The organism is Prosthecobacter algae (assembly GCF_039542385.1).
GTDB lineage: Bacteria > Verrucomicrobiota > Verrucomicrobiia > Verrucomicrobiales > Verrucomicrobiaceae > Prosthecobacter > Prosthecobacter algae.
This window is the reverse complement of the sequence record NZ_BAABIA010000003.1, coordinates 167,611-628,983: the sequence shown is the minus strand read 5'-3', so window position 1 is coordinate 628,983 and position 461,373 is coordinate 167,611. Positions and strand designations below refer to the sequence as shown.

The following is a 461,373-nucleotide window of genomic DNA, read 5'->3' as shown; positions in this document are numbered from 1 at the left end:
CCTGCAAATGACGGGCCTGACCGACGGTGAGCTGGATGGCATCCGGTGCTGCATCGACGAGGGTCTTGATGACCACGCGCATGTCTTCGATGCCCTGGAGGAACCCTGGCTGATTAAAGAAACCATGGTCCACGGCCACATCGAAGCAGCGAGCAGACTTGGCATTGAAGAGACGATTGAGACGGTATTGTTTCATGGAAGAAGATGTCGTTCAGCGATTATTTGATCCCCATCAAGTGCTTCATGATGTACAATTCTAACGCCTCGTAGTCGCGGGCATCGCGGTACTGCTGGACCAGGTTGTTGTCCACGGTGCGGACTTTTTCCAGAACGTGGAGGAAGAGCTCGCGACTGTTGCTCAGATGAGCGGTTACGGGGCAGCCGCGCTGGGTGCGCATGGCCTTGATGTCCAGGCCGATGAATTCGCCACGCTGGCCGTAGCCGGCTTCTTCGAGGACGCGCACTTGGTTGAAGGCGACGCGCAGGTTGGCCCCACCGAAGTTTTTGTCCTGGTCGTATTTCAGGCCGTTCTGGTCATTGAGATGCACGCTGCCCAGCTTGTCATGGGCGAGGGCAAAGGCCATTTCATCGCTCGGGTCGAGGCCGGCGAGGAGGGCGTGGGCACTCTCGATGAGGCCCTTCACACGCTTGTGATCACTGGAGGCGAAGGACAAGGCGATGGCATGACCGATGGTGGGCACGTAAGCTTGGTCGGTCGGCTCATTGGGCTTGGGCTCGATCCAGATTTCGATCTCCTTGTCGTAGTCCAGCATGGCGTTCACCGTTTCCAAGATACGCTGGTAGGCGAGGCGTGCATCCTTGGCTTCGCGGATGTAGGTGCCTTCGCGGGAGAGCCAGAGGACAATGGCTTTGCAATCCAGGGCGCGGGCGATATCGATGCACTTTTTGGTGCGATCCCAGGCATAGGCGCGGTCGGCGGCGCTGTTGGAGGTGTAGGCACCGTCGGTGGTCTGCTCGGCAAACCACAGACGCGGGGCGACGAACTCAGGCGTGAGGCCCTGGTTGGCCAGCATGGTCTTCACCTCAGTGGCTTTTTCGGTGAGCTGACTTGGTGTGAAGCCATCCATGCCGGGGACGACATCGTCATCATGGAACTGCACGCCTTCAAAACCCAGCGGGCGGTAAAGCGCATACTTTTCCTCATGGGGGAAAACGGGGCGGACTTCGGTGCCGAAGGGGTCTGCGCCTTCACTGATGTTCCAGGGGCCAAAGGAAAAACGGTAGTCGGTTGGGGTGCTCATGCGACGCCCTTTTTAGCGGTGTTGCGGGCAGCCTTCTACGTGTGCTGTCTCGAAAAGTGGCACTATCATCTCATTCGGCTTTCAAAATGAAGTAAAAAGGTGCTATGAAAGTGGTCATGCAGGTGGAGCGCGAGCAAATCCAGATTCCCAGCGGGCACTCCTTCCGGGTGCTGCGCTGGTCGCGCTCGCTGAAAGAGGTTGAATGTGTGCTGGGGCCGGATCTGGCGGAGCGAGTGACGGGGGAGGGGACGCACTGGCACTTTCACGTGGAGATGGAGCTGACGCTTTTCACTTCGGGCGAAGGGACGCGGTTTGTGGGGGATCACATCGGTTCCTTTGCGCCGGGAGATCTGGTGCTGTTGGGCGAGCGGCTACCGCACTACTGGCACACACGGCAGGCCTCCAGCGGCATCTCCGTGCAGTGGTACTTTCCGTTAGGCCATGCCTTCTGGTCTTTCCCGGAGACTGCGGCGTTGGCCGAGCTGTTCCGGCGTTCCGGGCATGGTTTGCATCTACAGGGAGAGACGGCGGCGGAGGTCTCGGGCTGGCTGCAGGAGATGACGAGGGCCGATGGTCTTCAGCAACTGGCGCTGCTGCTGCGCATCCTTTCGCGCATCCAGCAGGCGATGGCGGCAGAGCATTGTCCACTTTCGGGACGCTCCTTTGCGCTGGCGGCGGAGTCACACTACCAGCAGGCCATTGCCAAAGCGGTACGGCATTTGGTGGCGCATTTTCGTGAGGAAGTGCGGCTGGAGGACGTGCTGAAACTCACGCACCTGAGTCGCCCCACCTTTGCTCGGCAATTCAAGAAACATTCCGGGCGCACGATGAGCGAGTTCCTCAATCACCTAAGGATCCAAGCTGCCTGCCGCGAGCTGGTGGAAAGCGACCGCACTGTGCTTGAGATCGCCTTGCGCTGTGGGTTTACCCAGGTGTCGTTTTTTAATCGACTGTTCCGGCGGGTGATGAAATGCAGCCCGACAGGGTATCGGGCTGTGAGGAAGGGGTGATGAAATGTTTGGACGAGGTTGTCGGAGAACGTGTATCCATCGCTTTCGATTAAACCGCTCAATGGCGATATAATCACCTCCGTCACAACGGACCCGCACAACGTGATAGCGATACCGGCCCCCCGCTTGTAGAAGGAGACTCAATCTTCGTAGTGGTAGCGTGCCTGGGCGACTTGAATGGTCTTACCTTCGATTCTGTAAACCAGGCGATGCTCATCGGTGATCCTCCGTGACCAAAATCCACTGAGGGCGTGTTTGAGGGGTTCGGGTTTGCCGATGCCCTCATGGGGGCTTCGTGAAATGTCCTTGAGCAGCTCATTGATCTTCTTGGAGATCTTTTTATCGAATTGCTGCCAGTAGGTGTAGTCCTCCCAGGCACGGGACGAAAACTGGATATTCATGCCGTCAGTTCTGCCAGCGACTTGGTGATGCCTTGATTCCTTTTGAGCTCGTCGAGGGACTCCAATAGTCTGCGTGCATTGGCAGGAGCACGGAGGAGATAGGCGGTTTCCTGGAGAGATTCATAGTCCTCCAAAGACATCATTACGACTGCTTGATCGCGGTTACGGGTGATGATCACAGGATCATGGTCCAGACAGACGCTGTCCATGGTGTGAGCGAGGTTTTCGCGGGCAGCGGTGTATGTTATTGCCTTCATATGGACAGGATGCTGCACAGGTGTAGAGATGTCAAATCATACCCACTTCAATGACTGCACGCCAGCGTGGGGAAGCTCTGATTCACCGCAGGTAGGTGGAGTGACTCAGGTGACAAACAATGATGCTGGATGGGATTGGAGACTCAGGCTTTCTTTGCCTGATTGCCTCTTTGCTCCACTGCGGTAAAAACAAAGCATCCTCCTGTCAGATATCGTTAAACTGGTTGCAATCGCCATGTTGCAAGTGCCTTCGAGACACTTGCAAGCAGGCTTGTTTGCCGCCAAGAAGAGGGGTGCTGACTGACTACCACAACCATACGCCCCTCTGTCATCATGCGGAGGGTGATCCTATCGAATACGCCCGTCATGCGGAGAGCATCGGGCTGGCGGAGATCGGTATTTCCGACCATAACCCGACGCAGGGGCATCTGGATGACTGGCGCATGAGTCTGGGCGACCTGCCTCGTTACCTAGATATGGTGGAAGAGGCCCGTCAGGGAGTGACCATCCCGGTGCGCCTGAGTCTGGAGTGCGACTACCTGGAAGGCCGTGAGGCCTGGACGGATGAAACGGCGGCGCTGGCCCCGTGGGATTACCTCATCGGCAGCGTCCATTATATTCAGGATGACTTGGCTGTGGATGACCCCAAGTACATGAACCATTTCAAAACGCCGTCTGAGATCGAGATGATGTGGCGGCAGTATTGGCGGCTGTATGAGAAAATGGTGCGCACGAAGCAGTATGACTTTCATGCCCACCCGGATCTGGCGAAGCGTTTTGGCGCGCTGCCGACGGGCGATCTGCGGCCTTACTATGAGCCTGTGATCCAAGCCCTGGCCGATACGGGCGGTGTGATGGAAGTGAGCACGGCGAGCCTGCGCAAAGGACTGAGTGAATTTTATCCCTCCCGGACAATGCTAGAGATGGCCTTTAGCGCGGGCGTGCCCATCGTCATCAATTCCGATGCGCACAAGCCTACGGATGTGGGGGCGGATTTTGCTCGCGCACTCGCTTTTGTGCGTAGCGTCGGCTACCGCGAAACCGTAAGATTTCATAACCGTCAGCGGACAATCGTTCCTCTGCCGGAGACCTGGCCCCTATGATCTGGAAAGCCCGCCAACATGTCATCGAGTTTCCCCGTCGCCCGCTGGTGATGGGCATCGTCAACATCAATGACGACTCCTTTTGTGGTGACGGCACGCTGGATCCTGAAAAGGCCCTGGCCCAGGCTAAAATGATGCTGCGCGATGGCGCGGACATCATTGACATCGGGGCGGAAAGCGCGCGGACGAATCGCGGCCCCATCAGTGTGGAAGAGGAGATCGCCCGCACCTTGCCCTTCGTGACTGCGTGGCCGGATCTGATCGCCCAATTTGACGGGCCACCGCATGACAGCGCGCAGCTTTGGCCGCCTCTGCTGTCCATCAATACCTGGCGCTCTGCTGTCATTGAGGCCGTGCTGCCGCAGGGTGGCGACCTCATCAATGACATCAGCGCCCTGCCGGATGGAACCCATGCGCGCCTGTGTGCGGAGCATGGGGCCAGCCTGCTAATCATGCACAGCATCGGCCAGCCGAAGGTGCCACACACCCATGTGGGCTATGCCAATATCCTGGAGACGATGGCGCAGTTCTTTGATGAAAAACTGGCTCTGGCCGAAGTGGCGGGCCTGTCTCCCGAGCACATCATTCTAGACCCCGGCATTGATTTCGCCAAGCAGCGTGAGGATAACCTGACGCTGTACCGCCATGCGAATCAGTTGCAGCGCTGGGGCCGCCCGGTGCTGCTGCCAGTCTCGAGGAAGACCGTGATCGGCCAAGTGCTGGATTTGCCCAATGCGGTGGACCGCGATGCCGGTACCGTGGCCTGCATCGCCGCCGGGATGCGTCAGGGCAGTCAGATTTTCCGCGTTCACAACGTCAAGGCCGCTGCGCAGGCCGTGAAGGTGCTGTGGGGGCTGCGGTAAGTGATGAGTAGAATGGCCACTCGTTGAGATCTGGCTGGCCCAGGTTTTCCTGCTCATAAAGCCCTTTGTCCTGACTGAAAGCGATGGATTCCAGCTCAGCTCGGACATCTTCTAACCAAGGATTTTCAAGGAGCCCTGGCAATATTTTACGATCATACTCGGTCAACGCAATGGCTGTCTTTCCACGCCGATGCTGCATGAGGAATGGTTGAATGCTGCGTCCTGTCTGTTCGCGCAGTTTAGCCAGGATGAGGAACCCCGCAGGATCTGTGTCACCAAAGTGATAAACGGGAAGATCTGGTGGCAGCAATTCAAGCAAGCGGAGGACGGCACTGTTGGGGAAACTGCAGCCAATGAGCAAGGTGCCGCCCGCTTTGTTTTTTAAAGCCAGTTGGGGAAGCGTCGTCTTTTTGTTTTCCACCAAGAGAATTTGAGCGGCTGGGGTGGAGATGTGTATGGCTTGTTCTATATCGGGCGTGAGAGACAGGCTGACCACTCCTTTCATGGCATGGATGATGTCCTTCTCGTCAAAGGAATGCAGAGTGATTTGCCCTGCGACATCCGCTTTAGGCTCGGTCAATTGAATGCCGCATGATTCTAAAGTGACAAGTCTGCCAAACAAAGAGTTGAGACAAGATTCTAGGTTTGCTTTCCGTGGCTCTAATCCTTTGCTTCCTCCTTCAAGTCCCAGCGCAATACTCGCGGTGCGAACGGGTGTATTCTCTGCCCAGGCAACCGATGTGAATCGAAAAGTCAGGTCCAGCAGATCTCGCATTTTTTCGGGCGCTTTCCACATGAGGGGTGGAATATTGAGGCCTTGCTCGAACGTTTTATAGATTCGACCACACCATTGCTGCCAGAGTTCAGGGAAGCGAGGATGAAGCTTTGCCTCAAATTCTTTGACGGCGAGGAGTGATTGCGCATGGCGATCACTGGCTGGTCGGTGGCCAAAAGTTTCTTGAAGCCAAGGTTCAGCCTCAATTGGAATTTGCACTCTCAGGATCAAATACTCACGGAATTTGTGAGGTATGCTTTTGAGGCGATCTTGCTGGTCAAGTCGCTCCAAATCACGCTCCGCCGCACGCTGATCTTCGACCCTCTTGAGGCCCGCATCTTCTAGAAGTTCTGGCCAGGGAGTGGAGAACGGGTTCTTGGCTGGAGCCAGCCTGTCCCCCCGCGTGGCACGCCATTTCTCGAAAAGAGTCTGGAGCCAGGCGGGTGGCATGGTGAGTAATATAAAGAAAGATTACCCCGCCAGCGCCTGCAGCAGTTTGTCTTTGTTCCACGGCACCACCCAGTTTTCGATGTGGATATCGCGGCCCTGGCCGTCGCGTTTGCGGTCCACGCGGCACTCGATGACGGTGTCGGCGTGGTCGATCATGGTGCCGAGGCGGTCCATGGGGAAGGCGAGGAGGAGCTGGAGGCCGAAGTTGCTGGCGAGGGCCAGGCAGTCATCAATACGATCACCGCTGAGCTTGGAGAAGGCTTCATCCATAACCACCAAACCGAGGTTCCGTCGGCTGTCCTTGCGGCCCAGGTCATAGACGCGGTGGAAGGCGGCGAGCATGGAGACAAAGAACGGGGCCTGGTTTTCCCCGCCGCTCATTTTGCGAGCGTTGTTCTGGAGGGAAATGGCGGCCTCTTCGCTATGACCGCTGGGGATCATGAGCATGTCGTAACGATGATAAAAGCGGTAGTCCAGCAGGCGCTGCGCTTTGGCATCATCAGGGTTATCAATCGCGGCCATGAGCTCTTCTTTAGCCTTGGTGATTTCTTCCTGCTTCGAGGAGGCAAACAGTTCGTCAGAGGGGTTGAAGCCTTCGAGACCGTTCTCGATGATATTCCACATGGCGGACTGGGCGCGGTCGCGGATCTGGGAGATGCGGTAACGATAGCGGCCGATGTCTTGATCGAGGATCTTGCTCAGTTCCTTGATGGTTCGTGTGGCTTCATCAATCTTCTCTCGCAGCACATCCAGCACCTGGCTCTGCAGGCGCTCTTCCCACTCGCGGCGGCGCTCTTCGGCGATCTGGCGGTAGTGGCTGAGCTGATGCGATTCGAGATCGTTGCAGCGGGCATCGTAGCGGGCGTTGTCCTCCTCTTCGGCATCGAAGTCATGCCGGTATTCAGGGTGCGCCTCCGCCAGTTTACGGCGTTCATCATTGCGGTCACGGCGGGTGCGCTCGGCACGGTCGTGGGCGTATTGACGGCCATACTCGGACTGGTCTTTGCGCTTTTGCCAGGTGCCTCCGGCTTCCAGGGCCGCCTTCATCGCTGCCGCGATTTCATCTTGGGCCAGGCCGCGAGGCAGGCTGTTCAGACTCTCGTGCAGAGACAGGGTGGCGCTTTGGAATTCTTCCCGGCATAGGTCCAGTTGCTCCAGCATCTGCCGTTCATTCACGACGAAAGCGGTGACGGAGGTGCTGAGGCTGCCGATGCGCTGCTCCAGCCCGCGCAGGCGCATTTCCAGTTCATCCATTTCCTGGAGCTGGCGATCTTGTTCGGGTGTGGCCAGGAGTTGGATGGTTTCTTCCAATTGGCGTTCGTTGGCCTCCAGGCCAGGCAGCTGAGAGAGCTCGATGGCGGAGGCTTTCGGGGAGTCTTCGCCCAGGCGGTATTCCTGGCCGCGCTTCAGCCAGCTACGCACAGCATGCACCTCGCGGCGGAATTCGTTCATGAAGCCACGCACGCGTTCCAGACCTTCCTCACGCTCCTTGCGCATGCGGCGCAGGCCTTCCTCGCCCAGGGTCAGCTCCTTCTCCGCACTCAGGTGGCGGCGCACCCCGGGTTGTTTCAGCAAGCCTTCTTGCGTGATGGCGTGCTCATGCATCTTCAGCTTGGTGGAGCTGTTGACGGCGATGATTTGGCCTAACAAATGATTGATGAGGAGGCGGGCCGTGGGGTGCTTGGTCTCCAGCATTTCGGCCAGAGAGCCCTTTTCAGCTTTCGGTTTCAGCTCGCGCAGCTCTTCCGCATTGGCCAGCAGCTCGGTGCCACTGTTCTTCTGGAATTGTTCCCACGCTGCGAGGTAGCAGTCATCTTCCACCAGCACGGTCTGGCGGTGGGCACCCAGCACGGACTCTAAAAGCGGCCACCAGGCTTCAAACTCAGGCTTCACCTCCACCACGCGGGCAAAGAGTTCCGCCTTGTTACCACGGGCACGCAGACCATCCAGAAGTGGGGTGGCCTGAGTGCGACCTTCGCTAAGGCTCACGAGCTGGCGTTGCAGTTCATCCTCGGCTTTTTCCAGCTCCTCCACTTCTTCCAGTTTCGGGCGCAGCCAGTCTTCACCTAGACGGCTGATGCGGTCATACTCACGGGCCAGCCCTGGCAGGGCCTCCAGGCCGACATGGGCTTCCTCATTGCGGAGCTGGGGCAGCAGCTCCGCACGCTCCAGCTTGGCATTCAAACCGACACGCAGGCCGTGGCGCAGCCATTCATCCCAATGCAGCGCGCGCTCATTCAGCATCTCATGCGCAGTGCGTGAGGCGTGGCGCAGGCGCTCGATGCGGGGCATCAGGTCGGCCCGTTGACGGCGCAGGTCGTTGAGCTTGCGCAGGCTGTCATCGCGTCCGGCGACGAGCTTCACTTCATCATAACGAGCCTTGGCTTCGTCGCGCTCTTTGACGGCTGCCACCATGCTGGTTTTGTCCTCGGCATGGCGCTCGCGCAGCAGGCGCAGGTCACTATCGGCCCGATGGAATTTTTCTTCCGATTCGGCATGGTCCAGGGCAGCACGAAGGTGGCCAAAGAGGGCTTCTTCACGCCGGGCTTCGCTGAAGCTGAGGTGGTGCGTGCGGATGCGCTGGAGAAAGCCGAGCTGGTCCCCCAGGGTGTCCACACGGCGCTCTGCCTCACGCAGGGCATCCAGGCTGCGGCGTACTTCCTTCACCTCAGGCAGACCGGGTTCCAGGATGTTTTCGCGGATGAAACTTTCGAAGTTTTCCACTGGCTGGAAAGCGATGGCTCCCGGCAGGGTTTTGTTCATCTGGGTGCGATCAAAGAACAGGTGCTCACGGGCACCCATCTCGTCCAAATACGTATCCAGACGGCCAAAGTGTTCGCCCTGAAGGTCACGCTTCACACGCACGCGGAATTCATCCTCAGCCAGCATTTCCTGGCGGTCAGGTTTCGTGATGTCCGGCTCGCGAATCACATCCGCCCAATGCAAGCGCCCTGGAGTGTAAAACCAGACGTAACGGGCATCCGAAGTGGGGCCTTCATACTCCACCCGCACGCCCCAGGTTTCGCGGCGGGGCTCGGTGCTGCCTTCTTCCAGGGGCCACTCAAATTCCAGGGCCGCGATGGTCACCCCACTGGGGCGCAGGTAGCGCGGCTGGCCATCTTTGGTCTTGGTATTCGTATCGCACAGGCAGTAGCCGCGCAGATCACGATCCCGTCCCGTGGGGCGTTTGCCATCGCCCGTGGCCGCGCGGTTGAATCGGGTGCCTTTGCTGCCTAACAAAACGAATTGTACCAAGTCCAGCAGAGCAGACTTGCCCGTGCCGTTTTCACCACAGAGCAGGGCGAGGCCGTTGACATCAATGATGCGGCGAAAGCCATACCAGTTGATGGCGATGATGCGGCTGAGAGTGATGCGCTGAGGGCGATCCATGAGGGAGAGATTCGGGGGAAATTAAGGCTGAGGGGACTCTTCGAGCACGATGGCCGCAGCGGCCTGCTCGGGCTCGTATAGCTTGGCGCGTTCCAGCCAGGCTTCGATGCTGTCAAAGGGGATGCTGCGAGACAGGCTGGGCAGCACTTCGATCATGGCCTCACCGGGCCGGGTGCTATCCTCCGCCCGCTGAAAGCGGATGAGCTTTTTGCGGCGAAGTCGGGACAGCAGCTCCTCCAGCGCGGTGATGCCTGGGGGCTCGATGTGCTCAAAGAACACCCGCCATTTCACCCACAGGTCATTCGCGCTGATGATGACGGTTTCGCTGGCCTGCTCACTGCGGGATTCATCGTAGATGCGCCACAGGGCCAGGACCAGGAGGGTTTCATCCTTCGTGAAGGTGGCTAGGAGCTGGCACTCCTCAGGCACCGGGCGGGCCTGGATGAGCGGTGGCTCATGGTCAATGATCAGCTCCAGACCCAGCGGGGAAAGGTAGTCACGGATATGGTCTGGATACTGATCCCTAACCAAAAGGTAGGAATCGCGGCCGCTGCCTTCATCCCCCAGGATGACGCCGTAGCGCAGGAGGTCTGCGAGGACATCGCGGATGGGGGAGCGGTCGCGTTCAGGCACGTCGGCCCAGAAAGATGGCCAGGGGAGGGAACTCATGTGGGGCGGGCAAAGGCAAAACGTTCGACGCGCCAGCCAGCCTGGGCGTCACGAGGGATGTTTTCAGGTTCGAGGCTGTGATCGCGGCTGCTGCTGACGATGTGCCAGCGCTGCTCTTCCCCACTGGTGGCATCCATGCCGTGGTTGTAGGCCGCAGCGGCCATGAGGTCCAGCAGCTCATCCGGTGTCTCCAGGGTAAAGCCGTCCGTGGCGATGCCGGGGCCGTGCTGCCGGATCATGCGGGCGACCAGTCGCGCAGCGCGGTGAGGGGTGAGGGCAAATTTTTGCCGCTGGCGCAGGCGCTCCAGGTCAGCGGCCTCATCCTCAGCGGACAAGGTCTGGCCAAGCTCCAGTGCCACGGGCGAGCGGGACCGACGTGGACGGGCCAGCGAAGCGATACCGTAAAAGAAATCCACCTCGGGAGTGGCCAGGGCAAAGTCCGGCTCGATTCGCAGGTCGTTGAACTTGGCACCGCGATGGGCGGTATTGATCGCCTCGCAGTAGCGTTTGATCATGTCCGGGCGGCGACCGCGAAGCTCCGACTGGTAACGGTACCGCTGCACGGAAAGTCGATTGAAAGAGGCCACGCGGGCATCGATCGCCTCCGCCCGCAGGCGCAGGCCGGCGAGTTGGCGCTCCAGCCGCTGGATTTGGATGTTGGCCAGTTCCCAGGCTTCGTTTGGCTCCAGATTGCGGTATTCAGCGATGCCATCCGCCAGGTGTTGGATCACGAGGGGATCATCCGCCGCATCACGCACGCGGCTGCGGGCCCGTTGCAGGCGTGGCAGCAGGCCACCACCGCGCAAGACATCGTAACAGACCATGTGCTGGCCTTCATGAAAGTCGTGGTAAAACAGGCGCAGCGTCTCCGCGCCAGACTCCGTTTCCCGCTGCCGCCGCTCAAAGCTGTGCACCAGCTTTTCCACCCCGTGGAGCTGGAGGATGGCGCTTTCCATGCGCTGGAGGAGATCGTGGATCGTGCCGCGCATTTCCATGGCGGGGACGATGTAGGGATTCAGCACATCCCGCTGCTCTAGGGAGGTGCAGACGCCGCGCAGGGTATCGGCAAAGCTCTTCAGCTCTGCCACCTCATTTTCGGCGAGGTCGCGCAGGGTGCGCATCAGCGGGCGTAGGGAAGGGGAGATGACCACCCAGCGCTCATGGAGGCTGACGGCTTGCTCCTCGATCCAGCGCACTTGCAGCAGTTGATTGTACAGCTTGCCTGCCCGCGCGCGGATGTCTTGGAGACCCCCGCCTTCGTCTTCTTGGAGGGCCACCTGTGGGTTCTGGGAAAGCACCTCACGCAGGATGGCTAGGGCATCCGTTTGTGGTAGGCGGCCCGCTTCACCAGCCTCCTGAATCAGGCGATCCGCCCCGTCCACATACACCGGGGCCGAGGGGCGCACCAGCGGACGAAAGAAGTCCGCTGAAACACTGGCAAACAGGCGCTGGCTGAGTTGGTCGGCTGGCATGGGCTGCCCACCCTGACAGGACAAACCGGGACTGCAACTTTTGAGCGAGGCCACCTGTTCTTTTCCTCGCGCAGCCTTGATTTTACGCGGATCTGGCGTGCACGGCCCGTCTGTGAGACCTGGCAGATTTTTTCCCTGGGGCGAGGGTGGGATTGACAATCCATGCTCCGGCAGGTTTGGATGCACCCGCATGGATTCCAAAGGGCTTTTTCTGATCTTCAGCAGTGTGTCTGCAGAATTATTGATGGCCTTGTTCATGCACCTTTCTCTGCGTCGTTGGCGGAAGAGTCAGGGCGCGCACTGGACGGAGCGGGCGCGCTTGCTCTGGCAGGCACGGCGGGCTCAGTTTGGCGTGACCCTGGGGATCATGTTCACGATAGGGGCGGTCTGGGCGTTTAAGTTTCCAGAGGATGACGGGCGCTGGTGGCTGCTCCTCCCGGTGATAGGCCTGGTCCTGGGTGGGTACCCGGCAGCGCGCGAGATCGAGCCGCGATACACTTTCCGCGTTTGGCTCGTCCACACCGTCTGGACGCTCATCGTGCAGTTTGGTCTGGTGGGTATCTTTCTCGGGCTCATGTTCACCATGCCGAAGGTGCTAACGTGGCAAGACTGGGTGCGGGCAGTTTTGGGCATTGCTGCCATGGCCTTCATTGTTTCTGCCTTGTGGATGCCGGTGATGGCGCGGCTATGTCGATGCAAGCATCCAGAGGAAGCGCGGTTGGATCGGATCACCGAGGAAGCTACCGCCATCTCTGTCGTCAAGCCGCGCCATACCTGGCTTTCCGTCAGTCCCGTGGCCAATGCCGGAGCACTCGTTTACATCCAGGGCCTCGTGGTCACCACGCGCCTGATGGAGGTGCTGGACGATGACGAGGTGCGCGCCGTCATCCTGCATGAAATGGCGCATTTGCGTGAGCGGCTGATTGTGCAGGTGGCGCGACTAGCGGGAATGCTGTGCTGGACGATCCTGATTTTCTTCCATCCCGTTCATCATCATTTCGGTTCGCGCGGCCTGCTGGTTCTGTTTGGGGCCATGTATGGCTTGCAGCGCCTGTTCACCTGGTTTTCTCGTCGTCTGGAAAGGGTGGCCGATGAGGCGGCCATGCAGGGCGCGGCGGATTCTGCGATCTATGCTCATGCTTTGGAAAAGCTGTATCAAGTCAATCAAATGCCTGCGGTGATGCGTGGGCGGCAGCTCCATCCGCATCTGTATGACCGCATGCTCCAGGCCGGGGTCACGCCGGACTACCCGCGCCCCTTGCCGCCTGGGCTTATGGCTTGGCCGGGCTGGGTAGCTCTGCTGCTGCCGCTGGTACTGGGGGCGGGTTTTTACATCTACGCGCTGGGGCAGTGAGGACGACTTTTCCCTGGTACTTCCACGCTTAGGCATGGATGATCCCGCCTGAGCGGGTGGGCACGGCAAGAGACTCTCTCGCCGGGGCGTTTCTGCGCGTTACACTTTGTTAGAATCCCCCCTTCAACCACCCATGAAGACGCCTTTCCTTACCTTTGCCAGCTTGTCCCTTCTTGCGCTGGCCGTCCAGGCTGCCCCGCCGAAGAAAGAGGAGGGCATTGATCCCAACAAACCGGTCTCGTTTTACAAACACATCCGCCCCATCCTCCAGGCAAACTGCACGGGCTGCCACCAGCCAGCGAAGGCCAAGGGCGACTACGTGATGACCGACTTTGCCAAACTGCTGGCAGGTGGAGAAGAGGGCAACGCCATCGTCCCCGGCAAGCCAGAGGAATCGAACCTCCTCAAGGTCTCCACCCCCAATGCCGAAGGCAAGGTGGAGATGCCACCCAAGGGCGATCCCCTGCATGAAACCCAGGTCGCTCTCATCAAGCGCTGGGTCAGCGAGGGGGCCAAAGATGATACCCCAGCTTCCGCCATGGCGCACTATGACATGGAGCACCCGCCCGTGTATGTCACCGCCCCAGCCGTGACCTCCATGGAGTATTCGCCCGATGGCACCCTGCTCGCAGTGGCCGGTTACCACGAAGTGCTCATTCATAAGGCCGATGGCAGTGGCATTGTTACACGTTTGGTTGGGCTGGCGGAGCGCATTCAAAAGCTGGCCTGGTCGCCCGATGGCAGCAAGATCCTCGTTACTGGCGGTAGCCCAGCGCGCGAAGGGGAGATCCAGGTCTGGGATGTGGCGAAGAAGAAGCTGGAGCTGTCCAAGTCACTGACTTTCGACACTCTTTACGGCGCCAGTTGGTCGCCCGATGGCAAGTTCATCGCCGTCGGTTGTGCGGACAATGGCTTGCGCGCTTTTGAAGCAACCACAGGTAAAGAAACCCTCTTCATGGGTGGCCATAGTGACTGGGTGCTGGACACCGTGTGGAGCACGGATGGCAAGTTCATCGCCTCCTGCGGCCGTGACATGAGTGTGAAACTTACGGAGGTGGAAACGCAGCGTTTTGTGGACAACATCACCTCCATCACACCGGGCGCTCTCAAAGGCGGTGTGCAGGCCCTGGTGCGCCATCCTTTGCGCAATGAAATCCTCATCGGCGGCACCGATGGCATGCCGGCCATCTACCGCATGGAGCGCATCACCAAACGAGTCATCGGGGACAATGCCAACCTCATCCGCAAGTTTCCCCTCATGCAGGGCCGCATCTTCGGGGTGGACTTCGCGCCCGATGGCAAACGCATCGCCGCAGGGGCCTCGCATGAAGGCACCGGCCAGGTGAATATCTACGCCTCCGACTACGACAGCACCATGCCGGACGAGGTGAAGACCATCGTCGAAACCCGCAGCGGCGCTGGCAAGGCCCTGGAGGACTGGATCGTCAAAGACGTGAAGCTCATCGCCAGTGTGCCCATGCCCACCGGTGGCATCTTTACCGTCAGCTTCAGTCCCGATGGTCAAACCGTGGCGGCCGCCGGGCAGGATGGTCGCATCCGGCTCATCGAATCCGCCACGGGTAAGATCGCCAAGGAGTTTGTGAGCGTGCCATTGGTCGAGAACAAAGCCCTCGCGGCCAGTGAAGTCATTGCCGATGACAGCGTGCGTGCGACGGCGGTAAAGGATGACAAAGTGGAGACTCTGGTTCCCGGTCTTACCGTCGCCTCCATCGAGGTGCAGCCCACCACCATCAGCCTCAGCAAGCCCATGGAGTATGCCCAGCTTTTGGTCACGGCGACTCTGAGCAACGGCACGAAGGCCGATGTCACCCGCATGGCCAAATTGACCTTCCAAGGTGGCGAGGCAGCCAGCATCAATGAGCACGGTCTGCTGCGCCCTGGCAGCGATGGCAAAGGCGAAGTGAAGGTCGCCTTCATGGGCAAAAGTGCCACCGTGCCCGTGACGGTGACAGGCATGAATCTAGCGCTGAAACCGGACTACGTGCGCGATGTGATGCCCATCACCTCCAAGCTCGGTTGCAACATGGGCACCTGCCATGGGGCCAAGGATGGCAAGGCAGGCTTTAAGCTCAGCCTGCGCGGTTATGACCCCATTTATGACGTGCTCGCTTTTACCGATGAACTCGCCAGCCGTCGTGCCAATGTGGCTTCTCCAGATCATTCGCTGATGCTGCTGAAGGCCAGCGGTTCCGTCCCCCATGAAGGCGGGCAGTTGACCGTCCCGGGTGAACTTTATTATGAAACGCTGAAGGCCTGGATCAGCCAGGGAGCCAAGCTCGACCTTAAGACCCCACGGGTAACGAGCATCGAAGTGTTCCCCAAGAATCCCGTGCTGGAGCGCATCGGCAGCCGCCAGCAGATCCGCGTCATCGCCCGTTATGCCGATGGTTATGTCAAAGATGTCACCGCCGAAGCCTTTGTGGACAGCGGCAACATGGAAGTACTGGAAGCGGATAAAACCGGCCTCGTGACCAGCCTGCGCCGTGGGGAGGCCGCCATCCTCGCACGCTTTGAAGGGGCCTATGCCGCCACCACCGTCACCGTCATGGGAGATCGCACCGGCTTCGCCTGGAAGGAGCCTGAGAAGTGGACCAAGATTGATGAACTCGTGACCCGCAAGTGGGAGCGCATGAAGATCGAACCCAGCGGACTGTGCAGCGATGAAGACTTCCTACGCCGCATTCACATTGACCTCACCGGCCTGCCTCCAAAGGTGGAAGAAGTGCGCGCCTTTGTAGCAGATGCACGGGACAGCCGGACGAAGCGCAATGAGGTCATTGATAAGCTCATCGGCAATCCAGACTTTGTGGATCATTGGTCGAACAAATGGGCGGACATGCTGCAGGTGAACAGCAAATTTCTCGGCAACGAAGGCGTCAAGATTTTGCGAGATTGGATCAAGCAACAGGTCGCGGATAACACGCCATATGACCGCATGGCCTATCGCATCATCACGGCCACGGGTTCTACCAAGGACAATCCCGCTGCTGCTTATTACAAGACCGTTCGCACCCCGGAAGAACTGGTGGAAAACACCACGCACCTTTTCCTGGCCACTCGATTCAATTGCAACAAGTGCCACGACCATCCTTTTGAAAAATGGACCTGGGACCAATACTACCAGACCGCCGCTTTCTTTGCCCAAGTGGACATGAAGACCGATCCCGCAAGCGCTGGCAAGACCATCGGTGGTACCGCCGTGGAAGGAGCCAAACCTCTGTATGAAATCGTCGGTGACAAAACCATGGGCGAGATGAATCACCTGCGCACCAATGCCCCCGTCGCTCCTCAGGTGCCCTTTGACATGGAGTTGGTTAGCAAGACCGCCACCAGCCGCCGCGAGCAGTTTGCCACCTGGATGACTAGCCCGGAAAACGACTACTTCGCCATGAGTTACACCAATCGCATTTGGGGTTACCTCACCGGCACTGGAGTCATCGAGCCCCTGGACGACATCCGTGCAGGCAACCCGCCGAGCAATCCTGAGCTGCTCCAATATCTGACGAATGAGTTTGTGCAGAGCGGGTTCAATGTGCGTCACCTGATGAAGATCATCACCCAGAGCCGCACCTATCAACTTAGCCTCTCCACCAACAAATGGAACGAGGATGACAAGGTGAACTACAGCCATGCTAAAGCCCGCCGCCTGCCTGCCGAGGTGCTGTTTGACTCTGTCTTTGCGGTGACTGGCTCCATGCCCAACATCCCTGGCGTGCCCAAAGGCACACGGGCGGCTCAGCTCATTGACGGTCAAACGCAGTTGCCAGATGGCTTCCTAACCAACTTTGGTAAACCTGCGCGTGAGAGCGTGTGCGAGTGCGAGCGCAGCAACGAGGTGAATCTCGGCCCTGTCATGGCCCTGATGTCCGGCCCAACGGTGGGTGATGCGATCAGTGATCCGAACAACGCCATCGCCAAGCTCACGAATGAAGTGAAGGACGACGCCAAGCTGGTGGAAGAAATCTTCCTGCGCATTCTCAATCGCAAACCGACAGGTAAGGAGATCAATGCAGCCCTGGCCAGCATGGCGGGCATGGATGTGGAGCATAAACAACTCGCTGCTGAATGGCAGGCGAAAGAGGCGGAACAAAAGCCAGTGATCGCCAAGGCAGAAGCCGAGCGCCTGGCTCTGATTGCCGCGGCTAAGAAGGAACTGGAAGACTACCAGGTGAAGATGGCCCCTGAGGTGAAGAGGAAACAAGAGACCCGCCTCGCTGCGATCAAGAAAGCCGAAGAGGCTGTAAAGAAAGCGGCCGAGACCGCCCCGATGCTGCAGCCGCGCTGGGAGCAGTATGCCGACCTCACGACGGAATGGGTGCCGCTGGAACTCACTGTCATGCGTGCCGCAGGCGTGGAGAAACTGGAGGTCCAGCCCGATGGCTCCGTCTTCGCCACCGCCTTTCCAGAAAGTCGTTTAGCCGCGGGTAACTACCAACTCAGTGGCAAGACCCCGCTGGAAAACGTCACGGCCATCAAGCTGGAAATGCTGCCGGATGACCGCCTCCCTAACAATGGACCTGGCACCGCCCCAGATGGTAACTTTGTGCTCAGCGAATTTAATGTCAGTGCCACTGCATTGAGCCCCGCTGGCGGCCAGCGTGTGAAGGGCGGTGTGCCGCAGGAACTGCGCAATCCGAAAGCGGATTTTGAACAGGCGAACTTCGCGGTTACGGAAGCTCTGAAAAAGGGCAATCGGGACCGGGGCTGGGCCGTGTCTCCTGAAGGTGGTTTCCGCCATGAGGCGACCTTTGAGTTTGCCAAACCTGTGGCCTTCAAAGGCGGTTCGCAGTTCATCATCCAGATGAGCCAGCCCTTCCAAAATGGTCGCTACAATCTGGGGCGCTTCCGCCTGTGGGTGACCTCCAGCCCCGTGGTCCGTTTCGGCGTGGCGAAGGCGGTGGCCGATGCCATCAAAACGTCTGCGGCTAAACGCACCGCCGAGCAGAAGGCTGCGCTGGTGACTCACTTCCTCGATCAAGCGCGTGACTATCAAACCACGAAAAAAACCCTGGCCGCCGCCAAGAAGCCATTGCCAGTGGATGCTCAACTGGTTGCCCTGGAGGCCAAATACCAGAGCAGCCAGAGCCCCATCACGCTGGATCCTAAACTGGTGCAGCTCCGCCGTGATGCGGATCTCAGCTCCAAACAACTCGGCAACAAACGACTCACGGCCGCGCAGGACTTGGCCTGGGCGCTCATCAATTCACCGGCGTTTCTCTTCAACCACTGAGGCTACTTTGGGTTTTCCGCCGCGTTGCCTCAAACGTGGCGGAAACCTTGGTCCTCGGGCAAGCAGTACGACGATGGACCGGCTCGTTGTGAAACCGTTGAGGCAGTGTCTTCCTGGGGCTCGTCAGTCTCAGCCACCGTGATGGCGGACAGATCAGCGGTTGGTCACTGCCGGCGCAGTGAGTTTCCTGCGCTGAGCTTCCAGTTCGCGTCTTCTCGCGGCCAGGACGGCAATCTCTCGATCCAGTTTCTTTGCACGATCTCTCAGGCGGTGTTTGTGGGCCGCACTGCCAGGTTTCAGGTAAGAGTCAATGCCGATGAAAGGGGCGTTTTTGGCTTGTTCTAGCTTGCTAATCCGAGTGCTCAGGACCTGGAGATGCTGGCTGTAAAGTTTCACCTTCTCATTGTGCGACAAGGTGGGTTCGCCACTCGAAGGTTCCATGGAAATGTTGCTGTATTGAAAAGCGCCTTTGGGCGTCTCCCCATTGGAATTTTCAGGATCCAACGCTCCCGCAGCCAGTTCGGACTCGGGTTCGATGAGATCCAATCTGAAATAGTCTTTCAGGTGATCCGGCAGTTCCTGCGCGGGTATTTTCAAGATGCCACTGGGAGTGAGCACTGAAAGGGTAGTGTCATCAAAGTTCAAGATCTTGGCACTGCGGAGAACAGTACCATCGGGCAGTTCCAGGAATTCGAGGGTGGTGCCACGGGCAGAATTGCGGCGGGCCTCCACGATGTGCTGGTAGGTCTTCTTTTGGCTGTCGATTTCCTGCTCCAGTTCCTGCATCACAGTGGCCGCTTCGATGTAGGCCTGGTTGGTGTCGTAAATGCTCCGCTGAATATCGTAGTGTCGTTTCAGCAGTGAGAGATGTTGGTCACGGTCAGCCAGGGCATTTTTGGCGAGGGTAAGCTGTCGTCTGGCGCTTTCCATGGCCAGGGACGCCTCCGCCTGCTTATCTTGCAGGTAGAGGCCAAAGGAACCCAACACCACAGCCAGGCAAAAAATAACGGCGAGAATGCTGCTCATAATCAGGGCTGTGGCTGGAGGCTGTGTTGGCGTGAAGATTCTTCGCGCAGGATGTTCAAGTAAGCGCTGCGGCCCGCCATTTTGACCTTGGTTTCCACCAAGGCGGTCTCTACCTTTTGCAGGTAGGCGTTGAGCGTGTCGTAATAAGGATCGACACCGCCTGTGATTTTGGTGCCTTGATGAAGCTGGCTCTGGTAGTAGGCGATGTGCTGATCATAGATGGGGATCTGCTTTTCCACCTCCAGCCGCTCTTGGATCAGAACTTGAGTCTGGCCCTGCGTTTTGCTGATCTCAAAGCAGCCTGTGAGGAAGGGGGTGATGACCAGAAGCAGAAAGCCTTGCCAGGGGTAGTTAGAGGATGTTGGGGAGATCTTTTGCATACCGGGGGGGATTGCGGGCGATGGTGAAAAGCAGTCTGGGCCTTTGTTTAGCGGTAATGGAAACTCTTGCGCAAATTTTCAGGAAGCTCAGAAGGCTGTATTTTTTGGACCCCGCTGGGCAGGCTGACGGAGAGGCCGGATTCTTCCACCTTGATGATTTTCACTTGAGCAAGTTTTCTGCCATCGGTGAGAGTCAGTTCTGGGATCACCTTGCCTGCAAAGGCCTGACGGGCCCGGCTGACGATGTCGGATTTCTCCTTGGCTAGCTTGCTCAGGGTTTCTTTGAGGCTACTTTCTTTCTCCACGATGGCGTTCACTTCTGTCCGCTTGGCCTGCACTTTTTTCTGAAGGTCCAGCATCCGTGAATAGGCCTGCACCTCGGCCTGGCGGGTGGCCACGGTCTGTTCATAGATCGGCAGATTTTGGGTCATTTCAGCGATCTGTATCTTGGCCTGGGTATTCTGGTGATAAACATACCAGCCACCGCCGGCAGCGGCGAAGATGAGCAGGGCGAGAAAGTTTTTCATGGAAAGAGGATGGCTGAAAGGGCTGGCAAAATATCGGCAAGTCCCGTTTACTGGCTGCTGCGCAAGCTTTCGAGTTCCTGCTGCTGGGCTTTCAATGCGGCATCAGTCGCCTCATAATTTTTGATCACCTTAAGGAGTTCCTGCTCCTGAAGAGACAGTTCTTTGGCGAGTTTTTCCGCCTGCTGGTTTGCCGCCGCCGTGGAGGCAAGTCCTGGAGGCACCACCTGCCTGAGGGTCTGGATCTGTTGGTCCAGTTCGTTGTTCTGGCTTGTCAGGCTGGATATTTTGGCCTGAATCTCATTTCTCTCGGCTTGCGTTTGGGTGAACTGGAGGTCCTTGCAGCCGACCAGAATCGGGCACGCACACACACCAAGGATGCGTATAAAATGAAGGGCAACTTTCATGGCAGGTGTCTCAGGATTCTCAGGAATTTCTGAAAGGCTATCAGGAAGCTTAGGGTATGTCAATGAGCGAGACCTCTATGGTAGACCTCGGGTGGGCATACGTGTGCCAGGATTGTTTCCCTCCCCTTTCCGCAGGGCTTGCAATCCGCAGTATCGGCCCGTAAGTCCTCCCCTCGCGTTCCTCCCTGGCGTTTGTCCCCGACCTGTTTTCCCATGCCCGACTGGCTCTCCGTTATCTTGCTTGGCATCATCGAAGGTGTCACCGAGTTCCTACCCATCTCCTCTACGGGGCACCTCTTGATACCCCAGACCCTCGGTTGGTTACCCGCGAAGAGTGACCTCTTTAACGTGGTCATCCAGAGCGGTGCCGTGTTGGCTGTACTGGCCGTTTTCACCCAGCGGGTGAAGCAGTTGGCCTTCAGTCTCGGCAGCCCAGAGACGCGTGACTACTTGGCCAAGTTAGCCGCCGCCTTCCTCCTCACCGCTGCTGGTGGACTGATCATCAAAAAGCTGGACGTGGAGCTGCCGGAAACCGTGCCCCCCGTGGCCTGGGCCACCCTCATTGGTGGCATCATCATCCTGTGGCTGGAGCGCGTGTATCGGGGCAAAGCGGGCACCACGGAGATCACCTGGGTCGTCGTCGCCGCCGTGGCCGCCGCGCAGCTCCTCGCCGCTGTTTTTCCCGGCACTTCCCGCTCCGGTGCCAGCATCATGATGGCCATGGCCTTCGGCATCGCCCGGCCTGCTGCCACGGAGTTCTCCTTCCTGCTCGGCATTCCCACCCTCATGGCTGCGGGCGGGCTGAAAATCTTTTCCGAGATCAAAGATCACGGCGTGGGTGGCGAAGACTGGTCCATGGTGGCCCTAGGCACCCTCGTCAGTGCCCTGTCCGCCTTTGTCGTGGTGAAGTGGCTCATCCGTTTTGTCCAGAGCCACACCTTCAATAGCTTTGCCATCTACCGCATCGTCCTCGGTGCGGGATTGCTGATTTACGCGGCCACACTCAACCACTGAACCGCCCCCCTGAATGGTTGACTTTGCCAAAGGCTACTTTCGCCGCTCCATCTTCAAGACCTACCGCTTCTTCAAGCATCCCCGGAAGCTGAAGACCAGCCCCATCATGCGCTGGTTTGCCCGTCACTTTCTGGACAAGCGCGTGTGGAAGCCCACCCAGCACACCTTTGCCGGCGGCATGGCCGTGGGCCTCTTTGTCACCGTGCAGTTGCTGCCCATTCAGATGCCCACCGCAGCCATTCTCGCGGCCATCTTCCGGGTGAATATCCCCATCGCCATCGCCCTCTGCTGGCTCAGCAATCCTGCCACCCTGGCCCCCATCGGCCTGTTGGAAAACTGGATGGGCACCTGGATCATGCACAAGTTTGGCGATCCCACCGCTGCCGCCGCCGCCATCGTGGAAGAGCATGAGACGCTGGCTCGCGGCATCCAGTTTGCCAAGGCCATGTTCTTGGGGGGCGTCTTCCTGGGCGGTGCACTGGCACCCGTGGGTTACATCCTCTCTTACTTCATCTGGGGTGCGATTGATCAGTGGAACAAATTTCGCAAGCAGCCCGATCTGCCGCTGGAAAAAGGCCCGGAGATCTGAAGTCGCGGCAGCCTGCTCTTGCACAGCCCCGCACTCCGCGTCATCATCTCTCCATGCCTCGCAGCCGTCGTGTCCACTTTGACTGCCTCACCGCCATGCGCGCTCTGGGGGAGCCCACACGCTTCGCTTTGGTGCGCTCTTTGTTAGGCGGCCCCCGCTGCGTGAATGACCTGTGCGAGGAACTTTCCGCCACGCCCTACAATGCCTCCAAGCACCTCCGCGTGCTGCGCGAGGCCGGATTGATCGAAGTGGAAAAGCACAGCCAGCAGCGCGTCTATTCCCTGGCCGAGGCCTTCCGCGCCCGCATGAAACCCGGCACCCAGACGCTGGATCTCGGCTGCTGCCAGTTTCATCTGGACCAGTTTGAAGAAGCCTAAGCGCCGTCGCGTTCTCGGCAAAGGTCCCATTGGCAGCCCCGGTGCCCGCTCGTCATGAGGAGACTTTTTTGAAAGAAGCAGAAGCCGTTGCGGGTTTTATTTGCCACTTCGTGCAAGTAAAATGATCACCCCCCCGGTTTTCTTCCCTGTTCTCTTTGGCACCCCCCTGCGGTGACACTTGCGCACCTGCGTCCCTTGCTTCAAAAGAGCCCATGCCCACCAAAGCACGTTACATTATGATCGGCGGTTTCCTCGGAGCCGGAAAGACCACCACGGTGGGTCGCCTGGCGCGCCACCTCACGGACCAGGGGCTGCGCGTGGGCCTCATCACCAATGATCAAGCCGGCGGGCTGGTGGATACCAAACTCCTGCGCGGCCAAGGCTACGCCACCGAGGAGATCGCTGGGGGCTGCTTCTGCTGCCGATTTAACACGCTGGTGGACGCGGCTAACAAATTATCTGACCAATCCAAGCCCGATGTTTTCATCGCTGAGCCCGTGGGCAGTTGCACGGATCTCGTCGCCACCGTCACCTATCCCCTCCGCCGCATGTACGGGAATGCCTTCACCATCGCCCCCCTCAGTGTCCTGGTGGACCCCGTGCGGGCGCGCCGCGTCTTCGGCTTGGATGCAGGCGGCACCTTCTCCAGCAAGGTGGCGTACATTTTTAAAAAGCAGCTCGAAGAGGCCGATATCATCGTCATCAGCAAGAGCGACCTCATCGGCGAAACCGAGCGTGAGGAACTGCGCGCCGTGCTGGAGCGGGAGTTCCCCCTGGCTCGCATCGTCACCGCCTCACCCCGTGAAGAAACCGGGCTGGCAGATCTCTTTGCCCAGCTCATGACCGACGAGCAAGCGCGTCGAAATCCCATGGCTGTGGACTACGAAGTCTATGCCGATGGCGAAGCTCTGCTGGGCTGGCTGAATGCCACCGTCACCCTGAAAGCCACGGAGGAATTCGAGGCCAATGACTTCCTCCGCGCCCTCGCCACGGACGTGCAGCAGCGCCTGCAAAAAGACGGCACTGAGATCGCTCATTTCAAAATGACCTACAGCCCCGATGACGGCATCGCAGGGGAACTCGCCTCCATCAATCTGGTGCGCAGCGACTACATCCCCGAGCTCGGCATGGAACTGGATGAACCCAGCGAAGGCGGCCAACTCATCGTCAACCTCCGCGCCGAGGCAGACCCCGCCACCCTCATGCACGCCGTGCAAGCCGGCCTCACCGCCACCACCGCCCAGTTCGCCACCCTCACCGCCAAGCTCGACCACGAAGAACACTTCCGCCCCGGCAAACCCACCCCCACTCACCGGGACGGCCACGAATAGGCGCGGGTCAGGGGAAGTAGGCTTTCGCCCCTCCGAGGCGCTTCTTGGGTGTGGGCGTTTTGGCGGCGGCGTCCGCCATGGAGCGCACGCATCTTGCGTGCTGAGTTTCGCGTCTCGCGGAACTCCGTTCTTGAGCCGTCGCACGGCCTTTGCAGCGCTGTGCAAGGGGCCCGTCGTATCTTGCGCCCGCAGTTGGGCTTAGAGGGTCGCGGTTCGGACTCCGTGTATTGTAGTCCCGGCTTCAGCCGGTCTGGGAAAAGGGGGGACGGCGGCGGTAAGGTCTCCGTGGGCGCTGGGAAGGTTAGGCGAAAAGGATATTCGCGCTCCGTCTGCGGGCCTGCGGTGTCGGAGGAGGTGAGGGGCGGACGTCTAGGACCAAGCACGCTTCTCGCGCCCCTCCAGGGCGCGCTGACTTTGACGCGCTTTTGGTTATTCGACATCCGGGGGTTCTCGGTGCTGCGCACTTTCACCCCCGGCTACCGGCTTTCGCCCCTCCGGGGCGACGGGGAAGGAGGGGAAGGAGGGGAAGTAGGGGAAGGAGGGGAAGGTAGGGCGCATTGTCCCAATGCGCAGCGGGGTGGAAGCCAGGGGGCGGACGGAGATGGCTGGGTGTTGAGTGAACAAAGGGCGAAAAGACATCCTCCCTCGCCCCAGGAACTGGGGTTGCGAAGCCGCGCAGCGAAAGGGCCAGGGGTGAGGGGCGGTCGAGAGCTCTTAAACATCAAGTTCAGAAGCGTCGATCCAGGGTGAAGAGCACCCTTTTCCGAACGGACCCACCCCGCACGACACCTACCCCCACCGGCGAACTGATACCTTGCTGGAAATCTGGGGTAGAGAATAGTAACGCATGAAAGCCGCCCTGCTCCTTTGTCTCGCCATCGCCTCGTCTGCGTGGGGGCAGGGGACCACGCTGTATTCCATCGGCACGCCCACGGATGAGGAGCAGCTTTATCTGGAGATGATCAATCGCGGCCGGGCCAATCCCACGGCGGAGGGCCTGCGCCTGGCCACCACCACGGATGCGGCCGTGCGTGCTGCGCTCATAGGTTTTGAGGTGGATGTCCCGCTCATGCAGCAGGAATTTGCCGTCCTGCCCGTGCGCCCACCTTTGGCCATGAATGCCAAGCTCACCCAGATGGCGCGTGGGCACACGCAGGACATGCTGGACAATGCCTTTCAGGGCCACTTCAGCAGCAATGGAGACGACCTGGGAGATCGGGTGACCCTGGTGGGTTACCCCTTCACCTCGCTGGGGGAAAATGTGTTCTCCTTTTCGCAATCAGTCTTCCATGGCCACGCAGGTTTCCAGGTGGACTGGGGAGACGATGGCGATACCGATGGCATGCAGGACCCACGCGGCCACCGCGACAGCATCCATGGCGACTTCCGCGAAGTGGGGGTGGGCGTGCTGAGAGGAACGAAGAAAAATACCACCACTCAGCAGACGGTGGGCCCGCAGCTCGTCACGCAAAATTTCGGCAGTCAAATCAACAGCCTCGCCTACGTCACGGGCGTGGCCTTTTATGACCTGAATGGCAATGACTTCTATGATCTGGGCGAAGGCATCGGTGGCCTAACCGTGAATGTGACAGGCTCCAGTTTCCATGCCATCACCGCAGACTCGGGTGGCTACGCCGTCCCTGTGCCCACGGCGAATGCCAACCGCACCGTCACCTTTTCCGGCCTCGGGGCCAATGCCACGGCGCAGACAAACCTCGTCGGCGGCGCCAATGTGAAGGTGGACTTCAAGCCCGCCCTTGTCTCGCCGCTCCCCACGGGGTCGGTCACGCCGCTGGTGGGCACAGCGGCAGGTTACACCTTCCCCGCTGTCACCGGGGCCACCGCGTATCAGTGGGAGGCCCTCGCTGCCCAGTCCGCCACGAATGATGGCGCGGAGACTTTGACCCGTGTCACCCAGACCACCAGTGGCACCTACAGTCCGCGCTCCACCACCGTGAAGCACGCGGGCACGGCTGCCTATCGCCTCACTCATCCCGAAACGGCCTACACAGCGGAGCGTCTCACTTATCCAGAGACCTTTCTGGTGCAAGCTGGCGGCCAGATGACCTTCCGCAGCCGCCTCCGCTTCGCCACGGAAAACCAGGTGGCCAAAGTACAGGTCACCACCGATGGCGGCATCAACTGGGTGGATGTTTACTCCCAACCTGGGGCCACCCCCAGCGGCCAGAGCAGCGTCCCCGGGGAGGCTGCTTTCCAGCTTCGCACCGTTTCCCTTGCCGCTTTTGTGGGAAAGCACATTCAGCTCCGCTTCAACTATGAGGTGCTGGGCGGAGATTTTTTCCCCGGCACGGATGCCGCCCTCGGCTGGTATGTGGATGAGGTGGCCTTCAGCCAAGTGCTGGATGCCTCCAGTGGCGTGGTGACGGCGGTCACTCCAGGGCAGACAGGCTTTCAGTTCACCCCACCCGCGACGGGGCGTTATTTACTTGCGGTTAGGCCGCTCATCTCCGGTCGCCCATGGCCCTTCAGTCCTCCGCTGGAGGTGAATGCGCAGCTCCCTCCCGTGGACATCACTCTCCTGCTGCCTTCTCAGCCTGCCTTCGTTCCCGGTGCGGCCAGCCTGACTTTCCAAACCGCGGGCGTCGGGACCAGTGCCGTGCAGACCCTGGTGATCCAAAACTCCGGCACGGGAGATCTCACCAGTCTGGCGTTGGAAGTCACCGGCACGCACGCGGAGGATTTCACCGTCGGCAGTCTCGCTAGCACCACCCTCGCCGCAGGCGCAGAGATGCAGGTGCCTCTCACCTTTGCTCCCCAGGCCACGGGCGCACGCACCGCCACGCTGCGGGTCCTCAGCAATGACCCAGATGAAAGCCCCTTCCTCATCAGCCTCAGTGGCCAAGGTTCCAATGCCTTGAGCATCACCGTTCCACCCCGCAGCCAGGTGGTGAAGGCAGGCACCACCACGACCCTCAGCGTCACCGCAGGGCCAGACGTGCAGAGTTATCTCTGGCGGAAAAACAACAGCCCCTTGCCGGGTGCCGCCGGGTCCAGCCTCATCTTCGCCACCACCCAGTTGACCGATGCTGGCACCTACTCCGTGCGTGTCACCGGTGGGCAGCCCGTCACCTCGCAGGATAGCCTTCCGGCCCATCTCGCCGTGGTGGAAGACATCGAAAAAACCTTGGCCCTTCAGGAAGCAAAAGCCGTCACTCTCACCGCCAAGGCCACTGGGCCTAACATTCAGTACGAATGGAAAAAAGTCGGCGGCCCCACCTTGGAGGAGGGCCCCAACGTCATCGGCAAGCTCACCAAAACCTTGACCCTCAAAGGCCTCGTCACCGCCCAGAGCGGCACCTACGTGTGCGAGGTGAAAACCGGCGACAGCACCGCCACGGCGGGGGCCACCACCCACCTGCGCATTTACCACGATGTCCCCATCGTCGCCCCGGTGCAAAATCTGGATGTCGGCATCGTCGGTGGATCTTTCTACCATCTCATTCGCACCAGTGATTTGGTGCAAAAGACCCCCATCTCCTACGCCGCGAAAAATTTGCCCCCGGGCCTGAAGGTCAATGCCAAGACGGGCGAAATCACCGGCATTCCCACCAAGCCCGGCACCTATGAAGAAGTCCTCCTCATCGCCAGCAATGCCGTCGGCCCAGGACAAAGCCGCCAAACCATCGTCATCGAGCCCTACCCCACCGGGCTCGCGGGGGCCTACGTCGGTTTGGCCGAGCGTCATGCTGTGATCAATCAAAGGTTAGGCCATCGGCTAGACCTCACCATCACCAGCCTTGGCCAGTTCAGCGGCAGCCTCACTCAGGGCAGCCTGAAGATGCCCTTCAAAGGCGCGCTGGATCTCGTCTCTGGCGCTGCCGCTCTGCCGTCCGGCCAGGTGCAGATCCAGCCCCCCGGCAAGCCCCTGCCGCCTCTCCTCACGCTGACGTTTGAGGTGGACTTTGCGAATCACCGCCTCACCCAGGCCAGCGTGGCCGCCTCAGGCCAGCAGGTGCCCCTCACCGCCTGGCATCAGAAATGGAATGCCAAAGGCCCTGCCGCCTCCGCCTTCCAGGGCCTGCATACCTTTGGCCTGCGCCTGGCAGATGACAGTGGTCTAACGAATGATGCGGACGTGCCGCAGGGCTGGGGTTACGGCTCCTTGACCCCCTTGACAGATGGCAAGCTCATCGCCGCAGGTCGCACGGCAGATGGTGAAAAATTCACCTGCGCTTCCGTGTTGGGACCCCTCGGTGAGGTGTTGATTTATCAGGCCCTCTACACCACTCCCGTGAAAGGCAGTTTGTTAGGCCTGCTGACACTGAACCCTGAGATCCTCAATAACCCAGACGACAATACCGTCACCGGCGCCCTCACCTGGACACGTCCGGCCAGCACACTCGCCTCCGCCCGCCTCTACAAGACTGGCTTTGGCCTCCCTGGCACTCCCGTGGTAGATCCCGTGCCACTGCAGGCTGTGGGTGCCCGGCATGTCCCGCCTGTGGGGCCCACCGACGTGATCTTAAACCTCCAGGCCGGTGTGCAAAATGGCCGTGTGGAATTCGACTTTGCCGATATCGAAACCACCTCAGACCAGCCAGACCAGGTCCTGAACATCGCCCTGAAAAGCAAGATCACCTCCTTTGCTCCTGCCAGCAATCCCGCCGCCACACGCCTTTCCGCCGTCGTCACCTCAGGTCTGCTCAGTGGCAGCTTCACCCTCACGGATGCGCCCAGCGCCGGGGCGAAGGAAATCAAACGCACCGTCACCCTCCAGGGCCTGCTCATCCGGGATGGCGTGAATTATCGCGGTGTCGGCTACTTCCTCCTGCCAGCCCTGCCCAGTCCCGGTGGCCCAGCGGCCACGCCCATTCTTTCCGGCAGCCTGTTGCTGCGGCCTCAGTGAGGGCGTGACGCATCTGGTGCTTGCACAGGTGGCCTCCCTTCGTCAGGATGCGCCATTAAATGGCCGTCCTCCTGCGACATGCCCGTCTCCTTTACCTGCTCGCCCTGTTTCAATTGCTGGGCGGGCCTTTGGTGTTGGGCGGCTTGATGATGGTCACCCGCCTCATGGCAGACCGGGAGATGACACTCGCCCAGAGTGTCACTCACACGCTGGAAAATCTGGACGGCGCCGCCACCCTTGGGGCAGGGGAGTGGACTTGGTCGGCAGATGAAGGCCTGCTGCCTCCGGCCAAACCTCAGGGACCTGCGCCTGCCAAACTGAAAGACAGCAAGAGCAAACTCTGGGCGCTGAATGACTTTGCACAGCCGGGCTGGCAGCGCCCCGCACCGCTGATGCTCCCCACCGGGCCCGGGCATGATCCTGTGCCTCATCGCCGTGCCCAGGCACCGCCGCTGCCGCCTCCACGGAGTTGCTAAATTTTCGAGCGTGACCCTGCCTTTGCTGCATGGCCCGCCTCGTCATACCCACGGCCTGTCTCCCAGGTCTCTCTCAGCTCCTGCACCGGTATTCCACCGCTCTGCGCACTCTTTTTCGTTCTCCCTTCATGTCTCTCTCCCATCCCCTTTCAAAGGCCCTGCTGGCCCTCGTCTTCGTCAGCACCGCCACTGCTCAAGAAGCAGCCCCTCCCCAAGATTCCCAGACCCTTCCCGAAGTCGTCGTGGAAGGAAAAGCCAGCAACCTCCTCGGCACCACCGATGGTGCTTCCAAAGGCCGCGCCACTCAGGAGGACTTCATGTCCCGCCCCCTCATGCGTCGCGGTGAAATCCTCGAGACCATCCCCGGCGTCATCATCACCCAGCACGCAGGCGGGGGAAAGGCGAACCAATACTTCCTACGCGGCTTCAACCTGGATCACGGCACGGACTTTTCCATCAGCCTGGATGGCATGCCCCTCAACATGCGCACCCATGCCCACGGTCAAGGCTACACGGATTTAAACCCCGTCATCCCCGAGCTGGTGCAGGCCATTGACTACGCCAAGGGCACCTACACCGCTGCCGATGGCGACCTCTCCACCGCAGGCAGTGCCAATTTTCTCCTCTGGGACACCATGCCGGAAAACATCCTGCGCGTGGAGTTCGGCGAGTACAATTACTACCGCGCCCTCATCGCCGGTACCCTCCCCATCGCTGCCGCAGAGCAGCAGGGCATGCAGCAAGGCCTAACCTATGGTTTGGAATACAATTACTACGATGGACCCTGGCAGCAGGCCGAGGAGTTCAATCGCTGGAACGGCCTCCTGCGCTACTTCGCCGGGGATGAGGACAATAAGTTTTCCATCACCTTCATGGGCTATCGCGGGAGCTGGGTCAGCACGGATCAGATTCCCCGCCGCGCGGTCACCAATGGCACGTTGGATCGCTTCTCCACGCTGGACCCCAGCGCCGGTGGCGACAGCGAGCGTTACAGCCTGAACATGGCCTATGAGCACCGCGATGACGACGTCGTCACCCGCGCGAACATCTACGGCATCTACTACTCGCTCGGCCTTTTTTCCAATTTCACCTACTTCACCCAGGGGCCTCAGGGCGACCAGTTTGAGCAGTCTGAAAAACGCTGGGTCTTCGGCGGCCAAGTCTCCCGCACCTGGGAAGACCGCGACCTCTTCGGCATCAAGTCGGATCTCACCCTCGGCTTCCAGACCCGGCATGACCTCATCAACGGCATCGGCCTTTACCAGACCACCAACCGCAAACGCTACGCCACCACCCGCCAGGACGACATTTGGGAAGGCAGCGCCGGGCTCTATGGTGAAATGGTGAACCGCTGGACTCCCTGGTTCCGCACCGTCCTGGGCCTGCGCGGGGACCTGTATTACTTCGACTCTCTCGAGAGCACCGTGAATGGCGAAGACGCCGAGTGGGCAGGCATCATCAGCCCCAAGTTCAGCGCCATCTTCGGCCCCTGGCATGAGACGGAGCTCTACCTCAACTTCGGCACCGGCTTCCACAGCAACGATGCCCGTGGCGTCACCGCCCGCTCCCTGCAGGCAGATCCCCTCGTCCGCACCATGGGCGGAGAGATCGGCCTGCGCACTCAGGCCATCCCAGAGCTCACCACCACCCTCGCCCTCTTCTGGCTGCAGAGTGACAGCGAACTCATCTACGTGGGCGATGCCGGCACGAATGAACCCGGTCCCGGTTCCGAACGTTACGGGGTGGAGCTTGCCACCTACTGGCGGCCTAACCAATGGTTCAGCGCCGATGCCGAGGTGGCCATGACCTACGCCCGCCTCAAGGACAGTGGCAATGCCGACCGCATCCCCAACAGCGTGCCCGTCATGTTCAGCGGTGGATTTAACGTGGGTGCCCAGGGCAATGCGGATGGCTGGTTCACCGGCCTGCGCGTGCGCGCTTTCACTGGTCGTCCACTGGAGGAAACCGGCCAGATCGAAGGTCGCGAAAGCTTCATGGTGAATGCGACCGTGGGCTACCGCCGCAAAAACTGGGAAGCTGCCGTGGATTGCCTGAACATCCTCAATCGTGCCGATAACGACATCGAGTACGCTTACGAGAGCCAGCTCCAAAACGAAGCCGCTCCCGTGAACGACGTCCACTTTCACCCCGTGGAGCCTCGCATGTTCCGCTTCCGTGTGACCTATCGGTTTTAAAGTCGGGGCTGGGCTGAGGTCAGGGCATTGATCCCTCTTCAGATCGCCAATCCCAAAAAAAGAAAAGGCACCCATGGAGAAAATCCATGGGTGCCTTTGTCTTGAAGTGAAGGGCTTACGCCGACATCACCGGATTCATCTCGCGGGCAAACTGGTCGGGCGAAGGAGCGTTCTTGATCGCCTTGGCCATCGACTTGCTCAGTCCATCCAGGGAGTAAGGTTTCAGCATGATGTCCACAGGGGGATTGCGGCCCTCGCCCAGGATCACGAATTCATCGGGGTCAATCACAAAGCCGCTGCACACCACCACAGGCACATCATGGCCAGCGGCGCGCAGTTGCTTGAAGGTGTCGCGCCCGCTCAGCTTCGGCATGTAGATGTCCAGCAGCATCACGTCCACGCGTTCGCCGCTGCGGAAGAGGATGTCCAGGGCCTGCTGGCCATCGCTGGCCTCCAGCACGCGATAGCCCAGGAAGGTCAGCATGTTTACGGCAATGGAGCGCACAGGAGCTTCATCATCCACCACCAGAATGTTTCCGCGCAGCCCAGCGGGTGTGCTGGCGACCTGGGGCTCAAAGGCGGGTTCTTCCTCCACATTTTCGGGGTCTGTCGTGCGGGGCAGGAAGATGCGAAATTCGGTGCCCTGGCCTTCGATGCTGTCAAATTCGATCCAGCCACCATGCTCGCGCACAATGTCCTGCGCCATGCTCAGTCCCAGGCCGGTGCCCTTGCCGTTGGTCTTGGTGGTGAAGAAGGGCTCAAAAACGCGACCACGGGCATCTTCAGGGATGCCATGGCCGTTGTCGCGCACGACAATCATGGCGAATTCGGCGGGTGGTTGGTCGCCGGCCGGATTGCGATGGGTGACGTTTTCGATGCCGATTTCGATGATGCCTTTGTCTTCTGGCAGGGCATCACGTGCATTGAGGCAGAGATTGAGGATGACCTGCTCCAGTTGAGTGGCGTCCGAGATGACGAAGGAGGCATCCAGTCCTGCCCGCACCCGGATGTCCACGCGAGGGTCCACGCTGTGTTTCAAAAGCGTCTGCACTTCCGCCAGCAGCTTTTTCACGTTGGTGACCTTGCGCAGGCTCTGCCCGGCACTGCGGCGTGAGTAGCCCAGCAGGCTTTTGACGAGGTCCGCCGCGCGCTGGGTAGCTTGGTTGGCGCATTGCAGTTTTTCGCGTACTTCGCTTTGGTTGGAGGCGGGCTGCAGTTCGGCCAGTGTCAGGTTGCCGCGGATGGCGGTGAGCATGTTGTTAAAGTCATGGGCGATGCCGCCGGCGAGCTGCCCCAGCGTGCCGAGTTTTTGCGATTCCCGAAGCTGCCGTTGCAGGCCGCGCATCTGGCTGCAATCGCGGACCATCCACAGTCGGCCGATCACCTCGCCGGTGTCTGTTTTCATGGGGGCGGTGCGCACGCTGTAGTTGCGGCCGTCTTTGCCCGCGAGGTCCGCTTCCACCTGGTCCTGGAAATTCGGATCTTGGAGGCTCTGCCCCAGCCACAGGCTCATTTTTTCAGCGTCTGCAAAACGGCCGGACATGGCCTGCAAAAGGGTCTTCACATCGCGGCCACCCAGTTCTTCCAGCGGCTTGCCGAGGAATTCATCCAGCTTGTTGTTGGAGGCAATGATGGAGCCCTGGGAATCCACAACGGCCACGCCTTCATCGCTGGCGGCAAAGATGCCTTGCAGGGCGGTAAAGGCTTCCCTCAGCAGGCGCTCGGCATTCATCAGCCGCTGCGCCGTCTGGCAGGCGTGGGTTTCCGCTGCGTTTAGGGACTGGCGATGCTTGGCAAACAGCATGTTGATGTCGCAGCGCAGCTTCCAAAAATCAGCCGGCAGCCATTGGGCGATCTCTTTCGTCGGCGGCACCCCGCGCAGCACCGAAGACGTGGCATTCATCACCGAGGCCAGCGGTTTGAGCACCCACCCACTCAGGAGATAGGCGGCCAGCAGCACTCCGCCGCCGAGCAGCACCCCTTCCATGCCGAAAAACCATTCCAGGGAATGACCCATGAGGCGTGCGGCCCCTATCGCGGGTAAAAAGCCGAACAGCACGAGCGGGAGTAGAAATCGGATTCGGAGGGAGTTCATGTGAGGGATGCGGAGAGAATCTGCGGAGGCTGGGACAGGAAAGTTTCCGCGCAGAAGTCTGGCAGCGGGGCGGTGAGGCGGAAAAATTCGTGGCTGCTCAGCCGGTTGACCGTCTGTTGCAGAGCTTGGTCGAGCGTGGCCTGGACTGCTTGCTCCACACGGGCAGACAGATGAGCGTCCAGCCAATTTTGGACGAGAAGTTCGATCCCGCTAGCCGAGATGTCTTCTGGAACGGCGGACTTTGGCCCCTGGGACGATTCAAGCCCGTCCAGCCTGTCTTTGAGAGTGCTGACGCCCATGGCGGCACCAAACAAGTCGTGCCGCATCTGCTCCAGTTCTGTTTCCAGCTCGACCCGCAGTTGGGCAAGGTCCCGGCTTTGCAGGCTTTGCACCGCATTAAAATGATGGGTCGCAGGGACCGCCACCTGAGGAGATTCCACGGGTGGAGAGACAGGCACCGGAGTTTGGGTGGCCAAGGCGAGGCTGGCGGCAATGGCCGAGCCTGGGGCCATGCAACTGGCCAACCGACGCGAGGGCGGAGCCAGTGGACCACTGGCGCTTTGCTGCACAGCCAGGGCTGCGAGTCCCCCCTGGCAGACCTCTGGGGGCGATGAATCGGAAAGGGAATCTGCAGGCTCATCCATGATCCAGGACTGCCGCTCATCGTCTTTGGCCTGGAAGTCGTCTCCCGCCTCCATCACCACCTCAGAGCGGGAAGCTCTGGGGCGGCGTGATGCAAAAAGGGAGAAGGGGAAAGTCATATGGAATTTGTAACTGTTATGTAAATTTATATAAATTTCCATAAATATTCCAACGAAAAGTAAACTTTTTTTGAATATCCGCTATCCCAAGGGGAGCCGCATCCTGCACGAATGACCGGGAAACCATGCTAAAAACGTGCAAAAAGCCGTTTTTTAAAAAGGTGGTATTACCGTCAGGGCGGCGGCCAAAGTTCGCCATGTCTTGACGCCCCGCCAATCCGCCTTACCAAGGAAGCACACGTTTATCTTTCGGCAGCCCCGTTCAGTCCCCGCCCATCCCCATGTCCACTCCTGCCCACAATTACACTGAAGACAGCATCAAGTCGCTCGACTGGCGTGAGCACATCCGCCTGCGGCCTGGCATGTACATTGGGAAGTTGGGCGATGGTTCCCAGCCCGAGGACGGCATCTACGTGCTGCTCAAAGAGGTGATCGACAACTGCATCGATGAGCACGTCATGGGTTACGGCAAACTCATTGAGGTGGAAATCACTGAAGATCACCAAGTCACCATTCGTGACTACGGCCGCGGCATCCCCCTGGGCAAGCTCATGGAGTGCTGCGCCCAGATCAATACCGGGGCCAAGTACGATAGCGAAGTTTTCAAGCGCTCCGTGGGGCTCAACGGCGTGGGGATCAAGGCGGTCAACGCCCTGAGCACCCAGTTTAAAATCCAGGCCTTCCGCGCCGGCCAGACCCGCGCTATGGAGTTCAGCCAGGGCATCGTCCGCAAGGACATGAAGACGCCCCAGGCGACGGAAGAGGCCGATGGCACCCGCATTTCCTTCCGGCCAGATACGGAGAACTTCACCGCGCATGTTCATTTCAAGCTGGACTACGTCCGCGAGATGCTGCGCTTTTACTCCTGGCTGAATCCTGGGCTGACGCTGAAGCTCAATGGCGAAAGCTTCAAGTCCAAGGAAGGCCTGCGCGACCTCATCGCTGCCAAACTGACCGAGGAGCCGCAGTATCCCGTCATCCACCTGGATGGTACGGATGTGGAGGTGGCCTTCACCCATGGCACGGGTTACGGCGAGGAGTTCTACACCTTCGTCAACGGCCAGCACACCACGCAGGGCGGCACCCACATGGCCGCCTTCCGTGAAGCCATTGTCCAGGAATGCCGCGAATTTTATAAGAAGCAGTTCGAGCCTGGAGACGTCCGCACCGGCATCATCGCGGCTGTTTCCGTGAAGGTGCAGGAGCCCATCTTCGAAAGCCAGACGAAGACCAAGCTGGGATCCACCCACATGGAGCCCAATGGCCGCAACCTGCGCAGCCATATCATCAATACGGTGGTCAAGGAACTGGACAACTTCCTGCACAAGAAGCCTGACATCGCCAAGGCCCTGCAGGAAAAAATCCTTTCCAATGAAAAGGAGCGCAAGGAGATCTCCGGCATCCAGAAAGCCGCCCGTGAGTCTGCCCGCAAGGCCAAGGTGCATAACAAAAAGCTGCGCGACTGCCGCATCCATTTTGACACCAAGGACAAGCAGCGCGAGGAAAGCACCCTGTTCATTACCGAGGGTGACAGCGCCTCCGGCTCCATCACCAAAAGCCGCGACGTGAATACCCAGGGCGTCTTCTCCCTGCGAGGGAAGCCGCTGAACTGCTTTGGCCTCAGCCGCAAGATCGTCTATGAGAACGAGGAGTTCTACCTCCTGGCGAATGCCCTCCAGATTGATGAAAACATCGAGGACCTTCGCTATAACAAAATCATCCTTGCCACCGATGCGGATGTGGACGGCATGCACATCCGCCTGCTGATGATCACCTTCTTCCTTCAGTTCTTCCCCGACATCGTCCGGGCCGGCCACCTCTTCATTCTCCAGACCCCGCTCTTCCGCGTGCGCAACAAGAAGGACACCTTTTACTGTTACAGCGATGCGGAGCGCCAGCGCGCCATTCACAAGTGCGGCAAGAATGCCGAGATCACCCGATTCAAAGGCTTGGGCGAAATCTCCCCGGATGAGTTCAAGCACTTCATCGGGCCCAAGATCCGCCTGGAACCCGTGATGATGCCCGAGCACAAAAGCATCAAGGAACTCCTCACCTTCTACATGGGGAAAAACACCCCCGACCGCCAGCTTTACATCGTGGACAACTTGCGTGTGGAGAAGGAGCTGGACTTCAATGGTGAAGACGGTGCCCTGCCTGCGGCGGCGTAGGTTCCGCCTCCTGTTCCCAGCGCGGGGGGCTTATCCCCGCGTTTACTTTTTTGCAGCCATTCCTACGGCGGCAGCCTGTAACTGCCGCCACGGGACACCGCGCAGGACATCCAAAGGCTGAGAGCTGGCATCGCGCATTCTTTTGCGAGGGCTTGACCTGTGGCCGCGTTTTCCTCAGGCTCATTCAGATCCTTATGAACCGCGCCTCCCTTTCCTTTCTCTTTGCCGCCCTTACCACCACCGCCATCGCAGGGGACAACTACCTCGTTTATTTCGGCTGCTACACGAATGCAAAGTCCGGCAGCAAAGGCATCTACGTTTCCAAATTCAACAGTGGCACCGGGGAGATCAGCGATCCGAAGCTGGCGGTGGAAACTGGCAGCCCGAGCTTCCTCGCCATTCACCCCAGCAAAAAGTACCTCTATGCCGTGGGGGAGATGCCCACTGCCGATAAAAAAGCCGGAGGCGTCAGCTCTTTCAGCATCGCTTTGCCGGAAGGCCAATTGACCCCGATCAACCAGGTGTCCTCTGTGGGTGCCGGGCCCTGCCACGTCTCCCTGGATCGCACGGGCAAGATGGCCATGATCGCCAACTATGGCGGCGGCAGCGTGGCCAGTTATGCCCTCGGGCTGGACGGTTCCCTGGGGGAGGCCGCCACCTTTGTACAGCATGAGGGCGGCAGCGTGAATGCCAAACGCCAGGCTGGTCCCCACGGCCACAGCATCAATCCCAGCCCGGACAACCGTTTTGCCCTGGCCTGTGATCTGGGGCTGGATAAGGTGCTGATCTATAAAATCGACCCCGCCACAGGCAAGATGACTGCCCATGGTCATGGCACCGTGCCTCCAGGCAGTGGCCCCCGTCACCTCGCCTTTCACCCGAACGGGAAGTACGTCTTTGTGAACAACGAGATGCTCATGTCGGTGACCTCCTTTGCCTACGATGCTGAGAAAGGCGCGCTGAGCGAGATCGCCACCGTTTCCACCCTTCCGGAGGCAGATCGGGGCAAAGAAGGCTTCAGCACGGCGGAGACCGTCGTGCACCCCAACGGGAAAGTCGTGTATGTTTCTAACCGCACCCATGACACCATCGCCGTCTTCACCTGCGATCCTGAAACGGGCAAACTCACCCTCATCCAAAATGCCTCGGCTGAGGGGCAGATCCCTCGCAACTTCAACCTCGATCCCGCCGGCAAGTGGATGATCGTCGCACACCAGAACAGCAACACGGCAGCTCTTTTCAAGGTGGATGCTGAGACGGGCAAGCTGGCCTTCACGGGCAAAAAAGTGAATGTCGGCGGCTCCGTTTGCGTTCGATTCCTCGCTCTGGATTAATGTTGTATGAGTGGTGCCTTCCTTTCCTCTGACAATCGGCCCGATGCCCGGGAGCGTGAACGCGAGAAAAACCTCGCCGAGTATCATGCGCAGGTGGCGCAGACGAGCTATCGCTGGGCCACGGCGGTGATGGTGGCCGGCATGGTCGTCATCGCCATGCCCCGGCTCGGGCTGGCTGCGTGGAACTGGTACATCGTGGGGGGCGTGGCCCTGGTGGTGACCGCGCTGGCCATCCGGATGATGATCCATGGGCGGGTGGGCAACGGCCTGGCATCCCTCGTCTGTGCCTTCGTTATTCTCCCCGGCTGGGTTTACATGGCGGCAGATGTCGTGACCGCCGGGCATGAGTTTTATGAGATCGTGGTCAAGCAGTGGAAAGACAAGTTGGGCTGAAAAGGACAGAAAGCAGCAGACTCCGCCGCTCTCAGCGACTTGATCTTGACGCCTTCCGCCTCCATGGCACGTAAGACACGTTCCATGAAGATCATTCGCCACACCGACCCTACCTGGCAGGAAACCGCTGCCGCCCTGAATCGCCGTGCTGAGGCCAGCGATGCTGTGCAGGAGGTCGTTTCCGGCGTGATCAAGCAGGTGCGCACCGCTGGTGACGCCGCCCTGATCGAGCTCACCCAAAAGTTTGACGGTGCCACGCTGACGCCTGAAACGCTGGCCATTTCCCAGGATGAACTGGCCGGTGCCTGGAATACAGCAAGCCCAGATTTACAGCAGGCGCTCATCGCCTCCCACCGGAACGTGTTCTCGTTTGCCCAGAAAAGCCTGCGCCAGGACTGGTCCGGCACCAATGAGCAAGGGGCTCAGGTCGGGGAGGTGTATCACCCCTTTGAGCGTGTGGGCTGCTACGTCCCCGGTGGCTCGGCTCCCCTGGTTTCCACCGCCATCATGACCGTCACCCTAGCATCTGCGGCAGGGGTGCCAGAGATCGTTGTTTGCACCCCTTGTGGCAAGGACGGCACGGTGAATCCGGGCCTGCTGGCTGCTCTGAAACTGGCCGGTGCCACGGAGGTTTATAAAATTGGCGGGGCTCAAGCCATCGCCGCCATGGCCTACGGCACGGAAACCATCCGCCCGGTGGCAAAGATCTTCGGCCCTGGCAACAGCTTTGTGGTCGAGGCCAAGCGCCAGGCCTTCGGCGTCGTGTCCATTGACCTCCTGCCTGGGCCTAGCGAAGTCCTCATCCTGGCGGACAAGTCCGGAAATCCCGCCTTCATCGCTGCTGACATCCTGGCCCAGGCCGAGCACGGCAAGGACAGCCAAGCCGGTTTCATCACCGACGATGCCGCCCTTTTGGATGCTGTGGTGGCTGAAGTGGACCGCCAGTGCGCGACGCTCAGCCGTCAGGCGCAATTGACCCCCGTTTTGGAAAAAGGCGTGTTCCTCCTGCTGGCACCTTCTCTGGAGGAAGGTGCCCGTCTGGTGAATGCCTATGCGCCCGAGCACTTGACTCTCATCACCGAACGGGAAGGGGACATCCTGCCCCTCATCCGCACCGCCGGGGCCATCTTCCTGGGCAATGATTCCCCCGTGGCCGTGGGTGATTTCCTCGCCGGTCCCAGCCACACGCTGCCCACCGGTGGCGCGGGCAAATCTTTCCCCGGTCTCACCGTGGACATGTTCCAGCGCCGCACCAGCATCATCCGTCTGGACAAAGCCAGCGTCACCGCCTCCGTGCCCATCGTCCGCGCCTTCGCCGCTGTCGAAGGCCTGGACGCCCACGGCGAATCCGTCGCCATCCGCGCTCGCTAAGTTCCCTGCAAGGTTGGGGTGTAGCCGCCTGCGCCAGCAGGTGGTGGTTGGAGTAGCTGCCTGCGCCAGCAGGTGGTGGTTGGAGTAGCTGCCTGCGCCAGCAGGTGGGGTCTGGAGTAGCCGCCTGCGCCAGCAGGTGAGGTTTGGAGTAGCTGCCTGCACCAGCAGGTGGGGTTTGGAGTAGCTGCCTGCGCCAGCAGGTGGGGTTTGTGAGTAGTTGCCTGCACCAGCAGGTGGCCAGAATGCGTGCGGCCTTGCCCTCACCAGCCACCTCACTCACGCTTCCGGCCTAACCACAAGGTGGGCACCAGCACCGCCAGCAACAACACCCCCGACAGCGCGCTTGCCAGCGGCAGGTTGCGATCACTGAAGGCGCGCTGTTCGATCTTGTTGCCGATCATCTCATCGCCCGTGCCGCCCACGTATTTGGGAATCACATACTGCCCCAGGGAACAGACAAACACGATGACAATGGCCGAGATCAACCCCTGCCGGACGCCTGGCAAAAACACCTTCCGAAACGCCTGCCATGTGGAGGCCCCCAGGTCCCGCGCCGCATCCACCAGTGTGAAGTCAAATTTCTCCGCCGCTGCATACAGGGGCAAGATGGCAAAGGGCAGTTGGGTATAGACCATCACCAGCAGCACCGCCCCGGCATTGTTGAGTAAAAGCGTGTCCTCCGTGGCCAGGTGCAGCCACACCAGCGCCTGCTTGATGATCCCTTCCGGATGCAGCAGCGAGCGCCACGCAAAGATGCGGATGATGAAGTTTGTCAGAAAAGGCACGATGATCAGCAGCAGCACGATCTGCCGCCAAAAAGCCCCCATGCGCGCCAGCGCCCAGCTTACGGGAAGTGCCAGGGCTAGGCAGCACGCCGTCGTCGCCACACTCATCCAGAGTGTCTTCCATACCACAGGTAGATACTGACTGTCCGCCAGAGACTTCACCGTCTCCAGGGACCACGCATCGCCCACACCACCTCGCAGATCACTGGCCCGAAATGCCAGCCCCAAGATCAGCACACAGGGCAAAGCAAAGAACACCAGCAGCCAGCCCAAAGAGGGCAGGGTGAGCAGGAGTTCGCGGCGGGATTTCATGGGTAAAGACAGTTTTTCGGCGGGATCTTTCCTCAATCCACCACTCGAGCGGCCTCAGGTTCAAAGTGCAGCCACGCTTCCGTATCCGCCGCTAACATAGTCTTCCCAGTGGGCTGCTGGATATGCAGCGCGTGTGGGCCGCAGCGCACCTGAGCCTTTGCATGAGGGCCGAAGTAGGTGACGGCTTCAATCCGGGTGGAGAAGAGGTTTTCGCCAGCGGCTAGGGTGGGCCTTTCCAGGCTGAGGTGCAGCCGCTCGGGCCGCACCATGACGCGCACGGTTTGCCCAACCAAAAGTGTGGAGTGACCCGTCACGATGAGGCTGCCCAGTCCCGCCACCGTCACGCGCAGTCTTCCATGGGAAAGTGGCTCTTCCACACGACCTTCGAGGAAATTGGCATCGCCAATGAACCCGGCCACAAAGCTGGTGGCGGGGGCCTCATACAGGCCTCGTGGGCTGTCCACCTGCGAGACCTTGCCTGCCTCCATCACCGCGATCCGGTGGCTCAGGCTCAGGGCCTCCCCCTGGTCATGCGTCACGTAGATGAAGGTGGTGCCCACCTGGGCATGGATGGCCTGCAGCTCCGCCAGCATGTGCTGCCGCAGTTTCAGATCCAGCGCCGCCAGGGGCTCATCCAGCAGCAGGAGTTTGGGTTCATTCACCAGCGCCCGGGCGATGGCCACGCGCTGGCGTTGCCCGCCACTGAGCTGGGCGGGTTTTTTCTTCGCATGATCACCTAGCTGGATCATCGCCAGCATCCGCTCCACGGCGGCGGTGATTTCTGCCTTGGGCCGTCCTGCGATCCGCAGCCCGAAGGCGATGTTTTCCCACACGCTCAGGTGCGGGAAGAGCGCGTAGTTTTGAAACACCGTGTTTACGGGCCTCCGCTCCGGTGGCAGATCCGTGATGTCCTGGCCATTTAGGATCAGCCGTCCCGCGTCCGGTTTCTCAAACCCGGCCAGCATCTTCAGCAGCGTGGTTTTGCCACAGCCGCTGGGCCCTAGGAGAGAAAAGATCTCCCCTTGGCGGATCTGCAAAGTCACCCCATCCACTGCCCGCAGCGGGCCGAAGTGCCTGGAGACTTTTTCGATGGAGAGAAAATCGTTCACAGAATGGCTGGCAGTTGGTGTCTAAGGATTGCAGTAGTTGGCACTGGCTTTAAAGAAACCATCGTCAACGACGGCAAACAACTGCCAACCATCGCAAACTTTTTCATGAGCGAAGATCTCTTCCAAGCCCCCGCCGAAGCCTCCGGCACCGTCGTGGATGCGCAGCCAGATGCCCCCCTGGCCTCGCGCATGAGGCCGCGCGTGCTGGCGGAGTACACCGGGCAGGGCCACATCCTGGGCGAGGGCAAGCTGCTGCGCCGCGCCGTGCAGGCAGACCGTTTTTCCTCCATCATCCTCTACGGCCCGCCAGGTGTGGGCAAGACCACCCTGGCCCACATCATCAGCCAGGAAACCAAGGCCCGTTTCGTCACCCTTAGCGGCGTGGAAAGCAGCGTGGCCGACATCCGCAAAGAAGCCGATGCCGCGCTGAAGCTGAAGAAGCTCACCGGCCAGGGCACCGTGCTGTTTGTGGATGAGATCCACCGCTTTAACAAAGCTCAGCAGGACGTCCTCCTCCCGCATCTGGAGCGCGGCACGCTGCGCTTCATCGGCGCTACCACGCACAATCCCTTCTTCTACGTCAACAGCCCCCTCGTCAGTCGTTCCCAGGTCTTCACCTTGGAGCCCCTGGGTATCGAAGACCTCCAGATTCTCATGCAGCGCGCCCTGACCGATGAGGAGCGCGGCCTGGGCAAATGGAACGCCACCCTCACGCCCGAGGCCAGCCTGCACCTGGCCACCGTGGCCGATGGCGATGCCCGCAAATGCCTCAATGCTCTGGAGCTGGCCGTCCTCTCCTCCACGCCCGATGCCGAGGGCCGCGTCACCATTGACCTCCAGGCGGCGGAGGAATCCGTGCAGCAAAAAACCGTGGTCTATGATGGCGATGGCGACGCGCATTACGACACCGCCAGCGCCTTCATCAAGTCCATGCGCGCGTCCGATCCCGATGCCGCCATCTACTGGCTGGCCAAAATGATCTACGCTGGGGAAGACATCCGTTTCCTGGCCCGCCGCATCGTCATCGCCGCCAGTGAAGACGTGGGCATGGCGGATAGCAATGCCCTGCGCGTGGCCGTGGCCGCCCAGCAGGCTGTGGAGGTCATCGGCATGCCCGAGGCACGCATCATCCTCGGCCACGCCGTCATCTACATCGCCACCGCTCCGAAGAGCAACCGCGCCTACATGGCCATCAACGCCGCGCTCGAAGATGTCAAAAACGGCCGCACCCTCCCTGTGCCCAAACACCTGCGCGATGCCCACTACAAAGGCGCTAAACAGTTCGGCCACGGCGAAGGTTACCTCTACCCCCACGACTTCGAAGGCGGCTTCGTCCCCCAGCGCTGCCTGGAGGGCGGCAAACAATACTACGACCCCACCACCAACGGCCTCGAAGGCCGCATCAAAGAACGCCTGGATCACTACCGGCAGCAGTGGGAAAAGCAGGCTGGGGAGTCTGGCGAGACTAACCAAAAGTAGGGTGGCTATCAGACGGATTTGAGGCAAAGTGCCGCATCCCCAAGAAATGGTATTTCTCGCCGTTGTGCTGTGTGCACCAAGAACTCAATCTCAAAACCCCCCATGAATATCCTGAAAATGCCGATCAAGGTCTTCGCTCTGATGGTGACCGTATTCGCTTGCCTGGCGATCCCTCAAGAGTCTCATGGCCAGCTATTCGCAAAATGGAAAGCCCGTAAAGAAGCCTCTGCGGGGGAAGCTGCCGCCCGCAAGGACATCGCCCAGGGGATCGTCCGATATGAAATCGGCGGCATACCTTCGCCGACGGATGCCGAACTCAGCCGTGTGGCGAAAGAGAGGTATCAGATCACCGTCGCCTTTTCAGGCTGCATGATTGGCCCTCGGGTGGACTTTGACCGCGCCTATCGTCAGACGGTCATTGATCATCTCAAAGCCAAACACGGCTTTGATCCCGTGATGAAGATCGAAAGCGAACTGCGTGCAAAGAGGAAGTAACTGGCTTCGGGGCATCGAGTCTCCTTCAAAGGTCTAACCAAGTGATGCGGGCACTCCTGCCTGCAATTCTTCGTGGGCGTCGAACTGCGCACGAGGCCTTGATTGCAGGCAGGAGTGCCCGCATCACTTGAGAAATTCCCTATACCCCAATCCCCAGCGCCACGACGGTGCCTTGCAGCACGGCGGCGATGCGGACGGAGTCATGGATGGCGGCTTCGGAGACCTGATGCTGGGTCAGCGTGGCCTCGTGTGCCTGGATGCACATGCCGCAGCCGGCGAGGGCGGCGCAGGCCATGGACATGAGCTCGAAGGTGGCTTTGTCCGTCTTCGGCTGGCCCATCCGGAGCATGCGCAGGCGGGCGGGCAGGGTGGCGTAGCTTTCTTTTTCCACCAGGTGGCGGAACCGGTAGTACACCGTGTTCATGCCCATGATGGAGGCGGAGGCTTTGGCATCATCCACAAAGTCCTCGTTGAGGCCCGCAGCGAGGGCATCGGCCAAGACGGCTTCGCGCAGTTCGGCGTTGTTGATGAAGTAGGCGGAGGCCAGGGCAATGCCCCAGACCTGATCCGAGGTGAGGTTTTCGGGCCGGAGGACGGCCTGAAGGTTCAGCCGCAGATCCTTGGCGGCATCGGGCATTTTGTCGCGAAGAGCGTCAATTTGGGACATGGGAAAAAGGAAGAAAGGCGGGGCCGGATGCACCAGCCCCGCGAGGAGGTTTTTGAGCTAACAAAAAGGGTGAAATTAGACCGTCAGAGTCTTTTCACCCTTCTTCCAGTTGCAGGGGCAGAGCTCGTCGGACTGCACGGCATCCAGCACGCGCAGGGCTTCTTCCACGCTGCGGCCCACGGAGAGATTGTTCACGTTCACCCACTGGATGACGCCGTTCGGGTCCACCAGGAAGCTGGCGCGCAGGCACACGTGCTCCACGGGATCCAGGATGCCCAGGTCACCAGCCAGCTTCTGCGCGGCGATGAGGGGATACTTCAGCGCGGCCAGATCTTCACGGGACTGCTTCCAGGCCAGATGGGAAAATTCATTGTCCGTGGAGCCACCGATGAGCTGGGTATCGCGATCCGCGAAATCCCGCACGCGCTTGCCAAATTCCACCAACTCCGTGGGGCACACGAAGGTGAAATCCTTCGGGTAGAACAGGAAGAACTTCCACTTGCCGGGGTAGGACTGGTTGGTGATTTCGATGATGTCGTCGTTGGTGACGCCATTGCAGGCCTTGGAACGGAATTCTGGGAACGGATGACCGATGGTAAGCATGGGGAGTTTGGGTATCTGGATGGGGGGGGAGGAATGGCGGATCCCTGGGCAGATGCAGCCTCGGGAGAGGCTTGGCGATCTGCGGCCCAGGGGGTAGCCAAGCTTTTCCCTAGCTGCTTTCTAGCCAACTTCAATTTGTTTGATCCAGCGCCCGCCGTGGCTTTCTGCATCAATGAAACGGCGGGGCGAGGATCTCTCAGCTATTGGATATCTGACAATTTTGGGCTACAAAAATCTGGCCTACGTTCGCAGATCCGCGACAGGACTTGAGGCAGATTGGGATTGTCGCGCAGGAGATAACTCAAAGCCTGGCAGTAGCCGCCTTTCACCATGTCCAAGACGATCGTGGACGTGAGTTTCGTGGGCAGGCCTCGTGCGACATATTTTTTTAACATCGGCAGCTCGTTGTCTTTCAGAAAGTAGGAAAGGAACGTGCGATGGTATCCGCCTTGGGCATGGCCTTTGAAAAACCAGGGAACTTCCCAAAAGTTCACCAAAGGAATCAGGGGGCCTAGGGCCTGGGTCACCCAATCGAGATCCGCCTGGGAATAATACATCCGAGAAGGTTCCGCCCGAAGGCGCTTGGCTGTCTCGTCCATCCCTCCGTCAAAACGGGCTCCCAGCTCCAAAAGCCGATCCACCAGTTCCCAATGATTGCGATAAATGGCATGGATCAAGGGATTGTTTTTCCCTTCGCATTCCAGCCCCTGTGGATTAGCCCCATATTCCAGGAGTAAATCAACGAGGGCCATCGGGGCATCCCCGTCCGTCTGGTTCATCCCATCCAGAGAAAAAGACAGCAAACTGAACCAATCATTGAAGCTTCTCTCCAGATTCCAGCAGGGAAGATCTGGACTGGCACCAAGATCAAGAAGGATCCTGGCGGCCTCGGGCTTTTGGCAGCGCACCGCAGCCTCTAGCAGGACATCGAGGACTCGGGTGCTGAGGCTGGATAGCTGCTGGGCGAAATGGTTTTGATTAGAATTCTCCGGGTTTCGGCACACATGGCCGTCGGGATCAAAATTGCGATGGACCAGCACCGCTTTGACGACGTCAAGGCAGTTTGAGCGGATCGCGTTGGCCCCGATTTCTGCCGTGCACTCGGCATCCAAGGATGCTGCCGCGAGTTTCTGGAGGATGTCTCCAGAAATGACAGCATTTATATCAGGCGAGTTCGAAGAAGAACTCAGGTTATAAGAAAACCCGGCGAGATAACGTGCGCGGGCTTTGGGTGATAGGTCTGTCCAGACCCGCGTAGGCAAAGTGCGCATCTGCATCCAGCCTACTCTCCAGGCATGTGTTTCCAACAGAGGCGTGATTTGGGACAGCTCATCCTTGCCAATCCCTCCTACCGAGCTCTCCAGTTGCAAGAGCGATTCCGGCAGCCCCTCTCGGTCAAACATTCCGTGATAGCGCAACGCAAAGCCATAATGCATAGAGTCCACCATTCTTTCGGGACGCTGGCTTTTGTATCTGGCAAAAATTTCGAGGATCTCTGCAATGTCATGTGATGCTTCTGAATAGTTCATGTTTTTAAAACGCCAATAAGTCTCACATGAATGTCTCTAAGGCAGGTGCATTCCTAAGATTTTCGGTGAATGCTTGAGGGTTCATTTGTGAAAAGCCGGGAAAGCGGCGGAATCCCCTGATGGTCTCGGCACCTCCGCCATTGACCCGCCCGGTTTCCTCGCCAAAACCAATGGGGAACCAAACCGTCCTCAGACCTTGCAAGCCAACTCCTCCTCCGCGCCGCGCACTGAACGCGCAGTTTTCCGCACGATCTCTGTTCGTGACCTCTCTGCTGACCAGCTTCTCGACCTGTCGAAGAAGATGAAGCTCTCCCTCTCCAAGGTGGACATGCAGGCCGTGCAGCAGATCTTCAATGACGAAGGTCGCGACCCCACCGACGTGGAGCTGGAAGTCATCGCCCAGACGTGGTCGGAGCACTGCAAGCACCGCATCTTCAACGCCAAAATCGCCCACACCCTGAACGGTCAGGACGAAGTGGTGGATAGCCTTTTCAAGACCTACATCCGCAACGTCACGGAGAAGATCATGGCGGATAAGCCTGACTTCGTGCTCAGCGCCTTTGTGGATAACGCGGGTTTTGTGAAGCTGGACGACAACCAGGCCGTGTGTCTGAAGGTGGAAACGCACAACCACCCAAGCGCCATCGAACCCTACGCCGGTGCCAATACGGGCCTGGGCGGGGTGATCCGCGACATCCTGGGTGCAGGCAAGGGCTCCAAGCCCGTGGCCTCGATTGACGTATTTTGCTTTGGCCCACCAGACACCAAACAGGAAGACCTGAAGGCCAAGGACGTCATCCACCCCCTGGGCGTGATGCGGGGCGTGGTGCGCGGCGTGCGTGATTACGGCAACCGCATGGGCATCCCGACGGTCAATGGTGCCATCCAATTTGACGACACCTTCATTTACAATCCCCTCGTGTTCTGCGGCACCGCTGGGGTGATCCCGATCAAGGACATCGCCAAGGAAGTGAAGCCAGGCCACCTGCTCATCGCAGCTGGCGGACGCACGGGTAAGGACGGCCTCAAAGGCGCGACCTTCTCCTCGGCCGAGCTGACCACGGATTCCCATGAGGAAGACCAGACAGCGGTGCAGATCGGCAACCCGATCGAAGAAAAGAAGGTGGCGGACTTTGTCCTCGCAGCCCGTGAGGCCGGCCTCATCGAGTTCGTGACCGACTGCGGCGCAGGTGGTTTCTCCAGCGCGGCTGGCGAGATGCTCAGCGAAGTGGGCGGGGAAGTGTGGCTGGAAAATTGCCCCCTGAAGGAGCCCGGCCTGGAAAGCTGGCAGGTCTTCATTTCAGAGTCTCAAGAGCGCATGGTGCTGGCTGTGGAAGAGCACAACCTGCCCGCCCTCCAGAAGATCGCCGATACCTGGCAGACCGAGATTTTTGTCCTCGCCAAGGCCGATGGCCTGAAGCGCCTGAAGGTGTGGCACCACGGCCAGTCCGTGTGCGACCTGCCGGTGGATAAGCTGCACGGGGCCCCACGCCGTGAGATGAAAGCTCAGTGGCGCCAGCCTGCCTCCCTGCCGCCGAAGGTGGCCGTTCGTCCAGAATCCTGGACCCAGGTGCTGAAGACCGTGCTGGGTGATTTCTCCATTGTCTCCCGCGAGCCCATCATCCGCGAGTATGACCATGAAGTGCAGGGCAATACCGTCCTGAAACCGCTGGCCGGTGCCAGTGGCGATGCCCCCCAGGATGGCTCCGTCATCAAGGTGGATGGCAGCAACCAGCTCGTCGCCCTTTCCTGCGCCTTGCTTCCTGAATGGGGCAAGACCGACCCTCACGCCATGGGCCGTGCATGTGTGGACGAGTGCGTCCGCCAGCTCGTCGCCATGGGAGCGAATCCTGAGCGCATCGCCATTCTGGATAACTTCTGCATGGGCAACCCGGACAACGAAAAAGAGCTGGGTGCCCTCATCGAGTGTACTAAAGGCATGGCGGAATCTGCCCTGGCCTACGGCGCGCCTTTCGTCTCTGGTAAGGACAGCTTCTACAATTACTTCATCACCGATGAAGGTCCGGTCTCCATCCCCGTCACCTTGCTGGTGAGCGGCTTCGGTGTCGTGGAAGATGCCTCCCACGTCATCGGTTCCTCCCTGCGCCGTGTGGGTAGCAAGCTAGCCATCTTGGGCAAAACCACCCCCGGTCTGCGCGGCAGCGTCTTCGCCAAATACACCCAGGGTGCTGGCCTCAACGGAGCCCCGACCTGGAGCGAAACCGAGACCTGGGCCAACTACGGCAAGTATCACGAACTGGTGAAAAAAGGTGCCATCCTGGCCACCCACGATCTCTCCGAAGGCGGCCTCGCCGTCGCCCTGGCCGAGTTCGCTTTCAGCGGCAAAGGCGGTGTGAAAATCGAGCTGGAAAACTTCCCCGCCACGAAGGACTGCACCACCGCCGAGATCCTCTTTGGCGAAACTCCCGGCCGCTTCCTCATCGAAGTCGCCCCGGAGCACGTCGAAGCCGTCCGCGCAGCGGGTGCCGTCTTCATTGGTGAAAGCACCGGCGAACGCTGGCTGCACGTCACCAACCGTGGCACCACCCTCATCGACGCCGCCATCGCCGACCTCAAGCCCATCTGGCAGAACGGTCTCGTGCAGTATTATTGATCCTTGTTTGACCTGAAGATTTGCCTTCCATGCCCCACGCCCTTCTCATCAAATTCCCCGGCACCAACTGCGACCTGGAAACTTCCCGCGCGCTGGAAGCCGCAGGTTTCACCGCTGAAGTCCTGCCCGTCGCCCACCTGGAGCCTACCTCGCTGGACCGCGCCAAGCTGATCGTGTTTTCCGGTGGCTTCAGCTATGGCGATTACGTCATGAGCGGCCGCATCGCCCAGCTCATCACCAAGCACAAGCTGGGTGAGCGCCTGAAGCAGTTCGTGGCCGATGGCGGTTACGTGCTCGGCATCTGCAACGGTTTCCAGATCCTCACGCAGCTCGATCTCCTCCCGCGCGGCAGCCTCATTCATAACAACACCGGTCGTTTCATCTGCCGCTGGACCCCGCTGAAGAAAAACGGCAATACCAGCCCCTTCCTCAAGGCCCTGCCAGACAATTTTGAACTGCCCGTCGCTCACGCCGAGGGCCGCTTCGTCGGTGAATCCGGCGATGCCGAAAAATACATCAAGGACGGCCACGCCGCCCTGCTCTACGGCAAGGACATCAACGGCTCCAGCGCCCAGATCGCCGGTCTCCAGGATGATACCGGTCGCGTCTTCGGCCTCATGCCGCACCCCGAGCGCTTCATCGCCAAAAACACCCACTACGATCCCGATTGGAATGGGGCCGAGCAAGGCTGGGGTTATTACCTCTTCAAAGGTGTGGCTGAAGCGATTGCGGCCTAACAAACCACTTCTCAAACACCCCAGTTGCCTCGCATCTGGGGTGTTTGGTTTTAGGGCCGGGAGCAAGAATTGGGGAGAAGTTGGTTGGCAAATTTTTTTTACCTGATCCAACCCGCCACATTTCGGGAATCAATTTCTTGATTCGCTAGGTGAATCCGTCATGAGGCCAGAAGAGCTTCCCGCAGCCGCGAGATGGAATCTTGAGTGGCCACTGGCGGAAACAGCTTTTCAACAAAGTGCTTCCACCGAGGATGCATTTGATCATAAGTCGTGCGTTGCCAGAGGAACCCGTGACGGCCTTCTTTTAGATCGAGATCGAGTTTGGCTTCATGCGTCATCAATTGATCGGCGAGTTCATTGAGATGGGCGCGCGGTGCATCGCGCCTGAAGCCGATGAGAAGTTGAGCCAGGAGATAAAAAAGACTCTCTTCTGAACGCCATAATTCGAGCGAAAGTTTTTGGTACATTTCCACCAGCACGGGGAGGAGGAGATCTTCCAAACGATCATCTTCGAGTGCGTCGATGTCTTCGATGAGATTGATCGCGTAGTAGTTGCAGGCCAGGAGCCAACCACTTTCGTTAGGCCCCAAAATGATCGCTAAGCCAACGGCATTGGTGAAGATCCGAAAGCGACGAAATCGGAGTGCTTCTTGAGTCTGGAATTCTTTTTCCGGATGACTGTATTGAGTCAGATTGATGGTTTCTGAGATATCAAAATCAAAATCGAGGGGAATGACCCGTGATGTTAAAATGGACTCAAAGGTGCGGACATACTCAGGGTAGCCGGGGTCATGGGGGCAAAACTTTACCACATCTTCAACCGTCACTTGATCTGCCGCAGCTTCGAAAAATTTAAGGACCGCAGGTGTCATGAAAGTTGTGTCGCTAAGGCTCCTTGAGAGGTGGGAAGTGAATGCGTTTCGGCAAATGCATTCAAGGCTCAAAAATCACCGCCGGAGCGCCGAACTCCTGGGGCCAGTCCACGTAAGGCACATCCGTGGCACCGATGATGTAGCGGACGGTTTTCCATTGGCCGTTCCGCTTTTGCAGAAGGGCAAAGATGCCGCCATCGAAGGCTCCTTCGCGGATGGCTTCGGCGTGGATGGTTCCTCGGTAGTCCATCTCGCTGCCATCCGGCTTCAGGGGCACGCCCGCTAGAAAGGCCCAGTCGCCCTGAAGTTTCAGACGGCTGATTTTGAAGATGACTTCCTTTTTCAACTCCGCCTTCACCGGGATACGCAGCGCATCCACGATGGCTTTGCGTTCAGGACTCCCTAGCTGCGGCGTGAAAGTTTCCCCACCAAAGACGGGAGCCAGAGCCACAAGCAGCAGTAAAAAGAGGCGTGGGAGGGAGGCATTCATGAGAAGAAGGCACAATGACGGATTGGCTCGCTGGGAATCAAGCCCTAACCGGGGTTTTGACGGCGGGCCGACTCTGGTGGCGGTGGTTTCCTCTCACCCCGCACTTGCATCCCGGCCTTCCCGAGGCACTCTCAGACTTTCCGGTGGCTGAGCGCGCCGGGTTTTCTCCCATGTCCAAGCACACTTACAAACAGGCCGGCGTTGATATCCATGAAGCAGCATCCTTTGTGGATGACATCGGCGCGCTGGTGAAGGCCACCCAAAAGAAGCGCAAGCTGGCCAATGCTTTCGGTCTCTTTGCCGCAGGGTATGACCTCAGCAAGTACAAGGAGCCGATGATCTTCACCGGCTGCGATGGCGTGGGAACGAAGCTTGAGCTGCTGCTGAAATACGACCTGCTGGAAAACGCCGGTAAGGACCTGGTGGCGATGAATGTGAACGACGTGCTCACCTGCGGCGCGGATCCGATCATGTTCCTCGACTACGTGGGCGTGAACCAGATCAAGAAAAAGCAGCTCGCGCGCATCATCGCCGGGATGTCTGAATACCTCGTCTCCTGCAATTGCATCCTGGCTGGTGGAGAAACCGCCGAAATGCCCGGTGCTGTGCTCGAAGGCATGGTGGAGCTGTCCGGCTTTGCCATTGGGGCTGCGGAGAAGAAGGACGTGCTGAATCCTGCCGAGATTAAAGAGGGCGATGTCCTCATCGGCTGGCCGAGCGCGGGCTTCCACGCCAATGGTTTCAGCCTCGTGCGCCGCATCCTGGAAAAGGAAAGCATCAAGCTGAGCAAGAAGGACGCCGCGCAACTGCTGACTCCTACGCTTTTGTATCATGAGCAGTGCTGGGGCCTGAAAAAGGCCAAGGTGAAACCTGCCGCCATGGCGCACATCACTGGCGGTGGTCTGGTGGAAAACCTGGGCCGTATCTTCACCAAGCGCGGTCTTGGCTGCCACCTGAAGGTGCCTTTCTGGCAAAATGACGTGGTGCAGAAGGTGCTGCGCCATGCGGACCCAGCGGATTGCTGGGACACCTTCAACATGGGCATCGGCTGGGTGGCCATCGTGGACGCCAAGCAGGCGAAAAAAGCCCTCAAAGTGGGCACGGGTGCTGTGGTCCTGGGTGAAATGGACAAAAGCGGGGACGTGACCTGCGAACTGGTGAAATAAGCCGGTTTTTCCAATCTCTTTGAAATGCCGTCCCTGTTTTGGGGGCGGCATTTTGCTTTTTGAGGAGTGATGAAGGGCGGTCGAGGCGGTTTTTGAATAAAATTGCCAGAAAATAGCTAATGAAGCAGTGGGTGGCGCGTTTTTGGGGCAGAGACTCGTCTCCACTCTCCATCACCACCTATGAAAGCCACCAAATCCATGCTCGCCGGTCTCCTGATCGCCGGTCTCGGGGGCATTTCCGCTCAAGCAGCGGAAACCCGCACCTGGACCGACGTTGAAGGCCGCCAGGTCTCAGCCGCCTTTGTGAAACTCGAGGGCGATCTCATCGTCCTGGAAACCGAAGAAAAGCTCCAGCACCGCTTCCCGCTCACTCGTCTGTCGGCGGAAGATCAGGCCATCGCCAAGGCTGCCCAGGCCGCCCTGCCGCCCGAAGCCCCGCAGATGATGGCCAATGCCACCGTGGCCCAGGCCTCGGCCAAGATTGACCAATTGGTAGCTGCTGGCCTGATGAAGGCCAACCCGGCCCGCCAGACCGCTGGCAAGCCGCCGATCACGAATTTCAACCCGATGGCGAATGACGAGCAGTTCGTCCGCCGCGTGTATCTGGACATCGCCGGCCGTATCCCGAACTACGAGGAGGCCAGCGCCTTCATCAAGGACGGGAGCCCACAGAAGCGCTCGAACCTGATCAACATGCTGCTGGAGTCCGATGGCTACAAGGCACACATGTTCAACTACTTTGCCGAGATGCTGCGCATCAAGGACAACTTCGAGCAGGACAACGTCCGCGGCACCCCCTACATCAACTGGTTCAAGGACCAGATCGCCAAAAACGAGAAGTGGGACAAGGTCGTCTATCAGATGGTGACCGCCACTGGCAAAATGTGGGACAAAAAAGAAGACGGCACCTACAACGGCGCAGCGGGCTACCTCCTCCGCGATGCTGGTATGCCGCTGGACAACCTGGCCAACACCCTGACGGTGTTTCTGGGTACGGACGTGGCCTGCGCCCAGTGCCATGACCACCCCTTCGCCGACTGGACGCAGAAGCAGTTCTATGAAATGGCCTCCTTCTTCGGGGCCACCACCACCCGTCTGAACGCCAAGGACCTCAACGGCACCAATCCTCGCGATCGCCTGATGGCCGACATTGAGCCGATGATCGAGAAGTCCGGCCAGGACATCCGCCGCCTGCGCAACGGCATCCAGAACTACATCAGTGCCAACCAGTCCGCGATCAAAGACCGCGACATGAACGGCATGAAGCTGCCGCATGACTACCAGTACAAAGACGGCAAGCCTGGCGACCCAGTGGCACCGAAGTTCGTGACTTGGTCCCCCCAGGACAAGAACAACCCTGCCTACAAGCAGAAGAAGAACGATGAGGAAAAGCTGCGCACTTCCTTTGCCAACTGGATGACGCATCCTGAGAATCCCCGCTTTGCCATGACCATCGCCAACCGCATGTGGAAGCGTGCCTTTGGTTCCGGCGTGAATGAGCCCGTCACCAACATTGATGACATCGAGCAGGCCTCGAACCCAGAACTGCTGAAGCATCTGGCCCAGGAAATGAAGCGTGTGCAGTTCGACCTCAAGGAGTTCATGCGCATCGTTTACAACACCCGCGCTTACCAGTCGGAAGCCACCACTGAAAACATTGCTCTCGGTGAAGTTTATTACTTCCAGGGGCCGATGCTGCGCCGCATGACGGCTGAACAGGCCTGGGACTCCTACATGACCCTGGTGCTGGGCCAGCCCGATGCCTACAAGGCTCCTCTCCAGGACCTGTATGCCCGCTCGATCGACCTGGATCTCACCAAGGTGGATGCTAAGACCGTGCTGATCAAATACGACGCCTTCCGCCGCATGCAGGAGAAGGAAAACGCCCTCATGGGTGGCGGCTTGGATATGGCTGGCGAGGGTAGCATGATGATGGAAGGCGGCTCCAAGAGCGCCGCTGCTGAGAAGACGACCGCCACCGATGGCCCCGGCAAGATCCTGGCCTATGAAGGCATGCGCCTGATGCGCTCCTCTGAGATCCAGCAGCCTGCTCCTGGTGGCCACTTCCTGATCGACTTCGGCCAGTCTCCCCGCAACATCATCGATGGCAGCTCTCGCATCGGCAACGTGCCGCAGGTGCTGATGATGATGAACGGCAAGGCGCAGAAGATGCTCACCAGCAGTGATTCCCTGGTGCTGCGCACGATGAACAAAGTGACCGGCCCTTCGGAGAAAGTGGAGCGCATGTTCATGACCATCATGAACCGCCGACCAACGCTGCAGGAAAAGGAAATCGCCAAACGCGCGCTGAGCGCCAGCGGTGAAGACGGCTATGGCAACATGATCTGGGCGCTGATCAACACGCGTGAATTCATGTTCATCCAGTAATCACGAAATCCTTGAACGATAACCGACGAAACGATTTGAATATGAAAACCGAATTACTCCGCCTCAACGACCACAGCCGCCGCCAGTTCATGATGAACACGGCGAAAACCGCCCTCGGCGTCAGCCTCCTCCCCGGCATCGCCTCCAAGATGGCGGCTGCGGAAGGTGCCTCCGTCTCCGGCCCAGGCACCCCTGGGTTTGGCAAGGCGAAGCACGTCATCTTCCTTTGGATGAATGGTGGCATGACCCACCTGGACACCTTCGATCCGAAGACTGGCGCCACCAAAGGCCCGGGCGAGCAGATCAAGGCCAAGGCCGAAGGCATCGACTACCTGGGCAGCTACCTGCCAAAGCTGGCCGAAAACGCCAACAAGCTGTCCATCATCCGCTCCATGTCCTCTAAGACAGGTGTGCATGAGTCCGGCACCTACATCATGAAGACCGGCTATGAGCCGCGCACCACCATCGTGCATCCTTGCATGGGCGTGTGGGGCACTCACTTCCTGGGCAAGATCAAGGACAAGACCCTGCCAGACAGCGTCATCGTGAACAGCGGCAGTGCCTATCCTGGCGCAGGCTTCTTCCCACCCGCCATGTCTCCGATCCCGATTTCCAATCCGGAAACCGGCCTTCAGAACATCAAGCCGACCACGGAAAATGATTCCCTGTTTGGCAAGCGCATCAGCCTCATGAACGAGTTTGACACTTCTTTCCGCAAGAAGTTCCAGACAGAAGATGTGAAGGCCTACACCGAGTTCTATGACGAGACGCTGAAGCTGATGAAGAGCGAAGACCTCAAGGCCTTCGACCTGACGCTGGAATCCGCTGAAACTCGCGAGAAGTACGGCAAAACCAGCTTTGGCCAGGGCTGCCTTCTGGCACGCCGCCTGGTGGAAAGCGGTGTCCGCTTCGTCGAAGTGCAGATGGGTGGCTGGGATATGCACAACACCATTGATAACGGCATGACCAGCAATGGTGCCACGCTGGACAATGGCTTTGCCGCCCTGCTTCAGGACCTGGAGGCCAAGGGCCTGCTCGAGTCCACCCTCGTGGTGCTCGGTTCCGAATTCGGCCGCACGCCTGACATCAATGAAAACGACGGTCGCGACCACTATCCTCTCGCTTACTCCACGGTCTTTGCCGGTGGTGGTGCGAAGCGTGGTTTCGCCTATGGCGCGACCGACAAGGAAGGCCGCCGCCCTGCCGACAAGCAGACCAGCCCTCAGGATTTCCTGGCCACCATCGGTCACGCGATGGGCCTGCCTGTGGACGAAGTCGTCATGTCGCCTTCGAACCGTCCGTTCACCGTCGGTGACAAGGGCGTGCCTGTGGTGGATATCTTCGCTTAATCGGCGCGGTTTCCTGACAGTCTGACCATGATCCCGGCACCCGGCCTTTTTGGCCGGGTGCCTTTTTGTTGGGTGGGAGCGAAACGGAAGGTCTTTAAAGTAGCCCGCACAGTCCCTGTGCGGATAGTTTTTCGGCTCGCAGTCGCAGAGCGTCTTGGAGTGCGGTGGCAGAGAGGCAAGGGGCAAGCCCTTGACCTAGGCGACACCGCTTTCGCCGGAGCCAGAGGGGGCGATGAGTGAATAATCCTTTTGTTAGGCCGCTGGCCGCGCTCGCGATGTGCGAGGCAGGGGGATGGGCGGGTCTCGAGGTAAATGAACGTGAAGGCACGTGAAGGCACGTGAAGGTGAGCGACGCGGCTCCCTCTGCGCTCGGAATGGGAGGGTGAGACCTGCCTTTGGCCTCCGCACGAAAGCGGTGTCGACGAAGCCTGTTGGCACGGGCTTCTCTGCCACCGCACTCCGGGACGCTCTGCGAATTGCAGCCCTATGAGGCAAGGGGCAAGCCCTTGACCTCGGCGACACCGCTTTCGCCGGAGCCAGAGGGGGCGATGAGTGAATAATCCTTTTGTTAGGCCGCTGGCCGCGCTCGCGATGTGCGAGGCAGGGGGATGGGCGGGTCTCGAGGTAAATGAACGTGAAGGCACGTGAATGAACGTGAATGAACGTGAATGAACGTGAATGAACGTGAATGAACGTGAATGAACGTGAATGAACGTGAAGGTGCGCGACGCGGCTTCCTCTGCGCTCGGACTGGGAGGGTGAGGTCTGCCTTTGGCCTCCGCACGAGAGCGGTGTCGACGAAGCCTGTTGGCACGGGCTTCTCTGCCACCGCACTCCGGGACGCTTCGCGAATTCGTGGGGTTGTATCCTTGTGCCCCTCCGATGCAATGAGCGAGTCTGAGATCAGGAGTGCCCATGCCTGGGAGCTAAAAAGCGCGATCCGTCCGACGGATATGGCCCCCCCGAGAGGCTCAATCGCCTCAGTTGGCTGGCGGGGCCACGCGGACGCGGGCAAAGCGGCGTTGGTGGGCCTCGATGCCGGGGTTGATGCGCACTTTCACCTGCTCGGTCATGCCATCGCCGGTGGTGGTGGTGGAAAGGATGTCCACCGGGGTTTCCACGGGTTGCCAGTCGCTCATGCTGGTGCTGGTTTCGACGGTGTAAACGATGGCGGAGGGGTTCGAAATGAGGCGGCGGTAGGTCAGCACGAGGTGCATTTTTCCTGTGCCCGGATGTTTTTCCAAGGAGACGGTGGGCATGCCTTGGCCGGAGGGGTCGCCGGTGGTGTGGAAGGCGTATTCCAGCAGGGCGGTGATGCCGTTGCCATCGTCATCGGCATCGGGCTGGGTGAGGCGCGTGATGCTCCAGGTGACGTTGCGGACGTTGGGCGGCTGGGCGTTGTCTGTGGCGCTCACGGAGAAGGTGTTGAGTCCTTCTTCGAGGGGCAGGCTGGGGCCGAACCAGGAGGCTAGGGCATCGTCGGAGGTGGCGGGTGTGCCGTTGATGGTGATGCTTTGGATACCGCTGGTGGCATCCGCACCCAGACCGGTGGGCGTGGTGGTGGCGTGGCTGGTGATGCCGCCACTGCCGGGGGTGAAGGTGAGGGTGGGCGGCGTGGCATCCTGGGTGGAAGTCTGCGCGGGCGACCATCGGCCCAGCGCCCCGGCATTGCGGGCGCGGCCCCGGAAGTAGTAGAGCTTGCCGTCTTTGAGCTGGCTGAAAAGGTGCTGGGGGGTGGCGAGGTAACCGCTGGAGGCGGCATCGCTGAAGTTGGGCAGGGTGGCTCGCTGGAATTCGTACTCGTAGCCGCTGGCCAGGGGCAGGCCGGTGATGACATTGGTGCTGCCACCGGTGAAGGGCGGCTCGGCTTCGAGGGTGAAGTCATCCACCACCACGACGTTGAAGGGGGCGGAATCTCCGAGGATGCCGGCATTGTCCGGGTCTGTGGCGCGCAGTTGCACCCCCTGGCCGGTGGCCTGGAGGGTCACCTGGCCGCTCCAGACGGCGTGTGCAAAGGCACCGCTGGTCTCCGGGGTCATGGGCACGGCGACATCGGTCCGGCGCAGGCGCAGGTTGGGGATGCCATTGTAGGCGAGGGCGCTGGGGTTGCTGCCCTCCCAGGTGAGGGGATCGCCATGGGTGCTGTCCGTGCGGAAGGCGAGGGTGCGGTAGTCACCGATGATGGTGGTGCGGGTGGCCCCGGCGGTGCTGAAGTCGCTGTTGTTAAAGCTGATGTCTACCATCAGGTTTTGGCTGCCATCGTAATCAAACGGGGTCTGAAAGGTGAACCAGGTCCAGCCAGAGGTGGGGAGGGCCTGCGCCGCCGAATAAACTGTGGTCCAGCCCTCAGTTTCCCAGGTGAGGCCGCCGCTGAGGTAATCGGTCTTGGCGGTGTGGCGCAGCCGGATAGTGAACTGGGTGAGCGGTTGGCCGGGTGGGGTGTGGACATCCAGCGCGAGGGCGGTGAGGCGTCCCGCGGGCCCAGCCTCCGCCGGGGTGAAGATGCTCTGGCTGCGGGCATCGTGGTAATTGCTGGCGAGGGGAAAGCTCCAGGGATAGCTGCCGGTGCCGGTGACTTTTTCTGGCTGGACGATGCGGGCACTGAAGCTGGCGCGTTTGTCATAGCGGTCCAGTTGCAGGTCATATTGATCCACCGCTGTCAGGCGCACGGGGACGGGCACGCCCTGGGCCACGGCGGCGGGCAGGGGGTCCCAGCGGAAGTGGTGCAGGGCACCGACCTCCGGGGTGGTAAAGGCCCACACCGGGCCCTGGCGGGTGGCGCTGCCCTTGCGGGAAACGATGCGCCAGCGGTAGGTGGTGGCCGCCTGGAGGCCGGGCAGGGGAAGCTGCCAGGAAGGCGTGGGGGTGCTGCCTAACGAATCGTTTGGCAAGGGATCTGTGCCAAAAAAGATCTCGTAGCTTTCAGGTGTCGCACCGCTGTGGGGATCATACTGCCAGGTCAGTCCGGTATTGGGCGGGGTGGGGTTTTGGCCGTTTGCTGGGGTGGGCTGGGTGGGCAGGGCGGGGACTTCATCATCCGCCACGATCATGCTTTTCATCCCGGAGGTGAAGCCTGTGCTGCTGGCAGTGACCCCCACGGACTGGTCGCCATCGGCCTCTGCATCATCTTGGAGGCGCAGGGTGAAATTGGCGGCCGAATTGCCTGCCAGGATGGTGACGGTGGCGGGCACGCTCAGCTCCGAAACATCGCTGCTGCTGAGGTTGACGGTGAGCGGGGCGGCCAGGATGCCGGAGACGCTGACGCTGCCTGCGGCGGAAAGGACGCCTGCGCTTTCCAATCGCTGGTTAGGCAGCGTCACGGAAAGGTTGGTGGACTCGTTGTCAGTGATGTTCAGGCTTTTTTGGGCGGGAGTCCACTGGGTGACGGAGGCGGTGACCGTCACGGGTTGGGTGCCGTCAATGACGTTGTCATCAGGCAGGGTGAGCGGGAAGCTGACGGACTCCTGGCCCGGGGAGACGGTGACGGTGGCCGGGACTTGCAGCTCCGTGGTGTCGCTGGATTGGAGATTCACCTGGAGGCTGGCCCCGGCGGGGATGCTGAGGGTGAGGCTGGCCTGGCCGGTCACGAGGCCGCTGCCTTCCTGGAGGCTGGCGGGCAGGCTGAGGGAGAGCGTTACTTGCTCATCATCATGCACCACTAGGGTGGCCGTGCTGGCGGGGTAGCCGGTGGCCGTAGCCGTGAGGGTGACGGGCTGGCTGCCATCGGCCAGGGCATCCTGAATTGCGGCCACGTCAAAGGTCGCCTCTTCAGTGCCGGCAAGGATGGTGATGGTGGCGGGGTGGCTTACTTCCTGACCGGGTCGGCTGGAGTCGAGGGTGACGAGGAGATCCACCGGCGGCGCGGGGGAGACCGTCACGCGGGCCAGCCCGGCGGTGCCGCCTTCCTTGAGGGTGGCAGGCAGGGTGAGGTGGAGCTGCTGCTTGGGCGTGCCGATGATCTGGATGTCATCCAAGTTCCAGCCGGAGAAGGGGAAGCTGTCCGACCGAGCCACCTCATGGCCCCAGCGCACATAGACGGTGGCCTGGCCATCGGCGTAGTAGGAGATGTCGTGTTCGATGGGAGTCCAGGTGGAGGTTTGGGCGGTGGTGACGCCGTTGTTCCAAAGGGTCTGCCAAGTGCTGCCATCGGTGGAGATTTGAAGGGTGGCATAGACCCAGGACTGGTAGTCGGAATTCAGCCAGCGCTGGAAATGCAGGCGGGTGTTGCGGTACTCGGAAAGGTCAAAGGGACCGGCGGTGAGGTACTGGGCCGGGGCCTGCTGGATGGAGTAGTCGCCGCCGAGATTGATGCCGAAGACCTGATTGCCTGTGGCCCCTTTGCGGGGGTCCGGCTGGCCATAGGAATCGCCGCCCCGGCCCTGCGGCACCCCGTAGGCCCACTCGCCCGTGCGGGCCCAGCCGGGGTCGGTATCGAGGTTGTGATCGTAAACCGGGAACGAATTCACCTGCACGGCCAGGGGGCGGGTGACACTGCGGGTGGTGCCTGGATTGACCACGGTGAGGGTGCCCACGTGGGTGCCTGCGGGCAGCTCATTGGCCAGGGCATTGAGGGTGGCGGTGAGCGTCATGGTTTCCCCAGCGGTCAGGGTGCCGCTGGCGGGGGTGAGGGTGACCCAGGGCTGGCTGGCGGAGGCCGTCCAGGTGGCCGTCTGCTGGGTCTCGTTGGAGACGGTGTAAACTTTGCTGGAAGGGGTGTAGGGACCATTGAGCGCGCCGGAGGCGATGAGGCCGCTGCCGGGGGTGAGCAGTACATCCTGTGTGCCCAGGAGGGCCTTGTGCAGATTCAGCCGCCCGCCCGTGCTGGTCTTGCCTTCCAGGGCGGGGATTTCATCCACAGATTTCAGTACGATGTTGCGGATGTTTTGAGAGGTAAGCCCTGGCCGCAGGGACTTTAGCAAGGCGCAGGCCCCGGCCACATGCGGGCAGGCCATGGAGGTGCCGCTCATGGTGGCATAGCCGCCGTTCAGATGCGTGCTGTAAACTTCGGTGCCTGGGGCGCTGAGATCGGTGGAGGTAGGCCCGTAGTTGGAAAGATCCGAAAGGGTGTCCAGCCGGGTGGTGTTGACCACTGAGATAATATTGGGGCTGTCGTAGGAGGCGGGATAGGCGGGGAAGTAATCCGTGTTGTTGGAGTCGTTGCCTGCTGCTGCCACAAACAAGATGTCGGCGGCGGCGGCCTCGTCGATGGCCTCCTTCAGGATGGCCGAGTATTCGCCGCCACTCCAGGAGTTGGAGGTCAGTGTCACGCCGAGGCCGGTGGCGTAAAATACAGCCTCTTCACCGTCGGAGGAGGTGCCGCTGCCTCCAGCATCCAGGATCTTTAGCGCGATGAGGGAGACATCCCAGCACACGCCGGTGACGCCGATGCCGTTGTTGCCTACGGCACCGATGGTGCCAGCGCAGTGCGTGCCGTGGCCGTGGTCATCCTGGGGCAGGGCGTCGTTGTTCACAAAGTCCCAGCCGCGCACGTCATCGATGTAGCCATTGCCATCGTCATCCAGGCCGTTGACGGTTTCGTCTGGGTTGATCCAGAGGTTGGCCTGCAGGTCGGGATGGGCGGTGGTGAGGCTGGCATCGATGCCGGTATCAATCACGGCCACCTTCACCGCATCGCTGCCGGTGGTGATCTGCCAGGCTTCGGGCGCATCGATGTCCGCATCCGCCAGCCCGCTGGCCTGGCCTGTATTGTCCAGGCCCCAGAGATTGGTGAAGCCGGGGTCGTTCGGCAGCACGTTGGCATTCACGATGAAGTCCGGCTCGGCATAACGGATGAGCGGCTTCATCTCGGAAATCTCGGCGACCATGCGCGGCACGGTATCCAGATCCGGCTTGGGGAAAGCGACCAGCCAGGTGCCGGAGGCGGGCATCTTGCGGCGCAGGGTGGCCCCTTCTTTTTTCAGCGCCTCCAGCAGGGCGGCCTCGCTCATTTTCTTGTCGGCAGGTTTGACCATCACATGGTCACCCACCATGGCCACCTGACGGATGAGGCGGTCCCCAGCCGGGCCGCGCACCAGTTCATCTTCCACGCGGATGATGGGATACTTGAAGGAGGGATCGCGCAGGAGCCGCACGCGCTTCACCTGCTGGCTGCCCTGCACCTGCTGCACGGTTTCCTTTTCCGCGATGATTTCCCGGCCTGCATAGCGGTCCGTTTTAGTGCCGGGTTGGGTCGGTTTCTCCCGGACCTGCGTTGCCTGCATGGCGGGCAGGCCAGGGGGGAGGGGGGCGGGAGCGCTGGCGACCCCGAGGGAATCTGGCGGGGCGGTTTCTCCCGGCAGAGAAACGGGGCTTTGCATCATCTGCCACACACTGATGCTCAATAGCACCAGGACAGCCGCCGCCAGGAGGCGCTGGGTGGAAGATCTCATGCAGGTCGGGGGAGGGTAAGACAAAAAGCAGGGCTGCCGGACAGACCTGCGTATTTAACAGGCTAACCTAGAGACGGCTGCCCTGTAAAGGCTGGATGTGGCGGGGTGAATTTTCCGAATTCAAAGGAAAGCCAGCAGGCCGATCAGACTGGCGGCGATCCAGTCCCGCGCGCCCAGGCGATCTGCATCCCCGGTGAAGCGCAACAGCTTGAAGACGGCTCCGGTGGGGCAGCCATATTTGCAATACGCCAGGGGGGTGAAGAGGGACGCGGCCAGCCCGGCCAGAGCGATGGCGATGCTGGCCCACCCGGCCACGCGGAAAAGGTAGGCATCGAAGGGCTCCAGCGCATTCAGGTCCACCGCCCAGCCAGCCACCACGCTGATGAGGACAAAGGCGAGGAGGAGGAAGGGCAGCAGGGAGAGCGCGCGGTCCAGCCGGGCGGGCACGCGCCACTGCCAGCGCAGCCTGCGGGCCAGAAGCTGCTGCAGCGCGCCATGCGGGCAGATGTGGTGGCAGTAGAGCTGCTTGCTGGTGATCACAGGCCCCAGCAGGGCTACCGCCGCCAGCAGCAGCAGGCCGGGGGCGCTGCGCCAGGGAGTGCCATGGGCGGCCCAGCCGGTGAGCAGGCCCTGGGACAGCAGCTCCCCGGCGATGAAGCCGCCATACAGCACCAGCAGCACGTGGTGGCTGTGCCGGGCCCAGGCCCGCCCGCGCAGGCGGGTGAAAGCCATGACCAGGGCGGAGACGATGACGGCCACGTGCCCCCAGTCCTGCCAGCGCCACTGGATCTGCCGCAGCCACCCGGCGGGGCGTTGCTCCAGCAGATGGCGGGCGCGTACTTTCAGGCCCTCGGCCATGGACCAGCTCGTTTCCGTGGCCCCAGACACGCCCTCCACCTTCGCTTTTTCGAAATCCATTTCCGCCAGGGCCTCCAGCGGGCGGTCATTGAAGAGGTTGAGGAAGTAACTGTCCCCCGTCACATAGGCCACGTAGCGTTTCGTGTCGTAGCTGCGGCGCAGGGCGATCTTTTTCAAAACCAGGCCGTCCGGGTCCAGCAGCAGCAGCGTGTCCGTCGGGCCCTTGTAGCCGATCACCGTATCCGTCACCGGAGAGGTGCGCACGGCGAGGGCGATCTTCTTTTGCTCCTTGTTGAGGACCTCATGGCCACCGGGGTAGCCTGGGGCGGGGCGCAGGGCGGTGGCCTCAGGCAACAAGGTCTGCACCTCGGCCAGAGTGATCTCGTCTGGGAAGCGCAGGGAGGTGCCCGCAGACTGCCCCAGCTTGGCCATCACACCCTGGGCGATGGCGGCGCTCGTCAGCGTGGCCCCGGTAACGGTGTGCAGGGGCTGCTTGGCAGCCTCGCCCGGCTTCAGTTTTTTGAACTGGTTGAAGAACTTCCGGTCCGCCACCACCTCGGCCAAGTGGTCGGAGGTGTCGTGGCTTTTCAGCACGCGCAGGCCGATGAGCACCCGCTGCGAGTCAAAGGCGAGCAGGGTGGTGGTGGGGCCGGAGTAGCCGATGAGGCGGTCGGATTCCGGCGCGGTGGTGGTGACATGGCCCAGCAGCTTTTGCTCCGCATCCAAAACGGGCCGCCAGCCACTGCCGGGCTGGGCCTCGCCAAGGCTGGTGGCTTGGGGGAAGAAGTCCCGCAGGCGTTCGGGTTGCAGGGCGGCCACGGTTTCCTCCAGCGCCCGTTGCTGGGCGTTCTCCCGCAGCAGCAGGACCACTGCCACCAGCAGCGCCAACCGCCAGAGGCGGATGAGGTGGGGGCGAAAGCGGTGGAAGAGCATGGCCGATAAATTGCGATGGATGCCCGTGCCCCGCAATCCCAGTGTTGTCGTGCTTTTTGCCACGTTTTAGAGATGATTCAGGATGCTATCGAATATTTTCCTTAAGTCCGTTGAGCTATGAGATACTTGGAGTAAAAAAAAGTGTAAAACTCCTTTATCGAATTAACCCTTTTGACTCTTATGCGCGCCTGGAAGTTACTTTTTGCACGGATGTCTTCCCTGCTGTGTTGGGGGGTCTTTTGTCACGGGATTCTCTTGGCCCAGGTCGAATCCGATGCCCTCGGGGATCTCGACAAAGATGGGGTGTTCACCGCCCATGATCTGGCCCGTTTGGTGGGCCACACCGCAGGCACGTCTTTGCTGGCTGAAACGCTGCTGCCTTTTGCCGATCTCAGCCAGGACGGCGTGATCAATGACGCGGACCATGCCGAGCTGGTGAAGCTGATCCTGGAGACCTCCTCTCCCCAGGCCCTGCCCCTGGCGCATGTGCGGTCGGCCTCCCCCCACAGCGGTGCAGGAGGCGTGGCGGTGACCCGTGAAACGATCCTGAATTTCTCCATGCCCCTGGCGCTCAATGCGGTGCTGGATACGAACCAATTTTATGCCGAGTTTGGCGGGCGCAAGATCTTGGCGCGGGTGGAGATTTCCTCGGACAAAAAGAAGGCCACGCTGTTTTACCAGGAGCCGCTGCCCTCGAATGCGCGCATCCATGTCACCTTTGCCCCCACCGGCCTGAATGACCTCGTGGGCCGCCCGGTGGATCCCGATGGCGATGGCACGGCCGGTGGCAGCTACACCACGTCGTTTGATACGCTGAGCATCACCGCGCTGGCAGGCACCGCCATCACGGGCCGTGTGCTGGCCAGTGAACTGGGCGAAGGTGGCGCCGATGTGCCGTTGCAGGGCGTGACGGTGACGGTGGATGGCGCGGAGGAAACCCTGCGCGCGACGACGGATGTGAATGGCCACTTCACGCTGACACCGTGCCCCGCAGGCAGCTTTTTTGTGCATGTGGATGGCCGCACTGCCCTGGTGAGCAATTACCCCAATGGCGACTACTACCCCAATGTGGGCAAACGCTGGGACGCCATCGCTGGCCGTACGGACAACCTTTCCGGCAACAGCGACGACACGGCCCGTGGCACCATCTACCTGCCGAAGATCATCGCAGGCAGCCTCAGTGCGGTGAGTCAAATGCAGGACACGCCGATTGATTTCCCCGCCAGTGTGCTGGCGGAGTATCCGGAACTGGAGGGGACGGAACTCCTCGTCCCTGCGAACTCTTTGTTTGCCGATGACGGCACCCGTGGCGGTCAGGTGGGGCTGGCCCCGGTGGACCCCAATCGCCTGCCCAGCCCACTGCCCCCAGGGCTGGAACTGCCGATGGTCATCACCATCCAGACCGATGGCGCGAGCAACTTTGACACACCCGTGCCAGTGTGTTTCCCGAATTTGCCCGATCCTGTGACGGGGCAAAAGCTGCCGCCGGGGGCGAAGTCGGCGCTGTTTTCCTTCAACCATGACACGGGCGAGTGGGAAGTGGTGGGGCCGATGACAGTGACCGAGGATGGCAACTTTGTGAAGACCGATGCCGGTGTGGGCGTGCGCCAGCCCGGCTGGCATGGCACGAACCCCAGCGCCGGCGGCGGCGGCCCAGGCGATCCGGGTTCACCTCCGGGACAGCCAAACGGGCCCTCCATCGGCAGTCCGGGTGCGCCGGGACTTCCTCCCTGCGGCCCAGGTTTCAAGGACCCGCAGGATCTCCAAGAAGTGCAGGAAATGATCGCTGCGAATGCCACCAACGCAGGCATGGGCATCGGTGGTCGCCTCATCAAGATGCTGGGCGACATCCCACGGGGTGTGAAGGAGCTTTTCAAATTTGGCAAAGGGGCCCGCAAGGAGTTCCAGGAGATGGACAAGATGGTGGCCGATGCCCATGCCTACCGGCTTTATCTGGAGGCCCTGCGCGACTTTTATGTGGAGTATGCGGATGGCATTGGCCCAGGCCGCCCGCAGCCGCCTTGTGCGCCTTCCGTCCAGTCAGCCAAGGGCAAACGCAGCCTAGGGGCCTCTGTCATGGCGGGTTCTGGCAATGCCCAGGTGGACAGTCTGGTGATGAGTTACGAGGCCCTGGCCGCCTCCATGCTGGCGCATTACCAGATCGAGCAGCAGATCCAAGATATCTATGCCGGCAAGCCTGAGGGCTACACACCGACGGTGCAGGAGCAGGCCGTCATCACGGCGGCGAAGGCCCAGCTCAACACCCATCTCGGCGGTCTCAGCGCGCATGAATTTTATGAGCCGCAGTGGGCGCAGCTTCGCCAGAAACTGGCCACCGTGACCACCACCGGCCTCTTCCCGATTCGTCAGCCCGAGAGCGCCTTTTTTGTCCTGGTGCGTGAGGACAATGGCCAGGTCTTGCAGCGTGGCCGGACCTCCAGCTCTGGTGCTCTGCCGAACCTCATCCTCACGCCGGAGACGGATTTTGTGGTGCGCTTTTTCTACCCCTCCACCCTGGCCGTGGCGGAGACTTCCTTCACCAGTGGCCCTACCGGCAGCCAGTCCACGCTACTTTTCCCCGGCATCTCCGCCGCCAATGGGGCGACGGTGGACCTGGATGGGGATGGCCTTTCCAATCTGGCCGAGTCCGTCATCGGCACGAATCCCACTCAGGCCGATACGGACAACGACGGCATCCCCGATGGCACGGAAATCCGCCAGGGCAGCGATCCCGCCAGCGGTCTGGCCGCCAGCACGGGCATCCTGGCCAGCGTGCCCACCTCCGGCCCAGCGGTGGATGTGGCCTCCAGCAACAACCTGGTCGTTACCGCCAATGGTGCGGCGGGTGTCAGCATCTTCAATGTGGCCACCGGGCTGAACCCCACGCGGGTGGCGGATCTGGACACGCCGGGCGAGGCGGCTTCCGTGGCCATCTCTGGAACCACCGCCGTGGTGGCCGATGGGCTGACGGGCCTGGTGCTGGTGGATCTTTCCGTCCTCAACAACGTCCGCATCGCCGCGCAGGTGAATGTGGGCGGCGGGGTGCATGGCGCGAGGGTGGTGACTGTCAGCGGCCCCACGGCCTACGTCGCGATGAGCAATGGCACTGTGGTCGCGGTGGACCTCGTCAGCCGCACGGTGCTGGAGCGCATCTCCCTGCCCGTGAATAGCCTTATCTATGATCTGGCCGTGTGGCGGGAGCATCTCTATGTTTTGCAGCAGGGCCGGGTGACGTGCATCAGTCTGGCGGACTTGGGCGTGGGGGCCGTGGTGCCGCTGTTGGACCAGACCATCACTGGCTGGCGGCCTAGGTTGTTTGCAGGGGAAGGCACGCTGTATGCCGTGCACGGCCGGGGCTTTCATCTGTTGGACACCGCCGCCAGCGAGAGCAATCCGCCCGTCCTGCAAAACTTCCTCACCAGCCAAGTCGCTTGGAAGCAACTCGTCAGCAACGGCTCCGGGCTGGCCCTCGTCGCCGTGGGGCCCAATTCGCCACTGTCGGACCCGCATGATGTGGATGCCTACCAGCTCGGCAATGACGGTCGCCAGCCGGTTTTCAATACCACTTTTCTGACACCGGGGGTGGCTACCGCGCTCTCCATCTTCAATGGCATCGCTTATGTGGCGGATGCGGCCAGCGGCCTGCAAGTGATGGCTTACCAGGCCTTTGATACCCAGGGCCAAGCCCCGACGGTCGCCCTCAGTTCTAATTTCACCCTGAACCAAGCCGATGGCACGGGCGTGGCAGAGTCTGGCAAGCTGATGCGCCTTTCCGCCGGAGTGACGGATGATGTGCAGGTGCGCAATGTGGAATTCTACGTGGATGGCGCCTTGGTCTCGGTGGATGGGAACTACCCCTTTGAGCATCGCTTCCTCACCCCGAAGGCCACGGCCCTGCGCACCCAGTTCAAAGTGCGTGCTCGGGCGACGGACACGGGTGGCAATGCCACGCTGACCCGCGAATTTACCGTGACCCTGGTGCCGGATACCACACCGCCTGTGGTGACGCGTGTGGGCCCTTCTGGCCTAACCGGAAAGGTGACCAGCGCGCTGGCCTTCATGAGCGAGGCCCTGGATTCCGCCACCGTGAATGACACGACCTTTGTGGTCACCGAGGCCGGTCCAGACGATATCTTCGGCACCGGTGACGATGTGCCGGTGACGGCCTCCGCTGTGACCTTCCGCCCAGAGATCCAGGCGGCCTCCTTCACCGTCACGGGCGAACTGCCGCCGGGTGTTTACCAGGCGGTGCTGACGACGGGCGTGAAGGACCTTTCCAACAATGCGCTGGCGGCAGACCGCACCTGGCAATTCAGCGTGGAGGGCGACCCCGTGTTCTGGACGGGCGGCAGCAGCGGCAACTGGAACAATGCAGCCAACTGGAACACCGGTGCGATCCCTGGGCCTAACGATCTGGTGGTCATCAACGGACCGCCGGAGCTGGAGGTAAATCTGGGCGGCTCCTATGTGCAGGCCCGCGCCATCACCACCCAGGGCGGCGCACGCCTGGTCGTGGCGGAGAACTCCGCCGTAGCCCTCGCCGGGGTGACTTTGGGCAGTGACCTTTTCGTGGGAGAACTCAGCAATGTCACCGTCATCGGCGGTCTGCGGCTGGAAAATGCGAACCTGGTTTTCCAAGATCAGAACGGAGCAAATACTCGTTACCTCACCTGCTATGGCAGTGCCACGGCGGTAGCAGGAAACGGAGAAATTGTGTTTGGCACAGGCGGCCAGATTTATGCCGATATTCAGGGCATTCTGGAGGCAGGTATCACCGTCCGGACGCGGGGTGATGCCTTTATCGCGACTCAAAGCTTCCTGAACTCCGTGGTGAACCAGGGCACCCTCATGACGGATGCCCCCGGTGCCCACCTGCGTATCAGCAACCTCAACAACCAGGGCAGCATTTCTACGGCGCTCGGCCGCATCAGCTTGGTCCATACCTGGGTGAATAACGGGACTCTGCAAGTCAGCGCCGCCGGTCGTCTGGATTTCGGCGAGGGCGGTTACGCCTTTCCCCTCAGCGCCATCGGCACGCTGAACCGGACCGGGGGCCGTGTCGTCATCTCAGGCTATATGGATCTGGAAAATGGCACGTTGGCGCTCAATACCACGACGGGGAACTGGGAGCTTTTGGATGGCGAGATTCAAAACGGGAATCTCACCACGGCGGACGGGGCGGCTCTGGTCGTCGGCGGCACCTTCAACTCCCGGCTGCGCAGTGTGGACATCCAGGGACTGGTGACGGTGCCGTCCGGCGTGCGGCTGACGCTGACGGATGACTGGGCCAATCACGGCACCATCAATGGGACGAACGGAACGGTTCTTCTCGAAGGCGAATTCAAGCTCAACGAGATCGGCAACTACACGGGCACGGGCAATTCAGTGGAGATCACAGGCATCTTGGACAACGTCGGCCAAACTCTAATGCTGGATGCCCTGCCGAACTTCGTCCGCATCGGCACCTCAGGCACCATCAAGGGGGGCATCCTTTCCGGCTCCGCCCCCATCAATGTGCCTGCCAATTCGGATTGGCGGCTGGATGGGGTGACGTTGAATCAGGATCTGCTTCTTGGCTCCAGCGTGGTCTTTTACATCGTGCATGGGCTGGTGCTGAACAATGCCGACATCATCGCTGGCAGCGTGGGGCCTGGAGGCCACTTTAACTCGCCATTTTTATACTTCTACGGCACGCAGTCGGTCTCTGGAAATGGGGCGTTGCAGTTTGATGGCGGCGATGGTTTCCGTGGGCTGGAACTCAGCACGAACGATGGCTCCCTGTCCGGGGCTGTGGACCCAGGGGTGCTGACGTTCGAGCCTGGCATCAGCTTCCACTTCGGCCACTACGCGGGCCTTCGGGCCTATGGCCAGACGGCGCATCTCATCATCAAAGGCAGCATCAACGCGAACGTGCCGATCCCACCTGAGGTCAATTACGCCACCGCCGTTTACATGACCGGACGCTTCACCAATGAGGGTACGATCACAGCGACGGCAGGGAATCTTCACTTTGAGGGCTACACCGACCAGCCCTGGACCAACCTGGGTACCCTCAATCTTTCTGGCACGGGCAAGCTGACGATGGCCGGGGATTTCACCCTGGCCCAGCTCGGCACGCTGAATCGCACGGGCGGCACGGTGAACATCGCGGGCACGCTGGACAACACCGGAAAAACGCTGGCGCTGAATGCAGCCACCGGGTCCTGGAACATCCTCTCCGCCGGCAAGATCCTGGGGGGCACGGTGACCACGGCGGATGGTTCCCTGCTGACGGTGGCCCAAAATGCGGTGGCCACCCTGGAGTCGGTGAACCTCCAGGGTACCGTGCAGGTGACGGAGGGCCAGTTGAACCTCAATGGGGACTGGGTGAACAACGGCACCATCAATGCCACCGACAGCCGACTCGACTTCGGCGGCGAGTTCCGTCTCAGCGAGCTCGGCGTGATCAACCGCACGGGTGGTACACGTGCCATCACAGGCATCCTGGACAATACGGGCTTCACCTTTGTGCCGGATACTCCGGGGGCACCCTGGATCTTCCAGGGTGGCACGCTGAAAGGCGGCAGTCTGGCCAGCGCCGGGCCTCTGCTGACATCGAACAACTTCAACTGGACTCTCGATGGCGTCACCCTGGCCACGAACATCAACCAGCAAAGTGGCTTCCTGAAGGTGACGAACGGCCTATCCATGGGCAGCCACACGCTGACGCTGAACTCCAGCACGGTGTATTTTAATGGCACTCAGACGATCGCCGGAACAGGGGCGCGCATCATCCTGGCCGGGTCCATCTTCTCGGGCTCCTCGCTCAATGCCTACCCGGCAGATGTGTTCAATCCGGCACCGTCCACACTCACCTTCGGTGCAGGGCTCACCGTGGTGAGCCAGACCAACAGTTACTTGTATGGCTACTCGCCGCAGCAGGCCATCCTGAACCTCGGCACCATCCGTGCGGAGGTGGCCGACACCACCCTTTATATCAGCGGCACCTTTACCAATCAGGGCCAGCTTCAACAGGTCAACGGTGGCCAGATCGTGATTCAACCCTGATCCCTTTTTGTCGTCATGAAATCTGTCTTATTGTTTCTCGGCGTCATCGCCTCGTCTTTTGTGGGGCTTCAGGCCGCCACCTCAGTCGGCATCCTGGAGCCGGAACCTGCCGGGGCCAAAAATAGCCGCGTGCCCATCGCCCTCACCTCCACACTGCCAGATAGCGTGGTGGCCCTTCAGGCCGATGTGCAGTTCAATGCTGCCCTCTACACCGTCAGCGATGCCGAGGCAGTGCTACAGCCTGCGGGCGTGAAGGTGGAATCGGCTGAGATCTCGCCGGGTCGCATGCGGGTGGTGGTGTATCACCGCAACAGCCAGGGACTGGGCGGCAACGTGCTCTTTGCCGTGCCGCTGACGGCGAAGAATGGCGTGGTCTCCAATGATCCCATCCTGCTTACCGATCTCATCGTCGCGGGCCAGGGTGGCAATGCAGTGACGGCAGGCATCCAGCCGCGTGTGCGGCTCACCGGCCTGCGCGATGGGCAGAAGGTAAATGGCCGTCTGGGCATTGAGCTGACTTCCACCGCCAGTGCCACCGATGGCGGAATCAATTCCGTGGAATATTACGTGGGCGGCGTGCTGCTGGGGGAAGGGGAGGGGCCTAACTTCAAGTTCTTCTGGGAGCCCGAAACCTCTGGCCCCTATGAGATCCGTGCCGTGGCCTATGATGAAAACGGTCTGCAATCCTCCACCCGCACCATCCCCATCATCGTCACCCACGTGGGCACCTATGACGGCCCCGTTTTGGGCACCTACGCGGGCCTGGTGCGTGCGCCTGCGTTCAACTTCGATCAAGAAGGCTACGTCAGCATGACCTCAACGGTGAAGGGGGCCTTCACCCTGAAGCTGCTCATGGGGGGCAAGACCCTTTCCAGCAAGGGGCAGTTTGATGGCGCTGGCAATGCCACTGTTTCCATCGTGCGGGGCAAAGGCATCACGCCGCTCACCGTCGTGCTGGCCCATTCCAGCGATGCGCAGGTGGATCAAATCCATGGCCGTGTGGCCGATGGTTCCTTCGTGAACAATGCCTTTACCGGAAACACCTTCGAGTCGGAGTTTGTGGCGGATCGCCTCGTCTGGAATGCCAAGACCCTGCCTGCCATCCAGCGCGGCAGTTACATCGTCCTGCTGCCTGCCTCGGAAGATGCGCAGGTCCAGGGCGCCCCGCGTGGTACCGGCTTTGCCACCGCCACCGTCGCCCCCGCAGGCACGGTGAGCTCCACACTGAACTTGGCCGATGGCACCAAGATCACCGCCTCCAGCATCGTCTCCAAGGACGGCAGTTGGCCGCTCTATGCCTCCCTTTACAAGGCCAAGGGCGTCATCCTGGGTGAGATGACCTTTGATCCCATCGCTAACGTCAGTGATGTAGACGGTCAGCTCACGTGGCTGCGCCCGGCGGATGCGAAGGCGCTGCAATTCAAGCCCGGCTTTGAGACGACGGTGGATGCCGTGGGCGGTCTGTTTGTGAAACCGGTGGCCAATCAGCGGCTCATCCCGCTGGCAAACCTGGGGAGCAATGCCTCGCTGTTTTTCAGCGAAGGGGGTCTTCTCAGCCCGGTGGAAAACCGCGCCACCATCCTGGCCAGCAACAAGGCCCTGGTGCCCCTGCAAGATGCGCTGCGGCCCACCGTGCTGCCCGTGGCGACGACGGGCCTGTTGTCCGGGGCCTTCTTCCATCCGGATACTCAAAAGAGTGTCAAATATCAGGGGGCTGTGTTGCAAAAGCAGCAGCTCTTCGGCGGCTATTTCCTGGCGGGCACGCATGGTGGGGATGTCTCCTTGGCCGCCAACGAAATGCTTTCTAACACCGTCTCCGGCCCCATCGGCACCGCGCCCCTTCCGGTGGTGAAAATCGTCTCGCCGAAAGCCAATGCGACCCTCGCCAGCGTGACGGGGGAAAGCGTGACCATCAGCGGCACGGCGGCGGACAAGCAAGGCATCGCCAGCGTGACCTACCAAGTTTTGCATGACGGTGTTCTCTCCGCCCCGGCCATCGCCACGGGCACCACCGCCTGGAGCTTCCCTGTCCCCGTGCCCAATGGCGAAGGCGGCCTCTACATCGTGCATGTGAAGGCCACCGACACCGTGGGCCATGAGAGCGAGGTGGTGACCGCGCAGTTCTGGACTCCGCTGAAAACCGCCCTGGCCGTGACCGTTAGCGGACCCGGCACCGTGACGAAAGGCTTTGAAGGCAGCACGGAGCGCGATGTGGGCAAGCTGGTCACCCTGAGTGCCAAGCCGAATGCGAAGAAGCGCTTCCTGGGCTGGAGCGGTAGCGTCACTTCTTCCTCGCTGAGCATCACCGTCCTGATGAAAGAAGGCACCACCTTGCAGGCGAACTTTGGAGACTGATGTGATGAAGCGCTTTTTGTTAGCCATCTTCCTCTGTGTGTCCTCCGTACACGCTTCGGAGATCATCCAGGATTGGAACTATGTCTTCCTCCAGGCCGTGAGGAAGGAGACGCCGCCGCCATGTCTGGTCTCACGCAATCTGCCCATCTTCCACCTCGCCATCCACCGTGCGGTGCAGGGCGCGATCAAGGCCGGGATGGATGAGGCCATGCAGTGCCAGGCCGCGCACCATGCGGCCCGGGCGGTCTTCCTGCGCTTCTTCCCCTCCCAGGAAAAAATGGCGCAGCAGGTGGAGGCGAAAAAACCTGAAGGGGACATTTCTGATGCTTGCCGCAGCCTCGTGGCCGAGGCCGTCCAGCGCACTTTCAAGGAGCGTGAAAACGATGGCAGCGCGACCACCGTTCATTATGTGCCGAGCGACAAACCCGGCCAGTGGCGGCGCACCCCACCCAATTTTCGTCCGCCCGAGTTCCCGCATTGGGGCAAGGTAAAGCCCTTCATGGTGGGCGATGTCGCGGAGTTCCGTGCGGCTGCTCCCCCGGCCCTGGACAGCGCCGCCTACGCCGAAGAGGTGAACCTTCTCAAAGAGCTGGGCGGCAAGGTGAGCACCAAACGCACGGCGGAACAGACCCTCATCGCCAAGTTCTGGGCCGACTTCAGCTACACCAGTTCCCCACCCGGTCACTGGAATGAAATCGCCCGCGAAGTGTCGTTGACCCAAAAGCTAAACGTGGCGGAAACCGCGCGCATCTTTGCCACGCTGAATCTAGCCCTGGCCGATACCTGCATCACCATCTGGGACACGAAATACCACTACAACTTCTGGCGTCCGGTCACCGCCATCCGCCGAGCGGATGAGGACGGCAACGAGGCCACCGTGGCCGATCAAAGTTGGGAGCCGCTGCTGCGCACACCACCGCATCCGGAATACGTTAGTGGCCACTCCGGCATCAGCGGTGCCGCCGCCACCATCCTGGAGCATTTCTTTGGCCGCGAGAACATCAGCTTTGAAGCCTCGAGCGATGACGTGAAGGACACCCGCCGTCGCTTCACCTCCTTCCAGGCCTGTGCGGAGGAAATCGCCCAGAGCCGCATCTACGGCGGCATCCATTACCCCGCCGCTGGTCGTGAAGGATTGAAGATGGGCCGCAGCATCGCCGAAAAGGTGCTGAAGACCTTCAATGAATAAAGCCGCCGAAAGTGGCCCGATAAGAAGCCACCTTTTTGCCGTAGAGTTGGTTATGTTTCTGACTTGATCCGTCGCCGCAGGGGCCCTTTGTCACCCTGGGCGATGGTTCGGTGCTGTGTGTGGATGCGCAGCATGCGAACGTCAGAACTTGCTGATCTGATCCGCCGTGAGCCCCAGGGTGGCCTCGGAGGCGAGGTAGGCCTGGTTTCGGGGGCGGGGTTTGTTGCAAAACACGCTGCCTGGGATGCCGTTGCCGCCGTTGTGAGGTCGGTTGAATCCACCTCCACTTCCGCTGCTTCGCGGGGCGGTGAGGCGTTCCCAGACGAGGCTCTGCCAGCCGTTGGCGATGGCGCAGGGGATGGCCTCCAGGGCGGTGGCGAGGCCGTGGCGGGCGCATTCGGCCAGGGTGTTGCGGGCGGCGAGGGCGGTCCACTGCTTCTGCGGATTCAGCCGTGCCAGGGCGGCGCGGTGGCAGCACCAGTCGGCCCAGAGGGTGCGGAATTCGGCGGTGTCCAGCGCCGCTGGCAGGGGTACTTCCTGGGCTAGGCGGAGGTTGTTTTCGGTTTCCTGGCGCCTTGCCGCCTGGGGGCGGCTCGTACGTGCGGGAGGAGGCACGGGTGTGAGGGCGGGTGTGGAGGATGGGGGAACGGGGGAAGGAGGAGAGGGAGGGAGAGAGGGGCAGGATGGCGCAGATTCCGGAAGTGTTTCAGGCGTTTCATTCCGCTGGGCAGTGTTGGATGATGTTTTACACTGTTCAGCAGCGCGGCTTTCCACAGCAGGTTCGGCCTGGGAAAGCAGGCGCTTGTTTTCGCGGTGCCTGCGCACACGATCGGTGGAGGTGGGGCGTGCGGCGAGGGGGCGGACGGAGAAGGCTCCCCTCCTGGAAACGCGGACTTCGCACCCATACTCGCAGGCCACCTGGGCGGCGACCTTCAGGAGGGCCGCAGGATCCAGATCAAAGGTCGTCATGGGAGAAACTAAGGGGTGCCTTTCCCGCGCGCAAGGGCGGACCGGGGGTGAAAGGCCTAAGTGCCAAAAAAAGTTTGGCCAACAATGCCCCAAAGTGGGAAATGATGTTTGGCGATGCAAACGTTTCGGGCGTTTCACGCGTTTCATCAGGCGATGAAGGCCAAGGGGCGAATGAGGCAGGGCAGGGGGCTTTTGCCAAACGAACCGGCTGGGGAGAAGGGTTACGCGGAGATGGGCTGGTCCGCCCGGATGCGGGTGGCGTGCAGGCCGGAGATGACGAAGGCGGCGGCGCAGAAGTAGAGGGCCTCGTGCCAGTCGCGGTTGGCATCCAGGTGCTTATTGATCAGGGCGATGAAGACCGGGGAGAGCGCCGCACCGATGTTGCCCCACATGTTGGCCCAGCCAAAGACCGGGGCCGTGTAGCGCCCGCCGAGGTCCTGCATCGTGGCCCAGACGGCGGGCAGCCCGGCATCGGTGAAAAAGGCGACCAGCCCCAGGGCCGGGACGAGCAGCCAGGGATTGGTGGTCTGGATGGCCAGGACAAACATGATGGCGGCCAGGAAACGGGTGCCTGCCAGGGGCAGGAGGCGGCCTCGCTTCAGCCCCAGCCGCCGCACGCAGGCATCCGCAAAGACACCGCCAAAGATCATGCCGCCCAGGCCGATGATGAGGGAGACAGTGGAGAGATTGCCACTGGCGGCATCGCTGAGTTTCAGCGTCTCCTTCAGGTAGCGGGGCATCCAGGTGGCCAGGAAGGCCCAGCCCACATTCGTCCAGAACTGCATGCCGCACATGAACCACAGGTTGCGGCTGCGCAGCATAGCGTGCCAAGGGAAGCGATAGGTCTGCGCGGCCCCGGCATCCACGGGGCGGCCCTCGGCCAGCAGGGCGCGTTCGGCCTCATTGCAGTGCGGGTGCTGCTCCGGGCTTTCGCGGTAGATGCGCCAGAAAGCCCAGGCAAAGAGCAGTCCGGCAGCCCCGTAGAGCCAGCCCGCCCAGCGCCAGTTCCCCAGCGCGGCGATGACCACCACGGTCAGGGCCGGGGCGGCGGCCCCCCCCAGGCGGCCCCCCAGGGAGACAATGCTGCTGGCCACGCCTCGGTTCCCCCACGCGGCCCATTTGCGCAGCAGGCTGCTGCTGGCCGGGTAGGCCCCCGCCTCCGCCAGGCCACAGCCCATGCGGGTGAACAGCAGGGACCACAGCCCCGTGGCAAAGCCGGTGAGGGCGGTGAAGGCGGACCACAGGACGATGAAGACCGTCATCAACGGGCGGATGCCAAAGCGGTCGCTCAGCCACCCAGCGGGCACCTGGCCCAGGGCGTAGGCCCAAAAAAAGGCGCTCAGCACCCAGGAAAGCTGCTCATCCGTCAGGGCAAATTCGGAGCGAAAAGTCGTCGTCTTGACGATTTCCGACATGCACATGCGGTCCAGATACATCAGGAACGCCGCCAGCGTGGTGACAGCGAGGATGGAGTGCCTGACCTTGGTGGGTGCTTCTGCCATCTATCCTTTACGGGCAAGGGCCGTGCCGCATTGCAAGGGACTATGCTGCCGAAAGTGCCCGCTTCTGGTATGCGAGTCTCTTTGGGTCGTAGCTGCCCGCGCCAGCGGGTGGTCTGAGGCGAGGGCTCTCACGCTATCGACACCCCCAAAACCCCACGTCCTGGCGGACGCGGCTACAATGTAGCTGCCCGCGCCAGCGGGTGGTCTGGGCGAGGGGGCTCACGCTTTCGAGACTCCCCAAACCCCACGTCCTGGCGGACGCGGCTACTGTAGCTGCCCGCGCCAGCGGGTGGTCTGGGGCGAGGGTTCACCCGCTATCGACACCCCCAAACCCCACGTCCTGGCGGACTCAGCTACTGTAGCTGCCCGCGCCAGCGGGTGGTCTGGTGCGAAGGCTCTCACGCTTTCGATGCTCCCTGGTCGCCCCCGGTTTCCTGCGAGAGATGCACCTGCCACTTGCGACGGTGGCAAAGCCGCCTACTCTGCGCGCCCCTATGGCCCAGCAGTTCAAGATTCTCATCGCCGGTAACAACGACCCCATTTCGAGCAAAGGCATCGATCTCCTCAAAGCGGAGCCGTCCTTTTCCGTCGAGGTGAACATGGACCTGAAGGCGGAAGACGCCATGGTGGAAGCCTCCCGCGATGCCCACGCGATCATCGTCCGCAGCGGTGCCAAAGTGACCGCCAAGGTGCTGGATGCCGCCCCCCTCCTGAAGGTGGTCGGTCGCGCCGGGGTGGGTGTGGATAACATCGACGTCCCCGTCGCCAGCAAGCGCGGCGTGGTGGTGATGAACACCCCAGGCGGCAACACCATTTCCACAGCCGAGCAGGCCTTCACCCTCATGATGGCCCTTTCCCGCAAGACGCCCCAGGCGCACGCGACCATCGTCAGCGGCAAGTGGGACCGCAAGAGCTTCCAGGGCACTGAAGTCTATGGCAAGACGCTCGTCGTCCTCGGCATGGGCCGCATCGGCGCAGAATTCGCCAAACGCGCCAAGGCCTTTGGCATGCGCGTGGTGGCCTATGACCCTTACCTTTCCAAAAACCGCGCCGAAAGCCTGGGCGTGGAGCTGTGTGAAGACCTGGATGCCGCCATCGTGCAGGCAGACTACATCACCATGCACATGCCGCTGACGCCGGAGACGAAGCACATGATCAATGCGAAGCGCCTGGCCTCGCTGAAGAAAAGCTGCCGCATCATCAACTGCGCCCGTGGCGGCCTGATCGACGACGCCGCGCTGGCTGCCGCCCTCACGGATGGCACCATCTCCGGAGCTGCGCTGGACGTCTTTGAGGTGGAGCCACCGCCTGCTGACTACCCGCTGCTGAAGGCCCCGAACACCGTCTTCACCCCCCACCTCGGTGCCTCCACCGAAGAGGCCCAGGAAAACGTCGGCATCGAGATCGCCGAAGTCATCAAGGCGCACCTGCTGCAGGGCACCGTCGTGAATGCCGTGAACATGCCCAACGTGGACCCGAAGACCCTGGCCGACCTGGGGCCGTTCCTGAAGTTTGGCGAGCTCCTCGGCCGCCTGCTTTCCCAATTCGCTCCTGCTCGCTCGAACGTCGTCAGCATCAGCTACAGCGGCAAAGTGGGGACCGGAGACACCACCCTCATTTCCCGTTCTGTGCTGAAAGGCTTCCTGGAGCGCGCCGTCGGTGCTGAGCAGGTGAACTACATCAACGCCAATGGCGTGGCGGAAGGCCTGGGCCTACGCACCACCGAAAGCCGCGTGCCGGATGCCAGCGAATTCACCGACCTCATCGAAGTCCAGGCCAGCAATGGCACGGAGACCGCCAGCATTGCTGGTACTTTCTTCGCCGGGGAGCCTCGCATCGTGAAGGTCAATGGCCGCCACATCGAAACCCGTCCGGAAGGCACCCTGCTGCTCATCGAAAACCAGGACCGCCCTGGCATGATCGCCGCCTACTCCACCATCCTGGGCAAGCACAAGATCAACATCGCCGACATGTCCCTGAGCCGGAACAAGGAAGGCGGCACCGCGCTGACCCTCCTGACCCTGGACTCTACCCCGAGCCAGACCGTCATCAGCGAGCTGGAGTCCATCGAAGGCATCAGCCGCGTGCATTGCGTGGTGGTCTGATCGACCGATTGATTCCCCATCAAGGCCGACGAGCAATCGTCGGCCTTTTTTATTGTTGGTTAGACCGCCTATCTTCCGAGGGACTAAGGCAGCCCGGTGATGGTAGCAGGGGGTGTCCGTTCGGCCTTCCAGGCGGCGTATTTGCGGCGCCACTCTTCCAGTTGCTGCGCATCGGCGAGGGGGGAGGCCGCCTTGGCGGCACGTTCCCAGAACTTGATGAAGCTGCCAAAGATGAGCTCCTCCTTTTCTCGGGCACGGCCTACGGTGGGTGCGTTGAACCAGTCGGCAGCGGCGGTTTGATACTCCTTCAGGGCTTCCTTGAATTCGCTGCGGGAGGTCAGCAGATCGCCCAGGCGGCGGTGCAATTCCAGCACACGCCAGCGCTCTGCGTGGGTGCGGTTGACGGCGGCGATGCCATCGCGCACGGCCTGTTCAGATTCGGCGTAGCGTTCACTCATGCGCAGGGTTTCGCTGAGGGTGATCCAGGCATCGGCCAGCAGGGACTCATGTCCGGCGGCCTGGGCGAGGGCCAGGGCGCGGCGGGCGGCGGCTTCGCCCCCAGGGCAACCGGGGCATTTGCAGGCTAAGGTGGCGTGGCTGATGAGGGCGTGGATGAGCTGGGGATGGGAGCTGCCCTGCGTCCTTTCCACAATGGCGACGCGCTCTGCCGAGGCGGCCAGAGCCTCGTCGTAGTGCTCCCGCAGACGACTGGTGGTGGCCAGGGCGTGCAGGGTGTTGGTGCGCTGGCTGGCGTGTGCCTCGTCCTCCGGCAGCAGGGCCAGGGCGCGGTGCAGGACGGTGGCGGCCTCTTCATCCTTGTTCGCGGCCCTGAGGATGTCTGCATATTCTTGCAGCCAGGTGGCGACTTGGGCCGGTTTGTTTGGGTTCTGCTGCTGGAGGGCCAGGGTCATGGCCTTCAGGGCTTGCTCATGCCGCCCCAGGCGGGAAAGGGCACGGGCCAGCTCCTTGCGGGCGTAATTGGCCATCCAGCGGTGGGCGGGTTCCGGGTGGGTCTGGTAGCCCTGCATGGCCTGCTCCAGAAAGACCACGGCGGCGGCATTTTGATTGCTGGAAATGCTGCGCCAACCCAGGGTGTAGAGGGCATCCAGCGTGGTTTTGGCCTGGGGGCCGTCGGTTTCTTTCAGAAGTTCCCAATGGCGGCGATACCAGGGCAGGGCACGGGCGGGCTCTTGCAGGGTGGTGTAGAGTTCGGCGAGCTGCTTGGCCAGCGGGGCGGCGGTCTTCGGCAAAGTGGCAAACCGGGGCATCCCAGCGGCCACCTCATCGGCCAGATTGCGCAGGATCTGGGTGTTCATGCCCGCCTCCACATGCTTGCGAGCACCGCCCAGCAGATCGCTGAGCTGGCTGCTCACTTGCTGGGCCAGGTGGGCTTCGTTCATGGCGCTGGCCTTTTGGCGGGCAGCCTCCTGGCGTTGCATTTCGGCCAGGTCCAGCGCCCACCAGGTGGTGGCCACCCCGGCGCTGAGGGCGCCGAAAACGGCGGCGGTGCTGAGGGCGGCGTGACGGTGGCGGACGATCCATTTTTTCACCCGGTAGGTGGTGCTGGGTGGCCCGGCCAGCACGGGCTCCTGCCGGAGGTGGCGCTGCAATTCCTCGGCCAGGGCGATGGCGGTGGGGTAGCGCTGCTCGCGGTCCTTTTGCAGGGCGCGAAGGAGGATCCAGTCCAACTCACCACACAGTTCGCGGGCCAGCCTCTGCGCTTGGGGGGCCCGGTGCAGGAGGCGGCGACTGGGCAGCTCGGTCTCCGTGTGGCGCACGCGCTGCAGGAGGTCCGAAAGGGAGGTGTGCTTTTCTTCGCCCTCCGTCACCGGGGTGCTGCCGGTGAGGAGCTCATACAGCAGCACGCCCAGGGCATACACATCGCTGCGGGTATCCACATCCTGCCCGGTCAGCCCGGCCTGTTCTGGGCTCATGTAGCGCGGGGTGCCCAGCACCATGCCGCGCACAGTGACATCCGGCCCAGCATCCAGATCCCCGGCCAGGGCCTTGGCGATGCCAAAATCGATGACCTTCACCACCGGTTTGCCGTTCACCTCGGTCACCATGACATTGGAGGGTTTCAGGTCGCGGTGGAGGATGCCTTTGTGATGCGCGTGCTGCACGGCCAGGCAGGCTTGCAAAAAGATCTCCACCCGCCCTTTCACGGGGATCTGGTGCTCGGCACACCATTGGGTGATGGGCTGCCCGGAGACGATCTCCATGACAAAGTAGGGGCGTCCATCGGCCAGCTCGCCCGCGTCAAAAATCGCGGCGATGTTTGGGTGCTCCAGCCGCGCCAGCACCTGGCACTCGCGGTTGAATCGCGTCACCACCGGCCCGGTGACCAGCCCTGCGCCGATGATTTTCACCGCCACCTCCCGCTGCACAGGCTGCGTCTGCTCCGCCCGCCAGACATGGCCGGTGCCGCCTACGCCGAGGATGGACTTCAGCACGTAACGCCCGCCGATGACCATTCCGGGCGCATCCTGCGGCAGCAGGTCGGCCTCCTCATCCACACCCAGCGCCACATCAAAGTAGCCGGCGGAAGGCTGGAGTCTGGGGTTCTGGGGACGCGGGTCAGACATGGGGTAAAGATGCGCGGATGAAGGACCTCATCTTGCAAAGGCCCCTGCTTTCGCTCCAATCATAAACGCAGACCGCCGCCCTATGAACGTTTTTTTCACCTGCCTGGCCCGTCTGGCCGCTGTCGGCTGCCTCCTGCTGGCCGGGTGTGGGGGGAGGCCGCCGACCCAGCTCCACGGGGCCACCATGGGCAGCACCTGGAGCCTACAGATCGCCGATCCCATCCCCGAGGCCCGTGCCCAGGAGATCGCCGTCCTCATCCGCCAGGAGCTTCAGCGGCTGGAAAACGAACTCTCCCACTGGCAGCCGGATTCAGACCTCAGCCGCTGGAACCAAAATCCCGGCACCGACTGGCAAGCGGTGCCCGCCTCCCTGGCGGAGACGGTGGCCCTGGCCCGGCGCATCTCCCTGGAAACCGACGGGGCGCTGGATGTCACCGTGGCCCCGCTGGTGGCCCTGTGGGGCTTCACTCGTCACACGCCCCTGGCCGCCCTGCCCACCGAGGCCGAAATCCGCGAGGCCCTGAGCCACACCGGCTGGGACAAGCTTGAGGTGCAGACGCAGCCGCCGCAGCTCAAAAAGCACCAGCCGCAGGTGCAGGTGAATGTCGCCGCTGTGACCGAGGGGTATGCGATGGACCGCCTACGCACCTTGCTCCAAGGCCGGGGGCTGGAAAACTTCCTCCTCGAAGTCGGCGGCGAGGTTTTGGCCCAGGGGCATGCACCCGATGGGCAGCCCTGGCGGGTGGGTGTGCAGGCCCCTGATGGCGAAAGGGGCGAAAGCCTGGAAACCCTGCCGCTGAAGGACACCTGCATCGCCACCAGTGGCAGCTACCGGCACCGGTTTGAAAGGGATGGGCGCAGCTACAGCCACCTCCTGGATCCCCGCACCGGGCAGCCCATCGCGCACCGGCTGGTCTCCGTCTCTGTCATCCATCCCAGTTGCTCCCTGGCGGATGGTTATGCCACGGCCCTCATGGTCCTGGGCCCGGAAAGGGGCCGCGCCGTGGCGCAAAGGCTGGGCCTGCGAGTGATCTGGCTGGAGGAGCCGTAAAAGGAAATCCGTCTTCGCGTTCGCCAGGGACGGTGCTAGGCGTATGCTCTACCTCCATGCCATTGATTGACTCTCTCGAATCCCGTTTCGGCCGCTTCGCCATCCCGGGCATCATCCAGGCCATCGCCATCCTGCAGCTCGTTTCGCTGGTGATTTCCATGTTCCTGTCCAAGGAGGCCCTGCTGCCCTATGTGGAAATGCTGAGTCTGCGGCCGGAACTCGTGCTGGAAGGCCAGGTATGGCGCCTGTTCACCTACGCCTTCATTCCCAGTCGCGAGCCCCTCTTTGCCCTCATCGGTGCCCTGTTCATGATGTGGGTGGGCCGTGGCCTCGACGAGGCCTGGGGGGCCTTCCGGGTGAATCTGTACGTCATCGGCGGCATGGTGTCCCTCTCCCTCGGGGCGATGATTTTCCCCTACGAGGCAGGCTCCATCTGGCTCTACTTCGCCGCCCTCTTTGCCTTTGCCTCCATCTACCCGAATGAGGAGATCCTGTTGTTTTTTGTCATCCCGGTGAAAATCAAGTGGGTGGCCCTCTTTGCCGCCGCCTCTCTGCTGCTCTCGGCCATCGGCGCTCCGGGGCTGTTCATCCCCATCTTCTTTGCCCTGCTGAACTACGCCATCGCCTTTGGCCCCAGCTTCATCCGGGGCCGCTTCCATTCGGCCAAGGTGGCCAGCCGCCGCGCCCAGTTTGAGCAGGCCGCTACCTCCGGCGCCGCCTTTTTCCACCAGTGCAAGGTCTGCGGCAAGACCGAGGTGGACGATCCCACCCTGAACTTCCGCGTGAACGATGCCGGCGACGAAATTTGCTCGTCATGCCGAAAGTTAGGCTGACCCCAAGGCCGCTCTTGCCAATCCGGTAGCCAGGTGGCACCTTACCCGCCCACCATGCGCTGTCCTAAATGTGGTAGCTCCCAAGACAAGGTCATTGACTCACGCGAGGCACGCGAGGGCCATTCCATCCGCCGTCGGCGTGAGTGCATGAAGTGCAATTACCGCTTCACCACCTACGAGATCGTGGAGCGCGAGGAACTGCGCGTGGTGAAACGCAACGGCGCACGCCAGAGCTTCGACCGCGAAAAGCTGATGTCCGGCCTGCGCAAAGCCTGCGAAAAACGCCCCGTGAAGATGGAGCAGCTCGAGCAATTGGTGGACGACATCGCCAATGAGCTGGAAGAGGAAGGCTACCGCGAGATCCCTTCCACCGTCATCGGGGCCAAGGTCATGCGCCGCCTGGAGGCCATCGACCACGTGGCCTATGTCCGTTACGCCTCCGTTTACCGCCAGTTCGAGGACGTGGGCGAGTTTATCGACGAGATCAAATCCCTGGGCACCCGGCGCGTGCGCGATACCACCCAGGAAGAGCTTTTCCACTGACCGGCCCGGGCCTCCGCGCCCGCTCTGCCAGCAGCTTTGGCCCTCCTTTTTCCCATGTCTGAAAAAACCATCTTCCAAAAGATTGTGGATCGCGAGATCCCTGCGCCGCTGGTCTATGAGGACGACCTCGTCGCCGCCTTCAACGACATCGCCCCGCAGGCCCCCATCCACATCCTCATCGTGCCGAAAAAGCTCATTCCCCGCGTGGGCGAGGCCACGGCCGAAGATCAGGCCACCCTGGGCGCGCTGCTGCTGGCCGCCGGGAAAATCGCCGACAAACTCGGCATCAAGGACCGCAGCCAGGGCTTCCGCCTGGTGATCAATCATGGCCAGGATGCTGGTGAAACGGTGCCCCACCTCCATGTTCACCTGCTGGCCGGTCGCGACCTCGCCTGGCCTCCCGGCTGAAGATTCCCGCGAAAAACTTTTTCCGTAGGCGCAACTTTCGCCCCGGAGCGATGTTTTAGCCGACGTCAACTTTATGGAACCGCTCACCCCCAACGACCCACTGTGGAAAGTGCTTGGCCAGGCCAAGCCGGTCGAGCCGCGTCCCAATTTCACGCAAAACGTCGTCCGTCTCGCCCGCCAGACCCCGCAGGAGCGTGGCTGGTTGGCCGGGCTGAAAGCTTGGTGGCAGGAGCAGGGCAGCGCCCGCGCAGGCCTCACCTGGGCTGCCGCCGCCGCCGTGGTGCTCGCCACCGCCAGCCTTTTCCATCAGCCTGCGGATACCGCGCCTCAGATGGCCCAGGCCCCTGCGACGGTCACCGAAGCTGCCGCTGCGGAAACCGACTTCCCCTTGGTCCCTGAATTCGAAACCGAGTGGAAAAACCTCGAGCAGGTTGGCGATCTCCTCGCTGTCCACGACACCTCGCTGCTCACCGATTCCGAGATCAATCTCCTGCTCTACTGAGCCGCCTCAGAAGCGCAGGCTGGAGGTATTGTTCGGAGAAGCATCGTTGGTTAGACTCAGGCCTTCTCCCCACACTGTCGCCGGGGTATTAAGCGTCCTGGATCACCACGTTCTTCGGTTTCAGCAGACGGTACAACAACAGGCTGGTGGCGATGATGGCCAGGGCGATGATGGGCGCGGTGCGTCCGCCCCCACCGCCCGTGGTGAAGGCCGATTGCAGCCGCACAAAGATGAGGGCCGCGCAGACGAAGGCCCCAAGGGCTGGGATGAAGATGGGGATCTCAAAGCCGCCCTTCTCCTCGCCGGGGCGCAGTTTCAGCACCACCAGAGAGATGTTCACCACCGTGAAAACCGTCAACAGTAGCAGAACGGTGGCTTCGGCGAGCTGCTTCACTCCCCCGCTGAGAATGAGCGCACTGACGATGAAGAACAGCACCGCAATCGCCACATGAGGGGAGCGGCGCACGGGGTGCACGCGGGAAAGCAGCGCGGGCAGCAGGCCCTGCTTGCTCATGCCATACAGCAGGCGCGAGCCCATGATGTAATTCAGCAGGGCCGTATTGCCGATGGCGAAGATGGTGATGGCCACATACACGCCGTCAATGCCATGAAACCACGGAGCCGCGCGGTGGGCCACCTCCATCAGCGGCGTATTGCTGGCCGCCAGTTCTCGCCAAGGCACCACCGAGACCGCCGTGATGGCCACGGCCATGTAGATCAGCGTCGCCAGGATCATCGCCCCCACGAGGCCGAAGGGCACATTGCGGCGCGGGTTTTTCACCTCCTCGCTGACGTTGAGAATGTCCTCAAACCCGATGAACGAATAAAAGGTGAGCACGGCCCCCTGCATGACCAGCGCCAGCGTGATGCCTGAGCCGGACCCACCTGCGGCCACGGTGTCATTCGCCGTTTCAAAGTAGTCCACCCCACCCCAGTAGCGGGCCCCGACAGCAATGATGAAGATCAACCCGGAAGCCTCCACCACGGTGCAGACGATGTTGGCCCACATGCTCTCCCGCAGGCCGCGATAAATGATGCAGCCGATGAGAAAGACCAGGGCGATGGCCACGAGTTTGATCGGCAGTTCCATGTTCAGCGCCTTGGCCAGATTTTCCGCGATGGCCTGGGAGCCTGTGGCCATGCTGGTGAGGCCGCTCATCATCACGGCGATGCCGACCACGTAGCTGAGCCACGGTTTGCGCAGCGAGCGCTGGGTCACATACGCCGCCCCGCCCGCCCGCGCATAGCGGCTGCCCACGCAGGCATAAGAAAGGCCGGTGAGCAGGGCGGCCAGCATGGCCATCAAAAACGCCAGCCACACCGCATTGCCCAGCGTCTCCGCCGCGCGACCGATCAGGGCATAGATGCCCGCACCGAGCATGGAGCCGAGGCCGTAAAAGAGAATCTGCCAGCCGCCGATGGTCTGTTTCAGCTCGGTGTGGTGCGATGAATCGGGGGTCTCTTCTGCCATACCCACCTGGGTAGCGGATTCCGGCCCAAGGGGGAAGGGGAAAAGCAGGCCCGGCGGCCAGTCGGCGGCGTCATTCAGCAAAAAGACCCCTTCAGCACACAAAAAGGATGAGGGGTGACGTTAAGCCCCTGGAAACCTGCCCTCTCATGGAAGCCGCCACCACCGCCTGGAAACACTGCTTCGACCAAGTCGCGCCGAAGCTGCTGCTCTACGCTGTCCAGCTCTGCCCTTCCCGGGCCGATGCGGAGGACGTGGTGCAGATGGCCTTTGTGCGCTGGTGGCGCCGGTTTCCGGAGGGTGATGCCGAGCACATCCCCCTGCTGTATGCCGCCGTGCGCACCATCGCCCTGGATCAGCGCCGCAGCGACACCCGCCGGGCGAAGCGCGAGTCCGCCTCCGAGGTGGCCCTGCCCATGGGCGATGCGCCCGTCTTTGACACCAGCCCGGAACAGCGCGAGACCGCCGCCATCGTCCAGGAGGCCCTGCAAACCCTGCCTGAAGACCAGCGCGAAGTCGTCTCCCTGAAGCTCTGGGGCGGCCTCACCTTTGCCGAGATCGCCCAGACCACAGGGGAATCCATCAACACCGTCTCCGGCCGCTACCGCTATGCCCTCCAGGCCCTGCAAAAACGCCTGGCCCCCCGGCGAGAAGAGCTGGTGATCCAGCCCGCCGCTCCTCAAATCTCCAATGTCTTCCCCTTTAACCCCACCCAGGAGGCCCTGACATGAACGAACATGACCTAGAATCCCTGCTCTCCGGCCTGCAGCCGCGCGGCCCCTCCGCCGCACTCACCCGCCAGGTGGAGCATGAACTGGAACTCGACCACCAATGGATGCACACGCCCCCGAAAACCCGGCGGCAGACGTGGTTTACCCCCGTCCTGTGGTCCTCGCTCGGCGCGGCCGCCGCCGTGCTGGTGATGAGCAGCCTGCCCGGTACCGGGGCCTCGCCCGCCCAGCCTTCTTACGCCGTCGTTTCATCCCCCACGGTGATGCCCGTGAGCACCATCCGCGAAGTCGTGGGCGCTGAAAATGAGGGCATCCAATACAACGCCGATTCCCTCCTGCCGGAGCAGCACGTGAAGCTCGTCTCCCTAGAGCGCCATGCCTGGATTGACCCCCGCGACGGCGCCCACATCACCGTGGAAAGGCCGCGCGAAGACAGCGTGGTGCTGCCCGTCTCCTTTCAATAATTCCCAAAAACTCAAAACCCACCCCCACCATGAAACCTACCTACGCCGCCCTCACCGCCATGGCCGGACTGCTGGCCCTGCTGAATGCGCCGCTGCATGCCCAGGCCCCGTCCTCCCCAGCACCGCCACCTGCGCCGGAATCCGCCCCTCCAGCCCCGAAAGCACCCGAGGAGGCTCCGCCCTCCCGCCGCCCCTCCCCGCCTGAGCCAGGACGCGGGCGGGGTGCCCCCATGGCGGAGGAGAAGCCCACCCCCTTCATCGGCGTTCTGACCGGCAATGTGCCGCGCGAGCTGCGCTCCCACTTCGGCCTGGCGGAGGGCTTCGGCCTACTCGTCGAAGAAGTGATGCCTGAAACCCCGGCCAAAACTGCAGGCCTGAAGGTGGATGACATCCTCATCCGCTTTGAGGATCAAAAGCTCGTCAACATGGAGCAATTACAGACCCTCGTGCGCAGCAAAAAGAAGGGCGATGCCGTGCCCCTCACTGTCATCTCCGGCGGTGTGGAAAAACAGGTCACCGTCACTGTGGACGAGCGCCTGATGCCCACCCGCCGCGATGAACCCCGGCGTGGAGACGGATTCTTCCCCTCCTTCGGCGGCAGCTTCTTTGGCGGCGAACGTGGCAGCCCGGAAATGATGAGCGAAATGCGCGAGTCCATGGAGCGTTACCAGAACCAGATGCGCGAATACCAGGAGCGCATGCGGGAATGGAGCCATGAAGGCGGCCAGGGAAATCGCCCTCAGCCACCGGCCTGGAACGGCCCCGGCCGCCGGGATTCGGATCGCCGCGATGGCGGCAACTCCTCACGGGATGGCGAACGCGGGACCCGTGGCCGCAGCGATGGCGACCGCCACACGGAGGTGCATGAACGCCGCGAAACCGCCAATGTGACCCGCAGCGATGACAGCGGCATCTACAGCCTGCGCCGCGACCGAGACCGCACCGTCTTCACCGCCAAGCCGAAGGACGGGCAGGAGCAGAGCTGGACCATCAGCAATGCGGAAGAGCGCCGCAGCATCCCGGAACCCCTCCAGGAAAAACTGCGTCTTCTGGAAGAAATCCAGGGCAACGATAAAGGTCCGGACGGCCCACGCGGCCCCGATTCCCGCAGCAGCACACCGCGCCCCGGAGGCGATGGACCTCGCCCCGACGGAGATATCTGAGCCCTTCAAATAAGCAAGGTCACTACTTTTGCATGGAGCCTAGACCACGGTCCCGGCTCCATGTGAATTTCTGTGCAAGACTGTTTGCTCCAATCAGCCCTTTGATGCGTAACTCTCACGCATCTCAAGCTGCCCTATGGATTCCTCAAGCCAGTCACATTGCTCCTTTCCCCTGCCGGACACCATGCCGGTCATGGTGCTGGGGGACTGTTACCTCTTCCCTGGCTGCCTCCTGCCGCTCTTTATTTTTGAGGAGAGATACCGCCTCATGTTGGCCCACGCGCTGAAGACAGATCGCATGTTTTGCATCGGCACCCGGGTGAAAAATGACAGCGGTGGTTACGATCTCCTGCCCGTCAGCACCGCCGGACTCATCCGTGCCTGCAAGAAGCAGGAGGACGGCACTTCCCATGTCATGCTCCAGGGGGTGCGCCGCATCCAGCTCAATAGTTGGCAGCAGGAAAAGCCCTTTGTCATTGCCAATGTCCAGCCTCTGGAAACCATCATCGAGACAGAATCCGCTTATATCAACGAGCTAAAGGATCGCTCCCTGGATCTCCTCCCCGATGCTGCCTCCTGCGCTGGCGACTCCATGCGCAACCTGCGCGCCGCCTTGCATAAAATCGAGTGCCCGGAACTCGTCTGCGACATCCTCTCCTACCACTTCGTCCGCCGCAGCACCACCCAGCGCAGCCTGCTGATGGAGCCCTGCCTGGAAAAACGCTACGACATCCTGCTCTCCGAGCTGGAGCGTGTGCAGGAAGATGCCTGAGCGGAAAGTATGCTGACATGGCGGCCAAGAAGTAGCCCGCACAGTCCCTGTGCGGAGAGCAGCCTCGAAGCCCAGCCAAGATTCCCTTTTTCAAGCACCCAAGATCGGGCAAGGCGGCATCCTCGACTTCACGGGTTCGATCATCTTCCCGCTATCGGCATTGATACCGCTGAGATGGATGACCCTGGTAGCCCGCACAGTCCCTGTGCGGAGAGCAACCTCGAAGCCCAGCCAAGATTCCCTTTTCCAAGCACCCAAGATCGGGCAAGGCTGCATCATCGCCTTCACGGGTTCGATCATCTTCCCGCTATCGGCATTGCTTTCCGCACAGGGGACTGTGCGGGCTACTTTGAGAGGGAAGACACTGAAGGGCTTTGGGGCCATATCATGCCTGAGCCAGATAGTTTGGCCAAGCTCGCGAGCTGACAAATGATACCGACCTGACGAGGTAAGAGGTCGAGTTCGACAGGCAAAAATCACCTCGATTCTTCACTCCAGCCCTTTCGCTTCGCATCTCAGAGAGAAAAGGGGAGACGTCTTTTGGTTTTCAATACAGCAGACCAACCGACGGTCCCTCTCCCTCAGGGAGAGGCTAGGTGAGGGGCGGGTGGTAGCGATTCCACCAAATTAAACTTCAGGTTGGAATGACACTTGCCCTCCAAGTCCATCCGGCCCGCGTTTCAGTAGCCATCGCTCGCTCGTTCGGGCTCAGGCGCGTCCTGTTACCGGCGTGCGGCGGCCATCATCACGGAAGAAGGATTCCATGCGTTGGCGCAAGTCGGCATAGAAGGTCGCGGCCATCTCTTCCAGCATCTCGGCCTTGCCTGCCACACCACCGGTGGCCATGCGTTCGCGCTCCAGGCGCACCTTTTCCTGAAACGCCTGCTCCAGGTCCATGAGGTGCTCCAGGAAAGCCTTCGCGGCCCGGCTACGGTCCACCCCTTCAATAAGAGCACGTTCCAGCGGGCGGTTTTGGGTGATGTGCAAAAACGGGCTCTCCACCAGTTGTTTCATGTAGCGGTCAAAGCTCTTCAGGAAGGCCATGCGCTCGCGGTCATACTTCACCTCGTCGCAGTCCACCAGAGAGTCATAAGGCCCTGCCTTGGAGAAAAACTTCACCACCAGGGGAATCGTGTCCACCAGCATGAACAGCGCGGAAAGGACCATGTAAGCGATGAAGGCAAAGCGCCCGCCTTCGGCCCCGTTTTCAAACAGGTTATGCAGCGCCAGCGTCTGCGTCAGGATGTCGCGACGCGGCTCGGCACGAATGCCGGCAATGCGGGCCTCCTCATCCTTGGCCAATTGGGCGATCTCCAGATGCAGGGCATTGAGCTGGCCTAACAAAGTATCAATCTGCGCCTTCAGCGTCTCGCGTATGGAGTTCTGCTGGCCCACAAAGGCATCCGCCTGCTGCTGCTGCACCTGCTGGCGCAGGCCGGCAATGCGGTTCTCCTCGGCCTTCAGCTTCGCGGCCTCTTCAGTCGCCTTGGCATCCAGCGCCGCATTCACGCCGTCTTCCGCCGCCTTGATCTCCGCCACCAGGGCCACGCGGTTTTTCGTCAGCGTGTCCAGCAGGCCGCTCAGTCGCGCGGACTCCGCCCGCCGCCAGGTGAGCTGGTCTTCCTGGATGCTCTTGGCGCGCGGTCCCAGGCCCACGATGCCGCTGCGCTGGCCATTGACCTCACGCTCGAAATCCGTCTGCCACTGGTTCAGCTCGGCGGCGATCTTTTGGTAGTCCGTGCTCAGCTTGGCCATCTCTGTGTCCAGAGCTTCCAGGCGCAGTTTGCCGGGGGCCACAGCCTCGGCGATTTTGGCATCACGTTCGGCCTTGGCCTTCTTCTCGTCGTCCGTCAGCGGCTTCTCCACTGGCTTGCCATTTTCATCGAGAAAGGCTGCCGTGAAGCTCGCATTCCAGGCCTCGCGCTGTTTGACGATCTGTTCTTCCAGCGGCTTCACACGTGCCTCGACGAGCGCCTTCTGATCGGCGGCCTGCTTGCGTGCCGCCTCGATCTCCTGCTGCCGTTCCTTTTCCACCACGGAGGTAATGGTGTCCCGAAAGAGCAGAAGCGTCAGTGGATGCGAAATGGTGATGCCCATGAGCGCCGCCACCACGATGCGCAGGCTGAACTGAGCCAGCTTGCGGAAGATGTTCTGATACGCGCGATAGGTGGCCAGCAGGGCGCGGTCAACCGTCAGGATGATGAACGCCCAGACCAGCGACACCGCCACGATGACGAACCAATTGTTTGTCAACGTGGACAGCGCATAGGCGCAGGCGATGGTGGCAAAGGTGCATGGCACCAGCACCGTGGCCCCAAATGCCACATACTTTCGTCGCTCCCAGGCCGGGCAGGTATCGAGGTGGTCGGAGGAGGCTCCAGAGAGCCAGAAGAAGACACGTTCCAGACGGTCAAGAAAAGACATGGGAAAAGGGGCGGTTGCCCAGACGAGAAAGTGCGGGCAAACCACCCGAAGTCAAATGCAGCTACAAGGCAGCCCAAAGCCCCCGTAGCCGCGTCCGCCAGGACGTGGGGTTTTGGAGTGTCGAAAGCGTGAGAATCCTCGCCCCAGACCACCCGCTGGCGCGGGCAGCTACGATGTAGCCGCGTCCGCAAGGACGTGGGGTTTGGGGGCGTCGATAGCGTGAGAACCCTCGCCCAGACCACCCGCTGGCGCGGGCAGCTACAATGTAGCCGCGTCCGCCAGGACGTGGGGTTTGGGGGTGTCGATAGCGGGAGAATCCTCGCCCAGACCACCCGCTGGCGCGGGCAGCTACAGTAGCTGCGTCCGCCAGGACGTGGGGGTTTGGGAATGTCGAAAGCGTGAAAGCCCTCGCCCAAACCACCCGCTGGCGCGGGCAGCTACGCGGTCGCTTTTTCCTCCGGCATCACGGTGACGATGTGGGCCTGGGTGCGGCCAAAGTAGGTCTTGGCCACGCGGCGGATGTCCTTGTCCGTGAGGGCAGCCACGCGGTCCGGCAACTGGCGGAAATGCTCGTAGCCCAGGCCGTTCAGCTCGCTCCAGCCATAGGCATCGGCCAGGCTGGCATTGCCTTGCTGGGCGCGCAGCCAGCCGGATCTCCAGGTCGTTTTGGAACGCTGGATTTCTTCCTGGGTCAGTCCGTTCTTGGTCAGATCGGCGATCTGCACCAGGATTTCCTGCTGGGCCAGCGCCGCTTTTTCCGGGCTGGTGCCCACATAGAAATAGAAGGCCCCTGCTCCTAGGGCGGAGAAGTGCTGGGCACCCACGTAGTAGGCCAGGCCCAATTCTTCGCGGATGCGGTTGAAAAGGCGGCTGCCCATATCGCTGCAGGCTTCGTCAATGAGTGACAGCGCCAGGCTGTCGGCATGGTGCAGACCCACGGTGCGGAAGCCGATGACGATGATCGCCTGCTCCTTGTCCATGCGCAGTTCATGCTGGCCGGGTTTGACCTTGGTCTCCGTGCTGTGCTCGCTTCGCGCCTCGTAATGGCGACTGCCTTTTTTCAGCTTGCCCAGTGTTTTCTCCACCAGCTTGCGCACGTCTGCCGCCTTCACATCGCCCTGGATGGAAACGACGCCATTGCCGCCGGTGAGGGAGCGGGAAAGCATGTCGCGGCAGGTCTCCACCGTCAGCGCCTTCACCGATTCTTCCGTCCCCAAGGCTGTGCGGGCAAAGGGGGTGCCGGCAAAGATCTCTTTGCGTGCATGGCGCATGGCCACCGTCAGCGGATCTTCCTTCTCTTCCTGGATGGAGGCGATCTGGCGCTTCTGCACTTCCTTGAGCTGGGCGGCGGGCAGGGTGGCGTTTTGGAGGAGATCCGCGATCAGGTTCAGGCCGCAGGCCTCATCCCCGCGCATGACATCCGCGCCGATGAGGTAGCGGTGGGCATCCGCTGTGCATTGCAGGGAGCCACCCAGATTTTCCAGTTCGGCGGCGATCTCAGCCACTTTCCGGGTCTTGGTTCCCTTCAGCAAAAGGGCGGCGGAAACTTGGGTCGCCCCGCCATTGGCGGCAGTCTCCGCTGGTACACCTGCGAGGAAGCTGGTGCGGATCGAGACGAGCGGCAGGCGCGGATTTTCCCCCACCAGCAGCGTCAGCCCATTGGGCAGCACGAAGCGCTGCAGGCCGCCTTTTTCAGAAGCCTGGCTGCTGCTGCTGGAAACAGCCTCCACATCCGGACCCACGATGGCCACGCTGGAAGAAACCGCCGTCAGGTATTGCCGGGCGATGTCGCGCACGGCAGCGGGGGTGAGGGCACGGATGCTGGCCAGGTAATGCTGCGCCTGGTCCAGGCTGCCTGTGGCCAGCCAACTGCCGGCGAGCGAGGCCGCCTGCCCCTTGGTGCTGGCCAACGTGCGCACTTGTCCGCCGATGGTCGCGCGGACGGCCTTGGCCAGTTCCGCTGCCGAAGGGCCCTTGGCTTGGAAGGTGGCGATGACTTCCAGCATGGCCTTCTGGCAGGCGTCGGCATCCTTGGGATCGCACTCAGCCTCGACATTGAACAGCCCGCACTCTTGGGCACCCCAGGCCCCGGCCCAGATCCAGTGGGCCACGCTGCGTTTCTCACGCAGTTCCTGGTAAAGGCGCGAGCTACGGCCAGAGCCGAGCAGAAAAGCCAGCACATCCAGCGCGGCCTTGTCCGGGTGGCTTTCGCCCGGGATCTGCCAGCCCAGGGCCACGCGAGTGAGCTCGGTGTCAAAGTTCTTCCGCCCTTCGCGGCGGCCACGTTGCGGGGCCTCCTGCGGCAGCAGTACGGGCTCATACGGGCGGCGTGCCCAGTCGCCTAACAAACGTTGCACAGCGGCAAAGGTCTCCTCAGCATTCACCGCGCCCGCGATGACGACGAAACAATTGTTAGGCACGTAATGACGGCTGACGAAGCCCGCCACATCGTCCCGGCTGACTTGGTCAAACACCGCGCGGTGGCCGATGATGGGGTGCTTCAGCGGATGCTGGCGGAAGGCCGTGCTCTGCACCAGGTGCTGCACCACGGAGCCCGCATCGTCATTGTCCATGGCCATCTCGCGGCGGATCACGTCCTGCTCCTTTTCCAGTTCGCCCGCATCGATCTTCGAATGGCGCACCATGTCCGCCAGGATTTCCAGGTAACCTTCCGTGTGCTCCGCCAGGCCATCGATCCAGTACACCGTGCGGTTGAAGGTGGTGTAGGCATTCACATAGCCGCCCAGTTCCTGGATGCCCTGAGAGATCTGGGAGGCGCTTCTTTTCCAGGTGCCTTTAAAGAGCATGTGCTCCACACAGTGGGCCAGGCCGGCACCCGTCCACTTTTCCTCATGCAGGCTGCCTGCCTTGACCCAGATCTGCACGCTGACCAGCGGGTGGTCGTGGTCTTCCCGCACGATCACGTCCAACCCGTTGTCCAGCGTCCGCACTTCGGCATTCAGGGCAGGGACGGTCAGCGCGGCTCCTCCACGGGCGGCCGGGGCAGGGGATTTGCGGACTGGGGCGGAGCGGGAACGGCGGGTAGGCATGGGTGGAAAGAGGCCATAGTGGCGCGGGCGGCCCCGCTGGCAAGGCGGCTTGTCAAAAGTGACTCTGGGGGGGAGCGGGCGTGTCCCCTGCGACCAGCTTTTTAGACCGCTGGTTCAACGAAAGGCTGGCAAGACCGTTCTCATCCTGATTCGCGATTTGAATCCTGAATTGCACTTTCAGCGGCAAACCGACCCATCTCTGCCGCCGCTACCACCCACCATGTCCCACCACCTAGCCACCATTCGCTGGACCCGCAGCGGTCCGGATTTTCTTGAGCGATGCTATTCGCGCGAACACATCTGGGCCTTCGATGGCGGTGCCGTCGTCCCGGCCTCCCCATCTCCCTGCCTTGTGCCCGCCCCCTGGTCCAATGCGGCCAGCGTGGATCCAGAGGAGGCCTTCGTCGCCTCCGTCTCCAGTTGTCACATGCTGTGGTTCCTGCATGCTGCGGTGGATGCCGGCTTCATCGCCGACAGTTATGAGGACGAGGCAGCGGGGGTGATGACCAAAAATGATGCTGGTATCCCCTGGGTCAGCCGCATCACCATTCGGCCTCGGGTGACCTGGAGCGGCGAAGTGCTGCCCACCCCTGCCCAGGTCCAGCACCTGCATCATGAGGCTCACCGCCGCTGCTTTATCGCCGCCTCCATCCGCAGCGAAGTCATCATTGAACCGCATCCCGTTTCATAACCTGGAAGATTTGCCCCCGGTATTTTCGTGGAAAAAGAATCTCTGGATCCTCTTTTTGTGAGAAGTGGATCTGAAAATAAAGGATTGATCAATCAGTCTTTTGCCCGCTTCGAGGCGTAAGCGAGGCATCTACTGGGCAGGGGTAAAGAATAGCCCAAAAAACAGCAATGAGATTCCTTTGTAGCTGGAGGTCGGCCAATTTGGAGGAATTCGCAGGATATGAAAAAATTGTGCTTGGAGACTGACATGACTTTGTGATTACATAGTCAATAATCTAAAAATCGGTGATTATCCTGCCCCCAACCTCCTTCTGCAGGTCTTCTTCACGCGTCATGCGTGTTGGAAATGCTGTTTATGGGGCCGAATCAAGTCTCGTTTGCCTGATTCAAGGTGCTGGATTTCAACGAATTACGAATTTTAAGCAAAGTTGTAACGAGTTTGACGGCTCGCACCTGTCTAACTTGGTTAGCAACTGAACTCTTTACCCGCCACTCATATGAAAAAATCCCATCCGCAGCTCAATGTGTCTGAGCAGATGATGCACACTCTGCGCCATCGGCTGCGCGTGCCAGTGACGGTATTGATGATTGCTTCCAATCTGGCCTTTTCGCTGCAGAGCAATGGCGAGGTTTTGGTGAAGACCAACAGTGGCTCCAACACCTATCTTTCACCGACCATCGTTCTCCCGGGTGCCCATTATGCGGACAATGCCGAGCCTACGGCTTCGGACATCCTGCTGTTTAAGAACGACATCACAGCGGCCTCCACCTTCCGTATTTCCAACGTCGCCAACAGCACCCTGGCCGTGCAAGGGCTGCGGGTGTGGAATCCCGGCGGCATCATCACCCTGCAAAACAACGCCAGCCAGAGTCAGACCCTGCGTATCGGTTCGGCAGGGATTGACCTATCCCGTGCCACTCAAAACCTGGTGATCAACAACAACACTGGCGGTACCATGACGCTGGCGCTCGACAATGCCGGTGCAGCCACCTGGAGCGTGGCCCAGGGCCGCACCCTGCAGGTCGTATCCAACATCACGGGCACGGGCACCGGCCTGACCATCAATCCTGGCATCAACGGCCTCGGCGGCACCGTCAACCTTGGCGGGGCCAATACCTTTACCGGAGCCACCACCGTCAACAACTCGGCACTGATCCTGGACTACACCTCGACCGCCAATCGCATTGACAGCGGCAGCAGCCTCAACCTCAACCGTGGCACGGTGACCGTCCAGGGTGGGTCCACTTTCACCCAGGTGGTCAATGGCCTCAATCTCGGCTCTGGCCTCAATCAGGTCCTGCGCGGTGGCACCACCGCCAGCATCAGTGTCGGTGCCATCAACCGGCCGAACCAAAACGCCCTCCTCAATGTCAACTCCGCTGGCTTTTTCACCACCTCCCAGGCCAATGTGAACGGCATGCTGGGTGGCTGGGCCGTGTTCAATAACGCTGACTGGCTCGTCGGAAACACGGGTACACCCGCCGCTGCTTTGACGGCTTACACGGATCGCACAGGGGCCTGGACGGTGCCAGCCGCCACCAACAACGTGCGTGTCACAGGCGCGGTCACAGGAACCGTGGCTGCAGGCACCATCAATTCCCTGAAATTGAGTGCTGGGTCAACTTTCACTTTTGCCCAGGCCACAGGTGCCACCCTGAACATCGCTTCTGGAGGACTCCTGAAAACGGACAATTTTGCGACCACCATCTCGGGTGGCAACCTGACCGCCGGTGGCACCGCGAATAGCATCGCTGACAGCCTCTACATCTGGCAGACCCAGAACGTACTCACCATCACCTCCAACATCGTGAACAACGGTACGGATGTGGTCAATGTCGTGAAGGCTGGTGCCTCCGAACTGGTGCTCAACGGCACTTCTTCCACCTATACAGGCACGACGACGGTGGCCAACGGACGCCTGACCATCGGCAATACCGGTGCCATCAACAAAGCGGGCAACATTGAAATCTACGGCAACTCTGGCGCAGACAACACGGGCAGCCTTCGCTGGAACACTACCACCACCGACACCATCACCGGCAACATCACGGGTGCTGCGGGCACGGACACCAACCGTCATACCTTGCAGAAGCAGAACACCGGGGTTTTGATCCTCAATCCCACGGGCGCCAACACCTATTTTGGCAGCACCTTGATTGATGCTGGCGTCCTTCGTGCTGGCAAGGCCAATGCCTTTTCCGCCAATTCACGCTTTCAGTTTGCCAACGTGTCCGGGGCCACTTTGGACCTCGCGGGCTTTAACAACACCATCCGCGGCCTGGCTGGCGGCGGGACCACAGGCGGCAACGTCACCCTGGGTGCTGGCACCCTGACCCTCCAAAACCTGGAAAACGATCTTCTCAGCTACTCAGGCATCATCTCAGGCACGGGCGGCCTGATCAAGGAAGGTGCTGGCACCCAGACCTTCACGGCCAACCAAACTTTCACCGGTCCCCTCAGCGTCAATGAAGGCGTTTTGATCACCTCCGCACTTGCCACCACCAACGTGACAGTCAATGCAGGCGGCACCTTGCAGGCGGGCAACCTCACTTCCGCCACCTCCCTGAATATCAATGGCAACGGCCTCCTGCAGATGAAGGCCGGTGGCAACCTCGCTGCCTCCCCTACCGTTTCCCTGAATGGTGATGGCTCCACCCTTCAGTTGGCGGCCGGTGTCACCCAGAGTTTTGGCACCCTCACCAGCGCCGCAGGCAGCCGCATCCTCATCGGTGCTGGCACTTCGGATTCCAATCTGACCTTCGCCGACGATGTCGTTGGCACCACCAATGTCATCCGTGGCGTCATCGCCATGAGCGGCACTGCGGGCGCTGGTAAAGGCAACATCATCAAAACAGGCCGCACCAATTGGGAACTGGCTGGCGGCAACGCTTACAATGGCTCCACCACCGTCAATGGCGGTACCCTTAGCATCTCACCCTCTGCCCTGGTTGAAGTCCTGCCAGATCTCACCGCCCTCACCCTGGCCAATGCCGCTGGCGTCGGTCTGGATCTCAATGGCAAATCGGAAACGATCGGTTCCCTCAGCGGTGGCGGTGCATCCGGTGGCAATGTCAGCCTGGACGCAGGCAGGCTCACGGTGGGTGGCAACGGTGCCACCACGACCTACGCGGGGATCATTTCCGGCTCCGGCAGCCTGGTCAAAGCTGGCAACGGCATCATGACCCTCAGCGGTGCCAACACCTTCACAGGCGGTCTTGAAATCCAGCGCGGTACCCTCGTTCTCGCCCGCGCAGGTGGCAATACTCTCGCCAACAATGTGCCGGTGACTGTGAATGGCATGAATGCCCGCCTGGAAGTCAATACTTCCCAGATCATGGGTGCGCTCAATGCAGGCCCCGGCACCACCGTTAGCATCGCTTCGGGTGCCACTCTCACCACGACGCAGACGGCTACCGGCAGCGTCGTCCATTCTGGGACTTTGGATGCGGAAACCCGTGTCATCGAACTCACCAACATCAATGCAGCGGCCAATCTCCGCCCTGGCATGTCTGTCACTATTCCCGGCCTTACGGGCGTTTACATCACCCAGGTGCTCGCGGGCAATCAGATCCTGGTGAACAAAACGATTGGCGGAGATTTTACGAATATCCCTCTCACCTTCGGCACCGTCGGGGAAATGTCTGGCACACTTGAGGGCGAGGGCAACTGGACCAAAACAGGTGCAGGTCGTACCGTCCTTTCAGGTAACAACACCCTCAGTGGCACCATGACCATCGCCGAAGGTTCCCTCCAGGTTGGCGGCGTCACTTCCGGCGGCCGCAACTGGACCCAGAACATCATTGATGACGAGGCTTCCTTGGTCTTCAGCGACACCCTCTCCACCACTCTCGACTTCACCAACAACGTGGCTTCGGCCCTGCTTTTCGAGCGTATCGGCTCCATCGGTGGCGGTGTCAGCAACCTGAACACCGATTTGCCTCACTCGACGATCAACCTTTCGGGTGAAACCACTCACATGCTCCTGGCCGTGGGTGGAAACGATGCCACCACCACCTACAAAGGCAGCATTTTGGGCGGTGCGACTTCTGTGTTTGTCAAAGAGGGCAACGGCACCCTCACTTGGCAAAGTGATCGCCCAGGGGTCATGCAAGGCACTGTGAGAGTGGAGTCGGGCGGCTTGTCCGTCACGGGGGCTCAAGGACTGAACTCCGGTACCCGTCTCGCCATCAGCAATAAGCCGGGTGCTTATCTGGAACTTGCGACCGATATTTCCCAATCGGTCGTCTCCCTCGTCGGCGGTGGCCGTGGTGCGGTCACTACTTATGCCAACGGCGTCTTGGGCGCTCTCGGTGGTGCCTACCTCAGCGGCACCGACGGTGAAGTCCGCTTGGTGGATCTCGTAACCAGTGATTCCAACCTTCCCACTCTCACGCTGAGCAGCACGGCTGTAAATACCGTCCTCCGTTACGGTGGTGCCATCAAGGGAGATGGGAACATTACCAAAGAAGGCCCCAACATCATCGAACTGCTGGGCGACAACACCTACACGGGCTCTACCAACATCGTGGCTGCCTCCGGTAACAATACCAACAGCGTCATGCGCCTGGGGGCTTATGGCACCAGCTCCGGCGTTGGCATCCTGGCCTCCAGCGGCTTCGGCAGCCTGCCTGAGACCACTCGGCTTCGGCTGACTGCTGGCAACGACGGCACCGCCCGCAACGTGGCCTTTGACCTCAATGGAGCCAGCCAGACCGTTTCTTCTCTTTCTTCAGCCTTTGAAGTGGGTTCCCGCACCGTGTTCCTCCGTGGTGGCAGCCTAACGCTCAACGCCTTCGGCACAGACATCTCCAGCACCTTCAACGGTACCTTCGATGGCCCCGGCGAAGTCAATGTCCTCTCTACCCTTGACCCAGTGGGCGAAACGGATGGGTGGAGACTCACCGGTGACAGCAACCTCACCCAAACGGGTTCCTTCAATGTCCTGGGTGGCAAAGTCACTCTGGATCGGGCCGCTGGCACCCTGGGCGACGCCGTCAATGTCAAAGTCAACAACACCGGTGTCCTGGTGGCTCAGGAGTCGGATGTCATCGGCTCCCTTTCTGGCAATGGCAACGTGACCATCAACCTCGATCGCACCCTCACCATCAGTGCCGCTCCCGCAGGTGGCGTGGCCAGCAATCCCTGGACGGGTAACATCACGGGATTCGGCGGCCTCACACTGGCTACCGGCGGCAGCATCCGGCTCACCACCGCCCAAAGCTATCTGGGCAACACGACTCTCAATACCGGGTCCTCTTTGTACCTGGATTATGGCAGCACAGCGCCCCAAATCATCGCAGGCCCGCTCGTCCTCAATGGCGGTAACATCTACCTCAGCGGGTCTGCCGGGCAGACCATCGCCAACACCAGCATCCGCACCGGTGTGACGACCATCTCCACGCAGATCGGCACTGGCCCCAATGCCATGCTGCAGCTCAACAATATCACCCGCGATACAACCACACTTCCTAGTGGGATCAATCCAGGATCCGGCGGTGGGGTTCTTCAGATCCGCGGTGCCTCTGTCTCCACCTCGGCTGCAAACGTCAACGGCATCTTGGGCGGTTACGCCACCTACCATGCTGTGGATGGCGACGGTAATCCGGTCGTTTCCTGGGCCAAATCCAATGGGGCGGGCGTCGCCGTCAACGGCTTTACCGCCTTCACCACCGACCTTGAACAGGCCTCGAACAACAATTTGGACATCGTTGGCTCTGGCGACCTGTTCCTTCCTGGAAATGCGGGCTCCATCCGCTTCAACAATCCAACGGCGGTGAATCTCCTTCTTGAAAACTCCACCCGCATTCAGTCGGGCGGTCTGCTGGTGACTCCGAACGTGGGTTCCAACAATCTCCGCATCAGCAGCTTTGAAGAAGGCTTCTCCATTACCGGCGGCGATTCTGGCAACCAGGTGCGGCGTGAATTGATCGTTCATCAGCACAATACCCGCGGCACCCTCACCATTGATGTGCCCATCGTGGACAATGGCCAGGCAACCCGCCTCACCAAGGTCGGTCAGGGCAAGCTGATTCTCACCAAGCTCAACGGCTACAATGGCCAGACCAGCATCCTCGGAGGTGTTCTTGAACTCGGCGACTCTCCTCCTGGCCCCTCCCAGAGCAGAGGCAGCCTGGGCAACCCTAGCGGCAGCTTCGCCATCCAAAACTTCGGTTACCTTTCATTCAACCGGGGTGGGGCAAACGATATTTATGAAGTCAACAATGACATCATCGGTTCGGGCGTCATCCGCAAGTTGAACGTTGGTTCCGTGACTCTGCGTGGTTCCAATAGCAGCTACACCGGGCCCACTCAGGTGCTTGCTGGCAGGCTCTCTGTCGGCACCGATCGCGGTCTCGGCTCCACGGCCGGTCTCACCAGTGTGGCAGCCGCAGGCATTCTCGAACTGCGCGGCGTCAATTCCCTCGAAAGCGTGGTTCTCAATGGTGGCACCCTGGCTGCCGCAGTGGGGGCTTCCACACTCTCCGGCCCGCTTACCGTGACCACCAGCAGCACTCTGGAGGCCCCGAGCACGGGGGTGGACCTCATCCTGGCTGGACCTGTGACCACTTATCCAAATGCGACGATCACCACGGCTGGCAACGGACTCAGCGGGGGGAGAATCATCCTGACCAATCCCAACAACCAGATTGGCGATATCACTCTCGGCAGCCGCACCTCCCTGCAAATTGGCAACAACACGAATGGCTCTGTGGGTCGCGGTGTCATCACGACCGGAAACAACACCTCGGTCATTACCAACACCAGCAATGCCCAGCTCGTCCTAGGGGCCAAAATTACCGGCTCCGGTAATTACATCCAGGCGCGCAACACCATCGTGATGACGAGGGACAATGACTACACCGGCACCACCACCATCGGTGGCCAAGGGGCCGTGGGCATTCAAAACCTCTTTGCCACCCTGCGGGTGGGTGCCGATACCTACACAGGCTCCATCGGCACAGGGGACGTCACCATTCAGGCTGGCAACGGTGGTGAAAGCTGGCTGCGCTACCAATTGCTCAAGAGCGTCACCCTGGCCAACAACATCACCCTCAATCCTTATTTGGAAGGGACCTCTTTGCGGAATGCGGGCCTGAACCGTTTCAGCCTGGGTTCCTTGCAGCTCACCGGGACGATTACCGCCGGCCAGCACGGCATTGCGGATCAGCGCTCAGTCCTCCAGACCGAAGGCGGCGGCAAGCTGGTGCTCAGCGGCTTAATCCAGAACGGTGAAAACAACAGCATCAACATCAACAACAATGGCAACATGGTGTTCGCCAACCTGAATGAAGAGCTCAACCAGGAACTCTGGGGAGCCCTCGGCGGTGGTGGTGTTTATACCTTCCGCAGCGCTGGCAGCATCACTCTGAAGGGCATCAACACCTTCAATAGCAGCAACTACATCAAGAAGGGCACGCTGATCGTGGACAACAGTGCCAGTCAGGGTCTCAACGACGACAACGACTTCTACCTGAGCCGGAGCGCTCAGATCCACTTCAACTATGATGAAACCACCGGTCTCATCTCCACCATGCGCGGATCTCTCATCCGTCTGAATAATGGTGCCACCCTCACGCTTGATGATGCGGTGACAGTGGGCAATTTTGGTGACATCACGGGTGAGGGGACTCTGAACATCAGCGCCAATGGCGGCACCGCCTGGGTGGGACTCTTCGGCACCAACGACCTCAATACCCCTGCCAATATCGGCAGCACCAACCAGGTCACGACCGTCCGTGTCAACAGCCTGCCGATGACCGGCATGGTGAGTTCCCTGGGCACCAACTACAACATCAACCTCGGCGTTCTCAACGGCACGGGTGATACTCGTCTTGAATACATGGGCCTGGGTGAAACCACGGACCGTGGCATCAACCTCACCGGCGGTGCAGGCACCGTGCGCATCGCCGGCAGCGGCAAAAGCGCCCTCATCCTGGATGGCCCCATCACCATTACCAACCCAGGAAACAAGACCTTGATCCTGCATGGCCAGACGATTGGCAACACCGTCAATGGCCAGATTGATGAGGCAGGCAGCGTGCTGTCACTCGTCATTAACCCGGCTGTTTTCTTGGGCTCAGGCACTGGGAACAACGATATGTATGGCCTCGGCCGCTGGATCCTGACCAATGGCACGAACAACTTCAGTGGCAATGTCACCGTGGACTTGGGTGTGCTGGAACTGGCTGGCAACTTAGGCAACGGCACTGGCACCAGCAGTGTGTTCGGCGACCTGACCGCCACTCGCGAGATCTCGCTCGGCACGGGGAATTTTGACGGTCGTAAATTCGATGTGTTCAGCGGCGGTGATAACCTGGGTGCCGCCTCGGGCCTTGGCTCTACGGGTACCATCGTCTTTAACGACCCTAATGCAGGCACGGCCACCTTTAGCAGCCTGATCACCTTTATCCAGCCTTACAACAGCACCAACAACCCGGGCAACGGCGAGTTGGTCAACAATGGCAACAAGGTCCTCGTCTTTAATGGCACTTTTAAAGCCGGTAATGATGGCGGCCGTAACTGGATTCTGGATGGCACCAACACCGGGGCCAACACCATCAACGGGGTCATTTCTGACACTCTCAGCACAGGCAATTCGGTAGGCATTCTCAAGGAAGGCCCTGGAACCTGGAGACTGACAGGTGCCAACACCTACGAAGGCACCACCACGGTGGCCCGTGGCACGCTCGAAATCAACGGTGGTCTCGCCATCTTCGACAACGGCCTCATCAACCTTTCCAACGCTGGGTCTGACAACTCCTCTGTCGGTGGCTCCACCCTGCGAGTGTATCAGTCGGAAACCATCGGTTCCCTCCAGGGCACCATCGGTACCACGGTGGACATCGCCAGCGGCCAGGCGCTCACCCTTCGTGCGGCCTCCAACACTTTCAACGGGATCGTCACGGGTGGCGGCGGCATCGTCCGCACCAACAATGACACCAATGCGCGTGACATGACCTTCACCAACCGGAACACCTACACGGGGCCGACCCGGGTGATGACGAACACCACCAACCCGGTCATCAACCGCATCAACGTTTTGCATCTGGCCAACGGTGGCCAGGCTAGCGGCATTGGCGCTTCCTCGAATGAGGCTTCGAATCTGATCCTGGATTCCGGCACGGGCGGCGGCGGCTTGCGCTGGCTGGGCGTCAGAGATTTGGACGGAACCACCGATCGCCTCTTCACGTTGGGCGCAGGGGCAGGCGCGGGCGGCATCTGGGCAGACGGACAGGTGTTTGGCGACTTTGCACCTGCGATGAACTTTACCAACACGGGGGCCATCGCCTTCCTCACCTCCAATACCAACCAGACATTGACTCTGCGCGGTGGTACCGTTTCTGAAAACACCTTTGCCCCGCTGATTTCCAACAATGGAACAGGCATCACCTCCCTGACCAAGGCGGATGGCGGCATGTGGGTTCTGAACAACGCCAATACTTACTCTGGTACCACCACCATCAGCGGCGGTACCCTGGCCATTTCCAATGCAGGCGCTCTTGGCACCGGTGCCATTTCCCTGGCTGGCGGCGCGGGCACAGGTCTCCAGCTTCGTGGCGGGTTGACGATGAATCAGACCCTGACCAATACCGTCAGTGACGGCACTTTGGTCGCATCCACCGGAGCCAATACCTGGGCCGGCGGCCTGGTCTTTGGCGGCTCCAATGCCAACTTCCGTCTGGGCGTCGATGAAGGTGCCTCCCTGAACATCACGGGCATCATCAGCGGCAGCGTCGGCACTTCCCGCCTCATCAAGTTTGACCGCGGCACCCTCACCCTCAGCGGCAGCAACACCTTCACCGGCATCACCAACGTGGCTGGTGGGAGCATCGTTTTGAACTATGACACCACCGCTGGTGGCACCAATACCAGCAAGCTGGCCGATGGTGCCGCTCTGGAACTGGGCTTCTCTGGCGCAGGTGCAGGCATCACCACGGGTCTTGGGGCTGACAACGACGTCGGCGGCCAGACTTACCAGCCTGCGTTTGCAGGCGGCACCGTGGTCCTTTCTGGCGGCAGCCACACGGAAATCGTCTCCGCGACCACCCTGAACAACGGGGCCAACCGAGTCATCCGCAATGGCGGCTCCTCGGTGCTGCAGATGGGCACGATCACCCGTGCTGTTGCTAACGGCGTCAATGAATATGGCACCATTGACTTCAGCGCGGCTGGCATCGCCACCACCAATACGGTCAATACCTCGGGCGGCATCCTGGCCAATACTGGCACCAACACCGCCAGCGGGGCCTATGCCACCATTGACCGCACCAACTGGGCTGTCTCGGCCGCTTCGGGGACAAACATCGCCATCAATGCGCTCAGCACCTACACCGCGAATTCCTTTGCGGCGAATGCCAATACCGACATCACCTCCGCTTCGGTGAATGCAGCGGCCAATGCGGTAACGCACACCGTGCGTTTCAATACCAACAACGGCGGCGTCACCACCCTGAACTTGGCGGGCATCCTCTCCCTCGAAACAGGCGGTATCTTGGTGACCAAAAACGTCACGGATGACATCGTCATCGCTGGCTCTGCTGGCACCCTACGCCGTTCGGCCAATACGGGGAACCTGGACACCATCATTCATCACCATGGTTCTGGCTCGCTGAGCATCAATGCTATCATCGCGAACAATACCAATGCCCAGGCCCTGACCAAAACCGGTGCAGGACTCCTGGTGCTGAATGCGGCCAATACTTACACGGGCCGACTGAACATCCAGGAAGGCGTGGTCCAGATTGGTGACGGCACCGCTGCCACCAGTGCCGCACGTCTGGGGAACGGAAGCAACCCCATCAGCATGGCCGACGGCACCACCCTGCGCCTGAACGTGGCCAACTCCAGTCTTGAGTTTGCTGCGGGTGCTCTCAATGGCGGTGGCCTCCTGCATCTGGCAGCTACCAACCAGTCCATCTTCACCCTGTCGGGAGACAGTGGCAACTGGGTGGGCGACATCCTGGTCCAGGGCGGTACCCTCCGCATCCGTGGCAACAACAACGCCCTCGGCAGCATCCGTGGTATCACCACCATTGAGGCAGGCGGTCGTCTGGACATCAATGGTTCCGGGCAGAACTTCGCAGACCGCATTGTTCTGAAGCAGGGTGCTCTTTTCACCGTCACCAACAACGGTGCCACCAATTCCAATGCCACCATCTCTGGGGTGATGACGCTGCAAAACACCACGACAGCGGGTGTGAACTTCAATGTGGGCACCACTCAGGCACTGACTATCAGCGCGCCTATCCGCACGACCAATGGCTTCACCAAGTCTGGCAACGGCATCCTGACTCTCAGCGCCAACCAGATGGTCGGATTCCTGGATGGGGCCGCCGCCGGTTCCACCACGCCGAATTCCAACCCACTTTTGATGGGTCAGATCATCGTCGCTGCGGGTGAGCTCCGCGTCGGCAACGCCCGCGCTTTGGGAGCCACAGGGCTGGGCAATGAAACCATCGTCCAGTCCGGTGCCACCATTGACCTTCGCGGCAACTCTCTCAATTACGCGGATGATCCTACCACCTCTCGCGAAGTCATCCGCGTCAGTGGTTCTGGCGTCAACAACGTGGGTGCCCTGAAAAATACCAGTGGCCTCGGGGTCGTCTCCAGCGTGGTTTTCGAGGGCAACACCACCTTGAGCGGTGGCGGTTTTGTCAACAGTTCCAGGCTCGTCGTGGCTCCGTTCGACATCAATCCCAATGTCGGCTCCAACCTGCCAGGTAACCTCACCCGGGTGGAAGCCGTGATCGAAGGCAACAATGCCAACCTGACCATCGTCGGCAGCTCCACTGCCAACGATGCCAACGGTGTCGGTGTCACCTTCCGCGATCCTAAATTCAACAGCCCGCTGAGCTCCATCGACATCCGTGAGAGCACCTTCCGCATCGAGGAAGAGGCAGGCTCCGATGCCACCTTCAATGGCCTTACCAACGCCAACATCACCAATGGCATCACCATTGGTTATGGCGGCGCCACTCTGGCCGACCATACCAACTCCACCCTCGGAGTCGGCCCAAACATCGGCGCACGTCTGAACTTTTATCGTAGCTGGAACACCAGCCACAGCGTCAACATCACCATGGACGGCGTGCGCGCTAAATCCAACCAGGGTGTAAACTACATTGACGTGGGCAACGATGCCACCATCCCGAACCCCCGCACCTACCTCACCGGCCAGATCAATCTCCTCGGCGATGCGGACCGCAACGTGTTCCACATTGATGGCAGCGCCATTCAGCAGACGCTGGGAGAGCAGGGCAACCTCACCGGCACCATCCAGTCCAAGCTGGTGGTCAATGGCCAGATCGTTGGCTCCGGCGGCTTCACCAAAACCGGGGCACGTGAACTGCGCCTCACGGGCAACAACACCTTCACCGGCAGTGTCAATGTCCTGCGTTTCATCACAGCGGCTGTGGCCTGGCAGGACAATCTGACCAACATCAACGGGGTGGACTACCAGACCCTGGGGGATGCTGAAGCCTGGGCTGAGTGGGGTGTCACGCTCTCCGGTTCCAATGGCCGTCTTTCCGGCACGAACAGCATCAACCTTCAGCGTCGTGGTCTGATCACGCTCGACAACACCAACCGCCTGGATGCCAGCAGCGGCGCAGGTGTGGTGGGCGGCAACAACAATGACCGCATCAATGACGCCGCCAGCATCAACTTCGATCATGGCTGGCTGAAGATCATCGGTGGTACCACCAACAATAGTGAGTCCCTGGCCACGACGGGCGGCGCACGCATCAATGTCAACTCGGGCACCAACATCCTCGACATCATGCCCACGGATGGTGCCAATACGGCCATCTCGCTGACCATTGGCGAAATCAGCCGCAGTGCCGGTTCCGTTCTTCAGTTCAACAACCTTGATTCCACCTCGAAGTTCGGCACCACCAGCACTCCTGAAAGCGTCCGCATCACGTTGAATAACATTGGCGGCCTCACCCAGGTGGGCAACGGTGTCGGCACCACGGACAAGAGTGTCATCATCGGCCTGCTGGGCGGCATCATGCCGCATGAATACCTCAGCGACATCCGTCTCCTGAGCTTCAACAACGGCGGTGCTTCGGATTACCTCAACCAGGGCCGCAACCAGCAGTTCATCACCGCATCCCACTTCATGACCTATGACGCGGCCACGAAAATTCTGCGTCCGCTCGATGACTCCGAATACTACGTGCCTGCCAATGGGCTGATTGACAATGTCGCAGGCGGTGCTGCTGGCAAAAACGTCAACCTTTCCGATGCGTTCACCATCGTGCGTGACAACACGGCCATCAATGCCCTGCGTTTCGGTGCCCTGGCTGATAACAATGGCGATGGAGCCACCGCCCCCATCAACGACCGCACCACCCTCACCAGCTACGTGGATGGCAACCCCATCCAGATGTATGTGGATGGCACGCTGACCATCAATTCTGGCATGATCAGCAGCGCTTCCTTCACCACAGGAAACAGCAGCAACCTGGCGACCATTATCGCCGGTGGCACGCTGAATTTTGGCAATCGTGAAGCGATCATCAACAACCAGAACGCCATGATCCGCACCTCGGACGGTATCGTGGCCACGGCCAACTTCGAAATCCGCTCCACCATCGCGGGCACAGGCGGTCTCCTGAAGACGGGCATCGCCCAGGTCGTGCTGGATGGCAGCAATACTTACTCAGGTGTCACCACCATCAACAACGGCACCCTCTTCCTCCGCAGTGGCCGTCAGGGCCTCGGCGCAGGTGGCGCGGGGAACGGTGTGGTCATCGAAGGAAACGGCTCCCTGAACACGGGCGGCGGTCTCCAGGTGGGCACCCCCACAGCTTATGAGAACATCCTGGTCAAGGCTCTTCAGGCCAACCAGTACGTCATGCGTGTCGATAACGACCTGACCAACTGGTACACTAATCTGGTCATTGATAACGTGGACGCCGCAGGCCAGGTCCTCTTCGCCCCGCTGGTGCGCACCGACGGCTCGGCCACCGCCATCATCAATGGCAACATCTATGGTGGCTCCACCGCTGTCACCAGTGACGTCTCCGCGATTGACCCCCGTCTTGTCCAGTTTGAGATGGGCGGCAGCAACACCATGATCTTCCGTGGCCAGTTTGGTGACCGTGGAGATGTCAATGGCAATGCGGTGCCTATCGCCGACCGCATTTCCACCCTGCCGACCGTGGCGGGCGTGCGCACCAATGAAAACGAAGTGCTTCGCGTGCAACTCGCCGGGACGACGGAAGGGAATTTCGTCTATGATAAGCAGTACAACGCCGCTGGTCGTCTGACGGTGATCCAGGGCAACATGATCGTGAATTACGATCCGAACGATCCGGCCCGCGACGGCAGTGGTTTCTGGACAGACACCGCCATCTCCAAGATCCCGAATGCGGACTCCACCACCACTTCCTTTGCGACCAACGGCAGCACCAGCCAGCAGGGCTTTATTCTGGGCAACGCCAACAATTCTCAGAGCTCCCTCTTGATGACCAAGCCAGGCCAGATTTTCAACATGGCCTCCTGGAGCACGGCGGGTTCAGGGATCAAATGGATCGGTGGCACAAACGAGTCGGGTGAGGTTCGTTTCGGCAGTTCCACCGCCACTGGCACCCTCTCCATTGGCGGCACGGCTGTGCGCCTCTATGCCAATGCAGGTGGCACGGTGGTCTTTGACCAACGTCTGATAAACAACCCTGGAACCTTCCCAGACAACCTAGGCTTCATGAAAGTGGGCCGTGGCACCGTCATTCTGCAGAGTTCCACCAATGCAACGGCCTCGGATGCCAGCTTTGAAATCGCCGGTGGCAGGCTGGTGCTGGATCACAGCGGTCAGAACGTCGCCCGAGTGGGTGCAGATAACGCACGCTTCAGCGGCGGTGTTGTGCATGCCCTGGCGAATCTGGCGGCCAACAGCACCGTCAATTATGCCGTCACCAGCAATACCAACCGCGTGCTTCAGCTTCGCGCAGGCACCACGGAACTTATTGCCGAAGGCCGCAGCACCCGCAGCATGACGGTGAACGTGGGTAACGCGAATGCGAACAACAACCGCTCCAACCTCACCCGCGACATAGGTTCGACTGTGAACTTTGTGGAGGCCATCACTGGCAATGGCAACGGCATCATTTCCCTGAATTTCAACAACTTCACGAATGCCGCCGTCAAGAACCGCATTATCTCCTGGGCCACCTACGGCAACACGGCCCGCGAGGCCCTCGACTTCGCCATGGCCGATGCTGGTGCCTCCAACCGTGTCAAGGCCATCAGCCGCGTGGCTGGGGAGTATCTGAATGACGTCAGCGCCTGGAATACAGGCATGGATGTTTCTGAAAACGGCGGTGTCGGCTTCTATGGCAGCCTCACGGGTAGCAAGATCCTCAACACGGTCCGTTTTGATACGATGGCAGACAGCCTCGTCACTATCGGCAGTGGGCAGACCCTGACGCTCTCGGGCGACGGCGTAGCCGGCGGCATCCTCGTTAGCAGCAACACCGGAGCTGCGAACAAGACCATCAATGGCGGCTCCATCGCCGCCTTCAGCACCAGCTACACGGGCGGCACCACGGTGAACAGCAACGTCATCACCAACGTTTCCTCCACAGCAAACCTGGTGGTGGGCATGCCTGTCACAGGCAATGGGATTCCTGCTGGAGCCTTCATCACCGCCATCAATGGCAACTCAATCACGATCTCCGCCAATGCCACCGTGACGAGCGCCTCCGTGCCCATCGTCACCAGCACGCCTGAAATCATCGTTCATCAGTATGGCAAAGGCACGCTGACCATCGGCTCCACCATCACGGGCAACAGCAGCCTGACGGTCGCGGGTCCAGCCACCACTTCTCCAGATCAGTTCGGCACCACCGGAGTTGTAAAGCTCACGGGCAACAACACCTACACGGGCAAGACCTTCGTAACCGGTGCGGTGCTGGAAATTTCCGATACCCTCGCCCTCGGTCAAAATCCGACCAACTTTGCCAACAGCCAGCTCACCCTGAATGGCGGCACCCTCCGCTGGACGGGTGGCACGGGCAGCCTCGACAACCGTGGCGTCGCCCTTCATGGCGGCGGTGGAGTCATTGATGTGGTCAATTCCACGGGCAATCTCGTCATCGGCAATGCCCTGAACAGCGCCCAATCCTCTCTGGTTTCCCAAGAAATCTTCCGGGGCGATCTTATCAAAATGGGCGCTGGCTCCCTCACCCTGCTGGGCAACAACAGCAACTTCCAGGGGCTGATGGATGTGCGCCAGGGCAGCCTGATCCTGATGTCTGACGCAGGCAACAACAACGCTGGCACCACCTCCGTGCTGGGCTCCAACCGTTCCTGGGCCGATGGCACCATCCTTCGTTCGGGCACCAACATCCAGCTCTTCCTGGGCAATGGCAACAACGGTGGCGACTGGACGATGGACGAGTTCTTCACCTTTGAAGGCGGAAACACTTTCACCTACGGCGGCCTCATCGACATCAATGGCATTTTTGCAAATACCCTCAATGGCCAGCAGTTCAATCTCGGCAACCGCCGTCCGCTGAACCTCAACGGCATCCTTGATATCAAGGGCACTACCACCTTCGATGTCGTCCCCAATGCCGTCCTGCGTCTGAACAACGGCGCTGGCTACCTCACGGGCTCGGGCGACATTGTCAAAGACGGCCAGGGCCGCATGGAGTTCCGCGCCAACGTTCCTGATTGGACGGGCAACCTGGTGATCAAACAGGGCCTCGTTTACGCCGCCAACCAGGCCGACGTGCTTGGCTCCGGTTACGCTTCCGGCAAGACCATCACCCTCGGCAGTGACGACCGCCAGGGCACTGCCGAACTCCTCATCCTCAGCCCGGACACAAACAACCAGGGCTTTGAGTTCGATATCAACCACGACATCAACGTGGTTTACAACCCAGCGCAGACCAAACGCCTCGGCATTGATGGCATCGCCAATGGAAACAAGGTCAGCTACAACGGTGACATCACCCTCAATGACAGCCTCATCCTGCTGATCCGCGATACCAACGTCGCCGTCGGCGGTGAGCAGTCCTACGTGAACTTCAATGGCAGCTTCCGCGATGGCACCACCACCAGCGGTAATCTTGTGGTGCAGACGGATGATGCTGACGGCACCCTCAACAACAACAATCCGCCTCCTAATGGTCGCAGCGTCGGTTACGTCGTGCTCAATGGCGACAACAGCGAATGGACGGGCGATATCACTATCGGCACCAATCAGGTTTACAATCATGACACCACGGCTGTCCTCCGCCTGGGCAACGCGAAGGCTCTGACAGCGGCCAATGACGTGACGATGAATTTCAACTCCATCCTCCAGGCGGGTGGGCAGAATGTCACCATCGGCAGCCTCACCACCCAGGGGGGCAACGGGGCCTTCTATGGCGAAGCAGGCACGATTTCCTCCACGAACGTCGGCAGCTCCGAAATCATCGAAAACGCCGCCTCCACGGCCGCCACGCTGACCATCGCCCAGTCCACCCCGGTCACCTATGAGGCTTCTTGGGATGCTTTCTTCCGCGATGGCACGCTCAACAGCCAGTTCTTTGCCCCAGGTGCAAACACAGAGCAGAAGAGCGCCTCACTCAGCCTGACTAAGGCTGGCAACGGCTGGGCTACGCTGACTCTGGACAATGACTACTCCGGTGCCACGGAAGTTCTGGGCGGCATTCTCCAGGTTGGCCGCAATGGCATCGGTGATACGGGTGTCAGCCCAAATGGAACCAACACTCTGCTGAAGACCACCGTGATGAGTGGTGCCACCATCGCAGGCACAGGCATCGTTCAGGGCGGGCTTACCCTGAACTCGGGTGCCACCCTCAGCCCAGGTGACAATGGCGGCAAGGCCATCGGCACCCTCTCCGTCAGCGGCAATGCTATCTTCAGCGGTGGGTCCAATACGCTGCTCCAGTTGCGCAATGCCTCCTACAACAATCCGAACGCCCTCACGGTCTCGGATGACAATTATGGCTTCTGGAAGAACACTGTCACCAGCGACGAATTCTCCTCGGCCTTGGATAACCTCGTTACCACTTCCCAGCATGACATGCTGGTGGCCACCGGCCAAATCAACTGGGGTGCGGGCTCGACCATCACACTTCAGAATGATGGTTACACCCCGAAGGCAGGGGACATCTTCCGCCTGATCAAAGGCGCCAGCTACGCTGGAATTATCAATGTCGGTTCAGAAACCCGCAAAGGTGGGGAAACCGGCGCAGATCTCGCGGGTCTGGATCTCATCCTGTTCGCTCTTGGCGGCAACTTGCTCTGGGATGTCAGCCTCTTTAATGAGCATGGCATCTTGATGGTGGTGGAAGCCGATGTGGACATCCAGTCAATCAACCGCCCAGTGTTTGTGGAAGAACCCACATCCAATCACAACCAGGCCAACAAACTGGCTCCAGGCACTTCGGTGACCTTGTCGGGCAAGGCGGATTCCGATGGTGACCCAGCAAAGCTGAAATATCAGTGGAACCGCAACGGGGCAGCCGTCGAAGGAGCCACCTCACGGATCTACACCTTCTCAGCAAGCTTCAGCACGCAAGGTGTTTACACGCTGACGGCGGCCAACGAAGGCGGTTCCATTACGGCGGTCACAAGCATCAATGTCCTGGTGGAGTCTCTCCCTGACATTAGAAACATCGCAGCCGTGAATCCTGTCGCTCCTGGTGGCAGTCGCTCATTCACGGTCAGTGTGGATGGTGAAGCCATCAAACCCGATGGTTCGGCGGGTTTCCTTTACCAGTGGTACAAAGATGATGTCGCCATCGAAGGCGCCACCAACGTGAATCTGATTCTGTCAAACATCACCGAGGCGGATGAAGGCTTCTACTACATCGTGGTGACCAACATCGCGGGTAGTGACACCAGCAACGAAGTCTTCGTGGATGTCGTGGATCCAGTCACCAACGTGATCGCCACCGTCAATCCGACCGACACCTACACAGGCCAGACCATCACCTTCAGCTCCAGCTTCGAAGGCGAAGGCAGCATCAGCTACCAGTGGAGAAGGAACAACACGCCGATCACGGGGGCCACGGCTGCCACCTATACCCTGCCGAATGTCCAGGCGATCTCTGCGGGCGACTACTCCGTTGTCGTCACCTCCCGGGTGGATAACTCGGTGGCCAGCACTGCGACCAGCAACACCATCAGCCTGAATCTCAAGAACCCTCTGCCACAGATCAACAGCCTGCCTCTGTCCCAGACCGTTCTGGCGGGTCAGCCGATCGATCTGAAAGTCACGGCTCAGGGACTTCCGATGCTGCGCTACACCTGGAGGCGTAACAACGTTGTGGTGGCCAGCGCCACCACCGCGAGTGTGCTGATCTCCCCGCTGGATACCAACACCACCGTGGCCCAGGGCGGCACCTACATCGTCGAAGTGGCGAACACCGCCGGCAAAGTCAGCAACACTGCCACCCCAGCCGAGGTGGTCGTGGTGGACAGCAGCACGCTTGACCTCCCCGTGGCCGTCGGAGCCGCCGCTACCTTCACCGCCCGCGTGGGTGCAGGACCCAAGACCCCGCTCACCTACAAGTGGATGCGCTTTGCCACCCGCCCAGTCGTCATCGGCCCAGGTCCTGATGAAATGGAAGGCACTGAGGACGATGAAATGGGCACCGAGGAATACGAAGTGCCGATTGATGCCTCCCGCGTTACCGGCATCACCAGCCGCATCATGAAGATCACCAAAACCTCCCTCGACGGCGTGACCGGTGATGACAATGGCATCTACCGCTGTGAGATCAAAGGCCCGGTGGGAGATCCAGTGATCGGCAGCGGTTATGACCTCCGAGTCTTCAATGCCGCTCCTCAGTTCACCGATGCATTCACCTTCCCAGATGGTCTCATCGGCCGTGATTACCTCTTCACTGTGCCCTTCAATACCGCAGACCGCGCCAGGTCTCCGGACAAGATCACCGCTGCCGGCCTGCCTCCTGGCCTGAAGATCGATCCGATCTCCGGCAGGATCACCGGCAAGCCTACCGCCACCAAGGTGGGTGGCTACAAGGTGACGATCACGCTGGCCAACAAGTTTGGCAAGGTGACCTCCGCCCCAGGCACGCTCATCGTCAATGACCTGACCCAGACCATCCCTGGAGCCTGGGTGGGCATTGTGGACCGCAACCCAGATCTCGGTGGCAACCTAGGCGGTCGTGTGGACCTCACCGTCACCACGAAGTCCACCTTCACTGGCAAGCTGATCCTGGGAGCCACCACCTACAGCTTTGCTGGCCCTCTGAATGTGAATGGCACGGCTCCTACCGGCACCGTCTTCATCAAGCGCACGGGCAATCCGCTGCCTGATCCGCTTCGTCTGGACTTTGAGCTGGATCCCGGCAACAACACCATCACCTCCGGCACCATTACCGACGGCTACACCACGGTGAACTTTGATGGCTGGCGCCAGTCCTTCAGCAAGACGGTTACAGCCTCCACATATACGGGGTATTACACCATGGCGGTGGGTCTCAGCGATGACAGCCCGTTGATCGTGAATGGTGGCACGCCGAATGTGCCCCAGGGTGCAGGTTACGCGGCCTTCACCGTCGCGTTGGATGGCAAGCTGAGCATGGCCGGCAAGCTGGCGGATGGCGAAACCTTCACCAATGCTACCTTCGTGGGGCCGAATGGTGAACTCGCCGTCTTCCAATACCTCTACAGGGCTGTGAAGCCCGGCGGTTCCATTCTGGGTCAGTTCGAAATCGATGACAAACAAGATGTCGACTCGCTGAACTCGAACAACACCGTGTCAGGCTCCGCCACTTGGGTGCGCCCGGCTGGTAAGCTGACCGACCGCACCTTCCGCGCAGGCTTCGGCATCGTGGGTGCGCCGATCAGCACCCCGGTGGTCGTTGTGGCCAGCGGCGGTCGCTACAATGCACCTGTGGGAACCTTGGTCTTGGACATCCCAGAGCCTCTGGTCCCTGAGTACAATACCACGGTGGACTTCTTCAATGGGGGGGACCTGGGCTTCGCTTACAATGCTTCCGAAACGGATCTTGTGTCCATGGACCCAGACCGGGACTTTGCCCTCATCAAGGGCAGCAAGTTCACCATCTTTAAGGGAGATGTGGCTGACAATGACACCAAAACGGCCGTCAGTGCCGTGGCGAAGACGGGCCTGGTCTCTGGTTCCTTCACCACACGCGACTTCAATCCGCGCTTCCCGATGAAGCCTGATTTTGTGGTTCGTTCAGTGAAGTTCCAGGGCATCATCATCCGCGAAGAAGGCCAGTTGATCGGCGTGGGGTATTTCCTCCTGCCACAGCTTCCAAACGCGGCTGCCGGCACCACGGACAAGACCTCGCCGATTTTCTCCGGCCGGTTCATCCTGGAAGAACTGCGTTAAACTAGAACCTTTTGGGAAAGGCCGTCTGTGAAAGCAGACGGCCTTTTTCATGTCGTTTTCCCCGCATTCGTGCGAGGGTAAGAGGGAACTCCCTAGTTGACCGACGTGACCTCATTTCGGGTTGCGGGCCCCTATTTTCCTTGAGCGTGAGGCGGTGCAGGCAACCCACGCTTGCACCGGGCATCATTCTTGCTCCCTTCGAGACTGCTAAACCACAAACACACTCCTAAATGCCCGTCGCCACCCCTGCCCAATACCGTGCCATGCTCGATGCCGCCCAGAAAGGCGGTTACGCCTACCCGGCCATCAATGTCACCTCCCTGCCCACCATCAACGGTGCGCTGAAGGCCTTTGCCGAATCGAAGTCGGACGGCATTATCCAGGTTTCCACCGGCGGCGGTGAGTTTGCCTCCGGCACTGCCGTGAAAGACATGGCCCTGGGTGCCATCGTGCTGGCGGAAGCCGTGCACATCCTGGCTGAGAAATACGATGTCCTCATCGCTCTCCATACCGACCATTGCCATCCGAAGAACGTCGAGAAGTTCCTGAAGCCCCTTTTGGCTGCCACCAAGGCCCGTCGCGATGCAGGCAAAGGCAACCTCTTCAACAGCCACATGTTCGATGGTTCCGAGCTGCCCCTCGAAGAGAACATGCGCATCTCCAAGGAGCTGCTGCAGCAGTGTGCAGAGCTGGACATCATCCTCGAGATCGAAGCCGGTGTGGTCGGTGGTGAGGAAGACGGCCATGACACCTCGGGTGTGGCCAATGACAAGCTCTACACCACCCCCGAAGACATGCTGACCGTCTATGAGACGCTCAATGGCGTGGGGCGTTTCATGTTCGCCGCCACCTTTGGCAACGTCCATGGCGCTTACAAGCCAGGTGCCGTGAAGCTGAAGCCGACCATCCTCAAGGATGGCCAGGCCGCCGTCATCGGCAAGTATGGTGAGAAGGCAGAGATGGACCTCGTGTTCCACGGCGGCAGCGGCACCCCGCTGGAAGAGATCCGCGAAACTCTCGGTTACGGCGTCATCAAGATGAACATTGATACGGACACCCAGTATGCCTTCACCCGCCCCATCGTAGGCCACATCATGAAGAACTATGATGGCGTGCTGAAGATCGACGGCGAAGTGGGCGACAAAAAAGCCTACGACCCACGCGGTTACCTCAAGAAGGGCGAACAGGGCCTCTGCGAACGCATGAAGGAAGCCTGCGACGACCTCCTGAGCACGGGTAACACCATCTTCGGCAAGGTTTAAACCTTCCTGAATTGCTCAAAAGCCGGGTGGAGATCTCTCCACCCGGCTTTTTTTGCTATTGGGTCTGGCGGAGGAGCGCTCACTCCTCCTGCTGGTGCTCAGCCAGATCAATGGCTCGCCATCAGGTCCTCGATTTCGTCGGCCTCGATGGGGATGCTGGCCATGAGGTCGGTGTTGCGGTCGCTGCCGATGAGGAGGTTGTTTTCCAGGCGGATGCCCAGGCCCTCTTCGCGGATGTAGATGCCGGGCTCCACAGTGAAGACCATGCCCGCCTGGATGGGTTTCCAGGTTTGGCCCACATCGTGCACATCAATGCCCAGATGATGGCTGGTGCCGTGGGGGAAGTACTTCTTGTAGAGAGGCCGGTCGGGATCCTGCTTCTCCACATCGTCCCGATCCAGCAGCCCCAGGCCGATGAGCTCGGAGGTCATCACCTTGCCCACTTCCTCCTGGAATTCACGGATGAGCACCCCGGGGCGGAGCATCTGCGAAGCCTCCCGAAACACCTTCAGCACCGCCGCATACACCTGGCACTGACGCGCGGTAAAACGACCATTCACCGGGATGGTGCGGGTGAGGTCGGCATTGTAGTTCGCATAGTTGGCAGCTACATCCAGCAGCAGCATCTCCCCGTCCTTGCACTGGCAGTGATTGGTGATGTAGTGCAGCACGCAGGCATTGGCCCCGCTGGCGATGATGGGCGTGTAGGCAAAACCACGGGCGCGCTGGCGGATGAACTCGTGAGAAAGCTCCGCCTCGATTTCAAACTCATGCACGCCCGGTTTAACAAACTTTAACAAACGGTGAAAGCCCGCCTCCGTGATACGGATGGCCTCCTGCAGCGCCTCGATTTCTGCCGCCTGCTTCACGCTGCGAAGGTCGTGCATCAGTGGCGCCAACCGTCGGTAATCATGGAGCGGGTATTCACGCAGGCAGCGATGGGTAAAGCGTGTCTCCCGCGTCTCCGTCGGGATGGTGGCACGCGGATGCTCGTTCGAGTTCAGATACACCTGCTGTGCCTGGCACATGACTTGGCGGAAGGGTGTTTCAAACTCGTGAAGCCAATGCACCCGGGCAATGCCGGAGCGGCTGGTGGCAGCCTCCTTGGTCAGCTTCTCACCTTCCCAGAGGGCGATGTGTTCATTGGTCTCCCTAACAAAAAGCATCTCGCGCATTTTCTCATCAGGTGCATCCGGGAATAGCACCAGGATGCTCTCCTCCTGGTCAATGCCGCTGAGGTAGTAGAGATCGCTGTTTTGGACAAAGCCCAGAGTGCCGTCGGCATTGGTGGGCAGCACATCGTTCGAGTGCAGGATCACCACGGAGCCTGGGGGCAATTGTTTGTAAAGACGCTGGCGATTGCTGACAAAGAGGTCGGCGGGAAGAGGTGTGTAGCGCATGAATTTCGGAGATATTCTGGCACGTCATGACCGCTGCGCCAAGCAAACTAGCCAGATCTCAACGAGACAGGAAGTGGTGTGGAGGGTGTCTTTCTTAAGCCAGCAGGCCGTGCAGGATCTCGCCATGCACATCCGTGAGTCGAAAGTCGCGCCCCTGGAACTTGAAGGTCAGCTTCTCATGGTCCAGCCCTAGCAAGTGTAGTAGGGTGGCATGGATGTCATGCACGTGGGCCTTCTGCTCCACGCCATCAAAGCCGAGTTCATCCGTCTTGCCGTAGGTCTGCCCCGGTTTGATGCCGCCGCCGGCGAACCACATGGTGAAGGCATCAATGTGATGATTCCGTCCCGTTTTATCGCGGTTTTCTCCCATGGGGGTGCGGCCAAATTCACCCCCCCAGACCACTAGGGTTTCCTCCAGCATGCCGCGAGATTTGAGGTCATGGATCAGCGCAGCGCAGCCCTGATCCACCTGGTGCACCACCTTTGGGAAGTCATCTTCCAGCGTCTCGCCCTTGCCGCCATGGCTATCCCAGTTCGTGTGGTAAAGCTGCACAAAGCGAACGCCGCGCTCCACCAGGCGACGGGCTAACAAACAGTTGCGTGCGAAAGACGGCTGCGAGGGGTCCACTCCGTAGAGATCCAGCGTGGCCTTGGATTCACCCTGGATGTCGATCAGCTCCGGAGCGCTGGATTGCATGCGATAGGCCATTTCATAGGCATTGATGCGAGTCTGGATCTCGTCGTCACCCGTGGCCACCAGCCGTTTCATGTTCATGTCCCGCACGGCATCGATGACGCGGCGCTGGCTGCGCGCGTCCACACTTGCAGGGGTGGTCAGATTGAGGATTGGCTCCCCCTGACTGCGCAGTGGCACGCCTTGATAGGTAGTAGGCAAAAAGCCGCTGCCCCAGTTCACCGCACCGCCACGTGGCCCACGCGGCCCGCTTTGCAGGACGACGAATCCGGGTAGATCGCTGGAGTCGCTGCCGATGCCGTAGGTCACCCAGGAGCCCATGCTGGGCCGCCCAAACTGGCCGCTGCCCGTATTCATGAACAGCTTCGCTGGGGCGTGGTTAAAAAGCGTGGTCTGGCAGGTGGTCACCACGCTGATGTCATCCACGATGCCCGCCGTATAGGGCAGCATATCGCTCACCCAGGTGCCGCTTTGCCCGTGTTGTTTGAATTCCTTGCGTGTGCCCAGCAGTTTCACCCCATGGCTGCTGCCCATGAAGGCGAAGCGTTTCCCCTCGATGTAACTGGGCGGAATGGGCTGGCCGTTGAGCTTTTGCAGCACGGGCTTGTAGTCGAACAGTTCGAGCTGTGACGGCCCGCCGGCCATGAACAGGAAGATGACGTTTTTCGCCTTCGCCGGGTGGTTGCCGCGCACGGGGACTCCGGGCCCAGCCTGGGCTGCGGCGGCACTGGCCGCGCTGAGTCCCCGCTCTGCCATCAGCGAAGCCAGCGCCACGCTGCCGATTCCCATGCCACATTGGCTGAAAAAATGGCGGCGGGTGGCCTGGAGCAGGGCATCGGGGGCAGGGGGCATAGGACTTCCCATTTACGTTGGAAGGTGGGGCGTTGTTTCCTGCGGGCTGTCTTTTGCTCTCGCCAGACGCAAAACAGCCCGTGAAAAATCACGGGCTGTCAAGACGGTCACATCCAGCAAAAACCGGATGAGAAAGGGGCCTTATTTAGGCATCAGCACGGTGTCGATCACGTGGATCACGCCATTGCTTGCGGCAATGTCGGTCTTCACCACGTTGGCCTTGTCAATCGTGACCTTGCCGTCAGCGACCTTGAGGGTGGCTTCCTTGCCATTCACAGTTTTGACGTCTCCAGATTTGACATCGGCTGCCATGACTTTGCCCGCCACGACGTGGTAGGTGAGGATGGCAGTGAGTTTTTCCTTGTTCTCAGGCTTCAATAGATCTTCGAGAGCGCCCGCAGGCAGTTTGGCGAAGGCTTCGTCCGTTGGGGCAAAGACTGTGAATGGGCCTTCACCGCTGAGGGTTTCCACCAGGCCCGCAGCCTTCACGGCAGCGACGAGGGTATTGAACTGGCCTGCACCTGCGGCCACGCCGACGATGGTCTTGTCATCGGCGGCACGGGCCTGGGTGGTGATGCCAGTGACGGCCATGGCAAGGATGGTGGCGAATAGGGATAATGTTTTCATGAATGAGTTTGGATGGTTTGTAAATCAGAGGTGCTATACAGCTCCCTCCGCCATCAAAAACGCAGCTCACCTTCTTTTGGCGCTGGTGTTTAATTTTTTATATTCACTGCCCTTCGGCATCCGCAAACTTCGACAGTGCGTTCACGCGAACGAGTGCCAATGCATTTGGAATAACAAAAAGGGTGAAATGTTTGTCGCGCTTTCAACCTTGGCGTGTGAGGAGGATTTTGGGGGATGAGGTGGCGCTGGTCCAAGCTGCCAAAAAAATCCTCACCTCGGGCTGCACCTTGCACTAGGCCGGGGGCCGCGCTACACGCCTGCATGCGTCTTTCATTCGCTCTTTTTTTGTTTGTGGCACCCGCCTTGGCCGAGACGGTGGTGCAGGTGAGTCCAGGTGGTCCCATCGCCTCACCTCAGGCTGCGATTGAGCAAGTGCGTGGGCTTCGTCAGGGAGGCGAGAAAGGGGCGGTGGCCGTGGAGTTTGCCACCGGAGATTACTTCATTGAGCAGGCGCTGAAAATGACAGCGGCTGACAGTGGTACGAGCACTGGACCTACGGTTTACCGCACGGCGAAAGATGCCCAGGTGACTTTCACCGGCGGGCAAAAGGTGACGGGGTGGAAGCAGGTGGAAGAGGGGCTGTGGCAGGCCGAGGTGAAGGGGAAGTTTGAGCAGCTCTGGATCAATGGTCGCCGCGCGGTGCGGGCACGCACGCCAAATGCGCTGGGGAATCGGCCGGGGGCGGTGGGTGGTTATTTCAATGCGAAATCGCAAGCGGCTGCCGACATGTTTAAAGGGCTGGGCAAGCCGAGTTTTGAAGCCTTTGTGGCACGCCCAGCGGACTACGAAGTGCTGAAAGGCATCCGGAAAGATGAGCGCAGCGAGGTGCTGCTGACGGTGATGCAGACCTGGACGGTGGGTCAGTGCCGGATCAAAGAGCTCAATGACGAAGCGCGGGCCATTCGCATCGTCGGTGCTTCCCGCTACCCCTTTGTCGAGTTCGAGCCGGATCAGCGCTGGTATGCGGAGAACTTCCGCGCAGCCTTGGATGCTCCTGGTGAGTGGTTCCTTTCCAAGGCGGGACAGTTGCTTTACAAACCGCTGCCCGGTGAGGACATGAACACCGTGGAGGCTATCGTGCCGGTGACGGAAAAACTGCTGCTGCTGGATGGTGTGCAGCATGTCCGTTTTGAAGGGCTGACCCTTGCGCATGCCCAGCATCTGTATGGCCCCGCTGGGCATCACGATGGACAGGCGGCGGCAGGGGTGGGCGCGGTGGTGGAGCTGGATCGCAGCCAGCACATCAGTTTCCACGACTGTGAAATTAAACACACCGGTGGTTATGCCATCTGGTTCCGCACCGCTTGTGCCCACAGTGAATTGAGCCACTGCTACCTGCATGATCTCGGCGGCGGTGGCGTGCGTCTGGGAGATATCAAGATGCCGAATGAAGACACCCTCACGCATCATATCGTGGTGGATGACTGCATCATTCACAGCGGGGGTCGTCTTTTTCCTAGCGCGTGTGGTGTCTTCCTGGCTCATGCGGCGGACTGTGAGGTTACGCATTGTGACATTGGCGATCTTTATTACACGGGCATCAGCGCAGGCTGGGTGTGGGGTTACAAACACAGCCCATCGAAGCGGAATCGGCTCGACTTCAATCACATCCACCATCTCGGCTGGGGTGTGCTGAGTGACATGGGCGGCTTTTACGGCCTGGGCCGCAGCGAGGGCACCACAGTGAGCCATAACCATGTGCACGATGTGGGCAGCTATCGCTACGGTGGCTGGGGCCTCTACACGGATGAAGGCAGCACTGGGGTGACGCTGACTCACAATGTGGTGCATGACACCAGCGAGTCCACCTTTCACCAGCACTACGGCAAATGGAACCAGGTGAGCCACAATGTTTTTGCCTATGGTCGCAAGGCGCAGATCCAGCGCACGCGGCCGGAAAAGCACGCCTCCTTCGCCTATGAAAACAATGTGGTGATCTATGACACGGAAAAGCTCCTGGATGGTAGCGACTATAACTGGGGCACCGGCACCTATGAGATGCGCAACAACGTCTATTGGAACAGCGCCGGATTGCCGGTGAAGTTCCATGAGGCAGACCTGGCCGAGTGGCAGGCGAAGACGGGGCATGATGAAGGCAGCATCGTCGCCGATCCTTTGTTCGTGGATGCCGCGAAGCGTGACTTTCGCCTGAAAAAGGAGAGTCCGGCGCTGAAGATGGGGTTCATCCCAGGCGATGTCAGCGAAGCAGGCGTGCGTGGGGAAGGGGAGTGGAAAAAACAGGCCACCTCCCTGAGCTTTCCAGATTTCTGGGAGCAATCGAAACCGTGGCCCATGCCACCTTATGAGGTGAAGGAAGACTTTGAAAACATGGGCCTCAGCTTCCCGGTTCTGCCTCGCCAGGAAATACGCTGGCAGAACAAAGGCGATAGCATCTACGTGGTGGAAGACCAGGCCGCCAGTGGCAAGCGCAGCCTCAAGATCACTGATGCTCCTGGCCTGGACCCCACCTGGGATCCTCATCTGGTCCTGAAGCCCGGATTTAAAGCGGGCAAGGTCACTGTCGCCTTTCAGGTGCGGATGGAAAAAGGGGCTAAGTTCTTCATGGACTGTCGTGATTCCGGCCAGAAGTATCTGACGGGGCCGAGCCTGGCCTTTGAGGGGGAAAGCATCATCGAGCGCCGCAGCAAAAAGAAGGTCGCTTTTCCGGCGGAGACCTGGGCGCGGGTGGAAATGACGGCCACGCTTGGGGAAAAAGCCCCCGGCAAGTGGTCGCTCAAGATCACCCCGGCAGGCCAGCCGACCCAGGAGTTCCTGGATCTGCCCTGCGATGCCGACTGGAATGAACTCGCCTGGTTGGGCTTTGTCAGCACGGCCACGGAGAAGGTCGCCTTTTGGCTGGATGATCTGACGGTGGTGGTGACCGAGTAAGACCTGGCTTCTTTCCGCCTTCGTTGATCTTTTCCTCGCGACTTTTGCGCATGGGATGGCAATCTCCGCGGACTTCTACTCATGCCTTCCCCGACTGCTCCCGATCCCGACTCTCTCGATAAAATGAAAAGCCTGCCCAAGCGGGCCTGGGTATCCGTGGCTTTGGTGCTGGGGGCGACCCTGCTGAATGCCTTCAATGACAACCTGCTGAAGATGATGCTGGTGGGGCTGGCCCCGAAGGTGACCACAGGGGTTCTTGGCGAAAACATTGGGGTGTGGCTGGGCGGCATGATTCTGCTGCCTTTCATCCTGTTCGGGCCGTTGTCCGGGTATTTTGCGGACCGTTATTCCAAGCGTGCAGTCATCCTGGCGATGCTGGTGGCACAGTCAGCCATCTTGCTGATGGCGGGTTTGTGCTTCCACCTGGCGCTGGGGGAGCTGAGTGTGATCCTGGCCCTGGGTGCGTTTTTCCTGCTGGCCATGCAGTCCACTTTTTACAGTCCGGCAAAGATGGGGATTCTGAAGGAAGTGGTGGGTTCCCGCCGCTTGGGGCTGACTGTGGGCTGGCTGCAAATGGTGACGATGATCGGCATTCTGGCCGGTCTCGGGGTGGGCGGTGCGTGGTTTGATTCCCTTTATGAGCAGCATGGCAATGCCTGGCTAGCCGCTGCGGAGCCCATCTGGTGGCTGTTTGGCGTGGCGGTCGTGGCCATGATCGTAGGTTTTTACATCCAGAAGACTCCTGCCCATCCAGGGGTGAAGTATCATCACGGGCTGTGGTGGGAGCATTTTGGCCATCTGAAGGAGAGTCTGTCCTACGCCCCGATGCGAAGGGCCTTTTTTGGCAACTCGACCTACTGGTTTGTCGCCAGCATGGCGGCGGCGATGTTTGTGGACATCGGCCTCGCACTGTATCCAGACCAAGCCGTGGGCGGTGCGGCGACGGCCTCTTCCAAAATGACGCTCATGGTGGGCGTGGGCACAGTGGTGGGCAGCCTGTTTATCTCCTGGGTCAACCGTCGGTCTCTGCAATTGGGCATGATCCCCCTGGGGGCGCTGGGGCTGGCCGGGGCGCTTTTTTATGCAGGGCTCACCCCCGTGGGCACGCCGAAGTTTGACTGGGCACTGGCGCTGGTGGGCTTCATGGGCGGCTGCTACATGGTGCCGATCCAGACCTTTATTCAGGACACCGCCTCGGCGGAAAAACGCGGGCGGGTTCTGGCCTCCATGAACCTGCTGGACAGTGTGGCCGGGGTGCTGGGCGTGGCGGTGCTGGTGGGGCTGAAGGCGATGGGACTGGGCTTCCAGGCGCAGTTCTGGCTGCTGGGCGTGCTGATGCTGGTGGCCACCGTGTACATCGTGCAGTTGCTTCCGCATTACCTGCTGCGTTTTGTGGCCCTGGCCATCGTGAAGACGATCTACAAGGTGAAGTCGGTTCACCATGAGCGCATCCCGAAGGATGGTGGCACCATGCTGCTGCCGAACCACGTCAGCTACGTGGATGCCTTCATCATGGGGGCCTCCTGCACCCGTCAGGTGCGCTTTGTGATGTGGGATGCGCTTTACAATATTCCGGCGATGACCTGGTTTGTGAAGCTTTGCGGCACGGTGCCCATCTCGCCCACCCGTGCTAAGGATGCGGTACGCACTGTGGCTGCCGCTTTGAAGGAAGGCCGCATCGTCTGCCTTTTCCCAGAGGGTCAGATCACCCGCCACGGCATCGTCAATGACCTGCGCAAAGGCTACGAACTCATGGCCCGCCAGGGAGACGCCCAGGTGGTGCCGGCCTACATGGATGGCCTCTATGGCAGCATCTTTTCCTTTGAAGGTGGGTTGTTTTTCAAGAAATGGCCGAAGAATCTGCGTTACCCAGTGACGGTCTATTTTGGCCACCCGATCCCGGCCAAGGAAGCTACGGCTGAGGCCGTGCGTGCGCAAATTTTGGCCCTCAGTGCCGAGGCCATTTTGAGCCGTCGCGACTTCCAAAGCACCGATCATGCGGACAAGCAGCAGATCATCGGCAATGCCCTCCGCCTGATGGAATGTGAATGGGTGCGCCAGGGGGAGACCCTGCTGTGCCTCGCCCCCGTGGGCAGCGTCATCCATCAGACCCTCGTGGCCTTTGCTGAAATGAAAGGCCGCGTTCGTGTGGTGACCGAGGCTGCCAGCATCACCGGATGCGCGGAAAACAGTGTGGTGGCCGTGGGCGATGCCTCGCTGAGACAAAAGCTGGAAGGCGTGTCGGAATGGCCCCGCCTGGGTAAATACGCCATGCTTTGGGCGGATGCCCAAGTGGCCGTCTCTGAGGACGTGACGATCTACCGTGGACTGCTGCATCAGGAAACGGGGGCCCTCATCGCCACCTGTGTGCCAGACCCCGAAATGCCCGAAGACGAACGCGGTCTGCAACTGGGCATCATCCCCCATACCTATGGCCGCCTGCTGCCCGGATACGCGGTAAAGACCAGCGCAGAAGGGCTGGAGATTTCCATGCTGACACCGAAGAATCCCGGCCCGGTGATTCTCCGGAGCATTCAGATGGATGAGCGTGGCTTCTTGATGCCAGTGCTCTAAAGCTGTGAGTGGCAGGTGTTTATTTCACCTGCCACTTTCGCGGAATCTTAAGCCACGCGGCTGATGAAGTTGGTGTGGGTGTCACTGAAGGCTGCTTCCTCGCCGCCATCGCCCAGGGGCTGGGTTTCACCGCCATCTTCAGGGACGGGATTCAGCAGGGAATCCAGCAGCAACTGGCTGTCCTCCAGGAAAGTCTCCGCCGCACGCTTGAGGAAGTCGCCTTCCTCCGCCCGTGTGTGCAGGATCACCAGCGTGCATTCGCCGCGGAAGCAGACCAAGGTATGGCAGACATCGTAGCCAAACCAGAAGGTCTCCGCATTGCGGTCACCGCCACTGGAGAAATGGTCGCGCCCATCATGCACGGTCTGTAGCAGACGCTCTGCACGGAATTCCTCATAAGGCAGGAGGTTTAACAGGATTTGTCTCCGCCAGCCGAGCAGCAGCCCATTGACCGCACCAGCATGTTTGAGGCGCTCCAGAGCAGAGCGGAGGGAAGGGGTGATGTTCGCAGCCATGGTTTATGCATCCTGGGTGGTGAGACGGGTGAGGGAATCGAAAAGCAGGGTTTTTTTGCCGACAAGGGAACCTGCTCCGGGATCATTGGGGCTGGTGCCTTCGCCAAAGTAGGCATAGCTCACCGTCAGGTCTTCTTCCTGGAGGGTGCCTGTCCAGGCATGGCCCAGGTTCAGGGTCTCGCCGATTTTGGAGCCGAAATGCCGAAGTCCTTGAAAGTCGGCGGCAAAGGCATCCACCAGTTCCTGGTCAGCAGAGCTTTCTACGAGACCGTCTTTGAGGGTGAAGAGAGTCAGGGGCGGGGGTTGGGCTGCGCTCATACCTCTTCTTCGTGTCAAAAAGCCGTTTCGATGGCAAGCCTAGACCGCTGAGGCGCAAATATTTTCTGAGCTGGTCTGTTGCATGATGCATGGTTCCTTTCTGCTAGAGGGATGGTTTTTTTGTCCGCATCATTGGTTAGCCGGGGCGAGGGGAGGCTAAAAACAGAGAGGTGCAGCGGATGCCCCCGCTTGATGAGACAGGTTCTTCCTTGAGCCTGGGGCAGTCTCCGCTATATCATGGGTATGGTCGCTGTCGCCACCCCCACCCTGGTTTCTGAAATCCTCCGCCTCAAGAAAGAGCGGAATGCTGTCATTCTGGCTCACAACTATCAGTCCAAAGAGATTCAGGAGATCGCCGATTTTGTCGGGGACTCCCTCGGGCTGGCCTACCACGCGAAGGAGACGGATGCGGATGTGATTGCCTTTTGCGGGGTGCATTTCATGGCCGAGACGGCGAAGATCGTCAACCCGACGAAGACCGTGATCCTGCCGGATGCCGATGCCGGCTGCTCGCTGGAGCAAAGCTGCCCTGGGCCGCAGTTGGAGGCTTTTTTGAAAGCCAACGCGGAGAAGAACTACTACGTCATCGCTTACATCAATTGCAGCGCGCATGTGAAGGCGCTAAGCGACTGCATCTGCACCAGCGGCAATGCGGTGAAGATCGTCAATGCTGCGCCGCTGGATCGCCCGATCTTGTTCGTGCCGGACCAAAACCTGGGAAGCTGGGTGATGGAGCAGACAGGCCGTAAGATGGACCTCTGGAAAGGCGCCTGCTATGTGCATGTGGAGTTTACCCGCGACAGCATCCAGGCGATTAAGGACGAGTATCCAGACGCAGCCGTGGTGGCGCACCCGGAGTGTACGTATGCGGTGCGCGTGCTGGCGGATGTGGTCTGCTCGACCGAGAAGATGGTGCACTACTGCCAGGCCAGCGAGGCCAGCACCTTCATCATCGTGACGGAAAGCGGCATGCTGCATCGCCTGGAGCGCGAGGTGCCGGGCAAACGTTTCATCCCGGGGCCTACCGGCCACTGCGCCTGTGCGGACTGCCGCTACATGAAGATGAATACCCTGCAAAAGCTGCATGATTCCCTGCGCGACCTCACCCCCCAGGTGAACATGCCTGAAGACATCCGTGCGCGGGCGGAGAAGCCGATCCTGCGCATGCTGGAGCTCAGCCGGTGATTTTTTGCCGGTAGCCTGAGGTTAGGGGCACGTGGTTAGGCGGGTGGTTGCGATTATTCCTCGCGACCTACGTGCTGTAGCCGCGTATTCTCCCCTCATGAATCCCGATCATCGCCGGAATCTCTGCGTCATTCTCAATCGTGAATCTGGCACCCTTTGCACTCTGGGGCCTGATGTGGTGGAGGCAGGGCTGAAGGAGGTCTTTGAGGAACTGGGCTGCACGGTAGAGATCCAGCAAGTGCCAGGGAAAGAAGTGCGCAAGGCCCTGGAAAAAGCCCGCGATGGCGGGGCAGATGCCGTGATCGTGGGCGGTGGCGATGGCACGGTGGCCACAGCAGCGACCGTCTTTGCAGGGCATGACAAGCCCCTGGGCATCCTGCCCCTGGGCACCTTCAATCTGGCTGCGCGGGATGTGGGCATGCCACTGGACTGGAAGGAGGCTGCCCGTGCTCTGGTGACCGCTCCAGAGGGCAAGATGGACCTGCTGGATGTGGCGGGAAATCTCTACATGTGCGTGGTGGTGCTAGGCTTTTACCCGGCCCTGGTCATGGGGCGGCCAGAGTATCATGGGAGCTGGATTGTAAAGTCGCTCCGAACCATGTGGGATGCCCTGCGCAGTGCGGCCACGTATCCGCCATTGCATCTTTGCCTTCAGGAAGGTGACCGCATCGAGCGTCACCGCACCCGCATCGCCCTGCTGGCGAATAACGACTACGAGGACATCTTCGGTATCATCCCCAAACGCCGCAGTCTGGATGCCGGTTACTTCACCGTTTACATCTCGAAGCATCAGACCCGTTTTGGCCTTCTGCGTTCCTTCATTGCCTGGGTCATGGGCCGCTGGAAAGAGGACCGCGAAATCGTGGTGATGCATGCCACAGATCTCGAGATCCGAGTGACGCGGAAACGCCGCATCCCGGTGATGATGGATGGCGAGCTGGAGAAACTGCCTGTGCCCCTGCGGGTGAAATTGGTGCCGAAAGCGTTGCTGGTCATCGCCCCACGTTTGGCTGAAGAGGTGGAATCTGAACCCGCCTCCTAATCATGCGTCTGGTCCACATTTCGGATCTCCACTTCGGGGCCGTGAGTCCTGATCTACCGGCCTTTCTCCGTGAAGCCATTTTAAAGGCAAACCCGGAACTGCTCATCGTCAGCGGCGACCTCACTCAGCGCGGACGCGCTCGCGAGTTCGAGGAAGCACGGGTTTTCCTGGACTCCATTGCCATCCCGCAACTCGTGGTGCCAGGGAACCACGACGTGCCACGCTGGTGGGTGGTGTGGGAGCGCTTTCGCCGTCCGTGGCGGCACTTCCGCCGCTTGGTACAGGAAGACCTGGAGCCTGTGTGGAGCCGCCCTGGGCTGTTTGTCATGGGCACCAATTCAGCGCGCACGGCGGGCTGGCACTTGGACTGGTCGCGCGGGCGGCTCTCGCATCATCAGATGGCGCGCATGGTGAAGCTGGGGCAGGCGGTGGATGAAGATTCCCTGCGCGTGCTGGTGGTGCATCATCCCCCCGCAGCGCCGCCTCAGGGCACGCGCAGACATCTCATCGGGCGGCAGCGGGAATTTTCCCAGTCCGTGAACCTCGCCGGGGTGGACCTTGTGCTGGCGGGACATTTCCACATCAGCTATGCGCAGACACTGCGCCTCAGCGGTGGCAGTGCCGCACGGAACTGTGTGCTGTCGGCAGTGTCCACCGCCATCTCTCATCGCTTGAAAGGCGAGCCTAACGGATTCCACGTCATCGAGGGCGATTCCCGCCAGCTCAGCATCCAGGCCTGGACCTGGGACGGGGTGGAATACAAACCTGGCAGGCTGTGGCGTTTCCAGCGTGGGGAAGGGAAGCGTGATTGGCAGGAAGCGTGACACGTTTCCCCGGGTAGCCCGCACAGTCCCTGTGCGGATAGCGTTATCGAGGATCGAAGGGCTACCTTCCGCGACGCAGGCCTTCCACGAGTTTTTCTCCGGCAGCCCGCAGCGTCTCCTCTTTTTTGGCGAAGTGGAAGCGGATGAAACGATGCTCAGGCTCGCGGTAAAAGCTGGACCCCGGCACCCCGGTCACGCCGACTTCTTGGGTCATCCAGGCGGCTGCTTCCGTATCGGTGGCAAAGCCCAGGGGGCTGATGTCCAGGAGCGTGTAGTAGGCCCCTTGGGGCTCAGAAAAGGACAGCCCGGTCTGGCGCATGTAGCCCAGGAAGACATCCCGCTTCGCATCGTAGTCGCGTTGCAGTTCCTCGTAGTAACTCGCGGGGAAATCCAGAGCCGTCACCGCCGCCTCTTGCAGGGGCGCAGCGGCCCCCACCGTGAGGAAGTCATGCACTTTTTTCGCCCGTGAAATCAGATTTTCCGGTGCAATCACATGGCCCAGCCGCCAGCCCGTGATGGAGTAGGTTTTCGACAAGGAACCACAGCTCAGCGTGCGCTCCCACATTCCCGGCAGCGTGGCAAAGTAGGTGTGCTGGTGCGGGGCATACACGATGTGTTCATACACCTCATCCATCAGCACAAAGGCATCGAACTCTTCGGCTAAGCCCGCGATGAACAGCAGTTCCTCACGTGTGAAAACCTTGCCGCAGGGGTTGGAGGGATTGCAGATGACGATGGCCTTGGCCCCATCGGCAAACGCCTGACGCAGCTCCGTGCGGTCGAATTCAAAGTTAGGCGCATGCAGTGTGATGTGCACTGGGATGGCTCCGGAGAGGATGGCATCGGCAGCGTAGTTCTCGTAGAAGGGGGAGAAGACGATCACCTTGTCGCCCGGATCGCAGGCCGTCATCATGGCCACCATCATCGCCTCCGTGCTGCCACAGGTCACCACCAGGTGCCGGTCCGCATCCAGATCCAGCCCGGTATATTGCGAATGCTTGCGAGCCAGCGCTTGGCGGAAACGCGGCGCACCCCAGGTGACCGCATATTGATGATGCGGCCCGCGAATGGCCACGGCCAGCGCTTCAATCAATTCCGCCGGCGGATCAAAGTCCGGAAACCCCTGGGCCAGATTGATGGACCCATGACGGTTTGAAAGACGCGTCATCTCCCGGATGACGGATTCAGTGAAGACTTCGAGGCGGCGTGCTGGCTGAGGCATGAGCCCGCGATGCTAGAGGGGCCGGGCGGGCGGTCAATGCCACGATTTACAGCGGTCCATCCTGGAGCGCATTTGAGAAAACGAGTTGGCGGATGAGGTGACAGCGATTATTATTTTATTCATGAAACTGGAAGAACTCAGTGCTGAAGCAGACAAGCTGCCGGAGGATGAAAGGGCTTCTTTGGCGGCTCGCCTTCTGCACGGGCTTCAGAAGCCCCATTACACGGTTTCCGATGAGGAAGTCATGAGCCGGGTGCGTGAAGCCGACGAAAATCCAGAGGTCATGATTACTTTTGACCAACTTGTTTCCGGCCTTCGCTACCGTGCGAGTTAGGTTTCATAAACAGGTCCAAAAAGACCTGGATCAAATCCTGGAAAAATACTCGGAGGTTTCCGAAGAACTTGCTGAAGATTTCTTTGGCGAATTCCAAATGGGGCTTTTCAAGATTGCTGAAAATCCACGTTTTTTCCATTTCGATGCCTGCGGGCTGAGGCGCTGCAACTTTGACCGTTTCCCTTATCATTTGATCTACGATGTACGGGAGGATTACGTCCGGGTATGGGTGGTGAGGCATAATCGCCGCAATCCAAACTGGGGTTTAAAGCGCTTTTAAAAGTCCCTAGTGCTGCCTATCTAACCACCCAATGCCCCGCCCGCCGACCTCCGCCATTTTGAGTGCGGTCATGGCCTTTGGGCTGTGGGGGATCATCCCGGTTTATTGGAAATGGGTGGGGCACATCGGGTCAGACATTGCGGTGGCGCAGCGGGTGGTGTGGACGCTGGCGCTGACGGTGCCTCTGCTGCTGCTGTTCGGTGAAGCCCGGGCTTGGCTGAGGGATCTCCGGCGCGGGGACATCCTGCGCACGCACGCGTTGGCGGCGGTGCTGCTGGGGATCAACTGGGGCACGTTTGTCTGGGCGGCGCAGCATGGGCATCTGGTGGAATGCAGTTTGGGTTACTTTCTGAATCCGCTGCTGAATGTGCTGATCGGTTGTGTGCTCTTGGGGGAGACGCTTTCGCGTCGGCAAAAGATCAGCATCGGCCTGGCCGCAGGCGGGGTGTTGCTGCAAATGATCGCAGTGGGCAGGCCGCCGTGGATTGCCCTGGTGCTGGCCTTCAGCTTTGGTTTTTACGGGCTGGTGCGGCGGAAGTCTGCTCAGGGGGCCTTGGCCGGTCTGGCCACGGAATCTCTGGTGGCCTTGCCGGTGGCGGGTGGTTTTTTGCTCTGGGCTTCGGCTCAGGGCCGGGCGATTTTTGGCAGTGGCAGCGGGTTGGATCTGGCGCTGGTGATGGGCCTTGGGGTGGTCACCACCGTGCCGTTGCTTGGCTTTGCCCATGCAGCTAGAAAATTGCCGTTTAGTTTGTTAGGTCTGCTGCAATTCCTGGCTCCCACCGGTCAATTTCTTTTGGGCGTGCTGGCCTATGGTGAGCCGCTGAGCCCGCTGTCTCTGGTGGCTTTTGCGCTCATCTGGAGCGCGGTTGCCGTCTTTTGTGTGGACCAGCTTTCCAAAAAACAGGAGCCGACTTAAACCGCCCCCGGCTTCAGCCAGTAGAGCACGCTCATGCGCACGGCGATGCCGTTTTCCACCTGCTGGTTGATGAGGCTCTTCTCGTAGTTCATGCCTCTGTCCGTGATCTCTACGCCGCGATTGACGGGGCCGGGATGCATGAGCCAGAGGCCGCGCTCTTTGAGGATCTCCACTCGGGCATCGGTGAGGCCGTAGTTCTTGTGATACTCGGCAGCGCTGGGGAAAAAGGGCTCGTCCATGCGCTCGCTCTGCACGCGCAGAAGGTAAACAACGTCCGGTTTCCAATCCAGGGCATCGGTCCAGTTGCCAAAGAGTTTCACGTCCTCAGGCGTCTCACGAGGCATGATGGAACCGGGCGCGAGGTAGGCGACGTTCATGCCCAGCCGGCGGAAGATGAGGCTGGTGCTGCGGGCCACGCGGCTGTGCTGGATGTCCCCGACAATGAGGGCACGGGCACCGCGCAGGTCCTTGAACTTTTCACGCAGGGTGAAGGCATCTAGCAGGGCCTGGGTGGGGTGGGCATGCCAGCCATCGCCGGCATTGATGACGCTGGCGCGGGTGTTTTTGGCGATGAGGCTGGGGATGCCGGACTGCTTATGCCGCACCACGATGTAGTCCACGCGCATGGATTCCAAAGTCTCCACGGTATCCAGGACGGACTCGCCCTTGACCACGCTGGAGGACTCGATGTCAAAGTGGGTGACGTCGGCAGAAAGGCGGTTGGCCGCGACTTCAAAGGATGAGCGGGTGCGGGTGCTGGGCTCATAAAAGAGCGTGAGCACCGTCTGGCCCTTCAGTGTGGGTACCTTCTTGACACTGCGTTTGAAGAGGTCTTTGAACGGCACCGCATTGGCGAGCACGAACTCGATTTCCTCATTCGTGAGGGAGGCGATGTCGAGGAGGTCTTTGCGCGGGGTGAGGCTCATGCGTTTGTCTTTTGCCAAGGTCTAACAAATACTTCGTCCCAGCCGTCGCCATCAGCGAAGCGCACGCTCACGCGCTCTTCAGCGGGCAGGTCCACGCGGATGCCGACGTAGTCGGCCTGGAGGGGGAGTTCGCGCCCAGCGCGGTCCACCAGCACGGCGAACTGCACGCAGCGAGGGCGGCCAAAATCCAGCAACTCCTCCAAAGCGGCGCGGGAAGTGCGGGCGGTGTAAATGACTTCGTCGCAAAGGATGACGACGGCATCGTCCAGATCGAAACCGAGATCGGAACCTTCCAGCTTTGGCACCACCTTCATGGTCTGCAGGTCATCCCGATACTGCGTGATATCAATCTTGCCAAAGTCCACCTCACGGCCACGGGCGCGCAGGCGTTCGGCCAGGGCGCGGGCAAAGGGCACCCCCCGGCGATAGACGCCCACCAGGGCAATGCGGGCTTCGTTTTTCCAACGGGCATCAATGGCGGCCGCGATCTCATCCAGGCAACGCGCCACTCCGGCGGCGTCGAGGAGTTGGCGGAGTTTGTCAGGCGGTTGGGTCACGGTTTGAGATGAATGCAGAGTGGCGGGAGCGTCAACGAAATTCCCGAATTTGCCACTGCCTGAGGCCAGAGATCATTCGTGTGTCAGCAGCACCGCCGCATTGTGGCCACCCATGCCGGAGGCGATCTTGAGCACGCTCTGGGGCTGGGCAGGGAGGTCTAAACACAGGCCGTCAGGGCAGGTGAGGCCGGAAAGGTTCCCTGGCATGGCACGACGGCGCAGGGCCTCGGAAATCAGGGCGATGTCCAACAGACCACTGGCCCCGAGGGTGTGGCCGGTGAAAGGTTTCAGCAGCAGCAGGGGCGGCACCTCGGCATAGGTGCTGCGCAGGGCATTCATTTCCGCCTGGGCGTGATTGGCCGTGCCAGTGGCGTGCGGGCAGAGGAGATCGGGTTTTTCAAAACCCGTGAGCAACTCGGCCAGTGGCGCTCCATCTTCGGGGATGACGAGGGAGTCGTAGGCATCACTATTGGCGGCATAGCGCTTCACCACGGGGCCTTGACCGCCGAGTTCTAGCGTCAGGGCCACGCCGGCCTCACCGGGATGAAAACCGGAGGTGTGGGGAGACAGGGGATCATTGCGGCTGCTGTTGGAAAGCAGGCGTGTATCCAGGAAATCACGCAGCAGTTCCGGGTAAAGCGGCAGGTCCACCGCGACGACGAGCGCCCTTTGAGTGAGCCCTGTTTGCAAGGCCATCCACGCGAAACCGAGGGCATCCAGCCCAGCGGAGCAGCCATTGGAAATCATTTGCCAGGGGCCACGGATGCCGAGCTCAATGCTAATGGCGGCAGCGATTTCACTGTGCAGGGTGTTGCTGGCGCTGAAGCGGCGGGAAGGGCGGCGCCAGGCGTGGGAACCGAGAAGCTCTCCGGCATTGCCCCGACTGCTGGCGGCAAAGAGCCAGGCGCTGCGGGTCTCTGCCTCGCCCCAGCCAGCACGGGCCACGGCCCGGCGCGCCACCTGCACGCCCAGATTGCTGGCCGCCCCATAACGGCGGCCTTTGAGCAGGCTGCGATCGGCGATGCGCCCGGCCAAAAGCCCCTCTTGCTGGCTTAGGCCGCTGCGCCCCGCCTGCCAGGTGGCAAGGCTGGCATCCAGAGTGTTACCGAGGGCACAGGCCGTCTCAGCGGCGGTGATGACGATGCGGCTCACAGATCAAAAATCTTCCCTGGATTCAGCAGGCACTGGGGATCGAGTGCGCGTTTGATGCTCTTCATCAGCTCGTAGCTGCCATCGCCAAGCTGGCGGCGTACAAAGGCTTTTTTAGCGAGGCCGACGCCATGCTCACCCGTTACGGTACCGCCCAGTCGTAGGGTTTCATTGACGATTTCCTCCAGCGCGGCCTCCACGCGATGCATCTCCTCGTGGTCTCGCTCATTGGTCAGGAAAGTGGGGTGCAGGTTGCCATCGCCGAGGTGGCCGAAGGTGCCCACCTTGAGGTTATGCCGGATGGCGCATTCGCGGATGAAGCCGACCATGTGCGCTAGCTCCGTGCGCGGCACGGTGACGTCTTCCAGGATGGTGGTGGGCATCACGCGGGCCAGGGCGGAGAAGGCATTGCGGCGGGCGGAGGCCAGCTTGGCCCCTTCGGCTTCATCGGCAGCGGCACGGACCTCGCGGGCCCCGTGCTGGCGGGCCAGTTGCATCATTTGTTCGGCCTCTTCCTGCACCACCACAGGGTGACCATCGGTTTCCATCAGCACCAGGGCCTCCACATCGGTAGGTAGGCCGATCTTGGCGTAATCTTCCACGCATTGCACGGTGGTGCGGTCCAGGAACTCCAGCGTGCAGGGGATGATCTTGGCCGCGATGATGGCGCTGATCGTTTCTGCGGCGGACTCCATGCGGTCATAGAGTGCCAGCATGGTCTTGCGGGCGACGGGGCGGGGCAGCAGCTTGATGAGCACCTCAGTGATGATGCCCAGAGTGCCTTCGCTGCCGATGAAAAGATCCTTCATGGAGTAGCCGGCCACATCCTTCACGCACTTGTTGCCCAGCCAAGTCAGTGTGCCATCCGGCAGGACCACCTGGATGCCCATGACATAATCGCGCGTGACGCCATACTTCAGCCCGCGCAGGCCGCCGCTGTTCTCGGCCACATTGCCGCCGATGGTGCTGATTTTCATGCTGCCGGGGTCAGGCGGATAAAAGAGACCCACCTTGGCTGCGGCATCATCGATCTCCTTGGTGATGACCCCACATTGGGCGCGCATCGTCAGGTTCTTTTCATCGACTTCTAAAATCTGGTCCATCTGCACCAGACAAACAACGAGGCAGCCAGGGGAGGGCACACTGCCGCCACTGAGACCCGTGCCGGAACCCCGGGTGACCACGGCGATGTGGGCCTCCCGGGCCAGCTTGACGCAGGCGGCCACTTCTTCGGAAGTGCGGGGAAAAACTACCGCCCCTGGACGGACCTTGAGCGCAGCGGTGCCATCGAAACTGTAAGGCAAAATGTCCTCATCGGCCGTCAAGACACGATCAGGAGAAAGCAGGGCGCGGAGGCTGGCCGCGTGGGCTGGGGTGACGGAATTCACCCTTTCAGTGTGGCGTATCCCATGGACATGGCAACTCGCCAACAACGGGTTTATGACAGCAGTCTAGGCGATCACCAAGCCGTCAAAGCAGAGGATTTTCTGCACGACTTTCATCTTCGCGACGCACAGTAGGATGGCGAGAATGGGTGAGTCTGGCAATAAACAGGTAATTGAATTGCAAGTTTGATGGCAATCAATCACGCGGACGCCAGCGACTCCGAGGCTTGGATCGCCGGAGATTAAAAATGAACGCAGCCAGAGTGGCCGCGCCAATGAGTGAGACGACGAGGATGCCCATAATTAAGCGTTGTAAATCAACACGTGTTATTGCAAAAAGTCCAAATATCTTTGCAAAAGGTTCGTAACGAACCATGGTTTACATTGCCTACCTAGATACTAACGGTTAATTCTTTATGAGCGAACTCTTACAGAGATTGGCGTAGATTCCGTTCTGCGAAACTAGGTTATCGTGGGTTCCTTTTTCTAGGATTTTACCTTGATTTAAAACGTAGATGCAATCGGCGTGGCGGACGGTGCTCAGTCGATGAGCAATCACAAAGCTGGTGCGGTTCTCCATCAGTCGATCCAGCGCTGTTTGGATCTGTCTTTCCGTCTCGGTGTCCACACTGGCTGTGGCTTCGTCTAGCAGCAGGATGGGTGGATTTCGCAGCAGGGCGCGGGCGATGGAGATACGCTGTTTTTCCCCTACGCTCAGTTTCACGCCGCGCTCTCCCACCTTGGTATCCAGGCCCTTTTCCAGCCGCCCGACAAACCCGTCGGCGTTGGCACTGGCCAGGGCTTCCCACAGCTCCTCATCGGTCGCGTTTCGTTTTCCGATGACTAGATTCTCCCGGACGGTGCCATTGAAGAGGAAGCTTTCCTGGGTCACGTAGCCGATGCTGCTGCGCAGCCAAGCTTTGTTCAATTCATGCACGGGGGCTCCGTCAATTGTGATGACGCCTTCGTCATATTCATAAAAGCGGGTCAGCAGATTGATGAGGGTGGACTTTCCCGCCCCTGTAGAGCCCACGAGGGCGATAGTCTGGCCGGGCTGGGCCTCAAGGTTGATGCCGTGGACGGTGGGGATTTTTCCGCCGTAGCTGAAACCGACGTTTTCATAGCGCACATGACCGGTGATGGCGGGCAGGGTACGTCCCTCCACGGTGTCCGTTTCGGGTTCGGTATCCAGGATTTCAAAGACGCGTTCGCCGGCTGCGCGTCCTCCTTGTATGATCTGATTGAGCTGGTGCAGTTGCTCGATGGGGTCGTAAAAAAACTTCAGCAGGAGGAGAAAGGCTGCCAGATCCCCCTTTTCGATTCGCCCTTCCATCAGTCCCCGGGCACCCATCCACAGTACCAGCACCATGCCCACGCTGGTAAGAAAGTGCATGCCGGGCCGATAGATGGCCCAGATGCGCATCACATGCAGGGAGGCTGCCTTTAAAGCCGCACTGGCGGCGTTGAAGCGTGAGTGCTCCTCGGCCTCCATGGCGTAGGCTTTGATCTGGCGCATGCCGGCCACATTGTCATGCAGCAGGCTATTCATGCCGCTGCTGGCCCGGCGCACGGCTCGGTGGCGGTCCTTCGAGGAGCGGGTATATCCCAGCGCCCCTGCGGCCAGGAAGGGGATGGGCACCAATGCCCAAAGCGCCAGGGTGACATCTGCCTGGAACATGAAGACGCCAACTACGGCGATTTGGATGATGGCCACGAGTCCTTGCTCAATGCCATCGATCAGCACACGTTCCACGTTCGGGATGTCTTCCCCCACGGTGGTCATGATGTCCCCGGTAGGCCGATTGTCGAACCACCGCAGCGGCAGCGTCTGCAGGCGCTGGTAGAGGTCGCTGCGCAGGTCATAGATCACCTTTTGCTCAAAGGTATTGTTCAGCATGATGCGCAGGCTGTTGAACAGGTGCTGGGCAAAGTAGGCCCCCAGGGCCGTCAGGATCAGGGGACCCAGCCGGTCCCACTGGGCCTTGGGCACCACCACATCCAGCACCTCCCGGGTGACGGCGGGGAAGACCACCACCATAAGAGTACCAGTGATGGCGCAGAAAAGCTGGGCGGCGGCCATCAGCGGGTAACGGCGCAGGTAGGAAAAGACGCGAAGAGTGGTTTTCAAGGGCGGAGGCAGGGGAAGGGTGAAACTACGCCTGTGAATGGAGAATGGAAGGGACGAATGAGCCGCCTTCAGAAAGTAGCCAGCCAAGTTCTCTGATCAGAAAGCGACCACGACGGGCTGGGGACCTGCGAGCTTGAAGCTTCCGCCCGATGGCAGCGGCATCACTCCGCAAAGCTGACGCAATCGGCTTTTGGAACTGCGGACTGTGCGTGCTGCTTTCGATCAGTCACCCAGGTAGGCTTCGCGCACCTGCGGATTCAGCCTCAGGGCTTTGGCCTCATCTTCCAGCAGGACTTTTCCTGTCTCCAGCACATAGCCGTAATGGGAGATGCCGAGAGCGAGGTTGGCATTTTGTTCCACCAGCAGGATGGTGATGCCACGCTCCTTGTTGATGGCGACGATCTGTTTGAAAATAGCGCGGACCAGGATGGGCGCGATGCCCAGAGAAGGCTCGTCCAGCATCAGGCAGCGGGGGCGGCTCATCAGGGCCCGGGCGATGGCGAGCATCTGCTGCTCCCCGCCGGATAGCGTCCCCGCGTGCTGGCTGATGCGCTCTTTCAGGCGTGGGAAGACATTGAACGAATACTCGATGTCCTCGGCAATGCCTGCCCGGTCATGGCGCAGATAGGCCCCCATCTTCAGGTTTTCCAGGACGGTCAGATTGGCAAACACCATGCGCCCCTCCGGCACGTGGCAGAGGTGGCGGCCCACGATTTGATGCGGAGGCAGGTTGGTGATGTCCGCGCCGTCATAGATCACCTTGCCCGCGCGTGCTTTGACCAAACCGGAAATGGTACGCAGGGTGGTGGACTTGCCCGCCCCGTTGCCGCCGATGAGCGTGACGATGGACTTCTCCGGCACCTTCATCGAGATGCCATGCAGGGCCTTGATGGAGCCATAGGAGACTTCGAGGTTTTGGATCTCAAGCATAAGCAGGCTGATGGTTGAGAGTTGAGGGTTGATAGACGGAGTCACTAAACGCAGTCTTCCCAAAAGCATCCTGGGTCTGAATGTTCATCATACGGCATGAGTTCATGACCTGCGGGAGAATTCTCTGGTTGGCTAAGAGGCTCATAGGGTCGCAAGGGTCATCAGGCTTCTTCAAGCAAAGACCGGCGGAGTCCGCTGAGCATCTTGCCCTGCTGCTCGGTGGAATGATAGAGGATTTCGAATTGCTCTGAGGAGAGGAATCCTTGATTCCGGCCAATAAAACACTGGGAGACCACTTCAAAGACAGAGCCACAGGCGATCTCGATGAATCGAGCAAAATCTTTCTTGGAGAACCGTGAAGAACCTTCGGCAATGTTTGAAGAAATGGAAACGGAGGCGCGGCGCATTTGGTTGGTTAGCCCAAACCGTTCGTCGGCGGGGAAGTCTCGCGTCTGGCTGTAAACCAGATCAGCGAACTCAATCGCCTTTTGCCAGACTTCCAGTTTCTCAAAGTTAAACATAAGTTTCGCGAGTTTCAGCCCATCAACCATCAACTCCCGACCATCAACTTTCGGCACCTTCATCTTCAGTGCCCAGGTAGGCGGCGATCACCTTTGGGTCTTTTTGAATCTGTTCAGGTGTGCCTTCGGCGATCTTTTTGCCGTACTCCAGCACGGCGATCTTTTGGCAGATGCCCATCACCACTTTCATGTCGTGTTCGACCAACAGGATGGCGATTTGAAATTTGTCTTTGATGAACTGGATGAGGTACATCAGCTCCTCTTTCTCCGTGGGGTTCATCCCGGCGGCTGGTTCATCCAGCAGCAGCAGCTTGGGCCGGGTGGCCAGCGCCCTCACGATCTCCAGCCGGCGCTGGTCGCCGTAGGGCAGGCTCTTGGCATCTTCATCACGCAGGCGCCGCAGGTCAAAAATGTCCAGAAGCTCCAGCACCTCTTTTTCCACTTCGCTTTCGCTGTGAAGGAATCCCTTGCCGCGCCACAGGGCATTGATGATGCCGTGACTGCGGTGCAACTGGGTGGCGGCCCGCACATTGTCAAAAACGCTCAGGGAACCGAACAGGCGGATGTTTTGAAAGGTGCGCGCGATACCCAGATTCGTGAGCTGATGAGTCTTCAGTCCGCACACGCGCTTTCCATTGAAATGGATCTGCCCGTCAGTGGGCTTATACACACCGCTAATGAGGTTGAAGGCCGTGGTTTTGCCCGCGCCATTGGGGCCGATGAGGCCCACGAGTTCATGGGGGCCGATGCTCAGGCTCAACTCAGAGACGGCCGTCAGGCCGCCAAAGCGGATGGTGGCCTTGTCCATTTGGAGGAGAGGGCTGCTCATGTTGCCGCTCCTTTCCGTTTGCCAAAGGTGAACAGGCCCTGCGGACGGGCAATCATCAGTCCGATGATCAGCAGGGCGTAAATGATCATGCGATAGTCCGCAAACTGCCGGAGCACCTCAGGTAGAAGAGTCAGCAGGATGGCTGCAATGATCACCCCCACCGTGCGGCCCATGCCGCCGAGGATGACCATGACCACGATGTCGATGGACTTCAAAAAGTCGAAACCTGTCGGCGAAAGGAACTGCTTGTGATGCGCATAAAGCCCCCCGGCGATGCCGGCAAAAAAGGCACCGATGACAAAGGCGGTCACCTTGTAGCGCACGGGATTGATGCCCATGGAGCCAGCGGCCACTTCATCATCATTCACCGCGATGAAGCCGCGGCCATAGGTGGAATTGACCAATGCAGCGACGACGTAAATGGTGATGGCGGCGAGGGCAAAGGTCCAGCCCAGCGTCGTTTCCTTGGGGATGCCTTTCAGCCCGCTGGCAGCGCCCACGCTCTCCATGTTCTGCACCACCACACGGATGATTTCGCCAAAGCCGAGTGTCACGATGGCCAGGTAGTCACCTCGCAGCCGCAGGGAGGGCACACCCACCGCCACGCCAGCCAGGGCCGCCAGCAGGCCACCCAGGATCAGCGCCACCAGGAACAGCAGCGGCTGCAGGCTTTCCGGAACCATCGGGGCCACCACCAGCGTGAACTTGGCCGCTGAATAGCCGCCCACTGCCATGAAACCGGCATGGCCAAGGCTGAACTGGCCTGTGTGGCCGTTGATCAGGTTCAGGCTCACGGCCAGAATGATGTTGATACCGATGTCAACGAGGATGCCCAGGTAGTAGCGGTTGAACTGCCCCGAGAACTGGGACACGACCACGGCCAGGATGATGCCAGCCAGCAGCCAGCGTTTTGCGCCATTCATGGAGGTCATACTTTTTCCACCGTGGCTTTGCCGAGCAGGCCGGCAGGTTTGAACAAAAGGATGAGGATCAGGATGGCAAAGGCGATGCCGTCCCGGTAATTCGAAAGTCCGGGGGTGCCCCCGGCAAAGGTTTCCAGCAGCCCCAGCAACAGTCCACCGAGTGCCGCGCCTGGCAGATTGCCAATGCCGCCCAAGACTGCCGCCACAAAGGCCCGAAGCCCTGGCTGGACACCCATCAGGGGATCAATCCCCGGAGCTTTGATTGCATACAAAATCCCGGCGATGGCGGCGAGCGCAGAGCCCAGCCCGAAGGTGAAGGAGATGATGCGGTTGATGTTGATGCCCATCAGCGCCGCCGCCTGCTGATTGAAGGAAACCGCCCGCATGGCGGTGCCGATCTTTGTGCGCTGGACGATGAACCACAGGCCCGCCAGCAGCAGTACCGTCACCCCCAGGACCAGCAGGTCGTTGCTGCCGATGACCAAGCCGCCGAGGTGGAGGTCGCTTTCTCCCAGCAGCCGAGGGAACGGCTTGGTGTCTGCGCCAAACACGGCCTTGTGCTGGCAGGTGTACTCAATGAACAGGGACACCCCGATGGCAGTGATCAGCACCGTCAGCTTTGGCCGGGATCGCAGCGGGCGGTAGGCGAGAAACTCGATCAGCATGCCGATCCCTGCGCAGATGATGGCCGAAAGCAGCACCACGATCACCGCCCCGGTGACGGAGGGCAGGGGAGCCACCTTTTCCACCGCAGGAGCCAGAAAGTAGGCCGAGTAGGCCCCCAGCATCAGCACATCACTGTGCGCGAAGTTGATGAACCGCAGCACGCCATAGACCATCGTGTAACCTAGCGCGATGAGTGCATAGATCGCACCCAGAGCGAGGCCGTTGATGAGTTGCTGAAGAAACCAGTCCAGAGGAAGTTGAAGGTTGAGCGTTGATTGCTGGGGGCCTTAAAAGGGCAGACGGGCTGGTGGGATGCGCATGCCGGGATTCATGAAGAACGGGCGGATTTGCTGGTTCAGCCCCTTCACCATCGATTCCCGGCTATCAGCACTTAGGGGTTCACGGTTTCCACAAACGTAAATTTGCCACCTTTGACCTGCAGGATCACGGCTGATTTCACCGCATCGCGCTGTGCATTGATGGCCATTTTGCCCGTCACACCTTCAAATTCTTTCGTGGCTGCGAGGGCTTCCCGGATCTTGCCAGGCTCCGTGGAGTTGGCGCGCTTGATGGCATCCGCAAGGAACATGGCAGAGTCGTAACCCAGGGCGGCCATGGCGTCAGGCACCTTGCCTTGATATTCCTTTTTGTAGGAGTCCACAAAGTTCTGTACATTGGGCGTGCCGGCATCCGCAGAATAGTGGGTGGAGAAGTAGTGCCCCTCGACGGCATCTTTGCCAATTTCGATAAGGGTAGGGCTTTCCCAGCCGTCACCGCCCAGGAAGGGGATGCTGATGCCCAGTTGCTTGGCCTGGATGCAGATCAGAGCCACATCTGTATAATAGGCGGGAATGAAAACAGCGTCCGGTCCGGCGGTCTTGATGGCTGTGAGTTGAGCCTTAAAGTCCTTGTCGCCACCGTTGAAATCCAGTTCGGCCACCACCTGGCCACCTGCTTTGGCAATGCCTTCCTTGAAGAATTTGGCGAGACCCTTGCTGTAATCGCTCTTCACATCGGTGAAGACAGCCACTTTCTTGGCGTTCAGGGTTTTGGTGGCAAAGTTCGCCATCACCGTCCCCTGGAAGGGATCGATGAAACAGACCCGGAAAATATGGTCGCCAGTTTCGGTCACTTTGGGATTGGTGGAAGCCGGGGAGATCATCGGCACTCCGTTCTGCTGGCAGATGGGTGCTGCTTCCAGGGATCGGCTGGAGGCCACCTCGCCCAGGATGGCCACCACGCCGTCTTTCGAGATCAGCTTGTTCACCACGTTGGCCGGCTCGCCCGCCTTGGACTGGTCGTCCTCCGTTTTCAGTTCCAGTTGCTTGCCCAGCACACCGCCTGCGGCGTTGATCTCCTTGACCGCCAAAATCGTGCCTTCGTGGGAAGAAATCCCAAAGGTGGCCTCCTTGCCGGTCAAGGATGCAAACTCCCCGATCAGGATCGTGTCCCCGCCGCTTTTGTTGCAGCCGGTCAGGCCGGAAACAAGAAGTCCGATGGCCCCTAAAACAAAAAATTGGCGCTTTTGCATCTGCATGGAGCTTTTCTAGCAGCCTGCATACCATGGGCAAGGGGAATTCGAGAGGCTCCTTGGTGCGGCTGCGCTTCGAGAACTGCACAAGGATGCACTTGTTTTTCTGGCTTCTACCCCGCAGGGCGGCTAAAAGGGCATTCTATGGATTTTGCCAAATTTGCCGCCGACTTTGCCGGATTCGTCTGGGGACTGCCGCTCATCATTCTTTTGTTTGGTACTCATCTGTTTCTGACTTTCCGCACGGGCTTCATTCAAAAGCACCTGCTCCGGGGCATCAAACTTTCTGTGACCAAGGACGAAGGGGCCTCGGGCGATGTGTCGCAATTTGGAGCGCTCATGACGGCTCTTGCGGCTACGATCGGCACAGGAAATATCATCGGTGTCGCCAGCGCGGTGGCGGCGGGCGGGCCTGGGGCGGTGCTGTGGATGTGGCTCACCGGCGTCTTTGGCATCGCCACTAAGTACGGTGAGGCTCTGCTGGCCGTGAAATACCGTGTGCAGATGCCAGATGGCAGCTTTGCCGGCGGCCCCATGTATGTGCTGGAGCGCGGCATGAACATGCGCTGGCTGGGCATTGTCTTTGCTGTGTTCACTTGCGTGGCTGGTTTCGGTATTGGCTGCATGTCCCAGGCCAATTCGGTGGTGGGCCATGTGCAAAACTTGCTGCCCGCGTATGACAAAAATGTCATTGCCTGGTCGGTCGGCGGTCTCATGACCGTGGTGGCTGGTGCCGTGATCCTGGGCGGGGTGAAGAGCATCGCCCGCTTTTGCAGCGTGCTGGTTCCCTTCATGGCCATCGGCTACGTCATCGGCTGCGCCTGCATCCTCATCAAAAACTACGCGGTCATCCCAGAGACCCTCTCGCTGATCTTTAATTCCGCCTTCACCGGACAGGCGGCCATTGGCGGCTTCATCGGCGCAGGGATGAAGGAGGCCATGCGCTACGGCATTGCCCGCGGCCTGTTTTCCAATGAATCCGGCCTGGGCAGCGCACCCATCGTGGCGGCGGCCGCCCAGACCAAGAATCCCGTGCGTCAGGCCCTGGTTTCTTCCACGGGCACGTTTTGGGACACCGTGGTCGTCTGCGCCATGACGGGTCTGGTCATCGTCAGCAGCGGTCATTGGAAGGAGGGTCTGGGCAAGGTGCAACTGACCCAGGCCGCCTTTGCTGACCTGCATGTCTATGGTCCCTACATCCTGATTTTTGGCCTCGTGACCTTCGTTTTCTCCACCATTTTGGGCTGGAGTTACTACGGGGAAAAGGCCGCCGAGTACCTCTTTGGCAGCCGGGCGGTCAAGCCCTATCGCCTTCTCTGGGTGGCGGCTGTCTTGGCTGGGTCTGTGCTGCCGCTCGGTGTTGTCTGGGATTTGTCTGATGCTTTCAACGGCCTCATGGCCATTCCCAACCTGATTTCCCTCATCGCCCTCAGTGGCGTGATCGTGGCCGAAACTCGCGCCCACAAGTCCGACCTGTGCGGCAAGGACGAGTGATCTCCGGCGCGATGCTGGAAAAGACGTGAAAAATCTGACGGTGCCTGTTGCACAGCGTCAGAGGGAGGTCTATTCTGACGGCCCTCACCGCATTACCCCGTGGTGTAATGGTAACACAGGAGATTTTGGATCTCTCGTTCATGGTTCGAATCCATGCGGGGTAGCCAGGGCCAGAAAGCTGGCCTTCCAAAAAGGGTTTTCTAGCCTGTAAAAGACTCGGGCAATCTCATTTCTACCCTGGGTAAACGTTGGCAAAAGACCTATCAGTAGGAATGAATGCAGGTGTGCGGAGAAAAATAAGCTGGTAAAAAACCTGTTTTATTGTAAAATCCATAACGAGTCAAATGATGGCTCGTTTGGAATCCTAAGAAGACACGCCGCCAACGGCCTCTCGTTCTCCCGTCAATCACGGAGGTCTTCTGATGTAGCACGGTGCTGCGGGAGGCTCCTCCATCGGTTCCTCTGGGTCATGCTGCCCTCAGGTTCATCTCTCAAAAGCCTCCTGCTCTCCTGCTGCACTGCGTCCACGCCCCAGCCTAACCAAAAGAAATATCAAAATGAATTCGCTCCCCTATTTAAAGATCTCCCTGATGACCGCCGCCTGCATCCTCCTCGCGGCCAGATCGCCGTTGCATGCGGGATCCGTTTCGCTCGGCGCTGCCGAGAGCTTCTCTGTTCTGGCGGCCACCACCGTGACCAACACGGGGCCCACCAGTTTATCGGGCGATCTGGGGGTGAGTCCAGGCACGGCGATCTCTGGCTTTCCGCCAGGGACCTTTTCTGGCACCATCCATCTGAATGATGCCCTGGCCATCCAGGCGCAGGCGGATGCCCTGAACGCCTACAACATCCTGGTGCTGATGCCGGAGACGCAGATTTTGACCGGGCAGGACCTGGGTGGCCTCACACTGACTCCGGGCGTCTATCAGTTTGACTCCTCCGCCCAGCTCACTGGCACCCTAACCCTGGACGGCCTCGGCCTGGACAATCCGCTGTTTGTCTTCCAGATCGGCAGCACCCTGACCACGGCATCCTTATCCATCATCGATACGATCAATGGGGCTACCTCTGACAACGTGTACTTCCAAGTCGGCAGTTCCGCGACGTTGGGCACCGGGACCGACTTTGAGGGAAACATCCTCGCCTTTGTCAGCGATACGCTGACCACGGGAGCCACAGTGGAAGGACGCGTAATCGCGCTGACGGGGGCGGTGACCCTTGACTCAAATCTCATTGCCGTACCCGAGCCCGGCGCGCTGCTCCTGGTCCTATGCGGCCTCACCACCTTCTTCTTCCGCCGTGGTCGGGCCCAGTCTTGAATACCGCCTGCCAGCAGAAATGAGGACCAACGCCTGCTGCACTTGGCCATCCGCAGCAGAGTCGTGTTTCCTGACTTGGAAGTGAGGAATGCAAGATCAGGTGCTGATCCGTCGCCGATTCTATGTCTCCTCTTCCTCAGCCGCCAGCTTCGCAGCCTCGCGTTTCAGAATGCGACCCACGCGATGCTTCGCCAGATAGACCTGGGCGGCATTGACCCCCAATTCCTTTTTGACTCGTTCCGGGTCCCAGCCTTTGAGCACGTAGCAGGAGAAAATCTGGTACTGACGCGGTGAGACCAGGGCCTTCACCCGGCGGAGGGCGATGTCCATGATCTTGTCCTGCCATTCTTTGTCCCAGAGCTTTTCCAGGGCCATGCCATTGGGGTCGGCACAGCGGTCGATCGGGGCGGTGCGACGGTCATCGGTTTCATCCGCATACAGGTTCGCCTCGCGGCTCTGCTGTTTTTTACGGCGGCGAAACTGGTCCAAGATGCGCCAGCGGGCCTGATTGAGCAGGAAGGATTTGAAGGAACCCAGGCTGGTGTCGAATTTTTTCTTTTGCAGGTTCTTGGCCACGCCGATGAAGGTCTCCTGCACCACGTCGCTGGCCTCGTCATCACTCAGGCCAGATTTGCGCGCCACGTGAAAGACGAAACCGGAGTAGGTCCGGTAGAATTCATCCCAGCTCGACCAGTCGCTCCAGTTGTCCAGTCGCTCGATCAAGGTCTTGCGTGTCGGCGGGGAGCCGGACACTTCCTTGATCATTTCTTCGGTGATTTCTTTTGGGAGCGGTTCCTCCATGATGGAAAGTGTAGGGGTGAGGCAGGTGTGGCAACGGCTATTTGAAACACCGGCAGGCCGTTCTGGATGCGGCAAATCTCTGGAATGAACGTTATTCGGTGCTGAATACAGGTTTGGCTGCGGGCCTGATGAAGAATCGGCAGGGGGCGGATGACATTGTGCGAACGCGGATTATTTAACCTGCCCTGATAGAGACGGGCTTTGGGGGGCGTAGTATTCATCCCCCAACCCTGTCAGTCTGCTCGCCTAACCCTTTTTTGAGCAGATCGCTTTCTTGTTATGCTGTCATCCATGCCTTCCAGCCGCCTGTACCGTTCGCTGCACTCCGTTGCCGCGCTGAGCGTGTGTCTGATGTCAGGCTGTTCGCAGGGCTTCTTTAAAAAATGGGCGGACCGGGAAGTGTTCGGCATCATCGGGCAAAAATCCCAAATCGTCCCAGGAGCTGAAGATGACACGCTGCTGAGCGTGACCCCGCCGCAGCCAGCCAACCTGGCGGTGCTCATCAAAAATTCCGAAACGTCTGATTTCCTCGGCGACCGTGCCTACATCGAAAAAGGCGCACGGGTGATCACCCTGGCGGATGCGCTGGACTTTGCCGTGCATCGCAACCGCACCTACCTGAACCGGAAGGAAATCGTTTATCTTTCGGCGCTGACTCTCACCGGGACTCGGCAGCTCTACAGCCCGATCCTGGGCGCGGACGGCAGCGGCACCTACACGGAATCCCAGGTGAAAACCGGAGTGAACAACCTCGTACGGAGCAAAACCCTCACGGCCGATGGCGGTGTGGGCGTGGACTACCTCATGAGGACCGGGGCCCGGCTGGCGCTGGACCTGACGACCGACTTCACCCGCTTTTTCACCGGTGGTGTGCGCAATCTCAGCGATTCCCGTGCGACGGTGAACCTGTCCCAGCCTTTGCTGCGCGGGGCCGGGGTGCTGGCTGCATCGGAGCCGCTCCGTCAGGATGAGCGCGATGTGCTTTACGCCATCCGCGATTTCACCCAATACCGCAAGGAGTTCACCGTCAGCATCACCACTCAGTATCTGCGCACCCTCCAGGCCCGCGAGGCCGCCCGCAACCGCTACGTGGCGAACCGTGCTGCGGCGACCTCCATCGAGCGTGAAGGCGCACTCGCTGCGGCCAATCTGCGCACCCAGTCCAGCTTGAAACAGATCCAGCAAGGCCAGCTCACCTATGAGCGTAACTGGATCACCGCCGTCCGCAATTACGAGGAGCAGCTCGATGACCTCAAGGTGGCCCTGGGCCTGCCAGTGACGGAGCGCATCATTCTGAGCAATGATGAACTGAAGCGGCTGGAGGTGGTGGAGCCCCGGGATGACCTGGAAACCGTCCTGGATACCGCCCTCATCACCCGCCTGGACCTCTACAACCAGCGCGACCGCCTGGCCGATACCCATCGCCGGGTGAAGATCGCCCATCAGCAGACCCTTCCCACCCTGAATGCCCTGGTGGGCTACCAAGTCGGCACTCCCAGCAACAACGAGGGCCTGGAACTGAACCCCAAGGTCCGCCGTTTCGCCAGCGGCGTGGATGTGGACCTGAACCTGAACACAAAACCTGAGCGTAACCAGCTCCGCGCCAGCCAGTTGGATGAGCAGCTTGCCCAGCGTCAGCTCGACCTTGCGGAGGAGCAGCTCCGCAACACCATCCGCAGCGATTGGCGCGGCCTCGCCGTCGCCCGCAAGCAGTATGACCTGGCTCAGAGGGGCCTGGAATTGGCGCAAAAGCGTCTCGAAATCGAGACCGCCCTCATGGAGGAAGGGCAGGGGACCGCCCGTGACATCGTGGAGTCCCAGGACCGCCTCATCACCGCACGCGACCTTGTTGTTTCCACCCTGATTGATCACGTCATCGCCCGTCTCCAGCTCTGGAGCGACATGGGAGTGCTCTACATTCAGAAAGACGGGTCGTGGGTAGACGTATTGAATAACGAGAAACCGAAGGGAGAGTCATGAAGAAGGCGAAGTCTAAAATCTGGATCTATGGAGGAGTCGCTGTGGCAGGGATTGCTGCAGTGAGTTTCCTCATGTCCGGCTCAGACCGGCAGGCCGAGGATGTGCCTACTTTCTCCGTCCAAAAGGGACGGCTACAGATCAACGTGCTCCAGGGCGGGGAAATCCGTGCCTTGCAGAACTTTGAACTGAAGTCGGAAATCGAAACGCCGACCAAAATCCTCAGCCTGATTCCGGAAGGCTATCTGGTGACGGAAGAGGATGTGAAGGAAGGGAAAGTCCTGGTTGAGCTCGACAACTCCGACCTGAAAACCCGCATTCAGGACCACGAGATCCAATTTCAGACCACCGTCGCCTCTTACATTGATGCCGACGAGGGCCGCGAGATCCAGCGCAGCGAGAACCAGAGCCTCGTGCGTGACATGAAGGAGACTGCCATCTTCGCCCTGATGGACTTTGAAAAGTACCTGGGTCGGGAACTGAGCATGAAGATTTTGGCTGCTGCCGGGCTGCCTAAAGATGCGGCTGAATTTGATAAGTTCGCGGATCAGCTCGAGTCCCAGGCCAATGCCCAGCTCGAAGCTGGCACCAATGTTTCCGCCGTGGTGGAAGCGAAAAAAGACCCCATCCGCCCGCTGAAAAACGCCATCGGTTCTGCCGAGTCCGAACGCATTGATTTTTCGCCTTTCCTGGAAGGTCAAAACAGCGGTGATGGCGAAGCTCAGCAAAAGCTCCGTCAGTTGGAAGACGAACTTCTGCTACGCAAATCCGAGCTGGCCGTGGCCAAGCAAAAAGTCGAGGCCTCGCAGCGTCTCGCCTCACGTGATTTCATTTCCAAAACGCAGTTGGAGAATGACCAAGTCAACTTTGAAAAAGTGTCTCTCGCCGGCAAGACCGCGAGTACGGAACTGGCCCTGTTTAAAAAATACGCCTTCTCCAAGATGTGTGCCCAGTTGGTCTCGGGTTATCGCGAGAGCCTGACCAAGCTGCAGCGCACCGTACGGGCGAACCGTTCCAAAATGGCCCAGGCCGAGACACGTTTCCAGACGGCCAAGCGCCGCTATGAAATGGAGCTGGCCAAAAAGGAGGACCTCGATCGTCAGCTCAAGGCCTGCATGATGCGGGCGGTGCAGCCGGGCCTTGTCGCCTATGGCGATCTGAATGCCAGTGCTTCGGCCCGGTACAGCGAGTCCATTGAGGAAGGCAGCAATGTCCGTTTCCGCCAGACCGTCCTCACCATTCCGAACATGTCCCAGATGGGCGTGCATGTGAACGTCCACGAATCCCAGGTAAAGAAGGTGCGCATCGGCCAGCCTGCCCTCATCAAGGTGGATGCCGAGCCAGGCATCGTCCTGGAAGGTCGAGTGGCGGAACTCGCCGTTCTTCCAGACTCCAGCAGCAGTCGTTACACGCCTAACCTGAAGGTGTACCCCGCCTCCATCCACATCCTGGGCACTCACCCCTGGATGAAGCCCGGCATGAATGCCAAGGTGGAAATCCTGGTTGATCAGCTTGCCGATGTCATGTTCGTCCCCGTGCAGAGCATCGAGGTCGAAAACGACCACCACTACTGCTACGTGAATGAGAGCGGCAACCTCGCCCGCCGCTCCGTTGAGACCGGCCTGTTCAACGATGAATTCATCGAGGTGCGCACTGGCCTTCAGTTGGGCGAGCTCGTCGCCCTGTCTCTGCCGAAGAAACTGGTGCCAGAAAACAAGGCGGACGGCCCGACGGCCCCCGGCCTGCCTGAAAATCCTGTCACACCCGCCAAACCCAAAGGGCAGGGCAAAGCCAAGCCCAAGGATGTGGCCACCGTAAAGTGACGCATGTCTGAACCGATCATCAGTCTGCGGGACATTCGCAAGTCTTACCAGATGGGCGATGTCCTGAGCCAAGTGCTCCAGGGGGTGTCCTTTGACATCCATCCAGGCGAGTACGTCTGCATCATGGGGCCCTCCGGCTGTGGTAAATCCACGCTGCTGAATGTTCTTGGGTGCCTGGATCAGCCGACCAGCGGTGACTACTTCCTCGGCGGCGAAAACGTGGCGACGCTGAACGATGATGACCTCTCGGCGGCGCGCAATCGCAACCTGGGTTTCATCTTCCAGAGTTACAACCTCATCCAGCAGCTCACCGTCCTGGAGAACATCTCCGTGCCCATGTACTATGGCGGGGCTGATGATGCGCAGATGCGCGAGGTGGCGGAAAAGCTGGCCAACCAGGTGGGCCTGGGGCATCGGCTCTTTCACAAGCCTAACGAACTTTCCGGTGGGCAGCAGCAGCGTGTGGCCATCGCCCGTGCCCTGTCCAACAGCCCTCTCATGATTTTGGCGGATGAGGCCACCGGGAACCTCGATTCGAAATCCGGCCAGGAGATCCTGGCCCTTTTTGACGAGCTCAACGAACAGGGGAAGACCCTCGTCTTCGTCACCCATGACGAACGCATGGTGGAACGCTGCACCCGGATCATCCGCCTACGCGACGGTGTGGTGGAAACGGATGAGCGCGGAGCCAAGGCAAGGCGTTGATCCATGCCCCTGCGGCCAGCGAGAGTGCGAGTCATGGATCTCAGATAGCTTTGGGATTGCGTCTTTGTCTATAAATACTATAATCAGGACTGCGCATGCTTGCCCGTCTTCTCCTTTGGTCCATCCTCCTCGGCCTTACCCTGGCTGGCGGACTGATGGCCCATAAAAATGGCAAGCTGGCCGCTTGGGACCTTTGGTTCAAGGAGTGGATGAGCGGTGAGGACCAGGCGTACTCAGGTGTGCGCTTTGAGGTGGATTTGGTGGACCGGATCAATTTCGTCCGCATGGGGGCCCGGCAGCCGTTGCTGAAGATGGACATCGAACTCGAGACCTGGCTGGAATCAGAGTTCCCGACGATGGCATTGGATGATGTGAACGCCCTCACCCGGATCGTGCAGGACAAAATGCCGCGCTATTTGCAGGTGTCCGTCTGCACGGCCAGTGGTCCGTCTTTGCGGGCCTTGCTGGACCAGTTTCACGATTTTTCGCAGAAGACCGCGCCTGAGATGACGCATCTGGCCTGTGCGCTCCGCCGATCTGCTGGCGGACTGGTGACCCACGCTCTTTTGATCGTGGGCCAGCGCCTGGAAGACTTCAGTCCGGAGGCCATCACGGCCAGTGATCAGGAGGCTTTTTTCAGCACCTGCCCGCACTGCCAGCATCCCCACATTGTCAGGGTTTCTCGTGCCCAGAACAGTCTGGGACTTGAGTGCCCGCAATGCCGGCGCACCTATGCTGTCGTGGCTGCGGATGAGGCCGGGCGGTATCGTTTTGTGAATGAGTTCCTGACCGGGTATGCCCCCCCGGCCATTTTTGCTAAAGATGACTCCCGGGTGCATGAGCTTTTCACCATCTGGGCGGCTGTGCATGCCAACTGCGTTTATACCAAAGACCCTGGCTCCAAAAAGGAATCGACCGATGCCTGGCAAACAAGCCTGGACACGCAGCGGAAAGGCCGCGGAGACTGTGAGGACTCCGCGATCTTTTTGTGTGACTGGCTGCTCTCGCGCGGGTTTCAGGCGCGCGTGGCCCTGGGCCGTTACGGTGACATGGGAGGGCATGCCTGGGTGGTGGTGAAGGTGGATGACAAAGAATACTTGCTGGAGTCCACCGAAGGCCGCCCAGATCCCTCCAATCCGCCCCTGGTCTCGCGGGTCGGCAGTCGTTACGTGCCGGAAATCATGTTCGACCGCTTTGCCCTCTACGTTCATTCGACTCCTGGCCAGGGCTGGAAGGGGGACTATTGGTCGGGCAAAGTCTGGACCCGGCTGGAACCTCGCAGCCTGCTTTCGCGGATCCAGTCCCACGTGGCCAAAGACCAGGAAGGGAAGACCTCCTCAGCCGCCTCACACGAGGTCCGGCCTGCCCGTCGGGAACCAGGGCTGGCACCTTTTGTGGAGCTGGAAGGAATCCCCCAGGATGCGGCTGTTTGGCAGATGCCTTTACCCCAGGGTCAGGAAAAGCTTGGGGGAAAACCTCGCCACTGATGCGAAGATGGGGAAGTTGGCTCAGGAAACGCTCTTGGAGCGTATTTTGCCTTGAGCGTTTGCACGCTTGCAGCTAACTCGCACAAAGACACGGGAGATCCATCCCGTATGTTGACCTCTTTCCAATCGCAAACCCCCATACCATTAAAAACAGCCATGGCAGTCGTCTCCAAAGGTCTCGAAGGAATCGTCGCAGCAGAAACCCGTCTCGGGGAAGTGAAGGGTGCTGAAGGCATCCTTTTTTATTGCGGATACGACATCAATGAACTCGCCGGCAAAGTCAGCTACGAAGAGGTCGTCTATTTGCTGTTTTACCAGAAGCTGCCCAACCGTGCGGAACTGGAGAAACTGACCACCGCACTGCGTGCTGAGCGTGAGCTGCCGCAGGGCGTGATTGATTATCTGCTGGCCGCCCCTAAAAAGGCCAAGCCGATTGACATCATGCGCACAGCGGTCTCCATGCTGGGCAGCTATGAGCTGAATCGTCACGATGTGGACGTGAGCGAGAACCTCGCCACGGCCATCCGTCTCGTGTCGCAGATCGGTGTGATTGCCGCTTACTTCCACCGCGCCCGCACCGGCAAGGAACTGCCGCCGATCCGCAAGGACCTCAGCGAAGCCGCCCACTTCCTCTACCTGATGACTGGCGAAGTGCCGAGCAAGGAAGCTGAGAAGACTCTGGATGTGGCCTACGTGCTGCACGCCGAGCATGGCTTCAATGCCTCTACCTTCACCGCCCGTGTCGTGGCCTCCACGCTCAGCGACATGTATTCCGCCATCAGCGCGGCGATCGGCGCACTCAAAGGCCCTCTTCACGGCGGTGCCAATGAAGGCGTGATCCACATGCTGGAAGAAATCGGCAGTCCTGACAAGGTGGATGCCTGGGTGGAAGACGCCCTGGCTCAGAAGAAGAAGATCATGGGCATCGGCCACCGCGTTTACAAGGTCCTCGACCCACGCGCACCGCACCTGCGCGAGATGGCCATCCAGCTCACCGCCCAGCTTGGCGAAGCGAAGTGGATCCAGATGTCTGAGCGCATCGCTGAGATCATGCGGGAACGCAAAGGCCTGAATGCGAACGTGGACTTCTACAGCGCCACCGTTTATTACAGCCTCGATATCCCGACAGATCTCTTCACGCCGATCTTCGCCATCGCCCGCATGAGCGGCTGGACTGCCCACGTGCTGGAACAGTGGAGCGAAAACCGCCTGTTCCGCCCCTTGAGCGAATACGTCGGTCGCCCCTACGGCCAGAAGGTCGTGCCAATCGACGAGCGTTAATCAGTCGCCGTTTCATTTCAAGGCTGCCCGGTTTTGCCGGGCAGCCTTTTTTATGGTTAGTGGTTATTTGTGTGGAAATTCCACTTGGGGGATTGGGTCAATCGCTTAGATTGAATGCGGTATTATGATCCCTCCAGCGCCCTGCCATCACGTGTTCATTGATTTCGAGAATGTGCATGAGCTGGACCTGTCTCTGGTGGGACGCCGGGGATTCCAATTTACTTTGATGATGGGGGCTCAGCAGACCAAGCTGGGGGTGGAAGTGGTGGAAAAGCTTTTGCAGCATTCTGATGCTGTCCAAATCATCCGCCTGCAATCCACCGGAAAAAATGCACTCGATTTTGCTCTCTCTTATTATGTCGGCCAAGCGGTGCTGAGCTACCCTGGAGGCCAGTACCACATTGTGTCTAAAGACACCGGGTATGATCCGCTGGTTCAGCATTTGCGCAGTCGGCAGGTGGCGGTTTCACGGCATGAGGACTTTCGGGATCTCATCGAACCTCGCCCAAAGCCGGCGATTGTGAAGCCTGAGGTCATCAAAACCATCGTGGTCAAAAAGGTCCCCTCTTCCAAATTAAACGTGGAGGAATTGGGCTCCGCTGTTCATGTAGTGAAGAAGACTGCCGACGCCAAACCTGCAGGGACGGAGTTGGAACGTGTGGTGGCTTTTCTGAAGAAATCAGGAAATCGGCCGAAACGCGAGAAGACTCTGCTGACCTGTTTGGCCGCCTTTTTGCAGAAGGATGCGGCCAACCCAGATATACCTCAACTCATTCAGCGCCTTATCCAAAGCGGGCGGGTAAAGGTGGACACGCAAAAGGCTCTGACCTATCACTTTTAGATCAAGCTGAACAGGCAGAGGCAAATGTTGGTTGACGAATGTAAGTAATCACTTACATGATGTGCCATGCCTCCAGCCACTCCCAACTCGCGTCTGCCCAGCGATGAGCGGCGTGGGGGCATTTTGGATGCCGCCTTGGGAGTGTTTGCCGAGCGTGGCTTCCATGGAGCGACCACAAAGGAACTGGCGAAGGCGGCGGGCGTTTCTGAGGCGCTGATGTTCCGCCATTTTCCGACCAAGGAGGATCTCTACATCGCCCTACAAGCCCATTGCTGCCAAGCCAAGGCGGGGGAGAAGGCGGAAATGCTGGGGCAGTTGGAGGATTCCACGGCTTCGCTGGTAACGCTGGTGCATTACATGATGGCCAAGATGCTGCGCCCCGTGTCTGCGGTGCCGGAGGCGGAGCAGGCCCTGCATCGCCTGCTGGCAAACAGCATCATCGAAGATGGGAACTTTGCCCGGGGTTTCATGCAGCGCGTGGGGCGCGAGTTTATCCAAAAGATGGAGTCTTGCCTCGCTGTGGCCATGGCTGCAGGCGATGCCGAAGCTTCACCTTTGCAGGGAAAGGTCGGCGCATGGTTTGTGCAGCACTTTGCGGCGATGCTAATGCTGAATGAAATGCCTGGCCGCCCCGTGGTGGAGCTGGAAGTGGATCGCGCAGCTCAGGTGGAACAGGCGGTCTGGTTTGCCTTGCAGGGCCTGGGGCTGAATGCCGAGGCCATTCGTCGAAATTATCACCCGCAGGCGTTTGCTCTGCTGATGAGCTGATATTTTTTTTGATTTTGTGTAGAAGTAAGCACTCACTCCGAAATGACAATATCCGTATCCGTCTATGACCACTGATTCATCCTCCGTCCCCAAAGCACGTTCTCGTGGCCTGCCTTGGTTTCCCATCGCCACGATCCTTCTGGGCATGGCTGCCGTTTTCTACATACGTTCGCTGCCTGAGTTTGAGCGAAATCTCAAAAGCTGGCTCACGGCGGCCATCCCGCTGCTGGTGGTGATCCTGAACTGTTTGTGGTTTGTCTTCACTCCACGCTTCTCCTGGCGTTTCCGGCTGACGGGGCTGGCGGTGTTGCTGGTCCTGGGAGGCGTGGCGAAATGGGCGACACGAGTGGATGGGACCCTGGATGGTACCGGACTGCCGAACATCGTGTGGAAGTGGTCGAAATCCGAAGGTCCCTCCCTGGCCAAGATGAAAACGGCGGAAGCTGCCGAGGGCTGGTCGCCGAATGCAGCTATGCTGGCCCAGTCGGCCGATGTGGCGCAGTTCTTTGGCCCGAATCGAGACGGCACAGTCACGGGCGCTAAGCTGGCGGCCGATTGGAAGGCGGTGACTCCGAAGGAGCTGTGGCGTCAGCCGATTGGCTTGGGGTGGTCCGCCTATGCGATAGTCCAGGGGCGAGCCTACACGCAGGAGCAGCGAGGCGAAGAGGAGATGGTGACGTGCTACGATCTCTTCACGGGCAAGCTGCTGTGGTCCTATGCGGACCCGGTGCGCTTTTCCCAATGGCAGAGTGGGGATGGCCCCCATGCAACGCCGACGGTGCATGAGGGGCGGGTTTATGCGTATGGGGCGACGGGGCTGTTGAACTGCCTCAACGCCACCACCGGCAAGCCCATCTGGCAGCGCTCCGTCCTGGGGGAGAACAAGCTGGAAAACATCGAGTGGGGCGTGAGTTGCTCACCCTTGATCGTGGATGATAAGGTAGTGGTGACGGGCGGTCAGACGAAGGGGCCCGTGCTGTTTGCCTATCGGCTGGACACTGGGGAGTTGGCCTGGAAAGCGGGAGATGACCAAGCCTGCTATTCCTCGCCGATGCTCGCCACCTTGGTGGGAAAACGGGTGATCCTGAGTAACAATGTGCGCTCTTTGACCGCCTATGATCCTGCCAGTGGTGCGGTGCTGCTGGAGCATGAATGGGGTGGTGCGAACTGGCCCAAGGCTTCGCAACCCTTGGTGTTAGGCCAGGACCGGGTGTTTCTTTCCGCCGGTTACGGCATGGGCTGTCAAATGCTGGAAATCAAGGCGGCAGCGGATGGTTCTCTGGCGGCTACACAACTGTGGGCGGGCATGAAGATGAAGACGCAGTTCAACAGCCCGGCGGCGCGGGGAGGCCATGCGTACGGCCTGGACGATGGGCGGCTGGCCTGCGTGGATTTGGCCACTGGGGAGCGCTTGTGGAAAGAGGGGCGTTTTGCCTCCGGTCAGAGCTTGCTGGTGGATGACTTGGTGATCATCCAGAGCGAAAGCGGCCCAGTTCATCTCGCGGCAGCGAAGCCCGAAGGATTTCAGGAACTGGGCAAGATCGGTGCCCTGAGCAGCAAGACCTGGAACCATCCCACGCTGGCGGGCCGTTACCTGCTGGTGCGCAATGATCGTGAGGCCGTGTGCTACGAGCTGCCTTTGGCAAAGTGAGGGCGGGAGGGGTTTCGTGCATTTTCGCCGCCTGTCCGGCATCCCCCTAAAGTGGGGTGTCGGCGGCAGTGAAATGTCTCGTCAGGGAGCGTTGGTTTCATCACACTGAGACTCACCTGGACATGACACGCGCCCTTCCATTCCTTTTCCTTCCTGGCCTGCTGCTAGCGGCCGATCCTGCGGACGACGCGAAAAACGCCGCCCAGAACGACTCGACGCCTGTGCCAAAAGTGAGCCCGCTGGTGAAGTGGACCTTTGAAGGCAAAGAGCCCGGCGAACTGAAAGGCAAGGCAACGATCGAGCCCACCGGTCCGCAGAAACCGATTTATCCCGTCTTTGAAAAAGGCAACAAAGCGGCTGTCTTCACCGGCAAGGATAGCTTTATCCAGGTCAAGGAAACCGACCTGCCTGAAACAAATCTGCGGTTCGTCCAGGGAGACACCATCAGCATCGAAGCCTGGGTGAATGCCGAAGATCTGGCTAACGGGAAGTATGTTTACCTGATCGGCAAGGGGCGGAACAAGTCTGACAAATTCAGCTCCGAAAATCAGAACTGGGCGCTGCGCCTGAAGGGCGAGGGTGGTGAGGCGCGGCCTTGCTTCCTTTTCCGTAGCCGCAACAAGGCTGGAGCAGAAAACTATCACCGCTGGGTTTCCAAAGAAGGTTTCAATCCGGGGTCCGGCTGGCATCACGTGGCGGTGACCTACACCTTCGGCAAGCCGGAGACGATGAAGGCCTATGTGGACGGCAAGAAAACCAGCGGCGGTGTCTGGGATATCGCGGGCAAAACCACCGAGCCACCCGTGAGCGATGCGGATGATGTCATGATCGGCACTGGTTATGGTGGCGGCGCAGGCAATACCCTGGCGGGTGCCCTGGATGAGATCGCCGTGTATCGCGAGGTGCTCCCGGAAGTGCTGCTGGCGCAGCGTTATCAGTTCCAGCCACCACCGCCGCCGATTGATGCCAAGAAGCTGCCCAAGGGCCGCGTGCTGGTGCAGATCTGCGAGGAGGGGGTGCCGCCAAAGAACTCCTGGCCTGCGCTGCCACCTTCCCCGACGGAGACTTACACGCTGGATGTCTTTGGCCTGTCTGAAGTGCCTCAGAAGTATGTGGAAACAGGAGTGCGTGGAGATCGCCCCATTCCCTATCTGTTACGTGCTGCCTCGGTGGTGAATCTGCCAGCAGGCAAGCATCGTCTCCTGGTCCGTGGTCGCAGTGCGACTCGTCTCGTCATTGATGGCAAGCCTTTCCTGGACCTCCCTTTCGCCAAATCTGACACGGGTGGCCATGGCCGTGTGTCCGAGCAGGACAATTATCTGAACCTGGGCCCCGACTTCCGCTTTGCACCTCCGGGAACGCAGGAACTGTGGGCAGAATTTGAAACCAAGGGCGGCGAGCATTTATTCGTCATCGAGAGCATGGTGGGCGGTGTGGTGGGCTCCTCCAAAAAACGTCCGGAAACGGGTGAGACGGTGGTGGCCATCTCTTATGAAGGCCGCGAGACCTGGGAACTAGTGGGCCATGACAAGGTGGCCTACAATGACGCTGGCTGGGCTGCTTATGAGAAGAAGCAGAATGCTTGGCTGGTGGAAGAGAATGCCGAGCGCCGCGCCAAAGTGCGTGCGAAGCATGATGCGTACTGGGCCAAGCGCCGCGATGCCGCCGCCAAGTGGCTGGCCAGTGCCCCGGCGGTGAAAGTGCCAGCCCCGGTGAAGAGCTATCCGGCTAACAATGAGGTGGACCATTTCCTCAATGCCAAGATCAATGCCGTCGCGGCCCAGTATTCGGCAGCGAAGAAGGACGGGGTGAACTTCTACAAGGAAGTCATGCCGATCCTGGAAGCCAACTGCTTTAGCTGCCATCAGGGCAGCAAGACCAAAGGCGATCTGAAGCTCGACTCCCTAGCTGAAGCCCTGAAAGGTGGCGAATCCGACGGCCCCGCGATCGTTCCGGGAAAGCCGGAAAAGAGCTCCCTCATCGCCCGCATCAGCACCACGGATGAAGACTACATCATGCCGCCCAAAGGCCACCCGCTGAAGGCCGAGCAGATCGCCGTGATCCAGCGCTGGATCAGCGAAGGTGCCGTCTGGCCTGAGATGAATGTGGACCGCATCGAGATCACGGATCTCAGCGATGACCTCGCCTTCCTCCGTCGCGTGACGCTGGATACCGTGGGCGTGGTGCCAACTCTGGAAGAGATCGCCAGTTTCACGGCGGACAAGAGCCCCAACAAACGTGCTAAGACCATTGACCGCCTGCTGGCCGACAAACGCTGGGCAGACAAGTGGATGGGCTACTGGCAGGATGCCTTGGCCGAAAACCCGAACATCCTCAATCCCACGCTGAACAACACCGGGCCTTTCCGCTGGTATCTGCATGAGGCGCTAGAAGATGACCGCCCGATGGACCTCGTCGTCACGGAACTGCTGCGCATGCAGGGTAGCGAGCGTTTCGGCGGCCCGGCTGGGTTTGGCACAGCCTCAGGCAATGATGTGCCCATGGCCGCGAAAGGTACCATCATCAGCACCGCCTTCCTCGGTGTAGAAATGAAGTGCGCCCGGTGTCATGATGCCCCGGCTCACAAGAGTCTGCAGCAGGACCTTTTCGAATTGGCCGCCATGCTGGAAAAGAAGGCTGTGGACGTGCCCAAGACCAGCAGTGTGCCCATGGACAAATTGCATGAAGGTGGCCGCAAGCCCCTCATCCAGGTGACCCTGCAACCCGGCACCAAGGTGGAGCCCGCGTGGCCCTTCGATGAATTTGCCCCTGAGAATCTGGCGGATACGCTGGCGGAAAATCCCAAGGATTCCCGCGACCGTCTGGCTTCCCTCATTACAGCCCCGCAGAATGAGCGTTTTGCCCAGGTCATCGCCAACCGTCTGTGGCAGCAATACATGGGCCGTGGCATCGTGGAGCCTGCGGAGGACTGGGAGCGCGGTAAACCTTCACACCCTGAACTCATTCGCTGGTTAGGCCGTGAGTTTGTGCGTGGCGGTTACAGCTTGAAGAACCTTTCCCGCATCATCTTGAATTCCCACGCCTATCAGCGTGCTACGGATACTCAGCTAACGGCAACGAGCCCACTGTTTGCCTCGCCTGCGCCTCGCCGCCTGGCGGCGGAGCAGATTGTGGACTCGCTGTTTGCCGCGACGGGCAAGCCTTTCAAGACCGAGGAAGTCAGCCTCGACATTGATGGCAGGCGCGACATGAAGAGTTCCATCACCCTGGGCAATCCAACGCATGCCTGGATGCTGGCCAGCACCAGCAACGAGCGTGACCGCCCCAGCCTGAGCCTGCCGCGCATTCAGGCGGTTTGCGACGTGCTGGAAGCTTTCGGTTGGCGGGGCGCCCGCCAGGACCCGGTGAGCAGTCGCAATGATGATCCCAGCGCCCTTCAGCCTGCCATCTTGGGCAACGGCACCGTGGGCATCTGGCTCACCCGCCTGAGCGATGACCATGGCATCACCGCCCTGGCCTTGCAAGACATGCCGTTAGACCAGTTTGTGGATACGCTCTACCTGCGCCTGCTCACCCGCAAGCCGACGGCTGCTGAGCGTGAGCAATACATCGCCTACCTGAGCGAAGGCTATGACTCGCGTCTGCAACCCGTCTCACCGGTGAAAGCGGGGCCGCGTTACCCGCAGAAGTATGTCTCGTGGACGAATCACTTGGATGCAGCCGCCAATGCCTTGCGCATCGAAGAAGAGGCCGCCGCCCGCCGGGGTGACGCGCCGACGGAGCGCCTGAGCAAAGACTGGCGCAACCGCCTGGAGGACGTCCTCTGGGCCCTGCTGAACGCCCCTGAATGGGTCTTTGCTCCTTGAGCCATCGGTTGAAATCTAGTATAGAATTCCTTGCCATGACTGCCTCTGCTGAATCCATTTTGAGCAATCTGCTGACTTTGCCAGAAGAAGATCGACTCGAGATTGCTGCCCGTTTGCAAGACAGTGTCTATGCTACGTCTTCGGATGAAGAACTCAGTCGCGATCTGAAAGTCATCCTGGATCGTCGTTGGCAAGAAATCGAAAGCGGCACGGTGCAGTGCCGTGACGCACTCGAAGTCGTGCAAGAATTGAGAGCGAAATACAATGTATAAGTTACGTACGCATCCAGAGGCTGACCTGGAGCTGGAGGAATCCATTCGATATCTTTCTGAACAGACTCTTTGGCAAGCCTCCCGATTTATTGACGCCTACGCAGCCGCTCTGCTGAAGATCCGCCAACATCCTGAATGCGCCCACTTTGCCTGGAATCCATACCGCCGATTTAATCTCACCCCCTTTTCATACGCCCTGATTTATCGTCATGAAGGCGACACGGTTTTTATCATCGCTGTGGCCCACACCAAACGCCATCCCGACTACTGGAAGACCCGCATTTAAGAAGACCAACCCCTGATATTCGTAAGACCATGAAACGTCGCCATTTTCTTCAGACAGCCGCCTTGGCCCCTTTTGCCTCCATGGGAGTGCGGGCCGCTACCTCCGCGCCGATCCCGATGGGGAAGGCGGAACATTGCATCTTCATCTGGCTGGGTGGGGGCATGTGCCAGACGGATACCTTTGATCCCAAAGCGCTGGGCGATCCCAAGGCGAATCCCAAAAAGGCAGGTTCAGCCTACCCTTCCATCGAGACTTCGGTGCCAGGCGTTCGTGTGTGTAAGCACCTGCCTAAAACGGCCCGCCAAATGGAGCATGTGACGGCTGTGCGCACGGTGTTTCACAACGTGATCAACGAGCACGCCATCGCCACGAACTTCGTCCACACGGGGCGTCCTGTCAGTGGCAATACTTCCTATCCCTCCATTGGCTCGATTGTCGCTCATCAACGGGGTTCGGCCAATCCCAAGGTGCCGGCCTACATGCTCATCGGTTATCCTAACCCCAGCCGTGGGCCGGGTTTCCTTGGGGCCAAGTATGGGAATATTTATCTGTCCGACACGAAGGCTGGCCCTGCGGGATTTACCCGGCCAGACTATGTGACTTCTCAGAGGGTGAGTGCGCGCGAAAAGTTGCTGAAGCCTTTGCAAGAGCGTGTGGCCAAAGAGGCTGCCTTAGCTGACTACGAAGCCGCTCAACGTGAGGCTCTGCGTCTCGCCGGGCCAGAGTTCATGCGGAACTTCAATCTGGACGAGGAATCTGCGGATCTGCGCAATGCCTACGGGAGCGAATTCGGACAGCGTTGCCTCCTGGCCCGCCGTCTCATTCAGGACGGGGTACGTTTTATCGAGGTTTCGCATAACCTTGGCTTCGTCAATGGAACGGGCTGGGACACCCACAATGACGGCCAGGAAAACCAGCATTTGCTGATCAAGGATCTGGATGATTCATTGGCGACTCTCATCGCGGATCTGAAGACCCACGGCATGCTGGATAAGACACTCATCGCCATTGGCACGGAGTTCGGCCGTCCGCCGGAATTCGATGGCGGCGGCGGGCGAGGTCACCAGTGCAGCACCTTCAGCATGATTTTGGCCGGTGGCGGCCTGAAACATTGCGGGGCCTATGGGGTCACGGATCACTTGTCGAAGGAGATCGTGGAAAACCCTGTCTCCACACCGGATTTCCACGCCACGATCCATGCGGCCCTGGGCATCAATCCCTCGCATGAGCTGGTGGATGCCTCTCGTCCGGTGCCGATCACCGATGGTGGCAAGCCGATCGCGGCCCTGTTCGGCTGAGGTCAAAAATCCGCCCATTCAGGGCGAACAATCCTGAATGGGCATTCGACAAAGAATGAATCCTGAGGCATCCCGAAGCGTTTAAACTGTTGTTCATGCGCTTCCTCCTCAGAGCTGTCCGTTTTGTCCTGCCCTTCGTTGTGCTGGGGGCCTGTGTCTTGGTGACGTGGTATCTTTTAAAGAACCCTCCTGCGCAGGAGAAAAAGGAGATGCCACCCACCTTCGTGCGGGTGGAGGGGACGGTGCTTAACAAGACGGAGTATGAACTGCGGGTTCGCTCTCAGGGGACCGTGCAGCCGCGAACGCGCAGCACTTTGCTGCCGGAGGTGAGCGGGAAGATCATCGAGATCAGCCCGTCTTTCCGCCCAGGTGGGTTCTTTGGCCAGGGAGATGTGCTCATGCGCCTGGATCCGCTGGATTATGAAACGGCCATCATCATTGCCAAAGGTGCTCTGGCCCAGGCGGAGGTGATGCTGGCGGAGGAAAAAGCGCGGGCGGATCAGGCCGTGGAAAACTGGCGCGCGATGGGCCGTACCGGAACTCCATCTGCCCTGGTGACACGAGCCCCTCAGGTGGCCAAAGCAGAAGCGGACGTAGCCTCGGCCAAGGCGCAAATCGTGAAGGCGGAGCGGGACCTGGAGCGCACCACCATCCGCGCTCCGTATGCCTGCCAGGTGCTGGAGCAGGCCGTGGATGTGGGGCAGTTTGTCAGCCAGGGCACTATTTTGGGGCGCATCTTTGCCGTGGATTATGTAGAAATCCGCCTGCCTTTGCCGGAGCGTGAAAGTCAGTTTTTGAAGTTGCCGCAATCCTTCCGCGATCAGAGCACGGCCACCGAAGATGGGGCGAAGGTTTTCTTGAAATCCATCGTCGCGGGCAAGCCTGTGGCGTGGGAGGGCAAGATCGTCCGTGTGGAGGGCTCCCTGGATGCTGAGACTCGTCAGGCCACGGCCGTGGCGCAGGTGACAGATCCGTACGCCCGGCGTGCCGATGGCGCACCTCCGCTCACCATCGGGGCCTTTGTGGAGGCTGAGATTTCCGGCGAGCCGCTGCGCGATGTGTACATTATTCCTCGCAATGCCGTGCGCGCGGGCAATGAGATCATCCTGATCGACCGCCCTCAGAACACTCTGCGCCGTTTGACGGTGGACCCGCTGGTGAGCAATGAGAAACACATCGTCGTTTCGGCCAATGCAGCCAAGGCGCCAAAGCCTGGCGACGTGCTCTGCATCACACCTATTCCTTTCCCTGCCGATGGTGCCCGCGTACTGCCTTCCATTGATGGGCAGATGGATGCAGGCACGGCGAAGGAAGGAAAGCCAGCAGGCAAGGAAGCCCCGCCCATGGCCAAACCAGCCACGACGTAGGGCTGGCAGCTTGGACCCACTCCATGTCAAATCCGGCTGGCCGGAGAGAATTGTCGTTGTTCGTCCGTTTGGGCGGGTAGCACCTCTTCGGCATGACGCGGCCTTTTTACCTCCTTTCCTTTTTCACGGCTCTCACCTGCACGCAGGCGGCGGAGGTGCAGTTCAATCGCGACATCCGCCCCATCCTTTCGGACAAGTGCTTTCATTGCCACGGCTTTGATGAAAAGGAGCGTAAGGGTGATCTGCGGTTGGACCTCCGTGACCAAGCCCTGAAGCCGGCGGAATCTGGAGCCGTGGCCATTGTGCCGGGCAAACCCGAACTCAGTGAAATCATCGCCCGAGTGACGACGGACAATGCGGACGATCTGATGCCCCCGGCCAAGATGCATAAACCGGTGTCCAAAGCGGAAGCGGCACTGCTGAAACAATGGATCGCCGAAGGGGCAAAATATCAGGGGCACTGGGCCTTTGAGCCCGTCACCCGGCCCCAGACGAATGCCCCTGTCTCCACCGCCATTGACTCATTTCTGGCCACTCGCCTGGCCAAAGAGAAGCTGGCTTTTTCACCCGAAGCCGATGCTGCCACCCTGATCAGGCGGGTGACCTTGGACCTCATCGGGCTGCCACCTACGCCGGAAGAAGTGGCCGCATTTGTCCAAGCCGCCCAGGGACCCGCGGGGCTTTCAAAAGCCTACAGCAGCGTAGTGGACCGTCTTTTGCAGAGTCCGCATTATGGGGAGCACATGGCCCGTGAATGGCTGGACTTTGCGCGTTATGCGGACAGTCACGGTTTCCAGACCGACAGCAGCCGCAGCATGTGGCCCTGGCGGGACTGGGTCATCGGGGCCTTCAACCGGAACCTGCCGTTTGATCAGTTCACCCTTCAGCAAATCGCCGGTGATCTGCTGCCGAATGCCACCCAGGATCAGGTGATCGCCACCGGGTTTAACCGCAATCACCGCATCAATGGCGAAGGTGGCATCATTGCCGAAGAGTGGCGCATTGAGAACATCATTGATCGGGTGGAGACGACCAGCTTCACCTGGCTGGGCCTAACCATGAATTGCGCTCGCTGTCATGATCATAAGTATGACCCCATCACCCAGCGTGACTTTTATTCGATGTTCGCGTTTTTTAATAACATCGAGGAAAGCGGCACCATCCAAGGAGCATCGAATCGCAGTGGAGGAAACTCCGTGCCAATCATGAATGTCACCACACCCGAGCAGCAGCAGCGGCTGGGGGTGCTGAAGGCAGCGGTGGAGTCGGCTGAAAAAACTCTGGCCGAAGAACGAAAAAAACTGCCGATGTTGCTGGCCGCTTGGGAGAAAGAAGCGGCCGCTAAACTGGCGGCCCAGAAGCCGACCTGGGCTTTCCTCGAGCCATCTCAAGTGGTCTCCAAATTGAATGAGCAGGGGGCTAAACTCACCCGCCAGCCTGACGGCAGCTATCTGGCCAGCGGCCTGAATCCCCTCCGCGATATTTATCTCTACGATGCCCCCGTGCCTCGCGAGGGGGTATCGGCCCTGCTTCTGGAATGCCTGCCGGATGCCTCTCTGCCTGGGGGAAGTCTGGGGCGGAATTCCAACGGTAACTTCGTCCTCAGCGACTTTGATGTGTATGTGCAGAAGCCAGGTGGGAAACCTGAGAAGATCACCGTGGCCAAGGCCGAGGCCGACTACAGCCAGAAGGGCTATGAGATCGCCAACGTGCTGAACAAAAAGCGCGGCAAGGGCTGGGCGATCGATGGTAACACGCGCAAGGATGCCCGGCGGGCCATGTTCCTGCTGGAGCGTCCCATTGCGCCTGCCGAGGGGAGCATGTTGCTCCTTCGACTGCGGCACGAGGCCATCGGTGGACATAACATTGGCCGTTTCCGCCTCAGTTCTACGGCGCTGCCTGCCAACTTGGTGAAGCTGGATGGCCAGGCGGATCTGACAAAGATCAAAGCTATCTTGGCCATCGCTCCAGCTCAGCGCACGGCTGCCCAGACCCAGGAATTGCAGAACTACTATCTGGCTAGCGAAGACAGTCCTGTGCGTCGTGAGATGGATGCCGTGGCTGATCGAAAGAAGGCGATGACAGATTTTGAGAACGCCCTGCCTACCACCATGGTGATGCGGGAGGCCAAGGAGGTGAGGGATGCCTTTATCCTGCATCGTGGGGAGTATGATAAACCGGGGGAGAAGGTGACGATGGCCGTGCCTGCCTGGCTGAATCCGATGCCGAAGGACGCGCCGAACAATCGCCTGGGCCTCGCCCGTTGGCTGGTGAGTTCTGAGAATCCACTGACCGCACGGGTCTGGGTGAATCGGCAGTGGGAGCGGCTCTTTGGAACCGGCCTCTGCAAGACGACGGAGAACCTCGGCATCCAGGCGGAGTATCCCGTGCATCCGGAATTGCTCGACTGGCTGGCGGCGGAGTTTATGAGCAGCGGTTGGGACATGAAGCACCTGCTGAAGCTCATGGTCACCAGCCAGGCCTACCGCCAGACTTCGAAGATCACACCAGAGCTTTTGGAGCGAGATCCTGAGAACCGTTGGTTAGGCCGTGGGCCGCGTTTCCGCCTCAGTGGTGAAACGGTGAGAGATCAGGCGCTGGCCATCGGCGGACTTTTGGTGCCCACGGTGGGTGGCCCCAGCGTGCGGCCCTACATGCCTGAAGGCGTGTGGGATGAAACGAGCAAGTATGGGGACCTGCGAGGCTATAAAGCCGATACGGGAGAGGCCCTTTACCGCCGCAGTCTCTACACCATCTGGAAACGCACGGCTGCCCCGCCGACGATGCTGCTCTTCGATGCGCCCACGCGCGAGATTTGCACGGTGAAGCGCAGCCGCACGAACACGCCTTTGCAGGCCCTGGCGATGCTGAATGAGGTCACCTTCGTCGAGGCCGCACGCGGTCTGGCCCAGCTCATGATGAAGCAGGGCAAAACACCAGAGGAAGCCATCCGCTACGGCTTTCGAAGAGCGACTGCACGTGAGATTGAGCCTGAGGCCCTGGCCCTTCTGCTTCGCGGCTGGCAAGATCGTCGCGCTTGGTATGAAACCCACCCTGAGGAGGCCACCAAGGCCATCACTCAAGGGGCCTCCCCTGCCGATGCCAGCCTGAACCCCAGGGACCTCGCCGCCTACACCGCAACGGCGGGCGTGTTGCTAAATCTCGACCGTGTGGTGACCCGCGATTGATCTGCCATGAATCCTTTCCAAATCCAAGACACGCTCAATCGTCGGCTCTTCCTGCGCAACAGTGCGGCAGCCCTCAGCTCGACCGCGCTCGGCTCCCTGATGGCAGAGACATCATCCGCCAATCTGCATCACGCGCCGAAGGCGAAACGGGTGATCTACCTGTTCCAGTCCGGGGCGCCTTCGCAGATGGATCTCTTCGATCCGAAACCGCAGATGGCGGCGCAACGGGGCAAAGACCTGCCAGAATCCATTCGCAAAGGCCAGCGGCTGACCACGATGACCTCGGGGCAGAAGTCCTTTCCGGTGGCCCCTTCGATGTTCAAATTTGCCCGGCATGGCCAGGGCGGGACCTGGCTGAGCGAGCTGTGGAAGCACCTGCCATCTGTGGCGGACGAGTTGTGCGTGGTGCGCTCCATGTACACCGAGGCAATCAATCATGACCCGGCCATCACCTTTTGCCAGACGGGCAGTCAGCTCGCCGGGCGGCCCAGCATCGGCTCCTGGCTGAGTTATGGGCTGGGCAGTGTGAACCGTGACCTGCCTGCCTATGTCGTGCTGACATCCTTTGGCACGGGGCGGCCGGATGACCAGCCGCTGTATGATCGCCTGTGGAGCAGCGGCTTTCTGCCCACCCAGCATCAGGGCGTGAAATTCCGCAACAAAGGGGACCCGGTGCTTTATCTCACCAATCCCTCCGGCGTGCCGCGTGAAGTGCGAAGAGGCATGCTGGATGAACTGGCGACGCTGAACCAGCGGGACCATGCCGCCTTTGGCGACCCTGAAACCGCCACCCGCATCTCCCAATATGAAATGGCCTTCCGCATGCAGACCAGTGTGCCGGACCTGGTGGACATTTCCAAGGAGCCCAAGAGTGTGCTGGATCTCTACGGCCCCGATGTGATGAAACCCGGTACCTATGCGGCGAACTGCCTGCTGGCCCGGCGGCTGGCAGAGCGGGATGTACGCTGCATCCAGCTTTTTCACATGGGGTGGGATCACCATGGCGGTCTGCCGAAGGCCATCCAGGGCCAGATCAATGACACGGACCAGGCCACCACCGGACTCATCAAGGACCTGAAGCAGCGAGGGCTGCTGGAGGATACCCTGATTGTCTGGGGCGGTGAATTTGGCCGCACCATCTACTCCCAGGGCGCGCTGACGGAGACCAACTATGGCCGCGACCACCACCCGCGCTGCTTCAGCATCTTCATGGCCGGGGCCGGTGTGAAAAAAGGCATGACGCTGGGTGCCACGGATGATTATTGCTACAACATCACCGAGGACCCGGTGCATGTGCATGATCTGAATGCCACCATCATGCACCTGCTGGGCGTGGATCATGAGCGGCTAACGTATCGCTTCCAGGGCCGTGACTACCGGCTCACCGACATCCACGGGCATGCCGTGAAGAAGGTGCTGGCCTAACCACCGATGGCGATCATACGCCGGTTGGGCTGGTAGTTGTCGCGGAAGTCGTGCTCTTTCGGCTTCCGTTCCACCACGCCCAGGATGAAACGTGCCAGTTCCTCGTCCGTGCAGCCGCTTCTCAGCACGTTGCGGAGGTCAAACTCCAGCCAGCTACCCAGGCAGGGGCGCAGTTTACCATCACTGGTTAGGCGCAGCTTGTTGCAGGTCTCGCAAAAGTGCAGGTTGGTCATCGCGCCGATAAAGCCGATCTTTTGCTCCGTGCCGGGCACGGCGTAGTAGGTGGCGGGGCCGTTGGTCTTAAAGTCGGGCAGCGGAGTCAGCGGGCCGGTGTGCTGCTCGATGAGCTGTTTGGCCGTGCCGGTGGCCAGGAAGTTATCTTCGCTGAGGACTTCTTGCGTGCTCACAGGCATGAGTTCGATGAAGCGCAGCAGCAGTCCTTTCTCCCAGGCGTAATTCATCAGGGGGACAAACTCGCGCTCGGTCTGGTTTTTCATCAGCACGCAGTTCAAGCGGATGCTGCGGAAACCGGCGGCGATGGCGGCATCGATGCCTTCCATCACCTTCGGTAGCAGGTCGCGGCTGGTGCTGCGCTGGTAGGCGGCACGGTCCAGGGAATCGAGCGAGACATTGGCGCTGCGCACGCCCGCTTTGACCAGCCGTTCGGCCATGGTGACACCGTTTTCCAGCTTGGAAAGCAGGGTGCCATTGGTGGAGATGCCGATTTCTTCAATGCCGGGAATGGCAGAGATCTGCGCGCAAAAGTCCGCTACTCCAGGGCGGGTCAGAGGCTCGCCACCCGTCACGCGCACTTTGCGGATGCCGAGGCCAGCGCCCACCCGCAGCACGCGCAGCATCTCGTCATAGGTCAGTACTTCGTCCTTGGGGAACCAGGCCTGCTCCTCCTCCGGCATGCAGTAACGGCAGCGTTCGTTGCAGCGGTCCGTGATGGAAACGCGCAGGTAGGAAATGCGATGGCCGAAGGCGTCTTCCACAGGGGTTTACTCCAGCACGGGGCCTTTGACGGACCAGCGCTTCGCGACGAAGCCCGTGGCCGATTTTTCCTTCCAGACGGCAAAGTGCGGGGTGAGGTAGTGGGCATCCATGGCCTCTTTGTCCACATAGCTTTCGCTGAGGGCAAAGAGGTTGGGTTGGTCAAACTGGCGGCTCACCTCGAAGCGCAGGCAGCCGGGCTCCTTCACGGATTCGGCGGCGTTGTACGTGATGACTTCCAGGAATTCATCCACGCGGGCTGGATCGATCTCGAGAATGACAATGACATTGACCATAAGAAGACTCAGAGACGATTTTACGCTAACATGCAACCTCGCGATGCCGTATAAACGGGCTATGTTCATTCACGCCATGAAGCTGACCACCCCCCTGTTTCTTCTCCTGGCCCTTTCTCCCGTCCACTCCCAGGAGGTCAAACCCGCCTCTCCGCCCCCAGCCAAGCCTGCGGAAGTGGCTAAACCCTCCGCCGAAACTGCCCCTGCGAAACCTGCGCCCACTCCACTGGCTGCCAAACCGGAGGCTAAGCCTGCAACTCCGACAGCTCCAGCGACGTCCCCGGCAGCTGCGCCAAAGCCAGTGACTCCTGCGGTTCCTGCACCAGCGCCCAAACCCGAGACAAAGCCAGTTCCAGCGCCCGCTCCGAAACCGGAGGCAAAACCTGCCCCTGCGGCGGCTCCTAAGCCTGCCCCGGCCCAAGCAGCCAAACCGGAGACAAAACCTGCGCCCGCCACTCCACCAGCGACCACTCCCGCGAAACCGACACCACCCCCGGCGCCGCCAAAGCCCGTTTCTGTTTTCAAAGATAAAGCCCTCGAATCAGCCGTACGGAAGCAGGTCTTTGCCAAACGGGACAATCAGGAGCCGCTGACGGCGGAAGATGTGGCCTCCGTTTCCATCATCGAGGGCAAGGCCCTGGGCATAACCGACCTGACCGGGCTGGAAAAATGCACCGCCCTGGCTTCCCTGACCCTGCCCGAAAACAAGATCACTAATTTGGGGCCGATCCGGGGCCTGGAGCGGCTTCAGTTCCTGGATGTGGGGAATAATGAGATCTCTGATCTAGCTCCGCTGGCAAGCTGCAAGGCTCTTCAGTATGTGGAGCTGACGAATAACAAGGTTGTCGATGTTTCTCCCTTCGGAGGCATCGTTTCCCTGACTTCCCTTTATCTTGCTGGAAACCTGATCCAGGATGCTAAGCCACTGTTTAAGCTGCCCAAGGTATGGACCCTCTATCTCGAGGGAAATCAAATCACTGATCTGACGGGGATCGGTTCTTTGAAATGGTTGTCCATGCTATCTCTGAAAGGAAATAAAGTGGTGGATATCACTCCTCTGGAACCGCTGACGGATCTGCAGTTTTTATTCCTGGAGAACAATCAAATCGCGGACTTTTCCCCACTGCATCGAATGTGGAAAAAGGACAACGACGGCAGCCGCGAGTGGGCTCCCTACTGCCAGATCTTCGTCGAGGGCAATCCCGTCAATGATGCCTCCAAAAAGCTCCTTGAAGAGCTAAAGGCCGCCGGTGCGCGCATCACGCCCTGATGCCCACTGGAAGCTTAAACGGGGTCCGTCAGTGATGACGGGCCTACCTCCTGGAAAGATCGCGGATAAACAAACGACGGCCATCTCCAGGCAATAAAAAAGCCTGCCAAGACCGCATCGACGGCTTTTGGCAGGCTTTTTAATGAATGATGATCAGGGCACCTCTTCGCCGGAACCTGTGTAGATCCATTTTTCGACCTTGCCGTTTTTGATCTGGGCCTGGGCCTCGGTGTCAAATTTGCCGAACATGGTCTGGGTTTCGTATTTCACGATCACGGTCCACACGCCATCGGTCATCTGGGGTTCACCCCACTCCTTGATGGTTTCAGGTTTGATCTCGGTCACCTGTCCGGACTTCATGCTGGCCAGCAGCAGGGGATAGGTACCATCGGCATCGCGGGCGGGTTTATCGTTGCCTGCACTGGCGGTGGCTCCTTTGGTCGGAGGAGGCGCGTTTTTCGCACGCTCAGCAGCAGCCAGTTTGAAGTCATGGGCACGGCGCAGGGTCTCAGTGCGGGCGACTTTCCAGCGCTCATAGATGTCAGTCAGCACTTCCTTGAGGTCGGTGTCATCCAGACCCACCTTGCCGCGCATGGGCGAGGTTTCGGTGGGGGAGACCAGGATATCCGTGCCTTCCTGGCCTACGGCCACAATGGTGCCACCGGCTTTCACCTGGGTGGCGGCACTGGAATTTCCGATCTTCATCTGCAGATTCAGATCTTTCTTCAACTTCACCGGACGGGGAAAGGCACTTTTGGGGATGGCGGCCCAGTTTTGTGTGGCGACATCAATCGGGTCAAAGTTCGGCGCGACAAACTCGCCTTCCTTCGGCTTCACGGGTTCCGGCTTCGGAGCTTCAGGCATAGGAGCGGGTTTTGGGGGCTCCATGACGGGTTTCGGTGCTTCCACCACAGGTTTAGGTGGGGCGATAACGATGACTTCCTTCTTCGGTTCTGGTTTGGGGGCCACCACCACCTCCTTGGGCTTATGTTTCTCAAACTTCAGCGCATCGGCAATCTGCGGATACACATATTGATAGGCAGCATAACCGACGGCTGCGGCGAGGATGAGGACGAGGATGCCTTTCATGGGGTGAGGAAGGATAGTGGCCTTGGCTGACGAAAATTCAATGGCGAGACTTCTGCATTCTTAACGAACAAATGCAGGTCTTTCTTGGGGTGGATGTGCGGGTGCTGTCAGATAACCATTGGCAGTGAATCTCGAATACCGAGCCCTAAATCCATTGGGAATTGTTTTTGATAGAATTCGTCTTGAAAAGGGAGGTGCAAGCAGGGTTTAATCAAATTCCTATGGTGGCCCGATTTTTCATCCCTGGCTTGATTTGGTCCTGCGTTCTTATCTGGGGAGGAGTTGGCGGCACTGCGACAGCTACTGCGGAGGAACTTAGGGTGTTCACGGACAAGTCAGGACGAACCTTGAAGGCTGAGTTTGTGTCTTTTAAGGACAATCAGGTAACGATGAAACGGGAGGATGGGCAGGTCTTTATTCTGTCGGCAGATACTTTTTCGGCTGAAGACAATCTGTATTTCCGGCAAAAAGTAAACGCGCAAACTGGCTCTGAAGTGAAAGCCTCTGGACGGCCTGAGGCTCCTCCAAACTCAGTGGTGATCGAGGCTTTGATCGATGGTCCCTCCGAGTTGCGAGTAAAAAAGGACGGCATTTATTGGATCAATGGTGGCAATGCCAAACCGGGGCGACATCAGGGCCAGGAGGAGCCGACTTATGTGGACGGCAAGCCGTGGAGGCCAAATTGGAAAAACTCACGCGCCAATAATGGTGTGGACCGTACCGCCACCAAAAGCGTTGATGGGATCGATCCAAAGGAAATCGGATTCCAACTGCTCAGTGTCTCGATCAGTCGTGAGGCAGTGGGGATCGAGCAGCGGGACAAGATTCAAGTGAATTCGATTGGGGAAGAACTCTCCATCTTGATCCCAGACTCTCAAGGAGGTTCTCGCTGGTACCGTTTTGCGTTGGTGAAAAAGCCGTAACAGATTAAGGGCGCTGTAATTTCGGCTCGATACTGAGGCTGCGCCACTTCTTACCTTGCACCCAGCCACCGTCCCGCTGAACCACGCCGTTGAGCTCTTGGGGCACTGTTTTGCCAAGAAAGACGTCGGCACGGGTCAGGTGGAGAATGAAACCGCCCTCCGGCAGGAGTTCCAAACGCTGAGGTTCATCGCTATTGATCCAGCCATCGTCCGTGAAGAAGGTTACTTTTTCATCGGCTCCCACAGGTCGCGCTCCAGGACCAGGGGTGAGGGTGAGTGTCACTTTCAGGCCTTCTTCGGTTGCCTTTGCCGTCCAGGCCTCGCTGGGGCGTGGGTAGGCGGCGCGTTCTTTTTCAAACAAGGGCTGCCACTTGGGGTCGGGGCTGCTTTCCACTGCCACGGGCATTCTGAGTTCGATACCCATGTGGCCGGGGTGGCAGGTATTGCCACAGCACATCCAGGTGGCTTTGCCTTTGAGGGGGATGGTTTGCCCGGGTTTCAGGTCTGCTGGAGGGGTGATCTGAGTCTGTAGCAGCACATCACGCTCATAACCCTGCGCCTTGATGCGGAACATGAGCACGCTTTCGGGCTCGGGGTATTCCAGCTCTCCCGCTGTAAAACCTGCGGGCAATTCCCAGGCGATGCTGGTGGGCACACCGACGATCCCCGGTTGCCGCCAATAGGTGTGCCAGCCGGGCTGGTGCTGGATGAACAAACCGACCCGGAAGGGCTGGCCAGGGACGATGGCGGTGGTCTCCGGCACCAGTTGCAGGGTGAGCCCCGTCTGCGCACTTGCAGAAAGCGTCATGACCCAGAGGCATGCACCGAACACAAGCAACCCTGCGTTCAGCCTCAAGCGACTGAACACGGAACCCTGCACACTGAAAACTTTTTCCCGAACGGTCATGAAGATCACAGACTAGTACGCCGCATGACCCGGGGTGCGTGCAAAGGGAATGACATCCCGGATATTGCTCACACCTGTGACGAACATGAGCAGGCGCTCGAAACCCAGCCCGAAGCCTGCGTGCGGCACGCTGCCGTAGCGGCGTAGGTCCACATACCACTGGTAGTCTTCTTCGCTGAGGTTGTGCTGCTGCATGGCCGCGCGAAGCACGTCCAGGCGCTCTTCACGCTGGCTGCCGCCGATGATTTCACCAATGCCGGGAACGAGCAGGTCCATGGCGGCCACGGTTTTGCCATCCTCATTCTGGCGCATGTAGAAGGGCTTGATGTCCTTTGGGTAATTGTAGATCGTCACCGGGCCGCGCACGTGCTGTTCCGCGATGTAGCGCTCGTGCTCCGTTTGCAGTCCCTCGCCCCAGACGACGGGATGCTCAAAGGTCTTGCCTGACTTGAGCAGGATATCCACCGCCTCTGTGTAGCTGATACGCTCGAAAGGTTTTTCGAGGGTCTGTTGGAGGCGGTTAACCAAATTTTTGTCCACAAACTTATTGAAAAACTCTAGTTCCTCCGGGCACTCAGTCAGCATGGCATCCACTAGGTATTTCACATGCTCCTCGGCCAGCGTCATGTCGGCAAAGAGATCGTAAAAGGCCATCTCGGGCTCGATCATCCAGAACTCGGCGGCGTGGCGGGCCGTGTTGCTATTTTCTGCGCGGAAGGTGGGGCCGAAGGTATAAATGTTTCCCAGTGCACAGGCGAAGGTTTCCCCCTGGAGCTGACCGCTGACGGTGAGGTAGGTGGGCTGACCAAAGAAGTCGTCCTCGGGTTTCGCAGGGGCACCTTGTTTCAGGGTGGTGACGCGGAAAAGCTCACCCGCACCTTCGCAGTCACTGGAGGTGATGATAGGCGTGTGAACGTAGAAAAAGCCGCGCTCCTGGAAGAAGCGATGCACCGCAAAGGCCATGCGGCTGCGCACACGGAAGACATTGCTGAAGAGATTGGTGCGCGGGCGCAGGTGAGCAATGGTGCGCAGGAACTCAGGCGTGTGGCCTTTCTTTTGCAGCGGGTAGGTGGCATCGGCCTCGCCCAAAAGGCGGAGTTCCGTGGCCTGGAGTTCCCACTTTTGACCTGCGGCCGGGGAGGCAATGAGATCTCCCACGACCTCTACCGAGGCTCCGGTGAGGATGGAAGGAAGCAGGCTGGCGGAGGGTAGGGCGGCATCCACCACGATCTGGAGCCCGCGAAAGCAAGAGCCGTCGGTGATTTCCAAAAAGGCGCAGGATTTTGACTCCCGCTTGGTGCGTACCCATCCACGCACGGTGATGGAAGACTGGGGAGATTCAGAGGCAAGAATGTGGCGCAGCGTGTCTGGCATGGGCGCATCTATGGATGCGGGAAATGCAGCGGGCAAATGAGATGACACGGAGAAGATACGACAGCACCCCTTCCGCCGCGTGGAGTTATCACGAATCCCCAAAAGTCGCAGACGCGCGTTTTTTCGGGATTCGCGAATCCATTCCACGGTTCGCCTATGCGCTGGGCTTTTGGCGGGGGCTTGATAAGCTAACGACACCTATGATCGAACACACTGTCACTTTTCGTCTGAAGCACGAAAGAGGATCCGCCGCAGAGCAGGATTTTCTCAAAGCTGCCGCTGTGCTGGCCTACCTTCCTGGAGTGCAGGAATTTGCCATTCGCCGCCAGACAAGCGTTAAAAATACGCATCACTTTGGCATCACCATGAGGTTTGAGACGCAGATCGCGTATGCCGCTTATACGCATCATCCTGACCACGTGGCTTTTGTGCAAGATCGTTGGTTAGAAGAGGTGGTGGATTTTACAGAGGCTGATTTTGAGGAACTGCAGGAAGCATCCTCTGATCAGCGGGCGAATTAACCTGTGATGAGTTTGTTATTGGCGTGGCCTTCGTTCTGGTCGATGCGCTCAGGACGGCCTTTGTGAGGGTAGATGAGCTGGGTGTGATCCACGCCCAGCAGGTGCAGGATGGTGGAGTGCAGATCATGCACGTGCATCTTGTCCTGGATGGCGTAGAGGCCTAACTCATCCGTAGCGCCGATGGTCTGGCCGCCTTTGACACCACCGCCTGCCATCCACATGGTGAAGCCGCCGGGGTTGTGGTCGCGGCCACCGCCCTGCTCGCTCATCGGAGTGCGACCGAATTCACCGCCCCAGATGACGAGAGTTTCATCCAGCAGTCCGCGCTGCTTGAGGTCCGTGAGCAGGCCCGCGATAGGGCGGTCCACGGAGCGGCAAAGACGGCTGTGGTTCTCTTCCAGCTTGCTGTGGGAATCCCACTTGCTACCGGCACCAGAGTAGAGCTGCACAAAACGCACGCCGTTTTCGACGAGGCGACGGGCTAACAAACAGTTGCGCCCATAAACGGCGGTCTCTGGCTTGTCCATACCGTAGAGGGCTTTGATGGAAGCGCTTTCTTTGCTGAGATCCACGGCTTCGGGAGCTTCGGCCTGCATTTTGTAGGCGAGCTCATAGGATCGGATGCGGGCATCCAGTTCCGTGTTGTCCGTGCGGGTGCGGTTATACTCTTGGTTAAACTTGGCCAGCAGGTCCAGCTTCTCGCGCTGCTGGGCGGAACTGTAGCCTTTGGGGTTGTCCAAATACTTGATCGGAACGCCGTCAGAGCTGAACTCCACGCCCTGATAAACGGCAGGCATGAAGCCGCTGCCCCAGTTGCGCACGCCATTCACCACGGTGCCTTCGCTGTCTTTGATGACGACAAAGGCGGGCAGGTTGCCGTTCTCGCTGCCGAGCCCGTAATTTACCCAAGCCCCAAGCGAAGGGCGCCCACCGAAGATGCTGCCGGTATTCATCTGGCAGACGCCGCCGGCGTGATTGATGCCATCGGACACGCAGGAATTGATGACGGCGAGGTCATCAGCATGTTCGGCCACATTTTCAAACCAGTCGGAGATCAGCAGGCCGCTCTGGCCGTATTTTTTCCAGGTGCGTTTGGACTCCAGCAATGGAGCGCCGCTTTCACCCATGGCGAGCACGGGTTCCTTGAAGCTGGGCGGCAGCTTTTGACCGTTGAGTTTTTGAAGCAGGGGTTTGTGATCGAAAGTATCCAGATGGCTGGGGCCACCTTCCATGAAGCAGAAGATCACGTTCTTTGCCTGGCCGATGCGCTGGGGCAATTGCTTCAGCACGGGATTGGCCGCACTCGGCGCACCGAGCACAGGCTCGCGCATCATGGCGGCGAGCGCCACCGAACCGAAACCACAGCCCGCCCGGCGGAGAAAGGCACGGCGGGAAGTGGGGATGTCGTAGTTATGGCAGGGCATGGTAGGAAGGGGGCTAAAACTTAATGCAGGTAGAAGAACTCGTTGGCGTTCAGCAGCACGTGGCAGAGGTCGGCCAGGGCGCGTTGGTGGGGATCCACCATGCCGGGGCTGGAGGCTTCGGCGCTGGACCAAGCAAGGGTGTCTGGCAGGGGCTCGCGCACATCCCAGGTGACCAGGGCAGGGGCTTTCCACTGAGCGGCATCGGCCGAGAGATCTTCGTCTGGAATGATGCCACGAACGACACGGGCGGCCTCAATGCTGCCATCCCATTGGTGAGAGGCTGCACGCTTATGCACGCCACCGATGACCAGAGAAGACGAGCCGCTGCTGAGGCCGCTGCGCACGGTGTGGGGCACCACCGAGATGAGCTGGGCAGCATTCGGCTTATCCACCTGCTTCATCCGGAAGGTGACGGTGTGAGCGCTGCAGGAGACCTTGACAGCGATATGATACTCAATGCCGAGTTCCAGTCGTAGATCCGAAGCCACGGGTTCATAGGTGATGTTGTGGTTCTCGTCTTCCGCCACCAGTTGGATGATGAGGTTGCGAGGTTTGAAGCGGGATTTTTCACCGGTCACGCCTAAGCTCCAGCCGAAGGCTTCGACGTTGTCTTTCCCATTGTTCCAGCGAGAGGCGATGGTGCGGACGGAGGCATTGGCATCCACGCTGTCCAGTTTGACGACAGCCTCGAGGGTGAATTCATCGCCTTCTTTTTCAGCGGTGCGGGCGATCAGGCGTTCCTGCGGGGTGTTCTCCTTGAACTGGCTGGCGGTGGCGAGTTCAGCACTGGTCATGGCCGTGGGGCGTTCTTCGATCGCTGGCGTGGCGGTCCTCTGGGCAATGAATTTCTCAGCCAGATCGAGTTCCTTTTTCGTGGGTGCACGGCCGACGGTGTATTGCCAGATGTCTTCGATTTTGGAGATACGTGCTGCCAGCTTTTGGGCGCGGGTCAGTGTCCAGTCGCCATTCAGCAAAAGCAGCGCCTGGGTCGGGGTGGTGGTGCTTTGACGCTCGGAGGTGCTGGAGAAACCGGCGGGGGCATCCAGGCTGCGGAGGAGTTCATTCTGACTATTACGTTTCTTGATGGTGTAGATGGAGCGGCGGGTGCCGTTGCCATCGGTGGAGGGGCCCCCGGTGTTTGCATCCAGCTCACCGCTGGCGGCCAGCATGGCATCGCGAATTTGCTCAGCATCCAGACGGCGTGGATTGAAGCGCCACAGGAATTTGTTGGAGGGGTCAATCTTCGCCGCGATGGCGGGCACTTCACGATGGGCTGTCTGACGGTAGGTGGCTGAAAGCAGGATCTCGCGATGCAGTTTTTTCAGGCTCCAGCCGCCTGCGAGGAAACGCTGCGTGAGGTAGTCCAGCAGTTCGGGGTGCGTTGGTACGTCGCCCAGTTTGCCAAAGTCGTTCGGTGTCTCGACGATGCCTTTGCCGAACAAATAATGCCAAACGCGATTGGTGATGACGCGGGTGGAGAGTTGGTTCTCTGGACGGGTGATCCATGCTGCCAAGGCACTGCGGCGACCGGTGGATTTTTCCAGGGGGTTGATCGCGGGCTCTTTGGGTTCTAGCAGAGTGAGGAAGGCGGGCTGCACATCCAGTTCCCCCTTGCGGGTTTTGAGGGGGTTGCGTGGACCTTTGGAGGTGGCATCGGTGGCGACGAAAGCTTTCACCAGGGGCTCGGGCTTGAGATGGTCGAACTTCTTCAACTCCTCTGTCAGTTCCTGGTAGCGGGCCTTGACCTTGGGATCCTTGATGGACTTCAGGGCATCGAAACGTTCGCGCTCATACTCCATCTGTCGTTCGCAGAAGTAGGAGGCTTGCCAGTCTTCGGGAGCGCGCTCTTCAGGCTTCTTGTCCACCATGGCGCGGATGTCGGCCTGGAAGCGCTCATAGGCCTTCTGAACGTTGCGTTCGATCATGGGGCCGATGATGCTATCAATCTCTGCCTGGATGTGGGCCGTGGCCGCCTTGTAAGGAGACTCTTTTTTGGCAAACTCTGCCTGTTGTTCATCGGTGGCCAGGATCAAGTCATCGCGCCAGCGTAAAGGGGTGAAGAAGGCGCGCAGAGCGTAGTAGTCCTTTTGCAGGATGGGATCGAATTTGTGGTCATGACATTTGGCGCAGCCGAAGCTGAGGCCCAGGAAAAGCTCCCCTGCATTGTCTGTCATGTCCGTCAGAACTACCTCATACTGACTGCGGGCATCGCGCTGGTTGTACTCGTAAATGGGATTGCGCAGGTAGGAGGTGGCCACCAGCACATTCGGGTCTTTGGGGGCAATCTCATCCCCGGCCAGTTGCTCGCGCACAAACTGGTCGTAAGGCTTGTCGTCATTCAGGCTCTTGATGACGTAGTCGCGATAAGGCCAGGCAGCAGGACGAAAGGCATCCTGGTTGTAGCCATCACTCTCCGCGTAGCGGGTGAGGTCTAACCAATGTTGCGCCCAGCGTTCACCATAACGGGGGCTGGCGAGCAGCTCATCCACCAGCTTTTCATAAGCTTTAGGATCGGTGCTTTTCACGAAAGCCTCTGTTTGCTCCTGAGTGGGTGGTAGGCCATGGAGATTGAAATAGAGACGACGCACCAGCTCATGGCGGTCGGCCTCGGCAGCGGGTGTCAGGCCTAACTCTTGATGCTTTTTGGCAATGAAGCGGTCCACATCATTGCGGATCCAGGGGCTCTGGATGTCCGGTGGTGTGGGCTTGGTCAGCGGCTGAAAGGCCCAGTATTGACGGTCTTCATCGGTGAAGCCGTTTTCATCCACACTGACACGCGCGGCTTCTGCTTCTGGCCAGGGCGCGCCCATCTTCACCCACTTTTCCAAGATGGCGATTTCCTTGGCAGGAAGCTTTTCCTTCGGTGGCATCTCAAATTCCGGCTCCTGATAACGCACGGCTTCGATGAGAAGGGATTTGTCTGGATCTCCCGCTACCAGAGCCGGGCCGGAATCACCGCCTGCCTTGATGAAGCCGATGTTATCCAGCCGCAGGCTGCCCTTCTGCTTTTTCTCACCGTGGCATTCGTAGCAGCGGTTCACCAGCACGGGGCGCACCTCTTTCTCAAAGAACTGCATGGCGGCGCGTTGGGCGTCGTCGGCAGCGGAGGCGAGCGTCGTCGTGAGACAGGCGATCAGGATGATGGTTGGCTTCGTCATGGTCGGGGAAATTTATTTGAGGCGCAGCAGCGGGGCGCGGGCAGTGGGGTGCTCTTTGGCGGCGAAGGCATGGGCGAGGCCAGAAGGATCGGTTTCGCCTGTCTCACGGACGATGACAAAACTAACAAATCCGTTGGTATCTTCGCGAATGAATTTTGCGAGTTCATCGCCACGCACAGTGAGTGGCCCGCCGGAGCCGCCACGGGGGATCCAAAACTCAGACAGCTTGCGCAGCTTGTCAGCATCGGGTCCGGCATCGTTGCAGCCCGGCATGGAAGCCCAGGTCATCTGCTTTTCATCCCAGGCATCCAGTTTTTCATCGGTCACTCCATAGACGGAGAATCGGGATTCATCCGGCACCAGGGCGGAGAAGCCGAAGCCGCTAGGCTCCGGATCCAGCACGATCTGGGCTTCCTCGATCCGGTCTGTTGGGATCTGGGAAAGGTCGAAGGTGAGGATGGCGCGACGTTCATTTTTCATGCCGGGTGCCAGGTCCGTGTGTTTGACGATGATGAGCGGATGAGTGCCCATCGGTGCGCCATTGTCCCCCCGGCGGGCATAACCATCTTTGCCGCGACCAAACGAGGTTGGGATGGCCGTCCAACCACCCGCTTCTTGGACGGCTTCACCTCGGGTAGGTTCCTGGCCTAACAAAGTGTTGCCCGAGCCGACATGCAGACCTTTGCCTTCAGTCAGGCGCTTGATCTTGCCATCTTTAAGACCGCCGATTTCGACTTCTCCCTCAAAGACGCGCACTTGGGAATTGCCTGCCGAACCTGCGGTCACTCCAAACTTAGTGCCCAGATCCACCACCTGAATGTCGGGGGTATCAATGGTGAAACCGTGGGCGGGTTCCGGAACCTCGGCTGTGAGGGTGCCTTCGATAAGGCGGCAATGCATGGCGGTGAGAATTTCCAATGTGGTTGGAGCCTCCATCGTCACCGTCGCACCGCTCTTGAACTTCAGCGTGGCGATGCCTTCGACGAGGGCGAGCTTACCGGTGCCCAGTTGGGAATCCACGGCGGTGGGGAGATCCGAACCTGCCCAGCGGCAGTTCTCCGCTTGAATCAAGGTGGCGACCAGGGGAAGGGCTGGGGAGCTTTTGCCCGGCATGAGAACACTGGCTGCCAAGGTCACACAAGCCGCTGCGGCTGCGGACCAGAGCGCGATCGGCCAGCGGCGCAGAGGTTTCGTCGCAGCCTGAGTAGGCGCATTGTCTTCTGGGATGTCTAGCAGGCCCACGAGGGACTCGCTCTGCGCCCGCAGGGTGGAGTGTAGCCATACCTGCTCCACATAAAGGGCACGCAGATTCGCATCGCGGATCACATCGGCCTTCAGCGCCTCATGCTCCTCTGGGGGGAGGAGGCCTTCCAGCGCACGCTGGATACGGTCCAGAGATGAGTCGGAGGTATTCATGGGGTGGGGGCGATCTGGCGGTTCACGCATTCGCTCAGTGCCTGGCGGATGCGGCTCAGCAAGCGGTACACAGCTTCCACCGTGCGCTCACTTTTGATGGCGATTTCTTCGATCCCGCAGTCTTCATAGTAGCGCCAGACGACGATCTTCCGATGCGCCTCGGGCAGCTTGCGAAGGCAGAGGTTCAGGGCTTCCGCCTTGAGGTCCAGGGCATCGGCACGTTGATCAATCTCTGCCGCCACTGCCTCGATGAAGGCTTCATCGAGAGAGGATGAAACCGAGCGTTTTTTCTCGGATCGGCGGTAGTTGAGAATCTGGTTGGTGGCGATCTTTCGGGCCCAGGCCCGAAAGTTGGAATCAGGCTCAAATTTGGCGAACTGCTTCCACAGGGTCACCTTCACTTCCTGGAGGATGTCATCCGCATCCGCCGCACTGGCCACCAAGCTGTAAACATACGCCGCCAGCCAGCGGTCGTGCTGGGTCAGCAGCCGGAGATAGGTCTCCGTCTGGTCGGCTGGATCTGGGGGTAAGGTGGCCATGCAACAGTGGAAGGTCAGGGTTGAACACGAATTGGACACCTATTTGAAAAAATATCTGTCGGGGCTGCTCTCCCCAGAGAGATCTCGGGTAAAACCTCAAGATTTAGGCAGCGCGGCCAGGATTGCCTCGGCGATGGCCTTCATGCCTTTGTCCCCAGGGTGGTTTGCCACGCCAGAGTGTTTGTAGGGGCGCTCGGCCCGACCGTAGTTGGCCTCTTCCTTGCCGAGGGTGCTGATGTTGACAAAGATGCCGCCCACCGCCTCACAGCATTCCTGGAGGATCTGGTCCTTTATCGTATTCGCCCAGAAGCAACTGCGAACGAGAATCGTGGGCTTGTGTTCACCTTGGAGCTTTTGCAGCAGCTTCATGGTCTCTGCTTTGAAGGCCGCCTTGGCTTCATCGGTCTTCAGCGCCGGCACGTTTTCGCCGATGGCGAGGATGATGAGGTCGGCCTTGAAGGCGAAGGCTTCCGCGAGTTTGCCGTCCAGATCGTAACCGACGTGGGCTCTCTCGAAGTCGGCGATGTTTTTCACCAGCATGGCGGGAGCGGTTCTCTGTCTGGCCGTCAGTCCTGACATAACCTGGTGTACATAGTCATTGGCCTCCGAGGTAGCGGCCATGCCCCAGTTGCCTGTCCAATCGATATCGGCCTTGGGACCATGCTTGGTGATGCTGTTGCCCAGGAATAGGACCTTGGTATAGCTGCTGCCAACTTTGCTCTCTTGAGCTTTCAGGGAGGGTGGCGAATTGAGGTTCAGTCCGGCAAGAAGGCCAAAGAAAGGAAGGAGGAGTCGGGTGCGGAAAGTCATAAGGCGGGAGTCATACGGGTCCGTCACACCGCTTTGATCATGCGCCACCCAGTGGAGAGAAACGAGGCTGTCCAGTCACAGCAGATTTTGAGATCCAAAAATCAGTTCCGTCGTCTCTACGCGGACAATCCTGGAGGATTTGTTTGCCACTTCCTTAGAGTAAGGAGGTGGCTCAGGACGGAATCGAACCGCCGACACGGGGATTTTCAATCCCCTGCTCTACCGACTGAGCTACTGAGCCATTCCCGCTGATTTGGCGGGCCGCGATAGTGGCAAAGGCTGGGAGGGGATGCAACGGGTTTTTGTCATTTGGGTGAAGATTTTGGCGCGCTGGATATTAAAACACCTGAGCAAAGAAATCCTGTCTCAAGCCCATGATGTAAAAAAGGCGGGCCTTGGCAGGCCCGCCTTTGAGTTTGAAGGTTTGGAATCGGTGAACTTATGCGTTGGTTTCGGCCACGGCAGGTTCCTCGCGAACGGGGGACTCGGCAGCGAACTTGAGGCGCTTGTTTTCGGCATCGAAGCTGACCTTGACCGTATCGCCTTCGTGGACGGTGCCACCCAGGACGTGCTCGGCCAGAGGATCTTCGATGTGTTTCTCCACGGCCCGGCGCATGGGGCGCGCCCCATACTGCGGATCGTAGCCTTCCTTCATCAGGAATTCGACGGCGCTTTCGTCCAGCGTGATGTGGATGTTCCTGCTCTTCAGACGGTTGACCACCTTGTTGATTTCGAGGTCCACGATCTTCGCCAGCTCGGCCTTCTCAAGCATGCGGAAGACGATGAGGTCATCCAGACGGTTGAGGAATTCGGGCTTGAAGAATTTCTTGGCCATCTCGGACAGCTTGCCCTTGATGCTGGCATTGTCGGCCTCGCCCTGCGCCATGGCTGCAAAGCCCAGGCTGGACTGCTTTTTAATGGTCTCAGCGCCGACGTTGGAGGTCAGGATGACGATGGTGTTCCGGAAATCGATCTTGCGGCCGAAGTTGTCGGTCACCTGACCTTCTTCCAGGATCTGGAGAAGGAGGTTCATGACATCCGGGTGAGCTTTTTCGATCTCGTCGAACAGCACCACACTGTAGGGGCGGCGGCGCACGGCTTCGGAAAGCTGGCCACCTTCTTCATACCCGACATATCCAGGAGGTGCGCCGATGAGGCGACTGGCGGTGTGCTTCTCCATGTACTCGGACATGTCGAGCTGGATCAGCGCATCAGAACTGCCGAACATGAATTCGGCGAGGTTCTTGGCCAGGAAGGTTTTGCCCACGCCTGTGGGGCCCAGGAAGAGGAAGGAACCAATTGGGCGACGTGGATCCTTGAGGTCCGCGCGGGAACGGCGCAGCGCCTTGCTGATGGCGATGACGGCTTCGTCCTGGCCGATGACCTTGCCCTTCAGTTCCTGCTCCATCTTGAGCAGTTTCTGGGCTTCGGCTGTTTCCATGCGCTGGAGCGGCACACCAGTCCATTTGGAAACCACGGACATGATGTCGTCTTCGGACACATCCACGATGCGTTCGCTGTTGTTCTGGCGCCAGGATTCCAGGATGTCGTCGTAACGCTTCTTGGTGTTCTTCTCACTGTCGCGCAGGCGGGCGGCCTTCTCGAAGTCCTGGTCCTTGATGGCCGTTTCCTTCTCGATGCGGATCGTTTCGATCTCAGCTTCGATGGTTTTCAGCTCGGGCGGGCGGGTCATGGCCGCGATGCGGGCCTTGGAACCGGCTTCGTCCATGATGTCGATGGCCTTGTCCGGCAGGAAGCGGGCGGTCAGGTAGCGGGAACTCAGCTTCACTGCGGAGGTGATGGCTTCGTTGGCATACTTGGCCTTATGGTGCATCTCATACTTGCCCTTCAGGCCCATGAGGATCTGGATGGCGTCTTCGACGGAAGGCTCTTCCACCTTCACCTGCTGGAAGCGGCGTTCCAGGGCGGAGTCTTTTTCGATGTATTTGCGGAACTCGTTCAGAGTCGTCGCACCGATGACCTGGAGCTCGCCACGGCTGAGGGCGGGCTTGATGATGTTGCTGGCATCCATCGTGCCTTCGGCAGAGCCGGCACCGACGATGGTGTGCATCTCATCAATGAAAAGGATGACGTTCTTGGCGCGGCGGATCTCGTCCATCACGGCCTTGATGCGCTCCTCAAACTGACCGCGATACTTCGTGCCTGCGACCATGAGGGCGAGGTCGAGGGTGATCACTTTTTTGTCGCGCAGGATTTCAGGGACATTACCAGCGGCAATTTCCTGGGCCAGCCCTTCGACAATGGCGGTCTTGCCCACACCGGCTTCACCGATGAGGACCGGATTGTTCTTGGTACGGCGGCAAAGGATCTGGATGACGCGAGCGATCTCTTCCGTGCGTCCGATGACGGGGTCCATCTCGCCTTTCTGGGCGGTTTCCGTCAGGTCACGGCCAAAGGCGCGCAGGGCAGGGGTCTTCTCGTTCTTTTTCTTCTTCTTGTCGTCCTCAGTGTTGCCACTGGGAGCCACAGGCTCGGAGTCCTCTTCTTCCTCTTCGTTGCTGCCGGAGAAGTTAGGGTCCAGTTCCTTGAGGATCTCGTTGCGGGCTTTGTCGAGATTGATGTCCAGGTTGCGCAGCACCTGGGCGGCCACGCCTTCACCTTCGCGCAGCAGGCCCAGCAAGATGTGCTCGGTGCCCACATAGCTGTGGTTCAGAGCTTTCGCTTCCTTGCTGGCCAGTGCCAGGACTTTTTTCACCCTTGGGGTGTAGGGGATGTTGCCCACCATCTTGGTTTCTGGACCGGAGCCGACCTGCTGCTCCACCTGGAGGCGCACGGTTTCCAGGTCGAGACCCAGTTTGGTGAGAACGTTGACCGCCACCCCTTGGCCGAGCTTGATCAAGCCCAGCAGAAGGTGCTCGGTACCAACGTAGTTGTGGTTGAATCGGTCGGCTTCCTTGCGGGCAAGGGCCAGGACCTGTTGGGCGCGTGGAGTAAAGTTATTCATCATTGGAACCAGAGGGTTTTTCCTCTGAGGTTGAGTTGCTTGTAGAAACGTTAGAAGGGCCGGTCAGCATTTGCAACCGCGCCCGGGTAATTTCCGCGCGGCGGGCGTCCCTCTCTTCGGGCGAGAGTTCGCGCTCAGCACTGAGCTGGAGGTGGGCGGGTTGGATTTCGAGCAGAAGCATGTCGAGCAGACTCCGGTCGCAGTTGGGGATCAGATCCATATCTGCTCCCAGGCGCAGGAGGGAAAGCAGGTTCAGGGCCTCTTTTGAGGTCAAAATGTGGGCGTAGCGTAGAATGGCGAAGGCGCGGCCCACTTGGTCATGCAGCATGGTGGGGTTGTCCTCCAGCAGCTTCTGGCGAGCATTCATTTCGGAACTGACGACTCGCTCGATGACTTTTTCGATCTGGGCGATGATTTCCCCCTCCTTTTCCCCCAGTGTGTGCTGGTTGGAGATCTGGAAAAGATTGCCCAAAGCCTCGGTACCTTCGCCATAAAGGCCGCGCACGGCCAGGCCGATCTTGCCCACAGCCTTGATGACGGGGTTGATCTGGTCTGAGAGCACGAGCGCTGGCAAGTGCAGCATCACGGAGGCCCGCATGCCTGTACCCAGGTTGGTGGGGCAGGCGGTGAGGTAGCCCAGACGGTCGTCGTAGGCGTAAGGAAGCATGGATTCCAGGGCTGTATCGGCCTTGTCCACCAGGGCGTAGGCGCTGCGCAGATTCAGCCCGGCGCGGATGCCCTGAATGCGGAAGTGATCCTCCTCATTGATCATGATGGAGAGGCTCTGCTTGCGGTCCACAACGACGGCACAGCCAGCGGCGCGGGCGGCGTGCTCACGGCTCACCAAATGGCGTTCCACCAGCACCTGTTTGCGGATTTTGGTCAGCCCGGTGTATTCCTCGCTGTAGCCATCGGTCATTTCAGGTAGGGACTCGACACAAGGACGGGCCAGTTCAAGCAACTCCACGCGCTGCCGTTCGGCGGAGTAGCCGGGAAAGCTGAAGCCCCGCAGGTTGCGTGCGAGTCTCACCCGGGAGGTCATGACCACGTCTGAATGCGGCCCGCTGCCTTTCATCCAGTCAGCGGGGTGTTTGATGAGGGTGGTGAATCGCATCGGGGGGATGATTCTTTAGATGGATAACGTTGCGCTTTGTTCGATCAGATGCACAACGATGAAGCGTCAGGCATGACTGGGCAGCTTGGCCTGGAGAAGGTCAATTTCAGATTTCAGGCGGGCAGCGTCTTCATAGCGCTCGTCGCGTACGGCACTGGCCAGTTCCTCCCGCAAGTGGCCCAGGTTACCCACGAGGGCGTTTTGGGTCACGATCTGGTGCGGCACCTTGCCCACATGGCGGGTGCCTTTGTGCATGGACTTCAGCAGCCCATCCAGGCCTTCACGAAAGGTGCCGTAACATTCCGGGCAGCCCATGCGACCGATTTTTTTCAATTGCGCCGCAGTGAACCCGCAGGCCGGGCAAGCCGTCTCCGCACTGATGGCGGGCTGGGGTTGGCTGAGGAAGGCCTCCGCCAGACCAAACCCGGTCTCGTCCGTGACGCCCTTGGCCTTGGAGCAGGCATCGCAGAGATTCACCGTGGTCATCTGCCCATTGATGATCTGGGTCAGAAACACGGTGGCTTCACTGTCGCAAACGTCACATTTCATAGGGGTAGGGATTCCTGGCTGATCGGCCTCTGCATACTGATACGCATGTCACGTGCCAGAGGTACAGCTAGGGCAGGGAGATTCTCGCGTCAACAGGGGGGTGTCCCGCGGCTAGGCCGTGCTGGGCCGCCCATGCATTCAACTCTGCCTCTAGGAGGGCATGTGCGCTGGGGTGGTAGAGGTGGGTTTGAAAACCGAGCCGCCGGGCGGTGGTGATGTTGGCCTCCAGATCGTCAATGTAGAAGGTCTGGGCGGGGTCGAGCCCCAGTTCCCGGATGGTCACTTGGAAGATCTCCTCGCCGGGTTTGCTGCACTTGGCGGAGTACGAATAAACACCGCCGCTGAAGGGGCGGAAGATATCATAGGTGCGCAGGAGGTAGTCCTTGTGCAGGCCGCTGGTATTGGAAAGGAGCTTCATGGGCACCTTCCCTGCCAGGGGAGCCAGGGTGCGTTTCATGGCCTCGTTCTCGGTGAAAATATCGCACCAGATGGCCTCAAAATCCGCAGGGGTGCCTTCAAATTGCAGGGCCTGGATGGCGGCGCGGACAAAGGTATTATCGTCCATGTCGCCATTTTCAAAAGGGCCTTTGATGTCGTCCAGCCTCTCTGAAAGGGCCTCGGGCGGGAAGGGGCAGCGCTCTGACACGCGCTGGGCGGCGACGCTGAAGTCAAAGAAGGTCAGGACGTTGCCAATATCGGAAAGGAGGACGGGGCCGGGCATGGCGGCTTTATGGCGGGGATCGGCTAGCGATGCAAGGCCGGGACGGAGGTAATGAGCCGGGGCCAGATTTTGGGCGACCAAGGTCGTTTGGCTGCCTCCTTTCCTCTTGCCTCCCGGCTTCGTCCTCATTAACGCTGAGGCTTCATGGAATCAGCAGCCCAACCTTTCCGCATCGGTGTCGCCGGTGTGGGTGCCATCGGTAAAAATCATGCCCGCATCATGGCGGAAATCGCCGCCCGCAGCGAAGGGGGCGTCGTCTTTGCCGCCGTCTATGATGCCGACCCGGCACGCGCGGCCGACTTTGCCGCCCAATACAATACCCTGGCAGCCAGTGACTTGGGAGATTTTGCCAGCCGGGTGGATGCCGCCACGGTGGCCGTGCCGACGATCTACCACCGTCGTGTGGCCGAACCCCTGATGGAAAAGGGCGTGCATGTGATGGTGGAAAAGCCCATCAGCGAATCCTATGCCGAGGCCCAGGCCATGATTGAGCTGGCCCAGGCGAAAAATGTGATTCTCCAGGTGGGGCACATTGAGCGGTTTAACCCCGTGCTCCGCCAGCTCGAAGAGCGCATGGACCAGCCGCGTTTCATCGAGGTGCATCGCCTTTCGCCGTTCCCGAATCGCAGCATGGACATCGGTGTGGTGTTGGATGTGATGATCCACGACATCGAGATCGTTCTCCATCTCGTAAAGTCCCCCCTCATTCAGATTGATGCCGTGGGCATCCCCGTGCTGACCAAGCGCGAGGACATCGCCAATGCACGCCTCAAGTTTGCCAACGGCTGCATCGCCAACATCACTGCCAGTCGCATCAGCCCCGAGAAGATGCGCAAAATCCGCGTCTTCCAGCAGGACAGCTACCTCTCGCTCGATTACCAGGAACAGAGCGGTTGGATCTACCGCAAAGACGGCATGCAGATCGTCCGCGAAGCCGTGGAAGTGGAGAAGGACGAGCCCCTGAAGCTGGAAATCGCCGCCTTTGTGGAATGCTCCCGCCATGGCAAACGCCCGGTGGTGACTGGCCAGGAAGGTGCCGAAGCCGTGCGCATCGCGCTGGAGATCACGGATCAGATTGAAAAGAACGCAGCTTTGGCGGGCTGAAGGATGAACTGAAGTCTGTTGTGGTTTTAAAATCCACGGCAAACCCCTGCATATAACGGATCAGCGACAGCAACCCATGCCCCACCTCTACATCATCGCCGGTGAAGTCAGCGGAGACACGCATGGATCGGGCTTGATCAAGGAACTCCTCGCCCTGGATCCCGCGCTGAAGATCAGCGGTCTCGGCGGGCCCCGAATGGTCGAGGCGGCGGGGAAGGGTATTGATGACTGGGTGGAAACGGCCGGCGTGGTGGGCCTGTGGGAAGTGCTGAAAATGTACGGCTACTTCAAGAAGCGCTTCAATGCCACTGTGGCCGCCGTGATGCAGCAGCGCCCTGATGCCGTGGTGCTGGTGGATTATCCGGGCTTTAACCTGCGCGTGGCCAAGGAGCTGCGTGCGCAAGGTTACACGGGCAAGATTATCTATTACATCAGCCCTCAGGTCTGGGCCTGGAAAAAGGGTCGCGTGAAGACGATGGCGAAGGTGCTGGACCTCATGATCTGCATCTTTCCCTTCGAGAAGGAGTTTTATGAAAAGAGCGGCTTGCCCACCGAATTCAGCGGGCACCCCATGGTAGACCGGGTGGAAACCCTGCGCCGCAACTGGGAGCGCGAGCCCGGCCTGGTGGGCTGGTTCCCGGGTAGCCGGAAGAATGAGGTGAAGCGTCTCTTCCCCATTATGCTACAGGCCTCTCAAGCCATCCGCATGGTGCAGCCAAACGTCCGTTTTGCTGTGTCCGCTGCCAATGAAAATCTAGCGGGCCTGATGCGCGAGATGGCAGATGCTGCGGCTTTTCCTGAAGCCAAGCGCTGGATCGAAGTGGGCACGGTGTATGACCTCATGCAACGTGCCCAGGTGGGCGCTGTGGCCAGTGGCACGGCGACGTTGGAGGCGGCTTGTTTCGGTCTGCCGTACGCTTTGGTGTATCAGGTCAATGGCCTAACGTATGCGGTGGCCAAGACCGTGGTGCGCATCAAGAACATCGGCATCATCAATGTGCTGGCTCAGCGGGATGTGGTGAAGGAACTTGTCCAGGGCGGCTTAACTTCAGATACGCTGGCGGCTGAAATGGTGGAACTGCTGACGAATGAGGTCACGCGCCGGAATCTCCAGGAAGATCTGGCTGAAGTGGTGGCCACCCTGGGGCAGGGCGGGGCCTATCGCCGTGCGGCAGAGACGGTAATGGCCGTTTTGTAATTCACGCTGCTGAAAACAAAGAACCCTGTGCCCTTGGGGAGAACACAGGGTTTTTGGTTAGGTGGCAATCAGCCCAGGTCAAAGAGCAGCGCTTCCGTCTCGGCACCCGCCGAAGTGATCGTCAGCGTGCCCGCATCCTCGGTGCTCAGCGCATCGCCAGGTTTCAGGGCTTGGCCATTGATGGTGGCTTCACCTTTGATGAGCTGGAACCAGACGCCGCGCCCGGCCTTCACTTCATGGGCCACGCTGTCGCTGGCACCCAGGCGCAATCGATAGACATCGGCGTCCTGATGGATGGTGGCAGAGTCTTCGCGGCCATCGTGGGAGATGACGAGGACCTTGGGCTCCTTCTCCTTGGCGGGATCGGGGTGCCACTCGGTGTAGCTGGGCACCAGGGCTCGCGCCTCAGGCTGAATCCAGATCTGCAGGAAGTGGGCTGTCTCGGACTTGGAGGGGTTAAACTCACTGTGCAGCACACCTTTGCCTGCACTCATGAGCTGCACTTGGCCGGGTTTCAGTTCACGTCCGTTCCCCAGGCTGTCCTTGTGGGCCAGGGTGCCTTCCAGCACGTAGCTGAAGATTTCCATGTCCCGGTGTGGGTGGGTGGGGAAACCGCCGCCAGGGGCGACTCGGTCCTGATTGATCACCCGCAGGCTGCGAAAGCCCATGTGGGCAGGATCATAGTAGTCCGCGAAGCTGAAGGTGTGCTGGCTATTGAGCCAACCGTGGTCGGCGTGGCCGCGTTCATGGGATTTACGAAGTGTGGTTTTCATGGCGAGAGGATACTGCGATATAACGTCTTCATTCGCCAATGCGGCTCTGTTTGCCTGAGACTGCGGATGGCGTATGCTTCATCCCAACATGGAACTCCGTCCCCTGCGCTCCTTCATTGCCGCTGCCGAAGATGGCAACATCAGCCGCGCTGCCGCCCGCCTGCACCTCACGCAGCCGGCGCTCAGCCGCCAGATCAAGGGCCTGGAGGATGAGCTGGGCGTCATCTTGCTGGAACGTGGAGCTCACTCCTTTTCCCTCACGCCAGCAGGGGAGCTGCTGCTGCGAGATGGGCGCCATCTGCTGGAGCGTGCCGATGCCCTGGAGCAGCGCGTGCGGGCCACGGCCAAGGCGCAGACCATCCGCGTGGGCTACTCACCCTCGCTCAGCGCGGGCATCCTTTCTCCGGCCATCGAGGCCTTCACGCAAGTGCACCCGAGGGCCCGTGTGGATCTGGCAGACCTCACCAATAACGAAATGGTGGATGGCCTGCAAAAAGGCACGCTCGACATCATTGTGACGGTGCCGACCATCAAGGACATCCCCGATATCACCTGGACCACCGTTCAAAAACAGGCCTGGCGCGTGGCCGTCTCCCGCCAGCATCCATTGCTGGCGAAAAAGACCCTGACCCCTCAGGATCTCAATGAGCAGCGACTGGTCGTTTACAGCCAGAAAGAGTACCCGGACTACTGGGCCTTCATCGGCGGTTGGTTCAAGCAGCAGGGCATCAATGCGCGCATCGCCAGTGAATGCGACGGTGTCACCAGCCTCATTTCAGCGGTGGATGCGGGCCTGGGCATCGCCCTGGTGGTGGAGCGCATCGCCTGCCTCATCCCAGAGCGCGTGGTTCTCAAGACGCTGCAACCTCAGCCCGAGCCGTTGCAGATCTCGGTGGGCATGCTGGACCGTCACAAGAATGACAAGATGCTGGCCGTGTTTGTGGAAGAGCTGAAGCGCGCTGGCGAAGTGGATCATGCTTCCCGTTAAGCCTTGTTTCAGCCCAAAAGAGCTTCCAAGCGCTTCACGCTCACCGGTTGCGCCGTGCCCAGCTCCTGGGCAAAGATGGACACCCGATACTCTTCAAAGAGCCAGCGGAAAGCTTCGCGATTGGTATCGCTTACTTCTTGCTGCCAAGTGTTGAAATCAGCCACCGCTGCTGCCTTGTCGATGTCCTTGGCGGGATTGTTCGCCGCGCGTTCTGCGCGCAAAAGGATGGCCTTCAGATAACGGGGCAAATGCTGAAGCTGGGCGTGCGGGGTGACGGATAAAACGTTAGGTGGCAGCAGGCGGGCAATGTCCTGCTCCAGTCCGGCGTAACGTTTGGGATAGGCCAGAATCTTTTGTTTCAGGTCTTCGCATTGCTTCAGCAGATCCCGAACTCGATGCGTTAATCCAGGCAGGTCCCGGCGGGTGCGTTCGCACATTTCGAGGAAGCGTTTTTGCGTCAGCGGCAGCAGCGGCTCCAGACGCAGGGCATGGGCCAGGATGTGGTCGCAGGCTGTGGCGGCTTTGTTCTCCGCAGGCGCAGCTTGAGACGGGGCAGAACCCAGGGCGGCGAGACCGCTTTGAAAATTCAGCGTCTTTTGGGGGGCTGCTTTGACCTCCAGTACACGCAGTTCTTTGTGCAGCCAGGCGATGTCCTTGCCCAGCAGATTCTCCGCCAGCTTGCGTACGGCTGCCGGTGTGTGTTTGCGGGCTTCTTCCGGGGTTTTGAAAAGACGGAGGTCCACCTCATCGTCTCGCAGCATGAGGCCTGGGTGGCCGAGTACAGGCACGCCGTTGATCGTTTCCACGAGCACGGTTTCCGGCACATCGCCAAAGGACCATGAGGACAAGGCATAATCCTCAAAACGTTTGGCCGTCAGATCCCAGGCATCGGACTTGCGTTCCTGCTTGCGCATGGTTTCGCGGATGTTGTCCACATCCCGGCTGGCCATCACGGTTTTGTTACCCTGGCCCATCACCTCGACTCGAGGCTGCAGGTAGGCCGGGAGCGTCTGCGAATTCCAGTCGGTGGCCTTGACATCCAGGCGATAACGCTGGCGGAGGAAGGTGGCTAGGGCTTCATGGAAATCCAGGCGACCCGGGTCAAAGTCTTTGGCGATCTCACGCGCTTTGGCCTCCAGCGGCATGAGGTCACGGCGCACCGTTTTGGGCAGCGCCCGCAGCAGCGTGGTGATCTGCTCTTCCCGCAGTCCGGGGACCATCCACAGCACCTGTCCGCTGGTGAGATGTTCCGCCATGGGCAGGGGCACCTGCACGGTCACGCCATCATCTTCCTGGCCGGGTTTGTAGGCGTAGCTGATCGGCAGCACGCTGTTCCCCATGGAGGCGGCATCGGGGAACATTTCCAAATCGCAGGAGAGGTCATCCCCGCCGGTGAGATCCTCTTCGCGGGCACACAGGAAACCGGGCTCCTCGCGGATGCGTGCATTCACCAGCTTGTTCAGGTCATGCACGGATGAAATGGCCGCCAGCCGCGCCCGGTAGAACTCAAAAAGATGTTCTTCAATGGCATACACACGGCTGCTACGCACACGGGTGAGGGTAGCCTCCAGGCGGTCACGCAACTTTTGGTTATGCTGGAAGAAGCGGTGCGGCAGATTGGTGGTGCCTTCCAGCAGCGCTCCACGGATGAAAAGCTGCGTGGCCGCCACGGGATCAATCTTGCCAAAGTCAATCGGCTGGCGTTTCACCTCCAGGCCATGGAGAAGCAGGCGCTCGGTCACGAGAACGCGCCCCGCCTTGGCGCTCCAGTGGGGTTCGCTGTAGCGCCGCTCCAGCAGATGCCCGCCCAGCTCGGCGGCCCATTGGGGATCAATGCGGGCGATGGAGCGGGCGAAAAGTTGCGAGGTCTGTACGATCTCTCCCGCGACAATCCAGAGTGGCTGGCGCGTTTTTTCCTGGCCTGGTTTGCCCTGTTTCTCCCGTCGCTCATAAAGGTTTGAGCCAGGGAAGACCATCACCTCACGATTGCCCGCAGCCTTGTATTGGTTGCGCTCCAGACGGGTGGCGATGTGACCGAGGTGCCCAGCCAAAATGCAGCGGTGGATGGCGTGATCGCGAAGAGTCGCTGCATCCTGTTTGGCCGCTTGGCCTTCGGCCTTGTCCCACGGGGAAGCGGCGCTGGTTTGGGCTTTTGCCGGATCCGCGACAGGGGGCAACGTGGCCTTTTTCCGATCTTCCCGAAACGTGTCCCGCAACTGCTGCCAGACATCCCGCCACTCGGTCATGCGGGTGAAGCTGAGGAAGTAGGATTTGCAGTATTTGCGCAGGGCGTTCTTGCCCGAGTTATCGGGATCTGGGGCATGGCTCCAGATCTTCAGCAGGCTGAGAAAATCCGATTCGGGGGAGGCAAAAGTCTTGTGCGCAGCCTGGGCTTGCTCACGTTTGTCTTCCGGGCGCTCGCGGGGATCTGGAATGCTTAGGCCGGCGGCAATGATGAGCATGTCCTCCAGGCAGCCTTCTTCACGGGCCTGCAGCAGCATCCGGCCCAGGGTAGGGTCCAGGGGGAGGTTGGCCAATTCCCGCCCAGTGGCCGTCATCTCATGGGTTTCACCCAGGGCACCCAGTTCATGCAGCAAGTCATACCCGGCACGGATGGAGGCGCTGACAGGCGGATTGATGAAAGGGAAGGTTTCGATTTCGCCTAACCGAAAGGCTTTCATCCGCAGGATGACTTCGGCGAGGTTGGAGCGCTGAATCTCCGGCTGCGTGAAGCGGGAGCGCTTGTTAAAGTCCTCTTCCTCATAGAGGCGGACGCATACGCCATCCTGCACACGCCCGGCACGGCCTGCACGCTGGTTGGCACTGCTCTGGCTGATGGCTTCCACCGGCAGCCGCTTGGTGCGTGTGCGTGGATTGTAACGGCTCATGCGGGCCAGTCCTGTATCCACGACATAGCGGATGCGGGGCAGGGTAATGGAGGTCTCCGCCACGTTGGTAGCAACAATGACACGGCGCTTCGACCCAGGCGAAAAGACGCGCTGCTGCTCATTCGAGGCCATGCGGCCAAACAGGGCCAGCACCTCAATGCCTTTGCCAAGGCGGCCATCCAGAGCATCCCGCGTATCGCGGATGTCGCGTTCGGTCGGCATGAAAACGAGGACATCGCCAGTGTCCGTTTCGATGAGCACTTCTTCAACGGCGGCAATGGCGGCATCGAGATGGCTGGGATCATCATCGTTGTCTCCCACGGGCTTGTACCGGATGTCCACCGGATAAAGACGTCCCGAGACCTCAATGATGGGCGCACTACCAAAGTGGGCGCTAAAAGCCTCTGTATCAATCGTGGCGGAGGTGACCACCAGCTTCAGGTCGGGCCTCTTTTCCAGGAGCGACTTCAAATAGCCTAACAAAAAGTCAATGTTCAGGGAGCGCTCATGCGCTTCATCCAGAATGAGGATGGAGTAAGCACGCAGCAAGGGATCACTCTGGATTTCCGCCAGCAGAATCCCGTCCGTCATGAACTTGATGCGTGTGTCCCGCGTGGTGTCGTCGCTGAAGCGCATCTTGCAACCCACCTCGCGGCCCCAGTGAACATCGAGTTCTTCGGCAACACGTTTGGAGACGCTCATGGCCGCCACACGTCGCGGCTGCGTACAGCCGATCACACCACGCGCTTCCCCCAGCACCTCCAAGCACATTTTGGGCAACTGCGTGGTTTTGCCAGATCCGGTCTCCCCGGCCAGGATGACGACCTGGCTGGAGCGGATGGCCGCGAGGATGTCCTCACGACGGGCAGTGATGGGAAGGTCGGCTGGGTAACGAATCAAGGCGGGGGGCAGGCTGAATCTGGGGAGTCACAGCCTTTCACAGCCCGGCCCATATCGCAAATGATCCGTGGCTGTGGTTACAGCGCTTATTTTACAGCGCTTATTTCTTGGCGGGCTCGGCCTTTTTCTTGGCGTCATCCAACCGATTTTGCAGTTCCTCGGTCTTCTTTTGTAACTGCTGCACCTGGTCCCAGAGGTTCTTGAGCTCAGCACTTCCTGGTTGTTCGGCCTGCAGGGTTTGCACGGATTTCGCCGCAGCTTCCCGCACCGGGTCGGCATACGGGCCCGCTTCGGGCAGCATGGCCTGGAGAACTGAGATGGCCTTGGGATCTTTCAGAGTGCCAAGGGCTTTGGCGGCTCCGCTGCGCAGCTCTTCTTTCGGGTGCGAAAGGTGCGTCACCAAAAAGCTGCGCACGGCATCCCGGTTCTCCTGCTTGCGGGCGAGGAAAGCGACGGCATCTAACGCATTGCGATAGTCCCAGGTGCGGAACTCTAGGGGGTCATCTTGAAGCTTGGCGAGAATGGCCGTGGCTGCACTGGCTTCATCCTGGGCACGATAGGCACTGATGGCGGCAGCGGAGAGGGTGTTTTGGTAGGTCTTGGAATTCAGGTGTTTCGCCAGGAGGGGGGCAATGGCGGCATCGCCTGGACGGGTGCCCCAGCTTTTGATGATGGTCGTCAAAATGGCTGGATTCTTTTCTGTCTCGGCATGGGCCATCAGCGCCTTTTGCGCCTCTGGATGGGGGATGGCGGTCAGCGCCTCGACCACGGCGGCACGGCTGCGGGCATCCGTCTGGCCAGCCAGTCCGGCAATGAGGGCGCTGCGGGCTGCCGGAGTGGCGATTTTGGCGAGGGATCTGGCGGCCTCGCTGCGCACGGCATGAAACGCATCCTCTTTGAGCAGGCGGGCCAGTTTGTCCACACTGCCCTGATCTTTGCGCGATCCTAGGATCTGCGCGGCCAATAGGCGTCCGATGACATCGCTAACCAACTGTTTGTCCAGCATGTCACCGGTTGGCAAGAAGTCCACCTTCGCCAGCACGGTGTAGTCCGGGTCCACTCGCATCAGTTCCGGTTGGGCAGGCAGGGCAAAGTAAAAGGCTTCCTCTGCCTGGGTGATCTTGGCGGTGAATTTGATTGGATCTTTCTGGCCTTTGAGGGTGAAAGCCACGGGCAGGGGGAACTGGAACAGGCGCACTTGATCCGTCACTTTCTGTGTCTGTCGCACCGTCACCTTGGCCTGTTTGCTGGCTGCATCCCAGGCGTAGTCCACCTTCAGTTCAGGGAAGCCACCGTGATAAACCCATTGATCAAAGAACGCATCGAAAGACAGGCCGCTGATTTCTTCCACCACCTCATGCAGATCATCCGTGCTGACGATGCCATTGCGATGCCGCTCCAGGTAGGTGCGGATGGCGAGGCGGTAAAGATCAGGCCCAAGCTGGCTGCGCAGCATGTGCACGATCCACGCCCCCTTCGGATACACCCGCGTGTCAAACTGCTGCATCGGGTCGCCATAGTCTCTCCACACGGTGGGGCGGGTGTCCTTGGCTTCCAGGACTTCTTCGGCCTCTAGCCAGAGTGAGTATTTCATGGCGTCATCGCCACTTTTTTCCTGCTCATAAAGCACCGTGTAATAGCTGGCGAATCCTTCATTCAACCACAGGTGCGACCAGTCCCGACAGGTCACCAGATCTCCAAACCACTGATGCGCTGTTTCGTGGGCATCCAGCCGATGCAGGCTGCGCAAGGTCTCGGTATCTGAATTGAACAGCATGCTGCTAGCCTCAAAGGTGCAGCTCGTATTTTCCATGCCGCCAGCGATGAAGTCGTGGCAGTAAACTTGGTAATACTTGTCCCAGGGGAAGGGGATACCAATCTCCTTTTGGAAGAACTCGATGATCTTGCGGGTGTCCGCAAAGGCATTGGCCGCCTGCGCTTTATTGGATGGCGGCAACAGCATCGCCAGGGGCAGATCGCCTGCTTTGTCCTCGATCTTGTGAAAGTGGCCTGCCGCCAGCGCGATGAGGTAATTGACGTGCGGCTTGTCCTGAAGCCAGTGCCAGGAGGTCAGCTCTCCTGTTTCCTTTTTATCCACCAGCTTGCCATTGGATACCACCTCCATGCCCTTGGGCGCATGGCAGATCACCTCGCTGGTGAAGCGCTCGTTCGGATAGTCGTAGCAGGGAAACCAGAAGCGATGCAGGTCCGCTTCCCCTTGGCTCCAGACTTGGCTGTCACCTGGCTTGTAGCCCATTTCAGGCGTGCGAAAATACAGGCCGCGAGTGGGCTCGGCACTGTATCGGATGCTCACGCTCACCTCTGCTCCTGGGGCGATGGCGGTGGCAAACACGAGCGTCAGCTTTTCCTCGGCGACGATCTTGTCCGCCAGTTTGGCTCCGGTGACCTGCACATCGGCAATGGCTAAGTCAACGGCATCCAGTTCCAGTTTGTCCAAAGGCAGCGCGATGGGCTTGAAGGTCATCGTCATCGTGCCGGCCACGCTGCGTTTGGTAAAATCCGGCGTGACGTCTAACTTCAAGTGCTGAATGTCCACCCGGCGGTCTCGGGCATATTTGCGGCCCGGTGTCAGCTTGGTCACGGCGGGCAGCAGGTGCTTAGCGCAGTGCTCGCAGGTGTGGAGCGAGTCCGCCAGGGTGGTGGACGAAATGAGGAGCGAAAGAAGAATGGGCCACCGCATAGACCTCCACCATGGAGGAAACGGCCCCCGGCTGGCAATCCTGGACTTTGTAGACAGCCCGTTTTCGACCACTTTTCTTCTCTCACCCCTTCTTGACTCATCGCTGCTTTCCTGGCCTCTTGCCATCCCCCATGCCCGCCCCTGCTGCCCTGCCTATTTTTGAGATCCGCGATGCCGTCGTTTCATGCCTGCATGATCCGAAGGTGCCGAACATGCTGATCAAGGCTCCCACAGGTTCGGGCAAGTCCACGCAGGTGCCGCAGTTTGTCCTCGATGCGGGCATTCTGAAGGAAGGCCAGCGTTGCATCGTGCTGCAGCCTCGTCGTATTGCGGCCCGCATGCTGGCCCAGCGTGTGGCCAAGGAACGCGGTGCGCGCCTGGGAGGCGAGGTGGGGTACCAGGTGCGGTTTGACAACGTCACCTCCCGGGATACTCGCCTCATTTACGTGACGGAAGGGGTGATGCTGCGACTGCTGATGGAAGACCCCGAACTGGCCAAGGTGGGCTGCATCGTCATTGATGAATTTCACGAACGCCATCTCGATGGTGACCTCGTACTCGCCTGGGCCATCGCGCTTCAGCGAGTCCGGAGGCCCGATTTAAAGATCATCGTCATGTCGGCCACCTTGACGCCCGGCCCGTTGTCGGAGTTCATGCAGCCTGTCGAACTGCTGGAGTCTCAGGGCCGAACTTTCCCGGTGCAGGTGCGTTATCAAACACCCAACAAAAACGCCCGCACGAATGAAATTGAACCTGTGTGGGAACAGGCCGCACGTGCCTGTGAAGCGCTGGCGGGCGAACTCGGTAGCAGCGGCGACATCCTCGTTTTCATGCCGGGGGCCTTTGAGATCCGCAAGACGATGATGACCCTCCAGGGGCGCAGCTTTGCCAAAGGTCGCCGCATCGTCGCCCTGCATGGGGAACTTTCCCCTCAGGACCAGGATGCCGCCGTGACGCCCGGCGAGCAGCCGAAGATCATCGTCAGTACGAACGTCGCTGAAACGTCCCTCACCATCGAGGGGGTGCGCGCCGTGGTGGATGCTGGGCTGGCCCGCATCGCCAGCTACGATCCGCGTCGTGGCATCAATACCCTCACGATCCAAAAGATCAGCCGGGCCAGTGCCGAGCAGCGAGCAGGGCGTGCGGGACGTCTGGGGCCGGGCATTGCCCTGCGGCTGTGGGCCGAGCGCGAGCACATCCACCGTGCGGAAAGTGAAGCCCCTGAGATTCAACGCTTAGAGTTAGGCGAGGCCCTGCTGGCCCTGCATGTGGCATCGGACAAGGCCAAGCTGAACATTCAGTGGTTCGAAAGACCTGCCGAAGCTGCCTTGGCTCGTGCTGAAGGGTTGTTGCAGGATCTGGGGGCCATTGCCCATGGCAAACTGACTTCCATTGGGATGAAGATGTCCGCCTTCCCCACTCACCCCCGTTTTGCCCGCATGCTCATGGCGGCTTCCGAAAATGGTTGTGTGCGTGAGGCCGCTCTCTGCGCGGCCATGGCCCAAGGCCGAGACATCCTCATGGTGGGGAAAAACAATGCTTCTCACAAGAATGAGGATTTCTGGGAGCCAGGAGATCTCACGGAGTTCCAGGCGCTCATTCGCGCCTTCATTCGGGCGGAGGCGATGAACTTCGATCCCCAGGCCTGCATCCCGCTCAATGTCCACGCCATGGCCTGCCGGGAGGCCGCGCGCAGTTACGATCAATTCCTCCGCCTCTCTCAGCGTGCGGGACTGGTCATCAATGACGAAGTGGCTTCCGCTGAATCTTTGGCGAAAACTTTGTTAGCCGCATTTAGCGATCATTTGGGCGTGGAGACCAGCGGAGGCAGCCGCATCTATCGCGTGGCCGGTGGTTACAGTGGAAATTTGGCCAAGGATGCCCACATCAAGCCACCGCGTCTGCTCGTCGCCTCAGAGATCACCGAGGTGCAGGGCAAGGCGCTGACCGTGCAGCTCAATCTCGTCACCAAGGTAGAGGAAGAGTGGCTGCGCGAACTCTTCCCAGATGACTTCAATGTGGGCAAGCGTGCCCAGTATGACGCGGTGAACCGCCGTGTCATGAACCTGGAGGAGGTGCGTTTTCGCAGCCTCGTCCTCAGCAGCCGTGAAAAGGGCGAGCCTGATCACAACACCGCCGCCACCCTACTGGCCGATGAAGTCATCGCAGGTCGTCTCACGCTTACCCTTTGGAACGAGCGAGTGGAGCAGTGGATCACCCGGGTGAATTGCCTGGCCAAATGGATGCCCGACCTGGAAATCCCACCCATCACGGAGGAGGACCGCCGCATCATCATCGAGCAAGTCTGCCATGGGGCGACTGCCTACCGCCAGCTCAAGGATAAGGATGTTTTTCCCGCGCTGCACCAGTGGCTCAGCCATGCGCAGCGCGATCTTTTGGAACGCTACGCGCCGGAGCGCCTCAACCTCAAAAACGGCAAATCAGCCCGCATCGTCTATGATGAAAAACAGCCGCCCAGTGTCAGCGTCGTGCTCCAGCAGATGTACGATGTGAATGAAAATCCGAAGGTCGCCAGTGGTCGTGTCACCGTCACCGTGCATCTCCTCTCACCCGCCCAGCGCCCCATCCAGACCACGGGCGACATTGGCCGCTTCTGGAAGGAAAGTTACCCCGCTGTCCGAACCCAGCTTCGCGGTCGCTATCCGCGGCATGAGTGGCGGTGAGAGGGCCCTCACCCCACCATCTCCAGGAAGATTTCTTCCAGCCGCAGCCCCTGTTTTTCATGGGCGGCACGCAGCTCTTGCAGGGTGCCGACGAATAGCAGCTTGCCCCGGTTGATGATGCCGATGCGGTCCGCCACCTCTTCAGCGATGTTGAGGAGGTGCGTGCTCATCAGCACCGTGGCTCCGGCCTGGGTCTGGCGTTTGAGTTCCTCCTTCACCACCCGGGCGTGGATGGGGTCCAGGCCCACCATGGGTTCATCAATGACAAAGACCTTTGGGTCATGCAGCAAGGCGCTGGCGATGGCCAGTCTCTGTCGTGTGCCGTGGCTCAGGTTTTCGATCCGTTGCCCGCAGTGCTCATGCAGGCCAAACTGTGTGAAAAGCTCGTCCGTGCGCGCTGCTGCCCTCCGCACGTCCATCTCGAAAAGCTCGGCGATGAACTGCATGAATTCGGGGGCGCTCAGCTTCTCATAAAACACCGCAACATCCGGCACATAGCCCAGCATGGACTTGGCCTTGAGCGGCTCTTTTTGGATATCAATGCCACAGATGCGCACCTGGCCACTCATCGGTTTCATCAGGCCTGTCAGCAGCTTGATTGCCGTGGTTTTACCTGCGCCATTGGGACCTAAAAAGGCAAACAGCTCCCCAGGGCGGATCTCCAGCGACAGGCTGTCCAGCGCCTTCAGGTCGCCGTAGTGCATGGTGAGGTTATCAATCTGGATCATGAGTGCTTAAACAGTTTTTCAGGGCACGGCGTTCAGTATTCAGATTTCGCTCCCTTTGAATACTGAATACTTTCTTTCTGGCCAAGCCCGCCCGCCCGCCCATCATGCAGGCCACTTTATGAAAATCGTCCTGCTCGATGCCTACACCGCCAATCCCGGAGACGTCTCCTGGGCACCTCTGCAAGTCATCGCTGAATGCGAGATTCACGACCGCACGCCTGTGGCAGAAACCGTCGCGCGTTGTGCCGGGGCCGAGGTCATCATCACGAACAAGGCTCCCGTCACCCGTGAAATCATCGCGGCTTTGCCCGATCTGAAATACATCGGCGTCACCGCCACGGGTTACAACATTGTGGATGTCGCTGCGGCAAAGGAGCGCGGCATCGTCGTCACCAATGTGCCAGGTTACAGTTCGCCTGCCGTGGCCCAGCTTGTTTTTGCCCTCTTGCTGGAGCTGACCAACCATGTGGGCCATCACGCCCAGACCGTCGCCGAAGGCCGCTGGCAGGCTTGCCCAGACTTCTGCTACTGGGATTATCCCATCATCGAACTCAGCGGACGCACGCTCGGCATCATTGGTTATGGCGACATTGGTGCCGCCGTTGGTCGCATTGCCGTGGCTTTCGGAATGAAGGTCCTTGCCAGCAAGCGTGACTGGAAAACGTCGCCTCCAGATGGTGTCACCCCAGCCAGCATTGACGAAGTCTTTGCGCAGAGTGACGCCATCAGTCTGCACTGTCCGCTGACCGATGCCACCAAGCACCTCGTCAATGGCCGCACCCTTGGCCTCATGAAGGAGTCCGCCTTCATCATCAATACGGGCCGTGGTCCTCTGGTGGATGAGGCTGCCCTGGCTGCCGCGCTAAACAGTGGCCGCATTGCCGGTGCCGGGTTGGACGTCCTTTCGGTGGAGCCGCCCAAGGATGGCAATCCGTTGATCGGAGCCAAAAACTGCCTCATCACCCCCCACATCGGCTGGGCCAGCCGTGAGGCCCGCATCCGCCTGATTGCGGCGACGGCTTCCAATTTGCAGGCCTTCCTCGACGGAAAACCCGTCAACGTCGTGGGCTGATCCGTCAGGCATCGGCACCAAAACACAAATAACGTGGAGGAGACCGCAACCGCGTTTCTCCTCCACGCTCTCAATGGTTAGCCTCAGATCTTCGGCACGTTCAGCCACTTGCGCTCGGCCCAGCTCTGCAGGCCCAGCTCTGCCAGTTGCACGCCCTTGGCACCTTCACGCAAGGTCCAGCGGAAGGGCGTATCCAGCGCGACGTGTTTGATGAACATCTCCCACTGAATTTTGAAGGCGTTGTCATACTCCGCCGTGTCCGGCACTTCCTGCCAGTGGTTGTAATGATTGATCGGGCTGTCAATGTCTGGGTTCCACACCGGTTTGGGTGTGCCCGCCATGGACTGGAACCAGCACTTGCGCAGCCCCACCATGGCCGAGCCGTGGGTGCCATCCACCTGCAACGTTAAGAGGTCATCGCGGCGCACACGCACGTTCCAGGAGCTGTTGAACTGGCAGACCACATTGTCGGCCGTTTCAAAGGTGGCGTAGCAACTGTCATCGGTGTCGCAGTTGTACGTCTCGCCTTTCTCGTCCACTCGCTGCGGGATGTGGGTGGCCCCAAGGCAGGAAACCGCCGTCACTTCGCCGAACAAATTATCAATCACGTAGCGCCAGTGGCACAGCATGTCCACGATGATTCCGCCGCCGTCGGCCTTGCGGTAGTTCCAGGAAGGGCGCTGCGCAGGCTGGCCCTCATGCTCACCGGTGAAGACCCAGTAACCAAACTCACCGCGCACGCTCAGGATGCGGCCAAAGAATCCCTGCGACTTCAGCAGCGCCAGCTTGCGCAGGCCCGGCAGCCACAGCTTGTCCTGCACCACGCCGTTTTTGATGCCCGCCTTCTCGCACACTTCGGCCAAGCGCAGGGCCTCCGCAGTCTCCACCGCCGTTGGCTTTTCACAATAGACTGCTTTGCCCGCTGCCGCCGCCATCTCCACAAACCGGGCGCGGTGCAGCGTGCCGGAAGCATCAAAGAAAATCGGGTAAGCCGGGTCGGCCAGCACCGCCGCGAGATCCGTGCTGGTCTTCAGCGGCCCCGTTTTTTCACAGCTATGTTTCGCCGCCAGTTCTTGCAGCTTGCTCGCACTGCGCCCGGTGAGGATCGGGTCTGGCATCAGCGTCAGTTCATCGGAAACCTTGATGCCGCCCTGGCGGATGATAGCCAGGATAGAGCGCACGAGGTGCTGATTGGTGCCCATGCGTCCGGTGACGCCGTTGAGGATGATGCCGATGCGTTGGATGCTCATGATGAAGAAAGGTTGGTCCACGGCAATCCATGGGATTGCGTGTTGCTTTTTAAATCATATATGATATATGGCAAGCGAGTTTTCAATCCCGCTTCCAGATTCGTCCATGCCCAAATCTCTCCCCAAGCCCGCCGCTGACACGAATCCGGTCGCCATCCCCACCAAGCAGCGCGCCGTGTACGATGCCTTACGTGCCGAGATCATGGGCGGCCGCCTGCAGCCAGGGGAGGTCCTTGTCATCGATGCCTTGGCCAAACGATTCCAGGTCAGCATCATCCCCGTGCGTGAGGCCCTGCGTCAGCTTCAGTCGGAGCGCCTCGTCGAAATCCGCGCCCACACCGGCGTCCGTGTCACCCCGGTGGATGTTTCGGCCCTCGTTGAAATCTTTGCCCTGCTGGGGGCCCTTGAGACCGCTTCCGCCATCCACGCCCTGCCGCGAATGACCGAGGTCGATCTGGCCGAACTGGACGCCATCCTCCACACCCTGGAAACCACCGCCATCAGTGGCGACACCGCGGGGTTCGAGCAGGCCAATCGCCAATTTCATCTGTTGCCCTGCCGCATCGCAGGTTTCACGCGGGCCGAGCAGGGGCTGCAATCCATCCTGGCCGAATGGGAACGCCTCCATCGCCTCGCCTTCCAAGGCACCCAGCCCCCCAGCCCGGAACAGGCCAACAAAGACCATCGCGCCATTGTCCGCGCCTTTCGTCAAGGCGATGTGGAAAAGCTCACACAGGTCATCCAGCGGCACAATGCCACCGCCCTCTCGCATTATCAAAAACTCATGAAATGAGCCGGGCAGGGGGCGAGTCCCCCCTGAATAAGGTGTAAAACCGCAGCCATGCAAAGCCGCCTTCCTCGGTTGACTCTCCCGTCGCTTGCCCTTTCTTGACGGCCCCAAAACCATGATCCGCGTCCGCTTCGCTCCCTCCCCCACCGGTGACCTCCACGTCGGTGGTGCCCGCACAGCTTTGTTCAACTGGCTCTTCGCCCGCAAAAACGGCGGCACCTTCATCCTGCGCATTGAGGACACCGACGGCGCACGCAACACCGAAGAAGCCTCCGCAGGTATCCTCAAGGGCCTCAAATGGCTCGGCCTCGACTGGGACGAAGGCCCCGAAAAGGGCGGCGACTACGGCCCCTATTACCAGAGCCAGCGCAAGGATATCTACGACCGTTACCTCGCTAGGCTCACCGCCGATGGCCGCACCTACGTGGAAGAAAATGGTGCCGTCCGTTTCAAATTCAGCCGCACCGCCATCACCGTGCACGACCTCGTCTGCGGCGATGTCACTTTCGCCCCGACCGAGGAGCCGGACATGACCCTCCGCCGTCCCGATGGCAGCTACATCTTCCATTTCGTCAATGTCGTGGACGACATCGAAATGAAGATGACCCACGTCTTCCGTGGCGAGGACCACCTCTCCAATACCTGGAAGCACATCGATCTCTTCAATGCCTTCGGGGCCACCCCGCCCACCTACGCCCACATCCCCCTCATCCTGAACAGCGACAGCTCCAAGATGAGCAAGCGTGATGCCGGCAGCGCTATCGAGAGCAGCTACATGAATGGCGGCTTCCTCCCGGATGCCGTGTTCAATTACCTCTGCTTGCTCGGCTGGACCCCCCGCACCGAGGCCGAAGTCCTCGACCGCACCACCCTCACCAGCCTCTTTGAGCCCGCAGAAATCCACAGCTCGAATGCCCGCTTTGACATGCAGAAATGCAGTTGGTTCAATGCGCAGTACCTCCGCGCCCTCAGCCCGGAAAACCTCTTCGCCGCCGCCCGTCCCTTCCTCGACAAAGCCGGTCTCGTCATCACCGATGAAGCCGTGGCCGCCGCCGCAGTTTACAGCGTGAAAGAAAAGGTCAGCCTGCTGACGGAGATACCCGATTGGGTGCACTACTTCTTCCGCGAAGACTATCCCTTCGAGGCCGATGTCGTGACCAAGCTCAAGGCCAAGCCGGAGAACCCCGCGCTCCTTCAGGCTGCCGCCGCCGCCTTCGCAGCTCTCACCGAATGGACTGAAGCCAGCGTGCACACCGCCATCGAAGACGCCGCCAAAGGCGCCAGTGTCAAGCCAGGGGCTCTCATGCCGCTGCTGCGTTTTGCCCTCAGCGGCCAGTCACGTGGGCCTGGGGTCAGCACCATCGCCCACCTCATTGGCCAGGCCAGCACGCTGGGCCGGATCCAGCGCACCCTCGCGCTTTGATTCGCCCTACTTCCCCCCGTCCGCTCAGGGCGGGCGGGTCGTGACGGCCGTTTTCAGCATTTGCCAGGATCTTCCCAGTTCCTTGGAGATGTGCTCCCAGTCCTCCGGTTTCATGCCTCCGTTGCGGCGCTGGTCGCGGTAGTCCATCATCTCCGCCCTCAGCAGGCATGCTTCGCGCACCCTTTCTATCGGCACCTGGTAGGTCATCGCCGTCAGTTGGCTGATGGTCTCGCCATACTGCGGCCACGTCGCCTTCTCCCGTCGCATCACCCACCATTCCAGCTCCAGCGGGGCCATCTCCTCCGGCTTCCAGGGAGATCCCGTCGCCTTCTGGATCACCTCATAATATTTCACCAGCGGCGGGATTCCCACCGCAAAGGCCTGTGCGCGGGGTTGGCTCGGCTGCGTCAGCCGTGCCGCCTTCGCCGCATGCCAGGCCATGCGCACACTGTCCCAGGGCGAAAATCCGTATTGCCCATGCGAGGCCAGAAACAGATCCGCCCCCAGCCTCACATAGCTTTTCTCATAGTAGTGCCGCCACATGTCAGACTCCAGCCGCCCCATCTCCGCAGGGTCAAATTGCTCCATGTCCGCCTGGCGCGGCGCGAAGAACCACAGGGCAAACAACAGCCCGCCCGCCAGCAACACCCGCAGGCGTTTGATCAAACGAAACATCATCCGCCCATGCTACACAAAGCCTGCCCGCACTGTCACGGCAGAAGCTTATACGATTTAGCCGCACTGGTTGGTGAAACCAAGCTTCATGTCTCCTTGGCCTGATACGCATCCCGATGCCTCTTTCCCCAGCCGCAGAGCGGCGTCCGTATCTTAGCCGCGCCTTTCAAGGCGCGGTTGTGGCGCGCACACCGCTTTCACTCATCGCGTCGCAGCGCGACGCCCGAACTGCCGCGATTAAACCCATCCATCACGCTAAACCGTATTACACCGGATCACAGATCACAGCCTCGATGGGGTACCCATCCGGATCAAAGACGAAGGCTGCAAAGTAATGGGCACCATACTCAGGGCACAGCTCCGGCACCCCGTTGTCCCGCCCCCCCATGTCGCAGCGCCTCGGCGTGGAAGTTCACCACCGCCTCCCGGGATGCCGCGACAAAGGCCACATGAAAGCCCGATTTCGGCACCGTCACCGGGCCTGGCCTCAGCTTGATGGCAAACTGGTCCTCCCCACCCACTACCCCATAACCCACCGCCGTATCATCTGCCCACACCTGCACATAGCCCAGCGCCCCTAGCACAGCATCATAAAAGGCGGACGAGCGCGCCAGATCGCTGACGCAGAAAGACAGGTGGTGCAGCATGGCTACCGTGAAAGTCGCCAGGGCAGGGGAGTCGTCGAGTTCCTTTTCACGCCATCCATTCGCCTAGCCATGCACAGGCCAGCTCCTCCCTTCATGAAAGGAAGACGCCCTCGCTGCGCAACTCATCCCCACTCCCAGGGTTTACCTCACCGATCTCTGCACCTTCCCGTTCAGAGGTTGCGCACCCCTCCGATCCGATGAAAATTGACGCGATGACACGATTCCTGGCACTCCCTGGCCTCCTGCTGGCCCTGGCAACGGTCGCCCGCGCAGAGCCTCCCCCGCCGCCCAAAGGCGAACGTGGTGACAAACCCCCTGCCCACTACGGCCCTCCGAAAGGTGACCGGGGAGACCGTGGCGATCGTGATCGCAGCGACAGGCGTGGCGGCATGCCCGGTTTCGGTGGCAGGCCCCCCATGCGTCATGACGGTTTTGACAAGCTGCCCGAGGACGAGAAAAAGCGTGTCCGCGAGGCCCTGGACAAGGTCTGGAGCCGTCCGGAAGTCATCGAGGCCAAGGACAAAGCCATGCGTGCCAATGAAGAAATGCGCGACACCATCCGCGAATCCCTCATCAAGATAGACCCCGAAGCCGCCGCCATCCTCGCCAAGATCGAGCCCAAAGACCATTTCGATCCCCGCGAGCTGCCCAAGCTCCCCGCCACCGACTCCAGCGAGTTCCCCAAAATCATGGTCCAGCGCATGGGCATGGAGCTTCTCAGCTTTTCCCGTCCGGAACGGCGCGAAGAAACCCGCAAGCTTCACGAACGCGTCGTCGCCTACCCGCTCGTTCGCGAGGCCATCACTCGCGTGGAATCCACCGCCGGTGAAGAGCGTGTACAAGCCGTCCAAAAGCTCCGCGAACGTTACCGCGAAGCCGTCGGCAAGGAATTCCAGGCCGCCCGCGAACGCCGTGCCAAAGAGGCCGGCCCCCAGGACTCCCCACCTCCCAAGCCAGCCGACTGATCCGGGTTCCGCCCACCTGGGTGCCCAGAAAACAGCCCACAGTCAAAGGCAGTCAAAGGCAGTCAAAGGCAGTCAAAGGCAGTCAAAGGCAGTCAAAGGCAGTCAAAGGCAGTCAAAGGCTTTTCGCCTAACAAATAATGCGCTTGCAGATGCATGCCGCATTGCCACAGGAAATCCCCGCTGCCGCGAAGCGTCCTGGACTGCGCCAGTCCCCTGGCGCTTTCGAAAGCTCACCCGGCCCCGTCCGCCCCAGCTTCATAGGACCTATGCGACGCATAGGTCCCATCGCTCGTCGTCCGCCCCCGTCCGATCACGTCATCCCCGAGCTTCCCCACACCCCCAAGGAGCGGGGCTTGCCAAGCCCCGTTCTTTGAACCTTCGCTCACCCCTCGCCCCTCCCCCCTCGCACTGAGCACTGAGCTCCTCCCTCACACCCCTTCGTCACCCAACCGCTTGTCCCCCACCAGGTAGCCCTGCACATAATCGCGCACCGCTTCATTCAGCGTGAAAAGATCCTGCGTGTAGCCGGACTCCCGCAGCTTGGTGATGTCCGCACAGGTGTAATACTGGTACTTGGACTGAAGGTGTTCCGGCATGTCCACAAACTCAATGTTAGGCTCCTTGCCCAGGGCTGCAAAGATGGCCTGGGCGAGTTGCACCCACGTGTGCGCCTGCCCGGATCCCAGATTGAAAAGCCCGTTCGCCGTGGTCTGCTCCGCCAGGTGCAGAGTCATCCGGATGGCGTCCTTCACATACAAAAAGTCGCGCATCTGCTCGCCGTCCTTGTAGTCGGGCCGGTGGGACTTGAAGAGCTGCACCTTCCCGGTGTTCAGGATCTGGCCATAGGCCTTGTGCACCACGCTTCGCATGTCCGCCTTGTGATCTTCGTTCGGGCCATAGACATTGAAGTACTTCATGCCCACCACTTGGTTCAGCATCCGTGTGCGTTTCGCGTGCAGGTCAAAGAGGTGCTTCGAGTAGCCGTACATGTTCAGCGGCCGCAGTTGATGCAGATTTTCCAGTTGGTCATCCATCCCATGCGCACCGTCACCGTAGGTCGCTGCGGAGGAGGCATAGACAAACCGCGTGCCCCTGGACAGCGCCCATTCGCACAGGATCTTCGTCAGCTCGTAATTGTTCCGCATCAGGTAGTCGGCATCCTTTTCGGTCGTGGCAGAGCACGCACCCAGGTGCAGGATCACATCGAACTGTCCCAGGCTCTCCGGTGAGCTGCGCAGATGCTTTTCCAGGTCCCCTCCGTCCACGTAGTCGTGGAACTTCAGCGGCACCAGGTTCTTCCACTTCTCGTCCGTGCACAGGCGGTCAGAGACGATGATGTTTTCACAGCCGCGGCGATTCAGTTCCCAGACGAGGGCGCTACCGATAAATCCGGCGCCACCGGTGACGAGAATGCGGCTTTCAGGGGTGATGGGCATCCTCAGGCGATAGCGAGGAGAAATCAGGTTGGCAACCCCCACTTGGCCTTCGGTCAGGGCTTTGGGCGTGTTTTAGAAAGACTCTTTCCACACCGCCGGATGCAAAAATGACGCCTGCACCCCAGACTCGGATTCACTGCCGGCTAGCGTTTCCATCACCATACCATCGGTGTACAGCAGGGCCGGATAGAGGAAGACTTCATTTGCGATCTGCAGCCGGGGGATCAGGGCCGCCCCGTGGTGATCCACCTCCCAGTTCAGCAGCAGCGGCTCTTCATCCGTAAAGCTGCTCATGGGCCGTTCGATCCACCCCACCAGCCCGCTGTCGTTCAGCAGATCCCAAATTTCCCCGGTTTCGAGATCCACCCGCACCGCAAACCCATGGGTCCGGCCCGTCGATTCCCCCGCTTCGCGAGGTTTCGAAACCAGGCCAATCACGATCTGACGACAAGCATTCTGCGAGGGTACGATGTCCACCTGAAAGCCAAACCTCAAAGGATGGTCAGGCACCAAAATCTCTCCAAAACTGAGCAGGTCAAAAGTAACAAAAGCCATTTCCGAACTGGTGAGTGGGGCGGCGGTGTGCATGGCAAATTTCAAGATAACGTCAGAAATTTGTCATGGTTTGTATCAAATATCAAATAATTATAGAAAACTTTAAAAATATCGAAATATCAAGATTTGTGTAATAAAGCGGGGGTTTTTACCCGATTTTCAGCGCAAAGCGTGCGCTTTAAAAATTCGCAATATCCTTAGCATCAACGACTTGTGTCGCAGGATCTAGGCCGGATTGCACAGCCAATGGACCACTGGCACATCAGCCGGGGCAAGGTCTGGGCGCTCGAGATTTTTTTGAAAAACCCAAATCAGTTCCGTGTGCTCATGCGGGTGTGGTTCAGCGCTTCCGGGGCTCAGCACACACACAAAGGGAAACAGGCGTATCCAGCCCCAGTCATACTCATGCAGCACGGGTGGCCCGGCTTGCAACACCTCCACCTCGCAGCCCAGCTCCTCCATCAGCTCGCGATGCAGCGCCTCCTCCGGGGCCTCTCCGGCATCCACCTTCCCGCCGGGGAACTCCCACAGCCCGGCCAGCCGTTTCCCCGGTGGCCGCTGCGCCAGCAGGATTTGCTCCCCGCGCCGGATCACGGCACAGACGACATCCACAGGCATGGCAGGAGACGCATTCATTTTTTCACTGACGGCAGCAGGCAGCCGCGCATAATCCAGGGATGCGCCCAGAGAAAGTCAAATTCATGCTCCTGGCGGCAGACATGCGCCGCGCCGTCCGATTTTACACTGCCGTCCTCGGCTTTCAGCAGATCTTTGTCAGCGATTTCTGGTCTGAGGTTTCCTGTGGCGATGCCATCCTCGCCCTCCATGGCGGCCATGACGGCAGCGTCAATCCCACCGGCCTCAGCCTTCAGTTTGAGGATGTGTTGGAGGTCGCCGTCGCCATCGAGCGCGCAGGCGGCCGCATTCTCGAAGTTCCCACTCAGCGGGAGGGGGAACCCATCCTCCTCGGCCGCTATCGCGATCCGGAAGGCAATGAGGGCTTCATCACCCAATACGTCGGTTGAGAAGCCCCCTCCTTCACTCAGTTCTTTATTCTTTCGGCCTGTGCGGCACCAGCACATCAGGGGCCTGGTTACGCTGGCGGATGCGTTTGGCCGCCTCCTTGGCAAAGATTTCCTGGGATCGCAGGGCCTTGGCGGCGTTCGCGGCAGGCGGTGCCCATGTGCCGTCCTGCTTCAGCACCCGGCCACGGGAAGTGTCCGCAAAGTGGGTCTCAAGGATGTGCGTCAGCCGCTTCTTCGCCTCCTTGTCCTCCACCGGCACCAGCAGCTCCACCCGCTTGGAAAGATTGCGGTTCATGAAGTCCGCGCTTGAGATGAAAATCACTGGCCGTCCGCCCTGGCGGAAGTGGTAGATGCGCGCGTGCTCCAGGTAGCGGTCGATGATGCTCACGACTCGAATGTTTTCGCTCAGCCCCTTCACTCCTGGGCGCAGGCAGCAGATGCCACGCACATTCAGCCGCACGGTCACGCCCGCTTGCGAGGCCTCATACAGTGCGGTGATCATCTTCCGATCCTCCAGCGCATTCATCTTCAGCATGATCTCCGCCTCCTCCCCCTGGCGCGCACGTTCCGTCTCGCTGTGGATCATCGAAAGCAGCCGCTCCCGCAACCCAAAGGGGGCCATCGAGATGCGCTCGAAGTGCACGAAGCGCGAGCGCCCCGTCACCGTATTGAAAAAGGCACTGGCGTCGCTGCCGTAGTTCTGTCGACAGGTCAGGTAGCTGATGTCCGTGTACAGCTTGGAGGTCGCCTCATTGTAGTTGCCCGTGCCAAAGTGCATGTACCTCACCAGATGCCCCGCCTCCCGCCGCATCACCAGGCAGACCTTCGCGTGAGTTTTGAGCCCCCTCACGCCGTAGATGATCTGGGCACCTGCATTGAGCAGTTCTTCTGCACGCTCCAGGTTGCGGGCTTCATCAAACCGCGCCTTCAGCTCCACCAGCACCGTCACGTGCTTGCCCGCCTGGGCCGCGCGGATCAGCGCGCTGATGATGCGGCTGTTTTTGGCCGTGCGATACAGGATCTGCTTGATGGCAATCACGTCCGGATCCGCCGCCGCTTCCTCGATCATCTGCATCACCGGGTCAAACGACTCATACGGGTGGTGCAGCAGGATGTCCCCGCGCTTGATCGCGTCAAACATGCTCTCTCCAGGTTCGATCTGCGGCGAGGCCTGGCTGTCCCAAGGCTCCACCTTCAGGTCCTCAAAGCCCGACAGACCCGAGATCACAAAATACGCCCGCAGGTCCAGCTCACCCGGCACGGTGTAAACCTGTGCCGTCTTCGCTCCGCAAAGGTCACGGATGGATTTCACCAGATCGCGCGGCGCTCCGTCCTCGATCTCGATACGGATCGCCGGGCTCTGCAGTCGTGCTTCCAGGATGTCCTCCATCTCGCTCGCCAGGTCAAAGGAGCTCTCATCATCCACCGCAATGTCGGAGTTCCGGCTGATGCGGAACCGCGCGCTGGCCGTCACTTTTTCAGACGGGAAATACAGGTGTAGAAAGACGGAAAGCAGGTCCTCTAGATTCAGGTAGGCATGCAGCCCGCTCTCCACCTCCGGCACCAGCACATGCCGGGGCAGGTTGGACGGCAGCGTGAACAGCACCAGCCTCTGCGTCATCTTTCCTTCCGCCACGGACTGCACCTTGCAGAGCAGCGCGATTTGCAGCGCCGGAACAGAAACACGCGGTTTGTCATCATCCAGGGCGATAGGAGAAAGCACCGGGAAGATGTGCTCGCTGAAGTAGGCTTCCAGGTGAGTGCGCTGCGCAGGGGTCAGCTCGCTCGGGTTCAGGCGGCGGATGCCCTTCTCCCGCAGCAGCGGCAGCAGCTCATCATTCAGAATCTCATACTGCCGCTCCACAAAAGCCGTCGCCCGTTGCTGGATCTGCTCCCACTGCTGGGTCGGTGTCAGCCCCGAAGGATCCTTCACTCGCCGTCCTTGCTCCCGCAGAAACTGCAGCGCACCGACGCGCACCATGAAGAACTCGTCCAGGTTCGAGGCCGTGATTGCCAGAAACTTCACGCGTTCCAGCACGGGTAGCTCAGCGCGTGCCGCTTCGGCCAGCACCCGCTCATTGAAGGCCAGCCAGCTCAGTTCACGGTTGAGGAAATGTTCTTCGCTGATGGCCATCGCTTTGCTTGGAGACTTCGTGTCAGGGCTTGGAGAGGAGGATGTCATAGCCGTAAATTTCGCGGAAAAGGTCACACTTGGAGTTGATGGCAATCTGTTCCACCGTCGTGTCGTCCACGCCCGGTGTCAGGATGTATAGGCGGCTGCCTTCAGGCCGCAGTTGGATGGTCTTGATGCGCTGCGCATGTGTGCGGTCCAGGGCATCGGCGATGCGCAGCAGGGCCGCGAGCTTGAATACAATCATGCGTTCCTCGCGGCTCAGGTCAGAAAAGGTCGGGTGGTTTGGCTCCGGATTGTACCGGCGGTGATAGCGCGCCAGCAGCGCCACCATCTCCCCGTCCGAGCTGCTAAGACCAAAGATCTCCGTCTGTAGCAGGATGTACAGGCTGTGCTTGTGATGCTCACGGGGGCTGATGAACATACCCACCTCATGCAGCACCGCCGCCACCCGCAGCACCAGTTCATACTTGGGCTCCAGGGCGTGCAGATGCTGCAGCTCGCGGAAAAGCTGCTGGGCAAAACCGGCCACATGGTCTGCATGCTTGCGGTCCGTCTTGTAGCGCACGCCGATCTCACACGCCGCCTGCACCACCTCATCCTGGAAGTTGGCCGAATGTGGGCTGGCCGTCATCAGGTCCAGCATCAGCTCCCGCTGGAAATCTCCTTCCGGGATCCACAGGGCCTCATCGCCAAACCGTCGCGCCAGTGCCAGGTTCGTCTGTAGGGCCGGCACGATGCCCTCGCCCCCCGTGTAGTGCACGTGCAGCTTCCGCACCAGTTCATCCGGGTTCAGCACCGCCAGCTTTTCCGTGAACCTTTCCAGCTCATCCTCCGTGATCCGGAAGGCTCCCTGCTTCGCTGCTGTCAGCTCCGCCGCCACGCTCTGGATCTCCGCCCCGATCGCCACATGATTGTCAATCGGATACCCGGAGTAGTCCTGCGCCAGATGGTCCACCACGCCGCGGATGTGCTCCTCCAGATGCGTCAGATGCTGGGCAGATTCGCCATCAGCCCCGGCTACCGCCTCGCGGGCGCGGTAAATGCCTAACCGATAGTTGCTATACGCCGCCAGCCGCCCGTTTTTGAAATACAGGGCGCGCGTATTGCCCGGCCCGATGTGGGTCACGAACGTGTGGCCCTCCCTCAGCTCGGGATTCTTTTTCAGCATCCGCAGACCGATCTGATAGACCAGACGTGTCATGTCCCCGTCGTCAATCAGCCGGGCGATCAGTCCCGTGCTCACTTGCAGACGGTTCAGGAAAATCTCATGGTTGGCCGCTTCCGAAAGGATGTTGGTGTTGTACAGCCGCACATTCGCCAGCGGCAGCCCATACTCCCGCACGGTCAGCAGATAGTCCTTCAGGATGCCCGCCGCCTGCTCCACCGTCGCTCGGGTGATCGTGCCCGTCCGGAAGATGTCCCGTGCCATCGGCAGCGGCTTGTCCAGATGCTCCAGCAGGCTGAAAGTGCCAGACTCATTCCGGGTCCCAATGATGAGGGACAGGGAGGCCGCGCCCACATAGATGATGGCGTGCTCGGCAGACGGGGGGGCAGACGGTTCAGACATGACAGAACTGACAAAGGGTTGGTTAGGGGATTGGGTCGGGCGCTTGTTCAGGAACGTACTCACGGCTTCTGCTCTCTCAGCCAAGCCACACTGCCGATGGCCACCGCATTGCCGCCCAGCTTGGCCAGTGAATACCGGATGCCCCGGCTCAGTCCCGGCAGCGCGTAGCGGTTCACCTCTTCCTTCAGCAGCGTCAGGTACACCTGCGGGATTTCCTCCACCAGCCCGCCTCCCAGCGTGATGTGGTCCGGCGCCAGCAGGTTCACCACCGCCGCGATGCCCATGCCCAGATAGGCCACGCTGCTGCGGATCATCGCCACCGCCGCCGGTTCCCCTGAGTTATAGGCTGCGGAGAGCGCCTTGCTGCGGATGTCCCGCAGGTTGCCACGCGTCTTCTTATCCAGCTCCGGCAACTGCCCGCGATAGCAGGCCACCCCCGCCTGCGAGGCCACCGCCAGACGGCTGGTCAAATCCTCGATCATCACCGCCCCAGGCAGCGCGCTGCCCAGATGGGTGCCTGGCACATAAATCATGCCCAGCTCCATGGCAGACACATTCCGCCCCATGATCAGCTTGCCATCATAGACAAAGCCCGATCCCACCCCCGTTCCGGGAAAGATCCCCAGCAGTGAACGCGCCCCTTTGCCGGCTCCCAGCTTGTATTCGCCAAAGGTCCCCGCATCCACATCATTCAGCACCGCCACCGGCTTCTTGAAGGCCGTCCTTAAAATGCCCGTCAGCCCCATGTTCTTCCAGCCCAGATTCGGCGCATTGATCAGGATGCCCTTCTCTGGATTCACCAGCCCCGGGCACCCGATGCCAATCCCCTGCAGCCCTTTCGGGTCCACTCCCGCCGCTGCAATCGCCTCCTGAATCGCGGTCACGATCTTCTTGCGTCCCTTGATCTGCCCGTCGGATCCGTTGGTGGACTTCCGCGCAGTTCCCAGCACGTTGTAATCAGCGTCCAGCACACAGGCCAGCATCTTCGTGCCACCCAGGTCAAATCCCACCCAGAACGGCACGGCCTTCAGCGCAGGCAAGACCTTCTCCTTGATCTTCTTGCCGGGCTTCTTCTTCAGTTTGATTTTGAGGGCGGCTTTGGCGGGCATGGCCAAATAGAGCATCGGCTTTGCCTTCGCAGCAAGCAACATTCCCGCATCCCCGCCCATCCCCGTCCTTCGGCAGTCCACTGCTACGTACGTAAAAAGGACGCCGCTTTCCCCTCCCTCGTTGGCTGCCTCCGCTAAATCCAAATCATCATATCATCTGTCCATTATCCTAATGGGAAATGGCACGCATGATGCTCAGCACATTAGTATCGCTGACCGCCTGACAAGGATTCGTTTGAGACCGGATTTCCCTGCCAGGCGGATTAGCGAATCAACACTAACGCGAATCAATACGATGAAATTAAAGTGCTCGTTGCATGCGATGCTCAATAAATGCCTCCTGGCCACCTCGGTCCTTTCCCTGACCTCCGGTGCCCTCCTTGCTGGAACTCCCCCCGCCCCGCCGGTGGAGACCCCGCCTGGGCCACCCCTCGTCACAGGCACTCTCTCCTTGCTCATGGATTCGCATTTCGTCTCCTACGGTCAGGACATCTGGCGCGCCGGGCAGTCCTGGGAGGATCCTCTCTTTCACCCCTCCCTCGCCGTTAATTTTAATCTCACCAGCAACTTCACCTTCTTCGTCGGGACCTGGATGGACATCAACGACAACCTTGAGTCCAACTCCACCCTCGGGAACCGCGTCCAGGAAATCGATGTCTGGGCTGGCATGTCCTACACCATGGACAAGTTCAAGTTCACCCTGATTAACCAATATTGGAACTACGGCGGCAACACGGAAAAAATCATCGACTTCCGCGTGGATTACAGCGGCATGCTGAATCCCTACCTCCTCCTCCACGGCCGTTTTGATCGCGGTGCCGCAGAGGCCTTCGGTGAAGGCGTCGTCGTTCAGGTGGGTATCAATCCCACCACCAAGTGTGGTCCCGTCACCCTCGCCGCCCCCATCGCGCTGAGCTATGACACCCACAACTACCACGGCGGCCAGGCCGGCTTCGGCTTCGCTTCCGCTGGCCTCAATGCCACGCTGCCTGTCTCCAAGCACGTCGCCCTCACCGCCTCCGTAGATTACTTCTACACCAATGACAATGTCATCGTCACCAACCCGGATGAAGGCTTCATCCGTGGCCGTGCCGGCGTGGTGATCACCTTCTAAGGTCCCCTCCCATCCAGGTGCATCGGGCGTCCATGCCAGGTGCACCTTTCTTAAACCATGCCCACACGCGGCACCCCTCTCTTCTCACGGATTCCATCCTTTTCTGACTCATGAAATTTTCTCTCAAACTGTCCCGCCTTGCCATCGCGGCGGCCCTCGCCTCGCTTACCCCCGTCATCCACTCTCAGGAGACCGTCAAAGTCGGCGTTCTCCACTCCCTCAGCGGCACCATGGCTATCTCGGAGACCTCCCTCCGCGATGTCCTCCTCTTCACCTTTGACGAGATCAACGCCAAGGGCGGTGTCCTCGGCAAAAAGATCGAACCCGTCGTCGTCGATGGCGCTTCCAACTGGCCCCTCTTCGCCGAAAAGGCCAAGCAACTCCTTGAGCAGGACAAGGTTTCCGTCACCTTCGGCTGCTGGACCTCCGTCAGCCGCAAGTCCGTCCTCCCGGTCTTCGAGTCCAACAAAGGCCTCCTCTTCTACCCTGTCCAGTATGAGGGCGAGGAAATGTCTCCCAACATCATGTACACCGCCGAGGCCGTGAACCAGCAGGCCACCCCCGCTGTGGATTACATGCTCGAAAAAGGCTTCAAAAAATTCTACCTTCTCGGCAGCGACTACGTCTATCCCCAGACCACCAACCTCGTGCTTCTGGAGTACCTCCTCAGCAAAGGCGTGCCTCTGGAAAACATCGGCGGCGGTTTCAAAAAGGACGAGTCCGGCAAGATCATCTCCGCAGGCAAATACACCCCCTTCGGCCACACCGACTACCAGCAGATCGTCTCTGAGATCAAGCAGTACGCCGCCGGTGGCGACACCTGCGTCATCAGCACCCTGAATGGCGATACCAATGTCCCCTTCTTCAAGGAATACGCCGCCGCTGGCCTCACGGCTGAAACCTGCCCCGTCGTCAGCTTCTCCATCTCGGAAGATGAATTCCGCGGCCTCCCTGCCAAACAATTGGTTGGGCAGCTTGGCTGCTGGACCTACTTCCAGTCCATCAAGTCTGACGCCAATGAAAAGTTCATCGCCGACTTCGATGCCTGGCTGGCGAAGAGCGACGTTCCCGGGATCGTCAAGGATGGTCGCGTCACCTGCTCCCCCATGGTCCTCAGTTACGTCGGTGTTTATCTCTGGAAAGCCGCTGTGGAAAAGGCTGGCACCTTCGAGGTGGAAAAGGTCATCGCTGAACTTGAAAAAGGCATCAGCTTCGAAGGCCCTGCCGGCACCGTCACCAGCCAGAAAAATCACCACGTCACCAAAAACGTCTTCATCGGTGAAACCAAGGCCAACGGCCAGTTCAAGATCCTCAAGTCCTACGACAACGTCTACGGCGAGCCCTTCCTGAAAGGCACCTTCAAGACCAAGTAATCTCCCACCCTGCACCACCCGCCCTCTCACAGGAGGTGGGTGGATCATATCCTGGGGCGGCCCGTTTGGTCGTGGGCCGCCCCTTTCTCTCACCTTGCACATATCCCGGATTCAATGTCCGCCCGTGGCATCAAAGCTGCACTCCTGCCCATCGGTTCACTGACTTGCCTGCCATGAAAAAAGCCTGGTTATTCTGCCTCCTGGCCACTCTTCTCTCGAGTTCCCTTTCCTCGGCCCAAGAGGCCAAAAGCGCCCGCGCCATCATCGCGGAAGCCGTCGTCCTCACCGAAGACAGCGACGCCCAGGTCAAGCTCATCAACTCCCTCACCGGCATGAGCGACCCCGATCTTGAGCCTCTGCTCGATGCCTGGAAAGGCGGCTCCATCTACCTCGTCGAAGGGGCCGATGACAAATACATCGCCGTCACCCTCGCGGGCGATCCCGATGCCACCAAAAAAGAAACCGCCCTCCGCCTGGATACCAAAGAGCCTCTCAAAGATGCTCAAGGCGCCGTCATCCGCGTCTCACCCGCCCGCGCAGAAATTGCCGAGACCGACAGCAGCATCCGCCGCGCCATGAAGTCCCTCCTGGACCTCTCCAAACTCACCGCTCCCGAGGCCAAGGATCGAATGCTCGCCATCACCCAGATGGGCATGGAGCGCGACGTCGCCAAGCTCCCCATTCTCGAACAACGCCTCCAGGTCGAAACCGACTCTTCGGTCAAACGCGCCGTGCAGGAGGCCATCGCCCTCACCCAGTTGCGCAGCCCGGATAAAGCCGTCCGCCTCGCAGGCTGCACCGCCCTCGCAGACATCCATCCGCTCAGTGCCAAAGACTCTCTCGAAAGCGTCGTCAAGGAGGCCGAAAAAGCCGGTGACAAAGAACTCCTCGCGGCTGCGAAAAAAGCCCTGGCGGCTGTCGAGTCTCACCGCACCACCGTCAATTTCTTCGGCACCCTCTTCCGTGGCCTCTCCCTCGGTTCCGTGCTCCTGGTCGTCGCCATCGGCCTGGCCATTACCTTCGGTTTGATGGGCGTCATCAACATGGCCCATGGCGAGCTCATCGCCGTCGGTGCCTACACCACCTACGTCGTCCAGTGCCTCTTTGCAGAGGGGCTCGCCCTCTCCCCCTTCGGCATGAAGGTCAGCCTCCCCGGCATGCATTCCACCGGCTGGTTGTATGAGATGTACTTTGTCATCGCCCTGCCCATGGCCTTCATCATGGCCGCCCTCGTCGGCCTCGCTTTGGAGCGCGGCGTGATTCGTTTTCTCTATCGCCGTCCTTTGGAAAGTCTCCTCGCCACCTGGGGCGTCTCGCTCGTCCTCCAGCAGCTTTTCCGTCTCGTCTTCGGGTCGAACAATGTGCAGGTCAACAGCCCCTCCTGGCTCAGTGACAACTGGACTGTCAACGATATCGTCTTCGGCTGGAACCGCGTCTTCGTCATCGGTTTCGCCGTCCTTATTATCTTCGGCACCTGGGCACTCCTCAGCAAGACTCCCCTCGGCCTCCTCATCCGTGCCGTCATGCAAAACCGCAACATGGCTGCCTGCCTCGGCGTCCGCACGGAGCGGGTGAACATGATGACCTTCGGTTTCGGTAGTGGCCTCGCAGGTCTCGCCGGGGCCTTCCTCTCCCAGATTGGCAATGTCGGTCCCAGCCTCGGGCAAAACTACATTGTGGATGCCTTCATGACCGTTGTGGTCGGCGGCGTCGGCAGCCTCGTCGGCACCGTCGCCAGTGCCATCGGCATCGGTGTGGTGGACCAGTCGCTCCAGCAGATTCTGGGGAATCCCGTCCTGGGCAAGATCCTCGTCCTCGGGGCCATCATCCTCTTCCTTCAGTGGCGGCCTGCCGGGCTCTTTGTCACCAAGACCCGCAGCCTGGAATCCTGATCAACCTCACGCCCCCCGCCTGTCATCATGACGCATTCCTTGTTAGTCCGACCTATTGCCAAAAGAGAATGGACCATCACCGCCGTGGTGGCCTTCTTCTTCATCGTTGTACTTCCCCTGCTGAATCTCGGCGGCCTGGTCAGCGACTTCACCATCAATCTTTGGGGCAAGTACCTCTGCTACGCCCTGCTCGCCATCAGCGTGGATCTTCTCTGGGGTTACACCGGCCTGCTCAGCCTCGGCCAGGCCCTCTTTTTCTCCCTCGGCGGTTACATGATGGGCATGTACCTCATGCGCATGATCGGCACCCTCGGCCAGTATAAAAAGGACATGCCGGATTTTCTCGTCTTCCTCGGTTGGGAGCGACTCCCCACCTTCTGGACTCCCTTCAGCAGCTTTTCCTTTGCCATGATCATGATGCTCGTCATCCCCGGCGTGGTGGCCTACATCTTCGGCTGGCTGGCCTTCCGCTCGCGGGTGAAGGGCGTTTACTTTTCCATCCTCACCCAGGCGCTCACCTATGGCGCTTCGCTCATGTTCTTCCGCAATGACATGCTCATGGGCGGCAACAACGGCTTCACCGACTTCCGCTTCATCCTCGGGTTTGACATCCGCAGCCCAGGGACAAAGCGCGGCCTCTTCATCGTCACCGCCGTTGTCCTCACCGCCGTTTATGTCGGCCTCCGCTGCCTCACCCGTAGCCGCTTCGGTCTCGTCCAGCAGGCCGTGCGCGATAGTGAAAATCGCGTCCTCTTCAGCGGCTACTCCTCGCCTAACTTCAAGCTCTTCATCTTTGTCCTCAGTGCCCTCATTGGTTCCATTGGCGGGGCCCTCTACGTCCCCCAGGTCGGCATCATTAACCCCAGCGAGATGACCACCGAAAAATCCCTCGAAGCCGTCGTCTGGACCGCTGTCGGCGGGCGTGGCACCCTCATCGGGCCCATAGTCGGGGCCATCAGTGTCAATGCGCTGAAGAGCTGGGCCACCCGTGCATATCCAGATCTCTGGCTCATCATCCTCGGCGGCATGTTCATCATCGTCGTTCTCTTCCTGCCGAAAGGCATCGTCGGCGTCCCCGGCATGATCCGCGACTGGCTGAAAAAGCGCGGCCGCCAGACCGAGCCCGATTTGCCCCCTCTCCAGAAACCTGAGGAAGAAGCCGCCTAATTTTCCCCGCTCATGGACAATCCTCTCATCCTGAATGCCGAAGGCGTGAACAAATCCTTCGCTGGTTTCAAAGCCATCACCGATCTCAATTTCTACCTCACTGAGGGGGAGTTGCGCACGGTCATCGGCCCGAATGGCGCGGGCAAGACCACCTTCCTCGACCTCATCACGGGTCGCACCAAGCCCGACACGGGTACCATCACCTTTGGGGCCTTGACCGAGCTCGTGCCTTTGAGTGAGCACGAGATCGTCCGCCTCGGTGTGGGACGCAAGTTCCAGACCCCCACCGTTTACACCGAGCACACCGTTTTCGAAAACCTCCTTCTCTCCCTGGAAGGGGTGCGCGGTGTCTGGAAGACTCTCTTCAGCAAGACCACCAGCACCGATGTGGACCGCATCGATGAGATCCTCAAAACGATCAATCTCGGCAGCCGCCGCACCGATCTCGCTGGCTCCCTCTCCCACGGTCAGAAACAGTGGCTGGAGATCGGCATGCTCCTCGCACAGAACTCAAAGCTCCTCCTCATCGACGAGCCTGCCGCCGGCATGAGCGATGACGAAACCGCCCTTACCGGAGAGCTTCTTCTCAAGCTCGCAGGCAAGCACAGCATCATCGTCATCGAGCATGACATGGTCTTTGTGAAACAGATTGCCACCGGCCGCAAGGTCACCGTCCTCCATCAGGGCAGCGTCCTCTGTGAAGGCAGCGTGGATGCCGTGCAGAACGACCCCCGCGTGATCGAAGTGTACCTCGGACGCAAAAAAGCCGCCTAACAACATGCTTAATCTGACTTCCATTCATGCTTCCATTGGCGGTAGCCGCATTCTTCGCGGCGTGGACCTCACGGTCCCTGCGGGCCAGCTCTGCTGCCTCATGGGCCGCAACGGCGTCGGCAAGACCAGCACCCTCCGCACCATCGTCGGCCTGTTCAAGCCCAGCTCAGGGACGGTCGTCCTCGATGGCACCGACATCACCCGCCTCGCTCCCGAGGATCGTGCCCGTCTGGGCCTAGCTTATGTGCCCCAGGGCCGTGACATCTTCCCCTTCCTAACCGTGGAGGAAAATCTCATGCTCGGTGCCACGGCGCGCGGCTTGAAAAACAAGGAGAAGCTCGACCGCATCTTCACCCTCTTCCCCATCATCAAAGAGTTCCTGCCTCGCAAAGGCGGCATGCTCAGCGGCGGTCAGCAGCAGCAGCTCGCCATCGCCCGCGCCCTGCTCACCGAGCCTAAGGTGCTCATCCTCGATGAACCCACCGAAGGCATTCAGCCCAATGTCATTGACCAGATCGGCGATGCGCTCAAGATCCTCCGTTCGGAGGACGGCATGAGCATCCTGCTGGTGGAACAATACCTCGATTTCTGCCGTGAACTCGCAGATGTCTTTTACATCATGGATCGTGGCACGGTCGTTGCTCAGGGAGCTAACAAGGATCTCACGGATGAAGTGGTGAAAGAACATCTCACTGTCTAACCCCGGGATCTCCTTCAACCATGCCTCGCCTGTCTCTGTCCCACCCCAGTTCCTTGCTGCGCCGCCTCCCTGCGCTCGCAGTTCTCTCCTTCCTGCTGCTGGCTTCGGCCCCGCTTCATGCCCACCACCTGCCTCCCGGCATGGAGGATGTGGATGAGTTTGACGTCGGTGCCGCTTTCCTGGCCGGGGCCAGGCATCCACTCCTCGGCATGGAACATTGGTTTTTTGCCATCACCGCCGGGGCCTTACTCGCCGCAGCCTCCCGAAAGCGCGCGGGAGGCGCTGCTTCCGTCCTGCTGGCAGGGCTGGCCGTCGGCGCTTTGGCTGGTCTGCAAGGTGTAGTTTTTCCAGGTGCTTCTGCGGCTGCTTGGCTGGCCTTTGCCGGGCCTCTCTTATGGCTCGCTGCGGGCCATCGTTACCACCATGTCTGCTTGCTCGCCTGGCTGGGCTTGGCTGCACTCTTGCAGGGCAATGGCCACGGCTTGGCCTGGCCCCTGGAGGCCGTGGGTCTGCCCTACATGGCCGGGGTGTTGCTCACCACTGCCACACTCGCCTTCGCAGGCTGGTCTGTGGCTCTCCTGGCCCACTCGTTCCGTCGCCCTTCCACCGTTGCCTCTCACTGATCATCCGCTATGCATCTGTCCCCTCGTGAACAGGAAAAGCTGTTGATCGTTGTCGCTGCGGATGTGGCACGCCGCCGCCGCGACCGTGGCGTGAAGCTCAACTATCCTGAAACCATCGCCCTCATCTCTGCTGAGATCATGGAAGGCGCGCGCGATGGCCGCAGCGTGTCAGACCTCATGAGCTACGGCACCACCATCGTGAAGCGTGACGAAGTCATGGAAGGCATCCCCGAAATGATCCACGAAGTCCAAGTGGAAGCCACTTTTCCCGATGGCACCAAGCTGGTCACCGTCCACAACCCCGTGCGCTGACATGATCCCCGGAGAAATCATCCATCCTCAAGGCGCAGGCGATCTCGATGCCAATGTCGGTTTGGCCACTCGGAAGCTAGTCGTCGCCAACACCGGCGACCGCCCCGTTCAGGTCGGCAGCCACTTTCATTTCTATGAGGTAAATACCTCTCTCGATTTTGACCGTGCCGCCTCCCTTGGCTTTCGCCTCAACATTCCCGCAGGCACCGCCGTTCGTTTTGAACCCGGCGACACCCGCGAAGTCGAGGTCGTCGCCTTCGCTGGAAAACGCGAGGTCTATGGCCTCAACAACCTCGTCAATGGACCTCTGCCCGCATGAAGATCACGCGCAAACAGCACAGCAGCATGTTCGGGCCCACCGTGGGGGATCAGGTGCGCTTGGCAGACACTGAACTTTTTATCGAGGTCGAGCGCGACCTCATCGCGGAGAAGGGTGGCTACGGCAATGAAGTGAAATTCGGCGGCGGCAAAGTCATTCGCGATGGCATGGCCCAGTCCTGCCTCGCCCTGGATGCCGACTGCCTGGATCTCGTCATCACCAACGCCACCATCCTTGACGCCGTGCAGGGCGTCATCAAGGCGGACATCGGCATCAAATACGGCCGCATCGTCGGCATCGGCCATGCGGGCAATCCCATGCTTCAGGATGGCATCGACATGGTCATCGGCGCAGGCACGGAAGTCATCGCGGGTGAGGGCTGCATCATCACCGCCGGGGGCATTGACACCCACATCCATTTCATCTGCCCTCAGCAGATTGATCACGCCCTCGCTAGCGGCGTTACCACCATGATCGGCGGCGGCACTGGTCCCGCCCACGGCACCTACGCCACCACTTGCACCCCCGGCATCTGGAACATGCACCGCATGCTGGAGGCGGCGGATGAATACCCCATGAACCTCGGTTTTCTTGGCAAGGGCAACTGCTCCACTCCCGGCCCACTGCGCGAGCAGGTCCTCGCCGGAGCCATCGGCCTGAAGCTGCATGAAGACTGGGGCACCACCCCCGCCGCCATTGATACCTGTCTCGGTGTGGCGGATGAGCTTGATGTCCAGGTGGCCATCCATACCGATACCCTGAACGAGGCCGGTTTTGTCGAAAGCACCCTCGCCGCTTTTAAGGGCCGCACCATTCACACCTATCACTCGGAAGGCGCAGGGGGCGGCCATGCACCCGACATCATCCGTGTCTGTGGCGAGGCCAATGTACTGCCCTCCTCCACCAACCCCACCCGCCCCTTCACGGTCAACACGATTGATGAGCATCTCGATATGCTCATGGTCTGCCATCACCTCGACTCGAAGATCCCCGAAGACGTTGCCTTTGCCGAATCTCGCATTCGCCCGGAGACCATTGCCGCCGAAGACCTGCTCCATGATCTCGGGGCCATTTCCATGATGTCCAGCGACAGCCAGGCCATGGGCCGCCTTGGCGAGGTCATCACCCGTACCTGGCAGACGGCGCACAAGATGAAGGTGCAGTTCGGCAAACTGGATGGCCCGGAACACCAGGCCGCCGATAACTACCGCGCCCTTCGTTACGTGGCCAAGTACACGATCAATCCCGCCATCACCCACGGCATCTCCCATGAAGTCGGCAGCATCGAGGTGGGCAAACTGGCCGATCTCGTCGTCTGGAAGCCTGCCTTTTTTGGCGTCAAACCCGAGGTCATCCTCAAAGGCGGCCTCATTGCCATGGCGAACATGGGCGATCCCAATGCCAGCATTCCCACACCGCAGCCCATGATGTATCGCCATCAGTTTGCGGCTCATGGCCGCGCCAAGTTCAGCACCAGCCTCACCTTCGTCAGCCAGGCCGCCCTGCAAAGTGGTGTCGTCAAGGCCCTCGGGGTTTGCAAGACTCTCAGCGCGGTCAAAACCTGCCGCACCGTCAGCAAGCATGACATGCTCTGGAACAACTACCTGCCGAAGATCGAAGTGGACCCGGACACCTACACCGTGAAAGCTGATGGCCGCGAACTGCGCTGCGAACCAGCCAGTGTCCTCCCCATGGCCCAACGTTACTTTTTGTTCTGATGATCTTGATCCAACGGATGCTCTCAGACACGCCCCTGCGGCCTGTCGAGGAGCAGGTCGAGTTGCTCGTTGAGCGGCGGCTTTTTCTCAAGCGCCGTTGGCGGGGTGTCGCGGCCGATGGCACGGAGTTCGGCTTTGACCTGGAATCCCGGCTCAGGCATGGCGGTGTCATCCATCAGACGGAGTCGACGGAATACATCGTGCGCCAGCAACCGGAACTTGTTTATCAGCTCCGCCCAGGCTCGCTAGAGGAGGCTGCCCTCATGGGCTGGAAGATCGGTAATCTTCATCTGGGAGTTCAGGTTGTGGACACCCTCATCCGCATCACCCATGATGTGGCCGTGCTGCAGCTTTTCGAACGAGAAGGCTGGGCCTATGAGGAGATCGAGGTCGTCTTTAACCCCCTACGTGTCACAGCCCATGCTTCCTGAATGGCTGCCCTGGCTTTTGCAGGTGAACGACTCCCAGTTCCCTTCGGGAGCTTATGCACATTCCATGGGGCTGGAAGAACTGGTGCAGCGGGGCGCGGTGAAAAATCCCGACCAGTTGGAAACTTTCCTTCAGCAGCAGATCATCCCCGGTCTGCTGGCCTTTGAGCTTCCCTTTTTGGTGAAAGCCCACAAGGTTGCGGCATGCGGTGATCACGCAAATCTCCGCCTTCTGGATGAGGAATTGGATGCTTGGAAACTCGCAGTGGAATTGCGCCAAGCCAGCCGCCAGCTCGGTTCACGCCGTCTGTCGCTGGTGCAGAAGCTCGATCCCGATCCATCTCTCGCAGCTTATGGGCAAAGCGGGGCTCCCTGCCATCATCTCATCGCCTGTGCCTTGGAACTTCGCCACCTGCCTGTCGCTGCCGCTCTTTGCGCTTTCTCCCTTCAAAGCATCAGCGGTTATGCCATCAGTTCCATGAAGCTGATGCGTCTGGGGCAGGAGCGCTGTCAGCTCATCATCCGTGCTGCCATGGTCTCCTTGGCTCCTCATCTGGAAGGCCTCATCGCCGCCCCTGCCGAGCGCATCGGCTGGTTCAATCCGCTTCTCGAAATCGCCTCCATGCGCCATGCGCGCGCCAACGAACGACTTTTCATCTCATGAGCAACCCACGTCCTCTCCGTATCGGCATCGGCGGCCCTGTTGGCTCCGGCAAAACCATGTGCGTCTTGCGCCTTTGCGAATGGCTGAAGGAGGAATACTCCCTGGCCGTCATCACCAACGACATCTATACCCGCGAGGATGCCGAGTTTCTCCTCCGCCAGAACATCCTGCCTGCCGACCGTGTCATGGGCGTCGAAACCGGCGGTTGTCCCCACACCGCCATCCGTGATGACATCAGCATGAACATGGCCGCCGTCATCGAGCTGGAGAAACGCCATCCCGACCTGCAACTGCTGCTCATCGAAAGCGGCGGTGACAATCTCTCCGCCACCTACTCCCCGGAGCTTGCTGATGTTTTCATTTTCGTCATTGATGTCGCCGAAGGAGACAAGATCCCCCGCAAAGGCGGCCCGGCCATCCGCAATAGCGACCTCCTCCTCATCAACAAGATTGATCTCGCCCCCTACGTTGGTGCTGACCTCGATGTCATGGCCCGCGATTCCAAGCTCATGCGCGGTGACAAACCCTTCATCTTTGCCGACATGAAATCCGAAAAGGGAAAAGACGAACTCATCGGCTGGCTCAAACGCGACTACCTCTTCGTCTGAGTCCCTCCCCATGCGCGGTCATCTCCACCTCACGGCCTCCTGTTATCCGGCAGGACAAACCTACCTGCGTGAGCAATCCTTCCGGGCCCCGCTTCATCTGAGCAAGCCCCATGAAGATGCCGGAGCCTTGGTGGTGAACATTGTCAATCCCACCGCCGGAATCTTCGATGGTGATGCCATTGAGCTGAATGTTGTGGCCGAGACGGGGGCCTCCATCGTCCTCACCACCCCCAGCGCCAGCCGCGTTTATAAATCACGCAGCGGGGGGCCTGCAAAGGTGCAGCAAACTTTCACGGTCCAGGCAGGGGCATTCTTGGAATTTTACCCCGAGCCCTTCATTCCCCAGGCCGGGGCCCGTTATCACCAGAAAACCGAACTGCGCGTGGCCTCAGAGGGGCAGTTGCTCTATTTCGACTGGCTTTCTCCCGGCCGTGTCGCCAGTGGCGAGGTTTTCCGGTACGGCGAACTCCTCTGGGACCTGGACGTCTGGACCGGCGAAAAACTCGCTGCCAGGGAACGCTATCGTCTATCTCCCGACGATCACAGCCTGGACTCCCTGCGCCTCCTGCATGCCCAAACACATTATTTGAGCTGCTTTGTCATCGGGACTGAGTCACTGCCCATGGCCGAACTGGAGGCTCTGAACAGCCCTGAGGTCTATTTGGGGCACAGCCCCCTCTCCGCAGGTGGCTTCACGGTCAAAGTCCTCTGCCAGGACAGCCTCAGCGCCCGGCGGACCCTGCGGCAGCTCCGGGATATCTTATATCATTCCATGTCTAGGCAGGTTCCCAACCTAGGACGATACATGTGAACAGCACTTCGTCGTGCACTGAGCAAGACCTTGACCAAAATCCCCTTGCGCCCCCGGCCCATCCACCGGAAGTCTGCCACTCCCTTTCCCCGACCATGCAAAGCCTTTGGAACGATACAGAAGCCGCCACCTTTGGAACCGACCTGCTGGGCCAGCGCGTCTACACCAGCCGCCTGCTCGGGCGCAATCCTGCCCTGGTGCTCCATGGCGGTGGCAACACCTCCGTCAAAGTCACGGAGAAAGACTTCTTCGGTGACGATGTGGAGCTTTGCTACGTCAAGGGCAGCGGCTGGGACCTCGGCACCATTGAGCGCGAAGGATTCTCCCCGGTGCGCCAGGATGCCCTCATCAAGATGTCCAAGCTCGCGACCATGAGTGACGCGGACATGGTCCTCCAGCAGCGCGCTGCGATGACCAACCCGAACGCCCCTGCGGCCAGCATCGAGGCCATCCTGCATGCCATCCTGCCTTTCCGTTTTGTGGATCACAGCCATGCCAACGCTATTTCGGCCCTGACCTGCAATGCCGAGGGCGAAGCCCGCGTGAAGGAAGTCTTCGGCAACCGTGTTATTGTGGTCCCTTATGTGATGCCAGGTTTCATCCTGGCCAAGACGGTGGCCGATCTCATCGCCGGGCGCGACCTGCGCGCCGAAGGCATCCAGGGCATGGTGCTGCTGAAGCACGGCCTCTTCACCTTTGATGACGATGCCCGAAAGAGCTACGAACTGCACATCGAAATGGTCACGCAGGCCGAAGAGTTTCTGGCTAAGAAGACTTCGGCCCCTCTGGCCACCGGTGAAGCGGCAACAGATCTCAAGGCCTTGGCCAAGCTGCGCCAGGTCGTTTCCCAGAAGCGCGGTGTTCCCCAGATCGCCCGTCTCAATGCCAGCGCTGAAGCTGTGGGCTACGCCAATTTGCCCGCCGTGGCGGACTTTGGCACACGCGGTCCTCTGACACCGGATCACAGCATCCGCACCAAGGGTGCCCCCGCTTTCATCGGCGAAGACATCGAGGCTTCCGTGCAGAAGTTTGCCGAGGACTACAAAGCCTACTTTGACCGCAACGCCAGTGGCCACACCATGCTGGATGCCGCGCCACGTTTTGCCATCTGGCCTAACCAAGGAGTGGTGAGCTTTGGCGATACCGTCAAAGACGCCAAGATTGTGGCTGATATCTCCGAGTCCACCTTGGCCACCGTGCAACTGGGTGAGGCGGTGGGTGGCTGGGAGCCTCTGCCGGAGAAGGACATCTTCGACATCGAATATTGGGAGCTGGAGCAGGCCAAGCTGCGCAAAGGCCCGGCCCGCAAGGTGCATCAGGGCAAGGTGGCTCTCGTCACGGGTTGTGCGGCAGGTATCGGCTTCGCCATCGCGGAAAGCCTCGCTGAACAAGGTGCCCAGGTCATCGGTCTGGACATCGACAAGGAGATCCCTGAGATCATGAAGAAGATCGGCGGCATCGGCATCGTAGTGAACCTCACCGAGGACCAGCCTGTGCAGGACGCCATCGAGTTCGTGGTGCGTGAGTTCGGCGGCATTGACATCGTGGTCAGCAATGCGGGGATCTTCCCGAAGAACGAGCATCTCGATGTCATGGCCCAGAACGACTGGGACCGCACCATCTCGATCAACCTCACCAGCCACCAGAAGCTGATGAACAAGGTGATCCCGTATGTGAAGCTGGGCCTGGATGCCAGCATCATCTTTGTGGGCAGCCGTAACTTCAAGGCCCCTGGCCCTGGTGCCTCGGCCTACTCCTGCAGCAAGGCAGCACTCACGCAGCTCTGCCGTGTGGCCTCCCTGGAACTGGCTCCTTACCGCATCCGGGTGAACATCGTTCATCCAGATGCCGTGTTCGACACCAAGCTCTGGACTCCAGAAGCTTTGCAGCGGAGTGCTGAGCGCTACGGCATGACGGTGGATGAGTACAAGACCAAGAACCTCATGAAGGTGGAGATCAAGAGCAAGGACATCGGTAACATGGTCTCTGCCATGGCCTCGCCTCTGTTCTCGAAGGTCACCGGTGCCCAGATCCCTGTGGATGGTGGCAATGACCGGGTGATTTAAAGGATGGGAAAGAGCTGTCCGGCCTCATCATGGGTGAGGCTGGGTTCCTCTGGCTAAAGGGTGCTGACGAAGGCTGCATAGGCCTCGCGCAATCCTTCTTCGAGAGGAACGCGGGGTTTCCAGCCGAGGTTCTGGATCAGATGGGAGTCGAGCAACTTGCGCGGGGTGCCGTCGGGTTTGGTGGTGTCGAAACGGAGTTCGCCTTCGTAGCCCACGACACGCTTAACGGTCAGGGCCAGTTCACCAATGCTGCATTCCTGGCCACTGCCCACGTTGACCCAGTCGGGCGGGTTGTCGAGTTCAAGGAGATGCAGGCAGGCTTCAGCGAGGTCATCCACGTGGAGGAATTCGCGCAAAGGCGTGCCGGTGCCCCAGACGGTGACAGCCTCGGCCTGATTCACCTTGGCTTCATGAAAGCGGCGCAGCAGGCCGGGGATGACGTGGGAGTTGTCCGGGTGATAGTTGTCGCCTGGGCCATAGAGGTTGGTAGGCATGGCGGAGTGGAACGTCACGCCATACTGGTTGCGGTAGTGCTGGCAGAGTTTCAGCCCGGCGATCTTGGCGAGGGCGTAGGCTTCGTTGGTGCCTTCGAGTGGGCCGGTGAGCAGGCAGTCTTCCGGCATGGGCTGCGGGGCTAGGCGGGGATAGATGCAGGAGCTGCCGAGAAAGAGCAGACGCTTCACCCCAGAGGAATAGGCCGCATGGATGACATTGGCGGCCATCATGAGGTTGTCATAGATGAAGTCTGCCGGGTAGGTGCTGTTGGCGTGGATGCCGCCCACTTTGGCGGCGGCCAGGATGACGGTGTCGGGCTTGTTCTGGCCTAACCAACTTTCAACATCGGCCTGGCGGCGCAGGTCCAGCTCGGCATGGGTGGCGGTGAGGACATTCTTTCCTCCGCGTTCATGAATGGCCCTGACTAGGGCACTGCCCACCATGCCACGATGACCGGCGACGTAGATGCGGGAATCGAGGAAAGACATGGGAGGAGGCTATGCGGGTTCAGGCGGCGAGGAGCTTTTCTTTTTTGGCGAGGTCCCAGTCGGCTTTGGCCATGATCTGGACGAGTTCGACGAAGGTGACCTTGGGCTCCCAGCCCAGTTCACGGCGGGCTTTTTCAGGATTGCCGATGAGGAGTTCGACCTCCGCAGGGCGGTAATAGCTGGGGTTCACCTTGACGCGCACGATGCCTTTTTCATCGCGGCCGACTTCGTTTTCGCCTTCACCTTCAAAGGTCAGCGGCATGTCCACGGCGGCAAAGGTATGCTCGCAGAATTCGCGGACGGTGTGGGTCTCCTGGGTGGCGCAGACGTAGTCGCCGGGCTGCTCTTGCTGAAGCATGCGCCACATCATCTCGGTGTATTCCGGGGCATAACCCCAGTCGCGTTGAGCCCCCAAGTTGCCGAGGGCGACATCCTGCTGCATGCCTTCGCGGATGCGGCCGGCGGCGCGGGTGATCTTGCGGGTGACGAAGGTTTCACCACGGCGCGGGGACTCGTGATTGAAGAGGATGCCGTTGCTGGCGTGGATGCCGTAGGATTCGCGGTAGTTAACCACGATCCAGTAGCCGTAGAGCTTGGCTACGCCGTAGGGAGAGCGGGGGTAGAAGGGGGTCTTTTCGGTCTGGGGAACTTCCTGAACGAGACCGAAGAGCTCGCTGGTGGAGGCCTGGTAAAAGCGGGCGCGTTTTTCCAGGCCGACTTCCTTGATGGAATCGAGAAACCGCAGGGTGCCCAGGCCGTCCACCTCGGCGGTGTATTCGGGGACTTCGAAGGAGACTTTGACGTGGCTCTGGGCGGCGAGGTTGTAGATTTCGTTAGGCCCGATTTTTTCCAGCAGGCGGTTCAGGTTGCTGGAGTCGGTGAGGTCGCCGTGATGCAGAAAGAGACGCTGGTTATAGATCTCGGGATCATTGAACAGGTGCTCAATGCGCTGGGTGTTGAAGTTTGAGGCGCGGCGGATCATGCCATGCACCGTGTAGCCCTTGGCGAGAAGCTGCTCGGCGAGGTAGGAACCATCCTGGCCTGTGATTCCGGTGATGAGGGCGATGGGCATGGGTGGAGAAGTAGAAATTAAGAAAGAGGAAAGCTGAAGCTGAGAGTAGGTAGGTGTCTATCTGTTCAGCTTTTGCCGAGGGGTTTGCCGATACTGTAAACTTTAAAGCCGATCTGCTCGAGCTTCGGGCGGTCGAGGACGTTTCTGCCGTCGAAGATCCAGGCAGGCTTGAGCATGTTTTCGTAGATGGCCTCGAAGTCCGCGTTTTTAAAGGCATCCCACTCGGTGAGGACGAGGAGGGCATGGGCTCCCTTGGCGGCTTCTTCTGCGGAGGCGGCGAAGGCGACCCGCTCGTCTTCCGGGGAGAGCACGAGGTCCTTGCGGATCTGCTCGGGCTTGACCTTGGGATCGTGAATGGCGAGGTGGGCGCGCTCTTCGAGCAGGTCTTTGCAGACGTAGATGGCGGCGGATTCGCGGGTGTCGTTGGTGTCCTTTTTGAAGGCAAAACCAAGGACCGCAATGCGCTTGCCAGTGACGGTGTTGAAAAGGGTGCGGATGACCCGTTCGGAGAAGCGGCGCTTTTGCCAGTCGTTCATCCGGATGACGTGATCCCAGTAGGCGGCGACTTCAGGCAGGCCGAAGTGGCCGCAGAGATAGACGAGATTCAGCACGTCCTTTTGGAAGCAGGAGCCGCCAAAACCGACGGAGGCCTTGAGGAACTTGGGCCCGATGCGTGAATCGGTGCCGATGGCACGGGCGACTTCATCCACATCGGCGCCTGTGGTTTCACAGAGGGCGGAGATGCTGTTGATGGAGGAGATGCGCTGGGCGAGGAAGGCATTGGCGACGAGCTTGGACAGCTCGGACGACCAGAGGTTGGTGGTGAGGATGCGCTCGCGTGGCACCCAGTGAGCGTAGACGCTGACGAGGGTCTCGATCGCGGACTGGCCTTCAGGGGTGGTTTCACCGCCGATGAGGATGCGGTCTGGATTGCTGAGGTCAGCGACGGCGGTGCCTTCTGCGAGGAATTCGGGATTGGACAGTACCTGGTGTTTCAGCCCTTTGCCGTTGGAGGCGAGGATGGTGTGGATGGCCTCGGCGGTCTTGACGGGGATAGTGCTTTTTTCGACGATGATTTTGGGTTCATCGACGACTTCGGCAATCGTGCGAGCGACGGCTTCGACATAACGAAGGTCGGCGGCTTTGTCGGCCCCGATACCAAAGGTCTTGGTGGGGGTGTTGACGCTGACGAAGATGATGTCGGCCGCGCGAATGGCATCTTCGACACCGGTGGTGAAGAACAAGTTTCTTCCCCGAGCGGAAGCCACGATGGCATCCAAGCCAGGCTCATATACCGGCAGCTCATCCGAGTTCCAGGCCTCGATGCGCGCCTGATTGAGATCCACCACTTCCACCCGGATGTCCGGGCACTTGGCGGCGATCATGGCCATGGTGGGACCACCGACGTAACCAGCACCGATGCAGCAGATGTTCATGAGGGGAAAAGCAGAAATAGGGATGCCGATTCAGAGGCCGCTCAATCAAGCGGCAACAATGGTTTTGAAGTAAGCGATGGTGCGGTCCAGACCCTCTTCTAGCGGCACTTTGGGTTCCCAGCCGAGGTGGCTTTTGGCGAGGGTGATGTCGGGGCGGCGCTGTTTTGGGTCGTCGGAGGGCAGGGGATGGAAGGTGATCTTCGAGGGGCCGCCGATCTTTTTCAGCACGAGCTCGGCGAGCTGAAGCATGGTGAATTCGCCGGGGTTACCGATGTTGATGGGGCCGGTGTGGCCGGTGGTTTCCATGAGGCGGACGAAGCCTTCGATGAGGTCATCCACGTAGCAGAAGCTGCGGGTCTGGCTGCCATCGCCATAGATGGTGATGTTCTGGCCGCGAAGGGCCTGGACGATGAAGTTGGAGACGACGCGACCGTCGTCGGGCAGCATGCGGGGGCCGTAGGTGTTGAAGATGCGGACGACGCGGATGTCCACGCCATTTTGGCGGTGGTAGTCGAAGAAGAGGGTCTCGGCGACGCGCTTGCCCTCATCGTAGCAGGAACGGATGCCGATGGGGTTGACATGGCCCCAATAGGATTCGGGCTGGGGATGGATTTCGGGGTCGCCATAGACCTCGGAAGTGGAGGCCTGGAAGACGCGGGCGCGAGTGCGCTTGGCCAGACCCAAAACATTGATCGCACCCATGACGGAGGTCTTGATGGTCTTGATGGCGTTGTACTGATAATGCGGGGGCGACGCGGGGCAGGCGAGGTTGTAGATGCGGTCCACCTCGGCCTTGAAGGGGTCGATGACGTCGTGGCGGAAGAGCTCGAAATTCGGGTTGCTGAGGAGGTGCGCAATGTTGGCTTTGCGACCGGTGAAGAAGTTATCCATGCACAGGATGTCGTGTCCTTCGTTCAGGAGCCGTTCGCAGAGATGGGAGCCGAGGAAACCGGCACCGCCGGTGATGAGGATACGCATGTGGCTGGGTTAGATGGGAGCAGGGGGCTCGTCAAGCTTTGGGGCTCATCGGGTCCGTAAGTGTTTGGGTGGCCTAAGGCTGGGGTGGAAGAGGTGGGGTGTAGATGACGAGGGGGAATTTGAGCGAAGTGCGGTGAACCGGGGGCGGAGGATGGGGGCTGGGGTGGGGGTGGTGTGGGGAGGTCCTTTTTCCCCATTTGGGGAAGGGATGGAGGTAAAGAGTTGAGGATTAACAGGTTGTTGCTGAGGGGCGGTCTCCCCATCTGGGGAAGTGGAGTCCCTGGAGCGGGTTGTGGCTGACTGGACGGCTGCGGGGGCGTTCTCGGTCGATTGCTGAAGAATGGAGCTGTTGAGGAGGGCGAGATCTGCCATGGCGGCGGTGTAGGTGACGAGGCTTTCGGAGGCGGTGGGGCGGGTGGCGAGGTCGTTGGCCGCGGTGTGGCGGCTGAAGGTGGCGAGGATGTGGCGCTCTTCGTCGCTGAGGGGGGCTGCCTCGGGCTGTGGCTGGGCGAGGAGATTTTTGGCGAGGTGCCAGCCGCGCAGGCGGCAGAAGAGGGTGGCGGCGCGAAGCTGGATGGGGAGGACGGTGCGTGCCCCGCTGATGACCTGCCAGAGCCAGGCGAGCATTTGCTCCTGGGTCTCTGGCATGAGGAGGAGGGAGGGGGCGTGGTGGTTTCTGAGCTCGGTGATGTGGGGGAGGCAGGTTTTGAGGTGGGCAGTGCGGGCGCGGATGCTGGGCGCGGTGGCGAGATCTTTGGCGCGGGTGCGGGCGTTGTTGGGACTGAAGCCGGCGAGCAGGTAGGCGGCTGAGGCGGAGTGACCGGAGGCGAGGTGGAAGGCGAAGGCTTCGTGACGGGGATCGCGCAGGGTCAGAGGAGGCGTGGAAAGAGCGGACATGGGGAGGGCGGGGTGAAAATGGGGAAGCAGAAAGTCGAAGGCAGAAATGGAGCAGGAGAGAGTGGCGAGAGTTTTATGTGATGTTTTTGGATGTTAATCGATGTGTTAAAAAGCGTGCGGATAGGTTTGTGATGGGGGTAATTTCGGGGGTGGTGGGAGGTGTGCAAGGGGGGAGTGGGGTGGTTTGGGCTAAGTCGGGAAAAAAGTTGGGGGGATGGGGACGGGGAGCGAGGCGTTGGGTGCGGGCTGTGGGGTAGGAGGGGGTTTTTTAGACAGGATTGACAGGATTTTAGGATTTCAGGATGGGGGAAGGAGGGGAAGGAGGGCTGGGATAGTTGGGAGCGGGGCTGTTTCCCTGGGGAGTGGGTTTGGGGGCTGCGGGATGTGAGAACGGTTTCCCGCGAGGACGCAGGAAACGGCAGGCGGGACGCCCGCGCTCCATGGCGGACGGGGGCGGGTGAGATTTCGAAAGCGCCAGAGGACTGGCGCAGTCCAGGACGCTTCGCGGGGGTGGCTGGGGCAAACGAGGGCGTGAGGATGTGCGGAGGTGCAGAGGCCGGGACTTGGCAAGTCCCGCTCCTTGGGGGGGCTGGGAAGCTCGGGGATGAGCTGGGATGAAGGAAGTGGGACGCTGGGCGTCCGATGGGTTTTAGGATGCGGACAGGTGCGAAGCTGTGAAGAGAATGTTCAGGCTCCTGTAGGGATCTGCGTGGCTTTGAGGCGAATGCCTAGCCTTTTTCTCGGGGAGAGGTGTGCGGGTGGCAGGATGAGGGCCTGGGGGCTGTCTTGGCCGAGGGAGTGACGGTGCTCTCCCTGAAGGCTATTGCAGGTTGACGAGGGCTTCAGGGCAGTGGGGGCGGAGAATGTGGATGGCCTGAGTTGCTGTGATGCAGAAGGTGAATCCTTTGGAATTGGAGAGGTGGTCGTAACCGAAGGTGAGGATGCCGATGACCTGGCCTTTGTTGTTGACCAAGGGCCCGCCGCTGTTGCCTGGGTTGGCCTCGGCCCCAGAGAGCTGAAATACTTCACCGTATTCTTGGTCGTTTCGTTTGGCGGAGATGCGGCCGAACGTGGTGGTGATGGTGAGATAGTCGAGAAGGGGATAACCGAAAAGGGTAATTTCTTCGCCTGTGCGGACCTCACGGGAGTCTCCAATCTCCATGACGCTGCGGGAGAGCCGATCGGCATTTTCGACTTTGATGAGGGAGAGATCGGATTTTTTGGAAACGGCGATGACGGTGCCCTTGAGAACCTGGGATGAGAAGTCATTGCTGACCTCGACGATGTCATGGCCATCGGTGACATGCTTGTTGGTGAGGATGTGGTCTGGTGAGACAAAGAAGCCGGTGCCATGGCCCTTTGAAGGGATCTTGATACGGACGACGGCATGTTGGAGTTTTTCGATGTCGTCTGGGGTCAGGGAACCGGAGCTGCCGACGACGGTGCTGAAGGTGTGGAAGCCGCGGAGTGGGGCGACCACTTTGCTGAGCTGCTGATCTGCGGGCATGGAATAGGCTGGGGGCAGGCCCTGGAGGGCATCGGTCCAGCCTTGTTTTAGCAGTTTGTAGTCCTCCGTCTTGAGGGCGGTGACCTCGACGCTGAGGGAGGCGAGCAACTGGGAGAGTAGTGGAAGCTGAGCCTCTGGGCTGATCTGAAAAGTTTTGTAAACGGGGCGGGTTTCCAGGGCGAGTTCGCGACCGACGAGATACCACTCTGCCTGGGGATGCGCCGGGGCGGTGGCTTTTTCCTGAGCTGGGGCACTGAGGCTGAGGAGGAGCACCAGGAAGACGATGCCCAGACGGCAACCAAGGGAGAGGGTTTTCATAGGGTGCGGATGCTAGAAGAGGTAAAAGATGACGTGCTGAAGGGTCTCGCCATTGGCGAGGACCTGGGGGCTGTGGACGGCGACGTCGAGCTCGACCTTGTCGGAGGTCACGGACTTGATGGTCTCGGTTTTGCGGAGCACGCGCTGGATCTTGTTGGCGGCGAGCATGGTGGGCAGGCATTCGAGGAGGCCGGGCTCAATGCGGTCGAGGAAAGTTTGGGCTTGGGTGAGTTCCTGCTGATTGAGGATCTAGGATGACTCTGGATCGGTGAGGAGGGTGAAACCGACCATCATGGAGATGATGGTTTTGTCTCTGATGACCCAGATGATGGCGGGGCCATTTTCTGTGCCGCTGGAGTAAATGCCAGCCTCATGGGTGCCGGAGGGCGGGGGGATGAGTCTGGACCTTTCGTAGAGGCCGGGATCTATGGGGCCGAGGCCGATTTCGGCACCCTGCTGGCGCTCCAGGAAGTGGGTGACATACCCCATGTAGCTCTCATAATCCTTTTGCATGACGCTGGCGACCTGGGGCCTGTAGGTGCCGCTGAGGTGGGCCTGCATGTCCTGGGCTTTTTGGCGTTGCATGATTGCCAAGGCCATTTCCTCCAGATAGGCCTGCTGGCTGGCGGCGACGTGTTTTTGGTAGGTTTCCCGGGACTCCCACTGTCCATCAAGGCGGACTTCTCCCTTGTCATAGCGGTCAAGGTTACTCTGGATGACTTTGACGACGCTGGTGCAGACGGGGCTGGTCTTGGGGTATTTTTGAATGAGGGCCTGGAGGCTGGAGATGAAGCTGGCCATTCCCTGCCGGTCCGCAGGCGTGGCGATGTTGCCGAGGAGGTGGGGGCCGAGATCCAGCATCTCAAGCACGACGCTGTTTTCAATGACGAGGGGGGTGCCGGACCCGATATCAAATGAGGAGGTGGGCTGGGCGTGGGTGTAGCTGCGGTAGAGGCTGGCACGGGCATCCTGGAGGGTATCGCCAGGTGCAATGTAGATGACGATGCCTTTGGCATAGGCCTGGGACTGCGCGTGAAGCTGTGCGGAGGCCGTGAGCAGGATGAGGCTGGCGAGCTGCCACCAGGAGCGGAGGTGAAGGAAGGGCGGGAGGTGAGGCAGAATCAGGCTCATCATTTTTTCTCGAAGGGGATTGCCGGTGCGGCAGCCAAGCTTCCTACTCGCCTGCCTGCGGACCGCCTTGTCTGTCGGGGTTGCGCTTTTCCCATAGGACAATTTTTCAGTCTAAAAGGCAGGGTGGGGTTTTTGTCAAAGTGGAAAGTGTGGGGTGTGGATGGGGAGGGGAAAAGGCTGGTAAAAAGATGTTTGGTGAGATGCTTTTGGTTAGGCTTGTGGGGGTGTGCTGTGTTTTTGGTGGTGCTGAATTATGATGAGGGCGGACGGGGGTAGGAGAGCTTTTCGAGAGTGTTAGAGGACTGGCGAAGACAGGACGCTTGGCGGAGGGTGGGGAGCGGGGGCAAACGAGGGCGTGAGGATTGGTGGAGGTCCAGAGGCCGGGACTTGGCAAGTCCCGCTCCTTGAGGGGCTGGGAAGCTCGGGGATGAGCTGGGATGAAGGAAGTGGGACGCTGTCCGTCCAGTGCGTTTCGGATGCGGACAGGAGTGGTCAAGCTTCCTTCCGGGGGGCAAGGGGTACGCACCTCTCGGGGGGCATGAAAAGACCCACGCAGTTGCCTGCGTGGGTCTGGTTTAACCGGAAGTGTGGAAGGGGAAATTAATCCTCTCCGCTGGCGGCGAGCTGGGCGATGACGCTGAGGTCCTCCAGGGTGGTGGTGTCGCCTTTGATGACTTCGCCTGCGGCGATTTGTTTGAGCAGGCGACGCATGATCTTGCCGGAGCGGGTCTTGGGCAGGGCGGCGGCGAAGCGGACTTCATCCGGGGTGGCGACGGGGCCGATGACTTTGCGGACGTGCTTTTTAAGCTCGTCTGCGAGGTCGCGGCCTGTAGTGATGCCTTCCTTGACGGTGACGAAACAGACGACGCCTTGGCCCTTCATTTCATCCGGACGGCCAACGACGGCGGCCTCGGCCACGGAGGGGTGGGAGACGAGGGCGCTTTCGACTTCGGCGGTGCCGAGGCGGTGGCCTGCGACATTGAGGACATCGTCAATGCGGCCGATGATCCAGATGTAGCCGTCTTTGTCACGGCGTGCGCCGTCGCCTGCGAAGTACCAGCCTTCGAATTCACTCCAGTAGGTTTCGTGGTAGCGTTTCTTATCGCCCCAAATGCCGCGAAGCATGGAGGGCCAAGGTTTGCGGATGACGAGCTTGCCCTGTTCATCCTTGCCGACTTCTTTGCCGAGGTCATCGACGATGGCGACATCCACGCCGAAGAAGGGGAGGGTGGCGGTGCCGGGCTTGGTGGGGGTGGCGCCGGGGATGGGGGTGATCATGTGGCCGCCGGTTTCGGTCTGCCACCAGGTGTCCACGATGGGGCATTTGCTGCTACCAACCTGGGTGTGGTACCACATCCAGGCTTCGGGGTTGATCGGCTCACCCACGGTGCCGAGGAGGCGGAGGCTGGAGAGATCGTGCTTTTTGAGCCACTCATCGCCCCATTTCATGAAGGCGCGGATGGCGGTGGGGGCGGTGTAGAAGACGGTGACGGCGTATTCTTCGATGATCTTCCAGAAGCGGTCGTTTTCCGGCCAGTTCGGTGCGCCTTCGTACATGAGGGAGGTGGCACCGAGGGAGAGGGGGCCATAGACCATGTAGCTGTGGCCGGTGACCCAGCCGACATCGGCGGTGCACCAGTACACATCGTCATCGCGCAGGTCGAAGACGTATTTGCAGGTCATCTGGGCGTGCAGGAGGTAGCCTGCGGTGCTGTGAAGGATGCCCTTGGGTTTGCCCGTGCTGCCGCTGGTGTAGAGGATGAAGAGAGGGGCCTCGGAATCGAGGACGGCGGCGGGGCAGTGAGCATCCACGTATTCCAGTTCGCGGTGCCACCAGACATCGCGGCCTTCCTCGATGTGAACGTCCTGGCCGGTGCGGCGGAAGACGATGACGGTTTCCACCGGGGTGTCGCCACCTTTGAGGGCATCGTCCACATTTTTCTTGAGGGGGACGACGGCACCACGGCGGTAGCCACCATCGGAGGTGATGACGATTTTGGCTCCGCAATCGAGGACGCGGTCCTTGATGCTTTCTGCGCTGAAGCCGCCGAAGACGACGCTGTGTATGGCACCGATGCGGGTACACGCCAGCATGGCGATGGCGGCCTCCGGGATCATCGGCAGGTAGATCATGACGCGGTCGCCCTTTTTCACTTTGTTGCGCTTGAGCACATTGGCAAAGCGGCAGACTTCGCGGTGAAGCTGCTGGTAGGTGAGGACGCGTTTTTCGCCGGGTTCGCCTTCCCAGATGAGGGCGGCTTTTGTTTTGTTAGGCCCCACCAGGTGGCGGTCGAGGCAGTTTTCGCTGACGTTGAGTTTGCCGCCGACGAACCATTTGGCGTTCGGGCATTTCCACTCCATGACCTTGGTGTAGGGCTTTTGCCACTGGAGTTCCTTGGCCTCGCGGCCGAAGAATTTGTCCGGGTGCTTGATGGACTCCTCATACATGCGGCGGTATTCCGCCATGCTGCCGACGCGGGCTTTTTTGGAAAATTCTGCGCTGGGTTTAAAGACGCGGTTTTCCGTCATGATGGTCTGGGATTTACCGGCAGACTTCTTGGCAGCGGCTTTCTTGGGGGCGGGCTTGGCAGCTTTCTTCTTGCTCATGGGGTGGGGTTGAAACGGACGAATTAAACGCAGGAAAGTCCAGGCTACATGCAGCTAACCTATGCTGGCAATACTGGATTGGTGGAATCCGACTCAGGAAAAACGGGAGTTTTAGGGCCTGGCAGTAGGGGTGGAGGGTGGGTGGCGGGACAGGAAAGGATGAAATCGGGTGATTCCAGTATTCGTGAGGGATTTGAAGCGCTCTCTTGCGAATCCCGAATCCGGGCCTAACCTGACTGCCCTTTTTCCCAAACCAAGAACACAACAACCATGAGCAACCTCAAGCACGTCGCAGTCGTCGGCGCCACCGGAGCGGTGGGGGTGGAAATGCTGCGCTGTCTGGAACAGCGGAATTTCCCCGTCGGCCAACTCACCCTTCTCGCCAGCGCACGCAGCGCGGGCAAGACGATGAAATTCAAAGGTGAAGACGTGACCATCAAGGAGCTGACCCCGGAGAGCTTTGCGGGTGTGGACATCGCGCTGTTCAGCGCGGGTGGTGGCATTTCCCGTGACTTTGCCCCGCATGCGGTGAAGGCCGGGGCGGTGGTGGTGGACAATTCCTCCTTCTTCCGCCAGGACCCGACGGTGCCTCTGGTGGTGCCTGAGATCAATGCGGCGGATGCGAAGAATCACCAGGGCATCATTGCGAATCCGAACTGCACGACGGCGATTTCGCTGATGGCGCTGTATCCTCTGCACCAGGCCTTTGGCGTGAAGCGCATCTTTGCCTCCAGCTACCAGGCCGTATCCGGCACGGGCGCGCAGGCGATCGAGGAACTGGCGAACCAGTCCCGCGAATGGGCGGCTGAAAACCGTGCGTGGGATGCTGCGAAGCTGGACTCCAAGCCGCATGTGTATCCGCATCAGATCGCCTTCAATGCGATCCCGCATGTGGATTCGTTCCTGGACAGCGGCTACACGAAGGAAGAGATGAAGATGGAAAACGAGGGGCGCAAGATCATGCACCACCCGGATTTCCGTGCGTCTGTCACTTGCGTGCGCATCCCGGTCTTTCGCGCGCACAGCATCGCCATTAGCGCGGAGTTTGAGAAGCCGGTGAGCGTGGAGGCTGCGCGTGACGTGCTCTCCAAGGCCCCAGGTCTGGATGTGCTGGATGATCCGGCTAACAAACAGTATCCCTTGGCTCTGGACATCGCTGGCCGTGACAACTGCGCCGTGGGTCGTCTGCGTGTGGACTGTGCTCTGGACAATGGCCTGGCCTTCTGGGTCGTGGGTGATCAGCTCCTGAAAGGAGCGGCGCTCAATGCGGTTCAGATCGCGGAGTGTCTGGTTTAGGGTGAATTTTAACGGTAGAGGCGTGCAGGATGATGAGTCCTGCGCGCCTTTTTTGTGGATTTAATCTTTGCGTTTGGGGTTGGAGGCTGCATTCACGACACGGGCTGTAAAATTGCCTTTGGGATTGTCCTGAGCGTCGGGGTAAAGCCAGTCTGAAATTTCGGCGACGGCGACTTCGACCTGGGAGCCCTGTTTTAACTTTTTGTTATGGAAGGGATCGTTGATCAGGTGACCGTGGACGTATTCGGGCTCCAGACCGAAGACCTCAAGCCACATGTGTTCGGTATCGCCGTCTTCACTGGTGAAGGGGGCCTTGACGATGAAACGGGTGTCTCCGGGCTGCCGGGTTTGGAAAGCGGTGGCAAACTCTGGCCATCGGCGTCGGGCTTCAGCGATGGCCTGCTCAATCGAATCGCCATTGGGGACGCCAATCACGGGGGCTTTGACTTCTTTGAGAAAGATGGCGAGTGGATCGGGACCCATGAGGGATGTCTCCAATTCGGGTGACCATAGATTGAAGTAGCCATGCTCCGTCGCGAAGATGCCGATGGTGTCGTCATCGGCGAGAGCCGCAATGGCCTTGCCAATCATTTGGTAAGCGACTTCAACGGGAAGCTTGTCATTGCTACTGCTCATGAAGTCCACGGCGAGCCAGGCGGTATGGGACTGGATCACGTCGGCGAAGCGCAGATTGTTCACCTTGGTGGCGACGTCCTCCACTTCATCAAAGTATGGAGCTTCAATGTTGTGAACGGTGAACAGGGCCATATGGGGGCGGGTGACCATCACGATGAAATGAGGGCTATGCCCACCGACAAAACCATCGGCATCATCAGGGGGATCATCGCCTGCGACAATTTTCAGGTCCCAGGCGTCGGAGAGCGCATGGGCGAGGACCTCGGCCTCCAGGAAACGGAGGCTGCTGCGCAACTGCACCAGAGAGATGATGGGTTTTTCATCGTCCTCGTCAGCCTTCGAAATCGCAATGTCTGAACCTCCGAACCAGCGTTCGTCCGGTTGCTTCCAGAGATACCATCCTGACCAGCCAATGGCGAAAATGCGAAAAAGGCCCCAGAGATCCAAGTTGTTTGGATCAAGCTTGGAGGCTGAATTCAGGGCCAAACCCAATATCGCCACAAGCGCTGCATAAAGGCCCCACCGAGTTCGTAAAAGCAGGCCCAGGGCCACCACGAAAAGTATGCCCGCCACAACCATTTTGGCTGGAACATTCTGCCGGATTCCCGAATTGACGAAATGATAGGCAATCCAGGCTAACAAGAAGGCTACAACGGTGCGAGTCGTAAAGAAGGCCTGGAGCTTGGCAACAAAGGTCATTTCATTCTTAGAATGGATGATGAATTCTTGTTCAAGCTCGTTTTGGAGTGGGTGTTATGTTTCACCTGACATGTGTGGTGCGAGGAGCAGCAAGGGGGGGCATGGGGCGGGGAACATAAAAAAGGCCTCTGGATGCGAGCATGACGGAGGCTGAATCGCATTCATAGACACCGGCTCCCCAGTAGGTGGGGGCTAACCATGAATGGCAAACACATGATTGGGGCTGAACCAAAGGGAATCTCCGCAGGAGATGGCCCCTTCATGCTGCGGATCATTGTCCAGCACGCCCTGATACCGGCCTTCATCCTCATCCACGTGCTGAATGCTGACCCACATCCGCTCGGTATCATAATCCTCAAAGGGCGAGTCTTCTGCTGAGAAGCGAAAAAACAATTTCACCAAGTCTCCAGGAGCGAGATCTTTTCGAGCGGATTCAGAGGGTGGTTTTGGCTGTACGGTTGGATAGTTGGCTACTTCTATCAGGTAGTAGCCATGAGTTGAATGTTCGGCATAAGGATGGTCCTTCATCCTTTCCCAAGGCTGGTCTTTGCCTGCACGTGTCGCTTTCCATCCATAGGGCAGGTCGGCCAGATCTCCGATGGAGGGATCTCTCTCGTAAATATTATGGAGGCAGACAATCAGGCCGTCCTCGCTCTGAGTTTCACGATCCGGGAGAAATGACCAGGAGCCATCCTCCCAGGAGTGATAGACGTGACAAATGACATCGCCGGTGAAGATGTGCCGGCTGGCAAAGGTGGCTGTATTTTGAGGTTCAGTGAAAGGCCACATGGGATGGAATGCGAGGTCACTAAAGAGATCACTTTGACCCTATTCCAATGGCGTTGCGACAGGCAAGTTTTTATGATGTGCCTGGGTGCCTGGGGCACATTTGGAACATCGGGAAGTGTTCGGCAATCGGGCAGGGGAGTTCGAACGACCCGAGCAAGTAACTCCTGCCGCGACATGATAGGGCAACCCTGACGGGTTGATCTTCTGTGGGGGCTTTGTTCGAGCTGCCGGAGGTCTGGCTCGCTGAGGCTCGCCTGACACTCCGGCTACTCGTTGGCCAGCCCTGCGGGCTCATTGCAAAAAAAGACCTCCGGATGCGAGCATCACGGAGGCCGGTTTGGGGGTGGTCAAGTCGGTCAAGTTAGGTCAAGGCCGTCAAGACATCGAGGCTCAGCTGACAGCGGCTAGGAGCTTTGGCAGGAGGTCGGCGATTTTGACGCGTTCCTGCTCACCACCGTCGCGGTGGCGGAGGGTGACGGTGTCCTGGAGCTCGGGGCCTTTTTCGCCGAGGGTTTCGAAGTCAATGGTGATGCCGAAGGGGGTGCCGACTTCGTCCTGGCGTGCGTAGCGGCGGCCGATGGCGGCGGTCTCGTCGTAGAAGCAGTTCATGTGCTTCTTGAGGAGGGCATAGACTTCGCGGGCCTTGGCGACGAGCTCGGGCTTGTTCTTCAGGAGGGGGAAGACGCCGACTTTGATGGGGGCCACACGAGGATGCAGGCGCAAGTAGGTGCGGTTTTCCACCTTGCCGTTTACATCGGCTTTTTCTTCCTCAACAAAGGCATTGGCGATGATGGCAAGGGCCATGCGGTCGAGGCCGGCGGAGGGCTCGATGACGTGCGGGACGTAGTTGCCTTTGAAGAGGCGTTCGAACCAGGCGCGGACGTCGGCTTCGGGCATGGGCTCGCCTTTGACCTTGGCCTGCTCGGCGGCGAGGCGTTTCTGGATGAGGGCTTCCTTCTGCTCGTCGGTCAGTTTGACAGCGGCATTTTTGAGGTCTTCGTCGAAGACTTCCTGGGTCTTGCCGCTGGCGGTTTGGTGGGCCGTCAAATCGAAAGAGCCACGGGCGGCGATGCCCTCGAGTTCTTCGGTGCCGAAGGGGAAGTCGCAGAGGATGTCCACGCAGGCGCGGGCATAGTGGGCGAGGTCTTCGGGTGTCTGCCAGTAGTATTCCAGCACGCCACCGAGGCCGATGCCTTCGTAGAATTTCGTGCGCTGATCCACCCAATAACGGTGCCAGAGGTCCCAGCCCCAGTTGGGCTGCGGTTCGCTGAGGTCGGCACCTTCGCTCCAAACGGCGACTTCGCCGCTGATGATTTCGACGGCTTCATCGGGCTTGATGAAGAATTCGAGCTCCATCTGCTCGAACTCGCGGCTGCGGAAGGTGAAGTTCTTCGGGGTGACCTCGTTGCGGAAGGCCTTGCCGATCTGGCAGACGCCGAAGGGGACCTTCATGCGGCTGGAGTCGAAGACGTTCTTGAACTGGGCAAAGATGGCCTGGGCCGTCTCTGGGCGCAGGTAGGTGACGTCGTCCTCGGTGGCGGTGGGGCCGAGGTAGGTCTTGAGCATGAGGTTGAAGGGGCGAGCCGGGCCGAGGGCACCGCCGGTTTCCGGATGGAAATCGACGCTGCCTTCGATGGTGTCGCCTTTGGCTTCGCCTAACAAAATGATCTCTTCGATCTTGCCTGCGGTTTCACCAGCATTGGAGGCAATGAGGGTGCGGACGCGTTTGCGAAAGCTTTCGATGTGCTCGCCCTTTTTCATGAGGACAGAGATGACGCGGTCGAGCTTCCAGCCAGTGGGGGCTTCGGCACCGGTGTAGTTCATGATGACGCCTTCCTGCGGGTCCACGTGGTCGGCACGGACGCGTTTGTTGGTGAGGGAGCATTCGCGCATGAGGTCGGCGAAAGTGTCCACATGGCCGCTGGCTTTCCAGATGGCGGGGTTCATGAGGATGCTGGCATCCAGGCCGAGGACGTCTTCACGTTCGCGGGTCATGGCGTTCCACCAGGCGGTGCGCAGGTTGCGCTTCAGTTCGGCACCCAGCGGGCCGTAGTCCCAGACACCGCCACAGCCGCCGTAGATCTCGCTGCTTTGGAAGATGAAACCGCGGCGCTTGCAAAGAGAGACGATTTTCTCCATGAGGGCGGTGTTGTTCTTGACGTCGGTGGACATAGGGATGGGTAACGGGACTGAATGAGGGATCCCTGAACGAACGGAACCCTGGCAGGGCCCAACTCAACAGGGGCGCGTAAGGAGCGCTGGAGTGGCCATTTCGCAAGGGAAAGGTGGCATTCCTGGCGTGCTTCTGCATTCTTGCGGGCAGTCCCTTCCTTTCCTCCCATGCGCGCCCTGATCCAACGTTCCAAACAAGCTTCTGTGACCATTGACGGGGAGGTGACTGCGGCCATTTCCCACGGGCTGGTGGTGCTGCTGGGGGTGGAGGCTGAGGATACGGCGGAGGATGCTGAGTGGCTGGTGGGGAAGATCGCGCAGATGCGGATCTTTGGCGATGCGGAGGGGAAGATGAACCTGAGCGTGAAGGAGGTGGGCGGGGAGGTGCTGGTGGTGAGCCAGTTTACCCTGCATGCGAGCACGAAGAAGGGGAACCGGCCGAGCTTCATCCGTGCGGCGAGGCCGGAGGTGGCGGTGCCTCTGTATGAGGGCTTTCTGTCCAGCCTTGGAAAAGAGCTGCCGGTGAAGTGCGGCGTTTTCGGGGCGGACATGCAGGTGGCACTGACAAATGATGGTCCGGTGACGATTTGGATGGACTCGAAGGCGAAGGAATAACCTATAATAATGCAAAAAATATCACTTTGGGGTTGCACGAAGAGGGGTTGCGCTCAATTTCCACCTTCCCCCCAATTACAAAGATCTCTTTCCCTATGCGCCGCCGCTCCAACCCACTCTCTGAACGCAACATCAAACGCATTGATACCCGTAACGATGCTTCCAAGCAGACGCACGGTTTTCAGGTCTGCATTTCGAGAAACGGTTCTCTGCACACGAAGCATTTCTCCGACAGCCTGTATGGCGGGACCAAAGGCGCACTGAAAGTGGCCCGCGAATATCGTGACCAGCTTCTGGGCGAGATGCCAGAGATTGAGGCCAGCCGCATCGCCCACACGACGAATGCGAAGAACAAGAGTGGCCATGTGGGCATCTCCTATCGCAAATACAAGACCGCGAAGGGCAAGGTGACCCGCCTGATCGCCGTCTCCGTGCGTGCCGAAAAGGGCAAGACGGTCTCCAAGGTGTATCGTTATACGAAGGAAACCCACGACGAAGTGCTGGCCGAGGCCATCTCCTTCCGTGAAGAGCTACTGCAGCAGCGCCTGAGCCGCGAAGGCGGTATCACGGGTATCGTCAAGGCCAAGGCTCCGAAGGGTGCCAAGAAAGCGGCGGCTCCTGTGAAGGCTGCCCCTGCGAAGAAGGCCGCCAAAAAGGCTGCTCCAGCGAAGAAAGCTGCACCTGCCAAAAAGGCCGCTCCAGCGAAGAAGGTAGCCCCTGCCAAGAAAGCTGCACCCGCGAAGAAGGCAGCTCCTGCCAAGAAGGCCGCCCCAGTGGCCAAGAAGGCTGTGAAGAAAGGTGCGGCTCCTGTGGCCAAGAAAGCGGTGAAGAAGGCGGCCAAAAAGGCCAAGCGCTAATCGGAGATTTTTATTTTGAAAACGGGATGGGTGCCTGCGGGTGCCTGTCCCGTTTTTTTATGGGGTGGGGAAGGGGAGTGGTGTTGGTTGGGGGCGGACGGGGTTCGGGGGAGAGGGGGCGGTTTTTTTTGACAGGATTTACAAGATGGCAGGATTGACAGGAGATGAGGCCGGGGGCGGAAGGTGGCAGGTGAGCTTTCGAAAAGCGCCAGGGAACTGGCGCAGTACAGGACGCTTTGCGCTGGTGCGGGTGGGGAGAGGGATGGTAAAAAGATGGTTGAAACGCATTATTTGTTAGGCCGGGGTTGGTAGGCCTATTTTTGAACCGCATTTTTTGCGTTTACCTGGGTGGTGGGTGCTTGAAGAAACGGGTTTTGGCAAGCTTGGCTCTTTGGGGTCCGGGAGAGTGGGATGCTGCGCATCCGGTGTTTTTAGATGCGGACAGGTGCGAAGCCGCGAAGCGAATGTCCACGCACCTCTCGGGCGCTGGGGCGTCTTATACGATTTAGCGTGATGGATGGGTGAAATTGCGGTCGTTCGGGCGTCGCGCTGCGACGCGATGAGTGAAAGCGGTGCGCGGGCCAAAACCGCGCCTTGAAAGGCGCGGCTAAGATACGGACGCCGCTCTGCGGCTGGGGAAAGAGGCATCGGGATGCGCATCAGGCCCAGGAGTGCTGGAGCTTGGTTCAACCAGCTAGTGTGTCTCAATCGTCTCAGACGAGAGGCTGCTTTTTGAGGGTGAGGCAGAAGGCGGTGCCGCGGCCGGGGGGCTGGGTGAAGGTGAGGTCGCCACCGAGTTCGCGGGCGAGCTGGCGGCTGAGTGCGAGGCCGAGACCGACGCCGGGGGCGCTGTGGGCGGCCTCAGTGGCGGATTTGCTGAAGGGCTGGAAGAGACGCTTTTTCTGTGCCGGGGGGAGGCCAGGGCCGAAGTCGCGGAGGGTCAGTCGCAGGGTGTTGCCTTCGGCCATGACGGTGAGTTCCAGGCGACGCGGATCGCAGTCCGGAGCGGCGTATTTGCAGGCGTTGTCGGTGAGGTTGAAGAGGATTTGCTCCACGGCCATGGTATCCACGCGGATCTGGGAATGGAGGGCGTCTTCATCGGCCTGGAGGGTGAGTTCCAGTGCTACTTGGTCGGCGCGCTGGCGCAGGCGGGGGAGGATCCTGTCGAGCAATGAGCTGACTTGTACGGACTCCATGCGCCCGGCGGTGCGACCGCGCTCAATGCGAGAGTAAGCGAGGACATTTTCGACCAGGTGCATGAGGCGGGTGGACTCATCGCAGAGGGTCTGGAGGTAGCTGCGGCGTTGGGTGGCATCGGGCACCATGTCATCGGCGAGCATTTCTGAATATAGGCGGAAGGTGGTGAGGGGGGTGCGCAGCTCATGCGTCACGGCGGAGACGAAGGCACCGCGGCGCTCGCTGAGCAGGACGGCCCGATGCAGTACGAAGGCGACGGCGATGGCGGCGGTGATGAGGCAGGCCCAGGCGATGATGAGGGCGGGCTTCAGGGGGGAAGCCTCTTCGGTGAGGGTGACGGGGACGTGGCCGGTGAGCAGTTTCACGGGCAGGGTGACCAGCGCGGTGGCATCGGTGCGCGCGATGTCTGGGGGGACCTGGAGGAGGGTGGCCTCGGGGAGGAGATCGCGGATGGTTTCGAGCAGGCGAGTCTGGAGCAGGGGCCAGTCGAGCCAGACGCCTTGGAGACGAGGGGTGCCCTCAAGAGTGGCATTGCGGATGAGGAGCAGTTCATTTTCGACCCAAAGGGGCTGGAGATCGCCAGCGAGGGCTGGGAGAGACTGGCGACTGGGTGCGGATGCGGGGGCGGAATCGTCTGCTGAGTCGGTGGAAGTGGGCTGTTGCTGGTAACGCCGGGCGACTTCTCCCAATTGCTGACTCGTTCCTGCACTTGAATTGTTAGGCGTGGGGGAGGTGATGGGGGAATCGGCCTTGGCTGCTTTAGGTGCGGGCGGGGGGGCTGCTTTTTTGAGCTGGGGCTTGGCGACTTCTTTCTTTTCCAGATAGATGTTGTTATCCAGAATCAGGGCCCGCTGAGATTGTTCAGTGGCATTGGCAAAGCTTTGTAGATCCACGGGTAGGGTGTTTGCAGCGGTGGATTTTTGACCTTCCTTTGGGTCTGCGGAAGCGGCCTGCGGCCTGATTTCGATGAGCTGGGAAGCCCCAATGGCCGGGGCTTTCTGGATCTCGGGGTGCTTTTTGATCAAGGCATCAAGAACGGCCAGCTTTTGGGCGGCGACGCTGGTCTGGGGGCTCAGGGTGTACCAACTGGTGGCGAGTTCTCTCTGGCTGCCCATTGGGGACTGAGGGCTGCTCAGCGCGGGCTGGCCGGGGATCCTTTCAAAGTGTAGCTGGACGAGATCTGGCAGGCTGCCGAAGAGGGGGGATGGCATGAGTGCCTGGCCCTTTGGGATGCTCTGGGTGCGGCTGGCAAAGAGATCATCCGGGGCATAGAAGGCCTGGTAATGATAAGCGGGGCGGGAGTTTTCCCGGATCAAGAGGGCGCTGGCGAGGGAATCCATGCGCCAGAGGGCGAGGCGCACTTTCTCCTGCACCTGGGCATCTTTCGCGGTGTGGCGGCGCTGCTGCTCCATGCTGAGCATGCGCAGGCTGATCCAGCCCATGGCCCCGGTGAAAACCAGGAGGCAGAGGATGAACAGAAGCCAGCGGAGGACGGAGCGCATGGATGGGGTGATTTATCCTTGGTTAGGCGGAAGGGGTTCGTTGGTGAGCATGTAGCCTTTGCCACGCACGGTGAGGAGGAACTGGGGCTCGCTGCCGTTGTCACGCAGCTTGGCCCGGAGATTGGCGATGTGCATGTCGATGGTACGCGTCTCGGTGTGCTTGGGCTCGATGCGCCAGACACGGCGCAGGAGCTCCTCACGCGAAATGGCACGCCCACGGTGGGCGGCGAGGTACTCGATGAGGCTGCATTCACGGTCGGAGAGCTCCTCGCGCCCGCCATCGGTGTAGCGCAGTTCCAGGCGCTCGAGATCGGCGATGCCCGCAGGGAAGGGGATTTGCTGGACCTGCTTGGGCCGTTCTGGCGAGCGCCGCAAGACGGCCTCGACTCGGGCGAGGAGCTCGCGCACGCTGAAGGGTTTTACGACGTAGTCATCGGCGCCTAACTTCAAGCCTTTCACGCGGTCTGCCTCCTCCCCGCGGGCGGAAAGGATGATGACGGGGGTGCCGGGGCGGTGCTCCTTCAGCGCACGCAGGATCTCGAATCCATTGTGATTGGGGAGCACCAGATCCAGCAGCATGAGGTCAAAGGAGGCCTTCTTTGCCTGGTCCATGCCGGAGAGGCCTTCGGCGGCCTCGAGCACGGCGTAACCGGAGAAGCGCAGGGCATCGGTAACGCCGCGCCGGATGGCGCTGTCGTCTTCAATGACAAGGATGGTGGGCATGGAATGAGGAGGAAGGTTACACGGAAAGGCGGGATCGTCTCAATCGAATGAATCGGGGTCGTTTACTTTTCTTTGACCTCCTCGCCCGCAAACGGAAGCCTGGTGGTGTGGACATCCAGCAAGGGGCCGAGTTCATAGACATTGGTGTAACCGTAACCCTGAAGGCTGACAAAGGTGTGGAGGTTCAGGGCGGTACTGAAGGACTTCGATGCGAAGGAGATCGGGCTGTTTTCGAAGTTGTTGTTGCAGTAGATGAGCACGGGGGTGTCCTTGCTGGGAATGATCTGAGCCAGGGCGGCTTCATTGAAGTCAGGCAGGCTGAGATTCACGGCTCCATGGATGTGGCGGAGCTGGAACTTGGAGGCGCTGCGGGCATCAAGAATGACGACACCTGGCTGGGACATCCTTTGGAGAAATTCTTCTTCGGTGAGGCGGCGGGCCTCGCGGATTTTTTCGACCTCCTGGACGTTCTTTTCGAAGCCTTCATAAGAGATCAGGCGATTGGGGATTGGCTGACCCGCCGCCGGGTTTTCGGCCTGGGTTAGCGTGAAGGCAATCAGGCAGGCGGGGAGGATGAGATGAGTTTTCATGGTGAGTGGGGAAGGTGGTGATGGTTTATCTTCCGGGGGTTACTTGAACTTGATCTCCTTCTTCGCCGCCTGTTCGCGCACGGCTTTGACGATGGCTTTGTCGAGGGTGTCTTCCTTGCCGTTCTCGCGGCTTTTTTCGGTGACGTATTGCTGGCGGTCCTCGTTCAGCTTTTTGATCTGGGCCTGGATCTTTTCACGCTCGGTAGCTTTCTGGTCGAGGTAGGCCTGGCGTTCGTCGGCCTTGAGGGATTTGAGCTCGGCGGGGAGATCGTCTTCCTTGATCTTTTCCAGTTTGAGCCCGGCTTTTTTATTGGCATCTACGAGGTCCCAACCGGTGTTGCTGTAGTTGGAGCTGGCCTTGGTGAGGGCGCGCTGGACTTCGGCCCCTTCCTTTTTGTAAGCGGAGGCATTGTTGTCCTGGGCGCTCATGTTAGCCGCGCCACGGGCACCATCTTTGCCATAGATGATGTAGGTCTTGTTCAGCTCAATGCTGAGACGGGTGATTTCTTTGTCCTGCGGGGCCTCGATGTGAACGATGGCCTTGTCCTGATCAATGGTGAGGAAGCGGCCTTCGGCGAGGGCGGCACCAGTGCGCCAGCCGCCGTTTTCGCCTTCGATCTGCTTGCCGCAGTGGATGGTATTGATGACGACACCTTTTTGGATGGCCTCCTTGCAGGCTTCCTGGGAATTGACGGGACCCTGGGTGAAGGGCTCGTTGCCGGCGATGAAGACGGCCTTGTAGGTCTTGCCATTTTTGTCCCAGGTGAGCTTGTCGAGCGCATCGCGGATGACGGCGCCGCAGAATTCGCTGCCGCCGTTGGTGGTGAGCTTGAAGAGCTGCTCGGAGACTTTGTCGAGGTCCCGGGTGAAGGGGAGGACCTGGCGGATGTAGTTGGTGCCGATGCTGAGGTTGTCATTGCCGTACTCGTAGAGGGCGACCTGGACGACGGGGATTTTGTCGCCCTGTTTGGCATCGTTGAATTCATTGACGATTTTCCAGAGCTGGCTTTTGGCCTGCTCGATGAGGCCGTCCATGCTGTTGCTGGTATCCAGAAGGATGGCGATCTGGACGAGGGACTCATTGTCACGGAGGGCATTGTCCGAGACGGGTTCGGCTGCGGGGCTGGCGAGAGCGGCGCTGGCGATGAGGGCGAGGATGGAATGACGGAGGGGGCGTAGAAGTGTTTTCATGGCAGCCCCAGTCTGCCCGCACCCATGAACGCCGTCTGTAAAGCGGGTGTAAAACGATTCGCCTAAACAACAGCCAGCCGCGCTTCACCCCTTAACTTCAGCAGGCAGGAAATGCAGACGCAGTCGCCGCCGGTCTGCCAACTGATCCATTCGGACTCGTCACGGCTGAGATTGACCTGCGCGCAGGGGCAGTCAGCCGCACGATTGCAGAGGCAGACAAAGGTCTCGCTGCAAAGGCTGCAAGGGACGATGTCATGCTTTTCGTAATTGTGAGTCACGGGCATGGACATACAGTGTAAAAATGGAGCCGTGAGATTCGGAGGGTATTCTTCACCTCCACTGTGCGGGGAAGAATGGCGGACAGAGAGGGATTCGAACCCTCGGAACATTTTACTGTTCACACGCTTTCCAGGCGAGCCCGATCGACCACTCTGGCATCTGTCCGTTTACCGTTTGCCTTGTAGGGCAGCGGGCAGTGATCATGACGCCTTCCAGGCGGGGCTGCAAGTTGATTTTCAGAAGAGTTGCAGCCTGCCTGGGGCAAGGGGGGCTTTAAAAGGTGTTGGGGATCACGACTTCGTCGTAGCTGAGCTGGCCGGGTTTGGGCCAGGCGGGCTGGGTGCCTTTGCCGATGGCGATCATGAAGGAGATGAGGTGGTCTTCGGGGAGCTTGATGAGCTTGGCGACGGCGTCGAAGTCAAAGCCGTCCATGGGGCAGGAGTCATAGCCCATGGCTTTAGCGGCGAGCATGAGGGTCATGCCGGCGAGGCCGGTGGAGCGCATGCATTCATCGCGCTGGACTTGCTCGCGCTCCTGATAATAACCGCCGATGGCGGGAACGAGGATGTCCTGGACGGGCTGGGGGGCACCTTTCCAGTAGCGGGCGGTGTCTTTTTTCCAGGCGTCTTTGTCGGCGCAGAGGATGATGAGGAGGGAGGCATCGGTGACCTGGGCCTGATCCCAGGCGACGGTGCGGATCTGTTTTCGCAATTCGGGATCGGTGACGGTGACGAAACGCCAGTGCTGAATGTTGAAGGCGGTGGGGGCCTGCATGGCGGCCTCAAGGAGCTGACGGATTTCTGCCTCGGTGAGACGGTGGTCTGGGTCGAAGTGCTTGATGGCGCGGCGGGCGGTGATGGCTTCGAGGGTGTTCATGGGTTGTGTTGGAGTCGGAAGTGCTCTGGGGCGAATGATTCGGCGGGCGGGAGAGTGGGGTAGGGGGCAGCCTATTTTTTACAGGATTAACAGGATTTCAGGATTAACAAGATTTGGGTTTATGCCCTGCGGCATTCTGTGCTTTTTATGGGTCGTTGATCCCGCTCTTTTCTGGATCGTGTAAATCGTGAAATCTTGTTAATCCTGTATCCATAGCTCTGCCTGAGCCCTGACTGCTCTGGTCTTTATCTGAGCACTGAGAACTGGGCCCTTTCTTCTGCTACACGCGCCCGGCGAGGAGCTCGCGCTGGTAGTAGAGCTCCTTGGGCATGTCGTCGTAGAGATCGAGGTAGAGCTCTTCGGTGCTGAGGAGTTCCTGGCGGAATTCGCGGTGATCGAAGTGCATGAGCTCGTTCCATTTTTCACGGCTGTAGTCGAGGCCCTGCCAGTTGACCTCGGAGTAGCGGGGCATCCAGCCGAGCTCGGTCTCGTGGCCGCGGGCTTCGCCACGGCAGCGTTTGACGACCCACTCTAGGACGCGCATGTTTTCCCCAAAGCCAGGCCAGAGGAATTTGCCTTCGGCGCTTTTGCGGAACCAGTTCACATGGAAGATGCGCGGGGGTTCGTTGATGTTTTTGCGCATGTGTAGCCAGTGGCCGAAATAGTCGCCCATGTTGTAGCCGCAGAAGGGGAGCATGGCCATGGGATCGCGGCGCACTTTGCCGACGGCACCAGCGGCGGCGGCGGTGGTTTCGCTGCCCATGTTGGCACCAAGGAAGACGCCGTGGACCCAGTTGAATGACTGGAAGACGAGGGGGAAGGTGGTGGCGCGGCGGCCGCCGAAGATGATGGCGGAGATGGGGACGCCTTCGGGCTTTTCCCAGTCGGGATCAATGGTGGGGCACTGGGCGGCAGGGGCGGTGAAGCGGCTGTTGGGGTGTGCTGCGAGTCGGCCACAGTCGGCCTCCCAGGTTTCGCCCCGCCAGTCGGTGAGGTAGGCGGGGATCTCGGGAGTCATGCCTTCCCACCAGACATCGCCATCGTCGGTGAGGGCGACGTTGGTGAAGATGGTGTTTTCTTTGCAGGAGGCCATGGCGTTGGGGTTCGATTCCCAGGAGGTGCCGGGGGCGACGCCGAAGTAACCTGCCTCGGGGTTTGTGGCCCAGAGACGGCCATCGGGGCCGGGGCGGAGCCAGGCAATGTCATCGCCCACGACGGTGACTTTCCAGCCCTGCTCCCGATACGAGGCGGGAGGGACTAGCATGGCAAAATTGGTCTTGCCGCAGGCGCTGGGGAAGGCGGCGGCGACGTAGTTTTTTCGGCCGTCGGGCGATTCCACGCCGCAGATGAGCATGTGCTCGGCCATCCAGCCTTCATCACGGCCCATGACGCTGGCGATGCGGAGGGCGAGGCATTTTTTGCCGAGCAAGGCATTGCCGCCGTAGCCGCTGCCATAGCTCCAGATACTGCGTTCTTCCGGGAAGTGGACGATGTATTTGGTGTCGCTGCAGGGCCAGGGGACGTCGGCTTCACCTGCGGTGAGGGGTTTGCCCACGCTGTGGAGGCAGGGGACGAAATCGCCGCTGTCGCCGAGCTGATCCAGCACCGGCTGGCCCATGCGGGTCATGATGCGCATGGAGACGGCGACGTAGGGGGAATCGGTGATCTCCACGCCGATGACGGAAAAGGGCGAACCGAGGGGGCCCATGCAGAAGGGAACCACATACATGGTGCGGCCCTTCATGCAGCCGGTGAAGAGGCCTTTGAGCTTGGCCTTCATCTCAGCCGGGGGCATCCAGTTGTTGGTGGGGCCGGCGTCTATCTTGCGGGCGCTGCAGATGAAGGTGCGGTCCTCCACGCGGGCGACGTCATTGGGATCTGACCAGGCGAGGTAGGAGTTGGGGCGCTTCTTTTCATTGAGCTTTTTGAAGGTGCCGTTGGCGACGAGGAGGGCGCAGAGTTCGTCGTATTCGGCTTGGGAGCCGTTGCAGAGGCGGACATTTTCGGGCTGGCAAAGGTGACGGATCTCTTCGATCCACGACAGGAGTCTGGGGTGGGCTGTCATAAATGGGGTTGGGGCCAGCTTAACACGCAGGTGGCGTGCCGATATCGCTTTGTTTGTTCCGTTGTTGCGGAAGATGGGGCTAGTGGGTCTTGCGCAGGCCGCGCAAGGTCAGCAGGACGCCGATGCCAAAGTGGATGAGTAGGACGATGACGGCGAGAGTGGGTGTGGCAAACCAGGTGCGTACCAGGAGCGTGAGGGGCTCGAAAAGCGGGGTGCCTTTCAGGGTTTCGATGCCGCCGGACCAGCCATAGTGAGCGGTGACCAGAGGATGGAGGACGCTGCCGAGGACGCGGGGGAAACCCAGGAGGGCTCCACAGAGGAAGAGGTTCGCAAAGGCCAGGGTCCAGGCCTGGCTGTGGGCGCGCTCAGCCGTGCGGCAATGGGCGGATACGGCGAGGCAGAGGCTGCTAAAGGCGATGCCGGTGAGGCAGAGCAGCAGCAGGCGGGGAAGGGCGAATCCGGGGAGGCCGCCGGTGAGGATTTCGACCGTCAGGCCTAACAGGAAGGTTTGCAAAATAACGATGGGCAGGATGAAGCCGAGCTTGCCCAGGAGGTAGGCGGTGGGGCGGAGGCCACCGGCCAGTTCGCGGCGGTAGAGGGGGCGCTCACCGGCGATCTCGCGGGCGCCGTTGCGCACGCCGAAGACGAGGGCGAGGAGGATCTGCAGCAGCCAGCCCATGGCGCAGGTATAGGCGGCGGGCCAGAGAACGGCAGGGGAGGTGTCGCCGGAGGTGACTTCGCTGAGGTAGTGATCATTGGGCAGCAGGAGGAGGGCTGCGACTACGGGGGCCAGGACCAGGAGGATGAGCTGGCTGGTCCACTCGCGTTGGTTGCGGCGGAGGATGGTCCAGCGGCGCTGGATGAGGTGCTGGGCCTGGGCCTGGAGGCTGGGGAGTGGCGGGGCTGCGGGGGCGGGCGGTTCAGCCGGGGCTTCGGGTGCGGCGGGTTTCTCATTGGCAGGCAGGGTGATACGCTGGGAGTCGGCTCCGTCCTCCTCCTCATCAGGGGCTTTGAGGGACTCCCCGGCGCTGCCGAGCTTGAAGGCCGCGTAGTAGGAGTCGCGGTGACGCATCCAGGATTCACCCCAGCGGGAGGCAGGGCGTTTGGCGAGGCGGGGGTAGAGTTCCTCGATGGCCTGGATGCTGAAGTAGTGGGTGACGGCGCGGGAGGGGCCGTGGAAGCAGACGTGGCCTTCGTGCAGGATGACGACAGTGTCATACGCGGCGAGGTTAGCGGCCATCTGGGTGGCGTGAATGACGACACGGGCAGGATGATCCGTGGTGATAAACTTCAACAGGGCGGCCATCTCGCTTTGGGATTTGGCGTCGAGGCCGTCGGTGAATTCATCGCAGATGACCAGGGACGGATCGCTGACGAGGGCGAGGGCCAGCTTCAGGCGGCGTTTTTGCGTGGGGCTGAGGGTGCTGACCCGGTGGCTGGCGACGTTTTCCAAACCGACGCCGACGAGTAGGTGGGAGGCGCGGTCCACTCGCTCGTCCTTGGTCTGTCCGGCTACTCGGAGCATGAGGGCACTCATCACGCTTTCACGCACGGTGAGCACCTCTGAAAGCACGTGGTCCGAAGCGGGGACATAGCCGATTTCATTGGGATGCAGGGCAGCCTGGCCGAGGTCCTTGCCTCGAAACAGGACGGTGCCACCACCGGGATGCTGCAGACCGGCGAGAAGGTGTAGCAGGGTGCTTTTGCCACTGCCGGTGGAGCCGATCACCGCCAGCAGGTGCCCGGCCGGCACGCTGAAGCTCACATGATCCAGCGCCGTCAGGGCCTCCTTCGCTGGCCGGGTGAAAATGTGGGAGACGCTGATGAGTTCGAGCATGGGCGGATGAAAGCGGATAACCAGCGGCATACAACCAGCAAAAATGTGACAGGGGGGCTGGGGGACCTGAGAAAGGGACTTGCACAGCAGGGGGCGGCCCCTTCATGCTGAGAGCATTCTATGCGCCGACTTTCCCTGTTCGTACTCTTTGTTACCGCCACTCTGGCCTCCGCCGTCACGCCGGATGGCAAGCAGAAGCTCGTCTTCATCGCGGGCAAGCCCTCCCATCCTGCGGGTATGCACGAATTCCGTGCGGGGTCGCTTTTGATCGAAAAATGCCTGAAGGCGCTGCCGGGGCTGGTGGTGGATCGCCATGACATGGGCTGGGTGACGGATGAGGCCACCTTTGCCGACGCGGATGCGGTGGTGATCTATGCCGATGGCGGCAAGGGGCACCCGGCCGTGCAGGGGACGCACCTGGAAACTCTGCGCGGACTGATGGCGCGTGGGGTGGGTTATGGCTGCATGCACTATGGGGTGGAGGTGGTACCAGAGCTGGGTGGCAAAGAATTCCAATCTTGGCTCGGGGGGCACTATGAGAACTCCTACTCCTGCAATCCGATCTGGGAGCCTAGCTTCACCACCTTCCCGGTGCACCCGATCACCCGTGGAGTGAAACCTTTCAAAATCGAGGACGAGTGGTATTTTAACATGCGCTTTCGCCCCGCATTTGGGGATGGCATTGCGGCAGCCAAGGATGATGACACTTCCTTCGTACCCATCCTGATGGCGGCTCCATCGGATGCTACCCGCGACGGCCCGTATGTGTATCCAAAAGGGCCGTATCCCCACATCCAGGCTCAAAAGGGCGAGATGGAGTCCATGATGTGGTCGGTCGAGCGGCCCGATGGCGGGCGCGGTTTCGGTTTTACCGGTGGGCATTTCCACAAGAACTGGGGTAATCCCGAATTCCGCAAAATCATTCTGAATGCCCTGCTATGGGTGACGAAGGTGGAGGTTCCAGCGGAGGGTGTGGAATCCACCGTCACAGAAGAAGATCTGGCAAAGAACCTGGACCCTAAGCCTGCTCCCCAGCCCAAGAAGACGGCCATGGAGACACCGAAGGTCTTTCAGCGGGTGGCCGAGCGCTGAATTGCGCGCATACGGATGGCGGAGCGATCCTGGTGAAAAGCTGCAAAATTTTGGTGCCAATCGTGCTAGACTCGCTATCCCTGATCTTCACCCGATGAACACCCTCAGTACTTTCACCACCGGAACCGGCTCCACAGGCAAATATCATTCTCTGCCCGAACTCGAAAAACAGGGTGTGGGCCCCGTTTCGAAACTGCCGATTTCCATCCGCATCGTGCTGGAGTCCCTGCTGCGCAATCTGGACGGTAAGAAGGTGACTGAGAAGGATGTCACAAATTTGGCCAACTGGAATGCCAAGAACCCAGGTGACTATGAGATCCCATTCACCGTGGCTCGCATCGTCCTTCAGGACTTCACGGGCGTGCCTCTTTTGGTGGACCTCGCTGCCATGCGCAGTGCCGTGGCGAAGATGGGCAAGAACACGAAGATGATCGAGCCCCTGGTACCGGTGGATCTCGTGGTGGACCACAGCGTGCAGGTGGACTTTGCCGGCACCCAGGCGGCGCTGAATCAGAACCTGGCCCTTGAGTTTGAGCGTAACCGCGAGCGTTATGAATTCCTGAAATGGGGTGAGCAGGCTTTCGATACTTTCAAGGTGGTGCCTCCTGGCATCGGCATCGTCCACCAGGTGAACCTGGAGTACTTAGCCAAGGGTGTTTTGGAAAAAGATGGCGTGTTTTATCCTGATACACTCGTCGGCACAGACAGCCACACGACCATGATCAACGGCCTGGGCGTGGTGGCCTGGGGTGTGGGCGGCATCGAGGCGGAAGCCGGGATGCTGGGCCAGCCGGTGACCTTCCTGGTGCCTGAAGTGGTGGGTGTTTACCTCACGGGCAGCCTGCGTGAAGGCGTGACCGCGACGGATCTGGCCCTGCATTGCACCCAGATGCTGCGCAAGCACGGTGTGGTGGGCAAGTTCGTCGAATTTTATGGCCCAGGTGCTGAAAGCTTGCCGCTGCCAGACCGCGCGACGATCGCCAACATGGCTCCTGAATATGGTGCCACGATGGGCTTCTTCCCGGTGGATGAAGAGTGCGTTAATTACCTGCGTGGTACAGGCCGCACGGAAGAGCTTTGCACGACCTTCAAAAACTACTACACCGCTCAGGGCATGTTCGGCATCCCGAAAAAGGGCGAGGTGGAATTCACCAGCGAACTGACCCTCGACTTGGGCGACATCCAGCCTTCCGTGGCTGGGCCAAAACGCCCGCAGGATCGCATCACCGTGGAGGCTCTCAAGAGCACCTGGAATGACATTCTGACCAAACCAACGCCTCAGGGCTATGGCAAGATCCCTGAACTGGCTGTCGGCGAAGCTCCTGAAGTTCCTGCCACGCTGGACTCCATCCCTGACAACCAGGATTCGGTTTCTAGCGCTTTTGGTGCTCAGGAAGGCGTGGTCACGGAGAGCAGCGACCAAGCTGCCTATCCTCTGTATGAAGTGAGCGTGGACAGCAAAGGTGGTGAAAAAGACGTCATCACCCACGGCAGCGTCCTCATCGCCGCCATCACCAGCTGCACGAACACCAGCAACCCAAGCGTCATGCTGGCCGCCGGTCTCCTGGCCCAGAAAGCCAATGCCAAAGGCCTGACTGTGAAACCAGCGGTGAAAACCAGCCTCGGACCAGGCAGCCGCGTGGTGACAGATTACCTGAACAAAACCGGCCTCCAGGTCGAGCTCGACAAGCTGGGCTTCCAGACCGTCGGTTACGGTTGCACCACTTGCATCGGCAATTCCGGTCCTCTGGATGCAGGCATCGAAGATGTGGTGAAGGCGGAAGACATCGTCGCTGCCAGCGTGCTTTCTGGGAACCGCAACTTTGAAGCGCGTGTGCACCAGAGCATCAAGGCGAACTTCCTCATGAGCCCTCCGCTCGTGGTGGCCTACGCCATTGCAGGCACGGTGGACATTGACCTGAGCAAGGACGAAATCGTTCCTGGCACAGGCATTTACCTCAAGGACATCTGGCCTTCCCTTCAGGAGATCCAGGACGCCCTCAAATCCGCCCTTTCTCCAGACGTCTTCCGCGCTCTCTACACGGACTTTGCCAGCCAGAATCCGAAGTGGAATGAGATCCCCGCTTCCACCGGTCTGGTCTATGGCTGGGACGAGAAGAGCACCTACATCCAGCATCCTCCGTTCTTTGAGGACTTCAGCATGGAGCCGAATGACATCCACGAGATCGTCAATGCACGGCCTCTGGGCATCTTCGGTGACAGCGTCACGACGGACCACATCAGCCCTGCCGGTGCCATCAAGAAGACCAGCCCTGCGGGGCGTTTCCTCGGCGAAAACGGGGTGGCGCAGAGTGACTTCAACAGCTACGGCAGCCGCCGTGGCAATGACCGGGTGATGACCCGCGGTACCTTCGCCAACGTGCGCATCAAGAACCTCATGCTCGGCGGCAAGGAAGGTGGAGACACCCTGCTCCAGCCAGCGGGCACAGAGATGAGCATCTACGATGCTGCCATCGCCTACATGGCAGCAGGTACGCCTAGCATCATCATCGGTGGTGAAGATTACGGCATGGGCAGCAGCCGCGACTGGGCCGCCAAGGGAACTCGTCTCCTCGGTGTCAAAGCCGTGATCACGAAGTCCTTCGAGCGTATCCACCGCAGCAACCTGGTGGGCATGGGTGTCCTGCCGTGCAACTTCAAGGACAAGGCTGACTACGACAAGGTGAAGGATCTGGCCGATGCCACCTTCAGCATCCTGGGCATCTCCAATGAGACCAAACCCCAGAGCGAGGCCACCCTGCGTGTGACCAAGGCCGATGGCAGCAGCTTCGATATCCCTCTTGTGGTGCGCATTGATACCCCTGTGGAAATTGATTACTACCGCGCTGGCGGCATCCTGCCGTATGTGCTCGCTCAGATCCTGCGTGCGAATGCCTAACCATTGAAGTGCAGATTTAGAGTCTGCCATCTCTTAAAACCCCACGGTCTTCGGGCAGTGGGGTTTTTTGTGTCGAGAAGGTGTGTTTAAGCCGACCTTGGAGTGAGGCGAAAGAGGAGCGCCCAACGTGTGGAGGTCCCTTTTTAATCCACATTTACCGTTCCTTCACAATAAACCCGGTTGGCTGACACATAGTCTTAACATGGGGGTGGTCTGTTACTGGTGTGATGACGCTGGTCCGACTGGCGGCACACGGCCAAACCAACAAATCAGACCATGAAACCGAACTCCAATCCCCGTCGCTTTCTCCGCACTACGGCCACGCTTGCGCTGCTGAGTGTGGCAGGTGTCTCCCTCGCCCAGCAAGGACCGCCACCCAAACCTGGCGTGGGCACTCCCCCGCAAGGCCGTTCGGGTGATCCGGCTCCCATTCCGCGTGCAGACCCGGGCAAGCCGCCACAAGGGAACCCGCCACAGCAACCTCCCGCAGGCAAGCCGCAGCCGCCAAAGAATCCAGGGGTTCCACGTCCCACCGCTCTGCCTGAGTCCTTTACGCTGCCTGAGGAGTTTCGCACAGCGGATGGTTCGGCGAACAACGTGGCCAACGCTGAGTGGGGCACGCCTAACAAACCGTTTCGTCGCCTGGTGCCTGCGGATTATGCGGATGGTGTGGAAGCCCCTTCGGGTACGTCTCGCCCTAGCGCCCGCGTGGTGAGCAATGCCGTCGCAGCCCAGACCGCACTGCGGCCAAACCGCCGTGGTGCCAGTGATTTTCTCTGGCAGTGGGGCCAGTTTCTGGACCATGACCTGGATGAAACGCCCACCGCCACCCCGGCTGAGGCGTTCCCGATCACAGTGCCGACAGGTGATGCCCAGTTCGATCCCACAAGCACAGGCACAGTGACGATGGGACTGAGCCGCAGTGCTTATGAAATGATCGATGGAGTTCGCCAACAGAAGAGCGCCCTCACCGCTTGGATTGATGCCTCCCAGGTGTATGGATCCGATGCCACGCGTGCGGCTGCTTTGCGGGCCAATGATGGTACGGGCCGTCTCAAAGTGAGCACGAGTGCTCATGGCGACCTGCTGCCCTTTAATACCGATAATCTGCCCAATGTCCCGCTAGGGCCATCCTTTTTTGTCACAGGAGACGTGCGCGTGAATGAGCAGGTCGGCTTGATCGCCATCCACACCTTGTTTCTACGTGAGCACAACTGGTGGGCTGACCTTTATCGCGGATCGAACCCTGAAGCTGCCGATGAGGAGATCTACCAGTTTGCCCGTATGATCGTGGCCGCAGAGATGCAGGCCATCACCTATCGTGAATTTTTGCCCATCTTGTTAGGTCCTGCTGCGCTGAAGCCTTATCGGGGTTACAAGACGAATGTAGATCCGACGATCAGCAATGAGTTTGCGACAGCGGCTTATCGCCTGGGTCATAGCTTGCTGTCTCCCACGCTGCTGCGCATTGATGCACAAGGGCAAGAAATTGCCGCAGGCAGCCTCAGCCTTGCAGGTTCCTTCTTCCAGCCTCAGGAAATCAGCAACGAAGGCATTGACGTAATCCTGCGTGGCATGGCCTCCCAACGTGCTCAGGAGCTGGATGAAATGGTGATTGATGACGTGCGAAACTTCTTGTTCGGCGCACCTGGGGCCGGCGGATTGGACCTCGCCTCCCTCAATATTCAGCGTGGTCGTGACCATGGGCTGCCAGCTTTGGCGGCGACTCGTCAAGCGCTGGGTCTGAAGCCGATCCTGAAGTTCGCTGACGTGAATAAAAGCCCCGAGGTCGCGGCGAAGTTGGATGCAGCTTACGAAAGCCCAGCGGACATTGATCTCTGGATCGGCGGCCTGGCTGAAGCTGATGTGCCAGGGGCCATGGTGGGGCCTACCTTTCATAAGATTCTGGCGGATCAATTCACCCGCCTGCGGGATGGAGATCGTTTTTGGTATCAGGCTTATCTGCCCCGTGAAATGGTGCGCTTGGTCGAACAGCAGACACTGAGCGTGATCATCCGGCGCAATACTGAAATCCGTGCTGAAGTGGGCCCCAAGGCCTTCCTTGCCCCTCCTCCGAAGAAGGTGAAAAAGTGAGGTCAGTATAAACGACTGAAAATAAAAAGAGGAGCGTGGTGACACGCTCCTCTTTGATTTTTAGGTATTGAGTTTTTTTAGAGTTACGGTGTTTGGCTGGTCCAGAAGGAATACAGGCTACCTTGCTTGAGGTGAAAGCGGAACTTCAGCGGCTGACCACGCACTGCATCCACGGAGTCGGCCCCTTTCCAGGCAACGGTCTGTTGGGTCGCATCCGCTTTCAAAGGGACGCAATTTTCTTTGGTGTAGGGGGCGATGACCTCGCCCTTTTCATCCAGGACCTCGACTCTCAATTCACCCTTGGCTGTCGAGGCATTGACCCGCAAATGACGACCATTGAAGGCGACCGTTTCAGTGGTGAGGCTGCCTTCTTTTTCACCGGCATCCATGGATGCAAAACCATCGCGACGGAGCACGGCCATGCCGACGGCCGCACCTGTGTACATGCCGCGTTTGCCATTCGGGGCGATGCCTGAGTAACCTGTGTAGGGGAACCAAATCTCATCTTCTTTGACAATGCAGACCCCCGTGGTGCCATGGATGTAGGCGCGATCCCAGTCACCCTCTTTTCGGGTGGCCGCGATGAAAGGCTGGCGGTCAGGGCGGTCCCAGTGGAAACCATCACGGCTGAAGCCGAGTTTGATTTCCGTAATTTTGGGGAATTTGCCATCGTCACATAGTTTGTTATCCGGGCCGAGGTGAATGTAGAACTCACCCAGCATCAGGCTTTCGTAGGCGGTGGCATTGAGGCTGTAGAGCTGGGCCGGATCGCCGATCTTTGGATCGGGTTCATCCAGCTTATCGGCATTGCACCAAAAAACGGATTTACTCCAGTCGGCCCCTTTGATGAAGTCCGTGTTTTCAGCATACCAGCGGTTGCGCCCATGTTCGCCGCCCTGCTTGATGCTGTAGCACCAGACCTTACGGAAAGGATTGTAAAAGAAGGAACAGTAATCGCCTGCTTTGCCAGTCGCTACGCCTTGAGACCAGACTTTGCCATCGGGAGAAGTTTGCAGAGTATGGCTCACGGGCAATGGTCGGCGGTCGGTCATCATCTTTACCCGCTGCATGGGGTCCTTGGCATTCACGTCTAGCCACACGCTGTTATCACCGCCTGCCCATTCGGGCCCTGGAGGCAGCAGGAGATTGCCACCGATGGTCCCGACGTTTGGCCGCTTCCAGTTGAGCAAGTCCTTACTTGTGGCGAGGGCCAGCCCACCGCGCCAGCCGGCGGTGTAGAACATCTTGTAGAGATCTTCTTTCGGATCAAAAAACACGCCGCCATGACCCAAGTAGCAGACGGCCTGCTCGTCACCTTCGATCTTCACGGGATCCAGCTCATATTTCGTCTCGGGTTTAAAAACGGGATTCTTTTCGTGTTTGCGTGCCTGGTGAAAGGTGCGCTTGAGGTCGGTGCTTTCGATGAGGAAATCGTCCACGAAGAGCTGCCTGCCCTTATCAATCGGGATGATCTTGGGCTTGGCTTTCAAGTAAGGCACGGGCATGGGCTCGTAGCTTTTCGCGTCAAGATCACGCGGTGGCCACTCGCCAGGAAGCTGGATGCCATTGTAAAGGCGTTCGCCGATCTCAGCCCCACGTGCCTTGCTGACCAGCATCTTGGTCTGCGAACTGGGCGTCACCAATTTGCCTGCCAAGATATCGGCCTCAGTGACCCGGTGCATGATGATTTCCCGTTCTTTGGCGCGTTCACGATCATGGATGATGTTGATGATGCCATCGGGGGATTGAAAACCATCGGGATAAGACACCCCATTGCGTTCATCGAGAATCAGGCCGCCATTCCAGGTCTTACCGTCATCTTCGGAGATAAATGCCGTCATGTGGCTGCGGCCTTTGATACGCTTGTCCAGCGGGCCATTTTTGACGAGGACCAGATTCCCGGAAGCAAGACGACGAATGAAAAAGCGGGCGCTGACATTTTGAATCACGGAAGGTTTGGCCTCACTCCAGGTGCGGCCTTGATCGCTGGAGAAGCTTTCTGAGATGCCTTGTTTGGTGCGGGCTAGCAGCCACAGACGACCATCTTTGAGTTCGACCACCATGTGTTCATCGAAATCTGTTTCGGGTACCATGACACCCCCGCGTCGCGTCCAGGTGGTGCCTTTATCTGTCGAAACAAACAGGTTGGCCATGCGCACTTCATCGAGATCGGCATAACCTGTCTCTCGAAGTTCTGGGACGCCGATACGGTCGCGCGTCCAGAGGGAGATGGGCAGCAGCCACTCACCGTTGCTAAGCACGGTGGGTTTGTTCAGCGTCATGCCATGCCAGATGCGGCGCGGTTCAGACCACACGGGTTTGTCATCATCTGGATTGTCGCAGGTGATGGCCCAGAGCCCGGCACGGCCATCGAACATCGAAAGAGACTGATCATAAAAAAGCCACAGACGGCCTGTGGGATCTGTCCAAAAATTACCCACCAGCACGCTCACTTCCAACCCTGTGGGGGCATCTGGCACATCAATGACTAGGCGTGGTTTAGACCAAGTCTTGCCTTCGTCGTCACTGCTTGCCGCGACGAAGTAGGCACGCGGGCTATCTCCCCCTGCGACCCAGGCGGCCCAGATGCGGCCTTTGGGCGTGCGATCCATGCCGATGACCATGGCGTAGTCGCGTTGTTCATCGGAATATTCGGGGCCGGGATCGGTATTGATGACCGCAGGTTTTAGCGGCAACTCCAAGATGGATTGGGGCAGGGGGGCATCGTTTTGAGCCAGGGCTGATAATGACAGCCAGGATAGGAGGGCTAGGCAGAGCTTCATAGGAGATGAGGAGGAAGAGTGTGGTTGATGGATAATTGGTTAGGATTTCGCGGCTTGCATATGGCCTAGGAATCCTGCTCGCAGGAGGGACAGATCGGAATCAATGGCCAACCAGGTGAAGCCGATGGTGCGCATTTTATCGAGGTCCTGAGCATGGCGAATGAGGATGCCGCTGGCCTTGCCTGACTGCTTGGCTGCATGGGCCACGGCGTGGAGGCAGTCATCGTATGGGATCTTGCTCTGGCGCACTTTCATGTCATGCCCGAGGTCGGCTGGCCCAACGAATAAGGCGTCAATGCCGTCCACGGCTGCGATGGCCGCTGCCTGTTCGACTCCCTGCAGGGTCTCGATCTGCGCTAGGATGATGGGGCTGGGGGGGGCATCTCCTGGCGGATTCAAACCATAGTCGTAAGTGCGAACGGTGCGTGAAAAGCCACGGTGACCCCGTGGGGCATAGTGCGCAGCTTTCACGATGGCTTCGGCCTCGGCGGCGGTGTTGACATGGGGGACCATGATGCCGTGCGCGCCCCAGTCGAGAACGCGGGCGATGAGGTCTGAATGAGGGGCCCCCACACGCACGATGCCCTGGGTGGAGCTGCCGCGTAGAGCACGGAGTTGGTTAGGAATGGCAGCTTCAGATTCGCAGCCATGCTCTAGGTCTAGCAAGACCCAGTCAAAACCGCAGGCAGCGGCCAACTCTGCAATGACTGGGGAACCAATGGAAAGCCAGGTGCCGATGTGAGGGGGCGAAGGAGGACTCATAAGAAAGGAAAAGGGATCTGCTAAAGTGTGGCTAGAGCTGCGTCGGTTCGTAGCCCCTGGAGCGCAGCTTGAAGCCGGGCCTGAGTGAGGCGGCGTAGGTCTGCACCCGTGCTGCCGGAACCGATGAGGAAAAAGCCGTCGTTACGGTCAAAGTAACCCGCTCCCACACGAATGACGGCTTTCACGATCATGTTGCGCAGTAGATGCAGCCAGAAGCGCCGACGATACTCTTGGGGGAGCGGTTTGAGTCGTTGATAACCGGCCAGAGCTTGCGCGATCACGGGGCCATCATAGAAGCAGCCGAGCAAAGACAGGTCATCCATGGGATCTCCTGAAATGGAGTCGTCCCAATCAATGAAGGCGACGATTTCATCCTTCTTGCCGAGGATGTTCCAAAGAGCAAGATCCTTGTGGACTAGACAGCCGCACTTCAGCTTGAGCAGTGGGTCATGGATCTTGATTTCCTGGCGAATTTCATCGGCCTCGGTCTGGGTGAGAAACTGGTGCTGGGTGAGGAAATCCAGATGGCGGTCGAGGTGCAGATGAAAGTAATCGGCATAACTGGCATGAAAGCCTGTTAAACCTTGACCTCCTGATTGAAAGGGACCGAAACCGTCCACCGGAACGTCTTGCCAGCGGGCCACGGCAGCGCCGATTTCATGAGCCATGCGGGGCAGGTCCAGCTCTCCCCGTTTATGCCAATCGTTGAGGTCTGGAAAACGCACCATCTCCATGAGCTGCCAAGCAAAAGGTACGTCACGGCGGCTGGCATCCACGCCCAGAATCCTTGGCGTGCGAACGCCCAGGGCCCGCACCGCTTCTTGCACGCGGGATTCGGTCTTGATGTAATCATCCTGCTCCGGCCCATCTTCAATCCGCACAAACACATCTTGCTCGCCAATGTGGGCGATGAAGGTGCGGTGATTGCCCTGTCCGCCGCCCTCTTTTAAATCAATGGTTAGGCCAGGATTTCGCTTTTTGAGGAGGGTGAGAACCTGAGGATGAAGATCAGCCGCTGAGGTCTGCATCTCGGTGCCGTGGAAGGCTGCCGGGCGGTCGCATTTCCAGTAGTAGATGTGGCTGCGGCTCATGGGCAATTTTTATCGGAGACCTCTGTGGATGGCACAGGCCGGGCACGCCACCACGCGGCGAGGAGCGAGCCGATGAGGTTTTGCATCAGGGCGCTGAAGACGGCTGGCACGGCGGAAAGCGGTTCGGTGGTGAAGTGCTTTTTCGCCAGCATGGCGGCCATGCCTCCGTTTTGCATGCCGACCTCGATGGACACGGTGCGAGCGACGTCCTCGGAGTAGCCAAAGACTTTTGAAACCCCGTGGCCGAGGGCAAAGCCGATGAGGTGGAGCAAGGCTACAGCCAGGGTGAGCTTGCCCGCATTCGCGGCCATGGAATCGGCGCTCTGGGCGACGATGCCGCCCGTGATGAAGCAGATGGCGATCACGGAGACAACGGGGCCGAGCGTGGCCACTTTGGCAACTGTTTGAGGGAACCGCCAGTTGCACAGCACGCCGATGATGACTGGCACCACGACGGCCTGAAGGGTGGAAAGGCACAGGCCCCAGGCATCCACGGCCACATAGGTGCCAGCCAGCGTTTTGCACCAGAGCGGGGTCATGATGAAAGCCAACAGCGTGGAGGCTAAGGTGAGAATGACCGACAGGGCCACATTGGCGCGGGCCAGGTAGGTGATCATGTTGGAGGCGGTGCCACCAGGACAACTGGCGACGAGGATGAGGCCGATGGCAAAGCCAGGTTCCAACTCCATGGCCTTTGCAACGGCCCACCCTGCCAACGGCATGATGGTGTATTGAGCCGCAAAACCAAGCGCGACGCAGCCTGGCATCTTCAGCAGGCGGCGGAAGTCATCCACAGTCAGGGTAAAGCCCATGCCCAGCATGACGGTGGTCAGTGCCCAGGTGATCCATTGTCCAGAGAACCAGGAGAGGCTCTCGGGTTTTACAAAAGCCAAGGCGGCAAAGGCAAGCAGCCAGAGGGGATACAGGCCGGTGAAGCGGTTGAGAAGATTTTGCATCCGCAAAGATGGTTAGGGGATAGCGGGCAGTTTGGCGCTGTAATGCACGGCGCGGTGGCGATTGTCATCGTAGGCGAAGTGCAGCCACTTTTTATCGGCACTGACAAAACCGTCCGGATAGTTCAGCCGACCTTTGGGGCCATCGCTGGATTCTTTCACGAGCACGCGTTGGTAGGGCCAGGTCTTCATGCCGTCAAAGCTGATCCAGAGAGAAAGGGGACTGCGATGTTTGGGATTCGGGTTGTGCAGCATGGCCACGGCATCGCCGCCCAGGGGATAAAGGGTGGCTTTGCTGCCGGGGTTCGGAATATCCGTCTTGGTGGCAAACTCGGGCCATGTTTTGCCGCCATCCTTGGATTCAGCATAATAAAGTACACCGCCCAGGCGATCTCCCCGGATGATCATGGCGATGCGACCATCGCTAAGCTCCACGATGTTATTCTCGGCCCAGCCATGGTAGCGGTCATCGGTCGTCAGGCGCACATTGCCATGCTCGGTGTAGGTCTTGCCTCCATCATTGCTGATGAGGACACCGTTGCGGGGATTGCTGACGTAGTGGGTGAGGGCCTTGTGCCAGGGTTTTTCTTCAGCAGGGGGCGGTGGCACGTCTGCACCGGGGCCCACGTAATGCTGGAAGGGGATGAGGATGCGGCCATCACGTGTGGTGATGTGATTGCGCACGAAGGTGAAGTTGGCCAGACGGCCAGGAACCGGCTTCGGCTTCGACCACGTTTTGCAACTGTCGTCACTGTGCATCATCCAGGACTTCCAGTGGCGGCCCCACGTCTGCGAATGGGTGGAAAGGAAAGCCGTGCAGCGGTCCTCGCGGACCATCAATTCAGTGATGCACTGCCCAATGGTTTCTCCCGAGCGCGGCAGGCCTGTGTCCACTGGCTGCAAGGGGGACCACGTGCGGCCTTCGTCCTTGCTGAAGGTGATGCCAGTGTAGTTTTCAGGAGACGGCTCAAAGTCTCCTCCAGCCAGGATCATCAGACCCCAGGTGCCATCGGGCAGCAGGCGCAGGGTGGTGTCACAGACCATTTTGTTAGGCGTGACTCCGTCATATGGGATGCTGGTGCGATCCTGCTTGGCATCTTCAAGGGCTTGCTGGGACCAATCGGCAGCCTGGGAGTGAAGACCCCAGGCAAAAAGGGTGGTGAGGAGAAGTGGCAGCGTTTTCATTGGGTTGGTGAGGCATAAACGCGGCCATGGCGGACAATCCTGTGAAGGATGAAGGGAAGAATGTGTTATGTTAACATTTAGCAGCCTTGTTTTACCGCGTTTCCCCTGAAAATCTCCAGCGCTCATGCCGAAGCCCCACTTGCCAGCAGGGGAAAGGGATTCCAATGTCATGCCCTCCCATGCCCAAGTACACAGTCACCATCGGCCTTGAAGTTCACGCGCAATTGACCACGCAGAGCAAGATGTTCTGCGCCTGCCCGGTCATGGTGGGTGAAGAGCCGAATACGAATACCTGCCCCACCTGTTTGGGGCTGCCAGGGGCACTGCCCGTGCTGAATGAAGCCGCCATCGAAAAGACCATCCTCACAGGCATGATGCTGGGCTGCAGCACGCCGCCCGTGGTGAAGTGGGATCGCAAAAACTACTTCTACCCGGACATGCCAAAAAACTACCAGATCACGCAGAATGATCTGCCTCTGTGTCTGGGCGGCGGAATCCCGCTGTATGATCTGGCCTACCCGAAAGATGCGCAAAAGAGCATCGTCAATCCGGGCAAGTCCGTGAAGCTGACACGCATCCATTTGGAAGAAGATGTGGGCAAAAGTACCCACCATGATAAGTTCACCACCATTGACTTTAACCGTGCCGGCACGCCGCTGATGGAGATCGTGACGGAGCCAGACATTGACAGTGCGGAGGAGGCCTTTGCTTGCATCACCAGTCTGCGGCAGATCTTGATCTATGGGGGCGTCAGCGATGCCGACATGGAAAAAGGCAACATGCGCTGCGATGTGAACATCAGCATTCGTCCTGAAGGCCAGAAGGATTTAGGCACGAAAATCGAACTCAAAAACATCAACTCCATGTCGGCGGTGCGCCGCGCCATCAAGTATGAGGTGGATCGCCAGATCGGCGTGTTAGACAGTGGCGGGAAGCTGGAGCAAAGCACCTGGCGCTGGGACGATGATCGTGGTGAAACGATCTTCATGCGGGGCAAGGAAGATGCTCACGATTACCGTTACTTCCCTGATCCAGATCTGATCCCGCTGCGCACGGAAAGCATCGTCGATCGAGTGCGCCCGCAGGTTCCAGAATTGCCGCATGAAAAGCGTGCGCGGTTTGAATCCGACTACGGTTGCAGTGCCTATGATGCTGGAGTGCTGGCCAGTGACAAGGCCCTGGCCAGTTACTATGAAGCGGCCGTTTCTGCCGATCCCAAAGTGCCCGCGAAAAAGGTGGCGAACTGGGTGATCAATGACCTGCTGGGTCTGATGAAAGACAGCGAAGAAGGCATTGCCTCCTGCCCGGTCAAACCTGAAGCATTGAATGAGCTCGTGGCTGTGGTGGAGTCTGGCAAGATCAGCAACAATCAGGCGAAGGAAGTCTTTGCCGAGATGTTTACCACTGGTCAGAGTGCGGCACCCATCATCAAGGCCAAGGGCTTTGAGCAGGTGAGTGATACGGGGGCCCTAGAGGCGATTGTGGAGCAGATCCTGGCCGCGAATCCGGACAAGGTCGCCGAGGTGAAGGGGGGCAATGAAAAGGCCATGAACTGGTTCACCGGCCAGGCCATGAAGGCCAGCCAGGGCAAGGCAAACCCGAAGATTGTCACGGATATCGTGCGCAAGAAACTGCTGGATTAAGCGGCTTCTCCTGAAGACTCGAAAAACAAAACAGGCGTGAAGGGGAAACCCTCACGCCTGTTTGATTGATGGTTGCTCGATTATGGAAGGTTGGGCGTCAGCTCGATCTCACCGCTCAGGATGGGCACTGTGGTGGGGGTTTCGCTACCTTCTGGCTGCTCCGGCAGCAGGAAGAACCCGGCTCCGAATTTGTCACCCAGATGGTCTTTCACCATGATGCCCTGAAAGGTGACCCTGCGGATGAGGGGTTTGGTGAAGTTAGGACGAAGGTCCGCATCGGTGAGGGCAAAGCTGCCGGTGAAGAGGCCCGTGGCACCCGCGATGGAGGCCAACCTAGTTTGTCCGGAGGTTGCTGGAGTTGGCTGAGTGATCTTGTGGCTAGCTGCCAAGATGACGCTGGAATCCAGCCGTGCCATGGCATCCGCGGTGAGGAGACCTCCATATCGGAACTCAAGATCCAACGTCATCGGGGCAGGCAGGTCGAGGGTGAGGGCGGTACCCACCGGTTTCACATAAATGGAGCCCGTGGCTTCCAGGGCCACAGGATCTGTCACGGGTGTGCCGGTCATGCCAAAGCCTGCGACATAGGTGCGGGTCTTGGACTTCGGATCCGCCGGGCGCACCCATTCCACATCACCCGTGAGGGTGTTATCAGTGAGGTCTGCCGTGTTCACGGAGTCCACTGTCAAGCTGCCGAGGAGGGAGCCCTTCAGCGGGGTGTACATGGTCTGGAAGACAACGATTTTGCTGTCCACTCCCACAAAGGAAGCCCCGATGATTCTATCCCCATCCGCCGTGCGGCCTGCAAAGGTAAGCCGACCATCTTTAGCCACTGTGAAAGAGCCAAAGCTCCACCCTTGGGGAATGGTGGCAGCGGAGGCTTCACCCACCTGGCCCAGGTCCCCGAGTTCCATCCCAAAGGTGTAATAACCCACGTATTGAGCGGCAGCGAGTGCATCCACCCGGCGAGCTCCAGTGATGAGAGCCGTTTCACCCTGAACGGTCACCTTGCTATTGCTGGTGAGTAGACCTGTCACGGGATTGAGCTCCACCTGCAAAGTCACGGGATCCGGCACTGGCTTGCCTGTGCGTTTTACGAGGAGTTGGAACTCTGGCCGCGTGTTGGTTTCTGCGCGATAGACGTTCATGATGCCTTTGATCGGCAACTTGCTACCGCCTAGAGTCAGGCTACCGCTGAAGCTACCCGTCTTGGTGACCGTGAGATCCAGGCGACCCCCGAGGTGTCCGTTGATTTCACCGTTGTGCTCCACTGTGCCGGAGTAGATGCCTTCGACTCCTGCGGGAAAGAGCTCGATATTGATGGCGGGAACGACGGTGTAGTTGTCGCCACCGACTGTATTTTTGGCCGTGAGGATGGGGCTGTAGTTGCCATCCTTGGTGGGGCGGCCCGTAATTTCTCCTGTCTTGACATTCACCTTGAGGCCTGGAGGCAGACCCGTGGCCGAGTAAGTCAGGGCGGATTTGATTGGGTCTGGGTCAATCTTGATCTGGTGATAATAATCTCCTCCCACCACACCGTTTGGCATGTTCTGCGTGGTGAGAACATCCGGGGGCTCCCCGAAGACATTGAGTTGCGTCGTGCCGCCGATCTTGCTGCCCGCGGGATTGGAGACGCGGCAGGAGTATTCTGCTGTGTCGGAGGTGAGCAGGCCCTTGATGATCAGGGTCTTGGTGGTGGCTCCGCTGAAGCGGTCGTCATTGACGAGATCCGTCGGGGTGGGTTCTCCTAACCGCTGGCGCATCCACTGATAGGTGAGCTGGTTACCTGCGGCATTGACCTTCAGGGTGGCGACCTTGCCGATGCCAGCGACGAGAGTCGGCGGGACGACGTAGTCTTCCACCACTCCCAGTTCAGCCGGGTTGCTGATGGCGGTTAGAGGGCTACCCTTGACGAAGAGAGAGTAGGCACCTGCATCCTTCAGGGTGACGGCGCTGATGTTCAGCATGGTGCTGGTGGCCCCGGCCACGCTGGCAGATCCTCGCCTCCACTGGAGGGCCAGTGGGGCGGTGCCGATAGCGTTGGATTCAAAGCTGGCAGGCTCGCCCACATTCAGCATGAGGGGCAGGGGCTGAAGAGTGATTTCAGGGTCCTTGTTACCGGTGCCTTCAAGCTGGATGACGTAAGGCTTCGGTTCATTGTCATTGCTGGAGATGGACAGCGTGGCCCGGCGAATGCCACCTTCTTTGGGGGTAAAACGCACAGCCATCGTCGTGCTGGCATTGGCTGCCACAGAGATGGCTGCCTTGGGTGCCACCAGGGTGAATTCAGAGGCATTGACCCCCGTGATGACCGGCTTGATGGTATTCAAGCCGTTAACCCCGGTATTCTTCAGGGTGAAGGTCAGCGTTGTGTTCAGCTTGAAGTTAACGGCTGGGAAGGTGACCGTGCTACCAGAAGCGACGGCACTGTTGGCGGGCTGAAGTTCGACTTCCAGGTTGGAACCAACAAAGGAAAGCAACAGTTCATTGCCTGCTTCAGGCGTGGAGCCGGTGAACAGAACGCGGCCATCCAGGGCGGTGAACTCACCCGGGTTTGAGGAGGCCGATTGAGGGGCTAGGTCCTGCAGCATTCGGGTGCCCAGGGCGGTGCCGTCGGAGATCCAGACTTCGCGGCCATCCGTGCCATTGTTTGCGGAGAAAACCAGGATGCCATCCACATTGCGCATGTTCGTGATCTCGGGGCTGCCTGGGCCAGGGACGATGTCCTTCAGCAACAGGGTCCCGGCGGCTGTACCGTTGCTCACCCACAGTTCCCGGCCATTGGCGGCGGTATTGGCGGTGAAGAACAGTTTGCCGCCAGATTCGATGAGATTTTCCGGATCCGAGCTTTCAGTGCCGACAAAGATGTCCTTGACGATCTTGGTCGTAGCCAGGCTGCCCGTAGTGCGCCAAAGCTCGCGGCCTGTGTTGGAGATGCTGCCATCGGTGGCGACGAAAAACAGGGAAGTGCCGACTACCGTCAGATACTCTGGTGTGGAACTGCCGCTGTTTGGGTTGATGTCGATGCACTCGGTTGCTCCGCCGGCACCAATGACGCCATTGCTTTTCCAGAGCTCCGTCCCTCTGGTGCTATTTGCACCCACGAAGAAAAGTCTCTCATTGGTTCCGGTGCCAAAGACGAGCAATTCCTTAACATTGAGAGGACCGTCAGTGCTCGAATTAGAATCTTGAATGAAGTTGAAGGGGGCTGATTCCTTGCGTAGTCGAGTTTGTTGCAACTGTGCCCGAGAGACAAAAAACACGTCGTTTTTATATTTCACGAACTGTTCCGGGTTCGAAGAGAGGGTGTCGTCCACCAGATTGGCAATCATCACCGTGCCTGCTGGGGTGCCATCCGTACGCCAAGGTTCCCGGCCATTGCCCGCCGAGACGGCGGAGAAGTAGAGAACCCCCTCAATATCGGTGAGGAAGGTGGGATCGCTGGCTCCGCCGGTATTGATCTCCAGATCTCCGATGGTTTTGACAACCCGTGTTCCAGGACCTGTGCCGTCGGTGACCCAAAGTTCGCGATTGCTGCCAGTTGCATCGGCGGAGAAAAAGATCTGCTCGCCGGAAGGGGTGATGCTGGTGGGGGCGGAGTCCAGTGGCGGCGGATTTGGGGTTTCTGCTTCAGGCCGGATATTGGCCACCAGGCTGGTGCCACCCTGGGTGCCATCGGATTTCCACAGCTCCTGGCCGGACAGGCCGTCGGTGGCTGAAAAGTAAACCATGCCTGTGCCGTCTGCCGCGAGGCCTGTGGCAAAAGAGCCGGCATTGCCTAACTGGAAGTCCTTCACGAGGGTGGTGCCTGCGGCATTCACGCCATTGGTGACCCAGAGTTGGGAGCCATTGACGAGGAAGTAAAGGTTGCTGCCGATCTGGACGAAATTTGAGGCCGTGTCGCCTGCGGCAAACTGCTTCACCAGGGTTTCAGCACCTGTCGCAATAGCAGAGTAAAGTCCCATGGCGTTGTCACCATTGACGGCGGTGAACATCAGCTTGCTGCTGAAGATGTTAAAGTTGGTGGGGTTCGAGCTGCCAGCGCCCGGATTGATGTTGGTAACACGTGTGGTGCCTGCGGCACCGGGGATGCCGTTGCTGCGCCACAGCTCCACGCCCTGACCTTCATTGGCCGTAAAAAAGAGCGTGTTGCCGAGGACGATCAAATTATTGACGCCGGAACTGTTGACGCCATCCACAATGTCTCGGACAATTTCGGTGACTTCAGTGGTTGGGTTAGTCCTCCACAGTTCGCGGCCCGTTACGTTGATCTGGTTGGCGGCAAAGTAGAGGAATTCAGTTCCTCCCACGGTCATCGCCTTCAGTGACCGGGGGGCTGAGCTTTCTGAGCCTGGCACAATGTCCCGGACCACTTTTGTGCCGTTAATGGTGGCAGATCCATCCGTTCGGCGAAGCTCGATGCCTTCAGGCCCATCTCCCACAAAGTAGAGAAAGGTGCCGGTTTGCGGACTGGTGATCGAAGTGATTTCTGCCTGAAACCCTGGAGTGTTTTGATCAATCGGCGTGCTGTCAGCCGGGAAGGAGGACTCGATGCCGATCTGGATATCCTGGTAGATGGAGGTCTGGAAAGCACTGTTCATTTTCCACAACTCACGACCCAAGGAGCCGTTGTTGGCGGTGAAATAGAGCGTGCTATTGTTGGCATTGAAAAAATGATCCACATCCGAATTCAGTGGTGAACCGGTGATGTCGAGATTCCGGACGGTGCCCTCCGCCGTGCCGTCGGACATCCAGATTTCACTTCCCGTGGTGTCATAACCGCGGAAGATCAGTCGCCCATTGAAAGCATTGAGACGATCCACACGGCGAATGCCGGGCTGCCCAGAGCTATCAAACAGCTTCAGGCGCGTGGTCCCGGCAAATTCACCATTGGTCACCCAGAGGCCGGTTTTGTTGTCAGCCTCCTGGGCTGTGAAAAAGACCCGGTTGCCAACGGCGGTCAGGTCGCGCGGCTCAGAACCAGCCGTTCCCGGGAGGATGTCACGGACTTGGCGGGTGCCCAGTGCGGTGCCGTCACTGCGCCAAAGTTCGGATCCGCTCAGGGGATCATCGATGCCGATCAGCAGAATTTCGCCCGATCCCGTGTTGACCTTCACCATCGTTTTTCGCGAGGTGTTGGTCGCTGGAGGCTGGGTGTTTATGTCAATCACCTCCGCCTCAGAACTCTGGGCCATCCCGGACAGGGTGGCTACCCAGAGGAAGGCGGCAGTGGGGAAAAGGGCTGAAAAGGGATTTTTCATGATTGTAAAGACAGGGTATTGACACCCCCAGCAGAAGGCAATGCTAAAATGCGCGACCTTTTGGAAGGCGAAAATAAGGTTGTTGTAGGAATCAGACTGATTCTGAGGCGCAATTACTCAACCTAATTCTCCGCCCTTGCCCGGGACCGCATCTTCGTCCATAAACCCGGCCCTATTTTATGAGTCGCACGTACAAACTCGCAGTCCTCCCCGGAGATGGCATCGGCCCTGAAGTCATGGCCGAGGCGATCCAAGTCCTCGACACCCTGGCCGCCCGGTCGGATTTCGCTTTCGAATACAATCACCAGCTCGTCGGGGGTGCCGCCATTGATGCTGTGGGGAAGGCCCTGCCTGCGGAAACCGTGACTGCCTGCGAGGCGAGCGACGCGATCCTTTTCGGCTCGGTCGGTGGCCCTAAGTGGGAAAAACTGCCTCCCAATGAGCAGCCAGAGCGCGGTGCCCTGCTGCCACTGCGCAAGCATTTCGGCCTTTTTGCCAACCTGCGTCCCGGCCTCTGCTACCCGGCTCTGACGGCTTCTTCCCCCATCCGCCCAGACCTGGTGGAAGGCGGATTTGACGTGCTTTGCGTTCGCGAACTCACGGGGGGGCTGTATTTCGGCCAGCCCAAAAGCCGCACCACCCTGCCCGATGGCGACATCGAAGTCATCGACACCATGGTGTATAAAAAGAGCGAGATCGAGCGCATCGGCCATGTGGCCTTCAAGGCCGCGCAACTTCGCCGCAAGCATGTGACCTCCGTGGACAAGGCCAACGTGCTGACCAACAGCGTGCTTTGGAGAGAAACGATGCTGGAAGTGGCGAAGCAGTACCCGGATGTCACCCTGGCGCACCTCTATGTGGACAATGCAGCCATGCAGCTCATCAAGGCTCCGCGCAGCTTTGACGTCATGGTCACAGAAAACCTTTTCGGCGACATCCTCAGTGATGAGATGGCGATGATCTGCGGCAGCCTGGGTATGCTGGCCAGTGCCAGTCTTGGCAAACCCAAGGGGGATGGCCTGTACTTCGGCCTCTTTGAACCAAGCGGCGGCACCGCCCCGGACATCGCTGGCATGGGTATCGCCAATCCGATTGCGCAGATCCTTTCGGCGGCACTGCTGCTGCGCTTCTCACTCGGTCTCGAAGAGCAGGCGGTCGCGATTGAAAACGCGGTACGTAAAGTCATCGAGGATGGACTGCGCACGGGTGACATCTTCACAGGCGTGGAAGGCACCCGGAAGGTGGGCACCCGCGAGATGGGCAATGCCATCGTCGCCGCTCTCTGAGTTGCGATTCAGGTTGCAGCCTCGGTGTGGCACGCTCCCTCTGTGGTCATCATGACTGACTGGGAAAGCTGCTACATCGAGGAAAACACACCTTGGGACAAGGGGGCTCCATCGCCGCCCTTGTCAGCCTGGGTTCAAAAGCAATCTTCGCAGGGCCGTGCCCTCGTGCCGGGCTGCGGCATCGGGCATGATGTGGTGCTGCTGGCGGAGGCTGGGCTGGATGCGGTGGGCGTGGACCTTTCTGCAACGGCCGTGCAGAGGGCACGTGCCCGGCACCCAGACCACGCCTCCCGTTTTGTGCTGGGTGATTTGTTTGCCCTGCCAGCAGAGTGGACGGGAAGCTTCGATTATATATTCGAGCACACCTGCCTTTGTGCGCTGCCACCGGAGCTGCGGGCTGCCTATGCGGAAACGGTGGGCCGACTTTTGAAACCCGGCGGGAAGTTGGTCGGCGTGTGGTTTATCAATCCGGACATGGAGCCCGGTGAGTCCGGGCCACCCTTTGGCCTGTCTCCTGAAGAGTTGGATGCCTTGTTCCCTGATGGCCTATGGAGGATCCGCGAAGACTACATTCCGGGAGAAGCCTATGAGGGCAGGGAAGGACGTGAGCGCCTGCGCGTGCTGGAAAAACGGTCATGAGCGGTTCCATGAGCACAGTGATTGAGGAACAACCAGTTAGGCCAACTCATGTCGAGGTGGACCTCTCCTGTCTCGCAGAAAACTTGGCCGCCATTCGCCAACGGGTGGGAGATGCCAAGGTGATGACCATCCTGAAGGCCAACGCCTATGGTCATGGTCTGGTGCCTGTTGCCAGGCACATGGTGCGTTGCGGTGCGGACTGTCTCGGTGTGGCGTTTTTGGAGGAGGGGATTTCACTCCGGCGGGAGGGCATCACGGCCCCGGTGCTGGTTCTCGGCGGTATTGCGGGAGAGCAGATCCCGCTGTTTCTTCAGCATGATCTGACCCTCACCGCGCCATCCGTGGAAAAGCTGCACCTGATTGATGAAACTGCCGCCTCCATGGGAATGCGCGCCCGGGTACATCTGAAAGTGGACACCGGCATGGAGCGGATTGGCATTCATTACTACAGCGCAGCGGCTCTGCTGGAGGCCAGCCTGGCTTGCCGTCACGTCATCGTGGAGGGCATTTACTCCCACTTCGCGAATGCGGATGCGGAAGATCTGGCGCACGCGAAGCTGCAACTTGAGCGCTTCATGGAAGTGCTGTCCTTTTATGAAAAACGCAGCTTGCCGATGCCGCTGCGTCACATCGCGAACAGCGCCGGCATTCTTCAAATGCCCGAGAGCCATCTCGACCTCGTCCGGCCTGGCATTCTGCTCTATGGCGTTTATCCCAGCCATGAGTGCCAGCAAACGGTGGCGGTGCGCCCCGCGCTGACTTGGAAAAGCCGCGTGGCTTATTTCAAAGTGGTGCAGCCGGGCCATCCGGTGAGTTATGGCTCCACCTGGCAGAGTGACAAGGCGGTGCGAGTGGTCACAATTCCCGTGGGCTATGGCGATGGTTACTTTCGAGCACTGTCGAACCGCTCCGAAGTGATCATCCGAGGGGTCCGCAGTCCGGTCGTCGGCCGGGTCTGCATGGATCAAATGATGGTTAATCTGGATCAGGGCACCGCCTACAATGGCGATGAGGTGATCCTGCTGGGTGAATCCGGCGGGCACATTATTTCTGCGGCGGAGGTGGCGGAGTGGGCGGGAACGATTCCCTATGAGGTGCTCACCAACATCAACAATCGTGTGCCGCGCCTTTATCGCGGCGAGTGAATGCCGGGCATAAAAAAGCCGACCACGTTTTTCGTGATCGGCTTTTTATGAAGCGGGTCAGTTTAGCGCCAGGAGACGATGTCGTCCTTGGTGTTTTCGATCTTGTCAGGGCCAAAGCTGTAGATAGCGGAGGAAGCGCTCAGGAACTCGGGAGCCTTGCTGGAGATGATCTGGTCAATGCTGTTTTTGTCCGGGTTCTGGATGCGGTTGTCGTAGTTGGTATCCAGCAGCACTTTGTAAGGCAGGCCCCAGGTGTCCACTAGCTGCACCGGGGTGCCTTCGCCCGTGCCGCCGCTGGGGTCAACAATCCCGAACTGGTTGTTCTTGGCGGTTGGGAGATCGATGAACTTGATCTTGCGGGGGTTCATGTTGGTGCTGCCGCCGCTGGTGTCCACGTTGGCCATGAGGATGTTGATCATCGTCTGCGAGGTGCCGTCCGTGAGGAAGGGCTCCATGTCGCTGTCGCCGCCGGCGCTGGCGTCGTTCGGGTCAATGGGGAAGCGGTTATACTCCGTGCGGTAGTGGCCGATGGCCACATTGAGATCCTTCAGGGTGGTTTTGATTTTCAGCTCCTGGGCTTTTCTCATCACAATGTTGGTTGCCGGTACGGCGAGCGAAACCAGGATGGCGATGATGACGATGACGACGAGCAGCTCGATGAGCGTGAAGCCGCGACGGATCAGTGAGGATGGCGATAGGGGGGGCGTTTTCATGGAATGACGAGAAGAGGGTTTGGATCAGTGGCAGGGGCTCGCGATTGGGTGCGGAGACCTCCAGAAGATGATTTTATGTTAAATCAAAAACCCGGCCAAACGTCAATACACGATGATGGGAACGTTGACGTTTGGCTGGCTGCGGCGTGTCACGTTTGGTGTTATGCCGCGCCCCTTGGGCTCCGCGTCCAGAAGTGCCCACCAACTTTTCATTGTCAACTAATGCTTGCATCCTATAATCGGAAGATAATTATCGGCGCTCAGTCCCAAACAACAAAACCAAACAAGCCCCGATTATAACAACAACCTCTATGGCAAAAACAGCGAGCAAAGGCACCAAGGCAGTGAAATACGTTTATTCCTTCGGAGCAGGAAAAGCGGATGGAGATGGCTCCATGAAACCTCTGCTCGGCGGAAAAGGTGCAAACCTCGCAGAGATGAGCCGCATTGGCCTTCCAGTGCCTCCCGGATTCACGATCACGACGGAAGTCTGCACATACTTCTACGACCACAAGCGCACCTATCCGGTGGAGCTACAGAAGCAGATGGAAGCCGGTGTGGCTGCCATGGAGAAAATCATGGGTGCCAAGTTTGGTGATGCCAAAGGCATGCCACTTCTCGTCGCGGTGCGCTCCGGTGCACGTGACTCCATGCCAGGCATGATGGACACGATTTTGAACCTGGGTCTGAATGACCAGACGGTTCTCTCGCTCGCTTCCGTCACGAAGAATGAGCGTTTCGCTTGGGACTGCTACCGCCGTTTCATCCAGATGTATGGTGACGTGGTGCTCGGCGTGCAGAAGCGCGAAGGTGAAGACCATGAGCCTTTCGAGACCGTCATCGAAGAGTACAAGCACAAGGTTTATCACAAGGACATCGTGGACAGCGACCTGACCGCCGCTGACCAGCAGGAACTCGTCCGCCTTTTCAAAGAGCTCGTCAAAGAGCGCACGGGCAAGGTGTTCCCGAACAGCCCATGGGATCAGCTTCGCGGTGCCGCTGGCGCTGTGTTCGGTTCCTGGATGAATGATCGTGCGATCGTTTATCGCCGCAAATACGGCATCCCTGCTGAGTGGGGCACCGCTGTGAACGTGCAGGCCATGGTGTATGGCAACACGGGCGATGACTCCGGTTCCGGTGTGGCCTTCACCCGTAACCCAGCCAATGGCGCTGACGAATTCTACGGTGAGTTCCTCATCAATGCTCAGGGTGAAGACGTCGTCGCCGGCGTGCGCACTCCTGAGCCTGTGCTGAAGCTCAAGGAAGTGATGCCGAAGTCCTACGCTGAACTGCTGAAGGTCCGCGCGACCCTCGAGAAGCATTTCAAAGACGTGCAGGATGTCGAGTTCACCATCCAGCAGGGCAAGCTGTTCATGCTTCAGACCCGTAACGGCAAGCGCACCGCTGCTGCTGCCCTCAAGTTCTCCATCGACATGGTGAAGGAAAAACTTATCGATTGGGAAACCGCAGTTCTGCGTAACCCAGCCGATCAGCTCGACCAGCTTCTGGCCCCGATCTTCGACGTCGCTGACGTGAAGAAAGCCAAGGCCATCGCCACTGGTCTGCCAGCCGGCCCAGGTGCCGCCTCCGGCAAGATCTACCTCAACGCTGACCGCGCCGTCATCGCTGAGCAGAAGGGTGAAAAAGTCCTCCTCGTCCGTAACGAAACCAGCCCCGAAGATCTTCGGGGCATGATCGCCGCTGAAGGCATCCTCACCGCTCGCGGTGGTGTGTCCTCCCACGCGGCTCTCGTTGCCCGTCAGATGGGCAAGGTTTGTATCTGCGGTGCTGCTGCACTGGAGATCGACTACGATGCGAAGACCGTTACCGTTGCAGGCCAGACCTTCAGCGAAGGCGATTTCCTCTCCATCGATGGTACCAGCGGTATCGTCTATGCAGGCCAGTTGAAGACCGCTCCTTCCGAAATCATCACCGGCATGATCGGTGGCGACAAGGCCGCCCAGGCCACGGAGAAGTTCAAGAGCTTCAACCAGCTCATGAAGTGGTGCTCCCAGGCCACCCGCCTGCAGGTCCGCACGAATGCTGACAATCCAGAGCAGACCCAGAACGCGATCGCTTTCGGTGCCCAGGGCATCGGCCTTACCCGCACAGAGCACATGTTCTTTGAAGGTGACCGCATCGACGCCGTCCGTGAGATGATCCTGGCTGAAACCGTGGAAGCACGCAAGGCTGCCCTCTCCAAGATCCTTCCTTACCAGCGCGAAGACTTCATCGGCATCTTTGAAGCCCTCAAAGGCCTGCCTGCGACCATCCGCCTGCTTGACCCACCTCTCCATGAGTTCGTTCCTCATGACGAGAAGTCCCAGGCTGACCTCGCGAAGAAGCTCGGTATCACCACGGAGAAAGTCATTTCCCGCGTGAACGCTCTTCATGAGTTCAACCCGATGCTGGGCCACCGCGGTTGCCGTCTTGGCATCGCCTACCCAGAAATCACGGAGACCCAGGCCCGCGCCATCTTTGAAGCGGCGGCTGAAGTCCAGAAGAAGGGCATCAAGGTGAAGCCAGAAGTCATGATCCCGCTGGTCGGTTTCAAGAAGGAACTGGATCTCCAGGTCGCCATCGTTCATGACGTGGCTGCCCAGGTGCAGAAAGAGAAGAAGGTGAAGCTGAGCTACAGCGTCGGCACCATGATCGAAGTTCCACGTGGCGCTCTGACCGCCGACGAAATTGCCCAGACCGCCGAGTTCTTTAGCTTCGGCACGAACGACCTCACTCAGACCGCTCTCGGCATCAGCCGTGATGACATGGGCAATTTCTTGCTCCCATACACGGAGAATGAGATCTTCAAGAAGAACCCCTTTGCAAGCCTCGACCAGACCGGCGTTGGCCAGCTCGTCAAGATCGCCATTGAGAAAGGCCGTGCCACACGTCCTGACATCAAGCTCGGCATCTGCGGTGAGCACGGTGGCGATCCGGACAGTGTGAAGTTCTTCCACTCGGTCGGTCTTAGCTATGTGAGCTGCAGTCCTTTCCGTGTCCCGGTTGCTCGCCTTGCCGCTGCGCAGGCTGCGATTGAGGAAAAGCGCGCCGCCGCCAAGGCTGGTGCCCCAAAGAATGTCCGTAGTGGCAGCGCTGCTGCTCCTGCGGCAAAACAAACAAACAAAGCAACCAACAACAACAAGAGGAACACTAATATGGCTAAGAAAGCTGCAAAGAAAGCCGCCGCTAAGAAGGCTGCTCCTGCTAAGAAGGCTGCCGCCCCTGCAAAGAAGGCCGCTCCTGCTAAGAAAGCTGCCCCTGCGAAGAAGGCCGCTCCAGCCAAGAAGGCTGCTGCACCAGCTAAGAAAGCTGCTGCTCCTGCCAAGAAGGCTCCAGCAAAGAAGGCCGCTAAAAAGGCTGCTAAGAAGTAATTAAGCGGGTCTCACGGAGGCCCAAACACCACGGTGAAGTGATTCACCACTAAAAGCCCTGTGAGGTATCCCCTCACAGGGTTTTTTCGTGCTCCGAAGAGGCCTACCTTGATCTGGCTAACGCTTGATCAACTCTGTGGAATGCCATGGAGTATCGCGAAGGGATTCTCGGATGATGTTAGTCTCGGGGCCCCATCTCGTCGTCGTTGCGAAACTCTGGCCGAAGAAGAATGGCAAAAAGATGTTTGAGTGCCTAACCAAGCCTTCTATCCCCCAGTTTTGGGAGCCTATTTCGTGATTCATCGGCGCTCTAATCTCCAGGACGTCTCATGGTGGTGAGACTTCCTGGTTTATCGGTCGATAGTCCTACATCTCCGCAGGCATCCAGCTTTCCAGCTTGCTGACTTCGGCCTTAGCCTCGGTGCTCACGGGGATGCCCCAGGCGTCGAAGAAGGGGCCGAGATTGCGGTTCACGATTTTGGAATAACGGACGAGAAACTGGTCGCGTTTGTCATCGTCGCTTTCGGGCATGGGACCGAATTTGGTGTCGGAAAAGCTGTAAAGGTAGGCGCGCCAGCTCTCCCAGCCGAAGGCCTGGACTAACTGAATGTAGGTATGCAGGGCCAGGAATGGGTCGCCTTTCCAGGTGGCCCACTTGTCAGCCGCCTGCTTGATCTTGATCAGGTTCTCCTTGCGCCTTTCGGGCGTGATGGCGCTGTGGCCAATGAGCCAGTCTTTCTTCAGCACGGCCTCGTACACATACATGCCGAGAACGTTGTTGGTGACCTCGCCAGTGCCCTCGAAGGTGAAGTGACCACGCTGATGGTTATGCCCGATTTCATGATGGTAGCCCCAGCCTGGGAACTTGATGCGGTTATAAGTGACCATCTCCAGGGCCTCCGGCACGTGCAGCATGATGGGGTAGCCGCTGTGCATGAAACCTGCGCTGATTTGCACATCGGCCACCATGCGTTCTGGGCGTTTGCGCTCAGCCGTTTGGTTGCTGATGTCATCCTGGGCCTCGACGACCTGTTTCCAGAACTGCATGAGCAACGTCGGCGTGGTGACGGTGCGAGCCACCTCGGTGGGCACACTGAGGATCATTTTGTCACAGGCTAGCTCGGCCCATGGCGCAGGGCGTTTTTTGATCTCACTGTTCCATTTGGCATCGTCGTCCTGGCCTAACACAAATAGCGGAGCCGCGATACCGCCCTGAAGGGTGACGGCAAAGGCTTCTCCCTCAGTCGCACGGCCGGGGACCTCGATGTAAACGAGCCCGCCAAAGGCGCTGGCGATCTGGGTGGTTGCCGCATTCAAGGGCGCAGTCTTGCAGATGTCAGGTGCGCGCGACCAGGTGTCCAGGTGGTAGAGAGTGTCCGAATGGCAGCCGATGCGCACTGCATAGCCTTTGCCCGCGATCGTTTCTGGTGTGGTGACCGTGATGGTTTCCCCGGCAGCGGCGTAGATCCCGGTGCTGGTCCATCCAGGGATGGTGGGATCAATCTTCACCTCACTGGAGATGCGCGGGGCATCGGTGGGGGCTTTTCCTGGGAACGCTTCATGGGCGGGATGCGCGAGTGCTTTTTCGCTGGCAGCCAGTCGCAGTACGCGTGTTTCCATGCCTAACCGAATGCGTTCCGCCGCATGTTGGGCCTGGGTAAGCGGGGCTGTTTTGGTGGGGACGATGCCGTTCTTGCCGTTCTCTCCCAGGGCTGCGGTGACGGCATCCCGGAGGTTGCTACGGTCTGGAGGTTGGGCGGCTAGGGCCACCTGGATGGCGCTGGAGGATTGTTTCACCTCCTCAGGAGTTAGGGGGCTGCCACCCGCGCTTTGTTTTTTGATGGCTTGGATGGCTTCAGATGCATTCATCAGAGCAGGGAGGTCTGCTCTGGCTTGGAAAGTATTCAGACCGTCAAAAGCACTCATGTCCGTGAAGGCCACACCTGCCGGCATCAGGGCCTGATTGAGTCCGTGCGAAACGGCCAGGTCCTTTCCACCGCTAGTCTGGCTAAAGGCCCAGCCCGTCATCCCGGCGATGAGGCCCCCGCCGTTTTTGACCCAGTCGGCCAGGAGGTTGCCTTGCGCGGTATCGGTGACGTTTTGGGCATTGAGGATGATGACATCATAGGCCCCCAGTGTCTTTTTAGTGATGTCGCTGAAGCTTTCGGCTTTGAATCCCAGCTTGTCGAAGAAGGCCGTGGCATTCACACCTTTGAGGCCGATGCGGGGCTTGGCTTTGTTCCCTACCCAGGTGGCGCAGTTCTCCATCAGTTTGGCGTGGTCGCCACCGGCATTGCCATCCAGATAGCTGTTGTGGCCGAAGAGGATGATTCGGCCTTTGCCATGCCCTGCTGCGGCTGCGACTGCCAGTTCATTGGCCTCACGCCCGCTGGCAGCGGACAGCAGAGGAAAGGCGATGTTTCCCCAGATGGCGATCGGACCGGGGGCTCCTGTTTTGGGCAGGCTGGTCACACCTGCGAGAATCTTGGCCCGCTCGGCTTTGACGAGCTCTGGGGGCATCTGGCCCTGTAGATGGAAAGGGGCCAAAGCGGCGAGAATGACAGGAAGAAAATAGAAACGCATGGGCGGCATGAGGTTGGTTGGCGGCCGTTCTGAAAACGACACTGGGTTCCGGTATAACGGAACCCAGTGCGGTTTATTAGAATGTGATTGCTTTTTTTCGTCGTCTTAGCAGACGTTGCCGCTTAGCTCAGCAGAGTGGCGGCATCCACTTCGAACTTGGAAGTGTCTTTCTGCAGTTCCTCCCAGGTCAGGCTGCCGTGCTGATAGGCAGCGTTGCGGCCCAGGATGGCGGTGAGGGTGCTGCGCACGGCCAGGGGCACCGTGGCGCGTGTGATGTCCTTGTCCCCTCCATGAATGGCCGCGGCAAAACGGCCGATGTTGGTATCGGTGCCGGTTTTGTAGATGTTTGGGTTTTTGCCGCCGCGCCAGAAAGTGTCCTTGCCTCCACGGATCATGATATCGCCGCCGAATTTGCTGAGGAACGCGCCCTTGCTTCCCATGAGGTTGTTCACCATCCCGCCAGGGACGCCGCCTGGATCAAACTGGCGGGAGGTGTAGGTCCAGGGCACATCGCCCGGGAACTCAAACATGAGGGCAAAGTGGTCCCAGCAGTCGCCCACATCCACCCGGCCCTTGCGACCGCCATGACCGATGACACGCACAGGCGCGGCATTCATCAGCCGCACCATCACGTCCACACTGTGGATGTTTTGCTCCACGATGATGTCGCCCGAGAGGGCTTTGTCGAAGACCCAGTTACGCAGGCGCGCCCCTGGCGTGCCATCTTCTGCCTGGCGGGCCAGACGGCCCATGTGGTGGAGACCTTCACCATACATCAAGTCACCCAGAGCGCCTTCGTTCACACGTTTGATGCCTTCCACATAGAGGTCATCGCCCTGAGTCTGGAAATCCACCATGAAGGTGAGCCCCTTCTTCTCGGCCAGCTTGGCGGTTTCTTCAAAGGTGCGGATGCCAGGCACATCAATGGCGATGGGCTTGGCCACAAAGACATGCTTGCCTGCATCCACCGCCGCCGCGGCCTGCTCATTGTGAAAGTAGGAGGGGCTGACGACATGCACGGCATCTACGGCACCGTTGGCCAGCATCTGCTTGTAGGCATCCAGGCCCACGAAGCGCTTGTCTTTGGGCACTTGGAAGTGATCGCCAAAGGCGTCCAGCTTGTCCTGAAAAGCATCGGCTGCTGCGGCAATTTCATAACCGCCATGGGCCACAAACTGTTCAGTGGTGAAGGTTCCGCGACCACCGCAGCCGATCACGCCGAGGCGGATCTTGGCATTCGCCTGCGAGCCGAAGGCGACGCGCGAATTCGTAATGAGAAGACCGGCCGCAGCGGCACGGGTGATAAACTGTCGGCGTGAGGATGAGCTTGGGTTCATGATCAGGTTGGGTGGAGTCTAACGATAAATAACGACAAGAAAAACGAGGGCATCGCCTGGGCCTGCATTGACGATGGCATGAGGGACATCCGCAGGGTAGGTGCCGGAGTCACCTTTGCCCAGGTCTTCCGTCGCGCCGTCGGATTCCAGACGGACGAGGCCTTCCTCCACGGTCAGGAATTCGCGCGTACCTTCAAAGTGAGGCTGGCTGCGCAGGGCACCGCCGGGCCGCAGGGTGACCTCATAAAACTCCACATCCTTTTCCAAGTTCAGCGGGGAGAGGGTGCGGATCTCGCACTGCTTGTCCGAGCGGAACACCTGCGCCCGGTCCCGGCTGCGGATCACCTGGATCTTCGGGGCGGCCTCCTCCACGCTGCCGATGAGGTCCTGCAAAGTCATGCCAAAGGCCCGCGCGATGCGAAAAGTGACGGTCAGAGTGGGGTTCGCCCGTTCACGCTCGATCTCGCTGAGCATGGATCGACTGACACCACTGGTTTGGGCCAGCTCCTCCAGGGACCAGCCTCGGTCAGTGCGCAGTTTTTTCACCCGTCTGCCGACGAATTCCCCAATGGCCTCGGGAGGCATCTCATGGGCTAGCGGGGCCTTGCGGGCAGATTTCTTGGTGGCCATGGGGTGTCAGTATCTAGGAAAGGCTTCCTGTAAAGTGGATGTTGCTTGTCGTCATCTCTGGGCTGCCTGCTGAATCCCATGCCACCCTCTTGCCAGTGCCCAAACCCCGCCTACTTTCCCCCATGCCTTCCTGGAATCCTCCAACCTCTGTGAACCTTGTGGACCTCGGTTTCATGGACGCCCGCTCCAAGCTCATTGACCTCGCCGCCTTTCTGGACCGCGTCCAGCGCGCCGGGCAGGAGGATGACTTTCGTGTGGTGGCGCTGAAAAACGCCATCGCTCAGCTCTCGCTGAATTCCCCCACCCGTGCTCAGGAGATTCTGCTCAGCTTCAGCGACCCGAGCTCGGAACCCATCGAAAAAGCCACCATGCAGGGCGCGATCGGCGCGTTTAAAGCCCAGGGCTAAACCCAGGGCAGCTATCGTTCAACCTCGCCAACTTCCTTCCAATGCAATACATTGAGCCCCACGGTCACATGGTCAGCCGCACCACGGATGACTATGAGCGCATGGCCATCGCCGGCTGCCAGGTTATCTGCGAGCCCGCCTTCTGGGCCGGCTTCGACCGCGCCTCAGCCGACGGGTTTTACGATTACTTCCGCCAGATCACCGAGTATGAGCCAAAGCGCGCGGCCAGGTTTGGCATTCAGCATTACTGCTGGCTGTGCATCAATCCCAAAGAGGCGGAAGACACGAAGCTGGCCGAGGAGGTCATCGCCCTCATCCCGCAGTTTTTGGACAAACCGGGCGTGCTTGGCATTGGCGAGATCGGCCTGAACAAAAACAGCCGCAATGAGCTGCGCATCTTTGAGCAGCACGTGCAGGTGGCCCAGGACCACAACCAGCTCGTTCTCATTCACACGCCCCATTTGGAGGACAAGCTGAAAGGCACCCGCCTCATTGTGGACGCGCTGAAAAACTTCCCCAAGATCAATCCGGAACGGGTCATCATTGACCATGTGGAAGAGCACACGATTGATCATGTGCTGGACCACGGTTTCTGGGCGGGCATCACCTTGTACCCAGAGAGCAAATGCACGCCTCACCGTGCCATTGACATGCTGGAGCAACGGCAGGCCGAGCGCATCTGGATGAACAGTGCCTGCGACTGGGGCGTCAGCGATCCTCTCGCCGTGCCCAAGACCATGCAGGCCATGCGCCAGCGCGGCTGGACGGCGGAGATGATCGGGCGTGTGGCCTGGGAAAACCCCAAGGCCTTCATGGCCCAATGTCCCAAGTTTAAGCTGTAAGGCAGGGTTGACTGTTCAAATGATTAAGGTCAGTTAAGCTGTCATCCTGTGAATCCCGCCCTCAACGAAGCCGACTCTCCTTTCGATCTCGCCCTGCGTCCGGGCGATTTCGATGAATTCCACGGCCAGACCAAGGTGAAGGAAAATCTCCTCGTCATGGTGGAGGCGGCCAAGATGCGCAATGAGCCCCTGGACCACGCGCTGCTCTGCGGCCCGCCGGGTCTGGGGAAAACTACCTTGGCCAACCTCATCGCAAGTGCGGTCGGTTCGCGACTGCATACCACCAGTGGTCCACAAATAGAGCGGGCAGGGGACCTCGCCGGCATCCTCACCAATCTTCAGGAGCGAGACATTCTCTTCATCGACGAGATTCACCGCCTCCACCCCAGCATTGAAGAGTATCTCTACCCTGCCATTGAGGATTTCCGGCTGGACATCATCATTGACCAAGGCCCCAAGGCCCGCACCATCCGCATCGACCTGCCGCCTTTCACCCTCGTTGGGGCGACCACGCGAGCGGGCATGTTGACTGCGCCCATGCGCAGCCGTTTTGGCATTCCGAACCGGCTCGACTACTACACCACGGAAGAACTGCAACACATCCTCCTGCGCAGTGCCCGCCTGATGAAGGTGGAGATGGATGCCGCGGGCGCTTCGGAGATCGCCCGCCGTTCCCGCGGCACCCCGCGTATCGCCAATCACCTGCTGCGCTGGGTGCGCGACTTTGCCCAGGTGAAATCCCAGGGCATGATCACGGAGGCGGTCGCCAGCCAGGCCCTCACCATGCGGGACATTGATGAAACGGGTCTCGATGAGATGGACAAACGTTTCCTGGAAGCCCTCATCCACAAGTTCGAAGGCGGCCCGGTGGGGCTTAACAGCATCGCCGTCTCCGTCAGTGAAGACGCCTCCACTCTGGAAGATGTGCATGAGCCCTACCTAGTGATGCAGGGCTTTGTGAAACGCACGCCTCGCGGCCGTGTCGCCATGCCCGCAGCTTACCGGAAGCTAGGACTGATTCCGCCGGTGAGCGGGCAGCCGGATTTGTTTTGAGCCTGGGCACGAAGGCGGTTCACATCCTGACTATTTTCCCGCCATGCTTTAACAAAAAAGGCTCCAGTCACGAATGACTGAAGCCTGAATCTTTGGGAAATAGCCTTGAGGGCTTACTTCTTCTTCGCTGCCTTTTTGGCCGCTGCTTTCTTCGCGGGGGCCTTTTTGGCGGCCACCTTTTTCACGGCGGGCTTCTTGGCCTTCGGCTTTTTCACTCGTGGGGTAGGTTCGCCCACGGGCTGGGTGTCCTGCCAGTCCAGCCTTGGGGCATCGCCCCAGAGTTCTTCGAGGGCATAGTATTCACGCTTCTCAGGGGACTGGACGTGAACGAGCACGTTCGGGAAGTTCACGATCAGCCACTGGCTCTCGAAAGTGCCGTCGCTGAAAAGAGGCCTCTCACCATGTTTGTCGCGGAGCTGGTCCACGACCTCATCGCGGACGGCACGCAACTGCGGGTTGGAACTGGCAGTGGCGATGACGAAAAAGTCCGTCACGGGCGACAGGCCGCGCAGATCCAGAAGCACGATGTTCTCGGCTTTTTTTTCGTCGGCATACTTGGCGCACAGGCGCGCGATCTCGATTGATTCCATGGTGGTTGTTACAGCAACCGACTCTGAACTCCACTTTTGGGCAGAAAGCAAGCCCGCAGGCGGGCGGAAGACCTGGAGTTTGTTCAATCGGCCTTGACGTCGTGGCGTGGCCTCCTTAGCTCAAGCCTCCCACCATGACCCGTTTCCGCCCCTGCATTGATCTCCACGATGGCCAAGTGAAGCAGATCGTGGGCTCCAGCCTCAGCGATTCCGGAGGTGGGCTGAAGACGAATTTCGTCAGCGACCGCGACCCGGCTTGGTTTGCCCGGAAATACGCCGATGACGGTCTCACGGGCGGGCATGTCATCCTGCTTGGGCCCGGGAATGAAGCGGCAGCGAAGTCAGCCCTCGGCGCCTATCCAAATGGATTGCAAGTCGGCGGCGGCATCCGGCCCTGCAATGCGGCGGAGTATCTTGAGGCCGGGGCCAGCCACGTCATTGTCACCAGCTACCTGTTTGAAACCGACGGCAACTTTTCGGAAACCAGGCTGCAAAAAATGGTGGCCGCTGCGGGCAAAGACCGTCTGGTCATTGACCTGAGCTGCAAGGCCACCGCCAGCGGATGGACCGTGGCCATGAACCGTTGGCAGACGCTCACAGATCTGCACGTCACCCCAGAAACGCTGAAGCACCTGGCGGGTTGTTGTGCCGAATTCCTCATTCACGCCGTCGATGTGGAAGGCAAGTGTGAGGGCATGGACGAGGCCCTCATCGCTTTCTTGGGCGAACACAGCCCCATCCCGATGACCTATGCGGGGGGCATCCGCCACCTGGGTGATCTGAGCCGCCTGGATGAGCTGAGCCACGGACGTGTGGACGGCACCATCGGCAGTGCGCTGGACATGTTTGGCGGCACCGGGGCACGCTACGAAGAGTGTGTGGCCTTCAATCGTCGTTAAACTTGCCGTTGAACTGCGTACAAGTTCTTTCCCCCTCTCCCATTCATGAAAATCATCCGTTATTCCGATTCCGCCGGTCGCATCGCCTACGCCTCCCAGCAAACCGACGGCTCCGCCCGAGTCATTGAAGGCGACATCTTTGGCGACCATCGCGTGACGGACACCGTGGCGGATGTGGCCAAGGTTCTCGCCCCAGTGCAGCCGACGGCCATCCTTTGCATCGGCCTCAACTACAAGTTCCACGCGGAGGAAAGCGGTGCCGCCATCCCGGAGCATCCCGTGCTTTTCATGAAGAGCCCCGGTACCGTCCAGAACCCCGGCGACGCCATCGAACTGCCCCGCGGTCTGCGCAGTGACACTGTGGATTATGAGTGCGAGCTGGCCATCGTCATTGGCAAGGCCGCCAAAAACGTCAGCAAGGAAAACGCGTTGGACTATGTGCTGGGCTACACCTGCGCCAACGATGTCAGCGCCCGCGACTGGCAGAAGAACGGTGGCGGCGGCCAGTGGTGCCGGGGCAAGACTTTCGATACCTTTTGCCCGCTGGGTCCCGTCCTGGTCACTCGTGATGAGATCGCAAACCCCAACGCGCTGGGCATCATGACCATCCTCAATGGTGAGGCCGTGCAGGACTGGAACACGAACGACATGATCTTCGATGTGCCCACCATCATCGCCTTCCTCAGTGCCAGCACCACCCTGCTGCCGGGCACGGTCATCCTCACCGGCACCCCTCATGGCGTCGGCATGGCCCGCAAACCTGCACTGTGGCTGAAAGCGGGCGACAGCGTCACCATTGAGATCGAAGGCATCGGTTCCCTCACGAACCCGGTCATCGAAGAAGTGGTGTAAAATCCGGTCGGGAAGGGAGACGGCCTTGTCACTTTGATACGCATCTTGGTTTCAAGGCCTCGGGAAGGCATCGCGTATTCTTCCGCGCATGTCACTCTCCCGCCTCCTTCTTCCTTTCCTTCTGGCTTCCTCCCTGCCGGCAGCCGAGCCTTCCTTTGAATGGGTCGCCGCAGGGGGAGGCTTGAAAAATGACAAGACCCGTGCCGTGGCCGTGGATGGTCAGGGGAATGTCTTTCTTGCGGGTGAAACCACCGATGCGGGCAGCTTTGGTGAACTGAAGCGCGAATCCCTGGGCGGGTCGGATTTCTTCCTGGCCAAAGCCTCACCGGAAGGGAAGTTTCTCTGGGTTCGCAGCCTGGGCGGCAGTCTGGTGGACCGTGGTTATGGAGTCGTCACCGATGCCGACGGGAATGCCTATGTCACAGGTCATTTCCAAAGTATCGATGCCCAGGCTCTGGGCCAGGTGCTGCCCAATGCCGGGGATTATGACATCTTTGTGGCCAAGTATTCGCCGTCCGGGGATCTTCTTTGGATCCGCACCGCGGGCGGTGCCGGTTATGATTATGGCCATGGCATCGCCCTGGATGCCCAGGGAGATATCGTTGTCGCCGGAGCACTGGCTGGGGAAGGGAAGTTTGGCCAGGTGGTGGCCAATGCAGGCAGCAGCTCACGGGCCGTCTTTTGGGCCAAGTATGATGCCGGGGGCAGCCTGCGCTGGGTGAAGACGACTTCGGGCAAATTCAATGGCAGCGGGCATGGCATCGGCGCGGATGCCGGAGGCAATCTCTACATCGGCGGCAGCGGTGGGGGAAAGGGGCTGGCAGGAAAGCTGGCGCTGGAAACCACGGCTGGCCAAGCTGCGCTGGTGATCAAGACCACGCCGGAGGGAGAGCCCGTCTGGGTCTCGCTGATTTCAGGCACCCCGAGCGCTGGCTTCCACGAAATCGCGGTGGATGCCGCAGGTCGTGTGACCGGCGCGGGGATGTTCAAAGGCAGCCTGAAGCTGGGAGAGAAAGTGTTCAAAACCACCGGCGACAAAGATAGCGATGGCTTTGTGGTGCACTTCTCACCCGAGGGGCGGCCCCTCTGGTCCCAGGTCATTCAGGGGCCCGCAGTGGACTACTGCCTGGGCGTGGCGACAGATGGGGCGGACCGGGTGTATGTGACCGGCGAGTTCTCCGTCACCGCGACTCTGGCGGGGCAGACTTTGACCAGCCTGGGGGCCACGGACATTTATACCGCCGCCTTTGATTCCCAGGGAAACCTGAAATGGCTGCTGCCAAATGGCGGGGCCAAAGGCGACAATGCCTACACCCTCGTCTGCCAGCCCGATTACCTGATTTTGGGCGGAGGAGTGGCGGGGCCGTCCGCATTTGGCAAAAAAACGATGGAGTCTCCGGCGGCTGCGGAGGCTTATGCAGCCAAGCTTAAACTGCCTTGAGAGACCGCCAGGGGCGGGTGGGTGGAAAATCCGTGATTGATTTTGGAGCCCAAATGCCGCACGATGATTTTCAATTCAGCGGTAGCTTGAATGTCAAGACTTGTGAAATGATGAGAAACGCCACCACCTGCCTGCTCTGTATTGTCGCAGCCCTCCTCTGCTCTTGTTCTTCGTCCAGTTCGAACAAGAAGGTGATGTCCAAAAAAGGCACGCGCATCTCTGCCGTGCGGACCACCGCCTACACTCACAGTGAGTCAGACCACATTCAGTATGGTGCACGTACCGCCGTTGGCTCGCAGTTGAAGTATGGCAGCGTTCTGCGCAGTGCCGCCGCCGACTGGTCCGTGTATCCGGTGGGGACCATTTTCCAGATTGAGGGCACCCCCTACATTTATCAGGTGGACGATTACGGTTCCGCCTTGGTCGGGACCAACACCATTGACATCTACCAGCCTACCCGTGCGCACATGAATGCCTGGGGCGTCCGTCACGTGAACATCCGCGTGATCCGTTGGGGGTCGAAGTCCCAAAGCCTGGCCATCATGAAGGATCGCCAGAAGTATGACCACGTGCGCAAAATGGTGCAGCGCATTCAGCGCAGCTAATCTGAGATTGCCGTGACCAAGGCCGAACGCGCCGCCTACGTGCTCCAGCGGCTGGGGCAGCTTTACCCGGATCCGCCGGTGCCTCTGGATCACACGGATGCCTACACACTTCTGGTAGCAGTCTTGCTCTCCGCCCAGTGTACCGATGTGCGGGTGAATTTGATCACGCCCAAACTCTGGACGCTGGGCCGCACCCCGCAGGAAATGGCCCTGGTGCCGGTGGCCGAGATTGAAAAGATCGTCAAGCCCTGCGGCCTCGGTCCCCAAAAGGCCAAGGCAATACAAAAGCTGTCCGAGATCCTGGTCGAAAAATATGACGGTCAGGTTCCCGCAGATCTGGAGGCTCTGGAGCAGCTACCCGGAGTCGGGCACAAGACCGCCCAGGTCGTCATGGCCCAGTCCTTTGGCATCCCCTCCTTCCCGGTGGATACCCACATCCACCGTCTGGCCCAGCGCTGGAAATTGACCGAGGGAAAAAACGTCATTCAGACGGAGCGTGATCTGAAACGCCTTTTCCCCCAGTCCGCCTGGAACAAGCTGCACCTTCAAATCATCTTTTACGGTCGAGAACACTGCTCCGCCCGTGGCTGCGACGGCACCGTCTGCGAGATCTGCACCACTCTATTTCCTGAGCGTAAAAAGGCGCTGAAGACAAAGAAAGCGTAGAGCCATCGTGGGAGGGTGTTTTTGAAGGCAGGAATATTTTGATGGGAATAAGTCGGAGGACACACCTCCTACCGTTGCCTGGTGGCTCACTGAACTGCCAGCCTAACCACAAGCAACACTCCACACTCAAATGAAATCATTCCTCATCCTCTCTGTCACCGCGACTGTGATGGCGCTCACGAGCTGCAGTTCTTCCTCCATGATGAAGGACAATGCTCCTGCCTGTCCTGCATGCAAATCTGGCACCTGCACCATGCATGGTGAAAAGAAAATGATGTAGCTCGTGCAAAAGGCTCCTTGCTGTCATGCAGGGAGCCTTTTTTAGCCAAACAGGATTCATTCAAGCGTGCGAAGCAGTCCCAGTCCGCAGCAGGCTTTTGAGCTTGATCAGGTCCACCGGCTTGACGAGGTGGTGGTCGAAGCCTGCCTCCATGGCGCGTTGCCGGTCATCTTCCTGGCCGTAGCCAGTCACTGCAATCAGCAGGGCCTGACGGCCCCAGTCTTCCTGGCGCAGCAGCCGGGCGACTTCGTAGCCATCCATGCCGGGCAGGCCGATGTCGAGTACGATGGCCTCGGACAATTGCTGCTCCGCCTGGGCCAGGGCAGCGGCCCCATCATAAGCGAGGGAGACCTGATGACCAGCGCGGGTGAGCAGCTTGGCCAGGCCTACGGCAGAGTCCACATTGTCATCCACCACCAGGACACGGCGTGAAGTCATGATGGGCCGTGGCTCTTGTTCGCCATTGAGTGTGGGGGACTGGCTGGCCGCAGCGGCTGGCAGCCGGATGGTGAAGCTGCTGCCCTGGCCCGGACCATCGCTATGCGCATCCACGCTGCCTCCGTGCATCTCCGTCAGCTTTTGCACGATGGTGAGGCCGATGCCCAGACCGCCTTCACTCCTGGCAATGGAGCGTTCTCCCTGTGTGAAGAGCTGGAACATTTCGGGCAGGCGTTTGGGCTCGATGCCGATCCCGTTGTCCTTGACCGTCACGAAAATGTCAGCCTCCCCGCGTCCGGCCAAAAGCTGGATGCAGCCGTTTTTAGGCGTGTATTTGGCAGCGTTGGCCAGGAGATTCAGCACCACCTGCTCGATGCGCGTGGGGTCTGCTTCCAGCCATAGAACACCATGGGGATAGTCCCGTGTGAAGCGGTGGCCACGTTCTGTTATCAGGGGGCGCGCGGAGTCGCAGGCGCGGTCGAGAACGACGGCCAAGTCAATCTGGCTGCGACGCAGGCGGATCTTGCCAGTGGTGATGCGCGACACATCCAGAAGGTCATCAATGAGGTGGGCAAGCTGGTTGGCCTGCCGTTCGATCACGCCGGCGGACCAAGCCTGGGTTTCCAGGTCATTGGATGTTTTGAGAAGAGCGGCGGCATTGGCGACCGAGGCCAGAGGATTGCGCAGTTCATGCGCCAGCATGGCCAGAAACTCGTCTTTGCGGCGGTCGGCCTCCAGGGCTTCGGAAGTCATTTTTTCCCGCTCTTCCAGCAGGGAACGGACTTGATACTGGCGCTGCCGAGAACGGATGGCGGACTCCAGCGTGCTCACCAGCGTGTCGGGCCGGACGGGCCGCTCGATGATGGACACATTGCCAGTCGGAGTGAGGGCGGAAAGGTGCCGATGCCGTGCCCAAGCCTCTCGCGTGCCAGTGATGATGACGATAGGTAGATCCGACCAGGAAGGCTGCTTGTCCAGGAGATCAGCCAGCATGATCACAGATCCGTTGGCCAGCACTTCTTCTGCCAGCAGCAGCGCGCCGCAGCCTGCTTCCACCTTCCGGCGGATGTCGTTAAAGTCCAGGCAGATACAAGGTTCCAAACCAGCCTTTTCGAGGAAGGATGCAGTGAGCCGGGCATCGTTGCTGGTCGGTGCCAGGATCAGGATTCCCAAACCTTCGCGCCCAGTCCCTTCCGCATAGGCGCGGATAGACGGAGGTGGCGTCTCCGCACAAAGTTCGTTGGGTGGTTGCATGAGGGCAGGGGCGGCGGATTTCACCTGTCATCAACAAAGGTGGGCACACCAGTGAGCACCCCCTGGAGTTCACGCAGGGGTTCGCCCAGGGAGATACCTTCCTGCCCCACCCGGATTTCGCGAATGGTGCGTTCGTGGTTGCCGCTGCGTTTTTTAATGACCGAAATGGCCTGTTTCACTTCTCCCCGTGCCTCATAAAAACGAAGAAGCACCACCGTATCGGCAAGATAGGTGAGATCCACAGCGGACTGCATGGAGCCGATGAGTCCCTGCTGGGCCAGGACCATGATGGTGATGACGCCCTGCTGATTCAGGTAAGATAGCAGCTCATGCAGTTGAAGCGCCAGATAGCGCTCTGCAGGCATGGCATTGAGATAACCATTGATGCTGTCAATCACGATCATGCGAGCAGAGTCGTTGGCGACACCCTGCCGGATGCGGTGGGCGAGATCGCCGGGGGAAATGTCCGCCGGATCCACAGATTCGATTACAATGAGGCCACTCTTCACATGCGGCCTCAAATCCATGCCGAGCTTGGCCGCCCGGTCCAACAATGTCCCGATGGTTTCGTCGAAGATGAAAAGCAGGGATTTTTCACCGCGTTCCGCCGCCGACAGCACAAAGCGTACAGTGAGAGTGGACTTCCCGGTACCCGGTGGCCCCATAAGCATGGTGCTGGTGCCGCGGCCCAGGCCCCCTCCCAGCAGAAGGTCGAGTTCCTGGACCCCGCTGGGGAAATCCTCTCGGTTAAATTCACCCTTCTCATCTGCCGCGACGAGGCGTGGAAAGACCACCATGCCTCCTTTGCGCAGCACTAGGTCATGGCTGCCTTCCAAGAATTCGGAGCCGCGAATCTTGATCACATTGAGCTGTCGCTGGGAGACCCCGTACCCTGAGGCGGTGCTGACGAGAGCGATCACCCCATGGGCAATGCTTTCCACCTGAAGGTCATGCATGCCGGAGGTGCGGTCATCCAGCAGCAGGACGGTGCAGTTGCGTCCGGCGAAAAACTGCTTCAGTTGCAAAATCTGCCGTCGATACCGCAGGGGCGTATCCGCCAGCATGCGCATTTCTGAGAGGGAATCAAAGACGACACGCGAGGGATTGACCCTTTTCACCTCATCAATGAGGGCGTTGATCGTTCGATTGAGCTCAATTTCAGAAGGGTGGAAAAAGGTGCTCTCAGTATCACCACGGATCTTTTCTTCGATCGTGGAAAGCTCATACAAATGCAGTTTGGACAAGTCCCAGCCATGGGAGGCGGCGACGGTTGCGATCTCATCTTTCGTTTCGGAAAGGGTGATGTAGAGGCTGGTTTCACCCTCCTTCTGGCCTTGTAAAAGAAACTGCATGGCCAGCGTGGTCTTGCCGACTCCTGGATCGCCTTTGATGAGATAAAGCCTGTTGGTGGGCAGGCCGCCTTGAAGGATGACATCCAACCCTTCGACGCCGGTGGAGCAGCGGGGATTGGCAGTAGAATGATTGTGGGAGGCCATAGCTTGGCTGAGATAACTTAAGACCTAAGACCCCAGGTCGAAGCCGATCCGCGGTCTCTGGGGTATTATTCGGGTATGCTTTCTCGTCTGGATGTATGGATGCCGTCGCCCTGCGTGAATTTCTTACTGGCCGAGGGTGACTCCAGAACTACGGCGGGTTGGGCCTTCACAAAAAAGAAGCGCCCTGTTTCCAGGGCGCTTCCGTGTCTTGAGGGTGGGAGAGTAAAAGTCAGGTTACCAGCGGAGACGGGCACCGGCACGCAGGGTGCGGGTTTCGTCGCCCAGGTCCATGCCGACGTTCATATCCATCTGCGGGAAAACCCTGAAGTAGGCCCCGAAGTCGATGACCTTACTGTCGTAGTCGTTGGCGCTGCTGACGGTCACGCCAGCCTGCAGTTCCAGCCAATCCACCATCTGGTAGCGCAGGCTGGGGCGGATGTAGATGCCCCCGTCGGTGTAGCTGATGTTTCTGCCAGAGGAACTCAGATTGGCATACACCAAGCCCACTTCGCCGACGAAGTGCAGTTTCGGCGTGATGGCCATGTAGGCACCGCCGCCGATGGTGATGACGGAAAGGTCATAGTCGGCATCGGCCGCACCTTTCACATTCTTAGTACCGGTGCCGCTGCTCCAGTTGAAGCTGCCTTTGACGAAGAAAATCGTCGGCAGATCCATCGAAAGTGTCACGCCTAGGCCATGGCTGCCATCCAGGTCGCCACCACGTGGATCCACATAGCGGTAACTCGCTTCCAGGTAGCGGTAGTTCAGCATGTTGCTGCCGGTCATGCTCTGCTGCACGCCGCCCCAGGAATTCGTAGCGACTGGCTGCTGAAAACCATAGTTAGCCGCAGGTGCGGGCTCCATCATGGTCGGCCCGGCATAGGGTGAGCTCATGTTCGGCGGCGGCAGGGTGGGGGACATGGCGGTGTACCCGGTGCCTCCGTAAAGGCCGGTCCCTGCAGGCGGCATGGCCGCGTAACCACCGGTTGCACCCGGGTAAGTGGGGGCTCCAGGATACTGGGCACTGGCCATGGAGATGAGGCTGAAGGCGGCCAGGAGGGGGAGAGCAATGGCAGGTTTCATGGGTTTCGGGGTAAACCTTGATTATTTAACTATCTTAAATAATATAAAATATTCAGGGTTGCACTCAATTTTTTCAATATTCTCATTTTTTGAGTGGATGCTCCTGACTGAGTTGCCCCTGGAGAATATGGAATGCCTGTCTAAGCATGAGCTGTGGACAGACAAAAGAGGCCTTCTTTTTTAAAGAAAGCTGCTGGCAGTGACAGTGCCGGAGCGTCAGTTCCCCCCAGTCTCCTTGACCTTGTCCCCAGTGAGGAGATGATCGTGGAGGCGGGCAATGTATTCTTTGAGGCGCTTTTCGACCTTTTCGGGGGCCTGAGCTGGCAGTGCCTGAATCTGGGGCTGCCAGGGCTTTAGCCGAGACTGCCAGCGGTCCAGCACGTTGACGGCCTCGATGGCGACAAAGTAGGGCTGGGTCTCCATATCCGCGCATTTCAGCAGGGCACGGGTGCTGCGTTCCAGCACAGCGGGGGATTCCGCCACGCTGATGAGGGCCTCGGCGGCGGCGATGCGCACGCTGGGGGAGTTATCGCCCAGCATCTGCTCCAGTTTAGGCGCGTTGGTGCGGATGGTCTTGTCTCCCTGGATCAGGTAGCCCTGCACGCCCCAGTAGCGCACGCTGGCATTGGGGTGGTCCAGCAGTTTGGCCAAGCTTTCCGGTGTGGCTTGGGAAGGCTCAGTCGCCAGGGCGGCGGCGTCCAAAACGGCTTTGACCGGGTAGGCTTCATCGGTCGAAAAAACGTCCTTGGGGGATTTTTTGTCAGCTTGGGCCAGGCGTTCCCCTTCGGGGATGAAACCGAGGTCCCGCACCTGCTCCAGCCACTGGCGTTGCCCTTGAGCTAGGCGGCTTTTGATTTCCGCATGGGCGGTGGAGCCCGCCAGATTGATCGTCTCCCAAGGATCTGACTCCAGGTCATACAGTTCCTCGGCAGGTTTGGTTTTCCAAAAGCGGGTCTGGAGCTCAGGCAGATGGCCTTCATCAAACTTCGCCTTCCACACGCGGGTGGTCGCCTGCTGGAACATGTAGTTCAGAAACTGGCCATAAGGCAGTTGGGGCATGTAGTGGCGGATGTACACATACCGCCCGTCGGTGGTGCTGCGGACGAGGTCGTAGCGCTCATCCATGCGGCCACGAAAGCCGTGGATGAATTCGGGGGCCGGTTTGGCAAACTCCCCGCACACCGCCCGTCCCTGGAAGTAGTCCGGCGGTTTTACCCCGGCGATGCTCAGCAGTGTGGCTGTGAGATCGACAAAGCTGACGAGTTCTTCATTCACACCACCAGGGGCGTAGCCTTTGGGGGCGAGATGCTTCCACTTCTCCGGGAAGTGCATGATGAGCCCCACCTGAAGGCCGCTGTTGTAAGGCCAGCGTTTGAAGCGCGGCATGCCCGGCCCGTGGTCGCCGTAGTGCATGATGATGGTGTCCTCCGCCAGCCCCGCCTTTTCCAGCTCGGCCAGGTGCTGGCCGAGTTTGGTGTCCATGAGGGTGATGTTGTCGTAGTATTGGGCCCAGTCATGGCGGACTTCTGGTGTGTCAGGATGGAAGGGGGGCAGGGGGGCTTTGGCCGGATCATGAATCAGCGTGTGTGGCCGGCGGCGGATCTGGCTTTCATGGGTGATGGTGTTGTTGAAGACAGCGAAGAACGGTTGGCTTGCAGGCCGGTTCTGCCAGTGCGCCTTGCCGCTGCTCTCATCCCAGACCAGGTCCTTTTTGCCTGCCTTGGGCTTATCCAGGTTATAGTCTTCCTTGCTGTTGTTGCTGCAGTAATAGCCCGCGCTACGCAGGAGCTGCGGGTACATTTGGTGCCCCTCGGGCAGTGCCACGGCGCTACGCATGTGCTCGGCACCGTCGGCGGGGGCCCAGCGACCGCTGATGAGGCAGGTCCGTGCGGGGGCGCAAACGGGGGCATTGGACCAGCAGCGCTTGAAGCGGATGCCTTTGGCTGCCAGCGCGTCAATGTTCGGAGTTGTCGCATAGCTGTCCCCATAACAGCCGTATTGGGGGCCGTTGTCTTCGCTGGTTAACCATAAAATGTTAGGCCGATCCGCCGCGACAGCGGAGGTGGCCAGGAGGCAGAGAAGGGCGAGGTGACGAAACATCGCCGTGAAAACGTGCGAAGCGGACGGCTCTTGCGCCAAATGCCCGCCTCAAACAGCCCGTGGGTTTCCCTGCAAGGCGGCTAGGCGTTCTGCCAAAGGGGGGTGGCTATAATGAAGCCACACGGTGAGCGGATGGGGCGACGGGTGGGCGAGGTGATCGTGCGACAGTTTTTTCAAACCGTTCGTCAGGGGCTGATGGCTGCCGACAGCCTCGCGGGCATACGCATCGGCCTCAAACTCATGCTTCCGGCTCATGGCCAGGCCAAGAAGCCCGGTGAGGACGCCCAGAGGCTTGTAAATCATACCAAAAAGCACTAGCCCCATGCCGACAGGTGTACCCTGGACGCCAAAGGCGGCGAAGAAGCCAGGGGACTTTAGCACCCAGCCGAGCAGGCCCAGCATTAGGGCCATTTCCAGGAGATTCAGCGTCATCATCACCGGCACATGACGGCATTTGTTGTGGCCGATTTCATGCGCCAGAATGGCGACGATTTCCTCCTTGCCATGGCTTTCCAAAAGCGTGTCGTAGAGGGCGATGCGGCGTGTTTTGCCAAAGCCTGCGAAGAAAGCATTTGCCTTGGTGGAGCGGCGGGAGCCATCTACCACGCTGACCTCGGCGACTGGGAAGTCCAACTTCCGGGCGAGGGCGAAGATAGCGTCTTTGAGCTCACCCTCTTCCATGGGACGGAACTTCAAAAACACCGGCATGATCACCCGGGGCGAAAGCCAGGTCATCAGCAGGGTAAATCCGGCCAGAAAGAGCCAGGCATAAAGGGCGGCCCAAGCTTGAGTTTCGAAAAACCAGACGAGAGCGGCAGCCACCGGGATTCCCAGCAGGGCCATCAGGGCCAGGCCTTTGAAGTGGTCATTGATGAAGGTGCCGATGGTCGTTTTGTTGAAGCCGTGGCGGGCTTCCACTCCAAAGGTGTCCCAGGCCTGAAAGGGCAGGCTGAGCCAAGTCTGCGCTAGCAGCACAAGGCCGATGACAACGACGCCCGTAACGACGGGGCCGTGTCCCTGGCTCTGGGCCCAATTTTGTAGCCAGCCAAAACCGCCGCTCCACCAGAAAACGACCAGCACGCCGAGCAGCGTCACCTCCTGAGTAAACTCGACTTTTTTTGAGTCCCGGATGTACTCGCCCAGTTTTTCGCGAGTTTCTTCTGGAAAGACTTCCGCCAGATCAGGAGGCACGGGCCTCCCTAGTCGGGCGAGATTGAGGAGGGTGGCGAAGAATTCCAGGTGGAAAACACCGAGAACTCCCACCAGGGCGATGACGAACCAGGGATTGGAAAGGGACATGAGATGGAAGTGCTTCCTGAGCTTGGGGCCAAAGTCCAACAACAAAAAAGCAGACGGTTTCCCGTCTGCTTTCTGAAATGAACTCGGAAAACGAGGATTACTCGGCGTTTTCTTCGACGTAGCGGACCACGTCGCCCACGGACTGAAGCTTTTCAGCTTCTTCATCAGGGACGTCGATGCCGAACTCTTCTTCGAAGGCCATCACCAGCTCCACGGTGTCCAGGGAATCAGCGCCCAGATCTTCGATGAACTTGGCTTCAGGGGTCACCTGCTCAGGGTTCACGCCGAGCTGTTCGACGATGATGTCACGGACTTTTTCTTGGATGTTGTCTGCCATAGATTGAAGGGGGATGTGCGGCGGAGAGGTAGCGGCTGGTTATTATTTGGCAAGAGCGAATTCGCTCTTTTTTTCACATGCTGACGGAGGATAAACAAATCTGGTCAGTTAGCTTGACTCGGATCGGCAGGTGTCGGGGTGTCGGCATCGGGCACCTTGTCGATCAGTTCGCCTTTGAAGTTGGCTAGCAGACGCTCCAGAACACGGCCTGTGCCGTCGAATTTGAAATCGTCGAGAACGGCCTTTTTTTCGGGCGAGTCCGGCGCCTGCCGATACCAGGCATAAGCGAGGCCCTTGTTGTCCCACTTGCGTTTGTCCACCCGAAAGACCTGCGCAAAAGAGATCTTCGTGCCCTGGGGAGTGATCCAGTGATCTGCCCCGGCACGCAGCACCCGGTTGCGGTTCAGCAGCATGGTGAGGGCGACGAGCAACCCGATGGCGATGGTGCCGCTGCCCCACCAGAACTGTCCGGCGATCTCGCGGTCAGTCCAGCGGTGTGGTTTTTCGCTCCAGCCGCGCTCGGCTGCATAGGAGACCCAGCGCGGTGGTTCGCCATTTTTCCCCGCAGGGAGACCTTTTGCCTCAGTTTCCTTCACCCACTGCTCCAGCCGGTTGGCGGCCTTGGCTTCGTCATAACCCTTCAGCAGCGTTTGTTCGAACCAGTCCTTCTGGTCGGCGACTTTGTTGGCCTCATGGTAGCCGAATTTCCAGTCGTAGAGGAACCAGAGGCCCATGAGGACCAGCATGGCGGCCATCATGCCCATGCGGCGGAAATACCAGGGGGTGACACGGCACACGATGGCGCTGGCGGATTCGGCTGATGCGGAGGACTCCATGCCCATTCAGAGACGCGGCGGCGGCTCTGCGCAACCTGCGTTTTTCCAGGGTTGTCATTCCAAACTTGGGTCCTGTTTCTAAAGGCAAGAAAGGCAGGGCCGATTATGACAACAGAGTCGTATTTTTCGACAACCCCCCACTATCCAGATTATGACAATGATACTCCTGTTCCTCGGAACCATGGCCCTCTCGCTCCTCGCCTCCTGGCGAGTGCGCAGCGCCTACAACCGCTATTCCCAGGTGCGGGCCTCCAGCGGCTACACCGGCGCGCAGGTGGCCCAGCGCATCCTGGACCTCAACAACATCCGTGATGTGAGCATCCATGCGATGCCCGGGCATCTGGTGGACCATTATGATCCTGGCCAAAAACGCCTGGTGCTTTCGGAAGAAAACTTTCACGGTAACTCCGTGGCTGCGCTGGGCATTTCCGCCCATGAATGCGGTCACGCCATCCAGCATCAGCAGCTTTACGCTCCTCTCCAGTGGCGTATGGCGGCGGTGGGCATTACCCAGATTGCCAGCCAGGTGGTGATGTGGATCCCCCTCATCGGCATGTTGGGCGGCTTCTTCCCTTACAAGCTCGCCATCACCATCATGGCGATTGGGTTTGGCATCATGATGCTCTTCCAACTCGTGACCTTGCCGGTGGAGTTTGATGCCACCGCCCGTGCCAAAAAGGTGCTCGCCAGCACCGGGGCCGTTTCGGCAGGACCCGAATACAATGCCATGAGCAAGGTGCTGGATGCGGCTGCTCTGACCTATGTCGCAGCCTTCGTCAGTTCCCTCGGCTATTTCCTGTATTACATCCTGCAGATGACGGGTGCCCGTGGCGACGATGAGTAATGGGCTCGGTCCTATTTCGATTAGGCCTCCTAAAAAACCGAACGGACAAACTTTGTCCGTTCGGTTTATTTTTGGAGTGAAACACGTCCGGGTTGCCATTGCATCCTGCATAACCTGCGGCCAAGTTTGTCCATGTTCATTCAACCGCGTATGCTTTTGCCCATGTCACGTCTTCTCGGCCTCCTTCTTCCACTCGCGATGAGCCTGGGGACACTTCATGCCCAAGACGTGAGCCAAGGCGCCAAGGAGAATGCCACCAAACAACTGGCGGAGGCCCAACAACGGCTGAAAAAGATCTCTGGGACAGAATATGAATTGGATGGCATCCGGATCAATGCCTCCACCCGTGAGGTGCGCATCCCCGCGAAGGTGGAATTGCAGCGGGCTCCCATTGAGTATCTCCTGGTCCATGAAACCGGAAAGACGCACGAGAGCGTCCTCACCACTGCTGTTAGCCCCACGGCCATCCAGGTAGCGCTGCTGCTGGCAAACTATCAGGCCGCGACTGAAGGCATGCTGACCAAGGTGCCAGAGGCCGAGCGTCCTAAAATTTGGAAAGAAGAGCCCCCGGCCAAACCGAAGGCAAACCAGATCAAGGTGAATGTGCAATGGAAAGTCGGCAAGGAGACCAAGTCGGTCCCGATTGCGGACTTTGTCCAGCATGTGGATACTAACAAGCCGCCTACGGATTTGCAGTCCTGGATTTTCAATGGCTCCTACCTGGATGAGCGTGGCTTCATCGGCCAGCACGAAGGCTCCATCATCGCTGTCTGGCTGGATCGTGGCGCTCTCATCAACTCTCCCGCTGAAGGCAACTGGCGCGATGATCTTTGGATCTCGCTTCCTGCCAATATCCCTGAAATCGGTACTCCTGTCACCGTCATCATCACCCCCGTCCAACCATGAAATTGATCACCGTTCTTTCATTTGCGCTGCCCTCTATGCTTTTGGCGCAAAGCGGCACCCAGCCCGCCCGCCACGAATCCCTGAAGCAGGAGATCCGCCTTGCCTATGATCGCGGGCTGGCCTTTCTGAAAGGAAAGCAGAACGCGGAAACGGGTCAGTGGGGCGATGCCGAACCTGTGGCCTTTACCGCCCTGGCCATCACCAGCCATCTCCTGGCTCCGGGGCGTCAGCCAACGGATGCGCTTTCCCCGGAACTGGAGAAAGCCTATGCTTTCCTGCTGAAAAACGTGCAGCCTGATGGCGGCATCTATGTGAAAGCTCGCGCGAACTACAACACGTCGCTGGCCCTCACCTCCCTCATGCTCAGCCCCAAACCCCAGGATGAGCAGATGCTCCTGGCGGCGCGCCGTTTCATCATCGGCCAGCAGAATGATTTCGATGAGAAGGGCAAGCAGGACAACCCCTTCGATGGCGGCATCGGCTACGGTACACCCAAGCCGAACAACCCGGCCCATGCGGACCTTTCCAACACTCACTTTGCCCTGGAGGCCCTTTATTACTCCCAGGCTCTCCTGGCTGACAAAGGTGATGCGGGCAAAAACGAGCCGCAGTTGAACTTTGGCGCTGCCATCCAGTTCATCCAGAACTGCCAGAACCGGCCTGAAACCAACAAGGCCTCCTGGGTCAGCACGGACAAGGCAGATGCTGGTGGCTTTGTTTACAGCCCAGGTGAAACCCGTGGCAAGGACGTAAAAACTCCAGACGGCCGCACCGCCCTCCGCAGCTATGGCAGCATCAGCTATGCGGGCATGCTCAGCTTCATCTACGCCGGGCTGGACAAGAGTGATCCCCGCGTGCAGGCCGTGATCCAGTGGCTGAGCGAAAACTACACGCTGGATGAAAATCCCGGCCTCGGGGCTGAGGGCCTTTACTACTATTACCACACCATGGCCAAAGCACTCGCCATTGCCAATGTGGACTACCTGAAGACAAAAGATGGCAAGACCGTGGACTGGCGTGCCGACCTTGCCTCTAAGCTGCTGAACCTCCAGCAGGGCGATGGCTCGTGGGCCAACAGCGCCGGCCGCTGGATGGAAAGCGACACCACGCTCACCACCGCCTACATGCTCATGGCCCTGGCCCGCGTGCACGAAAGCCTGTAATCGTTGTCGGATCGTCAAAAATCTACCGCCCGCGTCAGCTTCGGCTGCGCGGGCTTTTTGTTGGGTGGATTTCAAGCGTGAGAACAAGGGTTTGAATTCAATTGTTGACCTTTTAATGAAATTCCTAATAAAAACCGGGAATATGATTCGGGTGTTATTAATAGTGACGGGGATGCTTTTGGGAATTTACGGGCCGTCTTGTCAGGCTGCCCCTCCCCTGCCGATTGATCTTGATCCGGCTTTTGACTTTAAATCTTCTGAGCCAGTGTCTTACAGCAAGCTGGAAGCTCTGTTGGCTCCTCTGATCAAAGAACGCCGCATCTCAGAAAGGACAGATCCCGTGTCGGGACACAGCCAAAACGTCACTTGGCATCTCGAGGGCAATCGACTTCGCACGACTCTTTTTGGAGGGACATTTGAGCCTGCATATATGCATTTGCAGCTTAAAGGTTCGAAGGTTGTTTCATGCTCTTTCAGGGCCCGGATCAAAGGAGATTTAATCCCTGTTTTTGAGGCTGTTTCTAGCAAATTGGAGGAAGTTATTGGTGCCAAACCTGAGGTCGGTGAGAACAGTATTTATTGGAAGCGGGATTCTTTTGTCGCTCGCCTATATGGTAATTCCAGTTCTTCAAGGCAGAAGGATGGCAGCATGGAGTTTGAGATCGATTTCATTGGCATGAATTTGACTCGCATGCCTGGGGTGAAACCGACGGAAAGCATCACCATCGCACCCCGTGTAGTCGTGGAGGCTGATCTGGACTACCTCATGAATTTCTCTGAGTTGTGGCGCTGCACACCGGATGAATTTGAACAGAAATACCGCCCGAAGGTTGTTGGGCAGCAGGCTGAATCTCCGCAGTTTGAATGGCTCAATGTAGAGAAGAGCAGAGCGAGGTTTTTGCGCAAAATCTCCACGAATGTGGATGTAGTTTTGACCCTCTTTGGCAAGTCCGTGCCAGTGGAAGAGGTCGTGGTGGAATTCATGGATGGCCGTGCCGCCAGGGCCACCCTCTCGTTTTACAGCCAGGGCACTTCGAAGGGGATTCCATTAACCGACTTCACGAATACCTTTAGAAACGTTGGCGCAAACCTGGGACGGGTCTTGAATGTGTCTCCATCCAATCTATCGGCTTCTGTTGGTCAAACCGTCAAAACCGTGAGCTGGGGGTGGAAGACTGCCCATGGCATCGCCATGCTGGAGCACAATGATTACGCCGCCAGTGGTCCAGCAGGGAAGCCGGAGTTTATGCGCTTGAAAGTGGCTGCGCCAGATCAAGGGGACTGGATCATGGGTCGTCTGACTGGCGGCGTGCAGCCCACGGGACTGGCAAAAAAAATTACGGCGACGCCTGAGGGTGATGTCTATGTTTTGGGGGTGCCGATGGTGGATCAGGGGAGCGAAGGCTACAGTGAGATTGCCTGCTGCCAGCGCTTGTTTGAATTCATGCAGATCCCTTTTGATAAGCGCCAGTTTACCCAACTGAGCCGTGTGGCACCGCTAGGAGCGAAGAATGGCGCGTCTATGCATTACTTCCTGGGCAAAGTGGACGACACTTTCAAAGTAGCCCTCAAAACGCACATTGATCCTAAGCAGTTGATGAATAACTCCGGAGACGGCAAGCGCCGGGTCTCCCAGCGCCAGTTTTCCCTGCTGATCAAACAATACGTGGACAAGGGGATTCCGCTGATCTGGGCGCTGGAATTGGGTCGCTTCCCTGAGGAGCCCCCGCTGCCAGCAGAGGGGCAAACCACCGGTGGGCACATGCGCCTGATCATCGGCTACAACACAGAGACAAACCAAATTCTGTTCAGCGACTCCTGGGGTGCTGGGCACGAGCTCAAACGCATGGGCGAAACAGAAGGATATGAAGCAACCCTGGGGGTGTATACCCTGTCTTCGTCCGGGTTGTGATTGAGAACTCCAAAAGTATCCAGGATGCTTAACCGCACTGTTCATTTTCTGGCAGGTTTGTTCTTTCTGCTCACCGGCCACTTAGCCAGTGCGCAGACTCCCAAGCTTTTTGCCCTGGATGCCCTCCTCAACTGGGAGGAGCCTTTTGCGATCGGTGAAAAGGATATGGTCGTTCCTTTCGAAGGGATGGGAGTTACCGGATATAAAAGGTTCTACACGAAGATGAAGTCCGGTGAAGATTGCAGGATCTTCGACATGAATTCGGATGCAAAATGCCAGCTTCACTTGCTGCCCAGCCGCTTTCCCGTGAAGCTTTTCCGGGCCCACTATTCCTACGAAGGGCAGCTCTATAAACTCGAAATGACTCTCCTCTCGGCAGGGGTGCGTGAGGCCTTGGAGGTAGAGTTGGACAAGCTTTTAGGGGCACGTTCGACCATGGGTAAAATGGTGAACAAAGGGCAAGAGTCCCCGATCTGGCGCTGGGATTCACCCAAATTGATTCTGATCTCTCACGCGGCCGGGCCAGAGTTACTGAGGTTGGAGATCCTCAATCCCAATTTCCCCACAGAAAGTTCGTTTCCCATCCGAAAATCCGTCACTCTCATTGCCCCCCAGACGGTGGCGGCTCCGGTGGATTTGGATGCGTTGCTGGATTTTGACAAAGTCTGGACTTACTCGCCTGATGACCTTGAAAAAGTGTACCGCGTGAGAATTCCTGATCAAAAAGAAGGAGCACAATTCGAGTGGCTGGGTGCTGAAAAAACACGGGCGCGCTTTTCCAGGAAAGTAAATCCAGGAAGCATCACCTCCCTTACCCTCCTGGCAAAACAGATGGAAGCTCAGGAAGCCATCGTCGAGTTTGTGGGCGGGCGGCTTGCCCGGGTCACGATCACCCTTTACAACCGCCGCGATTCTGGAGCCATCGAACCGTCCAAATTTAGAGAGAAGTTCATCAAGGCAGGCCAACACCTGAAGCAGAGACTGGCCATGGCTCCCAAAAACACGTCTGCGGCGGCCGGCGCGGACCGCAAAGTTGCCCGCTGGCTTTGGGAGTCCCCTCAATGTTTGGCCCTGATCGAGCACAACGACTATGAGGGAGAGGCCGCGCAGGTTCCTGAGCTGCTGCAGCTTAAACTGGCCCCTCCCCGACCTACAGAATGAGCCGACACTGGAGAATCCAGGGGCAGCCTGCCCGGGAAAAAGAGAATTGCACCTAAAAACAAGCGTTCACTTGAACTGCATGGGACGTAACTCTACTTTCCAGTTCCCCCATGCCGAAGAAACCTGCCGCCAAGTCTCCTGCTTCCCAAGCCGCCAGCGATGTCATCCAGGTCCGTGGGGCCTGGCAGAACAACTTGCGAGGGATTGATTTGGATCTGCCCTTGGGAAAACTCTGTGTCGTCACGGGTCCAAGCGGCTCGGGCAAGTCCTCCCTCGCCTTCGACACGATCTATGCTGAGGGCCAGCGCCGGTATGTGGAGACCTTCTCCCCTTACACGCGCCAGTTCTTTGAGCGCATGGACAAACCGAAGGTGGATGCCATCCACGGCATCCCCCCGGCGATTGCCATTGAGCAGGTGAACAACATCCGCTCCACCCGCAGCACCGTGGGCACCATCACGGAGATCAATGACTACTTGAAGATGCTGTTTCCCCGGCTGGCCGAAGGGCAGTGCCCCGAGTGCCATCGCCCGGTGAAGCCGGAAACGCCAGAAAGCATCCAGCATGAGCTGATGGCCGTCCATGCGGGCAAACAGGCCCTCGTTTGTTTTGGTGTGCCCGTGCCGAAGGACACCCAGGTGGGCGACTTTTTCCCTTTCCTCCAAAGCCAGGGTTACCTGCGTGTCTGGCTTTACGGCGAATCCATCCGCACGGATGAGCCTGAGGCGATGAAGGGACGCAAGCTGCCCGCCGTGGCCCTCATCATTCAGGACCGTCTGCCCCTGGAGCCTAACCAAAAGTCGCGCCTCAGCGAAGCCATTGAGGCAGCCCTGCGTCTGGGCAAGGGCCAGATGACGGTCGTGCTGGGTAGCGAGACGTTGTCTTTTTCCACCGACTGGCGCTGTGCGGACTGTGATATCCAGATTCCTGCGCCTACACCGGGCCTGTTTTCCTTTAACAGCCCCATCGGGGCCTGCCCCACCTGCAAGGGCTTTGGCCGTACGCTGGGACTGGACCTACGCAAGGCCATGCCGGATGAATCGCTGAGCATCCGTGGTGGGCTGGTGCGGGCCTTTACCGGCAGTACCTATCGTGAGAGCCAGGATGACCTGGAACGTGCGGCCAAAAAGAAAGGGGTGGATCTCGACACCTCGTTCTGCGACCTGCCTGAGGCGCAGCAGAAGTGGATTATTGAAGGAGCCGGCACGGACCCTGAAGAGGCCTGGCAAAATGGCGAATGGTATGGCGTGAAGGGATTTTTCAGGTGGCTGGAAAGCCGCGCCTACAAGATGCATGTGCGCATCTTCCTCAGTCGTTTTCGCGCCTACACCACCTGCATGGACTGTGACGGTGGCCGCCTGAAAAAAGACGCCTACAACTTCCGCATCGCGGGCCGCACCATCGCCGATCTGTGGAACCTGCCTGTCGTTGAACTGCTGCCTTTTGCCCAGAGCTGGCCAGTCACCCCTGGGGACAATGCCACCCAGATGCTACGCGATGAAATCTGTGGCCGTCTCAGCTACCTGGAGCGCGCAGGCCTGGGCTACATCCATCTGGATCGGCAGACCCGCACGTTAAGCGGTGGTGAGCTGCAACGGGTCAACCTGACCACCTGTTTGGGGGCTTCGCTGGTGAACACCCTTTTCGTTCTTGATGAGCCAAGCATCGGCCTGCACCCGCGTGACATCGGCCGTCTCATCGGCGTTATGGAAGGGCTGCGCGACAAGGGCAACACGCTCCTAGTCGTGGAGCATGAAGAGTCAGTCATGCGTGCGGCAGATCATGTCATCGAGATCGGTCCGGGCCGTGGCGACAAGGGCGGGTACTTGGTCTATGATGGCCCGTTGGAAGGCCTGGAGAAGAAGGTCGGTTCCTTGACGGCGGATTACCTGACTGGTCGTAAACGCATTCCCGTCCCCGCCGTACGACGCCCCGTGAATCCCCCGGGGGCTGAGCCATCACCTGTCTCGGCTAAGTCGCGGAAAGGCGTAGCCAAGGCCGAGATTGGGACAACCTCGTTTCTTTCGATCACGGGTGCCCGGCAGAACAACCTGAAGAACCTCAATGTGGACATTCCCTTGGGCGTGTTCTGCTGCATCACGGGTGTCTCCGGCTCCGGCAAAAGCACACTCGTTCATGAAGTCCTGTTCCGGAATCTCCAGCGTCTGCGTGGTGAAGTCAGTGAGGATGAACCAGGCCGTGTGCGCTCCATCACAGGCCATGAAAAGATCACCCAGGTGATCATGGTGGACCAGTCGCCGCTTGCCCGTACCCCGCGCAGCACACCGGCTGTTTATGTGGGGGCGTTTGATGCCATCCGCGCCCTCTTTGCCGAAAGCGAAGATGCCAAGGCCCAGGGAGTGACCCCAGGGTTTTTCTCCTTCAACTCGGGCGAAGGCCGCTGCGAACGCTGCATGGGCAATGGCTTTGAGAAGATCGAGATGCAGTTCCTCAGCGACTTGTACGTCACCTGCCCGGAGTGCGAAGGGAAGCGTTACCAGCCCCACGCACTGAAGATTCAGCTTCACGGCAAAAGCATCCACGATGTCCTCGGCATGACAGTGGAGGAGTCCTCGGAATGGTTCTCCAAGATGGAGGCTCCGGCTTCGGGCGGGACTGGGCGCGCCGATGCTTCATTCATTCGCAAAGCCCGCCAGGTCGGTGAACAGCTCGCCATTCTCGTCGAGGCCGGTCTCGGTTACCTTAAACTGGGGCAGCCTCTGAACACCCTCTCTGGTGGTGAAGCACAACGTCTTAAGCTCGTCGGCCACCTGATCGAAAACGCTTCTGAAAAAGGCGAATCGGGCACTTCGCTGTTGCTATTGGACGAGCCCACAACAGGGCTGCATTTTGATGACATCGCCTTGCTGGTGAAGTTGCTTCAACGCCTTGTGGAGGAAGGGAACAGCCTGCTGGTCATCGAGCACAATGTGGATGTCATCCAGTGCGCCGACTGGGTCATTGACCTGGGTCCAGATGGGGGATCTCAGGGTGGCCAATTGGTTGTGGCGGGCACGCCTGAAGTGGTGGCCGCCTGCGAAGCTTCCTGGACCGGCAAGTATCTGGCGGAAAAATTCGGGCAGGGCAGGACGGTAGCACGGGCGGCTGAACAGGCGGCGGCGTATGCCACCCGCAAAGCTGCCCCAAGAGAGTCCCTCGCCGCCAATGCCATCAGCATTCGCGGAGCGCGGGAGCACAATCTCAAAAACATCTCGCTCGATATTCCGCGTGACCAGTTTGTGGTCGTCACAGGCCTTAGCGGCAGCGGCAAATCATCCCTCGCCTTTGACCTCGTGTTTGCCGAGGGGCAACGCCGTTTCCTAGACAGCATGTCCGTCTATGCACGCACCTTTGTGGAGCAGATGGAAAAGCCGGAGGTGGATGTCATCAGCGGCGTGCCGCCGACGGTGGCCATCGAGCAACGCATCTCTCGCGGCGGAGGCAAATCCACCGTGGCCACGGTGACCGAGGTTTATCACTTCCTTCGTCTGCTGTTTGCCAAGCTGGGCACGCAATACTGCCCCAAGTGCGATGTGCCCGTGCAGAAGCAGAGCCTCAGCGCCATCACTCAGACGGTGGTGGACCGCGCTAAAAAAGGCCCGTTGCAGATCCTGGCTCCGCTCATCAAGGCGCGCAAAGGCTTCCATACCGATGTGGCCGAAGCAGCGGCCAAGCAGGGCATCGAGATGCTCCTGGTGGATGGTCAGTTCCGTGAGACAGCGAATTTTAAGCGGTTGGAACGGTTCAAGGAGCACAGCATTGATGCCGTGGTCGGCCAAGTGAAAAAAGGCGCATCGGCCATTGAGCTGCGACCGCTTTTGGAAAAGGCCCTGAAGATGGGGAAGGGCACCGTTAAACTCTGGCTGCCTGGGAACACCTCACAGGTCCTCAGCACGGAGATGAGCTGCCCGAAGTGCGACCTCTCCTTTGAGGAGCTGGACCCTCGCCTGTTCTCCTTCAACAGCCCGCACGGCTGGTGCCGCACCTGCCGTGGTTTCGGTTTTAAGGTCTCATCACACGGTGCCACACCAAGGCGGGATGACATCTCGAAACTGGAGGCTGAAATGGAGGAGGAGCGCCGCCTTTCACGTGGAGCGGATGACGATGAGGAAGATAACGAGCGGGTGCTCTGCCTGGAATGTCACGGCTCACGCCTGAATGAAACGGCACGCTACGTTCGCCTGCAGGACTTTACGGTGCCACACCTCAATGCTCAGTCGGCCATTGAGGCGGCGGAGTCGGTGAAGAAGCTGAAGTTCGAGGGCACGGAAGGCATCATTGCGCGTGACATCATGAAGGAGATCGAGCAGCGCCTGCACTTCATGAAGGAAGTGGGGCTGGGGTACCTTCAGCTCAACCGTAGCGCTGACACCCTCAGTGGTGGCGAGGCCCAGCGCATCCGCCTGGCGGCCCAGCTTGGCAGTAACCTGCGCGGCGTGCTTTACGTGCTGGATGAGCCCACCATCGGCCTGCACCCACGCGACAACGAACGTCTGCTGGACACGCTTGTGGCGCTGCGTGACAAGGGGAATTCTCTGCTGGTGGTGGAGCATGATGATGACACCATGCGCCGTGCAGACACCATCATTGATCTGGGGCCAGGTGCCGGGCATTTTGGTGGCGAAGTCATTTCCCAGGGAAATCTGGCCCACATCCTCAAGGATAAAAAAAGCGTCACGGGGCAGGGGCTACGGCATCCGTTCAAGCATCCCTTGTTAGGTAAACGTCGTGCCTTGCCGGCGTTGAAAAGCAAGGACGGCTGGCTGAAGATCAATCGTGCCCATGCCAATAACCTGAAGGACATCAATGTTCAGATTCCTGTGGGCCGTCTCACAGTGATCACGGGCGTCAGCGGCAGTGGGAAAAGCACCTTCCTTCATCAGGTGCTTTTTCCTGGGATGAAAGCGCTCTTGAGCAAGGAGAAGAAACGCAAGTCACCCGACCAGCCTTGGGATTCCATCACCGGGGCGGACCAGTTCGGCTTTGTCTATGAGGTAGATCAGTCTCCCATCGGCAAGACCTCACGCTCATGCCCGGCCACCTATGTGGGGGTGCTGGATGACATCCGCAAACTTTTCGCCCAGGTCCCCGTGGCCCGTGCAAGGGGATATGACGCGGGGCGGTTTTCCTTCAATACCGAGGGTGGTCGCTGTGAGGCCTGCCAGGGCAATGGCAATGTGAAGGTGGAGATGAACTTCCTCCCCACCACACGGGTGCATTGCGAGATCTGCAACGGCCTGCGCTTCAACTCCGCCACCATGGAGATCGAATACAATGGCAAAAACATCGGCCAGGTGCTGAAGATGAGCATCACTGAGGCGGCCGAGTTCTTTGCCCACCAGCAGCGCATCGCACGACCTTTGCAGCTTCTGGCGGATACCGGCGTGGGCTACTTGCAGTTAGGCCAGCCCAGCCCCACCCTCAGCGGCGGGGAGGCTCAGCGCATCAAGCTGGTGACGGAACTCAGCGGTGGTGTTTCGCGCTCGGCCACGGAGAAAATTCGCGGGCTGAAGAACATGAAGAAGAACCTCTACCTCATTGAGGAGCCGACTATCGGCCTGCACATGACGGATGTGGGCCGCCTTATTGATATCCTTCACCGGCTGGTGGACGATGGCCACACGGTGGTCGTGATCGAGCATCACCCGGATATCTTTGCCGAAGCCGATTACATCATTGATATCGGCCCTGAAGCGGGTGCTGAAGGAGGTGAGCTCGTGGCCGCAGGAACACCGGAGGAAGTGGCTAAACACAAGGTCAGTCGCACGGCTCCTTTCCTGAAAAGGATCCTGGGCCTGTAACTATAAAACGAGGGGCGGTCACTTGAGGTGGCCGCCCATTGTTTTACTCAACTTTATTCCCGCGTCACCACATCGCCATAGAGTGTGAAGTTTTCATAGTGGCTGATGCGCACATTGAAAATCTCACCGATGTGGCGTTCTGGGTTGCCTTCAAAAACCACGATCTTGTTCGTGCGTGTTCGCCCCATGAGACGGCTTTCATTCGTCTTGCTGGTGCCCTCGCAGAGGATTTCCACCTCCTGGCCCAGCAGTTCTTCATACTTGGTCCAGGCGTGTTTGTTCACCAGGGCCAGCAGGTCTTGGTTGCGCGCTTCTTTCACCTGTTCGCTGAGCTGGATGGCATCGTCCATTTCAGCCGCTGGGGTGCCACGGCGCTTGGAGTAGCGGAAGACAAAGGCGTTCTCAAACTTCAGTTTGTCGAAAAGCTCGCGCGTTTGCAGGTAATGCTCCTCAGTCTCGCCGGGGAAGCCGACGATCACATCCGTGGTCACAGCGATGCCCGGCCGGGCGGCGCGGATGCGTTCCACCAGATCGGTGAATTTGGCGGAAGTGTAAGGGCGATGCATCCTTTTCAGGATCTCATCACTGCCACTCTGCACGGGCAGATGGACATGCTCGGCCAGCTTGGGCAGGTAGGTGAAGGCTTCAATGAGGTCCTTCTTGTAGCCAATTGGGTGGGGGCTGGTGAAGCGGATGCGCTGGATGCCCGGCACCTCATGCACGGCTTCCAGAAGCTGCACGAAGGGGCTTTTACCATCCACTGCTGGGAATTCGTGACGGCCATAGAGGTTCACGATCTGGCCTAACAAGGTGACTTCCTTCACGCCTTTGTCGGCGAGGCGGCGCACTTCTTCGGTGATGTCTGCGATGGGGCGGCCGCGCTCGCTGCCACGGGTGTAGGGCACGATGCAGAAGGTGCACTTCATGTTGCAGCCCTGCATGATGCTGACGAAGGCGGAGCCTTGGTTTTCCTTGAGGGTGTGGTCGCGGATGGCGTTTTGGCTGGCCTGCTCCTCCTCAATGTCCACGATGGAGAAGCGTTCTTCGTCCATCATCTTGGCTTCTTTGGCCCGGATGATTTCATCCACATACTCAACCACGCGGTGGTATTTTTGGGTGCCCACCACGAGGTCCACCTTGGTTTTCTCCACCAGCTCACTGCCACGGCTTTGCGCCATGCAGCCCATGAATCCGGTGACGAGGGGCACGCGGCGGCGGCGCACCATCCCCATTTTGCCGATGGCCTTCTGTTCTGCCTGGTCGCGCACGGAGCAGGTATTGATCAGCACCACGTCCGCATCGGTATCCGTGGCGGTCATGGTGTAGCCGCGCTCGACGAACATCTGCGATACTTGCTCGGTATCGCGTTCGTTCATCTGGCAGCCGTAGGTCTTGATGTGAACTCGGGGCATGGGGGTGGTGAGTTTAACCAGAAAGACGCCAATGACAACCCACGGTTGGCAAAGTCCGACGGTCCCCTTCCTCCTTGCCTCCGGCCCAAAGTCCCCCCACGTTGCCCGATGCTTGCGATTTTCATCGTCATCCTGCTCCTGTGCTTCGGCGTCTGCCAGTGGGCAGCGGGCCGATATGCCCAGGTGACGGAGGAGGGGATGAAGGAGCGGGCACCCACCGCACATACGGGGGCGGAGATGGTGAAGCTGTTCCTCGCCTATGAAGGTGTGACCGATGTGGAGATCGTCGAGCACGAAGGCATAGCATCTGATTATTTTGATCCGCGCCGCCGTCGCCTGTTTTTGCAGCCTCGGGTCGCCCGTGGCACCTCCATGGGGGCCTGGGCCATCGCTCTGCATGAGGCCGCCCATGCTCTGCAAACGGAAGAGGCCCTGGGGGACCTGAAATGGCGGCAGACGGTGATCCGGCTGAACCGCTATGGCCCCTTCTTTGGTCTTCTGGGAGTGGTGGGTATGATTTTCCTTCGTTTCCCACCTCGCTTCGCAGTGGCTGGGCTGGTCGCTATCTGTGTCATGCTGCTGCTGCTGAACATCGGCACCCTGGCAGTGGAGTACAATGCCAATGCCCGCGTGCGGCTGTTCTTGGAAAAGCATCTTCAGCGCTTTCCTGATGCCCAGGATCGTCTCCTGTCCCATCTCTCCCGTGTAGCCCTGAAGGAGGTGGGAGACCTGCTGCGCTCCCCCCGCTACTTCTTTCTCAGCGCCCTGCCGGGCAGTGGCAAGATCCGCCCGGCGAAGCCCACCGACGAATCGTGACGATTTGCGGGAGAGATGCGGCGATGAGGCCGTTTATTTTCGGACCATGACCCGCCGCCACTTCATCACCACCGCCTCCGCCTTGGCCGCCACTTCGGCTTTCGCTGCCGAGCCCCGCTTGCGCATCGGCCAGATCGGCACCACTCATTCTCATGCCGGCGGCAAGATGAGCGCCCTGCGCAGCCTCAAAGACCTGTGGGAGGTGGTGGGTGTGACGGAGCCTGATGCCTCCCTGCATACTTCGGTGAAGGAATCAGCCATTTACGGAGGACTGCCACTTTTGCCTGAGGAGGAACTGCTGGCCGCGCCGGGGTTGAAGGCGGTCGTGGTGGAGACCCGTGTGGAGGCTTCCTGTGCGGTGGCTTTGCGCTGTCTTCAGGCAGGCAAGCACATCCATTTGGACAAACCCGGAGCGTTGGGTCATGCCGAGTTCAAAGCCATGCGCTTGGAGGCCGAAAAGCGCGGTCTCACCGTCCAGATGGGCTACATGCTGCGTTACAATCCGGCCTTTGAGTTGCTTTTTAAAGCGGTCCGCGAGGGCTGGCTGGGCGAGATTACGGAGATCGATGCTGCTATGGGCAAGCTGGCGGATGCCGCTACGCGCAAGGACATCGGCTCGCTGCCGGGAGGCGGGATGTTTGAACTCGGCTGCCATGTCATGGACATCATCGTCACCCTGCTGGGCAAGCCGGAAGCTGTGCAGCCTTTTTCGACCCCGAATGGCAGCGATGGGGTGAAGGACAATCAGATGGCCGTTTTGCAGTATCCGAAGGCCACGGCGGTGGTGCGCTGCAATCACACTGATCCTTTTGGTGGACCGCGTCGCCGCTTCAATGTGACGGGAACGGAGGGAACCCTGGAGATCGTGCCACTGGAGTCGGGCAAGGTGAATCTCTCGCTGAAACAACCACGAGGAGCTTATAAAAAAGGCAGCCAATCCTTCCAAATGGAAGTGCCCAAAGGCCGGTATGATCTTGAGTTTGTGGATCTCGCGAAGGTTGTTCGTGGCGAGAAATCCTTGGCCTGGAATGCCGCGCATGACATCGCCCTGCATGAAACCGTTTTGAAAGCAGCAGGGGTTTGGGAAAAGCCTTAGTGAGGGGTCGTGGCCAAGATTTTGCTCGCATTTCCTGGTCTTATCCGGCTCAATCGAAACGTTCTGCCGCGATTGCCGTTACTTTCTTTTCTATGAAGCCTTACGTTTTGCCTGCCTTCCTGCTGTTCAGCCTTTCTGCCCAGGCCGCCGACTGGCCCACCTTTCGTGGGGCTGACCGTAAAGACATCTCCTCGGAAACAGGGCTGCTGAAAAAGTGGCCGTCGAACGGCCCGAAGCAGGTGTGGCTCAACAAGGACGTGGGGCTTGGTTATGCAGGCTTCGCGGTGGTTGGAGACACGGTTTATACGCTCGGGGCACGCGATGTGGTGGAGTACGTGATCGCCGTGGATGCGGCAACCGGTAAGGAAAAATGGGCAGCAGAAGCCGGGGCTCTACTGACCAATGGCTGGGGCGATGGCCCTCGCAGCAGCCCGACGGTGGATGGCGATAAAGTTTATGCCATGGGGGGGAAGGGCACTCTCGTTTGTTTGAGCGCCGCCGATGGTAAGGAAATCTGGAGAACGACCATGGATAGCCTGGGCGGCAAGGTGCCAGGATGGGGCTATTGCGAAAGCCCTTTGGTCGATGGAGATCTCGTCATCGTGACCCCTGGGGGTGCGCAAGGCACGCTGGCTGCCTTCGATAAAGCCACAGGCAAAAAAGTCTGGCAGTCGGCGGAATGGACTGACCCTGCGCAGTACTCTTCCATCATTGCGGTGGATCACAATGGCGCACGCCAGCTCATTCAGCTCACCATGCAGAGCGTGGCCGGCGTGAATGCTGCTGATGGCAAGCTGCTTTGGAAGACCGAGTTTCCTGGCAAAACAGCCGTGATCCCCACCCCGCTCTTTCAAGATGGGCAGGTCTTTGTCGCGGCCGGTTACGGCGTGGGCTGCAAATCCTTCAAGGTCAAGGCAGGCAACGAGATCGAAGAACTCTATGCGAGCACTGACATGGTAAACCATCACGGTGGCATGGTGCTGGTGGATGGTCATCTTTATGGTTATTCTGACAAGGCTGGCTGGACCTGTCTGGACTTCAAAACCGGGGCCGTGAAATGGGCCGAGAAAAAGCTGCTGGGTAAAGGCGCTCTGCACAGCGCCGATGGAATGCTGTATCTGCTGGAGGAAAAGACCGGCACGGTGGTGCTTATCGAGGCCAACCCCAAAGGCTGGGAAGAGCATGGTCGTTTCACCCTCCAGCCGCAGACAACTCAGCGGAACCCAAAGGGCATGATATGGACCCACCCTGTGGTGAGCGGTGGCAAGCTTTACCTGCGCGATCAGGAGCTTCTGTTCTCCTTTGACGTGAGCGGCAAGTAACCGATTTGCTTATTTCTTTAAGCGCCCCACCTCAAGCAGGTCGGGCGCTTTCTTTTTGGGCGCAGATGGCGGTCACAATCGGCCCACATCAAGTCACGAGTTCCGCGAAAGGACTGAAGGGGGAGGCACGATTACTCCAGTTCCATGACTTCCATTTTAACCCGCCGCCAATTCGCCCAGACCACTGGGGCCGCCGCCATTCTCACCACTGCCAGCTCGCTGCGTGCGCAGCAAAAGGCTGATTCCAGTGAAACCCTCCGCATTGGCCTGGTCGGCTGTGGCGGCCGTGGTACTGGGGCTGCCTCTCAGGCTTTGGGGGCAGACTACAATGCCAAAATCGTCGCCATGGCGGATGTGGATGAAAAGCAGATCGAAGGCAGCATCAACAGTCTGGCCCAGAAGTATCCCGATCGCGTGGATGTGAAGCCGGACAAGAAGTTCATCGGCCTGGATGCTTACCAGAAGCTCATTGATTCCGGCGTGGACGTCGTCCTGCTGGCCAGCCCTCCAGGGTTCCGCCCGCTGCACCTCATGGCGGCAGTGGATGCTGGGAAGCACATCTTTGCCGAGAAACCCATGGCGGTGGACACCATCGGTTATCACCTCGCTATGGCCGCAGTGAAGAAAGCGGCGGAAAAGAAGCTGAATATCGTGGCTGGCTACTGCTGGCGCTACAGCAGCTCCCGCAAGGAAGCCTTTTCACGGCTGCAAGAAGGCCAGATCGGTGACGTGACCAGTATTTTGGCCACCTATCACACGGGCCCTGTGAAGCCGATGCCACCTGCCAGTGGTCGCCCAGCAGGAATGAGCGATGTGGAGTGGCAGGTGCGCAACTGGTACAATTTCTCCTGGCTTAGCGGCGACAGCATCGTGGAGCAGGCCGTGCACAGCGTGGACAAACTGTGTTGGGCCATGGGGGACAAGCCGCCGCTTAGCTGCATTGCCACTGGCGGGCGCCAGATCCCGGCGGAGGACGGCAATATTTTTGACCACTTTCATGCCGCCTACGAGTGGGGCAATGGCATCTACTGCCACTTGGCCAACCGCCAGATCAAAGGCTGCCAAGGGCATAACCAAGACATCATCCGGGGTGAGAAGGGCGTTCTCATCATTGGCAAAGGCTCGGTTCCTTTCATTGACGGGCCGAAGCGCTGGCGCTTCAAAGGCGAGGACAAAAACATGTACGACCTGGAGCATGAAGCTCTCTTCAATGCCATCCGCAAAGGCGAGGTCATCAATGATGGTGATCGCATGATGCTTTCCACTCTGGTGGGGATCATGGGTCGCGAGGCCGCCTACACAGGTCAGCTTCTGACCTGGCAGCAGATGCTGGATTGCACGCAGGATCTGGCGCCTGATACATTGAAATGGGGGGACAGCTTCAAGCCCACTTCTATGCCGATGCCAGGCGTTACCAAGTTCCAGCTTCCAGAAGCGAAGCGGCCTGAAGACCAGGCGAAGGAAAAGAAGGGCGCGTAACGCCTTCGCAGACTGTCAGGCAGGTCCGTTGTTCGGCAACGGGCCTGCTTACAGGGTCAGTTCGCTGATGCGTTCCATCACTTCATCGGCCAGGGCCTGATAAAGATCGCGGCCTTCCTGGCCGTGCGCCTTGAGATCGGGCTGATAAGGTTTGCCGACGACGAGGCGAATCTGGGCCGGGCGCAGAAACTTGGCTCCACGAGGGTAGGCCTCGTAGCTGCCATAGATGCGCACTGGCAGGACTGGGGCGCTGCTTTTCGCGATGAAGAGTCCCACGCCGGCTTCTGCCTTTTGTGGCTTTCCGTCCAGGCTACGCGTGCCTTCTGGAAACATGAGGATCTTTTTACCGCTCTTCAGAAGACGGATGGTGGACTTCAGGCTGGAGGCATCGGGCTTGTCTTTGTCCACCGGAATGGTCTGCCAACTGCGCAGGAGTTTGCCCGCCATAGGGTGATCAAACAGGCTTTTGCGGGCAAAGAAATACAGGGGCTCATCAAAGGCCTGCCCAATAAACGGTGGGTCTAGAAAGCTGACGTGATTGGCCACGATGAGGGCAGGACCTGCAAGCTTGAGGTTCTCTTCGCCAATGACCCGAAAGTCATAAAAACTCCGGGCGACAGCCCGAAAGATGGTGTGCCCAATACGGTAGGAAAGGTTCATGCTTACTCAGTGGGGGGCAGGCGATCGAGCACCGCTTGCACGGCACCTTCCAGCGTGAGGTGACTGTTATCAATGACCACGGCACCCTCAGGCACCACCAGGGGTGAGGTCTTGCGGGTGGAGTCGAGACGATCCCGCTCCGCGACCTGATCGGTATGCCCCTGCGCACGGCGACGTGCGGCACGGACTTCTTCGCTGGCATCGATATAAAACTTCAGAGGACTCTCCGGGAACACCACGCTGCCGATGTCGCGGCCTTCCATCACCAGCGGGCCGAGGGCTGCCAGGGCACGCTGATCGGCGACGAGCCGTGCGCGCACTTCCGGCACCCGGGCGACCAAAGAGACTCCGCGATTCACTGGGTCGCTGTTGAGGTCTTCGGTGGAGAGGAGGCGACCGCTGATGGACACCTGCGTCTGCCCTTCTGTGACAGGCGAATCTACGACGATGCCCGTAGCCGCATTTCGCACGGCGTCCTGGTCATTCGGATCAACGCCCGTCTGCAGCACCGCCCAGGTCATGGCCCGGTACATGTTGCCCGTGTTCACGTAGATGTAGCCCAGCCGCTGGGCCAGGATACGTGCGACGCTGCTTTTGCCGGAGGCGGCAGGGCCGTCAATGGTGATCACGTTGGAGGTAGGCATGGGGAGAAGGAACCGTCGAATGGGGGTGGGCGATGTCGGGAGGGCTTAGCCTACTTTACGGGGGATGCGTGAGATTACCGGGATGGGCGTCTCGCCATTTTCGTTCTTCAGGAACAGGGCAAGGTCATGCTCGAAACCAGGGTAGCTGGTGCCGATGCACTCGGAGCCTTCGATGACCGTTTCGCCTTCAGCAAACAAGCCGGCGATGGCAAAGGCCATGGCGATGCGGTGGTCATGGTAGGTGCTGATGGTGGCACCCTGAAGTTGGGCACCGCCTTCGATCTCCATGCCATCGTCGAATTCGGTGACAGTCACACCCATGCGCCGCAGATTCTCGGCCACAGCGGCGATGCGGTCCGTTTCCTTCACGCGCAGTTCATGCGCATCCTGGATGCGGGTTTTGCCACGGGCCAGTGCGGCGGCGACGGCAAGGATGGGCAGTTCGTCAATGACGTTGGGGATCTCGGCACCGCCGATGACTGTGGCGTTGAGGTCGCCGCCTTTGACGGTGACATTGCCACGAGGTTCACCATCGGTGGTTTCTTCGGAATTGTGAATGTGAGCGCCCATGCGCAGCAGCACATTGATCACACCTGTGCGGGTCGGATTGAGGCCGACGTTTTTCAGGGTGATCTGCTGGCCGGGACTGGCGGCGGCAGCCACCATCCAGAAGGCGGCGCTTGAGATGTCTCCCGGCACGACGATGTCCGTCGCGCGGGCGGATTGACCGCCATAGACCGAGATGGCATTGCCCTCACGCAGCCACTTGATGCCAAAGTGAGACATGATGCGCTCCGTGTGATTTCGGGTGGCCACAGGCTCGACAACGGTGGTCTTACCGGGGGCATATAGACCCGCCAGAAGGATGGCGGATTTCACCTGAGCACTCGCCATGGGGAGGGTGTAAGTGATGGCCTGCAAAGAGCCTCCGGTGACTTTGAGGGGGGCGCAGATCTTCTCGCCCTGGCCTTCCACCTGGGCTCCCATGAGGCGGAGCGGGTCGGCCACACGCTTCATTGGGCGTTTGGAAAGGGAAGCATCCCCGAACATCTCGGTGGTGAATGCTTGGCCCGCCAAGATCCCGGAAAGCAGGCGAATGGTGGTGCCAGAATTACCGCAATCCACCGGGCCGGAAGGGGCCTTGAGCTGGGGGCCGTTGCCTGTGATGGCCAGCTTGGTCAGGCCGATGCCGTCAGTCTCTTCCAGAGGCTCCACTTTGGCACCCAGGGCTTCCATGGCCTTGACGGAGCAGAGGCAGTCTTCGCTGGGCAGAAAGCCGTCAATGACGGTGGTGCCGGAGGCCATGCCCGCAAACATGGCGGCGCGGTGACTGATGCTTTTGTCGCCAGGAACGGAGATTTCGGCGGGGAAGGATTTGAGCTTTCGGACTTTCAGAGTGGCCATATCAGGAGACTGCCGCCGGGACGGTCCTGCGCAGGCTTTGGGCCTCAGCAAGGAAGCGGCGGAGTTCTTCTTCGTCCGGCTTGTCGAGGATTTCAAGAAGCTCTGTCAAAGTGTCAGCCGCAGCACGCAATTGGGCCACCAGGGCCGGGCGGTTTTCCATGGCGATGCCCGTCCACAGACCTGGGTCGCCACCGGCCACGCGGGTGGTGTCGCGAAAGCCATTGGCCACGCACGCGACAGCCGAGGGATCAGTGCGCAGGGCTGCCAGGGTGGTCACAGCGGCCATCATGTGCGGCAGGTGGGAAATACGGGCCACCTTTTCATCGTGCTCCTCGGGGGACATCTCCAGCACCCTGCATCCCAGGGCCTGCCAGAAATTTTGCAGCCGCAGAAGCCCGGCGTTTTCTTGGCCTTCAGGAGTCAGCAGGCAGGTGGCGTTTTGAAAAAGATCTGCCCGGGCCACTTCAATGCCGGTTTTTTCAGAACCCGCCATGGGATGGCTGCCGATGAAACGTGGGCCCAGAATGGGGTGCAGGGCGCGGACCACGCTGCCTTTCACACTGCCGACATCGGTGACCAGGCAATCGTCGGCGAGTTGGCCTTGGGTGATTTGCTCGGCCAGGGCGGCCATAGTCTCCACAGGAGTGCAGAGAATAATCAGGGAAGCTCCTGCGGCGGCCGCTGCGGCATCGGTGAAAAAGTCCGCCTGGATTCCGCGGGCGCGGATGCCTGCTTCAGCACTTTCTCGCCGGGCCCACAGGCGCAGCACAGTCCCGGGCATCCGTTCCTGTACAGCAAGCGCCAGAGAGCCGCCGAGCAAGCCGGGGCCAAAAATGGCAATGGTTCTTTCCACGATCACTCGCGAGGCTTAATACGGCACGCGGAAGATGTCACCTGTTTCTGGGTCGCGGGCCTTTTGGCCGGGGCGCAGACCTTCCACACTGATGACTTTCTTGGGATCCTTGGGACTGTAAACAAACCCAGGTTTGCCAGGAACCGCACGTGCGTAGGGAACATCGCCAGCCGGAGGAGTGGTGGGCGGCACCGAAGGCGTCGTGATCACAGGTGGTGTCGTAATGGCCGGAGGTGTCATGGTGCCACCAGGAACGGTGGGCTGTGACCCTGGAGGAGCCACCGTCAGCCCTGGATCTACCACAGGAGCGGTCGGGTCAAGATTCGGCGGGGGCACCTGGGGGCCCACAGGCTGGCCTGGGGGCGGCGGGGCGATGGGCTCCACGTAGCGGTTCGGGTCGCCATAGCGCGGGGGCTGGTCGAGTGACCGGCCATTCCCGGCAAAGGGACGCGGGTCCGGCCCGTAGCAACTGGCGAGCGAGGCGGTGACCGCTGTAAGGATGAGGAGATGCGTGGAGCGCTGCATCGGAGTTTGTTTTGGGGGTTTTTAGCTGTTCACGCGCATGGGCATGAGCACATAGAGGAAATTGGTGCCGGTACGAAGAACGCCGGGACTGATTTCATCGATCAAGTGAAGATACACTTCATCGGCGCTGAGGTTGCGCAGCGGGGCCATCGTAAACTCCGGATTGAAGGCGATGGTGATGGAGGCTCCCTTGTAGTTGAGCGGGATGGTTTCACGCGCTTCACCGATGTCCGGGCTGCTGGCGATGATTTCCACCTGACCTGGAGTGAACTGGAACTTCACCGAGTTCGACTTCTCGCTAGCGAGGAGGGACACACGGCTGATGGCCTTCAGGAAAACCTCACGCTCCAAGGCGATGCGCTCCTTGGCCTCGCCTGGGATCACCTGACGGTAGTTTGGATAGTTGCCGTCGATCAGCTTGCTGATGAGCAGGCTGTCGCCCAGATCAAATCCGACCTGGCTGCTGGTCACGCGGATGATCACCTCGCCCAAGTCGCCGCAAAGGCGGGCAAGTTCGTTCACAGCCTTGGTCGGGACGATGATGTCCACTTCCTGGCTCTGGGGGAATTCCAGCTCCTGCTCCACCATGGCCAGACGGCGGCCATCCGTGGCCACCATGGTCAGAGTGTTGTTTTTGAAGGAGAAAAGGATGCCGTTCAGCACATAACGAGTTTCGTCGGTCGAGATGGCATAGGATGTCTTTTTCAGGCAATCGCGCAGAATCTGCTGATCAATCTTGAATTCACGGGCGTCGTCAAAGCGGGGCAGGGCAGGGAATTCCTCGCTGGTGAGGCCCAGCACCTTGAAATAGGACGGGCCGCTGCGGATGGAAGCCACGTTTTTCTCATCCACGCTGATCTGGATGTCTTCCGCAGGAAGCTCACGAATGATCGTGGCCAGACGGCGGGCAGGCAGGGTGGTGGCTCCTTCTTCCTCGACCTCGGCAGCAACGCTGCAGGTCACGCCGACATCCAGGTCCGTTGTGGTCAGTTCCAGGACGCCATTTTTGGCGCGGAGCAGGACGTTGGAGAGGATGGCCAGAGTGGTGCGTGCACTGACGACGTGCTGCACTTGCTGAATGGCCTGCTGGAGAGATTCCTTGCTGATCGTGAACTTCATATAAAAAGGCGTGCCTGCTGCTTGAGACGAATGGCCTTTTTTATCAGAGGGCAGACGAACGGCAAGGAGTTTGGCAGGGAAAGTGAAGGGAGACGATAGGGCCTCCGGGTTAAAAAGTCGCCCCTAAACCCCCGATAACGACCTTTTTTCGTCGTTTTTTGTAGGGGTGGGAGACGGAAGACGGGGAATTCACTTCTTACCCTTGTTCGCCTTGCCGCTTTTGGCCCCTTTTTTCGTCGCTTCGGGCTTTTTCCAGATTTCGACGGGGACGTCGTTGTTTTGAGGGGCTCCAGGGGTGCTGCGACCGCTGGCGACTAGGGTTTCCAGTCTCTTCGTGAGGCGAGTGACGATTTCGGGGTGCTGGGCGGCGAGGTTGGTCTGCTCGCCGAGATCGGCTTCCATATTGAAAAGCTGGACGTGTGGCGAGTCCTTGGGCTCGGTGCCGGGGCGGGGTTCGCTCCAGCCGCCGGAGCCTGGGCAGAGAGCGAGCTTCCAGGGACCCTCGCGGATGGCGAAGACACCTTGGATGCTGTGATGGACGAGGGATTCACGGGCGGGTTTGCCGCTTTCACCCAAAAGGGTCGGGAGGAAGCTGAAACTGTCTTCGGCGGCAGTTTCCGGAGCAGTTGCGCCAGTGATGTGGGCGGCGGTGGCAAAAAAGTCCGTCAGGCAAGTGAGCTGGCTGGTTGTCTGGCCGGGCTTCACCTTGGCAGGCCAGCGGACCAGGAAGGGCACGCGGTGGCCGCCATCATAGATGTCGGCTTTATGGCCGCGCAGTTTGGCGCTGGGGTTGTGGCCTTTGGCCAGCAGTTCGGGATAATTGGCACTTGGGGAGCAGCCATTGTCGCTGGTGAAGACGATGACGGTGTTCTCGGCCAGACCATTGTCATCCAGAGCTTTGAGGACTCGTCCAATGGCGGCATCGGTTTCCATCACGAAGTCGCCATATTGATTTAGGCCGCTTTTGCCCCGCCATTCAGGATTGGGCAGGATGGGGGTGTGCGGGGAGGCAAGGGGTAGATAGAGGAAGAAGGGTTTTCCTGACTTCGCATCGGCGGATTTTTCGCCGACGTAGGCGACGGCTTTGTCAATGAATGTGGGCAGGACTTCGTAGCCGGTAAAACCGGGGGCAGCAGGGCCCTTGCGGGTGTATTTTTCAGTCTTTCCCTGAACAATTTCGATGGCGCGATCCTCAGTGGGCTGGGCAGTGACGCGGTCATTTTCGATGAAGCAGTACGGCACCATGTCTAGGGAGGCGCTGATGCCGAAGTAGTGGTCGAACCCGACGCTGTTGGGCCCGTGGGTGGTAGGCTGGGTGAAATCCACACTCCAGGTCTGCTGGGGGGATTCAATGTTCAGTTCCGCCACGTTCAGGCCATCTTTGACCTTCCAATCCATGCCGAGATGCCACTTGCCGATGATGGCGGTGTGGTAGCCCTGCCCTTTGAGCATGGAGGCCACGGTCATGCGATCCGTGGCAATCAGGTGCGGGCTGAGTCCGCCCAGGACGCCCTTTTGCAATTTGGTACGCCAGTTGTAGCGGCCTGTGAGGGTGCCGTAGCGGGTGGGGGTGCAGACGCTGGAAGGGGTGTGGGCATCGGTGAAGGTCATGCCTTCCTTGGCGATGCGGTCCATGTTGGGCGTGGCAATTTTACCCTCAGGATTGAGATGCTTCACATCTCCATAACCCAGATCATCACAGAGGATGAAAATGAAGTTGGGTTTGTCCGCCGCCGAGGCTGCGAGCGTCATGCCCAAGGCAAGAACTGCGAAGGTGAGTTTTTTGAATGATGCGGTCATGGATTAAAAAAGGGAGGGCAACCACGGAAAACACTGAACACACGGAATTTCAAATCCTGGCCATCCCCTTCCGTGTGTTCAGTGTCCTCCGTGGTTGTTCCTCAGGGCTGAGTGTCGAGAACGAGGCCCTTATCAAGATCGGCATGCGCAAGGCGAACCTTGGCGGTATTGCCGATGCCTTTTGTGGATTTATTCTCGGCGATCAAAAACTGGTTAGGCCCAATGCGGGCGAGGCCGACGGAAGCATTGAACTCCCACTTGCCCGTGAAGCGGAAGTTTTCATCGGCACGAAGCAAAACGGCTGGTTTGCCATAACAACCGAACCACCAGGAACCGTCGGCATACTCCACCGTTTGAATGCCCATGAGGGTGTAGCCGCTGGTCAGCGTGTGACGCTGGATGAACTGGAACTTCGCGTCGTATTCATACACGTAGTTTTCATCTGTTCCCGGGGGCAGGCCGCCGATGAGGATAAAACGACCTTCACGATAGGCCATGCCTCCTGCTCCATGAACAAGCTCTGGCACGGGATGACGAGAGAGTTCCGCCAGGGTTTCGCCATCGAAGACGAAGACCCATGAGTCGGCTGCGCCAGCGGGTTGGTTGAACTTGCCCAAATTGACCGCGACATAGACCTTGCCGTCGTGATGGCAGAGATCTCCCTGGTGACTGGGCGCGGCGACTTTTTTGAGAATCTTGCCCTCCAGATCCGTCTTCACGATCGCATCTGTCCAAGACCAGTAGATGGCCTCTTTACCATCGGTACAGATGCCTTGGAGGTGACGTGGGTAAGCCCCTTCGCAGGCTACGGGTTTGAAGGGTGCAGACGCGTTTGCAGCAGTGCTCAGAAGGAAAACAACCACGGAAAGTACGGAGCACACGGAAGGCAGAGGAAATGAATTCATAAAATCAGTTCATGAATACATTCCGTGTCTTCAGCGTCTTCCGTGGTTGTTCCATCAGGAGATCACTCGGCCTGTTTCTTTTTGCCCTTTCCTTTGCCCTTGCCCATGCCTTTGGCATTCTGGGGGACTGGGGGATTCACCTCGCCATCGAAGGCTTTGTTGCCATGCGTCAGGCGTGGGGGAGGCAGGATTTCTTTGACCTCGGTTTGCAAGCGTGAGAGCTCGGTTTTGAGCTCTTTGACAGTGTCTGCATAAGCTGGGTCTTTGTAGAAACTCTGGGTTTCTAGAGGGTCCTTTTGACGGTCCAGCAGCTCCCAGTCATCCACGTCTGGGGCATAGTAATGGATGAGTTTGTAGCGGTCGGTGATCACGCCATAGTGTGGGCGCACGCGATGGGGCACGGGGAACTCGTAGTAGTGGTAGTAGAAGCTTTTGCGCCAGTCCGCAGGCGTCTCGCCTTTGAAAAGCGGCACCAGGGAATGGCCCTGCATGTCCGCAGGTTGCGGCTGACCCGCGATGTCCAGGAAGGTCTGGGCAAGGTCCAGCAAGGAAACGATGCTGCCATTGGTGCTGCCCGCCTTGGCCACTCCTGGCCAGCGGACCAGGAAGGGGGTGGTGAGGGATTCCTCAAAGATCCAGCGTTTGTCAAACCAGCCGTGCTCTCCGAGGTAGAAACCCTGGTCACTGCTGCAAATGACGACGGTATTTTCGGCGAGGCCGGATTTGTCCAGGTAATCGAGAACCGTGGCGATGCTTTCGTCCACCCCTTTCACGCATCCCAGGTAATCATGCATGTAACGCTGGTAGCGCCATTTGATGAGGTCTTTTCCAGTGGGCGGTGCTTCGTTATACTTTTTGTTAATCGGGTCGTAATACGCATTCCAGGCTTTGCGCTGCTCCTCATTCAGGGAGGCCGGTGCGACGAGCTTCATGTCACGCTCGGTGATGGTGCGGTCCAGCCCCATGTCGTGATCGCTAACGGCCTTGCTGCGACCTTCGAAATTGTCAAACAAGGTGGCGGGCTCTGGATAAACACGGCCCTTGTCGTGGTCCAGGTGGCGCAGAGCCGGTTCCCATTCCCGATGAGGTGCCTTGTGCTGAAGCATCAGCATGAAAGGCTTGGTCTTGTCGCGACCTTCCAGCCACTTGAGGCCCTGCTCGGTGATGATGTCAGTGACGTAACCGGTGTGTTTCACCTCCTGGCCGTTTTCGATCATGGGCGGGTTGTAGTAAATACCCTGGCCGGGAAGGACGTTCCAATAGTCGAACCCCTGAGGGTCGGTCATCAGATGCCATTTGCCAATGACCGCGGTGGTATAACCGCCTTTTTGCAGCAGCTTAGGGAAGGTCTGCTGGTTGCCATCGAAGCGGCTGTTGCTGTTGTTGTGAAAGCCGTTCAGGTGCGAATATTTGCCCGTCTGGATCACGGCGCGCATGGGGCCGCAGATGGAGTTTGTAACCAGGCAGCGATTAAACCGAATGCCCTCTTTGGCGAGGCGATCTATCCCCGGGGTCTCAAGCAGCTTGCGCTCGTCGCCATAACTGGAGATAGCCTGGGAGGCGAGATCGTCCGAAAAGAGGAAAAGGATGTTCGGCGGTCCTTTCGGAGCAGCCGAAAGAGAAGTGGCCAGCAAACCGGCGCAAGTGAGGAGGATTCGTCGCATCATGGTCAGAGACTGGGGTAACGACGGGGACGGGGCTCACATTGCAGGGAAATGTGAGGGGGAAGAGGGTAAAATAATAAAGGGTAAAATCATGGACGAATTCACCCATGATTCTACCGAATCGGCCGGTCCTGCGTGCCTGTCTTTAATACAGCTCCACCGGAGAGCGCTTGCCGTCTTCCACGCTTTTGTTGTGGGCGAGTTCTTCACCCAGGGTGGCGACGCGGAGATCCCAGATGTCGCGATTGATTTTGGCGAAGCGGTCAAGGCTGAACGGATCGGGTGCCACAAGGCGCTTTTTGGTCTTCTCGATGCGGACGAGGGCATCGTGGAGGATGGGGGCCTCCACACCTTCGAGGTGTTGGCGGGCCAGCTCCACCATTTCCAGGCGGTGGCAGATCATGACGAGGTCGTTCCCAGCGCGCACGGCTTCCTGGATGGCCTGCTCAAAAGTCACTTCATTGAGAATGGCTCCCATGTCCAGGTCATCGGTCATGGCCAAGCCTTCGAAGCCTAACTGATCGCGCAACAATTTGGTGCACACATTGTGGCTAAGGCTAGCGGGCCAGCGAGGGCGGTCGGGATCGTAGGCCGTGTAGTTGCTGTGGCAGGTCATCACGCTGTCAATCTCCGGCAGCAGGGCGGTGTAGGGCAGGAGCTCGGACTCCAGCATCTCCGGGTGGGATTTGCCGATGACAGGCAGGAACTCATGCGGATCGCACTCGGCCGGGCCGTAGCCGGGGAAGTGTTTGGCACAGCTCAGGATGCCTTCACCGCGCATAGCACGGTTGAAGACGCCTGCGTTGTTGATGACCTGCTGCGGATCACGTCCCCAGCAGCGTCCTTTGAGGGAGTTGTCTGCCGTGTCGTCATAGGAAATGTCGAGCACGGGGCAGAGGTCCAGATTGAAGCCGAACAGGCGCAAAATTTGACCCGTGAGTTTGCCATGCTGCTTGATGAGTTTCACGTCCCCCTTGTCACGCAGGGACTGGGCATTCGGCGGCTCCTCGCCAATGAGGCGCAGGCGAGACACGCGGCCACCTTCCTGGTCGATGGTGATGAAGGGCTCGATGTCGGATAGATCGCGCAGATCATCAATCAGCTTCCGCACCTGCTCGGGCGAGATGATGTTGCGGCCAAAGAGAATGAATCCACCGGGCTGCAGCTTCTTGAAGCGAGCGGCGGTTTCAGAATCGAGTTCAGGACCGGGAACGCCGGTGAGGAGGAGTTGGCCGAGGGACATGGTGGAGAGCAAAAAGAGGCTGAGTGCTCAGTGCTCAGTTCTCAGAGGGCGTCAAGCGCGGAGATGGGACGAGCAGCAGTGAAGACCAAATGAGATTTATCTTGGCAAAGTGGCCAATAGAGCCCCAACACACGCTTCCGAGAACTCCGGCGCATTGATCTCACAGTCCATCTCGATGACCGGAATTTCAGGGCGGAGGTGAGATTTGATAGAGGTGAAAAGGGCCGTGTCCGCTGCCGGATCGTGGAACGGTTTGCCGGGTGCGCTGATGACGCTGATGGCTTTCAGCGGGAGAAGCACGGTAACGAGGCCGGTGTAGGCATTGACCTTCTCGGCCAAGATGCGGCCCAGTTCGGCGCATTCCTCCGGCGAGGTTCGCATGAGGGTGACCTGCGGGTTGTGCTGGTAGAAAAGACGATCTTTGAACTTGGCTGGGATGCTGGCAGGTTCGCCAAAATTCACCATGTCCAGGCAACCAGGCGTGACGATGGCCGGGGTGCCAGTTTTGCCTGCGGCCTCCAGCCGATGCGGGCCGGCATTGAGGACCCCGCCGACGAGTTCATCTGCCCATTCGGTGGTGGTGATGTCCATCACGCCTGTAATGAGGCCGCTTTCGATGAGGCTTTCCATGATGCGGCCCCCAGTGCCTGTGGCGGCGAAAACGAGAACTTCATAGCCAGCTTTTTCGAGGAGAGTCTTGGCGGCATTCACGCATTCCGTGGTGTTGCCGAACATGGAGGCGGCAATGAGCGGCTTGTCCTCTGTAGGCGGGATCTCCATTTCCACCATGCCGCAGATGGCCCCGGCAGCGCGGGCCAGGAGGGTGCGGGAGAGGCGATTGATGCCGGAGACATCCACGATGCTGGGGATCATGACAATGTCCTTCGTACCTATGTAGGGGGCGACATTGCCCGCAGCTAGGGTGGAGACCATGACTTTCGGAAAACCGATGGGCAAGGCGCGCATGGCGCTGCTGCTGATGGCAGTGCCACCGCCACCGCCCAGGGAGATGACCCCCTGAATCCGGCCCGAAGAAACGAGGCCCGCAAGGAGCTTGGCCGAAGCTTCTGCCATGGCCGTCACGGCCTCCCCCCGATCCTGGCGAGTGAGGATTCCCGCCAGATCAATAGCCCCTGCCGCGGCGACTTCCTCGCGGGAAATGTCGGGTGAAACCGTGGGCGCGCTGCCGCTGCCAGTATCAATCAGCAGGGGCTGGTGCCCGCGTTGACGGATGAGTTCCGCCACATAGGCGTGCTCTTGTCCCTTGGTATCGAGTGTGCCGAGAACGGCGATGGTGGCCATAAAGAAGCCGTTTTAGCGGAGAAAACAGAGGTGCGTCAAGGCATTGGAAGCCGCATCTGGCTATCCGAAAGCAACGTGGAGCGTTTAGAGGCGCGAAATTTGGGCGAAAGGTGACTGCGACACTCCCTGCGGGCCGACCTTGACCCTTTCGCTACTCGGGGTTAGGGAGTATATCCCCCAGCCGACTCTTTTCTGATGTCCATCGAACGCACCCGCAATTTCTCCATCATTGCTCACATTGACCACGGAAAGACCACTCTTTCCGACCGTCTGCTGGAGGCTACCCAGACGATCACGCAGCGACAGCAACAGGACCAGCTTTTGGACAGCATGGACCTGGAACGTGAGCGTGGTATCACCATCAAGGCGCACCCGGTGTGCATGAACTACAAGGCCAAAGATGGACTGATCTATAAGCTGAACCTGCTGGATACCCCAGGGCACGTGGACTTCAGCTATGAAGTCAGCCGTTCCCTCGCCGCCTGTGAAGGCGCCCTCCTCCTGGTGGATGCCAGCCAGGGCGTGGAAGCCCAGACCGTGGCGAACTTGAATCTCGCCCTCCAGCAAAACCTGCACGTCATCCCGGTCATCAATAAAATTGACCTGCCGAACGCGGACGTGGACAAGGTGAAAAAGCAGCTTGAGGAAATCCTTCAGCTTCCAGCCGATGAAGCTGTCTCTGCCAGCGCCAAGATGGGCATCGGTATCACAGACATTTTGGAGGCCATCGTTGCCTTCGTTCCCGCACCCAAAGAACCCGGCGACGGCTACCTGCGCGCTTCCGTTTTTGATTCCATTTTCGATCCCTATCGCGGCGTTATCAGCTACATCCGCGTGATGTCCGGCTCCATTGTGCGTGGTCAAAAGGTGCGTCTCATGGCGTCTGGCAACGACTCCGAAATCAAGGAAGTCGGTACCTTCCGCCCGAAGATGGTCGCTTGTGACAAACTGGAAGCTGGCGACGTGGGTTACATCATCGCCAACGTGAAGACGACGGCAGATGTGAAAATCGGCGATACGCTGACCGAATCTCGCAAGCCTGCGCCCGAGCCGCTGCCCGGTTTCAAGGAGATCCACCCTCTGGTCTTCAGTGGCATCTACCCCATCAGTACGGATGACTTTGAAGCGCTGAAGCTGGCCGTGGGTAAGCTGCAGATCAATGACGCTGCGTTCACCTTCATGGCAGAAAGCTCCGCCGCGCTGGGCTTCGGTTTCCGCTGCGGTTTCCTCGGTCTGTTGCACATGGAAATCGTTCAGGAACGTCTGCGTCGTGAGTTCAACATGGACGTCATTTCGACGTATCCGTCGGTCATTTACGAACTCCGCAAAACGGATGGCACGGAGATCCTGGTGGATAATCCGAGCTTCCTCCCACCGGCCAACGAGATTGATGAAATCCGCGAGCCGATCGTGAAGGTTTTCGTGATGATCCCGAACGAATACATCGGTGACATCATGCAGCTCGTCATGGACAAACGCGGGCAGGTGAACAACACCGAGACCCTGGATGACCGCCGCGTGCTGCTGCACACCGTGATCCCGCTGAATGAGATCCTCGTGGACTTCAATGACAAGCTCAAGTCCCTGACCCGTGGTTACGGCAGTATGGACTATGAGCATGCTGGCTATAAGGCCGATGACCTCGTGAAGATGGACATGCTTATCGCAGGCGAGCCCGTGGATGCTTTCTCCTGCATCGTGCACCGTGGCAAGGCTGAGGCCCGAGGCCGCCAGCTCGCTGCCAAGCTCAAAGAAGTCATTCCTCAGCAGCTTTTCGTCGTCGCCATCCAGGCTGCCATCGGTGGCAAGGTGATCGCCCGTGAATCCATCAGTGCCCTTCGCAAAGACGTGACTGCCAAGTGCTACGGCGGTGACATTTCCCGTAAGCGCAAGCTTCTGGAAAAGCAGAAGGAAGGCAAAAAGCGCATGAAGTCCATCGGCCGCGTGAACATCCCTCAAGAGGCGTTCATCGAAGTGCTGAAGACGAACTGATTCCCCTCAAATGCAGAGCCGAGATGCGAGAAGCATCTCGGCTTTTTTTGTCACTTCGCTGGGAAGATTCGGACTTGGCCGACATCCAATTCAGGAGACGTCAGGTTAAGTTTCAGACTCTCTTCGGATAGGCTCAGGATCGTTCCCACGCCCTGTCCCAACCTCGGGACGAAGACTCCCTGGAAGGTGGCTTTAATGGGATATCCTCGGTATTTTCCAGAGACATAACTCCCACTAAACAAGGAAGTGGAGGGGCTAATGGTCATCACCACGCCAGCGGGTACCCCTTTGCCTGAAATGACGGCCCGGTGATTGGGCTGAACTTGCAGCGTTTTGATGGCAGGTTCTGGAAGACCTGGGCTGGTCAACTCAAGGTCATGGGCGGAGTCACCCAAATTCATCAACGTCTGGCCCGGTGCAGGTGCGACGTGACGGCTGCCGATGACTTGAAGAGACTGGAGGAGAAATCCTTCGCGATAGGTGGTGTTTTTGACATGCGGTTGTTTGGCCCATTCCAGATTTCCATCCACCTGAGCTTCAGCATAGGAGACCCAGCCGGAAAAAAAGCTGCGCTGGGCCTGTGGCATCAGGTATATCGGAAGCCTCGCCGCTTCGGTATCTTCGGGATGGATGACCAGGGAATGGCTACCCGTTACTTGGGTGCCATCTCCCAGACGGCCCGCATAGGTGACGGTCCCTGTCGGACTGACCTTGAAAGACAGATATCCCAGACCTCCTGGGGTGCTGCCATCATCTTCAAGGGCTGTTTGGGATACTTCTGGCAGGAGTGCGGCTGGATACAGGCCTTGATGCTGCTTCGCAGCCGCTTTGGGCAGGAGTTGGCCTCCTTCTAAAACCCCATCGGATCCCGAGGTAACTCTCCCATTCGGAAGAATGCGCACGAAGATGGGCTCACTTTTAGCGGATTTGTTAAAGTGGAGCTCCCCTTCCAGCGCACCATCTTCGGTATTGTAGCTTGGGTTGCCGATGACTGGAAAAGCTTTGCCCGCAATGACCATGGAACCTGTCAGCGTTCCTTTGGCCGTGGTGCTCAAGGTAAAACGACCTCCCAGCCCCAGGGGATCCATGGAGAGCTTTTCTCGAGCGATGAGTCCCGCAAAGTTGTGGGTCTGTGGTTTCGGATGGATCCACCACTCAAGTTCCATAGCTGGGCCTGCGCCGCTCTCATTAGAGGCGGTGAATGTCACACGATAAGGGGATGCCCGATCTGGGTGTGAAGGATCAAGGGTGATGGCTAATGCAGGCTGCCCAAAAACTCTCCCGCTCCAGGGATCCAGAATGATGCCATGGGGCAAGCCTGAAGCGCTGAAGAAGGTCGAGGGTGAAGACGTGCGAAGTTGGAAGCTGGTGTAATCTCCCACCCGCAAATGCGGGAGTTTGTCGGTCAGAATCCGAGGCGGCAGTAGAAGCGACAGGTTTGCATCCATGCCTCTCACACTGGTGGACTGGCTGCTTCCGACAGTGCCAATAGAGACATTGCAGGTGTAATGGCCTTCTGAGGAAAGCCCGACGGGATGGAGGACTAAAACTGAGCCATTGGCGGCCACAGGGCCCGAAGTTGTCTGGATCAACTCGCCATTGCGCCTCCATTCATAAATCAATGGCGAGCCAGCAGCCGTGCAGACCAATTCAACCCGCCCTCCTAAAGGGATGGTGCGGTTGATGGGTTCATGCCTAACCACTGCAATGTTAGCCGCATTTGAAAAAACCCTTTGGCCATTAGTTAAAACAGCAGCCACTTTGTAAAGACCTGCCTTGGCAGGGGTGGCTGAGGCAATTTGGTAATTTCGCGTAGTGGCGGAGGGAATCGGGATGCCATTAAAGGTCCATTCATAATGGCTCACTCCAGTTCCGTCATAGATGGAGGATAGTGTCACATACTGACGCTCGGTAAGCACCTGAGTTTTAGGATGCAACGAAAAGGTCCCCGGTACCGGCTGCTGATATCCCGTGACTGAGGCTGAAAGCGATACAACGTGTGGCCCAGCCTGTAGCGCCAAATCTCCTGTGAAGGTTTGCCCTGATGTGGGCGTCGCCTTGACGGTCACAACAGACGACCCTCTAGCGGGTATGACCAAGGGGAGGGGTGTTTCGAGGGTGAAAACACTCGAACTGGAGGTCATCCCGGTGATCGTTAAATCATCATCGCTGATGTTGGAGACACTGAAGGAACGAGTTTGACTGCTTCCGACAGAGACCGTGTAGAAGTCAAGCTCAACGGGAGCTGCCAGAAGTGGTGAGACATCGAAAGCGCTGATCTTGATGTTATCTATGCCGACGATGTCAGCGCCCGAGAGACTGAAACGGAATTGCCTCAAATCAAAGCCTGGCAGTCGGTTCATGGCCCATTCGGCGACTTTGGTCCCGTTGATGTCAATCCGCGCCCGTCGATTGCCCAAATCAAAATCCATGGTGCAGTGGGTGATGGCACGGGGGCTGTAGCTTGAATTTGGATTGATGCCAGTGAAAGCGTTGTTAGAAGTCCCGCTATAAAATGTCACCGAGCCATTGCCGTTGAAGTCTGTTCTCAGCAGCCCATGCGTATGATCCATGAAGACTGCCAGTGAACTGGAGCCGAGTTGGGTCATGTCAAATTCAAGGACATACCGCTCTGCTCTTCTGGACATATTCATGCCAAACTGGTCATAAACCGCTTCCACACCCCCAAGTTCCAGAGGTCTATCGGTCAAGGGGCCGATCTGGCTTCTCACGTATTGGGTGCCAAAGACGGAAGTGCTGGGAGATCGTTGGCCACCGAAAGATGTTGGCTGATCTAAGCGGTGAGGCAGGTCGTTCCAGTTGATATCATAAACCAGTGGTGGAGTCAGCAGGGGTGGTTCGGGGGCTTCGATGCCATGGGGAGTGACCGCAAGGTTGTCCAAATAATAGCCTGTTCCGGGCACGCTCAACTCGACGATCTGTGCAAAACTTTCTGGAAAGACAAAGGTTTGGAAGTCTGCCAAAGGGCCTGTGCCGTCATAGCGCCCGTCCATCGTATAGCTAACGGTGACCGTGCTGTTATCGGCCTTTCTCCCCACGAATGTCACGGGGAGGTTGACGCTGTATTCTGCCAAGTCCACTTGATGCGGGGTGAACGGCAGTCCGTCCTGGTGAGCGATCTTCAAGTTTGCTGCTCCTGAAATGAAGCGTGCATAATTGCCCCCGTTAATCGGAGAAAAATTGTAAAGGGGGCCTTGCACAAAAACGCCGTCCACTGGCGTGGAGAGCTTGAATCCCTGTTCAACCAGACCTGGCCGAAAGTTAGAAGACGTGCCTGCTATTGAGAAATGAGGCAGATCAAAGCCGATGACTCGGCGTGCAGGTTCGCTGGCCTCAACATGAACGCACGAAAGACACATGGCCAAGGCCAACAAACGGGATAGAAAACGCATCAGGCAGATGACTAACCCCATTGAGGAATCATATCAACCTCCGCCGGGATGCAATCTGCCTGATGTCTGCTAAAGAGATGGCTTATTTTCTCTTCGCTGCCAGTTCTCGGTCACGCTTCAGTTTTTCATAACCCGCCTGGATAAAACTGAAGTCGCGACAATGAGCGCGACAGTCGTCGATCGTGATGAAATCATAGGACAGCAGGTGCATGAGGCTGTCGTCAATGGTGTGCATGCCGTCGCGTCCGCCGATCTGGATCAAACTCGGGAGCTGTTGCAGGCGCTGGTCCCGAATGCAGCTTGAGATGGCATTGTTCATCATCATCACTTCCGTGGCCATCACGCGACCTTCGCCATCGGGTCGGCGGATGAGATGCTGGCTGATGACCCCACGCAGGCAGTGGCTGAGCTGGGCTGCCACGTAGTCCTGCTGCTCTTTCGGATAACTGTCGAGAATACGCGTGATGGTGCTGGGCACATCCATGGTGTGCAGGGTGCTGATGACAAGGTGCCCTGTCTCTGCGGCTGTGAGCGCCGTGCGCATGGTTTCCAGATCCCGCAACTCGCTGACGGTGATGACGTTCACATCCTGCCGGAGGGCACTTTTCATGGCGCGCGCAAATTCATGGGTGTCAAAGCCGACCTGGCGCTGGCGGATCAGACTGGAGCCGTGCTGGAAGACAAATTCGATGGGGTCTTCGATGGTGACGATGTTGCAGGACCGCTCGCGGGCGATGGTCTGCGTCATGCTGCAAAGCGTGGTCGTTTTACCGCTGTTGCTCACCCCTGTAATGAGGATGAGGCCATCTTTAAACTGGCACATGCCCTGAACATTCGGTCCGTGGCCTAACTGGGAAAGTTCGGGGATGCTGTCTGGGATGTAGCGGAAGTTTCCTTCGATGCGCCCCATGGCAAAACAAGCGTTGCCACGGAAACGGCCCAGGTTTTCCACCTCGATGGCAAAGTCCAGTTCCCACTCTTCTTCCAGCTTGGCGCGCTGGTTGTCTTTCAAACCGCCGAGGACGAGTTCGCGCACATCAAGAGCATCAAAAAGCTCATCGGTCACTGGCGTCATGCGGCCGTGGAGGCGCATCGTGGGCGGTGCCCCAGGCGAGAGATGCAGATCCGAGGCTCCGGCCTGCATGGCCATGGAAAGGTATTCGATGAGGTCGTACTGGCGCATTGGAAAGGGGGCTGGGGAAGGGGAGGGTTTTTTGGAGAAACGGAGGCTTAGCTGATGCCGCGTGCCGCGCGTTTGAATTCCGTCTCGTTGCCACTGGCGGTGATAGCTTCAGCTTCCGTGATGATGCCGGCCTCATAGGCGCGGACGATGTTTGTCAGGAAGGTGATGCAGTTTGGGTCATTGCCACGCTGCATGTAGTTGCGCACCTGGTCCGTCTCTTTTTTGGCGATCCACTGCTTCACGGCACCGCCGTTTTCCAAATGTTCCACCAGCAGATGCAGGCCGTCATCGGTGCGCGGGATAAGCTTTTGACAAACCGCCCCGATCAATTGCTGCGACAGCAGGTGCAGGCCCAGCCCTGCCTGCTCGGGTGGGAAAAGGTGTGCCATGCGGTCCACCGCATCCACCACGCTGTCGCTGTGTACGGAAGCCAGGACGAGGTGCCCTGTTTCACTGGCTTGGAGGGTGGTGATGGCTGTTTCGTAGTCACGAATTTCTCCCACCATGATGACGTCCGGAGCCTGTCGCATCGCACCCCGCACCCCGCGCGCATAGCTTGCGGTATCGCGCCCCACTTCACGCTGGGTGAACATGCAGCCTTTGTTCGGGTAAATGAATTCCACGGGATCCTCAATGGTCACAATATGGCGTGCCAGGGTCTCATTCATCCAGCCGAGCAGGCCCGCCATGGTGGTGCTTTTTCCCATGCCGGTAGGTCCGGTGATGAGAATCAGGCCACGGGTTTTCATGGCCCATTTGGTCAGCAGCCAATCCGGCACCCCCAGATTCCCCAGCACGGGCAGATCCGTGCGGATGCGCCGCATCACCACGCCCAGGCGACCGAGGGCTTTGTGCATGTTCACACGGTAACGGGTGCGGTTGGTTGAAACGAGCCCGGAATCCCGGTCCGTTTCTCCTTCAGGGCTCACCCCGCAGGCCTGCCACAGGCCCACCATTTGGTTGAGCTGCATGGGTTCGTCACCAAAGAGCATGATCTGCTCGTTGATCTTCATGCGGGGGATTTCTCCCTCCATCAAAAAGACATCACTGGCTTGGTGGTCATCCGCGGATTGAAGGATGTCGTCTAGGGAGAGTGGCATGGTCGCCTTGCATAAAATGCGGTGTCCCTGGCTTTGTCGAGGCGGATGTTTTGGAAATGGTGCCAAAAGCCGGGTGGTAGGGGAATGCTTCCCTTTGCGTTCAGGTTGAAGCCTGCGGCCAAAGCAGGTAAATCAGGCGGATGCGTTCTCTCTCCTCCCGGCCTCTGTCGTCCCTTCGATGGGGAACTTTGGCCCTGTGTGTGCCAGTTTTGGTCTCTTGCGGCCTGCTGCCGCCTTTGGGTAGCGGTCGCCTGAAAAAGGATGTGCATGCCATGCATGCCATGGCCCCAGAAAACTGGGCTGCATTGCCATCCCTGCCTGAAAAGGCCTCCACTGGCTGGTTGGCCGATTTTGACAGCCCCCAACTCCGTCGTTTGGTGGAACAGGCTATCACGGCCAATCCCGACCTCAAGGCCGCCGGGGCCCGAGTCCAGCAGGCCCATGCGCAGACCGTCCAGGCCGGCGCGGCCATGTTTCCCACCCTCACTGCCGGTTACAATGCCAGCCGTTCCCAGAGCCCTGGCGACCAGCGCTTCCCTGGACTCACGCCCATCAACAATCGCTTCCGCCTGCCTTTTAACATGTCCTGGGAGATCGATTTCTGGGGCCGCATCGCCGATGAGCGCGGCGCTGCCAAAGCAGGTCGTCTGGCTGCCGAGGAAGACTTCCATGCCGCGCGTCTTTCCCTTGCAGCAAATACCGTGCGCACGGCCACCACCCTGGCCGAGGCCCGCGCACTGCTGAATTTGGCCGAACAAAATGTGCGCACACGGCGCGTGCAATTGGGCATCTTGGAAAAGCAGCTCGACCGCGGGCTGGATCCCGACCGCGCCGCGCTGGATGTCAGCCTGGCCCGTGCGGACCTTGCCCGTACCGAGTCCACCCTCCAGCAGCGGCGGGCGACTGTGGATCAGACTCAGCGTGCGCTCGAGGTGCTGCTGGGCGGCTACCCGGCGGGGAAGGAGTCCGGCATCGGCAGCCTGCCGACGGTCCAGCGCCGGATTCCGGCCGGGCTGCCATCCGAGCTGATGCTTCGCCGCCCAGATCTGCGTGCTGCCGAACGTCAGTTGGAGGCCTCTCTGCGCCGGGAAAGCGCCGCCAAAAAAGCCTTCCTGCCCAGCATCCGCCTCACGGGTGAGGCCGGGCGCACTTCACAAGATATGGATAACCTCCTGGCACCCGATTCTGCCATCTGGTCCATCGCTGCCAACGGAGTGCAGACCCTGTTTCAGGGCGGGCGTCTGGTCGCCGGGGTGAAGCTGGAAAGAGGCCGCTATGAGGAACTGCTGGCCACTTATAAAAGCCGCGCACTGACCGCTTTCCAAGAGGTGGAAACAGCCCTAGCGGCAGATCGTTTTCTCGAGTCCCAGGCGGCGGCCCTGAGCCGGGCTGTCACGGAGGCGGGCCGCTCGGAATCGCTGGCCCTCGGTCAGTATGAAAAGGGGCTGACGGATGTGCTCACCTTGCTGGATGCCAGCCAGCGCGCCTTTGATGCCCGCAGTGCCCTCATTAGCGTGCAGGCCCAGCGTCTGCGCAACCGGGCAGATTTGCATTTGGCCCTCGGCGGTGAATTTTAAATGGGTCGTTTCATGCAGCTTCGTCTCCCCCCCTTTTTAGCCCTCGCTGCTAGCCTGCTGGTCTCCTGCGGCAGCCCGCCGAAGAAGAATCTCCATCATACCGAGGTCTCTTCGAAGTCAGCATCTGTCAGCCAGTTTGCGGGAGGTTATACGCGTTTTCAGGGAACCCAGTTCCTGAGCTTTGCTGAATTGAAGGAGCTGGTCAAAAATCCACAGCCAGGAGGTGAACTGGAGACTAAAGTGCAGCGCCTGCTGAATCGTCCCATCGTGTCGAATGAGGCCTATTATCGTGGCATGCGCCCCACCCGGGCGGTGAACCCGGTCCTGGGAGAAACCCTGCGCGTGGCCACCTGGAATGTCGAAAAATCCCTCCGTATGAAGGAGGTCGCCGCTCTGCTGAAGTCGGAAGCCGAATTCGAACGTCTCATGGATTCAAAGGCTGCCCCCAAAGGCAGCGAAAAATACACCAATTTAATGCGCGAGCGCGAGCGTCTGGCTTCCGCCGACGTGATCGTGCTTCAAGAGATGGACATAGGCATCAGCCGTTCCGGTTATCGCGATGCCGCACGGGAGCTGGCCTTAGCGCTCGGCATGAACTATGCCTACGCACCCCAGCAGCTGGAGATTGATCCCGTGCTCCTTGGGCTGGAGTCCATCCCGGATGGTCGTGGCGGGGAGGTCCGGCATCAGCCAGATGAGGCACGCTACAAAGGCGTCTTCGGCCTAGCCATTTTGTCACGTTATCCCATTAAAAGTGCCCAGAGCTTTCAGCTCAAGGCCCAGCCCTATGACTGGCATTCAGGAGAAAAGGCTGGCACCGATTTGGCTGAAGGTGCGCGCCGCATTGCTACCGAGATCGTCTTTGAAAATGAAATCGTGCGGGAGATGAAGGTGGGCGGGCGTATCTTTTTCCGAGTGGACCTGGATGTCCCCGGCATGCCCGGCGATACGCTCACGGTGGTGAACAACCACCTGGAAATCAAGGCTCGCCCCCGGGACCGCGAAGCCCAGATGGCAGAGATTCTCTCTTACATCCGGGATGTGCCCCACACGGTGGTCATGGCGGGCGACCATAATTCGGCCCATGCCGATCTAAGCCCGACCTCCGTCACCCGCATCTTTTCACGCACCACATCCAATCCTCAAACTTGGTTAGGCTTGGGCATGGATGTCCTCATGGCGGCACCTGCGGCGGTGAATTCCGGACGCGTCATCCTCAACACCGCCAAGAACTTTCACAGCCCCATGGCCTTGCACATTCCTGTGGTGCTGCCTAACAAGACCCGTGGTCTCTTTGCCCGAATCGAAGAGTTTCGTTTTGCCGATGGCGGGGCCTTTGACTTCCGGGGTGACAAGGAACGCTCCATCAACCGCTCTTCGGCCAAGCTTGCCAACTCCAATGAAAAGGCGATCAAAGGCCAGACTCCCACCTTCCGGGTGCAGCGGCCCATCGGCCCCATCGGCCGTTCGCGCCTCGACTGGATCTTCGTCAAGGCCCCGCCTTCAGCCCAGCCAGAGGGCAAGAACAGTTATCGCCTGGCCCCGCATTTCGGCGAGACCCTCACCGGCATGATGGAGGGGCTGACGCTACGCCTTTCGGACCACAGTCCCTGTGTGCTGGACATCCCCCTGCAGGAACCTTCCGGGATCTGAGCGGGTCTCCCTATCGGGCTACCACGCCGGCTTGACCGATTTCCCAGGATTTGCCTGCCGCACGCACGGCGACAGCGGTGGCCTTTTTCGGCCAGTCGAGTTCATGCTGGTCTTTAAAGGTGACTTCCACCGTCTGCCATTTGCCCTCGATTTGGGCCTGGATCACCCACCAGCGGCTGTAGTTTTCCCAACGCGGATCTTTGAAACCCCAGCGCAGGCGTTTGCCCTCGGCCAGTTTTTCAATCAGCGGTGCAGGCAGCGCCACGTTGCTCAGCCACGGGCTGGCCGGAGGCAGGGCATGGATGTTATACGCGCGCTCCTTGGCTAGGCTGCCGAGTTTGCCCAGGTTCTTGTCCAGCGCGCCAAAGTTCCAGTGAAAGTGGCCCGGTGTCATGCGCAGCCCCCGCTCCCGCAGAACGCTGATCTGCTTGAGGATTTCGCCAGCATTGCGGTCATCGCCGATCTTGCTGGAGTTCATGCCCGGCCAGATGTGGCGGCCTAACGTATTTTCATTCAACCACCAGTCGTAGTAGGTGGTGAAGCCCAGCTTCGGCCGGTCGATCGTCCAGTAAAGCTGCGGGGTGAGATAGTCCAGCCAGCCCTCCTGGAGCCACTTGCGGCTGTCGGCTCCCAGATCCTCGTAGGGGTCCAGGCCGCCACCCGTGCCCTCAGGATGGTTGGGCCGCCACAGGCCAAAGGGGCTGATGCCAAACTTGACCGTGCGCTTGATGGCCTTGATCCCCGTATAGGTGGTCCGCACCACTTCATCCACATTCTGGCGACGCCAGGCCGTGAGGCTCAGGGGCACGCCTCCCAGGGGCTGGGATTTGGCAAAGGCCTCCGCATCATTGAAGGGGACGGCTTGCTTGTCCGCCCCCGTGGTGGGGTAGGGGTAAAAGTAATCATCCAGGTGAATGCCGTCCACGTCATAGCGACGGGTCACATCCAGCATCACCTCCACGGCGCGCTGCCGGACTTCTGGGATGCCCGGATTCATCCACCAGTCACGGCCATACTTGACGGTCCATTCAGGATTCTGTCTGCGGATGTGGTCCGCGCTCGGGTTGTGCTTGTCCCCTGCCAGGGCCCGGAAGGGATTGAACCACGCATGCAGTTCCATGCCCAGTTTGTGCGCCTCCTGAATAGCGAACTCCAGCGGATCCCACTTGGGGGATGGCGGCAGGCTCATCAGGCCGCTGAGGTAGGGGGACCACGGCTCCAGTTTGGACTCATACATCGCATCGCCGGCGGGCCGCACCTGGAAAATGAGGCAGTTCAGTCCGTGGTCATGCGCGCTTTGGATCAGGCGCTTGAGCTGCTCCTGCTGTCGCGCTGCAGGGAGGCCCGGCTCGCTGGGCCAGTTGATGTTGTGAACGGTGGCGATCCAGCTTCCGCGCAGTTCTCGGGCGGGCAGGGGCACCGCCGTCTGCGCCCAGGCTTGCAGGCAGGCCAAGGAAAGGAGGGCAAGAAGAAGTGGGCGCATGGGGAGAGGAAGGGGAGCGACGCGTAAAAGGAGGCTGCTCGGCAAAGGCTATGGCGGAGAAAGCCCGGATACGTGTATTCTTTACCCGTGCTTCGTCCTCGGCAGACGTATCATTTCACGTGCCGATTTCCACAGTCTGTTTTATAGATCTGGTCCATGCCACCCCTCTTCATTCACCGCCTTTTGCTCTGCACACTGCCCGTGCTGGGGCTTCTATTGGCTGGCTGTGAAGGGTTCAAGGTGCCCGCTTTGGAAAAGCTGAAGACGGTCGAGGGCAATACGGAAGCCCAGGTTTCCAATGTGGTCGCCACCCCTGGAGATGCGGCTGTCGGCACCGATACCTCCCCCGTGGATCTCGCCTTTCTCCTCACGATGAACTACGCGGAGGCCACCACCCTGACCGGTAAAAGTCTGGACTTAGGACCTAACGGTCGTGTAGCGGCAGAAAGCATCGAGGTGGTGAAGGCGGACAAGGAAGGCCGGCCCAGAAAAGTTCGCGCCAAGGGCAAAGTGTACCTCGAAACAGGGGCGGACGATTCCGCAAAAATCCTCTGCCAGGAGGCCTACATCAATGGCGACGAAGCCGTGCTGCGTGGGAAACCCATCCTACAACGCGGCGGCACCATCATTGAAGGCCTCGCCGATGACACGGTCTTTTATTTCCTCGGCACCCGTCTGCGGGTCATTGGCCTGCATCGCGTGACTAACCCAGACTCCATGATGGCGGGTGCTTCCGAACTGGGAGCCTGGACCGAAGGCCCAAATCCCTTGCTGCCCGCCTTGAGCGAAGAATCGGTACCGCAGAATATCCGTGAGGAAATGCTGAAAGCCGCCGAGGCCGAAGCCGTGCTTCAACAGCACCGGGGCGAAGCCCTGCTGCAGCCCGACGCCCCGCCCGCACCCTGGGTGAAACCCGGCACCTGAGGCCAGCATGAAGGCGTCAGCCTCAAATCTCAGTGCCTGCCTACTGAAAACCGAACACCGCACACTGGCCCTCACACGCCACCAAAGCGGCGCTGCCGACGGCCATATTCGCGGATGGCTTCCTTGAGATCATCCTGACCGAAATCGGGCCAAAGTTTCTGCGTCACGAAAAACTCAGTGTAGCTGAGCTGCCAGAGCAGGAAGTTAGAAATGCGCATCTCGCCGCTGGTGCGGATCAGCAGATCCGGGTCTGGATAGTACCGGGTGTAGAGATGCTTGCTGAAGACATCGCCATCAATCATGCCCTTGTCCAGGTGGCCGCGCTCCACACTGTCCAGCAGGCTTTTCACACCATCAATGATCTCCTCCCGGCCCCCGTAGCTAAGCGCGAGGATGAGGGTGAGACCATTGTTTTGGGCCGTGGCCTCGATGGACCGGTGAAGCTGCTCCTGGCAGGACTTCGGCAAATCGTTGAGCCGTCCGATGGCTTGTAAACGGATGTTCTGCTCCTTCATTTCGGCTGTCTTGGTGCGCAGGAACTGCTCCAGCAGCTTCATCAGTGCATCCACTTCGCGCTTGGGCCTCTTCCAGTTTTCGGAGGAAAAAGCATAGAGCGTGAGGTACTCCACGCCCAGTTCGCCACAGCCTTCGGTCACCCGGCGCACGGTATCAGCACCGGCGCGGTGACCTTCGGTACGTGGCAGTCCACGTTCTTTGGCCCAGCGCCCATTGCCATCCATGATGATGGCAATGTGACGTGGGATGGACTTCAGGTCGTCGGCGTGGGAGGCAGCAGGCATGGCGGGCCGTGGTTACGGCGTGTCGTAGGTCGGCAGGCTGGCGGCATCAAACCGGGCCGCGCCGACTTCATCGGCAATTTCGTTCAGTGCATCCACTTCGGCTGTGCTGAACAGCAGTCCACCTGCTTTCGCGGTGTGGGCGGCGTTCTGGGCTTCAGGCTGGCCTGGCAGCATGCAGCCTTCGTTGCCGTGGCCGAGGATGTCATCAATGACCGCCTTCATGTTGCCAGCAAAGTCACGTCCCTGGGCGAACAGGCCGCTGCTGATGGCATCGGGGTGGATCACCTGGAAGTAAAAGCTGCTGGTGCGCTTTTCGCCCGCAGGCGTTGGCTTGCCCTTGATGTCCGGGTGGGCACCGCCACCGCGCAGCGTCGGCAGAGAACCGCCAATCATGGCACCCATGACCTCGATGAGGAGGGAAAGGCCGTAACCTTTGTGCGCGCCGAAGGGCAGCAGCCACTGGGCCGCGTTGGCATCGGTGGTCGGGTTGCCTTCCGCATCCACGGCGGCTCCGGGAGGCAGCGGTTTGCCTTCGCGCTTCAGCTGCTGCACACGGCCCATGGCCACGGTGCTGGTGGCCCAGTCAATGACGATGGGATAGCCACAGGCATCCTGCGTGGGCAGGCCCCAGGAGTGCGGGTTGGTGCCCAGCACGGGAAACTTGCCGCCGAATGGCACCACTTCGCCCAGCGTGGAGGTGCAGTTGGTGTAGGCGATGTAGCCCTTCTTGGCCGCATCCATGACGTAACCGCCGCCCCAGAGATAATGGAAGGCATTGTCTACGCTCACTTGGCCGATGCCGTACTTGTCGGCCATCTCCATGCAGCGCTCCATGGCACTGAAGGCCACGCTCTGGCCCAGCTTCAGCTGCGCATCCCACACCTCGCTAGCGGCAAATTTTTTCTCGATGACCTTCACTTCCGCCCCAGGTTTGCAGCCGCCCGTGGCACTGCCGAAAAGATGGTCCAGGTGCAACGCCTTGATGGCGTTGTGCGTGCGAATGCCGTGGGCGGAAGCCATCTCGCAAAAGCGGGCGGCGTCTTCGGCCTCCGCTGCGGTGTAGCCGCGATGCACATAGGCAGCGCGGACGAGGTCATTGTGAGCGGCAGTAGGCAGGACGTGATACGTGGTGGGCATGGCGGTTGAAGGGGTGCTTTAAAACTGGGCAGGGGGCCGTGCAAGTGGAGACGCGGGGAGAAGAATGACGAAACTTTGGTGAAAAGTGACGGATATCCCGGCGTGCGCGAACGGCCGGACTCTCTTCGGGGCTCCTTTTACAGGGCACCCCAGGCACCGCCGCCGGGAGTTTCCATCCTCACCCGGTCCCCCGCAGCCACTGTGAAACTGGTGCTGGAGGGCAGGGGAGTCGCCACGCCACCCCGCAGCAGAACTTGCCGTCCTTCAGCCCCGGCACTGCCGCCTTCCATCCCATAGGGCGGCGACTGCCGGTGCTGCGTCAGCAGGGAAACGGTGAGGGGCGCGAGAAACTCAAATTCACGCACCACCCCGTTGCCCCCTTTCCAGTGTCCCTGGCCGCCGGAATTCCGGCGAATCGAAAACTGGCGCAGCCGCACCGGGTACCGCTGCTCCAGGATTTCCGGGTCGGTGATCGCCGTATTGGTCATGTGGCTGTGCAGGGCGTCTGCTCCGTCATGCCCCGGCCCGGCCCCCGTTCCGCCGGCGACGGTCTCGTAATAACCGAAGCGGTCATTGCCGAACAAAAAGTTGTTCATCGTTCCCTGGCTGCAGGCTTGCAGTTTGAATGCCAGCAGCAGGGTGTCCACCAGACGCTGGCTCACCTCCACATTGCCGCCCACCACCGCTGGGTCGCGCGTGGCATCGCCGGTGAAGGTCGGGTTCAGCAGCGTGCCTTCCGGCAGCAGCATCTCCACCGGCTGTAGCAGGCCCTCATTCAGCGGCAGGTCTTCCTGCAGCAGCAGTCGCAGGGCATACAGCACCGCACTGCTCACAATGGCACGAGTGGCATTCAGGTTCCCGGCATGCACCAGTGAGGTGCCGGTAAAATCCAGCCGCAGGACCTCCGCCTCTGGATGCGACACCTGCACGCAGATCTGCGACCCATCATCCAAAGTCTGCACCGCGTGGCCGGGCTGGATGCTGGAAATCTGCCGCCGCATCACCGCCGCGCTGTGCTCCAGGATCGCCTGCAGATGGCCGCGCAAGATTTCAGGCGCATCTCCTGCGAGTTCACGGAATCGTTCCACCCCATGCAGGTTCGCCGCCAACTGCGCGTGAAGATCCGCCAGATTGTCGGCCAGATTTCGCGTGGGATGCTGGGCACGGGTCAGCAGCGCAGCCACTTCATCAAAACAGGATTCCCCACCGCGCACGAGGTGCTGTGGCACGATCACCACCCCTTCTTCGGCCAGGCACCGTGCCGTGGCAGGCATGGAGCCCGGCGTCATGCCGCCGATCTCCGCATGGTGCGCCCGATTGGCCACAAAGCCGAGCCGGATACCGTGCCTGTCAAACACAGGCGTGATGAGCGTGACATCCGGCAGGTGGGATCCGCCAAAGGCCGGATGATTGGTGATGAAGGTATCGCCAGGCCGCAGGTCAAAATTGCGCGTCGCCTCCCGCACACACACGCCCAGCGCCCCCAGATGCACCGGGATATGCGGCGCGCTGGAAATCAACCGCCCCAGGTCATCCAGCAGGGCGCAGGAAAAATCCAGTCGCTCGCGGATATTCGTGGAGATGGAGGTTCGGCAAAGCAGGGCTCCCATGTCCGTCACGATGCTGTGCAGACGATGGCGGATGAGATCCCGCGAAAGCTCCTGCGGACGTGCATGCGAGGCCGAACTTGCATCTTCTAGTCGCGTCAGCACATGGGCATGGCCGGGCACATGCCGCACCTCCCACCCGGCATTGACCACCAGCGTACTGAAGGCATCCTGAATCAGCATCGGCCCGGTTGCCGTGGGCTCATCAATCCTGGCCGCTGCCATTTCTCCGGCCCTTTCGCTGCCCGCCGCCACCACCACTCGCAAGCTCACCAGCTCGATGACCCGCTGCTGAGACGGTGCATAACCAAAAAGACGTTCATAGGCCTGGCGATAGCGCTGAGGCAGTTCGGCCGCCTGTTCAAACTTCACCTGGATCGGCGTGTCCTGCCCGCGCAGCCGCAGTTCGGCCAACCTCGAAACCAAATTTTCGTTTTCCTCAGGCTCCGCCGCCGTCTGCATCCCGCGCAGCGCGGCCTGTGCTTCGGAGATCAGTTCAGCCACCCACGTCTCCACCTCCTCCAGACAGTCGTCCAGCGCCCGCAGCACCTGCCGCTGGGCAAACTTTTCCGGCACCGCTTGGTGCAGTCCTACGGCACTCAGGATGCCCGCGTGTTGTGGGGCCAGAATGGTGCGCATGCCCAGCCTTTCCGCCACCGCACACGCATGCTGCGGCCCAGCTCCGCCAAAGGCCAGCAGGGCATAGTCTGCCGGGTCGTACCCCTCCGCCACCGAGATGCGGCGTATCGCATCCGCCATGTGCTCAACTGCCAGATTCAGGCAAGCCTTCAGCAGTTCCTCTTCCGTCTGGAAGCCGGAACTCTGCAAAAATAGCTCCTCCAGCCGTTGCTGTGCGGCCTTTACATCCAGGGGAATCGGCGCACGCGCCGGATCAAAACGGCCTAACAAAAGATTGACATCGGTGATCGTCAGCGGCCCTCCGCGCCCATAGCAGGCTGGGCCGGGATTCGAGCCCGCGCTCTCCGGCCCCACGGCCAGCCCCTGCGGGGACCAGTGGCAGATCGAGCCCCCGCCTGCGGCCACCGTTTCGATCGCCACACAGGGAGCCAGCAGTTGCATGCCCGCCACGTTTTGGCTGAAGCGATACTCCGGCCTCCCGTCAATGCGCGCCACATCCGTGCTGGTGCCGCCCATGTCCAGCGTCAGGATGCGAGGGTAGCCCAGGGCCGCCGCCGCATTGGCCGCCCCCAGGGCACCACCCGCCGGACCGCTCAACAGCAGGTCCTTTGGCTTCACCGTCGTCGTGGATTCCAGTCCGCCCGCCGAATTGAGAATCAGCAGCCGGGTTTCCGGTTCCCCTTTCGCTGTCTCGAGCGGCCTCGCCACCCCTTGCACAAAGGCTGTCACCGGCCCCGTGAGATAGGCATTGGCCACCGCACTTTGCGCCCGTGGCAGGATCTTGGTAAACGGGGCGATCTCGCTCGAAAGCGACACATGCTCGAACCCCGCTCGAAGCAGCAGCTCCCGCAGGCGGAGCTCATGCAGCGGGCAGACGTGGCTGTGCAGCAGCGCCACCGCCGCATGACGGATGCCCTCACGCACCAGCCCCAGGGCCCCGGCCTCCACCGCCGCTTCGTCTAGGGCCAGCAGCACCTGCCCATCGGCCGCCAGCCGTTCCGGCACCTCGCACACCGCCTCAAAGAAAACCGGACGCGCCTCATGCCGAAGGGCAAAAAGGTCCGCACGTCGCTGGTCGCCGATGTGCAGCAGATCGCCAAATCCGGTCGTGATAAAAAGCGCCGTCCGTGTCCCCTTTCGCTCCAGCAGCGCATTTGTCGCACGGGTAGTGGCCAGCCTCAGTTCCAAAGGTGGAAAGTTATGGCCTAACCGGGTGTTTGTCAAAAGTCGAACCGCCAGCACCGGTGCCTCCTCCCCGGTGGAAAGGTCCAGCAAAAATGGCGGCTGCAAAGGCCCGTTGCAGCCCGGCTCCACCCTCAGCAGGCTATGTTCCGCTGCGTCCGATGAGGCTGCAACGTGCCGATGGTCCAGGACTCGGACGGGCGTATTTGGCGATCCGACCTCCGCGATCACAGCCCCCCGGAAGCCACGGTAAAAGCCATCCGGCATCGGCGGCAGCCCCTGCACCTGCCAGGTGCCCTCGGCCATGCAGCCTGTCACCCGCACCCGCATGATCCCGGTGGAGAGTACCTTGCAGCGTGTCTCACGTCCCTCGGGATCACGGGCAAAGGCATCGGTAAATGTGCCGCCGGTATCCGTTGCGATTCTCCACATGGCCTACATTTCCTTCAGGGGTGGCAGGCCGATGTTGTCCACCCAGCGGCTCTCCATCAGCGCATCCAGGTAGGCGGATGCCTCCGCGGGTTTAAAGATGCCCTGGGCGCGCGCCAGCCAGTCCTTGGCTGCTGCCGCTTCCTTCTTCCCAAAGGCGATGGCCGCATGGCCATAATAGTAGGCCGGGGTATCGTCCATGAAGGTGAAATGCTCCTTCAGCGTCTTCTCCGCCACCTCGTATTTCTCCAGCTTCACCTCGCAGATCAGTCGCTTGTAGATCGTGAGATGGCGGAGCTGCAGCGCCAGTTTGGGGAAATCATCCAGCAGCTTTTGCATCGCGGCGGCGGCAGCCTCCCAGTCATGTTTGATGAAGAACATCTCCGCCTTGTTAAACTTCGGTGCCAGCGCCTGCGGTGCCAGTTCCTCCGCCTTGTCTAAAAGCGGCCCCGCCTTGTCAAAGTCACGCAAACCCGGCGTCAGGTAGATGGCTCCTCGCATATTATACAGGTCGGAAAGGTTCGGGGCCTCGGCCTCGATCTCATCCAGCTTCGCCAGGGCCTCGGCATAGCGTTTCTCCTCCTGCAGCCGGAAGGTTTCCTCCAGCTTCTTGCGCACTTCCTCGGAAGGTTTTTCCTGGGCGCAAAGCACCGGAACCAACACAAATAGAAGTGGGAAGATGCGGCTGAACAACATGCACCTTCATCATAAGGCCACCTCCCCGCCAGGCAAGGGAAAGGCCCTGCCAAGTGCCGCCTTTTGGCAATAGCCAAGTCGTCGAGGGCCAATGCAAACTCCGTTTTTCGCAACCCAGGCGGAGCGTTCTGTTTTTCCCGGCATTCATTGCACATTGTCTGCAACCAACAGGTGAATCTCTGCGTAGGCTAGGCCCTGGTTTTCCTCCCCGAGAAAACAATGAAAAACACCCTCCTCCTCACCACCTCCCTGTTGGCCCTGCTCGCCTCCCCAGCTTGTGCAGATGCCCTCTCAGACTCCTACCTCGCCATGTTCAAACCCCTGCCGACGGAAGCTCCCGCCGCAGACAACGAACTCACCGAGGCCAAGATCAATCTGGGCCGCATGCTCTATTACGAGACCCGCATCTCCAAAAACGGCCAGATGTCCTGCAACACTTGCCACGTCTTGGACAAATACGGCCAGGACAACCTCCCCTTCTCCCCCGGTCACGAAGGCAAGCTGGGCGGCCGCAGTTCCCCCACCGTTTACAATGCCGCCCTCCACATCGCCCAGTTTTGGGACGGTCGCGCCCCCACCGTGGAAGAGCAGGCCAAAGGCCCGGTGCTGAACCCCATCGAAATGGGCATGCCCAGCGCAGACTTTGTGGTGGACGTGCTCAAGTCCATTCCCGGTTATGTGGACGCCTTCAAATCCGCCTTCCCTGGTGAAGCAGACCCCATTAATTACAACAACTTCGGCAAGGCTGTAGGCGCTTTCGAGCGCAAACTCGTCACCCCCTCCCGCTGGGACGACTACCTGAAAGGTAAAAAGGAGGCCCTCACCGCCGAGGAACAGAAGGGCTACGAAACCTTTGCCAAAGCCGGCTGCGCCACCTGCCACAACGGCCCCGCCATCGGCGGTGCCATGTACCACAAGCTCGGCCTCGTGAAAGCCTGGCCCGAACTGAAAGACCTCGGCCGTTATGAAGCAACCAAGGTGGAAAGCGACAAGCATTTCTTCAAGGTCTCCAGCCTGCGCAACGTCACTGAAACCGGCCCTTACCTCCACGATGGTTCCGTCAAAACCCTCGATCAGATGGTGAAGATGATGGCCGAGCATCAGTTGGGCAAAACGCTGACGGATGAAGAAGCTGGCAGCATCGTCACCTTCCTGAAATCCTTGAAAGGCGAAATTCCCAAGGACTACATCGCGCAGCCCAAGCTGCCCGAGAGCGGCCCCAAGACCCCCAAGGCCTGATTTAGAGCATTTTTAAATTATTTTGCAGCCTATCGAGGAAGCGCATTGAGAGGAGTGCCCACGCTCCTCTCTCGCTTTCTTCAGCAACCAATCGGATCGGTTGTGTGCTATTTAATATGCTCTAGAGACAATTTATCGGAGCAAAGAGATACCATCCATGCTATCCGACTCATCCGTGGTTTTTGAACTTTCTGTGCAACCCGTGATTCCCCTAGACCATCGCCTGCAGCCAAGCGGGGCGTTGGTTGCGCGGGTCCTGGGGATCTGGTAAGACGCCTACCCACGGGATGGGCGGGTTTGAGCCGTCCACGAGACGCACCGGCTGCCCATCCAGGGAGATGCCCAGTTCATCGCGGAAGAAGGCCACGCAGCGGCGGCTGAAGAGGATGCGGTGCATGGTGGAGCCTCCGCCCAGTTTCTCCAGGGTGATCCCGACATCGGGGGCCCCTGCCGCCAGCATGTCGCTGCGCCGGTAGTGCATCTCCGCCGGGCTGAGGAATCCCTGATACGGCAGGCATTCCCGGGGCCGCGCCGTGGCGGGATCATAGCGGTAGAGGTCGCGACCGCTCTTGCACAGGTTCAGCATCGGCGGCAGGGTCATGTCACTCCACACCACCCAGGCCATTTCACTCTCCGGCACCGGCTTTTTCCCAGTCACCACCGGGCGGGCCAGGCGCAGGCCTGTGAGGCCCGACTTTTCCAGGGCAGCCTTCACCTTCCCGCGCACCAGCATCGCAGACGTGTTGGAGAGCATGCCACATTCACGGCTCTTCGGCGTGATGGGTGCCTTCAGATGCGGCACGCCCGCGTCATCGTAGGTCTGCGGATACAGCGGCTCCCCCACATAGAGGTGCAGGTGGGGCTGGACATACTCCTGGTTAGTCAGGTCTGCGGGCTGATACTCGCGCGTCCTCCGGATGTGGATGCCGGCCTTTTGCAAAGGCTCACGATCGGTGAGATCATACCCGGCCTGCTGGAGGGCCTCCAGCACCCGCAGGACCCTGGGATCATCCGTCGGAGTGGGATGCATCGGCAGATAGGTCGCCCCCTCCGGGATCAGGTCCGGGATGCCCTGCCTGATCCGCGCAAAGGCCTCCGGTGACACCTCTGGGGTCAAAGCGTCGCCGCTGCCTGCAAACACTGTGAAGTTGTATTTCTCGATCATAAACCGCCTGTTTTAGGGGTGTCGGCCGCCGACTGTCCATGGCGAAATGGGGAGGGCATCTCATCGAGAGAAAATGTAACCCTTGTGCTCGAACGAATATTAGTCCCGGGTGAAAAGAACGAAGCGAGTTGGTTTGGCGACGTGTGTCTCGCGGTCCGGGGGTTCCGATCGCTCCTCACTCCACCGCCCGGCTAGGCTAAGATTCCATTCCTGGGTGCGCCTGTCCGGAGGTTCTGGACAGGCGTTTTGTTTTGTGCACCGGGGCTAGAGTGATGCGATCTCATGTCGCGTAGCGTGGACGGGCGGGAGGAACCACTGGGAGTACCGTGGGCACTCTTGCCCGCGTATTTTGGGCGTCGCTATGAGAGAAGGTGTGGCCGGGGGGGTAACGCGCCTTGAAAGGTGCGGCTACGATACGGACGCCGCTCTGCGGCTGGGGAAAAGGGGCACAGGCAACGCTTGAGCATGCAAAGATGCAAAGGAACTCATTCTTTGCGCGTTTGCGTGAGCCCTCGGTTGGAATTTTGAAGGATGAATTCTCACGCATCAGCCTCGATTTCCCATCCGGCAGGCCGTCTTGATCCTTGACCACCGCGCCTTGCCCTCTGACTTTCCCACCCCCATGTCCGTCCCACTTCTCGACGTCAACGCCCAGAACCACCCGCTCGAATCCGAACTCCAGGCCGCCTTCACCCGCGTGCTGCAGCATGGCCGGTTCATCATGGGCCCTGAGATGGAAGTGTTTGAAAAAGAGATCGCGGAGATGGTCGGTGTAAAGCACGCCCTCGCCATCTCCTCCGGCACCGATGCCCTCCTGCTCGCCCTCATGGCCCTGGATATCGGCCCCGGTGATGAAGTCCTTTGCCCTGCCTTCACTTTCTTTGCCACCGCCGGTGCCGTCTCCCGCCTCGGTGCTGTGCCCGTCTTCACCGACATCTGCCCCATCTGCTTCAATCTGGATGTCAACGATGCCCGGGCCAAGATCACCCCCCGCACCAAGGCCATCATCCCCGTGCATCTCTTCGGCCAGTGTGCCGATATGGACCCCATCCTTGCCCTCGCCAAGGAAAAAGGCCTGCGTGTCATTGAGGACGGTGCCCAGGCCATCGGCTCCCTCTATAAAGGCCGCGGCTGCGGTTCCATGGGCGACTTTGGCACCTACAGCTTCTTCCCCAGCAAAAACCTCGGCGGTTTTGGCGATGGAGGCATGCTCGTCACCAATGACGATGCCCTGGCCGAATTCGCCCGCGTCCTGCGCGTGCATGGCTCCAAGCCCAAGTACTACCACCACTACGTCGGCGGTAACTTCCGCATGGATACCCTCCAGTGCGCCCTCCTCAGCGTGAAGGTGAAACGCTACGCCGAATACACCGCCCAGCGCCAGGCCAATGCCGCTCATTATACCGAGGCTCTTTCCCAGCTCCCCGGCGTGGTCCAGGCAGATCCCTCCCATTGCAAATGTGTGGCTACCCAGGATGCCTCGCTGGCAGGGCAGGGGACTCGTCTTGTACTTCCCGTGGCCTATGGCCACAACACGCACATCTGGAACCAGTACACCGTCCGCGTCCTCGGTGGCCGTCGCGATGAGTTCCGCGATGCCCTGCAAAAGGTCGGCATTGGCTGTGAGATCTATTACCCGCTCACGCTCGATCAGCAGCCCTGCTTTGCCCACTTGCCAGAAAGCTCACGCACCGGCTGCGAAGTCTCCCATCGCATGGCGCAAGAAGTCATCAGCCTGCCTATTTATGGTGAACTCACCGCAGCCCAGCGGAACGAGGTCATCGCGGCCATCGCTGGCTGGCTCAGTGCTTGAAGATAAAAAACTTCCGGCACACAAAATTGATCAGGACGGAGGTGACGGCCATGCTCACCTGCGCCAGCCGCGTATCAATGCCGAACATCTGGATCAGGTAAGGGCCCGCCAGCAGGCCGCCGCCAAAGCTGATAACGCCAATGCCAAAGAAGCTGGCGATTTCCACCAGGCGGCTGTGCCTGCCGGACTTGAACACCCATAGGATGTTGGTCACGTAGGCCACCGCCGTGCTAAAGAGCACCGCGATGGAATTGCTGATCGTCGTGTTCAGCGCCCGCACCTCCTTCGGGATTTCAGGGTCGATTGAGGGAAATGCCCAGAGGGACAGCGCCAGCCAGATCACCTGATGCGTGATAAAGGCCCCCAGCCCGCAGATCCCATACTTGATGAACTGGATCAGCGGATGCGCGTCGCGTGAGTTCACATGCGCCAAGATGGTGGGCCAGTCATTGTTGCGGACAAAGTGAGCGGCAGAGCTGAGCTGGGAAATCATAAGGGCGGGAGGCAAGTACTCACGCCGCCTTTGCCCTCAAGCACAAGAAACAAAAAACGCAGCCGGGAGATTCCGGCTGCGTTGATCGAGTGAGGATTCAGACCTCAGGAAAGATCAATACGGGTTGCCGTAGTAGGGCTGGCCGTTTGGATAGTAGCCCGTTGGGCGACGGTATTGATTGTTATACCGCTGGTTGTCGTAGTACTGCTGGTTGCGCTGATCCTGCGAATTGCCGATGGCGTTGCCGCCCAGGGCACCGAGTCCTGCCCCGATCGCTGCGCCTTCCAGCCCGCGACCGCTCTGGTTGCCGATGATGCCGCCGGCTGCTGCGCCGCCGAGTGCGCCGATGACTGTGCCGGTCTGGGCATTGGGTCCCGTGGCGCAGGAAACCAGGCTGAGAGCGGCAAGGAATGAGAGTGCTGATGTTTTCATACTTGGGTAAGTGACTCGTTAGTCGTTATGACCGTATCACTTGTTCATCCAAATTAGTTAAACTTTCCGAAAAAAATTTGTCATCCCTGCAAGTGAAAAAGTCTGAAGATGTGAAAAACGGGGTTGCGTCACGAATCTGGTGTGGTAGGACTTCCGACTCCCCCGCCCGCTAACTGGGCGCTGACCTCTTATGCGTGTCCGTACATCCGTCAAACCTCTCTGCGAACTCTGCCGCGTCATTCGCCGCAAAGGCGTGGTCCGCGTCGTCTGCAAAAACCCACGCCACAAACAGCGTCAGGGTTAATTCCAGGCACATTCACTCATAGCACTTACTGATTATGGCACGCCTACTTGGAGTCGAAATCCCGAACGAAAAGAAGATCGAATATTCCCTGCCTTATATTTATGGCATCGGTCTTCCCCTGAGCCGCAAAATTCTTGCCGCCAGCAACATTGATCCTAACGTCCGCGCCGGAGAGCTTTCGGACGACCAGATTGCTCTCATCACCCAGGTGATCCAGGGCATGAGCATCGTTTACGAAGGTGATCTTCGTCGTGAACAGGGCATGCACATGAAGCGCCTGCTGGGCATCAACTGCTACCGCGCCACCCGTCATCGTCGTGGCCTGCCAGTCCGCGGCCAGCGCACCCACACCAATTCCCGCACTCGCAAAGGTCCTCGTAAGACTGTCGGCGCGCAGAGCAAGCCTGGTAAGAAGTAATCAGGCAAGAACCCAGGCTCCTATCCTTTCGTATTATGGCAGAAGAAACAACAACTCCGGCAGTGGCTCCTGAAGCTGCCGCCCCAGAAGGCGCTCCAGCTCCGGCCCCAGCAGCGCCTGCAGCTCCCGGTGCACCGGCCGCTGACAAAGCGCCAACCAGCGGCGACCGTGCCGTTTCCCAGAGCGTCTGGCTCGAAATCGGTGGCGGCGACGGCACTGAAACCGCCAAGGTCATCAAGGCCAAGGGTTCCAAAAACGTCCACGCTGGCATCGTCCACGTCCGTTCTAGCTTCAACAACACCATGGTCTCCATCACGGACCGCGTGGGCAACCTCATCGGTTGGTCCACCTCTGGCAAGATGGGCTTCCGTGGCTCCCGCAAAGGCACCGCCTATGCTGCCCAGGTCGTTGCCCAGGACGCCTGCCGTCAGGCCATGGGTCATGGTCTCCGCGAAGTCGAAGTCCGTCTCCGTGGTCCAGGCTCCGGCCGTGAGTCCGCTGTCCGTGCCGTCCAGGCCATGGGCATCGAAGTCACCGTGATCAAGGACGCTACCCCGATCCCTCACAATGGCTGCCGCCCACCGAAGGCTCGCCGCGTCTAATCCCGTTTCTCTCCGCATTTTACCCGTATGGCACGTTACACAGGTCCCCGCGAAAAGATCGCCCGTCGTTTTGGCGTCGCGCTTTTCGGTCCTTCCAAATCCCTCGAAACCCGCAACTTCCCACCTGGGCAGCACGGCGTTAAGAATTCCCGCCGCAAAAACTCTGACTACGCGGTCGCTCTGATCGAAAAGCAGAAGCTGCGTTTCCAGTATGGCGTGCTTGAAAAGCAGTTCCGCCTCACCTTCGCCGAAGCTCAGCGTCGCAAGGGCGTGACCGGTGAAAACCTGCTTCAGATGCTCGAGTCCCGTCTCGACAACGTGGTTTACCGCTTCGGTTTCGCGAACACTCGCTTCGCTTCCCGCCAGCTCGTCAGCCATCGCCACATCACCGTCAATGGCAAGATCGTCAACATCGCCAGCTATCAGGTGAAAGCCGGCGACGTCATCGCTGCCAAGAACAGCCCCCGCTCCCAGCAGTTGGTCGGTCGTTTCCTGGAAATGACCCTCGGCAATCCTTCCCCTGATTGGGTGACCGTGGATCGCGACAAGATGTCCGGCGTGTTCAACCGCGCTCCGATCCGTGACGAGATCAACCCGATTGCCAATGAGCAGCTCGTGGTCGAACTCTACTCCCGTTAATCCGGAAGTCTCACAGACCGCCTTTTCAAAGGGACGCCGCAAGGCGTCCCTTTTTTTGTTTTCAGAATTCATGTTCGAATTCTCATCAACCACCTTGGATGCCGGAGGTATCACAGCCGGTAGCCAGGGGTAAGCGTAGCGCGCCCCTGGTCGTGATGCCGATCCTGCCTGGTCAAGGCACCATCCCGGTAGGGATGGCAGCAGCGTCTCAGCGAAGGGGGCTGCGCCTCTAGGGCTTTCCGGATATTCTTTTCGTGAGTTGCTATCAGATGTTCGCTCTCGAAAACTTGAATAGGCACATTATATCACTGTCACGCCCCATCCATAGGATGAGAGACGTTCCGCACCCTCACTTGATTTTCCGCCCGCCCTCTTCTCATGATCACCCCCGAACACCTCGAAGTCATCGGTCCTGAACTCGCCATCCGCTGGTCAGATCAATCGGAGGACTACATTCCCTGCGAGCGTCTCCGTGCCTGGTCTCCCAGCGCCGAAAACACCGGCGAGCGCGACCTGCTCGGGCGCAAATACGGCGGTACCGACCAAAAAACCTTCCCTGGCGTCACGGTGCGCGGCTGGCGCACCATCGGTGGTTACGCCATCCAGTTTGACTTCTCCGACGGGCACAACACTGGCCTCTACACTTACGACTACCTCAAGGCCATCTGTGCCGAGGCGGCCAAAGGCTGATGTCGAAATGAGGGGCCGCACAGTCTGCTGACCAAAAGCCCTTCATCTTCCGGGTCCCGTACCCCAAGCAGCCTCACTTGCATGTGCTTCATATTTCGAGTATTGTAAAATAATGTTAAACATAATCCATTTTAGGATTTTGTCAGCCCCGGCGAGATTCCCCCAAATCCCCCAGCCATCCCCGGATGGGGAAAATATCCCCATCGTTAATCATCTGATAATCAACGTGATGTGCATGAAAATCCCCAAATGGGGAAAATTTGAAATTCATCCTCATCCCCGGCCATACGATTTAGCCACACTGGTTGAATCAAGCTTCAGGACTCCTGAACCTGATACGCATCCCGATGCCTCTTTCCCCAGCCGCAGAGCGGCGTCCGTATCTTAGCCGCGCCTTTCAAGGCGCGGTTTTGGCTGCACACCGCTTTCTCTCATCGCGTCGCAGCGCGACGCCCGAATAGCCGCCATTTCACCTATCCATCACGCTCAATCGCATCCTTCGCCTTTGGTCGGAGGTAAATGGAATCCGCGTCGCCTAAATCCCCTTTCTCTTTGGAGCTTTTCTCAAGCTCCCATGACTTCACTGTTGCCGCCGGGACGGCGTTTCCGTTACAATCCGCCCATGCCCCTTCGTTTTTCTCGCCGTCACTTTCTCGCCAGCACCGCCGCCGCCTTCGGCTTTCCGACCATTGTGCCTAGCAGCGTCTTTGGTAAATCCGGTCGCCCTGCTCCGTCTGAGCGCATCACCGTCGGCTGCATCGGCTGGGGAACCATCGCCGGAGACTGGACACCCTCGTTTTTGAACAACGAAAAATGCCAGGTCATCGCCGTGGCCGATCCCATGAAGGAATACGGGCATTACGGTTACGATGGCAAGGAAACCGGGGGCCGTGAGGCGGGTCGCAAGATCATTGACCAGCACTACTCCCAGGCCGCCAACAAGAATGTGAAGACCTGCACCGCCTATGAGGACTTCCGCGAAATGATGGAGCAGGAAGATCTGGATGCCGTCCAGGTTTCCACTCCGGATCATTGGCATGCCTATATGGCAGTTTATGCCGCCCGCAAAGGCAAGCACGTCTATGGTCAGAAGCCTCTCGCGCTCAACATCGGTGAAGGCCGCCTCATGGCGGATGAAGTCGCCAAGGCCGGCGTCACCTGGCAGACCGGCAGCCAGCAGCGCAGCGACATCTACTTCCGCATGGCCTGCGAAATGGTCCGTAACAACCGCATCGGCAAGCTGAAGCGTGTGCGTGTCGGTCTCCCCGGCGGCCATTCCAACTGGAACGGCATGGCTGATAAAACGGAGGTCGCGCCTGTGCCTGCCGACTTCAATTATGAGCTCTGGCTGGGACCGGCCGAACAGATGGAGTACCGCCCGGCCCTGCTGCCGCTCAACTGGCGGCACAACTTCAACTTCAGTGGCGGCATGATCACCGACTTTGGGGCCCACCACATTGACATCGCCCAGTGGGGCATGGGCACGGAGCACACCGGCCCCGTGGAACTCCGCGCTGTCTCCGGCACCCTCAACAATGACGCCCTGTACAACACGGCTACCGCCTTCGCCTTTGAGTGCGTTTATGACAATGGCGTCATCATGCAGGTCGCCAGCCCCGATCACAAGCTGATGCCGGAAGTCGATGCGGCGATGAAGATCCCCGCAGGCAAAAAAGCCTTCGACCACGTGGGCGTCCTGTTCGAAGGCGATGCTGGCAAATGGATCTATGTGAACCGGGGCAAAATCACCGCCAGCGATCCGGCCATCCTTCGCGAGAAGATCGGTGCCGAAGAAATTCACCTCTACGAGAGCAAGGACCACACCGATAACTTCCTGAGCTGCATCTATGATGGCAAGCCCACCGCCACGCCGGTGGAGATTGGCCACCGCAGCATCACCGTGGCCCATCTGGCCAACATCGCCCTTCGCACGGGCAGCGCCGGCCTGAAGTGGAATCCGCAGACCGAGAAAATTGAGGGCAATGAAGCTGCCTCGAAGCTGCTCTCGAAGGAATGGAGGAAACCGTGGGTTCTGTGAGGAAAGCTTTTCCTGATCATAGTCCGTCCGTTCACACGGGCGGCTGCCACACCGCTGTTCCGGCCATAAGGCCGGGCTGGGGGAACGGTATTTTTGTCCCTTTGCTCACCTGCCTGCTGTTCGCCTGCCTGCTTCAGGGCCAGACCTTGCAGCTCGATCCAGGCAAAATCTTGAGCCAGGTCATTCCCTCGGCCCCTCCGGTCGCGCCGGTGGAAACCATCTCCCAAGGTTACCTGTACCTGGAGCCTAACCAAATGCGTTTCGAGGTGCTGTATGATGCAGCCACCGTCCTGGCTTGGGCAAAACAGCCCATCCCGGCCTCCTTGGATGCAGCTTCACAAAAGGCCCTCACAGACGCACTCGCGGCCAAGTCTGAGGAATGGTGCCGTCTCGGGACGGCCCAACTTGGCAAAGGCACTTTTCTGGGGGCCTCCATCATCAAGGGGAAGCCTGGAGCCACCCTGCCTTTTGAAGAAGGGACAGCCCTGCCCGTCCGGGAAGCCATGGTCGGTCTGATCTGGGAGTTTCCCCTGCCTCCGGCTCCGGATGAAGTCCTCATTCAGTGGAGCGGAACCCTGAATCAATTCTCTCTGCCCATCCGCATTTTTTACGGGACCAAGAGCGAAACCGTCGAGGCCGCAATCGGCGGCCCTCCGCTCAGATGGCGGGCCAAAGGCAAGCTTCCCATGCCGGGTCCTCTTGCCGCCGTGCCCAAGATCAGCCTCTTGCCACCCTGGCAGGTCCCTGCTGCCAGCCTCATCTGGTTCACGGGCGGATTGGTCTTTTTCCTGTGGGTGAAACTTCGCGGCCATCGTCTGCCGGGTGGGGCCGTCGCTTTTTTGGGGGCTTGGTTGCTGGGTGCTTTGCTGACCTGGCCCCTCTTTGTCGTCAAGGTCCCCCGTGGTTTGGCCGCGCCCCCGGTGAATGAAACGGCTGCTGCCGAGGCCATTCTGTCCCCCTTGCTTCGGAATGTGTATCGCGCCTTCGATTACCGTTCTGAATCCGATATTTATGATACCCTCGCCCGCAGCGTGGATGGCGAGTTGCTGCGTCAGCTCTATCTGGAGACCCTTCAGGCCCTGACACTGGAGGGCAGGGAAGGCACCCGAGTCACCATCACCGAATTCAGCGCCGAGGTCATGGCCGTGAAGGAAAATCCCGCCGGGGCAGGTTTCGTCACCGACTGCCAATGGACGGCCCTCGGGACCGTCGGGCACTGGGGCCACGCCCATACGCGGGTGAACCGCTACACCGCTCAGGTGACCGTCGCCCCGGTGAAATCGGAGTGGAAGATCGTCAAACTGGAGGTGCGGGAGGCACGGCGGATCTGAGTTTTACCTTCAAAGTCGGTTTCCGGGGCCACTCCCCTTTTGACAAAACGCCCCTGCGCGGCACTCTGCCATCCCGCCAGCCCGGTGGGGCGTAGTCTCTGAAACCCACGCGCCTTTTGAAAAACGTCCTCTTCGTCTGCACTGGAAACACCTGCCGCAGCCCTCTGGCTGAGGTGCTGTTCCGTGACCTGACGAAGGACCTAGCCGATTACCACGTCAGCAGTGCCGGTGTCGGTGCCTATTCAGGTCATCCCGCCAGCCGCAGCAGCGTCGCTCTGGCCAAGGAAAAGGGCCTGGACCTTTCGAAGCACAAAAGCCGGGCTGTCACCGTGGATCTGGTGGAAAAGGCCACCCACATCTTTGCCATGAGCCGCAGCCATCTGGCAGCCATCCTCATGAACCACCCGGAGGCGGAGGATAAAGTGTACCTCGTCTCCGAATTCACGGCCGAAGATAGCCTACGTGGCCGTGACCTGAGCGACCCTTTTGGAGGTGATCTTTCCGAGTATCGCGAGACCCTGGAGCATCTGGAAAAGATGCTGCCCAGCGTCCTCGCCTACATCGAGCAAACCTGGAAAGCGGAGGCCGGCCGAGGTCGCACGCAGGGGGATTAGAGCGGGGGAAAGGGCATCTTTAACGAGGCCTTTTCCCGTGATTCATCCTCCTGCCGCACCCTGTCCATCATTCGATTTCTTCATTTTTGTATTCGATCTTTTCATTTTCAAAACCCCCTCTTTTTCGCCAATCATCTCCATGAGCACATCCACCGCCTCAGACCTGCCCCAGAAACTCGCCATTGGTTCCGACCACGGCGGTCTGGGCCTGAAGGACGCCGTCGTCGCCCATCTCCAAAGCAGCGGTTATGCCGTTCAGGATTTCGGTACTCATTCGGCCGATTCCGTGGACTACCCGGATTACGCTGAACTGGTCACCCAGAGCGTCCTTTCGGGTGATGCCGATGCAGGCATCCTCGTCTGTACCACAGGCATCGGCATGAGCATCGCCGCCAATCGCCATCCTGGCATCCAGGCCAGCCTCGTCAGCGATGCTGAAACCGCCGCCATCACCCGCGAGCACAATGACTCCAATGTCCTGTGCCTTGCTGCCAAAACCACTTCCGAAGCCACCACCAAAGACATCCTCAACGCCTGGTTGAAGACGCCCTTTGCCGGAGGCCGCCACGGACGCCGAGTCGCCAAAATGAACACCCAGCCCCAACTCCACCCCCTCACCATCCTTGAAACCGCTGATCCAGCCGTCGCCGAAATCGTGCGCGGTGAGCAGCATCGCCAGCAGAACAACATCGAGCTCATCGCCAGCGAGAACTTCACCAGCAAAGCGGTGATGGCTGCGCAAGGCTCCTGCCTCACCAACAAGTATGCTGAGGGTTACCCCGGCAAGCGCTGGTACGGCGGCTGTGAAGAGGTGGACAAGGTGGAGCAGCTCGCCATTGACCGCGTCTGCAAACTCTTCGGTGCCAAGTATGCCAACGTGCAGCCGCATTCCGGCTCCCAGGCCAATGCCGCCGTTTACTTCAGCGTGCTGCAGCCCGGCGACAAGGTGCTGGGTATGAACCTCGCCCACGGCGGTCACTTGACCCACGGGAATCCGGCCAACTTCTCCGGCCGCTTCTACAACTTCTGCCAGTATGGCGTCCGTCAGGACAATGAGCTCATTGACTATGATGAACTCGCCGAAGTCGCCAAGCGCGAGCAGCCGAAGATGATCACTGCCGGGGCCTCCGCCTACCCGCGCATCATTGATTTCAAAAAGATGAGCGAGATCGCCAAGAGCGTCGGTGCTTACCTCTTCGTGGACATGGCTCACATCGCCGGTCTTGTCGCTGGTGGCCAGCACCCGAACCCGATGGAATACGCGGATTTCGTCACCAGCACCACGCACAAGTCCCTGCGCGGACCTCGCGGTGGTATCGTGCTGACGAACAACGAAGACCTCATCAAAAAGATCAATAGCCAGGTTTTCCCAGGTGTTCAGGGCGGCCCTCTCATGCACGTCATCGCGGCGAAGGCCGTGTGCTTCGGCGAGTGCCTGAAGCCTGAGTTTGTTGAATACACCCAGCAGGTCGTCAAAAACGCCCGCGCCCTCGCTGCTCGTCTGGCGGAGCTCGGCTACCGCATCGTCAGCGGTGGCACGGACAACCATCTCATGCTGGTGGACCTGCGCCCTCGCGGACTGAATGGCAAAGTGGCCAGCGAAACCCTGGACCACGCCGGCATCACGGTGAACAAGAACGGCATCCCGTTTGATACCGAGAAGATCACCCTCGGTGGTGGTATCCGCATTGGCACGCCGGCTGTCACCACCCGTGGCATGAAGGAAGCCGAGATGGTGCAGATCGCCAACTGGATCGACCGCGCATTGACCAACAAGGACAACGCCGAAGTCCTTGCCTCCATCCGCGCCGAGATCGCCAGCGTGAACGAGCGCTTCCCGCTGCCGTAACCTCTGTTAGTCGAAACCTCTCCTCGCAGCCGGAACGGAAACGTTCCGGCTGTTTTTTTAATGGGGTGGGACGACCCTATCACAAAAGCATCACCACCGGTTTCATTCGGGCGGAGGAGGGGGCTGCAAGAGGGCGTTGGTATCTCTGACACCCTCCCCGAATGAATATGCGCCTTCTACATCTCTGTGCCGCTTTGGCCGCCTCCTCGCTGTTCGCCGCCGAACCAGTCACCCAAACCATCAATGTGCTGGACCTCATGAAAGCCGGCGAGGTGGAATACCACATCAATCCGAAAGCTGACTTTCATGATCCCGCTAGCGAAGTCTTTCAGCTCAAGGACGGCCTGCTGAACATCAGCGGCAAAGGCTACGGCTACATGGTCACCAAGGAAGGGTACAAGGACTACCACCTGGTGGTGGATTTCAAATGGGGTCCGAAGACCTGGGGCAAGCGTGCGGACCGTGCCCGCGACAATGGCATTCTGGTCCACAGCTACGGACCGCATGGCGCTTTTGGCGATACTTGGATGGCCAGTATCGAGGCGCAGATCATCGAAGGCGGCATTGGCGACATCTTGGTTCTTTCTCCCAAACTGGCCGATGGCACCGAACTGACCACCAGCCTGAAGGCCGAATTTGAACTGGACCGCGACAAGGAGAAGCGCTGGAAAAAAGGCGCTCCTCTCCAGGAAGTGACCAAAGGCCGCATCAACTGGGAGAAGCGCGACGAAGACTGGGCGGACAAGATTGATTTCCGGGGCAAGAACGATACGGACTCGCCAGTGGGTGAGTGGAACCGCATGGAAGTCATCGCCAAAGGCGACACGCTGGAATACTTCGTCAACGGTCAACTCGTCAATGCCGCCTTTGAGTGCAAGCCTGCCGAAGGCCGCATCTGCATCCAGACAGAAGGCGCAGAGATGATCGTTCGCCGTTATGAACTTCATCCGTTAGGCCAGTTCAAGGAAAAGTGGACGACTGGCAAGTAGAGGCATTTTGCGGTCTCATGAATGGCAGCCGGAATGGGAACATGCCGACTGCCTTCTTTTGGGAGGCTGCCTCTGAATCACAAAAACACCACCTCCGGTGCCATTCAGGCTGAGCACCGGAAGGTTGGTTCCGTATCTATCGTAGTACTCCCCATCATGATGCGCTCCACTTTACTTTGTGTCCTTGCATTCGGTTCCGCCCTGTTTGGGGCACAGCCCGTCACTCAAAAGTTGGATGTGCTGGATCTCATGAAATCGGGGGCTGTGGAATACCACATCAATCCCAAGGCAGACTTCCATGATCCGGCGGATCAGGTCTTTCAGCTCAAGGGCAACGAGCTTCACATCAGTGGCAAGGGCTATGGCTACATGGTGACGAAGGAAAGCTTCAAGGACTACCATCTGGTGGTGGAGTTCAAGTGGGGGGCAAAAACTTGGGGTAAGCGTGTGGACCGTGCTCGTGACAACGGCATCCTCGTTCATGCCTATGGACCTCACGGCACCGTGGGTGATACTTGGATGGCCAGCATTGAGGCTCAGATCATTGAAGGCGGCATCGGTGACATCCTGGTGCTTTCGCCCAAACTGGCGGATGGGACGACGCTGACCACCAGCGTGACTGCTGAGATCGAGCTGGATCGCGATAAGGAAAAGCGTTGGAAGAAAGGGGCGCCGCGCCAGACGGTCACGACCACCAGCCGCATCAACTGGGAAAAGCGCGACGAAGACTGGGCGGACAAGATCAACTTCCGTGGCAAGGATGATCCGGATTCCCCCGTGGGCGAATGGAACCGCATGGAAGTCATCGCCAAAGGCGACACTCTGCAATACTTCGTCAACGGCCTACTGGTAAATGAGGCGTTTGACTGCAAGCCTGCCGAAGGTCGCATCTGCATCCAGACCGAAGCGGCGGAGATGATCGTGCGACGTTATGAACTTCATCCGTTAGGCCAGTTCAAGGAAAAGTGGAATCCTATCCAGGCCAGCGGCGGCAGCGATGTCAGTGTGCGCGATGGCCAGACTGCAGCGCTGTCTCCTGAGGAGTCGTTGAAATCCATCCAACTGGATGGTGACTATGAGGCGCAGCTTGTGGCGGCGGAGCCCCTGGTTCTCGATCCCGTGGAAGTCACCTGGGATGCGCAAGGCCGTCTGTATGTAGCGGACATGCGTGATTACCCCCTCGGCCCAGAGCCGGGCAAGCCTGCCCTGTCCCGCATCCAGCTTCTCTCCGATGAAAATGGCGATGGCCGCATGGACAAAGCGGTGACCTTTGCCGACCACGTGGATCATGTGCAGGGCCTGCTGCCCTACAATGGGGGGCTCATCGCCACCACCCGCACGCAGATTCTCTTTCTCAAGGACACGAATGGCGATGGCAAGGCGGACATTAATGAGCCGCTGATCAAGGGCTTCAATCCGCGTCACAGCCAGCTCCAGGTCAGCGCCCCTCGTTGGGGGCTGGATAACAAAGTGTATTTCAACAACGGTCTGGACGCCAAGGAGATCTACCCCGACGAGAGAGGGTTCGTGTCGTCCTCAGAAACCAGCGCGCCAAGCGCGGGGGAAAAGCAGCGGGCAGGAGTGCCCACGCTCCTCTCAGCCAACGTCGCCCGGTTTAATTTCCGCTGGGACCCGAAGACCGGGAAGATCGAGCCCACTAGCGGTTATGGCCAATACGGCGGTGCCTTCGATGACTATGGGCATCACTTTTTCTGCTCGAACCGCAACCCCGTGATGTTTGCCGTCATGCCTTACGAGGCTGTCATGCGCAATCCCCATGCTGGCATCAGCCAGGGCCACGAAGACATCGCCCCGCCTGGAGCTGAGACGCGAGTTTATCCGCTGAAGATCACGCATACCACGGCAGATGCGCATGCGGGAACCAACACTGCCTGTAGCGGCCTGGGCGTGTATCGCGGACACCTCATGCCGGAACTGAAGAACAATGTCTTTGTGCCGGATCCGACGGGGCAGCTTGTGACCCGTTACAAGGTGGAGCCGAACGGGGCCTCGCTGAAGGCCACCCGTGTGGGCGACCGCACCGAGTTCTTCCGCAGCAGCGATGAGTGGAGCCGCCCGGTCAACATGACCACTGGCCCCGATGGCGCGATGTACATCTGCGACATCTATCGTCGCTGGATTGACCACGCTCGCTTCTTCCCGGAGGAGTTCGTGAAGACGCATGACATGCGTCAGGGCGAGAACGAAGGCCGCATCTGGCGCATCGTGAAGAAAGGGCAGAAAGTGCCGAAGATTGAGGCCGCACCGACAGAGATTGAAAAGCTCACGGCCTGGTTGGGGCATGAGAACGCCTGGCAGCGCGAGACGGCACAGCGGCTGCTGGTGGAGCAGGGAAAATCAGTCGGCGGCAAAGCCGAGGTAGTGGGGAAAAATCGCGAGACCTTTTTCCAGATTCTGAATCAGCCGGACAAGGATACCGCGTCAGAAGCTGGTGTCATTGAGGCTCGAGCAAGTGCCATCAGCAAAGCTCCGGAAGATGTCTGGGTGATGCGGGCCGTGCTGAGTGCCAGCAGCCATTCAGCCGGAGCTGTGCTGAACAGGGTGATCGAAAAAGGTGCGGTGACCAAGACCTACTCTGCCCAGCGCATGGATACACTGCGCGCCCTGGCCAGTGCTGCGGCGGCCGGTGGTGAAAAAGGTGATTTCACCTCGGCTCTCAAAGCTGTGGAGACGCAGGCTGGCCAGCTCACTTGGTGGAAGCCTGCCGTGCTGCAAGGTCTCGCGGAAGGATTGCCCAAATCGGGGGGCAAGCTCGGGGCGAAAACCTTGGCTGCCTTTGTCAGCCAGCCTCCCGCAGGCCAGGAGAAAGCAGCCGTGGAGATCAATGCGCTGCTGACTCAGGTTGATGCCGTCATGGGGGATGGCAAGGCGCCTCTTGATCAGCGGCTTGCTGTCATGCCTTTGTTAGCTCAGCGTTCCTGGAACAAGGCGGAGCCGGTGCTGCGCAAGCTGCTGGCGGAAGGCCAGCCCACTGAGTTGCAAACGGCTGCACTGGCCGTGCTGAAGAAATACGGGGCGGACAAAGCCTCCCCACTTATTTATGACCTGCTACCTGCTGCAGGGCCCACTGTGCGGCGGGATCTGGTGACGCTGCTGACCTCGAATGCGAAGACGGCGCTGGACCTCTTCAAGCGCATGGAAAAGGGTGAGTTCTCCCCGGCGCTGGTGGATGTAGAGACGCGCTGGCGCTACCAGCGTGGCACGGGTGAGCTGCGTGATTTGGCCGTGAAACTCTTCGGCCAGCCGAGCGAGGACCGTGCCGCCGTCATCGCCAACTACATGGACAGCACCCATGCAAAAGGGGATGCGAAAAAAGGCCAGCAGGTCTTTGCGATGATCTGCATTACCTGCCACAAACATGGCGATCTTGGTGTGGAGGTCGGCCCTCCGCTTTCCGATGTGAAGGCCAAGCCACCGGAAGCGCTGCTCTCCGACATCTTGGACCCCAACCGCATGGTGGAAGCACGCTGGTGCGCCTACACCATTGAGACGCAGGACGGGCGTGCTCTCAGCGGTCTCATCTCCGCCGAATCCGCCGACAGTGTGACGCTGAAAATGATGGGTGGCCTGAGTGAAACCATTCAGCGCAGCCAGATCAAAAAGATGGTGAGCACGGACAAGAGCCTGATGCCTCCGGGCCTGGAAGGCGCGATCAACAAAGAGCAAATGGCCGATTTGCTGGCGTTTCTGCGCGGGACGAATTGAGCGGACTTTGACAAGGAGTGGGGCTTTCTGTCCCATTCCTTGCGGGACTTTGAATCACGTTCGTTTGTCTGACTGTTGGTTATACTGGCAAGGGGTGGATTTAGGAACTGTCGGGCTCAATCCTTTTCAGATTCTAGGGGGCGTGAGGTTTTCGTTAGTTCAGGGAGGAATCTTGGCGGCTATGCCGCTGGGTTATGACGGCGGAGAAGAGTCTCCGCACTCCTCTCGGGCCTGTCTGTCATCTCACGATCTAGGGGTGGGCGACCTTTTCCAATATCCCTTGGGAGCGATTGGTTTTAATTCATCGGATATCAGGCGGGTTATGCCTACCTGAAGGAACGGGTCGAATCTGTAGCGGAGATTGGGCGAGCTGAAGCTCTGGAGTACTTTGGCTTTGCCTGCTGCGCGGCTTGGCCTTTCTGCTGGAGGATGCATCCTGCGATAACAGGGGTAGCAAACTTTCGGTTAGGCTGATGTGGGCTGGAGGCGGCGGTTCTTTTGTTTCTCGGCCTTGAGCTGGCCACAACCTGCGGCGACATCGATACCGCGGCGCTGGCGGACGGTGCAGGGGATACCTGCTTCCTGAATGATGGCCTGGAAAACATCGCCGGAACTCCCGGCGCTTTCGCGTCCGCTGTAACCGGCGGTTTCATTGAGAGGGATGAGGTTTACGTGGGCATCGAGTCCCGCAAGGAGAGTGGCGACGCGATGTGCGTGCTCGGGCGTGTCATTAACCCCTGCGATGAGAGTCCAGGCAAAGAAGATGCGGCGGCCAGTCTGCTGCCCGTAGGTGTGACAGGCGGCGATGAGCTCGGCCAGGGGCCAGCGTTGATTGGCGGGGATCAAGGCGGCGCGTTCGGCCTCGGTGCTGCCATGCAGGCTGATGGCGAGGTTGTAGGGGCGGTTTTCCGCCGCCAGACGCAGGATGCCCGGCACCACGCCGACGGTGCTGACGCTGATCTTGCTGGGCCCGATGTTGCAGCCGCGCGTGTCGCTGATGAGGTCCAGGGCCTTCATCACGTTGTCGTAGTTATGCAGCGGCTCGCCCATGCCCATGAGGACGATGTTGCGCAGCCGCTCGCCTTTGGCCCGCAGGATGCGCTGGGCATGCAGCACTTGGCCCACGATCTCACCGGGCCGCAGGTGCCTAACAAAACCCATTTGCCCGGTGGCACAGAACACACAGCCCATGGCGCAGCCCGCCTGGGTGCTCACACACACCGTGTGACGCCCGGTGTAGCCCATGATCACCGTTTCGATCTCCTGCCCATCCTGGAGGCGCAGCAGGAACTTTTGGGTCAGTCCATCCCCACTGGGAATGTGGGAAGCCACGGCGAGGTGATCCATCGTGTAGCCGCCTTCGCCCCCCACTTTTTCCGCCAGCCAGCGGCGCAAGGGCGGCACCCATTCATCCCGCACGGCCCGGGCTGCCAGATCCGTCTCGGCCCGGAAATGCAGCGCATTCCACACCGTGCTGACATGGGCTGGGCGCAGGCCGTCTGCCACGTGGAGATCGCGCAGTTCGTCGAAGGTCAGGTCATGGAGGGATAGCGGCACTCGCCCACTATGCACCGCCTGTCTGCCTCTGCCAACGGGGAGTGCGGAGGGGAGGTGTCGCCATCTCAGCATGAAAACTCACTTGCTGCCTCTCTCAGAGCGTGCGATTCTTTGATTCACCCTGAACGCGCTCGTAGTTCAACGGATAGAATGGTGGTCTCCGAAGCCGCATATCCAGGTTCGATTCCTGGCGAGCGCACCAGATGCACTTGCTCCTGTTTCCAATGGATACAGCTTTCCTGTTCAGTTTCATTGTTTGCGCAGATGAACAGGCCCCACCGTCGATGAAGCTCCGCTCGTGGCCGGTCACTCTCTTGCATCGTCATCGGCTCTTCGCTGGTCCTTTCTAAATCTCCTGAGGGGGAGTTTATATTCACAGCAGAAAGCTGAAATTTGAGGGTGTGCCTTTGGAAATGCCCGTTTGAGGAGAATTTTGAAATCAGGGCATCTCGATTCATGCATTCCCTTGCACTTGGCCGCACTTGCAGGTTGTCAGAACTGGCGGGCCTCGCTATTCTGACAGTCGCTCGACGGCGTACGGCCACCGGGCAGCTTCCTTTGATCTCTCATGCTCTCTCTTCCCGTTGTTAAGGTGGGTTCCGTGCCGGTGGATGGTACGCAGCCGTTGTTCATTCTCGGCCCCTGTGTCATCGAGAGTGAGGAATTCATTTGGGACGTGGCGGAGAAACTGGGGGCCATCGCCAACAGCCTGCGCCTGAAATGGGTCTTCAAGGCCTCCTATGACAAGGCTAACCGCAGCGCCATCAGCTCCTACCGCGGCCTAGGCGTGGAAAAAGGCTGCCGCATTTTGGCCGAGATCGGTGCTAAACTGGGCGTGCCGGTGACCACGGATGTACACTCGCCTGAAGAGGCCAAGATCGCCGCCGAGCATGTTGATCTTCTGCAAATCCCCGCCTTCCTGAGCCGCCAGACGGATCTCATCCTGACCGCTGGGGAGACGGGCCGCGCCGTGAATGTGAAGAAAGGCCAGTTCATGGCTCCCTGGGATGTCAAAAACATCGCCGAAAAACTCGCCACCGTCGGCTGCGAAAACTTTCTTTTTACTGAACGTGGAACCACCTTTGGTTATCAAAACCTGGTAACGGATATGAGGTCGCTATACTGGATGCGGGAGCTGGGCTATCGGGTCATTTTTGACGCGACTCACTCTGTTCAGCGTCCAGGGGGCCTTGGCACCACCACGGGAGGCGATGGCAAGTTGGCCCCCGTTTTGGCGCGTGCTGCGGTGGCTGCTGGTTGCGATGGTGTTTTTATGGAAACGCACCCAAACCCGGCCAAGGCTCTTTCCGACGGGCCCAACCAGGTGCCAATGTCTGACATTGCTCAGGTGGTCGAAAAACTGCGGCGCATTCACAGTCTGGTGACGGAGGATTCTTAAAATGAGGTCAGGTAAAACGCTGAGAATGTTGAGACCCTGCCTGGGCATGGGCCTGTTGGCCATCGCCGCGGCTGCCCTGTCCCAGACGGCCACCGAATCTGAGGATGGCGGGGGCATGAGCGCCTTTGGCAAAATGATCCCCCTCGGGTTTGTGAATGAGGACGTCACCGTCCCCTCCTTCAGCGATGGCAAGGCCTCGTCTCTGCTGACGGCCAAGACCCTGACCCGCCTGGACGACACCCTGCTGAAGGCTGAAAACGTCGTCGTGGAAATCTACGGCAAGACACCTGCCGAAACCCTGCGAGTGGAACTGAAAAGCGCCAACTACCACATGGACGAAAAAATCCTCCGCAGCGGCGAACGCAGTCGCGTGGCCCGTGCGGATTTCGAGATGGAAGGCGATTCCATGATCTTTGATACCACGCAGTCCGTGGGCAGCATGAAAGGCCGCGTCCGCACTTTGATCTTTGACAGCGGCTCGGTCTCTGGCAAATCGGAGGGAAGCCAACCATCCAACTGATTATGAGAACGATCACCACCATTGCCCTTGCCGTCCTCGGCATGGTCCACTTTGCCAGCGGGCAGGGCGCATCGCGTCTCACCACCCCCACCAGCGACCAGAAAAAGCAGCTCCAGTCCGCCGCTGAAAAGCTGCGCCAAGCCCAGGCCAATGGTGAGCTGGACAAGGCGAAGGAAACCGCCAAGGGCCTGATGGGCAAACTGCCCAGCAACCTCACCGATGCGGCCAAAGCCGCGCTGCAATCCCCTGAGGTCAAGGCCCAGGCCGCCGAGGCTGCCAAAGCCGCCGCCAAAACCCTCCTGCCGGAAGCCCAGAAAATGATGGGTGCCCAGGGTGAAACTCCTGCCGGAGACGCCCCGCCTGCTGCCTCCGCAACCACCACCCCAGCGGCAGATCAGCCCCCGGCTGCGCCTCCTGGCCCGGTTCCTGGTGCCCTGCAGCCCCTGGCTGCCGCCCCGGAAGATGCATCTGGGAAAAAGCCTGTGGCGGTCATCGAGTCCGACTCCTGCGTGTTCGACTCGAGCACCCGCGTCCTCATTTACACGGGCAACGTCCGCGCGCGTCACCCGCAGTTCTACATTGAGTGCGAAGAGCTGATCGTTCACCTCGAGCAGGAGGCGCAGGCGACGGACAAAGCTGCCAAACCGGCACCGAAGCCTTCCGCTATTGATCCGATCATGGCCGGTAAAAAAGGCCAGCCGGAGAAGCGCCAGAGCACCGTCAAAAAAGCCATCGCTTCTGGCCCCATGGTGCGCATTGAAAAGGCCAATCCCTCCGGCGAACTCCAGCGCGCCTTTTGCCGCAATGCCGTCTATGAAGGCTCCACCGGCATCATCACCATGCGTGACAATCCCCAGGTGCAGACCGGAAACGTGATGCAGATGGCCATCACGCCCGATACCGTGATGACCTTCGATGAGAAGGGCAACTTCAACTCCAACCGCCGCACCCGCACAGTGATCCTGTCGGAGGAGGAAGGCGCAGGGGCGTCTCGCAACAACCTGTAATTTTCATTATCCGGGCATGTCAGCCGCACGTTCCAAGCGTCCATCCACCCCGACCGACTCCGCACCCATCTGGGACGGAGCCCCGGTTGACGAATCTTCTGAGGCCGCCGCCTCCGGCCCGGATGAAAGAAGCATGCTCCTGCACACTGAGGGGCTGAAAAAAGTCTATGATGGCCGCGCCGTGGTGAACGGGGTGGACATCGAGGTCCGGGCTGGCGAAATCGTCGGCCTCCTCGGCCCCAACGGTGCTGGCAAGACCACCACCTTCTACATGATTGTGGGCCTCGTCCGTCCCAACGGCGGCAAGGTCATCTTCGATGGTAACGACGCCACCGAGCAGCCCATGTTCAAGCGCGCCCGCCTCGGCATGGGTTACCTGCCACAGGAAGAGTCCATCTTCCGCCGTCTCACCGTCCGCGAGAACATCCTCGCCGTCATGGAGACGCAGAACTACACCAAGAAGGAGCGTGAGGAGCAGTGCCAGCAGCTCATGGAAAAGTTCGGCATTGACCATGTGGCGGACAATCTGGCGCTCACGCTTTCCGGGGGCGAAAAACGCCGCCTCACCATCGCCCGCAGCCTCGTCACTGAGCCCAAGCTGCTCATGCTCGATGAGCCCTTCAGCGGCGTGGACCCCATCGCCGTCAGTGAGATCCAGGACATCATCCGCATGCTTCGCCGTGCGGGGCTCGCCATCCTGATCACTGACCACAATGTACGCGAAACGCTGAACATTGTGGACCGTGCCTACCTCATCTACGAAGGCCAGGTGCGACGCCACGGAACCAAAGACTTTCTCGTCAACGATCCTGAAGCCCGCCGCCTTTACTTGGGCGAAGATTTCACCATGTAACACCCTTTCCCCCAACCGTTTTCAACCAACCCCAATACAGGAGGATACATACCATGCAAAAACATAACGTGAACCTGCCGATCGTCATCACTGGCCGTCATATCGAGATCACAGAGGCCATCCGTGAATACTCTCATAAGAAGATCGAGAGCCTCCACTTGGACTACCCGCGAATCATTGAGGCCAAAGTCATCCTGGATGTGGAGCACCACCGCCAGATCGCCGAAATCATCCTGTTCTGCGCTGACCACATTCATATCGAAGCCAAGAGCACCACGGAAGACATCTATGCCTCGATCGACGAGTCCATCTCCAAGATCGCCCGCCGGATGCGCAAGTTCAAGACCCGCCTCCTGAAGAGCCACCGTCCTCGCAAGGACGGCAGCATCCGCCACCTGGAGCAGAAGGTTTTCCACGCCGACGACCTTCATGGCGAAGTCGAAACTGTCGAGCATGCCTACGTCCATCAGGAGCAGTACAAGGTGCGCCCGCTTTATCCGGATGAAGCCATCATGGACCTCGAAATCAATGACCGCCCATTCGTCGTCTTCCACAACCAGACGACTCACAAGCTGGCCATCATGTTCCGCCGTAAGGATGGCGAATACGGCCTCATCGAGCCCGAAGACAAGGCTGTCGCAGCTTAATTAGGATCTCTGATTCTTCGCAGACCCCAAACACGGTTTCGTGTTTGGGGTTTTGTGTAATCAGGGCACGAGATTCAGGTTGGGCCACCCGTTAGCGGGATGTTTTGGCCGTTTAGGTAGGCCGAGGCATCACTGGCCAGGAAGGCCACCACGGAGGCGATGTCCTCCGGCACGGCCAGCCGCCGCAGTGGTACTTTGCGTGCTTCCGCCTCCTTCATGCGGGCGGGGATGTTGTCCGTCAGCTCCGTGATGGTCATGCCCGGGGAGATCATGTTGGCCGTGATCTGCTGCGGCCCCAGCTCCTGGGCCAGGCAGCGCACGGCCCCCCAGAGGGCCTGCTTGGCACTGACATAGGCGGCCATTTTGGCGGGAGGCGCCCCAAACAGGGCCGAGGTGCCCAGGAAGATCAGCCGACCAAACCGGCGCTCGCCCATGCCTGGAACGGCTGCCTTCACCAGGGCCAGCGCTGCCTCCACATGCACACGCCAGTAGTCACGGTAGTCAGCCGGGGAAAGCTCCATCACGCTAAGGCTCTTCAGCGGCTGGCTGGCGGCATGCATCACCACATCCAGACGGCCAAAGTCGCGGGTCACTTTGCGCACCAGCTCGCTGGCAGCATCTTCGTTTGAAAGGTCGGCTGGGTAGGTCTGGCAACGGACCTCGTGTTCGCGGATCCTGCTGGCCACTTCATTGGCTGCCGACTGGTTGGAGTGATAGCTGAGGGCGACATGATAACCGGCGGCTGCCAGGGCCTGGGCTGCTGCAGCGCCGATGCCACGGGAGCCTCCGGTCACCAGGGCGACCCGGGTTTCTTTCTCCTGGTCGCTGGTCTCCGCCACTGCGAGTTGGGCGGCCATCTTAACCTTGGCCTGCCCGTTCATCACGGCTTCTCCCTGCTGATTGAAGGCACGCAGGGCAAGGTGCAAAACCGAGGCTCCGGTGGAGACCTCCGTGATCTCCGCCTCCACCCGTACGGTTTCGCCCACGAAGAGCGGCTTCAGCCACTCCATGTTCTGGCTCATCCAGACGGCTCCTGGACCAGGCACTTTCATGCCGATAATGCGGGAGACGATGGCGGTCAGGATGGCTCCATGGGCAAAGGGGCGTGCATAGCCGAATCCACGTGCAGCGGCAGGCTCCAGATGGACGGGGTTATGGTCTCCTGAGAAATCGGCGAAGCGGCCGACGAGTTCGGCGGAGAGCGTCACCTCATCGGTAAACACCATTCCTTGTTTAAAGCGGTCGGTCATGTGGGGAGAGGGCAGTTAAACAGTATGGGTCACGTAGCCTTCGGAACCGCTGGAAGAGAACAGCCGGGCAGGCACGCCGATGACGACGCCGTTCTCCGGCACGTCCTGCAGCACGACGGAGTTGGCGGAAACCAGGGAGTGATTGCCGATGGTGATGGTGCCGGAAACGCAGGCTCCGGGGCCAAGATAGACATTGTCACCGATGGTGGGCACGCCGCAGGTGGCTCCCCGGCTGGCACGGCCCAAGGTCACGGCGTGGGTGAGAGTGAGGTTCTTGCCAATCGTCACCCCTGGATTCACCCAGATGCAGCCCCAGTGGGCGATGAAGAAACCTGGCCCCACCTTGCAGCTCAGTGGCACGCGGATGCCATAGATGCGGCCCACCCGTTGAAACCAAAGCAAGGCCAATGGGTGTAAGGTCCACTTGCTCCAGGCCGACTGCCGCAAGAACTGGCAGAGGCGGAACAGAACCACATATCGAAAGCCCGGATTGTTGATGAAATGCTTCAGGAAGTGGCCTTTGCCGCCTTTTCCTTCCTGACGGAAGAGGTCACAGGCCAGGATGGCCCGCAGTTCCTGTGTGGATTTTGGCAAAGGAGAGGCTGAAGCTGTCATGGCCGTTGAGAGGGAGTGTCGCCTGTCAGAGAACCGTTTTCATGCGCTATGCAAGATGGAACCTTGGATACTTTCCTCCAGAAACCCTTCCATGCCAAAGCTCAGATCCCTTTTTCCTCAAGCAGAAGGCGGATAAGTTTCACCGAAGTCATGTCCAGTGTCTCTTCGGGCGTGAAGGATACGTTGAAAGCTTCCTCCACGGCCATCACAAGGCTGAGATGAGTCACCGAGTCCCAGGCAGGCTGGGTGTCGGGGCTGAGGTCATCGGTGATTTCGGTCACCGGGAGAGAAAGGATGGCGGCGAGCACCGAGTGGAGTTTCTGAATCTGATCGGGTGTCATAACTGAGTGAAGGGGCCTTCGAGTTGAAGACAGTCAGGGAGAGGACGCGGCTTTGCCAATGATAATATCCATTGGGAGCCGTTGTTTTCGAAACCATGGTCTGCCAGGAAAGTGGCGGCAGGCTGGTTTTTCGCCGTGGGGAAAAAGTCGGCTGTCAGGGTGGTCGCACCTTGACTGGCGAGAAGTCTTTCCAGGATGGCCAGCATGGCGGTTTCCACCTGCCGCCCGATCACCCGGCAACTCATCAGAAAGCTGTCCAGATACCATCCGCCCTCGGTTTCGGTGGGGCAGGCGATCAATACGCCGACGACGCCATTGTCACCAAATTTGTCCTTAACTCGGAACCAGAGGATCTGGGAACCGGCATCCAGCAAGGTCTGAAGATCTGCTGCGCTGTGTCTGCGTGTGGTCAGATTGAACTGATTGGTTTTGCCCAGTAATTGAACGATGCGTGGCAGCACGGCTTCATCGGCCAGACCGGCGGTGATCTTCATTTCGAGGCCCGCCAGGAAATCCTCCAGGGAGGCCGCCTGGGCCTGCATTTCCTGTCGTTGAGACTCCTTTTGGTAAAGGCCGGCGCGCTGGAGATCTTCCTGGACGAGTCCGGCGAAGTCAAAGCAGCAGCATTCTGCCAGGGCCTTGGCGTAACCCAGAGGGCTGGCGGGGACTTCGATCACGGTCACCTCGGGCAATTGGCTACGTACCCATTCGCGCTCGGTGGGATTGTCATCAAAGAAGACGAGGGCATCGGTGCCAATGTTCAGGCTGCTGGCGATGCGGCGCAGGCTGGTGGCCTTGTCTTCCCAGTGGGCTTCAAAGGCGGAGAAATGTTCACTGCGCAGCAGCGAGGCGGGATGTTGGTCGAGCGCCTGGATGGCATCCTCAGCATTGTTTTTGCTGGCGACAGCCAGAAGCACGCCGCAGTCACGCAGGGCCAGCACGCGCTTGTGAAAGTCCACAAAGACATTGCCGGGATAATCGGGGCCGAGGGCGATGCCGTCGAGCCCTGCTTCGCCAAGAACCCCTCCCCAAAGGGTGTTGTCGAGATCCAGCACCAAGCATTTTTTGGGAGTGACGGTGAGAGAGCGGAGCCTGCGGGCAAAGGCGGCTGACAGGGAGCTCATGGCCTCCAGGCTGAGGGGGGCCTTGGCCAGGTAGGTCATGCGTTCATCGCTCCAATGGCGCAGGCCCACCTCGGCCGCGACGCGGGCCGTATCTAGAATGGCAGTGCCGGGCAGGCGGGCGCAGACTTCGGCCAGGGCCTCATTGAGTTGCTGGATGAAGCTGGATTGGGACGTGGGGAGGGAAGGATCTGCCAAGCCGGCGGCCAGCCAGGGCAGGGCAGGGAAATTGGCGACCAAAACCGTGGCCTGAGTCTTTTGCCGGATTTGCTCCAGGACCTGTTGAAACCGGGAAATGAGCCGGGTTTTGGCTTCAGCGAGTGCTTCGGCCGACAAGCTGACAAAACGATACGCCACATCAGGGGCCCAGTCTTCAAGCCGGGCAATGAGGAGCACCGTCTGAGGGCTGGCCTGATAGAGCTGGCTGCCGGGATCAAAGACCTGCTGCTCGATCTGGCCGAAGGGGCCTAACCAAAGGTCCAGCAAAAACCCTTGGGCTGCGCCTTCAACGATGAGGCAGGGTTTCATGAGGTCCACGGTGAAGGTGGACAGGATGGCCACCTTGATCGGGGTGAGTGCCGGGTCCGGTGTGGCCTGGATCGCTGCGGCCTGTTGGACGAACTCAGCTCGGGTCAGAGGGCCCGGGGTTTTGCGTGCTGGGATCGCCGACGAAGACACGGGAATGAAAGGGGAAAGGAGCTTGGCCTGCTGATTAGGATAGCATCTGCTTTAGCACAAGGGCGGATTGTTCCGGCGAACCGCTAAACAGGCTGCCGAGGTTCTTTGGGTGATTCGCACGATGAGGGCCGACTCTGAGATCATTTTCGGTGATCGATAATGCTGGGGCGATTGGATCACCCTGAAGAAAATCTTGCCGGGGGCCGTAGTGAGATGCTCTCCATGAATGCTCTCCCACTTTCTGGCCGCAAGGCCATCGTCACCGGCAGCGCCCGAGGCATCGGCTACGCCATCGCAGAACGTCTGCTACAGTCGGGGGCCTCGGTCTGCCTCTGGGATGTGGATGCGGAGGCTCTGGGGCAGGCACAGGCGGTGCTGTCCCCACTCGGAGAGGTGGCCACGGCCCAGGTGGATGTGACCAGTGCGGAGTCCACGGAAGCGGCGGCCCAAAAAACGTTGGATGCCCTGGGCAAGATAGATCTTCTGGTCAACAATGCAGGCATCGCGGGGAACAATGCGAAGACCTGGGAACTGAGGCCGGAGGACTGGCGGCGTGTGATGGATATCAATCTTACGGGGTCGTTTTTGTGCTGCCGGGCCGTCATTCCGCACCTGCTGGCAAATGGCTACGGCCGAATCGTCAATGTGGCCTCGGTGGCGGGTAAGGAGGGGAATCCGAACGCAGCGCACTACAGTGCCTCAAAGGCCGGGGTGATTGCCCTGACGAAGAGCCTGGGCAAGGAATTGGCGACTTCGAACATCCTGGTCAACTGCATTACACCGGCAGTGATCGAGACGGACATTCTACTGCAGATGACCCAGGCGCACATTGACTACATGCTTTCCAAGATCCCAATGGGCCGCTTTGGGCAGAAACATGAGGCGGCAGCCCTGGTGGCCTGGCTGTGCTCGGAGGAGTGCTCGTTTACGACGGGGGCAGTCTTCGATCTTTCCGGGGGACGGGCGACGTATTGAAGCACCGACTGGTGCCTGCGGAAGGGGGAAGAAACTTTTCAATGGCTTTTTGCCTCGTCAGTGGCCAGAAAACTGGCTACAAGTGATGCCGTCTTCGCCACCCCCAGCGTTGACAAACCCGCTCGCCGCTCCTTTTTAGCCAGCCCTTCCCGAGGGGCCCCCCTGCACAACCACTTAGATCCGCACCTTTTCCCATTATGGACTTCATCGCCAAAAACATCGCCGAACTTTCGCCCTCCATGACCTTAGCCATCACCAGCCAGGCGAAGGCACTGAAGAAGCAGGGTGTGGACGTATTGAGCTTTGGTGCGGGTGAGCCTGACTTTGACACCCCCGCCCACATCACCGCTGCGGCCATCGAGGCGCTGAACACCGGCAAGACCCGCTACACGGAAAGCTCCGGCCTGATCGAACTGCGTGAAGCCCTGGCGGCAAAGCTGCTGATCGACAACGGCATCCAGTATGATCCTTCCCAGATCAGCGTGAACTGCGGTGCCAAGCATAGCTGCTACAACGCCATCGCCGCCTGCGTGAATCCTGGCGACGAAGTCATTATCCCGGCTCCTTACTGGACCAGCTACCCTGAAATGGTGAAGCTCGTCGGCGGCATCCCGGTGGTGGTGGAAACCAAGCTGGAAAACGACTGGAAGATCACCCCGGAAGAGTTCGAGGACGCCATGTCCCCGATGACCAAGATGATCATCATCAACAGCCCCGGCAACCCGACTGGGTCCGTTTACAGCAAGGAAGAGCTCCAGGCCCTAGGCGAAATCGCCACGGCTGAAGACATCCTCATCCTCTCCGATGAAATCTACGAGAAGCTGGTCTATGGCGACAACAAGCACGTCAGCATTGCCAGCATCAGCAAGGACATCTTCGACCACACCATCACGATCAACGGCTTCTCCAAAGCCTACGCGATGACGGGCTGGCGCCTGGGCTACACGGCTGCACCAAAGAAAATCGCTGACGCGATCGACACGATCCAGAGCCACACCACCAGCAACCCGACCTCGTTTGCCCAGTATGGTGCGATTGCGGCCCTTCAGGGTGACCAGCAGATCGTGGCAGACATGCGCGATGAGTTCGATGTGCGCCGCCAGTATATGCTGAGCCGCCTGCAGGCGATCAAGAACGTCAAGGTGATCGAGCCTCAGGGCGCGTTCTACTTCCTCGTCGGCATCGAGCCGATCGGCATCAAGTCCGTGAACTTCTGCGAGAAGCTGCTGAGCAAAGGCAAAGTCGCCGCCGTTCCTGGCGTCGCCTTCGGTGCTGAATACACCGTGCGCTTCAGCTATGCCACGGGCCTGGACGTCATCAATGCGGGCATGGACCGCTTTGAAGAGTTCTGCGGCCAGCATTAATTAGCGACCGAGCCCGATTAAGGGTGATTTTGTGAGGACAGGCCTTTTGGGGCCTGTCCTTTTTTTGGGTGATGAGTGGATTTTGGTTAATCGGTATTTTCTTTAGCATCTTGGGTGTTTTGCCTTGTTTTTGAATTAGGGGGTTCATAAAAACGTGGCGTGAAAATTCAGTCGCGCCTTCTCCTACTGCCGGTGGCTCTTGTCATGATCCTGGCTGGCCTGAAGTGGTCTGGAGGTTTTCCTTCCAAAATCAGCAAAGAGGCAGCGTCTGCACTGGCAGCAAGTAAGGCAGAGCCATCAGCCCAGCAGGAATCTGGGGATGAACGCGTGCCGTTATCCAAAAGCATCACGGAAACGGCGGCGGCTGGCAGTGTGATACAGCCGCCATTGGCCGATGACGTGAAGGTGCGAGTGGAGAGTCCGCAACCACAGGCGGTGACTGAACCGCAGATCGGCCTTTCCCCGGCAGCGGCTTTGCTGTCCCAGAAGATTGACCTCACGGACCCGGCCAAAAGAGAGCAGTTGGTCAAACAGTTGCGGCAGATCGAAGACACCGAGATGGAGGCCACTCGCCTCAAGGCGGAACGGCTGGGTTTCCCGATGATTGTCCACGAACCGGGCGGGACGAAGGCGATCTTGGTGGGATTTGAGGGCGATAGGCCGCTTTACCGTGCGGACCACAATGTGAATGCCGCCATCAGCTCTGGGGCCAACTTGGTGCGCTCCACGGCTCCGTTTAATGTGACGGGCAGCGGCCTCAAAATGGGGCTTTGGGAGGCGGGGGGAATTCCACGGACGAGCCACCAAGAGTTCGGCCCAGGAGTGCGGATCACGATCAAGGACGGCAGCACGACCCTTTCAGATCATGCCAGCCACGTGGCGGGCACCATGCTGGCGCGTGGGGCTTCAGCCACCTCTCTCGGGATGGCCCCAGGGGCGGTCATTGATGCCTACGACTCGACCAATGACAATTCCGAGATGGTGGCGGCGGGAGCTGCGGCACCCGGGGAAGCGGGGAAGATTTACATTTCGAACCACTCCTATGGTTTCATCAGCGGCTGGCGGCCTGAAACGGCCACTTGGTACGGGCTGTTTACCGATGATGGCAATCCGGCGAATGATGTGGAGACGAGATTTGGCCGATATGATTCCACCAGCGTGGCCCTGGACGGATTGCTGTATAATTTGCCGTACTTCCTTTCCTTCATGTCATCCGGCAATGACCGAAATGACGACCCGCCTGCGACCGGTGGCAACTGGACTCAATCGTCAGGGGGGGCGATCCGCACCTATGATCCGGCCCAGCATCCGGCAAGTGATGGTGCCTATAAGGCAGGTTACGACGTGCTGGACAATGAGAAGACCTGCAAAAACGTCATCACCATCGGGGCGGCGAATGATGCGGTGAGTGCAGGCCTGCGGAATGCGGCCAATGGAACACTCACTGCCTTCAGTTCCACTGGCCCGGCGGACGACGGTCGCATCAAGCCAGATGTGGTGGCCAATGGGGCCAGCCTGACATCGGCCCTGTCTACGGGAGACAGTGCCTATGGGTCGATGAGCGGCACGAGCATGGCGGCCCCGAATGCGAGCGGATCCGCCCTGCTGCTGGTGGATTATTTTCAGCAGCGTTTCCCTGGGCAGGCCATGCAGGCCAGTACGCTAAAGGGGCTGCTCATTCACACCGCCAATGACATTGGCCGGGCCGGACCGGACTACGAGTATGGCTGGGGGCTGATCAACATCAAGGCGGCGGCAGATCTGATCAAGACTGAGGCGGACAATGTGCGCATGCAGCAGATCAATGAGCAGGTGCTGGCGCAGGGAGGTTCCAACACCCATCCGTTCTATTGGGATGGTGTCAGCCCCATCCGGGTGACGCTGTGCTGGACGGACCCTGCGGGTGTGTCCTCCTCTTCGCATGACAATCGCACACGCGACCTAACCAACGATTTGAACCTCAGGCTGACAGCCCCTGGCGGGGCCACCCACCGGCCTTTTGTGATGCCCTATGTGGGCGACTGGACGAATGCCCAACTGACGGCGGTGGCGACCACAGGGATCAACACTGTGGACAATGTGGAGCAGGTGCTGGTGTCGGCTCCTGCCCAGGCCGGGGAGTACGTCGTCACGGTGGATCATACTGGTAGCCTGACCTTTGGTTCCCAAGGTTATTCTCTGATCATCAGCGGTGCTGTGTGGCCGACTGCCCTGGCGCTGACTCCTGAGGGGCCTCTGGCTTCAGAAGGCTTCACAGGAGGGCCGTTCACGCCGGTTTCCAAAACTTATGATTTGAGCAACACTTCGGCCGAGTCCGTTCCGTGGACAGCGGTGGCCGACCAGCCTTGGGTGCAGGTGAGTCCCTCCTCCGGAACCTTGGCGGCCGGTCAGAATGTGACTGTTACAGTAGGCTTCAGTGCATCCGCAGCTAACTTGGCAGCGGGAAACTATGAGGCAGAGGTGTTGTTGACAGACACGCTCAACAATCTGCAACTAACCCGCCAGGTTACCCTGCAAGTCCTGGGGACTGCGCCGCAGATCGTGGTGAAAAATGCGGCGGATCAAGTGCTGAACACCGGAGGTCCAGCGGTCAGCGTGGGTAATGTGCAACTGGGCGGGAATCCTGCGGATCAGGTGTTCAAGCTTGCTAACAGCGTGCCAGGGACTTCTCTGGAGGTGGATGGCCTCACCTTGTCAGGAGCAGATGCGGGTTCCTTTGCCTTGGTTTCGGCACCGGTGGGCGCGGCATTGGCCAGCACGGACAGCCTGCCCTTCATCGTTCGGTTCAATCCTCAGAGAGCAGGCGCGCATTCGGCCACTCTCACTATCACCACCAATGACCCGGATGATGGTCCCTTCATCGTCTTTCTAACGGCCACAGCCACGGCGGCCCCTGGGCCTGCCCAGACGATTGCCGTGGCGAAGATCTCCCCCAGGGCGACGAGTGGCGGCCCCTTCCAATTGCCTGCGGTGGCCACCAGCGGGCTGCCTTTGACCTACACCCTGCTGGCAGGCCCGGCGACGGTGAATGCAGATGGGCTGGTCACACCCGGCGGCAGCACTGGGGCGGTGACCATTCAGATCTCCCAGCCCGGGAATGGTCAGTATGCGGCGGCGGTACCCGTCACCGTGACTTTTGTCCTGACTGATCAGCCTTATCGGTTTGCGAAAGTGAGTGTCGCCAACACAGGTTCACACACGCTGGCCATCGGTCTGGACGGTCGTTTGTGGGCCTGGGGATTAGGGTCGTTTGGTCAGTTGGGACAGGGGAGCACTGCGACTCGTTTCACGCCCGAAACTACGGGTAGCGCGACGGATTGGGCGGAGGTAAGTGCGGGAGGAAACCACTCGCTGGCGATTAAAACTAATGGCAGTCTTTGGGCATGGGGTAGCAGTTCATCCGGGCAAGTTGGGGACGCTACAACAGTCTCAAAATTCACGCCTATTCAGATTGACCCTGGACCGTGGATTGCGATCTCGGCAGGCACGAATTGTTCCTATGCGATCAAGGCAAATGGAACGCTGTGGGCTTGGGGCGGGAACATTTCGGGGGAATTGGGTATCGGCAGCACGGGCAGTCGCACTATTCCAACGCAAGTCGGGTCGCTATCGGATTGGCAGTCTGTATCCTCGGGTTCAAGCCATTGCCTCGCCGTTAAGAAAGACGGAACTTTGTGGGCCTGGGGGCTAGGAACGAACGGCCAATTAGGGACGGGGAGTCTAGTCAGTTCGACAAGCCCCGTCCAAATAGGCAGCGCGACGAATTGGTGGAAGGCCGCAGGCGGAGGTGTTCACAGCTTGGCGCTTCGTAGGGATGGCACTCTTTGGAGTTGGGGATTCAGTGGAAACGGACAGTTAGGCAGCGGAAGCACCACCGCGACAAGCACCCCCAACCAGGTCGGCACGGCGACTGATTGGGTGGAGGTAGATGCGTCTACCAATCACAGCGCTGGAGTCAGGCGCGATGGTTCCGCGTGGGCCTGGGGGCGTAACAGTGAAGCGCAGATTGGCAACGGCAATCAGGTCAATCAACTAGCCCCGGTAAAGATCAATGTCTTGGGTGACGACTGGAGGTTCATTGAGGCAGGGCCTACAAGCGGAGGGGCACTACTGGCAGATGGCACTTTTGTGGGCTGGGGGGATGGTCTCGGGTATGTGGGCAAAAGTTCACGTCAGCTTGTTCGTGCCATAGGTCCCATGGCTTGGGCCGATTTCAGTTCTAGAAACACCAATACGCTTCTGACGAAAACAGACGGTTCATTGTGGGGATTTGGCTCTTCTTCTACGGGCCAGATGGGCAACAATAGCATCAATCCCCAAGATCTGATCCGCATTGGAGCTGTGTCCACCTGGCAGACTGTCCAGACTGGACAATTTCACTCGGGTGGAATTCAGCAAAATGGTTCGCTGTGGATGTGGGGATTTAACTCGGGTGGCCAGATCGGCGATGGAACAACGACAGTCCGATATCTCCCCCTTCCGGTGGCTTTAGGCAGTACGTGGCGAAAACTCTCCCTTGGAAATTCTCATTCGATGGCGATTCGGAGTGATGGGACGTTGTGGGCCTGGGGCACAAACACTGCGGGTGAATTTGGCGATGGAGGAACGGTGAGTCGAACCAGTCCTGTGCAGGTGGGGAGCGAGACGAACTGGGCGCAGCTTTCTGCCAGCAGCTTCTATTCTCTTGCCTTGAAAGAAGATGGGTCACTCTGGGCTACAGGAACGAACAACGTGGGGCAGCTCGGCCTGGAAGACTTCACCACGCGGACTTCTTTTACCCAGGTGGGAACAGGCAAGGACTGGGCGCAAATCGCCACGACGACATCGTCTTCTTTTGCCATCAAGACGGATGGTAGCCTTTGGGCCTGGGGCACAAATTCGAGCGGACAGCTCGGCCTGGGAAATACCACCAGCCGGAGTGTGCCGGTCCGTGTGGGGACCGACAATGATTGGAGACAGGTGACCTGCAATACGACTTGGACGGCAGCCCTGAAACAGGACGGCTCGCTCTGGACATGGGGTAACAACTCGACTTACCAGCAAGGGGTGGCCATAGACGGTTCCATTTCATCTCCGCGCAGGGTGGGTAACAGCACGGGATGGGTGGCCGTACAGGCTGGCAATGTTCATCTGGTAGCCATGCGTGCCGATGGCTCGATTTGGACGGCGGGTTATTCAGGCTCTTTCCGGCTGACTTCCGGAGGGGGACGTTCGGCCTTTGTGCAGGCTCCGATTCTGCCGGCTTTGCAGCCGCAGAATATCCTGCCTTTGCCAACAGGTTTCCGTTCGGGGCGCATTTTGGCCAGCAGCGGGCTGCCGGTGGAGCTGGAGATTGTTTCCGGCAGTGGCAGCATCGCGGGAGACCTTTTTACCCATACCGGGGCCGTGGGTAGCACGACGGTGGTGATGGCCTGGCAGCGCGGGGATGAAACGGCTTGGAATGCGGCGCTTCCGACGCAGTTTTCCATCACTACCCAGGACATCACTTTCCAGACCATTGCGGAGCAGACCTGTGGGACGCCGTTGGTCCTAGGTGCCACGGCGAGCAGCGGCTTGCCTGTGAGCTATGCCATCACGGAAGGGGCTGATATCGCCTCGCTGAATGGAAACACGGTGACCTTCCATGCGGCGGGCACGGTGACGATCCAGGCGAACCAGGCGGGCGGTGGCAACGGCCTTGCGGCAGCGGACCCTGTGAGCCGCACGTTCACGGTGGTGAAGGGGGAACAAGTGATTTCGTTTGGCGGGCAGGTACCCACGCAGTCGTCCTTTGCTTCCACCGTCGCTTTGCAGGCATCGTCGAGCAGGGGGCTCACGCCAGTCGAATTTGCGGTCGTCAGCGGTCCTGGGACTTTGAATGGTAGTCAGTTGAGCTTTACCCAAGTAGGAGTGGTGGTCGTCCGGGCAGCCCAGGCGGGCAATGACGCCTTTTTACCAGCGGAGGTGACGATGGAGATCACGGCGTTTAATACGTTGCCTGTCGCGTCAGGGGCTGCCTTCACTCTGGATGAGGACATGACGATCACAGGAACGGCCGCGGCAACAGATGTGGAAAACACGCCGCTGGCCTATGCCGTGGTCACGGGGCCGGAGCATGGGGCGCTTTTGCTCAATCCGAACACGGGGGCCTTCAGCTACACGCCGACGGCGCATTACTTTGGCGGGGACAGTTTTTCCTTCAAGGTGAACGATGGGCTGGCGGACTCCAACATCGCTACGGTGACGCTGACGGTGAATGCGGTGAATGACCGCCCGGTGGCAGTGGGGCAGGCCTTGAGCACGCTGGACTACCTGCCTCTGGCCATCACGCTTGCTGGTCAGGATGTGGAAACGCCAGGTCTGCAGTTCAGCATTGTCACCCCGCCCGCGCATGGCTCCCTGACAGGTACTGCGCCGGGGTTGGTTTACACAGCCGATCAGGGCTATGCCGGGACAGATAGCTTTACCTTTGCCGTGAGCGATGGGGAACTGACGTCGATGGTGGGCACGGTCTCCATCCAGGTGTCGGTGGTGGGCATCACGTTCATTCAGCATCCGTTGTCGAAAAAGGTGAGCGAGACGGAGGATGTCACCCTGGAGGTGGAGGTCACGGGCTCGAAGCCGATCACCTACCAATGGGTGAAGGCTGGGCAGCCGCTACCGGGAGAAACCGGGGCGACGCTGACTTTGACCGATGTGACGGCAGCCGATGCAGGTCTGTATCATGTGTGGGTGACGAATCCGGTGCGGCTGTTTGAATCGCAAGGGGCGACAGTGAGTGTGATTGGCGGGCTGCCGGAGATTCTGGTACAGCCGGAGCATCAGTTGGCAGTCGTGGGAACGGAGGTGGTGCTGGGCGTCCAAGCGCTGGGGAAACCGCCGCTTCGCTACCAGTGGAGGAAAGACGGGAAGACGGTTGCGGGGGCGACGCAGGCAGAGCTGCGATTGCCAGCCGTGCAACTGGCCCAGGCAGGTAATTATACCGTGGTGGTGAGCTCAGCCGAGCCCCGGACCAGTCTGGTGGCGAAGGTAGGCGTGGCGGAGAATCCCGGCAAAACCATCTTGGTCACCGAGGGCGGCAACACCTCCTGGTCCTTCAAGACTGCGGGCGAGGGCCTTTCGCTGGTCTGGACCGATGATGGCGGCGAGCTGTCAGAGAATCCGCGACGGGTGATCTCCAGCGATGCGAAAAAGATATCGCTCACAGATGCCGAGCTGGAGGATGCGGGGCTTTACGTCTGCAAGGTCTTCGGGCCTGGGGGCGAGCTGGACGCGGGGACGCATGATCTGCGGGTCATCAATGGTGCGCCTGACGTCACTCCCCTCCAGTCTGGAGATGCACTGCCGCCTTCGATCGTGGGAGAAGACTATGAATTCGAAGTTCCGATGAGTGCGGATGAGCATCGGTCACCAGCGTCATTTGCGGCCACGGGGTTGCCGGCGGGGCTCAAGATAGATCCGCTTACGGGCATTATTTCCGGGCGGGTGACGGCCTCGAAATCGACACCCTATGCGGTGAAGATCACGGCGAAAAACTTGCTTGGGAGCGATGTGGTGAATGTCGCGCTTTTGGTTAGTCCGCTGCCTGCTGGCAGCATTGGCACCTTTGTCGCACCCCTCCCACGACATGCTTTTAACGATGACCTGGGCGGGCGTTTGGATCTGGTGACCACCTCCACCGGCAGCTTCAGCGGGAAATTGACTTTGGGAGGCCGGAAGCCGATCAGCTTCAAAGGCGGCCTGCTTTCGATGTCTTCGGCACCAGGCAGCCGACCTGCTGGAGCGATCACGGTTTCGCAGCCTGCGCCATTGTCCCCCCTGGAATTGAGCTTCGTTCTGGACCCAGAGACTTGCCTGATGGCCGCCACTCTCACGGATGGTAGCGCGCCGGTGGTTTTTGAAGGCTGGAAGAGCACCTGGAGTGTGCGTGACCCAGCGGATGCCTTCGATGGCCTTTACAATTTGGGCCTGACCGGCGAGGCGGGGGAAGACATTCCTGTGGGGAGAGGATTTGCCGCCGTTACCGTCGCCAAGGCTGGGTCGCTGAAGCTGGCTGGCAAGACGGGAGATGGGGAAGCCCTTTTGGGCAGCACATTCCTAGGGCCGCAGGGGCAGATCCTGGTTTTCCAGACGATGTATAAGACGCCGCTCAAAGGATCCCTGGTGGGCACTTTGCAGATCAAAAAAGGTGCCAATCATCAAGATGACCAGGACAACACGATAGACGGCGAAGTGACCTGGTCCCGGCCTGCGGGCACTGGGCGGACCTACCCAAGAGGGTTTGGTCCATTGAACCTGGATGCCGTGGGCCAGAGGTACCTACCGCCAACGAGTCCTAACATTGTGCTGGGACTGGCGGATTCGCCGGACAATGCCTGGTTGCGGTTTACCGGGGCGGGCATCGAGTCGTCCTCGACCCGGCCAGACATGGCCTTCCAAATCACCCCATTCCATCAGATGCTGCTGCCCAAGGCGGGCGCGGAGAAAAATCCCGGGCGGGTGACACTGAAGCTGAATGCCAAAACAGGGCAGTTGAGCGGCACCTTTCTCTTGGTGGATGAGGGGCCTCCGGGCAGTTCGGCTCCTGTTCAGAGAAAAGGGACGTATGAGGGGCTGATCTACACCGATGCGGAAGGCCGGCGAGGGTATGGTTTTTTCCTACTTCCCGGACTGCCCGAAACGGTGTCCCAACCTGCTGCCAGCACTCCGGTTTTGTCGGGTCAGATGCGGCTGGAGTCTCCCTGAGGTGGCGCTCCGGGGCGGTTTTTTCCTTTGCAAGCCTGCCGGGGCACTCCTATAAACTGCACCCTCACCGTCTAGGGCTGTCATTTGGCCCCAGGCATTGCCTTTCAAACTCCCCAACCCTGCAGCCGCCATGGGCCATATCTACAACAACATCGTCGAAACCGTCGGCAAGACACCGCTGGTCAAACTGAACAAAGTGACGGCCGGCCTGGATGCCACCATCGCTCTGAAGTGCGAGTTTTTTAACCCGCTGGGCAGTGTGAAGGACCGTATCGGGATGGCCATGATCGAGGACGCTGAGGCCCGTGGCATTCTGACCAAGGACACCGTCATCATCGAGCCGACCAGTGGCAACACGGGCATCGCCCTGGCCTTCGTGGCGGCCGCTAAAGGTTACAAGCTGATCCTGACGATGCCCGAAACCATGAGCATGGAGCGCCGCACTTTGCTGGCCCTCCTGGGTGCCGACCTCGTGCTGACCCCTGGCCCTCAGGGCATGAAGGGTGCGATCGCCAAGGCGGAAGAGCTTCTGAAAGAGACGCCGAATGCCTGGATCCCCCAGCAGTTCGAAAACCCGGCCAACCCGGCCATCCACATGAAAACGACCGCCGAAGAAATCTGGGCGGATACGGACGGCAAGGTGGACATCTTTGTGGCGGCTGTCGGCACAGGTGGAACCATCACGGGCACCTGCGAAGTGATCAAGCCACGCAAGCCAAGCTTCCAGGCCATCGCAGTGGAGCCTGAGGCTTCTCCGGTGATCAACCAGACCCTCGCTGGCGAACCTGTGCAGCCGGGCCCGCACAAAATTCAGGGCACGGGCGCTGGCTTTGTGCCGAAAAACCTTCACCTGAAGGACAGCGCTGGTAACGCGCAGATCGTGGAGTGCATCAAGGTGAGCAACGACGAAGCTTTCGCGATGGCCCGTCGTCTGGCCAAGGAAGAAGGCATGCTCGTCGGCATCAGCACCGGTGCCAACGTGGTGGCTGCCATCCAGGTCGCCAAGCGTCCCGAAAATGCGGGCAAACTCATCGTGACCGTCGCCTGCTCCACTGGCGAGCGCTACCTCTCCACCGCGCTGGCGGATGAGGCCCGTGCCAAGGTGGGCGCTTAATTCGTCTCAGCATTCCTTTAGAAAAAAACGGCCCATGTCCAAAGCGACTCCTCCTGCCTCCCCCGCACCTGTCCTCGATACGATGGTTCCATCCTCGCCTATGGAGCAGTTCCTCGAAGCAAACTTCAAAAAACTCGTTGTGCTGTTTGCTGCGATTGCCCTGGGGGCGGTCGTCTATGGCGTGATCAGTTACACCCGTCAGGCCAATGCAGTGGCCGCTGGTGAGGCATTTTCTGCGGCCAAAACCGTGGAAGACTGTGACAAAGTCATGAGTGACTTTCCCAGCACTCTGGCTGCGGGCAATGCCCTGCTGCTGAAGGCCGACCTGCTGTGGATCCAGGACAAGAAGGAAGCCTCCGTGGCAGCCCTGCGCGACTTCACCACCAAGCATTCCGATCACCCACTGCTGCCAGAGACGCTTCTGGCCCTGGCGACGAAGCTTGAGACGCTGGGCAAGGCGGAAGATGCTAAGCCTGTGTTTGAGCGGGTCATCAAGGAATTCGCCAGCAGTGATGTGGCGGCCCTGGCTCAACTCCGCCTGGGTGACCTCCTCTGGGCTTCTGGCAAAGAAGAAGAGGCGAAAGCGGCCTATGAGGCAGTGCCTGCGAAGTTCATTTCGGCTGACCCGGCGTTTCTGGACCAGAGCACAGGTCGTCTGAAATGGATCTCGGCCAAGCTTCCGACCAAGGAAGTGGACGGGCCGCCGAAACCGAAGGTGGAAGCACCTACGACGCCGATGCCGGGTGCGCCCCAGCTCAAGCTGGACTCCACCACGCTGAACCCGACGCTGATGCCTGCCGGTGCTGCCCCGCAGATCCAGGTGACACCCTCGGCCCCGGCTGCCCCTGCCGCGCCACAGATCCAGGTGACGCCAGCACCTGCCCCCGCAATGCCTGTGACACCGAAAATCGAGGTGCCTGCCGTCCCTGCCACTCCCGCAGTGCCAGCTCCTGAGGCCCCGAAGATCGAGGTGAAGCCTGCACCCCCTGTGCCAGCTCCGGCTCCCGCGCCAAGCCCGGCCCCAGTGCCTGCCCCTGCGCAGCCAGCCACGCCGGCTCCGGCCGCCCCGGCAAAAGCCGCTTCTTAAACGGAAGAGATTTGATTCTCACAACGCTGACCAGGAAACTGGTCAGCGTTTTTTTATGCCTGTGAAGTGGAGGCAAGCTTTCCAGAGAAGCGGGAGCGAGGCGGGCTGGAATCGCATTTGCCAAAGGGGCTGGGCTGTGGATGACATGGGGTATGATGCGTTCCCCTGATCAGGCCGCCCGCGAAGTGGAGCGGGATGGTTTCGCCTTTCGCGAGGCAGTCCTGGATGAGCCGCAGCAGAGGTCTTTGCTGGCCTGCCTAGGGTCTGCCACGGGTGCCGGGAGGCGGGGGATGCTTACCTTGCCGGAAGTGAATGCCCTGGCTCGTTCGGAGGCATTGATGGCGCTGGTGAAACCTTTTTTGAAGGGGCATGCGTTACCTGTGCGAGGGATCTTTTTCGACAAGTCAGCCGAAGCTAATTGGCTGGTGGCCTGGCATCAGGATCTGACCTTGGCGGTGCGCGCACGATGCGAGGTGCCGGGGTTTGGCCCCTGGAGTGTTAAGGAAGGCGTGCCGCATGTGCAGCCTCCGGCGGAATGGCTGCAGCAGATGATCACGGTGCGGCTGCATCTGGATGATGCGGATGAATCCAACGGGGCACTGCGGGTGCTGCCCGGTTCCCATGCACAGGGACGGCTATCGCCCGAGGGGATCGGTGAATGGCGTGAGCGGGTGCCGGAGGTGACCTGCGTGGTGAGGGCGGGCGGCGCGCTTTTGATGCGGCCCTTGCTGCTGCATGCTTCGGGCCGATCTGTGAGCGGGCGGCACCGTCGGGTGCTCCACCTTGAGTATGCGGGCTTTGATCTGCCTGCGGGACTGGAATGGCATGAAGGGCTTCCCTGAAGCGATCTGGGAAACCCTTCGGCACAACCTGCTTATTTGACCGGAGAATTCATCACATGGCGGCCGGGAGGCTCTCGGTATCTTCGGCTTCAGGCTTGTGGGTGCCGCTGCCGACGAAGTATTCAAAGATGGGGGAGGCCATGAGGGTAGTGACGATGGCCATGATGACGAGGGTGGCAAAAAGGCCTTCGGAGATGATACCGCGCTGAAGGCCGATGTTGATGATGATGAGCTCCATGAGGCCGCGTGCATTCATGAGGATGCCGATGCCCATGGCCTCGCGGCCGGAGATGCCCGTGGCACGTGCAGCCAGGGTGCAGGCGGCCCACTTGCCTAACACGGCGGCGGCGAGAACAGCGGCGCACATGCCCCAGAGGAACCAGGAATTGATGAGGCCGATCTTGGTGTTCAAACCGGAGTAGGTGAAGAAGAGAGGGAGAAGCAGGGCGACGGCCAGGGGCTGGATGCGGGCCATGAGATCCCGCACCATGATGCCACGAGGCATGGCGGCACCCATGATGAAGGCACCGAAGACGGCGTGCAGACCGATTTTGTCGGTGAACCAGGCTCCGAGGGACATCATGGCAATGCCGACGACGAGGCCGCCATCGGTGAGCTTGCCATCTTTGACCATGAAGCCGGAAGTGCGTGCAAGCAGGGGACGTATGATGGCAAGAGTGACAACCACGTAGCCGATGGCCCCGCCAATGTTGTAGAGGGCGTTGGCGGCGTTACCTTCAAAGCTGGCAAGCACCACAGCGAGGAGGATCCAGGCCATGGCATCGTCAATGGCTCCAGCCCCGATGGCAACGGTGCCCATGGTGGTGCCGGCCAGTCCTTTGAAGTGGATGATACGGGCGAGCATGGGGAATGCGGTGATGCACATGGAGGCCCCCAGAAACAGCATGGCCTCGCGCAGAGAAGTCTTTTCCGGGAAGAGTTCCGTGTAGTGAAACAGCACCCATGCCAGGCATGCGCCTAACAAAAAGGGGGTGATCATGCCGGCGAGTGAGACAGCAATGGAGCTCTTCAGCCTTTTGCGGACGATATCCACCCGGAACTCCATGCCGACGATGAACATGTAGAGGGCCAGGCCGAGCTGGGAGGCGGGGAACAGGTAGCAGGAGGTGTCACGTGTCATCTGCTGGGCATCCCAGGGGAAGAGCCATTTTTGCCATTCGGGGGCCAGCACTCCAAACAGGGAGGGACCGAGCATGACACCAGTGATCATTTCTGCCACCACCTGGGGCTGGCCGAAGCGGGCGGCGATCATGCCGACAATGCGGCATGCTAGCAGGATGACGGCAATCTGAAGGAAGAACTGGACTGCGAGATGGAGGTTGTTCATGAGATGGGCGGGGCAGGATGTGGCTGGTGATACAGGCTGGGCAAGGTTAGTGGTCAGTAATTGAGGGTGACCATGAGATAGGCAAAATCGGCATCGTCGCCGGTGCCCGTGTCATCCAGGTAACGGCCTGCGAAAAAGTGGCTGTAACCGACGAGCACATCCAGGTGCTTGGTGAGTTTGGAACTCATGGTGAAGTCCAATTCGGCTCCGGCCTGGTTGCTGGCGGAACTGCTGATGGGGCGCACCGCAGTGGTGCCGTTGGCGCGGTACCAGGCATCGCTGGTATCGTCTAGCCAGAAGCCGTGAAGATCGAGCGTGGTCTTCAGCTTGGGATGGGGCTGGGCGGCAAGGCGGAGGACGATGTTGTGCATGTTCTGCCAGGACATGGTGTCCATGAACCCATAGGGCGGATGGTTGGTGGGGAAGAGGTTTTGAAACGTGTGGGACTGGCCGTCCGTGGCATCACCATCCCCGCTGCCATAGCTGTACTCCAGGGCGAGACGAGGTTTCCAGGTGGTTTGCAGCCAGTTGTAGCCTGCCTCCAGATGGGTGGCAAAGGCGCGGAGATCCTGCCCCCGCAATTGGCCCGCCTGACCGACGATTTCGACGGTGTAGTCCCAGCCGGCGAGTTTCAGAGGATCCCCTTTGAATCGGGTGCCGAGGGTGACGAAATCGGTGCCGCCAGCCAGCCCTTCCTCATGCAGGTGGAAGGCGTAGAGATCCGTGGTCTGGACCGGGATGACTGTGGTGCTGAAGTAAAGGCCGCTGAAGAACTGGTCGCGGGTGTTTTCACCATCCAGCCAGTCGGAGGTGTTAAAATGGGATTCGTGGATGCGAACGACGCTGGAGGTGAAGGCATCCAGCCACCAGTCTTTTTCCTGGTAGTGAAGTTTCACGGCATCGAAGGTGCGGCTGAAGTTCAGCCACTCCAGCGGGCCGACGAGGCGTTCATCACCGTAGGAGAGGACTTGACGACCAAGCTTGAGCGAGAGGTGCTTGGGGTCCCCGAATTCGAGGCTGCCGAGGCGGAGATCGAAGGCATCATCGCCTTCAGCGCCCATTTGGTTAGGCACGTCTGGGCGGTCGGAGAACGATTCGCGAACGTCCTGTCCCTGGACGGTGACTTTCAGCCAGGGCATGGCCTGCCACTCCATGCCGATGCGAATGCGGTGGAGCAGCCAGGTGTCGTCGGTGGGGGAATCCGTGCTGTCATTAAAGTCGTACACATTCTGCCGCCATTCACCGCGCAATCTCGCCTGAAAGTTAAATTCGAAGGGGCTTTTTTCTGGAACCAGCACCTGGACAGGCGGTATGTCGCCTGCGAAAGTGAAGGTGCTGAAGCCTGCGAGAGCCAGGATCAAGGCGGGAATGGATTTGACGAGCTGGCTCATGAAAGAATGCTCGCTAAAATGGAGGTGGAATGTGGTAACGGAAATAGAGATTGGTGATGGGTGTCATGCTGAAATGGCATGGACGGAGACTACCCGACAAAAACGGCACATTTTCATGATGGCAGGGTGCTGGAGAGCCATCACTTATTCGGTTCCTGAGATCTAATCTGATGAAAAATTTCCTTTGTGGTTGGAGGCTCCGTGGGAGCCTGGCGTGGACCGTAGCGTTTGCCTGTTTTGGCCTGCTGAGCCCCGCCTTTTCGTGGTGGGATGGCGGGCACAAGGCCATCGCTCTGGTGGCCTATGAAAGGCTGAGCCCGGCTGAACGAGCGTGGGTGATGCGACAGATGGAGGCGCATCCGACGAAGATGGAGCTTTTTGAGGAGCCGATGAAGGTGGAGCTGGGGCAGGGGGACCTCGCGCCTGAGCTGCGGGCGAAATGGTTCTTTGGCCAAGCTTCGATTTGGTCAGATCTCATCCGCAACCGTGAGGGCTACCCGAATTCCACGGAGATCAATGCTACTTACCACCACAGCGGCTGGCATTACACCGACCTGCCGGTTTTCCCCGATGCGCAGGCGGGTGAGCAGATGAAAGGAAAGGTGGATATGCCGCTGCTGGAATGGCAGCCGGGCATGGCCGAGCCGAAGCAGGGATTCAATTCCATCCACACGCTGAAACGTGTGATCCACGAACTGGGGGATCCTGCTGTGGCAGCCAAGGACAAGGCGGTGGATCTCTGCTGGCTCTTCCACCTGGTGGGAGATATGCACCAGCCCTGCCACTGTGCGCAGCTCTTTGTGCCGGGGAAGCTGGAGACTGGGGATCGCGGAGCCAACCGGGTGCTGATTTTGGGCATCAGGCGGGCGAATCCGGCATTGGAGGCGGATGTGCTACACTTCTTCTGGGACAGCCTTTGGAATGATGCAAAAAACGGTGTGGTGGACATAGAGCAGCGTCTTTTCCCGTTGAATGTGGATGTAGCGCTGTGGGAGCGTGCGCAGGTTTCTGCCCAAACCCTGGAGCCAGAGGCGTGGCTGAGTGAGGGGCATGCCCTAGCTGCCCGGCACGTGTATTCGCCCGATTTGCTGCGGCGAATCGCCACAGTCAGTCCGCAGCCCAATCCCGGTCGCGGCAAGCCGGAGGATGTGCTGATGGTCACCATGACCACGCCGATGATGGATGCCTACATCCGGGATGCGAGGTCCCTTTCCCGCCAGCAGGTGGTGACGGCGGGTGTGCGGCTGGCGGAGGTGCTGAAGCGGGTGATTGCCCGGTCTGGTGAGGGGGAGTGAGGGTCAAGCACCCAGTTGATCCGCACACTCTTCGGCGGGGTAAGTCCAGATCTCGCTGAGGGTGGGGTGATAGTGGGGGATGGCCATGAAGTCCTGCACCTTGGATCGGTAATGCATGGCGATGACGACCTCATGAATCAGCTCGGTGGCGTGAGGCCCCACGCAAGTGGCCCCGAGGATTTCGCCCGTTTCACGATGGGCATGCATTTTCACAAAACCTTCCGTCTCGCCCATGCACATGGACTTGCCATGATCATTGAAGGGATAGGAGGCGGAGACAAAAGGTGTGCCTGCTTTTTCCAGCTCTGCGGCACCTGCGCCTACGGAAGCGACCTGGGGATGGGAAAACACACCGAAGAGGAGCAGGCGGTAATCGGCTTTTTCCTCCACGGGCTGGCCGTGAATGAGGCGGTGGGCATTGCGTGCGGCGATCTCTCCCTGCTGGATGGCCACGTGAACGACATCCAGCGGGCTGCACACATCGCCCGCCGCAAAGATGTGGGGCTGCGTGCTTTGCATGGTTGGCTGAACGACGATCTTCTTTTTGGTTAGGCTGACCTTGGCCGCATCCAGATTCAGGCCGTCGGTAGCAGGGCCGCGGCCCATGGCGACAAGGATCTGATCCACCGTGACGCTTTGCTCCTTCTCCCCATGCCGATACTCAATGTGCTTGCGGCCATGGGCCGTCGTGACCTTGTGGATGCTGGTGCCCAGATGGCAGGTGATGCCCCGGTGCGTGTAGGCCTGTTCCAAAACGGTGCTGCACTCCGGGTCCAGTCCTGTGAGGAACTGGGGGCCACGCTGAATGAGGGTCACTTTCCGCCCGACGCCTTCCAGGTAATGCGCCATCTCCAGGGCGATGGCTCCGCCACCGAGAACGGCGAAGGATTCCGGCAGGGATTCCGCATCCAGCACTTCGTCGCTGGTCCAGAAGCCGGCTTCGGCGAGACCGGGGATGGGTGGCACGGTGGGGACGGATCCTGTGGCGATGCAGAAGGTCTTGCCCGTGAGCTGAAAGGAGTCCGAACCTTCGCGGGGCTGGAGTTCAATCGTGTGTGAACCGGTGAACGAGGCGTGGGCACGGTAGAGGACAAAACGTCCGTCCTGGAGCTGCTGCTGGCGATAGCCTGCAAAGTCGGCAATGAGGGTGCGCTTTCGGTCACGGATGGCCCGGATGTCTGCGCCGAGCGGCTGAGCCTTGAGCCCGAATTCAGATGCCCGACGGATGCTGAGGTTGCGGTCGGCAGATTCGATGAGAGTCTTGCTGGGCATGCAGCCGCGCAAGATGCAGAGGCCTCCGAGTTCCGCCGCCCCATCCACCACGGCGACGCTGAGGCCTAACGAATGAGCCGTGCGCGCAGCCGCGTAACCGCCGCTGCCGCCGCCGATGACGATGAAATCAAAATGGGAAGGGGGAGATGCGTCTGAACTCATGCCTCCAAGCTGGCGGAGGCATGACAGATCCGCATCCAGAATCTGCGCTGGAAATGGCGAGGACTAACGGTCAAAGAAGCTTTCTTCGTCGCGGTCGGCCACCTTCAGGTAGCGGTAGTAAACCTCCAGCATGAGGGTGCAGAGAGCCTGGCGGTAAACGGGATCAGTGGCGTCCCCGGCCGGCCAGTTGGGGCGGCCTTTTTTAAAGCTGCCATCGGGCTGCTGGGCGGCCAGGATCTGCGGCAGAAACTGCTGGTTGTAGAATTTCCAGTCATCCCCACCAGCCTGGAAGAAGGTCTGGGTGTAGTAGTACCAGCAGTAGGGGTTGCAGTTTTTGTTCCAGTCGAGAGGCTCGGCCTCCAAGAAACCACGGAGAAAGCCGATGGCTTTTTTCAGGGGAGCGGTGTGGCCTTTGGACATCGTTTGAAGGGCCAGGGATCCGGCACCGGTGAGGCTCCACTGGTTGTAGTGCTTGTCGCGGTCGGGATTGCCGAAGCCGCCATCCTTAGTCTGCTTGGCCAGCACATACTCCGTGCATTTTTTGATGGCGGAGTCGAGGCCCTGAATTTTCAGGCCGGAATTCTTGGCGGCTTTGAGGGCCTGGAACTGCCAGCCAGCGACGGAGAGATCCTCGCCTTTGCTGTTCTTCGTGTAGGCGGTGGGCATGCCGGCATCCTTGCCGCCATAGGTCCAGGAGCCGCGCTCATTCTGGTTTTCAATGATGAGCTTCACGCCTTTTTCGAAGGCCTCACGCATGCCGGGCAGTTCCTTGCTGCCCAGACGGGCCAGGGTGTACATCTCGCCAAGGGCATAGGTGGCGATGCCGTGGGCGTAGGTGGAGCCGTTGTTGTAGATGTCTTCACAGATCATCCCATGGGGATTTTTTTTGCTCGTCTCAATGAGGAAGAGAATGCCCTTCATGACGGTATCGCCATAGAAAGGAGAGTCGGGTGTTTCACAGCGGCCGAGGTAGCAGAGGAGGGCGAGGCCCGTCATCGCGGACTTGCTGCCCATGCCGTTCCAGGCACCATCGGGGCCCTGCTTCTGTTTCAGCCACTCCAGGGAGGCGGAAACCGCACGTTCACACTCGGGACTGCCGCCGCTGTCGGTCAGCTTTTTTAAACGTTCCTGGGGGGAGCAGCGGCTGCGCATGGAGGGGGGCAGGCTCACAAAGCCCTGCATCCCGCCCATTCCCATCCCTGTCCCAAAGCCGCCTCCGGCTCCCGCTTTGCCAAATCCTCCGCTGCCCAGGCTCCCGCCGCCCAGCATTGAGCTCACATCCGGCACGTCCAGCAAGTCCGGCGGTGCATCGGGAAGCGTGATCGCCGAGTTTTGGCTCGTGCTCACGATCTTCTTCATTGGCATCGTCTTGTTCAGCGTCTTCTGCTTCTTCTGCTTCACCTGATGCTTCATCTCGGCCGAGGCCTGCGCCCCTTGCTGGGTGCCGCCACCGGGCAGGAAGTCCACCTGCTTCTGGATCATCTGCGTGCTGACCACGATGGCCCCGCCGACGATGAGGATGCCAGCATGGATGGCCAAGCTGAGGGTCAAAGAACCGCCGCCGACCTTGCGCCAGGCTTTCACCAGGGCGTTGGCAGGCTTCACCGGTTCGAAATGGTTGAGGGCAGGCGGGTGATAAACTTCACCAGGGGCGGCCTCGACCGCAACGGCTTCATCCTCGATGGCCGCCGCGACGGGCACCGGACCGGAGGTGGGTGCGGGATAGCCAGGTGGCATCATGCCGGGCTGCACGGGGTAGCCCAGGTTATTGCCCTGCACGGGATACCCGAGATTGGCCGCCGGATAGCCGGGTGGTGGCCCCAGTGGCTGAGTGCCGCTCAGAGGCGGGGGCAAAGGTACATCCGGGGCAGGCTGGCCAGAAAGAGGCTGGTTGGGGTCCATGGTGGGATAAATTGCGTTCGATTTGAGGATAACCTGGAAATTTCCCTTGAGGCAAGAGTATTCACCTCCCGTCAAAGACGTTCCAGCCTGCGGATTCTTGGAGTTGAGAGAACGAAAAGTGCTAACCTGGCGAGGTCTTTTGGCGAAATCGTGTCCTGCGGTTCGAAAAACGTGACTGCCGCTGTCGTTTACTGCCTGCCCACTTTCCTGATGAATCTCTCTCTCCGTCCCGCTACTGCTCAGGCGCTCCAGGCCTTTCGTGCCCGCCGCCAGCGTCTGCTGATCCTCCGTGCCGCGCTTGCCGTGCTGGCTGTGGCCCTGGGGTGCTGGACGGCGATCGCCCTGCTGGATCGGGCCTGGTTCATGCCAGAGGTGCTGCGCCCGTGGCTGACGGTGGCGGCTTATTCCGTGGCCGCATTTATCGCTTGGCGGGTGGCGCTGCGGCATCTGGCGTTAGGCCGGGATGTGGCAGGCACCGCGCGGCTGCTGGAAAGCGTGTCTCCGGAACTGCGCGAGCGCCTGCTGGCGGCGGTGGAACTGGCTGAAGGGCAAGGGGGAGGCTCCGTGGAGTTTCGTTCCCAGCTTCAGGATGAGGTGGCCGCCCAGATGGAGAAGCTGGACCTGCGGACCGTCCTGCCACTGCGTTCTCTCAAGCCGTGGTTTGCGGGTGTGTGTGTGGCCATGGTTTTGGTCGTGGGGCTCAGTTGCATCCCATCCCTGCACCTGCCCGGTTTCCTGGCCCGTGCAGCCATCCCGTTTGCCAATTTGCAGCGTCCTTCGAGCGTCAAGATCAGCATCATTGAACCGAACCCAGCCAGCACGCTGGTGCCGTTTGCCTCGGAGCTGGAGATCCTGGCGGGCATTGAGGGGCCACAGCCGGGTTCCGTGGTCATTGAAACAGAGACGGCAGGCAGCCCAGTGCGCCGCGTGGAAATGCTGCGCAGCCATGACACGCGCTATTCCGGGATGGTGGCGATCGGCCAGGGCGACCTGCGCTATCGGGTGCTGGCCGGCGATGCCATTTCCTCGTGGTTCACGCTTTCGGCGCGCCCACGTCCACGGGTGACGGAGTTTGTGAAAACGCTGGTGCCTCCGGCTTATTCAGGCTTGCCAGAAGTGACGCTGACTGAGGAGCGGGGCGATGTGGAGGCCCTGGACGGTAGCACGGTCAAGCTGAGGCTGAAGCCTAACCAAAAGGTGTCCAAGGCCTGGCTGCTCATCAATCCCGATCATGCCGACCACCCGGAGGCGGTGGCGATGACGGAGACTGCGGATGGTTTTCTCACCGGAGAACTGCCCATCCGCCCTGAGCATGAATCCTGGCGCAGCGCACTCACCTCGGCGGAGACGGGCTTCACCAATGAAGAAAGCTCCCCCTGGCAGATCTTGACGATTCCTGACCTGCCGCCTGTGGTGCAGACCCTGGAACCGCAGGAGCAGATCTCTCTCATGGCCGATGAGACGGTGCGTGTGCAAGGGCTGGCCAGCGATGATGTGGGCCTAGCCACGGTGCATCTGGCGCATGCGGTGAATGGGGCGGACTGGCAGCAAAAGCTGCTGGTGAGCAAGCCGGGCAAGGAGAGCGAGCTGCAAACGGTACTGCCTCTGGCCCCGCTACAGGTGAAGCCGGGGGATGCGCTTTTGATCAAGCTGGTGGCGACGGACCTAAAGGGACTGACGGCTGAGTCGCCTGTCGTTCGCGTGATCATTCTGGAACAAACGGTGGACCCGCAGCAGCGGCAGTGGGCCCAGGAGATGCGGCGTGTGGCCCAGCAAGCGACGACCCTTTCTGAACAGACACGCGAGCTGCGCAAGGCGATGGAACAGGTGCAGAAAACGGCCCGAAAAAAAGCGGGTGAAGCGCCCGAATCTACAGTGGCCCGCGCCCAGGCGGAACTACAGCAGGTGACGGACCGGGCCGAAGACCTGTGGACCCAACTCAAGCAGGCGGCGCAATCTGCCCCCACGCATCTGGACAGCATGGAGGTGCAGGTGCTGGGGGAGCGCTTGGCGCACTTGCGCAATGAATCGCTGCCGCAGATGAAAAACCTCACGGAAAAGGAGATGGAAAGCACCGAGGGGCTGCGCCGTGCCGCCAGTGAAGCCGGTGCAGATGCGGACTCCATCGCGCAGGCGGCCCGTGCTTTTGCCACCGAGGACAATGCGAAGATCGTGGCCCAGGCCGCGCAGCAGCTCAGCCGCCAGGAGGCCCTGCTGACGGAGCAATCCCTCAATGCCAACCGTGACAGCAGCCAGCGCCCCAAATGGCAGGAGCAGCAGCGGGCGGCCATCGCCGCGAGTGAAGGCCTGCGCCAGGAAATGGAATCTCTGAAACCTGTGCTGGATGGCGGCCAGCAGAAGCAGGTGGAAGACATGCGCAAGCAGCTCACAGAAACGGCAGGTGACCTTGCGGCCAGTCTGGACAAGCCCGACCAGACGAAAAGTCCCGAACATCTTTACGGGGCGGCTGACAATCACCGTCAGCGGCTCAGCCGGGCTGCCGAGGCCATGCGCGCCCTGGCGGAGAATGCAGGCAACAAAGCTAACCAATTGCGTGAACAGCTCGCGCGGCAGGAAAATCCGGCCATCATCGCCCTGAATGAGGCCCGCGATGCGCTCTCCCAGGCTGCGGCTGAGGCCAAGGATCCCAAGGGCCGTCAAAAGCTGAACAAGGAAAATGAGACCGCAGCCCAGCGGGCTGAAAAGGAGCTGGCGCAGGCGGCCAAGCAACTGGAGGACCAAGCTGTTTTGCGCGAGCAGAACCAGCGAACGAACACCGATGCAGCGCTGGATGCCAATCGCGCCAGCCGTGCTGCGGGTCAACTGGCCCGTGAGGCGGCAGCGCTGCCGAAAGAGGCGATGGCCATCGCGGCCACCCAACAGAAGGCGGATCAGTTGACCCAACTCACCCGCATGCTGGAGGCCGATGCCCTGACTCAAACCGCCGTGGAGGCCATCTCGGAAGCAGCGGCCAATCCGGACCCAACTCAAGCGATTAGCCCGGCCCATGCCACTGAACAGGCCAGTGCCGCCAGTGAGGCCCTCCGGCAGGTGCCTGACATGCTGCGCCGTCTGAAAGTGCCGGATCAGCAAATGGCAGCTACGGCCCAGCAAGCCTCCGACGCCAGCCGACAGGCGGCCGACCAGCTTCAGGCACTCGCCCGTCAGGCCGCCCAGCAGCCTAACCAACCGTTGAACCTGGAGGCTGCGCAGCGCGCCTCTGCCGAGGCTGAACAAAAAGTATCGCAATTTTCCCAGCAGCTTGCGGCGCAGACGGCAGGAGCCCGGGAAACCTTGGCCCTGATGACGCCTGACGTGAGTGACATGATGAAAGCTGTGGCCCAAGATTTAAAGGCGACCCAGGAGGCCACGCAAGCTGCGGCCGCCGAGGCTGAGGCTAGCAAGCCGGTGGCAGAGGTGGCCGAAGCGGCCCAAGCTTTGCAGGCGGAGACGGCTGAAAATGCCCAGCAGATGGAATCGCTGCAGGCCGCGCTACGTCAGGAGGCCAATGCGGCCAATCTACAGGAGGATGCCCAGCGCCAGATGGCCCGCATGGCCGATGTGGCTCTGGCCCAGATGCAGCAAAAGGCCCCGGAGATCGCCCAGAATCTCAAGCAGGCGGCCCAGGCCCAGCAGAGCCAGCCGCAGGCGCAAAATCTGAACCAGGCGGCCAAGGCTCAGCAGCAGACGGCACAGGCTCTTGACCAACTGGCCCAGAACATGGCCAAGGCCGAAGACGGGCAGGAACTGACAGAGCAGGAACTCGCCGCCATGCAGGGCATGGAGAAGGACCTGGGCGTGCAGGAGTCTTTGGAAGAAGCTTACAAACGTGCGCAGGAACTGGCTGAAATGGCCCAGGATGCCAGCCAAAATCCGGCAGCAGTTTTGGCCGAACTGGAAAAGGAACTGCCCAAGAATCCCGCCATGCAAAAGTCGCTGGCGGAGCTGTCCAAACAGGCGGCGCTGACCAGCGAGCAGGCTGTCGCGGCCGAGGCCCAGCAGCCTAGCAATATCGGCCTAGCTGCCGAAAAAGCGGCGCATGATCTGGCCCGTGTTTCCCGCCACCAGCAGCGGCTTGGCCAGAAGGAGGCCGCCCAGCAGGCGGCGCAAGCGAGCAACCAGCTCCAGCAGCAGGCGCAAGTCGCCAAAGGCCAGCCCGGCCAGCCGCAAAAACCCATCGGTGCCGAGGCCCAGGCCACCGCCGCCCAGGCTGCCAAGGCCGCCGAAGCGACGGCCACCGCCACCCCGCCACCCAGTTCCGCCAATCCTTTTCAGGACATCCAGGGTGCGCTTCTGGCCCAGGCTTTGGATCAGCTGGACCAGACCCTGAATCCGCAGCAAGGCCAGGCTGGCCAGCCGCAGGAATCTCAATCCGGCCAGCAACAGCAGCCAGGAGGGAATCAGCAGCAGAAGGCGCAGCAGAGCCTCGCCGATGCCCAGCAAAGTCAGCAGCAGTCCATGGCTAATCAGCGCAATCAGGGACAGACTCCAGGCTCCCAGCAGCCAGGCCAGCAACAGGCGCAGAATCAAAACAAGCCTAACCAAAACGATCCTGCCCAGCCTTCGGACAGTGAAGGTGGAAACCAGTCCATGAAAGTGGTGGAAGGAGTGCTGGGACCCGATGCCATTTTGGTCAATGGTGACTGGGGGCATCTGCCGAGCAAAATGGCCGCCGATCTCAGCGAAGCCACCCGCAGTGAAGCGGCTCCCGAGTATCGCGCCGCCATCGAAAGCTATTACAAGGCCATCGCGACGAAGGCGAAGAAGTGAGGTGGGCCTTACTGCCCAAACAAGGAATAGTGAATCGTGAAGTAGATCTCCCGGAGAAGGAACGGGATCTGGGTCTTGAGGGTGACGTAACGTGTGGTGGGAGTGGCGGATGTGATGGCCGTGATCTGCATCTCTGCCGCCATTCGTGATGCCCTATACAAGTGATAAGGGTCGGAGATGATCACTGCTGTCTTGAATCGTTGCAGGGTCATCACCTTCTGGGCTTCAGCCAGATTTTGCATGGTGGTTTTCGAACGGTCTTCTGTGAAAATTACAGAGGCAGGAATCCCTTGCGACATGGCGGAATGCTTGCCGGCTTCAGATTCAGGGATCTCATCTCCGTCGCTGCTGCCGCCGGTGAAAAGCAGGTGGGAAACGATGCCTGTCTTGAACAACGTCACGGCATGGTCAATGCGAGATTGAAACACCGGGGAAGGGGTGGTGCCATCCACGGCTGCACCCAGAACAATGGCGCAATCATAACGCCCAGTCGTGACTGTTTGAGGGTGGCTGATGATCGTCGCCCCAAGCAGCACTCCGAGCAGCAGCAGGAGCAAGCCGATGCCCGTACCGATTCTGAAAAGACGTTTTCGCATTCGCTTCAATGTGGGGGTGCAGAAATGTGGCAAGTGAAAAGAGCTTCGTAGCGTGGATGCGACCAGGGCTGGAATTGTGGTGGAATCACTTGTTTCAGGCCAAAAGTGATCTCTTCGGGAAGGATGTCATCTGGCGGTATGGTAGCTGCTGATTGGGTAGGATGATCTTTCCTTGCTGGTTGTTATTCCTTAAACGCTACAGTTGGCTACTCCTGTGTGTGGCGTTTTTCGTGGCCAAGTCTGCCCAGGCTTCCACTCTTTTGTTTTCCCATGTAGGAGCAGTGAACCCGACCACGGAAGGTTGGACTTTTTCAGGTACCGTTCAGACCGGGGCGATCACAGATGATCAGGGATCCGGCGTGGATGCGTGGAAGGTCTATGAGCAGGGCGGCAGCAATGCAGGGACGTACAATAAGACATTGACGACGGGGCAGCTTTCAGAGGCTTTGCAAATCGGCTGGACGCTGGATGCTACCATTCGTTTTGTTCCTCCAGATCCGCTGGTGGCCACATCTCTGGGCAACAATGCCTGGTGCACCCTGCTGATTGATGAAGGTGTGACGGGGAAGCGCGATCTTTATGGGCTCTATTTCGGCAATGACCTCAGTGGTAATACCCTGGTGCGCCTTTACGCCACAGGGGCCACTTACACGCTGGATCCAGGTTACCATGACTATCGCATCAGTTGGGATCCCGCGACTCAATTGGCTTCATTTTTCATTGATGGGGTGCTGCGGGCCTCGGACTACGCGGGCAGTACGATCGATAACACAGGCACCAGCCGGGTTTATTGGGGGGACAATACCACCACGGCTATCACCCCGGGGCGTGGGGCTCACTATGCTTATGTGGGGCTAAGTACGGGTGTCGCAGCGGTGCCGGAGCCTAGCCGGATGGGTCTGATGGTGCTAGCGGCTACAGCAGGGCTTTTCAGGCGGCGCAGATGACGGTGAGAAGTGTGACGGAAAATTGCGACGGAAGATTTGGCATGTTAAGGGCGTCTTGCTTCATCCCTGACCATGCGTGTTTTATCCATCTTTCTGCTGTCACTTCTTTCGGTGAACCTGTCTGCGACCGAGATCGTGGCCCATCGCGGATTTTCCGGGCGCGCTCCCGAAAATACGGTGGCGGCTTTCAATCTGGCCTGGGAGCATGACAGCGATGCCTGTGAGCTGGACCTCTACCTAACCAAAGATGGTGAGATCGCCATCCTGCATGATGCGGATACCAAGCGTACCACGGGTGTGGCCAAAATTGTCAAGGACAGCACCTTGGCCGAATTGCAGGCTCTGGATGCAGGTTCCTGGAAAGCTAAAGGTTACAAGGGCGAAAAGATCCCCACCCTCGTCGATAGCTTGAAGACGATGCCAGTCGGTAAAAAGCGCTTTTTCCTAGAGATCAAATGCGGCCCGGAGGTGGTGCCGGTGCTGGCAAAGCAGCTCAAGACCTGGCGTCTGCGTGGAGCGCAGCTTTGCATCATCGCCTTTGACCGCCAAGTGGCGCAGGAATCGAAGAAGGCCCTGCCTTGGATGAAGGTCTATCGCCTGTCCTCAGAAAAGACCAAGGACAAGAAGCCGGTGGATCTGACCCAGCTCATTGCCGATACCAAAGCTGATGGCCTGGACGGCCTGGATCTGGGCTTAAAATGGGCGTGGAATGAGGCGTTGGTAAAACAGGTGAAAGACGCGGGCCTGGAACTGTATGTGTGGACGGTCAATAAACCTTCAGATGTGAAACGCTTGGCCGCCCTGGGCGTGGATGGCATCACCACGGATGATCCGGTGATGGTTCGTGCCGCTCTGAAGAAGTAATGATTGCAATGGTCGGCAGTTATCGTTTTCACTGCCCACCTCAAACCATGAAAAACATTCTCATCGCTTCTGCCCTGTTCATCAGTGGCGCTTTTGCTGCCGAGCCCAATTACGCCATCAATCCCGTGCCGCGTGATGGCGGCTGGGTGAAACGGCATGAAAGTTTCAATGCCATTTCCAAGCAAGGAACCGCCACGCTGGTCTTCCTGGGCGACTCCATCACCCAGGGCTGGGAAGGCAAGGGCAAGGCCACTTGGGAGAAGTTCTACGCCAAGCGCAATGCCGCCAACTTTGGCATCGGTGGGGACCGCACAGAACATGTACTGTGGCGCCTAGACAACGGTAACTTCGACGGGCTGAAGCCGAAGCTCATCGTGCTCATGATCGGCACGAATAATACTGGCCACGTGGGTCGTGCGCAGAAGGAGCTGAATGGAGCCATCTACGCCAGCTCTGCCGAGCAAACGGCGGAAGGTGTGAAGGCCATTATAGGCAAGCTGCAGACCAAGGCTCCTGAGGCCAAGATCCTACTGCTGGGCATCTTCCCACGCGGTGAAAAACCCACAGATGCCATGCGCCAGCAGAATGAGGCGACGAATGCCATCATCGCCAAACTGGCCGATGGTAAACAGGTGCATTTCATGGATATCGGAAAGACCTTCCTTCAGCCGGATGGGACCCTCACCCGCGAGGTGATGCCTGACCTGCTGCACCTTTCTGAAAAAGGCTACTACATGTGGGCTGAAGCGATTGATCCCAAGATCAAGGAGCTGCTGGGCGAGTGAGTTTGGCCGTCTCTAAACATCGCTGACTCTCTTGAGAGCCGCCTTTTCGGGCGGCTCTTTTTATGGGGATCTTGCCGCGTGCATTTCGCAAGGCTGGTATGCGTCCTTTGCACGAAAATCGTGATTTGAAGGCTCACAGGTGCGAGGGCAGATTGAGTTAAAATGTTGATGGTGAGGGGTTTGCTGGCGGCTTGGTGAGCGTGGCACTCTGTGTGCGATAGAAGGAGCCATACTGCTGCTTCCCATGATCCACGCCAATCCAAACCCCCGCTACTCGCAACTCCGTGTTGCCTCTGTAGCCGTTGCGATTCTCGCAGCGGCTGCGGCTGCCACGGGTGCGGTTGGTAACGGATCGGTGTTGGCCTGGGCGGTGGCGGTCATCGCTCTGATCATCTTCGGGGCGAGTTTTTTTCTCAAAACCTGATCCCCATAAAACTATGACTGTCACACCTCGCACCGACGAAGTCCTGCATGATACCGCCAATGATTTTCGCAATCTGGGAACTGCGGTCAAACAGGACCTGAACAACCTCCGCGATGAGGCCCGCACCCGCATTGACGGCTGCACCCAGAAAGTGGTGCAGGATGCCAATCAAAACCTCAACCAACTGCGTGATTACGCTGTGCAGAACCCTCTTCGTGCCCTCGCTTATGCCGCCCTCGGCGGTGTCGTTCTCGGTCTGTATCTGCGCCGCTAAGCGACCCTGAAGTCAATCTCCTGTATCTCAACCTCAATACACTACCTCTATGCTCTACACCGTCGCCGTCGTTCTTCTCATCCTCTGGCTGCTGGGTCTCGTCACCAGCTACACGCTTAGCGGATTCATCCACATCCTGCTGGTGATCGCCATCGTGGTGATTCTGCTCCGCGTGATCCAGGGCCGCAAGCCCCTCTGAGTGAACGCTACTTGCCTAACCATTAACATCACATTCCTATGAGCCTACTTTTCAAACGCAAGCCACTCACCACCACTGAACGGATCAACCACAGCCTGCGCACCATCTCTGATGAAGCCCGCGGCATCCTTGACAGCATTGGCAAGGATTCGCAGACCTACACGGGTCAGGTCAAAGAACGCCTTGCCGGCATCGCCGACTATGCGGGTGAAGCCAGCCATGAGATCGAGCGTCAGCTTCGCAACAAGGCTTCGGCGCTGGACTCGGTGGTCCACAAACGTCCCTACGAATGTCTGGGCGTGGCCATCGGCCTGGGCTTGTTGTTTGGCCTGATGGCCAGCAGCAGCCGTCGTTAGTTCACGTTTCGTCATCCCTAATTCAGGATCAGCGGAACTATCCTATGGAAGCCTTGCAACTTCAGATGGCTCCGCTCATCCGGCTCGCCACGGTGATGCTCACCGTGGCGATGCTGTGGGCGGGTCGGGACTTTTTCATCCCCTTAGCATTGGCGGCTCTATTCGCCTTTTTGCTGAAACCGGTGGTGTCCTTTTTCAATCACCGCCTGCACTTTGCCCGCACCCTGGCCGTCATCACCGTGACGGTCCTTTCGTTTTCAGTGATGGGGGCATTGCTGTGGGTTCTCGGAGGGGAGCTTCACCAATTGGTGAAGGAACTGCCCGGATACCGCCACACTATCCACCAGCGCGTTATCAGCGTGCGGGAGGTCGGGCAAGGCGGCGTGTTTGAAAAGCTGCAAAGCCTCGCGATGGAGATTTCCAACGCTTCAGATGCGGAAGATGTGAAGCGCAATGGTGCAGCTCCGGAAACCCCGGTGCTGATCGAACGGTCCACGAATCGATTGCAGGAGACAGCCATGTCGGCCCTGGGCTTTTTAGCTGACAGTCTGGGCACGGCTGCTGTGGTCGTGGTTTTTGTGATCTTCATGCTGCTGCGGCAGAATGATGTGCGAAACCGGGTCATCCATCTGGTGGGATACAGTCGGCTGACGACGACGACGCGGGCCTTGGATGAGGCGGCTTCACGGGTCAGCCGTTATTTGCTCATGCAGGGTTTGATCAATGGGGCCTACGGGCTGCTGCTGGCGGCGGGTTTTTGGGCCATCGGGCTTCCCTATGTTGTGCTGTGGGGGGCACTGGCAGCGCTGTTTCGTTTTGTACCCTACATCGGCCCCTGGATCGCTGCGATCCTTCCCGTCGCTTTGAGCTTGGCCGTGTTTGATGGCTGGACCCAACCGCTGATGGTCATCGCGCTGATCGCGGGCCTTGAATTGCTCACCAACATGGTGTTGGAGCCTTTACTCTATGGCCAGAGCGCCGGAGTGTCTGACCTCGCCTTGCTGATTGCCATTGTGTTTTGGACGCTGATCTGGGGGCCTGTGGGGCTGCTGCTGGCGACGCCACTGACGGTTTGTCTCGTCGTCTTTTCGAAGTACATCCCGGAACTGAAGTTCATCGAGATTTTGATGGGCGACCAGCCTGAGGTGCAGCCCTCATTTTTGGTGTATCAGCGTTTGCTGGTGGGGGATGTGGAAGAGGCGGAGGAACTGACTCACGCCTCCTCCAAGGAAATCGGGCATGGTAATACCCTGGATCAGGTACTGCTGCCTGCGGCCGTTCATGCACGCCGGGAAATGCTCGCAGGACGCCTTTCCAAAGAGGAGTCGGATGGGATTCTGGAAACGTTGACGACGCTCGCCTGCGAGACCGTGCTGGACGAAGTGCCTCCCGTCTCTGAGGGCACGGGGCCACTGCTCCTTTGTCGTAGCTTTGACACTTCGGCCGATTCAATCGCCCTGCACTGGCTGACGCGCACTGTGGGGGTAGGGCTGTGGCGTTGGGAGTCCATTCCTCAGTCGGCACTGGTTTCTGAAGTCATTGCGCAGGTGGAAAGCCTGAAGCCTGCCATCGTCTGCATCAGTGCCATGCCTCCGGGGGTCAGCAGCACAGCACAACTGCTCTGCAAGCGGCTGCGCCACCGCTTTCCTGAACAGAAGATTCTGCTGGCGCGTTGGGGTGCCTCCAAAGCGGAAATCAGGACGGATACTGGCGCAACCTGGGTGGTGACGACAACCGAAGAGGCGCGTGAACGTCTGGTATCCGTCTTGCCTCTGGGTGAACCTGAGGTGCAACCATCATGATCACGCACTGTGCCTGCTCATGCGTCATTCTTCTTCTAAGTTATTGAATTCCCCCCATTATGAGGACCTATCTTTGCGTCTGTGGACAGCCTGTCTTTTTTAACAACAGCGTGTGTATCGCCTGCGGTCGCGCGATTGGTTTTGATCCGGCCTCACGCGAAATGCGTGCGCTGGACCTAGCTGAGGAAGGCGTGCACCAGCAGGCACTCGCCGAAGTTGCCCCGAAGCGTGGTTTTTTCCGCCGCGCCCCCCGGCAGGTGACGCCGCAGCGCTATCGTTTTTGCGCCAATCTCAATGCCTGCGGCTGTAACTGGCTCATCCCTGCCGATGCAGATCCGGCCAGCCTATGCCCAGCCTGTGTGACGACCCGAGTCATTCCGGATCTATCCCAGCCAGGCAACGGCGAGCGCTGGACCAAGCTGGAAACCGCCAAACGCAGGCTGCTTTTCACCCTGCTGGATCATGGCCTCTGGGGTCCTGGTAGCATGCTGGAACCTACGGTGCCGATGGTCTTCGATTTTCTGCAGTCCCTCCCAGGCCAGCCTTCCGTGCTCACTGGCCACGACACAGGAGTCATCACCCTGAATGTGCAGGAGGCGGATGATGACATGCGGGAAAAGACCCGCCTGGAAATGCGGGAGCCGTACCGTTCTTTGTTAGGCCACTTCAGGCACGAGTCAGGGCATTATTATTGGGATGTACTCATCGCAGGCAGTCCATGGCTGGAGGAATTTCGAAATCTGTTTGGAGACGAAACTTTGGACTATGCCACGGCCCTCCAGCGGAACTACGCGGAAGGCCCGCCGCTGGGCTGGGAGGAAAATCACATCAGTGCTTATGCGGCCTCCCACCCCTGGGAAGACTGGGCCGAAACCTGGGCGCATTGGCTGCACATGAGCGATACCCTGGAGACGGCAGATTCTGCCGAGTGCCGCAGCAACATCATGCAGCCCAAAATTGATCCTGCGCTGCTATGTGGTGAAGGGCAGTCAATCACTCCAGATGTGCAGGCTTTTTGTGAAAGGGTCAGCCATTGGGTGGCGCTGACGACCTTGGTCAACGAACTGACCCGTAGCATGGGGCAGCCAGATGCTTATCCCTTTGTGTGCAGTGGCCCGGTTCTCAAAAAACTCTTCTTTATTGACCGCGTCATGCACCCTTCGAGGGTTGATTAGTTGATTGCATAATGCAATTCTTGAGCGCATTGAATTCGTGCAAAAAGCCGATTTTAATCAAAAGATGAGCGCGCGTTATTTTTTGTAAATCGTTTATAGTCAATAAGTTAATGGGATTTTTTGGCGGTTGGCAAAGACTTTGCACTGGATGGTCGGTGAGCAGGCGCTTTCTGAGCGTGCAGCTCCAGCATTCGATCTCCCATGAAAACCCCAGACCTCTCCCCCGACGCCCCCCTTCACACATCTTCTGAAGACAACACGGCACAGCAGGCGAGCTTTTTCATTTTTGCTTTTGGCATGTTGATCCTCACCCTCTCTTTCCTGAGCAGTTGCAACACCACGCGTGGTATTGGTCGCGACATGCAACACGTCGGCAGCACGATTGAGCGCCAAGCTGCCAAGGTCTAGTCGGGCCGATAAGAATCCTCGCCCGGCCACTGATTTTCAATTCTCTCCACAACACCATGAGCCCCCATCTGACTCCCATCGTTTCCATCGTCGCAGGCATCTGCGTGCTGATTTTTCCGCACCTGCTGAACTACGTCGTAGCCATCTATCTCATCCTCACGGGCGTGCTGGCCCTTGCCAAATAACCCTCAATCTCCATTCAAGTTATGAACGCGATTCAAAAACAGATCCAGACTGCCTTTGCCGCCATGTTAGCCCTCTTGGCGGGGCTCAGCCTGACCCTGGTGAGCTGCAAGGACAAGAAGCCGGAAATCAGCGGTAAGCCGGAGACCGCTGGTGAAAAGATCAAGGACAAGGTGGATGATGCACTGGACCGGCGGCCTAACGAAAAGGTTCGTGATGTCGCGGAGGATGTAAAGGATGCCGCCGAAGACGTGAAAGAAAGCGTCAAGGAAGCGGTCGAAAAATAAGCGGCCCGCGAGGTCTGCTGGCAGGTGTATCGGATGACGATTCTTCCGAGCCTGGCAGAAACTGTAGATCCGGTGGCTGATATCACCTCCCCAAATTCAATGCTTCGTTCCTGGCACGGCCTGTTCCTCATCTTTACCACACTCCTGCTTTTGCTGGTGATGGGCACTGTCGTTCGCAGTGGCAGGCTTGCCGAAGAGGGCAGTGAACTGGTCACTCATACGGATCTGGTCATTGGTGAATACCTCAAGCTGCGGGCCATCATCACGGAGGCCGAGTCATCCACGCGCGGGTACGCCATGACTCGTCAGGAAGCATTGCTGAAGCCCCTGCAAGGAGCCGTGACGCAATGCGAAAAATTGCTGAAAAATCTGAAGTCCATGACTCTGGATAACACAGCCCAGCAGAAGATTCTGGCCGAGCTCACCACCCTTGTCAGTCAGCGGCTTGATGCCTTGAAAAAGCTGGCAGATACGGCGGCCGCCAGTGATGCGGACCTGCCGTTGCGCGAGATCATCAGCCAGGGGGCTGGGGTCAATGATGTGATGCTGCAGAAAATTGATGAAGGCATCCTGACGGAGCGGAGGCTGCATTCCGGCCGTGAGGACCAGCTTCAGGATGTGCTCCAGACGATGACGGTGACCGGTATCGGTGGCAGCATCCTGGCGGTGATCACCGGCATTGTTAGTTTTGTGATGCTGCAAAGAAGTTACCGAGTCGCCCTGCGCACGGCAGAACTGGAAGCCGAGAAGGAACGGGCCATCGAATCAGATGCGCAAAAGTCACGGTTCCTGGCGAACATGAGCCACGAAATTCGCACGCCGATGAATGCCATTATCGGGTTTGCAGATTTGCTCAATGGACTCGTGCATGAGGAGCGGGCACGCGGTTATCTGCGGGCGATCCAGACCAGCGGCCGCTCCCTGCTGGACCTCATCAATGACATTTTGGACATCTCCCGGATCGAGGCGGGCAAGCTGTCGCTGAGACCCGAGCCTGCCAATGTCCACGAGATCGTGGAAGGCGTGGCGATGGTGGTCAAAAAGCAGGCGGAGGACAAGGGGCTCGCCCTGGAGACCAAGATCGAAAGGCAGGTGCCCAAAGTGCTGGAGGTGGACTCCCTGCGTCTGCGGCAGATCCTACTGAACCTCGCCAGCAACGCCGTCAAATTTACCCACAAGGGTAAGGTGAAGATTCACGTCAGCACGCTCAACGAGCCCAAATTGGGAGAGCGTTGCGACCTTCAGGTCAAGGTGAGTGATACGGGGGTGGGCATTGCCGAAGAGGATCGCGAACGTATTTTCTCCGCGTTCGAGCAGATCAGCTCCCAGAGCCGCAGCGGTGCGCAGGGGACAGGGCTGGGGCTGAGCATCACCCGCCGTCTGGTGGATCTCATGGATGGAGAAATTTCCCTGGTCAGCGAGCCTGGGAAGGGCAGCACCTTCACCCTCATCCTGCCTGGCATTCCGCTGAGCCAGCAGACGAACGATCCACCGAGCGACCGTTCGGCTGACTTCAATCGGCTCCGCCCCGCGACGATTCTGGTGGTGGACGATAATGCGACCAATCGCGAGCTCATCGCCGGCTACCTGCATGGCACGCATCACGAGATGCTATTCGCGCAGGATGGGATGGAGGCTTTGGAATTGGCCCGTACGGCCAAGCCGGACGTCATCCTCATGGACATTCGCATGCCCCGAATGGACGGCAAATGGGCGCGGCAGATTTTGCGTGAAGATGACCGCACCTCCACGATCCCGGTGATCGCGCAGACGGCCTCTTCCATGCCAGAGGAATCGGCACGGCTGAAGGAAATGTTCGACGGTTATCTGCGCAAGCCCTTCCATCAGAGTCAGCTCTATCATGAGCTTGAGGGGGTGCTGGGGCACGCCACCTTCCGGTTTACCACACCGCGGCCGCAGGTGCCCCAGGCGGAGGATTTTCCCACCAGCATCCTGGAGTCGTTTGATGCCAGCACTACCGCCGCCTGGCCTGGTCTCACCGCACAGTTGCACATCTGGGAAGAGGGTGATGTCAGCCGGTTTTTGGACACGTTCCCCATGCTTGAAATCGCCACTTTTGGCCATCAGTTGCACCGTGAAGCAGCGCGGCATGACTGCCCTCCGCTGGCCCGCTATGCGAGCGCCCTTTTTGGTGCAGCCGAGGCTTTTGAACTGGATCAGGTCGAGCGTCTGCTTCGCGATTTCTCCGCATTTTCACGCCGGATCACCGGAAACAAAAAAGACCCCTCATGATTGTGGATCCCCAGCCCCCCCTATCCCCCAGCACCGCACGCGGAGTCGTGCTGGTGGTGGATGATCAGATGCAGAACATTCAAGTGGTGGGCACGGTGCTCACCCGTGAAGGTTATGAAGTAATCCCCGCCACCAGCGGGGCACAGGCCCTGCAGCGCATCGCGGCCCGGCTGCCAGACCTCGTGCTTCTGGATGTGGTGATGCCGGATGTGGATGGCTTTGCGGTCTGCAAGAGGTTGCGTGAGCACCCAGACACGGCGGGACTGCCGGTGATCTTCGTCTCGGCGGCCAACGATTCAGAAACCATCGTCCGTGGGCTGGAGGCAGGCGGTGTGGACTACATCACCAAGCCCTTTAACAAGGCCGAGCTGCTGGCCCGTGTGCGCACCCAGGTGGATCTGCAGCGTGCCCGTGAGACCACTACACGCATCCTCCGTGAGCGGGAAAACATCGTCAGCATGGTGGCCCATGATTTGAAGAATCCTCTCGGTGCCATCCGTTTCAGCGCACAGACATTGCTGGAGCTGCCTCCGGAAAAGATCGTCACTGCCAGCGACCTCACAGGCCATATCATCACGACCTGCGACCAGATGCTGAAGTTCATTGACCGCTTCCTGAACAACCGTGCGAAGGAGACCGAGCATGAGCGCATGACCACCGTGCCTATCTCTGGCGAGCAGATCAAAGAAATGCTCACGGCTTGGTATCCGACAGCCAAGCGTAAAAATACCACCCTCTCCGTCCAGCTTTCTGAGACACCTTTGCACGCAAGTGGGGATTTATTTACCGTGCGGCAGATCGTGGACAACCTCATGAGCAACGCGGTGAAGTTTTCGCCGCTGGGCAGCCAGATCGTGTCCCGAATCTACAGCGAAAATGAGCGCTTCATCATTGATATCGAGGATGAAGGCCCTGGCTTTACTGAAAGTGACTTGGCGCGCATTTTCCAGGATTACACCCGACTGAGCGCCCGCCCCACTGGTGGTGAATCTTCCACCGGTCTCGGCCTGGCGATCGCCAAGCGCGGTGCCGACCGAATGGGTGCCAAGCTCACTGTGGACAACCTCCCAACAGGCCAGGGCTGCATCGCCCGGCTGACCCTGCCGCTGGTCACTTCTGCGGCCTAACTATTTTCAACCAACCAACCCCCCCACCCTAACCTATGGACATCCTCATCGTTGATGACGAAGCCAGCATCCGCCGGGCGACTAGCCTGGCCCTCGACGCCGCCGGCCACTACGTAGAAACTGCTGAAACCGGAGCCGTGGCCCTGCGCAGTCTCAAAGAATCCTCTTTTGATCTCGTACTTTTGGACCTCTATCTTGGGGAAGAGAGTGGCTTGCAAATATTGGAAACCATCCGCCGGGAACACCCCAGCGTGCATGTGGTGATCTTCACGGCGAATGCTACCATCCCGAATGCCATTGAGGCGACTCGCCTAGGTGCTGTGGACTTTCTGGAAAAGCCCTTCAGCCCGGACCAGCTTCGCCAGGCCCTCAAGCGCATCGCCACGCTGCGTACGCTAGAGCGCAAGGTGGAAGAACTGACCACTGAAGTCCGCACGCACACACCTCCTCCGCAGGTGATGTCAAAGAATCCCGGACTCCAGCGCCAGATTGATGTGCTTTTCCGTGCGGCAGATACCCAGGCCTCCATTCTGATTCTGGGTGAAAGCGGCACAGGCAAAAGCATGATCGCCCGCGCCATCCATGAACAGAGTCCGTTTCGTGACAAGCCCTTCGTAACGGTGAGCTGCCCCAGCCTGTCCCGTGAACTGCTGGAAAGCGATCTCTTCGGCCACGTCAAAGGCTCCTTCACAGGAGCCATGCGTGACACCTGGGGGAAGGTAAAGGCTGCGGAAGGTGGCACTTTATTCCTCGATGAAATCGGCGAGCTACCCTTGGAGATTCAGCCAAAACTTCTCCGCCTGCTGCAGGAGCGAGAGTATGAACGGCTAGGCGAAACAACGCCTCGCAAGGCGAATGTACGTGTGATCGCCGCGACCAACCGCGACCTGAAGCAGTGGTCCAGCGAGGGTCGTTTCCGCGAGGATTTGTTCTACCGTCTCAATGTCATCTCGGCCACGATGCCGCCCCTGCGGGAACGTCCGGAAGATCTCTTCGCCTGTGCGGACAGCTTCCTGAAGTTCTTTGCCGATCAGTTCCGCCGCAAGGTCCGCCGCTTCAGTCCGGCTGCTTATTTGGCCCTGCGCAATCATCCTTGGCCTGGCAACATCCGCGAGCTGCGCAATGCGATTGAGCGTGCAGTCATCCTTGCCGAAGGCGATGAAATCACGCCTCGCGATCTGCCGGAGGCTGGTGGCAGCACCACCCTCAATGGCCATGATCATGGGGCCGAGGTGGGGCAGCGGGTGAGCATTGAGAAGCTTGAATGCGAACACATCCGCCGTGTCATGGCCATCACTGATTCCCTACAGGAAGCGGCGGAGGTACTGGGCATTGATGCCGCGACGCTTTACCGCAAGCGCAAGCGTTACCAACTGGATACCTAACGGCTGTCAGGAAGCGTGGGCAGGGTGTTCACGCTTCTTGATGGGGCTCTCACCAGTAGAGCCGCTCCACCATGCCGAGCACCTTGTCACCGGGCAGTGCGCCGACTTCCATCTGATTCATCACGTAGGCTAGGGCGATGCCGTTTTCAGGATCGGCGAGAGACAGGCTGCCGCCTGCGCCGGGATGGCCAAAGGCGCTCTGGCTTTGGCCGTAGTGTTGGCGCAGTTTCGCTCCATCGTACCGTGGGTCCGGATTCACTGGATCCTTCATCACTCCAGCGCCAAAAGCGATGGGGGTGAGGAGCACGCTGTCCTCTTCTTCTGAGAGCGTGTGGCTGAGCTGCCTAACAATGGATTCAGAAACCAGGCGGCTGCCGTTCCATGTGCCGCCCTGGGCCAGCATGGCATAAAATTTGCCCAGGCCGCGCGCGCTGCCCACACCGCCCATGCTGGCAAAGCCAGGGGACCAGAGGGCAGGGGTGTTGAACTCGCTCACGGCATTGAGGCCAAAGGGGCTGGTAAAGGTGCGCTGTGTCAGGGTACCCCCTGCATTGTAGGCTTTGAGGAAAGGCTGGTCGCTGTTGGCGATGCTGATTTTTCCGGGATACACAGGCGAGACGCGGCCCCAGTGCTCCTCCGGTAGGCCGATCCAGAAATCCAGATCCATCGGCTCTCCGAAGGTCTCACGGAAATAGACGCCCAGGGAATCCACCCCGGTAATGCGGCGGACGATTTCATCCATCAGAAAGCCAAAGGTGCGGGCGTGGTAGCCCTGGCGGGTGCCGGGTTCCCAGAGAGGTGTTTGACGTTCCAGGGCCTCCACGACGGCTTCATAATTGAAGATGGGCACACGCTCGTCCAGCGCACACAGACCTGCTGTATGGGAGAGTAGATGAGCAAACTGCATGCCCCCCTTGCCCGCTCCCACAAACTCAGGCCAGACCTCGGAGACAGCGCAGTCCAGCGGCAATCCGGCCTCCTCCAGGGCCATCAGGCAGCAGACGGCGGCCGGAGCTTTGGTGGAGGAAAAGACGGGGGCCAGGGTGCGGGAATCCCAGGGCCGGGTGCTTTGGCGGTCGCAATGGCCCTGGGCCAGCGACAGCACTTCCACACCGTTCTGCCAGATGGAAACCGAGGCTCCTAGTTCACCGCGCGTGCGGAAGTTCTCTTCGAACCATTCGGTGATGGCGGTTTTGGCAGTGGGCGAGATGGAATGCATTTCAGTTCTTGTCTAGCTTCGCTCGCAGTCGGTCCAGGTCGGGATCTTTGCGGGCGTGGCTGCGCAGACTGCCATCCATTTCAAAGGATTGCTTCAGCAAATTCAGGGCTTTTTCATCTTCCCCCAGGCAGGCGAGGTAGCAGCCCAGATTGTAGTAATAGACCGGTTTGGTCCGCAAGGCTGCGGGGCCGCGGGCCAGCAAATCCAGCGCCTCGGTGGTGCGGCCCAGCTCATGCAGGCAATAGGCAGCGTGGATGAAGCCGCCGGGTTCTTCGGGTTCCAGCGCGCAGAGTTTTTGGGTCAGCGCCAGGGCTTCGGCCCAGCGGCGGTCCCCCATGTGGCAGAGCACGCTGAGTTCGATGACGTCAGCACGCTGGGCAGCAGAGGGGGGCAAATGCGCCAGCTCTGCCTGGGCCTCTTCATGGAGACCTAGCTCCACATAGCCTTGGGCGGCGAGGATGCGTCGTTCCAGATCGTTCATGTTCTTTGGGGGTTATCCTTCAATCTGGAGCTCGAGTCAACAGGGCGGGCTGTGGGTGTAGCAGCCGAGTTGCTGGGCACCTTTTTTCTCCGGCAGGCTTCACTGCAGTAGCGTACCTCCTCCCACACCTTTTCCCATTTCTTCCGCCACGTGAAAGGGCGCTGGCAGACGCTGCAAAGCTTGACCGGCAGATTTTCTTTTCGCACACCTCGCATGGGAAGAGGTTACGCCTCCTTCTTCTTGCCGGGGTCAAAGAAGATCTTCACCTCAGCCTCGGTAGTGCCCAGAATCTGCTGTGCACGTTTCAGCGCGTTGCGGGTGGCCACATTTGGGTTGCTGGGGCTGGAGGGGAAGAGGTTGTCTTTGCCGATGACTTCCACCATGCCGGAATCCCGCAGCACGCGGTAGATGTCCTTCATCACTCCACTGATGAGGAGGTCGCGCCCATCAGCCCGCAGCGCCCGCACCAGATCCTCCAGGGCCATCACGGAGGTGGCATCCATGTGACGGGCATTTTTCAGCCGCAGGATGATGATTCGCAGGTTCGGGTCTGCACAGGCCTGCTGCACTTGGCTGCGGAAGAGTTCCGCCGCACCAAAGAAGAGCTCTCCCTCGACATGGACGATGGAGATGGCCGGATTTTGCCGCATCCCTGGCTGGCTCGCTTCGGCCAAGTTACCTTCCTCGTTAAACTCATACTCGATGAGGGAGGGGCGGCTAGCCTTGCGAAGATACAGCATGAGGGAGACGCCCACGCCGGTGAAGATGGCTACGTGCAGAGGCACCATCAGCGTGGCGGCCAGGGTGAGCAAAAACGTGAAGGCATCCGACCCCGTGGCCTGTAGGCAGATGCGGATGTGGCGGCGATGAATGATGGACAAAGCCACGCAGATGATCAGCACCGCCAGGGAAGCCTTCGGCACGTAGCCAACCAAACTTCCCAGTGTAAGCGCACCCACCAGACAGACCAGCCCGTTGATCATGGCCGAGATGGGAGTCCGCGCACCGCTGGCAAAGTTCAGCGCGCTGCGGGTCAGCGAGCCGGAGCAGGGCATGCCGCTGAGGTAGGCACAGCTCAGATTGGCCATGCCCAGGCCAAACATGTCCTGATTGGGATCCACGCGCTGCCCTTTCAGCCCGGCCAGGGTCTTGCCCATGGTGGAGCTTTCCAGCGTGGACAGAAAGGCCAGGGCAATGGCTAGGCCAAAAAGGCGGCTGAAGTCAGACAAAAACTTCGGCGAGGCAAAGTCTGGGAAAGGGGGCAGCAGATCCAGCCAGGTGAACTGAGCATCCGCAAACGTGGGCACCGTCACGTGCAGCATCTTCATGCCCAGGCCGATCAAGGAAGCCGCCACCAGGGCGATGGCCAGCCCTGGCCAGGTGGGCCGCACGCGGCGGATGCCCCAGTAGATCCCCGCCGTCAGCGCTGCGACCAGCAGGCTTTCCCAGTGCGTCTGAGAGATGTTTTGCAGCAACTGCCAGACGATGCCGGGAAAGGTGCGCGGCTGGAAGACCTGGCCATCTTCCGAAACAATGCGCGTGCCGATGCCCAGCACATTCCCCGCCTGGTTCGCGATGATGAGCAGCGCCGCCCCGGTGACATAGGCCACCATCACCGCCCGGCTGATGTATTGCGCCAGCTCCGCCACCTTTAAAAAGGAGCCCACCAGCAGCAGGCTGCCCACCATGAAGACCAGCAGCGGCATCATGCTGATGCGGTCCAGATGCGCATCCGCCGCAAAGTAGGAAAAAATCATGAAGGCCGTCGCATTCGTGGGACCCAGGACCGTGAAGCGGGAGCTTAAAAACAGCGCGCCAATGATCCCCGCCACGGCCGAGCAGGTGGTGCCAAACTGGAGTGGCAGGCCCGCGATGGCGGCATAGGCCATGCCTTGCGGGATATCCAGCAGCGCCACGGATGTGCCCGCCTTTAGGTCTGCCTGGAAACGTCGCGGTCCATACCCACGCAGCCAGCGCCGGATGGGCAGGGGATCCAACCCCGTGTCCGCCAGATTCTCACTCAGCCACGAACGGCCCTGCCGCGCCAGATTGCGCGCGATCTGCCACCAGGAGGGCGTGGAAGGGCCGGACATACGTTACTTTAATGCGGGGAGATGGAAGATGGAAGTGGTTGGTTGCAGGTTATTCGTTATTGATCAGTGCCTCAGGCCGGGTTCCTGTCAAAAAACTCGTTTTCATCACGTCCCTTCCCATGCCTCCTCCGAAAAAGACAGCTCCCGCCAGCCAGGTCCATGCCATCTTGGGCACCGACGATGCCCGGGTGAAGGAGATGGCCATGAAGACCGTGCAGCGCCTCACGCCTCCCGGGGCCGATGAGTTCGCCAATGAGATCGTCGAGGGCAATGCCGACAATGCCGAGCACGCCGGGCAGATCTGCTCAAACGTCATCATGGCTCTCCAGACCATGCCATTCTTCGGCGGGGCCAAGATCGTCTGGCTCAAAGGGGCCAACTTTTTGGGCGACAACCAGACCGGCAAATCACAGGCGGCAGTCCAGGGATTTGAAAACATCCTCGACGTCATCGAGGCGGGACTCGGCCCCGATGTCAGCTTTGTCCTCAGTGCCAATTCCATTGATAAGCGTCGCACCGCTTACAAGCGCCTCGGCAAACTGGCTGCCATCGAAGTCTTCGACAAACCCGACACCAGCAAGGCTGGCTGGGAAGGTGCCGTCATGGCCCATGCTAGCCAAAAGGCCCGCGAGCTGGGGCTTACCTTTGAAAGTGGTGCGCTGGATCTTCTCGTGCAGATGGCCGGGGATGACACCCGCCAGCTTGAAAACGAGATCGTCAAAATTGATCTCTACCTGGGAGAACGCCGTCGCTGCGGCATCAATACCGTGCGTGGCCTTGTCTCCCTCAGCCGTTCCGGCGTCATTTGGGAAATCGGCAACGCCATCGGCGCACGCGATCTCCAGCGTGCGTTGGAACTCCTCGGCGTGCTGCTTTATCAGGGACAAAACGCCATCGGCATCCTCCTTGGGGCCATCGTTCCCCGTGTGCGCAGCCTGCTCATCGTCAAAGAACTGGCCACGAAGTACAAGGTGAACAAGTCCAACTACAGTGGCTTCACCTCCAGCCTGGAAGCCCTGCCCAGCAGCGCCACCTCCCACCTGCCCCGCAAAAAAGACGGCTCTGGCTTCAATGCCTACCCCCTTTTCCTCGCCCTCAATGAAGCCGGGCGCTTCACTCTGGAAGAACTCCACGCCGCCCTCGTCGCCTGCCTGGACGCCAATGTGAAACTCGTCACCACCCAGTTGGATAACAAAGTGGTCCTGGAGCGCCTCTTGGTCGGCCTGCTGACCCCTCGCGTAAAACGCTAAGCTTTTGGCCCGTGCGCCAAAACACGACCCTGAGCCGTCACGGAGTTTTGCTTGTGCCAACGATCTCTTTCTGGTGGAATGAGGTCTGCTCCCAAGCCCGTGATCATGAACGCCCTGCGCTGCCTCATTGCCCTGTTGTTTGCTTTGCCCCTGCTGGGCCACGGGGCTTTTCCGGCCTTGTACATGAAGCCGGTTTGTCTTCAACAAATCCATTCTCCCACCAACATCACGGCGGCCAAGGATGGCAGTGGGCGTCTCTTCATCTGTGACCAGCCGGGAAAGATTCATCTTTTCCAGCGTGGTATGCTCATGCCCACACCTTTCCTGGATCTTTCCGATGCGGGATTGGCCAAAGTTTATGTTCACCCAACCAACCTGGCGTCTTACTCAGAACGCGGCCTGTTAGGTATGGCTTTCCATCCGGATTTTGACGAGCCTCTGGCCCCCGGTTACCGTCGCTTTTACGTGAACTACACGGCGTTACCCACCACTCCGACGACTAACCCAACCACACCGCAGGATTGTGTGACGGTCATCTCAGAGTTCCGAGTCTCGGCCAATGATCCGAATGTGGCTGATCCTGCCAGCGAACGCATTCTGCTGACCTATGGACAACCCCAGTTCAATCACAACGGTGGTCAGATCGAGTTTGGTCCCGATGGCCTGCTCTATATCGGTAGCGGAGATGGCGGCAGCGCCAATGACAACAATGCAGGGCACACCGGAGGCAGCAGCACCAATCCACGGCCTAACGGCATCCTCGGCAACGGCCAGGACCGGCGGACCTTGCTGGGCAAGATTCTGCGTATCGATCCCCTCGGCACAAACGGACCCGGTGGACAATATGGCATCCCGCAGGACAATCCCTTCATCGATGCCCAGCAGGACTTCGCAGACAATGCCCTGGATGGCCCGATACGCCCGGAGATCTACGCTTATGGAATGCGAAATCCCTGGCGCTTTTCCTTCGACAATCTCGCAGGTGGAACCGGGCGGCTGTTTTGTGGCGATGTGGGCCAGGGCAAGGTGGAGGAGGTGAACCTGATCACCAAGGGTGGCAACTATGGCTGGCGCTACCGGGAAGGCACCTTCGTGTTTGATCCGCTCATGGCGACCAACGGCATCGCTCCGGCATCCCCGATCGATCCAGTCGCGCAATACAAGCACCCGGGCTCTGATCCCGCGATTCTTCTGCCAGAGCTAGGCCTCTCCATCACAGGAGGCTACGTCTATCGCGGCACCGCTATTCCAGCGATGGTGGGCAAGTATGTCTTCGCCGATTACGGAGCCACCTTTGGCAGTGCGGCAGGCCGCCTCATGGGACTAGAGGAAACCGCGCCGGACAGCGGCGTTTTCACCCTCACGGAGTCACTTCCGCTCATGGGTGGGAATCCGTTCCCTCTGCGTGTCCAATGCCTGGGGCAGGATGAGTCCGGGGAGCTCTACATCGGCACCAAAGAAACTGCCGGAGTCACCCAGCAAAGCGAAGGACGGCCCACGGGTGGGATCTACAAAATCATGCCCTTGCCCAGCACCGGCAGCGTGACTCTCAACACGGCCTCAACCATCAAAGACACGACCCTTTTTTCAGAAAGTGAATTCAGTAACGGCTCCGGCTCCCACTTCTTTGCCGGATCGGCTAGCATCACTGGAATACGCCGCGCTTTCCTCTCTTTTCCTGTCAACGACAGCACGCTGCCAGCAGGGGCGTTTGTTACCAGCGCCAGTGTCATCCTATTTGCGAATCAGCAGGCGCAGTCAGCTGTCCCCGGTGCCTTCTCACTTCACAAAGCCAGCGCCGCCTGGGGCGAAGGAACCTCCTCTTCTGATTCCCAAAATCCAGGCCCAGGTTATGGCATCGAAGCAGCCGTGGGAGACGCCACCTGGCAGTTGCGGCAGGTTGCCGTCGTTGGTGCCCCCCCCACAGGCACGGCCTGGACAACTCCAGGTGGAGACTTTGCCAGCACCCCCTCCGCGACGATCACAATCTCCAATACCGGGACCGTGACGATGAGCAGCGCCCAACTGGTCGAAGATGTGAATTCCTGGATCGAAACTCCGGCTACCAACTTCGGCTGGTGTCTGCGAGGCCCCGAGAATGAGACCCTCGTGGCACGCCGTTTCACCAGCCGCAATTCCAACTCCTCCTCTCAGCGCCCGCGCATGGTCATTCACTATGCCACAGGGACTCCTCCACCCAGCCATCGCGAAAACTGGCTGACCACCTACTTTCCTGATGAGCCCATAGGCTTTTACCTGGATGATGCCGCTGACCCGGACCAGGACGGCATCTCCAACCTACACGAATACGCCTATGGCCTGGGCCCCACCCATGCGGACGCTGACGATGGCTTCACGATCTCCACAGCCCCCGGAACCGGCGGCAGCACGGTGCATACCCTCACTTTCCGGCGGGACAGCGCCGCCACGGACCTGACCTACCAGCTCCAGACCAGCCCTGATCTGGTCACCTGGACCACCATCGCCACCAGTCTCGCCGGCAATGGCGCTCAGGGCAGCAACGGCGGATCGGTCCAGTCAGACACCGTCATCACCGGCACCCTGCGCCTTGTCACCGTCCGCGAAAACTTGTCCGCCGCCGTGAAGGCTCGCCGCTTCGTCCGGCTGAATGTGATCCGCTCGTTTTGACATGGAATCAGGCGGCGGGTTGATTCCGTGCTTGGAATGCGCGGCCGGACATCGTTATAACTGCCAGATCATGAATCCCGCCCCTCTTCCACGTCGTCAGTTTTTGAATCGCTCCCTCGGTGTCGCTGCGGTGGTGGCAATGTTGAAGGATCAGGCTTGGGCGGCGGAGGCCGGCGCTGGAAAGGTGAAGCACTCGGTCTGCAAGTGGTGCTACAAGGACATCCCGCTGGAGACGATGTGCCAGGCGGCGAAGGAGATCGGGCTGGTGTCCATCGAGCTGCTGGACCCGCCGGACTTTGAGACGCTGAAGAAACACGGCCTGCACTGCGCCATGGTCAGCTTTCCCACGGCGATGGGGCCGGATAACAAAAAGATCGGCAGCATTCCTCATGGCTTTAACCGCCTGGAAAACCACGCCCTGCTGGTGCAGGCCTATGAGCCGCTTTTGAAGACCAGTGCGGAGGCGGGCTTCAAGCAGGTGATCTGCTTCAGCGGCAACCGCGATAGCCTGAGCGATGAACAAGGCCTGGAAAACTGTGCCATCGGCCTGAAGCGCCTGCTCCCTCTCTGCGAAAAGCTGGGCGTCACGCTGGTGATGGAGTTGCTCAACAGCAAGGTGAACCACCCCGACTACATGTGCGACCACAGCGCCTGGGGCGTGGCCCTGTGCGAGAAGCTGGGCTCACCGCATTTCAAGCTGCTCTACGACATCTATCACATGCAGATCATGGAGGGCGATGTCATCGCCACCATCCGCAAACACCACGCGCACTTTGCCCATTATCATACGGGAGGTGTCCCCGGGCGCGCAGAGATCGATGACACCCAGGAGCTGCATTACCCCGCCATCATCAAGGCGATCCAGGACACGGGTTACACCGGTTATCTGGGGCAGGAGTTCATCCCGAAGAAGCCGGACAAGCTAGCCTCGCTGAAACAGGCGGTGGCAATTTGCTCCGTTGGTTAGACTTGGAAATGGAGGAGACATTCTTGCTTTTCCCTGCCTTTGACGGCTTGACCCCATGCCTCCGATATGAACAATCGGGGCATGAAATACATCCTCGCGCTCGATCAAGGGACCACCAGCAGCCGCAGCATTCTGTTTGATAAGAAGGGCAAGGTCATCGCCACGGCACAGAAGGAATTCACCCAACATTATCCACAACCCGGCTGGGTGGAGCATGATGCGGCGGAGATCTGGAGCACCCAGCTTCGAACGATGAAGGAAGTCCTGAAAAAGGCGAAGGCCAAAGGCAAAGACATCGCCGCCATCGGCATCACCAATCAGCGGGAAACCACCGTTGCCTGGAACAAGAAAACGGGCAAGCCTGTGGGCAAAGCCATCGTCTGGCAGGACCGCCGCACTGCAGCCTTTTGTGACAAGCTGAAGGCCAAAGGCGCGGAGTCCATGATCCGGCATAAAACCGGTCTGGTGGTGGATGCCTACTTCTCAGCGACCAAGATGAACTGGATGCTCAAGCATGTGCCTGAGACCAAGGAACTGGCCAAGGTGGGCGACCTGGCTTTTGGAACCGTGGATTCCTGGCTGCTGTGGAATCTGACCGGCGGCCAGGTGCATGCCACGGATGTTAGCAATGCCTCGCGCACCATGCTCTATGACATCACCCAAGGTGGCTGGGATGCAGAGCTGATGAAGCTCTTTGGCGTGCCTGCTTCCACCTTGCCCAAGGTGCTTCCCTCCAGTGGCATCTTTGGTGAGACTTCTTTGTTAGGCGGTAACATTCCCATCGCCGGCATTGCGGGGGATCAGCAGGCGGCCTTGTTTGGGCAAGTGTGCACCACCCCAGGTATGGTGAAGAACACCTATGGCACCGGTTGCTTCATGCTCATGCATACGGGTACGAAGCGCATTGCTTCTGGCAACAACCTCCTCACCACCGTGGCCTGGCAGTTGGGCGATGGGGAGCTGGAGTACGCGGTGGAGGGCAGTGTCTTCATCGCGGGTGCCGTGGTGCAGTGGCTGCGCGATGGGCTGGGCATCATCAAAAAATCCTCGGAGGTGGAAGCTTTGGCGGCCCAGGTTCCCGATGCAGGCGGTGTCTATCTCGTGCCTGCCTTTGCAGGTCTCGGCGCACCCCATTGGGATCAGTATGCGCGCGGCCTCATGTGTGGCATCACCCGTGGCACCACCAAGGCCCACATCGCCCGCGCGGCCCTGGAAGGCATCGCTTATCAAGTGACGGATATTCTTCACGCCATGCAGGCCGATGCAGGGGTGAAACTGCGAGAGCTGCGTGTGGATGGTGGGGCCAGCAACAACAACCTCATGATGCAGTTTCAGGCCGATCTCTTGGGCGTGCCCGTCGTGCGTCCCGTAGTCACGGAGACCACCGCTTTAGGCGCAGCCTACCTCGCCGGCCTCGGTACCGGCTTCTGGAAAAACCAGGCCGAAATCGCCACTCAATGGCAGACCGAACGCCGCTTTGAACCCACAATGAAAGCCGCCCAACGCAAGAAGCTCCTTTCAGGCTGGAACCGTGCGCTGGAGCGGACCAAAGGGGCTTAGTCGAAAATAAAGTGACTACTGCAGTCTCTTCGCCACTTCGGCGGAGAGGGCGCGGTTATCGGCACGGCCAGCGGCGCGTTCGCCCAGCAGTTTCATCACAGCACCCATGTCTTTTTTGGAGGTGGCTCCCAGTTCCAGGATCACGCTGTTGACCAGCTTTTCCATCTCGTCGGCACTCATGGCGGCGGGGAGGTATTTTTCCAGCACGACGATTTCGGCCTTTTCAGTTTCAGCGAGGTCAGGGCGGCCGCCGGCTTCGTAGCTGGTCACGGAGTCCTGGCGTTTTTTGAGCTCCTTGCGGATCACGGCGATGGCGTCGGTGTCTTCCAGTTCGCCTTCGGCCCCAAATTTCTCAATGGCGGCGTACTTGATCGCCGACTTCAGGCCGCGCACCACGTTCAGGGTCACGGTATCTTTCGCCTTCATGGCGGTCTTCATGTCTTCAGTGAGCTGTTGGGCGATGGGCATAGTCGTGGTGGAAAAAGGTTGGTTTAGAAAGGACAGTGGCGTGTGCCATCGGGATTGTCCAGAGGGGAAGGCCGCCAGGACTATGAGCCCCTCAAACGCAAAAAACCCCTTTGCGCGATGAAGCGTCAAAGGGGGCGTGAGGCTTTCTAGGTGTCTGCTATTTCAAGGTGACCTTGACGCCAGGAACGGCGTCGGTCAGGGCCTTCACTCCGGCTGCGGTGGCCTGGGTCTGGTAAAGGGAGACCGTCTTGAGCGACTTGAGAGTGGTGAGGTGCTGGACTCCGGCGTCCGTGATGGCCGTGCCAAAGAGGTTCAGGTTTTGCAGGTTCTTCAGGCCGGAGAGGGATTGCAGGCCTGCATCGGTGATCTTGGTCTGGCGCAGGTCCAGTGAGGCCAGCCTTGGGAACTGTGCCACGGTCTGCAGGGCGGCATCACTGATGGCCGTGCGGCCAAGGTCCAGTTGGGCGACTTGTTCCTTGATGGGCAGCAAAACGGTGACGGTTTCATCCGTGCATTTGGAGACCCCGGTGAGAAAGTCTGCCCGCAGCAGCGGACTGTCCGCTTTCAGGGTGGCGATCTGGGCACCGCCAGCTTTAGCTTTGTCTATGGCCGCAGCTTCGGCTGGCTTCAGGCCCTCCTGGAGCTTGGTATAAAAGGTCTCGTGCTCGCGCACCTTCACCACAGCGGCTTTGGCGGGCTCGGCTTCTTTAGGGGCCCCTTCCATATTACCCTTCCAGCCGCCAAAGTCGGCTCCGCCTTCGATCCACTCCTTCAGCAGCTTGATTTCATCCGCCGTCATGGGCTCGCCCTTGGGGGGCATGAACATGTCATCATCTTTGGGCAGGTTGACGACTTCGTACATGTAGCTTTTGGCCAGGTTGCCTGGCACCAGTGCAGGTCCGCTTTCTGCCCCTTTCAGCATGGCCCAGGCTGCATCCAGGCGGAGATCAGCCTTGGGTTTCTTCAGCTTGCCATCTTCCATGAAGGCCGCCTTGTGGCACCCCAGGCACTTGGCCTCCAGCACCGGGAGAATTTGCTTCTCGAAGTTCACTGCGGCGGACAACGATGAGGCGGCACCGGCAGCGGCGAGCGCAAAGATGGATAAACGAAGCGTAGCGAAAGACATACGATTTGGGTTGGTTGGGCTGAATGCACGATGAAACCTGCGGAATACCTGCATCTGGCGCGAGAGAAACGCTTGCCTCAGCGTCTTGTTTCAAGGAAAACTGACTGTAACTTACCGACCCTCATGCCCACACGAATCGAAACCGATGCTCTCCTCCGGCGTTCCACCTTGGCCATCGTCATGGGTGGGGGGGCGGGAACCCGCCTTTTCCCGTTGACCAAGGACCGTGCTAAACCTGCGGTGCCTCTGGCTGGTAAATATCGTCTGGTGGACATTCCTATCAGCAACTGCATCAACTCTGGCGTGCGCCAAGTCTATGTGCTCACGCAGTACAACAGCGCCTCCCTGAACCGCCACATCGCTCGCACCTACAAGTTCGACCAGTTCAGCCGTGGGTTCATTGAAGTGCTTGCTGCTCAGCAGACCCCGCAGGGCGAACGCTGGTATCAGGGCACGGCCGATGCGGTGCGTCAAAACTTGCGCTACTTCCTGGAAGGGGACCATGAATACTTCCTCATTCTCAGCGGCGACCAGCTCTATCGCATGGACTTCCGCAAAGTGATGGATCAGCACCTCATGAGCGGGGCTGAATTGACCATCGCCACCCTCCCCGTGAATGCTCAGGACGCTACGGGCTTTGGCATCATGAAGGCGGATACTTCCGGTCGCATCCATGAGTTCGTTGAAAAGCCCAAAGACCCTGCGGTGCTGGAGGCCCTGCGCATGCCCGACGAAACGCTCAAGGAACTCGGCTTGCCGTCGGATGAGGCTCGTTACCAGGCTTCCATGGGCATCTATGTCTTCAATCGCAAGGCTCTCATTGAGAGCTTGGACAATGATTGCATGGATTTCGGCAAGCACATCATCCCAGCCGCGCTGAAGAAGTACAAGGTTCACTCCTTTAACTTCCAGGGCTACTGGGAGGACATCGGTACGATCCGCAGCTTCTTCCACGCGAACCTGGACCTCTGCAAGCTGGTGCCCCAGTACGATTTCTTTGATTCCTCGGCGCCCATCTTCACCCACGCCCGGTTCCTGCCTGCCACCAAAATTAATGGTGCCGTCATTCGCGAAGCCCTCATTTCCGATGGCTGCATCATCACGGATGCTCACGTCGAAACGGCTGTCATCGGCCTTCGTTCCATCATCGAAACGGGCACCACCATCCGTGACACCATCATCATGGGAGCCGACTACTATGCTGGCGCTGCGGGCACGGATCAAAGCAAGCCCGCACCTGGCATCGGCCGGAACTGCCGCATCGAGAAAGTCATCCTCGACAAAAACGTCCACGTTGGAGACAACGTGGTCATCACTCCCGAAGGCAAGCCGGACAACATGGACAGCGACCTGTTCTACATCCGCGATGGCATCGTGGTGATTCCAAAAGATACCGTCATCCCTGCCGGGACCTGGATCTGACGTCCGAATATTTCCTCTGGCCTCCCGTTTCCTTGGTGGAAGCGGGAGGCTTCTTTATTCTTTGCCCAGCAGTTCACGCAGCTTCCGGCGCAGAGTCGCACGGTTCATGTTCAGCGCGGCAGCCAGGCGAGTTGGTTTGTCTTCAAACCGTGCCAGCAGCTCGGCCAGCAGTGGTTTTTCAATCTGGGCCAGCAGGGTGTCGTAATCCGGGATCAGGGCCTCCGCGCAGGTCAGTTTTTGATCCAGCCATGCCACCAGTGCACGGTTCAGCGCCTGGTCCAGATGGCTGCTTTCCTGGGCCGTGTTGACAATGGCCTCGGGCAGATGACGCGGTAACACGGGCGAGGTGGCACAAACCGCCACGACATGCTGCATCGCAGTCACCAACTCCCGCACGTTTCCTGGCCACTCGTATCCTTTCAGGGCCGCCATGGCCTCCTGCGACAGCGGCAGATCCCGGTCTGGAGCCGCCCGCTTCAGCAGGGCTGCCGCCAATGCAGGCAGATCGCCTGTGCGACCGGCCAGGGGCGGGATCGCTACATGCAGGACACTGAGCAAATAATACAGATCTTCCCGGAATCGCCCTTGATGGATGAATTCCAACAAAGGCAGGGAACTCGTGGCCAGCACCCTTTGCTCTCCCATGCTCATGGCGCGGCAGAGCGTGGCCTGGAGCGGCAGTGAGAGAGCACCGACTTCCTCAATCAGCAAGGTGCCACCTTTCGATTTTTCCAGACACTGGCTCAGCATGGCTCCGGCCTGCTCCGCGGGCCATTCATCGCTGCGGAAGATCACCAGGGTCCGAGGGCCGCTCTGGGCTGCGATGACCTCGGCGGCCAGCGTTTTTCCCGTGCCCGGCTGCCCAGTCAGCAGCACTGGAACGGGGGTGGCACAGGCCTGGGCGATCACCGCAAAGGCCTTTTGCATGTCCGGTGCATCACCGATCATGATGGAAGGATCGGGAGAGCTGGCCGTCTGTGGCACCTCGCTACGCGGCAGTTCCAGCAGGGCACGCAACTGCGGCTGGATTTCAGCGAGATTCAGCGGTTTGAGGAAGTAGTCATGGGCCCCCAGGCGGCGTGCTTCCAGCGCATTGTCCAGAGTGCCGTGCGCCGTGATGATCATCACCGGCGGGGGCATGCTGCCGGCTCGCAGCGTTGCCAGCACCTTTAGCCCGCTCATGTCCGGCAGCCCGATGTCCAGCAGCACCGCATCAAAGCTCTGCCGCTGGGCCTTTTCCAGACCTCCTTGGCCGGAGGCGGCCACCACGGGCTCAGCCCCCAGTCGGCGCACCACGGTGGAAAGGGCTGCCGCCAGGGCATATTCGTCTTCGATGATCAGGACACGTGGCATAAGGATAAAGGACGGTTAAGAATTGATCATCGGCAAAGCGATCTCTACCCGTGCGCCGCCTTTCGGATGATTTTTGAGCGACATTTGGCCATTGTGGGCAGAAATGATCTCGCGGGCCACGTTCAGCCCCACGCCCATGCCTCCCTCTTTTTCGGAAAAGAACAGTTCCACCCCATGATCCAGGGCAGATGCCGAAAAGCCCGGCCCCTGGTCATCAAAGGTCAGGGTGACGTGGCCATCCTCCGCCTTAACACCAATCTCCAGTCCACCGCCGCCGGGCATGGCCTGCATCGCATTGAGGATCACATTGCGAAACACCTGCTGCAGCCGCTGGCGGTCACCCAGGATGTCCGGCCCATTACTTGAGGCCATCGACTCCGCCGTCTGCACCTGTATCACGGTCCCCGTGTGCTGGGCCTGGGGCTGCAGCATCTGCACGGTTTCTTCCAGCAGCGGTAGCACGGCCAAGGGCTGCTTTTTGGGGGAGGCAGGTCTTGCCAGATAGAGCCACTGGTTCACCAGGCCCTCAATCACCCTCACTTCGGCCAGCAAGTGTCGCAGGGAGGTCTGCGACTCATCATCCAAGTCCACGCTTTCGATGAGCTGCGCGTGAAGTTGGATGGAGGCCAACGGGTTTTTGATCTCATGGGCCAAGCCTGTGGCCACCCGCCCCAGGAGGGCCAGCCGCTCCGATTGCGCCCGGCGCTCGCGCTCACTCATCAGATCTTCCCTCGCCTGGGTCAGAGCACGGGCCAATTCACCGATCTCGTCTGCCCGCTGGGTCTCCGGCAATGCGCGCTCCTGAGGGCCAAAAAAGCCGCTGAGCCGCCGCGTCAGCCTGCCCACGGGTTCCACCACCTGCCGGCCGATCACCCAGGCAAAAAGCGCTGAGAACAGCCAAAAGGCGACCAAGGAATAGCGCGTGGCCGGGTGCCAGAGGCTTAAGGTCAGCGCGGGGGTCTCGCGGATGAAGATCATGTCATGCTGCTCATCAAGCGCCAGCACCAGGGCCTGCCGTCCCGTGGGCAGTTGCAGCACTTCTTGGGTTGTCGGCGCATCCATCAGCGTCCGCGCCTCTTCCCGTCTCAGGCCTGGGCCTGCCTGGTCAAAGCGATTGCGGAAATGGATGTCGATGCGCAGCAGCAGGCTCAGGTCTTCCGCCAGTTTCGGGCTGCGCGGTAGATTCAACCGCTTCACAAAGTCCACGTCATTTTGCGCCACCGTCACAAACAGCCGCTGCGTTTCCTCCTGCTGCTGGTAGCGCAGCCAGGCCAGCAAAAGCAGCGACCCCATCGCCACAAAAATCACCATCACCACGCCGTAGCGCGCTGCGAGACTCTGATGCCAGCGCCGGGGGGAATTCATCGTAGAATTAATCAGGGGTGGCCGAGGCGATGCAGGACTTCAGCCACGATGGCCTCCGGTTCCTGCTCCAGCGAGACCGTCCACAGGTCCGGGGATTCCTCCAGGATCGCAAATTGGCTGTCCAGCAGGCTCACGGGCATGTAGTGGCCTTTTCGTTTCGCCATCCTCGCAAAGATTACCTCCTTCGGTCCCTTGAGATGCACAAAGATCAGTTCACTCTCGGCATCATCGGCTCGCAGTTTTTCCCGATAGATCACCTTCAGCGCGGAACAGGCCAGAACATACACGGGCGTTTGCCCCCGCATTTCTTCGATGCGTGCCCGCAGGCTCGCATACCATGGCCAGCGGTCTTCATCGGTCAGCGGGGTGCCGGCGCGCATTTTGTCCTTGTTCGCGGCGGAGTGAAAATCGTCGGCATCTTCACACACACCGCCTAGCCGTTCTGCCAGCAGAGTGCCGATGAGGGTTTTGCCACAGCCGCTCACTCCCATGACAATGAGGGTACGGGGCAGGGGATTGGGATTAGGGGCTGGCTGCATGAGGGAAAAGCCTGATTTTCATGCAAACCAGCGCCGACGCAAAGCCCATACAGGAAAACCACGCATAAATCTTTGCGGACACGGTGCCCCTGAGTGAGTTTCCACTCCTCATGTCATCCCCAGACACCGCCACCCTTCTCATTCATTGCCCAGACCGCCCCGGACTCGTGCATGATGTCACCGGCTTCATCTTTGCCCATCGGGGAAACATCATTGACCTCCAGCAGCACATTGATCCCACACTTGATGCCTTTTTCATGCGGCTGGAGTGGAGTCTGGAAAACTTCACTCTGGAGAAGGATGAGATCGCCTCCCGCCTGCAGCCCCTGGCCCGTCGTCATGACATGCAGTTGCGCCTGCACTTCGCCAGCCAGAAAAAGCGCGTGGCCCTTTTCGTCACCAAGGAAAACCACTGCCTCTACGATCTCCTGGCACGCCATGAAGCCGGTGACCTGCCCGTGGAAATCCCGCTCATCGTTGCCAATCACGACACCCTCAGGCCTGCGGCCGAACGATTCGGCATTCCCTTCTATCACTTCCCCATCACCAAGGACAACAAACAGGAACAGGAGGCTGCCCAGATCGAGCTGCTGAAGAAGGAACGGGTGGATACGGTCGTGCTCGCCCGCTACATGCAGATCATCAGCCCGGCGATGATTGCCGCCTTCCCGAATCAGATTCTCAACATTCATCACAGCTTCCTGCCTGCCTTTGTGGGGGCCAAGCCCTACCACCAAGCTCATGCACGCGGTGTCAAAATCATCGGTGCCACCAGCCACTACGTGACCGCCGATTTGGATGAAGGCCCCATCGTCCATCAGGACGTCATGCGCGTGAGCCATGAAGACAGCGTCCAGGACCTCGTGCGCCTGGGCCGGGATCTGGAGAAAACCGTCCTCGCCAAGGCCCTGTGGTGGCACGTGCGGGATCAGGTGCTGGTTTACCAGAACAAGACCGTCGTATTTGAGTGACGTAAAAAGGCAGCCTTTGAGAGCGCTTTACAGGCTTTCCACACGGGTGCGCAGGGCCATCGCTCTTGGGTCCCGCTGTTCTTCGGGGCTCAGCATCTTCAGGTGGTCCATGGCCTCCTGGGCCAGCCCCAGTTCCACATATCCTTCCACCACCGCGAGGCGGGCACCGAAGTCCAAATTCGCGTCTGGTGCGGAGGGCATCACGACGGAATCGAGCCGCTGTGGGGGTGTATCCGCCCCGGCAGTCACACTGGCGGCATCTGGTTCGGTCTTGGCCAGGTACACCCAGCCATCGCCTTCTTTCTGGAGTCGCCATTGGTTGATGACCAGTACCACGACCAGCCCCACAATCGCGATGGAGCTCTCCAAAATGAATGGAGTTGCCAGGGCACCAGCCACCATCATCACCGCCTTGGCCAGCACTTCGCGGGCTGTATCACTGACCTTGCACACGATCACCACCCCTGTAACCAGGGCCAGGGTGAAGAGCAGAGGGGAAAGCCACCAGCGCTTGGGAAAGTAAACTTCGGACATGCCGCAGATTACTGCAATCTGGCGGGCAATCCAGCATCGAATGCGGGCCTGGGATGGGTCACCGGGTGGGTTCCCAGTTCCTCGGCACTGATCACAGGCCCAGGCTGCACCTGCATGGAGAGAGTATCGGGCTGCGCACCAGGGGCTGCTTCATGAAGCGGGGCTGGGGGATTTCCTCGGGTCGCCTGTGAAGCTTCTTGGGCAACGTGGTAACCCCAGAAGCACGTGCCAATCAGCACCACGACGAACATCGCCAATCCGGCAGAAACGGGTGAGCGTGAGGTGCTTTTCTTGCGCATGGCATTCAGCAGCCGATCCAGCCGACGATCCTTCACCACCCAGGGGCCATGATTGTCCGTCAGGTAACGGTAGTCCGAAGGGCCGCCTAGACGGGAAGTCGGCAGTTCGGCCAGCAGTTCAGCCACATCCACTCCTAAATACTGGCTGTAGATCTTCAGAAAAGAGCGCGCGTAAGTCAGACTGCCAAAGGCCGCAAAGTTGTCCTGCTCCAGCCAGAGCAGGCGCTGAGGCGGGATACGCGTTTCATGGGCAGCATCCAGCACAGTCAGCCCGCGTTCTTCGCGTGCAGTGCGTAATTGGATGCCGGGTAACATGGCCACAAGGAATTTCGTGCTCAGATTGGCACACGGACGTCTGAAAATGAAGCCGAATTTTCTCGATGTGTGTTCTTTAGAACAGAGGTGTTTTGTTGGGTGTCGCTGACCCAAGCTTGGCCTCGTCTGACACCATGGCCCGAAATAAACTCTCCGCCTTTTAAGCGAATTTACTCTTTAGGCTCAATGCTTTCTGGCGGCAGTTTGGCCACTCGCTCCTTCAGCTCACGGCCTGGCTTGAAGCGGACCACACAGCGGTCGGGGATCAGTACTTCGTCCTTGGGTTTGTTGGGGTTGCGCCCGATTTTCGACTTGGCCACCCGCACTTCAAAGGTGCCGAATTTCCGGAATGTCACGTCATGTCCTTGCTCCATTTTCTTGCCAATGAGCTCCACCAGCCCATCAATAACTTCGGCCACTTGGTGATGTTTGAGCCCGGTCAGGTCGCTCAACTCAGTGATCATATCGCGTTTGGTGGCAGTGGGCATAGCTTTAATGGGTGATTTAGATGCCTGATAGGTAGGTGAATGCAAGTTATTCCTTAGGCTGATAAGGGGGCTCTTGAGGAAGAGTCGTCAGGCCGCGCACTGCTCCGGATTTCTTCAGTCGTCTTGAAATGCAGCTTCGCCACCTGGGCCAGGATATTTTCTCCCTGATTTTGGAACAATGTTCGCGCGCTGTCCTTCACCATCTGTGACACGCCTTTGGGCAGTGGCTGGCCCAGCTTGTGGCCTGTCTCACGCAGCCAAAGAACAAATTTCTCGCGGGCGAGGATGGAGGCGGCGGCCACGGCGGGATCGGATTCGGCCTTGGTGCGCTGCACCAGGTCAATCTGCCGCCCTTTCTCCTGGAGGGCTTTTTTCAGCACCGCCGGGTTGGCAAACTGGTCTGAAATCGCTCGCGGACAGTCTGGCACCCGTTCCAGCAGCAGTTCGATGACCTTAGCATGTCCCCAGGCCAAGAGGCGGTTCAGGTTGCCAAATTTCTCGTAGAGGGCGTTGTAACGCTCCGGATTGATCTGGACGATTTCCCAGCGCAGCCCAGGAATGCTGCGGATGGCCTGGGCCACCTGTTCGATCTTCTGGTCACTGGTGATCCGTTTGCTGTCCACGGCCCCCACCTCCCGCAGTTGCCGGGCCACATCCGCATCCACATAGACCCCCGCGATGACAAGCGGGCCAAAGAAGTCCCCCTTGCCGCTTTCATCCACGCCGATGTGGGGCTGGTACATTTCAGGATGGTGGACCTCCTCGTAGCCCAGTTCCGCCTGGCCCAGGATCTGCGGTTCCAGCAGGTGGGTCACAAAGTCGGCCGTCTCCTTGCCCTGCACCAGCACCTTGGGCCCTTTTTGATACACCAGCACATTCACCTTGCCCCGGCTGGCGGCATACAGGCAGTGCGGTTTGGTTTCAAAGTCCCATCCTTGCTCAGCCAGCAGCGCCCGTAGCTTGGCTGCCTGGGGCTCCGTGAGCGGTTTGGTGTAGGTCGTTAGCGGGGCCATGATTGTGCAAATGAATCAGCCACAGAAATCCTCGGCCTGCCATTGGGTGTATCGTATGTCTCGGAAGAAACTACTGCAAATTCCTTCGAGGGTTACAAAGTTTCGTCAGGTTGCCTGCCTGCTGTTGAATGGACTGGCATTTCATCCTTGTGTCAGAAAAAGCTGTCCAAATTCACGTTTTTAGACCTTCCTCAGTGTCACCTTCATCGCTTTCCGACTCCATGAAACATCTCGCTCTCGGTCTTTCCTTGTTACTCGCCCCACTGGCTACCGCCGCTGAATGGACGATCTCCACATTCGCGGGCACTGGGGAAAAGGGTTTCAGCGGCGATGGCGGCCCAGCGGTGAAGGCGAAGATGGACAATCCCTTCGGCGTCACCCGTGGCCCCGATGGTGCCCTCTGGTACTGCGAATACACCGGCCAGAAAGTGCGCAAAGTCACGCCCGACGGAGTCATCCACACCATCGCTGGCACGGGGGAAACAGGCTACACCGGCGATGGCGGCCCCGCCCTGAAGGCCACCTTCAATCTGCCTCATGAGATCCGCTTCGATTCGGCCGGAAACCTCTACATTGTGGACATGAAAAACCACGCGGTACGCAAGGTGGACCTGAAGACTGGCCTCATCAGCACCTTCGCGGGCAATGGGGTGGCGGGCAACAGTGGCGACGGCGGCCCCGCCTCCCAGGCCCATCTCAAGCAGCCTCATAGCATCCAGTTCGGTCCCGAAGGCGACTTGTACATTTGTGACATCGGCAACAACACCATCCGCAAGGTGGACATGAAGACGAATGTCATCAGCACCTTTGCTGGCACGGGCAAACCGGGCGACACCCCCGATGGTTCCCCCATCAGCGGCACCCCGCTCAAAGGCCCGCGCTCGCTCGATTTTGACAAAGACGGCAATCTCTGGCTCTGCACGCGTGAGGGCAATCAGGTCTTTAAGTTCGACCTCAAGGCGGGCAAGATTCACCACGTGGCAGGCACAGGGAAAAAGGGTTTCACTGGCCATGGTGGCCCGGCCAAGGGGGCCACCCTCAGCGGTCCCAAGGGCATCGCCCTCGATGCCGAAGGCAACGCCTGGCTGGCCGATACCGAAAGCCACAGCGTGCGGATGGTGAATGCCAAAACGGGAACGCTGGACCTCATCGCGGGCACCGGCCTGAAAGGCGATGGCGCGGACGGCGATCCCCTGAAATGTGAAATGGCACGCCTGCACGGCATCTATGTGGACAGTGACGGTGCTGTGTACATCGGCGACAGCGAAGCCCACAAGGTCCGCGTGCTGCGCAAAAAGTGATCTCCTGTTTTCTACCCTCCCCACCTTCCATGAAGCTTCTTCGTTCCTTTCTTCTTCTCTCGCTGCTGCCTGGATACTCCTTGGCAGAACGCATTCATCTGGTTGCCGGGGGGACTCAGGATGCCGTGGGCATCGCGGCCACGGAAGCTGTTTTAAAGGAACCTTTCGGGGCGGAGTTTGATGCAGGTGGCCACATGTGGATCGTGGAGATGGTTTCCGGAAACCGCCTGCTGCAGGTGGATGGTGGCGGCCTCGTCACCCACGTCGCCGGGCAGTTGAAACCTGGCTACAGCGGCGATGGCGGTCCGGCATTGCGCGCCCAGTTCAATGGCCCTCACAACCTCGCCATCCAGCCCGATGGCAAAGTGCTGGTGGGAGACACGTGGAATGGCCGCGTGCGCGTGGTGGATGTGAAGGCGGGCACCGTCAAAACGCTGGAGGGCTGGCAGGCCCCCGCTGGCAAGGAGCGCGGCAACGGCCCCTACTGCATCACCCTCGATTTTTCCGGCACCCAGCTCTACATCGCGGACCTTCGTCAGGTGCATCGTCTGGACTTGGCCACGGGCAAATCCCAGGTCATCGCGGGCAACGGCCAAAAAGGCGTACCTGAAAACGGCGCACTGGCCACCGAATCCCCGCTGGTGGATCCCCGCGCTGTTGCCGCCGACCGTCAGGGCAACGTGTATATTTTGGAGCGCAATGGCAACGCACTGCGTGTCGTGGACAAAGAAGGCCGCATCCGTACCGTCGTGAATGCCAGCGGCAAAAAAGGCGGTGAAGGCGATGGCGGTCCCGCCCTGGAGGCCACGATGAACGGCCCTAAACACCTCTGCATAGACAAGGATGACTCCGTCCTCATCGCCGATGCGGAAAGCCACCTCATCCGCCGTTATGTCCCCGCCACAGGCAAGATCGAGCGCATTGCTGGCACCGGTGTGAAAGGCAGCGCCGGAGTGGGGGGCGATCCCCGCCAGTGCCAGCTCGCCCGCCCACATGGGGTCACTGTCCATCCGCAAACGGGTGAGATTTACATCACGGATAGCTACAACAACCGCGTCCTGAAGATCGTCAAAGAGTGACCCGGCAGGGAGGCAGGGCTGTTTTTCCCGATGGCGCAGCGGCTGTCTTCAAGCGATAAAGGGGCATGCGCTCCGACTTTCATCGCAAGCCCACCGGCTCCCGCACTCCGCCTCGTCCAGGTCCTCGCCCGACTCAGGGCCAGGGGCCGGCGGCAGGCCCGCGCCCAGACCGCAGCCAGGGCGGCACCTCCTGGGAAAAATCCGCCGACTGGTATGACCGCATCCTCGGCGAACGCGGTTCGGAACTTTATCAGGCCGTGGTCATCCCGCAGTCCCTCGCGCTGCTGAAGCCGCAAAAAGGAGAGCGCATCCTCGATCTCGGCTGCGGCCAGGGCGTCTTTTCACGGGCGATGGCGGACAAAGGGGCTCAGGTCACCGGCGTGGATGCCGCACCCACCCTCATCGTCAAAGCCCGCACTTACCCCAGCCGCACCCCCATCCGTTATTATGACCGGGATGCCGCCCAGCTGGCGGGCCTCGGTGAATTCGATGCCGCCTCCGCCATCCTCTGCCTGCAGAACATGGAGCATCTGGACACCGTCATTGCTGCGACCGCCACTGTCTTGAAGCCGGGCGGGCGCATGCTCTGGGTTCTGAACCATCCCGCCTTCCGCATTCCGCGCCAGTCTTCCTGGGGCAATGAGGAGGAGCGCAAGATCCAATACCGCCGGGTAGATGCCTACAGCAGCACCCTGGGCATCCCCATCCTCATGCATCCAGGCAAGGCCGACAGCGAAAGCACCGTGAGTTTTCACCGCAGCTTTGAAACGCTCACTTCTTCGGGCTTCAAAGCTGGGCTGACGATGTCCGGCCTCGGCGAATGGTATTCGCACAAAGAAAGCCAGCCGGGGCCGAGAGCACGGGCGGAAAACCGGGCTAGAAAAGAGTTCCCGCTTTTCCTCGCCCTCCTGTGGCAAAAGCCGCATGTCACACCTACCGCCTAACCGGCTATCTATCGTCCCGATGAAATACCTCGCTCCCGTTTGCGCCCTTGCCCTGTTGCTCGCTGCTTGCGCCAGCAAACCTTCGGTGGCCCCCGAAGATCCGGTGGAGGCCCTGGCAGGCCGCGATTATTTCGTCACTTACGTCAAGCCGATCCTGGAGACGCAGTGCTTGCGTTGCCATCAGGGGGCGCATCCTCCGGCAGGCCTCTCCCTGGTCCAGCGCAGCGCCGCCTATGCCCCGCGCAAGCGTGACCGTGCCTTCATTGTCCCCGGAGATCCCGAAGCCAGCCTGCTGCTGGCAGCGGTCATGCGCGAGGGCACGCACCCGCTCATCATGCCGCGTCTGGACATCACCCTAACCGATGATGATATCGGCGCGCTGCATGAATGGATTGAGGACGGTGCGCACTGGCCAGACAATCCGGATGGCTTTCTCCAGCCGCGATACAACATCGAAAATCCTTGATTCTACAAGGGATTCAGGAGCACTTGGCACGCACTGATACCTTTATGACGTGGGTCTATTAAGACGGCATTTTGAGGGGGCTGTCACAAAAATACCCACATGCGCGAGTTTGCGCGTAGCCCCCTGTAGGATGCTCGACAATGTCAACGTTGTCCTCACCAACCGATTTCACATGGGCAAAGAATACGACACCACTCCAAAGACCGTTCCGCATGTCGCGACGAAGTTCCGCACGATCTGCACCCCGGTCCCTCATCCAGAATCCATTCAGCACATCGAGCGGAGTCGCAAGTATGAACCCCTGTCCATGCGCGGCATGCCGCCCATCGTTTGGGACCGTGCTGAAGACATCTTCGTTTTCGACAAGTATGGCAATCGCTGGCTCGACTGGAGCAGTGGCGTGCTGGTGACGAATTGTGGCCACGGCGTGCCGGAAGTCCGTCAGGCCATCATTGATCAGGTCAATAGCGGTCTCATCCACAACTACGTTTTCCCGAGCGAGGAGCGCCCTGAACTGTGCGAGCTCATTGCCAGTGTTTCTCCGGATCCGCTGAAAAAAGTTTTCCTGCTCAGCACCGGCAGCGAGGCTACGGAGTGCGCCATCAAGCTCAGCCGCGCCCATGGCATTTCGGTCGGCGGTCGTGAGAAGATCGGCATCATCGGTTTTGATCGTGGCTACCATGGCCGCACGCTGGCCTCCCAGCAGGCAGGCGGCATGTCGGGCCAGAAGACCTGGATCGTCAACATGGACCCCGCCATCATCAATGTGCCGTTCCCGGATGGTTATTGGGAAGGCGACAGCAGCTTCGACGGCTTCTTGCAGGCGGTCGAAAAGAGCGGCATGAAGCCCTCCCAGATCGCCGGGGTCATCATGGAAAGCTATCAGGGCGTCGGTCCCGACTTTGCTCCTGTGGAATACATTGAGAAGCTCCGCGCCTGGTGCACCGAGCACGAAGTCGTCCTGACCTTCGACGAAGTGCAGTCTGGCTTTGGCCGCACGGGCAAGTTCTGGGCCTTCGAGCATTACGGTGTGGTTCCGGATCTCATTTGCTGCGGTAAGGGCATCTCTTCCTCCCTGCCGCTGGCCGCCGTCATTGGTCGCCCGGACATCATGGACCAGTTCCCTCCAGGTTCCATGACCAGCACTCACTCGGGCAACCCTGTTTGCTGCGCCGCCGCCCTCGCCAACATCCGCAAGCTGCTGGATGAAGACCTAACTGGCAATGCGGCCCGCATGGGCACTGTGCTGCTGGCAGGCTGCCTGGCCATCCAGGCCAAGCATCCCGAAGTCATCGGTAACGTCACTGGTGCTGGCCTCGTCGCCGGTCTCCAGACCGTGAAGCGCGGCACCAAGCAGCCGGACCACGATCTGGCCCACCGTGTCATCGAACTCTGCTACCAGAAAGGCCTGCTGTTCTTCGCCCCTGTGGGTGCCTGGGGCCAGACTGTCAAAATCTGCCCGCCGCTCACCATTCCTCAGGAAGCTCTGGAAGAAGGCCTCGCCGTCCTGGCCGAAGCCTTTGATGAAGCGGTCGCTGAACTCGGTTGAGCCCAAGGCCTAACCAAAAAAATCCCATGACCGCAAGGCCATGGGATTTTTTTGTGTGATTATCTGTTAGGCGTGCCGTCCTTTGAAGGTCAGTTCCGCGATGCCAGATTTGTCCAGTCCGCCCAGGCCCAGGCTGACCATCTTCTGATACTGGGAGATGGTGGCCAGATTCAGTGGCAGATTGAGGCCGACGCTTTCGGCCATGCTGCCAGCGATGCCGCTGTCCTTGGCTGCATGCTCGGCGGAGAACCAGCAGTCGTGCTCACGGGCCACCATGTCACCGCTGTCCGTCTCCAGCACGCGGCTGTTGGCCCCGGTCTGGCTGAAGACTTCGCGGATCATGTCGAGATCATGCCCCAAGGCCGCAGCGAGGCCCAGGCCCTCAGCCAGGCCGGCGGTGTTGATGTTCATCACCATGTTCACCAGCGCCTTCACTTCCGCAGCCCGGCCGGGTCCGCCGATGAAACGGCGGTTCACACTCATCTGTTCCAGGATGGGCAGCACCTCATTGTAGGTGGCTTCATCACCTGCCAGCATGAGGTACAGCTTGCCCTCACGCGCATGGCTGATGCTGGAGGCCATGCTGGCTTCCAGGCTGTGCGCGCCGATGGCCTTGGCTGCTTCATACACCTGGCGGTGAATGCCCGGGGAGACGGTGGCGCAGTTGATGAATACCTTGTTAGCCGCGTCATTCAGCAGGTTGTCGCCGGGGGCGAAAAAGATGCCGCGCATGGATTCGTCATTTGTCACCACCGTGAAGATCACTTCCGCTGCGGCCGTCACCTCCGCCAGTTTTTCGGGTGCGGCGCAGCCCAGCTCTTCGGCCAGGGCAACCGCGATGGGACGATGGCTGTCATACACGGCGGTCACGCTGTAACCGCATTCTTTCAGACGACGGGCCATGTTGGCTCCCATGCGTCCGACTCCGACAAAGGCAATGGTTTTGCTCATAGATTGGGATGATTAAAAAGGCTGTTGGCGCACGGCTGCGGGCGCGGGTGGGATTACGGCTGCAACTCGCCCAAGTGCAAGGTTTTCTCGATCTGCGTCGCTCCCTCGGCATCCAGAATGCGCAGTTTCAGAGTGGGGTCGCTCACCGCCCAGTCAATGTCCAGCGTGCCCACATTCGGCTGGTGGAAAGTCTTGGGCAGCACGCGGTTGGCATTGGGCGTGGGGGTGCCGCGCTTATGAACCTGCGTCATGGAACTCGCCGTAAAATCATAGAGAGGGTAGGGGACGGCCTGGGTGAGGGCCGACATCTCGCACCAGTGGCGGTCCCCGCTGAGGAAGAGCACCCCGCGGGCCTTGCTGTCTGCGATCAGCTTCACCAGCCGCCGCTGTTCATGGGGAAAGTTCGCCCAGCTTTCGCTGCCGCTCGCCGCCGCAGCAAATTGGATGCTGGAGACGATCAGTCGCAGTTCCGCCGGTTGTTCCAGCACCCCTTTCAGCCAAGCCCACTGGGCCTCTCCCAGCACGGTGGTGCTGAGGTCATCCGTGGGCACCGCACTGCCACCGTTCGTGGCCTGGTCCTTCGGCACACGCTTCAGCGGGCTGCGAAAGTAGCGTGTGTCCAGCAGGATCACCTGCGTGCGCTTGCCTTCTGGGCCAAAGGTGCGTGCCTGATAGATGCCTTCCTGCTTCCGCAATGGGGAGCCGCTGGGTTCATTCAGCCAGTCGAGAAATTCCTTCTGCGATTCCTTCCTCATCGGGTAGTCGGCCCCGCCGTCATTGGCCCCAAAGTCATGGTCATCCCAGGTGGCCAGCACCGGGGTCTTGGCCCGCAGCCCCTGGAAAAAGGGGCTCTGGCCCAGCGCCACATACTTGGCCCGCATCTTGGCCATATCCTCAGTGTCGGCATAGATGTTGTCGCCCATGAACAGGAAAAGATCCATCGGCAGCGTCAGCGTGCGATCCAGCATCGGGTGTTCCGTCAGGTCCAAGCAGGAGCCAAAGACGATGTGCTGCAGCGGCTGGGCAGGCGCGTTCAGATCAAACGGGAAACTGGTCTCTCCAGGAAACAGCACGGAGAACTTCGGGTGCTCCACCCCGGCGATGTAATTGCGGAAGACCACCGCCAGCGGCGTGTCCTGGGTGGCACGGATGCGCCACCCTTTGCTGCCAGCAGGCACCTGCGTGTCCCACGTTCCGGTCAGCACCACGATGTCATCTTCACTGTCCAGTGGGGCGCGGTCATGGCCGGTGAACTCAAACTGAAAGTCCGGCTGCACCGGCCCAGTAGGCTCAAAAAGAAACTCCACGTACTTTTTCACCAGATCTCGCGCCTTCGTCTTCAGTTCCTTCACCCGCTCCTCGCTCAGGGTTGGTAGGATGGGCTGCATCAGGGATGGGGCGGCATTCGGGTCTGCGGTAAAGCAGCGCGGGTCCACCTCCACCGTCAGCGTGCACTTGCCTTCCTGGGTGAAATAGGCCCGCACCGGGATGTCCGGCACCGGATGCGCCCAGGCGGACAGGCAGGAAAAGAAGGCGGCAAGGGCGGTCAGGCGGGTTTTCATGAAAAAATCAGGCTTGTGTGCAAACGAAGTTTATGAACAATCGTTTACTGAACAGCAACGCAATCGGTTGCTCACATCCAACAAGCATCCTGAAACTAACATGAAAAAAGCATTCGCTACCCTCGCCATCGTTTCCCTGGCACTCGGCTCCGCCTACGCAGGCTGTGGCAAGGTCGTCACCAACGAAGGCAAGCTGAAGTCCTTTGACGCCGCCACCAAGGCTGTCGTCGTGGAAGGCAAAGACGGCAAAGAAGCCAAGCTGACCCTCACCCCCTCCGCCAAAGGCGCTTCTGACGCTGAGAAGCTCGTCGGCAAAGACGTCAAGGTGGACAGCGAGCACGGCAAGATCACCAGCATCGCCAAGGCCTAAGCCCTGGTTCTGACTCCTTTGTGAAGCCCGGCAGCAATGCCGGGCTTTTTAGTTTTTTTAGGACAAGGTCTCCCTCCTGGCGACGTTCCCACAGGCCATGTTTCGCCTTATTGTCTCCCTTGTCCTCGGTTTCACCCCCCTGCTGCTGGCGGCAGACTCGCCCAATGTTGTGGTCATTTTCATGGATGACATGGGCTACGCCGATGTCGGCTGTTTCGGGGCCAAGGGCTACCCCACGCCTAACATTGACCGCCTAGCTCAGGAAGGGCGTAAGTTTACCAACTTTCACGTCCCCCAACCCGTCTGCAGCGCCTCCCGCGCAGGCCTGCTCACCGGCTGTTATCCAAACCGCATCGGCATCCACGGCGCCCTCTCGCCCAAGGCCACCCACGGCCTGGCTGCCCAGGAAATGACCCTAGCCGAAGTCGCCAAACAAAAAGGCTATGCCACCGCCGCCGTCGGCAAATGGCACCTGGGCCATCTGCCGCCCTTCCTGCCCACTCGTCATGGCTTCGATGAATACTACGGCCTGCCGTACTCCAATGACATGTGGCCCTTTCATCCCGAGGCCAAGCCCGGCAGCTACCCCAAGCTGCCCCTGTATGAAAATGACCGCATCGTGGATGCCGATGTGACACCGGAGGACCAGACGCGCCTAACCACAGATTACACCACGCGTGCCGTTAGCTTCATTGAGCGTCATAAGGCCAAGCCCTTCTTTCTCTACCTCGCTCACAGCATGGTCCACGTCCCCCTCTACGTGAGTGAAAAGTTTAACGGCAAGTCTGGCAAAGGCCTCTATGCCGATGTGATGATGGAGGTGGACTGGTCCATGGGCCAGATCATGGAAACCCTGGAGAAAAACGGCCTGAAGGACAATACCTGGATCATCTTCACCTCGGACAATGGCCCATGGCTCAGCTATGGCGACCATGCAGGCTCCGCTGGCCTGCTCCGTGAGGGCAAAGGCACCGTCTGGGAGGGCGGCACCCGGGTCACCAGCATCATGCGCTGGCCCGCCCGCATCCCCGCAGGCAGCACCAGCGATGCCATGATGATGACCCTCGACATCCTGCCCACCCTGGCCTCCGTGCTCGGGGCTGCACTGCCACCGCACCCCATTGATGGCAAAAACGTCCTCCCCCTCATCACTGGCGATTCCGGCGCGAAGAACCCCCACGACTTCTACGCCTTCTATTATCATCAAAACGAGCTCCAGGCTCTCACCAGCGGCGACGGCCAGTGGAAAATCATTTTTCCTCACACCTACCGCAGCCTGGGAGATCAGGCCCCCGCCACCGGGGGCAAGCCTGTCAAATATCGCCCCGAAAAGGTCCAGGCACCGGAGCTCTATGACCTCTATGCAGACCTGGGCGAGTCAAAAAACGTCGCCACAGCCCACCCAGACCAGATCGCCCGTCTGGAAGCCTATGCCGCGACCGTCCGTGAAGAGTTGGGCGACAGCCTGAAAAAGCAGCCAAAGGGCACGGGCAGTCGTCAGGCGGGCAAAAATGCCGCTAAATAAGGTCAAAAACGGACATCGTAGGGGCCGAAATCCCGTCACAAGGCCTTTTCCATCAATGCAAAAGCCCCGGCTTTGTCATCTCTGAGACGCTTGAGACGAGATTTTGTGCCTTTTGATCTAATTTTTCGTCGTTTCCGAAAATCGTGTCTTGCTGCCTGAGGCCCTTTGCGGATAAAAATAAAAAATCCCGATTGTGACACCGCCTCTCCGGCGGGCCTCCAAGGGCCACCTTCCTCCCCCCTCATGATGAAAATCTACATTGCTCTCGCCACCCTCGCGTTCGGTATCAGCGCAGCCAGCGCTCAGGCTCCAGCCGTCAAAGTGGATGGCGGCAAGCTTGCGATCAATCCCATCCAGACACCCCAGTTCTCTGCGGGCAATGTGGGTGAAAAGCGCTGGCGTCCAAAGGATTGGCTGGAAGTGGACATGCCTTTTAAGATCAAGTTGCCTTCCTCGGCGGGTCGCAATGCCAGCCTGGAGTCCATGACCGTGAGTTTTTACATCGGTCTCAATGCCCAGACCAAAGATGGAAAAAATGAAGTGGTGAAAGGCACCTTCAACTATGTGGACATTCCTGAAGGGCAAGATTGCCATGCCTTGGCTTATGTCACGCCAGCCACGCTGCGCCGTCTGCTTCAGAAAGACGGCTTTACCTCCGCCGATATCCGGGCTTGGGGATATGAAATCCTCGTCTCCGGTCAGCGCGTCGGTGGAGACTCCAGCGTCACCGGCACTGCTTGGTGGGAAAAAACCGACAACCTTTCCATCAATGATGGTGTGATGCTCTCCAAGACGGAAACGCCCTTTGGCATCCTCTGGGGCGACTACGATGTGAGTGCCAAGAAGCAGTAATCTGCCTCGGCCATTTTCCTCACTCATACGGCACGTTTTAGAAACAAACAGCATGGCAGACAGCAAAAGCATAGCGGTCCTGAATCTCGGCTCTCAGAGATTGTCAGGTGCCATTTTTAGCAAATCCGGGGGCGATCTTGTGCTGAAAAAGTACGAGTTTCTCGACATGAGCGGTGATCCAACTGTGGACGCCTCGAGAATCCCCCAGCTCAAGGTGGGCGTGCAAGAAATTGCCTCCCGTCTCAAGCTTAAAGGCAACCCCGTCAACTACGCCGTCGCAGGCCACACTGTCTTCTCGCGCTTCGTCAAGCTGCCGCCTGTCCAGGGCGACCGCATGGACCAGATCGTCGAGTTTGAGGCCCGCCAAAACGTACCTTTCCCGATCAATGAGGTCATCTGGGACTACGAAGTCGTCTCCGAATTGGGTGAAACCGAGGTGATCATCGTCGCCATCAAATCGGATTCCCTCAATGAGACCAATGACACCGTTGCTGAGGCTGGTTTGAAGACCAACTGCGTTGACCTTGCGCCGCTTGCCCTCTTCAATGCCTTCCGCTACAGCTACCCGGATGTGGATGAGCCTGCCGTGATCATTGATCTCGGTGCCCGCTCCACCAACCTTGTTTTTGTCGAAGACGGCCGCTTCTTCACCCGCAACGTTCTCGTCGGTGGCGCTGCCATCACCAACGCGATTGCCAAGGAATTCAGCATCAGCTTCGGCGAGGCCGAACAGCAGAAAGTCGCCGTTGGTTTCGTCGCCCAGGGCGGCGCGGTCGAGGAACATTCCGATCCTGCTATTGCCGCCCTTTCCAAGGTCATCCGCAATGCCGCCACCCGTCTCCACGGTGAGATCATGCGCACCATCAATTACTACCGCACCCAGCAGGGCGGTTCCCAGCCGAAGCGCATCTTCGTCTGCGGGGGTGGTGCTCTCCTAGGCAACATGACCCTGTTCCTTGAGGAAAAGCTCAAGCTGCCGGTGGAAATTTTCAATCCTCTGCGCGGTGTGCAGGTGGACCGCGGCGTCAATGCCGAAGCGGCTGCCGCAGACGCCCCTTTCCTTTCAGAGCTCGTCGGCCTCGGCCTTCGCTCTGCTGGTGGCTGCCCATCGGAAATTGAACTGGTGCCGGAAGTCGTGGCCAATGCCCGCGATGCCAAGCGTCGCGCTCCTGCCCTCGTCATCGCCGGCGTCTGCCTCTGGTCCGCCCTCGGTGCTGGCATGCTTTATTTCCAGAATGCCGAGCGCGTCACCCAGGAGCAGCTCTCCACCATGCAGCAGGAAAATAATCGGCTCATGGCGCTGACCAATCAGATCAAGCAGCAGGACGCCCTGCTCGCCCAGTCCATCTCCCTGGTCACCCCCTTGGCCGAGGCTGTTGGCGACCGCGCCTACTGGGTGCGCATGCTCAACGCCATCAACAACGCCTTCGACAACGACCTCATCTGGCTCACCGTCGTGGAGCCTCTGAAAGATGGCAAGCCCATCACCCCGGCCCTCTTTGGGCAGGAAGAGAGCGCGGTGGATTCCAACATCAAGCCTGTCCCTGGCAAGCCCGTTTACGAACTCCGCCTCCAGGGCCTGTATCGTAAAAACGACGAGGGTGAGCAGGTTGTCTATCGCTTCGCCAGTGCCCTGGCCAAGATGAGCTACTTCTCCGCAGAGAAGTTCGAAGAAAAACGCGCCAATTACGTGAGCGCCGAAAGTGGTGTCGAAGAAGACCGCTACGCCTACAAATTTAACATCAAGCTGCCCCTTCAGCAGCCCATCAAATTCACAAACTGATGAGTTGGATCCAACAAAACAAATTGCCTGCTGCCATTCTTGGCATCACGGCAGCCG

341 protein-coding genes and 4 tRNA genes (2 of these 345 cut by a window edge) are annotated in these 461,373 nt (G+C 59.6%); 183 read left to right on the top strand and 162 right to left on the bottom strand.

Going from position 1 to position 461,373, the window contains the following annotated elements; all coding sequences use genetic code 11:
- Together ABEB25_RS09295 and ABEB25_RS09290 are read right to left on the bottom strand one after the other, a co-directional pair.
- A protein-coding gene (locus ABEB25_RS09295; protein WP_345736110.1) for a class I fructose-bisphosphate aldolase crosses the window boundary here: on the bottom strand, positions 1-196 show its 5' portion. The gene continues 638 nt to the left of window position 1, outside the view; the window shows 196 of its 834 coding nt (coding positions 1-196); the start codon lies at positions 194-196; its stop codon lies off the left edge, out of view.
- Positions 197-218: 22 nt separating this feature from the next.
- Positions 219-1,262 (bottom strand): TIM barrel protein, encoded by a 1,044-nt coding sequence (locus ABEB25_RS09290; RefSeq protein ID WP_345736109.1) that lies wholly within the window; start codon positions 1,260-1,262, stop codon positions 219-221.
- 104 nt (positions 1,263-1,366) lie between these two features.
- On the opposite strand from ABEB25_RS09290, the gene ABEB25_RS09285 reads away from it, so the two are divergent.
- Entirely contained in the window at positions 1,367-2,272 is a 906-nt protein-coding gene (locus ABEB25_RS09285; protein WP_345736108.1) for a helix-turn-helix domain-containing protein, read from the top strand.
- 140 nt (positions 2,273-2,412) lie between these two features.
- Here the strand turns inward: ABEB25_RS09285 and ABEB25_RS09280 are convergent, their stop codons facing one another.
- The gene (locus tag ABEB25_RS09280) at positions 2,413-2,673 is read right to left on the bottom strand and encodes a Txe/YoeB family addiction module toxin (RefSeq protein WP_345736107.1); all 261 of its coding nucleotides are present in this window, start codon (positions 2,671-2,673) and stop codon (positions 2,413-2,415) included.
- Positions 2,670-2,930, bottom strand: coding sequence for a type II toxin-antitoxin system Phd/YefM family antitoxin (locus ABEB25_RS09275; RefSeq protein WP_345736106.1), 261 nt, complete (start codon positions 2,928-2,930; stop codon positions 2,670-2,672). Before ABEB25_RS09275 ends, ABEB25_RS09280 begins: the two co-directional genes overlap by 4 nt.
- Positions 2,931-3,223: 293 nt before the next feature.
- On the opposite strand from ABEB25_RS09275, the gene ABEB25_RS09270 reads away from it, so the two are divergent.
- Both ABEB25_RS09270 and folP read left to right on the top strand, forming a co-directional pair.
- On the top strand, positions 3,224-4,033 hold the full coding sequence (locus ABEB25_RS09270) for a histidinol-phosphatase (RefSeq protein WP_345736105.1): 810 nt from the start codon (positions 3,224-3,226) through the stop codon (positions 4,031-4,033).
- Entirely contained in the window at positions 4,030-4,896 is an 867-nt protein-coding gene (gene folP / locus ABEB25_RS09265; RefSeq protein ID WP_345736104.1) for a dihydropteroate synthase, read from the top strand. The genes ABEB25_RS09270 and folP overlap by 4 nt, the downstream gene beginning before the upstream one ends.
- Here the strand turns inward: folP and ABEB25_RS09260 are convergent.
- From ABEB25_RS09260 to ABEB25_RS09245, 4 genes are read right to left on the bottom strand one after another with little or no spacing between them, the layout of a single operon-like run.
- Positions 4,850-6,121, bottom strand: coding sequence for a Wadjet anti-phage system protein JetD domain-containing protein (locus tag ABEB25_RS09260; protein ID WP_345736103.1), 1,272 nt, complete (start codon positions 6,119-6,121; stop codon positions 4,850-4,852). The genes folP and ABEB25_RS09260 overlap by 47 nt on opposite strands.
- A 21-nt stretch (positions 6,122-6,142) precedes the next feature.
- On the bottom strand, positions 6,143-9,511 hold the full coding sequence (locus tag ABEB25_RS09255; protein ID WP_345736102.1) for an SbcC/MukB-like Walker B domain-containing protein: 3,369 nt from the start codon (positions 9,509-9,511) through the stop codon (positions 6,143-6,145).
- Positions 9,512-9,532: 21 nt separating this feature from the next.
- Positions 9,533-10,180, bottom strand: a complete 648-nt coding sequence (locus tag ABEB25_RS09250) for a DUF4194 domain-containing protein (RefSeq protein WP_345736101.1) — start codon at positions 10,178-10,180, stop codon at positions 9,533-9,535.
- Positions 10,177-11,652: a Wadjet anti-phage system protein JetA family protein gene (locus tag ABEB25_RS09245; protein WP_345736100.1), complete on the bottom strand. Its 1,476-nt coding sequence runs from the start codon at positions 11,650-11,652 to the stop codon at positions 10,177-10,179. The genes ABEB25_RS09250 and ABEB25_RS09245 overlap by 4 nt, the downstream gene beginning before the upstream one ends.
- Positions 11,653-11,908: 256 nt before the next feature.
- Here ABEB25_RS09245 and ABEB25_RS09240 point away from each other — a divergent pair, with 256 nt between their 5' ends.
- Positions 11,909-13,006: a M48 family metalloprotease gene (locus ABEB25_RS09240; RefSeq protein WP_345736099.1), complete on the top strand. Its 1,098-nt coding sequence runs from the start codon at positions 11,909-11,911 to the stop codon at positions 13,004-13,006.
- A 133-nt stretch (positions 13,007-13,139) separates the two neighbouring features.
- The gene (locus ABEB25_RS09235) at positions 13,140-18,257 is read left to right on the top strand and encodes a DUF1549 domain-containing protein (protein WP_345736098.1); all 5,118 of its coding nucleotides are present in this window, start codon (positions 13,140-13,142) and stop codon (positions 18,255-18,257) included.
- A 153-nt stretch (positions 18,258-18,410) separates the two neighbouring features.
- On the opposite strand, the gene ABEB25_RS09230 is transcribed toward ABEB25_RS09235, so the two are convergent.
- The 4 genes from ABEB25_RS09230 to ABEB25_RS09215 are packed head-to-tail and all read right to left on the bottom strand — an operon-like array spanning position 18,411 to position 20,594.
- Complete coding sequence (locus tag ABEB25_RS09230) at positions 18,411-19,283, bottom strand: hypothetical protein (protein ID WP_345736097.1); 873 nt, start codon at positions 19,281-19,283, stop codon at positions 18,411-18,413.
- A 2-nt stretch (positions 19,284-19,285) separates the two neighbouring features.
- Entirely contained in the window at positions 19,286-19,663 is a 378-nt protein-coding gene (locus ABEB25_RS09225; RefSeq protein WP_345736096.1) for a hypothetical protein, read from the bottom strand.
- 47 nt (positions 19,664-19,710) lie between these two features.
- Positions 19,711-20,190: a hypothetical protein gene (locus ABEB25_RS09220; RefSeq protein ID WP_345736095.1), complete on the bottom strand. Its 480-nt coding sequence runs from the start codon at positions 20,188-20,190 to the stop codon at positions 19,711-19,713.
- A 47-nt stretch (positions 20,191-20,237) separates the two neighbouring features.
- Positions 20,238-20,594 carry a hypothetical protein gene (locus ABEB25_RS09215; RefSeq protein WP_345736094.1) on the bottom strand — a complete coding sequence of 119 codons (357 nt, stop codon included), beginning with the start codon at positions 20,592-20,594 and terminating at the stop codon, positions 20,238-20,240.
- Between the two features lie 213 nt (positions 20,595-20,807).
- Between ABEB25_RS09215 and ABEB25_RS09210 the strand changes: the two genes are divergently transcribed.
- The 7 genes from ABEB25_RS09210 to ABEB25_RS09180 all read left to right on the top strand — a co-directional run bounded on the left by ABEB25_RS09210 (position 20,808) and on the right by ABEB25_RS09180 (position 31,443).
- Positions 20,808-21,608 carry an undecaprenyl-diphosphate phosphatase gene (locus ABEB25_RS09210; RefSeq protein ID WP_345736093.1) on the top strand — a complete coding sequence of 267 codons (801 nt, stop codon included), beginning with the start codon at positions 20,808-20,810 and terminating at the stop codon, positions 21,606-21,608.
- A gap of 13 nt (positions 21,609-21,621) precedes the next feature.
- Positions 21,622-22,197: a DUF2062 domain-containing protein gene (locus tag ABEB25_RS09205; protein WP_345736092.1), complete on the top strand. Its 576-nt coding sequence runs from the start codon at positions 21,622-21,624 to the stop codon at positions 22,195-22,197.
- Between the two features lie 53 nt (positions 22,198-22,250).
- Positions 22,251-22,574 carry an ArsR/SmtB family transcription factor gene (locus ABEB25_RS09200; RefSeq protein WP_345736091.1) on the top strand — a complete coding sequence of 108 codons (324 nt, stop codon included), beginning with the start codon at positions 22,251-22,253 and terminating at the stop codon, positions 22,572-22,574.
- Between the two features lie 212 nt (positions 22,575-22,786).
- Positions 22,787-23,905 carry a GTP-binding protein gene (locus ABEB25_RS09195; protein WP_345736090.1) on the top strand — a complete coding sequence of 373 codons (1,119 nt, stop codon included), beginning with the start codon at positions 22,787-22,789 and terminating at the stop codon, positions 23,903-23,905.
- 847 nt (positions 23,906-24,752) lie between these two features.
- Positions 24,753-28,772, top strand: a complete 4,020-nt coding sequence (locus tag ABEB25_RS09190; RefSeq protein WP_345736089.1) for a choice-of-anchor D domain-containing protein — start codon at positions 24,753-24,755, stop codon at positions 28,770-28,772.
- Between the two features lie 59 nt (positions 28,773-28,831).
- The gene (locus tag ABEB25_RS09185; protein ID WP_345736088.1) at positions 28,832-29,248 is read left to right on the top strand and encodes a hypothetical protein; all 417 of its coding nucleotides are present in this window, start codon (positions 28,832-28,834) and stop codon (positions 29,246-29,248) included.
- Between the two features lie 128 nt (positions 29,249-29,376).
- A complete protein-coding gene (locus ABEB25_RS09180; protein ID WP_345736087.1) occupies positions 29,377-31,443 on the top strand; it encodes a TonB-dependent receptor in 2,067 nt (688 codons plus the stop codon).
- Between the two features lie 115 nt (positions 31,444-31,558).
- Here the strand turns inward: ABEB25_RS09180 and ABEB25_RS09175 are convergent, their stop codons facing one another.
- Entirely contained in the window at positions 31,559-33,538 is a 1,980-nt protein-coding gene (locus ABEB25_RS09175; protein WP_345736086.1) for a hybrid sensor histidine kinase/response regulator, read from the bottom strand.
- Positions 33,535-34,299 (bottom strand): hypothetical protein, encoded by a 765-nt coding sequence (locus ABEB25_RS09170; protein WP_345736085.1) that lies wholly within the window; start codon positions 34,297-34,299, stop codon positions 33,535-33,537. Before ABEB25_RS09170 ends, ABEB25_RS09175 begins: the two co-directional genes overlap by 4 nt.
- A 281-nt stretch (positions 34,300-34,580) precedes the next feature.
- On the opposite strand from ABEB25_RS09170, the gene ABEB25_RS09165 reads away from it, so the two are divergent.
- The 4 genes from ABEB25_RS09165 to hisD all read left to right on the top strand — a co-directional run bounded on the left by ABEB25_RS09165 (position 34,581) and on the right by hisD (position 39,565).
- Entirely contained in the window at positions 34,581-36,467 is a 1,887-nt protein-coding gene (locus ABEB25_RS09165; RefSeq protein WP_345736084.1) for a DNA topoisomerase IV subunit B, read from the top strand.
- A 194-nt stretch (positions 36,468-36,661) separates the two neighbouring features.
- Positions 36,662-37,801 (top strand): lactonase family protein, encoded by a 1,140-nt coding sequence (locus tag ABEB25_RS09160; protein WP_345736083.1) that lies wholly within the window; start codon positions 36,662-36,664, stop codon positions 37,799-37,801.
- 6 nt (positions 37,802-37,807) lie between these two features.
- Positions 37,808-38,194: a hypothetical protein gene (locus ABEB25_RS09155; protein ID WP_345736082.1), complete on the top strand. Its 387-nt coding sequence runs from the start codon at positions 37,808-37,810 to the stop codon at positions 38,192-38,194.
- An 84-nt stretch (positions 38,195-38,278) separates the two neighbouring features.
- Positions 38,279-39,565, top strand: a complete 1,287-nt coding sequence (gene hisD, locus ABEB25_RS09150) for a histidinol dehydrogenase (RefSeq protein ID WP_345736081.1) — start codon at positions 38,279-38,281, stop codon at positions 39,563-39,565.
- A 272-nt stretch (positions 39,566-39,837) separates the two neighbouring features.
- Here the strand turns inward: hisD and ABEB25_RS09145 are convergent, their stop codons facing one another.
- Positions 39,838-40,662, bottom strand: coding sequence for an ABC transporter permease (locus ABEB25_RS09145; protein WP_345736080.1), 825 nt, complete (start codon positions 40,660-40,662; stop codon positions 39,838-39,840).
- 32 nt (positions 40,663-40,694) lie between these two features.
- The gene (locus tag ABEB25_RS09140; protein WP_345736079.1) at positions 40,695-41,771 is read right to left on the bottom strand and encodes an ABC transporter ATP-binding protein; all 1,077 of its coding nucleotides are present in this window, start codon (positions 41,769-41,771) and stop codon (positions 40,695-40,697) included.
- Between the two features lie 105 nt (positions 41,772-41,876).
- On the opposite strand from ABEB25_RS09140, the gene ABEB25_RS09135 reads away from it, so the two are divergent.
- Together ABEB25_RS09135 and ABEB25_RS09130 are read left to right on the top strand one after the other, a co-directional pair.
- Positions 41,877-43,250, top strand: coding sequence for a replication-associated recombination protein A (locus tag ABEB25_RS09135; protein WP_425572007.1), 1,374 nt, complete (start codon positions 41,877-41,879; stop codon positions 43,248-43,250).
- A 102-nt stretch (positions 43,251-43,352) separates the two neighbouring features.
- Positions 43,353-43,745: a hypothetical protein gene (locus tag ABEB25_RS09130; RefSeq protein ID WP_345736078.1), complete on the top strand. Its 393-nt coding sequence runs from the start codon at positions 43,353-43,355 to the stop codon at positions 43,743-43,745.
- Positions 43,746-43,884: 139 nt separating this feature from the next.
- On the opposite strand, the gene ABEB25_RS09125 is transcribed toward ABEB25_RS09130, so the two are convergent.
- The 3 genes from ABEB25_RS09125 to ABEB25_RS09115 all read right to left on the bottom strand — a co-directional run bounded on the left by ABEB25_RS09125 (position 43,885) and on the right by ABEB25_RS09115 (position 46,544).
- The gene (locus ABEB25_RS09125) at positions 43,885-44,412 is read right to left on the bottom strand and encodes a carboxymuconolactone decarboxylase family protein (RefSeq protein WP_184209840.1); all 528 of its coding nucleotides are present in this window, start codon (positions 44,410-44,412) and stop codon (positions 43,885-43,887) included.
- A 75-nt stretch (positions 44,413-44,487) separates the two neighbouring features.
- On the bottom strand, positions 44,488-45,015 hold the full coding sequence (locus ABEB25_RS09120) for a peroxiredoxin (protein ID WP_345736077.1): 528 nt from the start codon (positions 45,013-45,015) through the stop codon (positions 44,488-44,490).
- 200 nt (positions 45,016-45,215) lie between these two features.
- Complete coding sequence (locus ABEB25_RS09115; RefSeq protein ID WP_345736076.1) at positions 45,216-46,544, bottom strand: ankyrin repeat domain-containing protein; 1,329 nt, start codon at positions 46,542-46,544, stop codon at positions 45,216-45,218.
- A 301-nt stretch (positions 46,545-46,845) separates the two neighbouring features.
- Here ABEB25_RS09115 and purL point away from each other — a divergent pair, with 301 nt between their 5' ends.
- The gene (gene purL / locus ABEB25_RS09110) at positions 46,846-49,158 is read left to right on the top strand and encodes a phosphoribosylformylglycinamidine synthase subunit PurL (RefSeq protein WP_425572006.1); all 2,313 of its coding nucleotides are present in this window, start codon (positions 46,846-46,848) and stop codon (positions 49,156-49,158) included.
- Positions 49,159-49,187: 29 nt separating this feature from the next.
- On the top strand, positions 49,188-49,895 hold the full coding sequence (gene purQ, locus ABEB25_RS09105; RefSeq protein WP_345736074.1) for a phosphoribosylformylglycinamidine synthase I: 708 nt from the start codon (positions 49,188-49,190) through the stop codon (positions 49,893-49,895).
- Between the two features lie 158 nt (positions 49,896-50,053).
- On the opposite strand, the gene ABEB25_RS09100 is transcribed toward purQ, so the two are convergent.
- Together ABEB25_RS09100 and ABEB25_RS09095 are read right to left on the bottom strand one after the other, a co-directional pair.
- Positions 50,054-50,767 carry a hypothetical protein gene (locus ABEB25_RS09100; protein ID WP_345736073.1) on the bottom strand — a complete coding sequence of 238 codons (714 nt, stop codon included), beginning with the start codon at positions 50,765-50,767 and terminating at the stop codon, positions 50,054-50,056.
- Positions 50,768-50,828: 61 nt separating this feature from the next.
- On the bottom strand, positions 50,829-51,257 hold the full coding sequence (locus ABEB25_RS09095; protein ID WP_345736072.1) for a hypothetical protein: 429 nt from the start codon (positions 51,255-51,257) through the stop codon (positions 50,829-50,831).
- A gap of 170 nt (positions 51,258-51,427) precedes the next feature.
- On the opposite strand from ABEB25_RS09095, the gene purM reads away from it, so the two are divergent.
- The 3 genes from purM (at position 51,428) to ABEB25_RS09080 (ending at position 56,160) form a co-directional block, all read left to right on the top strand.
- A complete protein-coding gene (gene purM / locus ABEB25_RS09090; RefSeq protein WP_345736071.1) occupies positions 51,428-52,423 on the top strand; it encodes a phosphoribosylformylglycinamidine cyclo-ligase in 996 nt (331 codons plus the stop codon).
- 180 nt (positions 52,424-52,603) lie between these two features.
- A complete protein-coding gene (locus tag ABEB25_RS09085) occupies positions 52,604-54,811 on the top strand; it encodes a DUF1549 domain-containing protein (RefSeq protein ID WP_345736070.1) in 2,208 nt (735 codons plus the stop codon).
- A 41-nt stretch (positions 54,812-54,852) separates the two neighbouring features.
- Positions 54,853-56,160 carry a DUF1501 domain-containing protein gene (locus tag ABEB25_RS09080; RefSeq protein ID WP_345736069.1) on the top strand — a complete coding sequence of 436 codons (1,308 nt, stop codon included), beginning with the start codon at positions 54,853-54,855 and terminating at the stop codon, positions 56,158-56,160.
- A 980-nt stretch (positions 56,161-57,140) separates the two neighbouring features.
- On the opposite strand, the gene ABEB25_RS09075 is transcribed toward ABEB25_RS09080, so the two are convergent.
- Together ABEB25_RS09075 and ABEB25_RS09070 are read right to left on the bottom strand one after the other, a co-directional pair.
- Positions 57,141-62,549 carry a S8 family serine peptidase gene (locus tag ABEB25_RS09075; RefSeq protein ID WP_345736068.1) on the bottom strand — a complete coding sequence of 1,803 codons (5,409 nt, stop codon included), beginning with the start codon at positions 62,547-62,549 and terminating at the stop codon, positions 57,141-57,143.
- A 120-nt stretch (positions 62,550-62,669) separates the two neighbouring features.
- A complete protein-coding gene (locus tag ABEB25_RS09070) occupies positions 62,670-64,340 on the bottom strand; it encodes an FMN-binding protein (protein ID WP_345736067.1) in 1,671 nt (556 codons plus the stop codon).
- 210 nt (positions 64,341-64,550) lie between these two features.
- Between ABEB25_RS09070 and ABEB25_RS09065 the strand changes: the two genes are divergently transcribed.
- The 3 genes from ABEB25_RS09065 to ABEB25_RS09055 are packed head-to-tail and all read left to right on the top strand — an operon-like array spanning position 64,551 to position 74,931.
- Positions 64,551-71,387, top strand: a complete 6,837-nt coding sequence (locus tag ABEB25_RS09065; protein ID WP_345736066.1) for an Ig-like domain-containing protein — start codon at positions 64,551-64,553, stop codon at positions 71,385-71,387.
- A gap of 15 nt (positions 71,388-71,402) precedes the next feature.
- Complete coding sequence (locus ABEB25_RS09060) at positions 71,403-73,742, top strand: Ig-like domain-containing protein (protein WP_345736065.1); 2,340 nt, start codon at positions 71,403-71,405, stop codon at positions 73,740-73,742.
- 4 nt (positions 73,743-73,746) lie between these two features.
- A complete protein-coding gene (locus ABEB25_RS09055; RefSeq protein ID WP_345736064.1) occupies positions 73,747-74,931 on the top strand; it encodes a vanadium-dependent haloperoxidase in 1,185 nt (394 codons plus the stop codon).
- 141 nt (positions 74,932-75,072) lie between these two features.
- Here ABEB25_RS09055 and ABEB25_RS09050 read toward each other — a convergent pair whose 3' ends face one another.
- Together ABEB25_RS09050 and ABEB25_RS09045 are read right to left on the bottom strand one after the other, a co-directional pair.
- Positions 75,073-75,900: a hypothetical protein gene (locus ABEB25_RS09050; protein WP_345736063.1), complete on the bottom strand. Its 828-nt coding sequence runs from the start codon at positions 75,898-75,900 to the stop codon at positions 75,073-75,075.
- A gap of 221 nt (positions 75,901-76,121) precedes the next feature.
- A complete protein-coding gene (locus ABEB25_RS09045; RefSeq protein ID WP_345736062.1) occupies positions 76,122-77,402 on the bottom strand; it encodes an MFS transporter in 1,281 nt (426 codons plus the stop codon).
- A 443-nt stretch (positions 77,403-77,845) separates the two neighbouring features.
- Here ABEB25_RS09045 and serA point away from each other — a divergent pair, with 443 nt between their 5' ends.
- Entirely contained in the window at positions 77,846-79,507 is a 1,662-nt protein-coding gene (gene serA / locus ABEB25_RS09040; protein ID WP_345736061.1) for a phosphoglycerate dehydrogenase, read from the top strand.
- 83 nt (positions 79,508-79,590) lie between these two features.
- Here serA and ABEB25_RS09035 read toward each other — a convergent pair whose 3' ends face one another.
- A complete protein-coding gene (locus ABEB25_RS09035; protein WP_345736060.1) occupies positions 79,591-82,092 on the bottom strand; it encodes a protein kinase domain-containing protein in 2,502 nt (833 codons plus the stop codon).
- A gap of 82 nt (positions 82,093-82,174) precedes the next feature.
- Between ABEB25_RS09035 and ABEB25_RS09030 the strand changes: the two genes are divergently transcribed.
- From ABEB25_RS09030 to ABEB25_RS09010, 5 genes are all read left to right on the top strand, one after another.
- The gene (locus ABEB25_RS09030) at positions 82,175-83,143 is read left to right on the top strand and encodes an FAD:protein FMN transferase (RefSeq protein ID WP_345736059.1); all 969 of its coding nucleotides are present in this window, start codon (positions 82,175-82,177) and stop codon (positions 83,141-83,143) included.
- Positions 83,144-83,199: 56 nt separating this feature from the next.
- Positions 83,200-83,976: a hypothetical protein gene (locus ABEB25_RS09025; protein ID WP_345736058.1), complete on the top strand. Its 777-nt coding sequence runs from the start codon at positions 83,200-83,202 to the stop codon at positions 83,974-83,976.
- A gap of 54 nt (positions 83,977-84,030) precedes the next feature.
- Complete coding sequence (nrdR, locus tag ABEB25_RS09020) at positions 84,031-84,519, top strand: transcriptional regulator NrdR (RefSeq protein ID WP_345736057.1); 489 nt, start codon at positions 84,031-84,033, stop codon at positions 84,517-84,519.
- A gap of 54 nt (positions 84,520-84,573) precedes the next feature.
- Positions 84,574-84,927 carry an HIT domain-containing protein gene (locus tag ABEB25_RS09015; protein WP_345736056.1) on the top strand — a complete coding sequence of 118 codons (354 nt, stop codon included), beginning with the start codon at positions 84,574-84,576 and terminating at the stop codon, positions 84,925-84,927.
- 73 nt (positions 84,928-85,000) lie between these two features.
- Positions 85,001-85,429 carry a hypothetical protein gene (locus tag ABEB25_RS09010; RefSeq protein WP_345736055.1) on the top strand — a complete coding sequence of 143 codons (429 nt, stop codon included), beginning with the start codon at positions 85,001-85,003 and terminating at the stop codon, positions 85,427-85,429.
- A gap of 88 nt (positions 85,430-85,517) precedes the next feature.
- Here the strand turns inward: ABEB25_RS09010 and ABEB25_RS09005 are convergent, their stop codons facing one another.
- Positions 85,518-86,981: an APC family permease gene (locus tag ABEB25_RS09005; protein ID WP_345736054.1), complete on the bottom strand. Its 1,464-nt coding sequence runs from the start codon at positions 86,979-86,981 to the stop codon at positions 85,518-85,520.
- Between the two features lie 65 nt (positions 86,982-87,046).
- Here ABEB25_RS09005 and ABEB25_RS09000 point away from each other — a divergent pair, with 65 nt between their 5' ends.
- The 4 genes from ABEB25_RS09000 to ABEB25_RS08985 all read left to right on the top strand — a co-directional run bounded on the left by ABEB25_RS09000 (position 87,047) and on the right by ABEB25_RS08985 (position 90,027).
- The gene (locus tag ABEB25_RS09000; protein WP_345736053.1) at positions 87,047-87,628 is read left to right on the top strand and encodes an RNA polymerase sigma factor; all 582 of its coding nucleotides are present in this window, start codon (positions 87,047-87,049) and stop codon (positions 87,626-87,628) included.
- Complete coding sequence (locus ABEB25_RS08995) at positions 87,625-88,092, top strand: hypothetical protein (protein ID WP_345736052.1); 468 nt, start codon at positions 87,625-87,627, stop codon at positions 88,090-88,092. The genes ABEB25_RS09000 and ABEB25_RS08995 overlap by 4 nt, the downstream gene beginning before the upstream one ends.
- 29 nt (positions 88,093-88,121) lie before the next feature.
- A complete protein-coding gene (locus ABEB25_RS08990; protein ID WP_345736051.1) occupies positions 88,122-89,255 on the top strand; it encodes a S1C family serine protease in 1,134 nt (377 codons plus the stop codon).
- Between the two features lie 136 nt (positions 89,256-89,391).
- Positions 89,392-90,027 carry an LON peptidase substrate-binding domain-containing protein gene (locus ABEB25_RS08985; protein ID WP_345736050.1) on the top strand — a complete coding sequence of 212 codons (636 nt, stop codon included), beginning with the start codon at positions 89,392-89,394 and terminating at the stop codon, positions 90,025-90,027.
- A gap of 708 nt (positions 90,028-90,735) precedes the next feature.
- Here ABEB25_RS08985 and ABEB25_RS08980 read toward each other — a convergent pair.
- The gene (locus ABEB25_RS08980; protein ID WP_345736049.1) at positions 90,736-92,451 is read right to left on the bottom strand and encodes a DUF4407 domain-containing protein; all 1,716 of its coding nucleotides are present in this window, start codon (positions 92,449-92,451) and stop codon (positions 90,736-90,738) included.
- 437 nt (positions 92,452-92,888) lie between these two features.
- A complete protein-coding gene (locus tag ABEB25_RS08975; protein WP_345736048.1) occupies positions 92,889-95,501 on the bottom strand; it encodes a M16 family metallopeptidase in 2,613 nt (870 codons plus the stop codon).
- 220 nt (positions 95,502-95,721) lie between these two features.
- On the opposite strand from ABEB25_RS08975, the gene ABEB25_RS08970 reads away from it, so the two are divergent.
- The 3 genes from ABEB25_RS08970 (at position 95,722) to fbaA (ending at position 118,800) form a co-directional block, all read left to right on the top strand.
- Complete coding sequence (locus ABEB25_RS08970; RefSeq protein WP_345736047.1) at positions 95,722-96,192, top strand: OsmC family protein; 471 nt, start codon at positions 95,722-95,724, stop codon at positions 96,190-96,192.
- A gap of 496 nt (positions 96,193-96,688) precedes the next feature.
- The gene (locus ABEB25_RS08965; protein ID WP_345736046.1) at positions 96,689-117,538 is read left to right on the top strand and encodes a beta strand repeat-containing protein; all 20,850 of its coding nucleotides are present in this window, start codon (positions 96,689-96,691) and stop codon (positions 117,536-117,538) included.
- A 230-nt stretch (positions 117,539-117,768) separates the two neighbouring features.
- Positions 117,769-118,800 carry a class II fructose-bisphosphate aldolase gene (gene fbaA, locus ABEB25_RS08960; protein ID WP_184210076.1) on the top strand — a complete coding sequence of 344 codons (1,032 nt, stop codon included), beginning with the start codon at positions 117,769-117,771 and terminating at the stop codon, positions 118,798-118,800.
- A gap of 107 nt (positions 118,801-118,907) precedes the next feature.
- Here fbaA and ABEB25_RS08955 read toward each other — a convergent pair whose 3' ends face one another.
- The 3 genes from ABEB25_RS08955 to ABEB25_RS08945 all read right to left on the bottom strand — a co-directional run bounded on the left by ABEB25_RS08955 (position 118,908) and on the right by ABEB25_RS08945 (position 122,373).
- Positions 118,908-120,200: an aminopeptidase P N-terminal domain-containing protein gene (locus tag ABEB25_RS08955; RefSeq protein ID WP_345736045.1), complete on the bottom strand. Its 1,293-nt coding sequence runs from the start codon at positions 120,198-120,200 to the stop codon at positions 118,908-118,910.
- 94 nt (positions 120,201-120,294) lie between these two features.
- Positions 120,295-121,746, bottom strand: coding sequence for a DUF1501 domain-containing protein (locus ABEB25_RS08950; RefSeq protein WP_345736044.1), 1,452 nt, complete (start codon positions 121,744-121,746; stop codon positions 120,295-120,297).
- 141 nt (positions 121,747-121,887) lie between these two features.
- Positions 121,888-122,373 carry a fasciclin domain-containing protein gene (locus ABEB25_RS08945; protein ID WP_425572005.1) on the bottom strand — a complete coding sequence of 162 codons (486 nt, stop codon included), beginning with the start codon at positions 122,371-122,373 and terminating at the stop codon, positions 121,888-121,890.
- 321 nt (positions 122,374-122,694) lie between these two features.
- Here ABEB25_RS08945 and ABEB25_RS08940 point away from each other — a divergent pair, with 321 nt between their 5' ends.
- Positions 122,695-125,322, top strand: a complete 2,628-nt coding sequence (locus ABEB25_RS08940) for a right-handed parallel beta-helix repeat-containing protein (RefSeq protein ID WP_345736043.1) — start codon at positions 122,695-122,697, stop codon at positions 125,320-125,322.
- An 81-nt stretch (positions 125,323-125,403) separates the two neighbouring features.
- On the top strand, positions 125,404-127,896 hold the full coding sequence (locus ABEB25_RS08935; RefSeq protein ID WP_345736042.1) for an MFS transporter: 2,493 nt from the start codon (positions 125,404-125,406) through the stop codon (positions 127,894-127,896).
- A 47-nt stretch (positions 127,897-127,943) separates the two neighbouring features.
- Here the strand turns inward: ABEB25_RS08935 and ABEB25_RS08930 are convergent, their stop codons facing one another.
- Positions 127,944-128,411, bottom strand: coding sequence for a hypothetical protein (locus ABEB25_RS08930; protein ID WP_345736041.1), 468 nt, complete (start codon positions 128,409-128,411; stop codon positions 127,944-127,946).
- Between the two features lie 3 nt (positions 128,412-128,414).
- Complete coding sequence (locus ABEB25_RS08925; protein WP_345736040.1) at positions 128,415-128,729, bottom strand: hypothetical protein; 315 nt, start codon at positions 128,727-128,729, stop codon at positions 128,415-128,417.
- A gap of 243 nt (positions 128,730-128,972) precedes the next feature.
- Here ABEB25_RS08925 and nadA point away from each other — a divergent pair, with 243 nt between their 5' ends.
- The 3 genes from nadA (at position 128,973) to ABEB25_RS08910 (ending at position 131,780) form a co-directional block, all read left to right on the top strand.
- Positions 128,973-129,914, top strand: coding sequence for a quinolinate synthase NadA (gene nadA, locus ABEB25_RS08920; RefSeq protein WP_345736039.1), 942 nt, complete (start codon positions 128,973-128,975; stop codon positions 129,912-129,914).
- A gap of 97 nt (positions 129,915-130,011) precedes the next feature.
- Positions 130,012-130,956, top strand: a complete 945-nt coding sequence (locus ABEB25_RS08915) for a diacylglycerol/lipid kinase family protein (protein WP_345736038.1) — start codon at positions 130,012-130,014, stop codon at positions 130,954-130,956.
- Positions 130,957-130,958: 2 nt separating this feature from the next.
- On the top strand, positions 130,959-131,780 hold the full coding sequence (locus ABEB25_RS08910) for a metallophosphoesterase family protein (RefSeq protein WP_345736037.1): 822 nt from the start codon (positions 130,959-130,961) through the stop codon (positions 131,778-131,780).
- Positions 131,781-131,841: 61 nt separating this feature from the next.
- Here the strand turns inward: ABEB25_RS08910 and ABEB25_RS08905 are convergent, their stop codons facing one another.
- Complete coding sequence (locus tag ABEB25_RS08905; RefSeq protein ID WP_345736036.1) at positions 131,842-133,002, bottom strand: pyridoxal phosphate-dependent aminotransferase; 1,161 nt, start codon at positions 133,000-133,002, stop codon at positions 131,842-131,844.
- Between the two features lie 121 nt (positions 133,003-133,123).
- Here ABEB25_RS08905 and ABEB25_RS08900 point away from each other — a divergent pair, with 121 nt between their 5' ends.
- Genes ABEB25_RS08900 through rarD form a run of 3 tightly spaced genes read left to right on the top strand, consistent with a single transcriptional unit; the run spans position 133,124 to position 134,532 of the window.
- Entirely contained in the window at positions 133,124-133,336 is a 213-nt protein-coding gene (locus tag ABEB25_RS08900; protein WP_345736035.1) for a hypothetical protein, read from the top strand.
- Positions 133,326-133,616 carry a type II toxin-antitoxin system RelE/ParE family toxin gene (locus ABEB25_RS24480; protein WP_425572003.1) on the top strand — a complete coding sequence of 97 codons (291 nt, stop codon included), beginning with the start codon at positions 133,326-133,328 and terminating at the stop codon, positions 133,614-133,616. The genes ABEB25_RS08900 and ABEB25_RS24480 overlap by 11 nt, the downstream gene beginning before the upstream one ends.
- Positions 133,617-133,647: 31 nt before the next feature.
- On the top strand, positions 133,648-134,532 hold the full coding sequence (gene rarD / locus ABEB25_RS08895; protein WP_345736034.1) for an EamA family transporter RarD: 885 nt from the start codon (positions 133,648-133,650) through the stop codon (positions 134,530-134,532).
- Here rarD and ABEB25_RS08890 read toward each other — a convergent pair.
- The 11 genes from ABEB25_RS08890 to ABEB25_RS08840 all read right to left on the bottom strand — a co-directional run bounded on the left by ABEB25_RS08890 (position 134,529) and on the right by ABEB25_RS08840 (position 146,077).
- Positions 134,529-135,458, bottom strand: a complete 930-nt coding sequence (locus ABEB25_RS08890) for an aspartate carbamoyltransferase catalytic subunit (RefSeq protein WP_345736033.1) — start codon at positions 135,456-135,458, stop codon at positions 134,529-134,531. The two genes, rarD and ABEB25_RS08890, sit on opposite strands and share 4 nt — an antisense overlap.
- The gene (pyrR, locus tag ABEB25_RS08885) at positions 135,455-136,015 is read right to left on the bottom strand and encodes a bifunctional pyr operon transcriptional regulator/uracil phosphoribosyltransferase PyrR (RefSeq protein WP_345736032.1); all 561 of its coding nucleotides are present in this window, start codon (positions 136,013-136,015) and stop codon (positions 135,455-135,457) included. The genes ABEB25_RS08890 and pyrR overlap by 4 nt, the downstream gene beginning before the upstream one ends.
- Before the next feature lie 72 nt (positions 136,016-136,087).
- Positions 136,088-137,167 carry a beta-ketoacyl synthase N-terminal-like domain-containing protein gene (locus ABEB25_RS08880; RefSeq protein ID WP_345736031.1) on the bottom strand — a complete coding sequence of 360 codons (1,080 nt, stop codon included), beginning with the start codon at positions 137,165-137,167 and terminating at the stop codon, positions 136,088-136,090.
- On the bottom strand, positions 137,164-138,552 hold the full coding sequence (locus ABEB25_RS08875) for an FAD-binding oxidoreductase (RefSeq protein ID WP_345736030.1): 1,389 nt from the start codon (positions 138,550-138,552) through the stop codon (positions 137,164-137,166). The genes ABEB25_RS08880 and ABEB25_RS08875 overlap by 4 nt, the downstream gene beginning before the upstream one ends.
- Before the next feature lie 403 nt (positions 138,553-138,955).
- Positions 138,956-140,677, bottom strand: a complete 1,722-nt coding sequence (locus ABEB25_RS08870; RefSeq protein WP_345736029.1) for an ABC transporter ATP-binding protein — start codon at positions 140,675-140,677, stop codon at positions 138,956-138,958.
- A gap of 222 nt (positions 140,678-140,899) precedes the next feature.
- Complete coding sequence (locus ABEB25_RS08865; protein ID WP_345736028.1) at positions 140,900-141,607, bottom strand: ABC transporter ATP-binding protein; 708 nt, start codon at positions 141,605-141,607, stop codon at positions 140,900-140,902.
- A gap of 161 nt (positions 141,608-141,768) precedes the next feature.
- On the bottom strand, positions 141,769-142,191 hold the full coding sequence (locus tag ABEB25_RS08860) for a four helix bundle protein (RefSeq protein WP_345736027.1): 423 nt from the start codon (positions 142,189-142,191) through the stop codon (positions 141,769-141,771).
- The gene (locus ABEB25_RS08855) at positions 142,172-142,957 is read right to left on the bottom strand and encodes an ABC transporter ATP-binding protein (RefSeq protein ID WP_345736026.1); all 786 of its coding nucleotides are present in this window, start codon (positions 142,955-142,957) and stop codon (positions 142,172-142,174) included. The genes ABEB25_RS08860 and ABEB25_RS08855 overlap by 20 nt, the downstream gene beginning before the upstream one ends.
- Complete coding sequence (locus tag ABEB25_RS08850; protein ID WP_345736025.1) at positions 142,954-143,889, bottom strand: branched-chain amino acid ABC transporter permease; 936 nt, start codon at positions 143,887-143,889, stop codon at positions 142,954-142,956. Before ABEB25_RS08850 ends, ABEB25_RS08855 begins: the two co-directional genes overlap by 4 nt.
- A complete protein-coding gene (locus ABEB25_RS08845; protein ID WP_345736247.1) occupies positions 143,886-144,797 on the bottom strand; it encodes a branched-chain amino acid ABC transporter permease in 912 nt (303 codons plus the stop codon). Before ABEB25_RS08845 ends, ABEB25_RS08850 begins: the two co-directional genes overlap by 4 nt.
- Positions 144,798-144,937: 140 nt before the next feature.
- Entirely contained in the window at positions 144,938-146,077 is a 1,140-nt protein-coding gene (locus tag ABEB25_RS08840; RefSeq protein WP_345736024.1) for an ABC transporter substrate-binding protein, read from the bottom strand.
- Between the two features lie 144 nt (positions 146,078-146,221).
- Between ABEB25_RS08840 and ABEB25_RS08835 the strand changes: the two genes are divergently transcribed.
- The 3 genes from ABEB25_RS08835 to ABEB25_RS08825 all read left to right on the top strand — a co-directional run bounded on the left by ABEB25_RS08835 (position 146,222) and on the right by ABEB25_RS08825 (position 148,890).
- Complete coding sequence (locus ABEB25_RS08835; RefSeq protein WP_345736023.1) at positions 146,222-147,571, top strand: alanine/glycine:cation symporter family protein; 1,350 nt, start codon at positions 146,222-146,224, stop codon at positions 147,569-147,571.
- A 93-nt stretch (positions 147,572-147,664) separates the two neighbouring features.
- Positions 147,665-147,738 (top strand) — tRNA-Gln (locus ABEB25_RS08830).
- 390 nt (positions 147,739-148,128) lie between these two features.
- On the top strand, positions 148,129-148,890 hold the full coding sequence (locus tag ABEB25_RS08825; protein ID WP_345736022.1) for an ice-binding family protein: 762 nt from the start codon (positions 148,129-148,131) through the stop codon (positions 148,888-148,890).
- Between the two features lie 120 nt (positions 148,891-149,010).
- Here the strand turns inward: ABEB25_RS08825 and ABEB25_RS08820 are convergent, their stop codons facing one another.
- Positions 149,011-149,691, bottom strand: a complete 681-nt coding sequence (locus ABEB25_RS08820; RefSeq protein ID WP_345736021.1) for a sigma-70 family RNA polymerase sigma factor — start codon at positions 149,689-149,691, stop codon at positions 149,011-149,013.
- Between the two features lie 291 nt (positions 149,692-149,982).
- On the opposite strand from ABEB25_RS08820, the gene ABEB25_RS08815 reads away from it, so the two are divergent.
- The 15 genes from ABEB25_RS08815 to ABEB25_RS08745 all read left to right on the top strand — a co-directional run bounded on the left by ABEB25_RS08815 (position 149,983) and on the right by ABEB25_RS08745 (position 171,887).
- Positions 149,983-151,671 carry a TolC family protein gene (locus ABEB25_RS08815; protein WP_345736020.1) on the top strand — a complete coding sequence of 563 codons (1,689 nt, stop codon included), beginning with the start codon at positions 149,983-149,985 and terminating at the stop codon, positions 151,669-151,671.
- A gap of 71 nt (positions 151,672-151,742) precedes the next feature.
- Positions 151,743-153,491: an efflux RND transporter periplasmic adaptor subunit gene (locus ABEB25_RS08810; protein WP_345736019.1), complete on the top strand. Its 1,749-nt coding sequence runs from the start codon at positions 151,743-151,745 to the stop codon at positions 153,489-153,491.
- Positions 153,492-153,494: 3 nt separating this feature from the next.
- Positions 153,495-154,196: an ABC transporter ATP-binding protein gene (locus tag ABEB25_RS08805; protein WP_345736018.1), complete on the top strand. Its 702-nt coding sequence runs from the start codon at positions 153,495-153,497 to the stop codon at positions 154,194-154,196.
- Between the two features lie 95 nt (positions 154,197-154,291).
- Positions 154,292-155,683: a transglutaminase domain-containing protein gene (locus tag ABEB25_RS08800; protein WP_345736017.1), complete on the top strand. Its 1,392-nt coding sequence runs from the start codon at positions 154,292-154,294 to the stop codon at positions 155,681-155,683.
- Between the two features lie 156 nt (positions 155,684-155,839).
- Entirely contained in the window at positions 155,840-156,964 is a 1,125-nt protein-coding gene (locus ABEB25_RS08795) for a citrate synthase (protein ID WP_345736016.1), read from the top strand.
- A 124-nt stretch (positions 156,965-157,088) separates the two neighbouring features.
- Complete coding sequence (locus tag ABEB25_RS08790; protein WP_345736015.1) at positions 157,089-157,805, top strand: PIN domain-containing protein; 717 nt, start codon at positions 157,089-157,091, stop codon at positions 157,803-157,805.
- Positions 157,806-157,871: 66 nt separating this feature from the next.
- Positions 157,872-158,573, top strand: coding sequence for a TetR/AcrR family transcriptional regulator (locus tag ABEB25_RS08785; protein ID WP_345736014.1), 702 nt, complete (start codon positions 157,872-157,874; stop codon positions 158,571-158,573).
- 64 nt (positions 158,574-158,637) lie between these two features.
- Positions 158,638-160,224: a PQQ-binding-like beta-propeller repeat protein gene (locus ABEB25_RS08780; protein WP_345736013.1), complete on the top strand. Its 1,587-nt coding sequence runs from the start codon at positions 158,638-158,640 to the stop codon at positions 160,222-160,224.
- Between the two features lie 122 nt (positions 160,225-160,346).
- A complete protein-coding gene (locus ABEB25_RS08775; protein ID WP_345736012.1) occupies positions 160,347-164,051 on the top strand; it encodes a DUF1553 domain-containing protein in 3,705 nt (1,234 codons plus the stop codon).
- 35 nt (positions 164,052-164,086) lie between these two features.
- A complete protein-coding gene (locus tag ABEB25_RS08770) occupies positions 164,087-164,323 on the top strand; it encodes an addiction module protein (protein WP_345736011.1) in 237 nt (78 codons plus the stop codon).
- Entirely contained in the window at positions 164,316-164,609 is a 294-nt protein-coding gene (locus ABEB25_RS08765; protein WP_345736010.1) for a type II toxin-antitoxin system RelE/ParE family toxin, read from the top strand. Before ABEB25_RS08770 ends, ABEB25_RS08765 begins: the two co-directional genes overlap by 8 nt.
- Positions 164,610-164,638: 29 nt before the next feature.
- Positions 164,639-165,907, top strand: coding sequence for a DUF1501 domain-containing protein (locus ABEB25_RS08760; RefSeq protein WP_425572000.1), 1,269 nt, complete (start codon positions 164,639-164,641; stop codon positions 165,905-165,907).
- Between the two features lie 95 nt (positions 165,908-166,002).
- A complete protein-coding gene (locus ABEB25_RS08755; protein WP_345736009.1) occupies positions 166,003-167,274 on the top strand; it encodes an efflux RND transporter periplasmic adaptor subunit in 1,272 nt (423 codons plus the stop codon).
- 92 nt (positions 167,275-167,366) lie between these two features.
- Entirely contained in the window at positions 167,367-170,462 is a 3,096-nt protein-coding gene (locus ABEB25_RS08750) for a PSD1 and planctomycete cytochrome C domain-containing protein (RefSeq protein ID WP_345736008.1), read from the top strand.
- A 6-nt stretch (positions 170,463-170,468) separates the two neighbouring features.
- Positions 170,469-171,887, top strand: coding sequence for a DUF1501 domain-containing protein (locus ABEB25_RS08745; protein WP_345736007.1), 1,419 nt, complete (start codon positions 170,469-170,471; stop codon positions 171,885-171,887).
- Here ABEB25_RS08745 and moaA read toward each other — a convergent pair.
- Positions 171,884-172,882, bottom strand: coding sequence for a GTP 3',8-cyclase MoaA (gene moaA, locus ABEB25_RS08740; RefSeq protein ID WP_345736006.1), 999 nt, complete (start codon positions 172,880-172,882; stop codon positions 171,884-171,886). The two genes, ABEB25_RS08745 and moaA, sit on opposite strands and share 4 nt — an antisense overlap.
- Positions 172,883-172,888: 6 nt before the next feature.
- Complete coding sequence (locus ABEB25_RS08735) at positions 172,889-173,176, bottom strand: putative quinol monooxygenase (RefSeq protein ID WP_184210139.1); 288 nt, start codon at positions 173,174-173,176, stop codon at positions 172,889-172,891.
- 76 nt (positions 173,177-173,252) lie between these two features.
- Here ABEB25_RS08735 and ABEB25_RS08730 point away from each other — a divergent pair, with 76 nt between their 5' ends.
- A complete protein-coding gene (locus tag ABEB25_RS08730; RefSeq protein WP_345736005.1) occupies positions 173,253-174,446 on the top strand; it encodes a leucine-rich repeat domain-containing protein in 1,194 nt (397 codons plus the stop codon).
- A gap of 153 nt (positions 174,447-174,599) precedes the next feature.
- Here ABEB25_RS08730 and ABEB25_RS08725 read toward each other — a convergent pair whose 3' ends face one another.
- Positions 174,600-175,535 carry a hypothetical protein gene (locus ABEB25_RS08725; protein WP_345736004.1) on the bottom strand — a complete coding sequence of 312 codons (936 nt, stop codon included), beginning with the start codon at positions 175,533-175,535 and terminating at the stop codon, positions 174,600-174,602.
- Positions 175,536-175,702: 167 nt separating this feature from the next.
- Here ABEB25_RS08725 and ABEB25_RS08720 point away from each other — a divergent pair, with 167 nt between their 5' ends.
- Positions 175,703-176,458, top strand: a complete 756-nt coding sequence (locus ABEB25_RS08720) for a hypothetical protein (protein ID WP_345736003.1) — start codon at positions 175,703-175,705, stop codon at positions 176,456-176,458.
- Positions 176,459-176,462: 4 nt separating this feature from the next.
- Here the strand turns inward: ABEB25_RS08720 and ABEB25_RS08715 are convergent, their stop codons facing one another.
- Together ABEB25_RS08715 and asnS are read right to left on the bottom strand one after the other, a co-directional pair.
- Positions 176,463-177,266, bottom strand: coding sequence for a protein-disulfide reductase DsbD domain-containing protein (locus tag ABEB25_RS08715; RefSeq protein ID WP_345736002.1), 804 nt, complete (start codon positions 177,264-177,266; stop codon positions 176,463-176,465).
- A gap of 111 nt (positions 177,267-177,377) precedes the next feature.
- Positions 177,378-178,739: an asparagine--tRNA ligase gene (gene asnS / locus ABEB25_RS08710; RefSeq protein WP_345736001.1), complete on the bottom strand. Its 1,362-nt coding sequence runs from the start codon at positions 178,737-178,739 to the stop codon at positions 177,378-177,380.
- Positions 178,740-178,753: 14 nt separating this feature from the next.
- Here asnS and ABEB25_RS08705 point away from each other — a divergent pair, with 14 nt between their 5' ends.
- On the top strand, positions 178,754-179,260 hold the full coding sequence (locus tag ABEB25_RS08705) for a Dabb family protein (RefSeq protein WP_345736000.1): 507 nt from the start codon (positions 178,754-178,756) through the stop codon (positions 179,258-179,260).
- Here the strand turns inward: ABEB25_RS08705 and ABEB25_RS08700 are convergent.
- The 10 genes from ABEB25_RS08700 to ABEB25_RS08655 all read right to left on the bottom strand — a co-directional run bounded on the left by ABEB25_RS08700 (position 179,257) and on the right by ABEB25_RS08655 (position 191,956).
- Positions 179,257-180,684, bottom strand: coding sequence for a DUF1501 domain-containing protein (locus tag ABEB25_RS08700; protein ID WP_345735999.1), 1,428 nt, complete (start codon positions 180,682-180,684; stop codon positions 179,257-179,259). The genes ABEB25_RS08705 and ABEB25_RS08700 overlap by 4 nt on opposite strands.
- Before the next feature lie 20 nt (positions 180,685-180,704).
- Positions 180,705-183,842 (bottom strand): PSD1 and planctomycete cytochrome C domain-containing protein, encoded by a 3,138-nt coding sequence (locus ABEB25_RS08695; protein ID WP_345735998.1) that lies wholly within the window; start codon positions 183,840-183,842, stop codon positions 180,705-180,707.
- A gap of 12 nt (positions 183,843-183,854) precedes the next feature.
- Positions 183,855-185,258: a DNRLRE domain-containing protein gene (locus ABEB25_RS08690; RefSeq protein ID WP_345735997.1), complete on the bottom strand. Its 1,404-nt coding sequence runs from the start codon at positions 185,256-185,258 to the stop codon at positions 183,855-183,857.
- Positions 185,255-185,797: a sigma-70 family RNA polymerase sigma factor gene (locus tag ABEB25_RS08685; RefSeq protein WP_345735996.1), complete on the bottom strand. Its 543-nt coding sequence runs from the start codon at positions 185,795-185,797 to the stop codon at positions 185,255-185,257. The genes ABEB25_RS08690 and ABEB25_RS08685 overlap by 4 nt, the downstream gene beginning before the upstream one ends.
- Before the next feature lie 96 nt (positions 185,798-185,893).
- Entirely contained in the window at positions 185,894-186,607 is a 714-nt protein-coding gene (locus ABEB25_RS08680; protein WP_345735995.1) for an SGNH/GDSL hydrolase family protein, read from the bottom strand.
- A gap of 168 nt (positions 186,608-186,775) precedes the next feature.
- Positions 186,776-186,848, bottom strand: a tRNA-Phe gene (locus tag ABEB25_RS08675).
- Positions 186,849-187,046: 198 nt separating this feature from the next.
- Positions 187,047-189,572: an ATP-dependent Clp protease ATP-binding subunit gene (locus ABEB25_RS08670; protein WP_345736245.1), complete on the bottom strand. Its 2,526-nt coding sequence runs from the start codon at positions 189,570-189,572 to the stop codon at positions 187,047-187,049.
- Entirely contained in the window at positions 189,565-190,686 is a 1,122-nt protein-coding gene (locus tag ABEB25_RS08665; RefSeq protein WP_345735994.1) for a protein arginine kinase, read from the bottom strand. The genes ABEB25_RS08670 and ABEB25_RS08665 overlap by 8 nt, the downstream gene beginning before the upstream one ends.
- A gap of 66 nt (positions 190,687-190,752) precedes the next feature.
- Positions 190,753-191,235, bottom strand: a complete 483-nt coding sequence (locus ABEB25_RS08660) for a UvrB/UvrC motif-containing protein (RefSeq protein ID WP_345735993.1) — start codon at positions 191,233-191,235, stop codon at positions 190,753-190,755.
- A 67-nt stretch (positions 191,236-191,302) separates the two neighbouring features.
- Positions 191,303-191,956 carry an HAD-IA family hydrolase gene (locus ABEB25_RS08655; RefSeq protein ID WP_345735992.1) on the bottom strand — a complete coding sequence of 218 codons (654 nt, stop codon included), beginning with the start codon at positions 191,954-191,956 and terminating at the stop codon, positions 191,303-191,305.
- A 144-nt stretch (positions 191,957-192,100) separates the two neighbouring features.
- Between ABEB25_RS08655 and ABEB25_RS08650 the strand changes: the two genes are divergently transcribed.
- A complete protein-coding gene (locus tag ABEB25_RS08650) occupies positions 192,101-193,060 on the top strand; it encodes a Gfo/Idh/MocA family oxidoreductase (protein ID WP_345735991.1) in 960 nt (319 codons plus the stop codon).
- Positions 193,061-193,136: 76 nt separating this feature from the next.
- The gene (gene lpxB / locus ABEB25_RS08645) at positions 193,137-194,258 is read left to right on the top strand and encodes a lipid-A-disaccharide synthase (RefSeq protein WP_345735990.1); all 1,122 of its coding nucleotides are present in this window, start codon (positions 193,137-193,139) and stop codon (positions 194,256-194,258) included.
- 68 nt (positions 194,259-194,326) lie between these two features.
- On the opposite strand, the gene ABEB25_RS08640 is transcribed toward lpxB, so the two are convergent.
- Entirely contained in the window at positions 194,327-195,031 is a 705-nt protein-coding gene (locus tag ABEB25_RS08640) for a pirin family protein (RefSeq protein ID WP_345735989.1), read from the bottom strand.
- 88 nt (positions 195,032-195,119) lie between these two features.
- Between ABEB25_RS08640 and ABEB25_RS08635 the strand changes: the two genes are divergently transcribed.
- The gene (locus tag ABEB25_RS08635; RefSeq protein ID WP_345735988.1) at positions 195,120-196,019 is read left to right on the top strand and encodes a LysR family transcriptional regulator; all 900 of its coding nucleotides are present in this window, start codon (positions 195,120-195,122) and stop codon (positions 196,017-196,019) included.
- An 8-nt stretch (positions 196,020-196,027) separates the two neighbouring features.
- On the opposite strand, the gene hrpA is transcribed toward ABEB25_RS08635, so the two are convergent.
- Entirely contained in the window at positions 196,028-199,807 is a 3,780-nt protein-coding gene (gene hrpA, locus ABEB25_RS08630; protein WP_345735987.1) for an ATP-dependent RNA helicase HrpA, read from the bottom strand.
- 100 nt (positions 199,808-199,907) lie between these two features.
- On the bottom strand, positions 199,908-202,508 hold the full coding sequence (locus ABEB25_RS08625; protein ID WP_345735986.1) for a M1 family aminopeptidase: 2,601 nt from the start codon (positions 202,506-202,508) through the stop codon (positions 199,908-199,910).
- Between the two features lie 131 nt (positions 202,509-202,639).
- Here ABEB25_RS08625 and hrpB point away from each other — a divergent pair, with 131 nt between their 5' ends.
- On the top strand, positions 202,640-205,192 hold the full coding sequence (gene hrpB / locus ABEB25_RS08620) for an ATP-dependent helicase HrpB (RefSeq protein WP_345735985.1): 2,553 nt from the start codon (positions 202,640-202,642) through the stop codon (positions 205,190-205,192).
- Positions 205,193-205,200: 8 nt separating this feature from the next.
- Here the strand turns inward: hrpB and ABEB25_RS08615 are convergent, their stop codons facing one another.
- The gene (locus ABEB25_RS08615) at positions 205,201-205,920 is read right to left on the bottom strand and encodes an ABC transporter ATP-binding protein (RefSeq protein ID WP_345735984.1); all 720 of its coding nucleotides are present in this window, start codon (positions 205,918-205,920) and stop codon (positions 205,201-205,203) included.
- Between the two features lie 118 nt (positions 205,921-206,038).
- Between ABEB25_RS08615 and ABEB25_RS08610 the strand changes: the two genes are divergently transcribed.
- Complete coding sequence (locus tag ABEB25_RS08610) at positions 206,039-206,992, top strand: D-2-hydroxyacid dehydrogenase (protein ID WP_345735983.1); 954 nt, start codon at positions 206,039-206,041, stop codon at positions 206,990-206,992.
- An 83-nt stretch (positions 206,993-207,075) separates the two neighbouring features.
- Here the strand turns inward: ABEB25_RS08610 and ABEB25_RS08605 are convergent, their stop codons facing one another.
- Complete coding sequence (locus ABEB25_RS08605; RefSeq protein ID WP_345735982.1) at positions 207,076-208,242, bottom strand: Gfo/Idh/MocA family protein; 1,167 nt, start codon at positions 208,240-208,242, stop codon at positions 207,076-207,078.
- 106 nt (positions 208,243-208,348) lie between these two features.
- On the opposite strand from ABEB25_RS08605, the gene ABEB25_RS08600 reads away from it, so the two are divergent.
- Complete coding sequence (locus ABEB25_RS08600; protein WP_345735981.1) at positions 208,349-209,035, top strand: GntR family transcriptional regulator; 687 nt, start codon at positions 208,349-208,351, stop codon at positions 209,033-209,035.
- 112 nt (positions 209,036-209,147) lie between these two features.
- Complete coding sequence (locus tag ABEB25_RS08595; protein WP_345735980.1) at positions 209,148-210,455, top strand: glutamate--tRNA ligase; 1,308 nt, start codon at positions 209,148-209,150, stop codon at positions 210,453-210,455.
- Positions 210,456-210,479: 24 nt separating this feature from the next.
- On the opposite strand, the gene ABEB25_RS08590 is transcribed toward ABEB25_RS08595, so the two are convergent.
- Together ABEB25_RS08590 and ABEB25_RS08585 are read right to left on the bottom strand one after the other, a co-directional pair.
- Positions 210,480-211,133: a hypothetical protein gene (locus tag ABEB25_RS08590; protein ID WP_345735979.1), complete on the bottom strand. Its 654-nt coding sequence runs from the start codon at positions 211,131-211,133 to the stop codon at positions 210,480-210,482.
- A gap of 344 nt (positions 211,134-211,477) precedes the next feature.
- Positions 211,478-211,777, bottom strand: coding sequence for a VOC family protein (locus ABEB25_RS08585; RefSeq protein ID WP_425571996.1), 300 nt, complete (start codon positions 211,775-211,777; stop codon positions 211,478-211,480).
- Between the two features lie 197 nt (positions 211,778-211,974).
- On the opposite strand from ABEB25_RS08585, the gene ABEB25_RS08580 reads away from it, so the two are divergent.
- Complete coding sequence (locus ABEB25_RS08580; RefSeq protein ID WP_345735978.1) at positions 211,975-212,742, top strand: hypothetical protein; 768 nt, start codon at positions 211,975-211,977, stop codon at positions 212,740-212,742.
- Between the two features lie 428 nt (positions 212,743-213,170).
- Here ABEB25_RS08580 and rfaD read toward each other — a convergent pair whose 3' ends face one another.
- From rfaD to ABEB25_RS08565, 3 genes are all read right to left on the bottom strand, one after another.
- The gene (rfaD, locus tag ABEB25_RS08575; protein WP_345735977.1) at positions 213,171-214,178 is read right to left on the bottom strand and encodes an ADP-glyceromanno-heptose 6-epimerase; all 1,008 of its coding nucleotides are present in this window, start codon (positions 214,176-214,178) and stop codon (positions 213,171-213,173) included.
- A 72-nt stretch (positions 214,179-214,250) separates the two neighbouring features.
- The gene (locus ABEB25_RS08570) at positions 214,251-214,766 is read right to left on the bottom strand and encodes a hypothetical protein (protein WP_345735976.1); all 516 of its coding nucleotides are present in this window, start codon (positions 214,764-214,766) and stop codon (positions 214,251-214,253) included.
- 192 nt (positions 214,767-214,958) lie between these two features.
- Positions 214,959-215,369, bottom strand: a complete 411-nt coding sequence (locus tag ABEB25_RS08565; protein WP_345735975.1) for a (deoxy)nucleoside triphosphate pyrophosphohydrolase — start codon at positions 215,367-215,369, stop codon at positions 214,959-214,961.
- Between the two features lie 41 nt (positions 215,370-215,410).
- Between ABEB25_RS08565 and ABEB25_RS08560 the strand changes: the two genes are divergently transcribed.
- Complete coding sequence (locus ABEB25_RS08560; protein WP_345735974.1) at positions 215,411-215,758, top strand: VOC family protein; 348 nt, start codon at positions 215,411-215,413, stop codon at positions 215,756-215,758.
- Positions 215,759-215,783: 25 nt separating this feature from the next.
- On the opposite strand, the gene ppk1 is transcribed toward ABEB25_RS08560, so the two are convergent.
- Genes ppk1 through ABEB25_RS08545 form a run of 3 tightly spaced genes read right to left on the bottom strand, consistent with a single transcriptional unit; the run spans position 215,784 to position 220,610 of the window.
- Complete coding sequence (gene ppk1 / locus ABEB25_RS08555; RefSeq protein ID WP_345735973.1) at positions 215,784-217,940, bottom strand: polyphosphate kinase 1; 2,157 nt, start codon at positions 217,938-217,940, stop codon at positions 215,784-215,786.
- Positions 217,915-219,459: a Ppx/GppA phosphatase family protein gene (locus tag ABEB25_RS08550; RefSeq protein WP_345735972.1), complete on the bottom strand. Its 1,545-nt coding sequence runs from the start codon at positions 219,457-219,459 to the stop codon at positions 217,915-217,917. The genes ppk1 and ABEB25_RS08550 overlap by 26 nt, the downstream gene beginning before the upstream one ends.
- Before the next feature lie 59 nt (positions 219,460-219,518).
- Positions 219,519-220,610, bottom strand: a complete 1,092-nt coding sequence (locus tag ABEB25_RS08545) for an ROK family protein (protein ID WP_345735971.1) — start codon at positions 220,608-220,610, stop codon at positions 219,519-219,521.
- Positions 220,611-220,890: 280 nt separating this feature from the next.
- Between ABEB25_RS08545 and ABEB25_RS08540 the strand changes: the two genes are divergently transcribed.
- The 15 genes from ABEB25_RS08540 (at position 220,891) to ABEB25_RS08470 (ending at position 235,137) form a co-directional block, all read left to right on the top strand.
- On the top strand, positions 220,891-221,682 hold the full coding sequence (locus ABEB25_RS08540) for a hypothetical protein (RefSeq protein ID WP_345735970.1): 792 nt from the start codon (positions 220,891-220,893) through the stop codon (positions 221,680-221,682).
- A 110-nt stretch (positions 221,683-221,792) separates the two neighbouring features.
- Complete coding sequence (urtA, locus tag ABEB25_RS08535; protein WP_345735969.1) at positions 221,793-223,055, top strand: urea ABC transporter substrate-binding protein; 1,263 nt, start codon at positions 221,793-221,795, stop codon at positions 223,053-223,055.
- Positions 223,056-223,228: 173 nt separating this feature from the next.
- Positions 223,229-224,947, top strand: coding sequence for an urea ABC transporter permease subunit UrtB (gene urtB, locus ABEB25_RS08530; protein WP_345735968.1), 1,719 nt, complete (start codon positions 223,229-223,231; stop codon positions 224,945-224,947).
- Between the two features lie 27 nt (positions 224,948-224,974).
- Positions 224,975-226,114, top strand: a complete 1,140-nt coding sequence (gene urtC, locus ABEB25_RS08525) for an urea ABC transporter permease subunit UrtC (RefSeq protein WP_345735967.1) — start codon at positions 224,975-224,977, stop codon at positions 226,112-226,114.
- Positions 226,115-226,126: 12 nt separating this feature from the next.
- Entirely contained in the window at positions 226,127-226,888 is a 762-nt protein-coding gene (gene urtD, locus ABEB25_RS08520) for an urea ABC transporter ATP-binding protein UrtD (RefSeq protein WP_345735966.1), read from the top strand.
- A 4-nt stretch (positions 226,889-226,892) separates the two neighbouring features.
- Complete coding sequence (gene urtE / locus ABEB25_RS08515; RefSeq protein WP_345735965.1) at positions 226,893-227,588, top strand: urea ABC transporter ATP-binding subunit UrtE; 696 nt, start codon at positions 226,893-226,895, stop codon at positions 227,586-227,588.
- Between the two features lie 20 nt (positions 227,589-227,608).
- The gene (locus ABEB25_RS08510; protein WP_345735964.1) at positions 227,609-228,211 is read left to right on the top strand and encodes a HupE/UreJ family protein; all 603 of its coding nucleotides are present in this window, start codon (positions 227,609-227,611) and stop codon (positions 228,209-228,211) included.
- A gap of 9 nt (positions 228,212-228,220) precedes the next feature.
- Positions 228,221-228,523: an urease subunit gamma gene (locus tag ABEB25_RS08505; protein ID WP_345735963.1), complete on the top strand. Its 303-nt coding sequence runs from the start codon at positions 228,221-228,223 to the stop codon at positions 228,521-228,523.
- A gap of 1 nt (position 228,524) precedes the next feature.
- Complete coding sequence (locus tag ABEB25_RS08500) at positions 228,525-228,842, top strand: urease subunit beta (RefSeq protein ID WP_345735962.1); 318 nt, start codon at positions 228,525-228,527, stop codon at positions 228,840-228,842.
- Positions 228,839-230,560 carry an urease subunit alpha gene (gene ureC, locus ABEB25_RS08495; protein ID WP_345735961.1) on the top strand — a complete coding sequence of 574 codons (1,722 nt, stop codon included), beginning with the start codon at positions 228,839-228,841 and terminating at the stop codon, positions 230,558-230,560. Before ABEB25_RS08500 ends, ureC begins: the two co-directional genes overlap by 4 nt.
- Entirely contained in the window at positions 230,560-230,991 is a 432-nt protein-coding gene (locus ABEB25_RS08490; protein ID WP_345735960.1) for an urease accessory protein UreE, read from the top strand. Before ureC ends, ABEB25_RS08490 begins: the two co-directional genes overlap by 1 nt.
- Positions 230,981-231,652: an urease accessory protein UreF gene (locus ABEB25_RS08485; protein ID WP_345735959.1), complete on the top strand. Its 672-nt coding sequence runs from the start codon at positions 230,981-230,983 to the stop codon at positions 231,650-231,652. Before ABEB25_RS08490 ends, ABEB25_RS08485 begins: the two co-directional genes overlap by 11 nt.
- Positions 231,649-232,260, top strand: a complete 612-nt coding sequence (gene ureG / locus ABEB25_RS08480; RefSeq protein ID WP_345735958.1) for an urease accessory protein UreG — start codon at positions 231,649-231,651, stop codon at positions 232,258-232,260. The genes ABEB25_RS08485 and ureG overlap by 4 nt, the downstream gene beginning before the upstream one ends.
- A 10-nt stretch (positions 232,261-232,270) precedes the next feature.
- Positions 232,271-233,071, top strand: a complete 801-nt coding sequence (locus tag ABEB25_RS08475; RefSeq protein WP_345735957.1) for an urease accessory protein UreD — start codon at positions 232,271-232,273, stop codon at positions 233,069-233,071.
- 95 nt (positions 233,072-233,166) lie between these two features.
- The gene (locus tag ABEB25_RS08470; RefSeq protein WP_345735956.1) at positions 233,167-235,137 is read left to right on the top strand and encodes a bifunctional aldolase/short-chain dehydrogenase; all 1,971 of its coding nucleotides are present in this window, start codon (positions 233,167-233,169) and stop codon (positions 235,135-235,137) included.
- 53 nt (positions 235,138-235,190) lie between these two features.
- Here the strand turns inward: ABEB25_RS08470 and fcl are convergent, their stop codons facing one another.
- The 9 genes from fcl to acs form a co-directional block, all read right to left on the bottom strand.
- The gene (gene fcl, locus ABEB25_RS08465; RefSeq protein WP_345735955.1) at positions 235,191-236,120 is read right to left on the bottom strand and encodes a GDP-L-fucose synthase; all 930 of its coding nucleotides are present in this window, start codon (positions 236,118-236,120) and stop codon (positions 235,191-235,193) included.
- Positions 236,121-236,139: 19 nt separating this feature from the next.
- The gene (gmd, locus tag ABEB25_RS08460) at positions 236,140-237,192 is read right to left on the bottom strand and encodes a GDP-mannose 4,6-dehydratase (RefSeq protein ID WP_345735954.1); all 1,053 of its coding nucleotides are present in this window, start codon (positions 237,190-237,192) and stop codon (positions 236,140-236,142) included.
- Between the two features lie 65 nt (positions 237,193-237,257).
- Positions 237,258-238,628 carry a UDP-glucose 6-dehydrogenase gene (locus ABEB25_RS08455; RefSeq protein WP_345735953.1) on the bottom strand — a complete coding sequence of 457 codons (1,371 nt, stop codon included), beginning with the start codon at positions 238,626-238,628 and terminating at the stop codon, positions 237,258-237,260.
- Positions 238,629-238,673: 45 nt separating this feature from the next.
- The gene (locus tag ABEB25_RS08450; RefSeq protein WP_345735952.1) at positions 238,674-239,606 is read right to left on the bottom strand and encodes a UDP-glucuronic acid decarboxylase family protein; all 933 of its coding nucleotides are present in this window, start codon (positions 239,604-239,606) and stop codon (positions 238,674-238,676) included.
- A gap of 45 nt (positions 239,607-239,651) precedes the next feature.
- Entirely contained in the window at positions 239,652-240,503 is an 852-nt protein-coding gene (locus ABEB25_RS08445; protein WP_345735951.1) for a hypothetical protein, read from the bottom strand.
- A gap of 820 nt (positions 240,504-241,323) precedes the next feature.
- Entirely contained in the window at positions 241,324-242,328 is a 1,005-nt protein-coding gene (locus tag ABEB25_RS08440; protein ID WP_345735950.1) for a S1C family serine protease, read from the bottom strand.
- Between the two features lie 12 nt (positions 242,329-242,340).
- Positions 242,341-242,496, bottom strand: coding sequence for a hypothetical protein (locus tag ABEB25_RS08435; RefSeq protein ID WP_345735949.1), 156 nt, complete (start codon positions 242,494-242,496; stop codon positions 242,341-242,343).
- 81 nt (positions 242,497-242,577) lie between these two features.
- Positions 242,578-243,462, bottom strand: coding sequence for a hypothetical protein (locus ABEB25_RS08430; protein WP_345735948.1), 885 nt, complete (start codon positions 243,460-243,462; stop codon positions 242,578-242,580).
- Between the two features lie 597 nt (positions 243,463-244,059).
- The gene (gene acs, locus ABEB25_RS08425; protein ID WP_345736244.1) at positions 244,060-245,988 is read right to left on the bottom strand and encodes an acetate--CoA ligase; all 1,929 of its coding nucleotides are present in this window, start codon (positions 245,986-245,988) and stop codon (positions 244,060-244,062) included.
- A gap of 348 nt (positions 245,989-246,336) precedes the next feature.
- Between acs and ABEB25_RS08420 the strand changes: the two genes are divergently transcribed.
- Positions 246,337-247,362 carry an aspartate-semialdehyde dehydrogenase gene (locus ABEB25_RS08420; protein WP_345735947.1) on the top strand — a complete coding sequence of 342 codons (1,026 nt, stop codon included), beginning with the start codon at positions 246,337-246,339 and terminating at the stop codon, positions 247,360-247,362.
- A gap of 60 nt (positions 247,363-247,422) precedes the next feature.
- On the opposite strand, the gene ABEB25_RS08415 is transcribed toward ABEB25_RS08420, so the two are convergent.
- The 3 genes from ABEB25_RS08415 to ABEB25_RS08405 all read right to left on the bottom strand — a co-directional run bounded on the left by ABEB25_RS08415 (position 247,423) and on the right by ABEB25_RS08405 (position 251,658).
- Positions 247,423-248,697 carry a DUF2314 domain-containing protein gene (locus tag ABEB25_RS08415; RefSeq protein ID WP_345735946.1) on the bottom strand — a complete coding sequence of 425 codons (1,275 nt, stop codon included), beginning with the start codon at positions 248,695-248,697 and terminating at the stop codon, positions 247,423-247,425.
- 192 nt (positions 248,698-248,889) lie between these two features.
- Positions 248,890-249,486, bottom strand: coding sequence for a hypothetical protein (locus tag ABEB25_RS08410; RefSeq protein ID WP_345735945.1), 597 nt, complete (start codon positions 249,484-249,486; stop codon positions 248,890-248,892).
- A 390-nt stretch (positions 249,487-249,876) separates the two neighbouring features.
- On the bottom strand, positions 249,877-251,658 hold the full coding sequence (locus ABEB25_RS08405; RefSeq protein WP_345735944.1) for a glycine--tRNA ligase: 1,782 nt from the start codon (positions 251,656-251,658) through the stop codon (positions 249,877-249,879).
- Between the two features lie 168 nt (positions 251,659-251,826).
- On the opposite strand from ABEB25_RS08405, the gene dtd reads away from it, so the two are divergent.
- Together dtd and ABEB25_RS08395 are read left to right on the top strand one after the other, a co-directional pair.
- Positions 251,827-252,273, top strand: coding sequence for a D-aminoacyl-tRNA deacylase (dtd, locus tag ABEB25_RS08400; protein WP_345735943.1), 447 nt, complete (start codon positions 251,827-251,829; stop codon positions 252,271-252,273).
- A gap of 95 nt (positions 252,274-252,368) precedes the next feature.
- Positions 252,369-253,130, top strand: coding sequence for a hypothetical protein (locus ABEB25_RS08395; RefSeq protein ID WP_345735942.1), 762 nt, complete (start codon positions 252,369-252,371; stop codon positions 253,128-253,130).
- A 713-nt stretch (positions 253,131-253,843) separates the two neighbouring features.
- On the opposite strand, the gene ABEB25_RS08390 is transcribed toward ABEB25_RS08395, so the two are convergent.
- The 9 genes from ABEB25_RS08390 to ABEB25_RS08350 form a co-directional block, all read right to left on the bottom strand.
- A complete protein-coding gene (locus tag ABEB25_RS08390) occupies positions 253,844-255,829 on the bottom strand; it encodes a sensor histidine kinase (protein ID WP_345735941.1) in 1,986 nt (661 codons plus the stop codon).
- Between the two features lie 12 nt (positions 255,830-255,841).
- Positions 255,842-256,552 (bottom strand): response regulator transcription factor, encoded by a 711-nt coding sequence (locus ABEB25_RS08385; protein WP_345735940.1) that lies wholly within the window; start codon positions 256,550-256,552, stop codon positions 255,842-255,844.
- Between the two features lie 62 nt (positions 256,553-256,614).
- The gene (locus ABEB25_RS08380) at positions 256,615-257,142 is read right to left on the bottom strand and encodes a rhodanese-like domain-containing protein (RefSeq protein ID WP_345735939.1); all 528 of its coding nucleotides are present in this window, start codon (positions 257,140-257,142) and stop codon (positions 256,615-256,617) included.
- Positions 257,143-257,181: 39 nt separating this feature from the next.
- Complete coding sequence (locus tag ABEB25_RS08375; protein WP_345735938.1) at positions 257,182-258,333, bottom strand: vWA domain-containing protein; 1,152 nt, start codon at positions 258,331-258,333, stop codon at positions 257,182-257,184.
- Positions 258,334-258,395: 62 nt separating this feature from the next.
- The gene (locus ABEB25_RS08370; RefSeq protein ID WP_345735937.1) at positions 258,396-258,623 is read right to left on the bottom strand and encodes a hypothetical protein; all 228 of its coding nucleotides are present in this window, start codon (positions 258,621-258,623) and stop codon (positions 258,396-258,398) included.
- A gap of 64 nt (positions 258,624-258,687) precedes the next feature.
- A tRNA-Ser gene (locus tag ABEB25_RS08365) sits at positions 258,688-258,777 on the bottom strand.
- 108 nt (positions 258,778-258,885) lie between these two features.
- The gene (locus tag ABEB25_RS08360; protein WP_345735936.1) at positions 258,886-259,488 is read right to left on the bottom strand and encodes a nitroreductase family protein; all 603 of its coding nucleotides are present in this window, start codon (positions 259,486-259,488) and stop codon (positions 258,886-258,888) included.
- A gap of 280 nt (positions 259,489-259,768) precedes the next feature.
- A complete protein-coding gene (locus ABEB25_RS08355; RefSeq protein ID WP_345735935.1) occupies positions 259,769-261,553 on the bottom strand; it encodes a phosphoenolpyruvate carboxykinase (GTP) in 1,785 nt (594 codons plus the stop codon).
- A gap of 79 nt (positions 261,554-261,632) precedes the next feature.
- On the bottom strand, positions 261,633-263,390 hold the full coding sequence (locus ABEB25_RS08350) for an ATP-binding cassette domain-containing protein (protein WP_345735934.1): 1,758 nt from the start codon (positions 263,388-263,390) through the stop codon (positions 261,633-261,635).
- Between the two features lie 120 nt (positions 263,391-263,510).
- Between ABEB25_RS08350 and ABEB25_RS08345 the strand changes: the two genes are divergently transcribed.
- The 3 genes from ABEB25_RS08345 to ABEB25_RS08335 all read left to right on the top strand — a co-directional run bounded on the left by ABEB25_RS08345 (position 263,511) and on the right by ABEB25_RS08335 (position 269,475).
- Complete coding sequence (locus ABEB25_RS08345; RefSeq protein WP_345735933.1) at positions 263,511-264,482, top strand: ThuA domain-containing protein; 972 nt, start codon at positions 263,511-263,513, stop codon at positions 264,480-264,482.
- A gap of 94 nt (positions 264,483-264,576) precedes the next feature.
- Positions 264,577-267,381 carry an aconitate hydratase gene (gene acnA / locus ABEB25_RS08340; RefSeq protein WP_345735932.1) on the top strand — a complete coding sequence of 935 codons (2,805 nt, stop codon included), beginning with the start codon at positions 264,577-264,579 and terminating at the stop codon, positions 267,379-267,381.
- 276 nt (positions 267,382-267,657) lie between these two features.
- The gene (locus ABEB25_RS08335; protein ID WP_345735931.1) at positions 267,658-269,475 is read left to right on the top strand and encodes a peroxidase family protein; all 1,818 of its coding nucleotides are present in this window, start codon (positions 267,658-267,660) and stop codon (positions 269,473-269,475) included.
- An 83-nt stretch (positions 269,476-269,558) separates the two neighbouring features.
- Here the strand turns inward: ABEB25_RS08335 and ABEB25_RS08330 are convergent, their stop codons facing one another.
- Genes ABEB25_RS08330 through ABEB25_RS08310 form a run of 5 tightly spaced genes read right to left on the bottom strand, consistent with a single transcriptional unit; the run spans position 269,559 to position 276,249 of the window.
- Positions 269,559-272,258: an exo-alpha-sialidase gene (locus ABEB25_RS08330; protein WP_345735930.1), complete on the bottom strand. Its 2,700-nt coding sequence runs from the start codon at positions 272,256-272,258 to the stop codon at positions 269,559-269,561.
- 39 nt (positions 272,259-272,297) lie between these two features.
- Positions 272,298-273,020: an HpcH/HpaI aldolase family protein gene (locus tag ABEB25_RS08325; RefSeq protein WP_345735929.1), complete on the bottom strand. Its 723-nt coding sequence runs from the start codon at positions 273,018-273,020 to the stop codon at positions 272,298-272,300.
- 20 nt (positions 273,021-273,040) lie between these two features.
- Positions 273,041-274,111 carry a phosphotransferase family protein gene (locus ABEB25_RS08320; RefSeq protein WP_345735928.1) on the bottom strand — a complete coding sequence of 357 codons (1,071 nt, stop codon included), beginning with the start codon at positions 274,109-274,111 and terminating at the stop codon, positions 273,041-273,043.
- Positions 274,108-275,067 (bottom strand): bile acid:sodium symporter family protein, encoded by a 960-nt coding sequence (locus tag ABEB25_RS08315; RefSeq protein ID WP_345735927.1) that lies wholly within the window; start codon positions 275,065-275,067, stop codon positions 274,108-274,110. The genes ABEB25_RS08320 and ABEB25_RS08315 overlap by 4 nt, the downstream gene beginning before the upstream one ends.
- Before the next feature lie 12 nt (positions 275,068-275,079).
- The gene (locus ABEB25_RS08310; RefSeq protein ID WP_345735926.1) at positions 275,080-276,249 is read right to left on the bottom strand and encodes a sialidase family protein; all 1,170 of its coding nucleotides are present in this window, start codon (positions 276,247-276,249) and stop codon (positions 275,080-275,082) included.
- Positions 276,250-276,428: 179 nt separating this feature from the next.
- Between ABEB25_RS08310 and gatB the strand changes: the two genes are divergently transcribed.
- Positions 276,429-277,892 (top strand): Asp-tRNA(Asn)/Glu-tRNA(Gln) amidotransferase subunit GatB, encoded by a 1,464-nt coding sequence (gene gatB, locus ABEB25_RS08305; protein ID WP_345735925.1) that lies wholly within the window; start codon positions 276,429-276,431, stop codon positions 277,890-277,892.
- A gap of 80 nt (positions 277,893-277,972) precedes the next feature.
- Here the strand turns inward: gatB and ABEB25_RS08300 are convergent, their stop codons facing one another.
- Positions 277,973-283,153 carry an ELWxxDGT repeat protein gene (locus tag ABEB25_RS08300; protein ID WP_345735924.1) on the bottom strand — a complete coding sequence of 1,727 codons (5,181 nt, stop codon included), beginning with the start codon at positions 283,151-283,153 and terminating at the stop codon, positions 277,973-277,975.
- A 179-nt stretch (positions 283,154-283,332) separates the two neighbouring features.
- On the opposite strand from ABEB25_RS08300, the gene leuB reads away from it, so the two are divergent.
- The 3 genes from leuB to alr are packed head-to-tail and all read left to right on the top strand — an operon-like array spanning position 283,333 to position 286,223.
- Positions 283,333-284,439 carry a 3-isopropylmalate dehydrogenase gene (gene leuB / locus ABEB25_RS08295; protein WP_345735923.1) on the top strand — a complete coding sequence of 369 codons (1,107 nt, stop codon included), beginning with the start codon at positions 283,333-283,335 and terminating at the stop codon, positions 284,437-284,439.
- Positions 284,440-284,490: 51 nt separating this feature from the next.
- Positions 284,491-285,078 (top strand): methyltransferase domain-containing protein, encoded by a 588-nt coding sequence (locus ABEB25_RS08290; protein WP_345735922.1) that lies wholly within the window; start codon positions 284,491-284,493, stop codon positions 285,076-285,078.
- A gap of 8 nt (positions 285,079-285,086) precedes the next feature.
- Positions 285,087-286,223 (top strand): alanine racemase, encoded by a 1,137-nt coding sequence (gene alr, locus ABEB25_RS08285; RefSeq protein WP_345735921.1) that lies wholly within the window; start codon positions 285,087-285,089, stop codon positions 286,221-286,223.
- A 62-nt stretch (positions 286,224-286,285) separates the two neighbouring features.
- Here the strand turns inward: alr and ABEB25_RS08280 are convergent, their stop codons facing one another.
- Positions 286,286-286,936, bottom strand: coding sequence for a type II secretion system protein (locus ABEB25_RS08280; protein ID WP_345735920.1), 651 nt, complete (start codon positions 286,934-286,936; stop codon positions 286,286-286,288).
- Positions 286,937-287,247: 311 nt separating this feature from the next.
- On the opposite strand from ABEB25_RS08280, the gene ppdK reads away from it, so the two are divergent.
- Positions 287,248-290,307, top strand: coding sequence for a pyruvate, phosphate dikinase (gene ppdK, locus ABEB25_RS08275; protein WP_425571995.1), 3,060 nt, complete (start codon positions 287,248-287,250; stop codon positions 290,305-290,307).
- A gap of 366 nt (positions 290,308-290,673) precedes the next feature.
- Here ppdK and ABEB25_RS08270 read toward each other — a convergent pair whose 3' ends face one another.
- From ABEB25_RS08270 to ABEB25_RS08260, 3 genes are all read right to left on the bottom strand, one after another.
- Positions 290,674-292,890, bottom strand: coding sequence for a M60 family metallopeptidase (locus ABEB25_RS08270; protein ID WP_345735919.1), 2,217 nt, complete (start codon positions 292,888-292,890; stop codon positions 290,674-290,676).
- A 122-nt stretch (positions 292,891-293,012) separates the two neighbouring features.
- Complete coding sequence (locus ABEB25_RS08265; protein WP_345735918.1) at positions 293,013-294,227, bottom strand: Gfo/Idh/MocA family protein; 1,215 nt, start codon at positions 294,225-294,227, stop codon at positions 293,013-293,015.
- Between the two features lie 18 nt (positions 294,228-294,245).
- Positions 294,246-294,857: a helix-turn-helix domain-containing protein gene (locus ABEB25_RS08260; RefSeq protein WP_345735917.1), complete on the bottom strand. Its 612-nt coding sequence runs from the start codon at positions 294,855-294,857 to the stop codon at positions 294,246-294,248.
- A 38-nt stretch (positions 294,858-294,895) separates the two neighbouring features.
- Between ABEB25_RS08260 and ABEB25_RS08255 the strand changes: the two genes are divergently transcribed.
- From ABEB25_RS08255 to ruvB, 3 genes are read left to right on the top strand one after another with little or no spacing between them, the layout of a single operon-like run.
- Entirely contained in the window at positions 294,896-295,264 is a 369-nt protein-coding gene (locus ABEB25_RS08255; RefSeq protein WP_345735916.1) for a hypothetical protein, read from the top strand.
- Between the two features lie 41 nt (positions 295,265-295,305).
- Positions 295,306-296,106 (top strand): TatD family hydrolase, encoded by an 801-nt coding sequence (locus ABEB25_RS08250; protein ID WP_345735915.1) that lies wholly within the window; start codon positions 295,306-295,308, stop codon positions 296,104-296,106.
- 48 nt (positions 296,107-296,154) lie between these two features.
- The gene (gene ruvB, locus ABEB25_RS08245; protein ID WP_345735914.1) at positions 296,155-297,159 is read left to right on the top strand and encodes a Holliday junction branch migration DNA helicase RuvB; all 1,005 of its coding nucleotides are present in this window, start codon (positions 296,155-296,157) and stop codon (positions 297,157-297,159) included.
- Positions 297,160-297,272: 113 nt separating this feature from the next.
- Here ruvB and rsfS read toward each other — a convergent pair whose 3' ends face one another.
- A complete protein-coding gene (gene rsfS / locus ABEB25_RS08240; RefSeq protein ID WP_345735913.1) occupies positions 297,273-297,749 on the bottom strand; it encodes a ribosome silencing factor in 477 nt (158 codons plus the stop codon).
- Between the two features lie 134 nt (positions 297,750-297,883).
- Between rsfS and hisA the strand changes: the two genes are divergently transcribed.
- The 5 genes from hisA (at position 297,884) to nth (ending at position 302,212) form a co-directional block, all read left to right on the top strand.
- Positions 297,884-298,648: a phosphoribosylformimino-5-aminoimidazole carboxamide ribotide isomerase gene (gene hisA / locus ABEB25_RS08235; RefSeq protein ID WP_345735912.1), complete on the top strand. Its 765-nt coding sequence runs from the start codon at positions 297,884-297,886 to the stop codon at positions 298,646-298,648.
- Positions 298,649-298,693: 45 nt separating this feature from the next.
- Positions 298,694-299,500, top strand: coding sequence for a fumarylacetoacetate hydrolase family protein (locus tag ABEB25_RS08230; RefSeq protein ID WP_345735911.1), 807 nt, complete (start codon positions 298,694-298,696; stop codon positions 299,498-299,500).
- 88 nt (positions 299,501-299,588) lie between these two features.
- Positions 299,589-300,941 carry an SBBP repeat-containing protein gene (locus tag ABEB25_RS08225; protein ID WP_345735910.1) on the top strand — a complete coding sequence of 451 codons (1,353 nt, stop codon included), beginning with the start codon at positions 299,589-299,591 and terminating at the stop codon, positions 300,939-300,941.
- 194 nt (positions 300,942-301,135) lie between these two features.
- Positions 301,136-301,546, top strand: coding sequence for a 3D domain-containing protein (locus ABEB25_RS08220; protein ID WP_345735909.1), 411 nt, complete (start codon positions 301,136-301,138; stop codon positions 301,544-301,546).
- 12 nt (positions 301,547-301,558) lie between these two features.
- Positions 301,559-302,212, top strand: a complete 654-nt coding sequence (gene nth / locus ABEB25_RS08215; protein ID WP_345735908.1) for an endonuclease III — start codon at positions 301,559-301,561, stop codon at positions 302,210-302,212.
- A gap of 340 nt (positions 302,213-302,552) precedes the next feature.
- On the opposite strand, the gene ABEB25_RS08210 is transcribed toward nth, so the two are convergent.
- The 7 genes from ABEB25_RS08210 to ABEB25_RS08180 form a co-directional block, all read right to left on the bottom strand.
- Positions 302,553-304,208, bottom strand: coding sequence for an ATP-binding response regulator (locus tag ABEB25_RS08210; protein ID WP_345735907.1), 1,656 nt, complete (start codon positions 304,206-304,208; stop codon positions 302,553-302,555).
- Positions 304,205-305,680 (bottom strand): ATPase domain-containing protein, encoded by a 1,476-nt coding sequence (locus tag ABEB25_RS08205; RefSeq protein ID WP_345735906.1) that lies wholly within the window; start codon positions 305,678-305,680, stop codon positions 304,205-304,207. The genes ABEB25_RS08210 and ABEB25_RS08205 overlap by 4 nt, the downstream gene beginning before the upstream one ends.
- A gap of 234 nt (positions 305,681-305,914) precedes the next feature.
- On the bottom strand, positions 305,915-306,763 hold the full coding sequence (locus ABEB25_RS08200; protein ID WP_345735905.1) for a hypothetical protein: 849 nt from the start codon (positions 306,761-306,763) through the stop codon (positions 305,915-305,917).
- A gap of 216 nt (positions 306,764-306,979) precedes the next feature.
- Complete coding sequence (locus tag ABEB25_RS08195) at positions 306,980-308,863, bottom strand: sulfatase-like hydrolase/transferase (protein WP_345735904.1); 1,884 nt, start codon at positions 308,861-308,863, stop codon at positions 306,980-306,982.
- Positions 308,864-308,911: 48 nt separating this feature from the next.
- Positions 308,912-310,162, bottom strand: coding sequence for a M48 family metallopeptidase (locus tag ABEB25_RS08190; RefSeq protein WP_345735903.1), 1,251 nt, complete (start codon positions 310,160-310,162; stop codon positions 308,912-308,914).
- A 97-nt stretch (positions 310,163-310,259) separates the two neighbouring features.
- On the bottom strand, positions 310,260-310,499 hold the full coding sequence (locus tag ABEB25_RS08185) for an acyl carrier protein (protein WP_078815772.1): 240 nt from the start codon (positions 310,497-310,499) through the stop codon (positions 310,260-310,262).
- A gap of 104 nt (positions 310,500-310,603) precedes the next feature.
- A complete protein-coding gene (locus ABEB25_RS08180) occupies positions 310,604-311,335 on the bottom strand; it encodes a hypothetical protein (protein ID WP_345735902.1) in 732 nt (243 codons plus the stop codon).
- 151 nt (positions 311,336-311,486) lie between these two features.
- On the opposite strand from ABEB25_RS08180, the gene ABEB25_RS08175 reads away from it, so the two are divergent.
- The 6 genes from ABEB25_RS08175 (at position 311,487) to uvrA (ending at position 323,122) form a co-directional block, all read left to right on the top strand.
- Positions 311,487-312,179: a zinc metallopeptidase gene (locus ABEB25_RS08175; protein ID WP_345735901.1), complete on the top strand. Its 693-nt coding sequence runs from the start codon at positions 311,487-311,489 to the stop codon at positions 312,177-312,179.
- 162 nt (positions 312,180-312,341) lie between these two features.
- Entirely contained in the window at positions 312,342-313,085 is a 744-nt protein-coding gene (locus ABEB25_RS08170) for a YdjY domain-containing protein (protein WP_345735900.1), read from the top strand.
- Positions 313,082-314,248, top strand: a complete 1,167-nt coding sequence (locus ABEB25_RS08165; protein ID WP_345735899.1) for a prenyltransferase/squalene oxidase repeat-containing protein — start codon at positions 313,082-313,084, stop codon at positions 314,246-314,248. The genes ABEB25_RS08170 and ABEB25_RS08165 overlap by 4 nt, the downstream gene beginning before the upstream one ends.
- A gap of 64 nt (positions 314,249-314,312) precedes the next feature.
- Positions 314,313-316,160, top strand: coding sequence for a C39 family peptidase (locus ABEB25_RS08160; RefSeq protein ID WP_345735898.1), 1,848 nt, complete (start codon positions 314,313-314,315; stop codon positions 316,158-316,160).
- A gap of 24 nt (positions 316,161-316,184) precedes the next feature.
- Positions 316,185-317,321 (top strand): hypothetical protein, encoded by a 1,137-nt coding sequence (locus ABEB25_RS08155; RefSeq protein WP_345735897.1) that lies wholly within the window; start codon positions 316,185-316,187, stop codon positions 317,319-317,321.
- 110 nt (positions 317,322-317,431) lie between these two features.
- Positions 317,432-323,122 carry an excinuclease ABC subunit UvrA gene (gene uvrA / locus ABEB25_RS08150; protein ID WP_345735896.1) on the top strand — a complete coding sequence of 1,897 codons (5,691 nt, stop codon included), beginning with the start codon at positions 317,432-317,434 and terminating at the stop codon, positions 323,120-323,122.
- Between the two features lie 53 nt (positions 323,123-323,175).
- Here the strand turns inward: uvrA and miaB are convergent, their stop codons facing one another.
- Complete coding sequence (gene miaB / locus ABEB25_RS08145; RefSeq protein WP_345735895.1) at positions 323,176-324,534, bottom strand: tRNA (N6-isopentenyl adenosine(37)-C2)-methylthiotransferase MiaB; 1,359 nt, start codon at positions 324,532-324,534, stop codon at positions 323,176-323,178.
- Positions 324,535-324,642: 108 nt separating this feature from the next.
- Between miaB and ABEB25_RS08140 the strand changes: the two genes are divergently transcribed.
- From ABEB25_RS08140 to ABEB25_RS08125, 4 genes are all read left to right on the top strand, one after another.
- Positions 324,643-325,350, top strand: a complete 708-nt coding sequence (locus tag ABEB25_RS08140; protein ID WP_345735894.1) for a zinc metallopeptidase — start codon at positions 324,643-324,645, stop codon at positions 325,348-325,350.
- A gap of 46 nt (positions 325,351-325,396) precedes the next feature.
- The gene (locus tag ABEB25_RS08135; protein WP_345735893.1) at positions 325,397-326,446 is read left to right on the top strand and encodes a Gfo/Idh/MocA family protein; all 1,050 of its coding nucleotides are present in this window, start codon (positions 325,397-325,399) and stop codon (positions 326,444-326,446) included.
- 92 nt (positions 326,447-326,538) lie between these two features.
- On the top strand, positions 326,539-327,768 hold the full coding sequence (locus tag ABEB25_RS08130; RefSeq protein ID WP_345735892.1) for a PQQ-binding-like beta-propeller repeat protein: 1,230 nt from the start codon (positions 326,539-326,541) through the stop codon (positions 327,766-327,768).
- A 144-nt stretch (positions 327,769-327,912) separates the two neighbouring features.
- Positions 327,913-329,247: a Gfo/Idh/MocA family protein gene (locus ABEB25_RS08125; protein ID WP_345735891.1), complete on the top strand. Its 1,335-nt coding sequence runs from the start codon at positions 327,913-327,915 to the stop codon at positions 329,245-329,247.
- A 48-nt stretch (positions 329,248-329,295) separates the two neighbouring features.
- On the opposite strand, the gene ABEB25_RS08120 is transcribed toward ABEB25_RS08125, so the two are convergent.
- The 11 genes from ABEB25_RS08120 to ABEB25_RS08070 all read right to left on the bottom strand — a co-directional run bounded on the left by ABEB25_RS08120 (position 329,296) and on the right by ABEB25_RS08070 (position 341,366).
- Entirely contained in the window at positions 329,296-329,907 is a 612-nt protein-coding gene (locus ABEB25_RS08120; protein WP_345735890.1) for a lysophospholipid acyltransferase family protein, read from the bottom strand.
- Between the two features lie 2 nt (positions 329,908-329,909).
- Positions 329,910-330,551 (bottom strand): (d)CMP kinase, encoded by a 642-nt coding sequence (gene cmk / locus ABEB25_RS08115; protein ID WP_345735889.1) that lies wholly within the window; start codon positions 330,549-330,551, stop codon positions 329,910-329,912.
- A 45-nt stretch (positions 330,552-330,596) separates the two neighbouring features.
- Complete coding sequence (aroA, locus tag ABEB25_RS08110; protein ID WP_345735888.1) at positions 330,597-331,955, bottom strand: 3-phosphoshikimate 1-carboxyvinyltransferase; 1,359 nt, start codon at positions 331,953-331,955, stop codon at positions 330,597-330,599.
- 1 nt (position 331,956) lies between these two features.
- On the bottom strand, positions 331,957-332,808 hold the full coding sequence (locus ABEB25_RS08105; protein ID WP_345735887.1) for a prephenate dehydrogenase: 852 nt from the start codon (positions 332,806-332,808) through the stop codon (positions 331,957-331,959).
- 15 nt (positions 332,809-332,823) lie between these two features.
- The gene (locus ABEB25_RS08100) at positions 332,824-333,333 is read right to left on the bottom strand and encodes a hypothetical protein (protein ID WP_345735886.1); all 510 of its coding nucleotides are present in this window, start codon (positions 333,331-333,333) and stop codon (positions 332,824-332,826) included.
- Positions 333,334-333,354: 21 nt separating this feature from the next.
- Positions 333,355-334,452 carry a DNA polymerase III subunit beta gene (gene dnaN / locus ABEB25_RS08095; RefSeq protein WP_184211704.1) on the bottom strand — a complete coding sequence of 366 codons (1,098 nt, stop codon included), beginning with the start codon at positions 334,450-334,452 and terminating at the stop codon, positions 333,355-333,357.
- Between the two features lie 189 nt (positions 334,453-334,641).
- Complete coding sequence (locus ABEB25_RS08090) at positions 334,642-336,252, bottom strand: sulfatase family protein (RefSeq protein WP_345735885.1); 1,611 nt, start codon at positions 336,250-336,252, stop codon at positions 334,642-334,644.
- Positions 336,253-336,353: 101 nt separating this feature from the next.
- Positions 336,354-337,157 (bottom strand): hypothetical protein, encoded by an 804-nt coding sequence (locus ABEB25_RS08085; RefSeq protein ID WP_345735884.1) that lies wholly within the window; start codon positions 337,155-337,157, stop codon positions 336,354-336,356.
- 62 nt (positions 337,158-337,219) lie between these two features.
- Positions 337,220-338,821, bottom strand: a complete 1,602-nt coding sequence (locus ABEB25_RS08080; protein WP_345736243.1) for a sulfatase family protein — start codon at positions 338,819-338,821, stop codon at positions 337,220-337,222.
- A gap of 145 nt (positions 338,822-338,966) precedes the next feature.
- Complete coding sequence (locus ABEB25_RS08075) at positions 338,967-340,064, bottom strand: glycoside hydrolase family 3 N-terminal domain-containing protein (RefSeq protein WP_345735883.1); 1,098 nt, start codon at positions 340,062-340,064, stop codon at positions 338,967-338,969.
- A gap of 96 nt (positions 340,065-340,160) precedes the next feature.
- The gene (locus tag ABEB25_RS08070) at positions 340,161-341,366 is read right to left on the bottom strand and encodes a Tm-1-like ATP-binding domain-containing protein (protein WP_345735882.1); all 1,206 of its coding nucleotides are present in this window, start codon (positions 341,364-341,366) and stop codon (positions 340,161-340,163) included.
- 195 nt (positions 341,367-341,561) lie between these two features.
- Between ABEB25_RS08070 and lepA the strand changes: the two genes are divergently transcribed.
- Positions 341,562-343,358: a translation elongation factor 4 gene (gene lepA / locus ABEB25_RS08065; protein WP_345735881.1), complete on the top strand. Its 1,797-nt coding sequence runs from the start codon at positions 341,562-341,564 to the stop codon at positions 343,356-343,358.
- A gap of 50 nt (positions 343,359-343,408) precedes the next feature.
- On the opposite strand, the gene ABEB25_RS08060 is transcribed toward lepA, so the two are convergent.
- From ABEB25_RS08060 to ABEB25_RS08050, 3 genes are all read right to left on the bottom strand, one after another.
- Entirely contained in the window at positions 343,409-346,750 is a 3,342-nt protein-coding gene (locus tag ABEB25_RS08060) for an immunoglobulin domain-containing protein (protein WP_345735880.1), read from the bottom strand.
- A gap of 103 nt (positions 346,751-346,853) precedes the next feature.
- The gene (locus ABEB25_RS08055) at positions 346,854-347,954 is read right to left on the bottom strand and encodes a type IV pilus twitching motility protein PilT (protein ID WP_345735879.1); all 1,101 of its coding nucleotides are present in this window, start codon (positions 347,952-347,954) and stop codon (positions 346,854-346,856) included.
- Positions 347,955-348,001: 47 nt separating this feature from the next.
- Positions 348,002-349,054, bottom strand: coding sequence for a type IV pilus twitching motility protein PilT (locus ABEB25_RS08050; RefSeq protein ID WP_345735878.1), 1,053 nt, complete (start codon positions 349,052-349,054; stop codon positions 348,002-348,004).
- A 140-nt stretch (positions 349,055-349,194) separates the two neighbouring features.
- On the opposite strand from ABEB25_RS08050, the gene ABEB25_RS08045 reads away from it, so the two are divergent.
- Together ABEB25_RS08045 and ABEB25_RS08040 are read left to right on the top strand one after the other, a co-directional pair.
- On the top strand, positions 349,195-350,631 hold the full coding sequence (locus ABEB25_RS08045; RefSeq protein WP_345735877.1) for an efflux transporter outer membrane subunit: 1,437 nt from the start codon (positions 349,195-349,197) through the stop codon (positions 350,629-350,631).
- Between the two features lie 12 nt (positions 350,632-350,643).
- On the top strand, positions 350,644-352,284 hold the full coding sequence (locus tag ABEB25_RS08040; protein ID WP_345735876.1) for an endonuclease/exonuclease/phosphatase family protein: 1,641 nt from the start codon (positions 350,644-350,646) through the stop codon (positions 352,282-352,284).
- Between the two features lie 10 nt (positions 352,285-352,294).
- Here ABEB25_RS08040 and ABEB25_RS08035 read toward each other — a convergent pair whose 3' ends face one another.
- Positions 352,295-353,767, bottom strand: a complete 1,473-nt coding sequence (locus ABEB25_RS08035) for a glycoside hydrolase family 10-like protein (protein ID WP_345735875.1) — start codon at positions 353,765-353,767, stop codon at positions 352,295-352,297.
- Between the two features lie 156 nt (positions 353,768-353,923).
- Between ABEB25_RS08035 and ABEB25_RS08030 the strand changes: the two genes are divergently transcribed.
- On the top strand, positions 353,924-354,691 hold the full coding sequence (locus ABEB25_RS08030) for a hypothetical protein (RefSeq protein ID WP_345735874.1): 768 nt from the start codon (positions 353,924-353,926) through the stop codon (positions 354,689-354,691).
- A gap of 71 nt (positions 354,692-354,762) precedes the next feature.
- On the opposite strand, the gene uppS is transcribed toward ABEB25_RS08030, so the two are convergent.
- The 4 genes from uppS to ABEB25_RS08010 all read right to left on the bottom strand — a co-directional run bounded on the left by uppS (position 354,763) and on the right by ABEB25_RS08010 (position 361,181).
- Positions 354,763-355,491, bottom strand: coding sequence for an undecaprenyl pyrophosphate synthase (gene uppS / locus ABEB25_RS08025; RefSeq protein WP_345735873.1), 729 nt, complete (start codon positions 355,489-355,491; stop codon positions 354,763-354,765).
- A 12-nt stretch (positions 355,492-355,503) separates the two neighbouring features.
- Positions 355,504-356,628: an Ldh family oxidoreductase gene (locus ABEB25_RS08020; protein ID WP_345735872.1), complete on the bottom strand. Its 1,125-nt coding sequence runs from the start codon at positions 356,626-356,628 to the stop codon at positions 355,504-355,506.
- A 137-nt stretch (positions 356,629-356,765) separates the two neighbouring features.
- On the bottom strand, positions 356,766-360,488 hold the full coding sequence (locus tag ABEB25_RS08015; RefSeq protein ID WP_345735871.1) for a hydantoinase B/oxoprolinase family protein: 3,723 nt from the start codon (positions 360,486-360,488) through the stop codon (positions 356,766-356,768).
- A gap of 3 nt (positions 360,489-360,491) precedes the next feature.
- The gene (locus ABEB25_RS08010) at positions 360,492-361,181 is read right to left on the bottom strand and encodes a tetratricopeptide repeat protein (protein WP_345735870.1); all 690 of its coding nucleotides are present in this window, start codon (positions 361,179-361,181) and stop codon (positions 360,492-360,494) included.
- A 219-nt stretch (positions 361,182-361,400) separates the two neighbouring features.
- On the opposite strand from ABEB25_RS08010, the gene ABEB25_RS08005 reads away from it, so the two are divergent.
- Positions 361,401-362,420 (top strand): cytochrome-c peroxidase, encoded by a 1,020-nt coding sequence (locus ABEB25_RS08005; protein ID WP_345735869.1) that lies wholly within the window; start codon positions 361,401-361,403, stop codon positions 362,418-362,420.
- Positions 362,421-362,631: 211 nt separating this feature from the next.
- Here the strand turns inward: ABEB25_RS08005 and ABEB25_RS08000 are convergent, their stop codons facing one another.
- A complete protein-coding gene (locus ABEB25_RS08000; protein ID WP_345735868.1) occupies positions 362,632-363,585 on the bottom strand; it encodes a hypothetical protein in 954 nt (317 codons plus the stop codon).
- Between the two features lie 622 nt (positions 363,586-364,207).
- On the opposite strand from ABEB25_RS08000, the gene ABEB25_RS07995 reads away from it, so the two are divergent.
- Positions 364,208-365,398, top strand: coding sequence for a DegT/DnrJ/EryC1/StrS family aminotransferase (locus ABEB25_RS07995; protein WP_345735867.1), 1,191 nt, complete (start codon positions 364,208-364,210; stop codon positions 365,396-365,398).
- Here the strand turns inward: ABEB25_RS07995 and ABEB25_RS07990 are convergent.
- Both ABEB25_RS07990 and ABEB25_RS07985 read right to left on the bottom strand, forming a co-directional pair.
- On the bottom strand, positions 365,388-365,906 hold the full coding sequence (locus ABEB25_RS07990) for a GtrA family protein (protein ID WP_345735866.1): 519 nt from the start codon (positions 365,904-365,906) through the stop codon (positions 365,388-365,390). The two genes, ABEB25_RS07995 and ABEB25_RS07990, sit on opposite strands and share 11 nt — an antisense overlap.
- Before the next feature lie 99 nt (positions 365,907-366,005).
- Positions 366,006-366,323, bottom strand: coding sequence for a glycine zipper domain-containing protein (locus ABEB25_RS07985; RefSeq protein WP_345735865.1), 318 nt, complete (start codon positions 366,321-366,323; stop codon positions 366,006-366,008).
- Positions 366,324-366,513: 190 nt separating this feature from the next.
- Between ABEB25_RS07985 and rpmJ the strand changes: the two genes are divergently transcribed.
- From rpmJ to ABEB25_RS07930, 11 genes are all read left to right on the top strand, one after another.
- Complete coding sequence (rpmJ, locus tag ABEB25_RS07980; RefSeq protein WP_133796336.1) at positions 366,514-366,627, top strand: 50S ribosomal protein L36; 114 nt, start codon at positions 366,514-366,516, stop codon at positions 366,625-366,627.
- Positions 366,628-366,661: 34 nt separating this feature from the next.
- Entirely contained in the window at positions 366,662-367,045 is a 384-nt protein-coding gene (gene rpsM, locus ABEB25_RS07975; RefSeq protein ID WP_345735864.1) for a 30S ribosomal protein S13, read from the top strand.
- Between the two features lie 35 nt (positions 367,046-367,080).
- A complete protein-coding gene (gene rpsK, locus ABEB25_RS07970; RefSeq protein ID WP_345735863.1) occupies positions 367,081-367,647 on the top strand; it encodes a 30S ribosomal protein S11 in 567 nt (188 codons plus the stop codon).
- Between the two features lie 27 nt (positions 367,648-367,674).
- On the top strand, positions 367,675-368,286 hold the full coding sequence (gene rpsD / locus ABEB25_RS07965) for a 30S ribosomal protein S4 (RefSeq protein ID WP_345735862.1): 612 nt from the start codon (positions 367,675-367,677) through the stop codon (positions 368,284-368,286).
- A gap of 378 nt (positions 368,287-368,664) precedes the next feature.
- Entirely contained in the window at positions 368,665-368,976 is a 312-nt protein-coding gene (locus tag ABEB25_RS07960) for a gamma-butyrobetaine hydroxylase-like domain-containing protein (RefSeq protein WP_345735861.1), read from the top strand.
- A gap of 574 nt (positions 368,977-369,550) precedes the next feature.
- Positions 369,551-371,014, top strand: coding sequence for a Gfo/Idh/MocA family protein (locus ABEB25_RS07955; protein ID WP_345735860.1), 1,464 nt, complete (start codon positions 369,551-369,553; stop codon positions 371,012-371,014).
- Positions 371,015-371,115: 101 nt separating this feature from the next.
- Positions 371,116-372,345, top strand: a complete 1,230-nt coding sequence (locus ABEB25_RS07950; RefSeq protein ID WP_345735859.1) for a hypothetical protein — start codon at positions 371,116-371,118, stop codon at positions 372,343-372,345.
- Positions 372,346-372,461: 116 nt separating this feature from the next.
- Complete coding sequence (locus tag ABEB25_RS07945; RefSeq protein WP_345735858.1) at positions 372,462-372,959, top strand: low molecular weight protein arginine phosphatase; 498 nt, start codon at positions 372,462-372,464, stop codon at positions 372,957-372,959.
- A 139-nt stretch (positions 372,960-373,098) separates the two neighbouring features.
- On the top strand, positions 373,099-374,808 hold the full coding sequence (gene rpiB / locus ABEB25_RS07940) for a ribose 5-phosphate isomerase B (protein WP_345735857.1): 1,710 nt from the start codon (positions 373,099-373,101) through the stop codon (positions 374,806-374,808).
- A 161-nt stretch (positions 374,809-374,969) separates the two neighbouring features.
- Positions 374,970-375,797, top strand: coding sequence for a 3-keto-disaccharide hydrolase (locus ABEB25_RS07935; RefSeq protein WP_345735856.1), 828 nt, complete (start codon positions 374,970-374,972; stop codon positions 375,795-375,797).
- Between the two features lie 156 nt (positions 375,798-375,953).
- Complete coding sequence (locus ABEB25_RS07930; RefSeq protein WP_345735855.1) at positions 375,954-379,523, top strand: PVC-type heme-binding CxxCH protein; 3,570 nt, start codon at positions 375,954-375,956, stop codon at positions 379,521-379,523.
- Positions 379,524-379,988: 465 nt separating this feature from the next.
- On the opposite strand, the gene rlmN is transcribed toward ABEB25_RS07930, so the two are convergent.
- Positions 379,989-381,080 carry a dual-specificity RNA methyltransferase RlmN gene (rlmN, locus tag ABEB25_RS07925; protein WP_345735854.1) on the bottom strand — a complete coding sequence of 364 codons (1,092 nt, stop codon included), beginning with the start codon at positions 381,078-381,080 and terminating at the stop codon, positions 379,989-379,991.
- 127 nt (positions 381,081-381,207) lie between these two features.
- Here rlmN and ABEB25_RS07920 point away from each other — a divergent pair.
- The 6 genes from ABEB25_RS07920 to hpf all read left to right on the top strand — a co-directional run bounded on the left by ABEB25_RS07920 (position 381,208) and on the right by hpf (position 385,506).
- Positions 381,208-381,282: transfer RNA gene (locus ABEB25_RS07920), tRNA-Arg, on the top strand.
- Positions 381,283-381,648: 366 nt separating this feature from the next.
- Positions 381,649-382,479: a 3-deoxy-8-phosphooctulonate synthase gene (gene kdsA / locus ABEB25_RS07915; protein ID WP_345735853.1), complete on the top strand. Its 831-nt coding sequence runs from the start codon at positions 381,649-381,651 to the stop codon at positions 382,477-382,479.
- 25 nt (positions 382,480-382,504) lie between these two features.
- Positions 382,505-382,999 (top strand): LptA/OstA family protein, encoded by a 495-nt coding sequence (locus ABEB25_RS07910; protein ID WP_345735852.1) that lies wholly within the window; start codon positions 382,505-382,507, stop codon positions 382,997-382,999.
- 2 nt (positions 383,000-383,001) lie between these two features.
- On the top strand, positions 383,002-384,006 hold the full coding sequence (locus ABEB25_RS07905) for an LptA/OstA family protein (RefSeq protein ID WP_345735851.1): 1,005 nt from the start codon (positions 383,002-383,004) through the stop codon (positions 384,004-384,006).
- Positions 384,007-384,022: 16 nt separating this feature from the next.
- Complete coding sequence (lptB, locus tag ABEB25_RS07900; protein ID WP_425571989.1) at positions 384,023-384,859, top strand: LPS export ABC transporter ATP-binding protein; 837 nt, start codon at positions 384,023-384,025, stop codon at positions 384,857-384,859.
- Positions 384,860-384,912: 53 nt separating this feature from the next.
- On the top strand, positions 384,913-385,506 hold the full coding sequence (gene hpf, locus ABEB25_RS07895; RefSeq protein ID WP_345735850.1) for a ribosome hibernation-promoting factor, HPF/YfiA family: 594 nt from the start codon (positions 384,913-384,915) through the stop codon (positions 385,504-385,506).
- A gap of 74 nt (positions 385,507-385,580) precedes the next feature.
- On the opposite strand, the gene ABEB25_RS07890 is transcribed toward hpf, so the two are convergent.
- The 4 genes from ABEB25_RS07890 to ABEB25_RS07875 form a co-directional block, all read right to left on the bottom strand.
- The gene (locus tag ABEB25_RS07890; protein ID WP_345735849.1) at positions 385,581-386,756 is read right to left on the bottom strand and encodes an SDR family oxidoreductase; all 1,176 of its coding nucleotides are present in this window, start codon (positions 386,754-386,756) and stop codon (positions 385,581-385,583) included.
- Between the two features lie 15 nt (positions 386,757-386,771).
- Positions 386,772-387,371 (bottom strand): serine O-acetyltransferase, encoded by a 600-nt coding sequence (locus tag ABEB25_RS07885; protein ID WP_345735848.1) that lies wholly within the window; start codon positions 387,369-387,371, stop codon positions 386,772-386,774.
- A gap of 101 nt (positions 387,372-387,472) precedes the next feature.
- Positions 387,473-387,712: an acyl carrier protein gene (locus ABEB25_RS07880; RefSeq protein ID WP_345735847.1), complete on the bottom strand. Its 240-nt coding sequence runs from the start codon at positions 387,710-387,712 to the stop codon at positions 387,473-387,475.
- Complete coding sequence (locus tag ABEB25_RS07875) at positions 387,709-389,511, bottom strand: HAD-IIIC family phosphatase (protein WP_345735846.1); 1,803 nt, start codon at positions 389,509-389,511, stop codon at positions 387,709-387,711. The genes ABEB25_RS07880 and ABEB25_RS07875 overlap by 4 nt, the downstream gene beginning before the upstream one ends.
- 222 nt (positions 389,512-389,733) lie before the next feature.
- Between ABEB25_RS07875 and ABEB25_RS07870 the strand changes: the two genes are divergently transcribed.
- From ABEB25_RS07870 to ABEB25_RS07845, 6 genes are all read left to right on the top strand, one after another.
- Positions 389,734-390,486 (top strand): SDR family NAD(P)-dependent oxidoreductase, encoded by a 753-nt coding sequence (locus ABEB25_RS07870; protein WP_345735845.1) that lies wholly within the window; start codon positions 389,734-389,736, stop codon positions 390,484-390,486.
- A 197-nt stretch (positions 390,487-390,683) separates the two neighbouring features.
- Entirely contained in the window at positions 390,684-391,850 is a 1,167-nt protein-coding gene (locus tag ABEB25_RS07865) for a pyridoxal phosphate-dependent aminotransferase (RefSeq protein WP_345735844.1), read from the top strand.
- 327 nt (positions 391,851-392,177) lie between these two features.
- Positions 392,178-400,574: an RCC1 domain-containing protein gene (locus tag ABEB25_RS07860; RefSeq protein WP_345735843.1), complete on the top strand. Its 8,397-nt coding sequence runs from the start codon at positions 392,178-392,180 to the stop codon at positions 400,572-400,574.
- Between the two features lie 130 nt (positions 400,575-400,704).
- Complete coding sequence (gene cysK / locus ABEB25_RS07855) at positions 400,705-401,688, top strand: cysteine synthase A (RefSeq protein WP_345735842.1); 984 nt, start codon at positions 400,705-400,707, stop codon at positions 401,686-401,688.
- Between the two features lie 34 nt (positions 401,689-401,722).
- Complete coding sequence (locus ABEB25_RS07850; protein ID WP_345735841.1) at positions 401,723-402,775, top strand: tetratricopeptide repeat protein; 1,053 nt, start codon at positions 401,723-401,725, stop codon at positions 402,773-402,775.
- A 152-nt stretch (positions 402,776-402,927) separates the two neighbouring features.
- Complete coding sequence (locus ABEB25_RS07845) at positions 402,928-403,617, top strand: phytanoyl-CoA dioxygenase family protein (RefSeq protein ID WP_345735840.1); 690 nt, start codon at positions 402,928-402,930, stop codon at positions 403,615-403,617.
- A gap of 52 nt (positions 403,618-403,669) precedes the next feature.
- On the opposite strand, the gene ABEB25_RS07840 is transcribed toward ABEB25_RS07845, so the two are convergent.
- Entirely contained in the window at positions 403,670-404,965 is a 1,296-nt protein-coding gene (locus ABEB25_RS07840) for a cation:proton antiporter (RefSeq protein WP_345735839.1), read from the bottom strand.
- Positions 404,966-405,018: 53 nt separating this feature from the next.
- On the bottom strand, positions 405,019-406,356 hold the full coding sequence (locus ABEB25_RS07835; protein WP_345735838.1) for an alginate export family protein: 1,338 nt from the start codon (positions 406,354-406,356) through the stop codon (positions 405,019-405,021).
- A gap of 170 nt (positions 406,357-406,526) precedes the next feature.
- On the opposite strand from ABEB25_RS07835, the gene ABEB25_RS07830 reads away from it, so the two are divergent.
- Positions 406,527-407,651, top strand: coding sequence for a S1/P1 nuclease (locus ABEB25_RS07830; protein WP_345735837.1), 1,125 nt, complete (start codon positions 406,527-406,529; stop codon positions 407,649-407,651).
- A 3-nt stretch (positions 407,652-407,654) separates the two neighbouring features.
- Here the strand turns inward: ABEB25_RS07830 and ABEB25_RS07825 are convergent, their stop codons facing one another.
- Complete coding sequence (locus ABEB25_RS07825) at positions 407,655-409,085, bottom strand: dihydrolipoyl dehydrogenase family protein (protein ID WP_345735836.1); 1,431 nt, start codon at positions 409,083-409,085, stop codon at positions 407,655-407,657.
- A gap of 63 nt (positions 409,086-409,148) precedes the next feature.
- Positions 409,149-410,987, bottom strand: coding sequence for a prenyltransferase/squalene oxidase repeat-containing protein (locus tag ABEB25_RS07820; protein ID WP_345735835.1), 1,839 nt, complete (start codon positions 410,985-410,987; stop codon positions 409,149-409,151).
- Positions 410,988-411,197: 210 nt separating this feature from the next.
- Here ABEB25_RS07820 and ABEB25_RS07815 point away from each other — a divergent pair, with 210 nt between their 5' ends.
- Positions 411,198-415,757, top strand: coding sequence for a DUF4175 family protein (locus ABEB25_RS07815; protein ID WP_345735834.1), 4,560 nt, complete (start codon positions 411,198-411,200; stop codon positions 415,755-415,757).
- 8 nt (positions 415,758-415,765) lie between these two features.
- Here ABEB25_RS07815 and ABEB25_RS07810 read toward each other — a convergent pair whose 3' ends face one another.
- Entirely contained in the window at positions 415,766-416,353 is a 588-nt protein-coding gene (locus tag ABEB25_RS07810) for a YdcF family protein (RefSeq protein WP_345735833.1), read from the bottom strand.
- Positions 416,354-416,514: 161 nt separating this feature from the next.
- Here ABEB25_RS07810 and ABEB25_RS07805 point away from each other — a divergent pair, with 161 nt between their 5' ends.
- The 15 genes from ABEB25_RS07805 (at position 416,515) to ABEB25_RS07735 (ending at position 428,822) form a co-directional block, all read left to right on the top strand.
- Positions 416,515-417,300 carry a PEP-CTERM sorting domain-containing protein gene (locus ABEB25_RS07805; protein WP_345735832.1) on the top strand — a complete coding sequence of 262 codons (786 nt, stop codon included), beginning with the start codon at positions 416,515-416,517 and terminating at the stop codon, positions 417,298-417,300.
- Positions 417,301-417,372: 72 nt separating this feature from the next.
- Entirely contained in the window at positions 417,373-418,164 is a 792-nt protein-coding gene (locus ABEB25_RS07800) for a glycerophosphodiester phosphodiesterase family protein (RefSeq protein ID WP_345735831.1), read from the top strand.
- Positions 418,165-418,211: 47 nt separating this feature from the next.
- Positions 418,212-418,949 (top strand): platelet-activating factor acetylhydrolase IB subunit, encoded by a 738-nt coding sequence (locus ABEB25_RS07795; protein ID WP_345735830.1) that lies wholly within the window; start codon positions 418,212-418,214, stop codon positions 418,947-418,949.
- A 244-nt stretch (positions 418,950-419,193) separates the two neighbouring features.
- Positions 419,194-419,373: a hypothetical protein gene (locus tag ABEB25_RS07790; protein WP_345735829.1), complete on the top strand. Its 180-nt coding sequence runs from the start codon at positions 419,194-419,196 to the stop codon at positions 419,371-419,373.
- Positions 419,374-419,386: 13 nt separating this feature from the next.
- On the top strand, positions 419,387-419,647 hold the full coding sequence (locus ABEB25_RS07785; RefSeq protein ID WP_345735828.1) for a hypothetical protein: 261 nt from the start codon (positions 419,387-419,389) through the stop codon (positions 419,645-419,647).
- Between the two features lie 49 nt (positions 419,648-419,696).
- Positions 419,697-419,846 carry a lmo0937 family membrane protein gene (locus tag ABEB25_RS07780; protein ID WP_184212131.1) on the top strand — a complete coding sequence of 50 codons (150 nt, stop codon included), beginning with the start codon at positions 419,697-419,699 and terminating at the stop codon, positions 419,844-419,846.
- A 38-nt stretch (positions 419,847-419,884) separates the two neighbouring features.
- Positions 419,885-420,202, top strand: coding sequence for an ElaB/YgaM/YqjD family protein (locus ABEB25_RS07775; protein ID WP_345735827.1), 318 nt, complete (start codon positions 419,885-419,887; stop codon positions 420,200-420,202).
- Positions 420,203-420,267: 65 nt separating this feature from the next.
- Complete coding sequence (locus tag ABEB25_RS07770; protein ID WP_345735826.1) at positions 420,268-422,004, top strand: AI-2E family transporter; 1,737 nt, start codon at positions 420,268-420,270, stop codon at positions 422,002-422,004.
- Between the two features lie 59 nt (positions 422,005-422,063).
- Positions 422,064-423,179: a zinc-binding metallopeptidase family protein gene (locus tag ABEB25_RS07765; protein ID WP_345735825.1), complete on the top strand. Its 1,116-nt coding sequence runs from the start codon at positions 422,064-422,066 to the stop codon at positions 423,177-423,179.
- 201 nt (positions 423,180-423,380) lie between these two features.
- A complete protein-coding gene (locus tag ABEB25_RS24475; RefSeq protein WP_425571987.1) occupies positions 423,381-423,587 on the top strand; it encodes an entericidin A/B family lipoprotein in 207 nt (68 codons plus the stop codon).
- 56 nt (positions 423,588-423,643) lie between these two features.
- Positions 423,644-423,772 carry a DUF3096 domain-containing protein gene (locus tag ABEB25_RS07755; RefSeq protein WP_345735824.1) on the top strand — a complete coding sequence of 43 codons (129 nt, stop codon included), beginning with the start codon at positions 423,644-423,646 and terminating at the stop codon, positions 423,770-423,772.
- A gap of 21 nt (positions 423,773-423,793) precedes the next feature.
- The gene (locus ABEB25_RS07750; protein ID WP_345735823.1) at positions 423,794-424,057 is read left to right on the top strand and encodes a hypothetical protein; all 264 of its coding nucleotides are present in this window, start codon (positions 423,794-423,796) and stop codon (positions 424,055-424,057) included.
- 99 nt (positions 424,058-424,156) lie between these two features.
- Positions 424,157-426,310, top strand: coding sequence for an ATP-binding protein (locus ABEB25_RS07745; protein WP_345735822.1), 2,154 nt, complete (start codon positions 424,157-424,159; stop codon positions 426,308-426,310).
- Positions 426,307-427,437, top strand: a complete 1,131-nt coding sequence (locus ABEB25_RS07740; RefSeq protein WP_345735821.1) for a hybrid sensor histidine kinase/response regulator — start codon at positions 426,307-426,309, stop codon at positions 427,435-427,437. The genes ABEB25_RS07745 and ABEB25_RS07740 overlap by 4 nt, the downstream gene beginning before the upstream one ends.
- Before the next feature lie 35 nt (positions 427,438-427,472).
- Positions 427,473-428,822 (top strand): sigma-54-dependent transcriptional regulator, encoded by a 1,350-nt coding sequence (locus ABEB25_RS07735; RefSeq protein WP_345735820.1) that lies wholly within the window; start codon positions 427,473-427,475, stop codon positions 428,820-428,822.
- A gap of 49 nt (positions 428,823-428,871) precedes the next feature.
- Here the strand turns inward: ABEB25_RS07735 and ABEB25_RS07730 are convergent, their stop codons facing one another.
- The 4 genes from ABEB25_RS07730 to ABEB25_RS07715 are packed head-to-tail and all read right to left on the bottom strand — an operon-like array spanning position 428,872 to position 432,615.
- Complete coding sequence (locus tag ABEB25_RS07730) at positions 428,872-430,041, bottom strand: serine hydrolase domain-containing protein (protein ID WP_345735819.1); 1,170 nt, start codon at positions 430,039-430,041, stop codon at positions 428,872-428,874.
- A 1-nt stretch (position 430,042) separates the two neighbouring features.
- Positions 430,043-430,522, bottom strand: a complete 480-nt coding sequence (locus tag ABEB25_RS07725; RefSeq protein WP_345735818.1) for a TPR end-of-group domain-containing protein — start codon at positions 430,520-430,522, stop codon at positions 430,043-430,045.
- Complete coding sequence (locus ABEB25_RS07720) at positions 430,519-430,737, bottom strand: DUF2256 domain-containing protein (RefSeq protein WP_345735817.1); 219 nt, start codon at positions 430,735-430,737, stop codon at positions 430,519-430,521. Before ABEB25_RS07720 ends, ABEB25_RS07725 begins: the two co-directional genes overlap by 4 nt.
- Positions 430,738-430,746: 9 nt before the next feature.
- Positions 430,747-432,615, bottom strand: coding sequence for a SulP family inorganic anion transporter (locus ABEB25_RS07715; RefSeq protein WP_345735816.1), 1,869 nt, complete (start codon positions 432,613-432,615; stop codon positions 430,747-430,749).
- A 119-nt stretch (positions 432,616-432,734) separates the two neighbouring features.
- Between ABEB25_RS07715 and holA the strand changes: the two genes are divergently transcribed.
- The 4 genes from holA to glpK all read left to right on the top strand — a co-directional run bounded on the left by holA (position 432,735) and on the right by glpK (position 439,041).
- Positions 432,735-433,865, top strand: a complete 1,131-nt coding sequence (gene holA / locus ABEB25_RS07710; protein ID WP_345735815.1) for a DNA polymerase III subunit delta — start codon at positions 432,735-432,737, stop codon at positions 433,863-433,865.
- A gap of 105 nt (positions 433,866-433,970) precedes the next feature.
- Complete coding sequence (locus ABEB25_RS07705; RefSeq protein ID WP_345735814.1) at positions 433,971-436,514, top strand: PQQ-dependent sugar dehydrogenase; 2,544 nt, start codon at positions 433,971-433,973, stop codon at positions 436,512-436,514.
- Positions 436,515-436,584: 70 nt separating this feature from the next.
- A complete protein-coding gene (locus ABEB25_RS07700; protein WP_345735813.1) occupies positions 436,585-437,481 on the top strand; it encodes a hydroxypyruvate isomerase family protein in 897 nt (298 codons plus the stop codon).
- An 81-nt stretch (positions 437,482-437,562) separates the two neighbouring features.
- Entirely contained in the window at positions 437,563-439,041 is a 1,479-nt protein-coding gene (glpK, locus tag ABEB25_RS07695) for a glycerol kinase GlpK (protein ID WP_345735812.1), read from the top strand.
- A 15-nt stretch (positions 439,042-439,056) separates the two neighbouring features.
- On the opposite strand, the gene ABEB25_RS07690 is transcribed toward glpK, so the two are convergent.
- Together ABEB25_RS07690 and ABEB25_RS07685 are read right to left on the bottom strand one after the other, a co-directional pair.
- Positions 439,057-439,509: a GatB/YqeY domain-containing protein gene (locus tag ABEB25_RS07690; protein ID WP_345735811.1), complete on the bottom strand. Its 453-nt coding sequence runs from the start codon at positions 439,507-439,509 to the stop codon at positions 439,057-439,059.
- A 157-nt stretch (positions 439,510-439,666) separates the two neighbouring features.
- Positions 439,667-440,635 (bottom strand): c-type cytochrome domain-containing protein, encoded by a 969-nt coding sequence (locus ABEB25_RS07685; protein ID WP_345735810.1) that lies wholly within the window; start codon positions 440,633-440,635, stop codon positions 439,667-439,669.
- A 123-nt stretch (positions 440,636-440,758) separates the two neighbouring features.
- Here ABEB25_RS07685 and ABEB25_RS07680 point away from each other — a divergent pair, with 123 nt between their 5' ends.
- Complete coding sequence (locus ABEB25_RS07680; RefSeq protein WP_345735809.1) at positions 440,759-442,057, top strand: glucose-1-phosphate adenylyltransferase; 1,299 nt, start codon at positions 440,759-440,761, stop codon at positions 442,055-442,057.
- Positions 442,058-442,111: 54 nt separating this feature from the next.
- Here the strand turns inward: ABEB25_RS07680 and ABEB25_RS07675 are convergent, their stop codons facing one another.
- The 3 genes from ABEB25_RS07675 to ABEB25_RS07665 are packed head-to-tail and all read right to left on the bottom strand — an operon-like array spanning position 442,112 to position 445,314.
- Positions 442,112-443,410, bottom strand: coding sequence for a sigma-54-dependent transcriptional regulator (locus ABEB25_RS07675; RefSeq protein WP_345735808.1), 1,299 nt, complete (start codon positions 443,408-443,410; stop codon positions 442,112-442,114).
- Between the two features lie 15 nt (positions 443,411-443,425).
- Positions 443,426-444,775, bottom strand: a complete 1,350-nt coding sequence (locus ABEB25_RS07670) for a sensor histidine kinase (RefSeq protein WP_345735807.1) — start codon at positions 444,773-444,775, stop codon at positions 443,426-443,428.
- 11 nt (positions 444,776-444,786) lie between these two features.
- Positions 444,787-445,314 (bottom strand): gluconokinase, encoded by a 528-nt coding sequence (locus ABEB25_RS07665; protein WP_345735806.1) that lies wholly within the window; start codon positions 445,312-445,314, stop codon positions 444,787-444,789.
- Between the two features lie 110 nt (positions 445,315-445,424).
- Here ABEB25_RS07665 and purU point away from each other — a divergent pair, with 110 nt between their 5' ends.
- Positions 445,425-446,285, top strand: a complete 861-nt coding sequence (purU, locus tag ABEB25_RS07660) for a formyltetrahydrofolate deformylase (RefSeq protein WP_345735805.1) — start codon at positions 445,425-445,427, stop codon at positions 446,283-446,285.
- A gap of 27 nt (positions 446,286-446,312) precedes the next feature.
- Here purU and ABEB25_RS07655 read toward each other — a convergent pair whose 3' ends face one another.
- The 4 genes from ABEB25_RS07655 to rnhC form a co-directional block, all read right to left on the bottom strand.
- Positions 446,313-446,819, bottom strand: coding sequence for a hypothetical protein (locus ABEB25_RS07655; protein WP_345735804.1), 507 nt, complete (start codon positions 446,817-446,819; stop codon positions 446,313-446,315).
- A gap of 8 nt (positions 446,820-446,827) precedes the next feature.
- Positions 446,828-447,433 carry a helix-turn-helix domain-containing protein gene (locus ABEB25_RS07650; RefSeq protein ID WP_345735803.1) on the bottom strand — a complete coding sequence of 202 codons (606 nt, stop codon included), beginning with the start codon at positions 447,431-447,433 and terminating at the stop codon, positions 446,828-446,830.
- A 170-nt stretch (positions 447,434-447,603) separates the two neighbouring features.
- Positions 447,604-447,921, bottom strand: coding sequence for an HU family DNA-binding protein (locus ABEB25_RS07645; RefSeq protein WP_345735802.1), 318 nt, complete (start codon positions 447,919-447,921; stop codon positions 447,604-447,606).
- 53 nt (positions 447,922-447,974) lie between these two features.
- A complete protein-coding gene (gene rnhC, locus ABEB25_RS07640; RefSeq protein ID WP_345735801.1) occupies positions 447,975-448,934 on the bottom strand; it encodes a ribonuclease HIII in 960 nt (319 codons plus the stop codon).
- 221 nt (positions 448,935-449,155) lie between these two features.
- On the opposite strand from rnhC, the gene ABEB25_RS07635 reads away from it, so the two are divergent.
- The 5 genes from ABEB25_RS07635 to ABEB25_RS07615 all read left to right on the top strand — a co-directional run bounded on the left by ABEB25_RS07635 (position 449,156) and on the right by ABEB25_RS07615 (position 454,273).
- Positions 449,156-450,235 carry an NHL repeat-containing protein gene (locus ABEB25_RS07635; RefSeq protein WP_345735800.1) on the top strand — a complete coding sequence of 360 codons (1,080 nt, stop codon included), beginning with the start codon at positions 449,156-449,158 and terminating at the stop codon, positions 450,233-450,235.
- Positions 450,236-450,264: 29 nt separating this feature from the next.
- Positions 450,265-451,314, top strand: a complete 1,050-nt coding sequence (locus tag ABEB25_RS07630; protein ID WP_345735799.1) for an NHL domain-containing protein — start codon at positions 450,265-450,267, stop codon at positions 451,312-451,314.
- A gap of 65 nt (positions 451,315-451,379) precedes the next feature.
- Positions 451,380-452,258: a class I SAM-dependent methyltransferase gene (locus ABEB25_RS07625; RefSeq protein WP_345735798.1), complete on the top strand. Its 879-nt coding sequence runs from the start codon at positions 451,380-451,382 to the stop codon at positions 452,256-452,258.
- A 19-nt stretch (positions 452,259-452,277) separates the two neighbouring features.
- Positions 452,278-452,724, top strand: coding sequence for a c-type cytochrome domain-containing protein (locus ABEB25_RS07620; protein ID WP_345735797.1), 447 nt, complete (start codon positions 452,278-452,280; stop codon positions 452,722-452,724).
- A 130-nt stretch (positions 452,725-452,854) separates the two neighbouring features.
- Complete coding sequence (locus ABEB25_RS07615; RefSeq protein WP_345735796.1) at positions 452,855-454,273, top strand: aspartate aminotransferase family protein; 1,419 nt, start codon at positions 452,855-452,857, stop codon at positions 454,271-454,273.
- A 66-nt stretch (positions 454,274-454,339) separates the two neighbouring features.
- On the opposite strand, the gene ABEB25_RS07610 is transcribed toward ABEB25_RS07615, so the two are convergent.
- Positions 454,340-455,224, bottom strand: a complete 885-nt coding sequence (locus ABEB25_RS07610; protein ID WP_345735795.1) for an NAD(P)-dependent oxidoreductase — start codon at positions 455,222-455,224, stop codon at positions 454,340-454,342.
- Between the two features lie 53 nt (positions 455,225-455,277).
- On the bottom strand, positions 455,278-456,786 hold the full coding sequence (locus tag ABEB25_RS07605) for an alkaline phosphatase D family protein (RefSeq protein ID WP_345735794.1): 1,509 nt from the start codon (positions 456,784-456,786) through the stop codon (positions 455,278-455,280).
- 100 nt (positions 456,787-456,886) lie between these two features.
- Here ABEB25_RS07605 and ABEB25_RS07600 point away from each other — a divergent pair, with 100 nt between their 5' ends.
- From ABEB25_RS07600 to ABEB25_RS07580, 5 genes are all read left to right on the top strand, one after another.
- Positions 456,887-457,156 carry a hypothetical protein gene (locus ABEB25_RS07600; RefSeq protein ID WP_345735793.1) on the top strand — a complete coding sequence of 90 codons (270 nt, stop codon included), beginning with the start codon at positions 456,887-456,889 and terminating at the stop codon, positions 457,154-457,156.
- A 97-nt stretch (positions 457,157-457,253) separates the two neighbouring features.
- Positions 457,254-458,681, top strand: a complete 1,428-nt coding sequence (locus ABEB25_RS07595) for a sulfatase family protein (RefSeq protein WP_345735792.1) — start codon at positions 457,254-457,256, stop codon at positions 458,679-458,681.
- Between the two features lie 243 nt (positions 458,682-458,924).
- Positions 458,925-459,533 (top strand): Amuc_1102 family pilus-like protein, encoded by a 609-nt coding sequence (locus ABEB25_RS07590; RefSeq protein ID WP_345735791.1) that lies wholly within the window; start codon positions 458,925-458,927, stop codon positions 459,531-459,533.
- A 52-nt stretch (positions 459,534-459,585) separates the two neighbouring features.
- Positions 459,586-461,316: an Amuc_1101 family PilM-like pilus complex protein gene (mul2B, locus tag ABEB25_RS07585; protein ID WP_345735790.1), complete on the top strand. Its 1,731-nt coding sequence runs from the start codon at positions 459,586-459,588 to the stop codon at positions 461,314-461,316.
- Positions 461,316-461,373 carry the start of an Amuc_1100 family pilus-like protein gene (locus ABEB25_RS07580; protein ID WP_345735789.1) on the top strand. It continues 944 nt past the right edge of the window, so the window shows 58 of its 1,002 coding nt (coding positions 1-58); it begins with the start codon at positions 461,316-461,318; its stop codon lies beyond the right edge, outside the window. The genes mul2B and ABEB25_RS07580 overlap by 1 nt, the downstream gene beginning before the upstream one ends.

Coding starts and splice junctions, on each gene's coding strand:
- ABEB25_RS08550 (WP_345735972.1), bottom strand. CDS start 219,459: ATGTCTGAACCGTCTGCCCCCCCGTCTGCCGAGCACGCCATCATCTAT.
- ABEB25_RS08140 (WP_345735894.1), top strand. CDS start 324,643: ATGCTTGCGATTTTCATCGTCATCCTGCTCCTGTGCTTCGGCGTCTGC.
- ABEB25_RS09030 (WP_345736059.1), top strand. CDS start 82,175: ATGAACGTTTTTTTCACCTGCCTGGCCCGTCTGGCCGCTGTCGGCTGC.
- gatB (WP_345735925.1), top strand. CDS start 276,429: ATGCCCAAGTACACAGTCACCATCGGCCTTGAAGTTCACGCGCAATTG.
- ABEB25_RS08800 (WP_345736017.1), top strand. CDS start 154,292: ATGCTTGCCCGTCTTCTCCTTTGGTCCATCCTCCTCGGCCTTACCCTG.
- ABEB25_RS08565 (WP_345735975.1), bottom strand. CDS start 215,369: ATGAATGCGTCTCCTGCCATGCCTGTGGATGTCGTCTGTGCCGTGATC.
- ABEB25_RS07785 (WP_345735828.1), top strand. CDS start 419,387: ATGACTGTCACACCTCGCACCGACGAAGTCCTGCATGATACCGCCAAT.
- ABEB25_RS07630 (WP_345735799.1), top strand. CDS start 450,265: ATGAAGCTTCTTCGTTCCTTTCTTCTTCTCTCGCTGCTGCCTGGATAC.
- urtB (WP_345735968.1), top strand. CDS start 223,229: ATGAAAAAAGCCTGGTTATTCTGCCTCCTGGCCACTCTTCTCTCGAGT.
- ABEB25_RS07995 (WP_345735867.1), top strand. CDS start 364,208: ATGTCCGTCCCACTTCTCGACGTCAACGCCCAGAACCACCCGCTCGAA.
- ABEB25_RS09200 (WP_345736091.1), top strand. CDS start 22,251: ATGCCTCGCAGCCGTCGTGTCCACTTTGACTGCCTCACCGCCATGCGC.
- ABEB25_RS08395 (WP_345735942.1), top strand. CDS start 252,369: ATGCGCCGCCGCTCCAACCCACTCTCTGAACGCAACATCAAACGCATT.
- ABEB25_RS08975 (WP_345736048.1), bottom strand. CDS start 95,501: ATGCCTACCCGCCGTTCCCGCTCCGCCCCAGTCCGCAAATCCCCTGCC.
- ABEB25_RS24475 (WP_425571987.1), top strand. CDS start 423,381: ATGAAAACCCCAGACCTCTCCCCCGACGCCCCCCTTCACACATCTTCT.
- ABEB25_RS09155 (WP_345736082.1), top strand. CDS start 37,808: ATGAGTGGTGCCTTCCTTTCCTCTGACAATCGGCCCGATGCCCGGGAG.
- ABEB25_RS09170 (WP_345736085.1), bottom strand. CDS start 34,299: ATGACTTTCCCCTTCTCCCTTTTTGCATCACGCCGCCCCAGAGCTTCC.
- mul2B (WP_345735790.1), top strand. CDS start 459,586: ATGGCAGACAGCAAAAGCATAGCGGTCCTGAATCTCGGCTCTCAGAGA.
- ABEB25_RS09100 (WP_345736073.1), bottom strand. CDS start 50,767: ATGACACCTGCGGTCCTTAAATTTTTCGAAGCTGCGGCAGATCAAGTG.
- ABEB25_RS07985 (WP_345735865.1), bottom strand. CDS start 366,323: ATGAAAACATCAGCACTCTCATTCCTTGCCGCTCTCAGCCTGGTTTCC.
- ABEB25_RS08985 (WP_345736050.1), top strand. CDS start 89,392: ATGGATTCCTCAAGCCAGTCACATTGCTCCTTTCCCCTGCCGGACACC.
- ABEB25_RS07605 (WP_345735794.1), bottom strand. CDS start 456,786: ATGAAAACCCGCCTGACCGCCCTTGCCGCCTTCTTTTCCTGCCTGTCC.
- ABEB25_RS09060 (WP_345736065.1), top strand. CDS start 71,403: ATGAAATCTGTCTTATTGTTTCTCGGCGTCATCGCCTCGTCTTTTGTG.
- ABEB25_RS08300 (WP_345735924.1), bottom strand. CDS start 283,153: ATGAAAAATCCCTTTTCAGCCCTTTTCCCCACTGCCGCCTTCCTCTGG.
- ABEB25_RS08370 (WP_345735937.1), bottom strand. CDS start 258,623: ATGTCCATGCCCGTGACTCACAATTACGAAAAGCATGACATCGTCCCT.
- purU (WP_345735805.1), top strand. CDS start 445,425: ATGTCATCCCCAGACACCGCCACCCTTCTCATTCATTGCCCAGACCGC.
- ABEB25_RS08500 (WP_345735962.1), top strand. CDS start 228,525: ATGATCCCCGGAGAAATCATCCATCCTCAAGGCGCAGGCGATCTCGAT.
- ABEB25_RS07865 (WP_345735844.1), top strand. CDS start 390,684: ATGGACTTCATCGCCAAAAACATCGCCGAACTTTCGCCCTCCATGACC.
- ABEB25_RS09120 (WP_345736077.1), bottom strand. CDS start 45,015: ATGCTTACCATCGGTCATCCGTTCCCAGAATTCCGTTCCAAGGCCTGC.
- ABEB25_RS08135 (WP_345735893.1), top strand. CDS start 325,397: ATGACCCGCCGCCACTTCATCACCACCGCCTCCGCCTTGGCCGCCACT.
- ABEB25_RS07720 (WP_345735817.1), bottom strand. CDS start 430,737: ATGCGAGGTGTGCGAAAAGAAAATCTGCCGGTCAAGCTTTGCAGCGTC.
- kdsA (WP_345735853.1), top strand. CDS start 381,649: ATGCTCTCTCTTCCCGTTGTTAAGGTGGGTTCCGTGCCGGTGGATGGT.
- ABEB25_RS07755 (WP_345735824.1), top strand. CDS start 423,644: ATGAGCCCCCATCTGACTCCCATCGTTTCCATCGTCGCAGGCATCTGC.
- ABEB25_RS07595 (WP_345735792.1), top strand. CDS start 457,254: ATGTTTCGCCTTATTGTCTCCCTTGTCCTCGGTTTCACCCCCCTGCTG.
- rsfS (WP_345735913.1), bottom strand. CDS start 297,749: ATGGAATCAATCGAGATCGCGCGCCTGTGCGCCAAGTATGCCGACGAA.
- ABEB25_RS08855 (WP_345736026.1), bottom strand. CDS start 142,957: ATGAGCAGCCCTCTCCTCCAAATGGACAAGGCCACCATCCGCTTTGGC.
- ABEB25_RS07705 (WP_345735814.1), top strand. CDS start 433,971: ATGAACGCCCTGCGCTGCCTCATTGCCCTGTTGTTTGCTTTGCCCCTG.
- ABEB25_RS08045 (WP_345735877.1), top strand. CDS start 349,195: ATGCGTTCTCTCTCCTCCCGGCCTCTGTCGTCCCTTCGATGGGGAACT.
- ABEB25_RS08455 (WP_345735953.1), bottom strand. CDS start 238,628: ATGAACATCTGCTGCATCGGTGCTGGTTACGTCGGTGGTCCCACCATG.
- ABEB25_RS08100 (WP_345735886.1), bottom strand. CDS start 333,333: ATGCAGCGCTCCACGCATCTCCTCATCCTTACAGCGGTCACCGCCTCG.
- ABEB25_RS08570 (WP_345735976.1), bottom strand. CDS start 214,766: ATGCACACCGCCGCCCCACTCACCAGTTCGGAAATGGCTTTTGTTACT.
- ABEB25_RS07730 (WP_345735819.1), bottom strand. CDS start 430,041: ATGCATTCCATCTCGCCCACTGCCAAAACCGCCATCACCGAATGGTTC.
- ABEB25_RS08040 (WP_345735876.1), top strand. CDS start 350,644: ATGCAGCTTCGTCTCCCCCCCTTTTTAGCCCTCGCTGCTAGCCTGCTG.
- ABEB25_RS07905 (WP_345735851.1), top strand. CDS start 383,002: ATGAGAACGATCACCACCATTGCCCTTGCCGTCCTCGGCATGGTCCAC.
- ABEB25_RS07820 (WP_345735835.1), bottom strand. CDS start 410,987: ATGGACCCCAACCAGCCTCTTTCTGGCCAGCCTGCCCCGGATGTACCT.
- fbaA (WP_184210076.1), top strand. CDS start 117,769: ATGCCCGTCGCCACCCCTGCCCAATACCGTGCCATGCTCGATGCCGCC.
- ABEB25_RS07735 (WP_345735820.1), top strand. CDS start 427,473: ATGGACATCCTCATCGTTGATGACGAAGCCAGCATCCGCCGGGCGACT.
- ABEB25_RS08175 (WP_345735901.1), top strand. CDS start 311,487: ATGACAATGATACTCCTGTTCCTCGGAACCATGGCCCTCTCGCTCCTC.
- ABEB25_RS07935 (WP_345735856.1), top strand. CDS start 374,970: ATGAATATGCGCCTTCTACATCTCTGTGCCGCTTTGGCCGCCTCCTCG.
- ABEB25_RS08010 (WP_345735870.1), bottom strand. CDS start 361,181: ATGTTGTTCAGCCGCATCTTCCCACTTCTATTTGTGTTGGTTCCGGTG.
- ABEB25_RS08435 (WP_345735949.1), bottom strand. CDS start 242,496: ATGCTCGCCGCCAACAAGATCCAGCGCGTGCTCCGCAAAACCGAGACC.
- ABEB25_RS09095 (WP_345736072.1), bottom strand. CDS start 51,257: ATGAATGCCTCCCTCCCACGCCTCTTTTTACTGCTGCTTGTGGCTCTG.
- ABEB25_RS08835 (WP_345736023.1), top strand. CDS start 146,222: ATGGATTTTGCCAAATTTGCCGCCGACTTTGCCGGATTCGTCTGGGGA.
- ABEB25_RS08600 (WP_345735981.1), top strand. CDS start 208,349: ATGCCCAAATCTCTCCCCAAGCCCGCCGCTGACACGAATCCGGTCGCC.
- ABEB25_RS07680 (WP_345735809.1), top strand. CDS start 440,759: ATGCCCACACGAATCGAAACCGATGCTCTCCTCCGGCGTTCCACCTTG.
- ABEB25_RS09050 (WP_345736063.1), bottom strand. CDS start 75,900: ATGACGACCTTTGATCTGGATCCTGCGGCCCTCCTGAAGGTCGCCGCC.
- ABEB25_RS07955 (WP_345735860.1), top strand. CDS start 369,551: ATGACTTCACTGTTGCCGCCGGGACGGCGTTTCCGTTACAATCCGCCC.
- ABEB25_RS08580 (WP_345735978.1), top strand. CDS start 211,975: ATGAAAATTGACGCGATGACACGATTCCTGGCACTCCCTGGCCTCCTG.
- ABEB25_RS07815 (WP_345735834.1), top strand. CDS start 411,198: ATGAATCTCTCTCTCCGTCCCGCTACTGCTCAGGCGCTCCAGGCCTTT.
- ABEB25_RS07685 (WP_345735810.1), bottom strand. CDS start 440,635: ATGTCTTTCGCTACGCTTCGTTTATCCATCTTTGCGCTCGCCGCTGCC.
- ABEB25_RS07890 (WP_345735849.1), bottom strand. CDS start 386,756: ATGACCGACCGCTTTAAACAAGGAATGGTGTTTACCGATGAGGTGACG.
- ABEB25_RS07665 (WP_345735806.1), bottom strand. CDS start 445,314: ATGCAGCCAGCCCCTAATCCCAATCCCCTGCCCCGTACCCTCATTGTC.
- ABEB25_RS08990 (WP_345736051.1), top strand. CDS start 88,122: ATGAAACCTACCTACGCCGCCCTCACCGCCATGGCCGGACTGCTGGCC.
- ABEB25_RS08770 (WP_345736011.1), top strand. CDS start 164,087: ATGACTGCCTCTGCTGAATCCATTTTGAGCAATCTGCTGACTTTGCCA.
- ABEB25_RS07800 (WP_345735831.1), top strand. CDS start 417,373: ATGCGTGTTTTATCCATCTTTCTGCTGTCACTTCTTTCGGTGAACCTG.
- ABEB25_RS09255 (WP_345736102.1), bottom strand. CDS start 9,511: ATGGATCGCCCTCAGCGCATCACTCTCAGCCGCATCATCGCCATCAAC.
- hrpB (WP_345735985.1), top strand. CDS start 202,640: ATGCCCGCCCCTGCTGCCCTGCCTATTTTTGAGATCCGCGATGCCGTC.
- ABEB25_RS08185 (WP_078815772.1), bottom strand. CDS start 310,499: ATGGCAGACAACATCCAAGAAAAAGTCCGTGACATCATCGTCGAACAG.
- ABEB25_RS08015 (WP_345735871.1), bottom strand. CDS start 360,488: ATGTGGAGAATCGCAACGGATACCGGCGGCACATTTACCGATGCCTTT.
- ABEB25_RS08205 (WP_345735906.1), bottom strand. CDS start 305,680: ATGGCCTCCCACAATCATTCTACTGCCAATCCCCGCTGCTCCACCGGC.
- ABEB25_RS08545 (WP_345735971.1), bottom strand. CDS start 220,610: ATGTTGCTTGCTGCGAAGGCAAAGCCGATGCTCTATTTGGCCATGCCC.
- ABEB25_RS08660 (WP_345735993.1), bottom strand. CDS start 191,235: ATGAAATGTGACGTTTGCGACAGTGAAGCCACCGTGTTTCTGACCCAG.
- ABEB25_RS08915 (WP_345736038.1), top strand. CDS start 130,012: ATGAATCCCGATCATCGCCGGAATCTCTGCGTCATTCTCAATCGTGAA.
- ABEB25_RS08640 (WP_345735989.1), bottom strand. CDS start 195,031: ATGAAAACCACACTTCGTAAATCCCATGAACGCGGCCACGCCGACCAC.
- ABEB25_RS09010 (WP_345736055.1), top strand. CDS start 85,001: ATGGAACCGCTCACCCCCAACGACCCACTGTGGAAAGTGCTTGGCCAG.
- ABEB25_RS08420 (WP_345735947.1), top strand. CDS start 246,337: ATGAGCAACCTCAAGCACGTCGCAGTCGTCGGCGCCACCGGAGCGGTG.
- ABEB25_RS09215 (WP_345736094.1), bottom strand. CDS start 20,594: ATGAAAGTTGCCCTTCATTTTATACGCATCCTTGGTGTGTGTGCGTGC.
- ABEB25_RS07725 (WP_345735818.1), bottom strand. CDS start 430,522: ATGAACGATCTGGAACGACGCATCCTCGCCGCCCAAGGCTATGTGGAG.
- ABEB25_RS08055 (WP_345735879.1), bottom strand. CDS start 347,954: ATGCGCCAGTACGACCTCATCGAATACCTTTCCATGGCCATGCAGGCC.
- hisA (WP_345735912.1), top strand. CDS start 297,884: ATGACCCGTTTCCGCCCCTGCATTGATCTCCACGATGGCCAAGTGAAG.
- urtA (WP_345735969.1), top strand. CDS start 221,793: ATGAAATTTTCTCTCAAACTGTCCCGCCTTGCCATCGCGGCGGCCCTC.
- ABEB25_RS08260 (WP_345735917.1), bottom strand. CDS start 294,857: ATGGCCACCAAGAAATCTGCCCGCAAGGCCCCGCTAGCCCATGAGATG.
- ABEB25_RS07960 (WP_345735861.1), top strand. CDS start 368,665: ATGATCACCCCCGAACACCTCGAAGTCATCGGTCCTGAACTCGCCATC.
- alr (WP_345735921.1), top strand. CDS start 285,087: ATGAGCACAGTGATTGAGGAACAACCAGTTAGGCCAACTCATGTCGAG.
- ureC (WP_345735961.1), top strand. CDS start 228,839: ATGAAGATCACGCGCAAACAGCACAGCAGCATGTTCGGGCCCACCGTG.
- ABEB25_RS09130 (WP_345736078.1), top strand. CDS start 43,353: ATGAATATCCTGAAAATGCCGATCAAGGTCTTCGCTCTGATGGTGACC.
- ABEB25_RS08775 (WP_345736012.1), top strand. CDS start 160,347: ATGACACGCGCCCTTCCATTCCTTTTCCTTCCTGGCCTGCTGCTAGCG.
- ABEB25_RS08560 (WP_345735974.1), top strand. CDS start 215,411: ATGCGCCCAGAGAAAGTCAAATTCATGCTCCTGGCGGCAGACATGCGC.
- ABEB25_RS08650 (WP_345735991.1), top strand. CDS start 192,101: ATGGAATCAGCAGCCCAACCTTTCCGCATCGGTGTCGCCGGTGTGGGT.
- ABEB25_RS08030 (WP_345735874.1), top strand. CDS start 353,924: ATGCCACCCCTCTTCATTCACCGCCTTTTGCTCTGCACACTGCCCGTG.
- ABEB25_RS08690 (WP_345735997.1), bottom strand. CDS start 185,258: ATGAATACCTCCGACTCATCTCTGGACCGTATCCAGCGTGCGCTGGAA.
- ABEB25_RS08195 (WP_345735904.1), bottom strand. CDS start 308,863: ATGTTTCGTCACCTCGCCCTTCTCTGCCTCCTGGCCACCTCCGCTGTC.
- ABEB25_RS07885 (WP_345735848.1), bottom strand. CDS start 387,371: ATGACAGCTTCAGCCTCTCCTTTGCCAAAATCCACACAGGAACTGCGG.
- ABEB25_RS09210 (WP_345736093.1), top strand. CDS start 20,808: ATGCCCGACTGGCTCTCCGTTATCTTGCTTGGCATCATCGAAGGTGTC.
- ABEB25_RS08325 (WP_345735929.1), bottom strand. CDS start 273,020: ATGAGTCCTCCTTCGCCCCCTCACATCGGCACCTGGCTTTCCATTGGT.
- ABEB25_RS09235 (WP_345736098.1), top strand. CDS start 13,140: ATGAAGACGCCTTTCCTTACCTTTGCCAGCTTGTCCCTTCTTGCGCTG.
- ABEB25_RS08120 (WP_345735890.1), bottom strand. CDS start 329,907: ATGAACCTTTCCTACCGTATTGGGCACACCATCTTTCGGGCTGTCGCC.
- ABEB25_RS08540 (WP_345735970.1), top strand. CDS start 220,891: ATGCTCAATAAATGCCTCCTGGCCACCTCGGTCCTTTCCCTGACCTCC.
- ABEB25_RS08705 (WP_345736000.1), top strand. CDS start 178,754: ATGCGGGAAATGCAGCGGGCAAATGAGATGACACGGAGAAGATACGAC.
- ABEB25_RS09205 (WP_345736092.1), top strand. CDS start 21,622: ATGGTTGACTTTGCCAAAGGCTACTTTCGCCGCTCCATCTTCAAGACC.
- cmk (WP_345735889.1), bottom strand. CDS start 330,551: ATGCCTACCTCCAACGTGATCACCATTGACGGCCCTGCCGCCTCCGGC.
- ABEB25_RS09085 (WP_345736070.1), top strand. CDS start 52,604: ATGAAAGCCACCAAATCCATGCTCGCCGGTCTCCTGATCGCCGGTCTC.
- ABEB25_RS07880 (WP_345735847.1), bottom strand. CDS start 387,712: ATGACACCCGATCAGATTCAGAAACTCCACTCGGTGCTCGCCGCCATC.
- ABEB25_RS08945 (WP_425572005.1), bottom strand. CDS start 122,373: ATGAAAACATTATCCCTATTCGCCACCATCCTTGCCATGGCCGTCACT.
- ABEB25_RS08595 (WP_345735980.1), top strand. CDS start 209,148: ATGATCCGCGTCCGCTTCGCTCCCTCCCCCACCGGTGACCTCCACGTC.
- ABEB25_RS08485 (WP_345735959.1), top strand. CDS start 230,981: ATGCTTCCTGAATGGCTGCCCTGGCTTTTGCAGGTGAACGACTCCCAG.
- ABEB25_RS07645 (WP_345735802.1), bottom strand. CDS start 447,921: ATGCCCACTGCCACCAAACGCGATATGATCACTGAGTTGAGCGACCTG.
- ABEB25_RS07830 (WP_345735837.1), top strand. CDS start 406,527: ATGAAAAATTTCCTTTGTGGTTGGAGGCTCCGTGGGAGCCTGGCGTGG.
- ABEB25_RS08615 (WP_345735984.1), bottom strand. CDS start 205,920: ATGATCCAGATTGATAACCTCACCATGCACTACGGCGACCTGAAGGCG.
- ABEB25_RS08900 (WP_345736035.1), top strand. CDS start 133,124: ATGAAACTGGAAGAACTCAGTGCTGAAGCAGACAAGCTGCCGGAGGAT.
- ABEB25_RS07870 (WP_345735845.1), top strand. CDS start 389,734: ATGAATGCTCTCCCACTTTCTGGCCGCAAGGCCATCGTCACCGGCAGC.
- ABEB25_RS07590 (WP_345735791.1), top strand. CDS start 458,925: ATGATGAAAATCTACATTGCTCTCGCCACCCTCGCGTTCGGTATCAGC.
- acs (WP_345736244.1), bottom strand. CDS start 245,988: ATGACGGAAAACCGCGTCTTTAAACCCAGCGCAGAATTTTCCAAAAAA.
- ABEB25_RS07825 (WP_345735836.1), bottom strand. CDS start 409,085: ATGAGTTCAGACGCATCTCCCCCTTCCCATTTTGATTTCATCGTCATC.
- ABEB25_RS08925 (WP_345736040.1), bottom strand. CDS start 128,729: ATGAGCGCAGCCCAACCCCCGCCCCTGACTCTCTTCACCCTCAAAGAC.
- ABEB25_RS08625 (WP_345735986.1), bottom strand. CDS start 202,508: ATGCGGTGGCCCATTCTTCTTTCGCTCCTCATTTCGTCCACCACCCTG.
- ABEB25_RS09075 (WP_345736068.1), bottom strand. CDS start 62,549: ATGAGATCTTCCACCCAGCGCCTCCTGGCGGCGGCTGTCCTGGTGCTA.
- ABEB25_RS08825 (WP_345736022.1), top strand. CDS start 148,129: ATGAATTCGCTCCCCTATTTAAAGATCTCCCTGATGACCGCCGCCTGC.
- ABEB25_RS08200 (WP_345735905.1), bottom strand. CDS start 306,763: ATGAAACCTGCCATTGCTCTCCCCCTCCTGGCCGCCTTCAGCCTCATC.
- ABEB25_RS08230 (WP_345735911.1), top strand. CDS start 298,694: ATGAAAATCATCCGTTATTCCGATTCCGCCGGTCGCATCGCCTACGCC.
- ABEB25_RS09015 (WP_345736056.1), top strand. CDS start 84,574: ATGTCTGAAAAAACCATCTTCCAAAAGATTGTGGATCGCGAGATCCCT.
- ABEB25_RS08265 (WP_345735918.1), bottom strand. CDS start 294,227: ATGAACCCAAGCTCATCCTCACGCCGACAGTTTATCACCCGTGCCGCT.
- ABEB25_RS09070 (WP_345736067.1), bottom strand. CDS start 64,340: ATGCTCTTCCACCGCTTTCGCCCCCACCTCATCCGCCTCTGGCGGTTG.
- holA (WP_345735815.1), top strand. CDS start 432,735: ATGCCTCCTCCGAAAAAGACAGCTCCCGCCAGCCAGGTCCATGCCATC.
- ABEB25_RS08075 (WP_345735883.1), bottom strand. CDS start 340,064: ATGTCCCTCGGCCAACTCCTCCTCACCGGCGTTCCCGGTCCTGAACTC.
- ABEB25_RS08155 (WP_345735897.1), top strand. CDS start 316,185: ATGCTTAACCGCACTGTTCATTTTCTGGCAGGTTTGTTCTTTCTGCTC.
- ABEB25_RS09225 (WP_345736096.1), bottom strand. CDS start 19,663: ATGCAAAAGATCTCCCCAACATCCTCTAACTACCCCTGGCAAGGCTTT.
- ABEB25_RS09285 (WP_345736108.1), top strand. CDS start 1,367: ATGAAAGTGGTCATGCAGGTGGAGCGCGAGCAAATCCAGATTCCCAGC.
- ABEB25_RS08190 (WP_345735903.1), bottom strand. CDS start 310,162: ATGTCCCTTTCCAATCCCTGGTTCGTCATCGCCCTGGTGGGAGTTCTC.
- rpiB (WP_345735857.1), top strand. CDS start 373,099: ATGAGCACATCCACCGCCTCAGACCTGCCCCAGAAACTCGCCATTGGT.
- ABEB25_RS07805 (WP_345735832.1), top strand. CDS start 416,515: ATGATCTTTCCTTGCTGGTTGTTATTCCTTAAACGCTACAGTTGGCTA.
- ABEB25_RS08745 (WP_345736007.1), top strand. CDS start 170,469: ATGAATCCTTTCCAAATCCAAGACACGCTCAATCGTCGGCTCTTCCTG.
- ABEB25_RS08655 (WP_345735992.1), bottom strand. CDS start 191,956: ATGCCCGGCCCCGTCCTCCTTTCCGATATTGGCAACGTCCTGACCTTC.
- ABEB25_RS08445 (WP_345735951.1), bottom strand. CDS start 240,503: ATGTCCGCTCTTTCCACGCCTCCTCTGACCCTGCGCGATCCCCGTCAC.
- ABEB25_RS08125 (WP_345735891.1), top strand. CDS start 327,913: ATGACTTCCATTTTAACCCGCCGCCAATTCGCCCAGACCACTGGGGCC.
- ABEB25_RS07700 (WP_345735813.1), top strand. CDS start 436,585: ATGAATCCCGCCCCTCTTCCACGTCGTCAGTTTTTGAATCGCTCCCTC.
- ABEB25_RS08510 (WP_345735964.1), top strand. CDS start 227,609: ATGCCTCGCCTGTCTCTGTCCCACCCCAGTTCCTTGCTGCGCCGCCTC.
- dtd (WP_345735943.1), top strand. CDS start 251,827: ATGCGCGCCCTGATCCAACGTTCCAAACAAGCTTCTGTGACCATTGAC.
- ABEB25_RS08955 (WP_345736045.1), bottom strand. CDS start 120,200: ATGCGCTACACACCTCTTCCCGCCGACCTCTTTGTCAGCAATCGCCAG.
- ABEB25_RS07775 (WP_345735827.1), top strand. CDS start 419,885: ATGAGCCTACTTTTCAAACGCAAGCCACTCACCACCACTGAACGGATC.
- ABEB25_RS08310 (WP_345735926.1), bottom strand. CDS start 276,249: ATGAAAACGCTGCCACTTCTCCTCACCACCCTTTTTGCCTGGGGTCTT.
- ABEB25_RS07840 (WP_345735839.1), bottom strand. CDS start 404,965: ATGAACAACCTCCATCTCGCAGTCCAGTTCTTCCTTCAGATTGCCGTC.
- ABEB25_RS08375 (WP_345735938.1), bottom strand. CDS start 258,333: ATGAAAACACTTCTACGCCCCCTCCGTCATTCCATCCTCGCCCTCATC.
- ABEB25_RS09175 (WP_345736086.1), bottom strand. CDS start 33,538: ATGAACTCCCTCCGAATCCGATTTCTACTCCCGCTCGTGCTGTTCGGC.
- ABEB25_RS08995 (WP_345736052.1), top strand. CDS start 87,625: ATGAACGAACATGACCTAGAATCCCTGCTCTCCGGCCTGCAGCCGCGC.
- ABEB25_RS07655 (WP_345735804.1), bottom strand. CDS start 446,819: ATGTCCGAAGTTTACTTTCCCAAGCGCTGGTGGCTTTCCCCTCTGCTC.
- ABEB25_RS08940 (WP_345736043.1), top strand. CDS start 122,695: ATGCGTCTTTCATTCGCTCTTTTTTTGTTTGTGGCACCCGCCTTGGCC.
- ABEB25_RS08050 (WP_345735878.1), bottom strand. CDS start 349,054: ATGCCACTCTCCCTAGACGACATCCTTCAATCCGCGGATGACCACCAA.
- ABEB25_RS07615 (WP_345735796.1), top strand. CDS start 452,855: ATGCTCGACAATGTCAACGTTGTCCTCACCAACCGATTTCACATGGGC.
- ABEB25_RS08700 (WP_345735999.1), bottom strand. CDS start 180,684: ATGCCCTGCCATAACTACGACATCCCCACTTCCCGCCGTGCCTTTCTC.
- lptB (WP_425571989.1), top strand. CDS start 384,023: ATGTCAGCCGCACGTTCCAAGCGTCCATCCACCCCGACCGACTCCGCA.
- ABEB25_RS08815 (WP_345736020.1), top strand. CDS start 149,983: ATGCCTTCCAGCCGCCTGTACCGTTCGCTGCACTCCGTTGCCGCGCTG.
- ABEB25_RS07635 (WP_345735800.1), top strand. CDS start 449,156: ATGAAACATCTCGCTCTCGGTCTTTCCTTGTTACTCGCCCCACTGGCT.
- ABEB25_RS07850 (WP_345735841.1), top strand. CDS start 401,723: ATGTCCAAAGCGACTCCTCCTGCCTCCCCCGCACCTGTCCTCGATACG.
- ABEB25_RS07765 (WP_345735825.1), top strand. CDS start 422,064: ATGAGGACCTATCTTTGCGTCTGTGGACAGCCTGTCTTTTTTAACAAC.
- rfaD (WP_345735977.1), bottom strand. CDS start 214,178: ATGCCCATCACCCCTGAAAGCCGCATTCTCGTCACCGGTGGCGCCGGA.
- ABEB25_RS07740 (WP_345735821.1), top strand. CDS start 426,307: ATGATTGTGGATCCCCAGCCCCCCCTATCCCCCAGCACCGCACGCGGA.
- uvrA (WP_345735896.1), top strand. CDS start 317,432: ATGCCGAAGAAACCTGCCGCCAAGTCTCCTGCTTCCCAAGCCGCCAGC.
- ABEB25_RS08840 (WP_345736024.1), bottom strand. CDS start 146,077: ATGCAAAAGCGCCAATTTTTTGTTTTAGGGGCCATCGGACTTCTTGTT.
- ABEB25_RS07625 (WP_345735798.1), top strand. CDS start 451,380: ATGCGCTCCGACTTTCATCGCAAGCCCACCGGCTCCCGCACTCCGCCT.
- asnS (WP_345736001.1), bottom strand. CDS start 178,739: ATGCCAGACACGCTGCGCCACATTCTTGCCTCTGAATCTCCCCAGTCT.
- ABEB25_RS09195 (WP_345736090.1), top strand. CDS start 22,787: ATGCCCACCAAAGCACGTTACATTATGATCGGCGGTTTCCTCGGAGCC.
- ABEB25_RS08865 (WP_345736028.1), bottom strand. CDS start 141,607: ATGCTTGAGATCCAAAACCTCGAAGTCTCCTATGGCTCCATCAAGGCC.
- ABEB25_RS08735 (WP_184210139.1), bottom strand. CDS start 173,176: ATGGTCAATGTCATTGTCATTCTCGAGATCGATCCAGCCCGCGTGGAT.
- ABEB25_RS08585 (WP_425571996.1), bottom strand. CDS start 211,777: ATGCTGCACCACCTGTCTTTCTGCGTCAGCGATCTGGCGCGCTCGTCC.
- ABEB25_RS08290 (WP_345735922.1), top strand. CDS start 284,491: ATGACTGACTGGGAAAGCTGCTACATCGAGGAAAACACACCTTGGGAC.
- ABEB25_RS08280 (WP_345735920.1), bottom strand. CDS start 286,936: ATGAAAACGCCCCCCCTATCGCCATCCTCACTGATCCGTCGCGGCTTC.
- ABEB25_RS08610 (WP_345735983.1), top strand. CDS start 206,039: ATGAAAATCGTCCTGCTCGATGCCTACACCGCCAATCCCGGAGACGTC.
- ABEB25_RS07750 (WP_345735823.1), top strand. CDS start 423,794: ATGAACGCGATTCAAAAACAGATCCAGACTGCCTTTGCCGCCATGTTA.
- ABEB25_RS07810 (WP_345735833.1), bottom strand. CDS start 416,353: ATGCGAAAACGTCTTTTCAGAATCGGTACGGGCATCGGCTTGCTCCTG.
- leuB (WP_345735923.1), top strand. CDS start 283,333: ATGAGTCGCACGTACAAACTCGCAGTCCTCCCCGGAGATGGCATCGGC.
- ABEB25_RS08270 (WP_345735919.1), bottom strand. CDS start 292,890: ATGCGTTTCTATTTTCTTCCTGTCATTCTCGCCGCTTTGGCCCCTTTC.
- ppk1 (WP_345735973.1), bottom strand. CDS start 217,940: ATGACATCCTCCTCTCCAAGCCCTGACACGAAGTCTCCAAGCAAAGCG.
- cysK (WP_345735842.1), top strand. CDS start 400,705: ATGGGCCATATCTACAACAACATCGTCGAAACCGTCGGCAAGACACCG.
- ABEB25_RS09160 (WP_345736083.1), top strand. CDS start 36,662: ATGAACCGCGCCTCCCTTTCCTTTCTCTTTGCCGCCCTTACCACCACC.
- ABEB25_RS08130 (WP_345735892.1), top strand. CDS start 326,539: ATGAAGCCTTACGTTTTGCCTGCCTTCCTGCTGTTCAGCCTTTCTGCC.
- ABEB25_RS08860 (WP_345736027.1), bottom strand. CDS start 142,191: ATGAAGGTGCCGAAAGTTGATGGTCGGGAGTTGATGGTTGATGGGCTG.
- gmd (WP_345735954.1), bottom strand. CDS start 237,192: ATGCCCATCGCCCTCATCACCGGAATCACAGGCCAGGATGGTTCCTAC.
- ABEB25_RS09240 (WP_345736099.1), top strand. CDS start 11,909: ATGCACCTTTCTCTGCGTCGTTGGCGGAAGAGTCAGGGCGCGCACTGG.
- ABEB25_RS08750 (WP_345736008.1), top strand. CDS start 167,367: ATGACGCGGCCTTTTTACCTCCTTTCCTTTTTCACGGCTCTCACCTGC.
- ABEB25_RS08385 (WP_345735940.1), bottom strand. CDS start 256,552: ATGCCCACCATCCTTGTCATTGAAGACGACAGCGCCATCCGGCGCGGC.
- ABEB25_RS08315 (WP_345735927.1), bottom strand. CDS start 275,067: ATGCAAAATCTTCTCAACCGCTTCACCGGCCTGTATCCCCTCTGGCTG.
- ABEB25_RS08410 (WP_345735945.1), bottom strand. CDS start 249,486: ATGTGGCCTTTCACTGAACCTCAAAATACAGCCACCTTTGCCAGCCGG.
- ABEB25_RS07675 (WP_345735808.1), bottom strand. CDS start 443,410: ATGCCACGTGTCCTGATCATCGAAGACGAATATGCCCTGGCGGCAGCC.
- ABEB25_RS08330 (WP_345735930.1), bottom strand. CDS start 272,258: ATGAAGCTCTGCCTAGCCCTCCTATCCTGGCTGTCATTATCAGCCCTG.
- ABEB25_RS08335 (WP_345735931.1), top strand. CDS start 267,658: ATGAAACCGAACTCCAATCCCCGTCGCTTTCTCCGCACTACGGCCACG.
- ABEB25_RS08910 (WP_345736037.1), top strand. CDS start 130,959: ATGCGTCTGGTCCACATTTCGGATCTCCACTTCGGGGCCGTGAGTCCT.
- ABEB25_RS07930 (WP_345735855.1), top strand. CDS start 375,954: ATGATGCGCTCCACTTTACTTTGTGTCCTTGCATTCGGTTCCGCCCTG.
- ABEB25_RS08760 (WP_425572000.1), top strand. CDS start 164,639: ATGAAACGTCGCCATTTTCTTCAGACAGCCGCCTTGGCCCCTTTTGCC.
- ABEB25_RS08980 (WP_345736049.1), bottom strand. CDS start 92,451: ATGTCTTTTCTTGACCGTCTGGAACGTGTCTTCTTCTGGCTCTCTGGA.
- ABEB25_RS08345 (WP_345735933.1), top strand. CDS start 263,511: ATGCGCCGACTTTCCCTGTTCGTACTCTTTGTTACCGCCACTCTGGCC.
- ABEB25_RS09290 (WP_345736109.1), bottom strand. CDS start 1,262: ATGAGCACCCCAACCGACTACCGTTTTTCCTTTGGCCCCTGGAACATC.
- ABEB25_RS09180 (WP_345736087.1), top strand. CDS start 29,377: ATGTCTCTCTCCCATCCCCTTTCAAAGGCCCTGCTGGCCCTCGTCTTC.
- ABEB25_RS07670 (WP_345735807.1), bottom strand. CDS start 444,775: ATGAATTCCCCCCGGCGCTGGCATCAGAGTCTCGCAGCGCGCTACGGC.
- ABEB25_RS08680 (WP_345735995.1), bottom strand. CDS start 186,607: ATGACTTTCCGCACCCGACTCCTCCTTCCTTTCTTTGGCCTTCTTGCC.
- urtC (WP_345735967.1), top strand. CDS start 224,975: ATGACGCATTCCTTGTTAGTCCGACCTATTGCCAAAAGAGAATGGACC.
- acnA (WP_345735932.1), top strand. CDS start 264,577: ATGAACACCCTCAGTACTTTCACCACCGGAACCGGCTCCACAGGCAAA.
- ABEB25_RS08090 (WP_345735885.1), bottom strand. CDS start 336,252: ATGACCGCATCATTCAAAAAACTCACCTTCGCAGTTCTTGCCTTGGGC.
- ABEB25_RS08730 (WP_345736005.1), top strand. CDS start 173,253: ATGAAGCTGACCACCCCCCTGTTTCTTCTCCTGGCCCTTTCTCCCGTC.
- ABEB25_RS09260 (WP_345736103.1), bottom strand. CDS start 6,121: ATGCCACCCGCCTGGCTCCAGACTCTTTTCGAGAAATGGCGTGCCACG.
- ABEB25_RS08450 (WP_345735952.1), bottom strand. CDS start 239,606: ATGCGTATCCTCATCACCGGCGGTGCCGGTTTCCTCGGCTCCCATCTC.
- purM (WP_345736071.1), top strand. CDS start 51,428: ATGTCCAAGCACACTTACAAACAGGCCGGCGTTGATATCCATGAAGCA.
- ABEB25_RS08695 (WP_345735998.1), bottom strand. CDS start 183,842: ATGACGAAGCCAACCATCATCCTGATCGCCTGTCTCACGACGACGCTC.
- ABEB25_RS08000 (WP_345735868.1), bottom strand. CDS start 363,585: ATGATCGAGAAATACAACTTCACAGTGTTTGCAGGCAGCGGCGACGCT.
- ABEB25_RS09035 (WP_345736060.1), bottom strand. CDS start 82,092: ATGTCTGACCCGCGTCCCCAGAACCCCAGACTCCAGCCTTCCGCCGGC.
- nrdR (WP_345736057.1), top strand. CDS start 84,031: ATGCGCTGTCCTAAATGTGGTAGCTCCCAAGACAAGGTCATTGACTCA.
- ABEB25_RS08935 (WP_345736042.1), top strand. CDS start 125,404: ATGCCTTCCCCGACTGCTCCCGATCCCGACTCTCTCGATAAAATGAAA.
- ABEB25_RS07790 (WP_345735829.1), top strand. CDS start 419,194: ATGATCCACGCCAATCCAAACCCCCGCTACTCGCAACTCCGTGTTGCC.
- ABEB25_RS08725 (WP_345736004.1), bottom strand. CDS start 175,535: ATGAAAGGCATCCTCGTCCTCATCCTCGCCGCAGCCGTCGGTTATGCT.
- uppS (WP_345735873.1), bottom strand. CDS start 355,491: ATGCCTGCTGCCTCCCACGCCGACGACCTGAAGTCCATCCCACGTCAC.
- ABEB25_RS07610 (WP_345735795.1), bottom strand. CDS start 455,224: ATGAGCAAAACCATTGCCTTTGTCGGAGTCGGACGCATGGGAGCCAAC.
- ABEB25_RS08415 (WP_345735946.1), bottom strand. CDS start 248,697: ATGACCTTTGTTGCCAAGCTCCAGGCCTTCTTTACGACTCGCACCGTT.
- ABEB25_RS08085 (WP_345735884.1), bottom strand. CDS start 337,157: ATGAATTCATTTCCTCTGCCTTCCGTGTGCTCCGTACTTTCCGTGGTT.
- ABEB25_RS08225 (WP_345735910.1), top strand. CDS start 299,589: ATGTCACTCTCCCGCCTCCTTCTTCCTTTCCTTCTGGCTTCCTCCCTG.
- glpK (WP_345735812.1), top strand. CDS start 437,563: ATGAAATACATCCTCGCGCTCGATCAAGGGACCACCAGCAGCCGCAGC.
- ABEB25_RS08360 (WP_345735936.1), bottom strand. CDS start 259,488: ATGAACACCCTCGAAGCCATCACCGCCCGCCGCGCCATCAAGCACTTC.
- ABEB25_RS08765 (WP_345736010.1), top strand. CDS start 164,316: ATGTATAAGTTACGTACGCATCCAGAGGCTGACCTGGAGCTGGAGGAA.
- ABEB25_RS08255 (WP_345735916.1), top strand. CDS start 294,896: ATGTTGCTTGTCGTCATCTCTGGGCTGCCTGCTGAATCCCATGCCACC.
- ABEB25_RS08795 (WP_345736016.1), top strand. CDS start 155,840: ATGGCAGTCGTCTCCAAAGGTCTCGAAGGAATCGTCGCAGCAGAAACC.
- ABEB25_RS08790 (WP_345736015.1), top strand. CDS start 157,089: ATGATCCCTCCAGCGCCCTGCCATCACGTGTTCATTGATTTCGAGAAT.
- ABEB25_RS07600 (WP_345735793.1), top strand. CDS start 456,887: ATGAAAAAAGCATTCGCTACCCTCGCCATCGTTTCCCTGGCACTCGGC.
- ABEB25_RS07835 (WP_345735838.1), bottom strand. CDS start 406,356: ATGAGCCAGCTCGTCAAATCCATTCCCGCCTTGATCCTGGCTCTCGCA.
- ABEB25_RS08005 (WP_345735869.1), top strand. CDS start 361,401: ATGAAAAACACCCTCCTCCTCACCACCTCCCTGTTGGCCCTGCTCGCC.
- ppdK (WP_425571995.1), top strand. CDS start 287,248: ATGGCAAAAACAGCGAGCAAAGGCACCAAGGCAGTGAAATACGTTTAT.
- ABEB25_RS08390 (WP_345735941.1), bottom strand. CDS start 255,829: ATGCGCTCCGTCCTCCGCTGGCTTCTGTTCATCCTCTGCCTCCTGGTT.
- ABEB25_RS08180 (WP_345735902.1), bottom strand. CDS start 311,335: ATGGAGTCCTCCGCATCAGCCGAATCCGCCAGCGCCATCGTGTGCCGT.
- ABEB25_RS07795 (WP_345735830.1), top strand. CDS start 418,212: ATGAAAAACATTCTCATCGCTTCTGCCCTGTTCATCAGTGGCGCTTTT.
- ABEB25_RS09025 (WP_345736058.1), top strand. CDS start 83,200: ATGCCATTGATTGACTCTCTCGAATCCCGTTTCGGCCGCTTCGCCATC.
- rpsM (WP_345735864.1), top strand. CDS start 366,662: ATGGCACGCCTACTTGGAGTCGAAATCCCGAACGAAAAGAAGATCGAA.
- ABEB25_RS08820 (WP_345736021.1), bottom strand. CDS start 149,691: ATGGAGGAACCGCTCCCAAAAGAAATCACCGAAGAAATGATCAAGGAA.
- purL (WP_425572006.1), top strand. CDS start 46,846: ATGAAGCTCTCCCTCTCCAAGGTGGACATGCAGGCCGTGCAGCAGATC.
- ABEB25_RS09125 (WP_184209840.1), bottom strand. CDS start 44,412: ATGTCCCAAATTGACGCTCTTCGCGACAAAATGCCCGATGCCGCCAAG.
- ABEB25_RS07620 (WP_345735797.1), top strand. CDS start 452,278: ATGAAATACCTCGCTCCCGTTTGCGCCCTTGCCCTGTTGCTCGCTGCT.
- aroA (WP_345735888.1), bottom strand. CDS start 331,955: ATGGCCACTCTGAAAGTCCGAAAGCTCAAATCCTTCCCCGCCGAAATC.
- rarD (WP_345736034.1), top strand. CDS start 133,648: ATGCCCCGCCCGCCGACCTCCGCCATTTTGAGTGCGGTCATGGCCTTT.
- ABEB25_RS07770 (WP_345735826.1), top strand. CDS start 420,268: ATGGCTCCGCTCATCCGGCTCGCCACGGTGATGCTCACCGTGGCGATG.
- ABEB25_RS09190 (WP_345736089.1), top strand. CDS start 24,753: ATGAAAGCCGCCCTGCTCCTTTGTCTCGCCATCGCCTCGTCTGCGTGG.
- ABEB25_RS08070 (WP_345735882.1), bottom strand. CDS start 341,366: ATGGCCACCATCGCCGTTCTCGGCACACTCGATACCAAGGGACAAGAG.
- nadA (WP_345736039.1), top strand. CDS start 128,973: ATGGTCGCTGTCGCCACCCCCACCCTGGTTTCTGAAATCCTCCGCCTC.
- ABEB25_RS09080 (WP_345736069.1), top strand. CDS start 54,853: ATGAAAACCGAATTACTCCGCCTCAACGACCACAGCCGCCGCCAGTTC.
- ABEB25_RS08490 (WP_345735960.1), top strand. CDS start 230,560: ATGATCTTGATCCAACGGATGCTCTCAGACACGCCCCTGCGGCCTGTC.
- purQ (WP_345736074.1), top strand. CDS start 49,188: ATGCCCCACGCCCTTCTCATCAAATTCCCCGGCACCAACTGCGACCTG.
- ABEB25_RS08380 (WP_345735939.1), bottom strand. CDS start 257,142: ATGAAAACTCATCTCATCCTCCCCGCCTGCCTGATTGCCTTCACGCTA.
- ABEB25_RS08805 (WP_345736018.1), top strand. CDS start 153,495: ATGTCTGAACCGATCATCAGTCTGCGGGACATTCGCAAGTCTTACCAG.
- ABEB25_RS09185 (WP_345736088.1), top strand. CDS start 28,832: ATGGCCGTCCTCCTGCGACATGCCCGTCTCCTTTACCTGCTCGCCCTG.
- ABEB25_RS07910 (WP_345735852.1), top strand. CDS start 382,505: ATGTTGAGACCCTGCCTGGGCATGGGCCTGTTGGCCATCGCCGCGGCT.
- ABEB25_RS07715 (WP_345735816.1), bottom strand. CDS start 432,615: ATGTCCGGCCCTTCCACGCCCTCCTGGTGGCAGATCGCGCGCAATCTG.
- ABEB25_RS09000 (WP_345736053.1), top strand. CDS start 87,047: ATGGAAGCCGCCACCACCGCCTGGAAACACTGCTTCGACCAAGTCGCG.
- ABEB25_RS08470 (WP_345735956.1), top strand. CDS start 233,167: ATGCAAAGCCTTTGGAACGATACAGAAGCCGCCACCTTTGGAACCGAC.
- ABEB25_RS09250 (WP_345736101.1), bottom strand. CDS start 10,180: ATGAGTTCCCTCCCCTGGCCATCTTTCTGGGCCGACGTGCCTGAACGC.
- ABEB25_RS09045 (WP_345736062.1), bottom strand. CDS start 77,402: ATGGCAGAAGCACCCACCAAGGTCAGGCACTCCATCCTCGCTGTCACC.
- ABEB25_RS08475 (WP_345735957.1), top strand. CDS start 232,271: ATGCGCGGTCATCTCCACCTCACGGCCTCCTGTTATCCGGCAGGACAA.
- ABEB25_RS08165 (WP_345735899.1), top strand. CDS start 313,082: ATGAAATTGATCACCGTTCTTTCATTTGCGCTGCCCTCTATGCTTTTG.
- ABEB25_RS08970 (WP_345736047.1), top strand. CDS start 95,722: ATGTCCCACCACCTAGCCACCATTCGCTGGACCCGCAGCGGTCCGGAT.
- ABEB25_RS09115 (WP_345736076.1), bottom strand. CDS start 46,544: ATGAACTATTCAGAAGCATCACATGACATTGCAGAGATCCTCGAAATT.
- rpsD (WP_345735862.1), top strand. CDS start 367,675: ATGGCACGTTACACAGGTCCCCGCGAAAAGATCGCCCGTCGTTTTGGC.
- ABEB25_RS07690 (WP_345735811.1), bottom strand. CDS start 439,509: ATGCCCATCGCCCAACAGCTCACTGAAGACATGAAGACCGCCATGAAG.
- ABEB25_RS08430 (WP_345735948.1), bottom strand. CDS start 243,462: ATGATGAGCCTGATTCTGCCTCACCTCCCGCCCTTCCTTCACCTCCGC.
- ABEB25_RS09220 (WP_345736095.1), bottom strand. CDS start 20,190: ATGAAAAACTTTCTCGCCCTGCTCATCTTCGCCGCTGCCGGCGGTGGC.
- serA (WP_345736061.1), top strand. CDS start 77,846: ATGCACCTGCCACTTGCGACGGTGGCAAAGCCGCCTACTCTGCGCGCC.
- hisD (WP_345736081.1), top strand. CDS start 38,279: ATGAAGATCATTCGCCACACCGACCCTACCTGGCAGGAAACCGCTGCC.
- ABEB25_RS07845 (WP_345735840.1), top strand. CDS start 402,928: ATGATGCGTTCCCCTGATCAGGCCGCCCGCGAAGTGGAGCGGGATGGT.
- ABEB25_RS08035 (WP_345735875.1), bottom strand. CDS start 353,767: ATGCGCCCACTTCTTCTTGCCCTCCTTTCCTTGGCCTGCCTGCAAGCC.
- urtD (WP_345735966.1), top strand. CDS start 226,127: ATGGACAATCCTCTCATCCTGAATGCCGAAGGCGTGAACAAATCCTTC.
- ABEB25_RS08780 (WP_345736013.1), top strand. CDS start 158,638: ATGACCACTGATTCATCCTCCGTCCCCAAAGCACGTTCTCGTGGCCTG.
- ABEB25_RS08635 (WP_345735988.1), top strand. CDS start 195,120: ATGGAACTCCGTCCCCTGCGCTCCTTCATTGCCGCTGCCGAAGATGGC.
- ABEB25_RS08665 (WP_345735994.1), bottom strand. CDS start 190,686: ATGCGATTCACCACCCTCATCAAACACCCCGCTGACTGGATGAAAGGC.
- ABEB25_RS09275 (WP_345736106.1), bottom strand. CDS start 2,930: ATGAAGGCAATAACATACACCGCTGCCCGCGAAAACCTCGCTCACACC.
- ABEB25_RS08590 (WP_345735979.1), bottom strand. CDS start 211,133: ATGATGTTTCGTTTGATCAAACGCCTGCGGGTGTTGCTGGCGGGCGGG.
- ABEB25_RS08320 (WP_345735928.1), bottom strand. CDS start 274,111: ATGAGCCGCAGCCACATCTACTACTGGAAATGCGACCGCCCGGCAGCC.
- ABEB25_RS08605 (WP_345735982.1), bottom strand. CDS start 208,242: ATGAGCATCCAACGCATCGGCATCATCCTCAACGGCGTCACCGGACGC.
- dnaN (WP_184211704.1), bottom strand. CDS start 334,452: ATGAAGTTCACGATCAGCAAGGAATCTCTCCAGCAGGCCATTCAGCAA.
- ABEB25_RS09065 (WP_345736066.1), top strand. CDS start 64,551: ATGTCTTCCCTGCTGTGTTGGGGGGTCTTTTGTCACGGGATTCTCTTG.
- ABEB25_RS08905 (WP_345736036.1), bottom strand. CDS start 133,002: ATGCCTCAGCCAGCACGCCGCCTCGAAGTCTTCACTGAATCCGTCATC.
- ABEB25_RS08170 (WP_345735900.1), top strand. CDS start 312,342: ATGTCACGTCTTCTCGGCCTCCTTCTTCCACTCGCGATGAGCCTGGGG.
- ABEB25_RS09280 (WP_345736107.1), bottom strand. CDS start 2,673: ATGAATATCCAGTTTTCGTCCCGTGCCTGGGAGGACTACACCTACTGG.
- ABEB25_RS08685 (WP_345735996.1), bottom strand. CDS start 185,797: ATGGCCACCTTACCCCCAGATCCAGCCGACCAGACGGAGACCTATCTC.
- ABEB25_RS08405 (WP_345735944.1), bottom strand. CDS start 251,658: ATGTCCACCGACGTCAAGAACAACACCGCCCTCATGGAGAAAATCGTC.
- ABEB25_RS07650 (WP_345735803.1), bottom strand. CDS start 447,433: ATGTTACCCGGCATCCAATTACGCACTGCACGCGAAGAACGCGGGCTG.
- ABEB25_RS09245 (WP_345736100.1), bottom strand. CDS start 11,652: ATGCCAGCCGACCAACTCAGCCAGCGCCTGTTTGCCAGTGTTTCAGCG.
- ABEB25_RS07780 (WP_184212131.1), top strand. CDS start 419,697: ATGCTCTACACCGTCGCCGTCGTTCTTCTCATCCTCTGGCTGCTGGGT.
- ABEB25_RS08850 (WP_345736025.1), bottom strand. CDS start 143,889: ATGACCTCCATGAATGGCGCAAAACGCTGGCTGCTGGCTGGCATCATC.
- rnhC (WP_345735801.1), bottom strand. CDS start 448,934: ATGGCCCCGCTAACGACCTACACCAAACCGCTCACGGAGCCCCAGGCA.
- ABEB25_RS08220 (WP_345735909.1), top strand. CDS start 301,136: ATGTCCAAAAAAGGCACGCGCATCTCTGCCGTGCGGACCACCGCCTAC.
- rpmJ (WP_133796336.1), top strand. CDS start 366,514: ATGCGTGTCCGTACATCCGTCAAACCTCTCTGCGAACTCTGCCGCGTC.
- lepA (WP_345735881.1), top strand. CDS start 341,562: ATGTCCATCGAACGCACCCGCAATTTCTCCATCATTGCTCACATTGAC.
- ABEB25_RS07745 (WP_345735822.1), top strand. CDS start 424,157: ATGCTTCGTTCCTGGCACGGCCTGTTCCTCATCTTTACCACACTCCTG.
- ABEB25_RS08020 (WP_345735872.1), bottom strand. CDS start 356,628: ATGCCCACCACGTATCACGTCCTGCCTACTGCCGCTCACAATGACCTC.
- ABEB25_RS08785 (WP_345736014.1), top strand. CDS start 157,872: ATGCCTCCAGCCACTCCCAACTCGCGTCTGCCCAGCGATGAGCGGCGT.
- ABEB25_RS08350 (WP_345735934.1), bottom strand. CDS start 263,390: ATGCTCGAACTCATCAGCGTCTCCCACATTTTCACCCGGCCAGCGAAG.
- ABEB25_RS08250 (WP_345735915.1), top strand. CDS start 295,306: ATGCAATACATTGAGCCCCACGGTCACATGGTCAGCCGCACCACGGAT.
- ureG (WP_345735958.1), top strand. CDS start 231,649: ATGAGCAACCCACGTCCTCTCCGTATCGGCATCGGCGGCCCTGTTGGC.
- ABEB25_RS09230 (WP_345736097.1), bottom strand. CDS start 19,283: ATGAGCAGCATTCTCGCCGTTATTTTTTGCCTGGCTGTGGTGTTGGGT.
- ABEB25_RS08440 (WP_345735950.1), bottom strand. CDS start 242,328: ATGAAAACCCTCTCCCTTGGTTGCCGTCTGGGCATCGTCTTCCTGGTG.
- fcl (WP_345735955.1), bottom strand. CDS start 236,120: ATGTCTTTCCTCGATTCCCGCATCTACGTCGCCGGTCATCGTGGCATG.
- ABEB25_RS08965 (WP_345736046.1), top strand. CDS start 96,689: ATGAAAAAATCCCATCCGCAGCTCAATGTGTCTGAGCAGATGATGCAC.
- ABEB25_RS08930 (WP_345736041.1), bottom strand. CDS start 128,411: ATGGCTGCGAACATCACCCCTTCCCTCCGCTCTGCTCTGGAGCGCCTC.
- ABEB25_RS08810 (WP_345736019.1), top strand. CDS start 151,743: ATGTCCGGCTCAGACCGGCAGGCCGAGGATGTGCCTACTTTCTCCGTC.
- ABEB25_RS09165 (WP_345736084.1), top strand. CDS start 34,581: ATGTCCACTCCTGCCCACAATTACACTGAAGACAGCATCAAGTCGCTC.
- ABEB25_RS09135 (WP_425572007.1), top strand. CDS start 41,877: ATGAGCGAAGATCTCTTCCAAGCCCCCGCCGAAGCCTCCGGCACCGTC.
- ABEB25_RS08755 (WP_345736009.1), top strand. CDS start 166,003: ATGCGCTTCCTCCTCAGAGCTGTCCGTTTTGTCCTGCCCTTCGTTGTG.
- ABEB25_RS08355 (WP_345735935.1), bottom strand. CDS start 261,553: ATGACAGCCCACCCCAGACTCCTGTCGTGGATCGAAGAGATCCGTCAC.
- miaB (WP_345735895.1), bottom strand. CDS start 324,534: ATGCCCCGAGTTCACATCAAGACCTACGGCTGCCAGATGAACGAACGC.
- ABEB25_RS08715 (WP_345736002.1), bottom strand. CDS start 177,266: ATGACGCTTTCTGCAAGTGCGCAGACGGGGCTCACCCTGCAACTGGTG.
- ABEB25_RS08505 (WP_345735963.1), top strand. CDS start 228,221: ATGCATCTGTCCCCTCGTGAACAGGAAAAGCTGTTGATCGTTGTCGCT.
- ABEB25_RS08670 (WP_345736245.1), bottom strand. CDS start 189,572: ATGAATAACTTTACTCCACGCGCCCAACAGGTCCTGGCCCTTGCCCGC.
- hpf (WP_345735850.1), top strand. CDS start 384,913: ATGCAAAAACATAACGTGAACCTGCCGATCGTCATCACTGGCCGTCAT.
- ABEB25_RS09145 (WP_345736080.1), bottom strand. CDS start 40,662: ATGAAATCCCGCCGCGAACTCCTGCTCACCCTGCCCTCTTTGGGCTGG.
- rpsK (WP_345735863.1), top strand. CDS start 367,081: ATGGCAGAAGAAACAACAACTCCGGCAGTGGCTCCTGAAGCTGCCGCC.
- folP (WP_345736104.1), top strand. CDS start 4,030: ATGATCTGGAAAGCCCGCCAACATGTCATCGAGTTTCCCCGTCGCCCG.
- urtE (WP_345735965.1), top strand. CDS start 226,893: ATGCTTAATCTGACTTCCATTCATGCTTCCATTGGCGGTAGCCGCATT.
- ABEB25_RS08950 (WP_345736044.1), bottom strand. CDS start 121,746: ATGCCCCCTGCCCCCGATGCCCTGCTCCAGGCCACCCGCCGCCATTTT.
- ABEB25_RS08080 (WP_345736243.1), bottom strand. CDS start 338,821: ATGCGACGAATCCTCCTCACTTGCGCCGGTTTGCTGGCCACTTCTCTT.
- ABEB25_RS08890 (WP_345736033.1), bottom strand. CDS start 135,458: ATGAGCCTCACCCCGCGCAAAGACCTCCTCGACATCGCCTCCCTCACG.
- ABEB25_RS09055 (WP_345736064.1), top strand. CDS start 73,747: ATGAAGCGCTTTTTGTTAGCCATCTTCCTCTGTGTGTCCTCCGTACAC.
- lpxB (WP_345735990.1), top strand. CDS start 193,137: ATGCCCCACCTCTACATCATCGCCGGTGAAGTCAGCGGAGACACGCAT.